The 459,366-nt window shown below is 57.1% G+C and carries 439 protein-coding genes, 8 tRNA genes and 4 pseudogenes (2 of these 451 only partly in view); 216 read left to right on the top strand and 235 right to left on the bottom strand.

What is annotated here, in order from left to right:
• The 7 genes from K5Q35_RS04710 to K5Q35_RS22615 form a co-directional block, all read right to left on the bottom strand.
• Positions 1–2,468, bottom strand: the 5' portion of a protein-coding gene (locus tag K5Q35_RS04710) for an efflux RND transporter permease subunit (protein ID WP_220798607.1). The gene continues 664 nt to the left of window position 1, outside the view; the window shows 2,468 of its 3,132 coding nt (coding positions 1–2,468); the start codon lies at positions 2,466–2,468; the stop codon falls past the left edge of the window.
• A gap of 4 nt (positions 2,469–2,472) precedes the next feature.
• Positions 2,473–3,639 carry an efflux RND transporter periplasmic adaptor subunit gene (locus K5Q35_RS04705; protein WP_220798606.1) on the bottom strand — a complete coding sequence of 389 codons (1,167 nt, stop codon included), beginning with the start codon at positions 3,637–3,639 and terminating at the stop codon, positions 2,473–2,475.
• 610 nt (positions 3,640–4,249) lie between these two features.
• Positions 4,250–4,324: transfer RNA gene (locus tag K5Q35_RS04700), tRNA-Glu, on the bottom strand.
• 84 nt (positions 4,325–4,408) lie between these two features.
• Positions 4,409–6,151 carry a single-stranded-DNA-specific exonuclease RecJ gene (recJ, locus tag K5Q35_RS04695; RefSeq protein WP_220798605.1) on the bottom strand — a complete coding sequence of 581 codons (1,743 nt, stop codon included), beginning with the start codon at positions 6,149–6,151 and terminating at the stop codon, positions 4,409–4,411.
• 34 nt (positions 6,152–6,185) lie between these two features.
• Positions 6,186–7,160 carry a class II fructose-bisphosphatase gene (glpX, locus tag K5Q35_RS04690; RefSeq protein WP_013961927.1) on the bottom strand — a complete coding sequence of 325 codons (975 nt, stop codon included), beginning with the start codon at positions 7,158–7,160 and terminating at the stop codon, positions 6,186–6,188.
• Positions 7,161–7,244: 84 nt separating this feature from the next.
• On the bottom strand, positions 7,245–8,531 hold the full coding sequence (locus tag K5Q35_RS04685) for a homoserine dehydrogenase (protein WP_220798604.1): 1,287 nt from the start codon (positions 8,529–8,531) through the stop codon (positions 7,245–7,247).
• Positions 8,532–8,626: 95 nt separating this feature from the next.
• Entirely contained in the window at positions 8,627–8,881 is a 255-nt protein-coding gene (locus K5Q35_RS22615; protein WP_174270217.1) for a hypothetical protein, read from the bottom strand.
• Between the two features lie 289 nt (positions 8,882–9,170).
• Here K5Q35_RS22615 and K5Q35_RS04675 point away from each other — a divergent pair, with 289 nt between their 5' ends.
• Positions 9,171–10,115, top strand: coding sequence for an NAD(P)-dependent oxidoreductase (locus K5Q35_RS04675; protein ID WP_220798603.1), 945 nt, complete (start codon positions 9,171–9,173; stop codon positions 10,113–10,115).
• A gap of 12 nt (positions 10,116–10,127) precedes the next feature.
• On the opposite strand, the gene serS is transcribed toward K5Q35_RS04675, so the two are convergent.
• A complete protein-coding gene (gene serS / locus K5Q35_RS04670) occupies positions 10,128–11,420 on the bottom strand; it encodes a serine--tRNA ligase (protein ID WP_220798602.1) in 1,293 nt (430 codons plus the stop codon).
• Positions 11,421–11,509: 89 nt separating this feature from the next.
• Entirely contained in the window at positions 11,510–12,331 is an 822-nt protein-coding gene (locus K5Q35_RS04665) for a serine protease (protein ID WP_220798601.1), read from the bottom strand.
• Between the two features lie 118 nt (positions 12,332–12,449).
• Here K5Q35_RS04665 and yajC point away from each other — a divergent pair, with 118 nt between their 5' ends.
• From yajC to K5Q35_RS04620, 9 genes are read left to right on the top strand one after another with little or no spacing between them, the layout of a single operon-like run.
• Positions 12,450–12,728, top strand: a complete 279-nt coding sequence (gene yajC, locus K5Q35_RS04660; RefSeq protein ID WP_013961921.1) for a preprotein translocase subunit YajC — start codon at positions 12,450–12,452, stop codon at positions 12,726–12,728.
• Positions 12,729–12,761: 33 nt separating this feature from the next.
• Positions 12,762–14,423 carry a protein translocase subunit SecD gene (gene secD / locus K5Q35_RS04655; protein ID WP_220798600.1) on the top strand — a complete coding sequence of 554 codons (1,662 nt, stop codon included), beginning with the start codon at positions 12,762–12,764 and terminating at the stop codon, positions 14,421–14,423.
• A gap of 1 nt (position 14,424) precedes the next feature.
• Positions 14,425–15,405 carry a protein translocase subunit SecF gene (gene secF / locus K5Q35_RS04650; RefSeq protein WP_013961919.1) on the top strand — a complete coding sequence of 327 codons (981 nt, stop codon included), beginning with the start codon at positions 14,425–14,427 and terminating at the stop codon, positions 15,403–15,405.
• A 13-nt stretch (positions 15,406–15,418) separates the two neighbouring features.
• Positions 15,419–15,778, top strand: coding sequence for an Mth938-like domain-containing protein (locus tag K5Q35_RS04645; RefSeq protein WP_220798599.1), 360 nt, complete (start codon positions 15,419–15,421; stop codon positions 15,776–15,778).
• A gap of 44 nt (positions 15,779–15,822) precedes the next feature.
• Complete coding sequence (gene ccmA / locus K5Q35_RS04640) at positions 15,823–16,443, top strand: heme ABC exporter ATP-binding protein CcmA (protein WP_220798598.1); 621 nt, start codon at positions 15,823–15,825, stop codon at positions 16,441–16,443.
• A complete protein-coding gene (gene ccmB / locus K5Q35_RS04635) occupies positions 16,440–17,096 on the top strand; it encodes a heme exporter protein CcmB (protein WP_013961916.1) in 657 nt (218 codons plus the stop codon). The genes ccmA and ccmB overlap by 4 nt, the downstream gene beginning before the upstream one ends.
• 52 nt (positions 17,097–17,148) lie before the next feature.
• A complete protein-coding gene (locus K5Q35_RS04630) occupies positions 17,149–17,916 on the top strand; it encodes a heme ABC transporter permease (protein ID WP_220798597.1) in 768 nt (255 codons plus the stop codon).
• Positions 17,913–18,071 carry a heme exporter protein CcmD gene (gene ccmD / locus K5Q35_RS04625; RefSeq protein WP_013961914.1) on the top strand — a complete coding sequence of 53 codons (159 nt, stop codon included), beginning with the start codon at positions 17,913–17,915 and terminating at the stop codon, positions 18,069–18,071. Before K5Q35_RS04630 ends, ccmD begins: the two co-directional genes overlap by 4 nt.
• Positions 18,064–18,603, top strand: coding sequence for a DsbE family thiol:disulfide interchange protein (locus K5Q35_RS04620; RefSeq protein WP_220798596.1), 540 nt, complete (start codon positions 18,064–18,066; stop codon positions 18,601–18,603). Before ccmD ends, K5Q35_RS04620 begins: the two co-directional genes overlap by 8 nt.
• A 42-nt stretch (positions 18,604–18,645) precedes the next feature.
• Here the strand turns inward: K5Q35_RS04620 and K5Q35_RS04615 are convergent, their stop codons facing one another.
• Positions 18,646–19,323 (bottom strand): VPLPA-CTERM sorting domain-containing protein, encoded by a 678-nt coding sequence (locus K5Q35_RS04615; protein WP_259650457.1) that lies wholly within the window; start codon positions 19,321–19,323, stop codon positions 18,646–18,648.
• A 236-nt stretch (positions 19,324–19,559) separates the two neighbouring features.
• A complete protein-coding gene (gene acnA / locus K5Q35_RS04610; RefSeq protein WP_220798595.1) occupies positions 19,560–22,247 on the bottom strand; it encodes an aconitate hydratase AcnA in 2,688 nt (895 codons plus the stop codon).
• A gap of 230 nt (positions 22,248–22,477) precedes the next feature.
• Here acnA and K5Q35_RS04605 point away from each other — a divergent pair, with 230 nt between their 5' ends.
• Positions 22,478–23,173, top strand: a complete 696-nt coding sequence (locus K5Q35_RS04605) for a thioredoxin family protein (protein ID WP_013961910.1) — start codon at positions 22,478–22,480, stop codon at positions 23,171–23,173.
• Between the two features lie 5 nt (positions 23,174–23,178).
• Here K5Q35_RS04605 and K5Q35_RS04600 read toward each other — a convergent pair whose 3' ends face one another.
• The 3 genes from K5Q35_RS04600 to purB form a co-directional block, all read right to left on the bottom strand.
• Positions 23,179–24,072, bottom strand: a complete 894-nt coding sequence (locus K5Q35_RS04600) for a lysophospholipid acyltransferase family protein (RefSeq protein ID WP_220798594.1) — start codon at positions 24,070–24,072, stop codon at positions 23,179–23,181.
• Positions 24,073–24,297: 225 nt separating this feature from the next.
• A complete protein-coding gene (locus K5Q35_RS04595) occupies positions 24,298–25,365 on the bottom strand; it encodes a flagellar motor switch protein FliG (RefSeq protein WP_013961908.1) in 1,068 nt (355 codons plus the stop codon).
• A gap of 526 nt (positions 25,366–25,891) precedes the next feature.
• The gene (gene purB / locus K5Q35_RS04590) at positions 25,892–27,196 is read right to left on the bottom strand and encodes an adenylosuccinate lyase (RefSeq protein WP_220798593.1); all 1,305 of its coding nucleotides are present in this window, start codon (positions 27,194–27,196) and stop codon (positions 25,892–25,894) included.
• Positions 27,197–27,366: 170 nt separating this feature from the next.
• On the opposite strand from purB, the gene K5Q35_RS04585 reads away from it, so the two are divergent.
• From K5Q35_RS04585 to K5Q35_RS04570, 4 genes are all read left to right on the top strand, one after another.
• On the top strand, positions 27,367–27,771 hold the full coding sequence (locus K5Q35_RS04585; RefSeq protein WP_259650456.1) for a DUF6314 family protein: 405 nt from the start codon (positions 27,367–27,369) through the stop codon (positions 27,769–27,771).
• 75 nt (positions 27,772–27,846) lie between these two features.
• On the top strand, positions 27,847–28,452 hold the full coding sequence (locus K5Q35_RS04580) for a biotin transporter BioY (RefSeq protein ID WP_220798591.1): 606 nt from the start codon (positions 27,847–27,849) through the stop codon (positions 28,450–28,452).
• Positions 28,453–28,587: 135 nt separating this feature from the next.
• Positions 28,588–29,157, top strand: a complete 570-nt coding sequence (locus K5Q35_RS04575) for a hypothetical protein (protein WP_220798590.1) — start codon at positions 28,588–28,590, stop codon at positions 29,155–29,157.
• Positions 29,158–29,167: 10 nt separating this feature from the next.
• Complete coding sequence (locus K5Q35_RS04570) at positions 29,168–29,497, top strand: hypothetical protein (protein ID WP_220798589.1); 330 nt, start codon at positions 29,168–29,170, stop codon at positions 29,495–29,497.
• Between the two features lie 12 nt (positions 29,498–29,509).
• Here the strand turns inward: K5Q35_RS04570 and K5Q35_RS04565 are convergent, their stop codons facing one another.
• A complete protein-coding gene (locus tag K5Q35_RS04565) occupies positions 29,510–30,727 on the bottom strand; it encodes a bifunctional alpha/beta hydrolase/OsmC family protein (protein WP_220798588.1) in 1,218 nt (405 codons plus the stop codon).
• 253 nt (positions 30,728–30,980) lie between these two features.
• On the opposite strand from K5Q35_RS04565, the gene K5Q35_RS04560 reads away from it, so the two are divergent.
• Positions 30,981–31,880 carry an SGNH/GDSL hydrolase family protein gene (locus K5Q35_RS04560; RefSeq protein ID WP_220798587.1) on the top strand — a complete coding sequence of 300 codons (900 nt, stop codon included), beginning with the start codon at positions 30,981–30,983 and terminating at the stop codon, positions 31,878–31,880.
• A gap of 56 nt (positions 31,881–31,936) precedes the next feature.
• Here K5Q35_RS04560 and K5Q35_RS04555 read toward each other — a convergent pair whose 3' ends face one another.
• Together K5Q35_RS04555 and dddP are read right to left on the bottom strand one after the other, a co-directional pair.
• Complete coding sequence (locus K5Q35_RS04555) at positions 31,937–32,650, bottom strand: VPLPA-CTERM sorting domain-containing protein (protein ID WP_013961900.1); 714 nt, start codon at positions 32,648–32,650, stop codon at positions 31,937–31,939.
• A gap of 243 nt (positions 32,651–32,893) precedes the next feature.
• A complete protein-coding gene (gene dddP / locus K5Q35_RS04550; RefSeq protein WP_220798586.1) occupies positions 32,894–34,237 on the bottom strand; it encodes a dimethylsulfonioproprionate lyase DddP in 1,344 nt (447 codons plus the stop codon).
• Between the two features lie 128 nt (positions 34,238–34,365).
• On the opposite strand from dddP, the gene K5Q35_RS04545 reads away from it, so the two are divergent.
• Positions 34,366–35,097: a DUF3445 domain-containing protein gene (locus K5Q35_RS04545; protein WP_259650455.1), complete on the top strand. Its 732-nt coding sequence runs from the start codon at positions 34,366–34,368 to the stop codon at positions 35,095–35,097.
• A 115-nt stretch (positions 35,098–35,212) separates the two neighbouring features.
• On the opposite strand, the gene glnA is transcribed toward K5Q35_RS04545, so the two are convergent.
• Complete coding sequence (glnA, locus tag K5Q35_RS04540) at positions 35,213–36,616, bottom strand: type I glutamate--ammonia ligase (RefSeq protein WP_013961897.1); 1,404 nt, start codon at positions 36,614–36,616, stop codon at positions 35,213–35,215.
• Positions 36,617–36,665: 49 nt separating this feature from the next.
• Positions 36,666–37,004, bottom strand: coding sequence for a P-II family nitrogen regulator (locus tag K5Q35_RS04535; protein WP_011568744.1), 339 nt, complete (start codon positions 37,002–37,004; stop codon positions 36,666–36,668).
• Between the two features lie 170 nt (positions 37,005–37,174).
• Here K5Q35_RS04535 and K5Q35_RS04530 point away from each other — a divergent pair, with 170 nt between their 5' ends.
• On the top strand, positions 37,175–37,858 hold the full coding sequence (locus tag K5Q35_RS04530; RefSeq protein ID WP_220798585.1) for an NAD(P)H-hydrate epimerase: 684 nt from the start codon (positions 37,175–37,177) through the stop codon (positions 37,856–37,858).
• Between the two features lie 56 nt (positions 37,859–37,914).
• Positions 37,915–38,757, top strand: coding sequence for an NAD(P)H-hydrate dehydratase (locus K5Q35_RS04525; protein ID WP_259650454.1), 843 nt, complete (start codon positions 37,915–37,917; stop codon positions 38,755–38,757).
• Here K5Q35_RS04525 and K5Q35_RS04520 read toward each other — a convergent pair.
• Positions 38,754–39,284 carry a Hint domain-containing protein gene (locus tag K5Q35_RS04520; protein WP_220798583.1) on the bottom strand — a complete coding sequence of 177 codons (531 nt, stop codon included), beginning with the start codon at positions 39,282–39,284 and terminating at the stop codon, positions 38,754–38,756. The genes K5Q35_RS04525 and K5Q35_RS04520 overlap by 4 nt on opposite strands.
• A 142-nt stretch (positions 39,285–39,426) precedes the next feature.
• Here K5Q35_RS04520 and K5Q35_RS04515 point away from each other — a divergent pair.
• Positions 39,427–39,510, top strand: a tRNA-Leu gene (locus K5Q35_RS04515).
• Positions 39,511–39,883: 373 nt separating this feature from the next.
• On the opposite strand, the gene ssb is transcribed toward K5Q35_RS04515, so the two are convergent.
• The gene (ssb, locus tag K5Q35_RS04510; protein WP_013961893.1) at positions 39,884–40,387 is read right to left on the bottom strand and encodes a single-stranded DNA-binding protein; all 504 of its coding nucleotides are present in this window, start codon (positions 40,385–40,387) and stop codon (positions 39,884–39,886) included.
• A 221-nt stretch (positions 40,388–40,608) separates the two neighbouring features.
• Between ssb and K5Q35_RS04505 the strand changes: the two genes are divergently transcribed.
• On the top strand, positions 40,609–41,193 hold the full coding sequence (locus K5Q35_RS04505; RefSeq protein WP_220798582.1) for a lytic transglycosylase domain-containing protein: 585 nt from the start codon (positions 40,609–40,611) through the stop codon (positions 41,191–41,193).
• Between the two features lie 16 nt (positions 41,194–41,209).
• Here the strand turns inward: K5Q35_RS04505 and K5Q35_RS04500 are convergent, their stop codons facing one another.
• The 5 genes from K5Q35_RS04500 to miaA form a co-directional block, all read right to left on the bottom strand.
• Entirely contained in the window at positions 41,210–43,300 is a 2,091-nt protein-coding gene (locus tag K5Q35_RS04500) for an ABC transporter ATP-binding protein (protein WP_013961890.1), read from the bottom strand.
• 84 nt (positions 43,301–43,384) lie between these two features.
• On the bottom strand, positions 43,385–44,602 hold the full coding sequence (locus K5Q35_RS04495) for an ABC transporter permease (RefSeq protein ID WP_220798581.1): 1,218 nt from the start codon (positions 44,600–44,602) through the stop codon (positions 43,385–43,387).
• Between the two features lie 12 nt (positions 44,603–44,614).
• Positions 44,615–45,658 (bottom strand): ABC transporter permease, encoded by a 1,044-nt coding sequence (locus K5Q35_RS04490; RefSeq protein WP_013961888.1) that lies wholly within the window; start codon positions 45,656–45,658, stop codon positions 44,615–44,617.
• 208 nt (positions 45,659–45,866) lie between these two features.
• Complete coding sequence (locus K5Q35_RS04485) at positions 45,867–46,670, bottom strand: AraC family transcriptional regulator (RefSeq protein ID WP_220798580.1); 804 nt, start codon at positions 46,668–46,670, stop codon at positions 45,867–45,869.
• A gap of 101 nt (positions 46,671–46,771) precedes the next feature.
• On the bottom strand, positions 46,772–47,659 hold the full coding sequence (gene miaA, locus K5Q35_RS04480) for a tRNA (adenosine(37)-N6)-dimethylallyltransferase MiaA (protein ID WP_220798579.1): 888 nt from the start codon (positions 47,657–47,659) through the stop codon (positions 46,772–46,774).
• Between the two features lie 93 nt (positions 47,660–47,752).
• On the opposite strand from miaA, the gene pyrH reads away from it, so the two are divergent.
• The 13 genes from pyrH (at position 47,753) to lpxB (ending at position 60,002) form a co-directional block, all read left to right on the top strand.
• Positions 47,753–48,481: a UMP kinase gene (pyrH, locus tag K5Q35_RS04475; protein ID WP_013961885.1), complete on the top strand. Its 729-nt coding sequence runs from the start codon at positions 47,753–47,755 to the stop codon at positions 48,479–48,481.
• Between the two features lie 95 nt (positions 48,482–48,576).
• The gene (frr, locus tag K5Q35_RS04470; RefSeq protein WP_013961884.1) at positions 48,577–49,140 is read left to right on the top strand and encodes a ribosome recycling factor; all 564 of its coding nucleotides are present in this window, start codon (positions 48,577–48,579) and stop codon (positions 49,138–49,140) included.
• A gap of 201 nt (positions 49,141–49,341) precedes the next feature.
• Entirely contained in the window at positions 49,342–50,082 is a 741-nt protein-coding gene (locus K5Q35_RS04465) for an isoprenyl transferase (protein WP_083825450.1), read from the top strand.
• Between the two features lie 6 nt (positions 50,083–50,088).
• The gene (locus tag K5Q35_RS04460; protein WP_220798578.1) at positions 50,089–50,883 is read left to right on the top strand and encodes a phosphatidate cytidylyltransferase; all 795 of its coding nucleotides are present in this window, start codon (positions 50,089–50,091) and stop codon (positions 50,881–50,883) included.
• 7 nt (positions 50,884–50,890) lie between these two features.
• On the top strand, positions 50,891–52,063 hold the full coding sequence (gene dxr, locus K5Q35_RS04455) for a 1-deoxy-D-xylulose-5-phosphate reductoisomerase (protein ID WP_220798577.1): 1,173 nt from the start codon (positions 50,891–50,893) through the stop codon (positions 52,061–52,063).
• Between the two features lie 11 nt (positions 52,064–52,074).
• On the top strand, positions 52,075–53,418 hold the full coding sequence (rseP, locus tag K5Q35_RS04450; RefSeq protein ID WP_220798759.1) for an RIP metalloprotease RseP: 1,344 nt from the start codon (positions 52,075–52,077) through the stop codon (positions 53,416–53,418).
• Between the two features lie 102 nt (positions 53,419–53,520).
• Positions 53,521–53,652, top strand: coding sequence for a hypothetical protein (locus tag K5Q35_RS22610; RefSeq protein ID WP_259650453.1), 132 nt, complete (start codon positions 53,521–53,523; stop codon positions 53,650–53,652).
• A gap of 146 nt (positions 53,653–53,798) precedes the next feature.
• Entirely contained in the window at positions 53,799–56,159 is a 2,361-nt protein-coding gene (gene bamA, locus K5Q35_RS04445; RefSeq protein ID WP_220798576.1) for an outer membrane protein assembly factor BamA, read from the top strand.
• A gap of 6 nt (positions 56,160–56,165) precedes the next feature.
• Complete coding sequence (locus K5Q35_RS04440; RefSeq protein ID WP_220798575.1) at positions 56,166–56,726, top strand: OmpH family outer membrane protein; 561 nt, start codon at positions 56,166–56,168, stop codon at positions 56,724–56,726.
• An 80-nt stretch (positions 56,727–56,806) separates the two neighbouring features.
• Entirely contained in the window at positions 56,807–57,265 is a 459-nt protein-coding gene (gene fabZ / locus K5Q35_RS04435) for a 3-hydroxyacyl-ACP dehydratase FabZ (protein ID WP_013961877.1), read from the top strand.
• 6 nt (positions 57,266–57,271) lie between these two features.
• On the top strand, positions 57,272–58,054 hold the full coding sequence (gene lpxA / locus K5Q35_RS04430) for an acyl-ACP--UDP-N-acetylglucosamine O-acyltransferase (RefSeq protein WP_220798574.1): 783 nt from the start codon (positions 57,272–57,274) through the stop codon (positions 58,052–58,054).
• Complete coding sequence (locus K5Q35_RS04425) at positions 58,054–58,845, top strand: LpxI family protein (protein WP_220798573.1); 792 nt, start codon at positions 58,054–58,056, stop codon at positions 58,843–58,845. Before lpxA ends, K5Q35_RS04425 begins: the two co-directional genes overlap by 1 nt.
• The gene (lpxB, locus tag K5Q35_RS04420) at positions 58,824–60,002 is read left to right on the top strand and encodes a lipid-A-disaccharide synthase (protein ID WP_220798572.1); all 1,179 of its coding nucleotides are present in this window, start codon (positions 58,824–58,826) and stop codon (positions 60,000–60,002) included. The genes K5Q35_RS04425 and lpxB overlap by 22 nt, the downstream gene beginning before the upstream one ends.
• Positions 60,003–60,065: 63 nt before the next feature.
• Here the strand turns inward: lpxB and mnmA are convergent, their stop codons facing one another.
• Positions 60,066–61,208, bottom strand: coding sequence for a tRNA 2-thiouridine(34) synthase MnmA (gene mnmA, locus K5Q35_RS04415; RefSeq protein WP_220798571.1), 1,143 nt, complete (start codon positions 61,206–61,208; stop codon positions 60,066–60,068).
• A gap of 123 nt (positions 61,209–61,331) precedes the next feature.
• On the opposite strand from mnmA, the gene K5Q35_RS04410 reads away from it, so the two are divergent.
• The 5 genes from K5Q35_RS04410 (at position 61,332) to K5Q35_RS22605 (ending at position 66,974) form a co-directional block, all read left to right on the top strand.
• Positions 61,332–61,610, top strand: coding sequence for a DUF1153 domain-containing protein (locus K5Q35_RS04410; RefSeq protein WP_013961872.1), 279 nt, complete (start codon positions 61,332–61,334; stop codon positions 61,608–61,610).
• 99 nt (positions 61,611–61,709) lie between these two features.
• A complete protein-coding gene (gene ctrA / locus K5Q35_RS04405; protein ID WP_013961871.1) occupies positions 61,710–62,429 on the top strand; it encodes a response regulator transcription factor CtrA in 720 nt (239 codons plus the stop codon).
• A gap of 127 nt (positions 62,430–62,556) precedes the next feature.
• Positions 62,557–64,674, top strand: coding sequence for an NAD-dependent DNA ligase LigA (gene ligA / locus K5Q35_RS04400; RefSeq protein ID WP_220798570.1), 2,118 nt, complete (start codon positions 62,557–62,559; stop codon positions 64,672–64,674).
• Positions 64,671–66,761, top strand: coding sequence for an ATP-dependent DNA helicase RecG (gene recG / locus K5Q35_RS04395; RefSeq protein WP_220798569.1), 2,091 nt, complete (start codon positions 64,671–64,673; stop codon positions 66,759–66,761). The genes ligA and recG overlap by 4 nt, the downstream gene beginning before the upstream one ends.
• 90 nt (positions 66,762–66,851) lie before the next feature.
• Complete coding sequence (locus K5Q35_RS22605) at positions 66,852–66,974, top strand: hypothetical protein (protein ID WP_259650452.1); 123 nt, start codon at positions 66,852–66,854, stop codon at positions 66,972–66,974.
• A gap of 171 nt (positions 66,975–67,145) precedes the next feature.
• Here the strand turns inward: K5Q35_RS22605 and K5Q35_RS04390 are convergent, their stop codons facing one another.
• Both K5Q35_RS04390 and K5Q35_RS04385 read right to left on the bottom strand, forming a co-directional pair.
• Positions 67,146–68,543, bottom strand: a complete 1,398-nt coding sequence (locus K5Q35_RS04390; protein WP_013961868.1) for a methyl-accepting chemotaxis protein — start codon at positions 68,541–68,543, stop codon at positions 67,146–67,148.
• Between the two features lie 72 nt (positions 68,544–68,615).
• Positions 68,616–69,068, bottom strand: a complete 453-nt coding sequence (locus K5Q35_RS04385) for an iron-sulfur cluster assembly scaffold protein (RefSeq protein WP_013961867.1) — start codon at positions 69,066–69,068, stop codon at positions 68,616–68,618.
• 79 nt (positions 69,069–69,147) lie between these two features.
• On the opposite strand from K5Q35_RS04385, the gene hisI reads away from it, so the two are divergent.
• On the top strand, positions 69,148–69,534 hold the full coding sequence (hisI, locus tag K5Q35_RS04380) for a phosphoribosyl-AMP cyclohydrolase (protein ID WP_220798568.1): 387 nt from the start codon (positions 69,148–69,150) through the stop codon (positions 69,532–69,534).
• On the opposite strand, the gene gluQRS is transcribed toward hisI, so the two are convergent.
• The 3 genes from gluQRS to trmFO are packed head-to-tail and all read right to left on the bottom strand — an operon-like array spanning position 69,531 to position 72,396.
• A complete protein-coding gene (gluQRS, locus tag K5Q35_RS04375) occupies positions 69,531–70,394 on the bottom strand; it encodes a tRNA glutamyl-Q(34) synthetase GluQRS (protein ID WP_220798567.1) in 864 nt (287 codons plus the stop codon). The two genes, hisI and gluQRS, sit on opposite strands and share 4 nt — an antisense overlap.
• Complete coding sequence (locus K5Q35_RS04370) at positions 70,391–71,005, bottom strand: class I SAM-dependent methyltransferase (protein WP_013961864.1); 615 nt, start codon at positions 71,003–71,005, stop codon at positions 70,391–70,393. Before K5Q35_RS04370 ends, gluQRS begins: the two co-directional genes overlap by 4 nt.
• Before the next feature lie 38 nt (positions 71,006–71,043).
• The gene (trmFO, locus tag K5Q35_RS04365; protein WP_220798566.1) at positions 71,044–72,396 is read right to left on the bottom strand and encodes a methylenetetrahydrofolate--tRNA-(uracil(54)-C(5))-methyltransferase (FADH(2)-oxidizing) TrmFO; all 1,353 of its coding nucleotides are present in this window, start codon (positions 72,394–72,396) and stop codon (positions 71,044–71,046) included.
• A gap of 147 nt (positions 72,397–72,543) precedes the next feature.
• Between trmFO and K5Q35_RS04360 the strand changes: the two genes are divergently transcribed.
• The 6 genes from K5Q35_RS04360 (at position 72,544) to K5Q35_RS04335 (ending at position 77,201) form a co-directional block, all read left to right on the top strand.
• Positions 72,544–72,969 carry a PaaI family thioesterase gene (locus K5Q35_RS04360; RefSeq protein ID WP_220798565.1) on the top strand — a complete coding sequence of 142 codons (426 nt, stop codon included), beginning with the start codon at positions 72,544–72,546 and terminating at the stop codon, positions 72,967–72,969.
• Between the two features lie 297 nt (positions 72,970–73,266).
• Positions 73,267–73,728, top strand: coding sequence for a 50S ribosomal protein L13 (gene rplM, locus K5Q35_RS04355; RefSeq protein ID WP_013961861.1), 462 nt, complete (start codon positions 73,267–73,269; stop codon positions 73,726–73,728).
• 2 nt (positions 73,729–73,730) lie between these two features.
• Positions 73,731–74,222: a 30S ribosomal protein S9 gene (gene rpsI, locus K5Q35_RS04350; protein WP_013961860.1), complete on the top strand. Its 492-nt coding sequence runs from the start codon at positions 73,731–73,733 to the stop codon at positions 74,220–74,222.
• Between the two features lie 410 nt (positions 74,223–74,632).
• A complete protein-coding gene (locus K5Q35_RS04345; protein WP_259650451.1) occupies positions 74,633–76,039 on the top strand; it encodes a TadE/TadG family type IV pilus assembly protein in 1,407 nt (468 codons plus the stop codon).
• Positions 76,036–76,581 carry a TadE/TadG family type IV pilus assembly protein gene (locus tag K5Q35_RS04340; protein WP_013961858.1) on the top strand — a complete coding sequence of 182 codons (546 nt, stop codon included), beginning with the start codon at positions 76,036–76,038 and terminating at the stop codon, positions 76,579–76,581. Before K5Q35_RS04345 ends, K5Q35_RS04340 begins: the two co-directional genes overlap by 4 nt.
• A 17-nt stretch (positions 76,582–76,598) precedes the next feature.
• Positions 76,599–77,201: a TadE/TadG family type IV pilus assembly protein gene (locus K5Q35_RS04335; protein WP_245538154.1), complete on the top strand. Its 603-nt coding sequence runs from the start codon at positions 76,599–76,601 to the stop codon at positions 77,199–77,201.
• 41 nt (positions 77,202–77,242) lie between these two features.
• Here the strand turns inward: K5Q35_RS04335 and K5Q35_RS04330 are convergent, their stop codons facing one another.
• A complete protein-coding gene (locus K5Q35_RS04330) occupies positions 77,243–77,812 on the bottom strand; it encodes a DUF882 domain-containing protein (protein WP_013961856.1) in 570 nt (189 codons plus the stop codon).
• A 313-nt stretch (positions 77,813–78,125) separates the two neighbouring features.
• Here K5Q35_RS04330 and K5Q35_RS04325 point away from each other — a divergent pair, with 313 nt between their 5' ends.
• The 4 genes from K5Q35_RS04325 to K5Q35_RS04310 are packed head-to-tail and all read left to right on the top strand — an operon-like array spanning position 78,126 to position 82,379.
• A complete protein-coding gene (locus K5Q35_RS04325; RefSeq protein ID WP_220798563.1) occupies positions 78,126–79,739 on the top strand; it encodes a murein L,D-transpeptidase in 1,614 nt (537 codons plus the stop codon).
• A gap of 32 nt (positions 79,740–79,771) precedes the next feature.
• On the top strand, positions 79,772–80,872 hold the full coding sequence (locus K5Q35_RS04320; protein WP_220798562.1) for a UDP-3-O-(3-hydroxymyristoyl)glucosamine N-acyltransferase: 1,101 nt from the start codon (positions 79,772–79,774) through the stop codon (positions 80,870–80,872).
• Positions 80,873–80,906: 34 nt separating this feature from the next.
• A complete protein-coding gene (locus tag K5Q35_RS04315) occupies positions 80,907–81,164 on the top strand; it encodes an acyl carrier protein (protein WP_220798561.1) in 258 nt (85 codons plus the stop codon).
• Between the two features lie 6 nt (positions 81,165–81,170).
• On the top strand, positions 81,171–82,379 hold the full coding sequence (locus tag K5Q35_RS04310) for a beta-ketoacyl synthase (protein WP_013961852.1): 1,209 nt from the start codon (positions 81,171–81,173) through the stop codon (positions 82,377–82,379).
• A 27-nt stretch (positions 82,380–82,406) separates the two neighbouring features.
• Here the strand turns inward: K5Q35_RS04310 and K5Q35_RS04305 are convergent, their stop codons facing one another.
• Positions 82,407–82,946, bottom strand: a complete 540-nt coding sequence (locus K5Q35_RS04305) for an invasion associated locus B family protein (protein WP_259650450.1) — start codon at positions 82,944–82,946, stop codon at positions 82,407–82,409.
• On the opposite strand from K5Q35_RS04305, the gene K5Q35_RS04300 reads away from it, so the two are divergent.
• Positions 82,945–83,241, top strand: a complete 297-nt coding sequence (locus K5Q35_RS04300) for a hypothetical protein (protein WP_220798769.1) — start codon at positions 82,945–82,947, stop codon at positions 83,239–83,241. The two genes, K5Q35_RS04305 and K5Q35_RS04300, sit on opposite strands and share 2 nt — an antisense overlap.
• A gap of 181 nt (positions 83,242–83,422) precedes the next feature.
• The gene (locus K5Q35_RS04295) at positions 83,423–84,976 is read left to right on the top strand and encodes a helicase HerA-like domain-containing protein (RefSeq protein WP_220798559.1); all 1,554 of its coding nucleotides are present in this window, start codon (positions 83,423–83,425) and stop codon (positions 84,974–84,976) included.
• A 10-nt stretch (positions 84,977–84,986) separates the two neighbouring features.
• Here K5Q35_RS04295 and K5Q35_RS04290 read toward each other — a convergent pair whose 3' ends face one another.
• From K5Q35_RS04290 to K5Q35_RS04260, 7 genes are all read right to left on the bottom strand, one after another.
• A complete protein-coding gene (locus K5Q35_RS04290) occupies positions 84,987–86,303 on the bottom strand; it encodes a branched-chain amino acid ABC transporter permease (protein WP_220798558.1) in 1,317 nt (438 codons plus the stop codon).
• Complete coding sequence (locus tag K5Q35_RS04285) at positions 86,300–87,310, bottom strand: branched-chain amino acid ABC transporter permease (RefSeq protein WP_220798557.1); 1,011 nt, start codon at positions 87,308–87,310, stop codon at positions 86,300–86,302. The genes K5Q35_RS04290 and K5Q35_RS04285 overlap by 4 nt, the downstream gene beginning before the upstream one ends.
• Positions 87,311–87,312: 2 nt before the next feature.
• Positions 87,313–87,795: a hypothetical protein gene (locus tag K5Q35_RS04280; RefSeq protein WP_148264338.1), complete on the bottom strand. Its 483-nt coding sequence runs from the start codon at positions 87,793–87,795 to the stop codon at positions 87,313–87,315.
• A gap of 14 nt (positions 87,796–87,809) precedes the next feature.
• On the bottom strand, positions 87,810–88,523 hold the full coding sequence (locus K5Q35_RS04275) for an ABC transporter ATP-binding protein (protein WP_220798556.1): 714 nt from the start codon (positions 88,521–88,523) through the stop codon (positions 87,810–87,812).
• Positions 88,524–88,528: 5 nt separating this feature from the next.
• Positions 88,529–89,143, bottom strand: coding sequence for a hypothetical protein (locus K5Q35_RS04270; protein ID WP_013961845.1), 615 nt, complete (start codon positions 89,141–89,143; stop codon positions 88,529–88,531).
• On the bottom strand, positions 89,140–89,922 hold the full coding sequence (locus tag K5Q35_RS04265) for an ABC transporter ATP-binding protein (protein WP_220798758.1): 783 nt from the start codon (positions 89,920–89,922) through the stop codon (positions 89,140–89,142). Before K5Q35_RS04265 ends, K5Q35_RS04270 begins: the two co-directional genes overlap by 4 nt.
• A 91-nt stretch (positions 89,923–90,013) precedes the next feature.
• Positions 90,014–91,204, bottom strand: coding sequence for an ABC transporter substrate-binding protein (locus K5Q35_RS04260; RefSeq protein WP_013961843.1), 1,191 nt, complete (start codon positions 91,202–91,204; stop codon positions 90,014–90,016).
• Positions 91,205–91,372: 168 nt separating this feature from the next.
• Between K5Q35_RS04260 and K5Q35_RS04255 the strand changes: the two genes are divergently transcribed.
• Positions 91,373–92,461 (top strand): PQQ-dependent sugar dehydrogenase, encoded by a 1,089-nt coding sequence (locus K5Q35_RS04255; protein ID WP_220798555.1) that lies wholly within the window; start codon positions 91,373–91,375, stop codon positions 92,459–92,461.
• Between the two features lie 59 nt (positions 92,462–92,520).
• Here K5Q35_RS04255 and K5Q35_RS04250 read toward each other — a convergent pair whose 3' ends face one another.
• Positions 92,521–93,525: a GlxA family transcriptional regulator gene (locus K5Q35_RS04250; protein WP_013961841.1), complete on the bottom strand. Its 1,005-nt coding sequence runs from the start codon at positions 93,523–93,525 to the stop codon at positions 92,521–92,523.
• 200 nt (positions 93,526–93,725) lie between these two features.
• Here K5Q35_RS04250 and K5Q35_RS04245 point away from each other — a divergent pair, with 200 nt between their 5' ends.
• Entirely contained in the window at positions 93,726–95,096 is a 1,371-nt protein-coding gene (locus tag K5Q35_RS04245; protein ID WP_013961840.1) for a class II 3-deoxy-7-phosphoheptulonate synthase, read from the top strand.
• A gap of 133 nt (positions 95,097–95,229) precedes the next feature.
• Here the strand turns inward: K5Q35_RS04245 and K5Q35_RS04240 are convergent, their stop codons facing one another.
• Positions 95,230–95,943, bottom strand: coding sequence for a PAS domain-containing protein (locus K5Q35_RS04240; RefSeq protein ID WP_220798554.1), 714 nt, complete (start codon positions 95,941–95,943; stop codon positions 95,230–95,232).
• 267 nt (positions 95,944–96,210) lie between these two features.
• On the opposite strand from K5Q35_RS04240, the gene K5Q35_RS04235 reads away from it, so the two are divergent.
• From K5Q35_RS04235 to phoB, 11 genes and pseudogenes are all read left to right on the top strand, one after another.
• A complete protein-coding gene (locus K5Q35_RS04235; protein WP_220798553.1) occupies positions 96,211–97,101 on the top strand; it encodes a YicC/YloC family endoribonuclease in 891 nt (296 codons plus the stop codon).
• A 12-nt stretch (positions 97,102–97,113) separates the two neighbouring features.
• A complete protein-coding gene (gene gmk, locus K5Q35_RS04230; protein WP_374758584.1) occupies positions 97,114–97,749 on the top strand; it encodes a guanylate kinase in 636 nt (211 codons plus the stop codon).
• Positions 97,746–98,273 (top strand): gamma carbonic anhydrase family protein, encoded by a 528-nt coding sequence (locus tag K5Q35_RS04225; RefSeq protein WP_220798551.1) that lies wholly within the window; start codon positions 97,746–97,748, stop codon positions 98,271–98,273. The genes gmk and K5Q35_RS04225 overlap by 4 nt, the downstream gene beginning before the upstream one ends.
• A gap of 1 nt (position 98,274) precedes the next feature.
• Positions 98,275–99,462 (top strand): PLP-dependent aspartate aminotransferase family protein, encoded by a 1,188-nt coding sequence (locus K5Q35_RS04220; RefSeq protein WP_220798550.1) that lies wholly within the window; start codon positions 98,275–98,277, stop codon positions 99,460–99,462.
• 19 nt (positions 99,463–99,481) lie between these two features.
• A complete protein-coding gene (locus tag K5Q35_RS04215; protein WP_013961834.1) occupies positions 99,482–100,525 on the top strand; it encodes a cell wall metabolism sensor histidine kinase WalK in 1,044 nt (347 codons plus the stop codon).
• A gap of 218 nt (positions 100,526–100,743) precedes the next feature.
• On the top strand, positions 100,744–101,784 hold the full coding sequence (locus tag K5Q35_RS04210) for a substrate-binding domain-containing protein (protein WP_013961833.1): 1,041 nt from the start codon (positions 100,744–100,746) through the stop codon (positions 101,782–101,784).
• Between the two features lie 84 nt (positions 101,785–101,868).
• Positions 101,869–103,356 carry a phosphate ABC transporter permease subunit PstC gene (gene pstC, locus K5Q35_RS04205; protein WP_220798549.1) on the top strand — a complete coding sequence of 496 codons (1,488 nt, stop codon included), beginning with the start codon at positions 101,869–101,871 and terminating at the stop codon, positions 103,354–103,356.
• Positions 103,353–104,646 (top strand): annotated as a pseudogene (gene pstA / locus K5Q35_RS04200) (phosphate ABC transporter permease PstA). The gene pstC and the pseudogene pstA overlap by 4 nt, the downstream one beginning before the upstream one ends.
• A 12-nt stretch (positions 104,647–104,658) precedes the next feature.
• A complete protein-coding gene (pstB, locus tag K5Q35_RS04195; RefSeq protein ID WP_013961830.1) occupies positions 104,659–105,456 on the top strand; it encodes a phosphate ABC transporter ATP-binding protein PstB in 798 nt (265 codons plus the stop codon).
• A 4-nt stretch (positions 105,457–105,460) separates the two neighbouring features.
• On the top strand, positions 105,461–106,177 hold the full coding sequence (gene phoU, locus K5Q35_RS04190) for a phosphate signaling complex protein PhoU (protein ID WP_374758575.1): 717 nt from the start codon (positions 105,461–105,463) through the stop codon (positions 106,175–106,177).
• Positions 106,177–106,866 carry a phosphate regulon transcriptional regulator PhoB gene (phoB, locus tag K5Q35_RS04185; RefSeq protein WP_220798548.1) on the top strand — a complete coding sequence of 230 codons (690 nt, stop codon included), beginning with the start codon at positions 106,177–106,179 and terminating at the stop codon, positions 106,864–106,866. The genes phoU and phoB overlap by 1 nt, the downstream gene beginning before the upstream one ends.
• Positions 106,867–106,876: 10 nt before the next feature.
• Here phoB and K5Q35_RS04180 read toward each other — a convergent pair whose 3' ends face one another.
• A complete protein-coding gene (locus tag K5Q35_RS04180; protein WP_220798547.1) occupies positions 106,877–107,713 on the bottom strand; it encodes a 3-keto-5-aminohexanoate cleavage protein in 837 nt (278 codons plus the stop codon).
• A 434-nt stretch (positions 107,714–108,147) separates the two neighbouring features.
• On the opposite strand from K5Q35_RS04180, the gene aroQ reads away from it, so the two are divergent.
• Positions 108,148–108,585, top strand: coding sequence for a type II 3-dehydroquinate dehydratase (gene aroQ, locus K5Q35_RS04175; protein ID WP_044025601.1), 438 nt, complete (start codon positions 108,148–108,150; stop codon positions 108,583–108,585).
• 84 nt (positions 108,586–108,669) lie between these two features.
• Here the strand turns inward: aroQ and tsf are convergent, their stop codons facing one another.
• The gene (tsf, locus tag K5Q35_RS04170) at positions 108,670–109,545 is read right to left on the bottom strand and encodes a translation elongation factor Ts (RefSeq protein ID WP_220798546.1); all 876 of its coding nucleotides are present in this window, start codon (positions 109,543–109,545) and stop codon (positions 108,670–108,672) included.
• 79 nt (positions 109,546–109,624) lie between these two features.
• The gene (gene rpsB, locus K5Q35_RS04165; RefSeq protein WP_220798545.1) at positions 109,625–110,407 is read right to left on the bottom strand and encodes a 30S ribosomal protein S2; all 783 of its coding nucleotides are present in this window, start codon (positions 110,405–110,407) and stop codon (positions 109,625–109,627) included.
• Between the two features lie 278 nt (positions 110,408–110,685).
• Here rpsB and K5Q35_RS04160 point away from each other — a divergent pair, with 278 nt between their 5' ends.
• The gene (locus K5Q35_RS04160; protein WP_220798544.1) at positions 110,686–111,273 is read left to right on the top strand and encodes a PA14 domain-containing protein; all 588 of its coding nucleotides are present in this window, start codon (positions 110,686–110,688) and stop codon (positions 111,271–111,273) included.
• A gap of 7 nt (positions 111,274–111,280) precedes the next feature.
• Here K5Q35_RS04160 and K5Q35_RS04155 read toward each other — a convergent pair whose 3' ends face one another.
• The 3 genes from K5Q35_RS04155 to K5Q35_RS04145 form a co-directional block, all read right to left on the bottom strand.
• Positions 111,281–112,102, bottom strand: a complete 822-nt coding sequence (locus tag K5Q35_RS04155; protein WP_259650448.1) for a 1-acyl-sn-glycerol-3-phosphate acyltransferase — start codon at positions 112,100–112,102, stop codon at positions 111,281–111,283.
• Entirely contained in the window at positions 112,099–112,863 is a 765-nt protein-coding gene (locus K5Q35_RS04150; RefSeq protein ID WP_220798543.1) for a GNAT family N-acetyltransferase, read from the bottom strand. Before K5Q35_RS04150 ends, K5Q35_RS04155 begins: the two co-directional genes overlap by 4 nt.
• A gap of 125 nt (positions 112,864–112,988) precedes the next feature.
• A complete protein-coding gene (locus K5Q35_RS04145) occupies positions 112,989–113,171 on the bottom strand; it encodes a DUF3553 domain-containing protein (protein WP_013961820.1) in 183 nt (60 codons plus the stop codon).
• A gap of 27 nt (positions 113,172–113,198) precedes the next feature.
• Between K5Q35_RS04145 and K5Q35_RS04140 the strand changes: the two genes are divergently transcribed.
• Complete coding sequence (locus K5Q35_RS04140) at positions 113,199–113,795, top strand: histidine phosphotransferase family protein (protein WP_013961819.1); 597 nt, start codon at positions 113,199–113,201, stop codon at positions 113,793–113,795.
• On the opposite strand, the gene K5Q35_RS04135 is transcribed toward K5Q35_RS04140, so the two are convergent.
• The 10 genes from K5Q35_RS04135 to K5Q35_RS04090 form a co-directional block, all read right to left on the bottom strand.
• Entirely contained in the window at positions 113,792–115,057 is a 1,266-nt protein-coding gene (locus K5Q35_RS04135) for a glutamate-5-semialdehyde dehydrogenase (RefSeq protein WP_259650447.1), read from the bottom strand. The genes K5Q35_RS04140 and K5Q35_RS04135 overlap by 4 nt on opposite strands.
• 28 nt (positions 115,058–115,085) lie before the next feature.
• Positions 115,086–116,210: a glutamate 5-kinase gene (gene proB / locus K5Q35_RS04130; RefSeq protein ID WP_220798541.1), complete on the bottom strand. Its 1,125-nt coding sequence runs from the start codon at positions 116,208–116,210 to the stop codon at positions 115,086–115,088.
• Entirely contained in the window at positions 116,198–117,232 is a 1,035-nt protein-coding gene (gene obgE, locus K5Q35_RS04125) for a GTPase ObgE (RefSeq protein WP_220798540.1), read from the bottom strand. The genes proB and obgE overlap by 13 nt, the downstream gene beginning before the upstream one ends.
• A 35-nt stretch (positions 117,233–117,267) precedes the next feature.
• Positions 117,268–117,804, bottom strand: a complete 537-nt coding sequence (locus K5Q35_RS04120) for a GNAT family N-acetyltransferase (protein ID WP_013961815.1) — start codon at positions 117,802–117,804, stop codon at positions 117,268–117,270.
• A 2-nt stretch (positions 117,805–117,806) separates the two neighbouring features.
• The gene (locus K5Q35_RS04115) at positions 117,807–118,409 is read right to left on the bottom strand and encodes a LysE family translocator (RefSeq protein WP_220798539.1); all 603 of its coding nucleotides are present in this window, start codon (positions 118,407–118,409) and stop codon (positions 117,807–117,809) included.
• Positions 118,406–118,906: a GNAT family N-acetyltransferase gene (locus K5Q35_RS04110; protein ID WP_220798538.1), complete on the bottom strand. Its 501-nt coding sequence runs from the start codon at positions 118,904–118,906 to the stop codon at positions 118,406–118,408. Before K5Q35_RS04110 ends, K5Q35_RS04115 begins: the two co-directional genes overlap by 4 nt.
• A 94-nt stretch (positions 118,907–119,000) precedes the next feature.
• The gene (gene rpmA / locus K5Q35_RS04105; RefSeq protein ID WP_013961812.1) at positions 119,001–119,270 is read right to left on the bottom strand and encodes a 50S ribosomal protein L27; all 270 of its coding nucleotides are present in this window, start codon (positions 119,268–119,270) and stop codon (positions 119,001–119,003) included.
• A gap of 11 nt (positions 119,271–119,281) precedes the next feature.
• Positions 119,282–119,932 carry a 50S ribosomal protein L21 gene (locus K5Q35_RS04100; protein WP_220798537.1) on the bottom strand — a complete coding sequence of 217 codons (651 nt, stop codon included), beginning with the start codon at positions 119,930–119,932 and terminating at the stop codon, positions 119,282–119,284.
• Between the two features lie 186 nt (positions 119,933–120,118).
• On the bottom strand, positions 120,119–120,928 hold the full coding sequence (locus tag K5Q35_RS04095; RefSeq protein WP_220798536.1) for a DUF2059 domain-containing protein: 810 nt from the start codon (positions 120,926–120,928) through the stop codon (positions 120,119–120,121).
• Between the two features lie 3 nt (positions 120,929–120,931).
• Positions 120,932–121,771, bottom strand: a complete 840-nt coding sequence (locus tag K5Q35_RS04090; RefSeq protein WP_220798535.1) for a DUF2059 domain-containing protein — start codon at positions 121,769–121,771, stop codon at positions 120,932–120,934.
• A gap of 155 nt (positions 121,772–121,926) precedes the next feature.
• On the opposite strand from K5Q35_RS04090, the gene K5Q35_RS04085 reads away from it, so the two are divergent.
• A tRNA-Ser gene (locus K5Q35_RS04085) sits at positions 121,927–122,016 on the top strand.
• Positions 122,017–122,489: 473 nt separating this feature from the next.
• Here the strand turns inward: K5Q35_RS04085 and K5Q35_RS04080 are convergent.
• Genes K5Q35_RS04080 through K5Q35_RS04070 form a run of 3 tightly spaced genes read right to left on the bottom strand, consistent with a single transcriptional unit; the run spans position 122,490 to position 125,942 of the window.
• Complete coding sequence (locus K5Q35_RS04080; protein WP_220798534.1) at positions 122,490–123,527, bottom strand: ABC transporter substrate-binding protein; 1,038 nt, start codon at positions 123,525–123,527, stop codon at positions 122,490–122,492.
• A gap of 3 nt (positions 123,528–123,530) precedes the next feature.
• Positions 123,531–125,057 (bottom strand): SLC13 family permease, encoded by a 1,527-nt coding sequence (locus tag K5Q35_RS04075; RefSeq protein WP_220798533.1) that lies wholly within the window; start codon positions 125,055–125,057, stop codon positions 123,531–123,533.
• A gap of 60 nt (positions 125,058–125,117) precedes the next feature.
• Positions 125,118–125,942, bottom strand: a complete 825-nt coding sequence (locus tag K5Q35_RS04070; RefSeq protein ID WP_220798532.1) for a sulfotransferase family protein — start codon at positions 125,940–125,942, stop codon at positions 125,118–125,120.
• A 296-nt stretch (positions 125,943–126,238) separates the two neighbouring features.
• On the opposite strand from K5Q35_RS04070, the gene K5Q35_RS04065 reads away from it, so the two are divergent.
• The 3 genes from K5Q35_RS04065 to K5Q35_RS04055 all read left to right on the top strand — a co-directional run bounded on the left by K5Q35_RS04065 (position 126,239) and on the right by K5Q35_RS04055 (position 131,055).
• Positions 126,239–126,853, top strand: a complete 615-nt coding sequence (locus K5Q35_RS04065) for an NTP transferase domain-containing protein (RefSeq protein WP_013961780.1) — start codon at positions 126,239–126,241, stop codon at positions 126,851–126,853.
• Between the two features lie 271 nt (positions 126,854–127,124).
• Entirely contained in the window at positions 127,125–129,851 is a 2,727-nt protein-coding gene (locus tag K5Q35_RS04060; protein ID WP_220798531.1) for an EAL domain-containing protein, read from the top strand.
• Positions 129,852–130,149: 298 nt separating this feature from the next.
• Positions 130,150–131,055, top strand: a complete 906-nt coding sequence (locus tag K5Q35_RS04055) for a glutaminase (protein ID WP_220798530.1) — start codon at positions 130,150–130,152, stop codon at positions 131,053–131,055.
• 160 nt (positions 131,056–131,215) lie between these two features.
• On the opposite strand, the gene K5Q35_RS04050 is transcribed toward K5Q35_RS04055, so the two are convergent.
• The 10 genes from K5Q35_RS04050 to K5Q35_RS04005 form a co-directional block, all read right to left on the bottom strand.
• A tRNA-Arg gene (locus K5Q35_RS04050) sits at positions 131,216–131,292 on the bottom strand.
• Positions 131,293–131,488: 196 nt separating this feature from the next.
• Positions 131,489–132,709, bottom strand: coding sequence for a cysteine desulfurase (locus K5Q35_RS04045; RefSeq protein ID WP_220798529.1), 1,221 nt, complete (start codon positions 132,707–132,709; stop codon positions 131,489–131,491).
• Entirely contained in the window at positions 132,702–133,295 is a 594-nt protein-coding gene (locus tag K5Q35_RS04040) for a YIP1 family protein (protein WP_259650446.1), read from the bottom strand. The genes K5Q35_RS04045 and K5Q35_RS04040 overlap by 8 nt, the downstream gene beginning before the upstream one ends.
• The gene (locus K5Q35_RS04035; protein WP_220798527.1) at positions 133,295–133,780 is read right to left on the bottom strand and encodes a YIP1 family protein; all 486 of its coding nucleotides are present in this window, start codon (positions 133,778–133,780) and stop codon (positions 133,295–133,297) included. Before K5Q35_RS04035 ends, K5Q35_RS04040 begins: the two co-directional genes overlap by 1 nt.
• On the bottom strand, positions 133,780–135,060 hold the full coding sequence (gene sufD / locus K5Q35_RS04030; RefSeq protein ID WP_220798526.1) for a Fe-S cluster assembly protein SufD: 1,281 nt from the start codon (positions 135,058–135,060) through the stop codon (positions 133,780–133,782). The genes K5Q35_RS04035 and sufD overlap by 1 nt, the downstream gene beginning before the upstream one ends.
• Positions 135,060–135,815, bottom strand: coding sequence for a Fe-S cluster assembly ATPase SufC (gene sufC, locus K5Q35_RS04025; protein ID WP_013961773.1), 756 nt, complete (start codon positions 135,813–135,815; stop codon positions 135,060–135,062). The genes sufD and sufC overlap by 1 nt, the downstream gene beginning before the upstream one ends.
• Before the next feature lie 71 nt (positions 135,816–135,886).
• Complete coding sequence (locus tag K5Q35_RS04020) at positions 135,887–136,201, bottom strand: heavy metal-binding domain-containing protein (protein WP_220798525.1); 315 nt, start codon at positions 136,199–136,201, stop codon at positions 135,887–135,889.
• Between the two features lie 358 nt (positions 136,202–136,559).
• The gene (gene sufB, locus K5Q35_RS04015; RefSeq protein ID WP_013961770.1) at positions 136,560–138,098 is read right to left on the bottom strand and encodes a Fe-S cluster assembly protein SufB; all 1,539 of its coding nucleotides are present in this window, start codon (positions 138,096–138,098) and stop codon (positions 136,560–136,562) included.
• A gap of 15 nt (positions 138,099–138,113) precedes the next feature.
• A complete protein-coding gene (locus tag K5Q35_RS04010; protein WP_220798524.1) occupies positions 138,114–139,157 on the bottom strand; it encodes a cysteine desulfurase family protein in 1,044 nt (347 codons plus the stop codon).
• Between the two features lie 31 nt (positions 139,158–139,188).
• On the bottom strand, positions 139,189–139,662 hold the full coding sequence (locus K5Q35_RS04005) for an Rrf2 family transcriptional regulator (protein ID WP_013961768.1): 474 nt from the start codon (positions 139,660–139,662) through the stop codon (positions 139,189–139,191).
• 178 nt (positions 139,663–139,840) lie between these two features.
• On the opposite strand from K5Q35_RS04005, the gene K5Q35_RS04000 reads away from it, so the two are divergent.
• The 4 genes from K5Q35_RS04000 to K5Q35_RS03985 all read left to right on the top strand — a co-directional run bounded on the left by K5Q35_RS04000 (position 139,841) and on the right by K5Q35_RS03985 (position 142,639).
• Positions 139,841–140,494 (top strand): alpha/beta hydrolase, encoded by a 654-nt coding sequence (locus tag K5Q35_RS04000; protein ID WP_013961767.1) that lies wholly within the window; start codon positions 139,841–139,843, stop codon positions 140,492–140,494.
• A 3-nt stretch (positions 140,495–140,497) separates the two neighbouring features.
• Entirely contained in the window at positions 140,498–140,740 is a 243-nt protein-coding gene (locus K5Q35_RS03995) for a hypothetical protein (RefSeq protein WP_013961766.1), read from the top strand.
• The gene (locus tag K5Q35_RS03990; protein WP_013961765.1) at positions 140,733–141,320 is read left to right on the top strand and encodes an HD family hydrolase; all 588 of its coding nucleotides are present in this window, start codon (positions 140,733–140,735) and stop codon (positions 141,318–141,320) included. The genes K5Q35_RS03995 and K5Q35_RS03990 overlap by 8 nt, the downstream gene beginning before the upstream one ends.
• Positions 141,321–141,424: 104 nt before the next feature.
• Positions 141,425–142,639, top strand: a complete 1,215-nt coding sequence (locus tag K5Q35_RS03985; protein ID WP_220798523.1) for an NADP-dependent isocitrate dehydrogenase — start codon at positions 141,425–141,427, stop codon at positions 142,637–142,639.
• Positions 142,640–142,664: 25 nt separating this feature from the next.
• On the opposite strand, the gene K5Q35_RS03980 is transcribed toward K5Q35_RS03985, so the two are convergent.
• Positions 142,665–142,871, bottom strand: a complete 207-nt coding sequence (locus K5Q35_RS03980; protein WP_013961763.1) for a DUF6356 family protein — start codon at positions 142,869–142,871, stop codon at positions 142,665–142,667.
• 116 nt (positions 142,872–142,987) lie between these two features.
• Between K5Q35_RS03980 and K5Q35_RS03975 the strand changes: the two genes are divergently transcribed.
• From K5Q35_RS03975 to typA, 3 genes are all read left to right on the top strand, one after another.
• Positions 142,988–143,443 carry an Lrp/AsnC family transcriptional regulator gene (locus K5Q35_RS03975; protein WP_013961762.1) on the top strand — a complete coding sequence of 152 codons (456 nt, stop codon included), beginning with the start codon at positions 142,988–142,990 and terminating at the stop codon, positions 143,441–143,443.
• A gap of 19 nt (positions 143,444–143,462) precedes the next feature.
• On the top strand, positions 143,463–143,798 hold the full coding sequence (locus K5Q35_RS03970; RefSeq protein ID WP_013961761.1) for a multidrug efflux SMR transporter: 336 nt from the start codon (positions 143,463–143,465) through the stop codon (positions 143,796–143,798).
• A gap of 111 nt (positions 143,799–143,909) precedes the next feature.
• The gene (gene typA / locus K5Q35_RS03965; RefSeq protein ID WP_220798522.1) at positions 143,910–145,727 is read left to right on the top strand and encodes a translational GTPase TypA; all 1,818 of its coding nucleotides are present in this window, start codon (positions 143,910–143,912) and stop codon (positions 145,725–145,727) included.
• A gap of 32 nt (positions 145,728–145,759) precedes the next feature.
• On the opposite strand, the gene K5Q35_RS03960 is transcribed toward typA, so the two are convergent.
• From K5Q35_RS03960 to guaB, 6 genes are all read right to left on the bottom strand, one after another.
• Positions 145,760–146,047, bottom strand: coding sequence for a DUF1330 domain-containing protein (locus tag K5Q35_RS03960; RefSeq protein WP_220798521.1), 288 nt, complete (start codon positions 146,045–146,047; stop codon positions 145,760–145,762).
• Positions 146,048–146,051: 4 nt separating this feature from the next.
• A complete protein-coding gene (alaS, locus tag K5Q35_RS03955; RefSeq protein ID WP_220798520.1) occupies positions 146,052–148,709 on the bottom strand; it encodes an alanine--tRNA ligase in 2,658 nt (885 codons plus the stop codon).
• A gap of 145 nt (positions 148,710–148,854) precedes the next feature.
• Entirely contained in the window at positions 148,855–149,934 is a 1,080-nt protein-coding gene (gene recA / locus K5Q35_RS03950) for a recombinase RecA (protein WP_013961757.1), read from the bottom strand.
• Between the two features lie 238 nt (positions 149,935–150,172).
• Positions 150,173–152,470 (bottom strand): ATP-binding protein, encoded by a 2,298-nt coding sequence (locus K5Q35_RS03945; RefSeq protein WP_220798519.1) that lies wholly within the window; start codon positions 152,468–152,470, stop codon positions 150,173–150,175.
• Between the two features lie 104 nt (positions 152,471–152,574).
• Positions 152,575–153,735 (bottom strand): RsmB/NOP family class I SAM-dependent RNA methyltransferase, encoded by a 1,161-nt coding sequence (locus tag K5Q35_RS03940; protein WP_220798518.1) that lies wholly within the window; start codon positions 153,733–153,735, stop codon positions 152,575–152,577.
• Positions 153,736–153,776: 41 nt separating this feature from the next.
• Complete coding sequence (gene guaB, locus K5Q35_RS03935; RefSeq protein ID WP_013961754.1) at positions 153,777–155,225, bottom strand: IMP dehydrogenase; 1,449 nt, start codon at positions 155,223–155,225, stop codon at positions 153,777–153,779.
• A 158-nt stretch (positions 155,226–155,383) separates the two neighbouring features.
• On the opposite strand from guaB, the gene K5Q35_RS03930 reads away from it, so the two are divergent.
• The 4 genes from K5Q35_RS03930 to K5Q35_RS03915 all read left to right on the top strand — a co-directional run bounded on the left by K5Q35_RS03930 (position 155,384) and on the right by K5Q35_RS03915 (position 159,436).
• Complete coding sequence (locus K5Q35_RS03930) at positions 155,384–156,370, top strand: agmatinase (protein WP_220798517.1); 987 nt, start codon at positions 155,384–155,386, stop codon at positions 156,368–156,370.
• A 148-nt stretch (positions 156,371–156,518) separates the two neighbouring features.
• Positions 156,519–158,567, top strand: a complete 2,049-nt coding sequence (locus K5Q35_RS03925; protein ID WP_220798756.1) for an ASKHA domain-containing protein — start codon at positions 156,519–156,521, stop codon at positions 158,565–158,567.
• Positions 158,568–158,658: 91 nt separating this feature from the next.
• Positions 158,659–158,732: transfer RNA gene (locus K5Q35_RS03920), tRNA-Gly, on the top strand.
• A gap of 221 nt (positions 158,733–158,953) precedes the next feature.
• The gene (locus K5Q35_RS03915; protein WP_220798516.1) at positions 158,954–159,436 is read left to right on the top strand and encodes a thioesterase family protein; all 483 of its coding nucleotides are present in this window, start codon (positions 158,954–158,956) and stop codon (positions 159,434–159,436) included.
• Between the two features lie 10 nt (positions 159,437–159,446).
• Here the strand turns inward: K5Q35_RS03915 and pgi are convergent, their stop codons facing one another.
• Genes pgi through zwf form a run of 3 tightly spaced genes read right to left on the bottom strand, consistent with a single transcriptional unit; the run spans position 159,447 to position 163,174 of the window.
• Entirely contained in the window at positions 159,447–161,039 is a 1,593-nt protein-coding gene (gene pgi / locus K5Q35_RS03910; protein WP_220798755.1) for a glucose-6-phosphate isomerase, read from the bottom strand.
• The gene (pgl, locus tag K5Q35_RS03905; protein WP_220798515.1) at positions 161,036–161,707 is read right to left on the bottom strand and encodes a 6-phosphogluconolactonase; all 672 of its coding nucleotides are present in this window, start codon (positions 161,705–161,707) and stop codon (positions 161,036–161,038) included. The genes pgi and pgl overlap by 4 nt, the downstream gene beginning before the upstream one ends.
• Positions 161,708–161,710: 3 nt before the next feature.
• Positions 161,711–163,174: a glucose-6-phosphate dehydrogenase gene (gene zwf, locus K5Q35_RS03900; RefSeq protein WP_013961748.1), complete on the bottom strand. Its 1,464-nt coding sequence runs from the start codon at positions 163,172–163,174 to the stop codon at positions 161,711–161,713.
• A gap of 171 nt (positions 163,175–163,345) precedes the next feature.
• Between zwf and K5Q35_RS03895 the strand changes: the two genes are divergently transcribed.
• Positions 163,346–164,293, top strand: a complete 948-nt coding sequence (locus tag K5Q35_RS03895; RefSeq protein WP_220798514.1) for a radical SAM protein — start codon at positions 163,346–163,348, stop codon at positions 164,291–164,293.
• Positions 164,294–164,306: 13 nt separating this feature from the next.
• On the opposite strand, the gene K5Q35_RS03890 is transcribed toward K5Q35_RS03895, so the two are convergent.
• Complete coding sequence (locus tag K5Q35_RS03890) at positions 164,307–164,576, bottom strand: usg protein (RefSeq protein WP_220798513.1); 270 nt, start codon at positions 164,574–164,576, stop codon at positions 164,307–164,309.
• A 191-nt stretch (positions 164,577–164,767) separates the two neighbouring features.
• On the opposite strand from K5Q35_RS03890, the gene gyrA reads away from it, so the two are divergent.
• The 3 genes from gyrA to K5Q35_RS03875 all read left to right on the top strand — a co-directional run bounded on the left by gyrA (position 164,768) and on the right by K5Q35_RS03875 (position 168,199).
• Positions 164,768–167,506 (top strand): DNA gyrase subunit A, encoded by a 2,739-nt coding sequence (gene gyrA / locus K5Q35_RS03885; RefSeq protein ID WP_220798512.1) that lies wholly within the window; start codon positions 164,768–164,770, stop codon positions 167,504–167,506.
• 85 nt (positions 167,507–167,591) lie between these two features.
• A complete protein-coding gene (locus K5Q35_RS03880; RefSeq protein WP_013961744.1) occupies positions 167,592–167,837 on the top strand; it encodes a glycine zipper 2TM domain-containing protein in 246 nt (81 codons plus the stop codon).
• A 14-nt stretch (positions 167,838–167,851) separates the two neighbouring features.
• On the top strand, positions 167,852–168,199 hold the full coding sequence (locus K5Q35_RS03875; RefSeq protein ID WP_220798511.1) for a hypothetical protein: 348 nt from the start codon (positions 167,852–167,854) through the stop codon (positions 168,197–168,199).
• 55 nt (positions 168,200–168,254) lie between these two features.
• On the opposite strand, the gene K5Q35_RS03870 is transcribed toward K5Q35_RS03875, so the two are convergent.
• The 3 genes from K5Q35_RS03870 to K5Q35_RS03860 form a co-directional block, all read right to left on the bottom strand.
• Positions 168,255–169,733, bottom strand: coding sequence for a carboxypeptidase M32 (locus K5Q35_RS03870; protein ID WP_220798510.1), 1,479 nt, complete (start codon positions 169,731–169,733; stop codon positions 168,255–168,257).
• Between the two features lie 2 nt (positions 169,734–169,735).
• A complete protein-coding gene (gene ctaA / locus K5Q35_RS03865) occupies positions 169,736–170,884 on the bottom strand; it encodes a heme A synthase (RefSeq protein WP_220798509.1) in 1,149 nt (382 codons plus the stop codon).
• A gap of 62 nt (positions 170,885–170,946) precedes the next feature.
• Positions 170,947–171,702, bottom strand: a complete 756-nt coding sequence (locus K5Q35_RS03860; RefSeq protein WP_220798508.1) for an RNA methyltransferase — start codon at positions 171,700–171,702, stop codon at positions 170,947–170,949.
• Positions 171,703–171,847: 145 nt separating this feature from the next.
• Between K5Q35_RS03860 and K5Q35_RS03855 the strand changes: the two genes are divergently transcribed.
• Positions 171,848–172,468 carry a thiamine phosphate synthase gene (locus K5Q35_RS03855; protein ID WP_220798507.1) on the top strand — a complete coding sequence of 207 codons (621 nt, stop codon included), beginning with the start codon at positions 171,848–171,850 and terminating at the stop codon, positions 172,466–172,468.
• A 2-nt stretch (positions 172,469–172,470) separates the two neighbouring features.
• Here the strand turns inward: K5Q35_RS03855 and K5Q35_RS03850 are convergent, their stop codons facing one another.
• Positions 172,471–173,664 carry a HupE/UreJ family protein gene (locus K5Q35_RS03850; RefSeq protein WP_220798754.1) on the bottom strand — a complete coding sequence of 398 codons (1,194 nt, stop codon included), beginning with the start codon at positions 173,662–173,664 and terminating at the stop codon, positions 172,471–172,473.
• On the opposite strand from K5Q35_RS03850, the gene K5Q35_RS03845 reads away from it, so the two are divergent.
• The 4 genes from K5Q35_RS03845 (at position 173,663) to K5Q35_RS03830 (ending at position 177,147) form a co-directional block, all read left to right on the top strand.
• Entirely contained in the window at positions 173,663–174,475 is an 813-nt protein-coding gene (locus K5Q35_RS03845) for a DUF4198 domain-containing protein (RefSeq protein WP_220798506.1), read from the top strand. The two genes, K5Q35_RS03850 and K5Q35_RS03845, sit on opposite strands and share 2 nt — an antisense overlap.
• Positions 174,476–174,526: 51 nt before the next feature.
• Positions 174,527–175,420, top strand: a complete 894-nt coding sequence (locus tag K5Q35_RS03840; protein WP_220798505.1) for a PfkB family carbohydrate kinase — start codon at positions 174,527–174,529, stop codon at positions 175,418–175,420.
• Positions 175,417–176,349, top strand: a complete 933-nt coding sequence (locus K5Q35_RS03835) for a pseudouridine-5'-phosphate glycosidase (protein ID WP_220798504.1) — start codon at positions 175,417–175,419, stop codon at positions 176,347–176,349. The genes K5Q35_RS03840 and K5Q35_RS03835 overlap by 4 nt, the downstream gene beginning before the upstream one ends.
• Before the next feature lie 81 nt (positions 176,350–176,430).
• Complete coding sequence (locus tag K5Q35_RS03830) at positions 176,431–177,147, top strand: DUF502 domain-containing protein (protein ID WP_013961734.1); 717 nt, start codon at positions 176,431–176,433, stop codon at positions 177,145–177,147.
• Here K5Q35_RS03830 and K5Q35_RS03825 read toward each other — a convergent pair whose 3' ends face one another.
• Positions 177,148–178,185: a patatin-like phospholipase family protein gene (locus K5Q35_RS03825; protein ID WP_013961733.1), complete on the bottom strand. Its 1,038-nt coding sequence runs from the start codon at positions 178,183–178,185 to the stop codon at positions 177,148–177,150.
• Positions 178,186–178,263: 78 nt separating this feature from the next.
• On the bottom strand, positions 178,264–179,049 hold the full coding sequence (locus K5Q35_RS03820) for a 3-hydroxybutyrate dehydrogenase (RefSeq protein WP_013961732.1): 786 nt from the start codon (positions 179,047–179,049) through the stop codon (positions 178,264–178,266).
• A gap of 332 nt (positions 179,050–179,381) precedes the next feature.
• Here K5Q35_RS03820 and K5Q35_RS03815 point away from each other — a divergent pair, with 332 nt between their 5' ends.
• Entirely contained in the window at positions 179,382–181,199 is a 1,818-nt protein-coding gene (locus K5Q35_RS03815; protein ID WP_220798503.1) for an extracellular solute-binding protein, read from the top strand.
• Here the strand turns inward: K5Q35_RS03815 and K5Q35_RS03810 are convergent, their stop codons facing one another.
• Positions 181,200–181,823 (bottom strand): helix-turn-helix domain-containing protein, encoded by a 624-nt coding sequence (locus K5Q35_RS03810; RefSeq protein ID WP_044025271.1) that lies wholly within the window; start codon positions 181,821–181,823, stop codon positions 181,200–181,202.
• 65 nt (positions 181,824–181,888) lie between these two features.
• On the opposite strand from K5Q35_RS03810, the gene K5Q35_RS03805 reads away from it, so the two are divergent.
• The 3 genes from K5Q35_RS03805 (at position 181,889) to K5Q35_RS03795 (ending at position 185,386) form a co-directional block, all read left to right on the top strand.
• Positions 181,889–183,421, top strand: coding sequence for a class I adenylate-forming enzyme family protein (locus K5Q35_RS03805; RefSeq protein ID WP_220798502.1), 1,533 nt, complete (start codon positions 181,889–181,891; stop codon positions 183,419–183,421).
• Positions 183,399–184,040: a DsbA family oxidoreductase gene (locus K5Q35_RS03800; protein WP_013961728.1), complete on the top strand. Its 642-nt coding sequence runs from the start codon at positions 183,399–183,401 to the stop codon at positions 184,038–184,040. Before K5Q35_RS03805 ends, K5Q35_RS03800 begins: the two co-directional genes overlap by 23 nt.
• Positions 184,041–184,165: 125 nt before the next feature.
• Positions 184,166–185,386: a multidrug effflux MFS transporter gene (locus K5Q35_RS03795; protein WP_220798501.1), complete on the top strand. Its 1,221-nt coding sequence runs from the start codon at positions 184,166–184,168 to the stop codon at positions 185,384–185,386.
• On the opposite strand, the gene mfd is transcribed toward K5Q35_RS03795, so the two are convergent.
• Together mfd and K5Q35_RS03785 are read right to left on the bottom strand one after the other, a co-directional pair.
• Positions 185,383–188,847: a transcription-repair coupling factor gene (gene mfd, locus K5Q35_RS03790; RefSeq protein WP_220798500.1), complete on the bottom strand. Its 3,465-nt coding sequence runs from the start codon at positions 188,845–188,847 to the stop codon at positions 185,383–185,385. The genes K5Q35_RS03795 and mfd overlap by 4 nt on opposite strands.
• A 33-nt stretch (positions 188,848–188,880) precedes the next feature.
• On the bottom strand, positions 188,881–189,408 hold the full coding sequence (locus K5Q35_RS03785; RefSeq protein ID WP_220798499.1) for a component of SufBCD complex: 528 nt from the start codon (positions 189,406–189,408) through the stop codon (positions 188,881–188,883).
• Positions 189,409–189,528: 120 nt separating this feature from the next.
• Between K5Q35_RS03785 and hemB the strand changes: the two genes are divergently transcribed.
• On the top strand, positions 189,529–190,527 hold the full coding sequence (gene hemB / locus K5Q35_RS03780; RefSeq protein ID WP_220798498.1) for a porphobilinogen synthase: 999 nt from the start codon (positions 189,529–189,531) through the stop codon (positions 190,525–190,527).
• 110 nt (positions 190,528–190,637) lie between these two features.
• Positions 190,638–191,204: a YSC84-related protein gene (locus K5Q35_RS03775; RefSeq protein ID WP_220798497.1), complete on the top strand. Its 567-nt coding sequence runs from the start codon at positions 190,638–190,640 to the stop codon at positions 191,202–191,204.
• 46 nt (positions 191,205–191,250) lie between these two features.
• Here K5Q35_RS03775 and K5Q35_RS03770 read toward each other — a convergent pair.
• A pseudogene (locus tag K5Q35_RS03770) lies at positions 191,251–192,135 on the bottom strand (NAD(P)-dependent oxidoreductase); the annotation flags it as partial.
• A gap of 86 nt (positions 192,136–192,221) precedes the next feature.
• Between K5Q35_RS03770 and K5Q35_RS03765 the strand changes: the two are divergent.
• On the top strand, positions 192,222–194,687 hold the full coding sequence (locus K5Q35_RS03765; RefSeq protein WP_220798495.1) for a penicillin acylase family protein: 2,466 nt from the start codon (positions 192,222–192,224) through the stop codon (positions 194,685–194,687).
• On the top strand, positions 194,688–195,251 hold the full coding sequence (locus K5Q35_RS03760; RefSeq protein WP_220798494.1) for a pseudouridine synthase: 564 nt from the start codon (positions 194,688–194,690) through the stop codon (positions 195,249–195,251).
• Here K5Q35_RS03760 and hflX read toward each other — a convergent pair whose 3' ends face one another.
• The 4 genes from hflX to trkA all read right to left on the bottom strand — a co-directional run bounded on the left by hflX (position 195,252) and on the right by trkA (position 199,849).
• Positions 195,252–196,550: a GTPase HflX gene (hflX, locus tag K5Q35_RS03755; RefSeq protein ID WP_220798493.1), complete on the bottom strand. Its 1,299-nt coding sequence runs from the start codon at positions 196,548–196,550 to the stop codon at positions 195,252–195,254.
• The gene (gene hfq / locus K5Q35_RS03750) at positions 196,547–196,786 is read right to left on the bottom strand and encodes an RNA chaperone Hfq (RefSeq protein WP_007119530.1); all 240 of its coding nucleotides are present in this window, start codon (positions 196,784–196,786) and stop codon (positions 196,547–196,549) included. Before hfq ends, hflX begins: the two co-directional genes overlap by 4 nt.
• Before the next feature lie 128 nt (positions 196,787–196,914).
• Entirely contained in the window at positions 196,915–198,468 is a 1,554-nt protein-coding gene (locus tag K5Q35_RS03745; protein WP_220798492.1) for a TrkH family potassium uptake protein, read from the bottom strand.
• Between the two features lie 4 nt (positions 198,469–198,472).
• On the bottom strand, positions 198,473–199,849 hold the full coding sequence (gene trkA, locus K5Q35_RS03740) for a Trk system potassium transporter TrkA (protein WP_013961717.1): 1,377 nt from the start codon (positions 199,847–199,849) through the stop codon (positions 198,473–198,475).
• A gap of 37 nt (positions 199,850–199,886) precedes the next feature.
• Here trkA and K5Q35_RS03735 point away from each other — a divergent pair, with 37 nt between their 5' ends.
• Together K5Q35_RS03735 and K5Q35_RS03730 are read left to right on the top strand one after the other, a co-directional pair.
• Positions 199,887–200,423, top strand: a complete 537-nt coding sequence (locus tag K5Q35_RS03735) for a hypothetical protein (protein ID WP_220798491.1) — start codon at positions 199,887–199,889, stop codon at positions 200,421–200,423.
• A gap of 53 nt (positions 200,424–200,476) precedes the next feature.
• Positions 200,477–201,514, top strand: coding sequence for an ester cyclase (locus tag K5Q35_RS03730; RefSeq protein WP_220798490.1), 1,038 nt, complete (start codon positions 200,477–200,479; stop codon positions 201,512–201,514).
• Between the two features lie 83 nt (positions 201,515–201,597).
• Here K5Q35_RS03730 and K5Q35_RS03725 read toward each other — a convergent pair whose 3' ends face one another.
• The 5 genes from K5Q35_RS03725 to dusB all read right to left on the bottom strand — a co-directional run bounded on the left by K5Q35_RS03725 (position 201,598) and on the right by dusB (position 208,796).
• Complete coding sequence (locus tag K5Q35_RS03725) at positions 201,598–203,010, bottom strand: sigma-54 dependent transcriptional regulator (protein ID WP_013961714.1); 1,413 nt, start codon at positions 203,008–203,010, stop codon at positions 201,598–201,600.
• Complete coding sequence (locus K5Q35_RS03720) at positions 203,003–205,228, bottom strand: PAS domain-containing sensor histidine kinase (protein ID WP_220798753.1); 2,226 nt, start codon at positions 205,226–205,228, stop codon at positions 203,003–203,005. Before K5Q35_RS03720 ends, K5Q35_RS03725 begins: the two co-directional genes overlap by 8 nt.
• Before the next feature lie 131 nt (positions 205,229–205,359).
• Positions 205,360–206,724, bottom strand: coding sequence for a response regulator (locus K5Q35_RS03715; protein WP_013961712.1), 1,365 nt, complete (start codon positions 206,722–206,724; stop codon positions 205,360–205,362).
• Positions 206,725–206,736: 12 nt separating this feature from the next.
• Entirely contained in the window at positions 206,737–207,816 is a 1,080-nt protein-coding gene (locus K5Q35_RS03710) for a nitrogen regulation protein NR(II) (protein WP_220798489.1), read from the bottom strand.
• Entirely contained in the window at positions 207,813–208,796 is a 984-nt protein-coding gene (gene dusB / locus K5Q35_RS03705; RefSeq protein WP_220798488.1) for a tRNA dihydrouridine synthase DusB, read from the bottom strand. Before dusB ends, K5Q35_RS03710 begins: the two co-directional genes overlap by 4 nt.
• A 177-nt stretch (positions 208,797–208,973) precedes the next feature.
• Here dusB and ispD point away from each other — a divergent pair, with 177 nt between their 5' ends.
• Genes ispD through K5Q35_RS03685 form a run of 4 tightly spaced genes read left to right on the top strand, consistent with a single transcriptional unit; the run spans position 208,974 to position 211,068 of the window.
• Positions 208,974–209,639 (top strand): 2-C-methyl-D-erythritol 4-phosphate cytidylyltransferase, encoded by a 666-nt coding sequence (ispD, locus tag K5Q35_RS03700; protein WP_220798487.1) that lies wholly within the window; start codon positions 208,974–208,976, stop codon positions 209,637–209,639.
• A complete protein-coding gene (gene ispF / locus K5Q35_RS03695) occupies positions 209,629–210,108 on the top strand; it encodes a 2-C-methyl-D-erythritol 2,4-cyclodiphosphate synthase (protein WP_220798486.1) in 480 nt (159 codons plus the stop codon). Before ispD ends, ispF begins: the two co-directional genes overlap by 11 nt.
• Entirely contained in the window at positions 210,105–210,599 is a 495-nt protein-coding gene (locus K5Q35_RS03690) for a phosphatidylglycerophosphatase A (protein WP_220798485.1), read from the top strand. The genes ispF and K5Q35_RS03690 overlap by 4 nt, the downstream gene beginning before the upstream one ends.
• Position 210,600: 1 nt before the next feature.
• Positions 210,601–211,068: a CinA family protein gene (locus K5Q35_RS03685; RefSeq protein WP_220798484.1), complete on the top strand. Its 468-nt coding sequence runs from the start codon at positions 210,601–210,603 to the stop codon at positions 211,066–211,068.
• A gap of 5 nt (positions 211,069–211,073) precedes the next feature.
• Here the strand turns inward: K5Q35_RS03685 and K5Q35_RS03680 are convergent, their stop codons facing one another.
• Positions 211,074–211,523: a type II toxin-antitoxin system RatA family toxin gene (locus K5Q35_RS03680; RefSeq protein ID WP_013961705.1), complete on the bottom strand. Its 450-nt coding sequence runs from the start codon at positions 211,521–211,523 to the stop codon at positions 211,074–211,076.
• Positions 211,524–211,591: 68 nt separating this feature from the next.
• Here K5Q35_RS03680 and hpt point away from each other — a divergent pair, with 68 nt between their 5' ends.
• Positions 211,592–212,137 (top strand): hypoxanthine phosphoribosyltransferase, encoded by a 546-nt coding sequence (gene hpt, locus K5Q35_RS03675; RefSeq protein WP_013961704.1) that lies wholly within the window; start codon positions 211,592–211,594, stop codon positions 212,135–212,137.
• 62 nt (positions 212,138–212,199) lie between these two features.
• Here the strand turns inward: hpt and K5Q35_RS03670 are convergent, their stop codons facing one another.
• The 5 genes from K5Q35_RS03670 to K5Q35_RS03655 form a co-directional block, all read right to left on the bottom strand.
• Entirely contained in the window at positions 212,200–212,391 is a 192-nt protein-coding gene (locus tag K5Q35_RS03670; protein ID WP_013961703.1) for a hypothetical protein, read from the bottom strand.
• Positions 212,392–212,516: 125 nt separating this feature from the next.
• Positions 212,517–213,470 (bottom strand): lipoyl synthase, encoded by a 954-nt coding sequence (gene lipA / locus K5Q35_RS03665; RefSeq protein WP_220798483.1) that lies wholly within the window; start codon positions 213,468–213,470, stop codon positions 212,517–212,519.
• 97 nt (positions 213,471–213,567) lie between these two features.
• Positions 213,568–214,140, bottom strand: a complete 573-nt coding sequence (locus tag K5Q35_RS03660; protein ID WP_259650445.1) for a hypothetical protein — start codon at positions 214,138–214,140, stop codon at positions 213,568–213,570.
• Positions 214,082–214,261 carry a hypothetical protein gene (locus K5Q35_RS22600; RefSeq protein WP_259650444.1) on the bottom strand — a complete coding sequence of 60 codons (180 nt, stop codon included), beginning with the start codon at positions 214,259–214,261 and terminating at the stop codon, positions 214,082–214,084. Before K5Q35_RS22600 ends, K5Q35_RS03660 begins: the two co-directional genes overlap by 59 nt.
• A gap of 104 nt (positions 214,262–214,365) precedes the next feature.
• Positions 214,366–215,532 (bottom strand): DUF6456 domain-containing protein, encoded by a 1,167-nt coding sequence (locus tag K5Q35_RS03655; protein ID WP_013961700.1) that lies wholly within the window; start codon positions 215,530–215,532, stop codon positions 214,366–214,368.
• A gap of 332 nt (positions 215,533–215,864) precedes the next feature.
• On the opposite strand from K5Q35_RS03655, the gene K5Q35_RS03650 reads away from it, so the two are divergent.
• Positions 215,865–216,155, top strand: coding sequence for a DUF6477 family protein (locus tag K5Q35_RS03650; protein ID WP_013961699.1), 291 nt, complete (start codon positions 215,865–215,867; stop codon positions 216,153–216,155).
• A 1-nt stretch (position 216,156) separates the two neighbouring features.
• On the opposite strand, the gene K5Q35_RS03645 is transcribed toward K5Q35_RS03650, so the two are convergent.
• Positions 216,157–217,698: a trimethylamine methyltransferase family protein gene (locus tag K5Q35_RS03645; RefSeq protein ID WP_220798481.1), complete on the bottom strand. Its 1,542-nt coding sequence runs from the start codon at positions 217,696–217,698 to the stop codon at positions 216,157–216,159.
• A gap of 199 nt (positions 217,699–217,897) precedes the next feature.
• Here K5Q35_RS03645 and guaA point away from each other — a divergent pair, with 199 nt between their 5' ends.
• On the top strand, positions 217,898–219,466 hold the full coding sequence (gene guaA, locus K5Q35_RS03640; protein WP_220798480.1) for a glutamine-hydrolyzing GMP synthase: 1,569 nt from the start codon (positions 217,898–217,900) through the stop codon (positions 219,464–219,466).
• Positions 219,467–219,593: 127 nt separating this feature from the next.
• A pseudogene (locus K5Q35_RS22900) lies at positions 219,594–219,761 on the top strand (Arm DNA-binding domain-containing protein); the annotation flags it as partial.
• Here K5Q35_RS22900 and K5Q35_RS22590 read toward each other — a convergent pair.
• The 4 genes from K5Q35_RS22590 to K5Q35_RS03620 are packed head-to-tail and all read right to left on the bottom strand — an operon-like array spanning position 219,705 to position 221,804.
• Entirely contained in the window at positions 219,705–219,959 is a 255-nt protein-coding gene (locus K5Q35_RS22590) for an amino acid synthesis family protein (protein ID WP_374758572.1), read from the bottom strand. The pseudogene K5Q35_RS22900 and the gene K5Q35_RS22590 overlap by 57 nt on opposite strands.
• Complete coding sequence (locus K5Q35_RS22895; RefSeq protein ID WP_374758582.1) at positions 219,881–220,165, bottom strand: amino acid synthesis family protein; 285 nt, start codon at positions 220,163–220,165, stop codon at positions 219,881–219,883. Before K5Q35_RS22895 ends, K5Q35_RS22590 begins: the two co-directional genes overlap by 79 nt.
• A 53-nt stretch (positions 220,166–220,218) precedes the next feature.
• Positions 220,219–221,391 (bottom strand): CynX/NimT family MFS transporter, encoded by a 1,173-nt coding sequence (locus K5Q35_RS03625; RefSeq protein WP_220798478.1) that lies wholly within the window; start codon positions 221,389–221,391, stop codon positions 220,219–220,221.
• Positions 221,391–221,804: a nuclear transport factor 2 family protein gene (locus tag K5Q35_RS03620; protein WP_220798477.1), complete on the bottom strand. Its 414-nt coding sequence runs from the start codon at positions 221,802–221,804 to the stop codon at positions 221,391–221,393. Before K5Q35_RS03620 ends, K5Q35_RS03625 begins: the two co-directional genes overlap by 1 nt.
• 184 nt (positions 221,805–221,988) lie before the next feature.
• Here K5Q35_RS03620 and K5Q35_RS03615 point away from each other — a divergent pair, with 184 nt between their 5' ends.
• Positions 221,989–222,795: a LuxR C-terminal-related transcriptional regulator gene (locus K5Q35_RS03615; RefSeq protein ID WP_220798476.1), complete on the top strand. Its 807-nt coding sequence runs from the start codon at positions 221,989–221,991 to the stop codon at positions 222,793–222,795.
• Between the two features lie 198 nt (positions 222,796–222,993).
• Here K5Q35_RS03615 and K5Q35_RS03610 read toward each other — a convergent pair.
• The 11 genes and pseudogenes from K5Q35_RS03610 to K5Q35_RS03560 all read right to left on the bottom strand — a co-directional run.
• A pseudogene (locus K5Q35_RS03610) lies at positions 222,994–223,368 on the bottom strand (transposase); the annotation flags it as partial.
• A 573-nt stretch (positions 223,369–223,941) separates the two neighbouring features.
• Positions 223,942–224,778, bottom strand: coding sequence for a fumarylacetoacetate hydrolase family protein (locus tag K5Q35_RS03605; RefSeq protein WP_220798474.1), 837 nt, complete (start codon positions 224,776–224,778; stop codon positions 223,942–223,944).
• Positions 224,779–224,800: 22 nt separating this feature from the next.
• On the bottom strand, positions 224,801–226,582 hold the full coding sequence (locus tag K5Q35_RS03600) for an IlvD/Edd family dehydratase (protein WP_220798473.1): 1,782 nt from the start codon (positions 226,580–226,582) through the stop codon (positions 224,801–224,803).
• Between the two features lie 9 nt (positions 226,583–226,591).
• Entirely contained in the window at positions 226,592–227,638 is a 1,047-nt protein-coding gene (locus K5Q35_RS03595; RefSeq protein ID WP_220798472.1) for an aldo/keto reductase, read from the bottom strand.
• Positions 227,635–228,669 carry an ABC transporter permease gene (locus tag K5Q35_RS03590; RefSeq protein WP_220798471.1) on the bottom strand — a complete coding sequence of 345 codons (1,035 nt, stop codon included), beginning with the start codon at positions 228,667–228,669 and terminating at the stop codon, positions 227,635–227,637. The genes K5Q35_RS03595 and K5Q35_RS03590 overlap by 4 nt, the downstream gene beginning before the upstream one ends.
• The gene (locus K5Q35_RS03585; protein WP_259650471.1) at positions 228,666–230,207 is read right to left on the bottom strand and encodes a sugar ABC transporter ATP-binding protein; all 1,542 of its coding nucleotides are present in this window, start codon (positions 230,205–230,207) and stop codon (positions 228,666–228,668) included. The genes K5Q35_RS03590 and K5Q35_RS03585 overlap by 4 nt, the downstream gene beginning before the upstream one ends.
• 68 nt (positions 230,208–230,275) lie before the next feature.
• Positions 230,276–231,238: a substrate-binding domain-containing protein gene (locus K5Q35_RS03580; protein ID WP_220798469.1), complete on the bottom strand. Its 963-nt coding sequence runs from the start codon at positions 231,236–231,238 to the stop codon at positions 230,276–230,278.
• A 41-nt stretch (positions 231,239–231,279) separates the two neighbouring features.
• Complete coding sequence (locus tag K5Q35_RS03575) at positions 231,280–232,011, bottom strand: SDR family oxidoreductase (protein ID WP_220798468.1); 732 nt, start codon at positions 232,009–232,011, stop codon at positions 231,280–231,282.
• Between the two features lie 61 nt (positions 232,012–232,072).
• Positions 232,073–232,957 (bottom strand): amidohydrolase, encoded by an 885-nt coding sequence (locus K5Q35_RS03570; protein ID WP_220798467.1) that lies wholly within the window; start codon positions 232,955–232,957, stop codon positions 232,073–232,075.
• Entirely contained in the window at positions 232,954–233,988 is a 1,035-nt protein-coding gene (locus tag K5Q35_RS03565; RefSeq protein ID WP_220798466.1) for a LacI family DNA-binding transcriptional regulator, read from the bottom strand. Before K5Q35_RS03565 ends, K5Q35_RS03570 begins: the two co-directional genes overlap by 4 nt.
• Before the next feature lie 1,515 nt (positions 233,989–235,503).
• Positions 235,504–236,406 (bottom strand): LysR substrate-binding domain-containing protein, encoded by a 903-nt coding sequence (locus tag K5Q35_RS03560; protein WP_220798465.1) that lies wholly within the window; start codon positions 236,404–236,406, stop codon positions 235,504–235,506.
• Between the two features lie 140 nt (positions 236,407–236,546).
• On the opposite strand from K5Q35_RS03560, the gene K5Q35_RS03555 reads away from it, so the two are divergent.
• From K5Q35_RS03555 to K5Q35_RS03520, 8 genes are all read left to right on the top strand, one after another.
• Entirely contained in the window at positions 236,547–237,314 is a 768-nt protein-coding gene (locus K5Q35_RS03555; RefSeq protein ID WP_220798464.1) for an ABC transporter ATP-binding protein, read from the top strand.
• Positions 237,315–237,316: 2 nt separating this feature from the next.
• Positions 237,317–238,018, top strand: a complete 702-nt coding sequence (locus tag K5Q35_RS03550; protein WP_013961664.1) for an ABC transporter ATP-binding protein — start codon at positions 237,317–237,319, stop codon at positions 238,016–238,018.
• Positions 238,019–238,060: 42 nt separating this feature from the next.
• Positions 238,061–239,260, top strand: a complete 1,200-nt coding sequence (locus K5Q35_RS03545) for an ABC transporter substrate-binding protein (RefSeq protein WP_220798463.1) — start codon at positions 238,061–238,063, stop codon at positions 239,258–239,260.
• A gap of 67 nt (positions 239,261–239,327) precedes the next feature.
• Entirely contained in the window at positions 239,328–240,185 is an 858-nt protein-coding gene (locus K5Q35_RS03540) for a branched-chain amino acid ABC transporter permease (protein WP_220798462.1), read from the top strand.
• Positions 240,185–241,141, top strand: a complete 957-nt coding sequence (locus tag K5Q35_RS03535) for a branched-chain amino acid ABC transporter permease (protein WP_259650442.1) — start codon at positions 240,185–240,187, stop codon at positions 241,139–241,141. Before K5Q35_RS03540 ends, K5Q35_RS03535 begins: the two co-directional genes overlap by 1 nt.
• Positions 241,138–242,262, top strand: a complete 1,125-nt coding sequence (locus K5Q35_RS03530; protein ID WP_220798460.1) for an acyl-CoA dehydrogenase family protein — start codon at positions 241,138–241,140, stop codon at positions 242,260–242,262. The genes K5Q35_RS03535 and K5Q35_RS03530 overlap by 4 nt, the downstream gene beginning before the upstream one ends.
• A 3-nt stretch (positions 242,263–242,265) precedes the next feature.
• Complete coding sequence (locus K5Q35_RS03525) at positions 242,266–243,282, top strand: NAD(P)-dependent alcohol dehydrogenase (protein ID WP_220798459.1); 1,017 nt, start codon at positions 242,266–242,268, stop codon at positions 243,280–243,282.
• A 68-nt stretch (positions 243,283–243,350) separates the two neighbouring features.
• Positions 243,351–244,826, top strand: coding sequence for an acyl-CoA synthetase (locus K5Q35_RS03520; protein ID WP_374758570.1), 1,476 nt, complete (start codon positions 243,351–243,353; stop codon positions 244,824–244,826).
• Positions 244,827–245,668: 842 nt separating this feature from the next.
• Here K5Q35_RS03520 and speB read toward each other — a convergent pair.
• From speB to K5Q35_RS03485, 7 genes are read right to left on the bottom strand one after another with little or no spacing between them, the layout of a single operon-like run.
• The gene (speB, locus tag K5Q35_RS03515; RefSeq protein WP_013961657.1) at positions 245,669–246,637 is read right to left on the bottom strand and encodes an agmatinase; all 969 of its coding nucleotides are present in this window, start codon (positions 246,635–246,637) and stop codon (positions 245,669–245,671) included.
• A gap of 45 nt (positions 246,638–246,682) precedes the next feature.
• Positions 246,683–247,498 (bottom strand): ABC transporter permease, encoded by an 816-nt coding sequence (locus tag K5Q35_RS03510; protein ID WP_220798457.1) that lies wholly within the window; start codon positions 247,496–247,498, stop codon positions 246,683–246,685.
• Positions 247,495–248,316 (bottom strand): ABC transporter permease, encoded by an 822-nt coding sequence (locus tag K5Q35_RS03505; protein WP_220798456.1) that lies wholly within the window; start codon positions 248,314–248,316, stop codon positions 247,495–247,497. Before K5Q35_RS03505 ends, K5Q35_RS03510 begins: the two co-directional genes overlap by 4 nt.
• A 42-nt stretch (positions 248,317–248,358) precedes the next feature.
• Positions 248,359–249,471, bottom strand: a complete 1,113-nt coding sequence (locus K5Q35_RS03500) for an ABC transporter substrate-binding protein (RefSeq protein ID WP_220798455.1) — start codon at positions 249,469–249,471, stop codon at positions 248,359–248,361.
• Positions 249,472–249,529: 58 nt separating this feature from the next.
• The gene (locus K5Q35_RS03495) at positions 249,530–250,603 is read right to left on the bottom strand and encodes an ABC transporter ATP-binding protein (RefSeq protein WP_220798454.1); all 1,074 of its coding nucleotides are present in this window, start codon (positions 250,601–250,603) and stop codon (positions 249,530–249,532) included.
• Between the two features lie 57 nt (positions 250,604–250,660).
• Positions 250,661–251,503 carry a sugar phosphate isomerase/epimerase gene (locus K5Q35_RS03490; protein WP_220798453.1) on the bottom strand — a complete coding sequence of 281 codons (843 nt, stop codon included), beginning with the start codon at positions 251,501–251,503 and terminating at the stop codon, positions 250,661–250,663.
• Positions 251,500–252,483: a fatty acid desaturase gene (locus K5Q35_RS03485; RefSeq protein WP_220798452.1), complete on the bottom strand. Its 984-nt coding sequence runs from the start codon at positions 252,481–252,483 to the stop codon at positions 251,500–251,502. Before K5Q35_RS03485 ends, K5Q35_RS03490 begins: the two co-directional genes overlap by 4 nt.
• A 92-nt stretch (positions 252,484–252,575) precedes the next feature.
• Here K5Q35_RS03485 and K5Q35_RS03480 point away from each other — a divergent pair, with 92 nt between their 5' ends.
• Positions 252,576–253,478, top strand: a complete 903-nt coding sequence (locus K5Q35_RS03480) for a LysR substrate-binding domain-containing protein (protein WP_013961650.1) — start codon at positions 252,576–252,578, stop codon at positions 253,476–253,478.
• Between the two features lie 868 nt (positions 253,479–254,346).
• Here K5Q35_RS03480 and K5Q35_RS03475 read toward each other — a convergent pair.
• From K5Q35_RS03475 to K5Q35_RS03415, 13 genes are all read right to left on the bottom strand, one after another.
• Positions 254,347–255,201: a peptidase gene (locus K5Q35_RS03475; protein ID WP_220798451.1), complete on the bottom strand. Its 855-nt coding sequence runs from the start codon at positions 255,199–255,201 to the stop codon at positions 254,347–254,349.
• Positions 255,198–256,109 (bottom strand): polysaccharide deacetylase family protein, encoded by a 912-nt coding sequence (locus K5Q35_RS03470; RefSeq protein WP_220798450.1) that lies wholly within the window; start codon positions 256,107–256,109, stop codon positions 255,198–255,200. The genes K5Q35_RS03475 and K5Q35_RS03470 overlap by 4 nt, the downstream gene beginning before the upstream one ends.
• Positions 256,110–256,116: 7 nt before the next feature.
• Positions 256,117–256,938 carry an ABC transporter permease gene (locus tag K5Q35_RS03465; RefSeq protein ID WP_220798449.1) on the bottom strand — a complete coding sequence of 274 codons (822 nt, stop codon included), beginning with the start codon at positions 256,936–256,938 and terminating at the stop codon, positions 256,117–256,119.
• Entirely contained in the window at positions 256,938–257,789 is an 852-nt protein-coding gene (locus K5Q35_RS03460; protein WP_013961645.1) for an ABC transporter permease, read from the bottom strand. The genes K5Q35_RS03465 and K5Q35_RS03460 overlap by 1 nt, the downstream gene beginning before the upstream one ends.
• Positions 257,790–257,791: 2 nt before the next feature.
• The gene (locus tag K5Q35_RS03455; protein WP_013961644.1) at positions 257,792–258,823 is read right to left on the bottom strand and encodes an extracellular solute-binding protein; all 1,032 of its coding nucleotides are present in this window, start codon (positions 258,821–258,823) and stop codon (positions 257,792–257,794) included.
• A 41-nt stretch (positions 258,824–258,864) separates the two neighbouring features.
• Positions 258,865–260,001, bottom strand: a complete 1,137-nt coding sequence (locus K5Q35_RS03450; RefSeq protein WP_259650441.1) for an ABC transporter ATP-binding protein — start codon at positions 259,999–260,001, stop codon at positions 258,865–258,867.
• Between the two features lie 169 nt (positions 260,002–260,170).
• The gene (locus K5Q35_RS03445) at positions 260,171–261,682 is read right to left on the bottom strand and encodes an amidohydrolase family protein (protein ID WP_220798447.1); all 1,512 of its coding nucleotides are present in this window, start codon (positions 261,680–261,682) and stop codon (positions 260,171–260,173) included.
• Positions 261,679–262,326: an aspartate/glutamate racemase family protein gene (locus K5Q35_RS03440; RefSeq protein WP_220798446.1), complete on the bottom strand. Its 648-nt coding sequence runs from the start codon at positions 262,324–262,326 to the stop codon at positions 261,679–261,681. Before K5Q35_RS03440 ends, K5Q35_RS03445 begins: the two co-directional genes overlap by 4 nt.
• Positions 262,323–263,210, bottom strand: coding sequence for a polysaccharide deacetylase family protein (locus tag K5Q35_RS03435; RefSeq protein ID WP_220798445.1), 888 nt, complete (start codon positions 263,208–263,210; stop codon positions 262,323–262,325). Before K5Q35_RS03435 ends, K5Q35_RS03440 begins: the two co-directional genes overlap by 4 nt.
• Positions 263,207–264,154, bottom strand: coding sequence for a polysaccharide deacetylase family protein (locus K5Q35_RS03430; RefSeq protein WP_220798444.1), 948 nt, complete (start codon positions 264,152–264,154; stop codon positions 263,207–263,209). The genes K5Q35_RS03435 and K5Q35_RS03430 overlap by 4 nt, the downstream gene beginning before the upstream one ends.
• Positions 264,151–264,939 (bottom strand): BtpA/SgcQ family protein, encoded by a 789-nt coding sequence (locus K5Q35_RS03425; protein ID WP_220798443.1) that lies wholly within the window; start codon positions 264,937–264,939, stop codon positions 264,151–264,153. The genes K5Q35_RS03430 and K5Q35_RS03425 overlap by 4 nt, the downstream gene beginning before the upstream one ends.
• Positions 264,930–265,952 carry a carbohydrate kinase family protein gene (locus K5Q35_RS03420; protein ID WP_220798442.1) on the bottom strand — a complete coding sequence of 341 codons (1,023 nt, stop codon included), beginning with the start codon at positions 265,950–265,952 and terminating at the stop codon, positions 264,930–264,932. Before K5Q35_RS03420 ends, K5Q35_RS03425 begins: the two co-directional genes overlap by 10 nt.
• A gap of 1 nt (position 265,953) precedes the next feature.
• On the bottom strand, positions 265,954–267,066 hold the full coding sequence (locus tag K5Q35_RS03415) for an SIS domain-containing protein (protein WP_220798441.1): 1,113 nt from the start codon (positions 267,064–267,066) through the stop codon (positions 265,954–265,956).
• Positions 267,067–267,184: 118 nt separating this feature from the next.
• Here K5Q35_RS03415 and K5Q35_RS03410 point away from each other — a divergent pair, with 118 nt between their 5' ends.
• The 13 genes from K5Q35_RS03410 (at position 267,185) to hydA (ending at position 280,690) form a co-directional block, all read left to right on the top strand.
• Positions 267,185–267,982: a DeoR/GlpR family DNA-binding transcription regulator gene (locus K5Q35_RS03410; protein WP_220798440.1), complete on the top strand. Its 798-nt coding sequence runs from the start codon at positions 267,185–267,187 to the stop codon at positions 267,980–267,982.
• A gap of 161 nt (positions 267,983–268,143) precedes the next feature.
• Entirely contained in the window at positions 268,144–269,193 is a 1,050-nt protein-coding gene (locus K5Q35_RS03405) for a PotD/PotF family extracellular solute-binding protein (protein WP_220798439.1), read from the top strand.
• A complete protein-coding gene (locus K5Q35_RS03400; RefSeq protein WP_220798438.1) occupies positions 269,190–270,269 on the top strand; it encodes an ABC transporter ATP-binding protein in 1,080 nt (359 codons plus the stop codon). Before K5Q35_RS03405 ends, K5Q35_RS03400 begins: the two co-directional genes overlap by 4 nt.
• Positions 270,269–271,201 (top strand): ABC transporter permease, encoded by a 933-nt coding sequence (locus K5Q35_RS03395; protein WP_220798437.1) that lies wholly within the window; start codon positions 270,269–270,271, stop codon positions 271,199–271,201. Before K5Q35_RS03400 ends, K5Q35_RS03395 begins: the two co-directional genes overlap by 1 nt.
• A complete protein-coding gene (locus K5Q35_RS03390) occupies positions 271,198–272,016 on the top strand; it encodes an ABC transporter permease (protein ID WP_013961631.1) in 819 nt (272 codons plus the stop codon). Before K5Q35_RS03395 ends, K5Q35_RS03390 begins: the two co-directional genes overlap by 4 nt.
• Before the next feature lie 497 nt (positions 272,017–272,513).
• Positions 272,514–273,179: a GntR family transcriptional regulator gene (locus K5Q35_RS03385; RefSeq protein WP_245538142.1), complete on the top strand. Its 666-nt coding sequence runs from the start codon at positions 272,514–272,516 to the stop codon at positions 273,177–273,179.
• Between the two features lie 144 nt (positions 273,180–273,323).
• The gene (locus K5Q35_RS03380) at positions 273,324–274,379 is read left to right on the top strand and encodes an extracellular solute-binding protein (protein WP_220798436.1); all 1,056 of its coding nucleotides are present in this window, start codon (positions 273,324–273,326) and stop codon (positions 274,377–274,379) included.
• Between the two features lie 34 nt (positions 274,380–274,413).
• Positions 274,414–275,469 carry an ABC transporter ATP-binding protein gene (locus K5Q35_RS03375; RefSeq protein WP_259650440.1) on the top strand — a complete coding sequence of 352 codons (1,056 nt, stop codon included), beginning with the start codon at positions 274,414–274,416 and terminating at the stop codon, positions 275,467–275,469.
• On the top strand, positions 275,466–276,296 hold the full coding sequence (locus K5Q35_RS03370; protein ID WP_220798434.1) for an ABC transporter permease: 831 nt from the start codon (positions 275,466–275,468) through the stop codon (positions 276,294–276,296). The genes K5Q35_RS03375 and K5Q35_RS03370 overlap by 4 nt, the downstream gene beginning before the upstream one ends.
• Complete coding sequence (locus K5Q35_RS03365; protein ID WP_220798433.1) at positions 276,293–277,093, top strand: ABC transporter permease; 801 nt, start codon at positions 276,293–276,295, stop codon at positions 277,091–277,093. Before K5Q35_RS03370 ends, K5Q35_RS03365 begins: the two co-directional genes overlap by 4 nt.
• A 120-nt stretch (positions 277,094–277,213) precedes the next feature.
• Positions 277,214–278,551: an amidase gene (locus tag K5Q35_RS03360; RefSeq protein ID WP_220798432.1), complete on the top strand. Its 1,338-nt coding sequence runs from the start codon at positions 277,214–277,216 to the stop codon at positions 278,549–278,551.
• Between the two features lies 1 nt (position 278,552).
• Positions 278,553–279,296, top strand: coding sequence for an aspartate/glutamate racemase family protein (locus tag K5Q35_RS03355; RefSeq protein WP_220798431.1), 744 nt, complete (start codon positions 278,553–278,555; stop codon positions 279,294–279,296).
• Positions 279,293–280,690, top strand: a complete 1,398-nt coding sequence (gene hydA, locus K5Q35_RS03350; protein ID WP_220798430.1) for a dihydropyrimidinase — start codon at positions 279,293–279,295, stop codon at positions 280,688–280,690. The genes K5Q35_RS03355 and hydA overlap by 4 nt, the downstream gene beginning before the upstream one ends.
• Before the next feature lie 233 nt (positions 280,691–280,923).
• Here hydA and K5Q35_RS03345 read toward each other — a convergent pair whose 3' ends face one another.
• Both K5Q35_RS03345 and K5Q35_RS03340 read right to left on the bottom strand, forming a co-directional pair.
• Positions 280,924–282,312: a PepSY domain-containing protein gene (locus K5Q35_RS03345; protein ID WP_220798429.1), complete on the bottom strand. Its 1,389-nt coding sequence runs from the start codon at positions 282,310–282,312 to the stop codon at positions 280,924–280,926.
• 64 nt (positions 282,313–282,376) lie between these two features.
• Positions 282,377–282,652 (bottom strand): hypothetical protein, encoded by a 276-nt coding sequence (locus tag K5Q35_RS03340; RefSeq protein ID WP_220798428.1) that lies wholly within the window; start codon positions 282,650–282,652, stop codon positions 282,377–282,379.
• A 607-nt stretch (positions 282,653–283,259) separates the two neighbouring features.
• Between K5Q35_RS03340 and K5Q35_RS03335 the strand changes: the two genes are divergently transcribed.
• The gene (locus K5Q35_RS03335) at positions 283,260–283,589 is read left to right on the top strand and encodes a hypothetical protein (RefSeq protein WP_220798427.1); all 330 of its coding nucleotides are present in this window, start codon (positions 283,260–283,262) and stop codon (positions 283,587–283,589) included.
• A 253-nt stretch (positions 283,590–283,842) separates the two neighbouring features.
• Here K5Q35_RS03335 and K5Q35_RS03330 read toward each other — a convergent pair whose 3' ends face one another.
• Positions 283,843–284,136 (bottom strand): hypothetical protein, encoded by a 294-nt coding sequence (locus tag K5Q35_RS03330; protein WP_220798426.1) that lies wholly within the window; start codon positions 284,134–284,136, stop codon positions 283,843–283,845.
• Between the two features lie 221 nt (positions 284,137–284,357).
• Here K5Q35_RS03330 and phnC point away from each other — a divergent pair, with 221 nt between their 5' ends.
• The 5 genes from phnC to K5Q35_RS03305 all read left to right on the top strand — a co-directional run bounded on the left by phnC (position 284,358) and on the right by K5Q35_RS03305 (position 289,265).
• Entirely contained in the window at positions 284,358–285,173 is an 816-nt protein-coding gene (gene phnC, locus K5Q35_RS03325) for a phosphonate ABC transporter ATP-binding protein (protein ID WP_220798425.1), read from the top strand.
• Positions 285,174–285,268: 95 nt separating this feature from the next.
• Positions 285,269–286,180, top strand: coding sequence for a phosphonate ABC transporter substrate-binding protein (gene phnD / locus K5Q35_RS03320; RefSeq protein ID WP_220798424.1), 912 nt, complete (start codon positions 285,269–285,271; stop codon positions 286,178–286,180).
• A 64-nt stretch (positions 286,181–286,244) separates the two neighbouring features.
• A complete protein-coding gene (phnE, locus tag K5Q35_RS03315) occupies positions 286,245–287,120 on the top strand; it encodes a phosphonate ABC transporter, permease protein PhnE (RefSeq protein ID WP_220798423.1) in 876 nt (291 codons plus the stop codon).
• Positions 287,117–288,433, top strand: a complete 1,317-nt coding sequence (gene phnE / locus K5Q35_RS03310; RefSeq protein ID WP_220798422.1) for a phosphonate ABC transporter, permease protein PhnE — start codon at positions 287,117–287,119, stop codon at positions 288,431–288,433. Before phnE (K5Q35_RS03315) ends, phnE (K5Q35_RS03310) begins: the two co-directional genes overlap by 4 nt.
• Positions 288,434–288,635: 202 nt before the next feature.
• Complete coding sequence (locus K5Q35_RS03305) at positions 288,636–289,265, top strand: chloramphenicol acetyltransferase (protein ID WP_220798421.1); 630 nt, start codon at positions 288,636–288,638, stop codon at positions 289,263–289,265.
• Positions 289,266–289,383: 118 nt separating this feature from the next.
• On the opposite strand, the gene arsJ is transcribed toward K5Q35_RS03305, so the two are convergent.
• From arsJ to phnF, 4 genes are all read right to left on the bottom strand, one after another.
• Entirely contained in the window at positions 289,384–290,655 is a 1,272-nt protein-coding gene (gene arsJ / locus K5Q35_RS03300; RefSeq protein ID WP_220798420.1) for an organoarsenical effux MFS transporter ArsJ, read from the bottom strand.
• Positions 290,652–291,650 carry an ArsJ-associated glyceraldehyde-3-phosphate dehydrogenase gene (locus K5Q35_RS03295; RefSeq protein WP_220798419.1) on the bottom strand — a complete coding sequence of 333 codons (999 nt, stop codon included), beginning with the start codon at positions 291,648–291,650 and terminating at the stop codon, positions 290,652–290,654. The genes arsJ and K5Q35_RS03295 overlap by 4 nt, the downstream gene beginning before the upstream one ends.
• On the bottom strand, positions 291,647–292,495 hold the full coding sequence (locus tag K5Q35_RS03290) for a helix-turn-helix domain-containing protein (RefSeq protein ID WP_220798418.1): 849 nt from the start codon (positions 292,493–292,495) through the stop codon (positions 291,647–291,649). The genes K5Q35_RS03295 and K5Q35_RS03290 overlap by 4 nt, the downstream gene beginning before the upstream one ends.
• Before the next feature lie 136 nt (positions 292,496–292,631).
• Positions 292,632–293,351 carry a phosphonate metabolism transcriptional regulator PhnF gene (phnF, locus tag K5Q35_RS03285; RefSeq protein ID WP_220798417.1) on the bottom strand — a complete coding sequence of 240 codons (720 nt, stop codon included), beginning with the start codon at positions 293,349–293,351 and terminating at the stop codon, positions 292,632–292,634.
• A gap of 81 nt (positions 293,352–293,432) precedes the next feature.
• On the opposite strand from phnF, the gene phnG reads away from it, so the two are divergent.
• From phnG to K5Q35_RS03220, 13 genes are all read left to right on the top strand, one after another.
• Entirely contained in the window at positions 293,433–293,888 is a 456-nt protein-coding gene (gene phnG / locus K5Q35_RS03280) for a phosphonate C-P lyase system protein PhnG (RefSeq protein ID WP_013961609.1), read from the top strand.
• Positions 293,888–294,490 (top strand): phosphonate C-P lyase system protein PhnH, encoded by a 603-nt coding sequence (gene phnH, locus K5Q35_RS03275; RefSeq protein WP_220798416.1) that lies wholly within the window; start codon positions 293,888–293,890, stop codon positions 294,488–294,490. The genes phnG and phnH overlap by 1 nt, the downstream gene beginning before the upstream one ends.
• Before the next feature lies 1 nt (position 294,491).
• A complete protein-coding gene (locus K5Q35_RS03270; RefSeq protein ID WP_220798415.1) occupies positions 294,492–295,580 on the top strand; it encodes a carbon-phosphorus lyase complex subunit PhnI in 1,089 nt (362 codons plus the stop codon).
• A complete protein-coding gene (locus K5Q35_RS03265; protein ID WP_220798414.1) occupies positions 295,577–296,428 on the top strand; it encodes an alpha-D-ribose 1-methylphosphonate 5-phosphate C-P-lyase PhnJ in 852 nt (283 codons plus the stop codon). Before K5Q35_RS03270 ends, K5Q35_RS03265 begins: the two co-directional genes overlap by 4 nt.
• Positions 296,425–297,195 (top strand): phosphonate C-P lyase system protein PhnK, encoded by a 771-nt coding sequence (phnK, locus tag K5Q35_RS03260; protein WP_220798413.1) that lies wholly within the window; start codon positions 296,425–296,427, stop codon positions 297,193–297,195. Before K5Q35_RS03265 ends, phnK begins: the two co-directional genes overlap by 4 nt.
• Before the next feature lie 3 nt (positions 297,196–297,198).
• The gene (gene phnL, locus K5Q35_RS03255) at positions 297,199–297,882 is read left to right on the top strand and encodes a phosphonate C-P lyase system protein PhnL (RefSeq protein ID WP_220798412.1); all 684 of its coding nucleotides are present in this window, start codon (positions 297,199–297,201) and stop codon (positions 297,880–297,882) included.
• On the top strand, positions 297,879–298,439 hold the full coding sequence (gene phnN, locus K5Q35_RS03250; RefSeq protein WP_220798411.1) for a phosphonate metabolism protein/1,5-bisphosphokinase (PRPP-forming) PhnN: 561 nt from the start codon (positions 297,879–297,881) through the stop codon (positions 298,437–298,439). Before phnL ends, phnN begins: the two co-directional genes overlap by 4 nt.
• A gap of 260 nt (positions 298,440–298,699) precedes the next feature.
• Positions 298,700–299,893: an alpha-D-ribose 1-methylphosphonate 5-triphosphate diphosphatase gene (locus K5Q35_RS03245; RefSeq protein ID WP_220798410.1), complete on the top strand. Its 1,194-nt coding sequence runs from the start codon at positions 298,700–298,702 to the stop codon at positions 299,891–299,893.
• 484 nt (positions 299,894–300,377) lie between these two features.
• A complete protein-coding gene (locus tag K5Q35_RS03240; protein WP_220798409.1) occupies positions 300,378–300,830 on the top strand; it encodes a MarR family winged helix-turn-helix transcriptional regulator in 453 nt (150 codons plus the stop codon).
• 122 nt (positions 300,831–300,952) lie between these two features.
• Positions 300,953–301,450, top strand: a complete 498-nt coding sequence (locus tag K5Q35_RS03235; protein ID WP_245538140.1) for a cysteine hydrolase family protein — start codon at positions 300,953–300,955, stop codon at positions 301,448–301,450.
• A gap of 893 nt (positions 301,451–302,343) precedes the next feature.
• Complete coding sequence (locus tag K5Q35_RS03230) at positions 302,344–302,718, top strand: nuclear transport factor 2 family protein (protein ID WP_220798407.1); 375 nt, start codon at positions 302,344–302,346, stop codon at positions 302,716–302,718.
• A 183-nt stretch (positions 302,719–302,901) separates the two neighbouring features.
• The gene (locus K5Q35_RS03225; protein WP_013961595.1) at positions 302,902–303,555 is read left to right on the top strand and encodes a CatB-related O-acetyltransferase; all 654 of its coding nucleotides are present in this window, start codon (positions 302,902–302,904) and stop codon (positions 303,553–303,555) included.
• 12 nt (positions 303,556–303,567) lie between these two features.
• A complete protein-coding gene (locus tag K5Q35_RS03220) occupies positions 303,568–303,708 on the top strand; it encodes a hypothetical protein (protein WP_220798406.1) in 141 nt (46 codons plus the stop codon).
• Positions 303,709–304,004: 296 nt separating this feature from the next.
• On the opposite strand, the gene K5Q35_RS03215 is transcribed toward K5Q35_RS03220, so the two are convergent.
• The 5 genes from K5Q35_RS03215 to K5Q35_RS03195 form a co-directional block, all read right to left on the bottom strand.
• Positions 304,005–304,796, bottom strand: a complete 792-nt coding sequence (locus K5Q35_RS03215) for an alpha/beta hydrolase (protein WP_220798405.1) — start codon at positions 304,794–304,796, stop codon at positions 304,005–304,007.
• A 714-nt stretch (positions 304,797–305,510) separates the two neighbouring features.
• Entirely contained in the window at positions 305,511–306,140 is a 630-nt protein-coding gene (locus tag K5Q35_RS03210; RefSeq protein WP_220798404.1) for a histidine phosphatase family protein, read from the bottom strand.
• Positions 306,141–306,235: 95 nt separating this feature from the next.
• Positions 306,236–306,940: a S9 family peptidase gene (locus K5Q35_RS03205; protein WP_220798403.1), complete on the bottom strand. Its 705-nt coding sequence runs from the start codon at positions 306,938–306,940 to the stop codon at positions 306,236–306,238.
• A 274-nt stretch (positions 306,941–307,214) separates the two neighbouring features.
• Positions 307,215–307,964 (bottom strand): alpha/beta fold hydrolase, encoded by a 750-nt coding sequence (locus tag K5Q35_RS03200; protein WP_220798402.1) that lies wholly within the window; start codon positions 307,962–307,964, stop codon positions 307,215–307,217.
• The gene (locus tag K5Q35_RS03195; RefSeq protein WP_220798401.1) at positions 307,951–309,360 is read right to left on the bottom strand and encodes an NAD(P)/FAD-dependent oxidoreductase; all 1,410 of its coding nucleotides are present in this window, start codon (positions 309,358–309,360) and stop codon (positions 307,951–307,953) included. The genes K5Q35_RS03200 and K5Q35_RS03195 overlap by 14 nt, the downstream gene beginning before the upstream one ends.
• Positions 309,361–309,438: 78 nt before the next feature.
• On the opposite strand from K5Q35_RS03195, the gene K5Q35_RS03190 reads away from it, so the two are divergent.
• From K5Q35_RS03190 to K5Q35_RS03150, 9 genes are all read left to right on the top strand, one after another.
• Positions 309,439–310,029, top strand: coding sequence for a TetR/AcrR family transcriptional regulator (locus K5Q35_RS03190; RefSeq protein WP_220798400.1), 591 nt, complete (start codon positions 309,439–309,441; stop codon positions 310,027–310,029).
• A 1,259-nt stretch (positions 310,030–311,288) separates the two neighbouring features.
• Positions 311,289–312,152: a DMT family transporter gene (locus K5Q35_RS03185; RefSeq protein ID WP_220798399.1), complete on the top strand. Its 864-nt coding sequence runs from the start codon at positions 311,289–311,291 to the stop codon at positions 312,150–312,152.
• A gap of 133 nt (positions 312,153–312,285) precedes the next feature.
• Positions 312,286–313,407: an outer membrane protein transport protein gene (locus K5Q35_RS03180; protein ID WP_220798398.1), complete on the top strand. Its 1,122-nt coding sequence runs from the start codon at positions 312,286–312,288 to the stop codon at positions 313,405–313,407.
• A 107-nt stretch (positions 313,408–313,514) separates the two neighbouring features.
• Positions 313,515–314,426, top strand: coding sequence for a DMT family transporter (locus K5Q35_RS03175; protein ID WP_220798752.1), 912 nt, complete (start codon positions 313,515–313,517; stop codon positions 314,424–314,426).
• Between the two features lie 79 nt (positions 314,427–314,505).
• Entirely contained in the window at positions 314,506–315,354 is an 849-nt protein-coding gene (locus K5Q35_RS03170) for a hypothetical protein (protein ID WP_013961582.1), read from the top strand.
• Positions 315,355–315,445: 91 nt separating this feature from the next.
• Entirely contained in the window at positions 315,446–316,363 is a 918-nt protein-coding gene (gene metA, locus K5Q35_RS03165; protein ID WP_220798397.1) for a homoserine O-succinyltransferase, read from the top strand.
• A complete protein-coding gene (locus K5Q35_RS03160) occupies positions 316,347–317,327 on the top strand; it encodes an alpha/beta fold hydrolase (RefSeq protein ID WP_220798751.1) in 981 nt (326 codons plus the stop codon). Before metA ends, K5Q35_RS03160 begins: the two co-directional genes overlap by 17 nt.
• Before the next feature lie 48 nt (positions 317,328–317,375).
• Positions 317,376–318,245 carry a polyphosphate kinase 2 gene (ppk2, locus tag K5Q35_RS03155; protein ID WP_220798396.1) on the top strand — a complete coding sequence of 290 codons (870 nt, stop codon included), beginning with the start codon at positions 317,376–317,378 and terminating at the stop codon, positions 318,243–318,245.
• Positions 318,238–318,861 (top strand): TetR/AcrR family transcriptional regulator, encoded by a 624-nt coding sequence (locus K5Q35_RS03150; RefSeq protein WP_013961578.1) that lies wholly within the window; start codon positions 318,238–318,240, stop codon positions 318,859–318,861. The genes ppk2 and K5Q35_RS03150 overlap by 8 nt, the downstream gene beginning before the upstream one ends.
• 228 nt (positions 318,862–319,089) lie before the next feature.
• Here the strand turns inward: K5Q35_RS03150 and K5Q35_RS03145 are convergent.
• Positions 319,090–319,175, bottom strand: a tRNA-Leu gene (locus K5Q35_RS03145).
• Positions 319,176–319,356: 181 nt separating this feature from the next.
• Here K5Q35_RS03145 and K5Q35_RS03140 point away from each other — a divergent pair.
• Both K5Q35_RS03140 and K5Q35_RS03135 read left to right on the top strand, forming a co-directional pair.
• Complete coding sequence (locus tag K5Q35_RS03140) at positions 319,357–319,971, top strand: exopolysaccharide biosynthesis protein (protein ID WP_013961577.1); 615 nt, start codon at positions 319,357–319,359, stop codon at positions 319,969–319,971.
• The gene (locus tag K5Q35_RS03135; protein ID WP_245538139.1) at positions 319,956–320,423 is read left to right on the top strand and encodes a disulfide bond formation protein B; all 468 of its coding nucleotides are present in this window, start codon (positions 319,956–319,958) and stop codon (positions 320,421–320,423) included. The genes K5Q35_RS03140 and K5Q35_RS03135 overlap by 16 nt, the downstream gene beginning before the upstream one ends.
• Positions 320,424–320,513: 90 nt before the next feature.
• On the opposite strand, the gene K5Q35_RS03130 is transcribed toward K5Q35_RS03135, so the two are convergent.
• Positions 320,514–321,674 (bottom strand): FAD-dependent monooxygenase, encoded by a 1,161-nt coding sequence (locus K5Q35_RS03130; RefSeq protein WP_220798395.1) that lies wholly within the window; start codon positions 321,672–321,674, stop codon positions 320,514–320,516.
• Between the two features lie 73 nt (positions 321,675–321,747).
• Complete coding sequence (gene dksA / locus K5Q35_RS03125) at positions 321,748–322,170, bottom strand: RNA polymerase-binding protein DksA (protein WP_011568938.1); 423 nt, start codon at positions 322,168–322,170, stop codon at positions 321,748–321,750.
• Between the two features lie 167 nt (positions 322,171–322,337).
• On the opposite strand from dksA, the gene K5Q35_RS03120 reads away from it, so the two are divergent.
• The 5 genes from K5Q35_RS03120 (at position 322,338) to K5Q35_RS03100 (ending at position 326,222) form a co-directional block, all read left to right on the top strand.
• Positions 322,338–323,177: a MoxR family ATPase gene (locus K5Q35_RS03120; RefSeq protein ID WP_013961573.1), complete on the top strand. Its 840-nt coding sequence runs from the start codon at positions 322,338–322,340 to the stop codon at positions 323,175–323,177.
• Positions 323,178–323,291: 114 nt separating this feature from the next.
• Positions 323,292–323,747 (top strand): GNAT family N-acetyltransferase, encoded by a 456-nt coding sequence (locus tag K5Q35_RS03115; protein WP_220798394.1) that lies wholly within the window; start codon positions 323,292–323,294, stop codon positions 323,745–323,747.
• Positions 323,748–324,075: 328 nt separating this feature from the next.
• Positions 324,076–324,243, top strand: coding sequence for a hypothetical protein (locus K5Q35_RS03110; RefSeq protein ID WP_044025253.1), 168 nt, complete (start codon positions 324,076–324,078; stop codon positions 324,241–324,243).
• Positions 324,244–324,257: 14 nt separating this feature from the next.
• Positions 324,258–325,445, top strand: coding sequence for a VWA domain-containing protein (locus K5Q35_RS03105; protein ID WP_220798393.1), 1,188 nt, complete (start codon positions 324,258–324,260; stop codon positions 325,443–325,445).
• 81 nt (positions 325,446–325,526) lie between these two features.
• Entirely contained in the window at positions 325,527–326,222 is a 696-nt protein-coding gene (locus K5Q35_RS03100; protein ID WP_220798392.1) for a M48 family metallopeptidase, read from the top strand.
• Here K5Q35_RS03100 and K5Q35_RS03095 read toward each other — a convergent pair.
• The 4 genes from K5Q35_RS03095 to K5Q35_RS03080 form a co-directional block, all read right to left on the bottom strand.
• A complete protein-coding gene (locus K5Q35_RS03095) occupies positions 326,219–326,758 on the bottom strand; it encodes an RSP_2648 family PIN domain-containing protein (protein ID WP_220798391.1) in 540 nt (179 codons plus the stop codon). The two genes, K5Q35_RS03100 and K5Q35_RS03095, sit on opposite strands and share 4 nt — an antisense overlap.
• Positions 326,759–326,762: 4 nt before the next feature.
• Positions 326,763–327,986 (bottom strand): RSP_2647 family RNA methyltransferase, encoded by a 1,224-nt coding sequence (locus K5Q35_RS03090; protein ID WP_220798390.1) that lies wholly within the window; start codon positions 327,984–327,986, stop codon positions 326,763–326,765.
• 111 nt (positions 327,987–328,097) lie between these two features.
• Complete coding sequence (locus K5Q35_RS03085) at positions 328,098–328,367, bottom strand: hypothetical protein (RefSeq protein WP_220798389.1); 270 nt, start codon at positions 328,365–328,367, stop codon at positions 328,098–328,100.
• The gene (locus K5Q35_RS03080) at positions 328,364–331,156 is read right to left on the bottom strand and encodes a glutamine-synthetase adenylyltransferase (RefSeq protein WP_220798388.1); all 2,793 of its coding nucleotides are present in this window, start codon (positions 331,154–331,156) and stop codon (positions 328,364–328,366) included. Before K5Q35_RS03080 ends, K5Q35_RS03085 begins: the two co-directional genes overlap by 4 nt.
• 276 nt (positions 331,157–331,432) lie before the next feature.
• Here K5Q35_RS03080 and K5Q35_RS03075 point away from each other — a divergent pair, with 276 nt between their 5' ends.
• The 3 genes from K5Q35_RS03075 (at position 331,433) to K5Q35_RS03065 (ending at position 333,245) form a co-directional block, all read left to right on the top strand.
• Positions 331,433–331,852, top strand: coding sequence for a DUF2852 domain-containing protein (locus K5Q35_RS03075; RefSeq protein WP_220798387.1), 420 nt, complete (start codon positions 331,433–331,435; stop codon positions 331,850–331,852).
• A 66-nt stretch (positions 331,853–331,918) separates the two neighbouring features.
• Entirely contained in the window at positions 331,919–332,359 is a 441-nt protein-coding gene (locus tag K5Q35_RS03070) for an RDD family protein (protein WP_013961563.1), read from the top strand.
• A gap of 67 nt (positions 332,360–332,426) precedes the next feature.
• Positions 332,427–333,245, top strand: a complete 819-nt coding sequence (locus tag K5Q35_RS03065; RefSeq protein ID WP_220798386.1) for an arginyltransferase — start codon at positions 332,427–332,429, stop codon at positions 333,243–333,245.
• Positions 333,246–333,266: 21 nt separating this feature from the next.
• Here the strand turns inward: K5Q35_RS03065 and K5Q35_RS03060 are convergent, their stop codons facing one another.
• The 4 genes from K5Q35_RS03060 to K5Q35_RS03045 all read right to left on the bottom strand — a co-directional run bounded on the left by K5Q35_RS03060 (position 333,267) and on the right by K5Q35_RS03045 (position 338,423).
• Entirely contained in the window at positions 333,267–333,632 is a 366-nt protein-coding gene (locus tag K5Q35_RS03060) for a cupin (protein ID WP_259650439.1), read from the bottom strand.
• A 227-nt stretch (positions 333,633–333,859) separates the two neighbouring features.
• Complete coding sequence (locus K5Q35_RS03055) at positions 333,860–336,214, bottom strand: TRAP transporter large permease subunit (protein WP_013961560.1); 2,355 nt, start codon at positions 336,212–336,214, stop codon at positions 333,860–333,862.
• 62 nt (positions 336,215–336,276) lie between these two features.
• Positions 336,277–337,206, bottom strand: coding sequence for a TRAP transporter small permease subunit (locus tag K5Q35_RS03050; RefSeq protein WP_013961559.1), 930 nt, complete (start codon positions 337,204–337,206; stop codon positions 336,277–336,279).
• A 128-nt stretch (positions 337,207–337,334) separates the two neighbouring features.
• Positions 337,335–338,423 (bottom strand): TRAP transporter substrate-binding protein, encoded by a 1,089-nt coding sequence (locus K5Q35_RS03045; protein ID WP_013961558.1) that lies wholly within the window; start codon positions 338,421–338,423, stop codon positions 337,335–337,337.
• A gap of 251 nt (positions 338,424–338,674) precedes the next feature.
• On the opposite strand from K5Q35_RS03045, the gene K5Q35_RS03040 reads away from it, so the two are divergent.
• From K5Q35_RS03040 to ilvN, 6 genes are all read left to right on the top strand, one after another.
• Positions 338,675–340,108 (top strand): cache domain-containing protein, encoded by a 1,434-nt coding sequence (locus tag K5Q35_RS03040; protein WP_013961557.1) that lies wholly within the window; start codon positions 338,675–338,677, stop codon positions 340,106–340,108.
• Entirely contained in the window at positions 340,105–340,761 is a 657-nt protein-coding gene (locus K5Q35_RS03035) for a response regulator transcription factor (RefSeq protein WP_013961556.1), read from the top strand. The genes K5Q35_RS03040 and K5Q35_RS03035 overlap by 4 nt, the downstream gene beginning before the upstream one ends.
• A 172-nt stretch (positions 340,762–340,933) precedes the next feature.
• A complete protein-coding gene (locus K5Q35_RS03030) occupies positions 340,934–341,545 on the top strand; it encodes a hypothetical protein (RefSeq protein WP_220798384.1) in 612 nt (203 codons plus the stop codon).
• 397 nt (positions 341,546–341,942) lie between these two features.
• Positions 341,943–343,694, top strand: a complete 1,752-nt coding sequence (locus tag K5Q35_RS03025; protein WP_220798383.1) for an acetolactate synthase 3 large subunit — start codon at positions 341,943–341,945, stop codon at positions 343,692–343,694.
• A complete protein-coding gene (locus K5Q35_RS03020) occupies positions 343,691–344,029 on the top strand; it encodes a hypothetical protein (RefSeq protein ID WP_044025252.1) in 339 nt (112 codons plus the stop codon). The genes K5Q35_RS03025 and K5Q35_RS03020 overlap by 4 nt, the downstream gene beginning before the upstream one ends.
• 134 nt (positions 344,030–344,163) lie before the next feature.
• A complete protein-coding gene (gene ilvN, locus K5Q35_RS03015) occupies positions 344,164–344,724 on the top strand; it encodes an acetolactate synthase small subunit (RefSeq protein ID WP_013961553.1) in 561 nt (186 codons plus the stop codon).
• Between the two features lie 17 nt (positions 344,725–344,741).
• Here the strand turns inward: ilvN and K5Q35_RS03010 are convergent, their stop codons facing one another.
• On the bottom strand, positions 344,742–345,074 hold the full coding sequence (locus K5Q35_RS03010) for a hypothetical protein (RefSeq protein ID WP_013961552.1): 333 nt from the start codon (positions 345,072–345,074) through the stop codon (positions 344,742–344,744).
• 235 nt (positions 345,075–345,309) lie between these two features.
• Between K5Q35_RS03010 and K5Q35_RS03005 the strand changes: the two genes are divergently transcribed.
• The 3 genes from K5Q35_RS03005 (at position 345,310) to K5Q35_RS02995 (ending at position 347,597) form a co-directional block, all read left to right on the top strand.
• Positions 345,310–346,107, top strand: coding sequence for a helix-turn-helix domain-containing protein (locus K5Q35_RS03005; RefSeq protein WP_013961551.1), 798 nt, complete (start codon positions 345,310–345,312; stop codon positions 346,105–346,107).
• Between the two features lie 105 nt (positions 346,108–346,212).
• Positions 346,213–347,373 carry an aromatic ring-hydroxylating dioxygenase subunit alpha gene (locus K5Q35_RS03000; RefSeq protein ID WP_220798382.1) on the top strand — a complete coding sequence of 387 codons (1,161 nt, stop codon included), beginning with the start codon at positions 346,213–346,215 and terminating at the stop codon, positions 347,371–347,373.
• The gene (locus K5Q35_RS02995) at positions 347,373–347,597 is read left to right on the top strand and encodes a hypothetical protein (protein ID WP_220798381.1); all 225 of its coding nucleotides are present in this window, start codon (positions 347,373–347,375) and stop codon (positions 347,595–347,597) included. The genes K5Q35_RS03000 and K5Q35_RS02995 overlap by 1 nt, the downstream gene beginning before the upstream one ends.
• A gap of 90 nt (positions 347,598–347,687) precedes the next feature.
• Here K5Q35_RS02995 and K5Q35_RS02990 read toward each other — a convergent pair whose 3' ends face one another.
• The 5 genes from K5Q35_RS02990 to K5Q35_RS02970 form a co-directional block, all read right to left on the bottom strand.
• Positions 347,688–348,473, bottom strand: a complete 786-nt coding sequence (locus tag K5Q35_RS02990) for a DUF2189 domain-containing protein (protein WP_013961548.1) — start codon at positions 348,471–348,473, stop codon at positions 347,688–347,690.
• A gap of 71 nt (positions 348,474–348,544) precedes the next feature.
• The gene (gene prfB, locus K5Q35_RS02985; RefSeq protein ID WP_220798380.1) at positions 348,545–349,669 is read right to left on the bottom strand and encodes a peptide chain release factor 2; all 1,125 of its coding nucleotides are present in this window, start codon (positions 349,667–349,669) and stop codon (positions 348,545–348,547) included.
• Positions 349,670–349,754: 85 nt separating this feature from the next.
• Positions 349,755–352,310 carry a penicillin-binding protein 1A gene (locus K5Q35_RS02980; protein WP_220798379.1) on the bottom strand — a complete coding sequence of 852 codons (2,556 nt, stop codon included), beginning with the start codon at positions 352,308–352,310 and terminating at the stop codon, positions 349,755–349,757.
• Positions 352,311–352,403: 93 nt separating this feature from the next.
• Complete coding sequence (locus tag K5Q35_RS02975) at positions 352,404–353,621, bottom strand: N-acetylmuramoyl-L-alanine amidase (protein WP_220798378.1); 1,218 nt, start codon at positions 353,619–353,621, stop codon at positions 352,404–352,406.
• A 61-nt stretch (positions 353,622–353,682) separates the two neighbouring features.
• A complete protein-coding gene (locus K5Q35_RS02970; RefSeq protein WP_220798377.1) occupies positions 353,683–354,825 on the bottom strand; it encodes a pyridoxal phosphate-dependent aminotransferase in 1,143 nt (380 codons plus the stop codon).
• Between K5Q35_RS02970 and K5Q35_RS02965 the strand changes: the two genes are divergently transcribed.
• Together K5Q35_RS02965 and K5Q35_RS02960 are read left to right on the top strand one after the other, a co-directional pair.
• Positions 354,824–356,179 (top strand): M48 family metalloprotease, encoded by a 1,356-nt coding sequence (locus tag K5Q35_RS02965; protein ID WP_220798376.1) that lies wholly within the window; start codon positions 354,824–354,826, stop codon positions 356,177–356,179. The genes K5Q35_RS02970 and K5Q35_RS02965 overlap by 2 nt on opposite strands.
• 3 nt (positions 356,180–356,182) lie before the next feature.
• A complete protein-coding gene (locus tag K5Q35_RS02960; RefSeq protein ID WP_220798375.1) occupies positions 356,183–356,932 on the top strand; it encodes a DsbA family protein in 750 nt (249 codons plus the stop codon).
• Between the two features lie 9 nt (positions 356,933–356,941).
• Here the strand turns inward: K5Q35_RS02960 and ispG are convergent, their stop codons facing one another.
• The 3 genes from ispG to hemA all read right to left on the bottom strand — a co-directional run bounded on the left by ispG (position 356,942) and on the right by hemA (position 360,762).
• Positions 356,942–358,072: a flavodoxin-dependent (E)-4-hydroxy-3-methylbut-2-enyl-diphosphate synthase gene (ispG, locus tag K5Q35_RS02955; RefSeq protein ID WP_220798374.1), complete on the bottom strand. Its 1,131-nt coding sequence runs from the start codon at positions 358,070–358,072 to the stop codon at positions 356,942–356,944.
• Between the two features lie 86 nt (positions 358,073–358,158).
• Positions 358,159–359,403, bottom strand: a complete 1,245-nt coding sequence (locus K5Q35_RS02950; protein ID WP_220798373.1) for a helix-turn-helix domain-containing protein — start codon at positions 359,401–359,403, stop codon at positions 358,159–358,161.
• 135 nt (positions 359,404–359,538) lie between these two features.
• Positions 359,539–360,762, bottom strand: a complete 1,224-nt coding sequence (gene hemA, locus K5Q35_RS02945) for a 5-aminolevulinate synthase (RefSeq protein WP_220798372.1) — start codon at positions 360,760–360,762, stop codon at positions 359,539–359,541.
• Positions 360,763–360,962: 200 nt separating this feature from the next.
• Here hemA and K5Q35_RS02940 point away from each other — a divergent pair, with 200 nt between their 5' ends.
• Both K5Q35_RS02940 and K5Q35_RS02935 read left to right on the top strand, forming a co-directional pair.
• Positions 360,963–362,333 (top strand): M20/M25/M40 family metallo-hydrolase, encoded by a 1,371-nt coding sequence (locus K5Q35_RS02940; RefSeq protein ID WP_220798371.1) that lies wholly within the window; start codon positions 360,963–360,965, stop codon positions 362,331–362,333.
• Positions 362,333–363,205, top strand: coding sequence for an alpha/beta fold hydrolase (locus tag K5Q35_RS02935; RefSeq protein WP_220798750.1), 873 nt, complete (start codon positions 362,333–362,335; stop codon positions 363,203–363,205). The genes K5Q35_RS02940 and K5Q35_RS02935 overlap by 1 nt, the downstream gene beginning before the upstream one ends.
• Before the next feature lie 152 nt (positions 363,206–363,357).
• Here the strand turns inward: K5Q35_RS02935 and K5Q35_RS02930 are convergent.
• The 6 genes from K5Q35_RS02930 to K5Q35_RS02905 form a co-directional block, all read right to left on the bottom strand.
• Positions 363,358–363,434: transfer RNA gene (locus K5Q35_RS02930), tRNA-Asp, on the bottom strand.
• 132 nt (positions 363,435–363,566) lie between these two features.
• Positions 363,567–364,505, bottom strand: a complete 939-nt coding sequence (locus K5Q35_RS02925) for a pirin family protein (protein ID WP_013961536.1) — start codon at positions 364,503–364,505, stop codon at positions 363,567–363,569.
• 149 nt (positions 364,506–364,654) lie between these two features.
• A complete protein-coding gene (locus K5Q35_RS02920) occupies positions 364,655–364,954 on the bottom strand; it encodes a hypothetical protein (protein ID WP_013961535.1) in 300 nt (99 codons plus the stop codon).
• Between the two features lie 305 nt (positions 364,955–365,259).
• Positions 365,260–365,335, bottom strand: a tRNA-Val gene (locus tag K5Q35_RS02915).
• Positions 365,336–365,381: 46 nt separating this feature from the next.
• Positions 365,382–365,951: a histidine phosphatase family protein gene (locus K5Q35_RS02910; RefSeq protein ID WP_220798370.1), complete on the bottom strand. Its 570-nt coding sequence runs from the start codon at positions 365,949–365,951 to the stop codon at positions 365,382–365,384.
• Positions 365,952–366,346: 395 nt separating this feature from the next.
• Entirely contained in the window at positions 366,347–366,607 is a 261-nt protein-coding gene (locus tag K5Q35_RS02905) for a DUF2312 domain-containing protein (RefSeq protein WP_220798369.1), read from the bottom strand.
• Positions 366,608–367,115: 508 nt separating this feature from the next.
• Between K5Q35_RS02905 and K5Q35_RS02900 the strand changes: the two genes are divergently transcribed.
• Complete coding sequence (locus K5Q35_RS02900) at positions 367,116–367,340, top strand: hypothetical protein (RefSeq protein ID WP_013961532.1); 225 nt, start codon at positions 367,116–367,118, stop codon at positions 367,338–367,340.
• A 196-nt stretch (positions 367,341–367,536) separates the two neighbouring features.
• Entirely contained in the window at positions 367,537–367,962 is a 426-nt protein-coding gene (locus K5Q35_RS02895) for a TIGR01244 family sulfur transferase (protein ID WP_220798368.1), read from the top strand.
• A gap of 18 nt (positions 367,963–367,980) precedes the next feature.
• On the opposite strand, the gene K5Q35_RS02890 is transcribed toward K5Q35_RS02895, so the two are convergent.
• From K5Q35_RS02890 to K5Q35_RS02870, 5 genes are all read right to left on the bottom strand, one after another.
• Complete coding sequence (locus K5Q35_RS02890) at positions 367,981–369,129, bottom strand: flagellar motor switch protein FliM (protein ID WP_220798367.1); 1,149 nt, start codon at positions 369,127–369,129, stop codon at positions 367,981–367,983.
• 125 nt (positions 369,130–369,254) lie between these two features.
• Positions 369,255–371,948: a sensor histidine kinase gene (locus K5Q35_RS02885; protein WP_220798366.1), complete on the bottom strand. Its 2,694-nt coding sequence runs from the start codon at positions 371,946–371,948 to the stop codon at positions 369,255–369,257.
• Positions 371,945–372,226 (bottom strand): hypothetical protein, encoded by a 282-nt coding sequence (locus tag K5Q35_RS02880; RefSeq protein ID WP_013961528.1) that lies wholly within the window; start codon positions 372,224–372,226, stop codon positions 371,945–371,947. The genes K5Q35_RS02885 and K5Q35_RS02880 overlap by 4 nt, the downstream gene beginning before the upstream one ends.
• A gap of 4 nt (positions 372,227–372,230) precedes the next feature.
• The gene (locus tag K5Q35_RS02875; RefSeq protein ID WP_013961527.1) at positions 372,231–372,614 is read right to left on the bottom strand and encodes a response regulator transcription factor; all 384 of its coding nucleotides are present in this window, start codon (positions 372,612–372,614) and stop codon (positions 372,231–372,233) included.
• A gap of 192 nt (positions 372,615–372,806) precedes the next feature.
• Positions 372,807–374,096, bottom strand: coding sequence for a helix-turn-helix transcriptional regulator (locus K5Q35_RS02870; RefSeq protein ID WP_013961526.1), 1,290 nt, complete (start codon positions 374,094–374,096; stop codon positions 372,807–372,809).
• Positions 374,097–374,335: 239 nt separating this feature from the next.
• Here K5Q35_RS02870 and K5Q35_RS02865 point away from each other — a divergent pair, with 239 nt between their 5' ends.
• The 5 genes from K5Q35_RS02865 (at position 374,336) to K5Q35_RS02845 (ending at position 379,556) form a co-directional block, all read left to right on the top strand.
• Positions 374,336–375,688, top strand: coding sequence for a substrate-binding protein (locus K5Q35_RS02865; RefSeq protein WP_013961525.1), 1,353 nt, complete (start codon positions 374,336–374,338; stop codon positions 375,686–375,688).
• Between the two features lie 87 nt (positions 375,689–375,775).
• The gene (locus K5Q35_RS02860; RefSeq protein ID WP_013961524.1) at positions 375,776–376,807 is read left to right on the top strand and encodes a branched-chain amino acid ABC transporter permease; all 1,032 of its coding nucleotides are present in this window, start codon (positions 375,776–375,778) and stop codon (positions 376,805–376,807) included.
• A gap of 4 nt (positions 376,808–376,811) precedes the next feature.
• Positions 376,812–378,011, top strand: coding sequence for a branched-chain amino acid ABC transporter permease (locus tag K5Q35_RS02855; RefSeq protein ID WP_013961523.1), 1,200 nt, complete (start codon positions 376,812–376,814; stop codon positions 378,009–378,011).
• Positions 378,012–378,023: 12 nt separating this feature from the next.
• Positions 378,024–378,788: an ABC transporter ATP-binding protein gene (locus K5Q35_RS02850; RefSeq protein WP_013961522.1), complete on the top strand. Its 765-nt coding sequence runs from the start codon at positions 378,024–378,026 to the stop codon at positions 378,786–378,788.
• A gap of 12 nt (positions 378,789–378,800) precedes the next feature.
• Positions 378,801–379,556, top strand: coding sequence for an ABC transporter ATP-binding protein (locus K5Q35_RS02845; protein ID WP_013961521.1), 756 nt, complete (start codon positions 378,801–378,803; stop codon positions 379,554–379,556).
• Positions 379,557–379,787: 231 nt separating this feature from the next.
• Here the strand turns inward: K5Q35_RS02845 and K5Q35_RS02840 are convergent, their stop codons facing one another.
• Complete coding sequence (locus tag K5Q35_RS02840; RefSeq protein ID WP_220798365.1) at positions 379,788–381,293, bottom strand: class I adenylate-forming enzyme family protein; 1,506 nt, start codon at positions 381,291–381,293, stop codon at positions 379,788–379,790.
• 151 nt (positions 381,294–381,444) lie between these two features.
• Here K5Q35_RS02840 and accB point away from each other — a divergent pair, with 151 nt between their 5' ends.
• Genes accB through aat form a run of 3 tightly spaced genes read left to right on the top strand, consistent with a single transcriptional unit; the run spans position 381,445 to position 383,942 of the window.
• Complete coding sequence (accB, locus tag K5Q35_RS02835) at positions 381,445–381,933, top strand: acetyl-CoA carboxylase biotin carboxyl carrier protein (RefSeq protein ID WP_013961519.1); 489 nt, start codon at positions 381,445–381,447, stop codon at positions 381,931–381,933.
• Between the two features lie 11 nt (positions 381,934–381,944).
• Positions 381,945–383,297, top strand: a complete 1,353-nt coding sequence (accC, locus tag K5Q35_RS02830) for an acetyl-CoA carboxylase biotin carboxylase subunit (protein ID WP_013961518.1) — start codon at positions 381,945–381,947, stop codon at positions 383,295–383,297.
• Between the two features lie 12 nt (positions 383,298–383,309).
• Entirely contained in the window at positions 383,310–383,942 is a 633-nt protein-coding gene (aat, locus tag K5Q35_RS02825) for a leucyl/phenylalanyl-tRNA--protein transferase (RefSeq protein ID WP_220798364.1), read from the top strand.
• On the opposite strand, the gene K5Q35_RS02820 is transcribed toward aat, so the two are convergent.
• The 6 genes from K5Q35_RS02820 to K5Q35_RS02795 all read right to left on the bottom strand — a co-directional run bounded on the left by K5Q35_RS02820 (position 383,906) and on the right by K5Q35_RS02795 (position 387,709).
• Complete coding sequence (locus tag K5Q35_RS02820; protein WP_220798363.1) at positions 383,906–384,265, bottom strand: DUF2155 domain-containing protein; 360 nt, start codon at positions 384,263–384,265, stop codon at positions 383,906–383,908. The two genes, aat and K5Q35_RS02820, sit on opposite strands and share 37 nt — an antisense overlap.
• Positions 384,262–384,708 (bottom strand): outer membrane lipid asymmetry maintenance protein MlaD, encoded by a 447-nt coding sequence (gene mlaD / locus K5Q35_RS02815; protein ID WP_220798362.1) that lies wholly within the window; start codon positions 384,706–384,708, stop codon positions 384,262–384,264. Before mlaD ends, K5Q35_RS02820 begins: the two co-directional genes overlap by 4 nt.
• 5 nt (positions 384,709–384,713) lie before the next feature.
• Positions 384,714–385,097, bottom strand: coding sequence for an NADH:ubiquinone oxidoreductase subunit NDUFA12 (locus K5Q35_RS02810; RefSeq protein ID WP_013961514.1), 384 nt, complete (start codon positions 385,095–385,097; stop codon positions 384,714–384,716).
• Between the two features lie 81 nt (positions 385,098–385,178).
• On the bottom strand, positions 385,179–385,541 hold the full coding sequence (locus K5Q35_RS02805; protein ID WP_220798361.1) for a RidA family protein: 363 nt from the start codon (positions 385,539–385,541) through the stop codon (positions 385,179–385,181).
• A gap of 137 nt (positions 385,542–385,678) precedes the next feature.
• Entirely contained in the window at positions 385,679–386,944 is a 1,266-nt protein-coding gene (clpX, locus tag K5Q35_RS02800) for an ATP-dependent Clp protease ATP-binding subunit ClpX (RefSeq protein WP_013961512.1), read from the bottom strand.
• Between the two features lie 138 nt (positions 386,945–387,082).
• Entirely contained in the window at positions 387,083–387,709 is a 627-nt protein-coding gene (locus tag K5Q35_RS02795; RefSeq protein WP_013961511.1) for an ATP-dependent Clp protease proteolytic subunit, read from the bottom strand.
• 150 nt (positions 387,710–387,859) lie between these two features.
• Between K5Q35_RS02795 and K5Q35_RS02790 the strand changes: the two genes are divergently transcribed.
• Positions 387,860–389,062 carry an FAD-binding domain-containing protein gene (locus K5Q35_RS02790; protein ID WP_220798360.1) on the top strand — a complete coding sequence of 401 codons (1,203 nt, stop codon included), beginning with the start codon at positions 387,860–387,862 and terminating at the stop codon, positions 389,060–389,062.
• A 256-nt stretch (positions 389,063–389,318) separates the two neighbouring features.
• Here the strand turns inward: K5Q35_RS02790 and K5Q35_RS02785 are convergent, their stop codons facing one another.
• Both K5Q35_RS02785 and K5Q35_RS02780 read right to left on the bottom strand, forming a co-directional pair.
• A complete protein-coding gene (locus tag K5Q35_RS02785; protein ID WP_220798359.1) occupies positions 389,319–390,377 on the bottom strand; it encodes an ABC transporter ATP-binding protein in 1,059 nt (352 codons plus the stop codon).
• Between the two features lie 4 nt (positions 390,378–390,381).
• A complete protein-coding gene (locus K5Q35_RS02780) occupies positions 390,382–391,173 on the bottom strand; it encodes an IclR family transcriptional regulator (protein WP_220798358.1) in 792 nt (263 codons plus the stop codon).
• Positions 391,174–391,403: 230 nt separating this feature from the next.
• On the opposite strand from K5Q35_RS02780, the gene K5Q35_RS02775 reads away from it, so the two are divergent.
• The 9 genes from K5Q35_RS02775 to K5Q35_RS02735 all read left to right on the top strand — a co-directional run bounded on the left by K5Q35_RS02775 (position 391,404) and on the right by K5Q35_RS02735 (position 401,819).
• Positions 391,404–392,663, top strand: coding sequence for an ABC transporter substrate-binding protein (locus tag K5Q35_RS02775; RefSeq protein ID WP_220798357.1), 1,260 nt, complete (start codon positions 391,404–391,406; stop codon positions 392,661–392,663).
• Positions 392,664–392,759: 96 nt separating this feature from the next.
• Positions 392,760–393,686 carry a carbohydrate ABC transporter permease gene (locus K5Q35_RS02770; RefSeq protein ID WP_013961506.1) on the top strand — a complete coding sequence of 309 codons (927 nt, stop codon included), beginning with the start codon at positions 392,760–392,762 and terminating at the stop codon, positions 393,684–393,686.
• Between the two features lie 68 nt (positions 393,687–393,754).
• Positions 393,755–394,603, top strand: a complete 849-nt coding sequence (locus K5Q35_RS02765) for a carbohydrate ABC transporter permease (protein ID WP_011569006.1) — start codon at positions 393,755–393,757, stop codon at positions 394,601–394,603.
• On the top strand, positions 394,600–396,684 hold the full coding sequence (locus tag K5Q35_RS02760) for an alpha-galactosidase (RefSeq protein WP_220798356.1): 2,085 nt from the start codon (positions 394,600–394,602) through the stop codon (positions 396,682–396,684). Before K5Q35_RS02765 ends, K5Q35_RS02760 begins: the two co-directional genes overlap by 4 nt.
• Before the next feature lie 85 nt (positions 396,685–396,769).
• Complete coding sequence (locus K5Q35_RS02755) at positions 396,770–397,540, top strand: SDR family NAD(P)-dependent oxidoreductase (protein ID WP_220798355.1); 771 nt, start codon at positions 396,770–396,772, stop codon at positions 397,538–397,540.
• A gap of 7 nt (positions 397,541–397,547) precedes the next feature.
• Positions 397,548–398,453 (top strand): 2-dehydro-3-deoxygalactonokinase, encoded by a 906-nt coding sequence (locus tag K5Q35_RS02750; RefSeq protein WP_220798354.1) that lies wholly within the window; start codon positions 397,548–397,550, stop codon positions 398,451–398,453.
• Positions 398,450–399,055, top strand: coding sequence for a 2-dehydro-3-deoxy-6-phosphogalactonate aldolase (locus tag K5Q35_RS02745; protein WP_013961502.1), 606 nt, complete (start codon positions 398,450–398,452; stop codon positions 399,053–399,055). The genes K5Q35_RS02750 and K5Q35_RS02745 overlap by 4 nt, the downstream gene beginning before the upstream one ends.
• On the top strand, positions 399,052–399,912 hold the full coding sequence (locus K5Q35_RS02740) for an SMP-30/gluconolactonase/LRE family protein (protein ID WP_220798353.1): 861 nt from the start codon (positions 399,052–399,054) through the stop codon (positions 399,910–399,912). The genes K5Q35_RS02745 and K5Q35_RS02740 overlap by 4 nt, the downstream gene beginning before the upstream one ends.
• The gene (locus K5Q35_RS02735; protein WP_220798352.1) at positions 399,909–401,819 is read left to right on the top strand and encodes a beta-galactosidase; all 1,911 of its coding nucleotides are present in this window, start codon (positions 399,909–399,911) and stop codon (positions 401,817–401,819) included. Before K5Q35_RS02740 ends, K5Q35_RS02735 begins: the two co-directional genes overlap by 4 nt.
• A gap of 15 nt (positions 401,820–401,834) precedes the next feature.
• Here K5Q35_RS02735 and K5Q35_RS02730 read toward each other — a convergent pair whose 3' ends face one another.
• The 14 genes from K5Q35_RS02730 to glpD form a co-directional block, all read right to left on the bottom strand.
• Entirely contained in the window at positions 401,835–403,466 is a 1,632-nt protein-coding gene (locus tag K5Q35_RS02730) for an alpha-D-glucose phosphate-specific phosphoglucomutase (RefSeq protein WP_013961499.1), read from the bottom strand.
• Complete coding sequence (malQ, locus tag K5Q35_RS02725; protein ID WP_220798351.1) at positions 403,463–405,463, bottom strand: 4-alpha-glucanotransferase; 2,001 nt, start codon at positions 405,461–405,463, stop codon at positions 403,463–403,465. Before malQ ends, K5Q35_RS02730 begins: the two co-directional genes overlap by 4 nt.
• Entirely contained in the window at positions 405,453–407,549 is a 2,097-nt protein-coding gene (gene glgX / locus K5Q35_RS02720) for a glycogen debranching protein GlgX (protein WP_220798350.1), read from the bottom strand. Before glgX ends, malQ begins: the two co-directional genes overlap by 11 nt.
• Positions 407,550–407,558: 9 nt before the next feature.
• Positions 407,559–408,998, bottom strand: coding sequence for a glycogen synthase GlgA (glgA, locus tag K5Q35_RS02715; protein ID WP_220798349.1), 1,440 nt, complete (start codon positions 408,996–408,998; stop codon positions 407,559–407,561).
• 1 nt (position 408,999) lies between these two features.
• Positions 409,000–410,259 (bottom strand): glucose-1-phosphate adenylyltransferase, encoded by a 1,260-nt coding sequence (gene glgC / locus K5Q35_RS02710; protein ID WP_220798348.1) that lies wholly within the window; start codon positions 410,257–410,259, stop codon positions 409,000–409,002.
• Positions 410,260–410,304: 45 nt separating this feature from the next.
• The gene (gene glgB, locus K5Q35_RS02705; RefSeq protein WP_220798347.1) at positions 410,305–412,500 is read right to left on the bottom strand and encodes a 1,4-alpha-glucan branching protein GlgB; all 2,196 of its coding nucleotides are present in this window, start codon (positions 412,498–412,500) and stop codon (positions 410,305–410,307) included.
• A 13-nt stretch (positions 412,501–412,513) separates the two neighbouring features.
• The gene (locus K5Q35_RS02700; protein ID WP_374758568.1) at positions 412,514–414,946 is read right to left on the bottom strand and encodes a glycogen/starch/alpha-glucan phosphorylase; all 2,433 of its coding nucleotides are present in this window, start codon (positions 414,944–414,946) and stop codon (positions 412,514–412,516) included.
• Between the two features lie 82 nt (positions 414,947–415,028).
• On the bottom strand, positions 415,029–415,961 hold the full coding sequence (locus tag K5Q35_RS02695; protein WP_220798346.1) for a carbohydrate kinase: 933 nt from the start codon (positions 415,959–415,961) through the stop codon (positions 415,029–415,031).
• 36 nt (positions 415,962–415,997) lie between these two features.
• On the bottom strand, positions 415,998–416,639 hold the full coding sequence (eda, locus tag K5Q35_RS02690; protein ID WP_220798345.1) for a bifunctional 4-hydroxy-2-oxoglutarate aldolase/2-dehydro-3-deoxy-phosphogluconate aldolase: 642 nt from the start codon (positions 416,637–416,639) through the stop codon (positions 415,998–416,000).
• Positions 416,640–416,654: 15 nt separating this feature from the next.
• Positions 416,655–418,460 (bottom strand): phosphogluconate dehydratase, encoded by a 1,806-nt coding sequence (edd, locus tag K5Q35_RS02685; protein ID WP_220798344.1) that lies wholly within the window; start codon positions 418,458–418,460, stop codon positions 416,655–416,657.
• Positions 418,461–418,504: 44 nt separating this feature from the next.
• Positions 418,505–419,512, bottom strand: a complete 1,008-nt coding sequence (gene gap, locus K5Q35_RS02680; protein WP_220798343.1) for a type I glyceraldehyde-3-phosphate dehydrogenase — start codon at positions 419,510–419,512, stop codon at positions 418,505–418,507.
• 163 nt (positions 419,513–419,675) lie between these two features.
• A complete protein-coding gene (locus K5Q35_RS02675; RefSeq protein WP_220798342.1) occupies positions 419,676–420,827 on the bottom strand; it encodes an iron-containing alcohol dehydrogenase in 1,152 nt (383 codons plus the stop codon).
• A gap of 8 nt (positions 420,828–420,835) precedes the next feature.
• Positions 420,836–422,323 (bottom strand): glycerol kinase GlpK, encoded by a 1,488-nt coding sequence (glpK, locus tag K5Q35_RS02670; RefSeq protein ID WP_220798341.1) that lies wholly within the window; start codon positions 422,321–422,323, stop codon positions 420,836–420,838.
• Between the two features lie 16 nt (positions 422,324–422,339).
• A complete protein-coding gene (gene glpD / locus K5Q35_RS02665) occupies positions 422,340–423,989 on the bottom strand; it encodes a glycerol-3-phosphate dehydrogenase (RefSeq protein ID WP_259650438.1) in 1,650 nt (549 codons plus the stop codon).
• A 141-nt stretch (positions 423,990–424,130) separates the two neighbouring features.
• Between glpD and K5Q35_RS02660 the strand changes: the two genes are divergently transcribed.
• Positions 424,131–424,892, top strand: coding sequence for a DeoR/GlpR family DNA-binding transcription regulator (locus K5Q35_RS02660; protein WP_220798340.1), 762 nt, complete (start codon positions 424,131–424,133; stop codon positions 424,890–424,892).
• Here K5Q35_RS02660 and K5Q35_RS02655 read toward each other — a convergent pair.
• From K5Q35_RS02655 to bhcA, 12 genes are all read right to left on the bottom strand, one after another.
• Positions 424,881–425,684, bottom strand: coding sequence for a hypothetical protein (locus K5Q35_RS02655; RefSeq protein WP_220798339.1), 804 nt, complete (start codon positions 425,682–425,684; stop codon positions 424,881–424,883). The genes K5Q35_RS02660 and K5Q35_RS02655 overlap by 12 nt on opposite strands.
• 2 nt (positions 425,685–425,686) lie before the next feature.
• A complete protein-coding gene (locus K5Q35_RS02650) occupies positions 425,687–426,073 on the bottom strand; it encodes a hypothetical protein (RefSeq protein WP_220798338.1) in 387 nt (128 codons plus the stop codon).
• Positions 426,074–426,165: 92 nt separating this feature from the next.
• On the bottom strand, positions 426,166–427,089 hold the full coding sequence (locus K5Q35_RS02645; protein ID WP_220798337.1) for a dynamin family protein: 924 nt from the start codon (positions 427,087–427,089) through the stop codon (positions 426,166–426,168).
• Positions 427,086–429,155, bottom strand: a complete 2,070-nt coding sequence (locus K5Q35_RS02640; RefSeq protein ID WP_220798336.1) for a dynamin family protein — start codon at positions 429,153–429,155, stop codon at positions 427,086–427,088. The genes K5Q35_RS02645 and K5Q35_RS02640 overlap by 4 nt, the downstream gene beginning before the upstream one ends.
• Positions 429,156–429,330: 175 nt before the next feature.
• Positions 429,331–430,440 (bottom strand): GTPase domain-containing protein, encoded by a 1,110-nt coding sequence (locus tag K5Q35_RS02635; protein ID WP_220798335.1) that lies wholly within the window; start codon positions 430,438–430,440, stop codon positions 429,331–429,333.
• Between the two features lies 1 nt (position 430,441).
• Positions 430,442–431,284: a PP2C family serine/threonine-protein phosphatase gene (locus K5Q35_RS02630; RefSeq protein WP_220798334.1), complete on the bottom strand. Its 843-nt coding sequence runs from the start codon at positions 431,282–431,284 to the stop codon at positions 430,442–430,444.
• Positions 431,284–432,414 carry an FHA domain-containing protein gene (locus tag K5Q35_RS02625; protein ID WP_220798333.1) on the bottom strand — a complete coding sequence of 377 codons (1,131 nt, stop codon included), beginning with the start codon at positions 432,412–432,414 and terminating at the stop codon, positions 431,284–431,286. The genes K5Q35_RS02630 and K5Q35_RS02625 overlap by 1 nt, the downstream gene beginning before the upstream one ends.
• Positions 432,415–432,506: 92 nt before the next feature.
• Positions 432,507–434,006: a serine/threonine-protein kinase gene (locus K5Q35_RS02620; RefSeq protein WP_259650437.1), complete on the bottom strand. Its 1,500-nt coding sequence runs from the start codon at positions 434,004–434,006 to the stop codon at positions 432,507–432,509.
• A gap of 263 nt (positions 434,007–434,269) precedes the next feature.
• Positions 434,270–435,247, bottom strand: a complete 978-nt coding sequence (gene bhcD / locus K5Q35_RS02615) for an iminosuccinate reductase BhcD (RefSeq protein ID WP_220798332.1) — start codon at positions 435,245–435,247, stop codon at positions 434,270–434,272.
• 81 nt (positions 435,248–435,328) lie between these two features.
• Entirely contained in the window at positions 435,329–436,492 is a 1,164-nt protein-coding gene (bhcC, locus tag K5Q35_RS02610) for a 3-hydroxy-D-aspartate aldolase BhcC (RefSeq protein WP_220798331.1), read from the bottom strand.
• Between the two features lie 12 nt (positions 436,493–436,504).
• Positions 436,505–437,476, bottom strand: coding sequence for a beta-hydroxyaspartate dehydratase BhcB (bhcB, locus tag K5Q35_RS02605; RefSeq protein WP_013961474.1), 972 nt, complete (start codon positions 437,474–437,476; stop codon positions 436,505–436,507).
• Positions 437,477–437,486: 10 nt separating this feature from the next.
• Positions 437,487–438,677 carry an L-aspartate--glyoxylate aminotransferase BhcA gene (bhcA, locus tag K5Q35_RS02600; RefSeq protein ID WP_220798330.1) on the bottom strand — a complete coding sequence of 397 codons (1,191 nt, stop codon included), beginning with the start codon at positions 438,675–438,677 and terminating at the stop codon, positions 437,487–437,489.
• A 206-nt stretch (positions 438,678–438,883) separates the two neighbouring features.
• On the opposite strand from bhcA, the gene K5Q35_RS02595 reads away from it, so the two are divergent.
• Complete coding sequence (locus K5Q35_RS02595; protein WP_220798329.1) at positions 438,884–439,750, top strand: IclR family transcriptional regulator; 867 nt, start codon at positions 438,884–438,886, stop codon at positions 439,748–439,750.
• 125 nt (positions 439,751–439,875) lie between these two features.
• On the top strand, positions 439,876–440,547 hold the full coding sequence (locus K5Q35_RS02590; RefSeq protein ID WP_220798328.1) for a GntR family transcriptional regulator: 672 nt from the start codon (positions 439,876–439,878) through the stop codon (positions 440,545–440,547).
• 113 nt (positions 440,548–440,660) lie between these two features.
• Here the strand turns inward: K5Q35_RS02590 and K5Q35_RS22580 are convergent, their stop codons facing one another.
• The 8 genes from K5Q35_RS22580 to K5Q35_RS02555 form a co-directional block, all read right to left on the bottom strand.
• A complete protein-coding gene (locus tag K5Q35_RS22580) occupies positions 440,661–440,786 on the bottom strand; it encodes a hypothetical protein (RefSeq protein WP_259650436.1) in 126 nt (41 codons plus the stop codon).
• Entirely contained in the window at positions 440,783–441,973 is a 1,191-nt protein-coding gene (locus tag K5Q35_RS02585) for a formate dehydrogenase subunit gamma (RefSeq protein WP_220798327.1), read from the bottom strand. The genes K5Q35_RS22580 and K5Q35_RS02585 overlap by 4 nt, the downstream gene beginning before the upstream one ends.
• Before the next feature lie 79 nt (positions 441,974–442,052).
• Positions 442,053–442,649: a formate dehydrogenase FDH3 subunit beta gene (gene fdh3B, locus K5Q35_RS02580; protein ID WP_011569036.1), complete on the bottom strand. Its 597-nt coding sequence runs from the start codon at positions 442,647–442,649 to the stop codon at positions 442,053–442,055.
• Between the two features lie 15 nt (positions 442,650–442,664).
• A complete protein-coding gene (locus K5Q35_RS02575) occupies positions 442,665–445,547 on the bottom strand; it encodes a formate dehydrogenase subunit alpha (protein ID WP_220798326.1) in 2,883 nt (960 codons plus the stop codon).
• Between the two features lie 98 nt (positions 445,548–445,645).
• Entirely contained in the window at positions 445,646–445,837 is a 192-nt protein-coding gene (locus K5Q35_RS02570) for a hypothetical protein (protein ID WP_011569038.1), read from the bottom strand.
• A gap of 51 nt (positions 445,838–445,888) precedes the next feature.
• Positions 445,889–446,497: a molecular chaperone gene (locus K5Q35_RS02565; RefSeq protein WP_013961468.1), complete on the bottom strand. Its 609-nt coding sequence runs from the start codon at positions 446,495–446,497 to the stop codon at positions 445,889–445,891.
• Positions 446,494–447,108 (bottom strand): DUF3306 domain-containing protein, encoded by a 615-nt coding sequence (locus K5Q35_RS02560; RefSeq protein ID WP_220798325.1) that lies wholly within the window; start codon positions 447,106–447,108, stop codon positions 446,494–446,496. The genes K5Q35_RS02565 and K5Q35_RS02560 overlap by 4 nt, the downstream gene beginning before the upstream one ends.
• On the bottom strand, positions 447,105–447,629 hold the full coding sequence (locus K5Q35_RS02555) for a DUF3305 domain-containing protein (protein WP_220798324.1): 525 nt from the start codon (positions 447,627–447,629) through the stop codon (positions 447,105–447,107). The genes K5Q35_RS02560 and K5Q35_RS02555 overlap by 4 nt, the downstream gene beginning before the upstream one ends.
• A gap of 371 nt (positions 447,630–448,000) precedes the next feature.
• Between K5Q35_RS02555 and K5Q35_RS02550 the strand changes: the two genes are divergently transcribed.
• A complete protein-coding gene (locus tag K5Q35_RS02550) occupies positions 448,001–449,956 on the top strand; it encodes a 4Fe-4S binding protein (RefSeq protein ID WP_220798323.1) in 1,956 nt (651 codons plus the stop codon).
• On the opposite strand, the gene K5Q35_RS02545 is transcribed toward K5Q35_RS02550, so the two are convergent.
• Positions 449,950–450,687, bottom strand: coding sequence for a hypothetical protein (locus K5Q35_RS02545; RefSeq protein ID WP_220798322.1), 738 nt, complete (start codon positions 450,685–450,687; stop codon positions 449,950–449,952). The genes K5Q35_RS02550 and K5Q35_RS02545 overlap by 7 nt on opposite strands.
• 91 nt (positions 450,688–450,778) lie before the next feature.
• On the opposite strand from K5Q35_RS02545, the gene K5Q35_RS02540 reads away from it, so the two are divergent.
• Genes K5Q35_RS02540 through K5Q35_RS02525 form a run of 4 tightly spaced genes read left to right on the top strand, consistent with a single transcriptional unit; the run spans position 450,779 to position 453,235 of the window.
• Positions 450,779–450,976, top strand: a complete 198-nt coding sequence (locus K5Q35_RS02540) for a DUF6494 family protein (RefSeq protein ID WP_013961463.1) — start codon at positions 450,779–450,781, stop codon at positions 450,974–450,976.
• Entirely contained in the window at positions 450,976–452,043 is a 1,068-nt protein-coding gene (locus K5Q35_RS02535; RefSeq protein WP_220798321.1) for an Mrp/NBP35 family ATP-binding protein, read from the top strand. Before K5Q35_RS02540 ends, K5Q35_RS02535 begins: the two co-directional genes overlap by 1 nt.
• Positions 452,040–452,744, top strand: coding sequence for a biotin/lipoate--protein ligase family protein (locus K5Q35_RS02530; RefSeq protein WP_220798320.1), 705 nt, complete (start codon positions 452,040–452,042; stop codon positions 452,742–452,744). The genes K5Q35_RS02535 and K5Q35_RS02530 overlap by 4 nt, the downstream gene beginning before the upstream one ends.
• On the top strand, positions 452,741–453,235 hold the full coding sequence (locus tag K5Q35_RS02525; protein WP_013961460.1) for a DUF6505 family protein: 495 nt from the start codon (positions 452,741–452,743) through the stop codon (positions 453,233–453,235). Before K5Q35_RS02530 ends, K5Q35_RS02525 begins: the two co-directional genes overlap by 4 nt.
• 3 nt (positions 453,236–453,238) lie before the next feature.
• Here K5Q35_RS02525 and K5Q35_RS02520 read toward each other — a convergent pair whose 3' ends face one another.
• The 3 genes from K5Q35_RS02520 to K5Q35_RS02510 are packed head-to-tail and all read right to left on the bottom strand — an operon-like array spanning position 453,239 to position 455,456.
• Positions 453,239–454,045 carry a substrate-binding domain-containing protein gene (locus K5Q35_RS02520; protein WP_220798319.1) on the bottom strand — a complete coding sequence of 269 codons (807 nt, stop codon included), beginning with the start codon at positions 454,043–454,045 and terminating at the stop codon, positions 453,239–453,241.
• Positions 454,042–454,758: an ATP-binding cassette domain-containing protein gene (locus K5Q35_RS02515; protein WP_220798318.1), complete on the bottom strand. Its 717-nt coding sequence runs from the start codon at positions 454,756–454,758 to the stop codon at positions 454,042–454,044. Before K5Q35_RS02515 ends, K5Q35_RS02520 begins: the two co-directional genes overlap by 4 nt.
• Positions 454,752–455,456: an ABC transporter permease gene (locus tag K5Q35_RS02510; RefSeq protein ID WP_044025571.1), complete on the bottom strand. Its 705-nt coding sequence runs from the start codon at positions 455,454–455,456 to the stop codon at positions 454,752–454,754. Before K5Q35_RS02510 ends, K5Q35_RS02515 begins: the two co-directional genes overlap by 7 nt.
• Before the next feature lie 283 nt (positions 455,457–455,739).
• Here K5Q35_RS02510 and K5Q35_RS02505 point away from each other — a divergent pair, with 283 nt between their 5' ends.
• The 4 genes from K5Q35_RS02505 to modC all read left to right on the top strand — a co-directional run bounded on the left by K5Q35_RS02505 (position 455,740) and on the right by modC (position 459,116).
• Positions 455,740–456,483 carry a sulfite exporter TauE/SafE family protein gene (locus K5Q35_RS02505; RefSeq protein WP_220798317.1) on the top strand — a complete coding sequence of 248 codons (744 nt, stop codon included), beginning with the start codon at positions 455,740–455,742 and terminating at the stop codon, positions 456,481–456,483.
• A 61-nt stretch (positions 456,484–456,544) separates the two neighbouring features.
• Positions 456,545–457,321, top strand: coding sequence for a molybdate ABC transporter substrate-binding protein (gene modA / locus K5Q35_RS02500; RefSeq protein WP_220798316.1), 777 nt, complete (start codon positions 456,545–456,547; stop codon positions 457,319–457,321).
• Positions 457,322–457,329: 8 nt separating this feature from the next.
• The gene (modB, locus tag K5Q35_RS02495; RefSeq protein WP_220798315.1) at positions 457,330–458,022 is read left to right on the top strand and encodes a molybdate ABC transporter permease subunit; all 693 of its coding nucleotides are present in this window, start codon (positions 457,330–457,332) and stop codon (positions 458,020–458,022) included.
• Positions 458,019–459,116 (top strand): molybdenum ABC transporter ATP-binding protein, encoded by a 1,098-nt coding sequence (gene modC / locus K5Q35_RS02490; RefSeq protein WP_220798314.1) that lies wholly within the window; start codon positions 458,019–458,021, stop codon positions 459,114–459,116. The genes modB and modC overlap by 4 nt, the downstream gene beginning before the upstream one ends.
• 9 nt (positions 459,117–459,125) lie before the next feature.
• Here the strand turns inward: modC and K5Q35_RS02485 are convergent, their stop codons facing one another.
• On the bottom strand, positions 459,126–459,366 hold the 3' portion of the coding sequence (locus tag K5Q35_RS02485; RefSeq protein ID WP_220798313.1) for a D-lyxose/D-mannose family sugar isomerase. 428 nt of this gene lie beyond the right edge of the window; the window shows 241 of its 669 coding nt (coding positions 429–669); its start codon lies off the right edge, out of view; the stop codon is at positions 459,126–459,128.

Genomic DNA, 459,366 nt, shown 5'->3' with positions numbered 1-459,366 from the left:
GTCACGGTCGCGGCGCGAAACAGATTGTAGCGATTAAGAAGGACTGGTCCCAGAACTTTTTCAACGTTGATCAACGTGGACAACGGCGCCATTTCACCGCTTTGCGTACGGACATGGAGCCGTCCGATATCTTCAACCGTGTCACGGAAGGACACGTCGGCCTGTATCATCACGCGGTAGACCTTACCAAAAAGGTTCAGATCGTTCACATAAATCGAGCCGAGATGCGCCTGCAGGGTTTCAAAAACATCACTTACCGGGATGCCTAGGGATCTGGTTTTCTCGCGATCAAGGTCCACAAAGAGCTTGGGGACATTGGCGCTAAAGCTTGTATAGGCCTGCGCGATTTCAGGGCGTTGATTGGCCGCAAAAACAAGCGAATTGACAGCGGCTGACAGATCATTGGCCGCCCCGCCGCCGGTCTGCTGTACCTTCATCTCGACACCGGCGCTGACACCAAGACCCGTGATCGGAGGGGGGTTAAAGGCGAGAACCTTTGCAGAAGCCTCCTGCGACGCAATCCCGAAGATCTGCGTAAGAATCCCGTCGGCACTGAGGCTCGGTTCTTGCCGTTCCTCCCAATTGTCGAGATTCACAATGATCATTGCCCCGTTCGAGCCGACACCGTTCAAAAGGCTGAAACCGTTGACCTGAACCGTATTTGCAACGCCGTCCAATGCCCGGATCTGCGCGTTGAGGCGGTCAGATACAACTTCGGTGCGCTGTACGGTTGAGGCGTCGGGCAATTGAACGTCGACAAAGACATAGCCGTTGTCCTCCAGCGGCAGGAAACCCTTGGGTAAAGAACCCATCATGGAGCTTGACCCGATACCAAGCGCGATCAGAATGGCGAGCCCAAGGATCGGCAGGCGAATGAGACGGCCAACGATGCCCGCATACCCATCCCTGAGACCACCGATGACTTTCTCAAAAGCCGCAAGCAGCCCCTTTGGCGGCCCACTGCGTTTCTTCAAGACAATCGCACAGAGGGCAGGCGAAAGCGTCAGCGCATTGATGGAAGAAATCACAACAGCAACAGAAATGGTGACTGCGAATTGGGAAAACAGTTGCCCGGAGATACCCGGCATGAAGGTGACGGGCACAAAGACGGCCAGAAGAACCAGCGTCGTGGCGATGACAGGTGTTGTGATCTGCGTCATCGCTTTCGCGGTTGCTTCCGCCGGGCTGAGACCCTCTTCGGCAATCACGCGCTCGACGTTTTCGACCACGATAATGGCATCATCCACAACGATACCAATGGCGAGTACGAGCGCAAATAGCGAAATCGTGTTCAAGGTCATGCCCATGAGCAATAAGAAGGCAAACGTGCCAATCAGCGATACGGGTATGGCCACGGCGGGGATCAGCGTGGCGCGCGCGCTACCCAGAAAAACAAACACCACGGACATGACCAGAACGAATGTCAGGATCAGCGTGCTCACAACATCATTCAACGATTGTTCGACGAAATCTGTACTGTCAAACGGCACTTCGTAGGTCACGTCTTGCGGAAAGGCCTGTGAAAGCCGTTCAAGTTCGGAATAGACACCTGCGGCCACGGTCAGCGCGTTCTCGCCCGGTGCCTGATAGACCGCGAGCACGGTTGCGGGTTGCCCTTCATAACGGCCGGATACGCCGTAGGAACTGGCCCCCAGTTCGATGCGCGCGATATCTTTCATACGCAGCACACCGCCCGAGTCGCCGGTGCGTATGATGATATTTTCAAATTCAGCGACCGTCGCCAGACGCCCTTGCGCCGTGACAGAGTATTGAAATTGCTGATTGTCAGGGGCAGGGGGCGCGCCTATCTGCCCGGCAGAAACAGTCAGGTTCTGATCGCGAATAGCAGACATGACGTCGGCTTGTGTGACCCCTAGGCCGGTCATGCGATCCGGGTCCATCCAGATGCGCATCGCATAGGCGAAATCCGTCAGCACCTCTGCTTTACCGACCCCCGGCACCCGAGCCAGTGCGTCTTTTAAGTTGATTGAGGCATAGTTTGACAAAAACACTTCATCATATGTGCCATTGGGCGAGAACAACGTGGCGACCAGAAGCATGCTGGTCGACGATTTTTCCGTAACAACGCCGGTTGACGTAACCTCAACGGGTAAGCCTGACATCGCCTGTGACACACGGTTTTGCACGTTGACTGTTGCGATGGTGGGGTCGGTGCCGACATCGAATGTCACTGACAAGGAATAGCTGCCCGTGTCGCTGCTGTCAGAGGACATGTAGATCATGTCCTCCACGCCGTTGACCTCAGCCTCGATCGGGGCGGCGACGGTGCTTTCCACCGTTTCGGCATTCGCACCGATATAGCTTGCGGTCACGTTGACCACGGGCGGGGTGATGTTTGGAAACTGTTCGACCGGGATCACCGAATAGGCAACCAGACCCATGAGCGTGAGGACCGTTGAAATCACAATGGCCATCTTGGGACGCTTGATAAAAACTGTTGAAAGCATCAGGTCAGTTCACATCGCTTGTGCCGGTCAACACTGCGTTGACCTCGACGCCGGGGCGCACGCGTTGCAAACCCTCGACGATCACGCTTTCACCCTCGCGCAGACCCTCGGATACGACGACCGCGGTTTCCGCCTGCGGCCCCAGCACCACGTATCTTTGTTCGACCAGTTGTTGATCTGTCACGACGAGAACGAAATCGCCGCGTTGGTCACGCTGAACCGCATTTTGAGGAATGAGAACGCTTAGGGTTGGCTCCAGCGCTTCGATGACGACCGAAATAAACCCTCCATCAAGGATCATGCGTCGAGTATTCTCAAATTCCGCCCGCAGCGAAATTGTGCCGGTTGCGGGATTGATCCGGTTGTCGAGAAAAACCACCTTGCCGGGTTCCTCCAGCAAGGTGCCGTCGGGAAGCCTGACAAAAACATTGGGTGAGGCGCCATTGGAAATCAACTCGTCCATGCCCGTTTCCAACCGCTCAAGCACGCCTAAAAGCTGCGGTTCTGACAGCGAAAACGTCACATAAATCGGGGTTTCCTGAACCAGAGTTGCAAGTGGGCCCGTCGACGGGCCGACCAGAGCACCAAGACTGATGGTTGACCGACCGATACGCCCGTCAAACGGCGCGGTGATGTTGGTGCGTTCCAGGTTCAGCTCGGCTTCTCTGAGTGCCGCCTGAGCTGCAAGGAGATCTGCCTCGGCCACGGCGGCATTCGCCTGCGCGATATCAAGCTCGGATTCGGCAATAGCTTCCCGTCTCAGCAATTCCGTTTTGCGCACCAGTTCAATTTCGGCGAGTTTCACATTGGCATCCGCCCGCTGAACGGCTGCTTGTTGCGCCTGAAGCTCGGCTTGATACGTATCGGGTTCAATTCTGAAGATCACATCGCCTTCATTCACGGATGCCCCGTCTTCGACAACCATCTCGGTGATAATGCCGGTCACGCGGGCGATCAGGTCTGTTTTTGCAGATGCCTCCCCACGACCCACGAAAGTGGCTTCGCGTGTTAACTCCTCGCTGTAGGCGGCAGCGATGACAACTTTTGGCGCCGGGTTCGTTCCGTCTTGCGATTGCGCAGGCTTCGTCGAATAGCCGACGGTCAATGCGATACATACGGCAAGATAAACCGACGCACGTGCCGCACGTGAAAATGACGTCTGATGTGTCATGGATTCTCCGAATTCTACCAACGAAGTGCAATGTGATCACATCGGCGCATTAACGCAAGGCGCAACAGTTATCTCTCGCGCCGCGTGACGGGTGATTTCCGGGAATAGGGTGCTGCAACCATGAGCGCGGCAAAAAAAGTCTTTATGGTTTCAAGCTGAGCCTTTGATGTTGTTTTTTGTGCAGATAGCACAGGCCAAATCCTCACGCCGCCTTGTCCTCGCTCAGTCGGGAAAGGCGCGCAGTCTTGACCGACAATCAAGGTCTCAAGATGGCGCTTGAGTGTACTTATAGTGTGTCCACAAAAACCAAAGGATCATTAAAGCGTGTCGGAAGAAGGCCGGTGGTGAGTTTTCTCATCATCAAGGCCGAGAACGCAGGCATTGGAATGTTCCCCGACGGGCAACTCAAGAGAAACCGTCGGCTCTAAATGGCATCCGATGAACGACCAGCATCAAAGCACAGGTTTTAAGACGACCTGTTGCGGTGCTCAGAATCAAGAAAGCCTGCGTCTTGAACCCTCTTCATTTTTCGAATTATGAGATCATGTATTGGTGCGTATCCAACAGACGTCGGAACTCAATCAATTATTCATTAAGAATATGAATGACGTGGTAGCCCGTAGGGGAATCGAACCCCTCTTTCCAGGTTGAAAACCTGGCGTCCTAACCGATAGACGAACGGGCCACTGGCGCTGTGAGGGCTGATTAGGCAATCCGTGCCATCGGCGCAAGCGGAAATTTAGGACGAGGTGCAGAAATTTTGCGCCGCTCACATTGCAGCGGGTGCTGCATCCTCAAGTCGCAACTGCACGGATTGGCGTCCGCGCCACGTGTTGATGTCAAGTCGCCCGGCCAAATGAAAGCGCGCGCCGCCATGCGTTTCGAGGGTTGGGCCCAAATCGGTGTCGTATGCGCCAAAACAAATCGCGTCCATCGAGCCAGCATCGCTGCCAAAGCTCAGCTTGAGGTGATTTTCGCCAACACGTTTTGCGAATCTTACGGCCACATTCGCAAAGACATAGCGCGGGGCGGGGGCGGCGGCACCAAAGGGGCCCGCTTGCTCAATCTTTTGCACCAATTCAACGGCGGCGGCTTCGGGCATGAGCAACCCATCGATATGCAGATCGGCCGCGCCAATGGAAGAGGCCCCCTGTTTTTCGAGCAATTCAGACAAGCGGGCCATAGCCGTTTCAATCTTGCTTTCCTCCACGCTGAGCCCGGCCGCCATTTTATGACCACCGCCTTTCAAAAGCAGACCCTCGGCTGCAAGGCGCTGGATGGGCTGACCAAGATCGATGCCTGAAACGGATCGCCCGGATCCTTTGCCGATGCCATCTGCAATCCCGATGACGATACTGGGCCGGCCCGCAGCCTCCTTGAGGCGCGATGCGACAATTCCAACAACGCCTGGATGCCAGTCCGCTCCGGCGGCCCAGACAAGAGGGCGATCGAGGCCGCGTTCCTCGGCCTGCGCGAGGGCTGTGGCGCGCACTGCGGCTTCGATTTCGCGACGTTCCGTGTTCAGCTTGTCCAGCCGTTCAGCCAGTGCGGCAGCCTCATGGGGGTCATTTGTTGCCAACAAACGCGCGCCGAGGTCCGCTGCGCCTATTCGCCCTCCCGCATTCACGCGCGGCCCAAGTATAAACCCGAGGTGATATGCGTTCGGTTCCGTGTCCACACCCGCCACGTCAGCGAGAGCCGTCAAGCCAATCCGCTCGCGGCGGGCCAGAACCTTGAGCCCCTGACGCACAAAGGCGCGGTTTATCCCGACCAAAGGGGCGACATCCGCCACCGTCGCCAGCGCGACAAGGTCCAGAAAACTCATCAGGTCCGGACTTGTTTGACCGGCCTCGCGCAGCAACCGGCGCAGTTCCACCAGTAAGAGGAACACAACACCTGCGGCACATAAATGCCCAAGGTCGCCGCTTTCATCCTGCCGGTTCGGGTTGACCACGGCAAGGGCGGCTGGCAATTCTTCGGTGCCGAGGTGATGGTCCAGAACAAGCACGTCTGCACCAACGGCGGCGGCGATCGGACCATGGGAGAGCGTGCCACAATCGACGCAAACGATCAGATCATGTGCGCGGGCAAGCTGCGCCATCGCCTCGTCATTCGGGCCGTACCCTTCATCAATCCTGTCGGGAATATAAAGCGTGGCCTCGCGTCCCATTTGCCGTAACCATGACAACAAAAGCGCGGCAGAACTGCCGCCATCCACATCATAATCTGCAAAGATGGCAATTTTTTCGCGCTTGCGAACGGCGTCCAGAAAGCGGGTCGCCGCCTTGGTCATGTCTTTCAGGCTGCGCGGGTCGGGCATCAAGTCCCGCAAGGCAGGCGCAAGAAAGCTTTGCGCATCTTCGGCCTGCACCCCGCGTCGCGCCAATACCTGACATACCGGGGCTGGCAGGTCGGCGCGCTGTTCAAGCGTTTGTGCGGCGCGCTCCATCTCTGCGGTTGGGCCCACCCAACGCCTGCCTGTCAGAGAGCGTTCAATACCCAGAAAGCTCATACCAACGCCTCACCAATCACAGCCGACGGGACGTTCAAACCTGTGGTGACGAGACAGGTGTGCGGTAGTTCATGCGCCGTACCGATCCGGTTTTTGACCGCATGATCAACGTTTCGGTTGTCATCCAACCCGGTTCGCGGTGGACACCGGCCAGAATACTGCCGCCTGTCACACCGGTTGCTGCAAAAATGACGTCTTCGGTCACCATGTCATCGCGCGCATAGATACGGTCCAGATCGGTTATGCCAGCTTTGGCCGCGCGACCGCGCTCGTCATCGTTGCGAAACAAAAGCCGTCCGAACATCTGGCCACCCATGCATTTCAAAGCCGCGGCTGCGAGCACGCCTTCTGGTGCGCCGCCTTCGCCCATATACATGTCGATACCTGTTTCAGGTTCAGCGCAGTGCATCACGCCAGCCACATCGCCGTCGGTGATCAGGCGGATCGATGCGCCGGTTGCGCGCACTTCGCTGATCATGGCTTCGTGGCGGGGGCGTTCAAGAATACAAACCGTTATATCCGAAGGGGCGCAGCCTTTGGCCGCCGCAAGTGCCGCGACGCGCGCGCCCGGGCTCATGGCGAGTGTAACGACGTTTTCGGCAAACCCCGGCCCGATCGCCAGCTTGTCCATATAAACGTCCGGTGCGTGCAGCATCGAGCCGCGCGGCCCCATGGCGATCACCGTCAGCGCGTTTGGCATGTCCTTTGCCGTCAGGGTTGTACCCTCAAGCGGGTCCAGCGCGATATCAACACCGGGTCCGTTGCCGGTGCCGACCTCTTCGCCGATGAACAGCATCGGGGCCTCGTCGCGTTCGCCTTCACCGATGACGACCACACCGGCAATGTCCAGCATGTTGAGCTGTTCGCGCATGGCGTTCACCGCCGCCTGATCGGCGGCTTTCTCATCTCCGTGACCAACAAGGCGGGCAGAGGCCAGCGCTGCTGCTTCAGAGACGCGGGCAAGGCCCAGAGATAACATGCGATCATGAAATTCGGCGGTGGCAGGCATTACAAATTCCTTTTGGTCCTAGAGAGTGAGCGTCCGGACGGGTTGTAGCCGCCCCTGAGGGTGAGAACAATGTTGCTGTCTGTGTCAGACGTCTTCGATGCGCAGGGCGACAGGATCGCCAGACAGCACCGCCGTATCCTGCATGGCCGCCAAAGCGTCGGCGATGGCGGCGGGGGTGGTTTTGTGGGTAACGATCAAGACCGGCGCTGCCGTATCGTCGTGTCCATACTGGCGCATGCGATCAATCGAGACGCCAGCTTCACCCAAAACGGTCGCGATCTTGGCCAATGCGCCGGGTTTGTCATGCAATGACATGCGCAGATAGTAAGAGGCGGGCAGGGCGGCAGTGGCAGGTTGTGATGTTTCCAGCGTTGTCGCGGGCAGGCCAAATACCGGCCCCGAGAACCCGCGCGCCAGATCGCAGATATCGCTCAGCACGGCACTGGCCGTGGGGCCTTCACCCGCACCGGGGCCACGCAGCACGATCTGCCCGACGGCATCGCCCTCAAGGACGACCATATTGGTGCCCCCGTCAAGCTGACCCAAAGGTGACGTGGCAGGCACAAGGCAGGGCTGCATGCGCTGTTCGAGGCCGCGCGCGGTCTGTTGCGCGACGCCCAGCAGTTTGATCTTATAGCCCATATCGGCAGCGGCGCGGATGTCATCAATGCTGACGCGGTCGATGCCTTCCAGCGTGATGCCTGCAAAATCAACCTTGGTGCCAAAGGCGAGAGAGGACAGGATGGCCAGCTTGTGCGCGGCATCAATCCCGCCCACGTCCAGTTGTGGGTCCGCTTCGAGATATCCCAGTGCATCCGCCTCGGCAAAGACCTCATCATAGCTCAGACCGGCGGTTTCCATCCGCGTCAGGATGTAATTGCAGGATCCGTTCATCACGCCCATGACGCGGGTGACGGCATTGCCTGCCAACCCCTCGGTCAGCGCTTTGATCACGGGGATACCGCCCGCAACAGCGGCCTCGTAGCGCAGGGCGCGCCTATCCGCTTCGGCTTTTTCGGCCAACGCCTGACCGTGGATCGCCAATAGCGCCTTGTTGGCGGTCACGACATCCTTGCCCTTGGACAGTGCCGCTTCGACAGCGTCTTTTGCAGGCCCTTCCTCGCCACCGATCAGTTCGACGAAAACGTCGATGTCATCGCGCTGCGCCAGAGCAACCGGGTCCGCTTCCCATGCATAAGACGCCAGGGATATGCCGCGATCCTTGGATTTGTCCCGTGCCGAGACGGCGGTGATTTCAAGGCGGCGACCGGTGCGCGCCTCAAGTAAGGCGGCATGCTGCCTCAGAATGCGCAGGACGCCAATGCCAACCGTACCAAGACCTGCGATACCGAGACGAAGAGGCTGAGACATCGGGGTGATTCCTTTGCACGTGTGGATGTGGTGTCTGCGCGGCGTTTATCCTGTCAGCTTAAAGCGTGCAACGCGCAAGCGACCGCCCGACAGCGTTATTCGACCGACGTGCTGCGTAAATCGGCTGCGCGCGCGCGCAGCCGTGCGATCCGCCCGGCCAGTGCCGCCTCTGCCTCTATTTCGTCGGCCTGCTGTTCGGGGGAGGGCAGGCTGGCCTTATCGAGCGGCACAAATACAGGGTATTTGGACCCTTTGTTACTGCTTCCGGCTGCCTCGGGGAGGTCTGGCCAAAATCCACAGGCCGTCAAAGCCGTCGTGATGATAAGCAAAGGCAAAAATCGTAACTGCATCAAGGGAACCTTTTCGGGATGTGAAAACAATGCCGCAAGCCGCTTGCGCGCGCAAGCGTGGTTTGTTTGCTGCGCGAGGTGGGCCGCGGCGATGTCAGAGCTGGGCAGCGTGGGCGCCGTTCTCGAAATAAATTCGGTTACATCCGACAATCTACCAACACAGTGCACGTGATTTAGGTGTGGGCCCGTGGCTTGAAAAGCCCCCATCATTCGATCCGTCGTCGCAAACAGGCGCGACATGTCGTATGCGCCCCATAGTTTTGCGCGAAATACTAGGCAGGAGCGTGGAATGAAAGTCGGGTTTATCGGGTTGGGTAATGTGGGCGGCAAGCTTAGCGGGTCATTGTTGCGAAATGGTACGGACCTCTGGGTGCATGACCTGAACCCGGATTTTGTGGCGGCAAAGATTGCATTGGGTGCAAAAGATGGTGGTACGCCTGCGAATATGATGCAGAGTTGCGACGCTGTGATCACCTGTCTGCCAAGTCCTGCGGCCTCTGCCGCCGTGCTGGAACAGATGTTGCCCCATGTTGGGGCGGGCAAGATCTGGATGGAGATGTCCACAACCGATGAGGCCGAGGTTAAAAAAATCGGTGCCGAGGTGATCAAGGCGGGTGGGGCGGCGGTCGATTGTCCTGTTTCAGGCGGGTGTCACCGGGCGGACACGGGCAATATTTCAATTTATGCCGGATGCGACCGCCCGACGTTTGAGCGCATCTTGCCGTTGCTAACGCTCATGGGCCGACGCGTTCTGCATACCGGACCGTTGGGCAGTGCGAGTGTTTTGAAAGTCATGACAAACTATCTGGCGACCGCCAATCTGCTGACCCTGTGCGAAGCGTTGACGGTGATGAAAGCCGCCGGGATGGACCTGGCCACCACCTTTGACGCGATCAGCATCTCGTCGGGAACGTCGTTCGTGCATGAAACCGAAAGCCAGCTGCTGTTGTCGGGATCGCGCGATGTGAATTTCACCATGGACCTTGTGCAAAAAGACATCGGCCTGTTTCAGAAACTGGCCGAGGCGCATGACGTGCCGCTGGAAATTTCACCGCTGATCATCGAGATGATGCGCGACGGGCAACACCGCTATGGGGAGCGGGCGCAATCGGACCGCATGATCGAACGCCTCGAAGAGGCGACGGGCCTTGATGTCCGCGCGCCGGGTTTTCCCGACACGCTGATTGATGATGAACCCGAAGAACGCGGCTATGAAATCCACCCGACCCGGTAGCGGTAGGGGTGATCAGACCAGAGTGCCCTCAGCACTCAGCACGGTTTTGCCGCCGAGATAGCTGGCAAGGACCGGCGGCAGAACCACGGACCCATCCGCCTGCTGCCCGTTTTCCAACACTGCAATCAGGCAACGCCCCACGGCCAGACCTGAGCCGTTCAGCGTATGCACGAACTGTGGCTTGCCCCCATCGGCGGGTTTGTAGCGCGCATTCATGCGCCGTGCCTGAAAATCTCCGGTCGTCGAAACCGAAGATATTTCGCGATAGTTGTTCTGACCGGGCAGCCAGGCTTCGATGTCAAAGGTGCGCCGTGCACCGAACCCCATGTCGCCCGTGCAAAGCAGCACGGTGCGATAGGGCAGGCCGAGGCGTTCCAGAATATCCTCGGCACAGCGCAGCATGCGTTGTTGTTCCGCCTCGGACTGGTCCGGTTCGGTGATCGAGACCATCTCGACCTTCTCGAACTGGTGCTGGCGCAGCATACCCGCGGTGTCGCGCCCCGCACTGCCCGCTTCGGAGCGAAAGCACAACGTGTGCGCGGTCATCCGGATCGGCAGAGCAGCAGCGTCCAGAATATCACCTGCGACCGTATAGGTCAGGGGAATTTCCGATGTGGACACAAGCCACCAGCCATTGGTGGTCTGGTAGCTGTCCTCGGCAAATTTCGGCAGTTTGTCCGTGCCATACATCGCATCGTCGCGCACCAGAACGGGGCTGTTGATTTCGGTCAGCCCGTTGTGATCCACATGGGTGTCGATCATGAATTGCGACAAGGCACGATGGATGCGGGCAACCGCCCCTTTCAACATGACAAAACGCGCACCGGATGTCTTGGCGGCTGTGTCAAAATCCATCGAAGCGGCAACGCCACCGATTTCGTAGTGTTCCTTGGGCGTGAATTCAAAATCGGGCAGATGCCCCCAGCGGCGCACCTCGACGTTGTCATCTTCGTCGGCGCCATCGGGCACGTCATCGGCCGGGATGTTGGCAATCCAAGACAGTTTTTCTGTCAATTCTGCGTCCAGCGTTTTAGCGTCCGCCTGCATTTGCGCAATCAGCGCCTTCTTTTCAGAGACCAGCGCGCGCAATTGTTCAAACATCGCCTCATCGCCCTTTGCCTTGGCCTGTCCGACCTCCTTGGAAGCTTTGTTCTGTTCGGCCTGAGCGTTTTCCGCTGCGTTGATCTTGGCGCGCCGTGCTGTGTCCAGTGCGAGTATCGCCTGCGACATCGGAGCCTCCCCACGTCGCGCCAATGCTGCGTCAAAGGCTGCCGGGTTCTCTCGGATTGCGCGGATATCGTGCATGTCTCATCCTCGGATCTGAATCGTTTCTGGCTCTGCTTATGACCGAAGTTTGAATGGATCGTAAGCGTCGCATGGCCTGTCGGAGGGTGTTATTTGCGCAAATCCTCCCGTTTTTGCGCTTCTTTCACGGCGTCGCGTATCCAATCGTTGACCGGAACGGCAAGTGCTTCGCCCGCCGCGCCTTGGCGCGCGACGATGACAGCGCCAAGTTTCCACCCCGTTTGTGTTTCGATCATCACCGCCCCGCCTGACGTGCCGCTGATCACTTCGCATCCGTAAATGACCCATTTCGACGCGCGCAACGGCTTTCGGGGGCATCCGGCGGCACCGCTCAATGCGTGCGGACGCGTGTTCTGATACCCGAGCAACAGACCCGTTGAACCAGAGACTGCATTTCGCGGCAGCAGATCAACGGGCGGCAGGAGCGCGCGTTCGATAGGTTCCAACAACCGGATCATCGCAATGTCATAGGCGAATTTGGGCGCCCCCGTGGTCAGTGCATAAAGAGGGTGTATTTGGATATCTTTTGAAACACGGTGCGCGGTGAACTCGCCTCGAAACCACCCGGCCAGAAAATGGCGTTCCGACCACAAGCGCCCGTCAGACGTAACGCAATGTGCAGCGGTCAACACCAGATCAGGGGCCACCAATGTGCCAGAACAGCCGCTCGTGTTGCGAAAACCCGCGCCGTTTACACGTCCAACGGCCTGCCATTGCTGACGCGACTCCGCGTCCAGCATCGGCAGAGGACCGGCGATACCTTGCGGGACCTGAGAAAAGCACAGTGCGCAAATGGCAGACATCGCGCCAAGGTTTACCCGCCATGTCCGGCGCTGAGCGGTTTTGTGTCTGAACGCGGTTGTGATGGGCCGCGGCAGGCGCTTTTTCACGTCGCGAGACCAAGCGCGCATTTCATTTGCGATCGCCCTACGGTCTGTCTTGCAAAGCGCGCCATCAGACCATAGGTTCCGCCAAAATTCGCGTGTCGCGGAAGTGACGCGGTACGCCATCATGTAAAGGACCCTGTTCATGGAAGCATTCGCCCAGTTCGTACCACTTATCCTGATCTTTGCGATCATGTATTTCCTGCTGATACGGCCACAGCAAAAGAAAGTGAAAGAACATCAGGCAATGGTTTCGGCTCTGCGTCGGGGCGATCAGGTTGTCACGCAGGGTGGTATTCTTGGTAAAGTTGTCAAGGTCAAAGACGATGGCGAGCTTGAGCTTGAAATCGCAGAAGGCGTGAAGGTTAGAGTGATCCAAAGCACAATCGCCACAGTGGTCTCAAAAACTGAACCGGCGAAGTAAGACCGCCTTACAACGGCTTGAAAAGGCGTCACTATGCTGCAGATTGATCTTTGGAAACGGATCACGATCCTTTTGACATGTGTGGCCGGGCTTTGGCTTGCGATGCCAAACTTCTTTTACACGACCGTCGAGCAGCACAATGATGCGGTTCAGGCCATTGAACTTGGGGCGGACACGCCGGAAAACGCCGCGCTGCGGGCCGGTTGGCCGGAATGGATGCCATCGGGTCTGGTGAACCTTGGACTGGATTTGCGCGGTGGCGCGCATTTGCTGGCCGAAGTCAGGGTGGCGGATGTTTATGCGAACCGGATGGAATCGTATTGGCCCGAGATACGGGATTCGTTGCGCCCAGAGCGTGAAATAATCGGCACAATTCGCCTGCAGCCTTCCCCGAGTGATGAGGTGCATGTCCGCATTTCGCAACCTGAGGGAATGCCGCGCGCGCTGGAAATCGTGCGCGGGTTGGCCCGGCCCATCCAGACGATCACGGGCGTAGGCGCGAATGACATTGAGGTGCGCGCGGAGGGTGATCTGCTGATCGTGACCATGTCGGAGGCGGAAAAACTGGCCTCCGATGAGCGTACTGTGCAGCAAAGCCTTGAGATCATCCGCAGGCGGATTGACGAGGTCGGCACACGCGAGCCCACGATCCAACGGCAAGGATCCGACCGTATCCTGATACAGGTGCCGGGGATCGGCTCGGCGGCGGAACTCAAGGACATCATCGGCACCACAGCGCAATTGACGTTTAACCCGGTTGTCAGCCGTGGATCAGACGCCAACGCCAGCCCGGGTCTGGGCAACAAGCTCGTGCCATCCGTGGATGAACCCGGTGCCTTTTACACGATCGAAGCCGCAGCGGTCGTCACGGGCGAAGAACTCGTCGATGCGCAACCCGCCTTTGACCAGAATGGACGGCCTGCGGTCAACTTCAGGTTTAACACATCCGGCGCGCGGAAATTCGGGGATTATACGGCGGAAAATATCGGTTCGCCCTTTGCCATCGTCCTGGATGACGAGGTCGTGAGCGCGCCCACAATCCAAAGCCATATTCCCGGTGGGTCGGGCATCATTACGGGGCGGTTCACGGTCGAGGAATCAACCAACCTCGCGATTTTGCTGCGTGCAGGTGCGTTGCCAGCGGGCCTTGAGTTTCTCGAAGAGCGCACAATCGGTCCCGAACTCGGACAGGACAGCATTGACGCAGGCAAGATCGCGACGATTATCGCCTTTGTGGGCGTGCTGGTCTTTATGTTCCTGAGCTATGGCATGTTCGGATTGTTTGCGAACGTGGCGCTGATCATAAACATTGGCCTCATCTTTGGCCTGCTCAGTATGATCGGCGGTACGCTGACCCTGCCGGGTATTGCGGGGATCGTGCTGACCGTCGGTATGGCGGTGGACGCGAATGTGCTGGTTTTTGAACGCATCCGGGAAGAGTTGAAAACCTCCAAAGGGCCGGCGCGTGCCATTGAACTGGGCTATGAAAAAGCGCTCTCTGCCATTCTGGATGCGAACATCACGACCTTTATCACAGCGGTGATCCTGTTTGCGATGGGGTCAGGGCCAGTGCGTGGCTTTGCCATCACGCTGGGCCTTGGGATCCTCACGTCTGTCTTCACGGCGATCTTTGTCACGCGGTTGATGATCGTTATCTGGTTCGAGCGTAAGCGCCCGAAGAAAATCGAGGTCTGATATGCGTCTGCGTCTGGTTAAACAGAATACCAACTTCGATTTCTTCAAGCGCTGGAAGCTCTGGCTGGGGATTTCCGGTGTGATGATGGTCGTGGCCTTCGCTTCCTTTATGCTGCAGGGCCTGAACTACGGCATCGACTTTCGTGGCGGGACAACCATCAGGACGGAAAGCACGCAGCCGGTGGACATCGGCGTTTATCGTGAGGCGCTGGCTTCGTTGGAACTGGGCGACATTTCCATTACCGAGGTTTTTGATCCGCAATTCGAAGCCGACCAGAACGTCGCAATGATCCGCATCGAGGCGCAAGAGGGTGGCGAGGCGGTCGAGGGCCAGTTGATCAGCGATATAGGTGCGGCCCTTCAGGCGGCGGATCCGGGTCTGAAACTGCCCTTTGCTTCGGTGGAATCGGTCGGGCCGAAAGTGTCTGGCGAGTTGATCCAAACCGCTGTGATTGCGGTGGTTTTGGCCATCGGCGCTGTCCTGATTTACATCTGGTTACGGTTTGAATGGCAGTTCGCAGCCGGGGCGGTGCTCGCGCTGGTGCATGACGTCATTCTAACAATTGGTGTTTTTTCCGAGCTTCAGATCCGCTTTGATCTGGCCATCATCGCCGCCTTGCTGACCATCGTTGGCTATTCTCTGAACGACACGGTCGTTGTGTTTGACCGTGTGCGCGAGAATCTTCGAAAATACAAAAAGCGTCCGTTGAACGAGGTTTTGAACATTTCGATCAACGAAACACTGAGCCGAACCTTCATGACCTCTGTGACGACGCTTTTGGCGTTGATCGCGCTCTTTGTGCTGGGCGGTGATGTGATCCGAGGCTTTGTTTTCGCCATGATCTGGGGGGTCATCGTCGGGACATATAGTTCGATATTTGTCGCCTCGGCTGCATTGCTCTATCTTGGGGTCAAACGGGATTGGTCCAAGCCGGATGCCAACTCAGGCAACCAATACGCCAATATCGATCCTAAAACCTGACATTAGGCACGCCATGCGACTGAACGAGATCAGCTTTACAGACGCCAAACCGATCGAAGGCTACGGGCCGGGTTTCTTCCGTATCGGGGGCGAGGTGATCCATGGTCCCGTTGTGGCGGGTCCAGAGGGTACTGTGCCTTGGGCAGGTTTTGACGATGATGCGGTTCTGCTCGCCTTGGCAGGCAAGATAGATGTGCTCTTTGTCGGTACGGGCAGTGAAATTGCGCATCTTCCGACCGCTCTCAAAGACAGCCTTGAAGAGGCCGGGCTTGGCGTTGAGGTCATGGCGTCGCCCGCCGCTTGCCGGACCTATAACGTCCTGCTGAGCGAAGGGCGGCGTATCGCGCTGGCCCTTATCCCCATCGCGTCATGAAATCGTGCTTTTGTGCCGTGGCGCAATAGGTTAACGATCTGGGCATGACAGTTTCGGTACATGACCTTTGCGTGGCCCGCGGTGGCGTTCCCATCCTTGTCGATGTGACTTTTGATCTGGCTGCGGGGGCTGCATTGATCCTGCAAGGGCCCAATGGGTCCGGGAAGACCACCTTGTTGCGCACGCTGGCCGGGTTACAGCCGCCACTGGCAGGTCACATAGAGGGATGCGAAGACCGCATCGCCTACGCCGCCCATTCAGACGGTTTGAAGTCCATGCTGTCGGTTCAAGAGAACCTGCGGTTCTGGGCCGCCGTCTTTGGACGCTCGGACATCGCGCCCGCGCTGGATGCATTTAATCTGCATGATCTCACGGATCGACTTGCCGGGACGCTCTCGGCAGGGCAGAAACGGCGCCTTGGCCTCGCGCGTTTGCTGGTCACCGGACGCCCGATCTGGATGCTGGATGAGCCAACGGTATCGCTGGATAAAAATGCGGTACAGATGTTTGCCGCTGCTGTTGAGGCGCATATGGCGTCGGGTGGATCAGCATTGATCGCCACGCATATCGATCTGGGCCTGCGTGACGCGCAGGTGCTGGATGTAGGTCAGTTCAAGGCATCCTCGGACGCGCTTGCGGGTGCCAGTGATGAGGCATTCTTATGAAGGCGCTGCTGGCACGCGATCTGGCCCTTGCGCTGCGGGCAGGGGGCGGTTTTGGATTGGGGCTGGCCTTTTTCCTGATCGTGACAGTGCTGGTCCCGCTTGGCGTTGGGCCGCAGGCTGAACTGTTGTCGCGGATCGCCCCCGGTATCTTATGGCTCGGCGCATTGCTGGCCTGCCTGTTGTCACTGGACCGGTTGCTGGCGCTCGATTGGGAAGACGGTACGCTGGATCTTTTGGCGACATCGCCTTTACCACTTGAGGCCGCGCTCAGCATCAAGGCGCTCGCCCATTGGATCACGACTGGCTTACCCCTTGTGCTGGCCGCACCGGTTCTGGCTATTCTGTTGAACCTGCCGGGCCCCGGGTTCTTCTGGCTGGTGTTGTCGCTCGCGCTGGGGACGCCTGCGCTCTCCGTGATCGGGACGTTTGGCGCGGCATTGACCGTCGGTGTGAAACGCGGGGGACTGTTGATGTCGCTGCTGGTCTTGCCGCTTTATGTTCCGACGCTGATTTTCGGCGCCGAAGTCGCCCGTCGCGGCGCTGTGGGCATGGACACGCAAACCCCTGCACTGATGCTGGCCGGGATCACGCTGGGGGTGATCGCGGTCATGCCCTTTGCATCGGCTGCCGCCCTGCGCGTGAATCTGCGATAAGCGTGGCGTTTTGCCCATTGAGGCCCAAGAAGCGAGTGACTAAATACGAGATATGACATTAGCCAACGAAAAACCCGCGCCCAAACGGCCCAGTACGTTCTGGAGCTACGCCAACCCGGTCAAGTTTCTGGCGCTCAGCGAACGCGTATTGCCGACACTCTGGGTGCTTGCCATAGCCTGTCTGGTGGTTGGTTTGGTCTGGGGATTTTTCTTTACACCGGATGATTTCCGGCAGGGCTCGACCGTAAAGATCATCTATCTTCACGTGCCCTCCGCGATGATGGCGATTAATATCTGGGTGATGATGCTCGTCACGTCTCTTATCTGGATAATAAGGCGGCACCATGTCAGCGCCTTGGCGGCCAAGGCCGCGGCACCGATCGGGGTGGTGATGACCGTTATCGCGCTGTTGACCGGCGCGATCTGGGGGCAGCCCATGTGGGGGACATGGTGGGCGTGGGATCCGCGTTTAACCTCATTCCTCATCCTGTTTCTGTTTTATCTGGGCTACATTGCGCTCTGGGAAGCGATTGAGGATCCTGATACGGCGGCTGATCTCACGGCTGTCCTGTGTCTGGTCGGGTCCGTTTTTGCAGTCCTGTCACGCTATGCGGTGAATTTCTGGAACCAGGGCCTGCATCAGGGCGCATCCCTGAGCCTCGACAAGGAAGAGAACGTGGCGGATGTATTCTACTTTCCGCTGCTGGTATCCATTGCAGGCTTTGTGTTGCTGTTTCTGGCGCTTGTGTTGTACCGCACAGGCACTGAAATCAGACTGCGCCGCGCCAAGGCCCTTTTGGCGCGGGAGGCGCGCTCATGATGCCCGATCTTGGAAAGTACAGCGAGGCGGTTTTGTCCTCCTATGCTGCAACGTTATTGTTATTGGCCTTGTTGGTTTTCATCACGTTACATAGAGGGCGCAAAGCGCGCCGTGCCTTGGATGAAATCGAACGCAAAAGAGACAGAGATGCCTAAGATATCACCGCTGATGATCGCACCGCCGCTGATATTTGCGGGATTCATTGCATTGGCGGGTGTGGGCATGTTTCGCAACGACCCCAACGAACTGCGGTCGACCCTGATTGGCAAACCCGCGCCGCCGATTACGGAGGTGGGTCTGCAGGGGTTTGAACCGGTCACCCCCGAGGCGATGGCAACAGGTGAGGTCACGCTGGTCAACTTCTGGGCATCCTGGTGCCCGCCCTGTCATGCGGAGCATCCAAAGTTGTTGGAAATGGCCGCAAAGGGCATGCCGATCATCGGCGTGAATTTCAAGGACAACGCGGGTCCCGCCGGGAGTTACCTGACCGAAGATGGAAACCCGTTCCGGGCGGTTGCCTTTGACCCTCCCGGGCGGACGGCCATCGATTGGGGTGTAACTGCGCCACCGGAAACATTCATCCTTGATGCTGAGGGCACTGTTCTATTTCGCTTCGCCGGTCCCTTGATCGGCAGCGATTATGAACAGCGGTTCCTGCCGCAGCTGGAAAAAGCGCTTGCCCAATAAAAAACGCCCCTGAGGGGCGTTTTTCAAACTTTAAGGTCTGGTTCAGGCCTGTTTGCGGCGCTTCATCCATGCGAACGCACCGATACCGCCCAGCAAGAGAGGCAGACCGGCAGGGACCGGTACTGCGGAAACCTCGATCTCACCAATGGCGCCGGAACGGCTGAACACGACTTCTAGCTTGTCGCCCGTCGCACCGTTGAAATCGAGCACTGTGAATTCGTTATTGTTCGGGTTGTTGCCCGTATCCGATTCATTGGCTGACGTCAGCGAGAATTCCTTCACGAGGGTCGAACCGGAGAACAGGCGGGCTGTTGTTCCAGTTTCTGAGTCCAGAAGAAACAGTTCATCGAGAATAACATCTGTCAGAAAGCTGAATACAAGCGTTCCGCCGCTTCCGTTGTCATCCGGTGCGCCGTTGTTTTCCTGAACGATCAGCGCATTACCAAAACCACGTTTGTCGTTTGCATCTTCGGCGTTCGTGAAGGGCGACAACAGGTCTTCGTCTTTCGTGGTGTCCACCGCCCCAAGCGTGTTGAAAACCACAGCTTTGTCTATGCCCTTGAAGGCGGTGATGTCGGCCACAATACCACCACCCAGATCGGTATTCGTCCCGAGAACTGCACCTTCGGCAAAGTTGTTGAAATCTACTGTCGCCGCGTGGGTCATCCCAGCGGCCCCTGTCATAACCGCAGCAACTGCGATACTTTTTAGCACACTCATTCTATATCCCTTTTAAAAGTAGAAGCGCGCGTGCTGTGTAGCTGAGGTTAAAAATTAGTAAACGCAAAAACGCAGGGATAGTTAAGATAACACGTTCTTTTTACTCAATTGTTCGAGAATGCGCTATAGCGTTCCCGCAATATGAGAATGCCAAATTTGCACTCTCTTTATTGGTGTGTTTTGAAGTGAATGCACCCCGGCAGGCGGGCGTTTTCGCCCCGGGGTGCGATCTTGTTCTAGGCGGCTTTCGCGAGATTGCGCAGCACGTAATGCAGAACACCACCGTGCTCAATGTACTCGATTTCGATTGCGGTATCGATTCGACATTTGAGCGTGATGGCCTTGGATGTGCCGTCGGCCATCGTGATGGTGCAGGGCACTTCTTGCAAAGGCTGTATCGTATCCAGACCGGATATCGATACTTTCTCATCCCCGGTCAGTCCGAGCGATTTGCGGGTATCCTCACCGGTAAACTCAAACGGGATCACCCCCATACCTACAAGGTTTGAGCGGTGAATACGCTCAAAACTTTCGGCGATGACAGCTTTGACCCCAAGCAAGGCCGTACCCTTGGCTGCCCAGTCGCGTGAGGATCCGGCTCCGTATTGCTCACCGCCAAAGATCACGAGCGGTGTACCTGCTTCCTGATGCGTCATTGCAGCGTCATAGATCGATGCCTGCTCACCGTTGGGGCCCTTGGTATAGCCGCCTTCAACACCGTCCAGCATTTCGTTCTTGATGCGGATGTTTGCAAAAGTGCCCCGCATCATGACTTCGTGGTTGCCACGACGCGAGCCATAAGAGTTGAACTCGCGCACGGGCACCTGACGTTCGATCAGATACTGCCCCGCAGGTGTCGTATCCTTGAAGGATCCGGCCGGTGAAATGTGGTCCGTCGTGATCATATCCCCGAGAATGGCCAGCACAGAGGCGTTCTCGATATTGCTGATCGTTCCCGGTTCCTGACCCATACCCTGGAAATAGGGTGGGTTCTGGACATAGGTCGACGAGACGGGCCAGTCATAGACCTTGCTGTCCGTGGTGCTGACGCCCTGCCATTTTTCGTCGCCCTTGAAGACGTCGGCATATTTGGTCAGGAATGCCTCACGGGTTACGGTTCTCTCGACCAGTTCTGCGACTTCCTGGCTGGAGGGCCAGATGTCCTTGAGGAAAACATCATTGCCATTCTGGTCCTGTCCGATGGCATCCGTGGCCAGATTGATGTCCAGCGTGCCCGCCAAGGCATAGGCGACCACAAGCGGTGGGGAGGCCAGATAATTGGCGCGCACATCCGGGCTGATACGCCCTTCGAAATTGCGGTTGCCCGACAGAACAGAGGTTGCCACGAGATCGCCTTCAGCAATCGCTTCGGAGATTTCTTTTTGCAGCGGACCGGAGTTGCCGATGCATGTGGTGCAACCATAGCCCACGAGGTTAAAGCCGATGCTGTCCAGATCGTCCTGCAGCCCAGCAGCTTCCAGATAGGCCGACACCACCTGACTGCCTGGCGCGAGGGAGGTCTTTACCCAAGGCTTCCTGTTTAATCCCAGCGCTGCTGCTTTGCGCGCCACGAGACCCGCGCCAATCATGACGTAAGGGTTCGACGTATTGGTGCAGGAGGTGATCGAGGCGATGACAACCTTGCCCGATTCCATGGTGTAATCTTCACCGGCGACAGCGACCTCTTTGCCCATGGGACGCTTGAACGTCTCTTCCATCTCTTTGCGGAAGGCGGTTTGTCCGTCTGTCAGGGCCACAAAGTCCTGCGGACGTTTCGGTCCTGAGATCGCAGGAACAATCGTTCCCATGTCCAGATGCAAGGTATCTGTATAAATCGGCGCGTAGTCCGCATCCCGCCAGAAGCCATTTTCCTTGGCATAGGCTTCGACCAGAACGACACGGTCTTCGTCCCGTCCGGTATTGCGCAGATAGCGCAGGGTTTCGGCGTCAATGGGGAAGAACCCGCACGTTGCCCCATATTCAGGGGCCATGTTGGCAATCGTTGCGCGGTCAGCAAGAGGCAGGCGATCCAACCCTTCGCCGTAGAATTCCACGAATTTTCCGACCACACCCTTGGCACGCAGAAGCTCAACAACCTTGAGCACAAGGTCAGTGCCGGTGGTGCCTTCCATCATGGTGCCTGTCAGCTCAAATCCGATCACTTCGGGGATCAGCATGGAAATCGGCTGGCCCAGCATTGCCGCTTCAGCTTCAATACCGCCGACGCCCCAGCCCAGAACAGCGGCACCATTGACCATCGTGGTGTGGCTGTCGGTGCCGACAAGCGTGTCAGGATAGGCCACTTCGGCCCCGTTCTGGTCGGTATCCGTCCAGACGGTTTGGGCCAGATATTCAAGATTAACCTGATGGCAGATGCCGGTTCCCGGTGGCACAACGCGGAAGTTGTTGAACGCTTTCTGTCCCCATTTCAGGAAGGTGTAACGCTCCATGTTCCGCTCATATTCGCGGTCCACATTCATCTGGAAGGCACGCGGGTTGCCGAATTCATCGATCATCACCGAGTGGTCAATCACCAGATCGACCGGGTTCAGCGGGTTGATCTTTTCAGCATCACCACCAAGGCTGATGATGGCGTCGCGCATCGCCGCCAAGTCCACAACCGCTGGCACGCCGGTGAAATCCTGCAACAGCACGCGGGCAGGGCGGTAGGCGATCTCGCGTGGATTTTTGCCGCCCTGTGCACCCCATTGCGCAAAGGCCTTGATGTCATCGACGGTGACGGTCTTGCCGTCTTCAAAGCGCAGCATGTTTTCAAGAACAACCTTGAGTGCGGCGGGCAATTTTGAAAAGTCACCCAGACCCGCAGCGGTTGCCGCCGGAATAGAATAGTAATCAATAGTTTGCGCGCCTGCTGACAGTGTCTTGCGTGTTTTTGAAGTGTCGTGACCAACGGTAATGGGCATGAGGGGCTCCCTTCGGCTGAAAAGTGGTCCTGAGTGGCTCTCGGGTTGAATGCCGTAACGCCTTACAAAACACAACCGCTTTGAAGGCGTCTGCGTCAAAATGTATACCATTGTGTACAAAAGTGATCACGAAAGGCGCCGATGTCTTTCAACAAAGCTTGATTGGTGTTTCTGCGCGGGAAATTCTAAGGTCATCGAATAGCTCACGGATAGACGACACGGGGATACAAATGAAGAGATTATTGCGCGTATTTGCGGCGTGCTGGCTCGTGGCGTCGCCGGTGCTGGCTGAAAACGCGCCTGTCGTGGTAGAACTGTTTACCTCTCAGGGATGTTCATCCTGCCCCCCGGCGGATGAATTCATGCAGGTGCTGGCCGAACGTGACGATGTCATCGCGCTGTCGGTGCATGTCGACTACTGGGATTACATCGGTTGGAAGGATGAGTTCGCAGACCCAAAGCACGCCGAACGTCAGCGCGCTTACGCCACATTGGCAGGTCGGCGGTCTGTGTACACGCCTGAGATGATCGTGAATGGTGTCAGTGATATCTTAGGTGCGAAGCCAATGGCTGTCGCGACGGCGATTGAAGCACATAAATCACAAGCGCGCGCCGTTGCGATCACTGTGTCGCGCTCAGGTCGTTCTGTTTCGATTCAGGCGGTGGTTCTGCAGAACGGCCTCGGTCCGATGACTGTTCAGATGGTGGGCTATCAGCCGCAGCGTATTGCAAAGATCACGCGGGGCGAGAACGCCGGAAAAACGATACCCTATGTAAATGTCGCGCAGGATTGGCAGGTGATCACATCCTGGGATGGCTTGGCCCCACTGGATATTAAAGCCGAGGCCCCCGGTGCGCACCCGGTTGTGGTTCTCATTCAGGCAGATACCCACGGGCCAATCCTTGCTGCGGCACGGGCAGAGTAGGGCGTTTAGCGCTTGACCTTTACACGCCACCGTCGGTGCACCCAGAACCATTGGCTCGGGTCCTGTTCAATCCGGTTATTCAGCGTATCTGTGATGGCCTGCGTCATTTCTTCGGGTGTTGACGGAGGTATTGGAGCTTCAAGGACCGTTTCAAAACTCAATCCGTCCGCCTGTCTGATGCCGTAAAAGGGCAAAAGCAGGGCATCATACCTGAGACTCAACTCGGCCGCCGAGGTCGCCGTATGCGCGGGACGCCCAAGGAAATTTATCGTCGGGGCCCATCTGACGTGCTGATCAAACAAGAGTACCAGCTGCCCCCCTTGTTTGAGGTGGCGTACAAAACCTTTCGTCCCTTTTCGCCCCTGCGCGAAGACCGGCCCACCAAAGGTTTCCATTGTTTTTACGTAGTGCGCGTTGAAATAGGGGTTTGTCATATTGCGGTACAGACCACCAACCGCATGACCGCGCCCGGCGAGAGCGGCTCGCACTGCTTCATAGTTACCGTAGTGACCGGTGACCAAAATCACTGGCCGCTGCTCTGCGATCGCCGTTTCCCAAGCCGCAACGCCCGCCCCAGTCAGTGGGTTATTTGCCAGCCGGGCCGGAAAGTCCTTTTGAGAGTAGTTTTCAATAAGGGTGCGGCCCATGTTGTTCATACATCCGGCCGCAATCCGTTTGCGTTCCGCCAAGGGTCGGTCGGGCCAGATCAGTTCCAGATTGGAAAGGGCGCGTTGGCGGTATCCGGCAATCGGACCAATGATGTGTTGCATCAGCCGCCCGACCATTCTGACGCGGAACTGATATGGCAACGCGAGAGCGATGCGGATGACAGATGCAACAATGAGGTTTGTCGCGTATTGGATCACACGGTCGACATCGCTCGGTGGCGCTTTCGGCATAGTGGCAGGGCACCCTTTTGATGAGCAGGTGGCTTTTTGCAAAGCGACCGCAACAGCTGAGACAAATAACGCCGTCCCACTGTAATCTCAAGGCTTAGGAGTCCTGAACAATTCGGTTCCGTCAGTGTTTACAGATCAAAAACGATGCCCGTATTCGAGTGCGTGAAGCGCAGCGAGGTGCTTTGTCGGATCACCAAGGTGGATCCGTTGCGACACGACGGCCTTTTATTCTGGCTCACTCTCTTCAACGATCAGCAACAGGTCGCCTGACGCTTCCAACTCGCGGATGGCCTGAACGATAAGCGCCGAGGCTTCTTCCATGTCCGCGGATTTTACGGTTTCACGTTCTTGCACCTCTTCCTTGAGCTGATCGGCCATGCGCCCGGACATGTTTTCGAGGATAAAGTCCGCGGAGGCTTGCATCCCTGCCGCTTGCGCACCGGCGAGGGCGGTGACAAGCGCTTCCTGATCGAGTGCGCGCACCACCCGGGGAATATCTCGTGCGGCAATTCGTTGCGGGATGTTCGCAAAGGTAAAGATGGCCCGTCGGACCATTTCTGCAAAACCAGCGTCCGTTTCATCCAGACCTTCAAGAACATCGTCACGCGTGATTGTCGTTGTTGAATTCAAGATAGCGCCGACCCGTTCAACGGGGCCATTGTCAAAGGCGCGCAGTGGTTCAGCATCAAGCTGTGCGGCAAGCGACAGGCCAATACGGTCCACCGCATCCGGGGTCACGGCGCTGGTAAGTGAAACGGCGTATGTAATGCGCCGGGCATGCGGGCCGGGCAGTTTGCCGAGCAATTCCGCCGCGCGTTTCACATCGAGTTTCGACAGCAGAACCGCGGCCACTTCGGTGCTTTCATTTTGCAAAACCGGCAGTAATTTTTCCACGCCGAGGTCGCGCAACCGTTCCCAAGGGTTACCATATCGGCGCACGCCCGCTTCCTTGCGCAAACGATCCGCCGTCTGTTTCGAAATCCGCCCTTCAAGCGCATCGAGGGCTCCGGCGATGCCGCCGGTGAAGGACAGGCCGATGCTTTCCAGTTCCTGTGCAAATTCATCCACGACGCTGGCTAGTGTTGTGCGGTCAACAGTGCGCATGGAGCCCATTTGATGCGTGAGCCGTGCTTGCAACTCTTCTGGCAGATCTTCCAATGGAATATCAGCGCCTTCATTGATCAGCAGCCGCACGACAATGGCAGCTTTCGCTTTGCGGCTCAACGAAACAGGCGCAGAGGCAGGGCTGCCGGGAAGTGCGGGAAAAGAACCAATGGGCACCATTTCAGTCATTATTACCTACCTGTGTATGATCTTGGTTTGTTCTCGCATGGAAAGGTAAATTTAGGCTGAAATACGCCACAGAATGAATTGAAATAAATGGTGCGTGTTTTCGTTCCGTTCTATTGTTGGGTTCAACGCATATTTGCCTTCGTGAGCCAGCGCGATATCCGGACGCTGATAAGAGTACTCCCGGAGCGAAACGCACAGAATGCAGCGCATAAAAAAAGGCGCTCAGTAAAGAGCGCCTTTAATCCGGATATCTTTTCGTAAGTCCTACCCGGTTGTGGGCACGCAAGCACCAGATTGCGCGTCATAAACGCTGCCCTCAGCGCAAGACATGGACGCTTGCTTCTGTTTTGAAGAATTGCATTCGTAGGCGAATGCCATTGCAGGCAGTATCGTAAGGGCCACCGCGGCGGCCAAGGTCTTGATCGTCATTGCGGTTCTCCTGTCCAAATCGATGAACTTAAGGTAGCAGCCGCGCGCCATGGGTCAACAAAAATACCGCGCGCGGCAAGTGCCGCGACGACCCTGCCTATTCCTTGAACACACGCGCAAAAATCGTATCTACATGTTTGGTGTGATATCCGAGGTCAAATTTCTCTTCTATGTCCTCGGCGCTCAGGGCTGCGAGCACATCCTGATCGCCCAGCAGTTCGGTTTTAAAATCCTTGCCTTCTTCCCACACTTTCATCGCGTTGCGCTGTACCATTTTGTAGCTGTCCTCGCGGCTCACACCGGCCTGTGTCAAAGCGAGCAGAACACGCTGGCTCATCACCAGACCCCGGAACTTATTCATATTGGCGAGCATATTGTCGGGATAAATCACCAGCTTGTCCACCACCGAGGTCAAACGGGCCAGCGCAAAATCCAGCGTGATGGTCGTGTCAGGGCCAATGTTACGCTCAACCGAGGAGTGCGAAATATCGCGTTCGTGCCACAGGGCAACATTTTCCATCGCGGGCACCACGGCCATACGCACCAGCCGCGCAAGCCCGGTGAGGTTTTCCGTCAGCACCGGATTGCGTTTATGCGGCATGGCGGAGGAACCTTTTTGCCCGGCGGAAAAGAACTCCTCCGCTTCCAGCACTTCGGTGCGCTGCATGTGGCGAATTTCAGTGGCGATGTTCTCGATGGAGGACCCGATGACCCCGAGGGTTGCGAAAAATGCGGCGTGGCGGTCGCGCGGGATCACCTGCGTGCTGATCGGTTCCGGCTCAAGGCCGAGCTGTGTGCAGACATGTTCCTCAATACGCGGATCGATATTTGCAAAGGTGCCCACCGCGCCGGAAACCGCACCGGTCGCAATCTCGAAACGCGCCTTTTCCATACGGTTCAGGTTACGGTCCATTTCCGCGTAAAAGCGCGCAAAGGTGAGGCCCATGGTCGTGGGTTCTGCGTGAATGCCGTGGCTGCGCCCTATCCTGACGGTGTCCTTATGTTCATAGGCACGCCGCTTGAGGGCCGCCAGCAGAGCCTTGATATCCTCAATCAGGATGTCCGACGCGCGCACAAGCTGCACGTTGAAACACGTATCCAGCACGTCGGATGACGTCATGCCCTGATGCACGAAACGCGCCTCTTCACTGCCGATATGTTCCGCCAGGTGGGTCAAAAAGGCGATGACGTCATGTTTGGTAACGGCTTCAATCTCGTCGATACGGGCGACATCGAATTCCACGTCCTTGGCTTTCCAGACGGCATCCGCGTTTTCGCGCGGGATCACGCCCAGATTGGCCATGGCTTCGCAGGCATGGGCTTCGATTTCATACCAGATGCGGAACTTTGTTTCCGGGCTCCAGATGGCGACCATTTCGGGGCGGGAGTATCGAGGGATCATGAAATGCGTCCTTATTTGCGATTGCGTCCGGGCTCAGGCGGCTCATAGACTGACGCGCGGTGCATCACAAGACAGGAGCGGCAAAATGCAGGTCTTATGGAAAGCAATGCGCTGCCATGCGACAGGCGCGCAGGCGGGGCCGGGGTACATGTCGTATGAAACAACTGCCGATGACTGATCCGCGCCAATTGGCAGATTTCGAAGGGTCATGGTCTCTTTACCGGCGCATCACACCCCAGCATGGCCCCGGTGCGATCTTTGAAGGCACTGCCGTGTGGTCGCCTGTCAAAGACGGCCTCGATTACGTCGAACAAGGGATCATGCAACTGGAGGGGCAACCCGCCATGCAGGCAGAGCGAAGGTATCTCTGGTCTGACGATCTGTCGGTGTTTTTCGAGGATGGCCGGTTTTTTCACGCTGTGCCCGCACAGGGTGGCGAGACCGATCATTGGTGCGATCCGGACATGTACAAAGGCAGTTATGACTTCACGCAATGGCCGCAATTTGAAGTAAAATGGCGTGTCACAGGCCCCAGAAAGGATTACCTGTCGCAAACGCTTTACACCCGCTCATAGCGTTTGAGCCCTTGCGCGGCGCGCGCACCTGCGGCATTCATGGGGAAAGACAATCGAAACAGGAGACATCAACCGATGCAATTGTCCGCTTCTCACTCTGTTCTGGCAGATCATTTCGGGCCTACGGCCGGTACCGCGCGGCGGATAAAGCAGGCTGTTCTGGTGGTGCTGGGCATTACTGTTTTGGCACTGGCCGCCAACATCAAGGTGCCGGTGCCGGGCTCGCCTGTACTGATGAACATGGGCACCTTTGCGGTTCTGACCATCGGGGCGGCCTATGGCGCGCGCCTCGGTCTGGCAACCATTCTGGGCTATATGATTATCGGTGCCCTTGGATTTGACATTTTCCAAAGCTCAACAGCCGAGTTGAATGGCATCTCCTATATGATGGGCAGCACGGGTGGTTATCTGGTCGGCTATGTCATGGCCACTGTTCTGCTGGGCGCACTGGCGCAGCGCGGTTGGGACCGCTCCATGGTCTGGATGGCGGTCGCCATGCTGATCGGGAACATCGTGCTCTATGTACCGGGCCTGTTTTGGCTGGGGCAGCTTTACGGTTGGGATCAGCCGATCCTCGCGTGGGGCCTGACACCGTTCCTGTTGGGCGATGCGCTCAAGCTTCTGCTGGCGGCAATCCTGCTGCCGCTGGTTTGGAAACTGGTCGGCGACGCGCGGCGCTGAGCGCCGGATGCACAAGATGATGAAAACAGGGGCTGGCGCGATGCGCTGGCCCTTTTTGTATTTAAGAACAAAACTATGCCGGTCTGCGTTAAACCAAAGCTGCAAGAGAATCGGTGAGGTAAGAAAGGGAGATGAATGCGTAGGATGATCTTCGAACATGTCAGGCGGTACGCGATTGTCGCGGTCGCCTCTGTGTTTCCTTTTGCGGGAATGGCCGGGACGCCTGTGATTTACACAGACGGGACAAAACCACTTTTCGAGATTGAGGTTCCGGATTTCTGGTCGCTGCGCACTGGCGGCCTGCGCGATCTGGCCAGTCCGGAGCAATCTGATGATTTCAGGGATATCTCGCGCCTGTTTGGCATCACCCCGGACGCGCATGATGGTATCTGGGTCGGTCTCATTTCGCCCTTTGGGGTCACGACCTTGCCCGAGGCGCGCACATATCTGCGCGATATCGGCCCGTTTCTGGTGCAGGACGCATCGGTCGATCCGCCCAAGGCGCGCCGCATCAATGGTCTGAACGCCAGCAGCATATCCGGCACGGGCCGTCGGGAGGGACGAAACGTATCATTTACGGTGCTGGCGATTGATTTGCCAGGCGCGCGCGTGGCCATCGCTGCAGTTGTGATCGAGGCCGGGGCCGATCTCGACCCCCTTAGCGATGTCAATGCGATGCTGGCGTCCATTCAGGCCGTTCGGTGAAGGAAACGTTATGACATTGAAATCAAGAACACTGTTTATGTCGCTAGGCCTGATGGGGGCATTGGCCGTCTCCGGTTGTACCCCTGTCAGCTACAGCACAAGCGGGTCGGCCTATTACGATTCCATGATGTGGAACGACTATTATTACGGCAGCTACCGACCCGGATATCGCCCGCCTGACCGACCTGACAGGCCTGAGCGCCCTGATCGCCCGAACAAACCGGACCGACCAGTGCGCCCGCCCGGCGGCATTGATCCCGGTTTCTCCAGACCGCCCATCGCCAACAAGCCGATCCATCGCCCGTCCCACCGTGGGGCCGGGGTGCGCGGCAGGCGCTAGACTTGGGTCCGCTTACGGGTTGACCAGTTCGGTTATGACGATTGAGCTACGCTCAAGCGTGCGATGCACGGGGCATTTGTCTGCAATCTCCAACAGCCGCGCACGCTGTTCTGCGTCCAACGCACCTGTCAGCGTGATTCTGCGCCGCCAGGTGTCGATCTTGTCCCCAACACCGGTTTCGGCATCCTGTGCATGCACCTTGTCGTGGTTTACATCCACAGATATCTGATCCAGCGGCCAGCCCTTGCGGCGTGCGTACATGCGGATTGTCATGGAGGTACAGGCGCCCAAACCGGCAGACAGTAATCCATAGGGCGACAGTCCCTTATTGGTGCCGCCATAGGCCAGTGGTTCATCTGCAACCAGATGATGCCCCTCACCGGATGTGATGTCGGTCAGAAACCCCTTGGGATCAGCCTCGGCAACGCGCAGCACGCCTTCGGGCGCGCCGGGCGGTGGGGCCGGGCGCGAGATATCAAGGTAGCGCGCCGACCAAGTTGCGATCAGGCTGGCCACGTATTCCGCATCCGCCGCAGCACTGACCAAATGATCCGCACCATCAAGCGTGATGAAACTTTTGGGATGTTTTGCGGCGCTGAAAATCTGGCCTGCATTCTCAACCCCGACGATGTCGTCGAGCGGCGCATGCAACACGAGCAAAGCTGCGTTCAGATTGGCCACGCAAGCGGACAGCTCGGTCTTTGCAACATCTTCAACAAACGCTTTGCTGATTTGGAAAGGCCGCCCGCCGAGGCTGACTTCGGCCACGCCTTTGGAGCTGATTTCGGGCAAGGCCTGCGCAAAGTTGTGGGTGACGTGACCGGGGTCAAAGGGGGCCCCAATGGTCACAACAGCCTTGATGCTCTCAAGCGCTGCTGCCGCCTTGAGCACCGCCGCACCGCCAAGCGAATGACCAATGATCAGCGACGGCGTTTTGTTCTGCTCGGACAGATAGCGATGCGCCGCAATCAGATCGTCGACGTTCGAGGTAAAGGATGTATTCGCAAATTCCCCGTCTGAATGACCCAGCCCGGTGAAATCAAAACGCAACACCGCAATTCCCAGTGCAGCAAGACGCGCGGCGATCCGGCGCGCTGCCGGGATATCCTTTCCGCAGGTAAAGCAATGCGCAAAAATAGCGGTCGCCACCAACGGCCCTTGGGGCAGGTCAAGCCGCGCGGCAAGTTGACCACCATCATGCCCGGCAAAGACAATTCGTTCTGTTGGCATCTCGCTACTCCTTCTTTCGCACCAAGAGTGGGATGCTGAGCCCGCACAGGCAACCCATGTGTCAGTAAGATCACGCGGTCGTGCTTATTCTGGTCGGGGTTGTTTCAAGAGGCACGTCGCGAAAGCGGCTGTAACGTCAGATCACAACCATGTTTGGGGCCGTGGGATTGCCTTATCGCTAAATCTTGGAAACTGTAACGACACGGTGCCCATATTTTCAGAGCAGCACCGTATCTGCGCGGGGAGGCGTTGAATGCGAAAAACACGAGGGTGGGCGGTTGTCTTGGGGCGGTGCATGGCCGTTATGGGGATGCTCGCGACTGGGCCGGTGGCGGCAGAGAGTTTCAAATCACCTGATATTCTTGTGCTCGGGGATAGTCAGATTTCTTTTGGTTCCGGTCCGGTGTTCGTTGATTTTCTGTCAGACCTTGAAACGCGCTGCGCGCCAACCGGGCGTGACAAGCGACGCCTGAGAAACCTTGATCCGCAAAACACCGGCGTGATCGGGGTGCGCTCAAGTTCCATTCATTCCTGGATGGCACGTTCTGGCGCTGCAAAGGGTTCTATCTGCGATATTGATCAAAAGTGGAAGGTGAATGCAGGCACCTATGGTGTTGTGAATAAAACAGATAACCCGTTCAAACAGATGGGGCAGGGGCGAAATTACCAGTTCTGCACGGCGGGAAAATCGCCCTTCGAAGCAATGTTTCGCGAGGGGTATTATGATCCCGATCTGTTGATCCTCAGCTTTCTGGGCAACGCGGCGCGCAGATGGGCAGACAATCCCGACCTTGCTGTCAAAGACGCGCAGCGACTAAGCGCGCATCTGCCCAAAGACTTGCCCTGCGTCTTCATGACCACCGCGCCCGCGCATACCAATAAAGTCGCAAATCTGCGTGAACGCGCTCAGACCAATATCAAAAATGCCTTTGCCAAAACAGGCAATCGCTGCGTTTTTGTGGAAGGTATCACGCCCGACACGGTTGCCGCCAATCAATCCACACCGCGTTTTTTCCGCCGTAACGATGCAGGCAAGGTCAAAGACCCGTATCATCCGAATGAACGTGGCGCGCGTCACTTCTTTGATTTGCGCGGACCTGCGATCTGCAAGGCCGTGTTTTCCGCGCTCGGCGGGACTGGTTCAGGGTCCTGAACATAGGAAAAACGCGACCCGAGGGCCGCGTTTCATAGTGAAGTCGCTCTTGTTGATTACTTCTGCGCTTTTTTGCGGCGCATGGCAGCAAATGCACCCAGTCCACCAAGCAGCAGCAGCGAAGACGCAGGCAGCGGAACCGCTGGGACGCCAGCACCTTCGACCAGCAACTGCGACGGGTTACCGTTTGCCGCAGCATAGACCAGTTTGAATTCACCACCGGTGAAGGCAATCGTGCCGGTTCTTGGCGTCGTGCGGATGCCAGTCGGGTTTGCGAAAGACACCAGAGTCGCGCCATCGTCATAGATCGTAAAGCCATCATCATGGGTCACGCGGGTGTCGAATGCGTTGCTGTAGACTTCGGTGAACTCGAAAAGCGTTGTGGTTTTGAACGTTGGCTTGCTCAGCTGCAACGCTCCGACTGTCGCGTCGAGATCCTGCACCAGACCGATCGGCAATCCGGTGGTGTTGTGCAAAAAGAAATCCGCAATAGACTCTGCGTCGCCGTTTACAGGCCCCAGATTGTCGATGAAGAAATTCAACTCGCCGGTATAGGTGAACACATCACGGTCGACGCCATCGGTGGCGGCATCAAAGCGCGTGTCAAAGTTGCTTTGCGAGGCGATGGCCACGGAACTGCTCTGGTTGGTGCTATAGGCAAAGTTGACCACACGCACATCAAAGGTTCCGGAAAGCGTGGCAGCCTGCGCGCCAATGCCTGCGGCGAAAAAGGCGATGGCTGTTGCGGCAAGTGTATTTGTGATTTTCATGTTGCGTTCCTTACGAGTTACTAAACTAAATTGTCACTAAACGCCCCGTCCATGGGGTTGTCGTTGAGCCGGGTTTAGCACAGCAGCGCGGTGCTGCGATCAAAAGGTAAAGCTATGGTTAACATTCGGATCGGGAGGTGACGGGCCAGTCGGTAATCGCCGCGCGCCCAAAAAGCGTAATTTATTCAATGTCTTGCGAAACGTTTGTTACTAGAATACGCCAGCGCGCAACCGTGAAACGCGCTAGGTGGTGCCCATCAACGCCGGATCAAACGGATACTGCGTGAGGTTTTCATACCCATCTTCTGTAATCAGAACCTGATCTTCCAGCTTAATTGAGAAATCCGCACCTTCCTCGCTGACCAATGCCTCAACACATAGCGTCATGCCGGGCTCAAGTGGATAGTCATACGCACCCTCGACAGCGTGATCCGGATAGGCGACCAGCGGCCATTCATCACACAGACCAACCCCATGCATCAGACATCCGTATTTGAGCTTCTGAAACTTCGCGTCCAGCACATGCGTATTCGCAGACAGTTCCGGAATCATCACGCCGGGTTTGAGCATCTCCATATTGGTCTGGATATGCTCGACACCATGCTGCATCGCATAGATCATGTCAGCGCGTGGTTTTTGATCCCCGATCCACCAGCTGCGCGAAATATCCGTGCAGATACCATAGGCCCCGACCAGATCGGTATCGAAAGAGATAATCTCGTTCATCTGGCATATGCGCGGGCCACATTCCTGAAACCACGGGTTTGAGCGCGGCCCGGACGCCAGCAGGCGGGTCTCGATCCATTCGCCCCCCCGGCGCACGTTCTCGCTGTGCAAAATGGCCCAGATGTCGTTTTCACAGGTGACGCCATCGCCGACGTTGCTGCGGGCGAAATCCTCCATTTTACGCACGGCAACTTCGCAGGCATGTGACGCACAGCGCATCGCGCGGATCTCGTCAAGGCCTTTGACGGAACGGGCCTTTTCGGTGACCTCTTCGCCATCCATGATCTCGAACCCCTGCGCTTGGAGCGCGCGCAATCCGTGCAACATGACCTTATCGACCGCCAGCCTTCGCAATTCCGGCGCATGGTTACGCAAAAGTACACGCACTTCGTCCGCAAAGACGTCTGCGGCCACATCTACTTTGTCGCCCCTGTCAAAATAGAACAGATCAGCGCCGGAGCGCTGTTCATTCACGAGGGGATTGAATTCACTTAGAAAAGGAGAGTTCTTGTAGTCCCACATGACCATATAGCCATCCGCACACAGCAGCGTCGCCCGGAACGGATTATGCGTGTTCCAAAGCTGCATATTGGTGCTGTCGGTGGCATACCGGATGTTAAGCGGGTCAAACATCAGCAAACCCGCATACCCGCGTGCAACGATATGCGCGGTAAGCCGTTCGTGACGAAAACGGCGCATTGCGGCCAAATCGGGCAGTTCCAGACCTGCTTCTTGCCATTCTGCAAAGGCCAGCTGCGTCGGTCCGATTTCGACCCTGTCCATGTCATTTGGCGATCCGTCACCCAATGTCGCACCCCGGCTGGGGTCAATTTTACGCGTCGCGTTGAAATGGCTGTTCATCGCTGCTGTCCTGTCACTTGTCTAACAATCAGGTTTCCAGCAATCGTTTTTGTTTGGTTGTAAGATACCGACATGTCGAAGTGTCGTTTTTTACTGACAGGATTTGCGCGCACACGCATATTTGCACCGTGGTTGAAATTTTGCACAAAGCTCTGCCCGACGATTTAAGGGCAACGAACCCGTTGCCCGGCATGCGCCCTCTGGCAGATGACCAGTGGCTGCGAGTCGATGATGCCTATCCAGCGCAGATGTCATATCGGCGTAAACTGCTGCGCAGACGTCGCGATGAGGTCCTGTGGCAAAGCGATGTGGCCCTTGAGGCCATTGCAGAGCTCTCAGACAGGGTGTGTGAAAAACTGCCTTCTTTGGGGTTTAACATCACATCAGGTGTTATTGTCTGTCCAGATGGCGAAGCGATTGAGCGTGACGCAGACGGCCCGCTCGCCGTATTGGGGCAGTCCATACAGGAGGACATCTGCATTCTGCAAAAAGACGGGGACGAGCATTTGCTGAGTGCCGCACTACTGTGTTTTCCGGCAAGCTGGACGCTCGCTGAGAAGGCAGGGCGGCCCTTGTCGGTCATTCACGCACCTGTGCAGGGCTACACCGTCGACATCGCGAAACGGGTCCAGCGAATGTTTAATGCTGTGCGCCCGGAGCAACCACTTTGGCGCAACAACATGCTGGGCTATACGGACCCTGACCTGTTTCAGCCGCGCGCGGAAAACGATCCGGCGCGGCAGGCTGACCCTGTTGATGTTGCCCCTTTCGTTCGCGCGGAAAGACAGTGCATTTTGCGGCTACCCAAAAGCGACGCGTTGGTTTTTACCATTCATAGTTATGTGGTTAGAGCTGAATAAAAGTGTTCCAAAATAAGGATCTAAGGGGTGTAGTTAAAGCATGGCATGAAAAAAGGCGCCCCGAGAGGCGCCTTTTAAACGTTAGTTTATGCGAGGCAAATCGCCCCGGTTTGCCTTAGCAGCTATAGTACATGCCGAATTCAACCGGGTGTGGTGTGTGCTCGTAGGTCTCGATCTCTTCCATCTTCAGTTCGATATACCCTTCGATCTGATCTTTGGTAAAGACGTCGCCCGCCAACAAGAAGTCCATGTCAGCCTGCAACTCTTCGACCGCTTCGCGCAGCGATCCGCAGACTGTCGGGATACCGGCCAGTTCTTCTGCAGGAAGGTCATAGAGGTTCTTGTCCATGGCTTCACCCGGGTCGATTTTATTCATGATACCGTCAAGACCGGCCATCAGCAACGCGGCAAAGCACAGGTATGGGTTCGCTGCAGGGTCCGGGAACCGCGCCTCGACCCGCTTGGCTTTTGGGTTCTCGGTCCACGGGATCCGCACGCAGCCTGACCGGTTACGCGCGGAATAGGCGCGCAAAACGGGGGCTTCAAAACCCGGAATCAGCCGCTTGTAGCTGTTCGTTGCGGGGTTGGTGAACGCGTTCAGCGCCTTGGCGTGTTTGAGGATACCACCGATGAAATACAGCGCTTCCTGGCTGAGGTCCGCGTATTTGTCGCCCGCAAAGAGAGGCTTGCCGTCTTTCCAGATCGACATATTGCAGTGCATGCCTGTGCCGTTATCGCCGTAGATCGGCTTTGGCATGAAGGTCGCGGATTTACCGTAGGCGTGGGCCACGTTGTGGATCACGTATTTGTACTTTTGCAGCTCGTCCGCCTGCTTGGTCAGGCTGCCAAAGATCAAACCCAGTTCATGTTGGCAGGACGCAACTTCATGGTGGTGCTTGTCAACTTTCATGCCCAGACGTTTCATCGTCGACAGCATTTCAGAGCGCAAGTCCTGCGACTCGTCAATCGGGTTGACAGGGAAATAGCCGCCCTTGACGCCGGGGCGGTGGCCCATGTTGCCCATTTCGTAGTCAGTATCTGTGTTCCATGACGCATCTACTGCATCAACTTCGTAGGATACCTTGTTGATTGAATTGGAATATTTTACGTTATCGAACAAAAAGAATTCGGCCTCTGGACCCCAGTAGGACACATCGCCAATACCGGAGGATTTCAGGAAAGCCTCAGCTTTCTGCGCGGTGGAGCGCGGATCACGCTCATAGGGCTCACCCGTGTCAGGCTCCACGATTGAGCAATGCAGGCAGACGGTCTTTTCCGCATAGAACGGGTCAATATACGCGCTTTCCACGTCCGGCATCAATTTCATATCGGAGTTTTCAATCGATTTCCAACCGGCAATGGAAGAGCCGTCAAACATGAAGCCTTCTTCGAGAAAGTCTTCGTCCACTTCGTCTGCAATCACTGTGACGTGCTGCAGTTTGCCGCGTGGGTCGGTAAAGCGGATGTCGACGTATTCGACGCCTTCATCTGCAATCATCTTGAGTAGTTCTTTGCTCATTCTCGGATATCCCTTTTTTCTGGAATGGTTGTTTGGGGCCGCTTCTGGCTCAGAGCGCGTCTGAGCCTGTTTCGCCGGTGCGGATGCGGATGGTTTGTTCAACGGGCGTCACAAAGATCTTTCCGTCGCCGATCTTTTCTGTCTTTGCGGCGGAAACGATTGCTTCAATGGCGCTCTCCACCATGTCATCGTCCAGAACAATCTCGATTTTGACCTTTGGAAGAAAATCGACAACATATTCGGCGCCGCGATATAATTCGGTGTGGCCCTTCTGGCGACCGAACCCTTTGACCTCGATGACGGACAGACCTTGTACGCCGACTTCTTGCAGCGCTTCTTTGACTTCGTCCAATTTGAACGGTTTAATGACTGCCTCGATCTTTTTCATTGGGGGCCTCCCTTATCGGTTTCCAGAAAGTCTCAGATCATCTTGATATAAGACGGTCCATGCATAGACCTGATTAGGCCAACAAAGCATGCAAGAATCCACCAATGCCGCCCAACATTTTGGCTTGGTGCATAAAAAATAGGCGAAACTGAATCTCTTGGAGGTTTTCCATGCCCGATATCCTTACGGCTTCACAAATGCGCGCCTTGGAGACCGCTGCATTCAACTCGGGCGCTGTGACTGGTCTGGAGTTGATGGAGCGGGCCGGTCAAAGCGTGATTGACGCGCTGTTTTCCAGTAAAGCTGAGCTTGCGACAGGTGAACACCGCGCCGTTATTCTGTGTGGTCCCGGTAACAATGGCGGCGATGGATTCGTGATCGCACGTTTGTTGTTCGAGCTGGGTTGGCAGGTGCGTGTCTACCTCTATGCCCATCCGGAAAAGATGCCGCGGGATGCCCGCGCGAACCATGACAGTTGGGTTGATCTGGCCCCCGAATGCACGCAGCGCATTTCTTTTCCGTCCGTGTTGCCCGCCGAAGCGGAGCGCTTTGGAGACGAAGCTTTTGGGAATGGCGAGGTGGATGTCATCGTGGATGCGCTGTTTGGCATTGGCCTGAACAGACCGCTGAGCGGGTTGCATCCCATCCTTGCGACCTGTCATGCAAACAGGCATGAGGCATATTTCGTGGCCGTTGATGTCCCCTCGGGTCTGGGGGAGAACGGCCCGCTTGAGGCTGCTGATTGGTCTGTATTTCCAGCAGACCTCACAGTTACCTTTCACAGACTCAAACAGGCGCATCAAAATGGTCTGTCTTTTTGCGGCGAGGTCATGGTCCAAGACATTGGCCTTTGATCCGTATCTCTATATTCTTGTGACGGAGTTCGGGACATGTGATGGCCATCAGTATTATGAATAGATCCAATCTGCCGCTTGATTTACTGCAGAAAAAACAAGGGCATAAGTTCGATCACGGACATGCGTTGGTTCTTTCCGGCGGCGTCGGCAGAACCGGAGCTGCAAGGCTTGCAGCCATGGCCGCTTTGCGGATCGGAGCAGGGGTGGTGAGCATTGGCACACCGCCAGCAGCGATTTCCGAAGTCGCGGCACATATTTCTGCCTTGATGGTCAGAAAAATCAAAACGCCGCATGATTTGGAAATAGCTCTGTCGGACAAGCGGATATCGGCGCTCTGTGTTGGGCCGGGGTTTGGAACTTCGTCCGCCCAAATCGGCCTGATTGAGGAAATTCTGGCGGCAAAGCGTGCAACAGTGCTTGACGCTGATGCAATCACTTTGCTCGCCATGAACCGGGAGCTGTGCACTCTTTTACATCCAGCTTGCGTTTTGACGCCCCACGCGGGAGAGTTTGCCCGGCTGTTCCCGGACACATCCGCTGAAGCCTTCGCTGCGTCTATCGACAAGCGCGCCGAGGTGACGATCAATGCCGCACATGACATGGGCTGTATTGTGATTGCAAAAGGTGAAAACACGCTGGTCGCGGATCAAAACGGGCATGTGTACTTGCATCAGGCCACTGGCGCGCGCGCGGCCCCCTGGCTGGCGACGGCGGGGTCTGGGGATGTATTGGCAGGCTTCATTACCGGCCTGATGGCGCGGGGTTTTACGCCTTTGGAAGCCGCGAAAGCCGCGGTCTGGTTACATGTGGAATGTGCAATCACATTCGGCCCTGGATTGATTGCAGAGGATTTGCCAGCGGTCTTGCCCAAGGTTTTACGAAAACTGCTCGTTTAAGTCAGCGCGTTCTCATACGCCATTATATCCGCAGTGCCCAATTCCATGCCATCCGCGTAAAGAACCTGTGGCGCGGCACAGAACACACTATAGAGGGTCAGGGTCTGCAACCCGATGTCTCTGACATATTCCCCATCAACCAACCTGTCGATCCTGACCATTGTTTCCTCGGCACCTGCAAAAGCATGGGCGCGCCAATCCCTTAATAAAACCGTCTGCGAGGCGGGCAGGAGGCTGTCCAGATCGGGTTGATGATGGCCCAGTGACCCGGCGACAATATAGACAGCTGGAACAACCATGCTTCTTTGTTCGATAAGGTGGACAGGCACTGCGCCATTGCCTCGGGTAATGACATGATCGCCGGGACGAAGGTGTTCGACCCTGCGCGCGCCTTTCATTGTCAAAATGCGCGCGCCATGCACGAACCCGGGCTTTTCCCACAGCGAAAGCGGTCTTTCCAACCCTGATACCAAGGCAGCGGCGGGGCGATTGTCCTGTTCAGATCGATCGACCGTTTTATGCGTCATTGATGCACCCTTTGCGAATTCCATGGGCGCAATATCTCTAAAATTTGATACTAAAGCTTTAACGCCGACTTTGTATTTTCGGTCTCGCCACTCGCCCTGAGGTTTGCTAGTAGGTCGCGAAGACTTGCGAAAGCGGTCTCGTGCGGGTGTGGCGGAATTGGTAGACGCACCAGATTTAGGTTCTGGCGCCTATGGCGTGGGGGTTCGAGTCCCTTCACCCGCACCATTTTATCTCCAGACATTTTTGAACGGACCAGAGCGCAAGTGTTTGCGTAGTGTTTTCTGGCGTTGAGACAACCAAAAAGGCCACCGGTTAGATGGCCTTTTGTGGGACCCGTGATGTGGGTCGATAAACCGCCTGTTACCTCGCAGAGGAAAGGCGTGGTTTTACGTTATCGCACCCCAATAGTTTGGGCGCGTGGGCTTCCTGGTCGACCACGCGCATCTTACGAGCTACGCATGCCCAATCATGTCCCGGTGATTGTTGGATGTAACACTTCGCTCTGCGCGGGTAATTGTCGCGCCATGACACCTCACTCAACAAACCGACCGACAGTTGCCCTTTAAGTTGGTATCAGGCCCGACAAAGAGCCTTCGTGTCAGAACGGGATTTCATCGTCCAGATCACGCGACGGTGCCGGGCTTGGCGTGTTGCTTGCGCCGCCGCCGTAACTATCGCCGCCCCGGTCGTCGTAACCCATGCGGTCCGCACCGCCGCCGCCACCGCCGCCGGAACTACCGCCGCCGCCATCACGACTGTCAAGCATCGTGAGAGTAGAGGTATAAGGCCTAAGAACGACTTCCGTGGAATATTTGTCCTGTCCGGATTGATCCTGCCATTTGCGCGTTTCGAGTTGCCCCTCGACGTAGATCTTTGAACCTTTGCGCAGATATTGTTCTGCGACACGCACCAGAGGTTCGGAAAAAATTGCTACCGAATGCCATTCGGTGCGTTCTTTCCGCTCGCCGGTATTTTTGTCCTTCCACGTCTCGGAGGTGGCAATTCGCAGGTTGCAGACTTTGCCTCCATTCTGAAAACTGCGCACTTCCGGATCGCGTCCCAGATTACCGATGAGGATTACTTTGTTCACAGAGCCGGCCATGATGCCCCCTTTTTTTGCTCGTTATTATGGCTCTGCGCTGATCGGTGGTTTTCCGAATCTTAACGCAGAAAAATTTTGTAAAATCATAATTGTTTCGCGCGGGTTAAACCATGGTAAACGGTTGGATGAAACGGCCCAATATCAATGAACCCGTAAGGACTGGCAAAAGAAAGATAATTTGATATGTTCTGCGCAATTGGAAGAAGGTTGAGTAGCCATCTATGCTGAAATCTGTTTTGGTTTCGTCCGCGATCTTCATTTTTGCCGTGCAAGTGGCTCAGGCGCAGACTGTTTCCACAAAAAACCGCAGTAAGCTCTTTGACTCGCAAACCAGTGTGCTGGATAGCCGTGCGGCGGGGCAGTACAAAAACTCCGTGCGATTACAGCCACCCTCGGTCATCACGCCGAGCAAGTGGAACCTGCCGCAGTATACCGGCGCTTATCGGGGCGAATTTCTGGAAATGGCGCGCTCAGCGGCACGCAAACACCGCATTCCGGAGGATCTGTTTTTGCGGCTTGTCCAACAGGAATCCGGCTGGAACCCGACGGCCAAATCACACAAGGGCGCGCTGGGTCTGGCGCAGCTGATGCCTGCAACGGCGCGATCACTGCGTGTTGATCCGCTGGTGCCGCAGGAAAACCTGGAAGGGGGCGCGCGGTATCTTCGTCAACAGTTTGATCGTTTCAAATCATGGCGTCTTGCGCTGGCCGCGTATAATGCGGGCCCTAATGCCGTAAAACGCCACGGCGGCATTCCGCCTTATAAAGAAACACAGAATTACGTCAGGATTATCACAGGCGGTTGATTGTTGCGTCGCGCGCTTATTCTGCGGCAACGCCGACTTCGATTACGGGCTCCATGCTGGCAAGCTGTGCGTCACTCAGATGACATTTGAGCTGGTGGTTGCCGGGCAAAGTCCGCACGGGAGGCACCTCTTGTTCACACAGACCACCGGGCACTTGTGATTTCCAGCCACAGCGCGTCTGAAACGGACAGCCCGAGGGTGGGTTCATCGCCGAGGGGATATCGCCTTCCAGCACGATGTGCTTTTTCTTGACGCTGGTGTCCGCAATCGGCACCGCAGAAAGCAGCGCTTCGGTATAGGGGTGGTAGGGGGGCGAGAAGACCTGATCGGTGGTGCCAAGCTCAACGACATGGCCCAGATACATGACCATCACCCGGTCGCTGAGGTAGCGCACGATGGACAAATCGTGGCTGATGAACAGCAGCGTGGTTTTATGCTCGCGCTGGATTTCCATCAGCAGATCAGTCACCGCCGCCTGCACTGACACATCGAGGGCAGACACCGGCTCATCCGCCACCACAATGCGCGCGTCACCGGCAAAGGCACGGGCAATCCCCACGCGCTGCTTTTGTCCGCCCGACAACTGGCGGGGCATCCGGTTGGCGAACTCGCGTGGCAATTTCACCAGATCGAGCAGCTTGAGCATCCGTTCTGTCCGGTCGCGTTCGTTTTCCCCGATGCCGAAGATTTCTAGCGCGCGGATGATCTGGCGCCCGATCGTCATGGACGGGTTGAGTGTATCAAACGGGTTTTGAAATACCATCTGAATGTCGGCGACGGTTTGCGTATCGCGTTCTTCGATGGGGACGTCGTGGATGGGTTTGTTCCCTAGGGTGATTGACCCTTCGGTTGCAGTCTCAAGCCCCATCAGCACCTTGGCAAAGGTGGATTTGCCACAGCCGGATTCGCCAACAATGGCCAGCGTCTCGGACTCGCGTGCCTCAAAGGTCAGCGTTTCATTGGCTTTGACGACCTTTTTGTCGCCGCCGCCAAAGATCGCATTGGCGGCAACCTCATAGTATTTCTTGAGGTTGTCTATCTTCAGGACAACATCGCCGATCTCGCCCTTGGTCTTGACCTCGGCCAGTTCCAGCGGCGCATCCCAGTCGATTTCTCTGAACTTCAGGCAGCGCGTGGCATGACGGTCATGGCCTTCCACCTCTTCCATTAGCAGCGTTCCCTGATCACAGCGACCTTGTTCGAAATAATCGCAGCGCGGGCCAAAGTTGCAGCCATTGGGCCGTTCATGGGGCAGGGGGAAGTTGCCGGGGATTGCCACAAGCGGGCGCGCGTTTTTATCTGCCCCCGGCAGCGGGATAGACCGGAACAGGGCCTGCGTATACGGGTGCTGCATCCGGTCAAAGACGTCTTCGATTGAGCCGCGTTCGACCGCCTCACCGGAGTACATGACGCAGATGCGGTCGCAGGTTTCCAGCACCAGCCCGAGGTTGTGGCTGATGAACAGCATCGAGGTGCCGTATTTGCGCCCCAGATCCTTGACCAAGGCGACTATGGCCGCCTCGACAGTCACATCCAGCGCCGTGGTCGGCTCATCAAGGATCAACAAAGACGGCTCTGACATCAGGGCCATCGCTATGACGATGCGTTGCTGCTGCCCTCCCGAGAGTTGATGCGGATAGGAATTCAATATCCGCTTCGGGTCCGGCAGCTTTACGTCGGTCACAACCTGCAAAGCACGATCAAACGCATCCTTTTCCGAGGCGCCCTGATGGATCATCGGCACTTCCATCAACTGCCTGCCAATCTTCATCGCCGGGTTCAGAGAGGCCATCGGTTCCTGATAGATCATTGCGATTTCTGAGCCGCGAATGCCGCGCAACTCTTCATCGTTCATCTCTCCAAGGTCGCGGCCTTTGAACTTGATGGACCCGCCAACGACGCGGCCATTCTTGCCCAAATCCTGCATGACCCCCAAGGCCACAGTGGATTTACCGCAGCCGGATTCACCCACAAGGCCCACGGCCTCGCCGGGTTGCACATGCACGGAAAAATCCATGACAGCCGGGATTTCCCGCAACCGCGTGAAAAACGATATTGATAGCTTGTCTATCTCTAGAATTGGACCGCTGTAGTCAGGCTTTGGCATTTTGGTCTCCTTGTTGGAGTGAACCTTAAAGTGCGGCTCATCGTCTTTTATTCGGGGCGGGGGCGCTCCCCCCGCAACCGCTCATCAGTCGCGCAAGCTTTCCTCGCGCAGGCCATCCGCCAGCAGGTTCAGGCCCAGCACGAGGGTCAGCAGTGCAACCGCAGGTGCGATTGCCGCATGCGGGTAAAGCGCCAGCAAGCGGCGCCCTGCGTTGATCGTGCTGCCCCAATCCGGGCTTTCCGACGCAAGACCCAGACCAAAGAACCCTAATGTGCCGAGCAAAATGGTCGTGTAGCCAATGCGCAGGCAGAAATCGACGATCAGAGGACCCCGTGCGTTGGGCAGGATTTCCCATAGCATGATGTACCACGGGCCTTCACCGCGCGTCTGTGCGGCGGCTACGTAGTCGCGTGTCTTGATGTCCATCGCAAGGCCGCGCACGATCCGAAAAACGGTGGGCGAGTTCACAAAGACGACCGAGACAAAGACCACGAGAATACCCGCGTCGATGTCAAACAGATCGAGAAACGCCGGTAGCCCGGGTATCGAATAGGACGGTGTGGCAACGACGGCGCCATCCGAAGACACCAGTGACAGATACAACCACCCCAAAAGCCCCAACACGCCAATCAGCAGCGGCGTTCTGATCTTCGGCTGCGTGTAGTACCGCGAGTTGAGCAGAATACACACAAAGACCAGTGGAAAGATGAACAGGAACAGCGCCATGTAGTTGGGGATTCCTGTCAGGACGATCTCTGGCGTTACCAGAAGGTAGAACAGCAGGATCACCGGAAAGGCGAGGATCAGGTTCGCCAGAAACGACAACACCGTGTCCAGACGGCCACCATAGTAGCCTGCGGGCAGACCCAGCGTGATCCCGACCATAAAGGCGAATAGCGTGGCAATAGGGGCGATCTGCACCACGATCCACGCGCCCTTGATGATCCGGCTAAAGACATCGCGCGCAAGGTTGTCGCCGCCCAGCAGGAAATAGGCATATTCGCCATCCTCCGCGCCACGCATGGGTGTTCCGGGGATTTTGTTCTTCATCCCGGAAACCTGATCAAGCGGATTATGCGTGACCAGCAAATCGAAGGGGCCGCCAAAGACGCCGACGAAAACCCAGAACATAACGAGTGCGAAACCGATCATGCCAATCGTGCTGTCAAACAGTTTGCCATAAAGGCCAAGCCTGCGTTTATACACGATCGAAATGGTAAAAAGGGAAATCAGCGAGACCCAAACCGGCATAAGCTGAATGACCATGCGGACAATGATACTGCCCCAGGAAAGTTCTTCCATGACCAGCCCCCCTTAAGTGATGCGAATGCGTGGGTTGAGGTAAACGTAGCCGATATCGGATATCAACTGCGTGACCAGAACCACGAAAACAGAAACAACAGAAACGGCGAGCAGCAATTCGATGTCGTTGTTAGACGCCGCCTGCACCAGCAACCACCCAAACCCCTTGTAGTTGAACAAGGTCTCGACGATGACGACCCCGTTCAGCAGCCATGGAAATTGCAGCATGATCACCGTGAAGGGCGCAATCAACGCGTTGCGCAGCGCGTGTTTGAGCACGATGTCAGAGAATTTTACCCCCTTGAGCCGTGCGGTTCGGATGTATTGTGCCGTCATGACTTCGGTCATCGAAGCCCGCGTCATCCGCGCAATATAGCCCATGCCGTATAAGGAAATAGTGACGACCGGCAGGGTGAAATTTTCAAACGTGGCATTTTCCATCGCAGAAGTGGCCGAGCCTTTGAACCATTTCAGCCCAAAGGCGGAGGAGGCGAAAACGGCAATGAAGATGACCCCCGAGACATATTCCGGTGTCGCTGTCGAGGCGATTGAAAAGGTAGAGAGGGATCGATCAAGTTTTGATCCTTCGCGCATCCCCGCCAGAACCCCCACAATCAGCGCCATGGGCACCATCACCAGCATGACCGCAAACATCAGTTTGCCTGTCAGCGCCAGCCTCGTGGCGACAATGCTGCCCACCTCATCCTTGAATACCGTTGAGGAACCCCAGTCCCCCTGCAGCACCCCACAGAAACTCGGGCGTTCGGCTTCAGGCGTGTCCGCGGCAAAGCAGCGCCCGGTGATCATGCCGTCTTCTTCGTGGGTCCAACCGGGCAGAACGCCCAGCCACTGACCGAATTTGACGGGCAGGGGCTGAAGGTAGCCGTTCTTGTCGAGATAGCTTGTCACAGCCTCGTCCGACATCCGGAAATTGCCTTGTGTCTTCGCCAGTTTTTCGAGGTTCGGATAGAGATTTGTCAGCCAGAACACGATGAAGGTGAGGCAGAGTGCCGTCAGCAACATCACGCCCAACCGTCTGAGTATGAATAGTCCCATTAATACCCCTGTTGTCAGGATGTGGCGCGTGGGCCGCACCGGTTTTCAAGCAATTTTTTGCCTGTTTTTATATTTACTCGTGCATGAGGCATGAGTTTGGGGGGCGCGTCAATGGAAGCCAGCGCCCAAAAATGGTAAATTTGCGACATATCTCGCGTCGTAAATGAGACAGGTGGTTTGAAGCCCATTGCTCAGCAGTGAAACAGGTTCAGGCGGCGTCTTTGGGTTTTGTGGCGGCGCGCCGCAGGGCGGAGGGCGTTGACCGGGTGTGATGCACCATGAAGCGTGTGAAATACGCGGCACTGCCAAACCCGAGAAAACGGGCGATATCCTGCGCTGGAACAGAAGTATTCGTCAGCAACTGGCGCGCCTCATATAAAATGCGGTCGGTCAGAAGTTCTGCAGCCGTTCTGCCGGTTGCAGCCTTGCATGCACGCGTGAGGTGGGTTGGCGTCACCTGCAGCGCTTCCGCGTGGTCTGCCATCGTCATCGGCTGATGGAAGTGTTGCGTGATGCGGGACGCGTAAGCCGAAGTCAGGCGTGCGGCTGCATTCGGACGCGGTGCGATATGTTCTTCAAGCGCAAGTTGGCGTTGCAGCCAGATTGAGATCAGGGTGCCATGCGCACTGAGTGCGGCCTCCATCAGGGGGCGGGCAGTTTGCTGTTCCCGCGCCGCACTTTCGATCAGCGCAGTCAACTCTCCCATTGCGCTGCCATCCCGAATGCGCAGTTGCGACGGTGTTTGCGGAAAATCCAGTGTCGAGCCATCGGGCAGGATCACAACCTGACCGACCGCTTGTCTGCCAAGGTCAAGCGCGAAAAGGTGCCGTGCCGGGACCAGAATGGCGTTATGCGCGCCAATCCCCCGCCGCTGACCATCCAGCAGCAATCGACCTTGTCCGCGTGTAACCCAGATGAGCAGCTGCTCAGGCCGATCGTGCGGCAGTGAAAGCCGCCACTCATGCCCAGCCGAAAGCTGTGATAAGGTTTGAATTCTCAGATCAGCAATCATTCCTGATTTTCGCGCAAGAGTTGAAAAGTGTCAATTGAGCGGCCAGTTTTTCCCAAGCAAACCGCGCCTCGGTTCCTTTTTTGAAAGTGACAGAGCGTGTTTCAGGGCACATAAGCGGACCATTGCCGCATTTTTGAGCGAAACCAGGTGCGCTGTCGTTTGGCGTATTGACGTGTTGCTGTGATGGCGGCTGTTCGCGCTTCATCCAGAGAAAGCTGGCCGTTTAGATGTGCGATCAACTCCGGTGCGCCAATGGCCCGGTGCGCGGGCAGCGTGGGATCATAATCCGGCAGGACGCGGCGCGCCTCGTCCAATGCGCCCGCCGCCAGCATCAGATCAAAGCGGCGTTCGATGCGCGCGTTCAACACCTCTTTGTCCACATCGAAAACGATGGGTTGCGCCGCTGTGAGCGTCAGGGCAGGAGGGCCGGTTTCTTCCTGCCATGCGCCTAATCCGCGCCCGGTTGCGGTCATGACTTCCCACGCGCGTTGCACCCGCGCCCGGTTCGCACTGTCGATCCTATTTCTAGTTTGATCATCCAGCGCGGCCAACATCTCGGACAATTCCAGACGATCCCCACGCGCCCGAATGTCTGGCGGCGTCGGTGGAATATCAGCCAAGCCCTGCGTCAGCGCCGCAAAATACAACCCCGTGCCCCCCACGATGATAGGACGCGCACCGCCGGACAGGTAAGAGGTTACATCGCGCAACCAATGTCCCGCGGAATAGCGCACCGTGGCATCCAGATGGCCATATAGCGCGTGAGGGCTCTGGCGTTCCTCTTCGCGCGACGGACGCGCTGTCAAAACCCGCCAGCACGCATAGACCTGACTGGCATCCGCATTCACGATCACCCCTCCTTGTTCGGCGGCAATCCGCAAGGCCAGCGCGGATTTGCCGGAGGCTGTCGGTCCGGCAATCAGCACGGGTTTGTCTGGCACCAACCGGTCCATCACGGTTTGATGGTTCAAAACGAGGCGTTCGTTCATTTTTTACGCGCCCTTGAAAGCTCGGTGCATTGCAGTTCCCGCGTTTTTGGGACATTTTGCGCACAAAGACAAATCACCAATCAGGAGCCGCCCATGACAACGCCCGAACCTCAGGCCGCCTTTAAGCGCGTTATGCTTAAAATCTCGGGGGAAGCGTTGATGGGGGATCAAGGATTTGGGCTACATCCGCCCACTGTCGAACGTATTGCGCGCGAGGTGCAGTCTGTCCACGCACTGGGTGTCGAGATCTGCATGGTGATCGGGGGTGGCAATATCTTTCGCGGGCTGCAAGGTTCGGCGCAGGGGATGGAGCGGACAACCGCCGATTACATGGGGATGCTTGCAACAGTGATGAACGCGCTGGCGATGCAGTCTTCACTTGAGGGACTGGGTATTCACACGCGGGTCATTTCAGCCATCACGATGAACGAGGTCGCTGAGCCCTACATCCGCCGCCGCGCCGTGCGCCACCTTGAGAAAAAACGTGTCTGTATCTTTGCGGCGGGCACCGGGAATCCCTATTTCACGACGGACACGGCGGCCACGTTGCGCGCCAACGAGATGTCGTGTGAGGCCATTTTCAAGGGCACCAAGGTGGATGGGGTCTATGACAAGGACCCTGCAAAGTTTGCGGATGCCAAGCGCTATGACACCGTCTCCTATGATGATGTTCTGGCAAAACGACTGGGTGTAATGGATGCCTCTGCCATCGCGCTGGCGCGGGACAACAACCTGCCGATCATCGTATTCTCGTTGGATGAACCGGGCGGTTTTCGCGGTATTCTGGCGGGCGAGGGTACCTACACGCGGGTACAGGACTAGCCGGGCCCGCGCTTCAATCCCGGTTGACAGCAGCGCTGTACACTTAGCACCCGAGCAGATTATAACTCCCCAAAAGTACGAAAGGGCAGTGACCGATGTCAGAAGACTTCATGCTGGACACAGACGATATCGAGCGCCGGATGGATGGTGCGATATCATCTTTGAAGACGGAATTCGCATCCTTGCGGACCGGGCGGGCGTCCGCCTCGATGCTGGAGCCGGTGATGGTGGATGCCTATGGCCAGCGCACTCCGATCAATCAGGTGGGCACCGTCAACGTGCCGGAACCGCGCATGGTCACCATCAACGTCTGGGATAAGGGGCTGGTCGGGAAAGTCGAAAAGGCAATCCGTGAAAGCGGTCTTGGCATTAACCCGCAGTTGAATGGCACGATCATCATGTTGCCGATCCCTGAGTTGAATGAAGAGCGCCGCCGCGAATTGAGCAAAGTTGCCGGGCAATACGCCGAACATGCGCGTGTTTCCATTCGCAATATACGTCGTGACGGTATGGACCAGATCAAGAAAGCCAAAGCGGATGGCATGTCCGAAGACGATCAGAAAATCTGGGAAGGCGAGGTCCAAGAGATCACAGATCGCTACATAAAAGGCATCGACGAACAACTGGCCTCAAAGCAGTCGGAAATCATGCAAGTCTGAGGGGCGATGGTAAATACATGCCGCAGAATGTATAAAGATACGGCCTTTCATTCCGAAACGTGGCCTGTTTGTGGCGGCGTTAAAGGCGATTTTAACGATTTTCAGTAGTCATGGCGACAGAAGTTGTGTCACAAGAGGGCACAGAAGTAAGATAAACGGAGCGCGGTGGCCTCAGGGCATACGTGTTCGGAGGAATTAGTCATCGAGCCCGAAAGACAGCCCGAACTCAATCAGGTCCCCGGATGCCCGCGACATGTTGCGATAATAATGGATGGAAATGGCAGGTGGGCCACGCAACGCGGGCGCCCACGTCTTTTCGGCCATCATGCGGGCGCGCGACGCGTGCGCGAAATTGTTGAAGCGTGCCCCTCCGTTGGCGTGAAATACCTCACGATATTTGCCTTTTCGACCGAAAACTGGAAGCGGACGCAGGCGGAAGTGGCCGGGCTGATGAGCCTGTTCAAGCGCTACATCATGCGTGAGACCCGCGAGCTGAATACCTATGGCGTCAGGGTGCGTTTCATCGGTGACCGCACCCGGCTTGACAGCACACTTGCACGGCTCATGACCGAGCTGGAAAACGCGACGGCCGGAAACACCAATATGCATCTGACCATCGCGATCAATTACGGCGGGCGTGACGAGGTTGCGCGCGCAACCAAAAGACTGGCGCAGGATGTGGCCAACGGCATACTCAAACCACAGGATGTGGATGAGGAAACGCTGCCAAAGTATCTTGACACCTATGTCCTGCCGGACCCGGATCTTGTGATCCGCACAAGTGGGGAAGCGCGGATATCCAATTTCCTGCTATGGCAGTCGGCCTATTCGGAGTACGAATTTATCGACACGCTCTGGCCGGACTTTACGCGCAATGAATTCGAAGAAGTCTGTGCGGCCTACGGCGGGCGTGAGCGGCGCTATGGCGGCGCGAAGGCATAGCCTGTCATGAAGGCGAAGACCGAAAAATGGGCTGATCTGGCAGTCCGCCTCACCTCAAGTGCCGCGATGGTTCTTGTTGGTCTGTGGGGGATCTGGATGGGTGGACATGTGTTCCACGCGCTGGTCGCCCTGATTTGTGGCCTGATGATCTGGGAACTGGTACGCATGTTACAGCCCCAGAACAGGAGCCTTGCTGTTCAGCTCGGGCTTCTGGGTGGCGCGGTGGCTGGGGCATCAATTTATCTGCCGGTGGGGTTCGCGCTGCCGATCCTGATTGCGCCTGCGCTGGTTGGTTTTGGACAGCTGACGCAAAACCGAGCGCTCTATATGGTGTTTACCGTATTGGTTCTCTTGGCGGGCTTTGGCATGATGTCGGTCCGGGGTGATCTGGGCTTTGGCTGGATGCTGTGGCTTGTACTGGTTGTTGTTGCCACGGATGTCGTCGGGTATTTTGCTGGACGGATGATTGGCGGACCGAAATTCTGGCCGCGGGTCAGTCCCAAGAAAACATGGGCGGGTACCGCTTTTGGATGGGTCGGGGCGGCTGCGGTCGGTGGGTACTTTTTTGCCACAACAGGTGCCGGTGCCCAGTTGATCGGGGTATCTGTTGCGGTCTCCATGGCCAGCCAGATGGGCGACATCGCGGAAAGCGCCATAAAGCGGCGCGTCGGCATCAAGGACAGTTCCAGCCTGATCCCCGGTCATGGCGGACTGCTTGACCGGTTCGATGGGATGCTGGGGGCAGCGGTTTTCCTTTTGATCATTGGACCGTTCATTGGCTTCCCGCCGGGAATTGGGTGACAAGGTCATGCGCAGCGTCAGTATATTTGGGGCAACGGGGTCGATTGGGCAAAACACGATTGATCTGATCGCGCGGGATCCTGAGGCGTACGATGTCATAGCACTAACCGGTGCGCGCAATATCAAGCAACTGGCCCATGATGCCCGGCGTCTCGAGGCGGATATCGCGGTCACGGCGCATGAAGAGCTGCTGCCTGATTTGCGCGCGGCGCTTGATGGCTCGGGCGTGGAGGCTGCTGCAGGGGCCAAAGCGCTGGATGAAGCGGCGGGTCGACCCGCCGATTGGGTGATGTCCGCGATTGTGGGGGCCGCCGGATTGGCGCCGGGCCTCAGAGCGCTGGAACAAGGCGCGACGCTCGCGCTGGCCAACAAGGAGTCGCTGGTCTGTGCCGGGGCGTTGATGCTGAAAACGGCGCAGGCGAACAAGGCGCGGCTCTTGCCGGTGGACAGCGAACATTCGGCTGTTTTTCAAGCATTGACCGGTGAAGATATCGCCTCTGTCGAACGCATTATCATCACGGCAAGTGGCGGGGCATTTCGCGATTGGCCTATCGAAAAGCTGGCGAGCGCCACGCTGGCTGAGGCGTCGAGCCACCCGAACTGGGACATGGGACAGCGGATCACCATCGATTCCGCATCCATGTTTAACAAAGCCATGGAGCTTATTGAAACAAAAGAATTCTTTGGCGTTGAATCTTCAAGTATCGAGGCGCTGGTGCATCCTGAATCGCTCATCCACGCCATGGTGGGGTTTCGCGATGGCGCCTTGATGGCCCATGTCGGGCCGCATGATATGCGCCACGCGATTGGTTTTGCCCTGCATTGGCCCAAGCGCAAAGAATTGCCGGTCGAACGCCTTGATCTGGCCGCGATCGGGCAATTGACGTTTCGTGCGCCCTGCGAACAGCGATGGCCCGCGTTGCGCCTTGCCCGCGAGGTGATGGAAACGGGCGGCATGGCGGGCGCGATTTTCAACGCGTCAAAAGAGATCGCGCTCGACGGATTTATTGATGGACGCCTGCGATTTACAGAGATGGCAGGCATTGTTGAGGACGTCCTGACCAAGCTAACAGGCGAACCCGATCATATTAACGCCACCATGACCCTTGATAACGTCGCGCAGATAGACCATCTCGCCCGTATAGAAGCACAGGCATCTATCAATAAGAGAGCAGGCTGAATTTGGATATTATGACCTTGATCCCGCAGTTCGGCGGGTTGATCTGGACGATTGCGGCTTTCATTCTGGCCTTGTCGGTCATCGTGGCGATCCATGAGTATGGCCATTACATCGTCGGGCGCTGGTCCGGCATTCATGCGGATGTGTTTTCCATCGGGTTCGGGCCTGTGGTTTTTGCGCGCACGGACAAGCGGGGCACCCGGTGGCAGATCGCAGCACTTCCTTTTGGAGGTTACGTTAAATTTGCAGGCGATGCTGACGCGGCATCCGGTAAGGACGACGCGGCAATGGCTGAGGTTGAACATGACCCCGTGCGCCTTCGTGCGACAATGCATGGCGCTCCTCTGTGGGCGCGCACGGCGACCGTGGCGGCGGGCCCGGTCTTTAATTTCGCGTTGTCTATCCTCATCTTTGCGGCAGTGTTGCTGACCAGCGGTGTTGCGCGTGATCCGTTGACTGTCGGCGAAATGAGGCCGTTGCCTGTTGAAGCGGTCGGCCTGCAATCGGGCGATGAAATTCTCGGGATAAATGGCATTGATATGCCCAGTACCGAAGACCGGGATGCCTACCGCGCCTTTATTGAAGCTCTGCCGTTTGAGCCGGTGCTGACCTATGACGTTCTGCGGGACGGGCGCACTGTCACGGTCGATGGTCCATATATGCTGCCGCCTCTGGTCAATTCACTGACACCTCAAAGTGCTGCGATGCGTGCAGGCATGGCGCAGGGGGATGTGATCAGCGCTATCAATGGCACTCCGATCTATGCCTTTGACGAGCTGAAAAATGCTGTTGAAGGCGGAGAGGGCGCAACGCTGGACCTGACCGTCTGGCGTGCGGGTGAGATGTTGGAAATGTCCATGACACCCAAACGTGTTGATGAGCCACAAAATGACGGGGGCTTTGCAACGCAGTGGCGGATCGGCATTGCCGGGGGCCTGGCTTTTGAACCCGCTACACAGCGGCCCGGTATTTTTGAAGCCGTTTCGGGCGGCGTGAGCCAGACGTGGCGCATCATCAACGGCTCGCTGTCTGGTTTGGGCCATATGATCACCGGCGCGATCAGTACATGTAACCTGAGCGGGCCCATCGGGATCGCGCAGACTTCAGGGGCGATGGCCAGCCAAGGAGCCGAGAGTTTCATCTGGTTCATTGCCGTGTTGAGCACTGCCGTGGGGCTGCTGAACCTGTTTCCTGTGCCTGCACTGGATGGGGGGCACCTTGTGTTTTACGCCTATGAAGCGGTGGCGGGCAAACCGCCCAGTGACAAGGCCCTGCGCGTTCTGATGACCTTTGGGCTGGCAACGGTGCTTACGTTAATGCTCTTTGCGCTTGGCAATGATCTCTTCTGTCCTTGAGGTGAAAGAAGTTGGCGGGCGGCCCTATTCGTGCCTGAATTGATCAAAATCATGCCACATTCCGCTGCTACACAGGGCCCACAAAACAAGTGAGGACGTCCTATGCAGAGCCTACAACGTGGATATCGCGGGCTGAGCCTGCTGTGTGATTTGAACTGGGATCGGGTGCTTTATGTGTCGACAGTGACGTTGTCGCTGGGCATTGGTGCTTGGCTGACCACATTGATCGCGTAGAGGCGCGCAGGCGGCCGGTTGCGCCGACCGATTTGTCGTCTGCCTCCGTATCTAGTAGATTTGCAAATATGACCCACATGGTTTTGACAAGTGGGGCTAAAATCGGTACTCAGGAAACAATAAAATTCTGAGGGTCGAGGCAGATCATGAAACCGGGCAAAACCGACGCGCAAAGCGTGCAGGGCGCGACGCGCCGCACTTTCACCAAACCATTGCAGGCCGGGGTCTTTTGTCTGGCGATATCAGCGGCTTGGATTGCCCCGACTGGGGTAGCACTGGCGCAACAGATTGAAATCAACTCGGTAAACATCGAGGGTAATGCTCGTATTGGGGATTCCGCGATCCTGTCCCGCGCTGGAATCGTTCCAGGACAGAGCATTTCAGCCGGCGAACTCAATGCGGGCCTGCAGAGGCTTGTGGCCTCGGGGCTTTTTGAAAGTGTTGATTTTGAGCCACGAGGGAATTCGCTCAACATCACGGTTGTGGAATATCCGACGATCAACCGGATCAACTTTGAAGGCAATGCACGGATCGGCGACGAAACGCTTGCCGCCGCCATCAATTCCAATGAGCGTAGGGTGTTCAATCCCGCGCAAGCAGAGCGCGACGCGGCCCTGATCGCTGATGCCTATGCATCAGAGGGACGGATTGCCGCCAGAGTGACGCCGACAATCATCCGCCGCTCCGACAACCGTGTCGATTTGATTTTCGAGATTTTTGAGGGCGACAATATCGAGATTGAACGCCTCAGCTTTACGGGAAATCGTGTCTATTCCGACCGACGTCTGCGCCGCGTTCTTGAAACAAAGCAGGCCGGGTTGTTCCGCGCCTTTGTGCGCAGTGATACGCTGGTCGAGGACCGGATCGAGTTTGACAGGCAGATTTTGCGCGACTTCTATCTGTCGCGTGGCTACGTTGATTTCCGCACAAATTCGGTCAACGCGGAGCTGACCGAAGAACGCGATGGTTACTTCCTTGTGTTCGACGTGCAGGAAGGTCAGCAGTTCCGGGTCGGCGAGATTACCGTCGCAAGTGAACTGGCCGAAGCCGACAGCGACTTATACCGTGAAACCGTCAAGACGCGCAGCGGCGTGGTCTATTCGCCCACGCTGATCGAAGCAGATATTGCCAGAATGGAGCGTCAGGCGATCATTGATGGCGTCGATTTCATGCGGGTTGAGCCGCGCATCACGCGCGATGAACGCAACCTCACGATCAATGTTGAATATGTGCTGAACCGGGGCCCGAGGGTCTTTGTCGAGCGGATCGACATCGAAGGCAACACGACGACGCTGGATCAGGTTATCCGTCGACAGTTCAACAGTGTGGAGGGCGATCCTTTCAACCCTCGCGAAATCCGGGAATCCGCTGAACGCATCCGTGCGCTCGGTTTTTTCACCGTGGCAGATGTGAACGCGCGCGAAGGGTCATCACCGGATCAGGTGATTATCGATGTGGATGTCGAAGAGCAACCGACGGGGTCATTGTCTTTTGGTGCGTCCTTCTCGACCAACGATGGTATCGGCTTTGCGATTCAGTTTACGGAGCGGAACTTCCTGGGACGGGGCCAGCGGCTGGGCCTGAGCCTGTCAACGGCGGCAGATGATCAGCTTTACCGGGTCAACTTTTTCGAACCGGCATTTCTGGGACGAGATGTTGGCTTTGGGCTGCGGCTGGACATCTCTGAAAGCACAAGCTCGACTGTGACATACGACACAGAGCGCGCAGTGCTAACACCATCGCTCAGTTTTCCGGTTGGGGCCAATTCTCGTCTCGAACTAAATTACAAATACGATCAGTCCGAGATGAAAGATCGTGGCAGCGATTCCGACAATGGCCCGATCATTGGCCGGGACATTGATGAGGGTGAATTGGTCAACAGCTCCATCGGGTACCGATATATATACGATTCGCGCACAACCGGGCTTGACCCAAATGCAGGGTATCTCTTTGAATTTGGACAGGATTTCGCGGGTGTCGGCGGCGACAACACCTTTATTCGCACCAGCGCGAAAGCTGTCGGCGAACGTAAAGTCTTCAACGAAGATGTGACACTGCGCGCGACACTTGAGGGTGGGGCCTTGAACTACCAAAGCGGTGCCAACCGGGCCGTTGACAGGTTCCTGTTGTCCACGAACACGATCCGTGGCTTTGAGCCGGGCGGCATCGGACCACGCGACTTGTCTGAGTCCAACGAAGACCCCTTGGGCGGTAACCTCTACGTTACGGCCCGCTTTGAAGCGGAGTTTCCAGTCGGTTTACCCGAGGAATACGGAATCACGGGCGGCCTGTTTTATGATGTGGGTAACCTGTGGGATCTGAATGACGTTAACTTGAGCGGCGGAAATGTTGTTGGGGAAAGCGGATCGTTCCGCCACGTTATTGGCGTCTCAATTCTGTGGGAAACGCCCGTGGGCCCGCTGCGGTTCAATTTTTCCGATGCAATCCGCAAGGAAGACTTTGACCGCGAGCAGACGTTCGAAGTCACCGTTAATACAACCTTCTGATCCGTGATGCCTCTGCGCCCCCTTGTCCACGGTTTGGCGCTTGCAGTATTCTGTGCTGTGTCTGCGCAGGCTCAACCGCTGGTGCGCGCGCCAATTGAGAGCCCTATTCTGACCATCGATTCTGATACGCTGTTTGAAGACAGCCGGTTTGGACGCCAGACCATCGAGGAATTCGAAAAACGCGGTGCCGCACTGGCATCTGAAAACCGTAGTATCGAAGAAGCGCTTGAGGCAGAGGAGAAAGATTTGACGGCCTTGCGCGCGACGATGACGCCAATCGAATTCAGAACCTTGGCCGATGCTTTCGATCAGAAAGTACAGGAAACCCGGCGTACGCAAGAAGCAAAGAACCGCGAATTGAACAGCGAGCTGGAAAGCAGACGTGTGATGTTTCTGAATGCAGCGGCCCCTGTGCTGGAGCAGCTGATGCGCGAGGCGGGCGCCGCCGTGGTTCTGGAGCGGCGGTCTATTTTCATCAGCTCAAACGCGGTGGACATCACCCAGATCGCAATAAACCGGCTGAACGTGGTGCTAAATGGCGTGGAATTCGCGCCAGAACAACAATAAGCAAAACTGCCGACCTTGCTCCAGCACGCCAGAGTTGCTAGGCAAGGCGCCAAGCCCTTGAAGATTAAAGGACCTCTGAGATGTCGACCAGTATGGCCAGTGCGGATATTCAGCTCATCCAACGTATTCTACCTCATCGTTACCCCTTTTTGTTGGTGGATAAGGTGGTTGAGATCGATGGAACGTCGTCCGCATTGGGCATCAAGAATGTCACCATGAATGAGCCGCATTTTCAGGGCCATTTCCCGGGAATGCCAATCATGCCCGGCGTCACCATCGTAGAGGCCATGGCGCAAACCGCTGCGGTCATGGTGGGTGTGACGCTGGAAATGGCGGATAAAGAAATGAAAGTGTATTTCATGGCCATCGACAAAGCCAAGTTTCGCCGCAAGGTCATCCCCGGTGATGTGCTTGAGATGCGGTTGAACACCCTGCGCGGCAAACCCGGTGGAAAAGTCTGGCGCTTTGGCGGTGTTGCATCTGTTGAGGGTGAAATGGCCGCCGAAGTGGAGTTTACGGCCATGATGGACATGGGCTGATTGTTGATGAGCAACATTCACCCCAGCGCTGTCATTGAACCCGGTGCGCAGATTGATCCAACGGCCAAGGTTGGCCCGTTTTGTCTGGTCGGATCGCAAGTAACTCTTTCTGCCGGTGTGGAGTTGAAAAGCCATGTGGTGGTCACTGGACAGACGACGATCGGGGATGAAACGGTCATTTTCCCCTTCGCGGTCGTTGGTGAAATCCCTCAGGATCTGAAATTCAAGGGCGAGGCGACGCGGCTGGTGATTGGGCAGCGTAACCGCATTCGTGAACATGTCACCATCAATTGCGGCACAGAGGGCGGCGGTGGGGTGACGCGTATCGGGGATGACGGGCTGTTCATGGCGGGATGCCATGTGGCACATGATGCCGTGATCGGTAATCGCGTTATTTTGGTCAATTCGGTGGCCATTGCCGGGCATTGCGTCCTTGAGGATGACGTGATCGTCGGTGGTTTATCCGGTGTGCATCAGTTTGTGCGTATCGGTCGGGGCGCAATCATTGGGGCGGTGACCATGGTGACGAATGACGTGATCCCTTATGGTCTGGTGCAGGCCCCGCGCGGTGAACTGGATGGTTTGAATCTGGTCGGCCTCAAGCGTCGCGGTGTGGAACGCGCGGATATCACAGCGTTGCGCGCGGCCTTTCAGATGCTGGCGCAGGGCGAGGGCACATTCCAGAGCCGTGCACGGCGTCTCAAAGATGAAACCTCGAGCGTATATGTGCGTGAGATTGTGGATTTCATCACATCCGACAGTGATCGTCATTTCCTGACGCCAAGCTGATGCTGGCGCTTGTAACAGGACGGGGTGGGCTTCCGGCGCGTATTGCGGCCGCTCAGAGCACACAGCCGCTGATCTGCGTGCTGGATGGTTTCGCCCCGGAGGGCCTCATGGCGGATATCACCTTTCGGCTTGAGCATCTTGGCTCCTTCATGGCGCAGCTTCGGGAGCGTGGCGTCACGGCGGTGTGCTTTTGCGGCGCGATCGAGCGTCCGCCTTTTGATCCGGCGGCGCTTGACGGTGCAACCCTGCCACTTGTGCCGACATTGATGCAGGCCATGGGCGCGGGGGATGATGCAGCCCTGCGCGCGGTTATGGCGCTGTTTGAGCAACAGGGGTTTGAGATTGCGGCAGCGCATGTTCTTGCGCCCGATATTCTCGCCCCGGAGGGGGTTCTGAGCGATGCGCAGCCGGATGCGGCCATGCGGGCGGATATCGCGCGCGCGGATGCGGTTTTGAAAGCGCTGTCGCCCGTAGACGTGGGGCAGGGCTGCGTTGTCGGGCAGGGGCAGGTTTGGGGCATTGAGACCATTGGCGGTACGGATCATTTGTTGACAAGCCTTCCGACCGGGGTGCGCGGGGCGCGCGCGGTTCTTGTGAAGGCGCCCAAAATGGGACAGGACGTGCGCGCGGATTTGCCCACCATCGGTCCTGACACGGTGCAAGCGGCAGCGGAGGCGGGTCTGGCGGGCCTGGTCATTCAAGCCGGGCAGGTGATCCTGCTTGAACCGGACGCAACAATTGCGGGCACGAATAAAGCAGGTCTGGTCCTGTGGTCGCGCGCGAGCGCGTGAAACGGGCGTTCATCATCGCGGGCGAACCGTCAGGGGACAAGCTGGGCGGTGCATTGATGGATGGGCTCAAGATACTGTCGCCCGGTGTCGCATTTGACGGTGTCGGCGGACCCTTGATGCAGGCGGAAGGGCTGGAAAGTCGCTTTCCCATGGATGAGCTCAGCGTCATGGGGATTGCAGAGATCCTGCCAAAGTACCGCGCCTTGAAAGCGCGCATACGCGAAACCGCGCAGGCGGTAATCGAGAGTAAGCCTGATGTTCTGATCACCATAGATTCGCCCGATTTTTCTTTTCGGGTGGCCAAGCTGGTGAAGAAATCCAGCAGCATTCGAACAGTCCATTATGTCGCCCCGACCGTTTGGGCGTGGCGGCCGGGTCGCGCGGCCAAGATATCAAAATATGTGGATCACCTGTTGGCGCTGTTTCCATTTGAGCCTCCACATTTTACGCCTCACGGTATGGCCTGCGATTTTGTGGGTCATCCGGTGGTTGCCGAACCCATAGCGACACAGCCAGAAGCAGATGCATTTCGGGCAGAATATGGGATCGGATCTGCACCGCTTTTGATGGTCCTACCCGGCTCTAGACAGGGGGAAGTGGGGCGATTGGCCGGCATTTTCGGCGATGCGGTCTCTCCGGTTTTGGCGCAGCATCCGAATTTGAGAGTTGTTGTTCCTGCCGCTGGACCGGTCTTGCGACAGGTGAAAGACGCGGTTTCGCGGTGGCCCGTCAACGCGCTTGTGCTTGATCCAAGTGAAAAGACGCCGGAGGCCGCTGCCAGCGTAAAAAGAGCGGCGTTTCGTGCGGCTGACATTGCCTTGGCCGCGTCCGGGACCGTTTCATTGGAACTAGCGGCCTCGCGAACGCCGATGGTCGTAGCCTATCGCATGCACTGGTTGAGTTACAGGTTGATCCGCGCAATGGCTTTGGTGGATACGGTGACGCTGGTCAATCTGGTGTCGGACACGCGCGTTGTTCCGGAGTTTCTTGGCCCGAAATGTGAAAGTGGAGCAATCGGGCAAGCTCTGAATGACGTTCTGCAAAACCCCCGCGCCCAGATCGATGCCATGGGTATCACCATGGAACGGCTCGGACAGGGAGGGGAAGCACCCGGTTTGCGCGCCGCCCGCGCCATTCTTGATCGCACAGAGATTTAATCCAAAGGACACGCTGCGCGTGGCACGATTTGGGCCGCCCTCACGGGCGGCATCGGCGCGCGTTCAACCCTTGTGAATCCAACCGCCGCCGTAAATTCTGCTACTGTCGGTGTCATAAAAGACGCAGGCCTGACCGGGTGAAACGCCTTCCTCCGGCGAGGTCAATTCCACCGTTGCTTCAGTCTCGCTGATCGGGCGGATAATCGCGTCAGTTGGGGGGCGGGTGGAGCGTACTTTGACCGCTAAATGCCATTCATCACGGGACTGGAGTGGTTCATCGCCCAGCCAATTGATCTCGCGGACAGGCACCGTGCGTGTAGACAGCATTGATTTTGGACCAACCACAACCTGCCGCGTCTGCGCGTCGAGTTTGATCACGTATAGAGGTGTCGCAAGCCCGCCGATACCCAGACCGCGCCGTTGACCAATGGTGAAATTGACCACGCCGTCATGCGTCGCCAGAACGCGACCATCGACATCTACGATGTTGCCCGGGGCTGCGGCCTCAGGGCGCAGCTTTCGGATCACACTTGCATAATCCCCGTTTGGCACAAAGCAGATATCCTGGCTGTCCGGTTTGTTTGCGACGCTCAACCCGTATTTTTCGGCGAGAGCGCGCGTGTCTTCCTTCGACGGCAGGTGGCCGAGTGGGAACCTCAGAAATGCGAGTTGTTCCGGTGTTGTCGAAAACAGAAAATAACTCTGATCGCGATTTGCGTCGGCTGCAGAATGCAGTTCAGCCCCGCAGGGGCCTGATTTGCGTTGAATGTAGTGCCCGGTGGCCATGCAGTCCGCATCCAGATCCTTTGCGGTTTCCAGCAGGTCCTTGAATTTGACGCGCTCGTTACAACGGATGCACGGGACCGGGGTCGCGCCGCCCAAATAGCTTTCTGCGAATTCGTCGATCACTGCATCTTTAAAAATGTTCTCATAATCCAGAACATAATGCGGAAAGCCCATTTTCTCAGAAACGCGCCGCGCATCGTGGATATCCAGCCCTGCACAACAAGCGCCCTTTTTCGCAAGCGCGGCACCGTGATCATAAAGCTGCAGCGTGACGCCGACCACATCGTAGCCTTCCTCGGCGAGCATTGCGGCCACGACAGAGCTGTCCACACCACCGGACATCGCCACCACCACCCGCGTTTGCGCAGGAGGTTTTGCGAATCCGAGCGAGTTCAGAATCGGTGATGGGTCCAAGGGCATTCACAGTCTCCGAGATATATGAGGGAATATAGGAAAATCCTAATTACTCTCAAGAGCGCGCTTCATCGGTCTTTAAGGTGAATTCGTCAAGGTGTGGCAAACGAGTTGATTATAGGTAAGTGTATGTATCTCAAGAAAGTCGATGGTCCGCGCTCCGTCACCCTTGCGGATGGAACAGTAATGACGCAGGCGGATCTGCCGCCAGCATCCACACGGCGTTGGGTGGCATCGCGCAAAGCCGCCGTCGTGCGGGGTGTCGCATATGGGTTGATTCCCCAGAAAGATGCACTGTCGCGCTATCGGATCAGTGAAGATGAGTTTCACGAGTGGGTAAAAGCGGTCTCGGAACACGGCGAAGATGCCTTAAAAGCAACAACTTTACAAAAATATAGACAACCTTAAGTTGATAAGTTAGTTTTTGGTATCACGGTAACGTGCAGTTAACCTTTTAAGTTCACGGTTAACGCTAAGATAAAATGATTGGCCTTTGCGGAGATTAATATGCGCGTACTGCTCGTGGAAGATGACCCCACAACGTCGAAGAGTGTCGAGTTGATGCTGACACATGCAAATCTGAATGTATATGCAACAGATTTGGGAGAAGAGGGGATCGATCTTGCCAAGTTGTACGACTACGATCTGATACTTCTGGACCTCGATTTGCCTGACATGAACGGACATGAAGTCCTTCGTCAATTGCGTCTTGCCCGGATAGAAACGCCAATCCTTATTCTGTCGGGCGCAGATGATACGGAAAACAAGATCAAAGGCTTCGGCTTTGGCGCAGACGATTATCTGACAAAACCATTCCACCGCGAAGAGTTGGTCGCGCGCATTCATGCGATTATCCGCCGCTCAAAAGGACATTCGCAATCCGTGATTGAAACGGGTTTGATTTCGGTGAACCTGGATGCCAAGACGGTCAGTGTAGACAACAAGACCGTGCATTTGACGGGCAAGGAATATCAGATGCTCGAGTTGTTGTCGCTGCGTAAGGGTACGACACTTACCAAAGAAATGTTCCTGAACCACCTCTATGGTGGCATGGATGAACCGGAACTCAAGATCATTGACGTGTTCATCTGCAAATTGCGTAAAAAGCTGAGCAATGCCACCGATGGTGAAAACTATATCGAAACGGTTTGGGGGCGTGGGTATGTACTGCGGGACCCCGAGCCTTCGCAGATAGACGACACGCATCGACTGGCCGTCGGGGCTTGATCACCTTAAGCAGGCGAGAAACCGATTTTCGCCTGCTTTCGCATATATATCTATCTCCTAAAACGACTGGACCTCTCCGCAGCGGATGCCTAACTACGACTAAGTAATAGGCAATCGAATAGGTACCATGGATTTTGTCCCCCTTGATAGTCTGAATGAAAAAGCAGCCGAGGAGGAACTGTCTCGGCTGGCAGAACTTCTGGAACAGGCAAATACGGCGTATCATACCAAGGATGCGCCGTTTATGTCGGATGCGGAGTATGACGCTTACAAGCGACGCAACCTTGCACTTGAAGACCGTTTCCCGCATCTCAAGCGTGCTGACAGCCCAACAGATGTGGTTGGTGCAGCACCTTCGGCTGGTTTTGCCAAAGTTTCCCATTCCATGGCAATGCTGTCTTTGGCCAACGCATTCGACGATGAGGATGTTTTTGACTTCGTTCAGCGTATTCGCAAACATCTCGGGTTGAGCGATGCAGAGCCGCTACATTTTACATCAGAGCCAAAAATTGATGGATTATCGCTGTCCCTGAGATACGAAAACGGTGCTCTCGTTCAGGCGGCGACACGTGGGGATGGGGCGGTCGGTGAGAACGTCACCGCAAACGCGCTGACAATCAATGATATTCCACAGCGGGTGCCGAATGCGCCTGATGTTCTCGAGGTTCGTGGCGAAGTGTACATGTCGCATACCGATTTTGAAGCGTTGAATGAAAAGCAAAATGCGGCGGGTGCAAAAGCATTCGCAAACCCTAGAAACGCCGCTGCAGGATCGTTGCGCCAACTTGACGCCCGTATTACGCAAAACAGACCGTTGAGGTTTTTCGCATATGCTTGGGGCACATTGACTGCACCATTGGGTAAAACCCAATCAGACTCAATTGAACGCCTAAAAAATCTGGGGTTTCAGACGAACGAGCTGACCGAACGATGCGACGGACCAGAAGCGCTCCTGGCGCAATACCGCCGGATCGAAGAACGTCGTGCCTCTCTGGATTACGACATTGATGGTGTGGTTTATAAAGTGGACGATCTGGACCTCCAACGCCGTCTCGGGTTTCGTTCAACAACGCCCAGATGGGCAATTGCGCATAAGTTTCCAGCAGAGCTTGCGTGGACAGAGTTGCAGAGCATCGATATTCAGGTAGGCCGCACGGGAGCTCTGTCGCCAGTCGCGCGACTAAAGCCGATCACTGTTGGCGGTGTCGTTGTTTCGAACGCGACATTGCACAACGAAGACTACATCGCCGGGCGTGACAATAAGGGTGGTGTCATCCGAGACGGTAAAGACATTCGCGCAGGCGATTATGTGCAGGTCTACCGTGCGGGAGATGTCATCCCGAAAGTGGCTGATGTCGATCTGAACAAGAGGCCCGCAGATTCAATCCCGTTTGTTTTTCCGACAACCTGTCCGGAATGTGGCAGTGATGCGTTGCGCGAGGCAGGTGATGCGGTGCGCAGATGTACCGGAGGGTTGATTTGCCCGGCGCAGGCAGTTGAGCGGCTAAAGCATTTCGTGTCGCGTGCGGCTTTCGATATCGACGGGCTGGGTGCTAAACAGATCGAGCAGTTTTACAAAGATGGTTGGGTGTCAGAACCGGCAGACATTTTCACGCTGCGCGAACGGTATGCATCCGGCATGCAGCAACTAAAAAACCGCGATGGCTGGGGAGAGAAATCCGCAACCAACTTGTTTGATGCCATTGATGAAAAGCGCGAAATTCCATTGGCGCGGCTGCTCTTCGCGCTTGGTATTCGCCATGTCGGAGAAGCTGCGTCCAACCTGATTGCGCAACATTATTCTACCTTTGACGCCTTCGAGAAATCGACGCTGGCCGCTCAAATCGAAGAGGGGGATGCGTGGGACGACCTTCTCAGCATTGATGGTGTCGGAACGGTCATGGCGCAATCACTTGTTCACACAATGGGGCAGCCCGCGGAGCGTGCATCAATCGACCGCTTGGTGGCGCAGCTGAAGGTTCAACCATCGAAACCCATTGTGTCTGATGGCAGTCCTGTTGCGGGAAAGACAGTGGTCTTTACGGGCACGCTCGAGAGAATGACCCGCGCAGAAGCCAAATCCCGTGCTGAAAGTCTGGGGGCAAAAGTCGCCGGTTCGGTATCGGCCAAAACCGATTTCCTCGTGGCTGGGCCTGGCGCGGGGTCAAAAGCCAAGAAAGCAGTGGAACTCGGCATTCGAACACTCGATGAAGACGGCTGGTTAGCACTCATAGAGGGCTTATGAGTGGTCGTCCTGAAGCTTTGTTTGGCCTTTTTTCATCGCTGGAAACCCTCGATGGGGTGGGCCCAAAAACAGCGGCGAACTTCGCTGGCTTAGGGGTTCATGCTCCGCGGGATCTTCTCTTTACTTTGCCGATAAATGTCCTCGACCGGCAATGCCGCGAGTCGATTGAAGGCCTTGAATACCCTGCAATAACAACCGTGACTGTCACCATAGGCGCGCATCGGCCGCCGCGCACAAAAGGAGCGGCGTATCGCATCACTGTTTCAGATGCAGAAACGTCATTTCAGTTGGTTTTTTTTCATGCCAGAGGGGACTATTGGGCGCGTACTATGCCTGAAGGAAGTCGCCGTGTCGTATCGGGCAAGCTTGAGCGTTTCGACGGGCTGCCACAGATGGTACATCCGGATTACATCGTACCGGAAAGCGAAATAGACGCGATCCCTTCCTTTGAGCCCGTGTATCCATTGACCTCGGGGATTACGCAAAAGGTGATGTTCAAAGCATCGCAATCGGTTCTGAAGATGGTGCCTGAGATGGCGGAATGGATTGATCCCGGTCAGATGCGCAAGGCCGAATGGCCCAATGTTATGCAAGCTTTGGCGCTTGCGCACAGACCGCAAAGCTCTGCTGATATTGCGATAACAGCCGCTGCGCGCGAACGTCTGGCCTATGATGAAATGCTGGCGCATCAATTGACCCTTGCGCTGGCGCGTTTGACCGAGCGACAAAAAAGGGGGCATGCAACGCGTGGCGATGGTGTGTTGCAACAACGATTGATCACGTCGTTGCCCTATCCGCTGACCGGTGCGCAGCTGCGTGCCGTGTCAGATGTAAATACCGACATGGGGGAGGCGGTGCGCATGAACCGTTTGCTTCAGGGAGACGTCGGGTCAGGCAAAACACTCGTCGCGTTTCTCGCTCTGTTGCGCGCGGTCGAGGGCGGCGGGCAGGGGGTCCTGATGGCGCCAACCGAAATTTTGGCACGTCAGCATTTACAAAGTCTGAAGCCCCTGGCCGAGAAGGTTGGCGTCAGACTCGAGATACTGACCGGGCGCGACACGGGGAAAGAGCGCAACAAAAAACTGGACGATCTGGCAAATGGCAACATTGGGGTTTTGGTTGGCACGCACGCCGTTTTTCAGAAAGGGGTGACATTCGATGATCTGCGTCTGGCCGTCATTGATGAGCAACACCGCTTTGGAGTACAGCAAAGGTTGGCTCTGGGACAAAAAGGGGCTGCGGTTGATGTTCTGGTCATGACGGCGACTCCAATCCCGCGATCGTTGGCGCTGGCGCAGTTTGGGGACATGGATGTGAGCATCCTGGATGAAAAACCGCCCGGCCGAATGCCGATAAAAACCGCGCTCGTCAGTGTTGAACGCATGGATGAGGTCGTGTCGCGCCTGCGCGCTGTGGTTGAAGAGGGGCGGCAATGCTATTGGGTTTGCCCGCTTGTGGAAGAGAGTGAAGTGGTCGACCTGACGGCGGCTGAGGAGCGGTATAAACACTTGCGCGCGGCTTTTGGTGAAGGCGTGGTTGGGCTTGTGCACGGACAAATGCCTGCGTCGGAAAAAGATGCAGCGATGGCTCGTTTCGAGGCGGGCGAAACAAAACTGCTGGTTGCGACGACCGTTATTGAAGTGGGCGTGAACGTACCAAACGCGACTATTATGGTGATAGAACGCGCCGAGTTCTTCGGTCTCGCCCAATTGCATCAACTCAGAGGACGGGTTGGGCGGGGCGAGGCGGCATCCACATGCTTGCTCATGTACCAACCGCCCCTTTCAAAGAGTGGTCAACACCGGTTGGAGGTGCTGCGCCAAACCGAAGATGGGTTTGTGATCGCTGAAACCGATTTGAAAATGCGCGGCGCCGGGGACGTCATTGGAACGGCGCAATCGGGCCTGCCGCGTTTTTGGATTGCGGACCTGGAACGACAAGCTGGGTTGATGGCAATCGCTCAATCGGATGCACGTAAATTGCTTGCGGAAGATCCGGGGCTTTCTTCGCCAAGGGGGCAGGCGGCCCGCATGCTTTTGTGGCTATTGCGTAAGGATGAATCAATTCGTTTGATTTCAGTGGGATAGCATTTTTGTTCCCAAATGTTCTTAAAAAGTTCTTTACAGACACTTAATAAAATGAGAACAAATAGGCAACAAAAGAGAGGCTGAGACAACATGTTTACACAACTCAAAAAAATTGCTGAGCAGTCACAGGGAACGCTTGTTCAGGATGCACTGGGGCTGAGCGCATTGGTTGTGATGTTTATTGTCGGGCTTCATTTTCCGTCTTTTATTTGATTTCTGCCTGCGTTCTCATGTCGGTTAGGTTGTTGCACCTCTTCCCCAATCAGGTGTCCTGAGACGAACACTGCCTGTTCCAAATCTCATACGGTCCGTTCCGACAGCCAGACCGATCCCCACAAGAGAATGCTTAACTATGCCGCGGCCCTTTGGGTGCGCGGCATTTTTTTAATCAAAGCTGTACGCAAGCCTGAGCCCACCCCAGTGACGCCCCTGAACGAAAATGGGGGCGGAGAGGTCCTTCATCATTTTGAACGCGCCGCCGCCCATATCGCGCCGGTAGACCTGCAACAGGAAGGGTTCCGTGTTGCGCCCCGCCTTCAGGCCGACCCTATCATCAAAGATTTGACGGTTGCGGCAATTCGCAGTGTTCCAAACGGGGTCGTTCGTCTGCGGCTGGGAAAACTTCTTGTTGTGTGAAGGCAGGTAGCCATTGACGTCAACAGCGGCACAAAACACGATTTTTGGATCGAACTCCAATGCCGGCTCCTGAATGTCGGGCATGATTTGATCCATGAGCCCGGTGGATTCTGTCAAGAACTGTTCAGGGTTCGTATATGGAATGGGCCTGTAGGATCGGTCGAACAGCCGGGACATACTGATTTCACCACGGCTCAGCGCAGTTTCCATGCGCGCGGCCACTTGGGCGGCCAGTCTGGTTACCTCATGGATAAAATGTGCGTCGGCGGTGTTTTGTCCAAGCAATGCAGTCGACTGAACAATCGCTTCAGACGTATCAATCAAGTTGAGGACGCGGACGTGTGTTTCCTCAACCCCGGATGTTGTGCCTTTGACCGCATTTTCGATCCCGGCCAATGCTGGCGTGAAATCAGAAATAGCTGCGTCGACACGCTGGGCCTGCTCGGAAATCCGCTTGGCCTGCGCATCAGCGGCCGAAACGGATGCTTCGACGCGCCCGAGGGCCGCATCTGTGGCCCCAGTGGCATTCAGAACATCCGAGGCCTGCTCAGCGATATTGCTGGCTTCGTGGCCCAATGTGGAAATCCAGTCTGTAAGTGTGTCGACATTGCTTGTGATCTGAACGGCGGCGCCACGGGTCTGACGCGACAACTCATTAATCGCCTCCGCCACCACGGCAAAACCGCGCCCTGCCTCCCCGGCACGCGCAGCTTCAATCTTTGCATTGATGGCGAGCGTGTTCACCTGCGTCGCAATGCTGGCGATCTGTTGGTTGTTGCGCTTCACCGCGTTCAGGGTATCGGCAACCTCCTCAGTGCGATGGGATATCTGTTGAACCCATCCTGCGACCGCGCGCGATTTTTCACCGGTTTCGCGCACCATCCCGGCAGAGGCCACAACGTCAGTGACCGTCGCTTCGGTTTGTTGGGCCATCGATTGCACAGCCTCGCGCACATCTGCGTTTGCAGTCGTCATATCCCGAGCGCGTGCAGTGATCACCTTCAGCCCACTGGTTTGAGCATGGGCATGCGCCTCAACCAGATCCAGAAAGCCGGCGATATCCACAATTTCATATCCCAGGGCAGCCGCGGCAGATGAAAGGCGATCAACATCGGGTTGCGAAGACAGACGTTCGTGCACGGGCATGTGACCTCACAATGGGGACCTGCTAACGTTTTCGCACTACTTCCCTTACAAAGTGCTAAGCAAACCCGATGCTTAAGCGCAATCTGACTGCAACGCCTGTGTCATCGCCTCACAGGTTGCCTCGATGCACAGCAGGATGGAGGCGTGGCGGTTTTTGTATTCACGCGCCGGCTCAAGAACCTCGAAACCATCAAAAGGCGCTGGCGGTACTGGGCCGCCATCTTTCAGCATTGAGCGCAGCGCATCGCGCGCCTGCGTCATTTCGCTCAAACTGCGACCGACAACAGCAGCGCCGGTCACGGCAGCCGCTGCCTGTCCCAGCGCGCAGGCTTTTACATCCTGACCAAACGAAGACACACGCCCGTCCGTCAAGCCAACATCCACCGTAACGGCCGACCCACACAGCGGCGAGCGTTTCTTGACCGTCGCCATCGGGTTGCTCAGTCGCTCATGGTGCGGAATGTCCGACGCAAGCGCCAATATCCGCCCTGAATAAAGCTTGATGAGATCGGTATCAGTGGCCATGGCTGCATTCTCGGTTTCGTTTGTCCCTACATCCCCATACATAAGGGGCAACGTAAAAGATGCAAAAAGGTTTTTTGCCATGACTGATACAGCAGATGAATTCACGGCCCGTTTCGACCCGGAAACGCTTACGTTCAACGAGGCCGGTTTGGTGCCAGCAATCGCACAAGACCATAAAACCTCAGAGGTTTTAATGCTCGCGTGGATGAATGCCGAAAGCATCGCCCGCACGCTTGAAACAGGGCGCGTCACCTATTGGAGCCGGTCGCGGCAGGCGTTCTGGATCAAGGGAGAAACCAGTGGCAACGTTCAGGAACTGGTTGATTTACGCATAGATTGCGATCGCGATTGCCTCCTTGTTCTGGTGCGTCAAACGGGTCCGGCCTGCCACACCGGACGACGCAGCTGTTTTTACACCGGGGTCCGGGAGGGTCGCGAGCATGAGTTGATGACACCGCTGGTCTAGTCCGAAAGCCCAACCATCTTTCTGATGTGCTGCGGCGATAGCCCGTCTTCACGGAATTTTGCCAATGCGCGCGCGTCATCCCGCTTTGCCAGGCGTTTACCGGCATCGTCACGGATGAGCCGGTGATGATGATATTGTGGCGTCGGCAGGGACAGCAAACGCTGGAGGATCACATGAATTTGTGTGGCCTCTGCGAGATCCTCACCGCGCACAACCGTCGTCACATTCTGGGCGGCGTCGTCTATCACGACGGAAAGGTGATAGGATGTGCCCATATCCCGGCGTGCGAGAACGATGTCTCCGACCCTGGTCAAGGCATCGGCCAAGTTGATTGACATCACCTGATGCTTACCCGATCCGGTCTCGTGATATGACAAGGATTTGGTGTCGATAAGATCGATTGCCTTTGCCATATGCAGGCGTATGGCCGGGGCGTTTGGCACACCTACATTAAACGCCGCGTTCCGACAGGTGCCGGGGTAAACAAGCCCGTCTGGCCCATATACCGGCGCAGACCCTTCTTGTGGTGCGCTTGCCGCCAGCTGAATATCTTTGCGCGAACAGGAGCAGGGGTAGGTCACGCCCATCTCCTCCAGACTGTTGAGCGCGTCACGGTATGCACCAAGGCGATCCGACTGCCGCATCACCGGTTCTGGCCATCTCAGTCCCAGCCAGGACAGGTCTTTGTATATCTGCTCCTCCCATTCCGGTCGCGCGCGGGATTGGTCGATGTCTTCAATTCTAAGGAGGAACGTGCCACCTGCTGCAACAGCCAAATCATGTGCAAGCAGTGCAGAATAGGCATGACCCAAGTGCAAAGGCCCGGTCGGAGATGGCGCAAAGCGTGATGTTATTTTCACGTCTTTTCAATAATATAAACGTTGGCCTTCAAGTCGATTCCGGGTAGATGGGGCCCATGGTTCTTGAATAAGAGCCGTGCCGCGCCGCAATCAAGCCATTCCGATAGCGCCGTTTCGTTCTTAGGATCAGCAAGTGCATGATCATTCAGGGACAAGACACATAGCCCCCCGGCGGCGAGTTGCGTCATCAGGGTATGAAACACCGATATCGGGGCAGCACCCGCACCAATCACACCGATTGCGCATATTGCAGAATAGGTGCCGGGACGACCGGGCAACGCAGCACCGGGTTCAATGACGCTCAGCGACCGGTAGAGGTTCTTTGCCTTGGCCTGCGCCAGCATCTCCGGCGAGATATCAACGCCGTCAATCACCCGGAACCCAGCCAGTTTAAGCGCAAGACCGGAAAGACCCGTGCCACAGCCAAAGTCAAGAATGGGCGCTGTCATATCGGATGCGAACCGCGCCAGCGCCTCTGCGCAGCGGCCCGGTGTCGCATAGCCATTTTGCGACACTTCCGCCTCATAACTGGCGGACCAGTCATCATAAAGTGCGCGTGTATCACTCGTGTCGCGCGCAGCGTAGGCCTTCGTCAGAAATCCGTTCGTCATGTCACAAAACTAGAACGCTTTGCAACAATCGTCCAGCCTCATGCAGGTTCTTTCACGGCGTCGAGCCAGCTCTGCCAGTCTGTTTTTGCCCGATCCGTGTAGGCTTTATAGCGGTCCTTGCGCCCCCGACGCCCGCTTTTCAGGCCTTCGACAGGTGGGAACAGCCCAAAGTTCACATTCATCGGCTGAAAGGTCTTGGCCTCGGCTCCGCCGGAAATATGGGTGATCAATGCGCCCGTCGCGGTCGTGTCGGCCGGGGTCGATAGGGCAATGCCCAGTATCTCTGCCGCCGCCAAACGCCCCGCGAGCAATCCCATTGATGCGGATTCAACATATCCTTCGACGCCTGTGATCTGTCCTGCAAAACGGATATTGGGCCGTGAGCGCAGCCGCATCTGTGCGTCCAGCAAGGTCGGCGCATTCAAAAAAGTGTTGCGGTGAATCCCGCCCAGACGGGCAAAACTTGCATTTTTAAGTCCCGGAATCGATTTAAAAACAGAGGCCTGCGCACCGTATTTCATCTTGGTTTGGAATCCAACGATGTTATAGAGCGTACCCAGTTTATTATCGCGCCGCAGTTGAACCACAGCATATGGCTTTACGTCCGGCTGGTGTGGGTTCGTCAGACCGACCGGCTTCATTGGCCCAAAACGCAAGGTCTCGCGCCCGCGTTCGGCCATGACTTCGATCGGCAGGCAGCCATCGAAATAATCTGCCGTCTCGCCCTCTTTGAATTCGGTTTTGTCGGCGGCCAGAAGAGCGTCGATGAACGCCTCGTATTGTTCTTTGTCCATGGGGCAGTTCAGGTAAGCGGTACGCTCTTCTTCCGTCTCGCCCTTATCGTAGCGCGACTGCATCCAGGCGCGGCTCATGTCGATGGTGTCAAAATAGACAATTGGCGCGATCGCATCGAAAAAAGCCAACGCCGCGCCGCCCGTTTCAGCCGCGATTGCCGCACTCAACTTTGAGGACGTCAAAGGCCCCGTTGCGAAAATCCAACGCCCCGTTGAAGGCAGCTCAGAGATTTCGCCATAGTCAATGGTGATCCGCGGGTGGGCGTTCAGCGTGTCCGTCACCGATTGCGCAAAGTGATCACGATCAACCGCGAGCGCGCCGCCCGCAGGCAGCCGGTGTTTGTCTGCCATGTTCATGATAAGACCACCCGCCGCCCGCATTTCCCAATGCAGCAGGCCCACCGCGTTTTGCTCATCATCGTCTGAGCGGAAAGAGTTGGAGCATACCATCTCGCCCAGCAACCCGGTTTGATGCGCAAAAGTGCCCACCTTTGGCCGCATCTCGTGCAGCACCACATCCACGCCCATTTCAGCAGCCTGCCATGCGGCTTCGGACCCGGCCATGCCGCCCCCGACGATATGTAATGTCTCTGTCATAGGGCGGATGTAAGCGACGTACCCATCCCGCGCAACCTAAAGCCTGCAACGCTGTGCGTTTCGCGCGCAGATTTGTGGTTTCCGATGATCTGTGATCTTGCGCACTCGCCGAAATCAATCAATGAAGAGAGCGGGGAGGCCAGACGCATGACATTGAAAATGGACATCACGACGCTCAGCGATTTTGTGGAGCAGGTTTTTGAGCAGGTCAAAGGTGATTTCACCGTAGAAGATCTGACCGAGGATAGCCTGCGTGTCAGACTGAATGTGACTGACAAGCACCTTCGACCGGGGGGCACGGTGTCGGGCCCGTCCATGTTTGCCTTGGCCGATATGGCCGCCTACTACATGACGCTTGCGCACATCGGCCCTGAGGCTTTGACCGTCACAACGAATTGCGCCATTGATTTCATGCGCAAACCGGTGGCAGGCGTTGATCTCATTGCGCATGCACGGCTTTTGAAACTCGGTCGCCAGCTGGCCATTACGGATGTTTTGCTGTTTTCCGAGGGGCAGGCAAAACCTGTGGCGCGTGCAAGCCTGACCTATTCCATCCCGCCAGGACAAGGGTGAAGGCGGGCTGCACGCGAGACCAATGCTGTTTCTTCGTTCAGAACTGAATGGTCGGGCAGGGCGCATATCATGCCAAGCAATGATCTTGTCTGGTCATTTCAGGTGCGGGCAGATGGGAATGTGGAATAGGCGTCAATAAGTGGGGTAAAATGCTACCGTAATTTTAAGCGACTGTTTTTAAACACTATTAACAACATAAACGCCCTTGACGTGACAGCAGCCTCATTTATAACCGCCAAATCTAATTCGATCTGGCCCCAAAAGGGCGAGATGTCACACTTTAACGGGGAACCGTCCATGAAAACCTTTTCTGCAACACCCGCAGATATCGACAAGAAATGGATCCTGATTGACGCCGAAGGCGTTGTTCTGGGCCGTCTTGCATCGATTGTTGCCACGCGGCTTCGCGGCAAGCACAAGCCGTCCTTCACACCGCATATGGATTGTGGTGACAACGTTGTCATCATCAATGCGGACAAGATTCAGTTGACCGGCAAGAAGCGTGATGAAAGCCATTACTGGCACACGGGTCACCCGGGCGGCATCAAATCACGGACCAAGGCGCAGATCCTTGAGGGGAAACACCCTGAACGGATCGTGACACTCGCGGTCAAGCGTATGCTGCCAGGTAACCGCCTGTCCCGCCAGATCATGACCAACCTGCGTGTTTATGCAGGTGGCGATCACCCCCACGAGGCGCAAAGCCCTGAGGTTCTGGATGTGAAATCCATGAACAGTAAAAACACCCGGAGCGCATGATCATGGCTGAAGAAATCAATACACTCGAAGAACTGGGTGCAGTCGCCGGCATCGAAGCTGCGGCACCCGAAGTGGAAGCAGTGGTTCGCGAACCTGTGCGTGACGATCTGGGCCGGTCCTATGCGACGGGCAAACGGAAAGACGCAGTGGCCCGTGTTTGGATCAAACCCGGTTCAGGCAAGGTGACCGTCAACGGCAAAGCGCAAAACGAGTATTTCGCGCGCCCCGTGTTGCAAATGATCTTGGCACAGCCGTTTTCGATCTCCGGAACGGAAGGTCAGTTTGACGTGGTTGCAACCGTAAAGGGCGGTGGCCTTTCCGGGCAGGCGGGTGCCGTCAAACACGGCGTTTCCAAAGCGCTACAGCTTTATGATCCGTCCTTGCGCGGTGCGCTGAAAGCGGCAGGCTTCCTGACGCGTGACAGCCGCGTGGTCGAGCGCAAGAAATACGGTAAAGCCAAGGCGCGTAAGAGCTTCCAGTTCTCCAAGCGCTAAAGTTCAGCTCTTATCTATGAGAAAACTGAAAAGGGTTCGCAATCTGCGAGCCCTTTTTTACATGCTACCGCAGTGCCGTATCGCTCAGATTGAATTAACGAAATGGTGCTGAAATTCTGGAAACACGCATCCAGCACGCGAATTCTGCCATTGCACTGCACATTAGGACCGCGTTTCTTTCCAGAATTTTTGAAATGAAAACAACGTGATGCGCTGAATGTGCCGCAGCAATTCAACCTGTTGACACTGCGCAGCGCTCAATTTCCCCTTTTTGCCACATTCCTCTGGCACTCATGGCTGTCGAAAAGGCGAATCATTTGCAGTCGCTAGATTTAGGCTGGTTGAGTAACATGGAAAATCTTCCAAAGTATCGCGGGGCATTCAGGTGCCGTAGCCTTTGCAGACAGCTGATGGGTTTCAAGCGCGAAGAAGATGGCGCGATGACGATTTTCGCCACGATCATGGTGCTGATGATGCTTTTGGTCTGCGGTATTGCTGTCGATCTGATGCAGAATGAGATGATGCGCACGCGGGTGCAAAACACTTTGGACCGGGCAATTCTGGCCGCGTCGGATTTGGACCAACCCTTGCCAGCGGACGAAGTGGTTGACGATTACTTTGCAAAAGCGGGTATGACTGAATTCCTCAATGATGTTCGGATTACGCCGGGGTCCGACCTTCCCACAACGAATTTCCGGATTGTGCAAGCAGAGGCCCGCACGCGCACACCATCCATTTACATGGCAATGACGGGCGTGCGCTCTTTACCGGTCTATGTGTCTGGCACAGCGGAAGAAACCATTGAAAAAATTGAGATTTCGCTGGTTTTGGATATTTCCGGCTCCATGCGCAACAATGGCAAAATTGGAAACCTCCGCACGGCTGCAAAAGACTTTATTGGGGCAGTCCTTGAGGGCAATGCCGTTAAAACCACCTCCTTGAACATCGTGCCCTACGCAGGCCAGACAAATCCAGGGCGGATTGTCTTTGAACGTGCCGGAGGGCTGCCCTTTGCGACATTCATTGAAGACTCCAACGGGGATGAAATTCTCTATGGACAGACCATCGTTGACGACGAGGGCAATTCAATTGACGTGCCTTACAACACAATGTCGTCCTGTCTTGACCTGACCAACAGCGATTTTGACAATATCGATCTGCCCAGCGGGGACTATGATCAGACACCCTATTTCATGAATTGGCCAATTGATGCCCCCACAATGGATTGGGGTTGGTGTCCACAGAACAATTCCTCCATCCGTTACGCGCAAAACGACGCGGGGCGGTTGCAGGATTTCATTGATGATATGCGCCTGCATGACGGCACCGGGACACAATATGGCATGAAATATGGGGTGGCTTTGTTAAACCCAAGTTCGCGCAATACGTTTCTGGCGCTCAACGCGGCGGGTCTGGTGCCGGATGGGTTCAAAAACCGCCCGGCCGATTTCGGGACGACCGACACGCGCAAATTTATCGTCCTGATGACGGATGGTCAGATTACCGATCAGTTCAGACCGGAAGATAAAAATGACCCCAAAAATGACGAAATCGCACTGAACCAGCGCACAGGCGACCGCGATACCTATTCAACACAAAGCACCAACGTCACAAACTTCTACTCCGTCTGCAACAAAGCAAAAGCAGAAGGGATAACAGTTTATACTATTGCCTTCGAGGCCCCTGCAGACGCGGTAACCCAGATGCGCACCTGTGCCACGTCGCCAGCTTTCTTTTACAAGGTTGAAGGGGTGCAGATCAAAACCGCCTTCAAGTCAATTGCGCGCCAGATCAATGAGTTGAGGCTGACGCAATGATACAGTCTTTGCGGGAATTTCTGCGGCGATTTCGGCGCGATGAAGGGGGTCAGATCGCTGTTGAATTTGTCATCATGGTGCCTTTGGTCTTCACAATCTTCATGACCGCAATTGAACTTGGCATCTACTCGATGCGGCAAATGTGGCTGGATCGTGGATTGGATATTGCCGTGCGTGAAGTCCGGCTGAATACGTCAAGTATCCCGACACATGACGCTCTGAAACAGACGATATGCGTAAACGCGGGCTTTATCCCAGATTGCCAGAATAGTTTGAAGCTGGAGATGGTGCGGATTGACCCGCGCGTTTTTGCCCAATTGGATCCGATTGCTGACTGCATCGATTTGAGCCTGCCGATTTCCAGCCAGGATGCGCCAAACTATCAGTCTGGTAATGAACATGATCTGATGATTTTACGGGCCTGTGTCAGGTTTAACCCGATCTTTCCGACAACCGGGCTGGGCTTTCAGTTTGCCAAAGACAATGGCCGGGACGCCGTGATGACAGCGATGTCTGCCTTCGTACAGGAGCCAGGCAGTTGAGGAGTACGTGCCATAAAGTGACCGCGCGCCTGCGTCGGTTTTGTGATGACCAGCAGGGGAATGTTGCGATTGAGGCGGTCATCATTCTGCCCATCATGTTCTGGGCGTATCTGGCGATGTTCACCATCTTCGATACATACCGCCAATACACCTCGCAACAAAAAGCGGCATATACAATTTCCGATCTGATTTCACGTCAGGCCACGCCGCTGGATGCTGGGTTTCTGGATGGCACCCACAATCTCTTCGAGACTCTGACGCGGGCGGTCGGCCAAACCGGTATGCGCATCACTGTCGCCCGGTTTGATCAAACTCTCGCGGAATATCAGGTCATCTGGTCGCGCACGCGGGGCGGCATGGTCCCTTTGGGTAGTACGGATATTGCAGACTGGACAAACAGGCTGCCAGTCATGCCGCAGGGTGATCAGATTATCATCGTTGAAACGACGTCCGAATTCGCACCCGTTTTCAACATCGGACTCGATCGTCAACGGATCAATAACTTCGTTTTCACGCGGCCGCGATATGCGGGACAGGTTTGCTTTTTTACCGGTGTCGAGGAGATTTGCGATTTGCCGGGGACGCCAGCACCCGTTGTCACCAATGCGGATCAGGCGTGACCCTTGTGGTTATAGCCGACACAGATGCACGCTTGGCGGTTTTAGCGGCCCCAGGTGCGTACGACACCGCAATCCATGTGGACGAAATTGGACCGGCTATATTTACCGACACCGCCACCGTTGCAAGCCGCCGCGGCGCGGGCCATCTGGCTGACGCTGCGGGTTGAGAGGCGCAAATCCGCCGCTTGACCTTTGACGTGAAGCGAGTTTTTGGCGACACCTCTGCTGCGCGATCTCAACATGGCGTTCGTCTGCGGGCTGCGATATCCCGACAGCAGCATGTACGGCTCGTTCGCGTCCATCAGATTATGTGCCGCGGACATGATATCGATAGTGCGCAGATCCATGGATTTCACACCATCTGTGCGCCAATCCCGCATGAAGTGATTGACCTCTTTCACTGCTTCGCGGACATAATCACCCTCGATCCAGTAAATCATATCAATCCGTTCGCCCGTGCGCCCGGAATACATGCGGATACGGCGGATGTCCCCAGACCCGCGCAAGAAACCTGCGGCGTTTGAGAAAGTTGGAGCTGCAGTCACAATTGTTGCTGCGAATGCGCCCAATAGGGCGCGTCGGGAAAAACCCGTTGGATTTTCGATGGTCATAACCTGTCCGTCGCTATTCCTGCCTGGCCCGTGATGTTACACAGGCGTTTCATCTCTTCCCCAGATGCTCCCGATTTATGTCATACGGCGAAATATTAACCAAGTCCTGAACGCCAAAAGGGGCTTTTAGGCACAATTTTAGGCAAATTCTTGCGCATGGACGGATTATTGCCAAAAAATTGAATAGCGATGTGTCTGTGCATCATCTTTGGTTTTCGGCGCATATGAGCGGTATTTTTCATGGACACTCGGCATCGCCGGTTGCATCGTTAACCATTAATCGCACGTCGTTTTGTTATTGAGAGGCCCCTTCATGATTTCTGCTCTGAGCAGCCGTTTACCGACTGTGGCATTTGCCATAATAGTTTCATTTTGTTCACTTTTATTCATTCTAGGTCCGGCAGCTGCGGAGTCTGTTGCCTTCAAACAGGCGGTCGCAGAGTCGGCCGCGCAAGATCAGGATATTTCAGCCTTTTACAAAGAAACGGGCTACGGCGCGATCTGGACCGGAAAAAGCGGTCGCGAGCGCAACCGCCGAGCGGCGTTGATGAATGCGTTGAACGCAGCGGATAGCCACGGCCTTCCGAGCGAGCGATATAACCTCGCCGAGATGGAACTGCAGATGAAAAACGCGCGCACCCCTCGAGACCGCGGTCTCGTCGAGGTCGCGATGAGCCGTGCTTTCCTGCAGTATGCCCGTGATGTCCAGACGGGTGCATTGGTGCCGTCCCGCGTGGACAAGAACATCGTACGGCAAGTGCCTTACCGGGATCGCAAATCCTACCTGACCAACTTTGCAAAGTCGTCACCCAAAGGGTTTTTCAAAGCACTTCCGCCTCAAACAGGTGAATACAACGCATTGAGGAAACAGAAACTTGTTCTCGAGGGGCTGATTGCCAAGGGGGGATGGGGCCCCACGGTCAAAGCGAAGAAACTTGAGCCCGGCGACAGTGGCGCATCTGTTGTTGCTCTGCGGGATCGCTTGGTTCGGATGGGGTATCTCAAACGCACTGCAACCGGCACATACGACAGTACCATGACAGATGCCGTGATGCGGTTTCAGGCCGATCACGGGCTTGCGCAGGACGGCGTCGTCGGACAGGGAACGCTGGCTGAAATCAACACCTCTGTTGAGAAACGTTTGCAATCTGTGATTGTCGCGATGGAACGCGAACGTTGGGTCAACAAGGACCGTGGCAAACGTCATATCGAAGTGAACCTCACCGACTTTACGGCAAAGATCATAGATAATGGCAAAGTGACATTCACCACGCGGTCCGTGATTGGCGCGCGCGACGCCAAACGGCAGTCACCAGAGTTTTCCGACGTTATGGAGTTTATGGTCATCAATCCGAGCTGGTTCGTGCCGCGCTCGATTGCGATTGGTGAATACCTGCCAGAACTGCAACAGAATCCGAATGCGGTGAACCATCTGATCATTACCGACAGAAGCGGTCGGCAGATTGATCGCACCAACGTCGACTTCACGAAATACACCGCACGCACATTTCCCTACGCGATGCGCCAACCGCCAAGCCGTAGCAATGCATTGGGGCTGGTGAAGTTCATGTTCCCTAACAAGTACAACATCTATCTGCATGATACACCGGCAAAAAACCTCTTTGGACGTGAGACCCGAGCTTATAGCCATGGATGCATCCGACTGGCTGATCCGTTTGAATTTGCCTATGCGCTGCTGGCAAAGCAATCCAATGACCCCGAGGGCCTGTTCAAGAAAACGCTGGCATCCGGGACGGAAACGCAGCTTAACCTGAAAAAACCTGTGCCGGTGCACATCATCTATCGGACCGCATTGGCAAATTCGAAAGGGCAAATCCAATACCGACGCGACGTCTATGGCCGTGACGGACGAATTTGGAACGCGCTGTCGCAGGCAGGGGTGGCCTTGCGCGGCGTTCAGGGCTAAGTCATGCGCGTAACACCACCGGGAGCAGCGGCATGGCGCGTCAGGAATTCAGCGTTGAAGACATTGCAAAGGCCCTTGGTGCTGAATCCTTCGGTGATACGAAGCTGAATATCAATGGCGTGGCAGAACCGCAATCTGCCACGACCAGCCAGTTGGCGATGGCCACAAATGCCGATTATGCCGCCAAACTCGATCAGGGGCAGGCCATTGCTGCGGTTTTATGGCCGGGTGCCGATTGGGAGGCGCTGGGAGTAAAGGCTGCGATTATTCCCAGCCGTCCACGCTATGCCATGTCGGGTCTAACCCAACTGCTCGATCCGGGGCAGGGGTTTGCGCCGGGCATCCACGCAAGCGCGATCATTGATCCGACGGCTGAGATTGGCGCGAATGTCAATATTGGCCCTTTGACGGTCATCGGCCCCGGCGCGATAATCGGTGAGGATAGCACGATCGGACCGCAATGTTTCATTGGCTGGAACGCGCGTCTGGGTCCGAATGCGATGTTGCGCGAACAGGTCAGCATTGGCGCGCGCGTAAGCATTGGCGCACATTTTTACGCCCAGCCCGGTGTGCGCATCGGGGGGGATGGTTTTTCCTTTGTCACCGAAGATAAATCAGGCATCGAAGCCGTACGAGAAACGCTTGGCGATCAACAGGATACGCAAGCGCAGGGGTGGACGCGCATCCATTCCCTGGGCGCTGTTACCATTGGCGATCACGTCGATTTGGGGGCCTGCGTCAACATTGACAATGGCACCATCCGTGACACGCGCATTGGCGATGGCTGCAAAATGGATAATTTCGTGCACATCGGGCATAACGTGGTTATCGGCAAGGATTGCCTGATCTGTGGCCATTCCGGCGTTGCAGGCTCAACCGTCGTTGGGGACAATGTGGTGCTGGGCGGGATGACCGGGGTCAGCGATAACATCTTTATCGGTGATCGTGTCATTACCGGCGGCGGGACCAAGGTTCTGTCCTCCATTCCGGCCGGGCGCGTGGTGCTGGGCTATCCTGCCACCAGGATGGACAAGCAAATCGACATTTTCAAGGCGATCCGACGCCTGCCAAGGCTGGTCTTGGACGTCGCGGAGTTAAAGAAAGCGGTTTTCAAATCAGGTGGTAGTGACTAAATCCTCCGCAGGCGCACGATATAAGGGCAAACCGATGAGCACACAGGATCAGGTTATCTCCATCATCGCAGAGCATGCAGTCCTTGACCCTGCGGATGTGTCTGTGAGCAGTACGCTTGAAGAGTTGGGCATAGACAGTCTGGGGCTCGTGGAGTGCATCTTTGCAATCGAGGAGACCTTTGACATCACCGTGCCGTTTAACGCTAACAATCCGACGGAAAGCGACTTTGACATCTCCTCAGTCGCGTCCATCGTCGAAGGGATCACCCGCCTGCAGAAAGAGCAGGGCTAACATAGCATGAAACGTGTGGTGATCACCGGGGCAGGCACCATCAACGCCTTGGGCCATGACGTTCCCACAACACTTGCGGCGATGCGGGAGGGCGTGTGCGGCATCGGCCCACTGGCGCTGCGGGATGTTGAACGCTTGTCGATACAGATCGGGGGGCAGGTGCGCGGTTTTGAGGCCGAAGGACGCTACAATCGTCAGCAAATTTCCCTCTATGACCGTTTTACGCAATTTACACTGGCGGCTGCCAGTGAAGCAATCGCACAGTCAGGGTTGAGCTTTTCCGGCGACCTTGCGGCCAAATCCGGCGTCGTGTTGGGCACGGCGGGCGGCGGTGTAAGCACCTGGGATGACAACTATCGTTCCGTGTACGAGGACGGCAAAAACCGCGTCCATCCGTTTGTCGTTCCCAAGCTGATGAACAACGCGGCTGCCTCGCATGTCAGCATGCAGCATAACCTCAAAGGCCCCTCGTTTACGGTTTCGACCGCCTGCGCATCGTCAAACCACGCCATGGCGCAGGCCTTCATGATGGTAAGGTCCGGGCTTGCACCTGTCATGATCACCGGCGGATCGGAATCCATGCTGTGTTTTGGCGGCGTCAAAGCCTGGGAAGGGCTGCGTGTCATGTCGCGCGACGCCTGCCGTCCGTTCTCGGCCAACCGCAATGGGATGGTGCAGGGCGAAGGGGCAGGGGTCTTTGTTTTTGAGGACTATGAAGCGGCCAAAAAGCGCGGCGCCGACATTCTATGCGAAGTCGTGGGTTTTGCCATGTCGTCTGATGCGGCCGATATTGTTATGCCCTCCAAGAACGGGGCGGCGCGCGCGATGGCCGGCGCGTTGAGCGATGCGGGCCTGAACCGGGATGAGGTGGGATATATAAACGCGCATGGCACAGGCACTGCGGCCAACGATAAAACCGAATGCGCCGCGGTGGCAGATGTATTTGGACCGCATGCGGACAAATTGATGATGTCATCCACCAAATCCATGCATGGTCATTTGATTGGCGGCACCGGTGCTGTCGAATTACTCGCCTGCATTATGGCGCTGCGGGACGGGGTGATTGCCCCGACCATTGGCTATCAGGAACCTGATCCGGAATGTGCGCTCGATGTGGTTCCCAATGAGGCGCGCGATGCGAAAGTCACCGTCGCCTTGTCCAACGCTTTCGCCTTTGGGGGCATGAACGCGGTGCTGGCCCTGCGCAAGGTTTGAACCCGCACCGCGATGCTAGACGCAACCCTATTGGGTAAGAAATGAAGACGCCTCGAAAGCGGCTGTAAACCCTTTCAGCGACAACGTCACATTGACACGTTGATCCGGTGCCGCAATGGGCACTATGGACAGCACAGCCTGCGCGCCGCGCTTGTACAAATCGATATCAGCGGACGTCAGGCCGATCCGGGCATAACACCCGATGGTGTTGCAATAGGCGTAAGGATACTTGCGTCCGGTCTGGTCATCGACCTTTATCGCCAACTGTTCGGCCAATGCCGTTTCGAGGGGAACGACTATGGTTGCACCTGCGGCAGCCTGGCTGCCCTCAGGCAGACGGAACATGGTGAACTCAGCCACCGGAGAGCCGTTGCCATCTGACAAAAGCTGATACATCTGGCACAGATCATCCGCGTCCTCGACGACAACGCAACGCAGCGACCAGTCCTGAAAAGTCTCTCGTATGTAGGTATCGCCCGGACGCGGTGTGTCGTCGACTTCAGTACCCAATGCGAGCCCTTCGCCGGTTAACTCGCCTTGCGTCGCGTCTTGCGCATGAACGCTCATGGGTGCAGTCAAAAAACCCGCCGCCATCAAGGCGAATGCGGAAAAAACTCGAGATGTTCTGGACATGTTGGCTCCGTCTTGGATGTTTGGTGATGATCTAGCACGCTCGCAAAAGACTGTCAGGCCGAATGCCTTCAATTTTGCGCCAAAACACTTCTTTTCAGAGGCAGATCACAAAAAAAGGGAACGCGAAACCGCATTCCCTCTCTCGTATTTCTTCTCCCCGTCGGACTGGCCGACTTATTTTTGTAAAGGTACGAAACACCGCTCGACCCGTCAACAGCTAAAACTCTGATTATTCATATAAGAACCCAGTTATGAAAAAAGGCCGTACCAATAATTGGCACGGCCAGTCTAACAGGGAGGAGACCAACGCCAAAAGGACATGAATCGACGTCGGTCAATTTTACTATGGCCCTGAAAGGTTAAAAACGTATGGTCATCCTACACGAATAGAAGTGATTGGAAAAAGCAGCGTGACATCAGATATTTTCATCGGTGGTGGCGGTCCGGAATATGCGACCCAACAATTTCTGAAACTCGACTACGCCAATCGGCATGGCCTCATTGCCGGGGCGACGGGAACGGGGAAAACCGTAACTTTGCAAATTCTGGCCGAGGGGTTTGCAAATGCCGGAGTCCCCGTATTTCTATCGGATGTTAAGGGTGATTTGTCCGGGTTGGCCAAAGCAGGCAGCCCCACGCATAAGCTACACGCGCCCTTCAGTGAACGGGCTGCAAAGATAGGGTTTGCAAACTTTTCCTATGACGCGTTTCCGGTCACGTTCTGGGATGTTTTCGGAGATCAAGGGCACCCCGTGCGCACAACCGTGTCAGAGATGGGGCCGCTGCTATTGTCACGCCTGCTCAATCTGACTGAGGCGCAGGAGGGTATCATCAATATCGCCTTCCGGCTCGCAGATGAGGAAGGGTTGCCGCTGCTTGATCTGAAGGATTTGCAGTCTTTGCTGGTCTGGATCGGTGAAAATGCCAAAACCTTGGCCTTGCGATATGGCAATGTCTCTTCAAGTTCTATCGGGGCGATTCAGCGTCGTTTGTTGGTGCTGGAAAACCAAGGTGGCACCGGCCTCTTTGGGGAACCTGCGCTGCAGCTTTCCGACCTGATGCGCAGGGATTCGCAGGGGCGCGGGCAGATCAACATTCTTGCCGCAGACAAGCTGATGGGGGCCCCAGCGCTTTACGCAACCTTCCTGCTGTGGTTGCTTTCAGAACTCTTTGAAGAACTGCCTGAAGTGGGGGATCCCGACAAACCCAAACTGGTGTTTTTCTTTGACGAGGCGCATCTGCTTTTCGATGATGCCCCCAAAGCGTTGGTGGATAAGGTTGAGCAGGTCGCGCGGCTGATCCGGTCCAAAGGGGTCGGTGTCTATTTCATCACCCAGAACCCCGCAGATGTGCCCGAAGACATCCTCGGGCAACTTGGCAACCGTATCCAGCATGCGCTGCGTGCCTTCACGGCCAAGGACAAGAAAGAGCTGCGGATGGCGGCGGATACCTATCGTGAGAATCCTGAATTCGACACGGAAATCGCAATCCGTGAAGTCGGGGTCGGCGAAGCCGTGACGTCAATGCTTGAGAAGAAAGGCGTGCCCGGCGTCGTTGAGCGGACGTTGATCCGCCCCCCGTCATCCCATCTTGGACCAATCACCGCTACTGAGCGGGCTGAAATCATGGCGCAATCAGATATGGCGGCGCGTTATGATAAGACGGTTGATCGCAAGTCAGCCTATGAAATCCTGAAACAGCGCGCGGATGCGGCATCGCAGGAAGCGGAACACTCCGAAGAATTGGCGGAACAGGCCTCGGCGCTAGAGCGCGAATTCAACGCCGCGCGGCGCTACAGTGGTCAGCGGGTTACCCGATCAACATCGCGGCGCAGCACCCGCGCGCGTAAACAGCCCGAAACGATTGGTTCAGCCCTCACCAATGCCGTGCTCAAGGAGTTAAGCGGGACAACGGGTCGTCGGATGGTGCGCGGTATTCTCGGCAGTCTGTTCAAAGGGCGCTAGTTTCGCGCTGCTACTTTTCAGGGATGAGACCGCGTGGGCTGAACCGCAGGACCAACAGCAACACCATCCCCATGGTAAAGAGCCGCATGTGCGCTGCAGATTCGATCAGATGCGCCTTGAGTGCTGAACCATCGGCCATGCCAGATGTTATCAATTGCATCAGCCACAAGCCCATCGGCTCGACCTGCACCCAGAGGAACCAGATCAGAAAGCCTCCTAAGATCGCGCCGAAATTGTTGCCGGACCCGCCCACGATGACCATCACCCAGACCAGAAAGGTAAAGCGCAAGGGTTGATAGGTGCCGGGCGTCAGCTGGCCGTCCAATGTCGTCATCATAGCCCCGGCAATGCCGCAAATGGCAGACCCCAGAACAAAGATTTGCAAATGCCGCGCGGTGACGTCCTTGCCCATCGCCTCGGCGGCGACTTCATTGTCGCGAATGGCGCGCATCATCCGGCCCCACGGACTGTTCAATGCGCGCTGCGCCAGAACCAGCAGGACCACCAGCACAACCGTAAAGAGCCCTGCATACATCAGCTTGACATAGAGCGTCGAGGCGGTGACCGCATCAACTCCAAAGTCTGCGGCGCGTTCCACGAAGGCCGGGTCGTTTTGCAGATCAATTTCATAAGGCGTCGGACGCGGCAGGCCCACGACGTTTTTCACACCGCGTGCGAGCCAGTCCTCGTTCTTGAGTACGGCAATGATGATCTCCGCAATGCCGAGCGTGGCAATCGCCAGATAGTCCGAGCGCAAACCTAGCGCGGTTTTGCCAATGATCCACGCCGCAGCGGCCGCAAACAGACCCCCAACCGGCCAAGCCAGCGTAACCCAAAGCCCGCGATCAATCCCAAGCCCGCCGATATTGCCTGTCGCCGCCGGGTTTATCGACTCGATCGCATCGACACCGGGATCGAACAGGGCGCGATAGACGAAAAAACCAACGACCAGCAGCGCCAGCACGACGATTTTACGTGGCCAGCCAGCGTCCATACGCCGGCGCACACTGACAACCACAACCACCATCACGAGGGCAAAGACGAAAGCGCTCAGGATATTCCACCCCCCCGCGCTCCATGCGCCGGGTGTTGCGGGCGTTCCGATCAAAACCGCAGCCAAGCCGCCAAGGGCCACAAAGCCCATGATGCCGACGTTGAACAGCCCCGCAAACCCCCATTGCAGGTTCACACCCAGCGCCATGATCGCCGAAATCAGCCCCATGTTGACGATTACAAGCGCTGTATTCCAGCTTTGCGTGAACCCGGTGTAGAGGATCATTGCGCCGACGATCGCAAATAGCATGGTATTTTTCAGCACCGGGTTCATACTGATTTCCCTTTGAACAATCCGGTCGGCTTGAACAACAGCACGATCAGCAGGATCAGAAAGCTCACTGCGAGTTTGTAATCCGTCGACAAAAGCTGCACGAGGCCGCTGGGTTCAAGGTTTTCGGGCATGAGGTACGTCAGAACTTTTTTCCACGCGTAGGTCACGGTTACTTCGGAAAAGGCGATCACGAATCCGCCTGCAATCGCCCCAAGCGGATTGCCGAGGCCCCCTACGATGGCGGAGGCGAAGATCGGCAGAAGCAGTTGGAAATAGGTAAAGGGTTTGAACGACTTATCCAGCCCGTAAAGCACGCCCGCGATGGTGGCGAGGCCCGCGACGATCAGCCAGGTAATCATCACGACACGTTCGGGGTTGATGCCGGAGAGCAAGGCGAGGTCTTCGTTGTCGGAATAGGCGCGCATGGATTTGCCTGTGCGCGTGCGGTTGAGAAACCAGAACAGCAGGATCACGCAGATGACGGCGACGAGCACGGTAATCCCTTGCGTCGTCTTGATCGCAAGCCCCTCGCGCAGGCCTGTCATCTCGCGAAATGTGCGCGCGGAGATGATAAAGCGCTCTCCATCCGTGAAGCGCTGGTCATCTGGGCCAATGATGAAACGCACGATGCCATTGAGGATAAAAGTGACGCCCAGGCTGACAATCACGAGGATCACCGGCTTGGCTTTTTGTTCACGGTAAAACCGATAGACCATCCGGTCGGTGGCCAACAGCAAACCCATGCAGCCCAAGATGCCAAAGGGCAGGGCGAGCAGGGCGGTCGGAAACGGCCCCAGTGAAAACCCCCAGCTTTGAAACAGCCATGTGAATAAAACCGTCACCATGGCCCCAAACGCCATCGTGTCCCCATGCGCAAAATTCGAAAACCGCAGGATGCCGTAGATCAGCGTGACCCCGAGAGCGCCAAGAGCAAGCTGCGCGCCATAGGCCATGCCGGGAACAATGACGAAGTTCAAAAGGGCGATGAGGGCGTTTAGGAAGTCCATCACTAATTAACCCAATCGCAGATACCGATGTGAACGGTACTTAGCACACCTTGGGAGCTATTTCTCTGGACCGTAAGAGTCGCCGGCGAGGGTTCAAATGGACCAGTTTCCTCAATCAGGAGCACCTGCGAAAGTATTGGCGGATGAAAGCTCGAAAGAGATATTTGAAATTTCTCTTCTTCATCGGGCAGAAGTGAAAGTTGGCCGACGCCACCATCAATTACTATCCCAATCAGGTTAGGTTGTTGTTCGGAGTCAATCGTTGGCCCATCTATCAAAACGGGGTCGGCGATGACAAAAAATGAAACGCCGTCGTCGGTCAATCGCATAGCATTAAATCGCAATACCGCGGGTTCGATACCGGAGCACGTTTTGTCGACGCAAGTTTCTGCAAAGATACACTCCGCTATTTGACTTTGTGCGACAGAAGCGGGCAGCAACATCGCAATGACCGTCGCGATACGTAGTATTATCGATATACTCATGCCCATCTCTGGTCTCATCCCCCCAAAAACGATTTGCGGACTTCAGGGTCCGCCAGCATTTCCTTGCCCGTCCCCGTATATGCGTTCCGCCCCTGCACCAGCACATAACCCTTGTCGGCGATCTCAAGGGCTTGTCGGGCGTTTTGTTCCACCATCAGGATGGGGATGCCGGTGCGGGCAACCTCGATGATGCGGTCAAAAAGCTCGTCCATCACGATGGGGCTGACCCCGGCGGTTGGCTCGTCCAGCATCAACACCTTGGGTTGGGTCATCAATGCGCGGCCCACGGCGACCTGTTGGCGCTGACCGCCTGAAAGCTCGCCTGCGGCTTGGTGGCGTTTGTCGCGCAGGACTGGAAAAAGATCATAGATTTGTTCCATCGTCGGGCGGATGTCATCGGTGCGAATGAACGCGCCCATCTCCAGGTTTTCCTCGACCGTCATGGAGGTAAAGATATTGGAGGTCTGTGGCACAAATCCCATGCCCTTTGTCACCCGTGCCTGCGGGGTGAGGGCCGTGATATCCTCCCCATCAAGGCGCACATGCCCCTGCCGCAGGTTCAGCATGCCGAACACGGCCTTCATACCCGTTGATTTGCCCGCACCATTTGGGCCAACGATCACGGCGATCTCTCCGCGATCCACGGCAATCGTGCAATCGTGCAGGATGTCCGGCCCTGCGCCGTACCCGCCGGTCATGTTCTCGCCGATCAGGAAGGGCGTGGCCATCGGTGTCAGTCCATTTCCACAAGGTTCAGAAAAGTCGCGTGCAAGGCGCGGTGGTCGTCGGAATAGGCGGTCGCACCGATGACATAGCTTTGCATTTGCAGCAGTCTGCTCTCTTCCAGAAGGATGGTATTGGCAAAAACAACAGGCACCCCCCTGAAAGTCACGGAAAAGGCTATGGTGACGGCGTCCTTCCCGTCAACTTCCGCAGGCTCATCGCTTAAAACCGGAATATCACGCACGCGCACGCCCGTGATGCCGGCGACCCCATCTAGGATCACGGCTTTGGCACTATCCATTTCTATGCCCTGCGCCGTGCCGACGCGATCTGAGATGAATTGTACGAATTCCGTGTCGGCGCGCATGAATTGCGCGTCGATCGCCGCGCTTGGGGGCGGGGTCTGTGTCCAGATGGGGGAGATACCACAAAACGACAAGTCAGAGAGCACCGGCTTGCAATCAGAGCGCTGGCGATCGGTGAAGGCCCATGTCCCGTCTGAAAAGAGTGTTATGCTGCGACCCTCTACCGAACTTGACCCGACAATGGATTGTGCATGCGCGGCAGATGCGGCGACACAGAAAAGGGCAAGCGCCACGGATTTAAAGAAACCGTTTTGTATCAATGTTTTAAAACCTCTTTGTTTTTCAGCCCGGTGCCGAGATAGGCCTCGATCACCTGTTCGTTGGCCTTGATCTGGTCCAATGTACCCTGTGCCAACACGCGCCCCTCGGCCATGCAGATGACCGGATCACACAAGCGCCCGATGAAATCCATGTCATGTTCGATCACGACAAAGGTATAGCCGCGTTCCTGATTGAGACGGATGATCGCATCGCCGATGGTGTTCAACAGCGTGCGATTGACCCCTGCGCCGACTTCATCAAGGAACACGATCCGCGCATCGACCATCATCGTGCGGCCCAGTTCCAGCAGCTTTTTCTGACCGCCCGATATCTGCCCCGCTTTGTGATCCGCCAGATGTTCCACGGTCAGAAACTCCAGTACTTCGTCTGCCTTGGCGCGCAGCGCGCGTTCCTGATCGGCGATGCGTTTGCGGCCAAACCATGTGTTCCACAGCGTCTCACCCGCCTGATCGCCGGGGACCATCATGAGGTTTTCCCGACAGGACATAGATGAAAACTCATGCGCAATCTGAAAAGTGCGCAGCAACCCTTTGTGAAACAGATCATGCGGTGGCAGGCCTGTGATGTCTTCGCCTGCCATGAAAACACGGCCTGATGTAGGTTTAAGAACGCCTGCGATAACATTGAAAAGAGTTGTTTTTCCGGCACCGTTCGGCCCGATCAGCCCCGTGATCGATCCCTGCGCAATTTCCAGCGACGCCCCATCCACAGCCCGGAATCCACCAAAGTGTTTATGAAGGTCTTCGACGACGATCATGCCTGTGCCTTGCATTTTCCCAGCTTTCTTGCGGCCCCCAAAAACAGCCCGGCGTCAAAGACACCGGGCTGTTTTCGTATCAAGCGGGCTTTTACTTAAAGCCGATGGTGACGTTTGCGCCATCCTGCACTTCAATCATGCGGTAGGTGCCCGCGGATTCGCCGGGCCCGATCAATTCAACCGCAGAGGCACCGACATAGTCGACCTCGCCGCCTTCGCGCAGAATATCAAAGGCTTTGGCCAGATCACCGGGGTAGATCTTTTCGCCCGGCGCGTTGGCCACATCCAGAATGTGTTTGCCGTATTCCGCAGGATCAACGCTATTTGCCGCCTGCATCGCGAGCATGAAAAGCGCGGCTGCATCATAGCTTTCGGGCGTATAGGGCGAAGTGGCATCAAATGCGTCCCCCGCAAGCTCCTTGAGCTTTTCGATCCCTTCACCGCCGGACCCGGCAATCTGACCATAAGACCCGTCCAGCGCTGAGCCGACATTGGCGGGAAGGCTGTCACCGATCATACCACCGGGCAGGCCAAAAGTGTCAAATGCGCCTGTGTCCAGTGCCGCGTTGATAATGCCGAGGCCGCCTTGGTCAAGGTATCCCGCAACCACGAGGATATCGCCACCCGCCGAGGCCAGTGCACCCATTTCAGCGGAGTAGTCCGCCTTGCCGTCTTCATGCGCTGCAACGATTGTGACTTCGCCACCCGCGCTTTCAAAGTTGCTCTGGATCGCGTCGGCGAGACCTTTGCCGTAGTCATTATTGGTGTAGGTCAGCGCGATGGATTTTACGCCACGTTCCTGCAGGATTTCGGCCATCACCTGACCTTCGCGCGCGTCCGATGGGGCGGTGCGGAAAAACAGGCCGTTGTCTTCAACCGTGGTCAGGCCGGGCGATGTGGCAGAGGGTGAAATCATTACCATGCCGTTCGGGATCGCTACGTTTTGCAAAATCGCGCCGGTGACACCGGAGCAATCCCCGCCGATCAATCCATTGATGCCTTCAGCAATCATACGCTCGCCGTTGGATGTGCTCAGACCGTTGTCGATGCAGCCTGTGTCGGCGCGGATCGACGTCACGGTCGCCGCGTCGAGCAATTTGCCACTGTTTGTCGCTTCCGTCATCGCAAGCTCAGCGCCCGCCGCCATTGGGCCGGTCAAGGATTCAATCGGACCGGTAAATCCAAACAACACACCGAGAGTTACTTCACTATTCGTATCATCTGCCAATGAAGTCGTGGCAATCAGTGCTGCAGCCGTTGTGGCCATAAGCATCTTTTTCATTGTTAATCTCCCATATTGGAACTTGGCGTTCGCCTTGCAGATTATGCGCCCTATTTTGGAAAAGAAAGCGGTTTTGGCTGTATCGCTCGACTGCTCTGAAAAAGGTTGGAAATTCTGCCCTTTCGGGTGGAAATCAGCCTCCCAAAGACCCGGCACAGGAAGGATTTCATGCGCACAATACTGACTCTATCGTGGCTGTTCATGCTCGCTATCTCAGCGTCCGCTCTGATGGCGCGGGCCGATATCGTGTTTACCCCGGTCGTGACCGGATTGGATGAACCTTGGGCGATAGATCATCTGCCGGATGGGCAGTTGCTGATTACCGAAAAGGACGGGCGCGTGCTTTTGTGGAACGCGGGCGTGCTGCGCGAGGTTCAAGGCGCGCCGCGGGTCGTTGATCGCGGGCAGGGTGGGTTGATGGACGTGACTGTGGCGCGCGACTTTGCAACCAGCCGGTCCGTGTTTCTGAGCTACAGTAAACGCCAGCGGGGCGGCGCGGGCACGGCGCTGGCGGTGGCAACCCTGTCGCAGGATGGTGGCTCACTGCTGGATTTACGCGATATCTTTGTGATGGCGCCGGGGTCTTCCGGGGGCAGGCATTTTGGATCGCGCATTGTCGAAGGTACGGACGGAACCGTGTACCTGACCATTGGGGATCGTGGCGACAGGCCATCTGCGCAGGATCGAAACAGCCACGCAGGCAGTGTGATCCGGATCAACTGGGATGGCAGCGTTCCATCGGATAACCCATTCTTGGATACCCCCGGTGTGCAGCCTGAAATCTGGTCGTTCGGGCACCGCAATCCGCAGGGAGCCGGGCTGGATGCGCAGGGCAGACTTTGGACGGCAGAGCATGGCGCGCGCGGTGGCGACGAAATCAACCTGGTGCGCAAGGGCGCGAATTACGGCTGGCCCGTCATTTCATATGGCCGCCACTATACCGGGGGGAAAATCGGCGAGGGCACGGCGCGCGCTGGCATGGAGCAGCCGGCGTCTTACTGGGACCCGTCTATCGCACCTTCGGGCTTGTTGGTCTATCAGGGCGATATGTTTCCTGAATGGCGCGGTGACATGTTTGTCGGCTCGCTGAAAGACGACTACATCGCGCGGCTCGCCATATCCGGTGAGAAAACGCGTGAAGTTCAGCAGATCCGGAATGATGCAACCGCCCGCGTGCGTGATATTGCCGAAGCTGCGGATGGCAGCATCTGGTTTATCTCTGTTGGGAATGGAGCCATTTATAGGATCAGTAATTAAAATCAATATGTTGCGCAGATATATTGATGTGATGCATCCGCACCGGTTTCACGCGGCTGTTAAAACGACAACCGTGACGCATGACTCCCGCGCTCGCGGTAAGGAGTGGTGTCATAATGCGCCCGGTAGCATTTCGAAAAATGCGAAGGCGAAGCAAACCCGCAGGCCAGCGCCACGTTGATCACGCTCATATCGGTTTGCATCAAGAGGTTACGCGCTTTTTGCAACCGCAATTCCATATAATACCGCTTGGGGCTGCGGTTCAGGTATCGCCGAAAAAGCCGCTCAAGCTGGCGCGTGCTCATGCCGACGTCGCGCGCAAGGGTTGAGGGGCTGATCGGTTCTTCGATGTTGCTTTCCATCATCTGGATCACAAGGCTCAACTTGGGATGCCTGACACCTATACGGGTTGGAACCGACAGGCGCTGTGTGTCCTGATCCGTGCGGATCGACGTATAGATCAATTGATCCGCCACCAGATTGGCAAGATCCTCACCCTGTTGTTCGGCGATGAGTTTGAGCATCAAATCAATCGAGGATGTTCCCCCCGCTGTCGTTATCCTGTTGCCATCGACCACAAAGACGGATTTCGTCAGCGTCACATCCTCGAAATCCTCGGCAAAACTGTCTTGGTTCTCCCAGTGGATCGTCGCCTTTTTACCATCCAGCAAACCTGCCTTTGCCAATGTATAGGCAGCGGTACACAGCCCCCCCAGCATGACCCCTTTGCGAGATTCGCGTCGCAGCCAGCCCAGCACCCGCTTTGTTGTCGCTGCCTGCACATCAATGCCGCCACAGACCAAGAGAATATCGTCGCGCTGCAGATCTTCGAGGTCGCCATCCAGCTTGAAACCGCTGCCCGCGGAGCAATGCACAATGTCGCCGCCTTCTCCGATAATGCGCCACTCATACAGCGTCTCATTTGCCATACGGTTGGCAATACGCAGGCTCTCTACAGCGGCAGAAAAACACAGCAAGGTAAAGTGATCGAGCAGAAGAAACACAAACCGTTTCGGCTTTGACGTGTTTGTATCACTGCGGGATGATCGTGAGATATCGGACATTCCTGCCTCATGCTGGTCGTCATGCCACCCGGTAGGCGACCGCATGCGGACACCGAGCTTTATTCGCAACTCTGCTCACGGCCTGAAAGCGACGTCAAGAGGATGAATTTGTGATATGGTCACTCGCGCTGCGCTTTTGTATAGAGAATGTCGATATGTGAGCGCTCGCAGTGCGCGGGCCAGGAGCGGAGACGAAAAACATGAGCGAATGGACAAAATCGAGCTGGCGCGCAAAGCCGCGCATCCAGATGCCGGACTATCCTGATCAGGCTGCCCTGAACGAGGTTGAAGCACAACTGTCGCGTTATCCGCTGCTGGTATTTGCCGGTGAAGCACGCCGCCTGAAAAAGCACCTTGGTGCGGCTGGCCGGGGAGAAGCGTTCCTGTTGCAGGGCGGTGACTGTGCGGAGAGCTTTGATCAATTCAGCTCGGATGCGATCCGCGATACGTTCAAAGTGATGCTGCAGATGGCGATTGTGTTGACCCATGGTGCAAAAGTCCCGGTGATCAAAGTAGGTCGGATGGCCGGTCAATTTGCCAAACCGCGTTCGGCTGCGACTGAAACGATCGATGGGGTGGAACTGCCCAGCTATCGTGGTGATATCATCAACAAGCTGGATTTCACCTCGGACGCACGTATTCCAGACCCGCAGAACATGCTGCGCGCCTATACGCAGGCGGCAGCGACATTAAACCTGCTGCGGGCTTTTTCCACGGGTGGTTATGCCGATGTCCATCAGGTGCATGCCTGGACGCAGGGCTTTACCGAAGGTGAAAAGGCCGAAGCTTACCGCGAGGTTGCGAACCGCATTTCCGACACGCTGGATTTCATGACAGCTGCGGGGATCAATGCGGATACGGCGCACACACTGCAATCGGTTGAGTTCTACACCAGTCATGAATCCCTGCTGCTTGAATACGAAGAAGCGCTGACCCGCGTTGACAGCACCACGGGCAAATGGCTTGCGGGCTCGGGTCATATGATCTGGATCGGTGATCGCACACGCCAGCCAGACGGGGCGCATGTGGAATTTGCCAGCGGTGTCCAAAACCCAATTGGCCTCAAGGCGGGGCCAAGCATGACCTCGAATGACCTCAAGCAGCTGATGGCCAAGCTGAACCCCGAAAACGAAGAGGGTCGCCTGACCCTGATCGCGCGTTTTGGCGCCGGATCGGTGGCGGAGCATCTGCCGCGCCTGATCAAAACGGTGCGCGAAGAAGGGGCGAATGTGACTTGGGTATGTGACGCGATGCATGGCAATACCATCAAATCCTCGACCGGGTACAAGACCCGGCCGTTTGAATCGGTTTTGCGCGAGGTGCGCGAATTCTTTGCCGTTCACGCGTCCGAGGGCACGGTGCCCGGTGGTGTTCACTTTGAGATGACGGGTCAGGATGTCACGGAATGCACCGGTGGTGTCCGCGCGGTCAGCGACGAAGATCTGTCGTCGCGCTATCATACGGCGTGTGATCCGCGCTTGAATGCCAGCCAGTCTCTGGAGCTCGCCTTTCTGGTCGCCGAAGAGCTTTCTGCCCGGCGCACGCAACACCAGAACGCAGCCGTGAGCTAATGCATCGCAGGAAAAAAAATGCCCGCTGATTTCAGATCAGCGGGCATGTACGTTGGACTTTTTTGGTCGACATCAGCCTGAAGACCGCCGCCATCTGTTCGTACCGGCGATCTCCTCCCGATGAACGCAAACCTTACTTGTCGTCTGTTTTCACAAGTCTGAGGTAGGGCGCTTCGCGGCGCGGGGTCTCGGTGCGAAATTCGGCTTTGGCTTCGGCAAATCCAGGCACTTCAACGGTGGGCTTTGGCGCTGGCAACGGTTTCTTTGGCTCCCGCTTGGCACGCAACGGCATCGACTGTTCCGACACGATGGGGCGAAGCGACGAAGCCGTCACATCAAAACGCCGTGGGCTGCGGCCCATGTCACCGACAGCGACCAGCGCGCCGAGAATACGGCTGACGTCGCCAAGGTCACTCTTGAGCGGCATCAGGATCAACCGCGCGTCCAGCGGCTGCATGCCCGGCCCCTTTTCGGAGTGTAGCATCATTGTACATGTGGCGGGTGTCTCGAATACTTCTTCGAGAGTGTCGCTCAGTTGGCGCCGTGACGCGGGCGTAATGAATGCCGTCAAGGGCATCCCGCGGACCTCCATGCCCATCAGATCGCTCAGGTGACTTCCAGCGATCCGAAGCCGGGCAATTCCGGGTGCGATCCGTTCCACGATGAACGCATACTCCAGCGCCTGCTCTATTCCGCGTGGGTCGATTTCCGACCGGTTCGGCATCAACCGTGTGCCACGCAGCGCTTCCCAATAGGCCTCGACCTGGGACAATGGGGTAAAACCTGTTTCTGAAACGTGCTGTGTCATATTAACCACATTGTGCGTGTTTTTACCGCCATTGTCCATTACTTGTGCCTTCTGTTTCTGACCAGTTCCAATGGTACCGGCAGCCGTTCGGGTGTTACTTGTTAAAAACAGGAAAACTGCTTCCTGACGAGAATTGATTACTGAAACCTTAATATCAACAATTTTCACAAAATGGGCCGCTATTTTATGGAATGGTTAATCCCAGCCTGCGTGGTATTGGGGTGCGCCTGTGCGCGTCCGGGGTTGCTCTGATCGGTTAAACTGCCATAAAGCAAGGCGATAACGGCTTTGCGAAAGGATTTGCGGATGCTCCGATCCATGACCGGTTTTGCTTCGGCAACCGGCAACCTTGCCCCACATGCATGGAGTTGGGAGTTGCGGTCCGTAAATGGCAAAGGGCAGGATCTGCGTCTGCGCGTGCCGGATTGGATTGACGGGCTTGAGGTTGGGTTGCGTAAAATGCTCGGCGCGCAAACGGCCCGTGGTAATATTACGCTCTCTCTGAGGCTGGTGCGGGATGAAAACATAACGTCCCTTCGGATTAACCAAGAACAGTTGCATAGCGTCCTCAAGGCCATTGATGCGGTCGAGGCGGAAGCCGCCGCAATGGGTGTTGCCCTGACGCCGTCAAAAGCCTCTGATATCGTGACGATGCGCGGTGTTCTGGAGGCGGGTGCGGTGGACGATGATCCTGCACCGCTGATGACCCATCTGCTGGAGGAGGCAAAGACGCTGATCGGCGCATTCAATGAAATGCGGCGCGCCGAAGGGGCCGCGCTGGAAAAGGTGCTGCTGTCTCAGTTGGATGAAGTGGCGGCGTTGACCGAACAGGCCAAAGAGCACTCAAGAACGCGCAGTGCCGAGGCTGGCGATATCCTGCGCCGTAACCTGCGCCGTTTGCTCGACAATACCGACAATGTGGATGATGACCGCCTGGCGCAGGAATTGGCGCTGATTGCGGTCAAATCCGACGTGACCGAAGAGATTGACCGCCTTGCCGCGCATATTTCCGCCGCGCAAGACCTGATCGGGCAGGGTGGTCCCGTCGGACGCAAACTGGATTTCCTGATGCAGGAATTCAACCGCGAGGCAAATACGCTTTGTGCCAAGGCGCAAAACACCGAGCTGACACGCTGTGGGCTTGCGCTGAAGGCGGTGATTGATCAGATGCGGGAACAAGTACAAAATGTGGAGTAACAGATGACGCCCATGCGCCGTGGACTTTTGATCATCCTCAGTTCGCCCTCTGGCGCCGGAAAATCGACGCTGGCACAACGATTGCGGGACTGGGACGCGGATATTGAATTTTCGGTGTCCGCGACGACACGGGCTGCGCGTCCGGGCGAAGTAGATGGGCGTGAGTATCGCTTTGTGGACGAAACCGCGTTCAAATCGCAGGTTACCAAGGGCGGCATGCTCGAACATGCGCATGTTTTCGGCAACTTTTACGGATCGCCAAGCGGCCCTGTACAGGATGCCATCAACGCGGGCCGTGATGTGTTGTTCGATATTGACTGGCAGGGTGCCCAACAAATCACCAATTCGGCCCTGAGCGCGCATACGCTGTCCATTTTCCTATTGCCGCCCTCGATCCGCGAGTTGCGCAACCGTCTGGAAAAGCGCGCACAGGATGATGCCGCAACGATCGCGCGCCGCATGGACAAGAGTTGGGATGAGATCAGCCATTGGGGCAGCTATGATTATGTGCTGGTGAATGACGATCTGGATACCACCGAGGCGCATCTGAAAACCATCGTTACGGCCACACGCCTGCGGCGCAGCCAACAGCCGGGACTGACCGAACATGTGCGCCACCTGCAATCCGAATTCGAAAGGTTATCATGACGTTATACGCTTTAGGTGAGAGTGTACCTCAACTGCATGAGGACACATGGGTTGCCCCGGATGCAAACCTGATTGGTCAGGTCGTGCTGGAAGCGGGGGCCTCCGTGTGGTTCGGGGCTACCATCCGCGCGGACCATGAGGAAATCCGCGTTGGCGCCGGGTCAAATGTGCAGGAAAACTGCGTCTTTCACATTGATGCCGGGTATCCGCTGCGCATTGGGGCGGGTTGCACGATCGGGCATAAGGTGATGCTGCATGGATGTACTATTGGCGACAACTCCTTGATCGGTATGGGCGCGACGGTGCTGAACGGCGCCCGGATCGGCAAGAATTGTCTGATCGGGGCAGGGGCTTTGATCACTGAAAACAAGGTGATACCGGATAATTCTCTGGTGATGGGTGTGCCGGGTAAAGTTGTGCGTGAACTGGACGAGGCGGCCATCGCAGGGCTGAGGAATTCAGCGCTGCACTATCAGAAAAACATGCGCCACTTCAAACATAAGCTTCGTGCTGTAGAGAGCTGATATGAAAAATGAAAAAGGATCTGTGGTACGGCCCGATGCTCTGCCGCATTCGGCCTCCAGACCGGTTGTTACGCCGCTCAGCCCCTCTGTTGTCTATGCCTCTGATACACCCGACATGCTGGATCAGCAGTACGAAGGCGGGTTGCAGGGCTATACCTATTCGCGCGAAGGGCACCCGAATGCGGACGTAGTGGCCAAACGGCTCGACCGGATGGAAAACGCGCCGTTTCCGGGCGTGATGACCGGGTCCGGCATGGGCGCGGTGTCGGCGGTTCTGCTGGGGCTGACACAGACCGGGGACCATGTGGTCGGCGGCAATCAGCTTTATGGTCGCTCGCTGCGCATGATGAGCGAAGACCTGCCCCGGCTTGGCATTGCAACAACGTTGGTCGATGTGGGTAATATTGAGGCAGTGCGTGCGGCCCTGCGGCCCACGACCCGGATGATCCTGGTCGAGGTCGTCTCAAACCCAACACTGCGGCTGGCAGATATCGTGGGCCTTGTTGATCTGGCGCGCGAAACCGGTGTGCTGCTGGTGGTGGATAACACATTTACCACCCCGATGGCCTTCAAGGCGCTGGATGCAGGCGCTGATGTGGTCATCCATTCGGTCACCAAGCTGCTGGCAGGTCATTCCGATGTGATGCTGGGCTATGTTGCGGCCAAAGATCACGCACTGAATGATCGTTTGCGCGTCTTTTCCGTGACCATGGGTCTCTCGGCCAGTCCGTTTGATTGCTGGCTGGCGGAGCGTGGTCTGTTGACTTTTGAGTTGCGGTTTGAACGGGCGCAGCGCACGGCGGCCATACTCGCGGATCATCTTGCCGCACTGCCGGGTGTTAAACGGGTGCTCTATCCCGGACGCGCCGATCACCCTGATCACCAGCGCGCCAAAGCGCTGCTGGAAGGCAGAAACTGCAATATGGTGAGTTTTGAACTCAATGGCACCCGACAGGCGGCCAATGCCTTTACCCGCGCGGCCGAAGGACTTTCGTTTGCGCCGACACTGGGGGATGTGGGCACGACGCTGTCGCATCCTGCATCCTCGTCGCACCGGGCACTGAGCCCCGAACAACGCGCGGCACTTGGCATATCGGAAGGGTTTTTCCGGGTTTCCGTAGGACTTGAAGAACCGGATACCTTATGCGCCATCTTTACCGAAGCTGTGCACGCGGCGGTTAGCCCGTAGAGAGGACCGAGGCAAAGACATGGCAGAGGCAATTGATGAAGTGCTCGCAGCGCTGCCGATGCCGGTCTTGGCCATTGATGGCAGCGAACGGATTGTGGCCGCGAACAAGGAAGCAACAGCACTTGTCGGACAAGGTCTGGCCGGGCGCCACTATGTTACGATTTTACGCCAGCCGCAGTTGATCGAAACGATTGCTGCAGTGCTGCAAGACAGCCAGCCGCGCGTTTCTCAATATCTGTCCAACGACGGCATCGAAGACACCACCTATCGCGTCACGGCGCGGGTGCTGCCGAACCTGCGCGTTGTGGTGCTGGCCTTTCAGGATGTGAGCCATCTGGAACAGGCAGGCCAGATGCGCCGGGATTTTGTCGCCAATGTCAGCCATGAATTACGCACGCCGCTTACTGCTCTTATGGGGTTCATCGAAACGCTGCGGGGGCCCGCACGTGAGGATGCAGCCGCACGGGACAGGTTTCTGGACATCATGCAGGGGGAAGCAGGGCGCATGAACCGGCTGGTCGGTGACCTGCTGTCTCTGAGCCGGGTTGAGGGGGATCAAAGGGTGCGCCCGCGAAAAAGCGTGAACCTCAGCGATGTCGTCAGTTCCGTCGCGCGCACACTTGCGCCGCTGGCCAAGGATACCTCTGTTGTGCTCGACTGTGATCTTCCTGATCACCCTGTGGGCCTGATCGGTGATGCGGATCAACTCATGCAAGTGGTTACAAACCTGGTGGAAAACGCTATTAAATATGGCGCTTCCGGAGGGCGGGTTATCATCAAACTGACCGAAGTCGCGCGTGATTTGTCGTTGCGCGCACCGGGTGTCTATATCAGCGTCACGGATTTTGGACCCGGAATTGATCCGGTGCATTTGCCACGGCTGACCGAGAGGTTCTATCGTGCAGACAGCCACCGCAGCCGGGCTTTGGGCGGTACAGGGTTGGGTCTGGCAATCGTGAAACACATTATCAACCGCCATCGTGGGCGTCTGCGCATAGAAAGTGAATTGGGGCAGGGGGCGACGTTTACCGTTGTCCTGCCGCTTGACCTTAACACCGTCTGAAAACGAATCTGGCAAAGGTCCTCGGGCTGCAGGCAGGCAGTGCAAAAGATGGGCTGTGCAGCGTTTTCACACTTAAATTCAACGCAGTAGATTAATCTTTTCCCTTGTCATGAAACCGTTACACAACTGTCACAAAAGGATAGCGTCCAAACCGTAGCTATCCGACAGATGGTCGCTGAAATGGACGGCCACAGATTCGTTTCATGACAGGAGCTATCATGTCGTTTGTAAAACTCTCTACCTCCGCAGTGGCGATCGCCGTTGTTACCGCAACAACCGCCGCGGCGCGTGATCAGGTTCAGGTCGCCGGGTCATCCACCGTATTACCCTATGCCGCCATCGTGGCCGAAGCCTTCGGTGAGAACTTTGAATTCCCGACGCCGGTTGTTGAATCCGGTGGATCCTCTGCAGGTCTCAAGCGCTTTTGCGAAGGCGTGGGCGAGAATACCGTCGATATCGCCAATGCATCGCGTCAAATCCGGGAGCGTGAAATCGCAGCCTGCGCCGAAAATGGCGTAACTGACATTATCGAAGTGCGGATTGGCTATGACGGCATCGTCTTTGCCAGCCAGCAGACAGGCCCCGCATTCACCGAATTCCAGCCGTCTGACTGGTATACCGCACTTGCCGCAGAATTGCCTGTTGATGGCAAAATGATTGCCAACCCGAACGCCACCTGGGATTCGGTAAACGCGGCCCTTCCTGCGGTCGATATTGCGGCATTCATTCCCGGCACCAAACACGGCACCCGCGAAGTCTTTGAGGAAAAAGTGCTGTTGCAAGGCTGTGAAGACACAGGTGCCATGCAAGCCATGATGGACATGGGTATGGACGAAGATGCAGCAGAAAGCGCCTGCATGGCCGTGCGCACAGATGGAAAATCCGTGGATATCGACGGGGATTACACAGAGACGCTGGCGCGGATTGACAGCAACACCAATGGTATCGGTGTGTTCGGTCTGGCATTCTACGAGAACAATACAGACAAGCTGAAGGTGGCCACAATGGGCGGCGTTCAGCCAACAACCGAGACCATTTCAACAGGCGATTACCCCGTGTCGCGCCCGCTTTTCTTTTACATAAAGAAAGCCCATATCGGCGTGATCCCGGGTCTCAAAGACTTTGCCGAGTTCTTTGTCTCGGATGAAATCGCGGGTCCGGATGGGCCTTTGGCTGAATATGGTCTGGTTTCTGACCCCGCCCTGTCCGAGACACAAGCGGCTGTAGCGGACGAAAAAGTGCTTGGCGGCAATTCCTGACCTGCCTTTTTTCAAAGTGGCTGAAGGCGGCGATCACCGCGGCCTTCAGCAAGAACCGGTTAAGCCTGCAAAGAGGTTGGGTGCATGAATTTGGGGATCACAGGATACGTTGTTCTTGCCATTATGGCACTTACAATCGGGTCCTTCATGATGGCGAAGGCGCGCGCGAAATCTGCCGCTGGTGGTGATATCCGGCTTTTGCATTCCTTACCGAACTACTACGGATACAACGCTGCGATGTTTGCAGCCGTTCCGGCCTTGGGCATGCTGGTCATATGGCTGTTGGCGCAGCCCATTATGATCGAAAATACGGTCTATAATTTACTGCCTGATAGTATCGTCAACGAAGGATCAAACCGCAGCCTTGTGATGAGCGACGTGCGCCGTGTCGCGGAAGGCCTTGATATTGCGGTCGCTTCAGGCGCTCTGTCAAAAGAGGACGCAAATCAGATCAGCACTGATACCTCCGACATCCGCAGTATTCTGGGTGGTGTCGGCGTCGCTCTGGGCTCCGATGTTGATCCGGAGGTCTTGGTCGCAGCACAGCAATACCGCACCAAGTCGGCTTCAGGTACTGCATGGATGGCAGTCATTGTTCTGACGGCAGCACTGGTGGGCGCAGCCGCCAGCATATTTGTCAGCAAAGCAGATTTCCGGGCGCGTAACGTTGTCGAACGTTTTGCCCTCGGCATGCTTATGGTCGCGGCTTCGCTGGCCATTTTGACGACTGTGGGTATTGTCTTGTCGATGCTGTTTGAGAGCATGAACTTCTTTCGCATGCATTCCTGGACGGACTTCTTTTTCGGGGACACATGGGCGCCGAATTTCCGGGGCAACAGCGATTTATCCATTTTGCCGCTGCTGTGGGGGACGTTGTATATCTCGATTGTCGCCTTGCTGGTTGCTGTGCCGATCGGCCTGTTTGCAGCGATTTATCTCTCGGAATATGCAAGTTCAGGGGTGCGTTCTTTTGCGAAGCCACTGCTTGAAATTCTCGCCGGTATTCCAACCATCGTATACGGTCTTTTCGCGCTGCTGACGGTCGGGCCGTTTCTGGTGAGCATCTTTGGACGTGGCGAAGCGGGTCTGCTCGGGGTCGAGTGGATGAGCGGTGCGACCGCTGTCTTGACCGCTGGTTTGGTCATGGGGATCATGTTGATCCCGTTTGTATCTTCCTTGTCCGATGACATCATCAACGCGGTGCCGCAGGCGATGCGGGATGGTTCCTTGGGGTTGGGGTCGACCAAGTCGGAGACAATCCGTCAGGTCGTTCTGCCCGCCGCATTGCCCGGCATTGTCGGTGCGGTTCTATTGGCGGCGTCCCGCGCGATTGGTGAGACGATGATCGTTGTGCTGGGGGCAGGGGCCATTGCCAAGTTTTCGCTCAACCCGCTGGATGCCATGACGACCATCACCACACGGATTGTCAGCCAACTGACTGGCGACACGGATTTCGCCAGTGCAGAGACGCTTGTCGCCTTCGCCCTTGGCCTCACACTTTTCGTTTTGACCCTCGGGCTGAACGTGATCGCGCTCTATATCGTGCGCAGATATCGGGAGCAGTACGAATGAGCGACGCGACAACCACTGCAATACCATCTAATCCCTCTACGCCACCACGCAAAGGATCGCTGCTGACGCAGGATGCGCGGACAAAAAAGCGCAATGCGGCTGAGACGCGGTTCAAGGCCTACGGGATGATTGCGATTTCGATCGGCCTGCTGATGCTGATAACGCTGGTTTTCAATATCGTGTCTCGTGGCACCGGCGCGTTTCAGCAAACCTTTGTCACACTGGAGGTGAGCCTGCCGGCAGACAAGCTGGATAAGGCCGGCAACCGCAACCCGGACGAGATGCGCAAAGTCTCAACCTTTGGATATGCCCCTTTATTGCGGACGGCATTTGAAGAGCATATCGCGGAAAAAGGCTTTGAAACCGACCTCAGCCCCAAAGAAATGGCAGGAATTCTTTCTGGTGGCGCGCAGGCGCAGCTGCGGAATTTCGTGTTGGCGGGCCCTTCGGTTGTCGGGGAGCGGGTAGAGTTCGAATTTCTCGCCTCCGGCCGCGTGGACGGATACATCAAGGGGCGGGTCAGCCGGGACAGTATCGAAAACGACAAAAATATCAGCCCCGCACAACTGGATCTTGTGGACCTGCTGATTGAGGAAGGCACGGTTGAGAAACGGTTCAACCTGTCATTTATCACCGGTGCCGACAGTTCTGGTGCTTGCGCTGCCGATTGGCGTTGCCGCCTCGATCTACCTTGAGGAATTCGCGCCGAAAAACTGGATCACGGATGTGATCGAAGTGAATATCTCAAACCTTGCGGCTGTGCCCTCGATTGTCTTTGGTATCTTGGGCTTGGCTGTCTTTATCAACTACATGCATTTGCCAAACTCCGCGCCCTTGGTTGGCGGGCTGGTGCTGACGCTGATGACGCTGCCCACCATCATCATCTCAACCCGCGCCTCTCTGAAAGCTGTGCCGCCGTCCATCCGTGATGCGGCCCTCGGGGTAGGGGCCTCCAAGATGCAATCCGTATTCCACCACGTCCTGCCGCTTGCCGCGCCCGGTATCCTGACAGGGACCATCATCGGGCTGGCGCAAGCTTTGGGAGAGACAGCGCCCCTGTTGTTGATCGGTATGGTCGGCTTTATTGCGTCAAATCCGCCAGACAGCATCGCCGCAGGATTGATGGACCCGAACTCCGCCATGCCCGCGCAGATCTACGAGTGGGCCAAACGCTCTGATCCGGCATTTTATGAGCGCGCATGGGGTGGCATTATTATCCTGCTTGGGTTCCTCGTGACGATGAACACCCTCGCTGTCATCCTGCGTCGCCGTTTTGAACGGCGCTGGTAAAGGAATACTGTTATGAACGATATGAGAATACTGGAGAGAGACGTGGATGCGAAAGCCATCAAGATTTCGGCAAAAGACGTGCAGGTCTTTTATGGCGACAACCATGCGATCAAAGACGTCAATGTGGAAATTCAGGACAAGACCGTCACCGCGTTTATCGGCCCGTCTGGCTGCGGAAAATCGACGTTTCTACGTTGTCTGAACCGTATGAACGATACGATTGATATATGCCGCGTCGAAGGTGACATCTCGATCGACGGCGAAGACATCTATGATAAACGTGTTGACCCGGTCCAGTTGCGGGCAAAGGTCGGTATGGTGTTCCAAAAACCAAACCCCTTTCCCAAATCCATCTATGACAATGTGGCCTATGGGCCGCGTATCCATGGGCTGGCGCAGAACAAAGCGGAATTGGACGATCTGGTTGAACACTCCCTGCGCCGCGCTGCGATCTGGGGTGAGGTCAAGGACCGGCTCGACGCGCCGGGCACCGGCTTGTCGGGCGGGCAGCAGCAGCGCCTGTGCATTGCCCGCGCCATCGCGACACAGCCCGAAGTCCTGTTGATGGATGAGCCCTGTTCAGCGCTGGATCCCATTGCAACGGCACAGGTCGAAGAACTGATCGACGATCTGCGACAGAATTATTCGGTTGTGATTGTGACACACTCTATGCAGCAAGCAGCCCGGGTCAGCCAAAAGACGGCCTTTTTCCACCTTGGTAATCTGGTGGAATATGGCGAGACCGGGACGATATTCACGAACCCAGAAGACCCACGCACTGAAAGCTATATCACCGGGCGTATTGGATAGAATGATGATTGACGAACAACATATCGCGTCCGCCTTTGACCGTGACCTTGAAGCGATTCAGGCGCAGATCATGAAGATGGGCGGGCTGGTCGAAGCAGCCATTCGCAACGGCGCGCAATCACTGGACACGCGCGATGAGGAACTGGCCGAAGAGGTCCGAAAAGCCGATAAATCCATCGATAATCTTGAAGAGATGATCAATGAAGAAGCTGCCCGTGTGATTGCCTTGCGCGCGCCCACTGCGCGGGACCTGCGGCTGATCCTGAGCGTGATAAAGATCAGTGCGAACCTTGAACGGATCGGGGATTACGCCAAGAACATGGCAAAACGGACCGGCGTTCTGGCCCAGATGGCGCCGGTGGATGACAGCAGTGCCGCATTGCGCCGGATGGCGCGCGAGGTCGAACATATGCTCAAGGATGCGCTGGACGCCTATGTGCAGCGGGACGCAGAACTTGCGATGGATGTGATCGCGCGCGACAAAGAAGTCGATCAGATGTACAACGCGCTGTTTCGTGAATTCCTGACCTTCATGATGGAAGATCCCCGCAATATTACCGCCTGCATGCATCTTCATTTCATAGCCAAGAATATTGAGCGCATGGGCGATCATGTGACGTCGATCGCAGAACAGGTTGTCTATCTGGTGACCGGCGAACACCCCGAAGACCCGCGCCCGAAGGCCGATGAAACGTCAGTGGTTGCCAAAGGACAGCGATGATGTCAGCCGATCAACCACTTGTTCTGGTCGTCGAAGACGAATCTGCACAACGCGAAGTTCTGACCTATAACCTTGAGGCCGAGGGTTTTGCGGTCAGCCGTGCGGACAACGGTGAAGAGGCAATGATGCTGGTGGATGAAACAGCGCCTGATTTAATTGTACTGGATTGGATGATGCCAAACCTGTCGGGCATCGAGGTTTGCAGGCGGTTGAAATCAAAGCCTGAAACCCGCGCGATCCCGATCATTATGCTGTCGGCGCGCTCAGAAGAAGTGGACCGGGTGCGCGGCCTTGAAACCGGCGCGGACGACTATGTGATCAAGCCCTATTCTGTCGTTGAACTGATGGCCCGCGTGCGCAGCCAGTTGCGGCGCGTGCGTCCGGCGGCCACAGGCGAACGGCTTGAGTTTGAGGATATCGTTCTGGATGCCTCAAGCCACCGCGTGAGCCGGGGCAAAAGCGAATTGAAACTTGGTCCCACCGAATTTCGCCTGTTGTCCACTTTCATGGAAAAACCGGGGCGCGTGTTTTCACGAGAACAGCTGCTGGACCGTGTGTGGGGCCGTGACATCTATGTCGACACGCGTACCGTAGATGTACACATCGGACGCTTGCGCAAAGCACTGACGCAATTTGGCGGATCAGATCCGTTGCGCACCGTGCGCGGTGCCGGCTACGCGCTGGGGTAGGGGGCGCGACTTAGTCAGTTGTTGGCCGCAACCCAAGGATTGACCGCGCGTCTGCGCAGCTTGCGACGGGCCTTTCATACTTTTCGCACAGTTGCGCGGCACGCTGGATCAATGCCGCATTTGACGGCGCCAGCGTAGTACGATCAAGGCGCACGTTATCTTCCAGACCTGCACGTGTGTGCCCGCCAGCCGCGATGGCCCATTCGTTGACCTCGATCTGAGCCGCACCGATACCAGCTGCACACCACGCCGCATCGGGTGCTCTCGACTTCATCGTTTGCACATAGAAATCAAAGACCTCTTTATCGGCGGGCATTGCATTTTTCACACCCATGACGAACTGCACATACAAGCGTCCGTATAGCGCACCTGCTTTGTGCATTTGCATCGCTTGAAGGATGTGGCTCAGATCAAAAGCCTCGATCTCAGGTACCACCTCATTGGCGCGCATTTCGCCCGCAAGCCAGGACACCAGATCCGGCGGGTTTTCATAAACGCGCGTTGGAAAGTTGTTAGACCCAACCGACAGGGACGCCATATCCGGACGCAGCTTCAACATGCCACCGCGCTCTTGGCCGGCACCAGAGCGGCCACCGGTGGAAAACTGAATGATCATGCCCGGGCAGTGTTTCTGCACACCTTCTTTCAGCGCTGCAAATTTCTCCGGATCAGACGAAGGGGTTTCATCCGCGTTTCGTACATGAGCGTGACAGATGCTGGCACCAGCCTCATAGGCCGCATGGGTGCTTTCTATCTGCTCATTGATGGTGACCGGTACAGCAGGATTCGCGGCCTTGGTGGGCACACTGCCAGTGATCGCAACACAAAGAATACATGGGTTTGTCATGTTAGGCCCTTTACCGGGTAATCGCTCAATCGGACAAAAGCACATCTGAACCCTCGGTGACACACCATATTTCAGGTCCAGAAACCGGAAAGCTCTGGTTTAGCTTTGATGATTTCATAAATGAAGGTATTTTTGTGGCATGCGCCGGTACTATAGGATCTGAACAATCCTATTATTAACATAATCATGATTATAAACTTACCGGCTGTTATTGACAAACCCCGGATCAACTCAGAAATAGACACGTTAGCCCTCTGACAATCCGTCCTTTGTGGGACCTGTCATCCCCATCCCGAGGCTGTGTAAACAAACTGATTTGGATGTGACGGTCAAGCCGCAGTGTCAAATTGATGACGCCGCAGTCCCTGTCATTGCTGGACAGGCTGTTCGGGACCTGTCACGTCACATGGCACACACTACGCGAGCAAGACATCATGGCATCAGTTCTCATTCTCAACGGTCCAAACCTTAATCTGCTGGGGTCCCGCCAGCCCGAAGTTTATGGCAAAACCACTTTGTCTGATATTGAGGATATGTGCAGAGCGCACGGTCAAGACACTGATCTTGATGTGGTTTTCTCCCAATCCAATTACGAAGGTGCGCTGGTCGACGCGATCCATGCCGCTCGTGAAACGCATGTTGGGATTATCCTGAATGCAGGCGCTTATACGCATACGTCTATTGCCTTGATGGACGCGATAGCCTCTGTTGAGCTACCGTGTATTGAGTTGCATCTTAGCAATGTCCATGCTCGCGAAGAGTTCCGGCACACTTCCTATATCTCCAAAGTGTGTATCGGCGTGATCTGTGGGTTTGGCGCACAGGGGTATGTCTTAGCAATGGACGCGCTGAAGGCTCATCTGAAACTTTAAAACACCCAGATAGAAATCTGAATTTAAAAACAAAAAGGCACCCCGAAACGGAACGCCTTTAGTGTTAGTGTGTTTAAAAGAATCTTACCCTTTGACGGCCTTGGCCACCTCGGCTGCAAAGTCTTCTTTGACGACTTCAATGCCTTCGCCGACTTCAAGGCGTACGAAACCAGTGATGGTCACACCCGCCTCTTTCGCTGCGTCGCCCACGGTCAGATCAGGGTTCACGACAAAGGACTGGTTCAGCAATGTCACCTCGGACATGTATTTCTTCATGCGGCCGATGATCATCTTTTCGATCACTTGCTCAGGCTTACCGCTTTCACGCGCGATATCCATCTGAACCTGCTTTTCTTTCTCGACAACTGCGGGGTCCAGATCGGCTTCGGACAAAGACGCAGGGTTCACGGCGGCAATGTGCATCGCGACCTGTTTGCCAAAGGCTTCGTCGCCACCATTTGTTGCAACAAGAACGCCAATTTTACCCATGCCCGGTGCCGCCGCGTTGTGCACATAGGACACCACGTTTTCGCCATCGATGCTGGACATCCGGCGCACGGACATGTTTTCGCCGATAACCGCAACCGCATCAGTCACCGTTTGCTCGACGGTCTTGCCGCCCATATCCGCTGCGCGCAGGGCGTCAACATCTGCAGCACCCAAAGCAACATCAGCGATGCCCGCGACCATTTTCTGGAAATCCGCATTCTTACCAACAAAATCGGTTTCGGAGTTCACTTCGACAGCCACGCCGTGGCCACCCTCCACTTTGACAGCGACAAGACCCTCTGCCGCGGTACGGCCAGATTTCTTAGCTGCCTTGGCCAGGCCCTTGGTGCGCAGCCAATCGACTGCCGCATCCATATCACCGTCGTTTTCGGTCAACGCTTTTTTGGCGTCCATCATGCCTGCGCCCGTGCTGTCGCGCAGTTCTTTCACCATTGCGGCCGTAATCGCCATCTCAGGTTCTCCTTTAGGAATTATTCGGATTTTTGGGGCAGGTGTGCCCTGCCCCATATGTCGTGCGTGAGTTTAAAACTCAGGCCTGCGCTTCTTCGGCAGGCGCTTCAGCTGCAACGGCCTCTTCGACCGGGGCTTCTTCCATGGCACCAAGATCAACGCCTGCCGCACCCAGTTGAGCGGACATGCCATCAAGGGCTGCGCGTGCAGCCAGATCGCAGTACAAGGAGATCGCGCGGGACGCGTCGTCATTGCCCGGAATGATGTAATCAATGCCATCGGGCGGGCAGTTTGTATCGACGACGGCCACAACCGGAATGCCCAGCTTGTTGGCTTCAGCAACCGCCAAGGCTTCTTTTTTGACGTCGATCACAAAGATCAGATCGGGGCGACCGCCCATTTCGCGGATACCACCAAGCGAGGATTGCAATTTGCCTTGATCCCGCTCCATGCCGAGGCGCTCTTTCTTGGTGAGACCTTCAAAGCCGCGCTCTGATTGCTCATCGATTGCCTTCAGACGGTTGATCGACTGCGAAACAGTCTGCCAGTTTGTGAGCGTGCCACCCAACCAACGGTGGTTCATGTAATATTGTGCGCATTTTTCTGCAGCATCGGCGATGGGCTGTTGCGCCTGACGCTTGGTGCCTACGAACAGAATGCTGCCGCCCTTGGCGACGGTGTCACGGATCGCCTGCAATGCCTGATCCAGCATTGGAACGGTTTGCGTCAGATCCATGATGTGAATGCCGTTGCGCGCGCCATAGATGAACGGACCCATACGGGGGTTCCAACGCTGCGTCTGGTGGCCGAAGTGAACGCCTGCTTCAAGCAATTGGCGCATGGAGAACTCTGGAAGAGCCATGTTAGTCTACCTTTCCGGTTTATTCCTCGGCGGGGGCATGACACCATTTGGTGCCAACCGGCGGACCGACGGGGATGTCTCCCCCATCAAGCCCAAACCCCGCCTGCGGGTTTCAGTGGCCGCCGTATAGGCCAGCATGTGCCGCGGCGCAAGGACTGAATCCGACTGCTGTGCGTAAACTCTGCGTTTGGGTGCTGCGAGCTCTTGCATGCCATAACTGCCGCGCCCTAAAGTGTCGCCAAAGGACCGCAAAGGTCTCACAAAAATTGGGAGATTTCATGAAACAAGATCTGATTGCCGCCGCATTATCGCTCGCAGTGCTGAGCCCGGTTGCGGCTGTTGCACAGGAGGTCACGCTTGCACCTGCTGATCCGCAACCAAAGGCCAGCGCACTGGCGCCGGGCCTTGCGGTGAATTATGCGACGATTCCAAGCAATGTACGGTCCATAGATCTTGCACGTAAATCGCTTGAACGACGCTCGGAACCAGGTGCACCCATTGCCGGATTATCCCTTGAGGATACTAAAGGAGGCGACAAGGTTCTGACATCTGAGCGCGCAGAACAGGTCGCCGCAGATATTTCTGGATTCATAAAGTTCGATGCGGCAGGCACATATACCCTCGATTTCCTCAGCAATGATGGGCTGCAAATCGCAATTGGCGGGCAAGAAGTCGGGTTCTACGACGGTGTTCATCCCTGTGGCTATGTGGGTGAGATCGAAGTCGCGGTGCCTCAGGCGGGATATTACGCGCTCGAAGCGACCTATTTTCAGCGCAAAGGCACGGCCTGCCTGATGATGGAAATCGGCCCGGACAGCGACGGGCTTGAACTGGCGTCGGACGACATTTTCTTTCACCGGCCTTGAGGCCAAATCAGGCGGTATGCCCGGACCGGATCGCCTCCTCAGCAGTCAGTGCAAGGGTTTTGCGATCCTCAAAAGACGCCACTGACAGTGGCGCATGGTAGTGCACATCCACCCGCCCGTGTCGCGGCGCGGCCAGCAGCATCAGCAGGTGCGGGCCAAAATCCATATCCCCCCACCACCCGTAAAAACGCGGATCGGCATGTTCAGGCGCGGTGTAACGCAGCGATACGGGCTGCACCTGGATTGAGCCACGTAAATCCGGCGCAAAGAATGCGGCGAACAGGCTGGATTTAAACGGCAGCACACGCAATCCATCGCTGCTGGTGCCTTCCGGGAAGAACAGTAAACGATGCCCTGCCCCGAGGCGCTGCGCAAAGAGCTCTGATTGCTGCGCCACTTTCGAGCGGTTTCGTTCGATGAAAACGGTGCCAGTGGCGCGGGCCAGCCATCCGATGCCGGGCCACGCGGCCACTTCGGACTTGGAGACGAAATAAAGCCGTGTCGTGGCGTTCAGCACAAAGATGTCCAGCCAACTGGAATGGTTGGCCACCAATGCGCCTGCGGTTTTTGCAGGGCTGCCACCAGAATGCAGTTTCAACCCGATGATGCGCAACGCATTGCGACAAACAAACACGGTAATATACGGGGTGCAGGGGCGGTGCGCCCCGAACAGCGGCTTTTCGATCAGGCGCAACAGTAACAGCGTCAATAATCCGCCAAAAACCAGCCCCCCCAGCAGCGGCCCCTTGATGCAAACCCGAACCCACCCGGACAGAGTAATCGCGGGCATTTCCGGCGGGGGTGTTGTGCTATGCCAGGTCGGACTCAAGCGCCGGCACCTTGATACAAGCGCGCCTGCCGGTGGTTCATCTGGGCGGTATCCAGCACCAGACAGACATCTGTGGTATTGAATGCATGGTCGATAAAGGCCCCCTCCCCGACGAAACCGCCCAGACGCAGATAGGCTTTGATCAGCGACGGGACCTGCACCATTGCAGCGCGTCGGTCGAGCTCTGTTTCTGCAATTAAGTTCATAGGTTGATAGGCTTCTTCGCGTGCGCGCACCCGCAGGTCAGGTGGCGCAAGATGCCGATGGTGCAGAAGCGACAAAGGTTGTGCAAGTGCTTTGGCGTCGGTGCCATGAAAGCTCGCCACGCCGAAAAGCACCTCAATCCGGTGGTTCGCGATATATGTGGCCAGCCCGCTCCACAGGTGATACATCGCCATGCCCCCTCTGTAATCGCGGTGCAGACAAGAGCGACCCAACTCCAGCACACGGCGTCCCGAATTCAGCAATGCGGACAGATCATATTCAGACGCAGAATAGAATTCACCCGCCTTGACGGCCTGCTCCTGTCGCATCAAACGATACACGCCAACGACTTTACCCTTGGTCGTATCCGTTAAAATCAGATGTTCAAAATAGGGGTCGAACCTGTCTTGCTCAAGCCGGTTGACGTGATCAACCATTGTGCCGCTGCCGCCCAGCTCTTCGACAAAGACCTCATATCTTAACGCTTGCGCTGCCCTCAAATCCTCGGGTGTGCTGGCCAGTTTCGTCACAAAGGAAGGCGCAGAAGTGTCACTCATTTTGCGATCTCAGTCCTTTGGTTGGCAGGGTACCGCTGCCCTATACCACGGCCCCGCAAAGAACCACGCGACCCTTTGACGACTTTACAATATTACGGCACGCGTTAACCTTTTGGAAAGGATGTTCATCCATCAAAGACGGCACGCAATGAAACGCGAGCGCTATCAATGACAATCTTGCCCTCATCCCTAAAATTTACGGTTAATTTGCCACCAATGTTACTTTGTACTTGCCCTGTGCCCCATTCCGGGTGCTCTGGGTGCATAACCAACATGCCCGGCGAGAATATAGCGTTCAAATCTTCCATTGTACCCTTTGTGCGCAGGAGAAAATAATGGGCCAAAGCAACATCAATCTTGGTGCCTTGATCGGCAGTCGCATCTGCCATGACTTGATATCGCCAATCGGCGCAATCAACAATGGTCTGGAACTGCTGGACATGTCCGGTGGCGCGCCCGGGCCCGAGATGGACCTTATTCAGGAAAGCGTTGGCAATGCCAGTGCACGCATCCGGTATTTCCGGGTCGCATTTGGCGCTGCGGGCGAGCAGATGATGGGACGCGCTGAGATTGTTTCAATCATAAAAGATGTGATGCAAGGTTCACGCCTCAATGTGGCTTGGGGTCCGATGGACGCGCAACCCAGATCTCACGTGCGCTTGGCCTTTCTGGCCCTGCTTTGTGTGGAAACCGCAATGCCCTATGGCGGGCGCATCGAAATCAGCCAGGATGACGGGCAATGGTTGCTGCATGGGCATGCAGACAAGCTGAACATTGACCAAACACTTTGGGATATTCTTGCCACCAAGGATGCGCCGGACGATCTGCGCCCGGCACAGGTTCAGTTTGCCTTGCTTCCGCTCATCGCGGGCGATTTGAATCGACGGACCGTGACGGAGATCGGCAAAAGCGAGATAAAGCTCCGGTTTTAAGCGCGGATTGTTCCGTCACCGGTCACCAGATATTTGAAACTGGTCAATTGCGCAGCGCCAACTGGTCCGCGCGCATGCATCTTGCCGGTCGCGATTCCAATTTCGGCACCCATGCCAAACTCGCCACCATCTGCGAATTGCGTGGACGCATTGTGCATCACGATGGCTGAATCCAATTCGGTCATGAACCGACGCGCAGCGCCCGCGTCCTCTGTCAGGATGCAATCGGTGTGATTTGACCCATGGGTCCGGATATGCGCGAGCGCCGTTTCCATGTCGTCAACAACACGGGCGGCGACGATCATATCGAGATATTCCTGCCCCCAATCCTGTGGCGTGGCCTTGCGTACACCGGCAATCGCAGAGATCGCTGCGTCGCCGCGCACTTCGACACCGGCCTGCATCAGTTCCTTGATCACATCCGTGCCGATCGTGGACATCACATCTTTATGGATCAGCAGGCATTCGGCTGCGCCACAAATGCCCGTACGCCGCGTTTTGGCGTTCAATACCACCTTGAGCGCTTTTTCCGCATCCGCCGCCGCATCAATGTAAATGTGCACGATCCCCTCCAGATGCGCGAAAACAGGGACACGCGCTTCACGCTGCACAAGGCCAACCAACCCCTTGCCTCCACGCGGGACAATTACATCAATCGTGTCGACCATGGTGAGCATCTCACTGACGGCGGCACGGTCGCGCGTGGGGACAAGCTGGATCGCCGCCTCTGGCAGGTTCGCATCCCTGAGGCCCTGCACCAGACAGGCATGCAAGGCATTGGAGGAATGAAAGCTCTCTGACCCGCCCCGCAGAATAACGGCATTGCCCGCCTTGAGGCACAGCGCACCGGCATCGACAGTTACATTGGGACGACTTTCGTAGATGACACCAATGACCCCCAATGGCGTGCGCACACGTTCAATATGCAGCCCCGTCGGTTGATCCCAGGCCGCGATTACTTCGCCAACGGGATCTGCCTGCTCGGCAACGGAACGCAGGCTGTTTATGATCCCCCTCAGGCGCTCTTCATTCAGCAAAAGGCGATCCATCATAGCATCACTCAGGCCCTTTTCGCGGCCATAGATGATATCCTTTTCGTTGGCCTCAAGAATAGCGGCGCGCTGTGTCCAGATATGCTCTGCTGCTGAAATCAGGGCGGCGTGCTTACGCTCTGCCGACGCAAAACCGAGCGTGGCAGCAGCAGCTTTGGCGCGCTGGCCAATTTCCACCATCATGGCTGGCACGTTGTCCATATCTTTCATTTGCTTACCCTCCATTGGTTGCAGCACATCAATCGCCATTCTGGATCGTTAATGCCATATCATCGCGGTGGATCAAAGCTGCCCGCGCGGGATATCCCAGCACCGCTTCAATCTCATTGGACTTTCGCCCTTTTATCTTCAAAGCCTCATCGGCCGTGTATCGTACCAAACCATGCCCGACAGTATGCCCTGCCCCATCTGTGATCGCCACCGGGTCGCCGCGTTGAAAACTACCGCTGATATCAGACACGCCGGCAGGCAAAAGGCTTTTGCCGGACCGCAAGGCGGCCAGCGCACCACGATCGAGGCTGACGCTCCCCTTTGGTTTCATGGCAGCGATCCACCCCTTGCGGGCCGCCTGTGGGTCTGTGTCGGCCCGAAACCACGTGGCCGCCGCGCCCTCGTTCAGCGCCCGCAGCGGGTTGAGCACCTCGCCTTGCGTAATGGCCATCCGGCACCCGGCTGCGGTTGCGATTTTGGCCGCCATGAGTTTGGTTTTCATGCCGCCTTTGGAAAGGCCTGATCCGGCATCGCCAGCCATATCTTCAATTTCGGCGGTGATTTCCCCAATTTCATCGAAGCGTTTCGCAGACGGATCAATATGTGGGTTGGCCGAGTAAAACCCGTCGACATCCGACAGCAAGACAAGCTGATCCGCCCCAACGGTCACCGCAATCTGCGCCGCCAGTCGGTCATTATCCCCAAAGCGGATTTCGTCCGTCGCAATCGTGTCATTTTCATTCACGATCGGCACGACGCCCATGCTCAGCAGTTGTTTCAGCGTGGCCCGGCTGTTGAGGTATCGCCGCCGGTTCGAGCTGTCATCCAGCGTCATCAGAACCTGTCCTGTGGTGATCCCGTGAGGCGCCAAGACTTCTTCATATGCGCGGGCAAGGCGGATTTGACCTACCGCAGCCGCGGCCTGCGCCTGCTCCAGAGGCAGATCCGCGCCGGACAATTTCAGAATGCCGCGCCCGAGGGCGATGGAGCCCGACGACACAAGAACGACTTTGACGCCTTGGGTCGTCAACCAGGCAACGTCCTGCGCGAGCGAAGACAGCCACGCCTGCCGCAACCCGCCCGCACCCCGGTCTACCAATAAGGCTGAACCGATTTTGACGACCAGACATTGTGCGTCGGTCAGGGCCGCCATGGCTCTTTTTCCTCGACGGGTTTGTGACGCAGGCGTTCGTCACTGATTTCGCCACGCAGTTTACGCAGAACTTCCGTGACACCGTCCCCGGCCACACCGGACATCGCCATCACATCGCCACCGCTGGCTTTTTCTAATTTTTTCATTGTACTTGCGCGCTGATCTTCATCCAACGCATCAATTTTATTCAGAACAGTGATGCGCGGTTTGTCGGCAAGGCCAACGCCATATGCTTCGAGTTCGCCAATGATCGTGTGATAATCTTCAACAAGCGTTTCCGACGTGCCGTCCACAAGATGCAACAGAACCGCACAACGCTCGATATGACCAAGGAAAAGATCCCCAAGGCCGCGCCCCTGTGATGCACCCTCAATCAGACCGGGAATATCGGCCACGACGAATTCGGCGTTATCGACACCGACGACCCCAAGATTTGGATGCAGCGTTGTAAACGGATAATCCGCGATCTTAGGCCGCGCATTGGACGTGGCAGCCAGAAAGGTAGACTTGCCTGCATTGGGTAGGCCCAACAGACCCACGTCTGCAATCAGCTTCAGCCGCAACCACAAGGTCCGTTCCACGCCGTCCTGCCCCGGATTGCTGCGCCTCGGTGCCTGGTTCGTCGACGACTTGAAATGCAGGTTACCAAAGCCACCGTTGCCACCGCGCGCCAGTTGCACCCGTTGACCGACCTCGGTGAGATCGCACAGCACGGTTTCCTGATCTTCGTCCAGAATTTCGGTGCCTACGGGGACGCGCAAAACGATGTCATCACCGTCTTTGCCCGTGCGCTGCCGACCCATCCCCGGCTGCCCGTTCTTGGCAAAGAAATGCTGCTGATAACGGAAATCAATCAGGGTGTTGAGCCCGTCGACCGCCTCGGCCCAGACCGATCCGCCGCCGCCGCCATCACCGCCATCAGGACCACCGTATTCGATGTATTTTTCACGCCGGAAGCTGACGCAACCGCCGCCCCCCGCGCCGGATCGAATATAAACTTTGCACAGATCAAGAAATTTCATGCAAGCTTCCTAGCCTGAAGGGCCGCGCCCCTCAATTACAGTTTTTTCAAATACGTCCAGGTTGGCACGGTTGTCTCGCGCGCAACACTGAAACTTTCCGCATCCCCAAGGTATTCAAAACCACAATGTGTCAGAACCCGCGCCGAGGCTGGATTGTCCTGAAACACGCTGGCAAAGAATGTTTTATCCTCATGCGGGTTCGCGTCAATCAGGGCCTGCACCGCTTCGGAGGCAAGGCCTGTGTTCCAATAGGGCGGCGCGACCCAGTATTCTATCTCGGATTGTTCCCGTTCGATGCGTTCAAGCGAAATCACCCCCATCAACTCTGATGCGTCCGCCTTAGAGCCGTCAATGGCCCAGATGTCCTGATCGCGCTTATCCGCCATGGCGCGCGACACATAGGCGTCGATCATGCCCGGCGGCACGGGGTGCGGGATCGATGTCGTCATCCGCGCGACCCGCTCGTCCCCGCCATATAGCTCGATCAGACCCATGTCTGACCGGCGCAAGGGGCGCAAATCAAAGCGCTCCGTTTCTACAAGGGCCTGTATCGCAATCTTTTCCATTTCCATCGCTATGCTCCTCCTCCGAACAACACGAAAAGTACCGAAGCGACGGTCAAAGCCGCCAAACTCCACATCAAATAAGGTTCGCCCGCCGTGCCTGCCACGGTGCGCGCTATCCCGTCACCTGCCAGCGCCCAGATCGGGTGCAGGACGATCTGACAGGCCAACAAGACCGCAGCGATTGTTGCCGTGGCCTCAAGCGTCGGCGTGCCGGGGGCAACGAATGCGGTGAAACCACCGACGATCATCGCCCAGGCCTTGGGGTTAAGCGGGTGCACAATCAAACCGGCCGCAAAACCCGGAGCCTGTGCAGCCTGCCCTGTGGTATTGAGGCGCATATTCGCCACCTTCCACGCCAGCCAGATAATATAGGCGGCGGAGGCATATTTCAGCATTTCAAACACCCAAGGGGCGCGATCCGCCAGCTCCATCAGGCCGAAACCGACGGGCCAGATCACCAGCTGCTTGCCCAAGGCAACACCCACCACAAAAGGAAGTGCTGCGCGAAACCCATACCGCGCGCCGGTCGCCAAGAGCGCCATATTGGCAGGCCCCGGCGTGCCAACCTGAGAGGCGGCAAAAATAGCAAAACTGGCGACGGCGACGCTCATGCCTGCGTCCTCCATTGATCGGCAGATAACGTCATATGCTGAACTTCGACGTCCGCCTTCTCGGTTTGACTGAGGTGCCACTGACGAGTTGTGTCCTTGAACCCAAGCCTGATCAGCAGCTTGCGAGATGCGGTGTTCCCGACGCGGTGGCCCGACGCCAAGCTATTGTTGGTCTTGGCAAAGTAACGGTCCACCAGCGCGGTCGCAGCTTCGGTTGCATACCCCTTGCCCCAATAAGGCACGCCCAGCCAGTAGCCAAGCTCCTCGTCAATGCCACAGCCACCGATCAAATCGTCACCTAACGTGATGGCAAGCGCCTCATCTTCGTTACGCGCACGGCTGACGAACGTATTTGCATCAACATCGGTGTAGGGATGCGGTACGCGTGGCAGCCAGCGCGACACCTTGTGGTTGCCGATCAATGCGACCAACGCCGCGCAGTCCTCCGCCCGATGTGGGCGCAGGACCAAGCGGTCGGTATGGATGCATTTCGACATCGGTGGGGCCTAACAGCTTTTTGTGACGAAAATGAGAAAGGGGACCGGCGGTAACGCCGATCCCCCTGATTGTGTCATGTCCTTGAGGAAGGGCTTATTCAGCGGCCTCCGCCACCGGCAGAACCGAAATAAACGTGCGGTTTTTGAGACCCTTGTGGAAAGTCACAGAACCATCAACTGTTGCAAAGATCGTGTGATCCTTGCCCATGCCAACACCGGCCGCTGGCCAGAATTTTGTCCCGCGCTGACGCACGATGATGTTGCCGGGGATGACCGCTTCACCACCGTATTTTTTCACGCCCAGACGACGACCCGCTGAGTCGCGACCGTTACGGGATGAACCACCTGCTTTTTTATGTGCCATTTGGTCTCTCCTTAGCCTTTAGCCAGTTCTTTGGCCTGTTCGATCCAGCCTTCACGCTCGATCCGGCCTTTGAATGACAGTTTCTCGTCCATAGCAGCTACGTCCGCTTCGGTCCATGCTGCGATTTGAGCAAAGGAGGTCACGCCGCCTTCGATCAGCTTTTTCTCAAGTGCCGGGCCAACGCCGGACAGCTTTTTCAGATCATCCGCACCTGCCGCGGGCGCTGCTTCAGCCTTTTCGGCTTTGGCTGGCGCAGCTTTCTTGGCGGCCTTTGGTGCAGCGGCAGCAACCGCTGTGGGCGATACGGAGCTCGCGCCCATTGCGGCTTTGACACCGGATTTATCTGCGCCGGATGCCAGAATGTCGGTGACCTTGATCAAGGTCAGTTTCTGACGATGACCCTTGGTGCGCTTGGAAGAGTGCTTCCGGCGGCGCTTGACGAAATTGATGACCTTTTCGCCTTTGATCTGATCGACAACCTCGGCCTGAACGCCCGCGTCCTTGACGAAGGGTGCGCCTACGACAGTGTCATCACCGCCAAGCATCAAAACTTCGTTGAACTGAACCGTTTCACCTGCATCAGCAGCCAGTTTCTCGACGCGCAGCATATCGCCCGCCTGAACCTTATACTGCTTGCCGCCAGTCTTGAGGACTGCAAACATCGTGTTTCCTTTTCTTTATCGCGCTCTGTGGCCCCCGGTCTATCCGGTGTTGTGACCTTATGGTCGCCTCGAACTGCGCATCCTCGCAAGGATGTAAGTTAAATAGCAAAAAGATCCGCGAACCGGACCCCTAAAGATGAAGCCGTCGTTTGCACCGGCGCGTGGCTCTTGTCAAGCGAAAGCCGCCTAGATTTCATCCCCTTCGGCATTTAACGCCACAGCCCGCCCCAATGCATAGGAAATGTCGCGGTAAACCGTTTCGAACCCCTCAAACAGTGCGGCATTCAACGCCTGTCCCTCCGGGGTTTCTGCATAGGCGACATATCTTTGCATCGTCTGTGGTGGCAAGGGTTGATAGGCCAACAGCAAAAAGCCGTTCAGCCATTCATTGGTGTCTGCCCTGATGTCTTCCTGCTGCGCCCAGACTTCCGCGAGGATATCCTCTTCGCTCTCATCTGTGTAGTGTCCATCAGCCAGACCCTTGTAGAACTGGTAATTGGAACTCATGGCACCTGAGACGTTGCGCTCCAGCAGATCGTTCACCTCGATATAGCGGCTCACCTGTTGAAACAACGGATCATCACTGCCCTGAAGGCTCAGAAACAAGTCTCGTGCAGCCTCTTCCACATCCGGGTCCGTCATCGCGCGTCGGGCCGCATTTTCCAAATCAATGATCCGCGTGGCGGCATCCGTGCTGAAAAACGCAAGGGCGGCATCGACATCGGCAACAGTCAATCCCTGCTCAAGGGCCTGACGGATTTGTTCCGTGATGATTTCAACATCGTAAATCTGATCAACCTGCGCCTGCCAGAACGTGCCCCCCTGCCCGTTCAGCATGTCGTTGTCCAGCGTTTCGGCATAAGTGAAACCTTCGTCGCGCAATATGCCAACCACTTCGGTGATCCGCAGCACATCCATCAAGACGGTCATGCGCGCATTTGCCCAAAGCGGGGATGCACAGATCGTCAGGCAAACGGCGAGCAGCACAGCACGCATGGCTTACAACTCCTGAGTTGGGCGCAATTCACTCATCGCCAGCGCCATCTGTTCGTAACGATCGGCCATGATTTCAAACTGAACAGCATTCATCAAAGCATAGACCTTCTGCATCTTGGGGTGCTCAAGCGCATCCGCATAGGCACTGATTTCATCATCCGAAAACGACTGATACGTATAGGCCGACGCGGCAAGACCATTCACTTTCATGTTCCGGCGCATCTCGCCTTCCTGCCGCTTGAGGTTTTCACGCAGGTCCGTCTCATCCATGCGTAACTCGATGACCCCCGCGGCGGCCGCTGCCATCAAAAAGCGTACCTGCACCTCCTGAATGGCATGAATGGATGCATCCTCGGAGCCGACCGCGTCATTGAGACGCTTCAACTCCTCCAGGCGGGGCGAACCGATTTGAACGAGCCCTGCGACAATCGCCTGACCGCTTTCTGCCTTCAGTTCGTCATCGTCTTTCATATGCGAGGCGTTTTCCACCACAAGAAGACGCGCGCCCAAATCTGACGTGTAGAAATCGACAGCATGAATCATCAGATCGTCCTCAAGCGTCTGGGACAAAATATCGATCGCCATGTCGTGCATTTTCTGCGCGTCAAATATATCCGCCACCAGCGCTGTCCATTGCAGGCCGAAGTTCTCGGCTTCAACGCCGATCATGGCCGGCGCACTGCTCGCGGTCAGCTTCATGCTTTCCAAGGCAACATCAAACCCGGTGGCGCTCAGAAAGGCTTCGAGCCGGTCGGTATTTTGGGCGTCCGATGGTTTTGCAATGGTGACAATGGCTGCGCAAAGCGTCAAAACCAGCAACCCTGCCCGGATCATCGATGTCATCTGTACCTCCTTTTTCGGAACCTGCATGTTCTGACCTCTTAGCTTAGGACAATTGCGCAAAGGAGCAATGAAATTTCCCGTGTGCGCAACAAGTGGCGTGATCCCTCTTGTAAGGAGATGAAATTCCAATTACACGCGCCGCACCAGACCCCCGCGGAGAGGTGCCGGAGTGGTCGAACGGGGCGGTCTCGAAAACCGTTGTGGGTGCAAGCCCACCCAGGGTTCGAATCCCTGTCTCTCCGCCAACTTGATCTAAACCAGTGACTTAAGACTTCGAGCAACAAGCGCGCCGCAAAGTGGGGCACAAGCCCATGAAGCTGTCGGCCTACCTTTTCTCGTCGAGACACGGCGTCTACTATGCCCGCTGGCCTCTGCCCGCTGTTGAAGATCAAGGCCGCTTGACTGACAGTTTGTTAAAAACCAAATGCCCTGATTTGCAAGACCAAGGCGGCAAAGCCAGCGATTTGGAGCGTTCATTCCCGAGCGACATATTGCGCGGACATGATCGAATTCTCCGTACCACGAGAATGGGCAACGCGGTATCACACGCCTGTTTCGTTGATTTGCCCTTCGTGGGACACGCGTGATTTCGATCTGAATGCGCGGTCATAGCACCTTCCCGGACGCGCACGTATCCCCTGTTCTATTTCAGTGGCCTAGCCGACGGGCATGTTTCGCTGCGCGACGAAAGAAAAACGGCGCGGCAGTGTTTTGGCACTTATCGTTCGAAGGTGTTCGTCGCGCGGGCGAAGGCTTCGTAGACCTGTGGCAACATCAACCCATGGCGCGCGAGCCGCTCTTGTGACATCGAGACAAGAAACTGCAGATTGTCACGCGCCGGAATTTCTGTTGCGGCCTGCCCACTGATCAGCAGGCCCGCCAACTCGGCGGCGACTTGCCCCTGTTCGATGGGCGATGCACCGACAGAAAAGGTCGCGCCATCTTCTGTGTTGAATACATTCATGCCGATCACCGGGATGCTCGCGTTGGCCTCGGTCCACGCCATGACCTCTTGTGCCGGTACAAAACCTGCATCCGTGTCAGACCGTTTCAATTGGCGATAATTGGTGACGATGATGATATCCGCCATGCCTTCGGAGCGGCGCACTTCTTCCTGCCACGCGGGATAGTTGTCCACGGCGACGGAGGCGGTGTAAACCAGCGGCGACCAGTCGAAACCATCGACGTTGGGCCGATCGCGGATCACTGAGACCGACCTGTCCATCACATATCTTATGCGGATGGGCCGGCTACCATCCCATGGTGCGCTTGCGACACCCGTTTGCCGCAGCGCTGCAATCGCATCACGGACCGGCCCCATGGCGCGGTTTTCGCGAATACCGGTGACATTCGTGGCGCTGTCATAGCCAAACGCGGATACAGGCCCATTGATCCCGGCATAGACGATCTTGATCGTCGGGTGGTTGGCGTAGTCCTGCATGACCAATGCATGGGCGAGGTTATCGATTGCAATGACGACATCGGGCTTCCAACGCTCCACGGCATTGCCAGCCTGCACACCAGCCCGGCGCAGGGAATCTGCGTCTGAGAACTTCTTGGTGTACATGTAATGCGCATTCAGATGCACATCGCTCCAGGAACGCGTGACTCTATCCAGACCTTCGATGACGCCAGCAGTCCAGGCGTAGTCAGGCTCATAACTTTGCAACACCAGCACGCGCGGTTTGCCAGCGTGATAGGTGAGCGCCCCCCCAAGCAGGGTCAGGATCACGATAATACTAAGGACACGTATCATGGTTCAGAGTATCCCGAGGCTTTTCCAGAACGGAATGGATGCTAAAATAGCACCAAGCCGCAATGCCACAATGGCGATGCGCTGGATCGTCAGGCGCGTCAAAGAGATGGTGCGACCGGGATCTTTGCCAATGCCGGTCGCATGTCGGAAGGCCACATGCATCGGTGACTGAAAATCAAAGATCAATGCATCATTCAGCATCAGAATGGAAAATCCGACAACCCACGCGGATACGCCAGAGGCTTCGGCCAGTGGCAACAGGGCGGTCACCAGTACAAGCGTGACCGCCGTTTGCGGGATGATAATCCGCGCCGTCACGATCACCCCCGCCAGAATGAGAATGAAGGTGGCAAAATCCTGCCGCAGAATATCCCCCAGCCACGAGATTTCGGTGACAAGCAGGTCGGTCAGACCGAGATGTGCCGCGGTATTCGTAAAGCCCACAAGCGCGCCCAGCAAAAAGATGAACGACCAATCAATTTCGGACACAAAGTCGGATTTATTCATGATCTGAACACAAAACAGCAATGACAGGATCAGAAAAGCCAAAACCGGCGCCGGTATCAGGTGCATCGGCGTGGTCAGAACGCCGACACCCAGCAAGACAATACCGCCAATCGCCCCCCATTCGCGCTGCGACAGTTTTTCGGAAGGGGTAACAACCTCAGCGCCCTGCCCCGCCGGGGTTTTGCCCTCCGCGAGGGCTTCGAACTCCTTGCGCGACAAGGCTTTGGTCGCACTGCCAAGGTCCTTGGTATCTGTTTTCTTAATTCTGGTGGCGTCAAATGACGTGAGGAGTGCAATCACGATATAGCCGGCAATCATCACGGCAATCGCAACTGAGGCCGCCGTAACCCAATCAACGAATTGAAAGGCGACGCGTTCCTGCTGTGGTAACATAGAATAGACGATCAGGTTGACCGGGGCGGCTGTCAGAAAGGCCGCAGTCAAAAGCGTCACGCCATCCAGCCCCCCCATAAAGATCAATGTACGGCCCTTGGTCCCGATCTGCGGGCCGATCCGCTCTTCCAATTGCGCGACCAATGGCGCGACGACGGCGAGGCGTCCAGCAGGTGACGGCAGAAATGGGGTGAGCAGCAGACCCCCAAAAAACAACGTGCCGCTATATGCAAGCACATTCCCCGGAAGGCGGTTGATCATCAGCGCAGCACAGCGATTAACCAGCCCGGATGTGCGGATCAACGCCCCCAACCCCAGAATTGCAATGATGAGCAAATACCCAAAAGAGGAAAATCCGCTCAAGACGATTTCCGGCGGCGCTGCACCGACCAGAAGGATCATGACCACCGCCAAAAGTCCGGGCACGAAATCCGGCAGAAGGCTGAAGGGCCACATGACCAGCGGCAGCGAAATAATAGCCAGAAATACCGCTGAGTTTGAGGCCATTCCCGCATTGCGCAGCGCAAAAAAGACGCCAAAGGGGACCACGAGGCAAAGACACCACCCCAAAACCTCCACAATCGGTGGCGGGCCCGTGTGGCGCACGGATGGTTGGGTCTTATCACTCATGATGTCGCCCCTTTTGCGAACAGGTCAACGCACGCAGGAGAAAAACGCAAATTCATCCACCTAGTCATGGCTCAAACCCTCAACAGGCTGTTTCATGCATTTCGCAGTGCCCGGCAGGGACGTGGACAAAGCACGGTAGCGGTCAAAAACGCCCAAGTTCATGAGTGTTTCATTTTCCTGCACAGAGATGACACCCGCAGGTTTCATTGGGGAAATACCTGTGGCCCTGATCACAGGTTCATGCGCTTGCGGCGTGAGAAAGGCCTCGGGCTCATTCGGCAGAACGACCCCGGATCCCTCCGCCCCGAAGCCGGGTTTTCTATCCCAACCTTCCAAGGCGTCCAGCGGGAATTCTCGCCCCATCACAGCAAAGAGTGCCGCAAGTTCCGCTTGGGGGCTCTGGCATAGGTCTTCATAAAACATGGCATATGACGGAACTCCGGCTATTGATGCCGTCTCAACGCAGCGCTGACACGCGGCCCAGGATTGTGCGAAGACCTCGGGCGATGTGCGCCCCTCCCAATAATAGCGCCAGGATGCCCATACTGCCGCCGGATCGCGCAACAGCACAACCAGCGCGATACGATCCGCAGGCAAATTTGAGGCCAGCAATTCGGCCAAAGGGTCATAGGTTGTCTCTTCAAAGTGGAACGGTCCGAAAGTCTCCTTCATGAAGATCGCACGATCCTCAATATTGGCTGGCGGATACCACGGATGCTCCTGCCCCTCGTAGCGCCAGCGGCGCGCATTCTTGATCGGTTGAAAATATGCAGGCACCCCAGCATGGCCGAAGGCGCGCAACAGTATCGTTGATCCACTGCGGCACGGGCACACCAAGAGTAACACGCGGTCGGGCGTCGTCTCCCACTGTGAGACGAGCGGCATTTGGGGTATACGTGCGGCACTGGATGTCAAAATAAAAGCCTGAAATCAATAAACTCAATGACGTGGTTCACCTTACTATACATGGAAATATCAACATGTCATTCCCCACTGGGTTGTAAATTCTCAGGTATCAGGCGGGATGCCCAAATGACCTGAAACCGCGTGCACGCTTCTTTCCTGTCCGTTTAACACGAATTCAACCTTACTGTTCTTTCGTTTTCGCTGGCCACACCAGCCATTTATGCGTCCAATCCTGCAATCTGTAACAGTGTGGTTAAGTGGTTTATACTGAACGGATGAATTCCAAAGCCTCATCCTCTGTACCCATCATCCTTCTCGCCGCGGGCGCATCCAGCCGGATGCGGGGACGCGATAAATTACTGGAGGATATTGACGGCGTCCCACTGTTGCGGCGACAAGCCGCGCGGGCAGTAGACGCAACGCTTGGACCTGTTATCGTGACGCTTCCCCCGAAGCCAAACCCGCGTTGGGAGGTTTTGGCGGAGCTCAATGTGACACGCATCGCGGTTCCCGATGCCGCGCTCGGGATGAGCGTGAGCCTGCGGCGCGGGCTTGCACAGGTCTCTGAAAACGCTGATGCGGTGATGGTGTTGCTGGCGGATTTACCGGAACTGACGACAGACGACCTGATCACTGTGCTGGGTCGTGTAACAAGCGCAAGCGATGCTCTCATCTGGCGTGGAACGACATCCGATGGCGCCCCCGGCCACCCGATTGTCTTTTCCAGATCGTTGTTTGCGGAACTGGCATCTATTACCGGTGATACCGGTGGCGCGACGGTTGTTGCGCGTCATCTGGACCAGACAGCATTCATCCGCCTTCCCGGCATTCGCGCACGGTTGGATCTCGACACTCCCGAAGACTGGGCGGCGTGGCGCGCACCCGGATAAGGCCACCGGGCATGTCGACGTTTTTGAGACGGTGGGACCCCCCCTATTGAGCGGCCAAAATGCATATTTTCGCAAACTCGGCGTCATTGAATCACCAGTGTATCCGACATCTGGCCGGGGTCTCGCTGTTGCGACGCCGTGCATCTTCGAGGCCGGAAAAGAGCACGCCCGGGCGCGTCCCTGTCGCCGCTCCTTCAAAAAATATTAAGAGGAATCAATGTAAATAACCGACTTGGGCCAGGAGGCGGCAATCATATGCAGCAAACGTGCAATGTCTGATATCAGTGAGCTGTGGATAATCCTGTGCGCCCTCATCGTTCTCGATCTTCAATGCGGATTTCTTTGCCTTGAGGCTGGTACAGTTCGCGCCAAAAACGCAGGGAACGTTGCACTAAAGAACATCAGTGACATTTGCTGTGTTGCGACGGTTTATTGGCTGGTTGGCTTTGGCATCATGTTTGGCGCCAGTGCCGGAGGTCTGTTTGGTACCACGGGTTTCTTTCTTCCGCTTGACAATTCATCGGGTGAAACCGCGGCACTGTTCTTTTTCCAACTTGCCTTTGCGGCAACGGCGGCAACCATTGTTTCCGGCGCTGTTGCAGAACGGGAACGCTATGTCGGCTATGTTATTTACTCTCTCTTTCTAGGGGCTTTGGTCTATCCGGTTGTTGGCCACTGGGTCTGGAGTGGCGCAATCCTTTCTGAAACGCAGGGCTGGTTGCAACAGACCGGTTTTCACGACTTTGCCGGCGGAACGGTCGTCCACAGCGTCGGCGGTTGGGCGGCACTCGTCGCAATCTGCATCGTCGGCCCCCGGCTGGGCCGTTTTACGCATGTGCGCCGACGCTTTGAGGGCAGCTCAACTGCAATGAAAGCCCTTGGTGCCGTCTTTTTGTGGATTGGATGGGGCGCATTCAATGGCGGCAGCGCCCTGTTCTTTGGTGAGGCTGTCGGGCCGATTATCGCCAGAACCACGATTGGCGCAGCTGGCGGCGGTGTTGCCGCAATCGTCATATCTCTCCTGATATACAGATATCCGCGCGTGGACATCATCATTAACGGTATTCTGGCGGGGCTGGTCGCCGGGACAGCAGGCATTGATGTCTATGACGCCACAGATGCATTTCTGGTCGGCGCAATCGGCAGCGTCGTGATGGTCATGGCGTTTGAGGTTCTTGAGGCATTTAAGATCGACGATGTGGTTGCTGCGGTCCCGGTGCATCTGGCTGCGGGTATTTGGGGAACGATGGCGGTCGCCTTGTTCGGGGACATGACTGTCCTGCCTGCCACCTCTCGCTTCGAGCAACTCGGCATTCAGGTCTGGGGCATTGCTTCCGTTGGCTTATGGGTCACCGGCACGCTCATTCCGGTTGCGCTTGTGCTTAAAAACATCGGTTTGTTTCGCGCCGCCAAACGGGACGAAGTTCGCGGCCTGAACCTTGCCGAAAACCACGAGCACAACGCCCTCTCAGAGGTCATTCAACAAATCAGAAGCCATCACAGGAAAGGCGAAATCGGCACACGGTTGATGATCGAACGGTCCAATGAAAACAGTGCTTTAGCCATCAGTTTTAACGGGGTTCTCGATAAAATCGAAGGCGAAATCAGCACCCAGCTCCAACGGCTGAATGAAGAACGCGAGATGCGAGTTCTTGCCGAAAACTCATTTTCCGCACTTCGTAAGGTTCAGGAAGAAAGCGCTTGGGCCGCACGTCATGACGCACTGACAGCTTTGGGGAACAGAGTGTTGTTGGAGGAAGTTTCAAATTCAAGCAATGCACTGCAAAACGGCGGCATTCTTTATGTTGCGATTGACCTTGACCGTTTCAAGGATGTGAACGACAGCTTCGGTCATGAAGCCGGTGACCGGGTGCTGGTCACCATCGCAGATCGATTACGCGCCAGACTGCGGCGTGGTCAGGATTTTGCCTTCCGGATCGGCGGTGATGAATTCATTGCGCTCGTCGATTTTGACGGGGATGAGGGACAGGCCCAGCACTATTGCGATGATCTCGTCGATGCGCTCTGCGTGCCGACAAACTTCGGCCCTACCCAGCTGAAGACCGGCGCTTCGATTGGTTTCGCGATCGCGAACCGGGACGAACAGGGAGTGGAAACACGAAGACGCGCTGATCTTGCGCTATATGAAGCCAAGGCGCACGGGCGCAATCGCGCCGTCGCCTATGCATCGACAATGGGCGCATTGCAAGACGAACGTCTGGAAATGCTCAATGATTTCAAACTGGCCTTTGAGCGTGCTGAAATATCAATACAGCTTCAACCGCAGGTCTGCGCTCAATCGCGCGACGTGCTCGGATGTGAAGTGCTGGCCCGTTGGGAGCATCCGAAGCGTGGTCGTTTATCGCCGGACGTATTCCTGCCCTTGGCCGAAGAGCTCGGCCTTACCGCACGGCTCGATGCAAGGATATTCACGCTGGCAATGGATGCATGGGCGGATATGACAGCGGCTGGTATTGATATGCCGGGTATTTCGATAAATGTATCGGTCCAGCGATTGGCGGACCCTGCGCTCCTCGCCGATATCAAGGAACACCTTCCATTCCCCGGAACGCTCACCATCGAGATATTGGAGACCGCCTTCATCGAAGACGGCAGCGAAGACGTGCAGGATCGCATCTGGGAGTTAAAAAGCCACGGTGTGAATGTTGAGGTTGACGATTTTGGCACAGGGAACGCCAGCATCGCCGGTGTTCTGGAGCTTAGACCTGACAGGTTGAAAATCGACCGTGTATTTGTCCCCGGCATAGACCAGAACCGCGAGCGCGGAAATCTGGTTAAAGGCATGATCGATATGGCTCACAGTGTCGGCACTGAAGTCACCGTCGAAGGCGTCGAAACTGAGGCCGAAGCTGCTGCATTGGTAGCCGCTGGCGCGGACGCATTGCAAGGATATCTGTTCGGCCGCCCGATGCACTTGCGTGACTTTATTACGTGGATGGAAAAGCGGGGAACCTCACCGCAAAAACTGTCTGGATAATCTGGTTTCACCAAGCACATCAAAAACGGCTTTGTGAAGGAGCTGGATTTCGCGGCATCCAAGCCGCTTTTTGCGTTTCACCAGTGTAAAACATTCCGGACCTAAACTCATTCAAAAGCGCGGTTGAGAGCGGCGCGCGCTAGACTGTCAGAGCGCACCAGAGCGGAAAACGGTAGAAGCGATAGCCGCAATCGTAAACGCTGGGATTGTGCCTCCATACCGCCATAAAGGAAGTGAATTCCGGCTGGGCAGTCCACTTTTCTACAGATCGGCAGCAGTGTTTTCACGATGGGAGGTAATGTTGGAAGAAATCATCAAGTCCATTGCGACAGACGTCTTTCAACAAAACGACTGGGGAGAACCAGCTCAGTATATCCCGGAGCTTGCCGCAGTTGATCCTCAGCAATTTGCAATCAGCGTATGTTTGGCCGACGGCAAAGTGATCAGCGCCGGATCGGCGACCAAACCTTTCTCTATTCAGAGCATTTCAAAGGTCTTTGCCCTTGTCGCAGCACTTGGACGGGTTGGTAATCAACTATGGAGCCGCGTTGGACGGGAACCGTCAGGCACTTCTTTCGATTCCGTGGTCCTGCTGGAAAGGGAAAATGGCCGTCCCCGAAACCCTTTCATCAATGCAGGTGCTATCGTCACGACAGATGCGCTGCTTTGCGGAAGGCAACCCAAACTGGCGCTGGCCGAAATACTTGGGCTTGTCAGACAAATGTCGGGCTCTGACAGCATTTACATAAATGACGCCGTAGCTGCGTCCGAACAGAAAACAGGTTCACGTAACAAAGCGCTTGCCTATTATCTGAAGTCCCATGAGAACCTATCGAATGAGCCTGACCTGACCCTCGGAACTTATTTTCATCAATGCGCGATTGAGATGACAACCGAGCAATTGGCGATGGCCGGTCGCTCGTTAGCAGGCCTTGAAGGCGCTCCAAAAGTAATATCGCAAAAACATGTCAGGCGGGTGAATGCATTGATGATGACCTGTGGGCATTACAACGGCTCCGGTGACTTTGCCTTCCGGGTCGGACTGCCGGGGAAAAGTGGGGTCGGCGGAGGTCTCTTGATCATAGCGCCCAATGTGGCGTCCGTCGCCATCTGGTCGCCGGGCCTGAACCTTTACGGCAATTCCTACGCTGGCACGCGCGCCGCGGAAATGCTCTCAAGAGCGACCAACTGGTCGGTGTTTTAATCGTACGACAAAGCTGCCGTTGAGACGTGATCAGGGCAGAACGGATCCGACCGCTTATCAATGACGTGATATGTTTTCGGGATGCATCCGCGAAAAATTTTTACAGATGGAGTATCAAAAATTACCGTCTTGTGCCTGCTTTAAACAGAGACGAGAAATATGGCGGTCCCAGCAGGATTCGAACCTGCGACCTCACGCTTCGGAGGCGTGCACTCTATCCAGCTGAGCTATGGGACCGCATTTTGCACATTACTGTGCGGGTATCTTTGCGGGTTTATCTGCGCAAGTCCTTTTTGTATCTCTTTGCAGCCTGTCTAACTTCTTTCTCACCGCCTTCGTCGGGCAGCGCCGCACATGATCAAGTCAAGCTGCATGCAACGCTCGTATAAACCGCGCTCATCAGTCCTGCAATTGCAAAATCACCGCGAACAGATCAAGCAAACAGATCATGCGCCAATTCCAACGCATCAACGAAAACGTCTACCTCCTGCTTGGTATTGTACAGCCCGAAGGATGCCCGGCAAGTCGCAGACAGGCCCATGTGCTGCATCAGCGGACCAACGCAGTGTTGCCCTGCCCGCACGGCGACGCCTTTTTTGTCCAGAATGGTTGAGACGTCATGCGCATGCGCGGCCCCTTCCAAAGTGAAGCTGAAGATCGCCGCTTTGTCCGGGGTCGTGCCCTGCACCTGCAACCAGTTCAATCCGGCGAGACGTTCGACGGTGTAATCCCGCAAGGTATCCTCGTAGGCTGCGATATTATCCATGCCGAGGTTCATCATATATTCCAGCGCGACGCCAAAACCGATTGTCTGAACGATACCGGGCGTGCCAGCCTCAAACATCAGGGGCGGGTCGTTGTAAATCACCGCCTCCTTGCTGACCTCTTTGATCATATCACCACCACCGATGAAGGGGCGCATTTCCTTCATCCGCTCCGATTTCACAAAGATGGCGCCGGACCCCGATGGCCCGTAGAGTTTATGGCCTGTGATCGCATAAAAATCACAATCAAGATCCTGCAGATCCACCGGTTGGTGCACCGCCGCCTGCGATCCATCCACCAGCACAGGAACGCCGCGGGCATGCGCCTCAGCCGTGATGGTTTTTACATCAACTTTAGTTCCTAATACATTGGAAAGATGCGATATTGCGATCAATTTTGTCTTTGGTCCTATGGCATCAATCACGGCTTGGGGGTCCAATGCGCCGTTGCTGCCTACATCGACCCATTTTAAAACTACGCCCTGCCGTTCGCGCAAAAAATGCCAGGGTACGATATTGGCGTGATGTTCCATCACCGACAGGACGATCTCATCACCTGCCTGCAGACGCGGCATGGCCCAGCCATAGGCAACCATATTGATGCCTTCGGTCGTGCCCGAGTTCAGGATGATTTCCTCTTCCGATTTCGCATTGAGGAATCTGGCAATTACACCGCGCACGCTTTCATAATTGTCCGTGGCCAGATTGGACAAATAATGCAGCCCGCGATGCACATTCGCATATTCATTCGCATATGTGTTGCTGATGGCATCTATCACCACCTGCGGTTTCTGGGCCGATGCCCCATTGTCCAGATAGACCAGCGGCTTGCCATTGACTTCACGACCAAGGATCGGGAAATCTTTGCGAATTTCAGTCACATCATACATTCATAGGTACTCCAACGGCGGATACACCGATCATGGATAGCAAAAAGGTCAGGACAGCCATCAAGGCAACTGCCCCAAGAAACAACACAGCAACCGCGCGCATCAGTGAATTGAGCCGCAAGGCTGCATTTATGAAATGAACAAACACCCACAGCGTCGCAACACCGATGAACAGAACCAGAAAACTCGCCAATACAGGCGCCAGGATCAACCCGATCAGAACGGCCACCTGCGCGACCGCACGCAAGGCCTGCAGCCACAGCAACAGGATCATCAAATCCTCGATGCGGCCCTCGCCGCCCAGCATGCGACCCGTCCAATAAATGGCATAGACGGTGGCGATAAACCCGCCCGCAGCAATCGCGCAATACATGAACGGATTGCCGACAATGCCGTTCAGGGGCGGCGGCACGGGGATGATCATATTCGACAGCGTCGACAGGATGGTCACAATGACACTGATCAGCGCGATCGCGGTCCATAAGGCTTCGCGCGGCACATTCCACGCCAGCACGATTTGCGCGGCAGCTTTAGGGTCCCGCACTGTCAGTAAAGCCAGATCAGGGAAACTCATAGGTTTGGTCATCATTCTTGTCCACGCTCCGCTGCAATCAACCCGCCTAACCAGAACCAGCAAAAGAACGCAAACCACAAAAAGCCGACAGCCTGTAATTCAATTCCCGGGCCTACAAACCCTGCGACCAGCCCATTCAGAAGCATCAGAGGCGATGCAGCAAGCAATGCCCAAAAGAGCGCCAGCCGTGCCCCGTAATGGGTGCCCTGCCCTCTGAACAGTTTTGCCACAAGATGCGTCACCGCCGCCAGACAATAAAGAACCAATGGCGCGATAAGCACCCAGGCCATCAGGGTCGCGCCCATCAGCATGTTGAGGTCTTCACCGCTCAGGTGCGCTTCACGAGCAAGGCGCGGCATTTGGGCAATGAAAACGATAATGCACCCGGACATGAGATAGGCCAACGCCCGGTCTTCGCGTTGGCCAAGCGCCAAAAGCCCGGTCACAACACGACCGGGCCCCCGATAGGTAGCGGAGATATTGCGGGTAACCGCCATTACTTACGATGACGCTCCAGCCAGCCTGCGAGACGATCAACGATCTCAGCACGCAGTGTTTCATCTTCGATCTCATCCACCGCTTCGGCAAGAAACGCGAGTGTCAGAAGGTCGGTCGCTGGCCCATGAGGGATCCCGCGCGAGCGCAGATAAAACAACGCCGTTTCATCAATCGCACCGGATGTAGACCCGTGCGAACAGGCGACATCATCGGCGTATATCTCAAGCTCCGGCTTGGCGAGGAACTGGCTGTCCTCATCCAGCAGCAGCGACTGGCTGATCTGATAGCCATCCGTTTTCTGCGCACCCTGTTTGACCAGAATCTTGCCCTGAAACACACCCGTCGCTCCGTTGCGCAGCACCTTCTTGAAAACCTGACGGCTCTCGCAGTTCACAGCGTCATGGGTGATGAATACGGTGTCATCGTGGTGAAAATCACCATCCCCAACGCAAGCGCCCGCCACATGGGCCACCGCATCATCGCCCTTGAGTTCAATGATACATTCGTTCCGCGTCATGACCCCGTTGGCAGTGAGCGTGAAAGATTTGAACACGCTTTCCTGTCCAAGGCGCGTGAAGATATGGGTCGCCGCCCGGCGCTCATGATCCCGCCCTTGCGCCCGCACATGGTGAAAGACACCCTGATCGGCAACGTCGACTTCCATCACTTTATTAAAACGCGCCGCCGCCGGACCACTTTCAAGGATCGTGACTTCCGCACCGGTGTCCACCCGGATCACATGGTGCAGAATGGCATCAGAGGTTTCTGACCGGTGGTGGTATTGCAGGTTGATCGGCTTTGAAACCTTGCCTGTGACGTGGATCAGCACGCCGTCCGTTGCAAACGCCGTGTTCAACGCCGCCAACGGTCTGTGCACAGGTGTCTGACCATTCGTTTCGAGCACGCCGTAAAGGTCACGCGCCCAGTGAATATCGGTGTTTGCTTCCGCAAGCCGCTCGATCGTGAGGCCTTCAAGTGTCAGATCATCAGATGCATCCGCATCAAAGACGCCATCCACGAAGACGATCTTTATGCGGTCGACCTCGCCAAATAACGGGCTCTCGTCATTGTGAAACAAGGCTGCAGGGATCGCGCCGGGCTGCGTCAACGAATCCGGTCGCGTGTAGCGCCAGTATTCGTCCTTGCGTTCCGGAAGCCCCATCGCAATGACCCGCGACAGCGCATCTTTGCGCGCCGTCTGCGACCATCCACCCGTCGGCATGTCGAGAGACGCAAGCCGTGCCTCTGTTGTGCTGGTTTTCAGTGCTACGTCGGCCATTACGCCACCTCTGCCAGAATGTCGGCATAGCCGTTATGTTCGACTTCAAGCGCCAGTTCAGGGCCACCGCTTTTTACGATACGTCCGTCGGACATAATGTGCACATAGTCCGGTTTGATATGGTCCAGCAGCCGCTGGTAGTGCGTGATCACGAGAAAGCCGCGCCCCTCGTTGCGCAGCGCGTTGACGCCCTCAGCCACAAGTTTCATCGCATCCACGTCCAGACCGGAATCGGTTTCGTCCAAGATGCACATCTTGGGCTCCAACATCGCCATCTGCAGGATTTCATTGCGCTTTTTCTCACCACCCGAAAAGCCGACATTGACAGGCCGCTTGAGCATGTCCGCGTCGATCTTCAATTCCTTGGCACGCGCGCGCACCACCTTGAGGAATTCGGCGGCTGACATTTCCTCTTCGCCGCGCGCCTTGCGTTGTGCGTTTACCGCTGTGCGCAGGAACGTCATGTTGCCGACACCGGGGATTTCCACGGGGTATTGGAATGCCAGAAACAGGCCAGCTGCCGCGCGCTCTTCGGGGTCCATGTCGAGGACGTCTTCGCCCTCCAGTTCTGCGGATCCAGCGGTGACCTCATAGCCGTCCTTGCCCGAGAGCACATAGGACAAGGTGGATTTGCCCGACCCGTTGGGACCCATGATGGCATGCACTTTGCCTGCTTCAATCTCAAGATCGACGCCTTTGAGGATTTCCTTGTCTTCTTCTTCCAGTTTGACCTGCAGGTTTTTGATGCTCAGCATTTTTCTTCCCTTATATCTAATCGCACAGAGGCGTTTTATTTCAGTGCCTTGCGGCGCGTTCTTTAAGTCGGTTACGTTATGGTCACGGCCGTGCCCGATACAGAGACCATCAGCATGCTATCCCCGATTACCTCATAGTCGAGATCAATGCCCACGACGGCATTGGCCCCAAGTGCCGCGGCGCGTTCCTCAATTTCGGCCATGGCTTCGGTGCGCGCGTCCTGAAGCTTGCCCTCATAGGCACCGGAGCGACCGCCGATCACATCCGTCACAGAGGCAAAGAAATCCCGCACGATATTCGCACCCATGATCGCCTCGCCGACAACGATGCCCTTATAGGCGGTGATCGTGTGACCTTCGACAGTGTTGGTAGTTGTGAGGATCATTCGTCTTTGTTCCACCTGTCGAAGTCGCCTCGCGCCCTCGCTTCAGCAATCTGCTTGTCCTTTCGAGCGGTGTCATTTCGCCTTGCTGCTTCAGCACGCTTCGCTCGCCGGGCGCTCTGAACCGAGGCGACAAACGTCATCGTTGTGAAGGCGAGCACCAATGGCAGAAACAAGCAAACGACAGTTTTCGCAAAAAGCGGCATCCACGAAACGTCGTTTGCGCCGAAAAAAACCATGAGTCCGACAGCAGACAAAAAGCCTACGAGTAGCGCCTCCCGACCTCCATCGTTTGCGCGCGGCGTTCGCAGATCATTCAACGTTGCATGCGTATCAATTTCGTTCCCAGCCATTTTTTGAACTAGCCCACCGACCCTTCGAGCGAAATCGCCACAAGTTGCTGCGCTTCCATGGCGAATTCCATCGGCAGGGCTTGCAGCACGTCCTTGCAGAAGCCGTTCACCACCAACGCCACGGCCTCTTCTTCATCCATTCCGCGCGAGCGGCAATAGAACAGCTGATCGTCATCCACTTTGGAGGTCGTCGCCTCGTGCTCCACCCGTGACGAGTTATTCTTGACCTCGATGTAGGGCACCGTATGTGCGCCACAGTTCCCGCCGATCAGCAGGCTGTCACATTGGGTATAGTTGCGCGATTCCTTGGCTTTGGGGTGCATCGATACCAGTCCACGATATGTGTTCTGCGCCTTGCCCGCCGAAATCCCCTTGGACACGATCCGCGATTTGGTGCGTTTGCCCAGATGGATCATCTTGGTGCCGGTATCGGCCTGCTGCATGTTGTTGGCGATGGCGATGGAGTAGAATTCACCCTGTGAATCATCCCCGCGCAGAATGCAGGACGGGTATTTCCACGTCACGGCGGATCCGGTCTCCACCTGCGTCCACATCACCTTGGCCCGGTCGCCCCGGCAATCGGCACGTTTGGTCACGAAGTTATAGATGCCGCCCACGCCATTTTCATCACCGGGATACCAGTTTTGCACGGTGGAGTATTTCACCTCGGCGTCTTCTTCGATGATGATCTCAACCACGGCGGCGTGCAGTTGTGCGATGTCACGTTGCGGCGCAGTGCAACCTTCAAGGTAGGACACGTAAGAGCCCTTATCCGCGATGATCAACGTGCGCTCAAACTGCCCGGTGTTTTCAGCGTTGATGCGGAAATATGTCGACAGTTCCATCGGGCAGCGCACGCCGGGTGGCACATAAACGAACGACCCATCCGAAAAGACCGCAGAATTCAACGTCGCATAGTAGTTGTCAGACACCGGCACGACCGAGCCAAGATACTTCTTCACCAGTTCTGGGTGATCCTTGATCGCTTCGGAGATTGAGCAGAAGATCACGCCCGCCTTCATCAACTCGTCGCGGAACGTCGTTCCGAGGGACACAGAATCAAACACAGCATCCACAGCAACCTTGCGCGGCTCATCGCCCAGTTCTTCGGCGCCTTCGACACCGGCGAGGATCATCTGTTCCTTCAGCGGAATGCCGAGTTTCTTGTAAGTTTCCAATAGCTTGGGGTCGACCTCATCCAACGACTTCGGCTTGACCTCCATCGACTTGGGACGCGCATAGTAATATTGATCCTGAAAATCAATTTCAGGGTAATCGACCATGGCCCATTTGGGTTCTGTCTTTTGCAGCCAGCGGTCATAGGCGGCCAGACGCCATTCCAGCATCCATTCAGGTTCTTCGTTCTTTTCAGAGATCAGACGCACGATGTCCGGGCTCAGGCCCTTGGGCGCATATTCCATTTCGATGTCTGTGGACCAGCCGTGTTTATACTTGCCGCCCACTTCACGCACGGCGTCAACCGTGTCCTGATCAACGCCTTCTTTGACCTGAGTATCGTCGGTGATCGGCTGGTCTAATGCTGTCATCGTATCCTCCAGTGCTCACGCCGCGCGGGCGCGAAATTTCTTTTCTTTTTCAAGCCAGGTCTGCGCAAACTGCAGGACCTCATTTTTCGTCGTTTCCAAACCCAAAGACACGCGAATGGCGCAGCTTGCGGTTGCTTCATCCAGTCCCATCGCGCGCAGAACACTGCTGGCTTTGACCTTGCCGCTGGAGCAGGCGGAACCTGCGCTTATGGCGAACCCGGCGAGATCCATCTGGATCACCTGAGCCTCGCCTTTCCAGCCCTGCGTGGCAAAACACAACGTGTTGGGCAGACGGTTAACGTCTTTCCCGATAAAAATAGTTGTCTTTGTCTCGGCTGCAAGGGCGTTTTCTAGAATCTTTCTAAGTTCTTTAATTTCTTCCCAACGCCCGGCGTCCAGATCGCGCTTTGCCGCGCGCGCCGCGGCCGCAAAACCAGCGATCCCAATCAGGTTTTCAGTGCCCGACCGGCGGCCCATTTCCTGCCCGCCGCCTTTGATCTGCACGGGTATGTCCTGACCACGGCGCAGCACCAAAGCACCAACGCCCTTGGGACCCCCGAGCTTATGGGCGGAGATCAGCGCCATGCGTGCCCCGCTTGCATTGAAATCGAGCGGCACCTTTCCAAAGGCCTGTGTCATGTCGCTCACGGCGAGGCCTTCGGGTAGGTTCTGCAAAATGCCGGTTTCCGAATTGGCCCGTTGTAAGGCCGAATGCGCCGGATCATGAATCGAGACGCCGCCCTGCGGGTCCACTTGTAACTGCGGCGCACACCACGCGCGCACCGCGTCATGCTCGATATCGCTGGCTTTCAAATCGCGCCCGGCACATGCAAGTGCCGCGGCTTCGGTGGCGCCAGAGGTGAATATGATTTCTGCATCCTGGGCGCACAATGCCTCGGCGATATCGCGACGCGCGCGCTCCATCATGCCTTTTGCCGCGCGCCCTTCAGCATGCACAGAGGATGGATTGCCCACCAAATCCATTGCAGCAAGCATCGCCTCCCGCGCCTCGGGTCGCAGCGGTGATGTCGCATTGTAATCGAGGTAGATACGTCTCACATGTCGGCTTTCTAAAATCGTTGCGCGTGCGTCACGCGTGCTCTGATGGCTCGTCTACGATGTCAAACAGGTTGGGCACAGCCGGACAGGGCGCGAGTTCGTTGGCAATCACATCCGACAACCGCGTTTGATGCAGAAACACATAAACATGTGCACTCAGGCTCTCCCACAAGCGGTTGGTCAAGGACTGCGCCTGACTGCCCGACGCGCCGCCAGAAGCGCCTGCCCCCTTGTGCATCGCGTCAACTGTTTCATCGACAGCGCTAAGAATTTCCACAACCCGAATGTCAGACGGAGATCTTTTTAAACGGTATCCCCCCCCCGGCCCACGCACGGAAGTAACGAGGTCTGCGCGGCGCAGTTTGACAAATAGCTGTTCCAGATAGGCCAGTGAAATTGCCTGACGCGTTGCGATATCGCCAAGCGACACCAGTTTATCTCCCGGCTGCATTGCAATATCTGCAAGTGCCACCATCGCATACCGCCCTTTTGTCGATAGCTTCATCGCAATTCCCCGATATGCGCGTCGCGGTCAATTGATTGACGTGGGACGCGTTAAACCTTAAGGCCATAGTCCGCAGCAGGTCTTGTCATCTGCGATCTAATTAGAACCGTTCTAAGGTCCCCATGCGAACTCGTCAAGAATTCAGGTGGGGCTGGCGACACAATACACAGGGACACTCATGCCTGAGGTCATTTTCCCCGGCCCCGAGGGTCGGCTAGAAGGTCGTTACCACCCCCAAAAAGAGCGCGATGCGCCGATTGCGATTGTCCTGCACCCGCACCCTCAATTTGGCGGCACGATGAACCATATCATTGTGCACCGCATGCATTACGCATTTTATAACATGGGATTCACAGTCCTGCGGTTCAATTTCCGCGGTGTCGGCCGCAGTCAGGGCGAATATGATCAGGGGATCGGTGAATTATCCGACGCCGCCTCCGCGCTGGATTATCTACAGTCGATGAACAACAATTCCAAACACTGCTGGGTTGCCGGGTTTTCCTTTGGCGCTTGGATCGGGATGCAATTGCTCATGCGTCGTCCCGAGATTACCGGATTTATTTCCGTGGCACCCCCTGCAAACATGTATGACTTTTCGTTTCTTGCCCCCTGCCCGTCCTCCGGCCTTGTGATCAACGGCACGGCAGACCGCGTGGCCCCACCCAGCGATACCGAAGCCCTCGTCAGCAAGCTGCACGAGCAAAAAGGCATCACGATCACCCATGAGCAGGTCGAGGGTGCCGGGCATTTCTTTGAAGAGCCGCATCTTGAAACGCTGATCGACACAACAACGGATTACGTCAAACGTCGGCTGACCGAAACGTCACGGTAAGCCATGGGTATCGTGGAAGATGTCGCCGATGAACTGGCGCTTGAAAGCCTAAAAATCATAAACGCCACGGGCGATGATGCTTTCGTGCAACGGGTTGCAGACACCATTGGCGGCTCTTCGCAAACCATGGAAGAGGCCTATCTGACTGCGGTGCGGGTCAGACGGGCCGAACAGCGCGCCCGCGAGGTTCTGGGCAAGATCAAAGAAGACCTCGCGCGCAGCTTGCCGGCCCCGAAGGATGAGTGATCGGCTGGCAGCACAGATCGCCTTTCTGAGCGAAGCGGACCAGTTGAAATCGGTCATGCGCGCCTCACGGCTGCATGACAATTCCCGCTATGAAAACTCCGCCGAACACTCGTGGCACGTGATGCTCTATGCCTTCGTGCTGGCGGATCAGGCGGGTCCTGACGTGCGCATCGACCGGGTGCTCAAGATGCTGCTGCTGCATGACATCGTAGAAATCGACGCAGGCGACAACCCGATCCACGGGACTGTGGATGCTGCCGCACAAGAGGCGCAGGAACAAATCGCGGCGGATCGCCTGTTCGGCCTGTTGCCAGAGGATCAGGCAAAGGCGTTCCGCGAAATCTGGGATGAATTCGAAGCGGCTGAAACCCCGGATGCAGTTTTTGCCAAATCCATCGACCGGGTACAGCCGCCTATTTCCAACATGGCAAACGGCGGCGGGTCATGGCTTGAATATGGCGTCACCATCGATCAGCTTTCACAGCGTGTGGGCACACCTGTTCAAAAAGGCGCACCGCGTCTTTGGCAGTGGTTGTTTCCGAAACTGGAAGCATTTTTCCAAAAGATGTCCAAGAAATAAACTTTGACGCTTTTTCGGTATACATTTGTATACTTAAATCTATGCAGCCCCCATGAATTGCGCTATGGCCACCGTGACACCCAGCTAAGAAGCAGGAGATTCCGGTGACAAAGATCAAAGTGCAAAACCCCGTTGTGGAACTCGATGGGGATGAAATGACCCGCATTATATGGGATTTCATCAAGCAAAAGCTGATCCTGCCTTATCTTGACGTTGATCTGAAATACTATGATCTGGGCATGGAATCCCGCGATGCCACGGATGATCAGATCACCGTGGATGCGGCCCATGCGATCAAGGAACATGGTGTCGGGGTCAAATGCGCGACGATTACGCCTGATGAAGCTCGCGTCGAAGAGTTCGGCCTGAAACAGATGTGGCGCTCGCCCAATGGCACGATCCGCAACATTCTGGGCGGGGTGATCTTTCGCCAGCCGATCATTTGCCGGAACGTGCCGCGCCTCGTGCCGGGGTGGACGAAACCCATCGTTGTGGGGCGACACGCCTATGGCGATCAGTACCGCGCGACCGATTTCAAATTTCCCGGCAAGGGTAAGCTGACCCTAAAATTTGTCGGAGAAGACGGCACAGAGATTGAGCGTGAGGTCTTTGACGCGCCCGACAGCGGTGTCGTGATGGCGATGTACAACCTCGATAAATCCATCATCGATTTTGCGCGCGCGTCCCTCAACTATGGCCTCAATCTGGGCTGGCCCGTGTATCTGTCCACGAAAAACACCATTCTAAAACAATATGACGGACGGTTTCTCGAACTCTTTGCGCAGGTTTTCGAAGAAGAGTTCAAGGAAAAATTCGAAGCTGCCGGCATCTGGTACGAACACCGTCTGATTGATGACATGGTCGCCTCTGCCATGAAGTGGTCGGGTGGATATGTCTGGGCCTGCAAGAATTATGATGGCGATGTGCAGTCGGACACGGTCGCGCAAGGCTTTGGATCACTGGGGCTGATGGCGTCAGTGCTGATGACACCGGACGGACAGGTCGTCGAATCCGAAGCCGCGCATGGCACCGTCACCCGCCATTATCGCCAGCACCAGAAAGGCGAAGCGACCTCGACCAATTCAATTGCCTCGATCTACGCATGGACAGGCGGGTTAAAGCACCGCGCCAAGCTTGACGACAATGACGCCTTGCTCAATTTCGCCGAAACGCTGGAAAAAGTGGTCGTGGATACAGTCGAAAGCGGGTTTATGACCAAAGACCTCGCGCTGCTGGTGGGGCCAGATCAACGCTGGCTGACAACACAAGGGTTTCTGGAGAAAGTAGAAACGAACCTGAACAAGGCGCTGGCGCGTTGAGCAGCTTCAGCGTCACAGGTCGCTGCTACTGACCCCGGTTATGCGTACGTTCGTAAAGGTTCCTGATGATCGTCGATGCCGTTTTTTCAAACAGGCAGGGAATAAAGGCATGCACTAACGCTGCGCCCCCTGCCGCGAGTAAAAGCCCGGCAAAGCGAAGCGCGAAGGCCATATGCTGCAAAAACGTCTCATCGACTGCGGCGGGATGAGCAAGAAAAATACGCTGGAACATGATGACCTCCGTTGACTGTCAGGCATTTATACCGTGATGCCGTGCAACCAACTTCCCATTTATCTGCGTTATTGGTACGTAGTGCGGGAAATATTCACAAGATATTGGGAATAGTTGTGACATTTGATGACATAGATCGCCGCTTGCTTCACCTTCTTCAACGCGATGCAAGCCTGTCGCTGGAAGCGATCAGCGATTCTGTGAACCTCAGCCGCAACGCGTGCTGGCGGCGGATCAAGGCGCTGGAAAGCGCGGGGGTCATCACGGATCGTGTCGCACTGCTTGATCCGGATAAACTGGGCCTTGGCCTCACGGTTTTCATGTTGATCCGCACCAGCACCCATTCCGAAGCCTGGGTGCATGAATTTCGCGCCGCAACGCGCGATATGCCCGAGGTTTTGGGTGTGTATCGCATGACCGGAGAGCTTGATTACTTGATCCGTGCGCGCGTGGCGGATATGGCGGATTACGACCGATTGTACCAATCACTTATCCGGCGTGTGGCCTTGTCTGACGTGTCTGCCAGCTTCGTGATGGAGCAGATCAAAGACACGCACTGTCTGCCGGTCTAACGCCAGAAGGGCCGCTCTCATGCCGATGCACTACCTCTATCTGATTCTCGCCGTTCTGTTTGAAACGATCGGCACCACGGCTCTTCAGGCCAGTCAGCAGTTCACCCGCACAGGTCCCACCATCGTCGTTGTGATCGCCTATGGGCTGGCCTTCTTCCTGCTGGGCCTGACCCTCAAATTCATGCCCGTCGGCGTCGTCTATGCGATCTGGTCGGGCTTGGGCATCGTCTTTATCGCCTGCATTGGCTTTGTGGTTTTCGGTCAACGACTCGACCTGCCAGCGATCATCGGATTGGGGCTTATTCTGTCGGGAATTCTCGTCATTCACCTGTTGTCAAATACCACGCAGCATTAACTCTGCGCGGTTCCGGGGCGATTATCGCTGGCTTTCTGGCAGGCTGCGCGGTATGCGGCCCCAAAAGCTGCGCCGAGCGGCGCGCATATTCAGTTAAATCGAGGCACTCTCATGGACCTGCGAAACATCGCAATTATTGCTCACGTCGACCACGGCAAAACCACATTGGTGGATGAATTGCTCAAGCAATCGGGCACGTACCGAGAAAACCAGGCGACCACAGAACGGGCGATGGACAGCAATGATCTGGAGCGCGAACGCGGTATCACCATTCTGGCCAAAGCGACATCGGTGGAATGGAAAGGCACGCGCGTCAATATCGTCGACACTCCTGGCCACGCGGATTTCGGCGGTGAGGTTGAGCGTATCCTGTCGATGGTCGACGGTGTGGTGCTGCTGGTCGACGCCGCCGAAGGGCCGATGCCGCAGACGAAATTCGTCACCTCCAAGGCGCTGGCCCTAGGCCTGCGCCCGATTGTCGTGCTGAACAAGGTCGACAAACCAGACGCCGAACCCGACCGCGCGCTGGATGAGTGTTTTGACCTCTTTGCCAACCTAGGTGCGGATGATGACCAGCTGGATTTCCCGGCCATGTATGCCTCAGGGCGTTCTGGCTGGGCAGATGTCGAGTTGGATGGTCCGCGCAAGGACCTTTCAGCGCTGTTTGATTTGATCGTCGAACACGTCCCTGCCCCGGCGCAGCTGGCACAGCGCGACGCGCCGTTCCAGATGCTGGCAACAACACTGGGCGCTGACCCGTTCATTGGCCGCATTTTGACAGGCCGGGTTGAGGCCGGGACCGTCAAAGCGGGCGAAACCGTCAAGGCGCTGAGCCGGGATGGCTCGCAGATCGAATCCTTTCGTGTGACCAAAGTGCTGGCCTTTCGCGGGCTGAACCAGCAACCGATTGATCTGGCTGAAGCGGGCGATATCGTCAGCCTCGCAGGCATGTCCAAGGCAACCGTCGCCGACAGTATCGTCGCCCCGCAGGTCACTGAGGCCCTGCCATCGCAGCCCATCGACCCGCCGACCATCACCGTCACCTTCGGCATCAATGACAGCCCGCTTGCTGGCCGCGATGGCAAAAAGGTCCAGTCGCGCGTCATCCGTGAACGGCTGATGAAAGAAGCTGAAAGCAACGTCGCGATCAAGATTTCGGACACGCCCGGCGGAGAGGCGTTCGAAGTTGCAGGGCGCGGCGAACTGCAAATGGGTGTTCTGATCGAAAACATGCGCCGTGAGGGGTTCGAATTGTCGATTTCACGCCCGCAGGTGCTGTTTCGCGACATAGATGGCGTGCGCCATGAACCCATCGAGGAAGCGACCATCGACGTTGATGATGAATATTCCGGTGCTGTGATCGAAAAAATCACTGGCGCGCGCCGTGGTGAGCTTGTCGAAATGAAACCGGCTGGCGCGGGCAAGACGCGTATCGTGGCGCATGTGCCGTCGCGTGGGCTGATCGGCTATCATGGTGAATTCCTGACCGACACGCGCGGCACCGGTGTTCTGAACCGCGTCTTTCACGGCTGGTCGCCCCATAAGGGACCGATTCCGGGTCGCCGCGCGGGTGTCTTGATTTCTATGGAAAACGGAACGTCGGTGGCGTATGCCCTGTGGAACCTTGAGGAGCGCGGCAGGATGATGATCGGCGCGCAGGCCAACGTCTATACCGGGATGATCATCGGCGAACACAGCCGTGAAAACGACCTCGAAGTGAACCCGCTGAAGGGAAAGAAACTGACCAACGTGCGCGCGTCCGGCACGGATGAGGCCGTTCGATTGACGACGCCTATCACACTCAGTCTGGAAGAGGCAATTGCCTATATCGACGACGATGAGCTGGTCGAGGTGACCCCAACGGCCATTCGGTTACGTAAGCGTTATCTGGACCCGCACGAGCGCAAGCGCATGGCGCGTGCTGGGTAAATCACCTTTTGCGCCCGGCGGTCTGTCGGGCGCTATTCGGTGGTTTCGATGATCATCAGATCCCGTTCAGAAGCATCGCGCGCGTGGCTTAACGCCCGCTGATAGACCTCTGAATTATAACATTTTTCGGCCGATTCCACATCGGGAAACCGCGCAACCACATTGCGGGGGCGGGCCTGACCTTCCAGTTGCACAAACCGACCACCACGGGCGATAAAATGCCCGCCATGCGCAGCGATGGCCTCCGTTGCAAGGGCTGCGTATTTTCCATAGGCGTCCTCATCCGTCACCTTCACATGTGCAATCCAAAGCGCGCCCATCGATTTATCCTTTCAAAACTGTTTCCACGGCAGCGATCGCGGCATCCGCGTTGGAGGCATCTTTTGCCCCTCCCTGCGCCATGTCGGGCCGTCCACCGCCGCCTTTGCCGCCAAGGGCTGACACGGCGGCCTTGACGAGATCAACGGCGGATACTTTCTCCGTAAGGTCTTTGGTAACACCTGCGGCAACGGCTGCTTTACCATCCGCATCGGCGATCAGTAAAACGACGCCCGATCCCATTTGTTCTTTCATCTGATCCACGAGCCCGGGCAAATCCTTGCCCGTCACGCCTGAAAGCACCTGCGCCAAGAGGGGCGTCCCTGCCACGTCTTTGACGTCCGGCGCGGCACTTCCGCTACCGCCACCCATCGCCAGTTCTCGGCGCAGCTGTGCAACTTCGTTGGACAGGGCACGGCGTTCGTCCAAAAGGCTGCGCACACGCTCTGGCACATCAGCAGCCTGCGCCTTAAGATCCGACGCAACGGCGGCCAAACGCTGATCCTGCGCACGCAGATGCGCCAGCGCCGCAGCGCCCGTCAGGGCTTCGATCCGGCGCACACCGGCGCTGCTGGCACTATCCCCGAGCGCCACAAAAGCGCCGATGTCGCCGGTCTGGCGCACATGCGTTCCGCCACAGAGTTCCAGCGAATAGGTGTCCCCGTTCAAACCCTTCGCAGACCCTTCCTTGCGGCCCATGGACACCACGCGAACCTCATCGCCATATTTCTCACCGAACAGGGCCTGCGCACCCAGTTCCCGCGCGGCATCCGGCGTCATGATGCGGGTCTCAACCGGTGCGTTTTGGCGGATGTAGGTGTTCACATCTGCTTCAACCCGCGCCAGTTCTTCGCTGCTCAAGGCCTGCGTGTGGCTAAAATCAAAGCGCAACCGATCTTCTGCGTTCAAGGATCCGCGCTGCGCCACATGATCACCCAATGCCTCGCGCAATGCTTCATGCAACAAATGCGTCGCCGAGTGATTGGCGCGGATCGCCGTGCGGCGGGCTGGATCAACCGTCAATTGGGCCGCCTCACCCACGGAAATGACCCCTTCGGTGACCTTGGCCGTATGCACGAAGACATCCGCAGTTTTGCGGCAATCCGTAACAGTTGCGGTTCCCTTAGCCGTTTTGATCACGCCTGTATCGCCGACCTGCCCGCCGCTTTCTGCATAGAAAGGCGTCTGGTTCAACGCTATTTGAACGGTCTCTCCGGTTGTGGCCGTATCCGTCGCCGCGCTGTCCTGAACAAGCGCCACGATCTGCCCTTCGGCCACTTCGGTGTCATAACCAAGAAAGTCGGTTGTTCCTTCAGCGTCCGCCACGTCAAACCAGACCGTCGCATCCGCGGCCTCGCCAGTGCCCGACCACGCAGCGCGCGCCTTGGCTTTCTGCGCGGCCATCGCAGCATCAAACCCGTCAGTATCAACGCCGCGCCCCTTTTCGCGCAGCGCATCCTGCGTCAGATCAAGCGGGAAACCATAGGTGTCATATAGCTTGAAGGCCGCAGCGCCGGGCAGATCATCGCCATCGGGCAGCGCGTTCAATTCGTCATCCAACAGCTTCAAACCGCGCTCAAGCGTTTGTTTGAAGCGTGTTTCTTCCTGTAAGAGCGTCTGCGTGATCATGCTTTGCGCCTGACCCAATTCAGGATAGGCAGCTCCCATTTGCTGCACCAATGCAGGCACCAGCTGGTGCATCAGTGGATCTTTTGCGCCCAATAGATGTGCGTGGCGCATGGCGCGCCGCATGATCCGGCGCAGCACATAACCGCGCCCGTCATTGGATGGCATCACACCATCCGCCATCAGAAACGACGTAGACCGCAAATGATCTGCGATCACGCGGTGGTGCGTTTTGCATGGCCCATCGGGGTCGGTGTTGCTGGCATCGGCCGACGCCTCGATGAGGCTGCGCATCAGGTCGGTGGCATAGTTGTCGTTGGTGCCCTGCAACAAGGCCGCAACCCGCTCGATGCCCATACCGGTGTCGATGGACTGCGCGGCCAGATCACGGCGTGTTCCGTCTTCAAATTGCTCATATTGCATGAAGACGAGGTTCCAGATTTCAACGAACCGGTCGCCGTCCTCTTCCGGCGATCCGGGGGGGCCGCCCCAGATGTGATCCCCGTGGTCATAGAAAATCTCGGTGCATGGACCGCAAGGGCCCGTCGGTCCCATCATCCAGAAATTGTCATTCGTGGCGATCGGGATGATCCGGTCTTCGGGCACGCCGACCTTCTTCCAGATTGCGGCGGCCTCCTCGTCCGTGTGATAGACCGTGACGTAGAGACGCGATTTGTCGATGCACAGATCACGGGTCACGAGATTCCAGGCGAAAGGAATTGCGTCTTCCTTGAAATAATCGCCAAAGCTGAAATTACCCAGCATTTCGAAAAACGTGTGGTGCCTTGCCGTGTATCCGACGTTATCCAGATCGTTGTGCTTGCCACCCGCGCGCACGCATTTCTGCGCCGTGGTGGCGCGCTTGTAGGCGCGGGTTTCAACCCCGGTGAACAGGTTTTTGAACTGCACCATCCCAGAGTTTGCAAACATCAATGTCGGATCGTTGCGCGGCACAAGCGGGCTGGAGGCCACGACCGAATGTCCCTGTTTCTCAAAGTACGACAAAAAGGTTGAGCGAATATCGTTCAGCGTTTGCATGATGCGGGCCTTCGGGCGAGATATTTCAGTTCAGGATCAAATACCCCTGTCGGTCGTGGCTGTCCACAAGCAGCTTGCGCTTAAATGGAAAAGAGCGCGACCGTTTGGCGCGCTCTTTAACAATCAACTGAACCCTGACGCCGTTTCAGGCCTCAAGTATGTCGTCGTCTGCTTTTTTCTCATGTGCCGGCATGTCGAAATCAAGCCCATGTGCTGCGCGGATCTTATCCTCGATCTCAAGCGCCATCTGGACGTTCTCACGTAAGAAACCTTTGGCGTTTTCGCGACCCTGCCCGATACGCTCATCGCCATAGCTGAACCACGACCCGGATTTATCCACCACACCTGCGGCAACCCCAAGATCCAGCAATTCGCCCATCTTTGAGATGCCTTCGCCATACATGATATCAAATTCGACTTGCTTGAAGGGTGCGGCAACCTTGTTTTTGACAACCTTGACCCGCGTGTGGTTGCCAACGACTTCGTCGCGGTCTTTCAGTGCGCCAATACGCCGGATATCCAACCGAACGGAGGAGTAGAACTTAAGCGCGTTACCACCCGTTGTTGTCTCGGGCGAGCCGAACATGACGCCGATCTTCATCCGGATCTGGTTGATGAAGATCACCATGCAGTTGCTGCGGCTGATCGATCCTGTCAGCTTGCGCATCGCCTGGCTCATTAGGCGGGCCTGCACACCAACGGAACTGTCGCCCATGTCGCCTTCGAGCTCGGACTTCGGCGTCAGAGCGGCAACCGAATCCACAATCACCATGTTCACGGCACCAGAACGCACAAGCGTATCAGTGATTTCCAGCGCTTGTTCGCCAGTATCAGGTTGGCTGATCAACAACTCGTCCAGATCGATACCAAGCTTTTTCGCATATGCCGGGTCCAGCGCATGTTCGGCGTCCACGAAGGCGCATACGCCACCCGCTTTTTGCTGTTCTGCCACACAGTGCAGGGTCAGCGTGGTTTTACCAGAACTTTCGGGTCCATAGATCTCGATGATTCTACCCATCGGAAGACCGCCGATTCCCAAGGCGATATCAAGACCCAACGAGCCCGTGGAGCTGGCCGTGATGTCCTGCACGGCCCCCGCGGTGCCCAATTTCATGATCGAGCCCTTGCCGAACTGGCGCTCAATCTGAGCCAGCGCGGAATCAAGCGCCTTTTGTTTGTCTGCGGATTTTTTGCTATTCATGCTGAGTAGATCTGCCGTTGCCATTTCATTTCCTCTTACTGTCACAGTTTGCCCGCTGCAGCAATCGCTGCTGACGTGCACCGTGCGTTTGTTCTCATTACGTTCCTTATGGGACCAAAGTGAGAACATTTCAATTTAAATTTTCTGAAACTACTCTTCCCCGAAACTGGTTAAAGAGTGATTGAGGAACTTCCCAAGGCTCAAATTGATTTCTTCAATTATGTGTGACCCTTACACGTAAGGGGCGAAATTTTGAAATAAGTCAGTGCAACTGCTCGTGAACAGTGTCCGTTAAGTCATTGAGAGAAAATGGTTTTGGCAGAAAGACGGAGTTGGGTATCTTCATCTGCGCCTCGCCAAAGCTGTCCTCGGCATAGCCCGAGACAAATACCACACGCACATCCGGTCTGTCCTTTAGTGCCTCGCGCACCCAGCTAGGGCCATCCATACCGGGCATGACCACATCTGTGACAAAAACGTCTACGTTCAGCGTTTCATCCTCGAGCGTCTTAAGGGCGGCTTCGGCAGAATCTGCCTCCAGGACCGTGTAGCCCCGCAAGCGCAGCGCGCGACTGGCAAACGCCCGGACCGGTGCTTCGTCCTCGACCAGCAGGATCACACCATCACCGTGCTTGCCGGTAGGTTTTTTTGTTTCAATTCGTTTGGCAACGGGCTCTGATTTTCTATGTTCCAGCACCGGGAAGTAGAGGGTAAAGCGCGTCCCAACGCCGACGGTACTGTCCACAAAAATATAAGCGCCCGTTTGTTTGACGATCCCGTAAGCCGTTGAAAGGCCAAGGCCGGTGCCCTCCCCCGTGCGTTTCGTCGTGAAAAATGGCTCGAACACCTTTTGCAGCTTGTCTGACGGGATACCAATACCGTCATCGGACACGTGCACGGTGACATATTCACCCACCGGTACAGTGACGCGGTCGCGGTTGAGCGGCGCTTTGAGTCTGATGCATTGGGTTTCAATGCGGATTTCGCCGCCATTGGGCATCGCGTCGCGTGCATTCACAACGAGGTTCATCAAAACCTGCTCCAGTTGGCGCTTATCGGCGCGGATGGGCAGCAGAACAGGATCATGCGTGAGGGTCAGCGTCACCTTTTCGCCCACCAACCGGTTGAGCAAATGGGTCAGATCAGCGAGCGTATCGCGCATATCAAGCGTTTCCGGACGCAGGGTCTGTTTGCGCGAGAAGGCCAGAAGTTGGCCAACCAAAGCCGCAGCCCGGTTCGCATTCTGATTGATCTGAACCAAATCGCTAAAATCAGGGTCGCCTTGATCATGTCGCAGCAGCAACAGATCACAATGACCTGAAATGGCGGTGAGAAGGTTGTTGAAATCATGCGCAACACCGCCCGCCAATTGGCCTATTGCCTGCATTTTCTGGCTTTGTACGAATTGCGCCTCGAGAGATTTCAGCTCGGTTGCGTCGCTGAGCACCGCAATAAGTGTTGGATCGCCGCTTTCAGAAATCCTGTTCAGGGTCACCTGAACAAATACCTCTTTGTCGATGCGCTTGAGGCGGAGAAACTCCGTGTGCTGTGTTGCGCGCCCGGCAAGGGTTTCGGTCAACCAGTCCGTGATCGAACGGCCAAGCCCCTCCATGAGGTCTGACAAATGGACGTCGCGTTCCAACGCAACACCAATCAGATTTGACGCCATGAGGTTAAATGCCTGAACCTGCCCATCTGCCCCCACCTTGAGCAGGGGAACGGGTAGGTTTTCAAATACGTTCCATTCATCATCTCGCACCGACGGTGGACCCGGTGGCAGCAAGTACAACGCCTTGCGCCCTGCCCCGGCAGCCAACTCGGACACAAGTACCTGTGTCACACCTTCGACGCCCTGAATATCGCATACGGCGCCGGACTGCACAGGCATCGTTCTGAACAACCGATCCAGCGATGTTACACGCCCCCCAACGAGGTCACGCGCAGGATCATTCATATATAAAATCGCATTATTGCGACCGACGAGGATCATTGGCAGGACCGGTCCGTCGTGCTGGGTTGCGGCCACCACAACGTCCTCAACACGCCAGACATAGGTATCTGAACCGGGTTTATTGACGCCGACACGAATATGACCCTTGCGGGTCACAAGCTCCTCTTGCGCAAATCCCTCGGTGTCTGCGCGTGCCTGAAGGCGAAACAGGATGCCCGCCGGATCCGCAACCGTTCTATCAAGTGCACCGGCAAGCGTGTCACTTGCCTGTGCCTGAAACCGGGTGCGTGCGGCCTGATTGCTTGACAGGATCGCCCCATCGGCCTGCGCCAGAAAACTGGGGACGGCATCCTTGTCAATGAAATCGGATAGCGTGGCCAGGGTGGCTTTTTGACGTTTCACATGAACGCCCACCAACCCAAACAGCATCATGCACAAAACAGCCAATGCGGCAGCGGCAGCATAAAACGATTTCTGCAAAATCTCATGTGGCGCTGCGAGGCCCACAACAGCAAGTACGCCCGCGACGACCAGTATGCCGCCAAATCTGTTTTGTGCACCAAGCGCAAATTGGGTCAGTTTTGATGGAAGTATGGCACCTGTGGACAATCGCTCGCTCCTAGATCGAATCGCACCGTCATCAAAGCGCCCTAGGAGTTAATCCCGACTTAACCACGATCAGGTGTGCTCGTTAAGGTTGAGTATTGCAGCAATTATCCGCGCGTCAAGTGTGCCGTGTAGAACCCATCACAGTTTTCCGATAGCGGCCAGCGTCTTTGGTAGCGGCACTGCCAGTCTGGGTTCCTAGATAGAAACGTCTCTACCTGATCTTCGTTTTCAGCTTTGAGCACTGAACATGTGGCATAAATGAGCCAGCCATTCTCGCTCAAAAGCACCGCCGCCTGTTGCAGTATGTCCTGCTGGATCGCCTGAAGTTCTTCAAGGCGCGCCGCGGTAAAACTCCACTTTGCCTCAGGACTGCGCCGCCATGCGCCACTGCCCGAGCATGGCGCATCACACAGCACCAGATCGAACGGCATATGGGTGCGCAATTGGTCTGTCGAAAGTTCCTGTATCCCGACACCCGCGCGCTCGGCGCGGGGGGAAAGATCCCGCATGCGGGCAGGATCACTGTCATGTGCGTAAACCCGACGGTTGGGTTGCGCCGCCATGGCCAGCGCCTTGCCGCCCCCGCCCGCGCAGTAATCCAGACACGTCAGCGCTTGTGGCAATGCGTCGATCACGGCTTGCGAGGCGGCGTCCTGCAATTCAACCTGACCCGTCAGATAGGCCGTCGTGTTCCTCACCCGTCTCGCGCCCTCAATCACCGTCAAAGCGGTTTGCGCAACAGGGTTCGCAGTTGTCACCACGCCGTCACTTTGAAGGTTTTGCATCGCGGTTGCTACATCCGCCTCTTTCAAGTTGACCCGCAAGCTCACAGGTCCGCGGTGCGTCAATGCCGCGGCCACGGCGCCAGCCTCTGCCCCTAAACTGCGCTCAAACTCAGGCACAAGCCACTCTGGCAGGTTCCACAGCGCGCATGCTGTATCCCGATCTGTCCCCCGGCTTTGTTCCTCATCGGACAACGGGTCCGGGGCATAGCCCTGCGCGTTGAAAAACTCAGAAGGGTCAATGCCGTTGTACCGCAGCAGTCCAAGCATCAACGCCCGGCCCGACACACCGCCCCCAAGGGCCGCAACCGTATCCTTGAGGCGCAGCACGTCAAAGACATGGTCCCGCACCGCCGCGCGATCCTTGGACCCGGCAAAACGGCTTTGTCGCGCCCATCGCGTTAACGCCTGCTCAGCTGCGCGCCCTTGCGATACAGCATCCAATATCTCGATGGCGGCAGCGATGCGCGCGGCGGGTGTCATGGCGGTCTCTCTTTCAGGTCAGGCGGACGGGCAGTATTTGGTCATCCGACCCGATAATTCGGACTTTCACGTGTGATCTGAACGTCATGCACATGGCTTTCCTTCAGCCCCGCACCTGTAATCTTGACGAACTTGCAGTTGGTGCGCATTTCATCCACGGTTGCACAGCCGGTGTAGCCCATCGCAGCGCGCAACCCACCCACGAGTTGGTGGATGACGGCACCCGCTGACCCTTTGTAAGCCACCTGCCCCTCGATCCCTTCGGGTACGAGTTTGTCGCTTGCAGCGTCTTTCTGGAAATACCGGTCCGCTGACCCGCTGGCCATGGCGCCAAGGCTGCCCATCCCGCGATAGCTTTTGAAGCTGCGCCCCTGATAGAGGATCACCTCACCGGGGCTTTCGTCGGTGCCCGCGATCATGCTGCCGACCATGGCGCAGGAAGCCCCCGCCGCAATCGCCTTGGCGAAATCGCCCGAAAACTTGATCCCCCCGTCCGCGATGACCGGGACGTCACCCGCCGCAGCCGCGCAGTCAACGATGGCCGTAAGCTGTGGCACACCGACACCCGCGACCATGCGCGTGGTGCAGATAGACCCCGGACCGATGCCAACTTTGACCGCATCGGCACCCGCATCGATCAGCGCGCGGGTTGCCTCGCCTGTGGCGACATTGCCCGCTACGATCTGTACTTCGTTGCTGAGGCTTTTGGCGCGCCGGACCGCGGCAGCGACACCCTCAGAATGACCATGCGCGGTGTCGATCACAATCATATCCGCACCCGCATCAACCAGCGCCGCAGAGCGTTCAAACCCTGCATCCCCCACCGTGGTGGCGGCCGCGACACGCAAGCGGCCAAGTTCATCCTTGCAGGCCGTGGGATTGAGCACCGCCTGTTCGGTATCTTTCAGGGTAAGCAACCCCGTCAGCTTGCCATTCCCATCGGTCACCAGCAGTTTTTCAATGCGCCGCGCTTTCATCAGGCTGATCGCCTCATCCCGGTCGGCGGGTTCCTGCAGGATGGCGAGGTTTTCGCCCGACATCATCACGGACACGGGCGTGCGGTCATCACTGGCAAACCGCATGTCGCGATTTGTGACAATGCCCAAAACGCGCCCCTTCTCATCGACCACGGGAAAACCGGTGACCCGGTATCTGTCCTGCAGGGCCTTGGCATCGGCAAGCGTTTGCTCGGGGCGCAGAGTGATCGGGTTATAGACAATCCCGCTCTCGAACCTTTTGACGCGCCGCACTTCCTGCGCCTGCTCCTCGATGGTCAGGTTGCGGTGGACAACACCAATTCCGCCCGCCTGCGCCATCGCAATCGCCATGCGCGCCTCGGTCACCGTATCCATGGCGGAGCTGAGCAGCGGGATGTTCATCGCAATCGTGCGCGTGACGCGCGTCCGGGTGTCTGCAGTCGATGGCAGCACAGAAGACGCACCGGGCACCAGCAACACATCATCAAAGGTCAGAGCCTCACGAATCTCCATGGCATACCTCGCAATCGGAGCAGTTCATTTGGCAGTTTCCTATTTCATGGGTCCCGCGAAATTAAAAGGGGCAAAATTGTCCATGCGGCACTGTGTGATGATTGCCAAGCGGTCCAGCGCAGGGCAATGCTAGCCCTGAAGACAATAGGACGGACACCATGACAGATCATAGTTACGCGAGCGGCAGGCTGGATTTACCTTTTGTGGGCATCTCAACATTTGGCAAGCGCCCCTACGTGGCCGACTGGGATACACTGGACGCTGATGTTGCCGTCTTGGGTGCGCCCTTTGATGGCGGCACCCAATGGCGGGCCGGGGCACGGTTTGGCCCGCGCGGTGTGCGCGAGGCGTCCACTCTGTTCAGCTTTGGTCACGCAGGCGCTTATGATCACGAGGATGATGCGACCTACCTGCCTGCCGATGTCAGGATCGTCGATATGGGCGATGCGGATATCGTGCATACCGCAACCGAAAAAAGCCATGAAAACATCCAAACCGGCGTGCGGGCCGCCCTGCGCGCAGGCGCGCTGCCTGTGGTGATCGGCGGGGATCATTCCATCAACATCCCCTGCATTCGGGCCTATAACGGGCCGGAATACAGCGGCGGGGCATTTCATATCCTGCAGATTGATGCGCATCTGGATTTTGTCGATGAGCGCCACGGGGTGCGCCACGGGCATGGCAATCCGATGCGCCGTGCCGCCGAACAGAGCTATGTCAGCGGGTTAACGCAAGTTGGCATTCGCAATGTCAGCTCGACCGCACGCGAAGGATACGCAGATGCCCGCGCCATGGGCTCGCAGATCATATCGGTGCGTCAGGCGCGCAAGATGGGGCTTGAAAAGCTGCTTGATAGCGTGCCCGCCGGGGTGCCTGTCTACATCACGATTGATATTGATGCATTCTGCCCCTCCATCGCGCCGGGGACGGGCACGCCCAGCCATGGCGGTTTTCTATATTATGAAGTGCTTGAGCTGTTGCAGGGCGTGGCGGGGCGCAACCCGATCATCGGCCTTGATCTGGTGGAGGTGGCACCAGATTATGACCCCACCGGCAGCACCTCCATTCTGGCGGCTCAGCTTCTGCTGAATACGATTGGTTTCATCTTTCACGCGCGGGGACAGTCGCCAACGCTTGTGCCCTAGACGGCTGATCCCCGAAAACCTCATGAACTTTATGATAAAATCGAAAGAGGAATGCCGCGGCTGACGCATCAAATGACGCGGATCGGCTGTCTTGGGCCGCGCCGTGATCTATGGTAGGGCAAATCAGTTCAACAGGCGGCACATGTCCATGCGCAATGATCCTCTAGTCGTATTCACGCCCTCGGGTAAACGCGGCCATTTTGAGGTCGGCACACCGATCCTGACCGCTGCCCGGAAATTGGGCGTTGATCTGGATTCGGTCTGTGGCGGGCGCGGCATCTGTTCAAAATGTCAGATCACCCCAAGCTACGGCGAATTTTCCAAACATGGTGTCACCGTACGTGAGGGCGCGCTGTCCGAATGGAACAAGGTCGAACAACGCTACAAAGACAAACGCGGCCTGATCGACGGGCGCAGACTGGGATGCCAAGCGACGGTGCAGGGCGATGTGGTGATCGACGTGCCGCCCGAAAGCCAGGTGCATAAACAGGTCGTGCGCAAACGCGCTGAAGCGCGGGACATTATCCTCGATCCATCGACCAAGCTTTATTACGTCGAAGTGGCCGAACCGGACATGCACGACCCCTCCGGTGATCTGGAACGTCTGCGTGACGCGTTAAGGGATCAATGGGAGCTGGAGAACGTCGCAGCGGACCTGCATATCCTGCAAAGCATGCAGCCGATCCTGCGCAAGGGCGACTGGAAAGTCACGGTGGCTGTGCATCTCGGCGATGCCGAAAACCCGCCGCGCATCATGAACATCTGGCCCGGCTATTACGACGGCACCGTCTATGGTCTGGCGGTCGATCTCGGCTCAACCACGATTGCGGCGCATCTGTGTGATTTGCAAACGGGCGAGGTGCTCGCCTCTTCCGGGGTGATGAACCCCCAGATCCGCTTTGGCGAAGACCTAATGAGCCGGGTCAGCTATTCGATGATGAATGCCGGTGGCGCGGATGAGATGACCGAAGCGGTGCGCGAAGGCATGCGCGCGCTCTTTACCCAGATCGCCGCTGAGGCGCAGATCGACAAGGCGCTGATCGTGGATGCGGTTTTTGTCTGCAACCCGGTGATGCACCACCTGTTTCTCGGGATTGATCCCTTTGAGCTTGGGCAGGCCCCCTTTGCGCTGACCACCAATAACGCGTTGCGCCTGCGCGCCGATGATCTTGATCTGAACATCCACCCCTCCGCGCGGGTCTATCTGTTGCCATGTATCGCAGGACATGTCGGAGCCGATGCCGCCGCCGTGGCCCTGTCCGAGGCACCGGATAAATCCGACGATCTGGTTTTGGTGGTCGACGTGGGCACCAACGCGGAAATCCTGCTGGGCAACAAGGAAAAGGTGCTCGCCTGTTCCTCGCCCACCGGACCCGCGTTTGAGGGGGCGCAAATCAGTTCCGGACAGCGCGCCGCCCCCGGCGCCATTGAGCGTGTGGAAATAGACCCCATAACAAAAGACCCGAGGTTCAAGGTCATCGGCTCTGACCTGTGGTCAGATGATCCCGATTTCAGCAAAGAGGTCGGGCCCTCCGGCATCACCGGGATATGCGGTTCCGGCATTATTGAGATGGTCGCAGAAATGCGCATGAATGGCATCGTCGATGCACCCGGCCTGATCGGCTCCCCAGAACAGACCGGCACGCAACGTTGCTTTCTGGATGGGCGCACCTATTCATACCTCGTCTTTGATGGCAAAGCAGAAGGCGGCCCCCGTATTACCGTGACGAACCGCGACATTCGCGAAATTCAGATGGCAAAAGCGGCGCTCTATTCCGGCGCGCGTTTGCTGATGGATAAATTTGGCGTCGACAAGGTTGACCGCGTGGTTCTGGCGGGCGCTTTCGGGGCACATATATCGTCCAAACACGCGATGGTTTTGGGGATGATCCCGGATGCACCGCTCGACAAGGTGACATCCGCCGGAAATGCGGCAGGCACAGGGGCGCGCATCGCGCTGCTCAACACAGCCGCGCGCGCGGAAATCGAAGCGACGGTCGGGGCCATCCACAAGATCGAAACCGCGATTGAACCTCGTTTTCAGGAACATTTCGTGAATGCCTCCGCCATTCCAAATTCGGTTGAGCCCTTCCCCATTTTGAATTCCATAGTTTCCTTGCCGGACGCCACGTTTAACACGGGCGGCGGTGCCGAGGACGGTAGCGGTGGGGGGCGGCGCAGACGTCGGCGCGCCTGACGCGACCTGACGCGCAGGAAAACAGACCAATGAGGCAAACAGGTGCGGATTGCTTGACGGTATTGCACAGGTTCGCTAACAGCAGCGCAAGGCGGGTATGGTGAAAAGGTATCACGGCAGCTTCCCAAGCTTTAGTTACGAGTTCGATTCTCGTTACCCGCTCCATCTTTTCTCAACGCGTATTTATGTGCTGAAGATAACAGTTCACTGAAAACGGGCGTTTACTCGTGTGGTGTCATTTCGGAAAGAAATGAGCGCACAGCAGTCGCTTGATATCCAAGGCAACTGGCATGATGCGTAACCGTATTTATGTCAGCCTTTTGCCCGATACCCTTGGTGCTGACGCAACCCTTGGCAATCCCGGCCCGTCACGCTAAATGCGCGGCATGACACTCGCTTACCACACACCCTTGCCTGCGGACATGCAGGCTCAGTTGGGCATCACGCCGCCTGCCCCTTTGGCCATGGCCGATCAGGTGCGCTTTTCTGAGCTGGACGTTCTACAACATGTGAATAACGCCGTCTATATGCATTGGTTTGAACGTGTTCGCGTCAAGTACACACAGATTTGGGGCCTCAGTCGCAGCTTTGGAGGCGTTGAGGGGCCGCGTATTGTGATCCGGTCAGGCACTATTCACTACCGTCAGGAAATGTTGCTGGATGAAGATTATGTTGTGACCTGTGGCTGCACCGCTTTTCGCAACACGTCCTTTTCGATGCATCAGGAACTTTGGTCGGGCGGCACGATCCGCGCGACATTCCAATGTGTTCTCGTCTTATTGCACCCGGACGGAAGTGGGCGTTATGCAATTCCTGACGACCTGAAACAGCGATTTATCGAGGTTGATGGCGCACAAAAAGAGACGTAAAGCGCGTGATTTACCCTCTGTTTGCTATTACATACCCCACCAACTGGGCGGTTGAGCTGTCTTTGCCATCTGCAGGCGCTTCCCCATCCACAATCGGTTGTAGCGACGTGGCAAGCTCTTTGCCCAATTCGACGCCCCATTGGTCGTAGGAGTTGATGCCAAGGATAACGCCCTCCACGAACACCCGGTGTTCATAGAGCGCAATAATCTGCCCCAACATAAAAGGATCAAGTTTGGGATACACCAAGGTAACCGAGGGCCTGTTGCCCGCAAAGACACGGTGACGCGCCTGACGCTCAAGTTCCGAGCCCGTAAAGCCCGCTTTGACCATCTTGTCGCGCGCTTCATTCAGCGACCGCCCCCGCATCAGGGCCTCTGACTGCGCGAGGCAATTTGCGACAAGCAGATTGTGGTGATGGGCCAGCTCGGCCTCATGTCCTTCGGCCGCCACCAGGAATTCGCACGGGATCACACGCGTCCCCTGATGGATCAGTTGGTAAAAGGCATGTTGCCCATTGGTCCCTGCGGCCCCCCAGACAATCGGCCCGCTGTCCCCGATAACATCATCGCCATTGATCTGGACACTTTTGCCATTCGATTCCATTTCGAGTTGCTGCAGGTAATCAGGCAGCTTTGACAGGCGCTGATCATAGGGAAGCACAGCGCGGCTGCTGTAACCGCAAACCTGCGCGTGCCACACACCCACAAGAGCAAGCAGCACCGGTAGATTCTCACGCCAGTCGGCGGCCTGAAAATGCCGGTCCATTGCCTGTCCACCCCGCAGAAAGGCATCAAACCCCTTGGGTCCAATCGCGATCATGAGCGACAGGCCAATCGGCCCCCAGACTGAGTACCGCCCGCCGACCCAATCCTCGAAACCAAAAACCCGCTCGGGCGGGATGCCAAAAGCGGCTGTCAGTTCATCCGCTGTGGACAGTGCCGCAAACTGGACCTGTGGGTCGCCCCCATGTTCGGTCATCCAGGCGCGCGCAGTGCGCGCATTCGTCATTGTTTCAATGGTCGTGAACGTCTTGGAAGCCACGATGACGAGCGTGGTCTTCGCATTCAACCCACGCAGCGTGTCTGCAATATGCGCCCCATCTACATTCGAAACGAAGTGGCACCGCGGCCCATCATGATAGGGCGACAATGCCGCAACAGCCATCGCAGGCCCCAGATCAGATCCGCCAATCCCGATATTGACCACATCAGTTACATCGCTGTCACGCACCAGCCGCGCGAAGGCCCGCATCCGGTCAAGCGTGGCCAGAACGCCCGGCATGACATCGGCACCGTCCACCTGCACCGGGCCACCGTCCAGATTGCGCAGTGCCGTGTGCAACACCGCGCGCCCTTCGGTGTCATTGATGGGCTGGCCCGCGAACATCGCCGCGCGCTTTTCCGCCATGCCAGACGTTTCGAGCAACTGCGACAGCAGTTTCAGCGTTTCATCGTCGATGTTCGTCTTGGCAAAATCAAAAAGCATATCGCCGGTTCTGGCGCTGAATTTCCGCGCGCGGGCCGGATCATCAAACAAAGACAGGATTGACCTGCCCGCTACATGCGCCTGTTTTTCGCGCAACGCATCCCACGTCGAAGTCATGCGGCCCAATGGATTGTTCCCCCTTGAATGACAGCAGCGATCGGCGCTTCCTCTGGCGGTCGACCCATTGCGTCCTCCAGTGCCGCGCGCTTGTCTTGTCCGAATATGATCAGGTGCTTGTCCATCGCCCCCTTCAAAGCCGCCGCGCTAAGCGTGATGCGTACATCAGGCTGGCTGCTGGCCTCAATCGGACACAGCGCGGGCGCGTCGGGGTGCAAGGCTTGCGACAGCCCTTTGGCACCCGGAAAAAGAGAGGCGGTGTGCTTGTCATTGCCCATGCCCAGCACGACCATCGACAAAGGCATCTGTGTTCTCACGGTTTCAGACAATACCGGTGCGGCCTCATGCGCTGTTTCCCCTGCCCTGTAAAATGGCAAGAACTGCGCCTTGGCGGCGGGCCCCTGCATCAAGCGCGATTTAACCAGTGCTGTGTTTGAGCGTTCGTGGTCTTCGGGCACCCACCGCTCATCCGTCAGCATGATCGTGACCCGGTCCCAGTCCAGATCTGCCGCACAGAGCACGTCAAAAATCGGCCCCGGTGTCGTGCCACCCGGCACCGCGAGACTGACCTTATCCTGTATCAAAAGTGCGTTTTTCAGACCACTTGCGAGCGCGTCCGCCACGCCGATGGCCGCAATGTCCCTGTCGATATACTCAATGATTTGCATGGTTCAGATCTTTCGCCATTCTCTGTTGTCCCGGCCCATCAATTGCGCGGATGCATCCGGCCCGTCGCTGAAACTGTCATAGGGTTTCGGCACATCGCCCCGGTCTGTCCAGCCTTGAATGATGGGATCGGTCCAACCCCATGCCGCCTCTACTTCATCACCGCGCATGAACAACGTCTGATTGCCCCGGATCACATCCATGATCAACCGCTCATAAGCATCCACCGATTCACCGCCATCCGGGCCAAGCGCTTCCGCAAAGGTCATATCCAACGGCACATCAATCAGACGCATACCGCCAGGGCCGGGTTCTTTGATTGTCACGCCAAGTGTGATGCCTTCATTGGGCTGAAGCTTGATCGACAGAACATTGCGGTGCCGCCCTGCGTCTTCGGCAAAAATGGAATGCGGGGTTTCCTTGAACACGATCGATATCTCACTGGAACGCTCGCGCATGCGCTTGCCAGTGCGCAGATAAAACGGCGTACCGGCCCAACGCCAGTTGGCGATATGCGTTTTCAGTGCCACAAAGCTCTCTGTCTTTGAGCGTGGGTTGCCCGCCGCCGTCCGGTAATCGGGATGATTTTCAATATCGTTTGCATCCGCTTCATATTGCCCCCGGACGATGTGGTGCGGCTCCACCGGTTCAAGGGCGCGGATCACCTTCAGCTTTTCGTCCCGTACCGCATCAGGATCAAACCGTGCGGGGGGCTCCATCGCGATCAGACACAAAAGCTGCATCAGGTGGTTTTGAACCATATCGCGCATGGCCCCTGCCCGGTCGTAGTATTCGCCGCGCCCACCTACTCCCACGGTTTCAGCAACAGTCACCTGAATATGGTCGACAAACTGGCTGTTCCAGAGGGGCTCGAACAACATGTTGCCAAAACGCACAGCCATCAGGTTCTGCACGGTTTCCTTGCCAAGATAATGATCGATGCGGTAAATCTGCGTTTCGTCAAAATACCGCGCGAGCGTCGCATTCAGCGCTTTGGCCGTTTCGAGATCTCGCCCAAAGGGCTTTTCCACAACAATCCGTGCTTTTCGGTCGGCCAGCCCATGGCCTTGCAAACGCTCTGCCAGCGGGCCGAACAAGGAGGGGGCCACAGAAAAGTAATAGGCCTCGACCCGGTCCACTGACGTCACCTTTTGGGTCAGCTCTGCCCATCCGTCCTCGCCCATGGCGTCAATCTGAACGTAAGAGACGCCTTTTAAAAAGTCATCCAGCATCTCCGCATGGCTTTCTGCACCCGGACTGAATTCACGGACCGCATCAGCGACGAGCTGCGCATAGGAAGCATCAGACATATCCGATCTGGCGGCACCGATGATCCGCGCCGTTTTCGGCATTTGCCCGGCACAGAAGCGTCGAAACAAAGCAGGCAGGATCTTGCGTCGGGCAAGGTCGCCCGTGCCCCCGAATACGACCAGATCAAATGGATCAACCGGAATAACGCGTGAAACCATGATGGGCACCTCATGTAGCAGGCCGGATTCGGCTCGGGTGAGTGTTAGCGCAAACATGGGCCAATGGTAAAGCGTTCACAACACTGTGCGCATAAATCAGGTAGCACTTTCTTGCCTTCTATGCTGCTCTCGCGCAAATAGATTTGCAAAGACGCAGGGAGCGACTGGCAGATGAAAGACCGGCTTGAGGCAAACATTGGAAAGTTCCAAAACCCTGAAATCACTGCCAAAGGTGAGCCGCGCGCGCGTGTCAGGCTGACACATCCCAAGACGCTTTGGTTCAACACCGGTACATTGTGCAACATCGAATGCGTGAACTGCTATATTGAAAGCAGCCCAACCAATGATGCGCTGGTCTATATCTCAGCGGATGAGGTGCGCAGTTATCTGGACCAGCTTGAAAAACGCGCATGGCCCGTGACTGAAATCGCCTTCACTGGCGGCGAACCCTTCATGAACCCTCAGATGATCGATCTGGCGCGGGCGGCTCTTGAGCGCGGATATGACGTGCTGGTTTTGACCAATGCCATGCGCCCGATGATGCGCAAGAACATGCAGGTCGGGTTGCTGGCCCTGAATGCGGCCTACCCCGGCAAAATGACGTTGCGCATTTCAGTCGATCACTACGATGCATCCCTGCATGATGACGAACGCGGCGTCGGCGCTTTTGACAAAACGCTGGCCGGCATGAAATGGCTGCGCGACAATGGCTTTACCATGGCAGTCGCGGGACGCTCTATCATGGCACAGAGCGAGGCGGAAAGCCGCGCAGGCTATGCTGCGTTCTTTGCGCAGCATGGGTTTGATATTGATGCGCATAACCCGGCCGTCACAGTACTGTTTCCAGAGATGGACGTATCCGTTGAGGTGCCGGAAATTACCACCGCATGCTGGGGTATTCTGGACAAGTCACCCGATGGCATGATGTGCGCATCGTCACGTATGGTGGTCAAACGGCGCGGTGCGGCGTCACCGGCCGTGCTCGCCTGCACACTCTTACCTTACGCGCCCGAGTTCGAGCTTGGCGAGACGCTGGAGCAAGCTGAGCAGGATGTCGCGTTGAATCACCCGCACTGTGCAAAATTCTGTGTGCTGGGGGGCGCGAGTTGCTCTGCCTGAAACGCGCGGAATGTCAGTGGATCGTGAATTCGCCCGTCACGTTACGCCACTCCCCCGGCGACACCATCTTGCGATGGGTAAAACGCACCGAGTGCAGGGGGCCTTCAATTTCCGACTGCCAAAACTCAACGAACTTAAATAATTTCGGATGATCCGGGGCCAGGTCGTAATCCTGCCAGATGTAACTGTTCAACACATGCGTATAGTCCGGCATGTGGTAAAAAAACTCAGCCGTGGTCAGCCCATACCCTTTAAGCATAAACTCTGTTTCTGATTGAACCATTTTTCCCTCTTTTTTGCGTACTGTATCTTCAGCATGCCATGAAAAAATTACTTTTCAATAAAAACAACGTATTGGCACTTGAGCAAGGTGGCTGCCAAGCATCGCAAGACAATTGGATTGCACCTTATGTACGGGCTCTGTTATGGTGAAGACACAAGATATAGACCCGGCGCAAAAAATGGGCAGACAACGTGAGCGATACACCACAACCCCCTGATAGTGATGATGAAATGCGCCCGGAGCGCCCTGTTTACGATGGGCCCTCTGTCAGCATCGAACAAGAAATGCGCACGTCCTATTTGGATTACGCGATGTCGGTCATTGTCAGCCGCGCGATCCCGGATCTGCGCGATGGATTGAAACCGGTGCACCGGCGCATCCTGTTCGCGATGCACGAAACGGGCAACACGCACGACAAATCCTACCGAAAATCCGCGCGTCCGGTTGGCGATGTGATGGGTCAGTATCATCCGCATGGTGACAGCGCGATTTATGACGCGCTTGTGCGTATGGCGCAGGATTTTTCAATGTCCCTGCCGCTATTGGATGGTCAGGGTAACTTTGGCTCGATGGACGGCGATAACCCGGCGGCGATGCGTTATACCGAAGTGCGCATGGACAAGCCCGCTGCCTATCTGTTGGCCGATATAGATAAGGATACGGTCAATTATCAGGACAATTACGACGGCAAACAAAAAGAGCCGACCGTCCTGCCCGCCCGCTTTCCCAATATGCTGGTCAATGGTGCTGGCGGTATCGCGGTTGGCATGGCGACCAACATTCCGCCCCACAATCTGGGTGAGGTGATTGACGCCACGCTGGCACTGATCGAGGAACCGGACCTGACGTCTGAACAATTGATCGACTATGTTCCCGGCCCGGATTTCCCGACGGGTGGCATCATGCTGGGCCGCACCGGTGCACGCAAAGCCTATCTTGAGGGCCGCGGGTCCGTCATCATACGCGCCAAGACGCGGGTCGAGGAAATCCGCAAGGATCGCTGGGCCATCGTCGTTGATGAAATCCCCTATCAGGTGAACAAGGCGACGATGATCGAAAAGATCGCCGAACAGGTGCGCGAGAAAAAGATCGAAGGCATTTCACACGTACAGGACGAATCCGATCGCAATGGCGTGCGTGTCGTCGTCGAGTTGAAGCGTGATGCGACGGCTGAGGTGGTGATGAACCAGCTTTACCGGTTCACGCCGCTGCAAACCTATTTCGGCTGTAACATGCTGGCGCTGAATGGCGGCCGCCCTGAACAGCTGACGCTGCGCAAGTTCCTGACCTATTTCATTGATTTCCGCGAGGAAGTTGTCGCACGCCGCACGGCGTATCTGTTGCGCAAAGCGCGCGAACGCAGCCATGTGCTCTGTGGTCTGGCCGTTGCGGTTACAAACATTGACGAAGTTGTCGCGACGATCCGATCTTCTGCGGATGCAAGCGAGGCGCGTAGCAAGCTGATGACCCGCCGCTGGCCGGCGCAGGACATCCTGCCCTATATCGCGCTGATTGATGATCCGACCCATACGGCGAATGATGACGGCACGTACAATCTTTCAGAAACACAAGCCCGCGCGATCCTTGATCTGCGCCTGCAACGTCTGACCCAGATCGGTGTCAAGGAAGTCACCGACGAACTTGAAGAACTGGCGGGTAAGATCAAGGAATACCTTGATATTCTGGGATCGCGTGATCGCATTATGAGCATTATCTCGGATGAACTGCGCGAGGTGCGCGAGTTGTTTGCCGTGCCACGTCGCACCGAAATCGTCGACTGGTCCGGTGACATGGAAGACGAAGACCTGATCGCGCGCGAGGACATGGTCGTGACTGTCACCCAAGGTGGCTATATCAAACGCACGCCTTTGGCCGATTTCCGCAGCCAGCGGCGCGGCGGCAAGGGCCTGTCGGGCGGCAGCCTCAAGGAAGACGATGTCGTCACCACGCTGTTTGTGGCCAATACCCACACGCAATTGCTGTTTTTTACCACGGATGGCATGGCCTACAAGCTCAAGACATGGCGGCTGCCGCAGGGCGGGCGCACTTCCAAGGGCAAGGCGATTATCAACATTCTGCCGATCCCGCAGGGGGTCTCCATCGCGGCCATCCTGCCCATCGACCGTGACGAAAAAGACTGGTCCGAATTGCAGATCGTCTTTGCCACGTCTGCAGGCACTGTGCGGCGCAATGCGCTGTCCGATTTCACAAACGTGAAATCCAACGGCAAGATCGCGATGAAGTTCGAGGATGAACACGCCGAGACCACGCTGATCAACGCACGCATCGCCTCTCCGGATGATGATGTGATGCTGGTCACCGCATCGGGTCGCGCGATCCGTTTTCCCTCCACAGATGTGCGGGTGTTCAATTCACGCTCTTCCGTCGGGGTGCGGGGAGTGCGGCTGACCGGCGACGACAAGGTCGTGTCCATGTCGGTCATTCGTCATTTCAACGCCACTTCGGACGAGCGTGTCGCCTATCTCAAGATGCGCCGCGCCATGGCGGGTTTGGCGGATGATGCCGAGATCGAAGAAGAGGAAACCACCGGCGAAAGCGTCGAGATCGATTACGCCAAGATGTCGGCGGCGGAAAACCTGATCCTGACGATCACCGCGCAAGGGTCGGGCAAGTTGAGCTCCAGCCACGACTACCCGGTGCGCGGACGTGGCGGCATGGGCGTTCAGGCAATGGACAAGGCGATGCGCGGCGGACCAATCGTGGCGTCTTTCCCGGTTGAGATGGACGACCAGATCATGCTCGCCACGTCCAAGGGCCAATCGATCCGCGTCCCCGTGGAGGGAATATCGTTCCGCTCACGCTCGGCGGGTGGGGTCAAAGTCTTCAACACCGGCAAGGGCGAAGAGGTCGTCAGCGTCGCGTGGATTGCAGATCAGGGCGAGGAAGAAACCGGCGACGACGAGTCTTAGAGCCAGTGGCATCAGGGTTCATTGTCGGGACATTAGACCTGCCACGGCACTCACAACTGGAACGAACAACAGGAGGCGACATTAGATGATAAAACCCGTAACACTATTGCTCTTTTCGGCCGCTCTTGCGGTGCAGGCCTGTGGGCCTGCCGCGACCCCTGAACAACAGCAACAACGCCAACACAACATTGCCTGCGCGACTGGCACGATTGCCGGGGCCATAATAGGTGGTGCCATCGGCAATGAATTCGGCGGAGGCTCAGGTCAGGACATCCTGCGCGCTGGTGGCGCCGGGGCTGGCGCAGTGGCCGGTCAATCCTTTGCGTGTTAACGGGAGATATCGAAATGAAACTGACCTATCTGATACTGCCTGTGTTTGTCGCCGCTGGATTTCCGGCGATTGCGGAACAAATACCCTTGAACCAAGGACACCTCGAAGCGCTTGACAAAAACGGGGATGGTGCTGTGTCGAAAGCGGAATATGACAGCTTTGCAGATTTCGCTTTTGAAGAAATGGACCGTAACAAGGACTCCGTTTTGTCACCGGATGAGGTCGACGATCACCTGATCGGTGATGCTTTCGACATGCTGGACAACGATGCAGACGGATCCGTTTCAGAAGATGAATTTCTGCTGCAAATGAACGAGGACTTTGCCACGTCAGACCAAGATGGCGACGGTGTTCTGAACTAGCATTGCAAGAACGGGCAGCAGCGAACGCGCGGCCCGACGCTCGCATTCAACGCAGTTACAACGCGTAAATCCGGCTGAATTTGTCCTTGAGATAGGCAAGCAAGGGGCCCTCTGTTGGGGCAGCGCCGGTTGCGCGCTCAATGAGGTCGCGCGGCTCGTAAAGCCCGCCATGACACTGCACATTGTCCTTTAGCCAACGGGTTGCTGTGCGCGTATCACCCTGCCCCAGTTGCGTATCCAGATCCGGAACTGCACGCCGCAGCGCCTCATGAAGGCACCCGGCATAGACATTACCGAGACTATAGGTCGGGAAATACCCAAACAGCCCCACCGACCAATGCACATCCTGCAACACACCGTTTGAGGGTTTATCGACCGCGAATCCGAAATCGGCCAGGAAGCGGTCGTTCCATACAGCTTCCAGATCGCGCACGGTCAGATCACCCGCAATCAGCGCCCGCTCCAGATCGAAGCGCAACAAGACATGCAGGTTGTACTGAAGTTCATCAGATTCGGTACGGATGAACCCATTGTTCACCCGGTTGACGGTTGCATAAAACGCATCCTCATCCGGGATACCAAAGTCGCCAAACGCGTCGCGCATTTCACCGAATAACCAACCGGTAAAGGCCCGACTGCGGCCCAATTGGTTTTCATAGATGCGGCTTTGACTTTCGTGCACGCCCATCGATACGCCACTGCCCAAGGGCGTGAGCAGATAGGCATCGTCAATGTTTTGCTCGTAACAGGCGTGCCCGACCTCGTGGATGGTCGAATAGATGCAGTTAAAGGGATCATTTGCGCTGGTGCGTGTCGTGATCCGTACATCAAGGCCGGACCCGGAGCTGAACGGATGCACCGCCTTGTCGACACGCCCGCGCTGCATGTCATAGCCGAAGGCTTCTGCCAGTTTCAGCGTCAGCTTCATCTGTGCGCCCGGGTCAAACCGGCCTTGCACCTGTGCGGGCGAAGCGGCCTCAAGAGCGGCGGCGCGCAACGCCCTGAGTTCCGGGCGCAAAGCCCCAAACATCGCTTCGAGTTCTGCGCCTGTTGTCCCGGGTTCATAATCAGACAGGAGCGCGTCATAAACGTCGCCCCCTGCTGCGAGGGCCGCGCCCTCTTCCCGCCGCAAGGCAATCACCCTTTCCAGCGTGGGTGCAAAGGCCGCAAAATCGTCATTTGCACGCGCCTCAGCCCATACGCCCTGTGCGGCGGATGTGACCCGTGCCAGTTCGCTCGCAAGCGCCGCTGGTACTTTGGAGGCGCGCTCGAAACTGCGGCGAATATGGCGCAGCTGTGCCTTGGCAACACTATCCGTGCTGTTTGTTTCAGCTGCTGCAATCCAGTCGGCCATGCGCGGATCGGTCCGCCGTGCATGCAGGACCGCCTCAAGCGCTGCAGACTCTTCCGCACGTTGCGCTGCGGCACCTCGCGGCATCATGGTCTCCTGATCCCATTCAAGCCGTCCGGCAATGGCGGCCAGCGCCTGCGTTTCGCGGCTAAATGCCATCAGGTCGGTATAAGCATCGGCCATTTTCAGGTTCCCCTCACAGAGGTTGCAATGGGGTATCCGCTCAGGAACCGGGCGCGCAGGATCAGCACCCAGACGATCACCGCCAGAGTTTGGTGGAAAATCGCGATATGAGCGGGTGCGCCGTACAATACCGTCACGATCCCAAGGGCAATCTGCAACGTCATTGCCGCCAAAACGGCATTAAATGCAAAGCGGGTATGGGGATGTGTTGATTTACGCCCCCGCAGCCAGACCACGAAGGTGAACAGGATCAATACGTATCCCGTCACCCGGTGCATGAATTGCACCAACCCCGGGCTTTCAAAGAAGTTGCGCCACATCGGTTCGAGCACAAGCGCGGTCGACGGAAACCATTGGCCGCCCATCATGGGCCAGTCGGTATAGCTGCGACCGGCATCAATGCCTGCAACCAGTGCCCCGAGGAGAATTTGCAGAAAGGTAAAATGCAAAAGCCCGGTCGACATGCCCCATTGTTTTGCCTCTTTCACCCGCCGCGCCTGCATCAGATCGGGCGCGCTGCGGCCCAGTTCCATGATGTACCACGCTATGAATCCGAGGATAATGAACGCCAGACCCAGATGGGTGGCGAGGCGATAACTGGCCACATCTGTGACGCCTTCCCCTTGCGTCACACCAGAGGCAACCATCCACCAGCCGATCGCCCCCTGCGCGCCGCCAAGCAGGCCGAGGAACAAGAGCTTTCCGTTCCAGCCGACAGGCACCTGCCGTCTGAGCGCAAAATACCCAAAGCCAAGCGCCCAGACGACGCCAATCACACGTCCAAGCTGGCGATGACCCCATTCCCACCAATAGATAATCTTGAAATCCGCCATCTGCATCCATTGGTTCTGGATGCGGAATTCATCAATGGCCTGATATTTCTCGAATTCCGATTGCCATTCCGCCTCAGACAGGGGGGGCAATGCACCGGTCAGCGGGCGCCATTCGGTAATGCTCAGACCGCTGTCCGTCAGCCGGGTCAGCCCGCCAACCGCGATCATGACAAAGACCAGCGCAAAAAGAATCTGCAACCACACGCGAATGGCTTTTCTGGCTCCGGTGTGTCGCTTGTCGATAAGACCGGGTTGCACGGCGGGTTTTGCCGCCTCAGCCGTCCCGACCTCTTCAAACAACTTGCGTTTGCTGCTCATTGATTATCCTCAATCTGTCGCGCCGCGACCCTAGGGGGATGCGCATACAAGGTCCAGCGCGACTAGTCGCCGCGTGTCTTCCAGCGGACCATCTGCCGCATCATACCGTGCAGCATCTGAACATCCGCCCGTGTCATCGGCATCCGGCTCCAGAAGTTACGCAAGTTCGTGCGCATGGACTGCGATTTATGCGCAGGAAAGAAAAAACCCATCTCTTCCAACCGGTCTTCGTAATGCGTTGCCAGATGTTCGACCTCGATATTTTCCGCCCACTCCGTCCCGGACATTTCTACGGCTTGCGGCGTCACATCGCCCGTCGCGCGCATCCACTCATAACCCACAAGTAAAACGCATTGCGCGAGGTTCAATGACGGAAAGTCGGGGTTCACGGGCACTGAGATGATCGCATTCGCACGGGCGATATCGTCGTTTTCCAACCCTGCCCGTTCTGGTCCGAACAACACGGCCACCCGTTCGCCTGCAGAAATCCGCTCTGCGGCCGCGCGCATGGCTTCTTCGGGGCTGAACACCGGTTTGGTCAGATCGCGCGGGCGTGCGGTGGTTGCAAAGACGAACGAACAATCCTCGATACTGGCGGGCAGATCAGGGCTGAGTGATGCGTTGTCCAAAAGCCGACCCGCACCGCTCGCCAAAGCGACGGCTGCCTGATTTGGCCAGCCGTCCCGCGGGGCGACCACGCGCATGCGGTCCAGCCCGAAATTCCACATTGCGCGCGCTGACGCACCGATGTTTTCACCCATCTGCGGACGCACGAGAACAAAGGCTGGTGTCGCTGGATTATTGCGTGTCTCACTCATCCTTGCGTCTTACTTTGCGCTGCGGCGCACTGCAACGGGCTGCAACAGCTGCGGCGCAATTTTGACATGCCAGGGTCAAATGCGTTTTCATTCCCAATCGTCTGCGGTAGGGCTTTGCTCACGTCAGACCACAAGGACAGTGCTCATGGATTTGCCCGAAAAACCGCAGTTGTATCTCATTACGCCACCGGAGTTTGAGTTGAGCAGCTTTCCCGACGTGCTGGCACAGGTTCTTGATGCCCATAAGGTGGCTTGCGTGCGGCTGGATCTGGCGACGCGGGACGAAGACACCCTGTCGCGCGCGGCAGATGCCTTGCGTGAAATCACCCATGCGCGCGATATCGCGCTGGTCCTCAGCGATCATTCGGTTCTGGCGGATCGCCTTGGGCTGGACGGGGTGCACCTGAGCGATGCGGCCCGGTCCGTACGTGAAACACGAAAGCTTCTCGGTGACGAGGCGATCATCGGCAGCTTTTGCGGCACATCGAGACATGATGGAATGTCTGCCGGTGAAGCAGGTGCAGATTACGTCTGTTTCGGGCCCGTCGCGGCCTCCGCCCTCGGCGATGGCAGCTATGTCGAACAAGAGGTGTTTGAATGGTGGTCCGAGGTCATCGAGGTCCCAGTGGTCGCAGAAGGCGGTCTGGACGCCGCAAGGATCGCGCAACTTACACCCTTCACGGATTTTTTCGCCTTTGGCGAAGAAGTCTGGACGGCGGAGAACCCCGCGCAGCGCCTCGGTGAATTGCTCGAAGCGATGGGCTAGGTTCAGAGAAACACCCGCTCCACACACCAATAGGCCCCGATCACGGCGATGATCAGCGAGGCCGGAATGGACACAGCGCGGAACATCACCGCATAGGTCCCGACGGGCTGTTCCGCTTCGGAGAGATCGGATCGTCTGGCCAGACGCGTACAGCCAAACAGGATCAGAGCCGCCAGCGCGATCACGGTCAACTGACCCAACTCTACGCCAACATTGAACCCGATCAGCGCTGGAATGAACTGGCTTTCGGGCAATCCGAACTCGCCCAGCACAGAGGCAAAGCCCAACCCGTGCAGCAGGCCAAACCCAAAGATAATAAAGGGGCGCCATTTGGTCAGGCCCCGCTGAAACAGGTTTTCGACCGCCACATAGACGATAGATGCCGCGATCAAAGGCTCCACAATGCTGCCGGGCACATTAACCCACCCCATCGCGCCAAGTGCCAACGTCACCGTATGCGCCAACGTGAAGGCGCTGACCTGCCACAGTAACGGCCCCCACCTTGTGGACAGAAAGAACAGGCCCAATACAAACAGGATGTGATCCAGTCCTTTGGGCAGGATATGATCAAACCCGACAGGGATATAGCTCATGAACGCGGTGGTGGGGCTTTGCGCATCCCCACCGGCCAGCGCGATCGGTTCGCTGGACTGGCCACCATCCAGATAGCCGGTGTAGGGGGCCTCAACCCCTTGCTGACGCAGCACCAGAGCGCCTGAACCTGCGGGCCAATTGACTGTCACCGACGCGGTTTCCGGCGGCAGTTGCGCGCTCACTCGCATCTGGGAAATCCGCGGCAATTCAAAATCAACGTCTTCGGGCATCGTGATGGTCCCGAGGGTCAAGGGCGACGCGCCATCGGTTGTCAAAAACGGCAACGCGTTCCAGCTGTCGATGATTTCCTGTGCGCGCGCGCTGATATCGTCGTTGGGCAAGGCCCTCAGCGCATCATAATCGGATGCAGCGCTGTCCTCATCCGTATCCTCAACCGCATCCAGATCGATCCCGGCCAGAAACGCCTCGATGTTGATGCGGAAATCAAACACAAGCTGGCCGTTTTCCGCCAGGGTCATATCGGCAATCGTCGGCACCACCTCATGCGCAGCGCTCTGCTTTACCTGCCCGCCCCAAAAGAGCGTTGACACCAGCAGAAAAAGGCACAGCTTTGATACTGCATTAACAAAGGATGTCACCATGGGCTTTTTGCGCCTTTCGATCATTCTGACGGCCTTTTGTGCCGGACCCGCCTTCTGTCACGAGTTTTGGATTGAACCGGAAAAATATCAAGTCGAAAGCGGTGCGCCGGTTCAGGCAAACCTGAAAAACGGGGAAAACTTCAAAGGCACCACGCAGGCGTGGTTCGACAAACGCTTCACTCGTTTCGATACGGTTGCTGGTGAATTGGTCCGCCCAGTCACGGGTCGTATGGGGGATATCCCCGCGTTGCAAACGTCGGATCAACCTGACGGGCTGCTGATCGTGCTGCACGAAACCACCGCATCCAGCCTGACGTATCGCGCGTGGGAGAAATTTTTGAAATTCGCAGCACATAAGGATTTTCGCGACGCTGTAGAAACGCACGAAAACATGGGCTGGCCGAAAGAGGGTTTTCGCGAAAGCTACACCCGGCACGTCAAATCCTTGATCGCCGTCGGGCACGGGCGTGGCGCGGATCGCACCTTTGGACTGGAAACGGAGTTCACTGCGCTGACCAATCCCTATGGCGCAGATTTCAACGGGCAGATGCAGGTGCTCCTGACCTATGACAGATCGCCAAGGCCCAATGCGCAGGTTGAGGTATTTGAACGTGACGCTAATGGAACTGTGGTGGTGTCCCTGTTTCGGACGGGCGCCACCGGTAATGCCACTATTCCTGTCAAACCCGGTCATGATTATCTTTTTGACGCCGTCGTTTTGCGCCCCAACCCGCTGGCGGGCAGTTCTGAAAACACGCCGGTCTGGGAAACCCTATGGGCTGCGTTGACCTTTTCTGTCCCCTCTGAATAAACCCGCGCGACAGGGGCTTGATCCTCTGTGGGTTCCCCGTCACAAGACCGCATGAATTCCAAACCTGATATCCTGTGCATCGGCTCCGTCTTGTGGGATGTGATTGGCCGCTCGGCAAGTGCCATGCGGCAGGGATCAGACGTCCCGGGCCGCATCACACGCCTGCCCGGTGGCGTGGCAATGAATATCGCGATGACATTGGCCCGCTTTGGACTGACACCCGCCTTATTGACGGCGGTCGGGCATGATCCCGAAGGGGATGAATTGCTGGCAGCATGTGCCGCACGCGGCATGGTTACCGGTTTGGTGTATCGATCTGACGACCTGCCCACGGACCGTTATATGGCGGTCGAAGGGGCAAACGGCCTGATCGCGGCCATTGCCGATGCGCATTCCCTCGAAGCGGCCGGCGCGAAGATCCTTGCACCGCTCTCGGATGGGCGTTTGGCCAGCGAACACGCGCCCTATCAGGGTCGCGTGGCACTGGATGGCAATCTGACGCTCGCATTGCTCAGTGACATCGCGCAGAGCCCCTTGTTCGCATCCGCTGATCTGCGCGTCGCGCCCGCCTCGCCCGGCAAAGCCGAGCGATTATTCCCGTTCGTGAAACAGGGGCGTGGCACGCTTTACGTCAACCTTGAAGAGGCCGGTTTGCTCTGTAACCAGTCGTTCAAGACATCCCGCGCGGCTGCGGAAACCCTTTTGAACAGGGGGGCGGCACGGGTGTTGGTGACCGACGGCGGTGCAGATGCAACCGAAGGTCGACCGGATGGCCTGCTGACACAAACGCCGCCTCAAGTGCTTGTCGCCCGCGTTACCGGCGCGGGCGATACCTTCATGGCCGCCCATATCGCGTCGGAGGCCCAAGGGTTGGCGCCCGCCGCCGCCCTCGACAGCGCCCTCAAAGCCGCCGCAACCTATGTATCCGGAGAGACCCCCTCATGACCTACCTACCCCTGCTTCATTCGGCCGAAGTGGCCGCGGCAAAAACCGCCGGACGCCCGATCGTGGCGCTGGAAAGCACCATCATCACGCATGGTATGCCGTACCCGCAAAACCTTGAGGTGGCCCGACAGGTCGAAGATGATTTGCGCGGCGCAGGCGTGACGCCAGCGACCATCGCGGTGATGGATGGGACGCTTCACATCGGGCTGGAGCCGCATCAACTCGAAGCGCTCGCGCAAGCGAAATCGGTTGCCAAGCTCTCGCGCGCTGACATTGCCGCCTGCATGGCCACAGGCGGTACAGGTGCTACGACCGTTTCGGCGACAATGATCGCAGCCCACCTTGCGGGCATTTCGGTTTTTGCGACCGGCGGCATTGGCGGGGTCCATCGCGGCGCGGAATCAAGCTTTGACGTTTCCGCTGACCTGCTGGAGCTTGCGCAAACCCCCGTGACAGTCGTCGCCGCCGGGGCCAAGGCCATTCTGGATGTGGCCAAAACACTTGAGGTGCTTGAGACGCAGGGCGTGCCCGTCATTACCCTTGGTCAGGATAGCTTTCCCGCTTTCTGGAGTGCGGCATCCACGTTCAAATCACCCCTGCGCATGGATAACGCCGATGATATCGCGGCGGCCCACCAGATGCGCGTTGATCTCGGATTGCCCGGCGGTCAGCTGGTTGCAAACCCAATTCCCAGCCAAGACGAAATTCCCGCCGCAGAACTTGCGCCCATCATCGCGACGGCACAGGCCGATGCGGAACAGCATGGCATCAAGGGCAAGGCAGTCACCCCCTATCTGCTACAGCGCATCTATGAGTTGACAGAGGGTCGCTCCCTGACCGCAAACATCGCCTTGGTGCGCAACAACGCACGGCTTGCCGGTGCAATCGCTCAAGCCTTGAGCGCCAATGCCCGTATTGCGGGAAAGTAAGTCATTCCGCGAAAAGCCCCCATTGTTAACCGTCCCCAAACCACCTAACTATCGCGAGTGCCTTGCAAAGACGGACACTGAATGAACACGCCTTTCGACCCTGATATGCCACCGCCTCGCCGCGGGATTCTTGCCCGGATGCGCTCAAACTTCCTGACTGGACTGGTTGTCATTGCACCGGTTGGGTTGACCATCTGGCTGATATGGTCGGTTGTCGGTTGGATTGACGGTTTCGTACTTCCGCTGGTGCCAAATAGCTATCAGCCCGACCGCGTGCTGCAAGACCTGTTGGGTCTTGACCCCTCCGTACAGATCGATGTGCGCGGGATCGGCGTTGTTATCTTTTTGCTGTTCACGATCATCGTGGGCTGGATGGCCAAAGGGCTGATCGGACGCTCGCTGATCTCTTTTGCCGAAGGTCTGGTGGAGCGCACCCCCGTCGTCCGCTCCATTTACTCAGGCATCAAGCAGATTTCCGAAACCGTTTTTGCGCAATCCGAACGGTCCTTTGAGAAAGCATGCCTGATCGAATACCCGCGCCAAGGGATTTGGGCGATCGGGTTCATTTCGACCAATACCAAAGGTGAAATTGCCGCGCGTGGGAACGACGGGCAACCGATGTTGAGCATCTTTCTACCCACAACGCCCAACCCCACATCCGGCTTTTTGCTGTTCGTCCCGGAAACCGATGTCATAAAGCTTGATATGACGGTGGAAGAAGCCGCGAAACTGGTGATTTCAGCCGGTCTTGTGTATCCAAACGGCAAGGATGATCAAAACCCGTCCGGGCAGGCCTGACTACTGAAACATCTCGACCATGTCGACCGAACTGCGCTTGTTCAGATCGTCGCGGTGTGCTGTCAGAAAATCATCCGCAGCACGTTGTCCGGCTTCTTTCAGTTTGGCCAGTGTATAGGCGGTTGGGATTACCTTCGTGGCCACGGACAACTCGTTCATCAACGCGTCATCCGCAATCATATGCATCAGCACACGCTGCTTTTCATCGGACTCCAACCTGCCGCTATCCAGCAGCCGCTGCACGAAGTGGATCGCGCGCATCTCGCGCAAAAGTGATGAATTAAAGCTGATTTCATTGATCCGGTTCTGAATGGCCTGTGCCGTGCGGGGCGTGTCGACCCGGTCGAGCGGGTTGATGTTCACCACCACGATGTCGGCGGGCAAAGACGAATTGAACAGCGGGAACAACGCGGGGTTGCCTGTATAACCGCCGTCCCAGTAATCCTCCGTCGTGCCTGTAACAGGATCGGTGACCGGTACGGCCTGAAACATCGTCGGCAGACAGGCGGATGCGAGGATGACGTCCGTGCTGATTTCACTGTCTTTGAAAACACGGATCTTGCCGCTGCGCACACGTGTTGCACAGACAAAGAGGCAGGGCCCATCGCTGTTTTCCGCGCGCACTTCGTCATAGTTGAATTTGGACACGATAGGCCGCAGCGGGTTGCTGTAAAAAGGACCGTAGGCGTAGGGCGACACGACCCGCGACCACGCATCAGCAGCGAGGTAGGGCAATGAGTTTTCAAGGGCCTTGGAAACGGAGGACAGGGAAAATGGCGCCATCCATTCCGACATCTGCATTTCCGGTCGCGCGCCGACTTCTGACCAGAGCCAGTTCAACATGTCGCGCGCGCCCTCGCGCCCGCCTTCGATCATGCCAGCCTTGAAGGCGGCGCCATTCAATGCCCCGGCACTTGTGCCGGAAATCGCGGCCACGTCCAGGTCTTCATCTGTCAGCAGCCGATCAAGCACACCCCAGGTAAAAGCACCATGCGCCCCCCCGCCCTGAAGCGCCAGATTGATCCGTTTTTTCGCCATTTTCCTATCGCCTTTTCTGGTCGACTTTATGGGTTCCTGCCATGGTCTGAATGTAAGCCCGCAGGAAACAACAATCCGTTACAGCGCCGTCCAGCCGCCATCGACGCTGATGGTAGTGCCGGTAATTTGCGCCGCAGCATCCGAGCACAGAAACGTCGCCGTGCCACCCATCTGCTCAACCGTTGCAAACTCTTTGGACGGTTGCCGCGTGAGCATCACGTTCTCGATGACCTCTTCGCGTGTCATATCATATTCCTTCATCGTGTCGGGAATTTGCTTTTCGACAATGGGTGTCAACACGTAACCGGGGCAGATCGCATTGGCGGTGATCGGTTCCTTCGCGGTTTCCAGTGCGGTCGTCTTGGTCAAGCCGACGATGCCGTGTTTGGCTGCGATATAGGCCGATTTATAAGGCGACGCGGTCAACCCATGTGCCGAGGCGATGTTGATTACCCTGCCCCAGCCCGCAGCACGCATCATTGGCAATGCAATGGCCGTGGTGTGAAAAGCCGAGGACAGGTTGATCGCGATGATCGCATCCCATTTCTCGACCGGGAAATCGGGGATGCCCGCAACATGTTGGATGCCTGCATTGTTGATCAGAATATCGCAGGTGCCAGCCTTTGTAATCAGGGCGCGACACTCATCGGCTTTGGACATATCAGCCTGAATATACCGCGCAGTGACACCTGTTTCCTGCGCAATCTCTTTTGCAAGGTCATGATCCTCGGCATTATCCGTGAAAGAATTGAGCACGATGTCTGCGCCAGCGCGCGCCAACTCACGCGCAATACCCAGCCCGATGCCCGAGTTTGACCCCGTTACGATGGCGGTTTTACCGGAAAGAGAAATCTCAAAACTCATAGCGATGTCCTTGCTTGTTCGAAATGCTGCGTTGCACACATCATGACGTGCTGCGGGTGCAAAGAAAATGGCAAAAGCGGAAATCAGCCCACCTGCTGCGCGCAGGTCCAAGATAGCCTTGAATGACGCGATATGGCCAAATAAAAAAAACGCCTGCACAAGGCAGGCGTTAAGTTATTGAGGCAGGTTTCATACAGGCAAGAAACCTATCGAGCAGTGACCTCTTTATAAGCAATCTACCGCAACAGTCCAAGCTAAAAGTTTGATAAGATGGAAATACCCCGGTAGGTTTCGGCGCAATAAAACAAGGGCAGCAGGGAATTGTCTCCAAAATGAATACGGTTTTTTTCTTCCGGTTGATGCGGAATTTCGCATTCTTTGCGGTGATTCTCGGTGCGCTTCAGGCGCGCGCAGAGCCTGCGCACGGGATATCTATGTACGGTGACCCTGCCCTTCCACCGGATTTTGTGTCCCTGCCCTACGCAAGGCCCGACGCTCCCAAAGGGGGCAGCATCACGCTGGGCAATACAGGCGGTTTCAATAGCCTCAACCCTTACGTGCATAAAGGCACGTCCCCCTGGCAGCTCAGGTTTTTCACCCATGAGGCGCTGATGGGACGTTCGTGGGATGAACCTTTCGCGCTTTACGGCGTTCTGGCCGAATCGGTAGAGGTGCCAGACGATCGGACATGGGTTGAGTTTACCCTGCGTGAGGGTGCTCGATTCTCTGACGGGTCGCCGGTCACGGTTGAGGATGTGTTGTTTTCCTACGAGGTGTTGGGGACAGAAGGTCACCCCAGATATCACAGCCTGCATGCCCAAATCGACACCATCACACAGACAGGCCCCCGCAGCCTGCGCATCATGTTCACCGGGGACAGTCGCGAATTGGCGCTGCTGGCGGGCATGCGGCCCATCCTGAGCAAAGCGCAGTGGGAGGGGCGCGATTTTGCCAACGCACCCCTTGCGGATATCCCGATAGGGTCCGGGCCCTATGTGGTGTCCGATTACGAGGCGGGCCGCTTTGTGCAACTCACGCGCAACCCTGACTATTGGGGGGCTGACATCCCGTTTCGTCGGGGCACGCATAACATCGACCAGATCAAGCTGGATTTTTACGGGGATGCCTCGGTGATGTTCGAGGCCTTCAAGGCGGGCGAGATTTCCGCGCTGCGGGAGTTCAACGCGGACAAATGGGCAAGGCTGTATGATTTCCCAGCCGTTGCGCGCGGCGATATTGTCAAATCGGAAATCCCCCATGGCAAGCCATCAGGCATGACGGGTTTCGTGATGAACACGCGCACGCCTCCTTTTGATGACTGGCGTGTGCGCGAGGCGATGATCCTTGCGTTCAATTTCGAATTCATCAACGACACGCTGACCGGGTCGTCGCAGCCCCGGATCACGTCTTACTTTTCAAACTCGGAACTGGCGTTTGTGCCCGGTCCTGCCACGGGCAAGGTCGCCGACCTGCTGTCTCCTTTTGCGGATGACCTTCTGCCCGGTACGCTGGAAGGATACACCCTGCCCCAAAGCGATGGCTCCGAGCGCAACCGACGCGGCATCCGTCAAGCGATGGCCTTGCTGCAAGAGGCCGGCTGGAGCGCGCAGGACGGGGTCATGCAAAACGACGCAGGTGATCCCCTCGCCTTCACGATCCTGCTGTCTCAGGGCAGTAGCGAAAACAAGGCGATCACGGACCTTTATGTCAGCGCTCTGCGACGGCTGGGAATTGATGTCGCTGTTGAGACAACAGACAGTGCGCAATATGTCCAACGCACAACTGCATTTGATTTTGACATGACCCCCTACCGCCGCGCCCTGTCCCTGTCGCCCGGAAATGAGCAGCGGTTTTACTGGGGCTCTGCGGCAGCGGATCAGGAAGGGTCGCGCAATCTGATGGGGGCAACATCCCCCGTGATTGACGCCATGATCGACGCGATGCTGGTTGCGCGTTCGAAAGAAGACTTTGTTGCGGCAGTAAGGGCATTGGATCGGACCCTCACTGCTGGTCGGTACGTGATCCCCTTCTGGCAAAATACTGTCGGGCGGATTGCCCATGACGCACGGCTGCGTTTCCCAGAACAACTGCCAATTTACGGGGATGGACCGAATTTCATGCCGCAGGTCTGGTGGTTTGAGGACAGCTGATCAGACCAGCGATGTGACCCAGAGTATATTGGCGTCTTCCGGACTTACTGAAACCACATTGTGACCCATCGTAGCGTCGTAATAGGCACTGTCCCCACGCCGCATTTCGATGGGTTCATAGAATTCGGTGTAAAGACGGATGACCCCGGTCAGCACATAAAGATACTCTTCGCCGTCATGGCGCACCCAGCCATCAAATTCCGACATTTTGCGCGCTCTGACACGCGTGCGGTAGGGCAACATCTTCTTTTTGCTCAACGTATCCGCCAGCAACTCATGTTCATAGGTGACGGTGGCTTGTGCTGCACCCTCACCTGATTTGGTCACGGCCAGTCGCCCATTGGCCTGTTCTGCATGCGGCGGCGTAAAAAGCTGCGGGATCGAAATGTTCAACCCAGTTGCCAGTTTCTTGAGTGCGTCATAGGTCGGCGACATCTGCCCGTTTTCGATCTTGCTGAGGGTAGAGCGTGCCAGCCCCGCCTTGGTCGCGGCCTGCTCAAGCGTCCACGCGCGCGCTTTGCGCAACTCGCGCACGCGGACCCCCAAATCCAACGGGGCCACAGGTTCATCAGTGCCGTTTTCACGGGATAGGCTGATCAGTGTTTTTGGGTCACTCCGGGTCATATGTGATCTTGTAAGCGCAAGCCCACGGGCTTGCAACGCCGCTACCTGCCCGCTAGCACCGCAGTATGAAATCGATCTATGATGCGGGTCCTTTCGCCCCGTGCCCCAGCCCCTTCAACCTGACGCGCCATGTACTGGCCGCTGGCCGTGCATGTCCGCAAAAAGATGCCTTGCTGATTGTGTCCCCTGATCACACCGAAACCTGGTCTTTTGGCGCATTGGAGGCTGCAGTGCTCGGCACCGCCACGGGTTTCTTGCACTATGGTCTTGTGCCGGGTGATGTGATCGTCATGCACCTTGGCAATACAATCGACTTTCCCATCACCTATCTGGCCGCAATGGCCGCCGGGCTGGTCCCGGTGCCCACCTCGGCCGCCCTGACGCAGGGCGAGGCGGAATTTGTCATCAAAACCGTCGCGCCAAAGGCCGTGGTGGCAGCACCGGACATCCGCTGCCCGGAATACGCTGCGATAATTGACCTTGATAGCCTGCAGTCCTTTCGCAGCCTGCCAGCCGCGCCCTATCATCTGGGCGACCCGGACCGCCTTGGGTATATCATTTTCACCTCCGGCACATCGGGCAAGCCGCGCGCGGTTGCGCATGCGCATCGGGCCATCTGGGCGCGGCAGATGATGTTTGACGGATGGTATGGTTTGCGACCCGATGACCGTTTGCTGCATGCGGGGGCCTTTAACTGGACCTATACGCTGGGCACCGGGCTGATGGATCCATGGACACTTGGTGCCACCGCTGTGATACCGGTGCCCGGCACCAAACCGCGAAACTTACCCGCGCTTTTGGCAAAGCATGACGCCAGCATCTTTGCGGCAGCGCCCGGAGTATACCGACAACTCCTTGAGGGTGCGGAACCTGTGCCCCTGCCTGCCTTGCGCCATGGGTTGAGTGCGGGTGAAAAGCTCCCCCCCGCTCTCGCCGCGCGCTGGGTGACAGCAACGGGGTGTCCTGTCTTTGAAGCATACGGCATGTCCGAATGCTCAACTTTTATTTCGCAAAGCCCGGCCGATCAAAACGCCGCAGGCACCTTAGGCAAGCCCCAAAAGGGTCGACGTATTGCATTGCTGAAAAACGGTGAACCGGTTCCTTTGGGCGACGAAGGCACCATCGCCGTCGCGCGCAATGATCCGGGGCTGATGCTGGGGTATCTGAATGCGCCGAAAGAAACCGCCGAACGCATGTCCGGTGCGTGGTTTCTGACCGGCGATCAGGGCGTGATGGACGCGCAGGGGCACATCACCTACATGGGCCGCGATGATGATATGATGAATGCGGGCGGCTACCGGGTGTCCCCCATTGAGGTCGAACGCGTGCTGGCCGATTGCCCCGGCATCACGGCAGTGGCTGTCACAGAGGTCAAAGTCAAAACGGACACCACGGTGATCGCCGCCTTTTACACCGCCGCAAACGCACTGGACGAGGCGCAGCTGCGCGCTTATGTGTCGAGCACACTCGCGCGCTATAAACAGCCCCGGGTGTTTGAACACCTGCCGGACCTGCCCATGGGCGCAAATGGCAAAATCCTGCGCCGTGTTCTGCGCCAACGCTTTGAGAGGCACCATGACCGAAAAGACAAAGATTGATATCATATCAGATCCCATTTGCCCGTGGTGCTATATCGGCAAGGCGCACCTGGACCGCGCCCTCGCGGAAAACCCTGATCACCCCTTCGTGATTGAATGGCACCCCTTTCAACTGAACCCGGAAATGCCGCGCGATGGTATGGACCGCCGCGCCTATCTGGAAGGCAAGTTTGGCGGCAAGGAAGGTGCAGTGCGCGCCTACGCACCGGTCGTTGAAAATGCCAAAGCCGCAGGGTTGGAGATTGATTTCGAGGCGATGAAGCGCACACCCAACACGATAGATGCGCACCGTCTGATCCACTGGGCCGGGATTGAAGGGCGTCAGACCGCAGCCGTTTCGGCTCTGTTCAAGGCATATTTCAAAGAAGGCCGGGACATTGGCAACGCCGAGGTCCTAGGAGATATCGCCGATAGCATCGGGATGGATGCTGCCGTGATTGCCAAGCTTTTGAAATCCGATGCCGATATCGACGACATCAAAACGCGTGATGCGCACAGCCGCAGTATGGGTGTCACGTCTGTGCCGACCTTTGTTGTGGCGGGCAAACACGCCGTGCCCGGCGCGCAACCTGCGGAACTCTGGCACAAGGTCATCGCAGAGGTCTCTACGAATAGCTGAGGTTACTGTGCAAAAATGTTAAAATGTCACGTCAAGTCGAGATTGAAGAGGGTTCAACTCTAGGTTATGTCTGACGCTAAGTAGCGCCAATTTGTGAACGCGCGAAGTGAGACAGGGCCAGAAATTTGACGCAGACGACGCGCCACCTCCCAATTGCCCGGGCTGAGTTCATTGCCCTCATGGCGATGATGTTTGCGACAATCGCTTTTTCGATTGACGCCATGCTGCCTGCGATGCCCGATATTGCAACGCAACTGACACCTTTGGAGCCAACACGCGCCACATTGATCATCACCTCCTTTGTTTTGGGCATGGGGATCGGGACGTTTTTTGCCGGACCACTTTCGGATGCTTTTGGGCGGCGACGCATCATGTTTCTGGGCGCGGGTCTATACATTGCCTCGGCGGCTGTGGCTTGGGCCAGTCAGTCCCTGGAACTGATGTTGATTGCCCGGGTATTTCAGGGAATCGGAGCATCCGGCCCACGTGTGGTCTGTATTGCGATCGTGCGCGATCTGTTCTCAGGGCGCGAGATGGCGCGCATCCTGTCCATCGTCATGATCATCTTTACGATCGTTCCGGCCTTTGCGCCCGCCATGGGCGTCGTTATCATTCACTTTACGGGCTGGCGCAGTATTTTCCTCGCCTTTATGATCTTCTCTTTGATTTCAGCGGTTTGGCTTGGCCTTCGGCTGCCCGAAACCCTGCCAGAAACAAACAGGCGCCCGTTGAAAATCGCACTGATTGTGGATGCCGTGCGGCAGATGCTGCAACACCCGGTCGTGCGCATTTCGATCTTTGTGCAAACACTCTCCATGGCCATGCTGTTTTCGCTGCTGATGCTGATACAGCCGATTTACCAGTTTGTGTTCGACAAGCTTGAAACCTTCCCCTTTTGGTTCGGTGCCATTGCATTGTCCTCGGCGCTTTCCAGCTTTCTGAACGCCATGCTGGTTGTGCGTTTTGGCATGCGCCGCCTGATCACCATCGGTCTGGCCATGCAGATTGGTCTGTCAACGCTCGTCCTGATGACAAGCGGGAGCGCCGCCGGCCAGGGCTTTGCCGTTTTTGCGATCTGGCAGGCTTTCGTGTTCTTTCAGGCCGGTTTGTCCATTGGCAACCTCAATGCCATCGCGATGGAACCGATGGGCCATATTGCGGGCATGGCCGCGAGTGTGATCGGCGCGATTTCGACCGTGCTGGCGGCGGTGATCGCCTCCCCAGTGGGTCTGTTGTTTGACGGCACGATTCGACCGCTGGTTGGCACCATTTTGGTGCTGGCGCTGCTGGCATTCCTGCTGATGATGTATATGGCGCGGGTTGAGGCACGCGCGCAAAGGGCTTAGCTGGCCTTTGCCTTTTTGCGCTTTTTCTCGGCGATGACCTTTTCGGCCAGATCCCTCGCGATGGCAAATGCCCCTTTGATCTTGTCGGCATCCGCTTTCCAGTCGCGCCGCACAACGATCTTGTTGTCTTTGACCTTGGCCATCCCGCGCTGATCCTCGATAAAGGATACAAGCCCTTGTGGTGAGGCAAATTTATCGTTGTGGAACTGGATCGTCGCCCCTTTCGGCCCGCCATCCAATTTGGCGATCCCGGCCCGTTTGCACATTGCCTTGATCCGCACCACCAGCATCAGCGTGTTGACCTCGCGCGGGAGTTTGCCGAACCGGTCGATCAATTCAGCGGCAAACCCTTCCAGTTCAACCTTGGTGGTGAGGCTGCTCAAACGACGATACAGCCCAAGCCGCACATCCAGATCCGGCACATAGTCTTCGGGGATCAGGACAGGCACGCCGAGGTTGATCTGCGGGGCCCATTGATCGTCTGCCTCTGACAGGCCTTCCAGTTCACCGGTCCGGATCTTGGCAATCGCTTCTTCAAGCATGGATTGGTAAAGTTCAAAGCCCACATCCCGCATCTGGCCTGATTGCTCTTCGCCAAGCAGATTGCCCGCGCCGCGAATATCCAGATCCTGACTGGCCAAAGTGAACCCCGCCCCCAGCGTATCAAGGCTGGAGAGCACACGCAGACGTTTTTCCGCCGTCGCAGTCAGTCGCGCGCGGGGTTTCGTTGTCAGATAGGCATAGGCGCGGGTTTTCGACCGCCCCACGCGCCCCCTGATCTGATAAAGCTGCGCAAGACCAAACATATCCGCTCTATGCACAACCATCGTATTGGCGGTTGGAATATCCAGACCGGATTCAACAATCGTAGTGGCCAGCAGAATGTCGAATTTACCGTCGTAAAAGGCGTTCATCCGGTCATCAAGCTCACCCGCCGCCATCTGCCCATGCGCCACCACATAGGTCAGTTCGGGCAGTTGTTCGGTCAGGAAAGCCTCAATCTCCGGCAGGTCAGAGATGCGCGGAACGACGTAAAACGACTGCCCGCCGCGATAGTGCTCGCGCAGCAAGGCTTCGCGCAGGGTGACCGTGTCAAATTCACTGACATAGGTCCGGATCGCCAGCCGGTCCACGGGCGGTGTGCCAATGATGCTGAGGTCGCGCACCCCAGTCAGGCTAAGCTGCAGCGTACGCGGGATCGGTGTTGCGGTCAGCGTCAGCACATGGATGTCGGTGCGCAGCTGTTTCAGGCGCTCTTTGTGGGTCACGCCGAAATGCTGTTCCTCGTCGATGACCAGCAGCCCGAGGTTTTGAAACCGAATGCCTTGAGCCAACAGCGCATGGGTGCCGATCACGATATCAACCGTGCCGCGGCTCATGCCGTCGCGCGTCGCGTTCGCGTCCTTGGTCGAGACAAAGCGACTGAGCTGCCGGACGTTGATCGGAAAGCCGCGGAACCTCTCGGCAAAGCTCTTGTAGTGCTGGCGCGCCAGCAGGGTCGTCGGCGCGATCAGGGCAACCTGAACCCCGGACATGGCCGCCACAAAGGCGGCACGCATGGCGACTTCGGTCTTGCCAAAACCCACATCGCCGCAGATCAGCCGGTCCATCGGATTGCCCGACGTCATGTCATCAATCACATCCTCAATGGCGCGCAACTGATCATCGGTTTCCGTATAGGGAAAACGCGCGCTGAAGGCATCCCACATGCCCGGCGGTGGCTCTAACACGGGCGCTTTGCGCAATGCACGTTCCGCCGCAACGCGGATGAGCTTTTCGGCAATCTCGCGAATGCGCTCTTTGAGGCGGGCCTTTTTGGCCTGCCACGCCCCGCCGCCCAGACGGTCGAGCAATCCCTCTTCGTGGCCGTATTTCGACAACAGCTCAATGTTTTCGACAGGCAGATACAGCTTGGACGATTCCGCATATTCCAGCAGAATACACTCATGCGCGGCCCCTGCTGCCGTGATCACTTCCAGCCCCCTGTAGCGGCCAATGCCGTGATCCACGTGCACGATCAAATCGCCGGGGCTGAGCGATTGTGTCTCGGTCAGGAAATTCTCGGCGCGGCGTTTTTTGCGCGTGCTACGGATCAGCCGATCACCCAGAACATCCTGCTCTGAGATGACGGTGAGGCCGGGAGCTTCAAACCCGTGCTCCAGCGCCCAGACCGCCAGATACAGACCACGTTTGGCGATCCGTGCCGCGTTGGGTACCGGTATGGCTTCGGCCAGACCTTCGTCTTCGATCAACCCGGTCAACCGTTCGCGCGCGCCTTCAGAATAGCTGGCAATCAGGACAGGGCCAGCCCCCATCTTTACTTTAATATGATCGGCTAAAGCCCCGAACAGGCTCAGGCTTTCCTGTTGTCGTTCGGGTGCGAAGTTCCGCCCGATCCGCGCACCTGCGTCCGTGACATTCAAGCCTGTTGGCTGTGGCAAGGGCGCAAGTTGCAGCACGCGGCGCCCGGCAACTTCCGCGTCCCACGCAGCATTGTTCAGATAAAGCGCCTCTGGTGGACAAGGCTTGTACACACTGTCCATCTTGGAACGATTGGACATGGCAATGCGGCGCGTTTCATATTGATCCGCGATGCTGTCCCAGCGGGCCTCGCGCACGGCGGTGATCTGATCATCCAGCGACACAGAAGCCTCTGGCAAGTAATCAAACAGCGTTTCCAACCCGTCATGGAAAAACGGCAACCAGTGTTCGGCCCCTTGGTGCTTGCGCCCGGCGCTGATGGCTTCATACAGGGGGTCATCGGTGCCTGCCGCGCCAAATTCGATCCGGTAGTTCTGGCGAAACCGGGTGATGGCAGCCTCATCCAGAATGATCTCGGAGACCGGCGCAAGCTCAACAAGGTCCAGCTTTTCGGTGGTCCGCTGCGTGGCACTGTCAAAACGCCGCGCGCCATCAAGCGTGTCACCAAAAAGATCAAGCCGCACAGGCCCCATATCCCCGGGTGGAAAGATATCAATGATACCGCCCCGCACCGCATAATCACCGGGTTCCGTTACGGTCGGGCTTTGCACAAAGCCCATGCGCACCAGAAAATTGCGCAAGGCCTTTTCGTCAATCCGACTGCCGACTTTGGCGCTGAAGGCCGCATCCTTGAGCACCGCACGCGCAGGAATTTTCTGACTGGCGGCGTTCAGCGTGGTCAGCAGAATAAACCGCTCCGGCATGCCGTGGATCAATGCCGCGAGCGTCGCCATCCGCTGTGCGGAGATATCAGCATTGGGTGAGATGCGATCATAAGGCAGACAGTCCCATCCGGGAAAAACCACCACAGGCATATCAGGGGCCATGAAACGCAGCGCAGCCTGCACCGCAGCAAGCCGTTTGTCATCGCGTGCGATATGCATCAGCGGCGCGTTGTGCTTTTCAACCTCGTCGAGAAGGACGCGGGCGTCATAGCCTTCCGGCACGCCTGAAATGGTAATATGCGTTTGCGCAGTCATGGGCTGCTTCAATTGTGTCTTAGCGCCTGAGTGTCAACCGCCCAAAGCGCCAATCGACAGGTTTTGATACATTCCCCAAAGCGCTGTGACAAAGATCGACACGACACCGATCATCTGAACATAGAGCCGATGACGCGACAGCCGCTTGCGCAACAGCGCTCCGCTGGCCTCTTCGTCATGTATCAGCCGGGCCGTGGATAAAGAGAGCAAGCCCACGATCGACAGGGGAAAACCCAGCAGAAACAGCGCCTGCGCGATCTCAAGCCCATAGAGAAAGCCGCTCAATAACAGTGCTGTCAGAATAAAACATCCCAGTCCCAGCATCCACAACCCCGAGACCGTCGAGATAAACAGCAATCGGTTCGTGTTGATGCGCACAAGATCTTCCAGATCCTGTTCCGCCTGCCCCCCGTGGCGCCCGGCCCGCAAGACCATATCGTAGGGCACGCCAAGCACCCAATGGCTCGCGGTGGACCAAAGCACGGCCAAGGCGATCCAGAACCAGAGGTTCGAGAAGGAGCGCATGTCAATCAATTCAAAGATGCTGCTGTAAAGGTCCACGAGACGTGCTTTTCTTTTTGTCTTTCGGCACTCTTAGCGGGGCAATGTGGCAATTCCTAGCCTTGGCTTGGGGAAAAATACATGGCAATCAGGATGTGTAATATAAAATGGACATTCACGATGCGCCCGACACAAGCCCCCTTTCCCGCCACCCGTCTGCGCCGCCTGCGCCAAAGCCCGGCCGTCCGCGCCCTGACGCGGCAAAATACGCTCACGGTGGATGATTTTATCTGGCCTGTATTCGTGCGCTCCGGTGAAGGGGTGAAGGAACCAATCCCGTCGATGCCCGGCGTGTATCGTCGCTCCGTCGATCAGCTGGTGGAGGCCGCGCGCGAGGCGGCAGATCTGGGCATCCCCGCGATCTGCATCTTTCCCTACACGGGCCTCGAAGAGCGCACAGAGGATTGCGCGAGGGCGTGGGACCCGGATAATAACACCAACCGCGCCATCCGCGCCATCAAACAGGCGGTGCCGGATATTGCGGTAATGACGGACGTGGCGCTGGATACCTATAACATCAACGGGCATGATGGTTTTGTCGAAAACGGTGAAATCGTCAACGACCGTACCGTTGAAGCGCTGGTCAAAATGACGCTGGCGCAGGCTGACGCTGGCGCGGATATCATTGGCCCGTCGGATATGATGGATGGGCGGATCGGTGCGATGCGCGAAGGACTTGAAGCGGCAGGGCATCAGCGGGTCATGATCCTGAGCTATGCGGCGAAGTATGCCTCCGCCTTTTACGGACCCTTCCGCGATGCGGTGGGTGCTTCGGGTGCTTTGACGGGTGATAAAAAGACCTACCAGATGGACCCCGGCAATTCCGATGAAGCCCTGCGTCTGATTGAACGCGATCTGCGTGAGGGCGCGGATATGGTCATGGTTAAACCCGGGATGCCCTATCTGGATATCTGCCGCCGGGTCAAAGATGCCTTTGGCGCACCGACTTATGCCTATCAGGTGTCGGGCGAATACGCGATGATCCAGGGCGCGGCTGCGAACGGCTGGATTGACCGGGACAAGGTCATGATGGAAAGCCTGATGGCATTCAAACGCGCGGGCTGTGATGGCATTCTAACCTATTTTGCCCCCGCAGCGGCCCGCATCCTGAACCCATAGCGAATTGCCGCTGAAAGCACGGCTTGCGCGTGACTTTGGTCTGAAATGCGCGTAATATCGCGCACAAGCCGGGCAAACCGGCAGCAGAGCAAACAAATACAGGCAATATTATGGAAAACTCACAGATTTCACGTCGGGTGTTTACCCTCGGCGTAATGGCTGGTCTTGGCGTGACCGCTGCTTGCGGAAACGGCGTTGGCAGCAATAACGCAGCACTCCTTGACGCTCGCACCGAGGCGACTTTGGAGGAAATGTACCGTCTCTATCCGCACACGCGCGATCTGGCGGATAAGGCTAACGGCATGCTCGTGATGCCGCTGGTCACGGAAGCGGGTTTTGGCTTTGGTGGCGCGTATGGACAAGGGGCCCTCAGGATCGATGGCGTTTCTGTTGACTATTATTCGCTGTCAGAAATATCTGGCGGGTTTCAGATCGGTGCCCAGCAATATGCGCATGTTCTGTTTTTCATGACAGACGAAGCGCTGAACAGGTTTCGAAAATCATCCGGATGGGCGGTTGGCGGCGATATTGAATACGTCATCTCCGATATCGGTGAAGGGGCAAGTGCAAATTCCACGACCGCTTTAACGCCCGTACTTGCCGCTGTCTTTGGACGTGCGGGGCTGTTTGCAGGGGCGTCACTGGCGGGTAACAAATACAGCCGCATTATTCCCTGATACCCGAAAAAATTCAGGGCGCGCCACGACGCGCCCTGAATGTCGGTTAACCCAAAGCCTGCAAGCGTTTGAACAGACTCGATGTGTCCCAACGTCCGCCGCCCATTTTCTGAACGTCCTTATAGAACTGATCGACCAGCGCCGTGACCGGCAGACTGGCGCCTGTTTCATCTGCCGTATCCAGACATATACCCAGATCCTTGCGCATCCAATCCGTGGCAAAGCCATGGTCAAAATGATCGTCCAGCATGGTTTCATAGCGGTTTGACATCTGCCAGCTGCCAGCCGCACCCTGACTTATGACCTCAACGACGGCCCGTCCGTCCAGTCCCGCCTTATCCGCAAAATGCAGCGCTTCCGACAGGCCCTGAACCAATCCTGCAATCGCAATCTGATTGCACATCTTGGTCATCTGACCCGCACCGCTGTCGCCGATCCGACGACAGATTTTCGAATAAATCTCCATAATGGGAAGCACTCGGTCATAGGCCCCCTGATCACCGCCGCACATGATGGACAGCACCGCGTTTTCCGCACCGGCCTGCCCGCCTGAAATGGGCGCATCCACAAAGCTGATCTGGGCCGCGTTGGCGACGTCGTAAAGCGCGCGCGTGACGGCAGCCGAGACTGTCGTGTGATCCACAAAAACCGCGCCTGCGGCCATGCTCGCAAATGCGCCATCCTCACCAAGACAGACCGCGCGCAAATCATCATCATTGCCCACACAGGCCATTACGAAATCCGCTCCCGCCGCTGCTTTGGCCGGTGTGGGTGCCATCACCCCCCCATGTGTCGCGACCCAGGCGTCGGCCTTTGCAGCAGTCCTGTTATAGACCGTCACATCGTGCCCTGCCTTTTGCAGATGCCCTGCCATGGGCGCGCCCATGACGCCCAGTCCAAGAAATGCCAGTTTGGCCATTTGAAGCCCCCTTTTGGGTGTTGCGTTACCTTGCCCTCCTACCTAACAGTCAGAGGTCTAGGGTCAATTCATTCGAACCATTTCGACACGAGGGCGTCATGGCACAGGTCTTTACATGGCTATTGCGGATCGCGGGCACGCTGGTTGCGCTTATCGTGCTGGCCATTGTGATGATGTATTACCTCGGCACGCGTTCCCTGCCCGATTATGATGATGTGCTGCAGGTGCCCTATCTTTCCGCCCCGGTCGAGATCGTGCGCGACAATGCCAACGTGCCACATATCTTTGGCAGCAATGACGAAGACGTGTTCTATGCCCTTGGGTACGCGCACGCGCAGGACCGCCTGTGGCAAATGACGCTGATGCGGCGCACCGCACAGGGGCGTCTGTCAGAAGTCTTTGGCAGAGAAACCGTTGATATCGATAATATCATGCGCCGTCTGGATATATATCCGCTGGCTGTGGCCTCCCTTGAGGTACAGGACGAAAAGACGATGCGCATTTTGCGCGCCTATGCGACGGGTGTGAATGCCCGGCTGGATCAGGTCAACAATGAGGCCTTGGGCCGGGGCGCGCCGGAAATGTTCCTGTTCAATGCCCCGATCGCGCCGTGGCGTCCGGCAGATTCCATGGCCATCATCAAGCTGATGGGCGTGCGCCTTGCGCGACAGTTGGATACCGAAGTTTTGCGGGCGCGGATGATCAAGGCCCTGCCCGACCCCGAACGCATCATCGACATCCTGCCGGACGCGCCCGGCACCGGGACCGCTGCCTTGCCGGAATATGCACATCTGCTTGGCGCGCCTGTGCAATACGCTGACAGTTCCGACATTCACACACATCCCTTGTCGCCTTTCGTCCCGGCTGAAATGGCGGGCGCGTCAAATGTCTGGGCGGCGGCCCCCTCGCGGTCTGCCTCCGGTGGGACGCTGTTGGCCAATGATCCGCATCTTGGCTTTTCGGCCCCCGGTATCTGGTATCTTGCGCGGCTTGAACTGCAATCAGGCGGCGTGATTGGCGGGACCATTCCGGGCATGCCGATTGTTCTGACCGGGCGCAGCGACAAATTGGGCTGGGGGCTGACTTCCGCGGGTATGGACGATCAGGATCTCTACCTCGAAGAGCTTCACCCGGTGAATAAAGACGAATACCGCACGCCCTCGGGCTTTGAAAAGCTGAAAACCCGCAAGTCGATCATCAACATCAAAGACGAAACTCCGATCACCATCACCATGCACTGGACCGACAATGGCCCGGTCTTGCCCGGCACGCTGTATAATCTGGCCAATGTGATGCAGCCCGGTCATGCGGTTTCGCTGGGCTGGACGCTACTGAGCCCGAATGACACTTCCATGATGGCCGCCCTGCGCCTGATGGAGGCACAATCGGTGCAAGAGGGCTTTTCCGTGATGGAAGACTACGTCGCCCCTGCGCAGAACCTGATGTTGGTGGACAGTGAGACCATCGGAATGAAGATGATCGGAGCCATGCCGCGCAGGGACGCTCGACACGAGACGCAAGGCCGCCTGCCCAGCTATGGCTGGAAAGAGGAAAACCGCTGGCAGGGGGTGTTTCCCTATGCCTCCAACCCCGAATTCATTGCCCCTGCGGGCGGCATTCTGGGCAATACCAACAACAAGGTGGTTGAGCGCCCTTTTCCCAACCACGTCTCTTTTGACTGGGGCGACACGCAACGTGTGAAGCGCTGGGAAAAGCTGATGCAGGCACGTGAAGTGCATACCAGAGACAGCTTCATCGAGGCGCAACTTGACGCGGTCAGCACCTCGGCCCGCACATTGCTCGCCCTGATCGGCACGGAACTTTGGTTTACCGGCGAAGCAGCAGAAGACGGCACGCCGCTCAGGCGCCGTCAACGGGCGCTGTCCCTGCTCGCGGAATGGTCCGGCGAAATGAACGAACATATGCCGGAACCGCTGATTTATTCCGCATGGGTCCGCAGTTTGCAATTGCGCATGGTTCAGGACGAATTGGGGCCCCTTGCGGCCGAATTGACCCATGTTGAACCTTTGTTCATTGAACGGGCGTTCCGTGATGTGGACGGCGCATCTGTCTGGTGCGACGTCATCCAATCCCAACCCATTGAGACCTGTGCAGATATGGCGCGGCTGGCGCTTGATGACGCGTTGATCTGGATCGAAGAGAACTGGGGCTCAGCCCTTGAATCCCTGCGTTGGGGTGATGCGCATCAGGCCACGCATGACCACCCTGTTCTGGGCGACGTGCCCTTGTTGCGCTACTTTGTGAACATCCGCCAGTCGACCAACGGGGGCGACAATACGCTGCAGCGGGGTTTGACCCGCGGGCGGGGCGAAAACCCCTTCGCCAACGTACATGGTGCGGGCTATCGCGGTGTCTATGATTTCGCCGACCCGGACAGTTCGGTGTTTGTGACGTCAACCGGGCAATCGGGGCATTTTCTATCCCGTCATTACGATGATCTGGCGCAGCTTTGGCGGCGTGGCGAATATATCCCGATGTCGCTGGACGAAGATCTGGCACGGGCGGGCGCTGTTGGGGTCACGACGCTGCGGCCAGCCCCGTAAATGGCCCGCGTCATTCTGTTTAACAAACCCTACGGGGTTCTGTCGCAATTTACCGACAAGGGCAGCGAAGGATCACCGCGCCCGACGTTGTCCGCCTATATAGATCAACCCGGGTTTTATCCCGCCGGGCGGTTGGACCGCGATAGTGAAGGGTTAATGGTGCTGACCGATGACGGCAAGCTGCAGGCGCGCATCAGCAACCCAAAGCACAAGATGGCAAAGACCTATCTGGTTCAGGTTGAAGGCACGCCGGAACCACAGCAGCTTGAGGCGTTGCGCGCGGGCGTCCGTCTCAAGGATGGCATGACAAAACCAGCGAAAGCCACCCTTGCTTGTCCACCAGAAAACCTTTGGGAGCGCACGCCCCCCGTGCGCTATCGCAAAACCGTCCCCGACAGCTGGCTGCAGATTTCAATATCCGAAGGACGTAACCGGCAGGTCCGGCGGATGACCGCACATGTGGGGTTGCCTTGCCTGCGTCTGATCCGGATGCGGGTCGGCGATTGGGCGCTCAATGATCTGGTGCCGGGCGCGTGGCGTTTTGCAGCGGACAGCGGACAATAATCACAACCGTTCGTATTTCGCTTCCTGATCCACAGTCCAGCGGACCGAGATTTCAAACCCGTCATCTGTCTGGCGCTCGCCACTCACCAGTTCCTGTTCAAACAGCCATGCACGTTTTTTGCCATCCGCAAAGGCCAGCGACAGTGTTGCCTCGCGCTTCTGGCCCTGCAAGGTCTGGGTAATGGCTTCCAGCAGACCGTCGAGACCTTCGCCGCTGAGCGCAGAGATGGCAAATACGGTGGGGTCTCTGTCAGCACGGGCACGCATCGCATCCGCGTCTTCTTCTGAGAGCAAATCCAGTTTGTTCCATATTTCAAAGGCGGGGCGGTCGTCTTCGACCCCCAATGTGGTCATGATGTCCTGCACATCCTTGGCCTGCGCATCCGTCTCAGGGTGTGAGATATCTCTGACGTGACAGATAACATCAGCGGCCAGAACCTCTTCGAGAGTAGCCCGGAACGCGGCGACCAGTTCCGTTGGCAGTTCTGAAATAAAGCCCACCGTGTCGGAGAGGATAACCTCAGGTCCATCCGGCAAGCGCAGGCGGCGCATGGTCGGGTCCAGCGTCGCAAAGAGCATGTCCTTGGCCATGACATCAGCACCGGTCAAATGGTTGAACAGGGTCGATTTACCGGCGTTGGTATAGCCCACCAGCGCAATAATCGGATAGGGAATTTTGGCGCGCGCCGCCCGGTGCAGCGCACGGGTTTTGACGACTTTTTCCAACTGGCGGCGCAGGCGCGTCAATTGATCGTCGATCGCGCGGCGGTCCGCCTCGATCTGGGTTTCGCCGGGACCACCCACAAACCCCAAACCGCCACGTTGCCGTTCAAGGTGGGTCCATGCACGCACCAAACGCGTCCGCTGATAGCTCAGCGCCGCCATCTCGACCTGCAGAACACCTTCGCGGGTCGCAGCGCGGTCACTGAAAATTTCGAGGATCAGACCGGTGCGGTCGAGCAGTTTGACGTCCCATGCCTTTTCCAGATTGCGCTGCTGCACAGGGCTCACTGCGCCATCGACTAGCACAAGTTCAACCTCTTCATCGTGAAGGGTCGTCTTTATCTGATCAATCTTGCCAGAACCGAACAACATGCCCGCACGAACCGTTTTCAGCGGCACGATTTCCGAACCCACCACATCCAGCTCAGGCAAGGCGCGCGCAAGCGACACCGCCTCAGCCAGGGCGTGATCGGCAAGCCGACGGTCAGGATCAGACTTTATTTCAGGATGCAAAACCCATGCGCGGGTCACACGCGTCTGAGTGGTTTCATCAATTTGAAAGGGTGGCTTGCTCAAGAAGCGTCTTCGCCCTCATACAGACTGATGGGTTGGCTTGGCATGATGGTCGAAATCGCATGCTTATACACCAGCTGGGATTGACCATCCCGGCGCAGCAACACGCAAAAATTGTCAAACCACGTGATCACGCCCTGCAGTTTTACACCGTTGATTAGAAAGATGGTCACAGGAACTTTTGTCTTGCGCACATGGTTCAGGAACGCATCCTGAAGGTTCTGTCTGTCCGACGCCATTGTCTTCCTCGCCTTTATTCTTGCCAGAGCCCGCAGATCGAACTCGTCCCTCGACGTGATTATGAAGCCCCGTTCGCAGAGTTTCCAGCCCTAAAAACAGTCCGTTACGGACCTAACGGTTCAATGGGTCAACTGCGCCACAAATCCGGCGTCAAAAGCGCGATAATCGCAAGGGTTTCCAAACGCCCCAAAACCATCGCCGCACAAAAGACGGATTTTGCATATGGCCCCAGTTCGGCCAGTGAAATCGGTGTTTCCGTGGCAAGGCTCAACAAAGGGCCGGTGGTGGACAGGCCCGCGATGCTGAGCACAAGCGCGTCCTCAAAAGCGACGCCGAACAGGGCAAACAACAGTGTTAATGCGGCCATCGTCATGGCAAAAAGCATGAAGAAAATCCACGCAATGAAGGCCCCGTTGCTTTGCAGACGGCGGCTCTCCTTGCCTGCACGGCTCACCGAGGATGGATGCACCAACCGCTCAAGTTCGCGTTTGCCGTTGAGATAAAGCGCAAAGACGCGCAACAGCTTCACACCACCTGCAGTCGTTGCGACACCGCCCCCCACGAGGGAAAGCCCCATCAGGATCAAACCGGGTGTCCCAAGGCCGGACCACGCCTGCGCCTGAGCCCAGTCCGCACTGGCAAACCCGGTGGTGGTCAAAAAAGACATCACCGTGAAAATGGACCCCCAAAGGGCGCGTATTGCCAGACCAAGATCATCTTCGGCGGCCACATCAAAGGCCCCAATCCAGTGGCGCAGAAACAGCACCAATGGCACGCCGAGCACGATCATGATCCCGAGGCGAAACTCCGGATCGGTCTGAATGCCCCCCTGCGTGGCCGTCACCGTATCCGAGGAAAACGTCAGCCGCGACAGCGCAAACAGCATGAACAGCAGCATCAGAATTTCGCCCGTTAGCCCCGAGCCACTGGCCTCAAGCCCGCCGATCGCAGAAATCCCCGACGTCGACATGATCGACATCGCATGCGTCAGGGCGACCAGCGACGGGTCACCACTGATCAGCAACAGCACCCAAAGCAGCAGCGTAAGGCTGACGTAAATCGGTACCAGAGCAACCACGATCCGCATGAGTTTTTCGCGCGGGTTTGTTCTGTCAAGCTCGCCAAAGCGGCTTTCGCGCTGTCCCGGTTCAGCTTGCGCCGTGACCTCAAACCCGCCCAGATTGAGCGGTGCAAGAATGGCCGAGGCCGCAACCCACATCAAGACACCGCCCATCCAGGCGACCTGCGCGCGCCACAAATGAAGCGTGTTGTTCAACCGGGATGGGTCATCAAAAATCGTCGCACCGGTGGTCGTGATCGCACTGACCATTTCGACATATGCATTGAGAAAACTCGTGGTCTGTAGGCTTTCATAGAGCGGCAGCGCCAAAAAGGCGGGCAGAAACACAAAGGTCGCGAAAATCGACATCAGGTTGCCAAGAACCCCATGTCTGGGGGTGCGACCTGTCTGTGCAATCACGATCATCGCAAAAATCACAACGCCAAATAGGCCCGTGTAGAAAAACGCGCGCGAGGTTTCCAAAGAACGCGTCGCCCCGCTGTGCAGCGCCGGGATGATCATCGAGAACGCGGCCAGACCGAAAATCAGGACGAACAGCTGTTGGTCCAGCAAGTAAGCCGACAGGGGTTTGCGAGGCGTTTTGTGGGCGGCGCGGGGCATCTGGTCAGAAAAAATCGATCGAGACTTGCATCAACCGTTCAACTTCGGGCACGTCTTCGGCGAGGGCAAAGATGGCAATGATGTCGCCTTCGTCAATGCGCGTGCTGCCCATAGGGCGGATGATCTTGTCGCCCTTGCGCACCGCGCCGACCAGCACACCTTCGGGAAATTCAATGTCTGCAATCCGGCTGCCCGCCAGCGGGGAGGTCGACAGGACTTCGGCCTCGATCACTTCGGCCTCTGCATCCCCGACGGAATAGACCGCGCGCACCCTGCCGTGCCGGATGTGGCGCAGAATGGAGCTGACGGTCGTGGCGCGTGGGTTGATGTAGGCGTCAATGCCCAACGGCCCCATGAGCGGCACGAGCGTCGGATCATTGATCAGCGCGATCACATAGGGGCAGCCCTCGGATTTGGCACGCACACAGGCCAGCATATTGGTCTTGTCGTCATCGGTGATCGCCAGCATCGCATCCGCGCGCGCGATGCCAGCCTCGGCCAAGAGCCCCGAATCCAGACCATCGCCATTTAGCACGATGGTACGCTCCAACGCCTCGGCTGCGCGTTCGGCGCAGTGGCGGCTTTTTTCGATGACCTTGGTGCGCACGCGTTTGACGCGCTGCTCAAGGGCCTGGGCCACCGCAAGACCGACATTTCCGCCGCCCACAAGTACCACCCGTTCCTGCTTTGACTGTTTCTTGCCAAAGATTTCCATTGTTCGGGCAATATCCGCGACGTGGCAAAAGACGTAGCAATCATCCCCGACAAACAGCTGGTCCTTGGCCTCGGGCGCAAACAGGCTGCCTTCGCGCCGCACACCGACGACCGTTGCACGCAGCGTCGAAAACAGATCGGTGAGTTGCCGCAGCGGCGTGTTTACCACCGGGCATTCCTCTTCAATGGTGATGCCCAGCAGATGCGCCTTACCATCCATGAACACTTCGGTGTCAAAGGCCGCAGGCGCAGACAGACGTTGCAGCGCGGCGGAGGCGACTTCTCTTTCGGGACTGATCACCACGTCGATGGGCATGTGATCACGTCGGTAAAGGTCGGAATAGATCGCCTCCAGATAGGACTGGCTGCGCAGACGCGCGATCTTTCGATTCACGCCGAAAACCGAATGGGCAATCTGGCAAGTCACCATGTTGACTTCATCCGAATGGGTCGCGGCGATGATCATTTCCGCGTCTTCCGCCCCGGCACGGGCCAAAACGTCGGGATAGCTCGCAAAGCCTGCGATCCCCTGCACATCCAGCGAATCCGTTGCGCGCCGCACGAGGTCAGGATTGCTGTCCACAACGGTGACGTCATTGCGTTCGCCTGAAAGATGCCGCGCGATCTGCCAGCCTACCTGACCGGCACCGCAGATGATGACCTTCATGTTTCGTGTCCTTCAGGGCATGCTTAAGGCTTTCTGAATGGCAGATGGCCTGCACACGGTCAATTCAATTGTCTTGGGCAGCCAAAGCGGGCATTTTATCCCCATGGTTTGGTTCAGAATACTGCTGCTCGGTGTCAGCCTGCTTGCGGCCTGCGCACCGATGGAGCTCTATTATCAAAACGGTGGCAGTGTTGCGCGTATGCAGGACAATCTGCTGTCCTGTGAGGTCGCCGCCTTGAGGGATGCGCCGGTGGCCTCAGAGATCAGACGCCGCCCGCCGGTGTTTGTGCCCTCACGCCGACATTGCACGGGCGGACATTGCTATCATCGCGGCGGGTATTTCGTGGACGGGCAAATCTATACGGTCGATGTGAATGCACGTCTGCGCGGCGATCTGGAAGCGCGATGCATGCGCAACAAGGGCTATTCTCCCGTTGAGATCCCCGATTGCCCTGCCCGGCTGACGCGCGAGATCAGCCCCGCACAGACCGACGTGATGCCGCCCCTGACGCAATCAAGCTGTGTCATCCGGGACGGCAGTGGCATGTGGCAGATTATTGAACCTGCACCCTGATTTGTGTCGCTTTTGATCTAGCCGCTGTCCGGCGCGCTTTCTAAACCAAAGATATGAACGCAATGATTCCCAAAACGGGCCCCGACCTTACCCCCATCAAAGCCGTCTCGCAGGCCTATGCCGCTGCATTGGAGCGGGCGACGCCTGACACAGTGGCCGATATTTTGGCCACCTATCAATCGGACAGGTGCCAGTGGTTCGGCATGCACCCGTTTCACGAACAAACGGGTCCGCGTGATATCGCCAAGACATTCTGGGCACCGTTCCTGACGTCCTTTTCGCGCATGCAGCGTCGCGAAGACATCTTTTTTGCCGGGCTGAACGAAATTGATGGGTTTTCAAGCACCTGGACCACATCCATGGGTCATTTTCTGGGGCTGTTTGATGCGCCGTTTCTAGGCATTCCGGCCACGGGCAAAATTGCCATGCTGCGCTATGCTGAGTTCAACCGGGTTGAAAACGGGAAGATTACCCAATCCGCGCTTTTTGTGGACCTTCTGCATCTGATGGCGCAGGCGGGGATCCATCCGCTGAATGCACCGCAAACAGGCGCGCAGTTGGTGCAGCCCGGACCCCGCACGCATGACGGCCTTTTGATGACACCACAGCCCCATGCTGCGTCACAAGGAACCCTGTCACGTATCAACAATATGATCGGCTCAATAGATCACGCCAATGCCGCGGCAAAGCCCCCCACGCCTCAGGAAGAGCTGCGCGTGGATTGGCAGGATGACATGATCTGGTGGGGGCCAACCGGGATCGGGGCGACCTACACGATTGACCGCTACATTGATCAGCATCAGGGCCCTTTTCGCCGCGCGATGGAAGGGCGTGTGCTCAATGGCCATCTGTGCCGCATGGCCGAGGGGACATATGGCGGCTTTTTTGGCTGGCCAAACCTCACGCTGACCAACCGAAACGGCTTCATGGGCGTGCCCGGCAACGACATCCGCGCCGATATGCGCGTGGTCGATATCTACCGGCGCGACGGCAACAAGCTGGTTGAGAACTGGGTGTTCATCGACATGCTGCATTTTCTCAAGATGCAGGGCGTGGATGTTCTGGCGCAGATCACCGCCCAGAGCGTCTGACGAAACACCTGAAAGATCACGTCACACGTTGAAATCCTTGATTTCAGGCAGTGTTACGTTTGTCAGGTTTTCCGCATGACTCTTTAGCCCACCGCCTCTGCTTCTTCATCGATATGGGCAACACGCGTACCGGACTTGGCCGATGTCACAACCCCAAGCGATTTGAGTTTACGGTGCAATGCGCTGCGTTCCATCCCGACGAAGTTCGCTGTCTTCGAGATATTGCCGCCAAAGCGGTTGATCTGCGTCAGAAGGTATTCACGCTCGAATGCTTCGCGGGCTTCGCGCAGGGCAAGTGTGGCGAGGGCACCGGACAAGACGATGCCGCTGTCACTGTCGCTGCTTTCCTCGATGCCCGGCAACTCCCGCGCTTCGATTGGCCCGTTGCTATCGCCAAGGATCAGCACCCGTTCGATCAGGTTTTTCAACTGACGCACGTTGCCCGGCCAATGCATCGTTTGCATCAGCGCGATGGCATCCTCGCTCAGTTGACGCAGGGCCAGACCTTGCGATGCGTTCATTTCCGCGATGAAGGTTTCTGCCAGCTCTGGTATATCTTCGCGACGTTCCTCTAGCGATGGGACCGCGATTGGGACGACATTCAGACGGTGGTAGAGTTCCTGACGGAACGTGCCTGCTGCAATCGCCTCTTCGAGGTTGCGGCTGGTGGATGAAATTACGCGCAGATCAACGCGCACCGTGTCATTGCCGCCCACCCGCTGAAATTGCTGATCTACCAGAACACGCAGTATTTTCGACTGTGTCCCTTCGGGCATATCCGCCACTTCATCAAAATAGATGATGCCGCCATGCGCTTCTTCCAGCAAACCGGGTTCGACGCCCCGTTCTGCGGTCTCACGCCCAAACAGCACTTCTTCCATACGATCCGGCGCAACCCCGGCACAGTTCACCGTCACAAACGGTGCTGACGCGCGATTTGAATTGGTGTGGATATAACGTGCGGCCAGTTCTTTTCCGCATCCCGCCGGACCGGTCAGCATCACACGCCCGTTTGATTTCGTCACCTTATCAAGCTGGCTGATCATGGTACGAAAGGCCGCAGAAGAGCCGATCATATCCGCCGAAGACACGTCCCGACGTTTGAGGCTTTGGTTCTCCTGACGCAGGCGCGATGTTTCCATGGCCCGCCGGATTACGACCAGCAACTGATCAATATTAAAGGGCTTTTCGATAAAGTCATATGCCCCCTGTTTGATTGCCGCGACCGCTATTTCGATATTCCCATGTCCCGAAATGATCACGACCGGCACATCCGGATTGTCGCGTTTGACAACCTTTAGAATATCAATCCCATCCATGCGGCTGTCTTTCAGCCAGATATCCAGAATGATGAGCGCAGGTGCATCAGCGTTGATCGCGGCCATCGCGTCATCCGAGTTTCCGGCAAGCCGGGTGGCATAGCCTTCGTCGATCAGAATATCCGAGATCAGTTCGCGAATATCGCGCTCATCATCGACAATCAGAATATCACTCATGGGTCAGAAGTCCTTCTTGCGGGGGGGTATCGGTTTTGGGGGCAGCAATGGGCAGAACGATCACTGCCATGGCGCCAAAATGTGCATCCTTGCTAAAGGCTGGCGCGTCTTCGAGGGTCAGGGTGCCCCCGTGTTCTTCGATGATCTTCTTGACGATGGGCAGGCCGAGCCCCGTGCCTTCGCTGCGCGTCGTGACATAAGGTTCAAACAGACGCGCCCGGTCCTCGGGCAAGCCAATACCATTATCGGCAATTGTGATGGTTGCGCGGCTCTTGCCCGCCTTCATGACGATGCGGATCATAGGCGCGTAGCCTTCCGGTGCGCCTTTTGCTATAAGACTTTCAGTGGCTTCCCCGGCGTTCTTAATCAAGTTAGTGAGCGCTTGGGTGATCATGGTCGCATCCAGATCGCTGGGCAGCGGTTTTTTTGGCAGATCACTTTCGATCAACACATTGGGTTGGCCGGTTGTCTGCAACAAGACCGCGTCCCGCACCAAAACCGTCAAGTCAATTTCCTTGCGCTCCGGTTCCGGCATGCGGGCAAATTTCGAAAATTCGTCCACAATGCGGCGCAGATCACCGGTTTGACGCACAATCACATCCGTCATCTGCTCCAGCGCCTCGCTGTCTTCACCCACACGCGATGAGAACTTGCGTTTGATGCGCTCGGCCGACAATTGGATCGGGGTCAGCGGGTTCTTGATCTCATGCGCGATACGGCGCGCAACATCGCCCCAGGCGGCCATCCGCTGCGCGCTCACCAGATCAGTCACGTCATCAAAAGCCACCACATATCCTTCAAGCGTCCCGTCTTCGGACCGGCGTGTCGCCATGCGGACAAGCAAGTTCTCAAGACGCCCCTGACGGGTCACCTTTACCTCACTCTGCACCGTTTCCGTCGGTGAGCGTTTGATCGCTTCAAAGAGCTTTGCAAACTCCGGCACCACAGCGATCAGGGCCAGCGATTGACGGTCTTCGTGCCAATCCAGCAGACGTTCCGCCGAGCGGTTCACGAATTTGACCCGCCCCGCCGCATCAAGTCCCACCACACCAGAGGTCACAGAGCTTAGCACGGAATCAAACAGACGTCGGCGCCGTTCAATCTGTTCTGTATTCTCGATCAGTGTTTCACGCTGCAATTTCAACTGCTTGGTCATCTGGTTGAAATAACGGCTGAGCATCGCAATCTCATCATTACCGTCTTCTTCGCGCACCTGAACATTCAGATCGCCCGCCCCAACCTGCTGGGCGGCCCCCGTCAAACGCCCCACCGGGCCCGACAGCCGCTCTGCAAACCACAGGCCAAGCCAGATCGCCGCAAGGATGAGGATCAGGGCGAAGGCCAGATACAACAGGCCAAATTCAAACAACAGCCGCCCGCGTTCGCTTTCGAGTTGCTGATACAAGCGCACCGTTTCCTGCGTTTCATCCAGCAATGACAGTATCTCACCGTCGACATCACGGCTCACGTACAGGAACCGGTCCACAAATGACGACAGCCGGACCAGCGCGCGGAATTCATTGTTACCCCAATCCTCGATCACGATAACATCGCCGCCGCTTGCCTCCTGCAGTTGCGCCTCCGTTGGCGCCTCATAATCGAACAGGTAGGAACGATCCCCACGGGCACGAATATCTGCAGTGCCGTCAATCAGATAGGCCTCGCGCAGGCCACGCTGAATCTGCCGCTGCCCATCTGCCAGAAGCTCACTGTCCGAAATAACAACGCCACGCTGACGCGCGTTATTGATCAGCGCGGCCAGCACCCGGGCATCCTCTGCCAGATCGACACGTTGCTCGGTCTCATAGGCCTGTGCGGCGGCCAGCGAGTTTCCGACGACTTCTCTGACGCGGTCAGAAAACCAGCCCTCCAGACCAACATTAACTGTCAGCCCTGCAAAAATTGCGACCGTCACGGTGGGAATAAGCGCCAGCAAAGCAAAGACGCCGGTAAGACGCAAGTGCAGCCGGGAGCCGGCAGATTTTGCGCGCCGCGCCGCGATCAACCTGCCCACCTGCGCCAGAACGAGCGCTGCAACCACGAGAATATAGACGAGATCGGCCAGCAGGATCAGCCGCAAGCCAAGCGTATTGCCCGCCTGCCCCAGTGGCCCGAGAATAAGGTATGTCGCCAAGGCGAGGACAGGCCCAAGCACAACAAGACCCAGCGTTGCAGCGCTGCGCACACGTTTAATGCGACGCAGCCGACCCAGCTTCATCCACAGTGATTTTTCCACAATGGAAACCACTCAAGACCCTCACATATGATGTAGCGCCATTGGCGCGAACCGCTCTATTTTGTGATTCTCAACAGGAGGTGTCCCCTGATGGCCACGTTTGTGTGGCAGTTTTACATCAATTTGCGACGCCGTGTCACCTCTATATCCAAGTCGGTGATCTTTTTTCTGAGCGTATTGCGATTTATTCCAAGTAAATCAGCGCATTTGGCCTGATTTCCACCTGTTGCTTCCAGTGCAATTTCGATCAGAGGCGCTTCGACTTCGCGCAGGATTCGCGCATATAGGCCCGTCGGCGGCAACATGTTGCCATGCAAATCAAAATACCGCCGCAGGTGGCGTTCAACGGATGCGCCCAGTTTTTCGGTATTGCCCGCCGCGCGCATAGGCTCCAGATCAGGCTGCGCACCCAGCACCTGCTCAACCTCGGAACCGGTGATTTCTGCGGCCCGGCTGGTCAGGCCAAGCCGCCGTATCGCGTTTTCCAACTGCCGCACGTTGCCGGGCCAACTGTAGTTGCGAAATATCTCGGCGGCGGCATCCGAAAGAGTGCGCGGTGCTGCGCCCGATGCCTCGGCACGCGTCAGAAAATGCTCCGCCAGCAGCGGAATGTCATCAACCCGCTCGCGCAGGGATGGCACGGTAAGGGTTGCACCGCTGAGGCGGTAATAAAGATCCTTGCGCACATTGCCTGCCTCCATGGCACCGGCGAGGTCTGTCTGGCTTGTCGCCAGAAAGCGCGGACTGTATTCGCCCGGCGAATCCATCATGCGAACCAGCCGCGCTTGCAATTCTTCGGGCAGGTCGGCGATTTCCTCAACCAGCAGCGTGCCCCCTTTGACACGCGCCAAAAGACGCGCTGGACCTTCAAGCTCCTGAAAGTCCGCCGCAGTTGCTGCAACGAAGGGCAAACTGCGCCTGTCTGAAAAATCATGAATGGCGCGGGATATCAACGACTTGCCGGTGCCTGATTCCCCCCAGATCAAAACCGGAAGGTCCGCATTCATCACCCGTGCCACGACCCGGTAAAGCGATTGCATCACAGCGGTACGACCCACAAGGGGCAGATCATCCGGGCGATCATCACTGGCCACAGGTGCACGCCGGTTCTGCTGCTGAAGCTCAAGCGCGCGCGCCGTGCGCTTCATCAGGTCCGGTAAATCAAATGGCTTGGGCAGGTAATCGTAGGCCTCGGCCTCTGCGGCCTGAATGGCGGTCATGATCGTGTTCTGTGCCGAGATCACGATCACCGGCAAGCCGGGCCGATCCTGCGCAATCTTCGGCAGCATCTCAAGACCGTTTCCATCGGGCATCATCACATCCGATATCACGACATCGCCTTTGCCCTCGCCCACCCATCGCAGCAACGTGGTCAGGCTGGAGGTCGCATGCACCTTGCAACCCGCCCGCGTCAGCGCCTGTGTGAGGACGGTGCGAATTGTCCGATCGTCATCTGCTACCAGTATTGTACCGTCCATGGCCTGAGCCTCCTATGAGTCGTGGGTAACGGCATCTTTTGGGGCGCGCGCCAAAGAGATGCGAAATACAGTGCGACCGGGTACCGATGTGACGGAAATCCAGCCATGGTGGTCAGAGATGATTTTGCTGACCAGCGCGAGACCAAGGCCCGTGCCGTTCTCCCTGCCCGACACGAAGGGGTCAAAGATATCGCCCTTTATCATTTCAGGCAGCCCCGGACCGTCGTCAATCACCTCAATCTGTAGTGGCAGCGATTGACCAGACCCGTCAGAGCGCCTGAGCCGGAAAGAGTGTTCAAAATAACTGTGCAGCCTGATTTTGCCCGGTGTACTGCCCGCTGCTTCTGACGCATTCTTGAGCAGATTCAGAACCACTTGCAGGAGTTGATCCGGATCACCGTAGGCCAGTGGCAGGGAGGGGTCATAATCTTCGATGATATTCATATGCGCGCCAAATCCCAGCAATGCGGACCGGCGTGCACGATCCAGTACATCGTGGATATTCACGGGTTTGAAATCTGGCGCAGACAAGTTTCCAAATTGCTCGACCTGACTAAGCAGCTTGACGATACGGCGGCTTTCTTCGACGATTAAGTCAGTTAGTTCAAGATCTTCCGAGCTTAAATTCATGCTTAGTAACTGCGCCGCGCCGGTGATACCTGCGAGCGGGTTTTTGATTTCATGCGCCAGCATTTCCGCCATGCCGATGGCGGATTTCGCAGCTGATTTAACGGAATAGTTCTGCGTCATCCGCCCGGCCAGTTCGCGCGGGGAAATCATCAGGATCATGTGGCCGGGGTGCCCCAATAGGGGCGCTACCTGCAAGTCAGACTGCATTGGTGCGCGCGATCCGCCCCCCACATCCACGTCGTTCACGAATAAGGGCGTGTTGGTTTCGCGGGCCCGCTCAAACGCGGATTCGAGCGGGTCGTTCACCGCGATCTGGTCCCAAACCGGCATATCACGCAAGGATTTTGCCGAGACATTCAGGAACCCTTCGGCGGCAGAGTTCATGTCCACAATGCCGTTGTCAGGCCCCACGATCAGGGTCGGAACGGGCAGGCTTGCCCATAATGCATTGTCGCGCATCATGCGGCCACCGGTGCCTGCCAAGCGCAGGCCTCGCGTAAAAGTCCGTCCGTCGTTGCCGCATCCTGAGCGGTTAAAACCGCCTTGCGCAGGTCCTTGGGCGCAGAACAGGTGTCCATGTACCACCCCAGATGTTTGCGCGCGACCTTTACGCCCAGATCATGCCCGTAAAAGCGGATGATGGCCGCATAATGGGTCCGCACCATGTCTGAAAAAGCCTCTCCGACGGGGATTGCAGGCGCTGGTGCACCGTAAAGGTCATGTGCGATCTGCGAGAGCAGCCAAGGCTTGCCGCGCGCCCCGCGCCCGATCATGACGCCGTCAGCGCCCGACAGGCGCAACGCCTGTTTCGCGGATACGCTGCATAAAATATCGCCATTCGCGATAACGGGAATCGATACCACTGACTTCACACCCGCGATGGCGGCCCAATCCGCGTGCCCCTTGTAAAACTGGCACCGGGTACGGCCATGAATAGTCAGCATCCGGATGCCCGCCTCTTCCGCCCGGCGCGCGATCTGAGGCGCATTGAGCATCGCATCATCCCATCCCAACCGGGTTTTGAGTGTAACCGGGATTTTGACCGCCTTCACCACCGCCTCAATCAGGTTCATTGCATGATCCGGAGTGCGCATCAGCGCTGACCCGGAATAGCCCTGTGTGACCTTTTTGGCCGGGCAGCCCATGTTTATGTCGATGATACGCGCGCCCTGCCCTTCGACCATACGGGCGGCTTCGGCCATCAACCCCGGCTCGCGGCCTGCGAGTTGAACGGCAGTACCCTCTGCAGACAATCCGAGTTCGGCCTTTTCCTGGCTGCCCGGACGCGCATTCAGAATATCCGCGCTCGCCACCATCTCAGAAACGACAAGGCCCGCCCCGAAGGACGCAACAAGATCACGAAAAGGCCGATCCGTGATTCCAGCCATCGGCGCCAAAAGCACCGGGGGCATCAAATCGATGGTGAAAGAGCCGGAATTCATCTGCTTAATCCTTGAGCAATGCCTGATTATTAACAGTTTAGCGCTTTTCTCTCAATAATCCAAAGGCCTTCGAGGGGTGTGGTTCGGCTATTTGCCTAAATTTAAGGCAGCTTTCTGAACGATTGCGTCGCACGGCGCAAAGCCATAAACACATGTAATGAGTGAGGCGGTCATGCCATGAAGGTTGGTGCAGTCATTGTCGCGGCAGGGCGCGGAATACGAGCGGGGGGTGACATTCCCAAGCAATGGCGTCCTTTGAAAGACGGGACCGTCGCCCAACAGGCCATTCGCGCTTTCACACAACATCCGAACATTCACGATGTCGTGCTGGTGCTGCATCCCGATGACATCAAAACCGACCTGTGGCCACGCGAGCCCGGCCTCGTCATCGCCAATGGCGGCCCCTCGCGCAGTGCCTCCGTGCTTGCAGGTTTGCAGATGCTGACTGGCAAAGCGGATGCAGCATTGATCCACGATGCCGCCCGTCCTTGCGTGACGGGCCGCGTGATCGATGACGTGATCGGCGCGCTTGAGACCGCAGAGGCGGCCGCCCCCGCGGTTGCTGTGGTGGATGCGCTTTGGACCGGCGAAAACGGACGGGTTTCAGGCACGGCGGATCGCACGGGTCTCTACCGCGCACAGACACCGCAGGGCTTTCATCTGGAACCGATTTTACGCGCGCACCAAGAATTTCCCGAGGGGGCTGCGGATGACGTGGAAGTTGCGCGTCGTGCCGGGTTTGACGTTGTCATCGTGCCGGGAGATGAGGATAATCTGAAAATAACGCTGCCCGAGGACTTTGCCCGGGCCGAGGCAATCCTGAGGGCTCGCGATGGACATTAGACTTGGCAATGGTTTTGACGTGCATGCTTTCGGGCCCGGCGATCATGTGACGCTTTGTGGTGTGGACATTCCCCATGGGCAGGGCCTGGTGGGGCATTCCGACGCTGATGTAGCGATGCACACAGTGACGGACGCGATTTATGGCGCGTTGGCCGCTGGCGATATCGGTCGGCACTTCCCACCGAGTGATCCACAGTGGAAAGGGGCCGCGTCCGATATCTTTTTAAAGCATGCGGTGGCTCTGGCCAGTGAGCAAGGTTTTGAAATCAACAACATAGATTGTACTTTGATCTGCGAATTCCCAAAGATCGGACCACATGCACAGGCCATGCGTGAGAAAATGGCCAACATTATGGGCATGGCGCTGTCATGTATATCCGTCAAGGCGACCACGTCAGAAAGTCTTGGCTTTACAGGCCGCGGCGAAGGGATCGCCTGCATCGCCACCGCCGCCTTGGTGCGCTCATGAGCCAGCTTGCAAAGATGATCGCGACCGTGCTCGGGGTTGGTTATGTCCGCCCTGCCCCCGGCACATGGGGCTCACTAGTTGCGCTGCCTTGGGCGTGGCTGTTGCATGTCATTGGTGGGTTTCCCTTGTTGTGCCTCGGCGTGGTTGCGGCTTTTGCCAAGGGATGGTGGGCCACGGCTGTCATGACCAGAGGCAGCGACGACCATGATCCGTCGGAGATCGTGGTGGATGAATTGGTCGGGCAATGGATTGCGCTGCTCCCCCTTTCTTATGCCGCGTGGTCGATGGGGATGAATATTCTCGTGATGTGGCCCGGCTGGATCGCAGCCTTCGCGTTGTTCCGGCTGTTTGATATCTGGAAACCCGGTCCGGTCGGATGGGCAGATCGGCGCGGTGATGCACTCGGTGTCATGCTGGATGATGTGATCGCGGGCATCTTTGCCGCGCTTGGCGTGCTGCTGCTTGCCGGACTCTATCACGGGCTTATGTGAGATGACGCTCGCCATTGACGTTCTGGAAGCTGCGAAGTCCAAAAACGTGATGATCGTCACTGCCGAAAGCTGCACGGGCGGCATGGTGGCTGCTGCATTGACTGACATCGTCGGATCCTCGCAGGTGGTGGATCGCGGATTTGTCACCTATTCCAATGCCGCCAAAACCGACATGCTGGACGTTCAGTCTGAAACATTGAAACGATATGGCGCAGTCTCTGAACCGGTGGCGAAAGAGATGGCGCTGGGCGCGTTGCGCCATTCAGCGGCGCGTCTTGCGATCTCTGTCACAGGCATTGCAGGACCGGGAGGATCGCAACACAAGCCCGAGGGCCGCGTCTGTTTCGCCTGTGCCATCGACAAGGATTTGCGTGTGGAAACGATAGAGTTTGGCGCGTTGGGTCGCGATCAGGTGCGCGCCGCCGCCCGCGATCATGCACTCAGAATGATCTTGACCGCTCTGCGTTGACAGGTTCAGGCGTTGCCGTACAAGGTCTGCGCCCGCATCTCGAAGGCGCGTACGATACGTTGCATCGCTTCGTTAAAAACGACGCCAATCAGCTGCTGTAAAATCATGTTGCGAAACGCAAAATCTACGAAAAACGACACCTCGCATCCGCCCTCGACGTCTTTGAATGCCCAGTTCGATTTCATGTACCGAAAAGGCCCATCAAGGTATTCCGTATCAATTTGCTTGTCATCAGGCATCAACACAACGCGGCTTGTAAAGCGTTCCCGAAAGACTTTGAAGCTGATCACTAAATCAGCCTCCATTACAATGGAATCGCCCTGTGGCACTGTGGATTTGACACGCGCCGCCGAGCACCACGGCAAAAACTTCGGGTACTCGGTCACATCTGCAACCAGATCATACATTTGTTGCGCACTATACGGCAGAGTGCGGTTTTCAGAGTGCGTTGGCATTGATTTGTCAGGCTCGTCCAGTTAGCCCTCATGTCCTATGTTCACCCGATTAATTCAAGGTAAAACACATGGTAACGCGTCCTTATGTCATAGACGAGATGATCTCGGCCAAATCAATCGCGGCGCGCATAGAGGAACTCTGCAAGGAAATTCACAGCGAGTTTTCCCAAACGAATAAGCTTGTGGTGGTCGGCTTGTTGCGTGGCAGCTTCGTATTTATCGCAGATTTGGTACGTGAGCTTGATCTGCCCATTGAGGTCGATTTTCTTGAGGCGTCCAGTTACGGCGACGGCATGGAAAGCAGTCGGGAAGTGCGCATTCTCAAAGACTTACGCGGCGCAATCGAAGGCCGCGACGTGCTGGTTGTCGAAGACATCGTCGACACAGGCCATACGCTGAACCATGTGACCGGGTTGTTGAAAAGCCGCCTGCCCGCCCGATTGAAATCCATTGCATTGCTCGACAAACCGAGCCGGCGCGAAGTCGATTTCAAAGCAGACTGGACAGGTTTTGAAATTCCGGACGAATTTGTGGTCGGCTACGGCATTGATTTCGCGCAGCGCAACCGAAACCTACCCTACATCGGAAAAGTCCGGTTTACCGAACCTGACTAGCGAAGTTGTCCCGATGCGCGGTAGCTGGCTTTAAACCAAGACACCGACTTTACCGGGTGTATTTACGAACCAAAGCTCGCGCCCATTCCCACATCAGTGTCGTCACCATGATGACCCGTCGCATCCTGCTCGTCCTGTGCAAGAATGGCCGCAATGGCATCATCAATATGACAGGATGCGACGTCGTATTTGTCGCAGTCCAAAGCGGTTTGGATATCGCGCAAGGCGAATACGGCCCAATGATTATTCGACATATGGCAGTGTCCAACGATGTAGTTAGTACAACGGGTGAAATTTTGTATCACCCTCGACTATCGTTTAGGTTGTGTAAAGTACCCAAACCCGTTTTTATCTACCAATGGCCATTTTGGCACGGTTTTCATGCAGTACTCAGACGCGCCTCGCGCGCAGCACGCAGTCGTGCAAAATCATCTCCTGCATGATAGGATGATCGCGTCAGCGGCGTTGCGGACACCATCAGGAATCCTTTGCCAAACGCGGCCTTTTCATAGGCTGCAAATTCATCAGGCGTCACGAAACGATCAACACGGTGGTGTTTCGGCGTGGGCTGAAGATATTGACCGATGGTCAAAAAATCGATGTCTGCAGCGCGCATATCGTCCATGACCTGCATCACGGATTGGCGGTCTTCTCCCAGACCCACCATGATCCCGGATTTCGTGAACATGCGCGGATCAAGCTCTTTCACCCGTTGCAGCAAGCGCAGCGAATGAAAATACCGCGCGCCCGGTCGCACTTCTGGATAGAGACCTGGCACGGTTTCAAGGTTGTGGTTAAAAACATCGGGCCGCGCTTCAACAACCGTTTCGAGCGCGTCGGGCGCGCATTTGATGAAATCAGGCGTCAGAATTTCTATGGTGGTGGCGGGGCTGCGGTGGCGTATGGCCCGAATCGTCTGGGCAAAATGGTCCGCACCGCCATCTTCTACGTCATCTCGATCAACCGATGTGATGACCACATGATTGAGGCCCAGTTTTTCAACCGCATGTGCCACACGGCCCGGTTCGAACGCGTCAAGATCCTCGGGCGGTTTTCCGGTTGCGATGTTACAAAACGTACAGGCTCGGGTACAGACTTCGCCCATGATCATCATTGTCGCGTGGCCCTGGCTCCAGCATTCGCCCACATTCGGACAGCCTGCCTCTTCGCACACCGTGACCAGCCGGTTTTCCCGCATGATTTTCGCAGTTTCCGCATAGCCCTTGCCACCGGGTGCTTTCACACGAATCCAATGCGGCTTTTTGGGCTGTGGGCTATCGGCGCGGCGCTGTTTTTCCGGATGGCGCTGCTCGGGAATTTTAATGTCACGCATCTGCTTTTCCAGACTAATTATCCATTCCCTATGTATCACAACAACCGCTTAGCGAAAGGTCCCGCGACGCATGGCCGCTATTCCTCAGGCGATATTGTCAGAACGCGCGTCTGAAACCTACCACAAAGGCGTTTGAACCGCCGTTCGGTTCCAACGTGTCAAAGGCGTTTGAGCGATGGTGAATACGCGCAAAGATCGTTTCATCTGCGTTTCTGGTGGCAAATTCCGCTTCGAGAAACCAGTACACAAGATCACGGCGCGACTCGCCGTATTTTTCACGTTCGACGTTTGAAATTTCGGAATAATGTGATCCGCCGAGGCCAAAGGAAAAACTGTCAAAGGCATCCCACCAGCTTTCTTCGGGATAGTACCGCAACACAACAGGCACGACTATTTCGTAAAAACCCTGATCGCCAAAGTGCATATTTGCCTGAAGTTCGATCCCGAATGAAAAGCGGCTGTCGCCAATCGGCACGTCATATCCGGCGAGCAACCCGAGCAGGTAGTTGTCAACAAATTCGACTTTCGATGGGTTGATCGCATCATGCGCACGCTGATTGGTCATGATGCCGGTCTGATAGCCTAATGACCACGTTCCCTCGAGCGGCACGTCAGCCCGTGCTGTGCCAGATGCGAGCAGCCCCCAAATCACCACGTACGATAGACGCATGGCAGCGCTTATCGCCCGCCGTGTTTTTCCAATCTGCATGGCCCACCCAGAAATCGCCCGTTCCTCGACCGAGATGCACGGTTTTATCCTCGATCTCAACCGCAATGTGCACAAAAATCATGATCGTTTCCTTAACTAGGCTTAGGTTGCGCAGCGCCGCAGGTCTGAAAGCTGCCAGTGCAAAAGTGACGTAATCGCGCGCTCGACCACCGCGGAAACACGGGGTTATCCGATCAGCGGACCACCCGGGCCCACAGTCTCATCATAATGGCGTTTCAAGCGCATCAGAGCGATCCGCAACACGATCTTGCCCGACCGCGCGGACCAGCCGAGCTTTTTCTCTGCGGTTTCGAGACCTTCAAGATAACAACAACACCGCAGCACAACATCAGACAGCCCCGGACCCAGTTCTGACAATGCATCCGCCACACGCTTGCGGGCATTGGACGGCCCGTCATTCACGCCACTGTCAGGTACATAGCTGCCATGATCGCCAGCTGTCAGAAAGCTGTCCCAGTTTTGCGTAACGCGCGGGCCCATCTGAGCCAGTTCAAAGTCTTCGCGCAGTTGCTCACCTGCGGAAACAAGATTATCTGTCAGGAATTGCTCGCCGTTTTTGTCCTTGCGCCGCGCCAGCGCCGTCAAAGGGCTTTCCGCAAGATTATAGCGCATGCGCCGCGGGCGTTCAGTTTCAATGTCCTCCGACGCTCCCCATGTGGATGTCGATCCGACAAAAGCAGTCTGGCTCTCTGCAAACCCGGGCGCGTCGTCTGCCCTCACATGATCCATCATACCCTCAAGTGCCGAGCGACCTGCAGGCGTAATTGTATAACGCGTGATTTTTCCGTTTTGCTTGGGCGAAATCCAATCCTTAAGCGCAAGCGCTTCGGCAAAGCTTCGGTTGACCACTCCTGTGCGTGTCGCCGCACCGGCAACGCCGTCGCGCACAATGACAGCCTTTTCCATCTCTGTCGCAACAGCCAGAACAGCGCCTGTTTCACACAAGCGACGCAGAACGCGCACAGCTTCAGCCTCAAAGTTTTCATCCTCGGCCGCTCCGGCGGGCTGGTCAGGTCGGCGGATTTTTGATTGAAAGGTCATGGCGGTTGAGTCCTCTTGTTCTGGTGTGGCGGGTGTCAGGCAGGGTTTGAAATGCACATGCCCAAGGTTGCGCAGCGCGGCATCTACCAGCGGGTCGTCGCGCCGCGTCTCGATGCGTCTGATCTGGCGCAGGATGGTCGACGCATGGCAACCTGCGGCCCGTGCCAATGCACGGATTGGCAATCCGGCCTCTGTATGCGCAAGATACATCTGCGCGGCAGAGGGCACCCAGTCGGGCAGCTGCAGGCTATCAATTGGGTGGGTATATGTGAGCGTCTCAAGGTCTTTCATTGGGCAGTCACCAGTCGTTTTTTATGGTTGCATTTCTATTCATTAATGCAACCTAGAGGTGAAACTGGTTACCTGTTCGTTAACACGGGTAGATATGCAAAGTATTGTATCTTTTACATAAACAGTATTTAAACGACCGCCCGGTATAATACCGATTTGCGCAACAGTCCTGCCTTATTCTGAAAACCCGGCCTACCCATAAAAAGGGTAAACAAGGTATAAACCACCCCGCGCGACCGTCCGGCGGCCTGCGCAACACCCGTATAAAGTGTGTCATAAACTTAGCTCGAACATCAGCTCATCTGGTGTCGATCAAGAAAAGGACACGACCCATGCAAGACATTCTCTCCATGTTGCACGCCCTGCGCCGCCCTGCACTTTTGATGCGTGCTGCCCGAATTGGTGCCGAAGACTATCGCCGCAGCACGCACTTACCGCGCCTGCTTGGCTACGGTGTCCTGCCGCGACATGGATCCGCCTTGCTGAAACTGATGGAAATAGAAAACGAGCTGAACACGCAGCGCGTGAGCGGCAACAGCAGCTATAGCCTCGTCAAACATGTGGATGTGCTGATCGCAATGGTCAGTGAGGCACGCGTCTTGCGCGCCGCACAAACGGCGTGATCTACATAAAGCTGTCGGGTTCTTCCGACTTCTTGCGCGCGACGAAATCAGACAAGGCTTCGGCAATCGCCGGGTCCAATGCAGGTTGCTGATAATCCGCCAGCATTTTCTCAACACGCAGGCTGGCGAGCGTTTGCGTATCCCGCGCGCCCTCGTCTTCCCACGTCTCAAAGGGTTTGTAATCCAGCAGGTCGGACTTCCAGAACGCTGACTTGAAATTGCTTTGGGTGTGATCGCAACCAAGGTAATGCCCGCCCGGCCCAACCTCGCGAATGGCGTCCATCGCCTGCGCATTCTCGTCAATTTCCACGCCGCGCGCCAGATGGTGCAAGGTGCCGAGTTGGTCCGCGTCCATCACAAACTTTTCGAAGGATGAAACCAACCCGCCTTCGAGCCAGCCACAGGCGTGCAGCATAAAGTTGACCCCTGACAACAGCCCCATGTTGAGGCTGTTTGACGTCTCATATGCGGCCTGCGCATCCGGTAATTTGGATCCGCAGAATGAACCCGCGGACCGGAACGGCAGACCCAGCCTGCGCGCCAGCTGACCCGCACCATAGGTGATATGCGCAGCCTCTGGTGTCCCGAATGTCGGTGCCCCTGAGTTCATATCAATCGAGGTCACAAACGCGCCCATGATGACCGGCGCTCCGGGGCGGATCAACTGGCTATAGGCGATGCCTGCCAGAACCTCGGCCAGAACCTGTGTCAGCGTGCCTGCCACAGAGACAGGTGCCATCGCGCCACCCACGATAAAGGGCGAGATGATGCAGGCCTGATTGTTACGTGCGTAAACCTCCAACGCGCCCATCATCACATCATCAAAAGTCATCGGTGAATTGATGTTGATGAGCGACGTCATCACCGTGTTTTCCTGCACGAAGTCTTGGCCAAACAGCACACCGCACATATCCACACTGTCCTGCGCGCGGCTCGGTTCCGTGACAGAGCCCATGAACGGCTTGTCGCTGAGCGTCATATGCGCGTGCAGCATATCAAGATGGCGCTTGTTCACCGGGACATCCGTGGGCTCGCACACAGTACCACCCGAATGATGCAGCCATTTGGACATATAGCCAAGCTTCACGAATTTGCGAAAGTCCTCCATTGTGGCATAGCGACGTCCGCCAGCCATATCGCGCACGAAGGGCGGGCCATAGACCGGCGCCAGCACGAGGTTCTTACCACCGACCACGACCGAACGCTCCGGATTGCGGGCATGCTGGGTGTAACTTGACGGGGCAGTTTCACAAAGCTTGCGCGCCAGCCCACGCGGGATTCGCACGCGTTCGCCGTCCACATCGGCACCGGCATCGCGCCAGCGCTGCAAAGCCGCAGGGTTTTCAACGAAATTGACGCCGATTTCCTCAAGCACCGTTTCCGCGTTGGTCTCGATAATCTCCAGCGCTTCTTCGCTCAGCACTTCGAAGTTCGGGATGTTGCGTTCGATATAACGCGCTGTCTCGAATGACACTGCGGTTCGCGCAGCCCGGCGCGCAGCACCACCACCGCCGCGGCCTCTTCTACGTTCTGCTACCGACATGTTCACACCCTCACGCTCGCTGTTGCACTGCACCTACCCCATCTGCCATTCGACGCGCCCGCTCAGAACGGCTTTGCAGGGAAAAAAGCGACATGCGCAAATATAACGGCACCGTATTTCAGCGAAAAACATGCGCGCCTGTCCAAGCACTCTAATTCTCAGGCTTGCCACGCCTTCTCAGGCGGCATAATCAGCCCACATGAGCACATCTGACCATGACCGCCTCCTCATTATTGATTTTGGCAGCCAAGTGACGCAGCTGATTGCACGTCGCCTGCGCGAACTGAATGTTTACTGCGAAATTCATCCCTTTAATCTGGTCGACGATTCTTTTCTCGACACCTTCAAACCCAAGGCCGTGATTTTATCCGGAGGACCTTCTTCCGTTTTTGCGCAAGGGGCACCGATGCCCCCGGCCACTGTATTTGAACTTGGCGTGCCGATCCTGGGTATTTGCTATGGTCAGCAGGTGATGATGCATTGCCTCGGCGGCAAGGTCGAACGCGGACACGGCACCGCAGAGTTTGGACGCGCATATGTCACCCCGACTGCGCGCAGACTGGACATTCTGCAAGGCTGGTTCGAAACCGATCAGGACCGTGAACAGGTCTGGATGAGCCATGGCGATCACGTCAGCCAGATCGCGCCCGGGTTTGACGTTTTTGGCACCTCGCCCAACGCGCCTTTTGCAATCACTGCTGATACAACACGCCATTTTTACGCGGTGCAGTTCCACCCCGAAGTCCATCACACGCCCAATGGCGCCAAATTATATGAGAATTTCGTCCGGCTGGCCGGGTTCAAAGGCGATTGGACCATGGGGGCCTACCGCGAAGAAGCCATCGCAAAGATTCGCGAACAGGTGGGCAGCGGGCGCGTGATCTGTGCGCTTTCAGGGGGCGTCGACAGTTCCGTCGCTGCCGTTTTGATCCACGAAGCCATCGGCGACCAGCTGACTTGTGTCTATGTGGATCACGGGCTGATGCGCAAAGACGAATCGGCACAAGTCGTTGGCATGTTTCGAGAGCACTATAACCTGCCCCTGATCCACGCGGATGAATCGGATTTGTTTCTGGGCAAGCTTGACGGCGTCAGCGACCCAGAAACCAAGCGCAAGATCATCGGCGGGCTGTTTATCGAGGTCTTTGAGAAATACGCCAAGGAGATTGGCGGCGCTGATTTTCTGGCCCAAGGCACGCTATATCCCGACGTGATCGAATCGGTCAGCTTTTCGGGTGGCCCCTCAGTCACGATCAAATCGCACCACAACGTCGGCGGGTTGCCCGAGCGGATGAACATGCAACTGGTGGAACCGCTGCGCGAACTCTTCAAAGACGAGGTCCGCGCTTTGGGTCACGAGTTGGGCTTGCCCGCCAGTTTTATTGGCCGCCATCCCTTCCCCGGACCGGGCCTTGCCATTCGCTGCCCCGGTGAGATCACCCGCGAAAAGCTCGATATCCTGCGCGAAGCCGATGCGGTCTACATCGATCAAATCCGCAAACATGGTCTGTACGATGAAATCTGGCAGGCGTTTGTGGCGATCCTGCCCGTGCGCACCGTGGGTGTCATGGGCGACGGGCGCACTTATGATTTTGCCTGTGCGCTTCGGGCTGTTACGTCGGTTGATGGCATGACCGCGGATTACTACCCCTTTTCCCATGACTTTCTGGGAGAAACCGCAACCCGGATCATCAATGAGGTACCCGGCATCAACCGCGTGACCTACGACATCACCTCAAAACCACCCGGCACGATCGAATGGGAATAATTTTGCCTGCGCTAGCGCATCCGATTTCTCTCCAAAGAGAGATCTAAGTTTCTGATAAAAAGTAATAAAATACGAGATGTTCTTTACCATCGATCGGTGAGCTATCGAGTGTTACGACGGGAAACCTGACGGTATGTACGTCACGGTTCGACCTTTGGGCACAATCGTGTTCCGTTTCGACTATCGTTTGAATGATCGTCGTGAGACGCTCACCCTTGGTCGATATGGCTCAGCGGGCTCATCTCTGGCCCGCGCTCGAGAGGCGTTGATCGATGCGAAGCGTCTTATTGCGCGGTGCGTCAGGCACCCAGAGCGTCATAGTATCTATATGGTCAAATGACCATGCTTCGTCCTTGTGACCCAAAGGCAGAACAATTGACCCGCCCAACGCCCCAATCTTGTAGCTGGACGGCATCAGGGATTTACCGCCACCGATAGCTGTCCGCACCGGTTTGCTGAGTGCGGGGTGCAACAAGGCAGCCCCGTGTTCCATCGCTTCCGAAGATCCGACAAGAGCGGCTTTGCCGCAGCAGACAGCGGGTGCTCCCAACATGCCCAAAGCTCCTTTGTCAGCGACCCTCCAAGCCGCGCGCCAACGTCGAAAAGGGGCGATAGATCTTCTTGATGAACTCCAGCAAATGGGTTTCTGACAACCGCCATCGCGGAAACGCGTGTGATCTGGTCGCACGGCTGACCCATTTCATCTGCGGTGATAATCTCCTTGATGAAAATCGTTTTCCGAATGTTTATCGTCACACTTTCCTTTCCTGATCCATCACAAGCGCGCCTTTGAAAAACTGGAACGCAATGCCAAGCGGCACCACCGCAGCAAAGAGGGTCATTGCAAGAAACAATGGACCTTGCGGATTGCCAGTCGCGTCAAGGATCGCACCTGCGACCGGCGGCGTGATCCACATGATCGCATAGTATACCGTAAAAAAAATCCCCATGCCAAAGGCCCTGACCTGAGGCCGCATGGCTTGCCCCGCCATTGCCATGATAACCCCGGCAGGCGCCATGCCAATCAGTCCAAACAGAATACTTGCGCCAACGCCAGCGCCAGGCAGGCCAAGTAACAAGAGCGCTGTCATGGCACCGCCCATGCAGACAGCCAAGACTATGTTTTGTCCACCAATTCGATCCACGATCTGTCCGCAGGCCGCACCGGAAAAGATCATGATCCAACTGCCCACACTTATGATGCCGGCGGCAGCAATGGCGGCTTGGCCGTGGCTTTCAAGAACCTTTGGCGCAAAGGCAAGATAGGTGACGTAGGCGGCGTTAAAGACGCCCCAGGCCGCTGCCGCACACAAGATCAAACGCCATTCCTGCCGTATCAGCGAAATCCGTGTTCCGCCCGTCGCATCAGGCAAGTCATGCGGCGGACGGTAAAGCAAATAGACCCCTAGCGCCGCGATCAAGCAATAGATGGAAGCGGCCTGAAACGGCTCTTGCCAGCCGTATGTCTGGGATAACCAGGCGTGGCCAACTTGTCCCATAGCGATCCCGAAAGGCCAGCTCATCACAAGGATGCTCATGGCCGTGGCAATCTCGCGGCCCTCAAACCAATCCGCGATCATTTTGGTAAAATAGAGCGTCGTAAAAAGAAACCCCACCCCGGCAAAAACGCGGCCCATCGCAATGGCCCAGCTATCCGTCGCAAAGGACGACGCGGCCCCACCCGCAGCCAGTGCGCTCAAACCAAACACCACCATGATGCGATCTGACACGTAACGCCCCCAATACCCGGCAGGTATAGCCAAAAACAATCCGGGTGCCATGAACAGCCCGATCAGGAAGCCGATATCTGCATAGCTGAGTCCGAAGGCGACGACGAGATCGTCGCCAACGGACGCTACGGTTTGAAACTGAAATCCGAGTCCGACACGCGCAAAAAACAGCAACCCCAGAATGCGCCAACGCATCACGCCCAGCCAAGCCCACGCAGCGCGTGCACGTCGTTCCAGATTTTGGTCATATGGCTGATTTTGTCGCCGTCGAACTGCATCACATAGGCGTAATCTGAAACAACAGCTTTGCCCGTAGGCGCAACCGGTCCACCTTCCCCGGTTTGCGTACCGTGGAATTCGGCGGCGGCAACAACGGTGCCGCGCGCTTCATCCGCCGCAAAAGCCGTCAGCTTGTAACGGCCATCCGGTACAGGAGTCAGAAGCCCCCTCATCCACTCAGCGTATTCAGCAAGGGTTGTCATTTCTGCCAGCGCATCCGCCTGACAGGAAAAACGGGCCCCTTCGTAGCAGAAAGGCTTGCAGCCTTCCCACCCTTTGCCGGTTTCGCAGGCTTCGAAAAAGGCTTTGGCGGTTTCGTATTGTGTCATTGTGCTGTTCTCCATGTTGATCCCATGGCAGCAGCTTAGATCGGCGCTGATCAATTCGGGTATCGTGCAAATGCTGTAAAATCAGCATTGGACGTGCAGTATTCAAACTACAGCATTTGCAGGATTGCTTGTTGAACGCGTTCTTACCAAACTTAGTACAAGGTCATTTTTCGGAGTATTATGGGTGTCTGGACAATCAGGTCTCAGCCAAAGGGAGTTGCAGATCGCGCAATCCTATGCGGGTGGAGAGACCTATCAGACAATCGCCGACGCGCTTTGCATTGCGCCGTCCACGGTGCGGACGCATCTTGCGACGATCTACCGCAAACTTGAAGTCTCCTCGAAGCTGGAACTGGCAACCTATCTGAATGGCGACGCCCCTGAGCCCCGCAGCCAATCCGAAATGGCCGCCGTGGTGTCCGAATTGGCCCTGAGCCTGGAAGAAGCCATCAGTCGCGAAAAGGCCCTCAGCGAAGTGTTGCGGATTATTAGTGCGTCCCAAGGTGATCTGGACGCAGTGATGCCGCTGATCCTGACCTACGCACTAGAGCTTTGTGACGCGGAATTTGGCATCCTGTTCGAGTATCAGCAAGACGGCAGGTTTCTTGCCAATCACACAGTGGGCATTCCGAAACCGTTTCGGACCTGGCTGGACGCGCAAGGTGTCTTCACTGTCAGCCCCGAAACGGGTCTTGGCCGTATGAATAGTCAGCGTGAGACCATCAATATCATCGACGTCAAATCAGAGGCGATTTACAAGACCGATGATCCTTTGCGCTATGCCACTGCCGATCTTGGCGGGGCGCGGTCCTTTGTTGCCATCCCTATGCTTGCCGGTGACAGTTTGGTTGGCGCATTCACGATCTATCGCCAGACGGTCCGACCTTTTTCCGAAGAAACCACTCGGCTAGCACAGATGTTTGCGGCCCAAAGCGTGATCGCATTAGAGAACGCGCGCATGATCCGTGCGATACAGGCGGCGCATTCGTGACCGAGAATTCCGATGAGACAAACATACTCACCGCCCGCGAAAACCAAATTGCGGCGGACTATGCACAAGGTGAAAGCTATCAGCAGATCGCCTGTGTCTCGCACCATCAACGGTTCGCACACATTTGGCCACGATCTACCGCAAATTTGGTGTATCCTCTCCGAGCAAACGGCGAATCTGGTTCACCAGCCGTGTTCAACTTGCGACGACGCGCTGCCGGATGCGATGGACTGACTGTATTTCCAACTGTTCAGGGGACTTTGGTGGCACAAAGCGCATCGAGGGGCGACCGACAGCCTTAAAGATGGCCTCTGCATCGTTGCGATCGTTCTTGTTCGATTTCACATAAGGTTTCACAAACTGTTGTGAGATTAGACGCACTTCGTGAGCCAAATCCGTCAGAACACGTGCCCAGTAATGTGACCCGCAGCACGCCTCCATTCCGACGATACATAGTTCAAGTTCAGCGAAGAATTGTGCAACGCCATCCCGCCGCAATGTCTTCCTCAGAACGATCTTCTCCTGAGCATTGACACCATGAACTTGAAAAACATACTTGGCCATCCCTCTCATCGAAACTGCGTTTCGACTGCCGGTCAAAGATCAAGGCCGATTGTGGTAACTTGAATTGGGTGGCTCCTCTAAAGTGGTTTGTGACAACCGCAATATGGCGCATTGTGACGCCGGTTGGAGCAGGAGACATCCACCCCATCAGCTTTCCCTGATTGCCGCATCAGTCTCCTGTCCCAAAACGTCCCCCAACACCGACGGGCAAGGGCTACTATTGCCCATTATGCTTTTTGTGGACCTTCACTTTGGATTGCACGCGCAACAACGCTCTTTTGCCGGTTAGCGGGCCTGCCAAAAAGGCTTAGCGGTTCCACAGCTGCCGCCGGATCAAAAATTCGTTGTTGAGGATTCCCATGACGTGCCAGAATAGATACCAACAGACACAAATGGCCGGTCCGCAAAACCTGGCCCTTGGACTCTTTCTAGGCCTTATGTATCAAACGCACCAAGAGTGCCAACGCCCGCGTCGGGCGCGGTGTGGCGCATGATCGAAGCTCTATTGCTTTCTGTCGGCCAAGTTTGATCCAACACATACTCTGGTTCAATCGTTGCGGAACAAGCCAGACAGTAGACCCGCTATTCGTCTTTGCAGAGCTGCAATTGCTGGCCCAGCCCATCGATCCCAAGACAAACCTCGTCTCCCGCCTTAAGATAACGCGGCGGCGTGAACCCCATGCCCACACCGGGTGGTGTTCCGGTTGAAATAACGTCACCTGGTTGCAATGTCATAAACTGGCTAATGTAACTGACGAGGTGGGCCACCCCATACACCATCGTCGACGTAGAACCGTTTTGCACCCGCTCTCCGTTCACCTTCAACCACATCGACAGCGCTTGCGGATCGGGAATCTCATCAGGTGTAACAAGGTATGGGCCGATCGGACCGAAGTAATCGCAGGACTTCCCCTTGGTCCACTGGCCCTGCCGCTCAAGCTGATAGGCGCGTTCCGAAAGATCGTTGATCACGCAATAGCCCGCGACATGATCAAGCGCATTGGTTTTGGATACATGTTTTGCTGGCTTGCCTATGACGACGCCAAGCTCAACTTCCCAATCCGTTTTTTCCGACCCTCGTGGGATCACAATGCCGTCGTTTGGGCCGCAGATGGCACTGGTGGCCTTCATGAACATCACCGGTTCAGTCGGAATATCCATACCACTTTCTGCGGCATGGTCGGCATAATTCAGACCGATGCAGATGAATTTACCGACATCAGCCACACAAGCACCCAATCTGACGTCTGATGCGACAAGAGGAAGGCCTCTCCAATCAATCTCTGCGAGGTCTTGGAGTGTGGTCAGGGTCACACCACAGAGATCATCGCAGTGTTGCTCAAGACATCTGATGCCACCATCAGGATCGATAAGCGCAGGCTTTTCCTCGCCAACATTGCCGTATCGTAGGAATTTCATGGGATTGTTTCCTTTGTGAATACTAGTGATTATCGCGGGGAATATCTTTGGTCTGAGCAATACGTTGGAAGTCCGGCGCGTTTGACAGAACCGCTCCCTTATCGAATTGGTTGATCAGGTTGCGTTGAATTTGCTGCCACGGGGTTTGATCTGCGGGATAGGCAAAATTACCTGCAGCAACCAGATCAGCACGGCGCCGATCGAGTTCGGTATCGTCCAAAAGAACGTCGACTCTGCGCTGAGCCAGATCGACACGCAAAATATCGTTGGTTTTCAGAATTGCCAGACCGCCCATGGCTGCGGCTTCGGGGGCTACATTCAAGATCGATGGCGAACCGGACGTTCCTGACTGACGCCCATCTCCAATACATGGTAACTCCGTAATTCCGCGAGCAATCAAAGCAGCGGGCGGCTGCATATTCACAACTTCAGCGCCACCAGGGTAGCCGATTGGTCCTGCACCGCGCATTACAAGGATGCAGGTCTCGTCAATCCCGAGGGCGGGATCATCAAGCGTGTCGTGATAATGCTCGGGTCCGTCAAAAACGATTGCACGCCCTTCAAATGCCTCTGGGTCACCTTCCGTCGACAAATAACGCGCGCGAAACCCGTCTGAGATGACTGATGTTTTCATAATGGCACTGTCCCAAAGATTACCCGTGAGATTCAAAAAACCTGCTTTCGGTTTCAGCGGGGTTCCGAACGGGCGAATGACATCCGTATTAGTGATCGGAACGTCCACATACACATCTTCCATTGTACGTCCATTAGCACAAAGTGCATCAGGGGCCGGCAGGACGTTATTCTCGAGCAATGTACAAATAACAGCCGCGATACCCCCCGCCCTATGAAAATCTTCGGCTAGGTATTTTCCGGACGGTTGCATGTCTACGATCAAGGGAACCGTATGTCCCAACCGTTCCCAGTCATCGTTGTCCAGTTCCACACCCATATGGGATGCCACAGCGTTCAAATGGATCGGCGCGTTGGTTGATCCTCCGATGGCAGAATTCACAACGATGGCGTTTTCAAACGCTCCACGTGTCATAATGTCAGATGGTTTCAAATCTTCGTGAACCATGTCGACGATGCGCTTGCCAGTGCGGTACGCCATCTGGCCGCGTTCGCGGTAAGGGGCGGGAATGGCGCCCGAACCGGGCAGTTGCATACCTAAAGCTTCGGCTAGGCAGTTCATCGTGCTCGCCGTACCCATCGAATTGCAATATCCGACAGATGGGGCCGCATCCGATACTTTTTGCATGAAGGTTTCATTGTCAATTTCACCCACGGCGAGGTCTTTACGCGCGTCCCATATGACCGTGCCCGACCCCATGCGTTTTTCACCTTCCCAGCCATTCAGCATCGGACCAACAGACAATGCGAGTGCGGGGATATTCACTGTTGCGGCGGCCATCAGCAAAGCGGGAGTCGTCTTGTCACATCCAATGGTCAGGACAACACCGTCCAGCGGATATCCATACAACGTCTCAACCAGCCCAAGATAAGCGAGGTTACGATCAAGGCCCGCTGTCGGGCGTTTGCCCGTCTCTTGAATGGGATGCACTGGAAATTCAAAGCAAATGCCACCGGATGCGGTAATGCCATCACGCACGCGTTTGGCCAACTCAACATGATGCCGATTGCACGGCGTAAGATCATTTCCAGTTTGCGCAATCCCGATGATCGGCTTGCCAGATTGCAGTTCTTCGCGGGTCAGACCGTAGTTCAGATACCGCTCAAGATACATCGCAGTCATGCCCGGATTTTGTGGGTTATCGAACCAGTGTTGCGAACGAAGTTTCATCTTATTTCCTTAAGCTTTTTGGTTTCGAGCAGGGATCGGCGCGTACTCTGGCAGCAGGTTAGTTGCCTTGAGTTCGTCCCACAGGTCAGCCGGAATGTGTTTGTCAAAGGAGGCGATGTTACCCTCTATGTGCGTGGGATTTAGGGCACCAACCACCACACTTGCGACCAGAGGATGGGCAGCAGCAAACTGAAGTGCCGCAGCCGCTAAAGGTGTGTCGTGTCGCTTACAGATGGCGTCAATCTTTCGGACTTTGGCCAAAATATCATCGGGTGCAGGCCCGTAATTGTATTTGGCATCTGGCACTGCACCCGTCGCGAGGATGCCAGAATTGAAAGCACCCCCCACGATGATACCAATGCCGTCACGTTCACAACGCGCAAATTCGTCAAGAAGGACATCGTGTTCTAGGAGCGTGTATCGCAACGCAAGCAAGAAACAATCGACAGGCACATGATCCAAGTACCACCCAAAGGTTTCGCGGTCATTTAGCCCTGCCCCAATGGCCCCAATCACGCCGGAAGACTTCAACTCTTCGAGTGCCCTCCAGCCGCTTTGAGACAATGACTTACGATGATGCTCAAGTGTTGCAATATCCGGGTGGAACCAACTGTCCAAATCATGGATCAGCAGGACATCGATGCGGTTCATCCCAAGTCTGAGATAGCTGTCTTCGACGGACCGCATAATGCCATCATATGAATAGTCGAATGTGATTTCGAAAGGCAAAGGACCGATCCATTGGTCCGCGACAAAGTTTGTCGGATCCGCTGGCCTGCGAAACAACCGCCCCACTTTTGTCGACAGAACAAAGTCATTTCTATCTTGTAGGTAAAGGCCGCGACCTGTGCGTACTTCGGCTTGGCCATGCCCATAGAATGGGGATGTGTCAAAGTACCGACATCCCGCCTCCCATGCCGTTTTCAGAGTCTCTTGGGCGACGGAGTCATCGACATGTTCGAATAGGTTTCCCAACCCTGCGGTTCCAAGACCAAGCGCCGAGAGGTGCAGGTCGGTGCGTCCCAACCTGCGCTTTGATGCACTTCGCTTGGTCATGCCGGCGCCCCGGAAATTCGACGTTGCAGAGCATTGAGAATGACCGCCGTCATAATAATAGCACCGGTAGCGAAATCCTGCCAAAAGATATCAATCCGCGCGAGGTTGAGAAAATTGCGGATCAACACAATGATTATCACGCCCAGAACAGTACCAAGCACTGTGCCGCGACCGCCCGTTAATGACGTGCCACCAATGACAACCGCAGCAATCACTTCAAATTCGAGGCCTTGTCCGGAGTTGGGCGACACGGCACCGATGCGCATTACGTTCAACACGCCCGCGATGGAGGCGCAAAGGCCAACAATCGCGAAGCACTTCAGTTTCACTTTTGTGGTATTGATACCGGCCAAACGCGCAACCGTAGGGTTAGCGCCGACGGAGTAGACTTTGCGACCAAATGCCATGCGGTTCATCACAAACCAGCCAACGACATAGACCAACACAGCAACCAAGAATATCGACGGCAACCGCAATCCTATCTCAGAGAATGGCAATGGGATCTCGATTGGGCGTGAAACACCGAACGCTTTTAAGCTGTCGGGGATACCGGCAATCGGCTGGCCCCCTGTTACAACGAGTGTCAGGGACCGTGCGATCATCAACATTCCCAGCGTGACAATGAAGCTAGGGATAAGGAATTGTGTTACCAATAGTCCACTTAGGACCGCCAAAGCCGGCCCAACTAAAAGGGCCACCGCAATCCCCAGCACCATCAAAAGAACTGGATTTGCAGCCCAAAACGGCATCGCATATGCGGCCGGCATCACAACCATGAACCACCCCATGACGGCACCCGTCAAGCCCACAAGCGAGCCTACGGAAATATCAAACTCGCCGTTGATAATCACGATGGTCATCCCAAGTGCAACGATCAGCAACGTCACCATCTGACCCAAAAGGTTGGACAAGTTTACCGCAGATAGAAACCGCGGATTCATAGAGTAGATGGTTGCCGAAAGCACGATCACAACCAACACCAATTGAATAATGTTCAGGTTACGACGACCAAAAGTGATGAGGGAATTCATGATGTAGTCTCCACTGAATTCTCAGCTTCTAAAGTGAGCGAGTTTGGTTCAAATGATGCATTTGCAGCATTGGTCAGGTCCTCCTGCGAAAACCCCGGTTTATCGAGACGCGCGACAATACGGCCACGAAACAGAACCAGCGCTCGGTCTGCGATCTCAGCCAACTCTTCCATTTCGCTGGTTAAAATAATTACAGCGCATCCTTCAGCCGCCTTTTCCACAATGAGCTCTTTAATGGATTGTTTTGCACCAATATCGACGCCTATTGTTGGCTCGTCCAAGATCAGAACACGCGGGTTTGTCATAAACCACTTCGCCAACATGACCTTTTGTTGGTTCCCGCCCGACAACGTTGAAAGAGCTGCCAAGGGTCCTGTGGCCTTGACGGATAGTTGCCTCATCTGAGTTTCAACTTCGGATTTCAGCGCGCTCGATTTGATAATACCAAGCCGATTGGAGAACCGATTAAGTGACGGCAGACCGATGTTATCAGCAATAGAGAAGTCAACGATGGCACCGGTTCTATGGCGATCGTTGGTGACAAGCCCGACACCTGCATCCATTGCATCCGCTGGGCTGTCCCACTGGACAGCCTCCCCGTCCATCAGAATGTCACCAGAGGTCGCCCGGTATTCAGGGTCGGCAAAGATTGTGCGAGCCAGATCGCCAAGGCCAGCGCCAATCAATCCCCCGATGCCTAGAACTTCACCCGGGCGAATATCAAAACTGATGTCGGTCAGTCGGTGTCCTAACGACAGCTTCCGCACTTCCAAAACCGGGTCACCCAATTGCTTGCCTGCCGCATCGACTTTTTCCGAGGTCCGCAATGCGCCACCGATCATCGTACGAATGGCCTCGGACAGCGTGATATCAGCCGTTGCACCCTGCCACGCCATTTTTCCGTCGCGCAAAATGGTCAGGCTTTGGGTGTGCTCAAAAACTTCGTTCAGATAATGTGAGATATACAGAACGCTAACGCCCGTCGCCGCGATGCTTTTGACCTGCGCAATGAGAATTCCAACTTCTACGGCGGTCAGCGAGGATGTCGGTTCGTCCAACAGCAAAACCTGCGGCTTCTGGCGCATTGCACGGGCCAATTGCACCATTTTACGCAGATCGGTGGGCAGTGATCCCAAGACGGTCTGTGGCGAAATTTCTAACTTGAGTGTGTCCAGCAAGTGCTGTGCTTCTATCGCCATGGCTTTTTGGTCAAGGAAAGGTCCGCGTTTGATCTCAGCATTTAAGAATATATTCTCGGCCACTGACATGGTTTCAATCAAGTTCACGTCCTGATGCACAGTGATCAAGCCAGAGGCGATTGCAATTTCTGGCGACCATCCGGCAATGGAGGCACCTCCGACCTCGATCTTGCCTGCGTCAGGGCGATGAACACCGCAAAGGGTTTTTACCAAGGTGGATTTACCAGCACCATTTTCACCGATCAGGCCGTGGATTTCGCCGGGCTGCAAAGTGATGGACACACCGTCAAGAGCTTGGGTCGCCCCAAAAGCCTTGCTGATGTTCGTCGCCTTCAACATACCAGACATGCTGTCCGGCTGAGCGGGGAACGCTAAGTTACCCCGCCCATCCATTTGTTTTGACGAGTTCATTTGCCTGTAACTTGTGGGTCGTCGGCGAATTCGTCGGCGTTTTCAGAAATTAGAAGCTTGGTATCAAGACCGATGAATTCCTGAGTTTCCGCACCTGTGATCGCAGCCATCACTTGGTTCAAACCCGTAAATCCCATAGCGTAGGGATCTTGAACAACTAGGGCATCAATCTTGCCATCACGCACCATCTGCCAGGAGACCGGGTCCAGATCAAAACCAACTAGTTTGACTTCACCAACACGACCTGCGCCTTCAAGTGCCGCATAGGCACCTTGTAAAACAACTTGGTTAAACGAGAAGACACCTACGATGTCGGGCTCGGAGACCAGCAAATCTTCCATGACGTTGCGGCCATTGTCCAAGGTCATCGCTGGTGGCATGGCAGCTTCTTCAAGAACTGTTAGACCCAGTTCAGCGGCGCGATCCTCAAACCCTTTTTGGCGCAGCTGAGCGTTGTCGTTGGTTGGTGCGTAATCCAGCGTGATCACCTTTGCCCCTGCGGGAACAATCTTGGCCATTTGTTCAGCTGCGAGCATACCGCCCGCCAGATTATCCGTGATCACCAGTGAGGTGATTTCACCTTTGCGCACTCCAATATCAGTAACCACAACCGGAAGCTTTGATGCATTGTACAGATTAGCGATGGGTTCTCCGACCATGACGCTGTCACCGGGGAAGATCAAAAGGCCATCGACACCTTGCGCAAACAGATCTTCAAGATCGTTTACTTGACGTGTTTTATCGTCGTCGCCGCCATTGGTCACAACAATATCAATGTCGTAACCCTTTTCTTTCCACTCGGCAGCGGCGGCCTCAGCCCCGTTCACCATTGTCACAAGAAAGGGGTTCGTGCCCCAGAAAACGGAATAGCCGATGGTCACGTCTTCGGCTGCTGCCGCGCTTGCCATTGTCGCAATGGTCCCCACAGCCAAGAAGTTCTTTAGTTTTGATTTAATCATGGTGTTTCTCCTCCAGTGATTTGATTGGGTCTTATCGGCAGTCAGATTGTCCAACCCCCGTCGATCGCAAGCGCTTGACCGGTCATGAAACCGGCGTTTGTGTCGGCCAAAAAAACGGCCAGTGCTGCAATTTCTTCCGCACGCCCAAGCCGCCCCATTGGCTGGCGAGCGATAAAGGCTTGTCGTTGCACATCAATATCGGTGCCGCTTTCGGCAATGCGCATATCCAACGAAGGGGTCTCAACTGTGCCGGGGCAGATGCAATTTGATCTGATGCCCTGCGCGACAAAATCGGCAGCGATGGCCTTTGATAGCCCCAAAAGTGCCGCCTTTGTCGTTCCATAAATGGCACGATTGGGAACACCTTTGATTGCGCTCGCGACTGACGAGATAAAAATCAAAGACCCATCTTGGCGCGAAATCATTCCAGGCAGTACAGCCTGCGACATGTGCAAAGCAGAGCGAACATTCAAATCAAAGTTGAAGTCGTATTGCGCGTCTGTGATGTCCAACACCGTTCCGCTGTCGACATATCCTGCACAATGGCACAACACGTCGACCGGACCGATACGATTACAAAGCGCGGTGATAGCGCCAGCATCTGTGACATCAAGGGCAGCGACCTCACAGCCAGGGGTGCCGTCGAGATCCGCAAGCAGTGATCCATTCAAATCCGTTGCGACCACGCTGTGGCCGGCGGCCAGCAACCCCTCGACGATCGCGCGCCCGATGCCCTGCCCCGCGGCCGTAACCAGACATTTCTTACTTTCCATCGCAGTACACTCCAAAACTTTCTTTTTAACGTTAAAATTTTTACAAAATAAAACGGCAGGTTCATATCCGATAAATTCGTTCTGCTGTTTGGTGGAAGACTTTATCCTGTTCTGCCGAGCTCAAATCCGAAACGATGTCGCGGTAAGCCGTCCAAAGCGTTTCAAAGGTCGAGAACATACTGTCGACAGGAAAATTGCTCGCGAACATGCATCGGTCAGCACCGAACAGTTTGATGGTTTCGCGTACAAAAGGCCGTATCATTTCTGTAGTCCAATCATGAAACATCATGCCCAGACCAGATATCTTAACCGAAACATTATCGCAGAGCGAAAGTTCGGACATTGCAGCGCGCCATGCATTGAAGGAAGCAGGGTCGTGACCCAGAGGCATACCCGTGTGATTGAGGACGATACGAGTGCCATTGTTCTGTCGAGCAAGCTGTGCTGCGGCGGCCATTTGTGATGGATAGATTTGCATATCGAACGACAGGTCGCGTGCACTCAGCAACTCGAACCCTTCGAGCCACAGATCATTTTCCATGAATTCTTGAGGAGCAAAATTGAGCAATTCATCATCATGTGTATTCAGAATTTGACGTATACCACGCACACGTGTGGTTCGCCGCTGTCCGTCCAGTTTTGCTTTGGCGGCCTCGCTTGATAGATCACAATAGGCCACAATTGCGTTTGGCTGCCCCTGGACCTGCGCAACTCGTTCAAGCCAAGCGGTTTCTTGAAGATCCTGCCCTTGCGCAACTGCAGCTTCGACATGGACAGTTTTTGCAACGTGAAAGGACCCGCTCTGAGCAAGGTATTCGCCAAGGGTATACGTCTGCCGTATGGGGGTATTATCGCCAAAAACGCCGGTCGACGGGCCGGTAGTCAACCAAGGGTACGACAATTGGCTGAGATCCCAAATGTGAAAATGTGGATCTACAATCTTCATGCTGAGCTCTCCTGCTTGCGTGGCAATACCGTACTGGCGCGCACAACAAGTGAACATGGCTCCAAGTCGCGTCTGATCTCGGATTCTGCAGGTTTCGGCCCTTTGATGCGATCAAGGAGTTGCGCAATAGCCTTTCGGGCTAACACCGCAGGCTGAAAGGAAATGCTAGACAGACCAACACCAGGCATCGACGACATTTCCATGTCATCAAATCCAATGAGTGCAATGTCTTGCGGGACACGCAAGTCGCGCGCGGCCAATTCGTCCATCGCACCATACGCCATGATATCACTTGCGCAAAACAGCGCGGTGAATGGTTGACCGCTATCCAACATCTGCCGACAGGCCGCCTGACCTCCCTCTCTGGTATAGTTACCGCGACCAACTAGATCCGCCGACAATGCAATACCAGCTTCGCCCAATGCCTCCGCGAATCCTTCAAACCGGTTCTTTGCAGTCGAATTACTGACGCCACCAATAAAACCGATGCTTTTGTGTCCGCAATCGATCAAGTGGCTTGTTGCAATTCTCCCCCCTTCACGGTTGTCCGCCTCAAAAACATCGCACATATTTGCGGCGCTGCGGTTCAACATCTCCACAACCGGAACATCCAAATCTGCGATCAGCTTGCTGGCAGCCCCTTCCGTGTCCGAAGGCGAAATCAATATACCAGCCACGCTGTGGTCGATGATTGTATTAACAACATTCAACTCGGCCTCGGGATCGCGATGTGTGACCGCCATCATCACCGTATACCCCTGTTGCTCAGCCTCAAATACAATCGCCTGCGCCACTTCGGCATACATGGAATTTGTCATGCTTGGGACGACGAGGCCAATAAGATTGGACTCATTGGTCTTCAAGCTACGGGCCATCGCATTTCGGCGGTATCCAGTCTTTTTCAAGTGGTACAAAACAGACTTGCGGGTCTCTTCGCGCACCACCGAGCGATTGTTCAAAACATTTGAAACAGTCTGATGCGAAACACCGGCAGAACGTGCAACTTCAGCAAGTGTAACCTTCCGCCTCAACTGGACCTCCCCACTCATGCGTTGTTTTAACGTTAAAATTACTTATTAAATAGATTTCTTCTAGTCAAGTTATATTCCTCTAAGAGGTCTGAGTAATCGAACTTACCTAATGATACAGCAAGTCAACTATGTGTTCGGCGCAACGTACTGTCTGGTTTTTTGGCGGTCGAGAAGCTCCGGCCTAGGAGATCAACATAACATGCGTTGGACGAACAAATACAAGCGGGCTTACGCGCAAGCGAAAGCCGGTTGCCTCACCTTTATCACTCAAGGTTGATACTGATCCCGCACGAGACTTGTTCAACCATCTTCGAAGAACGAAGGCAGACCCATTTAGGGATATCGACGAAAATGAACATTTTGCCCTCTTGAAACGAACCGCAACTGGATCAAATCGTCGATCCGCAAAACGCCCTACAGAGCGCGAAAGAAGGCGATTTCATGTTGCACAAAGTGCACACGATACCCATCAACCCATTGAATCTAAAAATAAGTCTTCCCAATCCATCATGGGCGCGCAGGATAGTCTCGCCGCCGCAGTGGCTGCGTTGTCGAGCATTCTTGGTTCTCCTATGGTCCACGGGCCGGTTCTTGGGACCATACTGCACACAAATTGGGGCAGTCTAGTCCCCCAGGAGTGAAGACAGGCGAATGGCGATAATTGGGTTGGTTTCTAGTCTGAGCCACCTTTTCTATCGCTCGACTCAGTCGGAGAAACGCTTTGTGAAAGATAAAATGCTCGTGTGCACGTAGCCCGCACAAAGATTGCTAACCTATGCGATGGGCTATCACAGAGACCAAAGAGGTGATCCGTTACAATGCGCAAGACGGCAGCCCCGCCAAGATTTCACCCATCCTTGCTTTGAAACACAAGATAAAGGGACTGATGTCGTTTAGGCTTACAAGGTATTTTGAAACCCGATTTCCTGACTGGTAGACCGCGAAAGCTGAAAAGCCTAAAGCCATAAGTAGCGGTCAGCGTTGCAAGCAAAGCAGAATTCTTCCTCTTGACCCCACCAATTCCACCGAAAGGATAGGCCCAAAAAACGTGGTCGATACATCGCTTGTCGGCGTCGCCTAACCCCAGTCTTCATTCGCCTGACTCCGCGGAAAACCAAGTGTTCAATCTACCCCGGCAGAGCGCGATATTGGGGCGGTCTAGCCCCCAAGGGCGAGGGCCATTAAAAGGCGGCGATTGGGTGGGTCCGCGATAGTGAGCTTCTCCTCAAACGACAACCGCACACAGTTATGGACTTCGCAAACCGCCGACAAGGATACGGCCTCTCAAGGGCACTTTACTTGCACACTGCTCACTTATTTTTTCATGCAACATGCATCGCGGTGCGCTTCTTCGTCGGCCGGCCTTTTTAAAATTCGCAGCGATTGCTGACGCTGACTCCTTGAGGGCACAGCGGCGCATGGCGAAGCGAAACCCGATGCCCGATGCCCGATGCCCGGTGCCCGATGCTGCACCCTGCTTCAAAAGCCTCAAACCGAAAAATGCGGACATGCAATTTAAGATGTCCCTTCTGCTTGCGATCCGCGCATTTGAAGCAACCAATCACAAAACTGTTCGACGGGCTTGGACGGCTTTTCGCCCTTGGGCACGATCAGGTGGTACGCAAAGGATGTTTCAAAGTTGCGCCCAAAAGGGTTCACCAGAACACCACTTCTAAGTTCTTCCTCCACCAACCATGAGGCAAATAGCGACACCCCCAGCCCGTTGATTGTCGAACTCAGTTGAAAGTGCCGATCTTCCAACATCATTTGAGCCTGTCCAGCGTTTGTGGTTAATGCGTTCAGCGCCAGCCATTCGTCCCACATTCGGCTGTCGTCAACATGGAGCAAGTTACACTTGTACAAATCCATTGGTTGACTGATTGGATGTGCCGCCAAATACGCCGGGCTGCACACCACGGCCAGTTTTTCGGGCCACAGGCGATGGACGTCAAAGCCACTCCAATTGCCCTTGCCCCATTGGATCCCAAGGTCGGCAAAGCTGGACGGATTTTGCATTCTTGCAAAACTGTTATTGTGGTTGTGCATCGACAATTGTAAATCCGGATGCAGCTCCATCAGACTGCCCAGGCGAGACGAAAGCCACCGGCTGGAGAACATAGGCAGCAGCGCGACTTTGACTGATCCCGCCAAGTTCGCGACCCGTTCCAGCCCCGTCTGGATCATGCTCAAGCCTTTCTCAACATGGATCGCCAACGACGTGCCTTCCTCAGTCAGTTCCAACCCCTTCTTGGTCCGTCGAAACAAGGAACACCCCAGATCAGTTTCCAATTTTTTGATGTGGTAGCTCACAGAGCTTTGGCTTATGTTAAGTAACTGAGCGGCCCGCGTTACGTTTCCAGTCTGAGATGCGACATTAAACACTTGAATTGATGTTATATTTCTAATTTTAACTACCATGTGCCGCCTTTGTTTCAACTAAATCCGTGAAATCATATGCATCTAAATTTTAGATACAAAGACTAAATCTTTGAATTTTGCGCGACTCATTAACCTCGCTACCGTCAAAGCACCGCAATCGACGTGCGGAAGGGGGTTTCATGACAGCGCCTGTTCTCAAGGTGGATACACTGTGCAAATCGTTTGGTGGTGTTCACGCCATCCGCGACTTATCTTTCGAGGTGCGAGAGGCTGAAATCCTTGGACTTATCGGACCCAATGGCTCTGGAAAATCTACAACCGTTAACAGCCTCGCAGGCATCTTTGCCATCACTTCTGGCAAAATTGTGCTCGGCGATGTGCAAATCGATGCTCTGCCTGAGTATGCGCGCGTTGCGCAGGGTCTGGCGCGCACGTTCCAGACTGCCAGTACATTCGGCGAATTCACGGTGCGCGAACAGATCATGCTGGGCAGCAATGTCACCCGAACGTCGCATCCGTTGTCTTCGGTCTTTGGCATCGGTCGCAACCCGGTCGAAGATAGTGCGCTGGAAAAGCGCGTCGCTCATATTCTTGACATCACCGGGCTGAAAGAGGTCGAGCAAAAGCGCGTCGGCACGATCAGCTCTGCGCAGCAGCGGTTCTTGATGATAGCAACGGCTTTGGCCTCCGATCCCAAAGTACTCTTGCTCGATGAACCTGCTGCCGGTCTTGTATCGCACGAACGTAAAACGCTGAGTGATTTGATTAAATCCATCCGCGCCCTTGGTGTCTCGGTGCTGGTAATCGAGCACCACATGGCGCTGATCATGGATGTCAGTGACCGCATCGTCGTGTTGAACTTTGGCCAGAAGATTGCTGAAGGCACACCTGAAGAGATCCGCAACAATCCGGTGGTGATTGACGCCTACCTTGGAGAGGCAGCATGAGCATGCTGGCCGTTTCAAACCTGCGCGTCAGCTATGGCCCGATTGAAGTCATCCACGGCATTGATATTGAAGTTGGTGAGGGTGAGTGTGTTGCCCTGATCGGGGCCAATGGCGCGGGCAAGTCCTCGACGCTCAAGGCTATCTGCGGGCTTGTGCCGGCTAGCGCTGGTACTATCACGTTTGAAGGCCGCGATATTACCAATCAAAGTGGCCATGCGATTGTCAAGGCAGGCATTACCATGTGTCCTGAGGGCCGGCAGGTCTTTCCCCAAATGACGACTCTGCAGAACCTGCGCATGGGGGCCTACACCCGCACCGACGCCGAGCAAACCAGCGATATCGACGAGATGATGGATATGTTTCCGATTCTGCGGGATCGCTCGACCCAAGCGGCAGGGACACTTTCAGGCGGAGAACAGGAGATGCTGGCCATTGGGCGTGCTTTGATGGCCCGCCCCAAGCTGTGCATCTTTGACGAGCCATCGCTGGGGCTGGCCCCAAAAATCGTGGCCGAGGTTGGCGCAACCATCAAACGGATCAAAGAGATGGGCAAGACTATCCTGCTGGTCGAACAGAACTCTGCCATGGCGCTACGCCTCGCGGATCGCGCCTATTTGTTTGAGGCCGGAGAGATCGTGCTGAGCGGCACGGGCGCGGAACTGCAATCACACCCGGATGTCGCAAAGGCATATCTGGGCCACTGAGATCAACGTTTGGGACTTTAACGTTTCTGGGAGGAGACACACATGAAACTGACAGCCATAACCGCTGCATTCGCATTGACGGCCACCGCCGCCTTTGCCGCAGACAAGACACTTGATATCGGGGTAAGCGACGCCCTGACTGGCGGGGGTGCAGTATACGGCCTGCCGCAAGCCAACGCCGTTAACCTCGCTGCGAAAGAGATCAACGCAGCCGGCGGCATAAAAGTGGGCGACGACACCTACATGCTCAACGTCATCGCCTATGATGACAAAGCCAACCCGACAGAAGCTTCCAACGCGGTGCGCAAGCTGATCGACCGCGACGGCGTGAAATACATCCTCGGGTTTTGCTGCTCCGGTGCGACCGGCGCTGTTGCATCCTTTATCGAGAACGAAGACGCGGTAATGTTAGTGGGCAATGCGGCGGAACGTTCTATCACCACGCGCGAAATTCCAAACCTCACGCGCACGCGCCCGCCAGCGGACTACACCGGGGCAGCCGCAGGTACGTTTGTCGCTGAGAAAGGTCATAAACGGGTCGCTGTTCTGGGTGCCCTCGATGTGGGGTTTTATGCCAGCTATGTGGACGCTTTTGAAAAAGAGTTGAACAAGGCCGGTGGCGAGATTGTAAGCCGCGAGGCGTTTGGTCTCAAAGACCGCGATATGTCTCCGCAATTAACCAAGATCCGTGGACAAGAGCCTGATGCGATCCTCGTGGTTGGCTATGTTGAGCCGGCGGCCTTCATCTACCGTCAGGCGGTTGAACTGGGCATTGATGTGCCGCGGTATGGCTTCACCTCGGGCAGTGAAGAGCAGTTTTTGCGCGTTGCAACGTCCGAGCAGATGGAAGGTGTCTGGGATCTGCGCCCGACAGAGCTGACGCTGCTGTCGGCATCCGAGAATGGCAAGGCGTATCATGCGAATTACTCCGCTGAATTCGGGATCGCGCCGTCCCCCAGCTCTCCCTACGCCTATGACCAGACCTATGCTTTGAAAAACGCAATCGAAGCTGCGGGCACAGTGGATGATACTGCCGCCGTGGCCGCAGCGCTGCGCGGACTGGCTGTGCCAGACGAAGTGGTGATGCAATACCTGCCGGTTGACGGCAAGATGTTCGACGTGAACGGTCAGGCCTATACATCAAACGGTGCCTTCCAATGGCAAAGCGGAAATTGGGTGTTTGTGCAGGATCTGCCATCTGACGCGACCGCCTATTCGGCCTTCCTCAGCACAATCGACTGATTTCTTCCTGAAGGGGCATGGGCGATGTGCCTGTGCCCCCTTTTTCCTCTTATGTGTAGGACCGGACATGGTTGAAGTCATTCAGCAAATTATCAATGGCGTGGCCATCGGTGGCGTCTATGTGCTGATCGCACTGGGCCTAACCACGGTGTTCGGTATCCTTGGGATCGCCCACTTCGCCCATGGCTCGGTGTCGATGTTTGGCGGCTATCTTACCTTTTTCTTTGTGACCAGTTGGGGTTTTCCTCTTCTTTTTGCGATCCTTGTCGCACTCATTGTCGGTCTCGTCCTTGGCGTCTTGATCGAGTTGCTGGCCTACAGGCCGGTCCGGAACGCAAATCACATCAATGCCTTTATCGTGGCACTGGGCCTGACAATGATGGTTGAGGGGTTGAACCTTGAATTCTTCGGCCACGAACAAGTCGTGATCCCAACCGATCTGTCGCGTGTCTTCAACATTGGCGGCGTTACGATTCCAGAGCTGCGGCTTTACGTTATCCTCGCCGCCGCCCTGCTGATCATCGCCATGACGCTATTCGTGGAGAAAACTAAAACCGGCCAGGCGATCCGCGCGGTCGCAGAAAACCGCGACGCGGCGATCCTGATGGGCGTGAACGTGAACACAATACCGCTCGTCGTCTTTGCGATTTCGACCGCGCTTGGTGTTTGCGCAGGTGTCATGGTCGGCTCACTGTTCGCCATAGCACCTGGCATCGGTGAAGGATTGGTGGTGAAGGGCTTTGCAGTGCTGATCCTTGGCGGCTTGGGCTCAATCCCCGGCGCGGTGGTCGGTGGCCTTGTACTCGGCATCACCGAGGCACTGGCCGCGGGCTTCATCTCCTCCGCTTACAAGGACGTGATCGCTTTTGTGGTGATGATTGGCGTGCTCTTGTTCCGCCCCCAAGGCCTGATGGGAAAAGCATGATGACCCTGAACCGAACAGCGATTTTCTACGCAGTAGCACTGGCGGGTTTTATTCTGCTTCCGCAGTTCATTGCCGTGAAATACTACCTGCATCTCAGCGTGCTTGCTCTGATTTGGGTGATCGCGGCGCAAGGACAGAACCTGATCCAAGGCTACACCGGCTATGTTTCTATTGTGCAGGCGGGCTTCATGGGGATCGGGGCCTATTCCACGGCGCTCATGGGCATCCACTTTGATATGCCCGTCTGGCTGACCATCACACTGGCACCCTTCGTCACCGCGTTCTTTGCACTGCTGACAGGCTACCCCAGCTTACGTGTCAAAGGGCATTACTTTGCGATTGTTACCCTTGCGTTCAACATGGTGATTTTCATCGTTCTGATGAACTTTCACCAACTGACCCAAGGCGAGGCGGGTATTACAGGCATTCCCAAACCGGGCGATAACAACGGAATGTTCAACTGGCGCGACCGTGAGGTTTATTATTATTTTGTCCTGATCATTGCCGTGTTGATGACGACGCTTGCGGCCCTCATCATCCGCTCGCGCATCGGACAAACGCTGATCGCGATCCGCCAGAACGAGGATCTGGTCGGAGCCATCGGTATTGCGGCTTGGAAATACAAACTGTTCGCCTTTGTGATCTCGGCCATGTTCGGGGGTTTGGCGGGTGCGCTTTATGCCCACTATCAGAGCTTCATCAACCCCGAAATTTTTGGCGTGGCCCAGTCGCTTGATGCGATCCTTGCCGTCATCGTGGGCGGATCGGGCACGATTGCAGGGCCAATCATCGGCGCATTCTTCGTCGTATTCCTGCCGGAGTACCTGCGCTTTGCCGATAGCTTCCGGCTGATCCTGTATGGCCTGGTGCTTGTGCTTGCGACCATCTTCATGCCGCGCGGCATCGTTGGAGTGACAAGTGATTTACTGGCCAAATGGGGACGCCCCAAGAGATGACACAAGCCTTTCTATATCGCGTGTCAGAATTCGCCGCAGATCGTATTTCGCCTGCTGCGCCAAGTTGGTCGATGGGTGGCAGTCCTGATCCGGCGATGTATGAAATGGCGGGATCTCTGGGTATTTTGGGGATGCAAGTGCCGCTGGAATCTGGTGGGCTCGGTCTCGATTTTGCCACCCGCGCCGCCGCCTGCCGCATTCTTGCCAGCGCGGATTTCGGCTTTGCGATGTCTCTGGTCAACACGCATAATATCGCGCTGAGGCTGACCGAAATTGCACCCTACCCGCTGTTCCAGCGCTATGGGCCCGACCTGCTTGGCGGCCAGATGAGCGCTTGTACCGCACTGACTGAACCCGGCACGGGAAGTGATTTTGCAGCCGTGAGCACAATGGCGAGCCGAGCGGAAAGCGGCTGGACGCTGAACGGCGAAAAGACGTGGATCATCAATGGACGCCATGCAGGTCTGAGCATCATCTATGCCCAGTGCACCACCATCGGTGACGCGGACGGCATCGGTGCCTTTCTGGTTGATTTGAATTCACAAGGCGTAGATCGTTACGCCATCGACGCAGGCTTTGCCCAGACCAGCATGGGGACCGGCGGTTTTACTCTGAACAATGTCTGCGTTGACGCTGATGCCCTGCTGATTGCCCCCGGAACCGCGTTTAAGGCCATTCTGACCGAGATCAACGGTGCCCGCACCTATGTTGCCGCCATGTGCAACGGGATGCTCGCACGCGCCATCGACGACGTCACAGCTTATGGCGCGCAGCGTCACAGCTTTCGCAAACCGCTGAACGCCATACCGAGCTGGCAGACGCAATTATCCGCAGCCGAAACAGCATTGCGCGCCGCAGAAGACCTGACCGCGAAGGCCATAGCATTGATCGACGCAGGCCAAGATTCACAACTTGCGGCCGCACAGGCCAAAATAGCGGCCGTCACCACCGCACAAACCCACCTACCGGAGTTGTTGCAATTGATGGGTGCCGAAGGATTGCGGCCAGAGCACCCCTTTACCCGTCATATCGCCGCTGCACAGATTGCGGGCCTTACCGATGGGGCCACCAATATTCTTAAAGACAGAGTGGCGCGCCTGACCGCTCAGAAAGGGCCATAGACCATGCGTGTATTCCAGATCGAAGGTGACTGGGGCTTTGACAATCTCAAACTTTCACAGCGACCTGACCCGGTATGTGGCCCCGGTCAGGTGATCGTGGCGATGCGCATGGCCTCGCTGAACGCCCGTGATCTTATCGTACCCGAACGCGGTTATGGACGGGCGACGGGCGAGCTGCCATTGATCCCGGTGTCAGACGGTGTTGGCGAAGTCATTGAGGTCGGTGCCGATGTAACTCGCGTCGCGGCAGGTGACCGTGTGTGCCCCACATACTTCCAGAACTGGACCAGTGGAGAGCCTACGCCAGAACGGTTTTCGTCAGCCTTGGGTGGCCCGCTTGATGGGGTCATGGCTGACCGTGTCTGCCTCTCTGCTGACGGTGTGGTCAAAGTACCCGACTACCTTTCGGACGCCGAGGCCGCCACTTTGCCTTGCGCTGCCCTGACCGCCTGGAGCGCGATTGTCACCCATGGACAAACGCAAGCGGGCGACAAGATTTTGGTGCAGGGCACCGGCAGCGTCGCACTGTTTGCCTTGGCCTTTGCAAAGATGCATGGCGCACATGTAACCGTGATTTCCTCGAGCGATGACAAACTGGAACGCGTGAGCAAGATGGGTGCAGATGCCACGATCAACTACCGCACAACAGAAGATTGGGCGCGCGCCAGTCGTCAGATCACGGCAGACAGAGGCGGCTATGACAACATTATCGAACTGGGCGGTGCAAAGACTTTGCCCTTGTCCCTGCGCGCGGTCCGTCCGGGCGGGACGCTGTCGATGATCGGCGTGCTGTCAGGATTGAATATCGAAGCGTCATTGGGCCCCATCGTGGCCCGTCAGGTGCGCTTGCAAGGCGTGACAGTAGGCCATCGCGACGGGTTCACGGCGATGCTGCGCGCGATGGCGCAACACAGCCTGCGCCCCGCCTTGGGTGAAACATTTGCCTTCGAAAACCTGAAACCCGCCATGGAACATCTCCGCACGGGTGGTCATTTCGGCAAGACCCTTGTGCAATTCTGACCAACATGCCCGAACACACTTATCCATACCAACCGCGGGCGCACCCCAGGGACAAGCCTGCGTTTATCATGGCCACCACCGGTGAAACCGTCACCTTTGGCACCTTGGAAACACGCGCCAACCAAGGTGCGCATGTATTGCGGGCACAGGGCATCGATGCGGGCGACCATATTGCCATTCTAATGGAAAATCGGCGTGAAATGCTCGAAGTCTGCTTCGCGGCGGATCGCGCTGGCATCTACTATACGACGATCAGCACGCATCTGAACCCGGATGAAATCGGCTATATTCTGGCCGATTGTGATGCACGGCTGCTCGTCGCGGGTGATCAGTTTGTCAATATTCTTACACAATTGGCCCCCGTGCAGGCAGACCAATGCAAGATCATGATCGTTGGAGCACCCAGCGGTACATACCCTTTCTGGTCCAAAGAAGTCTCAGATCAAAAAACAACCCCGATCCCTGATGAAGCCCAAGGACTCGATATGCTTTACTCGTCCGGCACGACCGGACGCCCAAAAGGCATCAAATGGCCTTTGGAAAAGAGCCCTCCGGGGGCGCGGACCATGCTCATTGATTTGTTGAACGGTTTGTTCGGCTACGGCCCTGACACACGATACCTTTGCCCAGCACCGCTTTATCATGCAGCGCCCCTGAGGCATGCGATGGTCACGATCAAGATGGGCGGGACAGCGGTGATCATGGACCGGTTCGACGCCGAAACGTCCCTTCGCCTGATTGAACGCTACAAGATCACACACAGTCAATGGGTGCCGACCATGTTTGTGCGCCTGCTGAAACTCCCCGAGGCCGTGCGCGCACGGTACGATCTCTCCTCAATGGGAATGGCGGTTCATGCGGCAGCTCCCTGCCCCATAGACATCAAACATGACATGTTGGCGTGGTGGGGGGACATTATTCACGAGTATTATGCAGGTACTGAGAATAACGGGTTCTCCGCGATCACCAGCGCAGAATGGCGGGCCCATCCCGGGTCAGTTGGTCGTGCAAAACTGGGCGTGGTGCATATTTGCAATGCTGATGGCCATGAAGTGTCGGTGGGAACCGAAGGCGAAATCTACTTTGAGAACGGTCAGAAATTTGCCTATCATGGTGATCCCGAAAAGACCCGCGCTTGCACCAATGCGCGAGGCTGGACAACGCTGGGCGATATCGGCCGTTTGGATGATGACGGGTATCTCTATTTGACAGATCGAAAGTCGTTCCTGATCATATCCGGCGGCGTGAACATCTACCCGCAAGAAACCGAAGATACGCTGCTTGGCCATCCCGCTGTCCTTGACGCCGCTGTCATCGGCATTCCTCACGAAGATTTTGGTGAAGCCGTTCATGCGGTTGTGCAATTGCTGCCGGAATATGAAAATTCGCAAGATATGGCTGAAACTTTAATGCTATTTTGCCGCTCAAAACTGTCCGCCCTGAAGTGCCCCCGGAGCATCGAATTTCGAGATACCTTGCCACGATCGGCAACCGGGAAAATGAATAAACGCGTGTTGAAATCTGACTATTGGGACAAGAGTTAGATGGTACGCTGAACAGACGCAAAGCTGTCATTTGCGCCGTTTGTCACGATGGTTGCGATCGAAAAGGCGTCGTAAGCGGCCATTGCAGCTTTAATGATGGATTATCACTGCGTCCGCGCCAGAGGCATTCGCATCACGTTCTCTCGCACTGGTTACCGGATCAGTCGCTTGTCAAAACGCGATCCGAGACCCACCCGCAAGGGTTGCTGTTGCCCCTGCCCCAAGCCCCCTTCAACTCATCAATTCCTTAATCCGCGCTACGCGATGCAAATGACCACTTTCCGTCGCTGAGTTGCTGAGTTCTCTAATTCACTCTGGTTGCAATGCGCTTCAAGTCGATTAAATCCGCGCGACCGCCAAATACCCGATATAGCACGCCAGAAGGCGATTTTGTGTTGCACACATAGTGCATACGAATTGGAGCAGTCCAGCCCCCCGGGAGCAAAGACAGGCGAACGGTGGTGTTTGGATGGGGCTGTGATCCTGAACCCCTGCGGTACGTCTCGAGCCAGACGGGAATGGGGTTTCAAAAATCCCGAAAAAGACGCTGAATCAAAAGGTACGTTGCGTGAACGACAATCAATGACACGTTTTGCACCGTTCGTTTCACGATACTACGCCACCCGCCGACCACCTTGCACCTCGAAGTATTGCCAAAACTATTCCTTCGTTGGCTCAGCGGCGAAAGCCGGATCTGAGACCAAAATCGCCTAAAGCGACGGCATGGAACAATGCCCGCTTCTGGAACGCAGCTTTTAAGCTCTTGATGGTGGACACTTCAAGTTTCATGGGCGCGCGCAGCGACGGAAATAGCCGAAATGTAAAAATTGCGGCACCACCACCTAAGGGTCCGAAGCGTTTTCACACAGCAGGCACAAAATCTCGAACATCAACGACACGCCAACCCAAGCGGTGCCACCTGACGGATCGAAGGGCGGACTGACTTCAACCAGGTCAGCACCCACGAGGTTCAGCCCCGACAATTGGCGCACCATTTTCTGTGCCTCGAACGTCGTGAATCCGCCAATCTCCGGAGTACCCGTGCCAGGTGCAAAAGACGGGTCGATGCTGTCGATGTCAAACGACAGATAGGTTGGTTGATCGCCTACGACAGTGCGCGCTTCCTCCATGACTGCGTCAAGTCCCAAGTCATAAAGCTCTTCTATGGTAACGATCCGAATACCCTGTTCCAGCCCCCATTCCACATCGTCACCGCCCCGTGTGCCGCGAATCCCGATCTGGATCATGCGTTTGGGGTCGAGCAGACCTTCTTCGATGGCGCGCCGAAACGGAGTGCCGTGGGTGAACTTGCATCCTGAGAAGTAGCTGTCAAACAGGTCGGTATGCGCATCAAAATGCACTAATCCGAGCGGCGCGTTTTGGGCTAATCCACGCAGCACGGGCAAAGTGATAAGGTGGTCGCCACCCGCAACCAAAGGTGTAATCCCGGCGGCTTTGAGGGATTTGAAATACGTGGACACCCGATCAAGGGTATCCATGGTGTCAGCCGGGTTGACCGGGCAATCGCCAAGGTCCGCACAATTGCGGGCCATGAAAGGTTCCACCCCCGACACAGGATGACGGGCGCGGATCATAGTGGACAAGTCGCGCAATTGGCGTGGTCCGTGGCGCGCACCTGGACGGTTTGTGGTGCCTGTGTCCCAAGGCACACCCACCAGCCCGATATCAACTTGCGCGATGTGCGGGGACTCAAGCGGCACGAAAGGCAGGCGCATAAAAGTGGGCACGCCAGCGAACCGAGGCACCTCCATTGCGGACACGGGTTGGAACGAAAACGGGGCATCCGTCATAATTGTGGTCCTCCTTAAGTGTGGTTAAAAATGCAAGTCAGAGACCTATTCTTGCGCGCGCTTCTTGCTCAAAACAGCCGTCAAAACCGCGCGCGAGACGATCACAATCGCCACGATGACAATCAAAACCACCGATGCTGCCGCGATCGCAGGGTCAATGTTGTCGCGCAACCCCATCCACATCAAGCGCGGTAGGGTGATCACTTGCACCGACGTGATAAAAATTGTCACTCCGATTTCCTCCCACGACAACACGAAAGCAAGAAAAAACGCCGTCAGCACCCCAAAGCGGATGTTCGGCAGCAGCACCACGAAAATGCGTGTCAGCAGACCCGCGCCCATCGCCCTCGCGGCCAGGTCAATGCGCCGATCCACCTGCGCCAAAGACACCGAGATCAGGATCACCGCAAAGGGCACAATCATCACCGTGTGGGCCAGGACGACCCCCGCCATGTTGTCGTAGCCAATCAGTGCATTCATCTTGCCCACCGAGATGAGAAAGAAATACAGCGTCAGCGCGGACACAACGGGCGGGGCCACCATCGGCAACAGCGCAAGGCCGATCAGCACTGCAGCAAAGCGTGGACGCATCATCCAAATGCCTAAACTGAAGGCGAACGCAAGGCTGGTTGCCAGCACCCCCGACAGGGCCGCGATCTGCACAGAGGTCAGCGTGGCCTCCAGCCATTGCGGCTTGTCGATCAGAGCCGCGTAATGACGCAGCGACCAGACATCGTCAGGCAAGGACAGGAACCGCTTTGGTGTGAAGGATACAGGCACAACAGCGATGAGAGGCAACATCAAGAAGACGCCCACAAAGGCGGCACAGACAACCGAAATGGGGCTCAGGCGTACCTTCATCGCTCGGTTCCTGGCGCAAGGTGGCGCATGAGGGCTGACAGGAACATCCCCACCGCGAGCATCATCAGCACACTGATGGCGGCAGCGAGGCCCCAGTTCGGGCTTTGAAAGATGCGCAGATAGATAAGCTCGGCAATCATCACACTGCGCCCGCCGCCAAGGATCGCGGGGGTGACAAAAAAGCCAAGCGCAAAGACAAAGACGATCAGCGCGGCACCAATGATGCCGTTTCCCGTCATAGGTACAAAAACCTGCCAGAATATGCGTGTGCGTCCTGCGCCCATGCCGCGCGCGGCCATCAGGGCACGCTCATCCATGCTGCGCATGGCAGAAGCGATGGGAAAGACTGCAAAGGGAATAAGGAAGTGCGTCATGCCAACCACCACGCCGAAATCGTTTCGCACAAGCGTCAAGGGGGCGTCGATCAGTCCGATATTCTGCAAGAACGTGTTGATGATGCCCCGGTTTGACAACAGGGACAGCCAGCCGAACGCGCGGGTGAGCACAGATATCCAGAACGGAATGAGGATGCACAGCTCGACCAACACGCGCTGCATCGGGCTGCCGCGCACCCAGACCAGCGAGATCGCATAGGCCGCAATGACAGAGAACACCGTGACCAGCGCGCAGATGCGCAATGTGCGCCACGCGACCGAATGCACCAACGGATCGGTCAGCGCGGTCTCGTATTGCCCGAGGCCGGGGTCTGGCAAGGTCACGCTCCACCCGACGATGCCCAGAAACGGCAGCAGATAACATACCGCCAGAAACAGGATCAGCGGGCCAATGAGAAGGCAGGTGCGCAGGGACTGGGACATCAGATAAAGGGTGCCACAGACGATGCTGTGGCACCCAAGCCTTTAGGCCGACGCGATGCCGAGGTAGGCATCAAGTGCGGCCCCATAGTTTTCTTCGTACCAGGCCATATCAAGTGCGACTTGTTTGGAGAAGTTGGCCGGGTCCACCGGATTAAAGCGCTTGAGCGCGTCAGGCACCAGCGCGTCCGCCGCCGAATTGCTTGGGCCCTGCCCCATCAATTCGAACATCTTGAGCTGCTTTTCCGGGTCTTGTGCGGCCGCGATGTATTGCATGGCCACATCACGTCCTGCAGGGTTGCCCTTGATCACGGCCATAGAGCCGGGCGAAATCAAGCCGTCATCCCAAATGAATTTGATATCACCTTCCGAATCCTCTTCGAGGATCTTTGCGCGGGTGGACCAGATCAATGCCATTGAGGCATCACCGTTCAACAACAAAGACTGGCTTTCAGCGCCGCCCCCCCAGAATGCAACGACGTTTTCCTTGAAACCTTCGAGCTTGGCATGCGCGCGTTCCAGGTCCAGTGGATAGAGGTCAGCGCGGGCAACACCGTCGCCGAGCAGCAGCGCTTCCCACATGCCGGCACCCCACTTGTACATGGCACGCTTGCCGGGAAATTTTTCGACATCAAAGAAGTCCGCCATACTGGTCGGGGGCGTGTCGAATTGGGTGCTGTCGTAGGCGATGACATAAGAAAAGAAGTAGGTGGAGGCGGCGTATTCCCAACCAAAGCCATCACGCGATTTTGCGGGGTCCACGACGTCATAGTCGATCGCTTCCATCAGGCCCTGTTTGCCGAGCGCCTGCGCTGAATAAGGGTCGGCGTCGCAAATGTCCCAGCTTGGGCTGCCGCTTTCGGCCTGCGCTTTCATCGCGCCCTCAGTTGGGCCGGACCCGTCCTGCAAAACCTTGACACCGGTGGCGTCGGCAAAGGGCGCACCATGGGTGCTGTCATAGGCGGTCATGGCATCCCCGCCCCAGTTCACAAACACCAGTTGGCCGTCGGCCGCCAGGACTGGCATGCCGGTGCTCGCCAGCGCCGTGGTGCCCAAAAAGCCTGCGGCCAATTGGGTAAACTGGCGGCGCGAAATGCGTCCCTTGCGGGCTTTGTCCGCCAGAATTTCGATGCTGTCTTCTACAAAGGGATCGTTCATTGTTTCTCTCCGTTGGATAAGGGGGATGCCGTTTTCCGGTCTGTTATCTTTATGGTACTCATAGAAAGACGCCGCGGTCTTTGGACCAACTGATCCAGATATCGCTGCCCACCTGCAATTGGCCTGGCATCCGATCTGCGCCCGCGTTCAAAGTCAGCACGTGGCCTGCAGGAGTCACGACAGACACCCGAGTCTCGGCACCCATATAGGTCATCTCCGCTATTTTTGCCGGAATGGCATTGCGCTGTTCGGGCGCTGATAACGTGATCTGCATATGCTCGGGCCGGATCGCCAGCAGCGCTGTTGGCGGGCCCGCATCTGACGTCGTGTGAAGGGTTGCCTCCTCAAAACGCGCTGTGATGCCCGCGTCGGTCTGCTTCATATCTTGAAGGGGCAATAAATTGATGTCCCCCAGAAATTCCGCCACAAACCGGTTGGCGGGGCGCTCGTAGATGTCCCGGGGCGTGGCGACTTGTTGCAATGTGCCAGCTTCGAAAATAGCAATGCGGCTGGACAAGGCCAACGCCTCTGACTGGTCATGGGTTACAAACACAAAGGTCGTTCCGGTATCACGGTGGATGCGGCGCATCTCGTCCTGCATCTGGCCGCGCAGATTGCGGTCAAGTGCCGAGAACGGCTCGTCCAGCAGCAACACCGGCGGCTCATAAGACAGCGCACGCGCAAGAGCCACACGTTGTTGCTGGCCACCTGACAAAGCGCTGGGGCGCTTATGGGCATGCCCGCCAAGGCCAACCATATCGATCATCTCTTCGGTGCGCCGTTTGACTTCGGCAGTTGAGCGGCGCTGCACTTTCAGTGGAAACGCGATGTTTTGTGCAACGGTCATATGGGGAAACAAAGCATAGCCCTGAAACATCATTCCAAACCCACGCGCTTCTGCAGGTTGGTGGGTGACGTCTGCGCCGTCCAACAACAGGGTCCCAGCCGAGGCCTGTACAAAGCCGCCCAGCACCATCAGCATGGTCGTCTTGCCTGAACCGGAGGGACCCAAAAACGTCAGGAACTCTCCACGCGCAATAGTGAGCGATATGTCCTGAAGCGCGTCAAACGTGCCAAAGCGTTTGCCGATACCTTCTGCACGGATTTCCGAGGCCTGCTTACGACCAGTCATGTGGACACTATCTCCGAAACGCGAGCACCGTCAGGCTATCCATTGACCCGCACAAGGTCACGTATTCCCGCCCAAATCGGCCCATATTCTCTCGGTCATAGCTTTAATTTTAAGCGCTTCTTCCCAGCGGTTCGACATCTCGCGCCCATCGCCGCCAGTCATCGCGTATTCCGGGGGACCAAGCTCGCACAGAAAGACGACATCACCCTGCGCATTGCGGACGCGCCAATCGGCAAGTCCCTCGCGCCAGAACTCCTGAAACAACGTGACCCATTTGGCGTGCTGCGGGAAATCGATCTGCAACTGTATCTGTTGGCGGCTGGCAATCCGGCCCTGAAAGCTGTCTGCGCGCGCCAGGCAACGCGACATCAGATCGCGCTCCCACTTGGCCAGAGGCAGCTTGAACTCGCGGTCCACCATGTAATGCGACAGGTCTGCCGCCAACCGCATCTCGGGGATCGCATCCAGCATCGACAGGGTCGCAAAGAGATCATTGGTGATACAATTGCGGTGCGTTTCAAAGTGAACCGGCATGCCGATTTGGTCGGACATTTCGATCCACTTTCGAATGATCGGGATCGCACCTTCGACCGTCAACGGGAACACCTGTCCGACCACATTCACGTAAGGTGCGCCAAAATCCTGCGCCATGATCAACGTCTCGCGCAGGCTTTCGACGGATCGCGGAAAGGCCACGATCAACGGCGTCAGCCCTTCGCGCTCAAGGTGCGGACGTACGGCGTGGGCCACTTCGACATCCGCAGCGCCCAGATCAATCGCCAGCCCCGCATAGCCCGCATCGGCCACCATCCCGGCCACGCGATCAAGCGGCAAAACCTCGCCGGATGCATCATGCGGCTGCATGGACCACAGCGATTGATAGACCTGCAGGCGTCTCATGCAGCCTCGATGCGTTGGGTACCACCACCGGCGCGCGGGACGATCCATATTTCGTCATAGGGATATTCGTCTTCGGATTTTGAGCTCAGTTTGCGCAGCACCTCGATCTGGAATTCGATCCACCCCATTTTATGTGGAGTCGCGCCGCTGTTGCGGATTTCAGCGTCCAGGCTGGACAACTGCCAGAATGGCACGCTGGGAAAGGTGTGGTGTGCTGTGTGATAAGGCATCTGCCAGCACAACCAGCGCATCACCGCATTGGTGCGGGTCGACCGTGTGTTTTCAAGAATGTCGTCTTTGTGGCTGAGGCCAAGGTGCTCGATCGTGTTTTGCAACTGATGAACGGGCTTCATTACCACCATAGGCGCAAGCCACAGGATCACAGCGGCCCAGCTGCCAATGATCAAGGATACAACTGCAATGCCGACATAGAGCGCTGCGTGAATGCGCCCTTCACGGATGATTTTGTCGTGCTCACCTTCGCGGATGTAGGGCTCGACGACGACGCCACGGCAAAACCGCACGATGCGCGTCACGCGCGTGTACCAATAGGTCGGGCCCCAGAACCACAACAAGTAGCTGCGTAGCGTGTAGGGTTCGCGTACCAACTCGCCATCTTTTTCCCAGTTTTGGGTATGCTGGTGGTGCGCCCAGTGCTGTATCTTGTCGAAATCACGAGGGAATATCATCAGAAAGCCGATCATCCGACCAAAGGCCTCGTTCAACCATTTCGTTTTGAACACAGTTTCGTGGCTCAGTTCGTGCTGGCCTGCGTACAGAAAGTTGATCAGTACCCCGTGCACCATGAACAATGGCACCGCCCACCATGTGCCCCACAGCACCCACAGGGCCACACCAGAGATGAGAATGGCACCAATGTGACTGCCAAGTTGAAGCGCGCCACGTAGATCAGAGCGTTGCATGAGCTCGCGCATACGGGCGGGCGCGACAAGCTTACGGCGCGAGAAACTGGCTTCCATAGAATCTACTCCTGTCGGGTAAGTGTCATAAGGAAGCTTGCCGACAAATTTACTTTGTGTAAAATGATGAAATCTCTCCTTTTCAACAACAAATGTTTGTCAAAATGCGGGTCGGCTCCAAACACCTCCCTCTCAATGCCCTGCAAGGGTTCGAAGCTGCAGCGCGACATCTGAACATGCGGCGTGCAGGCGAGGAACTGAACCTGACACAAAGTGCCGTCAGCCATCAGGTGCGTACTTTGGAGAAGGCGCTGGGGCGTCCTCTGTTCAACGAAAACAGACGACGCCTTGCGCTGACGCCAGATGGAAAACGCCTGCTTGTTGCTGTAAAACAAGGGCTTGAGACTATTTCCGCTGCTGCGACGCAGGTCAGCGAGGATGCGTTTTCCTCAAGCCTCACAGTCCTTGCAGCACCGGCTTTCAGTTCTCAGTGGTTGGTGCCACGTCTGCCTCGCTTTCTCGAACTGTTCCCGGATTTGACATTCTCACTGAACGTTGGGGCCGCTGCGACATCGTCCGACCTCGCTCAGGTCGACGCCGCCGTCGTTTTTAACAATGTTCAATTTCCGGGCATGCGCGTTGAAACGTTGACACACCTTGAAATGTTCCCTGTTTGCGCGCCAGGACCTGATCGCAAGATGGTGCCGGAAGATTTGCATAACGAAACCTTGATCCATGAGGACGACGGAGAGATTTGGGCCCGATGGTTCGCCGCTGTCGGCGCCGAACAGATCAAACCGCACCGCGCGATTTATGCCTCGGGCACTCAGGCCGCCCTTTCACTCGCGATTGCAGGGTCTGGATTTGCAATCAACGATGGCATCATAGGCGCAGAGGCTCTGTCAAAATCATTGGTCGTGCGTCCCTTTGGAAATTTCACGCTTTCATTCGGAGAATACTTAACCGTAACGCCGACATTGGAGCGTACCACGCCCGGTGCCTTGGCTTTTGTAGCTTGGATGCGCCGAGAAATGGCAGAAACTCATCACTATTGAAACGTGGATAGTTCTGAACAGGAGACCGCTCTGCATGCATGACCTGTAAGGCTGGATGCAGACGTTGGCGTGGATGGATTGCCCCAAATCGGCTCGGAAACGCCCTGAGGAAACACAACGGTCTGCAAAATGCCACTTACGATCTCTGCGGCAAAAACAACCGTCGGGGCAACTGCCGCACGAACGTCTGCGCGCCGAAGAAAGCGGTCCATCGCCATATCGTTAGCACCTTCCGCGATGAGGCTTCAAACCCTGCCCGTATCCCATTTGGGGGGAAACCGGTGACTTATAGCTTTGTCTCACGTCCACGACATTGTCCTGAATGCAGCGAAGGTCGGGTTTCCCTGATACTGTAAAAACCTCGCCAAAAACCGACGAACATGTACGACTATCGTGCCCTATTGCAAGTCGACCCTCAATGCACTGGATCCTGAGAGGGTGCGCCGCGGAACAATTTCTTTCTCCCGATACAGGGTTAACCAAATCCTTAGTTCACACTGGTTTTAACGCGCCTCAATCTGACCAACTCTGCGCAACCGCCAAACGCCCGACAGAGCGCGCCATAAGGCAATTTCGTGTTGCACACATAGTGCACACGAATTGGGGCGGTCTAGCCCCCTAAGGGTAAGTACGGGCTAACGGTGGTATTTTGGTGGGCAGAGAGTCTGTGCGCCTAGCGTTAATGAAATCACCAGTTTATCCTCCCGATCAAACTTGGAAAAATCTCGCCAAAGGCGAAAGCAGGGTCGAGATCGAACCACAACCGCTAGGATGCTGCGCACAGCGAAAAATAACACTTTGGTATAGCACCACGGCAAGTGCAAGCAACGGTGCAAACAGGACAAAACAGTGTGTTTGGTGGACACTGTCACAGTGGCGTAAGACGGGAAATCCTGCTCGGATTGGCTTCTGCGAGATAAATCGTGCCATCCGGCGATCCGAAGATTCCATGTGCTCCGTTCAGCACCGGACGCGCACGTCCCAACCGTGTTCCGTTCTGCGATATGCGATGCAGGCTTGGTACCTGATCAGAAACGAATACGTCACCTCCGGCATCCCCCCAGATCCCGACAGGCCGATGAAAGCCAGTCCATTCTTCAAGAAAAACGCCCTCTGCATCAAACACCGGAAGCCGATTATTACACCGGTCCACGACCACAACCCGACCATCGGGCAGGCACCAAAGGGAATGCGGTTCCAGGAATTCGCCGCAACCGCTGCCGAATGCACCCCACGTGGCCAGATGCGTGCCATCAGCGGCAAAACGGTGGACATGCCAGCCCGCGTAGCCATCCGACACATAAAATTCACCGCTTGGCGCAAAAGCCACATCCGTGGGGTGATTGAACGGCGCACCGGGTCCGCCACGTGTGCCGATACCCCCTAACCGCTGTCCATCTGCGGAAAAGAGGATGATTTCATGCATGTCACGGTCGACGATGAAAAGACGCCCATCCGGCGCCGGGGTCATTAAATGCGCATCAGCGATTTCGAGATCGCCCCATGCGCCAAGGTAGTCACCTTCGGGGGACAGCACGATGACGCGCGGGCCAACCGGGTCCACATAAGGGTCGCTGCGCAGCAACACGAGGACGCGGCCATCGCGCAAGACGACGACATCCGACACCTTACCGGCGGTTTGCGGCCACGCCCCAAACGGTCGATCAACGCGGTAACGGGTGTCACCCAATGCAACGACGATCTGGTGTCGGGTGCCGCTCATCCAAGGGGACCGGAATAGGGATGCGTTTTGGTCCAATGACGGGCGATATCAAGCCGTCGCGTGATCCAGACATCGTCATGACCCGCAACATAATCGAGGAAACGTTCCAAACCCGCGGCCCGCGCGGGGTGCCCGATCAGCCGCATGTGCAGCCCGACTGACATCATCTTGGGCGCGCTCGCCCCTTCCCGGTAGAGCATGTCAAAGGCATCCTTGTGCCACTCGAAATAATCGTTGGACGTCGCAAAAGACCCGCAGAATTTCGCATCATTGTTGGTTAGCGAATAGGGAACGACCAAATGCGGCTTGCCATCGGCCTCAGTCCAATATGGCAATTCATCGTCGTAAGCGTCTGAATCGTAGAGGAAACCGCCCTCCTCCACCACCAGCTTGCGGGTGTTCACGCTGGGGCCGTACCGGCAGTACCATCCAAGGGGCCGCTCGCCCAAGGTCTCCCGCAGTGAAGCGATGGCACGTTTGATATGGTCTCGCTCTTCGGCTTCACTCAACTCAAAGTGCTTGACCCAGCGCCAACCATGGCAGCAACAGTCAAAACCCGAGTCGCGAATGGCTTGCGCCGCCTGCCGGTTGCGCTCAATAGCCAGCGCGCAGCCAAAGACAGTCATGGGCAGCCCGCGCTCCTGAAAGAGCCGCATCAGCCGCCAGAACCCCACGCGGCTGCCATAGGCAAAGAGCCCTTCGCCCGCCAGATCACGCCCCTTGATCGCTTGATCGAGGCCGTGGGCGTCGGTCAGTGCGACCTCGGTAAAACCCTCACCGTCCTGAATGGACGGCTCGGACCCTTCTTCGTAGTTCATTACGAAATTGATCGCCACGCGCGCACCATTTGGCCATTTCGGATCCGGCGGGTTGGCGCCGTAGCCGACAAAGTCTCGGGGGTAAGTCATCTGGGCCTCACATGCTCATCCGGCGCGTCAGGCCGGTCAATCGATCCATCACAATCATCAACACGAGCACAGCGACGATGATCACACCGGAAATCGCGGCCACGCGCACATCAAGGGTCGTTTCCATCATGCCCCACATGCGAATGGGCAGCATGTTGGTGCGTGCATTGGACAAAAACAGCGACACCGGCACATTGTCCATGGACGCCACGAATGCCAGAAATCCGCCCGCAACAATGCCCGGCGTGATGATTGGCAGCGTAATCCGGCGGAACGCATAAAGGCGCCCTGCCCCAAGGCTGGCGGAGCTTTCCAGAAGTGCAGGATTGAATTGCGACAGGCTCGCCAGCGTCGTGCGAAAGACGAAAGGCGCGATCACAACAAGGTGCCCTGCAATCAGGTGATTGATCGATGGCCGAAACCCGAGGATCGAGAAAAACATCAACGCCGCCAAGCCGAAGGACAACCCCGGCAAGATCAGGGGTGACATGAAGCTGGCTTCGAGTGCTCGGGCAGAGGTTCCTCTGGACCGGGCCATGGCCAGTGCCGCAGCCGTTGCAAGCAGGATAGCGAGGGCCGTGGCAATCGCGGCAACATAAAGGGAATTCGCCAAGGCCGAATGAATATGGCCCGATTTCACCGGATCAAAAAGCGCCACATACCATTCAAGCGAAAAACCGGGCGGCGGAAAGGTCAACACGCGGGACGATGTGAACGACGTGAGCAGCACGATGATCACGGGGCCCACAAGGATCAGGATGCCAAGTGCTGCAAGGCCGCCCATGACAATGGAATAAGACCGGTCCGAAACCGTGCTGCGATGCGCCATCAGTCTATCCTCGCAAAACGACCAAGCAGGGAAAACAGCATCACGCCGCTGAGCACAGCGACCAGCAAAGTAACGGATGCCACGGCTGCGAAGGGCCAGTCGAAGACAACCATCGACTGCTGCCAGATCAGCGACGGCAGATAGACGAGCCGCGCGCCACCAATCACCGTCTGCGAAATGAACGCGGTTGTCGCCGAGGCAAACACAAGGGTAGCCCCCGCAATCCATCCGGGCAGCGAAAGCGGCAGGATGATGCGGAAAAACGTGCGCCATTTGGAACCGCCAAGCGCGCGGGACGCATCCGAAAGGCTCGGGTTAATTTGCTGCATGACCGTGACGAGCGGCAACAGCATCAAGGGCATCTCGATCTGCGTCAGCGCAATCACGAGGCCCAGTTCCGTTTGCAACAAGTTCAGCGGCGCAGAGGTCAGACCAAGTGTGATCAGGGTCTGATTGACCACGCCCTCGCGCGCGAGGATCACGATCCATGCGAACGTGCGGATCACCACCGATGTCAGTAGCGGAAGCAGGATGATGAAGATCAGAAGTTTCCGCAGGCGCGGCCCGCAGGAAATGAAAAGCAGTGCAATCGGATAGGACAAAACCGACGTCGCGAGCACCGCGACCAGACCCAGCCGCACCGTGTCATAGACCACGCCGCGATAGAATGGGTCACCCCAGAACTTGACCCAACTGTCCGTAGAGAAGGACGCAAAACGATCATCCGCCGCAAACGACATCGCCAGCAGGATGGCGAGCGGTGCCGCAAAAAACGCCAGATATGTCAGACCGAGCGGCGCAGCGAGCCGCCAGTCCACGCGTCCGGGTTCATATGTTGCGGCACCAGCCATGATTATTTGGTGATCTCTTTGTTGAACCGCTCAATCCAACCCGCACGCTGCGGATTGATCACGCTCCAATCGTGAACAACCATATCCGACAACTCATCCACGGATTTGATGTAAAGGGTCTCTGCCAGCTCGACCTGCTTGTTCACCGGGATCATATTGTAGGGGGACAGCTGCAATTGCGACTGGGCTTCAGCCGAGATCGCCGTGTCGATGTATTTATGCGCGGCTTCGACATTTTCCGATCCCTTCGTGATGTGAAGAGACGTCGAGAATGTGATGGCCCCGGTTTCAGGCGCGATAAATTCAATATCCACGCCCTGCGCCTTGAGCGTCGCGACGTTGTTGGTATTGGTATACATCAGATCAATCTGACCCTGTTGGAACAGACCCGGCAAACCTGCGGGCCCGGTGACTGCCGCAACCTTTGGAAGCGCTTCCTGCAGTTTTGCAAAGATCGGTTCCATATCCGTGTCAGATCCGCCAAAGACCTTTGCCATCTCGATCAGGGACACCGTACCGAATGTGGTCTGGAACCCCGTGAGGCCAAGCCGTTCAACATAAGGTGACTCGAATATCTGCTCCCAACGGGTTGGGGGCTCGGGGAAGGCGGTCGGGTTGTAGCACAGCCCAACGACCTGCACGTTGACGGTCGCCGCATCCGCCGAGATCATCCCATCCGGCAGGTTTGCCGCATTAGACAGCATTGAGGCATCAATCGGCTCGAAAAGATCGGCCTCTCTCGCCGCAGCCGTGGGTCCCGGGTCAAGGACAAAACAATCAAACGGCGCAATACCGCGCCCGGCGCGTGCCTTGGTGACCTGATCCACGGCCCATAGCGGATCAAAGGCCACATCCACGCCATGCTTTTCCGCAAGCAAGGGGGCGACGACCGACCGGTAGGCCTCGTCCCAGGTTCCTGGATAGATGGCAGCTGCCAGAGAGTCCGCGGCGCGCGCAGCCGAAAACGGCAATGCTGAAGCCGCGCCAAATGCGGCGGCGCTTTGTAAAAGTCTACGGCGGGAAAGGTCATTCATGGTGGTCTCCTTTGTTGGATTTGGGTTTTTTATGGTTGTTTTCATTTGGGCTTGGGAAAGAGGATCGGGGCGGCCGTCTCAGCCAGCGCGCAATGGCTCGGGCCAAGGGACTTTGCCGCCTCCCCCACGCGCCGTGGCGCTGCAACCTTGATGGTGGCACCATCTGGCGTCTGAACGTCGTGAATGAGCGTCCCGCCCAAGGGCAGGCTCAGCGTGTGCTCGACCGCAAACGCGCCGGGCGCGGGCTGATCCACCAACATCAGCTGCTCAGGCCGGACAGTCAGCAGGACCCCTTCTGCGGTGTTGAAAGCCTTCGACGAGGCCACATGCCAGATCGCGCCATTGTCGAGACGAATGACATAGCGGTCCGCTTCGCGGCCCAGCACCTCACCCGCAAACCGGTTCGAAGACCCGATGAAGTCGTTGACAAAAAGCGTCGCCGGCTGGTCATAGATTTCCACCGGGCTGCCCAACTGTTCAATGCGGCCCTTGTTCATCACCGCAATGCGATCTGCAATTCCCATGGCCTCTTCCTGATCGTGGGTCACGAGGATCGCGGTCAGCGCAAACTGTCTTTGCAGTCGCTTGATTTCGATCTGCATATCGAGACGCAGATTCTTGTCCAGCGCGGCAAAGGGTTCGTCCAACAGCAGGATACGGGGCCGTACAGCAAGCGCACGCGCAAGGGCAACGCGCTGTTGTTGTCCACCCGACAGTTGCCCCGGCTTGCGATTGCCAAAGGCTTCCATCCGCACGGTTTTGAGCATTTCCGACACACGCTGTCGCTGATCGGATTTGGCGTCGCCGCGCGCATCAAGACCGTAGGCGATATTGTCGGTCACGGTCATATGCGGGAAGAGCGCGTAATTCTGAAAAACGATCCCCACCTCGCGACGGTTCGGGGGCAAGGAATCGACAAAACGATCACCGATCTTTACCTGACCTCTGGTTTGTTCGAGGAACCCCGCCACGATACGAAGCAGGGTAGATTTCCCGCACCCGGACGGACCCAAAAGCGCAATCAGTTCCCCACCGGCAACTTCCAGCGTGACATCATCGACCGCCAGTCCATCCCCATAGCTATGCGATATACCATCAAGGGTCAGCGGTTCTCCAACCGATCGCATTCCAGCGTTCGGCGCAATCGACCCTTCGTTGATGTAAATGGCACGTTCCACAGTCTGTCCGTTAAAATTTTGCACAAACACTGCGTATTCGGACCCAAACTGCGCGGCCAGACTTTCCGATCCCCGTGAGAAGACCATCCGGCGACCTGCTCAATAAAATGGCATGCCATTTTGAAAATGCGCAAAAAACAACCTGATGAAGAACCGGGGGCGCTGCGTTTCAGTGGCCCTGAAGGTCCTTGCACCATCCGCTGTAATACCTGCCAACAGGCTCTAACAGGTCTTTGGACAAACGCCGTAGGTTGGCTTCCGTCGGCGTGTCCGGACGGGCCAGCTCAAGTGCAAGTTCCTTGAGGGTCTCGCCGCGGTCAACACTGATGAAACTGCCGTCCCGGTAAACGGTACGCCCGCCGATCATCACCGATGCGACGGCCCCCGCTTTGGCGCGCCGTACCAGTACATCTATCAAAGGCATTGCCGGATCTTGCCATGGGTATGTCACGGCGCGCCAGTCAAGCAGGACAATATCGGCCATGTGTCCCGGCGCAAGCCTACCGATCCGGTCCGCGAAAGGTGTCGTGGCGGCACCGTGTTCTGTGGCCATGCGCAGGATGTCGCCGGCATCGGGGGATGGCGCATCATGTCCGGGCGGGCGATGCAGCGTCAGCGCCAGCCGCATTTCCTGCAGCATATCCCGGTCATCGTTGATCCCCGCCTCATCAATGCCAAGACCCACAGGCACGCCGCTGGCCAGAAAGGCATTCAGATCGGCCGTCCCACTCTTAAGCCGCAGGTTTGACGAGCAGTTATGGCACAAACACGCCCCCCGCTCGGCCACAAGCGCAATGTCATCCGGCGTCATCCAGACCCCGTGCCCGATCGTAAGCTGCGGTCCGATCAACCCAAAGCTGTCCACATGCTCCAGCGCAGAACCCCCGGTCCGCCTTTGCGCATACTCTTGCTGATAAGGCGTTTCCAGCAGGTGCATGTGCAAGGGCGCGCCGGTGTCCTGCGCCATGCGCGCCACACTCTCCAGCGCTGCATCCGACAACCAGTGCAGGTTCGAGGGCGCGATCTGTATTCCGATCAGCGGATCATCTGCCCAGCGTTCGCGCAGCGCATGAAACACCGCGATCTGCTCTGACAGCGGCAGGCCAAAGCCCGCGAGGTATTCTGCTGTCGGTTTCTGCAACGCGGGCGGCAGCGCGGCCACGAATTCCTCGTCAGCGGCGTAAATCATCCGGTTCTGATCGCGCAGGGCAAAGGAATAGCTCGCCCGCATGCCCAATTCGCGATACGCGCCAATGATCGTATCGGCACGGGTAAGCACCGCGTCGGTGTCCCCCGGCGCGCGGCTGTGCAGATGCTGTACGGTGGTCACGCCTGATGAAATCATCTCGAAAGCCGAATAAAGCGTGTCCAGACGCGGACTCACATCGCGCATGGCAAGGCGTTCGGGGAACCACAGCTCCAGCGGCTGGTCGCGCGCACCCATCTGGAACGGTGTGAGACCCACATGATGATGCGCATTGATCAGGCCCGGAATAGCGACATATCCCGCGCCTCCGGTCTCGGGCAGATCCGGATGAGCCCGCCGCAGCGCCTTTGCCGCACCGATCCCGGCCACCCGGTCGCCGTCGATCAGGATCGCCCCCTCCTCGACAATGTGCGGGACCCCACTGGCGTCAAAGCCGGTGATGATATGATCTGCGACGACCAGGTGACGGGTCACTGAACGCCCCCTTGCCCAAGGCGCGTGAGGCTCAGCCGGACGGCAACAGGCAGCGGCTCGATCAACGGGACGGGTGACGTGGCTGACAGGCCGCGCGCGGCTTGCGCCAGTGGCCCGCCCCCGATGACAATTGCGCCTGCCCCCGCGCGGACGGCGCGCGCGCAAGCCTCTGCCAGCGCGTCACGCAGATCAGACGCGTTCAACATCAAGCTGGCAGGGTCGCCCTCTGTGGTCCATGTTCCGATGAATGTCGCATGACCATTGCGAGAAGCCATTTCAGCGATGGGATCCACCAGATCCGGAGTTGTCGTGACGACCGCAAAGGTACGTTTCCCTTCCGCCGCCTCTTGCATACCGGCTTCGGCAATGCCGGTGACAGGCACGTGCAGACGTTCTCGCAGCGCGCTCAAACCCGGATCACCGAAAGCCGCAATGATCACCGCGGACGCCTGCGACAGTTCTGGCGCGAGGGCAATCACCGCTTGCTCTGCCTCAGCCAAGGCCTGCGGATTTGTGATGAGCGATGCCCCGAATGGCGCGGTAAAGCCCCGTATGTCCACGTCGGGCCCTGCCGTTTCCCGCGCAATACGAAGCATAGAGGCGGTCGTGGCCGTCGACGTATTGGGATTGATCAATGCGATCATGCCGGACAGGCCTTATCAAACGCTTCGGCGATGTCGATGCGCCGCGCCAGCCAGAGCCGGTCGCGGCGGCGGTCCAGTTCAGCAAGGATCTGCTCGAACGCCTTGAACCGACCGGGCCGCCCCACAATGCGCAAGTGAAACCCGATGTTGAGCAGGCGCGGCAGGCCTCGGGCGGCCTCCCCCTCCAGCACGTCCAAGGCATCCGTGACGTAATCGACCATGTCCTGCGCCCGCACGAAACCGTTGGGGTGGAAGAACTTCATGTCATTGGCGTCCAGCGCGTAAGGAACGACCGTCAGCCCAGAGGGGTCGCGGTACGGCAGATCATCATCGAACCCGTTGGACGTATACACAAACCCACGCGCCGCAAGCAGGTCGCGGGTCCATGGGCTTTCGGCACCCCGGCAGAAAAAACCCATCGGCGCGGCACCTGTGACTTTTGTGATCGCTGCTGTTGCGCGATCCAGATCGTGGGCTTCGGCTTCGGCGCTGTCATAGTCGGCATGCGGCCGCCAGAGCCAGCCGTGGCAGGCGGTTTCATGGCCGTCCTTGGAGAACACTTGCAAAACAGGCGCAGCGCGTTCGGCCGCGCGCCCACAGGCGAAAACAGTCGCCGGCACACGGTACTGCCGCAAGGCATCTGCCATGCGCCATGCACCCGCGCGGGTGCCATAGGCGAAGATCTGCGCCTGCCCGGGATCCGGTATGCCCTCCGGGACGACGGAGATCACCTCGCCCATCCGTTCACTGACCGGATCGCCATCCAGCACTTGCTGCTCTGCCCCTTCCTCGAAATTGACCACAACGGAAACCGCGAGTTTTGAGCCGCCTGGCCAGGTCAAGGCGGGCCATGCACCGCCATAGCCGATAAGGTCACGGGTCATGTTGGACTATCCGTTGCGAAGGTTTCAGGACAAGGACGGGGCTGCCAGTCTGGCAGTCCGATCGCCTTGCGCCACGCATGTGCGATATCGGCGCGGGTCGCGAGCCAGACGTTTTCATGAGCAAGCACGTGGTCCAGAAAAGCCTCCAGCCCGGCAATACGTGCCGGACGTCCGATGATGCGCGTGTGCAAGCCAATGGACAGCATGCGCGGGGCATCGTCGGCCTCCTGCAACAGCCTGTCGAACCCCGCGATGCAATACCGTGCGAAATCCTCGGCAAAGACGAAACCGCCATTGTTGTAATACCGCATGTCATTGGTATCAAAGGCATAGGGCAGCACCACGTGGGGGCCATGCCCCGTATCAACGACATAGGGAATGTCGTCATTATAGGCGTTGCTGTCATAGAGAAAACCGCCCTGCTCGATCAACAAATCACGGGTGCGCGATGAGGTGGCCGACCGGGTATGCCACCCCAGCGGCGGGGTGCCGGCGCTGCGTTCGATTGCCGCCACGGCGCGCGCGATGGCGCGTCGCTCGGTCTGCTCGTCCATGTGGACATGCCGCTCCCAGCGCCAGCCGTGGGCCGCGATCTCGTGCCCATCTTCGACCGCCTGCTGGGCAATCCACGGCGTGGCCTCCAGGGCGCGACCGCAGGCGTTCAGGGTGGCGGGTACCTTGCGACTGCGCAACGCCTCGCGAATGCGCGGCCATCCCGCGCGCGGCCCATATTCAAAGTGGCTCTCCATACACAGATCAGGCTGGCCTTCGACCCGCTCGACGGCCTCGTAGATATGCTCGTTGCTTTCATCCCCCGCGCTGAGGGAAAGCTCCGCCCCTTCTTCGACATTCACGACGATGGAAACCGCGAGACCCGCGCCATTGGGCCAGCGCATCGCGGGGGGATGCCCTGCATAGCCTGCAAAGTCGCGCGGCTGCGTCATGCCGGCACCCCAACCGCGTCCATGAAACGCTTGCACAGATCCCCGTCCCATTGGATCACATCCTCTGCCGCCGCGTCGCGTCGCATCAGGGCACTGCTGACGATCACACCATCCGCTGCCGCCATCGCCTCGTGCACGTTGTTCTCAGTCACGCCGCCTCCGATCAAGATAGGATTGCGTGTGCCACTGTCCCGCACGGCGTTGATACGGCTCAGCGTGTCGGTGAAACTCGCACCGGTAATGACCAAGCCATCAGCGCCGGATTTCACAGCCCAATTCGCCGCAAAGGGTTGGCTTTCACTGGACAGCGGTATCGCCGTGCGGTCATGAATATCTGCCAGAATAGCGATGTCGGCGCGGCGCAGCGCAGCTCGCATCGCCACAACCTCCGCGCTCAGGCCATCGCGTGGGCCTTGCGCGGTCATGGCACCCCCGACGAACACCTTCAACCGGATGAAATCGGCCCCTACCGCATGCGCCACGCAAAGAGCTGCATTAGGGTCATGCGCCTCAACGATGATACCAAGCCCAAGCTCGGGCACCTCCGAGCGGATCAAACGACCGAGTGAAGCCATCAGTGTAAGCGTGTCGGGCGCTGCGTGCCCTGCGGTCTTGGTCTGATCCTGCAGTTTGATCCAAGGTATCCCAGCCTCAGCAAAAACGCGGGCATTTGCGACCGCGTAATCTTCGTACCATGCGACCGACAGATGCCGGTTCAGCGCGAAATCCGGCAGGTGTAGCGCGGCGATGACGGGTTTATAACAGTCTAATAATTTCAACGGCATAGGCTTGCTTCCTGTTGCAGTACGGCGCGCGCGAGGGTCGTGTCTTCGGGCAAGGCGTTTGCTGCACCGAATGTGCTCACCGTTCGGGCCGCAGAGATCGCGCCAAAGCGTGCCGCCTGCACCGGGTCACCGGTTTCCACAAGTCCGGCCAGAAAGCCACCGCAGAAACTGTCGCCCGCACCGGTCGGATCGCGTGTCGCCACCTCAATAGCCGGCACGTCGACGGGTTGGCCCGCGCTGCGGTCCCAGACCAGCGCGCCCTTTGGTCCCATCTTGACCACGAGGACACCGGAAAAACGCGCGGCCACTTCCGCCAGCGCATCACAAACCGACGCGCCGGGCACCAAGGCACGCAGTTCCACTTCGCTTGGCAGAAAGGCGTCTAACCGCACGAGGATCGGGCCAAGTTCATCGAGCGAGAGATTGGCCAACTGCCAGCCGGGATCCGCTGTTATCACGGCACCCTTCACGGCAAAGAAATCCAGCATCTCGCCGACAACCGCCAGCGAACTCGGGGCCAGATGTATGCCCTGCGCATCGGCCCATGACGCAGGCACCTGCGCCGCAGTTAAGGGGTGTAACACACGAAACCCTGAATACCCGGTCTCGTCCGATTGCGCACGATCCTGCAGCACGCTGCGCCATGCGGCCCTCTGCGCGGGCGACAGCCGGTCCGTCGGAAAACCCGCCTCGGCCAGTGCAGCGCCCGGCGCGGTCAGCCCCTCTTCCCGCCGACCGGCGTCATCATAAAGAAACCAACTGCCCACAGATAAAGTCGCGTCACGCCAGATCACGCCAGCAAGGTCGACGCCCCCAGCCTCCAGCCGCGCGATGGTTTCTTTGGGATAGCTCGCCACTGCACAACTTACCAACCCGACGCGGCGCACCCAGTTGAGCGCGCCTGCGGCAGAGAATGCGCCGTTGCCCCCCGCCACATCAAGCGCGACCGTGCCGTCGGCAGCGACGACATTGTCCACCGTAAGCCCGCCGACCGTGATAAGATCAGGCGTCACGTCACAGACCAAGCCTCGGTGCACCAAGGCCAAGCGCATCGCGCTCTACCGCGGCGTGATACCCAAAGAGGTGCAAAGGCACGCTGTAGATAATCGGCGCAGTCTCGGCAGGCACCTGCGGCAGATGCCAGGCCACATCGGCGATCTCGGCAATTTCCGTCTCGCCCTCGGGGACCAGCGCCACGCAATAGCCCCCGCAGCCACGCGACATGATCGCGGTTTCCAGCGCACGGGCGTGGCTTTCTGCGTCACCCGCGACCATGAACATCGGATCGCCCGCTTTCTGTGTGCGGTAATGGTGATACTCTTCCAGCGGGAAGGAATAGGCGTGAATGGGGGCCAGTTCCTTCAGCTTGGCCGCGCCGAACTCAGCCGGGGCAAAGAAAGGACCCGCCCCCGTCGTCAGGATAAGATCGGCGCGGGCAAGGTGCTTTGCCACTGCTTTGGCGGGCTCGTAAAAAGCCTGCGCCACGGCATCCACCTGACCCGGCAGCGCATCGAGGGCAGCATCAAGCGCGCTGCTGTCACCGCCTTTCGCCTTTTGCACCGACGCCGCCATCGCGAGCATCAGAGCCATTGCGGCCGTGCTCGATTGCGTGGGCCAACCGCCCCGTGTCGCGCGGATATGCAAAGCACCTGGGCATTGTTCCATCAACGGGGACCCAAGCGTGTTGGACAGACCAATCGTATATGCCCCCCGCGCAGCCGACGCGGTCAGCCCTTCGACCACCGGCTCGGTCTTTCCAGAAGAGCTCAGCCCGATCACCACGGTTTCCGCATCGATCGTGTGCAAGCCGTAGGTGGCGAAGTCGAACGCTTCCACAGGCTCGCAGGGCGCGCCGAGTGCCGCCTCGATGGCGGGACGCACACCGTGACCTGCGATCCAGCTGTCGCCGCATCCGACAGTGACCACGCGACGGATCGTCCGCCCCGCAAGGTCGCGCCCGATATCCGCAAGCGGGCCCTTGTTTGCCGCAAGCGTGGCGCTGATCGCCTCCCCTTGCGACATCATCTCATGTTCGGTCAACGCGACACGGCGAAACCGTTCCGGATCGCCAGCCGCATCCGAAGACGACTCGCGCCGGATTTCTTTCAATCTTTGCTCGATACTCATTGGGCTCTCCGTGATTGACCGCCAGTATAGGGGCGCATCGAAAAAATGTGGCACTCGACGCGCCTTTTTGATATTTGTCATATTGAAATGAAATGCAAGTCTTCGAAAGTAAATCTAAATGGATAATCTGCATAATGCTCCTTTAACGCACAGGCACCAGCGCATCCTGGAGATTATCAACAAACAAAGCATCGCAGACGTCGGCCAGCTCTCGGATGCACTCGGCGTTTCCACAGTTACCATTCGCTCTGACCTTGATGCGCTGGACAAACGTTTGCTCTTGCGACGGGTCCGGGGTGGCGCAATGGCCATGCAGGCCGCCCGCTTTGAGCGCCCGGTTGATGTACCCACGCATAGCTTCACATCCGAGAAAGAACGCATCGGCGCTGTCGCCGCTGGCATGGTGCGCAGCGGCGAAACCATTATCCTCGATGCAGGAACAACCACACTTGCCATGGCGATGGCTTTGCCCGACGACATCGAGGACGTGGTGGTCATTACTTCCAGCCTGGACATTGCAATTGCGCTTGAAAAACACCCCGGCGCGACGGTTTTCGTCACGGGCGGCAAACTCAAGAAATCCGGGCGAAATCCAAATTCCCGCTCCCTTGTGCCGCCTTTTGCCGGGCTGCTGCTGGATCACCTGAACGCCGATTTCGCCTATTTATGCTGCGCAGGTATCGACGCGGAACGCGGCTTTACCAACGCAAACCTTGAGGAGGCAGAGGTGAAACGCTTTATGATTTCAGCCTCGCGGCGCTGCATCATGCTAGCGGATCGGGGCAAAATCGGGCACGTCGCCGGCGCGCGGATCGCCCCCATTCAGGATATCACAACACTTGTAACCGATCGCAAAGCGAACCCCACTGAAGTGTCTGCGCTACAAAAATCGGGCCTGAAGGTTGTTCTTGCCTGAAATGAACTGCCGCTTTTTTGTGCGCAATGCTTCGAGGTCATCAACAGCGAAAAAATTATCAGGTTTTTTTATTTTTAAACTTGCGAAAGCATTCGAAAGTTTTGTTGTATACTGCATCAGACCGGGAATCCGGCATAGCAATCCTGACAGGGAGACATAACATGAAACTAACCAGAAGAAGTGTTGTTGGAGGGCTGACAGCCGCAACCGCCTTGGCCAGCCCGGTAATTCTACGGGCTGCCACCCGCGAATTGGTAATGACAGGCTATGGCAACGATTCGGATGCGCCTCTGATTGCCGCCGGAGAAGAGCTTGCCCGCCGCAACCCCGGTGTTTCTTTGCGCATCATCGGCGGCCTGTCGTCCGAAGCGCTCGCTCAGATCAAAGCAGCACGGGGCAATTCCCCCTATGACCTCGGCGTCATGGGGTCCCCCGCGATCATCAACGCGCTGGCCGAAGATGTCTTGGTACCACTGGACTTTTCAAAAATCCCGAACACGGCCAATGTCGATCCGAAATTCCCATCCTATGGCTATGACGTCGGCCAGCCGATCTGGTTCGAAGGGATCGGTATCGCCTACGACAAGACCAAGATCACCACGCCGCCCACAACATGGGAAGAACTCTGGAATGGCGACTACACCGGGCGCATTGGCATGTGTCGCCCGCAATCCAACCTTGGCCTCGGAGTTCTTGCCGCAACCAGCGAAGCATTCGGGATGCCGCAGTCCGACATGGACTTTGCGCTGAACAAATGGATGGAACTTGATCCGCTGGTCGGTCGCTCACCGCCGCTGTTGCAGCAGATGATCGAACGTGGCGAAGTGGATCTGGCCCCCCTGTGGCACGTCAATTCCGCACTTGCCGCGAACTCCGGGTTGCCCATCGGCTACACCAAGATCACGGGGCCAGGACCGCTGATGTTGCCCACGAATATCGTGCAGTTTGTCAATACGCAGGACGGCACCGCAGACCTTGTGCACGAATTCACCGACATTCTGCTGACGCCGGAAATCCAGTCGATGGCAGGCAGCGCGCCAATCTATTTCGGAACGGTCGTGGAAGGCATCGAGGTGCCGGCAGAGGCCGCGCCTTATGTTCCTTCGACACCCGAGGAACTGGCAACGACCACCTCTCTGCAGTGGCCTGATTTCGCGCCCTTGCGCGGCCAGACCGTTGAATCCTTTGATCGAATGTTCGCCGCGACATGAGGCAGGAGAAGGCCGATCTGAGCGATGGATCGGAACCTGCCGCCCCGGTGCTGCGCATCGGGGCGGTTTCCAAACGTTTTGGGACGGTCACTGTCCTGAAGGACTGTTCCTTGAATATTGCTGAGGGCGAAATCGTCACGCTGCTTGGTGCGTCGGGCTGTGGCAAGACCACGCTGCTGCGGTGCATCGCCGGGTTCTGGGACGCCGAGGAAGGCAAGATCGAGATCGACGGCCACGACGTCGGTGACCTGCCCGTCAATCGCCGCCCTGTCGGCGTGGTTTTCCAAAGCTACGCGCTTTTCCCGCATCTGACCGTGGCGCGCAACGTGGGGTACGGTCTGCGCATGCGAGGTGTGCCCCAAAGCGAGATCGACGCGCGCGTCCGCGAGGCGCTGGAAACCGTGTCGCTTGCGGATTTCGCGGATCGCTACCCCGCACAGCTTTCTGGTGGTCAACAGCAGCGCGTGGCTGTTGCGCGGGTCCTGATCCTGCAGCCGCGTGTGCTCCTGCTCGATGAACCTTTCAGTGCGCTTGACGCAAAACTGCGCGGTGCCATGCAAGTGGAACTGCGCCAGTTGATCAAACGGCTGGGGCTCACGGCAATCTTCGTGACCCACGATCAGGAAGAAGCGCTGACCATGTCGGACCGTATCGCAGTCATGCGGGCGGGCCGGATTGAACAGGTCGCCGCGCCCGATACTGTGTTTGATCATCCTGCGACAGCCTATGTCGCGGACTTTATCGGCACGTCCAATTTCTGGCAGGCGCAGGCCTCGGGCGGTCAGGTAGCATTGCCCGACGGGCAGATCACGCACACCGATATGTCGGGGCCGGTGCAAGTGATGACAAGGCCGCATAACCTGCGTCTGGCCGCGGGGGACAAGGGCACTTGGCGCGGACAGGTTTCATTTCACAGGACAGTCGGTGCTTTGATAGAATATCATGTCGAAATACCGGATGGGACGACGATACAGATCGCCGCCATGCGGCAGGAACGCGCGCGCCCTTTGCAACCCGGAGAGGTCGTGAGCTTATCGGTGATCGATCCGTCCTATTGCGCGGTTTATCCGGTCTGATGTCGGACGCCACAGCCTTCCAACCACCGCCGAACGCGCGACTGGGCGAAGTCATTCTCGACAAGCTGGTATCCGGTAGGGGCATCTGGCCCGCCGTGCCCGCAATCATTGTTCTGATGGTCGTTGCAGTTGTTCCATTCGTGATCCTTCTGTCTCTCGGGTTTTCGAACATAGAGGTGGCGCGCGGCGCGATCGTGTCGCAAACCCTGTCTTTTTCCCATCTGACCAATGCGCTGAGCGACCCGCTTTATTGGATCACCTTTCAGCGTTCTCTGGTGCTGGCGATCAACACCACCCTGCTTTGCCTGCTGTTCGGCTATCCCGTTGCCTACCTGTTTCTGATTGGCGGCAAGTGGACGCGGCGACTGATCCTCATCCTGACCATCGCGCCCCTGCTGACCAGCGGGATCGTGCGCACCTATGCATGGCTGGTGATCCTTGGCGGGCGCGGTGTGGTGAATTCTACCCTGATGAGCCTTGGCCTGATCGACCAGCCCTTGCGCATCATGAACACGCATTGGGCCGTTCTGATCGGCATGGTTCAGATCCACCTGCCGGTGATGATCCTGCCGCTAATCGCTGTCATGAGCCGCCATGAAAGCGGGCTGATGGAGGCGTCGGCCAATCTCGGCGCGTCCCGGCTCGGGACCCTGCGCACGGTGATCCTGCCGCTCAGCGCGCCGGGCATCGGCACGGGCGCGGCCCTCGTCTTTACGCTAAGTTATACGACGTTTGTTGTGCCTCAGCTATTGGGCGGCGGCAATTATCTCAACGCGGCCACCATGATCTACGAACAGGTCGTCTTTTCACTGGAATGGAGCAAAGGATCCGTCAGTTCGCTGATCCTCATGGCCACATGCCTGATCGTCCTCGTGATCATCGCGATGCTGACGAACATCTTTACCCGCTGGACCAAAGGACGGGATGCATGATCAAAGCGCTGCGCACCTCTTCGCTCGGGGACATTCTGGGCATCGGCTTGGTCCTTTTCATCGCGGTGTTTTCGCTGATCCTGCTGATCGCGCCGTCGATCATTGTCGTCATCATTTCTTTTGACACCCGCGCGTTCGTGAGCTTTCCGCCGGAAGGCTTCACCCTGCGCTGGTATGCAGAGGTTTTTGAGCAGACCGAACTGGTCGGTGCCATGTGGACCAGCCTCAAGGTGGGTCTGATGGTCACGGTGCTGTGCATCGTGCTCGGTGTGCCAACCGCCCTCGCCTGCGTACGTGGCAAGTTTCGCGGCACCACAGCGCTTTCGGTCTTCGTGCTGGTGCCGCATATGGTGCCCGGCATCGTTCTCGGGGTGGCCGTGCTTTTTGCCGGGGCGCTTGTGGGCGTCTCCCCCTCGATCTGGCTGCAGGCGGTTTCCATCGCCGTGTTTATCATGGCCGTCATGGTGCGCACGGTGCAAAGCCGTCTTGTCCGGCTTGACCCCGCGCTGGAAGAAGCCGCGACAAACCTCGGTGCGTCATCCTTTCAGAGCCTGCGCACGATTACCTTCCCGCTTCTGCTCCCGGCGATATTGGCGGGGGCTGTGTTCACCTTTGTAGAGGGCTTTGACAATCTGTCGGTCGCGATTTTCACCCATGGTTTCCGCGACAGACCCTTGCCCGTAGAGTTGCTGGCCCTGGTACAATACACCTCCACCCCCCTCGTGGCAGCGGTGTCAGGCGTTCAGATCCTGCTGGCAATCCTCGCACTCGTCGCCGTGTCGATGAGCATTGGGCTGGACAAAGTAAACGAATGATCCGCAGCAAACCGGTAGGATCGCGGCATCTCGCCTCTTTGCACGTCGGAACTATGCCATGACACGACTTGTTTAAGTGGCCGGGACCCGCATGAGCAATCATGAAACACCCAGACCAGTGCCACCGAAAGCGAAGGGATTATTTCGATTTGCATCCGATGCGCCGAATCCGCCTCGTGTTACTGAATTTGCACTTACGCGTCGTGGCAGGCCCGGCATCAGACCTGCACCGAAAAGTTTAGTCATCGTCCCGAAGGGATCGATTTTGAGAGCAAAAACCCCTGTCTATGCCTAAATGTTGTGCCGTAAGCGGCACCAAATAGCCTCACGTAGCGTAGGAATGGTGCAGATTGCAGCCTTTTTGCTTCCTTCATCGTTAGCGTCGCATAAATGCGTAACGCAGCGAGGTTCAGTTTTCATAAGGGATTGACGCAGCAGGATGCCTCCCGCATGTACAGGTGCCATTGCGGCTGAGAAAACAAATGTTGAGAAACCCAATGCCCGTCCAAAAGAACTCAACAGCCGTTGCAGAACACGTCGCGGCAGTTTTGCGTGACCGCATCGTCAAGGGTGAACTGGCCGCACGCGACCGGATCGTCGAGCGACAGTTGTCCGCCGAACTCGATGTCTCGCGGACACCGATCCGGGAAGCGCTCAAGCTGCTTGAAGCGGATGGGCTGATCGAGATTACACTTCACCGCGGGGCAATCGTGTCGGACTACAAGCCGGAAGACGCTGTGGTTCTTTTTGATGTGATCTCGGTGCTGGAAAGCCTTGCAGCCAGACGGGTTTGCGAAGGCATGACGCCGTCCACCCTTCAGCGCCTCGAAGATCTGCATGGTCAGATGCTGGAATATCATCACGCGGGCCGCACAAATGACTACTTCGATCACAACACGCTGATCCATGATTTCATCATCCAGTCCTGCGCCAACCCCGTCCTGATCACAACGCACAACCGCCTGATGATCCGTGCCCGGCGCGGTCGCTATCTTGCGATTATGAACCAGCCACGTCTGGAACAGGCCGTCGCAGAACACGAAGACCTGATGCAGGCATTCCGCCATGAAAGCGCCGACAAGGCTGCGCAGGTTTGGGAAACGCATCTGCGCCATACCGGGGAAACGGTCGCAGCTGTGTTGCTGGCTGAGGCAGACGTCTGAGCGGCACATTCTGAGCAGCAGCCCCAAATTCCGCCTAAATTTACATCAATTGCGAATTAGACCGCCGTGTCTGCCGCTATTTTCATGACGTCAGTCAAAATGGCATGCCATTTATGCTCCAAATTACAACAACTGGGGATTGATATGACACAACCGAAATTTACCGCGATGACGCGCCGATCTGTGCTCAAGGTATCGGGCTATGCAGCACTTGGTACTTTGGCCACGCCCGCCATTCTGCGTGCTCAAAGCAGCGAACTGGTCATTGGCTGCGCGGGGTCTCACACAGCGTGGATGGAACAGATTGTCGTGCCGCACATGAAAACCGCTATCGGCGCGGATATCCTGTTTGAGGGCACCAAATCCTCGGTGAACCTTGAAAAGATGTCGTCCAACAAGGATGCGCCCTATCTTTCGGTGGTTCAGATGGACGACCCGGTGATGATACAAGCGGTCGAGGCGGACCTGCTGACCCCGATCACCGCGGAACCTGTGCCCAACATGACCGATCTGCGCCCGGATGCGGTGCATATGGATGGCATGTGGTGCAATTACGTCCAGCCCTGGGCCGGTGTCGCCTATAACACCGAATTCCAGCCCGATGGGGTGCAGTCCTGGGCGCAATTGTGGACCGACGAAGCGAAGGGGCAACTGATCATCCCATCGCTGCAGAACACCGAAGGGATGTGGACCCTTTTCGTGTCAGCCATGCTGGGGTCGGGCAAACCCTTTTCAGAGGCGCAATATGAAATCGACGCTGCATTCGCCAAACTGGAGGAACTGAAACCCAACCTGCTCTCGGTCTACACAACGATGAGCCAGGCGTTTAACCTGCTGGAGCAAGGCGAGATTACCATGCTGGCCGGTAATTTCTCGTCCTACACGCTGCCGCGCAAGGCGACCGGGGTGCCTGTTAATCTGGCTGCCCCGTCCGAGGGTATATTCGCCATGCCATCGGGCATCTGCCTCGTCAAAGGGGGTCCGAACCCTGAACTGGCCGAGGCCTATGTCAACGAAATGCTCGGGCCCCAGATGCAAACGGCGATTGCGGATTTTGCGACCTCGGTGCCCGCCAATACCACAGTCACCGCCGGTGCCATTATCCCCGACGGTGTGCCGATCTATTCACCCGACTGGTCCTTTGTTGCGGCAAACCGGCGCGACTGGATTGAGCGTTTTGACAAGTTGATGGCGCTCTGAACCCATGCCACCCCAAGTGCCGCGGAGCCTGCGAATGGGCAAATATCTGGACGTCACCGCTGTCGGCAAGGCGTTCAAAGGCACCACGGTCATGTCGGACATGCATTTTTCCGTAGCACGGGGGGAACTGGTTTCTCTGCTTGGACCTTCGGGGTGTGGCAAGACCACGCTGTTGCGCATCATCGCAGGGTTGACCCCTGCGGATACGGGCGATGTCCTGCTGGACGGGCGCGCGATCACCACAGTGCCTGCGCATCGGCGCAATATCTCCGTCGTCTTCCAAAGCTATGCGCTGTTTCCGCATCTGACGGTTGCGGAGAACGTGGCATTTGGACTGCGCGCACGGGGAACGGCAAAAGTCGATTGCGGTCCGAAAGTCACCGAGGCGCTCGCCCTCGTGCGGATGAGCGAATTTGCCGACCGCCCTGTTGCCGCCCTCTCGGGAGGGCAGCAGCAACGCGTCGCCGTTGCGCGTGCGCTGATTGTCGATCCGGTGCTGTTGCTTTTGGACGAGCCGTTTTCCGCACTTGACCGCAAGTTGCGCGAAACCATGCAGGTCGAGTTGAAAACGCTTTTGCGGGAGCGCGACATGACCGCGATTTTCGTAACGCACGATCAGGACGAGGCGATGGGCGTGTCCGATAGCATCGCCGTTATGAACGCAGGCCGGATCGAACAGTTCGCCTCACCAGCCGATCTATATGCCCGGCCCGCAAGCGCATTCGTAATGGACTTTGTCGGGCTTTCCACGCGGCTGACCGGGGAGGTCATCGACACAGACGCGGATCAATCCATCGTCCGGACCGCCTATGGCACCATCAAGACACCCGGCAAACGCCTCCCGGGAGAACGGGTAACTGTCGGTGTCCGCCCGGAACTCATCAAAACTGAGCCGGGGGAAAACAGCGTATCCGTCACGCTCGCAGATGCAATGATCCTCGGGGCGAAAACCCAGTTGCATGGGCGCGCCGAGGACGGGGATCGCCTGCTGTGCGAACTGCCGGGCATGGGCTGCGGCCTGTCTGCCGGGGACAGCGTGACGTTTGGCTGGGCCGCCGCAGACACCCTTGTCTACGAAGCGGCACCATGACGGGCCGGGCCGAGCGTATCGGGCTTCTCGCGCTGCCCGGCCTGAGTTTTCTGGCAATCATCTATGCGCTGCCGCTTTTCATGTTGCTGCTCAAATCATTCCAGATTGACGGTCAGTTTTCCGTGGCGGAATACGTCACCTTTTTCAGCGATGATTATAATCTGAACGTGCTGTGGCGCACCCTGCGCGTGGCCCTGCTGACCACGGGTCTGGCGCTGATCATCGCCTATCCCACCGCGATCATCATGGCGCGGGTAAAGGGGTTCTGGCTGTCCGTGTTTCTGGTGGCGATGGTGCTGCCGATGTCTGTCGGCGTTGTCGTCAAAGCCTTTGCATGGACGATCCTTTTTCGCACGCGCGGCATACTGAACGACACGTTGATGTCACTGGGCATCACCGATGCACCGATCCGTATGCTTTTCACCGAAACGGCCCTCGTAATTGGTGCCGCGAACGTATTCCTGCCTTTCATGGTGTTGCCGATCTACGCGGTGCTGCGTCAGATGGACAGCCGCCTGCCGGAGGCTGCCGCCTCGTTGGGGGCAACGCCGGTCTTTCGCTTCATGAACGTCACCCTGCCGCTCAGCCTGCCCGGCGTGGTCGCGGGATCCGCCTTCACCTTCAGCCTTGCCGTTTCGATGTATGTGATCCCGTCGCTCATCGTGGGGGAAAGGCAGCAAACCCTGTCCATGCTCACCGCGCGCTCGTTTCTCTACCTGCGCAATGAAGCACTTGGGGCCACGATATCTTCAATCCTGCTGGTTATCGCGATCTCGGTGGTTCTGGGGTCAAGCTGGCTTGCGAACCGTCTGGGGGCACGGCAATGACTGGAACGGACCGCCTTGCCCTCAGCCTGAGCTGGATTATCGCCCTGGGCTGTGTCTTTTTCCTGATGTTGCCGATTGTCATTACCCTTGCGGCGTCTTTTACCTCCTCCGCCGTCTACACGCTGCCGCCACCTGAATGGTCGCTGCGTTGGTATCAGTCGCTGGAGCGTCGCCTCGGGCTGTGGGACGCCGTGGCGCTGTCGCTCAACCTTGCGGTCGTCTCGACCATGATCTCGCTCGTGCTTGGGACGCTGGCCGCCATCGCTGTTGCGCGCGGGCGGTTTCAGGGACGCGAGGCGATTGCCACCTTTACGGTTTCGCCCCTGATGATGCCGGGGCTTGTGGTCGGTGTTGCCTTGCTGCAGTTTTTTCGAGAGATCGGCCTGCGGGACGCCTATTGGTCGCTGCTACTGGGTCATATCGTCATCACCCTGCCCTTCGTGATGCGCACGCTTCTGGCCTCCATGGCGGCCTTCGATTTCAGCCTTGTCGATGCCGCACGAACCCTTGGCCTGAGCTATCCGCGCGCAATCCTGCAAGTGCTGGTGCCCAATCTGGCGCCCGCCTACCTGACCGGTGGATTGTTTTCCTTCCTCGCGTCGATGGACAACTACCCGATATCCATCTTCCTCACGGATGCGCGCAACAAGACACTGCCGATCAAGATGCTGCAATACCTCGAAGAACAACCGGACCCGTCCCTTGCGGCGATCTCTTCAGGGCTGATCCTGTTGGCCTGTATCGTGCTCATCATCGGCTCCCGGACCGTTGGCCTGAACAGGATGATCCAGGGATGAAGACAATGGATACTGATGAAATGGTACAGACACTTTTATGAACATGCCCGCCTGCTGCCGTCATGAAAATACTTGGATCGCTTCCGCCACCGGTGGGGCGCAGTACGAAGGCATGCGGTCATGAGCCCTCTCGACGGTCCCATCTCGCAGCTTGTTGCGGCAGTTCAAACCGGCGCAGTCACGCCAAAGACACTTGTGAGCGAAGCGCTCGCGCGGGCCGAAAACCGCAACCGGGCAATCAATGCAATCTGCCAGATCAATCCCCACGCCCTTACTGAGGCAGAGCATGTATCCAAAAGGCTGCAAACCGGAGAGACACTGCCGCTAGCCGGCGTGCCTGTGCTGATAAAAGACAATATCTGGGTCGCAGGGCTGCGCTGCGCGCAAGGCTCAAGGCTGTTTGCCGATTTCATCGCACCGAAGGATGCCGAAGCGGTGAGACGCCTGCGCGTGGCAGGTGCCGTCATCATCGGGATCAGCACCTGTTCCGAATTCGCCTGCAAAGGGGCGACCAACTCCCCGCTGCAGGGGATCACGCGCAACCCGGTCAACCCGGACCTGACGCCCGGCGGGTCTTCGGGCGGGTCCGTCGCCGCGGTCGCAGCAGGGATTGTCCCGCTCGCGCTTGGCACGGATGCGGGTGGCTCGTCGCGCCGCCCGCCTGCCCATACGGGTCTGTGCGGTTTCAAACCGACGCAGGATCTGATCCCCTACGGACCATGCCATGATGAGCCGGTCTGGGGCATCTCAGTCATTTGCCCCATCGCGCGCCGGATGGAGGACATCAGCCTCGCCATGCAGAGCCTCGCCGGGCTGGAACCTGTGCCGGCCCCGATGCTGGAGATCGCCGCCTCATCGGATTTCGGCACGGGCCAAGCACTTGATCGAGATGTGGCGGCAAATTTTGACAAAGTGCTTGGGGTGCTTGAGAGCGCGGGCGTCTCGGTTACGCAAGCGCAGATTGACTGGCCCGGGACCATCAAGGGACATAGCATCCTGCCGCTTCAGTGCGCAGGTCTTGCGGATTTATACGGCGATATCTGGCGGGAAACACCAGAACTGTTCGACCCCGCGATTGCCGGGCAAATCGAAACAGGCCTGTCATTCACCGGGGTTGACGTGGCCGGGGCGCACCAGATTTCGCACCAAATGCGCGAAACCCTGCGGGCTGCACTGGATCGCTACGGCGTGATTGCCACCCCGACGACACCCTGTGCGGCATGGCCCGCCACGCAAGACGCCCCGACCCGGATCGGTGGCAAACCTGCAGGACCCCGGGACCATGCCGCCTTCACGCCGCAGATCAACCATGCTGGTGTTCCGGCCCTATCCCTCCCCTGTGGCACGGATGGCGAAGGGCGACCGCTTGGCCTGCAACTGATCGCACGCGCGGGCCATGACGCAGAACTGATTGCCCTCGCAGGGCGGCTGGAACCGGTTCTGAAGGAGATCGCCTGACATGCGCCTATTGCTGATCAATCCGAATACAACGCAAAGCATGACAGAGGCGATGACCACGGTCGCACGGCAGATCGCCAGCCAGCAGGCCGAGATCGTCCCCGTCACGGCTTGCACAGGCTTTCCCTATATCTCCTCGCGCGCAGAGGCTCAGATTGCGGGCGCGGCGGTACTTGATACCATTGCCAGTCACCAAAGCGATGTGGACGCGGTCATAATCGCAGCCTTCGGTGATCCCGGTCTGACAGCGGCACGCGAACTGTTTGATCTGCCCATCGTCGGTATGGCCGAGGCCGCAGTCATGTCTGCCGCGATGCTCGGAGAGCGTTTTTCGGTCGTGACGTTCTCGCCTCACATGTCGCGCTGGTACTCCGATTGTGTGCACCAGACCGGGTTGGGCGCCCGTTTTACAGGGGTACGGTGCCCCGTAACAGCGCCGGATACGCTCGAGAATGTTGCAACGGCACTCAGGCAGGACCTGATTGCTCTGGCGCGTGACGCCGTAGCGCTTGATGGTGCGGACGTGGTGATCATGGGCGGCGCGCCCCTGGCCGGACTGGCTCCTGTGATCGCGCGGGATGCGCCGGGTATTTTGGTCGACCCCATTGCGGCGGCGACCTTGCAGGCTTTGGCGCTGCTGCGCCTTGCGCCCAGCTACGACAATCGCACAAACCGCCCCTTGCACAAGACCTCAACCGGGTTGGGCACAGAGCTGACTGCCGTGATCGCCGGAGAAAAAACATGACCCATGACACCGTCATCGCCGGGGCCCGCGTCGTCACTGCGAGCGGGACCACAATATGCGACATCGGCATCACGCAAGGGCAGATCGCAACCCTTGGCAGCGGGTTGACGGGCACAGAGGTGATCGACGCCACAGGCCTGATCGCCCTGCCCGGCGGGATCGACAGCCATGTGCATATCTCGCAGCCTTCAGGCCCGGGGATTGAGATGGCCGATGACTTTATCTCGGGCACCCGCGCGGCAGCTTGCGGCGGCAACACGACCGTCCTGCCGTTTTGCCTGCCGGAGGATGGCCAAACCCTGCGCGAGGCGGTGGCGGCCTACCGCAAGAAGGCAGAAGGCAACTGCATGACCGACGTGTCCTTTCACCTGATCGTCAAGCAAACCGACCCCGTCACGCTAGGTCAGGACCTGCCCGCGCTGATTCAGGCCGGCTATACCAGTTTCAAGGTTTTCATGACCTATGCGGGCCTCGCCCTGTCAGATCGCCAGATCCTCGAAGTCATGGCGGTGGCAAAGGAGCAAAACGCCATGGTGATGGTCCACGCCGAAAACGAAGATGCCATCGAATTCCTGCGCGACCGGGCCGAGCGTGAGGGCGAAACCGGTCCCTACCATCATGCAACGACGCGGCCCGTCCCGGTAGAGCGTGAAGCGACCCATCGCGCCATATCACTGGCCGAAATCGCGGGCGTGCCGCTGACCATCGTACACGTCTCCAACGGCGAGGCGACCGAGGAGATCGTGCGTGCCCGCGCGCGGGGACTGACGGTTTTTGCCGAAACCTGTCCGCAGTATATCACGCTGACTGCGTCTGATCTGGATCGCGACGGGTTTGACGGGGCGAAATACGTCTGCTCTCCCCCGCCGCGCACTGCGGATGAATGGCCGAAGATATGGGCCGGCATCGAACAAGGTACATTTGATCTGTTTTCGTCAGACCACTGTCCTTTTCGCTTCAACGATACGGCGGGCAAGGATGCCCCCGGCGCCCGCAAGAGTTTTCGCAATATCCCAAACGGCATTCCGGGGGTCGAGACACGCCTGCCGATCCTCTTTTCCGAAGGCGTGGTGGCAGGGCGTCTGTCGCTTGAACGCTTTGCTGCGATCACCGCCACCAATCACGCCCGTCTCTACGGGCTTTATCCGCGCAAGGGGGCGATCATGGTCGGTGCGGATGCCGACATAACGCTCTGGGATCCGACGATAACCAAACCCATTCGCCAGGAGGATCTTCATCACGGCTCTGATTACACACCATGGGAGGGGTTCGAGGTGACAGGCTGGCCCGTGCGTACCATCCTGCGCGGAAGAACGGTCATGCAGAACGGCAACCCTTTGGGCGCGCCAATGGGCACTTATCTGGAACGCACCGCACCCGACATGCAGGTGTAGGCTCATGAGGAAAGTCCGCGACCGGTGCACCCGCCTTTGCAATCAGGTGGCACAACAGTTTGATTTTACGAAAACGCTCTTGTCGGTTTTCAGAGACGGTCGAATAATGTCGCGGACGCGGCAAAGGTCAGGTTCGACGGGCCGCACAGCAGAATTTCCGAAATCTTTCGAACGGCAGCTTCGACGAGAATGGCCGGGCACCCCTCAAGACGGAGCGGTGCCCGGCTTTGGGCTCAGGTCAACCTATGTCGCAGCTTGGGCAATCGTGACAAGATCAGAGCATCTATCGCGAGCACGGTCAGCAACGCGAGACCGGCCATAGGAAAGGCCATTGAAACCGCCAAGCCAACCAGGACAGCGCCTTGCCAGAGCGGCAGTTCCTTTGGCATCGGCGGTGCTGCGAGACGGCCAGCTTTGACGGGGCGACGTTTCCACCAAAGGACGATGGAGCTGATGCACAAAAACAAGACTGACAGGCAGACAAGCGAATTGGCAAGAACGCTCCACAATCCCAAGGTGCCCATGTGCAACGCGATACCGACTGCCATCGCCTTACCTGCCAGCGAGTAGTCCTCGAAGCGAACATCTGCCAGTATTTTGCCGGTGTACTGATCGACATGAACCGTTCGGTCTGACATCGGATCGGTGCTGTCGGTATTCATCGAATCCCGGCTGAGCGTCCAAACGCCGTCTTGCGATTGCGGCAGGTTGAGTTGATAGCGGGCGTCAAACCCGATCTGGCGCGCAAGCGCATCCACCGCATCAAGCGTCACGACGCCGTTTTCCACACCCGCACTCCCGACATCACTGCCCGATGCGGGCATTGGTGTCTGCTCAAGCACCCAAGGCACCTCGCGGCGGTCGTGGTTCATGCTTGCGTGGGTCTCATCCGACAATGGCACGTTGTCCCACTTTTCAGCCGGGAACTGGCTCCAGGCCTGCACCATCTTACCACCCCAGATACCGGCCCAGGCCAGTCCCGAAATAAGGAAGAAAACCAGGAACAACGACAGCCAGATACCGACAACGCCATGCAGTGATTTCCACAAGGTCCGACCGGGGCCAAAGCTTGGGATCAATGCACGACGCCAACCAGCGTCTCTTGGCCACCACATATAAAGCCCTGTGGCGATCAAGACCAAGGTCAGCGATGCTGCCGTTTCCAGAATCCGGTCGCCCGTGACGCCCAGCATCAATTCACTGTGGATGTTGTCGGCAAAGTCATACCACCCACTGCGGCGTGGGAATGTTTCAATGACCTGCGCGGTGTAGGGATCGACTGCGACCATTATGGCGTCGTCACCTGCGTCTACGCGAAACAGGGCTGCTACATCTTCTGTGCGCGGGGCGACGTATTGCTTTAACGTGCCGTCGGGGATGGCGGCAACAGCCGCCTCTGCCTGCACCGAGACAGGCTGCAGGATTTCTTGAGGAACGACCGCAGTGCGTTCCCCGTCACGCCCGTCGATCCAGGCGATCCACAGCATCGCCATGCCGGTAATCGCAAGTGTGGCAAGAAACGGGATAACGAAAAGCCCCGCATAGAAATGCCAGCGCCACGCTGCAAAATAGAGTTTGTTCGCGCTGCCCTCGGGCTGCGCATTGATGTCAGTCGATGTCATAAGTTGGCTCCAAGCCTCTGTGCCCGCATGAAGTCGGGCAAAAATTGAACTCTGATGGATGAGGTCAGGCTTGGGGTGGGGCGCGCGTCAGGCGTGCAGGATCAAGCGGACGGGTGTGATGCAACCGCTTGGCGATAAATGTGAATCTGCGCGTTTGATCCGATAGTTTGAGAGCGGTGCCATGGCAGTTTCGCGGCACCAGTGCTGCCCCGATCAACCGGCAGGCTTCACACTTCTGGCCCTGTGCTCCATCCTGCTCGCCTGAGCCGCCACAGATGTCTGCCAGCGAGCCACCCGCTGCAACGTAGGCTGCAAAACCCGGCGATAAGGAAGGTTGCATCGTCTTATGCGCAAAACCTGATACTGCCATCGCGAAAACCAATGCGAGGGGTGTGAGAAGCTTACAAAAGGTTGAAAGCACTGCTGGCATGCTCCGAGGATAGTCGATTCTGAGACGGTATACGAGAGGGCTCAATGCAAAGACACCTCGCAATGGAGACCTAAAGCGGTCATTGGAAAAGCAGCAGCGGAATGGCGCTCAGTCCCTCCTGTGCGACACTCGGGTTCAGCCCACACTGGGCCCGCTCTTCACTGTTTACCGGACCCTGCGCCCAACATGATGCGATCGGGGAGCGGTGAGAAAGGCGTGCGACCGCCCCTGCCCCAAGCCGACATTCAAATCACTGACCTTTTGATGGGCGCGGCACGGGACGCATTACTGTGCCAGAGTTGGTGATATCCTTGGGACGGTCCATATCCAACGCGCTTCGGCCCAACCAAATCCACATAACCGCCGAACGCACGACAGAAAGCGATTTCATGTTGCACATGCAATGCACAAGACGCCCCGCCGCAATTCGACGAAAAGCGCTCCCCGGATATAAATGGATGTGAGTGGCACCCTCTATTGCGTCGCTCAACTCCGGACAGGCAGCCGGAGAGCACTTTTGTTACACTGGAACAGGTGCGGTGCCATTCGTTATACTGTCGTGTCCGACGTTGCCGCGCGGCAGGTGATGAAAGCGCAAGAGATCGCCCGTTATTCTGGCACGACGATCAACATCCTTCGGCTGAGATGTTCACTGGTAAAGCGATCGGCCAAAGTGGCGCTGTTTCCCATGGCGACCGCCCAAGATATCACGGCCGCGCCCTTCTGGCTGCGCGGTTGCGGACTTTCGACTGGCAAATACATGAATGGTGGCGCGGGATGGCTGACCGCTGATACGCGATATGCCGCAAGGTATGGGCAGGGCTGGATGCATGGTGTTGCAGCATAGTTTGCGCAGTTCGTTAATGAGATGAACACGGAACCGGCAACGTTCAGCAGTTCGTGTCCACTGGTGAGGCGCGTAACATCGCACTGAACACCCCTGCCTTTGTGCGGATGGAAAGCCTGTCACCAAAGAGTGGCTTAGTGCGTCTGACGAAATACCTGAAACATCAAGTATCACGTAACGCGTTGAAATCTTTGATTTCAGGCAGCGTTACGTGATTCAGGTTTTTCGCATGACGCTTTAGGAAAGCCAGCAGTTAGACAGGTTCGGGAATTTCGCCTTCCCAATGTTCGCCCATGGCAACAATGCACGATGTTCCGTTTGTGTAGTTCTGTACAATGATCCAGTCACCGTTTCGTTGGGTGACCCAGATTTCAAGCAGCGTTTCAGGGTCACGCAGGCCCCTCCCCTGACGCTCTGCACCCAGATCATGCGTCAGCATATGCGCCATGCGCGTGCGGTCATCACAAGTCACGTCGCTCATCTGCGCATGCGCAAGTGCGGGAACGGAGAAGCAGATAGACAAGGCCAGTGCGTAGTGGAGAACCATATGAGAACTCTAATCGCCTGATTTCCAAAATGTAACAGTTTTATGAAGCGTTGTGTGTAACTGTGGCCACAAGGCAATATGCATCAATCATTGCAATATCCTGCGCCTACAGCGTTCCGGGAGTGTCATTGTTCTTTTACTTTTGTGTAAAGAAACTGACTCAAAACCGTCATCAAACCGTAGCTTCCGACAGTTACGCCCTCATCAAACATGGGGGCGATATGCTGAAGATTGATAAGCTGACCAAGCGGTTTGGGGATAAAACGGCAGTGGATGCCGCGAGTATCCGGGTCGAAAAGCCCACCATGATCGGCATCATTGGCCGCTCCGGTGCTGGCAAATCCACGCTCTTGCGGATGGTCAATTGTCTCAGCAACGCCTCTGAGGGCACAATCACCTTTGAAGGTGAAGAGATTACCGGGCTGCGGGGGGCTGCGCGGCGCAATTGGCAATCGCGTTGCGCCATGATTTTCCAGCAATTCAACCTCGTCCCCCGCATGGATGTCGTGTCAAACGTGCTGCATGGCACCCTGAATAAGCGGTCGACCTTTGCGACAATGTTCAACCTTTACCCGCAATCGGACATCCACCGCGCCATTGATATCCTTGACCGGCTTGGCATCGCCGAACAGGCGGCGAAACGGGCCGAGGCCCTATCGGGTGGGCAACAGCAACGCGTGGCGATTGCGCGCGCTTTGATGCAGGATCCGAAAATCATCCTCGCCGATGAACCTATCGCCAGCCTTGACCCGATGAATGCGCAAGTGGTCATGCAAGCCCTGCGCCGCATCCATGAGGAAGATGGGCGCATGGTCATCGCGAACCTCCATACGCTTGATACGGCGCGGCGCTATTGCGACCGGGTGATCGGGATGCGCGACGGGCGGATCGTTTTTGACGGCACGCCAGAGCAGCTGACCACCGATGTCGCGCGTGACATCTACGGGGCTGGTGCAGATTTTTCCGAAGCCGCCACTTCCACCGAAATCGAGACACTGGACAGGCCAGACATCCCCAAAGCGAAAGCCTACGCCTGAGCCGGTTTCAGCCTGCGCATCTGCTGCAGGCCACGTAAATCAACCCGCCCTGAAACAGCCGCTCTGCGGTCGGGCAACAAACCACGGAGATACCGATGAAAAAGACCCTCGCACTGGCGCTTGCCGCCTCCACAGCACTCAGCACAGGCGCTTTTGCTCAAGACATCACCGAATTCCGCATCGGGATCCTCGGCGGTGAAAACGCGCAGGACCGGATGAACAGCTATCAGTGTCTGGCGGATTACACGAGCGAAGCGCTCGGCGTCGAAACCAAGCTTTTCGCACCTGCCGACTATAATGGCGTCATTCAAGGCCTTCTGGGGGGCACGATCGACATGGCATGGTTGGGCGCATCCTCCTATGCTGCAACTTTCCTGCAGGACCCGGACGCGGTTGAGCCTGTTTTGATCAAGGTCAATCTTGATGGCTCCGTCGGCTATCATTCCATCGGCTTTGCCCGTGTCGACAGCGGCGTCACATCGCTGGATGACATGGAGGGCAAAGTGTTCGGTTTCGGTGATCCAAACTCCACATCTGGCTACCTTATCCCGTCCATCGAGATCCCGCAGTACAAGGACGGCATCACTATGGAAACCGGCGAATACTTCGGTGAAGTCAAATTCACGGGCGGTCATGAGCAAACCATCGTCGCCGTGAACAACGGCGATATCGATGGCGGCGTCACATGGGCCGATGGACAGGGCAACTGGGAAGACGGCTACAATTCCGGCGCGCTGCGCAAAGCGGTTGACGCAGGTCTCGTCGACATGAATGACATGGTGCAGATCTGGAAATCCAACGTGATCCCCGAAGGCCCCGTTGTTCTGCGTCAAGCCCTGCCCGATGGGGTCAAAGCCACAATGGTTGCGCTGGTTGATGGTCTTTACGAAGCAGACCCGGAATGTGCGTATGGTGTCGCTGCGGGCGATACGCTGGGCTTCCAGCCCGTCACCCACGCGATGTACGAGAGCATCGTGGCGGCACGCCAGTCCGTGATCGGCAACTAAGTCACTTCGCAACGTATCCGGCAGCCTCCATGGGCTGCCGGTATTCTTCTGTTTGGGGGCCGGGATGTCAGACATATCACTTAGCGGTTCGGCGCATACAATAGGCAACATACAGTCTGCCTATATGGCGCAGGTACAACGCCGCAGGCTCTATGGCGGTCTCACCCTCCTGATTTTCGTCGTTCTGATGGTGTCGGGCTTTAATGTCGCCGATGATCGCAATGCCGGTGGTTTCTGGGAAGGTCTGCACCAGATCGGCGACTACCCTGCCGATGTTCTGTCCGAAGCGTGGGAGAAACGCGCCGATCTGCCTGCGCTGATCGCCAAGTATTTTCCGGCCTTGGCGGAGACCATCAACATCGCGGCCGTCTCGACCCTGATCGGGGCAATGGGCGGTTTGTTCCTGTCGCTGCTGGGCACCCGCGGCTTGGCAAAATGGCCGCGTCTGATCCCCTTGTTCCGCCGCATTTCAGACATCATGCGCGCCGTGCCCGAAATCGTCATCGCGCTGGTTCTGATCTTTGTACTGGGTGGCGGCCCGGTGCCGGCCATGATCGCCATCGCCATCCACACGGCGGGCGCTCTGGCCAAGATGTTTTCCGAAGTCTCCGAAAACACCGACCTGAAAGCTGTCGAAGGGCTGTCCTCCACAGGTGCCACGTGGTCGCAACGGATGCTTCTGGGCGTGCTGCCACAGGTCGCGCCAAACTACCTGAGCTATGCTTTGCTCCGCTTCGAGATCAACATCCGTGCCTCTGCCATACTGGGCTTCGTTGGCGCGGGCGGGCTGGGATATGAGCTGCGCAATTCCATGGCTTGGGGACCGGGCCGTTTTGATGAAGCCGCCGCGATTTTCATCCTGCTGTTCGGAACGATCGTGTTCTTTGATCAACTCTCCAGCCGCTACCGCAACCGTTTGACCGAGGGGCAAGGCCAATGACGACCATTGATCTGGACGCGACCAAGTTTGAGGCCGAAAAGCTTTTTCAGCGCAAACGTTTGATTGGTTTTGGCATCCCGTCGATCATCGCCGTCTACTTCGTCTATATCTTCTTTGCGTTTGACCTGCCGGGTCTTGCCGGACGCGCCAATATGGAAAACGCCGTGACGCTGGCGTCCGACAGCTGGTCTCACAAGGTGCATGTCACCCGGGACAATAGATCGGGAGAGATCACCTATGCCGTCGAGGGAGAGCGCAAGGGCCGCTACCCCGAAGGTCAAAGACCCGATTGGGTGAGCGGCGATGATGCGATCATCATCGAACTGGGGCGCGCGCATATTGTGCGATACCTGTCAGACAACCGGACCGAGATCGAAATTCCCGGCTTCCCACTGATCAAGGCGCAGGCCGAGGGGCGCACCGTCACGACCAACCTGCCCGATGATCTGCCCGATTGGATTTCCGCCTCCGACCGCCGCGTGGGCATCACCACACCCGAAGGCCGCATCACCCTGACCGGCGCGCGCACCGAAGTGTTCAATTATTTCCCCGGATGGGAGCTGTTCTGGTTCACGCTCGACAGCCCCTATCATGGTCACAGCCTTGGCACGCTGTTGTTCGCAGATCGCCTGGACCCCGCAAGATCAAACATCTCGGGCGCGATTTCGGACTGGTGGAACAACGCCATGTGGCGGCATAAGGATGTGGCCTGGGCCATTGGCGAGACGATCCTGATGGCTTTCCTTGGCACGATGGGGGCGGCCATCATCGCCCTGCCACTGGGGTTTCTGGCGGCCAAACGGTTTTCGCCCTTCATGTTGGTGCGCGCCGCCACCCGCCGCCTGTTCGATTTTGTGCGCGGTGTCGATGCGCTGATCTGGACGGTGGTTTTGGCCCGCGCCTTTGGCCCCGGCCCGCTCACGGGCGCATTGGCAATCCTGATCACGGATACCGGCACCTTTGGCAAAATCTTTTCGGAGGCTTTGGAAAACGTGGATCAAAAACAGATCGAGGGCGTCGCCTCGACCGGGGCCAAACCCTTGCAACGCTACCGCTTTGGCGTCATCCCGCAGATTGTGCCGGTGCTGTTGGCGCAAATCCTGTATTTTCTGGAATCCAACACCCGCTCGGCCACCATCATCGGCGCAATCACGGGCGGCGGCATCGGCCTGATGCTGACCCAAGCGATCCAGACCCAGAAAGACTGGGAGGAAGTCGCCTATTATATTGTCCTGATCATCGCCATGGTGATGTTCATGGACTGGTTCTCGGGCTGGCTGCGCGGCAAGCTGATCGGGCGCAAGGACGCATGACACGCTTCCTGATGACCGCAAGCAAGCGGGGGATTTGCACCCTGATGGCATTGTCCTCCTGCGCGCCGATCCCGAAGCGGGGTAAGGCAGAGGTTGATCTTAACCCATGCGCGGATGCAGCAAAGATCGCGGCGAGAGCGGCAGCTTTTATGATTGAGCAGACCGATAATCCCAATTGGTGAAATGGCGAGGAACGAGTGTTTTGAATAAGACCAGATTGAAACCGGATGTCCCCTTCATTCATCCCGAGTGCGAGATCACAGATGCAACATTCGGACAATATGTCGAAATCGGACGCGGCAGCCGCTTGGCTCATTGCGACATGGATGACTATTCATATTGCGACCGATTTGCCGACATCGCCAATGCCTCCATCGGAAAGTTCTCCAACATTGCAGCCTGCGTGCGGATCGGCGCGACGGACCACCCGATGGAAAAAGCAAGCCTGCATCACTTTCACTATCGCTCAGCCGACTATTTCGACGATGCGGCGCACGATGACGCCTGGTTCGATCACAGGCGGAGCCGCCGCACTGTGATCGGCCATGACACATGGCTTGGCCATGGCGCGCAGGTCCGGCCCGAAGTGAACATCGGCCATGGGGCAGTTGTCGCAGGCGGTGCCATTGTAACCAAGGATGTGCCGCCGTTCATGATCGTTGCAGGTATTCCAGCTGTCCCACTGCGCCCCCGTTTTGCGCCCTGCGTTGCTGACAGGCTGATGGCGCTTGCATGGTGGGATTGGCCGCACGACCGCCTGCGCGGCGCGCTTGATGATTTTCGCACCCTTAGTGCAGAGGAATTTCTGGAGCGCTACGAGGGCACGGTCTGACACAAGACGTCACTTGGTTTAGCCTTGCGTCGTTAGGAAAAGGCAGCCAGATCAAAGGCGTATCAGAAAATCTTTAGGCTAACCGCTTCCAATCTGTCTTGGCATCGGTGCTGCGGGCTTATGGTTTTTCGCGGTTCTGGGGCGTTAAGAAACCGACCGTGATCGCTGATACCGCGACCATGCCTGCCGCAGTGCCCAGCATGAGGGCCAGACCGCCTGCCTGATATGTCAGGCCCGACAGCAAGGTGCCGGCCAAGCGTCCACCCGCATTAGCCATGTAGTAAAAGCCCACATCCATCGTGACCCGCTCTGCCTTTGTAAAGGACAAGATCAGGTAGGAATGCAGCGATGAATTCACTGCAAAGACCGCCCCAAAGATCAGCAATCCGGCGACAAGCGTGACGGTGAGCCACATGTGCGGCCCAGTGGCGGTGATCGCCGCGAGTGTCAGCACCGCCGGAACCGCGGCAAGGCCCCAGCCCCATGTGCGGGCCGCGCCGATAAGTTCCGCTTCGGACCGTTCCCTCGCCCGCAAGATGCGCGGCGCATTGGCCTGAACGAGACCGTATAGAATGACCCAAAGGGCCATGAACGTCCCGATCATGAAGAATGCGGCGCGGTTACCCTCGGTCGTCCCATCCGACAACACAGCGTAGAAATAGATCGGTATGCCGACAACAAACCAGACGTCCCGCGCCCCGAACAGGAACACCCGTGCCGCACTCAGCCAGTTCACGTTGGGAGATTTTGAAAACACTTCCGAAAATTTCGCGCCCTTGCGCCCCTTCGGCAGCCCCGGCGGCATGGCAATCAAAACCACCAGCAGAATTGCGGCTAGGATCGCGGCCATGCCCAAAACCGCCCAGACAAATCCAACCATCGCCAGCAAAATCGCACCCAGCAGAAACCCCGCACCCTTCACCATGTTCTTCGACCCTGTCAGAATAGCCACCCAGCGAAAGAGCGCGCCATCCTGTGTCGGCGCGAGCAATTTGACAGCGGATTTGGACGACATCTTGGCAAGGTCCTTGGCCACGCCGCTTGCACCCTGCACAAGCATGACAAAAACAACGGATGTGCCAATCGCCCAGCCCGGATCAAGCTGTGCCAAAGCCAGCAGCGCCAGCACTTGCAACCCCAGCCCTGCATAGAGCGTCGACGTCAGGCCGAACCGCGCGGCAATCCAGCCCGCGCTCAGATTGGTGAGGACGCCGGCGATTTCATAGAGGACAAACAGATAGGCCAGCTGGACCGGAGAGAAGCCCAGCGTGTGAAAGTGCAACAGCACCAGCATGCGCAAGGCACCGTCGGTCAGCATGAATGCCCAATAGGCCGCCGTGACCGCGATATAGGCCGACAGGCCCTTTGGGCGCGTGGCGCTTTCGCTCACAGACTGTCCCCGACCATGCAGGCCACATCCACCAGCCGATGCGCATAGCCCATCTCGTTGTCATACCACGCATAGACCTTCACCTGCGTGCCATTGATCACCATGGTAGAGAGCGCATCGACGATGCTTGACCTTTCATCATTGGTGTAATCAGCGGAAACGAGCGGGCGTTCCTCATAGCCGAGGATGCCATTCAACGACCCTTCTGACGCGGCCTTGAACAGAGCGTTGACCTCGTCAGCGGTGGTCTCTTGTTCCACTTCGAACACGCAATCGGTCAGTGACGCATTGAGCAGTGGCACGCGGACGGCGTGACCATTCAGGCGGCCCGTCAGTTCGGGATAGATCAGCGTGATTGCGGTCGCACTGCCCGTCGTTGTCGGAATGAGGGAATTCAGCGCCGAGCGCGCGCGGCGCAGATCCTTGGCCGGACGGTCCACAATGATCTGCGTGTTGGTCACATTGTGGATCGTCGTGATGGAACCATGTTTGATCCGTAGGGTATCGTGAATGACCTTTACGACCGGCGCCAGACAATTGGTCGTGCAACTGGCTGCGGTCACGATACGGTGACGCTCCGGCGCATAGATATCGTGATTGACCCCGTAGACGATATTGGCAGCATCCCCGTCCTTGACCGGCGCCGATACCACCACTTTCTTTACCCCTGCGTCGAAATAGGGTGCTATTTTCGCCTCTGTCTTGAACACGCCCGTGCAATCAATCACCACATCGACGCCCTCCAGTGGCAGCGCGGCGATCTCGCCTGTGCCGATGAACGGCAGGCGCTGACCGTCGATTGTCACGCTGTCAGAAGCATGGGCGAAATCGGCCTTCCAGCGGCCATGGACGGTGTCAAATTCCAAAAGATGGGCGTGCATCTCCGGATCACCCGCCGCATCGTTGATCCATGCGATTTCAGCCCCTCGTTCCAGCAGCGGTTTCAAGGCCAGCTTGCCAATCCGGCCAAGGCCGTTGAGTGCGTAGACAGTCATATCTTTGATCCTTTGTCAGTAGATTGGCCGATCCCGTCGACAGCTTGCTGCAACGCCAAACGGTCCAATGACGCAACAGGCAAGGCAGCAAAAGCGATCATGCGGTTGCGCAGCGCGGCGTAGGCATGGTGAAAGGCGAGGCTTTTTTCTGCATCTGAACCCACAACCGTCGCCGGATCAGGCAGCCCCCAATGTGCGCTGATGGGCTGGCCGGGCCAGGAGGGGCATTCTTCATTTGCTGCCTGATTGCAGACGGTGAAGACGAAATCGAAATCCGGGGAGTCCGACCCTTGGAACTCGGAAATGTGTTTGGAACGAAGAAGCGATACATCATGCTCCTTTTTTTCCAGCACCTTGAGTGCAAACGGGTTCAGTTCCGAGCGCGGCTTGGTGCCTGCCGAGCAGGCCGTAAACCGATCAGCCGCGAGGTCGCGCAAGAGAGATTCCGCAAAGATGGACCGCACAGAATTGCCAGTGCATATGAATAGTACGTTATATTTGCGATCCGTGACTGGTCCGTCTTTTTCAGGCGCCAAATATGCATTCGGCACACAAATTTCAGGCCTGCCCCGGCAACAGTCGTGGAAGAGATAGTCAAAAGTCTCGCGCGCGGCATCCATGTCGATGGCATACCGCAGGGACGTGCCCACACGCTTTTGACGGATCAACCCCGCTTGCATCAGGGCGTTCACATAGTTCGACAGCGTATTCCGCTTTAGCCCGAGCGCCTTGGCCAGTTCCGTCGCCGGAACGTGATCAGGATAGCGCCGCATGAGCAAACGAAACAGCGCCAGCCGTTGCGGGTGGCCGAGTATCGAGAGTCGGTTGGGGATCATTAATTCCATAATTCACGAATATACGAATTAAAGACTTCTGGAAAGTGAACCTTTTATGACACGCAGTACTGATGACCATAGGTGTGAGACTGATCAGGCGATCCACGACAACCGGCGAGCCAGTGCCCGGCGGGATGATTGATCTTCAGGTTTCAAGCGTGAGCGTTACCCGGTCCCCTGCAAACCAGGTGCGACCGTATTCGACGGGTTGCCCGCGCGCGCATTGATTTACACCGGAGGATTTCAGCAGCGGATCGCCTTCGGCAACATGCAAGAGCAGCGCGTGGGTTGGCATGGCGCGCACGGCCGTCAGGCGGGTTGAGGCACGTGTATAGTCGTCGATGCCCACAACGCTCAATGCTTGCGTGACGCTGCTTGTGTCCTTCAACGCAGCGGTGATCCCCAAAAGGCGCGTTAGCGGAAACAGGCTTTCAAATACCGCAATCGGCTGACCATCAGCCAGTGAAAGCCCGTGATAGGCACAGACCGGATCGCCTGCCTCAATCTGCAACGCCTGCGCCTCACCAATGGTTGCAGCGCGCTCGTCCAACGCGAGCACGCGCTTTTCTGGCCTGCGTCCTGCTGCGATCAGGTTTTCGTGGAAACGCACTCGCTTGCCGATGGGATAGTTGGTTGGCGTGGCCGCGACAAAGGCCCCTGCACCGCGCCGGGTCCGCACCAGCCCTTCCTCAACCAATACGGATATCCCGTGGCGCACCGTGTGGCGGTTCACGCCAAAGCGCTCTGCCAGCGCGGCCTCGGTCGGTAGCTTATCGCCCATTTTATAGCGCCCTTCGGCCAAGTCGCTGCGCAAGGCGCCCGCGATGGCCTTCCAGATCGGGGTTTTGTCAGAGCTGTCACGCAAAATTCACAAATCTCTTCTGTCATAAAGGTGGGGATATGATAAGATATGTATAGTTGTATAGGAAAGAGACAAGTTGTCGAGATGAAAGACACTGTAAGCGAAAATAATCCCCGCAAGGCGTGGATGGGCCTGCTGGCAAAAGCGTCCGAAGGCCGTGTGGCCGCCCTGTTGGATGCTGAAATATCGCGCCCTGCTTTCACATGGCTGCGCGCACCGGAGATTGGCAGCACGATGGTGCGCGCGCGCGCTGGTGCCACCGGTGCGCCCTTCAATCTGGGCGAGATGACCATAACCCGCTGCGCACTGACGTTGGAGACCGGCGAAGTCGGACACAGCTATATTCAAGGGCGGCGCAAAGCAGATGCTGAGGTCGCCGCGCTGGTTGATGCGCTTATGCAGACCCCAATGGCGAGCAGGCTGCGCGAGACGGTTCTTGAGCCTCTGGAAGCAGAAATGACCGCCATGAAAGCCGCCCGCGCCGCCAAGGCGGCCGCAACAAAGGTTGATTTCTTTACCATGACCCGGGGAGAAGACTGATGCAGGCAAACACCCTGTCCGGCGGCTTTACCGATCCGGCCACCCAGTCAGCCCACGCCTTTCGCAGTGTGATGGAGGCCATGGCGCGTCCGGGCACCCTTCAGGATATCGAAGGGGCCGCACCCCCTGCCCCTGTGTCGCCCGCGATGGGCGCTGTTCTGCTGACGCTCTGCGATACGGAAACACCAATTTATCTGGCGGGCGACATGGATTGCGATGCGGTGCGGGCGTGGCTGTCCTTTCACACAGGTGCCCCGTTTGTTGGCCCGGCGCATTGCATGTTTGCGGTGGGCAAATGGGACGCGCTCGTGCCGCTTGCGGTCTATCCGATCGGCACGTCCGAGTATCCTGACCGCTCGGCCACGCTGATCGTCGAATGCGACGCGCTCGTCACCTCAGGTGCAACACTGAGCGGTCCCGGTATCAAGGATCATGCCGCGCTTTCCTTGCCAGAAGTGGAGGCGTTTCAGGCCAACCGAACCCTATTCCCGCTGGGGCTGGATTTCATTTTCACCTGTGGCGAACGCCTCGCGGCCTTGCCCCGCTCTACCGAAGTCTCGCGCTCAAGTGTTCCAGCGCGCGCGCACGCAGGAGCATCCTGACATGTATGTAGCAGTCAAAGGCGGAGAGCGGGCAATCGAGAATGCCCATGCCTGGCTCGCCGAAGAACGCCGCGGTGACACGGATATTGCGGAACTCAGCGTCGCGCAAATCCGCGCGCAACTCAGTCTTGCCGTCAATCGTGTCATGGCCGAAGGGTCGCTTTATGATCCGGACCTTGCGGCACTCGCGATCAAACAGGCGCGCGGCGATCTGATCGAAGCGATCTTCCTCATTCGCGCCTATCGCACCACGCTGCCGCGCTTTGGGGCGTCCGAGCCTGTGGATACCGGCGCTATGGCCTGTGATCGCCGCATCTCGGCCACATTCAAGGACTTGCCGGGTGGGCAGGTCTTGGGTCCGACCTTTGATTACACGCACCGTTTGCTCGATTTCAAACTGGCCGCAGATGGTGAGGCACCCAAGGCGCCCTCCCGTGACGCCGAGCCGGGCAATGTCCCGCATGTCACCGAATTCCTGAACCGCGAAGGGCTGATCGAAGAGGCCCCCCATGACGACACACCGCCCCCCGACCTGACCCGCGAACCGCTTGAGATGCCCGCCGACCGGGCCCTGCGCCTGCAGGCGCTGACCCGCGCGGACGAAGGTTTTACCCTTGGCCTCGCCTACTCCACACAGCGCGGCTATGGGCGCAACCATGCCTTTGTAGGCGAGTTGCGGATCGGGTCCGTTCCGGTTGAGATGGACATTCCCGAACTGGGATTTGCCGTTGAGATCGCAGAGGTGACCCTGACCGAATGCGAAACTGTTAACCAGTTCACCGGATCGAAAACGGAACCTCCGCAATTCACCCGCGGCTACGGGCTGGTTTTTGGCCAGACCGAGCGCAAGGCGATCTCCATGGCCTTGGTAGACCGCGCGCTACGCTGGGAAGAATTGGGCGAGGATAACGTCGGTGCACCCGCACAGGACGCGGAATTCGTGCTCTATCACGCCGACAATATTCAGGCGACAGGGTTTCTGGAGCATATCAAACTGCCCCACTACGTCGACTTTCAATCTGAACTGGAACTGGTGCGCAAGCTGCGCCGCGAAGCGGGTGCGCAACAGATGCAGGAGGCGGCGGAATGACCGAGTATAACTTCGCTTACTTAGATGAACAAACCAAGCGTATGATCCGCCGTGCGATCCTCAAGGGGCTGGCGATCCCCGGCTATCAGGTCCCTTTCGCCTCGCGCGAGATGCCGATGCCCTATGGTTGGGGAACGGGCGGCGTTCAGGTCTCGGCTGCGGTGCTCACGCCCGAGGACAGGTTCAAGGTGATTGACCAAGGGGCCGATGACACCACAAACGCCGTTTCAATCCGGACCTTCTTTCAACGCACAGCGGGCGTTGTGACGACCACGGCGACACGTGACGCCACCGTGATCCAGACCCGGCACCGCATCCCCGAAGAGCCACTGCACGAGGGTCAGATCCTTGTTTATCAGGTGCCGATCCCCGAACCGCTGCGTTTTCTTGAACCCCGTGAAAGCGAGACACGTAAGATGCACAGCCTTGAAGAATATGGACTGATGCATGTGAAACTTTACGAAGATATCAGCCGTCACGGCCATATTGCGACCTCTTACGCCTATCCGGTGAGGGTCGAGGGGCGCTACGTGATGGACCCCTCGCCGATCCCCAAATTCGACAACCCCAAACTGGGCAATATGGCCGCAATTCAGCTTTTTGGCGCGGGGCGCGAGCAACGTATTTATGCGCTACCGCCCTATACCCAAGTGGTCAGCCTCGACTTTGAGGATCACCCGTTCGAGGCGTCGAAGGCCGATCACCCCTGCGGCATGTGTGGTGCAACCGACAGCTATCTCGATGAGCTGATCATGGATGACGCAGGGGGGCGGATGTTTGTCTGCTCTGACACCGATTATTGCGAAGCGCGCCGCGCCGCGGGCCACATAGGAAAGGACGCAGCATGACACCTTTGCTATCCGTTCAGGGCATCACCAAGCGATACGGCACTCATATCGGGTGCGCGGATGTTTCGTTTGACCTCTATCCCGGTGAGGTTATGGGGATTGTTGGCGAAAGCGGATCGGGAAAATCCACCTTGCTCAATTGCATGGCAGGGCATTTGGTCCCCGATGCCGGACAGGTGGTGTTCGACACCCGCACGGACGGCCCGCGCGACACGATCACCATGTCCGAACCCGAACGGCGCATGCTGGGGCGCACCGATTGGGCCTTTGTCCACCAACACGCCCGCGACGGGCTGCGCATGGGCGTGAGTGCGGGTGGCAATGTGGGCGAGCGGTTGATGGCTGTGGGCGAACGCCACTACGGCGACATCCGCGACAAAGCCACGGACTGGCTGGGCCGGGTCGAGATCGATGCATCCCGTGTGGATGACCGGCCCACGACCTTCTCTGGCGGGATGCAGCAACGCCTGCAGATCGCGCGCAATCTGGTGACGGGCCCGCGTCTTGTGTTCATGGATGAACCCACAGGCGGCCTTGATGTGTCGGTTCAGGCGCGCCTGCTGGACTTGCTGCGCGGTCTCGTGCGCGACATGGGGCTGTCAGCGATCATTGTAACTCATGATCTGGCTGTCGTGCGCCTGCTGGCGGACCGCCTGATGGTCATGAAGTCCGGTCACGTTGTCGAGGCGGGCCTGACCGATCAGGTGCTGGACGATCCGCAGCACGCCTATAGCCAGCTTCTTGTCAGTTCCGTTTTACAGGTATGAGCCATGATTGAACTCAAAGACGTTTCCAAAACTTTTACCCTGCATAATCAGGGAAGTGCTGTGATTGAGGTGATCAACGATGTGTCCTTCGCGGTTGCCCCGGGGGAATGCGTGGCGCTCACCGGAGCCTCTGGTGCGGGTAAATCCACGCTGATGCGGATGATCTACGGCAATTACCTGACGCAGGCAGGTGAAATTCGCATTGGCGGTTTGGACATTGTTCGCTCTGAGCCGCGCGACATTATCAAACTGCGCCGTGACGTGCTGGGCTATGTCAGCCAGTTTCTGCGTGTGGTGCCGCGTGTCCCAACGCTCGATGTCGTGGCAGAGCCTCTGCGCGCTTTGGGCGTACCGGCAGATGAAGCGCAGAACCGCGCATCGGCGCTTCTGACCCAATTGAACATCCCCGAAAGACTGTGGTCCCTGTCCCCCACAACCTTTTCGGGCGGCGAGCAACAGCGCGTGAACATTGCCCGTGGTTTTGCCCATGGCTACCCTGCGATGTTGCTTGATGAACCCACTGCGAGCCTCGACGCCGCGAACCGCGAAGTGGTGCTCTCCCTCATCGAAGACGCCAAGGCGCGCGGCGCGGCCATCATCGGTATCTTCCATGATGAGGCCGCCCGTGCCCGCGTCTGTGATCGCGAAATTGATGTCGGCCGCTTTACCCCCGGAATGGCGGCGTGACGCGGAACGCAACGTCCGCGGGACGCCTCATCGCGGTTGTCGGCCCATCGGGTGTCGGCAAGGACAGCGTTATGGCGGGCATGCACCGCGCCATCCCCAGTTTGCATGTGGTGCGCCGCGTTATCACCCGCGCGCCCGGTCTTGGCGGCGAAGACTACGACGCGGCGAGCGTGGCGCAATTTGAAACCATGGTTGAAAACGGGGCTTTTACGCTGCATTGGGGCGCGCATGGGCTGCATTACGGCATTCCGATCACCGTCAGGCACCACCTTGCGCAGGGCACCGATTGCCTTGTCAATTTCTCCCGAAAGGCTCTGCCCCAAGCAGGAGAAATGTTTCCACGCCTCGTTGTTCTCAACATCACCGCGAAACCGGAAACGCTTGCGCAGCGTTTGGCCGCACGGGCCCGTGAGACGGAAGAGGAGATCAGCGAACGCCTTGCCGAGGCTGACAAACCCTTGCCCGCCGGGCTCGAGGTGATCCACCTCGCCAACGATGGCCCGCTGTCCCAGACCATCGCCCGGGCGGCGGACCTGCTTCAGCCGGTGAGTGTGTAGCGATGGACCCCCTCAAACCGGCCATCTTCCCACTCACCGCACAAGGCGATCTGTTCCAGAACGTCATGCCCGTAAGCCAGACGCAAGGGCTGATTGAAACGCGTCGTTGCGCGGTGTCATCGTGATGTCATTCAAAACCCGGCATATCCGGCTGGGGTGTCTCACGGCCCTGCGCTACATCCTATCCGAACCAAGATGCGCCGAAATCAGCCAAGGGCCCAGTCGGCGGCACATAATAAATTGCAAATCGAGAGCATGACATGAATTCCCCTTTTTCCACGTCCTCTTTGACAAAGGCTTGTGACAATGGTGTGTCAAGCGATCTATGTCTCGCCAATGCGCAGCTTGTTTTGCAAGATCAGGTACTTACCGGTGCGGTGACAATCGAACAAGGCGTCATTTGCGACATTACTGAGGGGGATCATGTCCCGACCGGTGCCGTGGATTGTGCCGGTGATCTCGTTCTTCCCGGTCTTGTCGAACTGCATACAGACAATGTCGAACGCCATATCGAACCGCGCCCGGAGGTGGACTGGCCACATTTGCCCGCCCTGATCGCGCATGATGCAGAACTGGCGTCCACGGGTATCACGACGGTGTTTGACGCCATGCGGGTGGGCTCCATCCACAGCGGCAAGGGTCGCTACACCGACTACGCCCGAAAGCTTGCGGATGAACTCCTCGCAGCGCGCGCGCAAGGGTATTTCAAGATCAGTCATTTCCTGCATCTGCGGGCTGAAATATGTTCTGAGACGCTGCTTGAAGAATTGGCGGCGTTCGGACCCTCAGACAGGGTCGGCATCGTCAGCCTGATGGATCACACCCCGGGCCAGCGCCAGTTTCGTGACCTGACGGCGCTGAAAACCTATGTCGCCAAGAAACGGGGGATGAACGACGCGGAATTTGCCGAACATGTTGAGACCCTTTTGGCTTTGCAAAAACGCCTCGGGGCAAAACACGAGGCGGGTGCAGTGAAAGAGGCCCGCCGCCTTGGTGCAGTTCTGGCCAGCCACGATGATACCACGGCCGATCATGTCGAAACCTCCGCGGGAAACGGCGTGGGTTTTGCCGAGTTTCCCACGACGGTTGAGGCCGCCAAAGCCTGTCGCGTCAACGGCATTGCCGTCATGATGGGCGCACCCAACCTGATCCGCGGCGGATCGCATTCTGGAAATGTCGCGGCAGAAGATCTCGCAAGAGCCGATCTTCTCGACATTGTCTCGTCAGACTATGTGCCCTCGGCGCTGCTTCTGTCTGCCTTCCGCCTTGCAGATATCTGGAATGATCTGCCCCGCGCCATTGCAACAGTGACCAGTAACCCCGCAGACGCCGTGCGGTTGCATGACCGTGGTGCTTTGAAAACAGGTTTGCGCGGTGATGTCTTGCGTGTGCGCAAAATCGAGCAAACGCCTCTGCTCCGCGGCGTCTGGAGCCAAGGCAACAGAGTTGGCTGAGGCTTTTGGGAGTCTCGGCCGCACACGTACCACAGGTTTCATGAAACCGTTGGGCCATGGATATGCACCTCCATTGCTCGACGAAAAGAATGAACCTGCAGCGTAGTATGAAACTGAAAGCCCTTTACTGTGTGCAAGCCTTGCCGCTGCGTCTGGCTGTGCAGCGACACCAGAAACCAGAAAACTTGCCCTCATTGATGTAGAAGACATGGAACTGGAACCACTTGACCAAGTCGCCAGAGATGTCGCCAGAGCAGTTATCACTGAGAAGGCTCGGCTTTCGGCAAGTGTTCTTGACCACCTTTTTAGCGGGGTCTGGGGCCTCTTCGCCATCCCGGTTTCGCAATCGACAGGACGAACCAAAAATCCTGCATCGTCCAGACCCTCAAACCTACTACTCAAGCGTTGACCGCAGACAGTTTTTGCTACGACCAAACGCACCCTATATTGACATGTATGTTGTCAATTTGACATTATACATGTCATGAATAAAAATGAACAACTCTACAGGCTGATATGGCTATCGCGCCCGCTCATGCAGGCTGCGGAAGCCGTTGTCGAGCGCGGTCTGGACGGTACCGGGCTGACGGTTAGAACGCGCGCAATTCTTGAAGTTCTCTCCACGCATGGTGAGGCGACGGTCCCCGATATCGCGCGCGCTCTGGAGATAAACCGACAGTATGTCCAGTTGATGGTCAACGAAACCCTTGCAGAGAAGCTGACAATCAAACAAGCGAATCCACGTCATAAAACGTCAACCAAGATCGCGCTGACGCAAAAGGGTCGTGCATTGATCGAGAAGGTTGTTTGCAACGAGATGGAGTTGGTCCGCGCGATGGCTGAACACCTCAAAAGTACCGATATTGAAACAGCTCTCGTTGTGACCTCAACGTTGATTGAACGACTTAAATCCAACACAGGAGAACCCCGAAAATGAGTTGGCTACTACCCGCTTTCATGGTTCTTGCCCCTGCACTTTGGTTTGCTAACGGGATTCGGAAGATCGGAAAGATTAGTTCAGGAGACCCAATCGGACCGCGACCCGGCACGGCGCTGTTGATGATTGATCTGCAAACCGTGTTCTGGGCGTCCGGGATTTTTGGCGAGAGCGTGAAAACAAAGGCCAAAGCGACCATTCTATCAGAAGCTGAGGCTGCCAAGACAAATCGCATTCCAATCATTGCTGTCAGGCAGGAATGGTCAATCCCGTCAACGCAGGCCATTGCAAGGCTTTTGATGAAGGGTCAGGCGGTCGCAGGGACACCGGGCACTGAAATCGCCAGCCCTTTCAGCGATCTTGCCGACCACGTCCTTGTAAAACGCGTTCAGGACGCGTTCGAGACCGGTGAGTTAGACAAGCTTCTCGTGGGTTTGGACGTTGGAAAGCTCCGTATTGTTGGGCTTGATACCAATTACTGTGTGGCCAAGACCGCGCTGGCCGCACGCCAGCGCGGATTTGAAGTTGAGATCGTCACGCGCGGTGTATTGTCTGCGGATACCACTGCTGCGGAAAAAACCCTCAATATGCTGCGGACCCGGCTTGTGACGCTGGACTAACGGCCAAATACTCATAGAAAAGGCACCCCAGTGCACTCTTTTCGTACGTCTTGCCCTGCCGCACGTTGATATGTGTCCATTCCTCGGTGACTTGATCCAGCTCGCTTGATGGATGCATCCCCAATAGAGCGAGAGAGACGACAACGACCAAAACCAAAAGGATATCAAGTACTGGCCGAATTTGGTCTTGCGATCCAGAGAGAACGAGAAGCTCTGCAAAACGTAAAAACCAATGGCGACGGCTAGTAAGACGACCCAACGCGGCGCCAGTCCCTCTGTGCTCGAAACGTGTTGCTTGAGCAGAGCGATATGTTCCATCTGAGCCCGAAAGACCAAACGGCATAAAGGGACCGTTGGAGGACAAGGGCTATTGTCAGAAAGGAGAAGCCGTAGTGCAGCAGCCAGACTCCACGCGTCTGCTCTCGCTATCCGCGACCGGGAAATAGAGACCGCAGCATCAATCAACCATGGCAAGATACCTGCACCAGCAAAGCCACTAGCTCCGATCCTCAAGCAGCACATTGACATTCTCAACCGAGTTGAGCATATGCTCAATTAAGTAAGCGGTCGTGCTTTGGTGAGAACAAATCGTGGCAAGAATCAAATGATTTTCGATCTGGAGAATTATCTGAGTTCGATCTGGCGCATTACGGTCGAACGGGGTGATATCGCGCCCCTACCGGATGATGGCGCGCAGATAAACGCTCATGTCGCAATAGATTGGAACCCAGATGGTGACTCAACGATCCCGCGCGCGCCTGCAGCATCATTGAGGGATATCTGCTTCCGCCTCAACTCACCCCGATTGGACGGCGTTCGAATCACCACGAGACACGCACCTTGGGCATTTGCAACTACAGAGGCAGATTGAAACAGACCAAGGCAAACGCGACATGAAAGGCACTCATCCAAACATCGACGTTATCGCAAGGATCGACACGGCTGACATGATCGCCAGTGCGGATGTGTTTCATCCAGACGTCGTTTGGCATTTTTTCAACCCCGACGCGCCGGAATTGGCAGGATCTTACAAAGGTATGGCTGGAATTGCCGATTTCTTCCAGAAGGTCCGTAGTTACGGCAAAGGGAATTTTGTGATTCAGCCGCAGGCCGTTCAGGCTGTTGGAGACGAGCTTGTGGTAGTGCATAGCCGCAACCAACTTGGAAAAGGTGAAAAAGTAATGGAGTTTGATGTAGTCGTGGTTTGGCGCATTATCGACGGAAGGGTCTCGGAGGTTTGGGATATCCCTGCAACGCGAACGGCCTGAGCCAACCGGTTGGAGGCCCGTCCGGCCCTGCGAAGGTGCCCTTTCCATGAGGCACATAGCAACTATCGGCACCGTGTCAGATCAAACCGCCCCGCTTTCTTGAATTGAGAACCATCAAACAAGACACTGATTACCTTGACTATACGCGGTTCTGAAACCGTACGTCCGAAAAGGAGAAACCGAATGCCATTTGCTCTGCCAGACCCGAAACGTCGAAACCCCCTCCTCTTTCCTGACGGGTCACACGATCCTGCAACCGTCTTTCTCAATCAGGTCATCGATCATCCCAATATCGAGATCGGTGACTGGACATATTATCATGACCGACGCCTGCCCCAGGACTATGCGGAAACTCTTGCACCCTACCTGTTTCAGGGAGCGCCCGAACGCCTTATCATCGGGCGTTTTTGCCAGATCGCGCAGGGTGTAGAGTTCATCACGGCGACCGCAAACCATCCGATGTCCGGTGTCTCAACCTACCCTTTTGCAATTTTTGATCCCCCTCGGTTCGCAAGCTACCGATCGGACCTTCCTCGCGGGCACGACACGATCGTCGGCAATGATTGCTGGATTGGACGTCGCGCGACACTCTTGCCTGGCGCAGAACTTGGAAACGGCGTTATCGTAGCCGCAAATGCAGTTGTCCGCGGAAAAATCCCTGACTATGCCATCGTTGGCGGCAACCCGGCGGAGGTTATCCGCATGCGCTACACCGAGCAGGATATCGAAACGCTGCTTGGGCTTCGCTGGTGGGACTGGCCGACGAAGGCGATCGAGAACGCTATTCCAGCCATCGAGGCCGGAGATGTGGCGGGCTTGCGCGCCGCAGCACCGTAAAGGCAGTATCCAATGACCATGACGGCACCATCGCGCATCGCACAGGTCTGTAACAGGATTGAGGCGGACATTGCAGCACCCTGGCGCACCGCAGACCTCGCGCGTGAGGCCGGAATGACGCATCATCACTTCCAACGGCAATTCGCCGCCTAAACCGGCAAAACTGTGGCAGGTTACATCCGCAGTCGTCGGTTAAGGCGCGCCGCAATCCTGCTGCATGAACTGACATCACGCTCAAAACCCTGCCGGTGACAGTGCTGGACTGGCCTGTGGTCACGCTTCCCATCGGGCGGGACTCAAATGGTTGCCAATGGGTGCGCAATTGGTCGGTAAGCCGAGTTTAGACGGGCGCTTGCTGTCAATCTCGTCAAAAGTTCTGGCGGCACTTTTGTGATTGGGGTGAACCGGCCCAGGCATGCCTGCCGGGCCGGGCATGCCGCATTATCTTGTCACAGCGAAACAGTACTCGGCACCGTGGCACTGGAAGCTTCTATCCAATCCGCCAGATCTCCGTACAGCTCCGCACTGTGCGGATCGTCAAGGAGCCAATGGCCACTTCGTGGATACATCCGAAACGTAGAAGGCACGGGCGACACCGAATAGTACTCCGCAATCTGCCGCACGACTGTCGCAGGCACCGCGCGGTCCCGACCAGCAGCAACGGTCAGCGTTGGGATGCGCAGGCTATCTGGCGCGATGTCGATGCCCATGGTCATATCAGCAAAGAGCTGCCCGGGCTCGTAAACCATGTCACGCAATGCCCGATCTTGCCGACGTTTCGAAAGCGGGTAGAGAAGTACATCCCTCGCACCACGACGCCAAGCTTTGTGAAACCGCGCTGTGTCTCCGGAAAAAAGTACATTTGCGAAACACCAAAGTATCCAAGGTGATCGGTTCGGTATCGCCTTGGGCGGTGCCGGGGCGAGGAACACTGCCTTTGTGCAAAGACCCTCCGCTGCCACGATCTGCGCAATGAGACCCCCCATGGAGTGACCAATTACGACAGGAGGTCGGCCTGTCCGCGACGTTGACGCCCGGCATAATGAGCGGACCTCCGAGACGAATTCGTCCAATCCCTTTGCAGGCGCTTTCAACCCGGGCAGACACTTTGGCCGATGCGCTTTTAGTAAGGTCGGCGCGTGACATTTCATCCCTCGCGCGTCGAGGTAGGCTCGTAGCGGGTCCCAAACAGTGCCCTGGCATCCCAGTCCGTGGATCAAAAGGACTTCATCCTGATGCATTAAGGCGCTTGAGGAACTCTGTGTTGCACACATTCTTGCCTATTTCCTTATCAAGATTGATTTTGGCGGCCCATGGCTTCACGCCGCCCCTCTTCCGCCTCAACCACTCGCTCAGCGACCCCAATGGAATTTGGAGGGTTGGATGCCGAACCAACAAGTGAACCTGATGCAGCGAAGGTTTTCCTGCCCGCCCCGTCGTCCGCAGCGACAGCTTCATACGTGTTGCCGTTCCGATTGCTTTGATCTCGTGACGCTTTGCTTGCCGCCTGCATTCGCCGGTATTTATGCTGTATTCGGCTCATCTGAGGCAAGGGTGGAAATGCTTTGCGGTATGACGCAAACGCTGGTCTTGTTAACGTCAAAATCTCACAAAGCTCCGCCGAAAAACTGGCTGCCGAACGCCTCGGCCAAGCCGGTTCTTTCGGCGCCGAGGTCCACGAAACTGCGCACAATTAGTGCGGGTTTTTGCAGATCCACGCCCCCATTCCGCCGTTTCGAGGTGCTGCGGCATTGCCGTCGGTTGGCGTGGTGACAGACAACATCGGCTTTGTTGGATATTTGCGCCATGCGATCGTGCAGTCGAGTGTTCAGGTGCGCTCTGCTCCGAACTGCGCCTCCGGCCTGTCACAGAACGCACCTGCTCTCTCCAGTATATTGGTGCCGGGGGTAATCTAGCCAACCACAAAAGCCACCTGCCTGAATGCGGTTGGTGTGTCATGAGTGCCGCCGCTGTGTTTGTGTCGATCGGGTATCGTTGCGCGTCACTGCAGCGGCCTCCATCGACCGCCAGTGATGGAGAACCTGTCGGCTGTCGATGTCAAAGGAAAACCAGTAACCGCCGCCGTTCGCTTGATCGTATCTTCGGTCGATCGGACGTTTGGTCAAAGCACAGTAGAGCAGCGTGCCCACAGCACCATGTCCGACAAACAGAACATCTCGGCCGCTGTGGTGCCACAGGAACTCAATGACCTCGCGCAGGATACGTGCCTGTGCATCCTTGGCCGTCTCCCAGCCATGAAAGCTCTCATTTGGCCGTGCAAAGAAGCAATCAGCCGCCGCCTCAAACGCGGTCGGTGGAAGAAATCCGGTCGCGCTCCGGTCGTTTTCATGCATGTTAGGTCTTACGTCCACAGGACAGGCCCACGCTGCGGCGAGGGATGCGGCAGTCTCAAGTGCCTTCCGTTCAGTGCTGGTCACGATATGCGTCGTGTTCGGCCAAGGGCAGGCGCACGCAAGGTGCTCGGTTCGGTCGCGACCGACCCGCGACAGCCCCCATTCAGGTATCGGGATGGTTTGATCTATCACGACCTGCGGGTGCGTCAGATATCTGGCAATTCTGTTCATCTTTCATTCCAGTCAATAGATCCAACAGCGCACTCTGTTGGGATTAATAGCTACTCTCAAAGCCGGTCTGCCAACGGCCATGCGCATTGGCCTCGTTAAGGAGAACCAGCATCGATCCAGTCGAGCAACGGCCGCATCCACAAGGGATCAGCGGCATAGAACAGCCCGTGGCCCGAACCTTCGTGGAAGACCATCGATAGAGGGCTGTCGAGCTGCGGGTTGCGTTCAAACAACGGGGAACATGGGAAACCAAGGTCATCGGCAGTATCGGCCATCGACAGTACGCGACCCTCTAGGCCGTCTGCAGACAGATCTTCCCCTGATACGGCCTCGCCAATGCAACCGGCGAGGATCGCGTAGTTGACATCTGGCTCGTTCAGCTGTCGGGCCGCGCGAAGGGTCATGTATCCACCTTTGCTGAACCCAACCACCGTGATGCTTTCCTCTGGGACGCCAGCATCTTGCAAGGCTTGGACATGCCCCACAATCGTGCCGACATAATCCAGCCCACCGGGGTCGCGCAGTTCTGCAATCACGACATGGCCCCGTGCCGAAAGGCCTTCCGTTATCTCGGCGAATTCATAAGGACCAAACCGTTCCGACACCGCCTTTGGACCTTCGTGCTCGATAATGCGTCCGTGAACGTAGATAATGTAGCGGGCGCTGGGGTTGATATGATCTGGCAGTCCGCGCAGCACGGTTTGCGCGGCTGCGGTCCCTGCGAGGGCCGATAGTGTTAAAGCAGCCACTGCGGCTAAATGCCAAGCGCTGATATGTCTGTGCCGAAATAAGTGTTTCATGGTTCTTTTCCATTTCTGGGGGGGGCGACAGGTGTGCCGCTCGGTTAACAAGATGCCTGTTTAGTAAACGCGGCGCTTTTCCATTCATGCTTGTTTGCGGGAACCCGCGCCGATCTCAAAGCCGCATAGACACCGTTTAGTCCGGCAGGACCTTGCCGCGTCCGGGCGTTGCCTGCGTCCTCAATCGCTTTGCGTGATCGCGACGAATACAGCGACTGCGATGGCAACTAAAATAGCAAAGAAGGAGCGTTCTTTTCTCTTCATGGGAAGCCTTTCATTTTTTGTGTTTCTCATTCGAGCGGGTTCCGCTTCGAGTGCGGGCAAGGAACGTCTCGATTGTACGGCGCAGACCATCTGGATTGTCGATGTGCAGCATGTGCCCACCGTCAAGGGTCTCGAATTCGGCACCTTTGAGCGAATTTGCGATGAGGCGCGCACCTCGATGCGTTGCCGTGTTTTCTGTTCCGACGATGACCAGTGTTGGCGTTGTCACCTTGGCCAGATGACGTCTTCCATCATAAAACCGGGCGGCATCAAAGGCGGCTACGATCTGGTCACGCTTCATTCGTGAAAGCCAGCGACGCGTTTCTTTAATGGCAGGGCGCGATTGCCCGGCGCCTGCCATGCGCTCCAGCAAAGACCTCGGCAGATACTTCAGCACGGGGCGCGCAACAGGCGGACCAACGCGTCCGATCCAACGGTCGCGCACTGTCGAGACCGCTTCGACCAGGATGAGCCCGCGCAACCGGACCGGGCTTCGCACCGCCAATTCAAGAGCGACCATACCGCCGAGCGAATGACCGACCAAAACCATATCGTCTTTCAGCAACGGAAGCAGCCTTTCGGCGAAGCTTTCAACCGTGGGCGGCAGTGCCGCATGCGCAGTGCCGTGTCCCGGCAGATCAGGCGTCACCGATTGTGGAAGATCGGCGGTCAGCGGCTGCCACGTCTGGCCCGATAGCCCTGCCCCATGAATCCACAGGCTTCTGGCCCTCCGCAAAACGCGGCATTCATCGGATTGCATATTGCTCCCCCTGCATTTTCAACGCGAGGACGATTCGTGCAGCGACGCGGCGACCGCTCCGAATTGCCCCCTCAACATACCCTGCAAAGATGTCATCCAACTCGGCCCCGGCAAACTGAACGGACCCTTGCCAGTGCGCCAAACGCGGAACGGTGTCAGGCGGTTGGTCATGCCCCACATGGGCGTTGTAGCCACCCCCACTGCGTGGATGGTCCACCCATAGTGCTTCATCCACATCGACCGGGTGGCCTGCAGGATCGCCCAACACCCGCGCAATATCCCCCAAAAGCAGAGCCTGTCGATGATCTTTGGATAAATTGGCACGCTTGCGCGCGACCGGCCCCCCAAAAAAGGCGGTCAGTTGAGGGTTGCCCCCGGTATCATAGCCGGTGTCGCGCACTGCCAAGCCCGCTGGCGACGCAAATGTAATTGCACCGCTATACTCCTTATGCCGCCAAAAAGGGCGATCATAGACCAGCCTCGTCTCGATCATGTCGCCCGCTGAGAAGGCAGATAAAAGTCGATCAAGCGCTGCGTGATCAGGGAAGTCGATCTGAATTTTGTGCGCGACGGTTGGTGGCACAGCAACAATCGCCTGCGATGCATGATAGGTCTTACCCTCGGCAGCAATCTCCAGCCCCTCCGGCGCGCAAGAGACACGGGAAACCGGCATGTTCAAAACCGGCTGACGTGACAGTTTTGACGCAATCGCCTCGACGATCCGTGACATGCCGGCTGGAAATTGGAACTCAGCGTCCCCGCGTTCTGAGGCATAGGCCGCAAGGCCCGTTTTGACAGCCAACGTGCTCATCGCATCAGGATCAGCGCCATACTGCTCTGCAAGCATCGTGCGTGCGATTGCTTCATCTTCGGGACACAGCAGAAGCCGCTGGATAGCGGCCCCAAGACTGTCCTTTGGTGGCTTAATCCGGGTCGCCGCCAATGCGAGACCACGCCGCAACTCTCCCACATCCTCCCTCGGGCTTTTCCACCACCTGTTAAGCGAGCCGAGAGAGCGCACGATTTCCGGCGGGGATGCCCTTGAGCGGATCGCATCGTTCATCAGGTTTTCTAAGTCTTCCGCCGACACAAGGTCGGTGTGCGGGAGAATGTCCCCGCCGACGTAGCACAGGTCGCACCCCGTGGACGGAACCGAAGCCACATGCAGTTTTTCTTGCGCGGACAGCTCCCGCACCGCCGTCATGTCCCCATTGATCATTTGAGCACCTCGTTCGAAGGGAACCTGACCGGCATACGCCACGCTGTGAACGCGCCCGCCGATGCGGGATTGCGCTTCAAGCACGAGACACGACACACCAGAGGGTTCAAGTGCAGCAGCGGCGGCAAGACCAGCAGCCCCCGCCCCGACGATCAAAACCTTGACATCTTCGACCATATTTGACCCACTCAGAGCTGAGCAATCGCTCAGTTGAGCAATTGCTCAAATTCGTTAATGGTGTCAAGGGGGGGCAACATGAAGCGTTTGTCAGGTGAAGAACGTCGCGCACAAATCGTTGAAAGTGCCTATACAGTTATTCTCGAAAAAGGGCTGGCCGGAACCGCGACGCGAGATGTGACGCGCAAGCTCGGGGTCGGCTCGGGCCTGCTTCACCATTATTTCCGCTCTTGGGGAGATTTGCGTGCCGAGGTCGTAAAAACCTTCATCACCAAGGAAATAGAAGCATTGAAACACGCTCTGTCAGACTCCGCATCGGACAACATGTTGGAGCGTTTCATTGACTGGATGATCGCAGATCCTGAGTTCCGGTTCTGGCGGCTATGGCTTGATGCCATCGAGGAAGCGCGACGGGACCCCGAACTCGCAAGCATCGTGCAGGAAGGGCATGTGCAATGGCATGAAACGATCACAAAGCTCATCCGCCAGTCCGTCGATGCAGGGCTTGGAACGTGCGAAACTCCGGAAAACGCCGCATGGCGCGTTTCAGCGCTTATCGACGGCCTTATGGGAATGCTGGCGCTGGACGGTACGCCCCTGACAAAAGAGCTTGTCAAGAAGCTCCTACACGAGCAGGTCGCCATGGAACTCTGCCGCGACATACGGTGATCTCGCGACGTAAGGAAAACGCGCCAGTGTCCCCCGCCGTTCGTTTTCGCTAGCCCGCGGGTCGCCACCATCGCAATCCGCGTCAGCTTTATCGGTGGTCTGGGCTGAGAACTGCATTTCACACAGGCCGATCAGGTAGCGCTTGATCGGGCGACGATCGCTGAATTTCGCAACTTTGGGGCGCCCGGTCGGCAGTCGCCACCTCGGCTCGCTATGGGCCGCAAAAGAGTACGGAATCTGAGGCCGCGAATACAGCCCTGAATACTGGCGACACGAAAGCGGCCTCGACAGGCTGGTCAAAGCCGATATGGGGTTCCTCAATAAAGAAGCCTTACAGGGTATCGCTGATACGCCCATGCGTGAGCAAATGGTCTTGGTGAAAACTTGGACAATCACAGCCGACGCCTCCGGGCACGAGCCGATCTGTTTGCCGAATGGTATGCACCATCCTGTCGATGGGGGATGATATCCCACCTGAAGAGTTTCGAATCCTTTTGGAGTGCGATGCTGTGTGTGGTGACCAGTGGTCTAAGAACGTTGCAAGCCATAAAAATCGTAGCGGCACTGCCGCTTTCCGCTATGCAGGTATTCGCAGTCTTTGAATTCGTAAGGGCGTTGCACAAGGATCACGCCGTTCTCGAACCTGAGGGCCGCCGGGAACGGATATGGCTGCGCCTGCAGGTGATCTGGGCGCTACGCTTGCCTCACACCAAGGGGGCGCAAATCTTTCGAGACATGCTCAGTAATGGTGAGCGATGTTTGACTGGCACCCTTCTGTGGCTCAGGCTTGTGTTGACCCTGACCATCGGCCCCCTCACCTGTCCGCTCCCCCCATCGGCAAGGTGCGTCGCCCTGATGCCCTCACACGACGGATCGACGAGACCTGCAAAACGGATCGCGGCATCGGCAGGGAATGATCGCTCTTGTTATTTGAAAGCCGCATGGCAGTTCGCGTATTGTTTTCCTCCAAACAAATTGCCCTTCGCCATTTGTTTTGCGGGCAACGTCAGTTCATCCTGCATTCCATTCTCTCAACCCGATTATTCGTGTTGCCTACCGATAGCTCCCGAACGTAGGGTGCACGAGACCAGGACGAAAAATCCAATGAATTCAAAAGCTGCCCGGTTTGACAGGCTCTTTGACGGTTAGTGCGAATGGAAAATACTTGTCGATCAATATCAAAATCTTGAAAAACGCATTGGGACTCGAGTGGAAATAGCAGCACAAGGAGCGGACGCGGTGGCTTCGGTTGAGCCGGTATGAGCGCGACACTGAAAGCCATGCTATGGATGTTTGGATCCATCGCGTCCTTTTCCACGATGGCCGTGGCTGGACGCGAAGTCGCGAGCGAGCTTGATACCTTTGAAATCATGATGTTCCGCAGTCTTTTCGGGGTGATCATCGTGCTGATCATCGCCGTATGGGCGGGCACGCTAAATCAAGTGAACACGGGCAATATGCGGCTGCATTTTGCGCGTAACCTCGCACATTTCACGGGTCAGAACCTGTGGTTTTACGCGGTCACGGTTATTCCGCTTGCACAGGTCTTTGCGCTGGAGTTCACCTCACCCCTGTGGGTTATCGTTTTGTCCCCGTTGATCCTCGGCGAAAAGCTCACCCTCATGCGGGCTGTGGCGGCCGTCATGGGATTTATCGGCATTTTAATTGTAGCCCGCCCCGATATGGCAGGGATCAACGGCGGTGTCGTGGCCGCCGCTTCCTGCGCGATTTTCTTTGCGCTCTCGATCATGCTGACCAAACGTCTGACACGCACCCAAGGCATCACCTGCATTCTGTTCTACCTCACCGCGATGCAGCTTGTTTTCGGCATTATCGCCGCTGGGTATGACGGCGATATTGCCATGCCCTCTATGCAAGCTTTGCCTTTGGTCATTCTGATTGGCGCGGCCGGTTTACTTGCGCATTTCTGCATGACTAATGCGCTGGCGCTGGCACCGGCAACCGTGGTCGTGCCCATCGATTTCATACGCCTGCCTGCCATCGCGATCGTCGGCATGTTGCTATACAACGAAGCGATTGATGTCTGGGTGTTCGCAGGTGCCGCCGTCATTTTTGCGGGCAATTATTTAAACATATGGTCCGAAACCCGTGTGAAAACCTGAACTGACGTTAGGTCACGGCTATTTTTTCCCCTGCGTCACCGATTGACCCATCACAATTACGTGCTTTATTGCGGCGATCTGCGTTAACATAACAGTAACCTTGAGCAGAAAGCATCTTCTGGGGAGGAGATTTATGAGAACCTATATTACGAGCGCGGCAGCGCTTTGTCTTGCCGCAGGTGGCGCGCATGCAGGCGGCGTTGACCGTTCTGGCCAGTCTATTGCTGTGCTGTTCGAAGAAGGGCGCTATCTGGAATTCAGCGCGACCAGCGTGTCACCGGATTTGACGGGCGAGTCGATAAACCCGGGCCTTCCGAACGGGAATGGGTCAGGCGACATCGCCGAGAACTACTTTCGGTTTGGTGCAGCATATAAAGCCGACATTAACGACACCTGGTCCTACGCGATCATCTACGACGAACCCTATGGTGCTGAGACAAATTATTCGGATGGCACCGGGTACTTCGCTCAGACATCCAATGCCAATTTTACCAGCCGCGCTTTGACGGGATTGCTCCAATACAACGCAGGTTCGGGTTTTTCCGTTTATGGCGGTCTACGTCTGCAATCCGCAGAAGCCGACGCGGACGTTATTTTCTCTAACATCGGCGGACCAGCTTTAAACTACACCGCCGATGCCGATGTGCACTACGGTATCGGTTATGTGGGGGGCGTGGCCTATGAACGTCCTGATATCGCTCTGAGGGTCTCGCTGACCTACAACTCTGAAATACATCATGATGTCGATACGGTTGAGGTTCTGTCTGGTGGCGCTTTGTCTCGCGAAACCTCCACGAATTTTTCAACACCGCAGTCTTTGAATCTTGAGTTCCAGACCGGCGTGGCACAGGACACACTCATGTTCGGTGGCGTGCGCTGGGTTGACTGGTCTGACTTTGCGTTGGACCCATCGCTCTATTTGGAACGAGTGGGGCAACCCCTGCTCAGTTATGAAGAAGACGTGATCACCTACACATTAGGTGTCGGGCATCGGATCAACGAGAACTGGTCGGTTGCGGGGTCGATCGGATATGAGGAAAACACCGGGAACCTCTTTACCAACCTCGGTCCGGCAGATGGGCAGGAAAGCATCAGCCTCGCGGCGATCTACTCGCAGGGTAAATACGAGATCACCGCAGGTGTGCGCTATATTCGCATCGGCGACACAACGACTGCGGTTCAGGGAAACCCGGCTGCAGAATTCAACAACAACGACGTCATCGCTTTTGGGGTCAAGGTTGGATACCGTTTCTGATCTGAAAAGACATTGCATTTGAACGCCCGCCCGGACATCCCGCGCGGGCGTTTTCTTTGCGCAGGATTCGGGTGGACCGTGGTCATGGCAATTTCTACCTTGCCCGCATGATTGAACAGAAAACCATCTCCGGCAGCGCATGGGTTGCGCTTGTTCTACTTGGCACGATCTGGGGCGCATCCTTTGTCTCGATCCGCATCGCACTCAACGAGATTGGACCTCTCACGTCGGTTGCGCATCGCACGTTCTGGGCCATGCTGGTCCTTTGGGGTGTCGTCTTTGCCCTGCGCATCAAAATCCCGCGCGATCTCGCCGTCTGGCGCGCCTTTCTGATCATGGGTCTTTTGAACAATGTCATCCCGTTTTCGCTGATGGCTTGGGGGCAATTGCACATCGAAAGCGGCCTGACCTCCATCCTGAATGCCGCGACGGCCATTTTCGGCGTTCTGGTCGCCGCTCTTTGTTTTGCCGATGAACGTCTTACGCTGCGCAAGGCTTTCGGCGTTGGGCTGGGTTTTCTGGGGGTGGCGACGGCAATCGGCGTCGACAATCTGGCGCAATTCGATCTGCGCTCGCTGGCGCAGATTGCCGTGATTGCCGGAACGATCTCTTATGCGTTGGCAAGCGCTTGGGCGCGCAGCACGCTGTCGGGCCTGCCCCCGCAACTGGCCGCTGCCGGTATGCTGACAGGTTCGAGCATCATCACCCTGCCCCTCGCCATGCTGTTCGAGGGCCCAATATCCTTGGCCTTGCACCCCGTCACGTGGCTCGCCATCGGATATTATGCGCTGATTGGCACCGCAGGGGCGTATCTGCTTTATTACTTCGTTCTGCAGCGCGCAGGCAGCGGTAATCTCATGCTCGTCACGCTTCTTATTCCCCCGGTTGCCATCACAGCAGGCGCGCTCTTGCTGAATGAAACGCTTGCGCCGAATGCCTATGTGGGCTTTGCGCTTTTGGCGATCGGACTGGCGGTTCTGGATGGGCGGGTGTGGTCATGGCTGCGGCCCGCCGTTTAGCACACAGCCGATTGATTGACGCCTCCGCGCGGCGGCGCTACCACAGGCGACAGGTTTTCAAGTCCCAAAGGGGCATCCCATGCTCTATTCTTCCGCGTCCGACTGGCACGCAGCCCCGCGCAAATCCGTTCTGGTCTTTGGCATGTCCGGACTTGGCAAAACGCATATGTCCAACCTGCTGCGCGCCAGTGGTTCATGGTTTCACTACTCCATCGATTACCGCATCGGCACGCGATATATGGGCGAATACATCGCGGATAATGCGAAACTTGAGGCGATGAAGGTCCCGTTCCTGCGCGATCTGCTGATGAGCGACAGTATCTACATTGGCTCAAACATCACCTTTGATAACCTGTCCCCGGTTGCCACCTATCTGGGCAAGCCCGGCAACCCGGCAAAATCAGGGCTGCCCTTTCAGGAATACGAACGCCGCCAGGACCAGTTCCAACGCGCTGAAATCGCCGCCCTGCAGGACACCGCGCATTTCGCAAAGCGCGCAGAAGACCTTTATGGCTATCCCAATTTCATCTGCGACACCGGCGGGTCCATCTGTGAATGGGTCGACCCGGAAGATGACGCCGACCCGCTGATGACTGAACTGGCAAATCATTGCCTGATGATCTGGATCAAGGGTGATGAAGCCCATACGCAGGAATTGATACGCCGCTTTGATCGCGCGCCCAAACCCATGGCCTATCAGCCGGCGTTTCTGACCCGTGTTTGGCGCGAATACCTCAGCGAAAAAAACTGCACCGAAACCGAGGTCGATCCCGATGATTTCATTCGTTTCACCTATGCCAAGGCCCTCGCCCACCGCCAGCCGCGATATCAGGCCATGTCGCGCTGGGGCATCACCGTCACCGCCAGCGAGGTCAGTGCCCTGAAGACCCCGGATGATTTTTACGCGCTTGTCGCCAGCTATCTTTGAGCAGTTTCACTGCCTCGTGACATCGCGCCCCTTGAGAGTTTGACACACAGAGGTTACTTGCACTGCCTCATCCATCCAGCGGAAAGACCCCATGCCGATCAAGATACCTGCCGACCTTCCTGCCTATGACGTGCTGACGCGCGAAGGCGTGATGGTCATGGACCCGGATCAGGCGGCGCGTCAGGACATTCGTCCGCTGCGCATTGGGCTGTTGAACCTGATGCCCAAGAAAATTCAGACCGAGAACCAGTTTGCCCGCCTGATCGGCGCGACACCCCTGCAGATTGAATTCAACCTGATCCGCATGTCCGAGCATCAGACAAAAAACACTGCTGCCGAACATATGGAGAGCTTTTACCGCCCCTTTCAGGACATCCGAGATGAGAAATTTGACGGGCTGATCATCACCGGCGCGCCCATTGAACATCTGGATTTTCAAGATGTAACCTATTGGGATGAGCTGCGCGAGGTTATGGACTGGACACAAACCAACGTACATTCCACCTTTGGCGTGTGCTGGGGCGGCATGGCCATGATCAATCACTTTCACGGCGTGCAGAAACACATGCTGGAGGCCAAGGCGTTCGGTTGTTTCAGGCATCGCAACCTTGCACCGGCGTCTCCCTACCTGCGCGGGTTTTCGGATGAATGCGTGATCCCAGTGTCGCGCTGGACCGAGATGCGACAGAGCGAAATCGACGCCGCCGCGGGACTAAATACGCTTCTGGGCAGTGATCAGGTCGGGCCGTGTCTGGTGCAGGACAAAGCGCACCGTGCGCTCTATATCTTCAACCACTTTGAATACGATAGCGAAACGCTGAAACAGGAATATGATCGCGACGTGGCCTCGGGGACCGAGATCAACGTGCCGCTGAACTATTACCCGGATGATGACCCGTCGCGTGCGCCGCTGAACCGCTGGCGCAGCCATGCCCATCTGCTTTATGGCAATTGGTTAACGGAGATTTACCAAGACACGCCCTATGACATTGATGCCATTGGCCGTTAAATCGCTCATTATCCTCACCCTGCTGTGCCTTGGGCTCGCAGCCCTTGTGCAATGGCGGGCAAGTGCACGCGAAACTGCGGTGGAGGCGCAATATCCACCCTCCGGTCAGTTTATTGATGTGGAAGGGACCAGAATTCACCTTAAGGTATCAGGCCAAGGCCCTGATATTGTTTTGATTCATGGGGCCAGCGGGAGCCTGCGCGATTTCACCTTTGATCTGGCTCAGCGGCTTGAAACGCGCTACCGCGTGATCGCTGTTGACCGCCCCGGCCTTGGCCGCTCCGAACGCCCGCCGGGGTATGGCGGGGTGTGGAACATCGCAGCCGAACCCCCCGCGCTACAAGCACAATTGTTGCAACGCGCGACGGATCAACTTGGCGTCAAGAACCCCATTGTGGTCGGGCATTCCTATGGCGGTGCCATCGCGCTGGCCTGGGCGCTGGAGCGGCCCGAGGACACCGCCGCACTGGTGCTGCTCGCCGCCGCGTCGAACCCGTGGGAGGGCGAATTGGGCTGGCTCTATCAGATCAATTCGACGCGATTGGGCAGCGCGATTGTTATCCCGCTGATCACGGCCTTTACACCGCATGCTGTCATCGAAAATACACTGAGCGAGATTTTCGCACCGCAAGTCCCCCCGCCCGACTACATGGCGCATTTCGGGGCCGATATGACGCTGCGCCGCGCGACCCTGCGCGCCAATGCGCAACAGGTCAACGCGCTGAAACCCTATGTCACCGAGATGTCAAAACGCTATCACACCCTGACACTGCCCGTGGAAAGCCTGCATGGCACGCTGGACACGATCGTGCCGCTCACCACACATGCCACACCGCTGGCGCGTCAAATCAGCGGCGCAGTCCTGACGCAGATGGAGGGCATCGGCCACATGCCCCATCACGCTGATCCGCAGGCCGCTGTCGCCGCGATTGAGCGTGCCGCGACACGTGCAGGTTTGCGTTAACCCGATTAACATTCCATATAGACACCATGACTGACCTGCGGAGGATTCATGGATCTGCCTTTTGACGGTGCCATCAGCGCTTATTTCGAAAACGACGCGCCCGCGACGGTGCGCGATGCGATCCGCCGCGCAGATCGTGGCGACATCCTGTCGACCAGCTATCCTCATTCTGAACGCATGGCGCGCAAGCCCTATGAACGTGAACTTGCAGCACTGCAGATCGAACTGGTCAAAATGCAGGCTTGGGCCAAGGCCAGTGGTGCGCGAATTGCCTGCGTCTTTGAAGGGCGCGATGGCGCGGGAAAAGGCGGCACGATCAGCCGCTTTCGAACCAATCTGAATCCACGTGGGGCGCGCATTGCGGCATTGTCGACCCCTACGGATACCGAGAAAACACAGTGGTACTTCCAACGCTATATCCAACACTTGCCCGCCGGTGGCGAGATCACGTTTTTTGACCGCAGCTGGTATAATCGCGGCGTGGTGGAGCATGTGTTTGACTTTTGCACGGATGAGCAGCGCGCGCATTTCTTTGCACAAGTGACGCCCTTTGAACAAATGCTCGTCGAAGACAACGTCCATGTTTTCAAATTCTGGCTCAATGTGGGGCGCGCAGAACAATTGCGCCGGATGCTCAAACGCGAGCGTGACCCCCTCAAGCAATGGAAACTCAGCTGGATTGATGTGGAGGGTCTGAAGCGTTGGGACGCCTACACAAAGGCCATCTCGGAAACGCTGGAACGCACCGATCATCCGGATGTGCCCTGGACCGTGGTGCGGTCAGATGACAAACGCCGCGCACGGTTGAACGTGATCCGCCGCGTTTTGCTTGGTCTGGAGTATACGCACAAAGACACCGCAGCACTTGGCGCGCTGGATACATCAATTTGCGGCGGTCTGGACGTCTGGCATGCCTAAACGCGGATACCACCACGGGAATCTGCGTCAGGCACTGGTGGATGCGGCCCTGCAGTTGATTGAGGCGAAAGGTCCGACCGGGTTCACCCTGTCAGAGGCCGCAAAACAGGCAGGTGTGACACCCGCCGCCGTCTACCGTCATTTTGAAGGGCGCGATGATCTGATCGCGGAGGCCGCGCGCCAAGGCTATGAAATCTTTGCTGATTTGATGGAGTTTGCCTATCAAAAAGGGCAGCCTTCAGCGCTTGCCGCCTTTTCAGCGACGGGTCGGGCCTATCTGGCTTTTGCGCGCAAACATCCCGGTCACTATATCGCCATGTTTGAAAGCGGAATTTCGGTGAACCGCACGGTCGAACTGGCAGCTGTTTCCACCCGCGCCAACGCCGTCATGGAAAAAGCAGCGGCAGACCTCAGCGAGCATATCCCAATGGACAAACGCCCGCCTGCGTCGATGTTTTCAGCGCATATCTGGGCGCTGAGTCACGGGGTTGTCGAACTCTTTGCACGAAACTCGCCCGGTCGCGCCTCACCGTTTCCAGCGGATGAATTGCTCGAAACCGGCATCGGCATTTACCTGCGCGGTCTTGGTCTGATCAAGCCAGACCAGTCAGATTAGCACCTGCAATGCACCATATGTGGATTTGAGCGCATCCCAGATGGTTTCTGGCGCAGCTGTTCAGCCCACGAAACGGCACAATCTGCAGGCAGGCTAAAAACATTCTGCGCTATGGCGATAACGGGGATGCTTGCATTGCACTTCGAGGCAGTCGAGAGAATGTCATTTCGCCAAGCGGCCCTCCACCCCTCTAAATCAAAGCTCAGCAATAATTCAGAGGGGTAAGGCTGGTACCCAAGGCCGGACTCGAACCGGCACAACCGTTAGGTCGGGGGATTTTGAATCCCCTGCGTCTACCATTCCGCCACTTGGGCAACGATGGTGTCTTTACCCAAGCTTGTGCAGGACGTCCAGTCCAAAGAGTCTTTCCTGATCGCTAAACGTCACTGCAATCGGCGCGATGTTTTTCCCGCGCTGGCGCAGATGTCTTCAATTTGGTACGCGGAGCGACAACTACCGTGGAATCAATTGACCCACCCCCAAGGAGAGACGCACATGACGGCCCGCGCCATGAACGAAACAGCGATTTCGGACCGGCTCAGCCAATTGGCGGAGAGCGCGCAAGGCGACACGGTTTCGCTCGACTGGATTCTGAGCCAGCTTCATGAACGCGCCTTTGGTCTTTTTCTTCTGGTGCTTGCCCTGCCCTGTTGCATTCCATTCCTCTACGGGATCCCGCAGATTGTCTCACTGCCCTTGATGTTTGTATCAGCACAGATCCTATTCGGGCGTCAAACCCCATGGCTGCCGGCGCGGCTGGCCACGCGCCGCGTCTCGGTAGAGGGACTGCACAACCTGTCACGCCGCGCGGGTCCCTCCCTGCGTCGGATCGAAGCCATCAGCCGCCCGCGGCAAGCCCAGCTGACGCGCGCGCCTCTCGACCGGGTCGTGGGCCTTGCGCTGGTGCTGTTCAGCGCCTCGATCCTTGTTCCGCTCCCAGGAACCAACACAGTGCCCGGCTTCGCGGTTGTCCTCATCTCGATGGGTCTTTTGCAGCGTGATGGCATCCTCGTGATCTTTGGCTTTGTCCTCGGAACCGCGTGGATTGCGACCCTGATCTTTGCAGGCGCAACATTGGTGAGCTTGATAAAGACGTGGATGGGGTTTTGAACGGCGCGCGGCTCGCCAGCCTCGCCGCACTCGGGTCTGCGGCATTGCTCGCAGGCGCCTTCCTGTTTCAAGCGCTTGGCTATGCCCCCTGTCAGATGTGCATCTGGCAACGCTATCCTCACGCGCTGGCCATGGCCATCGGCCTCATTGCACTTGCGATCCACCACAAAGGACTGCGGCTCGTCGGGGCGGCGGCCACGCTGACAACATCCGCAATCGGCTTTTACCACGCCGGGGTCGAACAAGGATGGTGGCAGGGTCCGACAACCTGCAGTTCGACCCCGATCGGCGACATCAGTGCCGACGCATTGCTCGATCAGATCATGAACGCACCACTTGTGCGCTGCGATGACATCCCGTGGGAAATGTTCGGGCTCAGCATGGCCGCATGGAATGGCATCCTGTCTCTCGCCCTGGCGGCTCTTTGGCTCACCGCCTATCGGCGCGCCTGACCCTTAAGCGCTGACGCCCGATGCGCGCCAGTCCGGGCAGCGCCCGGACTCTCAGTATGAAATGCGCCGGCGTGCCGGCGCTCCGCTGGATCACTCCGACGTCCCGGTCACATCATACCCATAGAGCCAATCAAACTGCGACATCATCAGACCCGGCGCTAATGTTGATCCCAACGTCAGCGCGCGGTGTGCGGCCCAGCGAAACGGGCCGGGTCGCAGGTGGTACTTCCACGCGTTGCCTGTCGCTGCGGCAATGACCTTTTCCACGCGCGGTTTGCGCCGCGCCTGATAGCGCGCCCAATCTGCATCCTGCGTTGCGACCTCAGCCAGCACCCAGGCGTCCTCCAGGGCCATATTCGCCCCCTGCGCCAGAAACGGCAGCGTGGGATGTGCGGCATCCCCCAACAAAATGGTTCCCTCTTTGTGCCATGTCTGCGCCACAGGATGGCGAAACAGCCCCCAAAGATTGACTGTTTCGACACGGCTCAAAACGTCCTTCACCGGCCCGCTGAAATCACGGAATGCATCCAGCAGATTTTGCGGATCATCGGTGTGATCCCACCCTTCCGCCGCCCATGTCTGTCGCTCCCGAACGGCCACGATATTGGTTAATCCGCCGGCGCGCAGCGGATAGCGCACGATATGCCGCCCCGGTCCCATCGTAACTGTCGCCTGTGGCGCTGACGGCAGGCCAGAGGCTGGCACCGTGGCCCGCCACGCCACCTGCCCCGTGAAGAATGGCTCGGATGATCCATGAAATGCCGCGCGACCCACTGAATGAAGTCCGTCTGCGCAAACCACCAGTGGTGCCTGCAACTGGCCTCCGTCGCCAAAATGCACCTCAGACATCGCACCTGGATTGTGAGCAACGACCCTGCGCCCCAACTCAATGATGACACCGGCCCGCTGCGCAGCCGCCAGCAGGCAGGCCACCAGATCCGCCCGGTGGACAAAAAGATACCGCTGCCCGCTTAGCCGTGTCAGATCGAGCCGCGCAACTTGTCGTCCGCCCAGATGGTTTTCAAGGATCACTTCCTGTGCCTGCACCGCCCCCGTCTGATCCAGGGAAGCCTCGACGCCAAGCGCACGCAGCACAGCCAGCCCGTTCGGACTGATCTGCAGTCCTGCGCCCACTTCCGCGATCTCTGTCGCTTGCTCAACCAGCGTAACCGCCACGCCACGCTGCGCCAAAGCAGTGGCGACAGCCAACCCGCCGATACCGCCCCCAACCACTATTGCAGTGCCTGTCATGCAAGGCTCTCCCCCAAAAAAAATGCCGAAGCATTTGCTCCGGCATATTTAAAACAAAGCGATGATCAGATGATCAATCGTCGCGATGCACTTTCTCACGACGCTCATGGCGTTCTTGCGCCTCAAGGCTCATGGTTGCAATCGGACGCGCATCCAACCGCTTCAGAGAGATCGGCTCGCCCGTGACGGAACAATAGCCAAACTCGCCCTCATCAATCCGACGCAGCGCGCCATCGATCTTGCTGACCAACTTGCGCTGACGGTCGCGTGTGCGCAATTCCAGCGCGCGGTCCGTTTCTTCGGATGCGCGGTCGGCAACATCGGGAATATTGCGCGTGCCGTCCTGAAGCCCTTCGATTGTGTCCTTACTGCCCGCCAAAAGCTCGGCCCGCCAGTTCAGGAGTTTTCGCCGAAAATACTCAACCTGCCGTTCATTCATGAACGGCTCGTCTTCGGCCGGGCGATAATCGTCCGGCAAAAACACTTCTTGCTTCATTTGTTTCCCCTCAACGTGGTTCAAGTCGTCCATACGTACCGAGTCCTTTGGCCGAGATGCCCCTCACGCGAGCGTCTACCCCACAGGCTGCGAATTGTCACTACACAATCGCTAGGTTTTCTGTCTAAAAGGACCTGAGCAAAACGCGGCAAGAGGTTGACAAGAGCATGAAATTCCAAAGCACGGATGATTACGTGGCAACCGACGATCTGACGATTGCGGTTAATGCGGCGGTCACGCTCGAACGCCCGTTACTCGTTAAAGGCGAACCCGGCACCGGCAAGACCGAACTTGCCCGTCAGGTCAGCCAGTCGCTGGGCCTGCGGATGATCGAATGGAACGTCAAATCAACGACCCGCGCACAACAGGGACTCTATGAATATGACGCGGTCAGCCGCCTGCGTGATAGCCAGTTGGGCGAAGAGCGCGTACATGACGTCAAGAACTACATCCGCAAGGGCAAGCTGTGGCAGGCCTTTGAGGCGGGTGAAAAGGTCGTTCTGCTGATCGATGAAGTGGACAAGGCCGACATCGAGTTCCCCAATGATTTGCTGCAGGAACTCGATAAAATGGAATTCTTTGTCTATGAGACTGGCGAAACCATTTCGGCGCGCCACCGGCCCATCGTCATTATTACATCCAACAATGAAAAAGAACTGCCGGACGCTTTTCTGCGCCGCTGCTTTTTCCACTACATCCGGTTTCCCGATCCGGAAACCCTGCGCAAGATTGTGGAAGTGCATCACCCCGGCATCAAGGATGCCTTGCTCACCACTGCGTTGACGCAATTCTATGAAATTCGCGAACAGGCGGGGCTCAAGAAAAAACCGTCCACTTCCGAGGTATTGGATTGGCTGAAACTGCTGTTGGCCGAAGACATGACAGCGGCAGATCTCAAGTCATCGGGCACGAATGCCCTGCCAAAGCTGCATGGCGCACTGTTGAAGAATGAACAGGACGTCCACCTGTTTGAGCGGCTGGCCTTCATGGCACGCAGCGGGCGCTAGCATAGCCGACGCTAAAATTTCCCTCGAACCGGCGCATTTTTCGCGCTAGCCTGTGGATAACGTGTGGCACAAAGACCGCCGACTCCAATCAATCAAAGGCTGGCAGAAACGAACATGTCGAAAAATCCGTCCGCGACCCTGCGCGCCTTGCGTCCAGACGATAAACCCCAATGGGTGCCTTTGTGGCGCGATTATCTCGCGTTTTATGAGGCCACGCGGCCCCCGGAAATCTATGATCTCTATTTCGACAGGCTGATCGGCACCGATCCGCAGGATTTCAATGCGCTGGTCGCCGAGGTTGATGGCAAACTTGTGGGCCTCGCGCATTATCTGTTTCACCGCCACGGCTGGTCGGAGGAAAACACCTGTTACTTGCAGGACCTTTACACCGCGCCTCAGGCACGCGGCAGGGGCCTTGGGCGCGCGCTGATCGAAGCAGTCTATGCTGATGCCGACGCGGCAGGCGTGCCGAGCGTCTATTGGCTCACACAGGATTTCAACACACAGGCGCGCCACCTTTATGACCGCATCGGGGTGAAAACGCCTTTCATCAAATACGCACGCAAGTGAAAATCCGGGCGGTCCTCTTGCTGGTTTTCTACTCGCAGCCTGCGCGCCGGTCGCACGCGATGGCGTGACCTCGCGCAGGATCGCACAAAACGCGGTGCTTCTTGCGAGCCTGCAACTTTTACGTGCCGAGGCATTGCAGGCCGAAGGACGCGCCGCCGAAGCAGATGCACTGCGACTGGACAGTCCTAGATGAGCGCGTTACGGATTTGCAGCGGATTGGGCCGTTCACAGCAAACTGCGGGAAATCGCAACGCTAAGGTCGGCTAGACCTCCAGCCTGACGACCCATACCGCGCAAATTTCCCCGATTGGGATATGAGAGAGAAGACATGATCATTATTTGTGGCACACTCCTGGGCGCCATCATCGGCGGGAATACGGCGCGGCGCCGCAAGGGCAACCGATTGGACATCGCCCAATATGCAGCGGGTTACGGCATGGCCTTTCTTATTGTCAGTATGATCATAACCGTCATATTGGACCGGACCGTCATCTAACCGAGGCACGTGCGATGTTTCTGCCCTTCTTTGATGCGCTTCGCAAAAACGCGGTGCCGGTGTCCTTGCGCGAATTCCTGTCCTTTCTCGAAGCGATGAAAGTGGGTCTTGCGACCTATGACGTTGAGGCCTTTTATTATCTCGCGCGGCTCACGCTCGTCAAAGACGAACGCAACATCGACAAATTCGACCGCGCCTTTGCCGCCGCCTTTTCGGGGCTGGAGAGCATCCCCGATGACGCCGTGCTAGAGGCGGTCGATATCCCGCGCGCGTGGCTTGAAAAAATGGCGGAAAAGCATCTCTCAGACGAAGAGAAAGCTGAAATTGACGCTTTAGGTGGCTTTGACAAGCTTATGGAAACGCTGAAGAAACGTCTAGAAGAACAGAAGGGCCGGCATCAGGGGGGCAACAAATGGGTCGGCACGGCGGGCACCTCGCCCTTTGGGGCTTATGGCTACAACCCGGAGGGCGTGCGCATAGGCCAGGACGGCTCACGGCATCAGCGGGCGGTCAAGGTCTGGGACAAGCGCGAGTTTCGCAATCTGGACGACACGGTTGAGATCGGTACGCGTAACATCAAGGTGGCGCTGAAACGTCTGCGCCGTTGGGCCCGTGATGGCGCGCATGAAGAACTTGATCTGAACGGCACCATCCGCGCCACCGCCGAACACGGCTATCTGGATGTCAAAACCCGCCCCGAGCGGCGCAATGCGGTCAAGGTTTTGCTGTTTTTGGATGTAGGTGGATCAATGGACCCCCATGTTCGTGTCGTTGAGGAATTGTTTTCGGCGGCGCGCGCGGAATTCAAACATATGGAATATTATTATTTCCATAACTGCCTTTATGAAGGCGTGTGGCGCGACAACCGGCGCCGCTGGGATGCGCAGATCGACACCCATGAGGTGTTGCGCACCTATGGGCCTGATTACAAATGCATATTTGTCGGTGATGCCTCCATGTCCCCCTATGAGGTTGCCTATCCCGGTGGCGCGTCAGAGCATTGGAATGCAGAAAGCGGTGCAACCTGGCTGGCGCGCACGCGCGATCAGTGGCCAAGCCTTTTGTGGATCAACCCGGTGCCGGAGCGGTATTGGCCCTATACGCAATCCATCGGCATGGTTCAGGAAGTCATCGGATCGGATGCGATGGTCCCGATGACCTTGTCCGGTATTGAGCGTGGTATGAAAGTGCTTGGGCGCTGAACGTTCAAATGTTCGGGATTCTTTGGCAATTGATCCGGCAAAAAGCTTGTCCAAACGCGGTGCGGGCACCATATATTGAGCATGTTGAAACTAACGCCGATCTTGCTCGCCATTATGTATGGCCTTGTGATGTACCGCTTTTCGGCGTGGCGCACGGCCAAGGCGCTGGACACGCAGTCCACCGAACTGGCCGATCCCATGTTGAAAGTCATGACAGACCGCATGGCAGCCGCCCTCGGAGTAGACCGCATCAAAGTGCATATCTACGAGATTGATCCGGTCAACGGGCTGGCCGCACCCGACGGGCGTATTTTCATAACACGCGGGTTCTACAACAAATTTCGCGCAGGCGACGTGACCGCTGATGAGATGGCCAGCGTAATCGCGCATGAATTGGGGCATGTCGCGCTCGGGCATTCTCGTCGCAGGATGATCGATTTTTCTGGCCAGAATGCGCTGCGAACGGCCCTTGCCATGGTCATTGGGCGGTTCATTCCGGGCGTCGGACCGCTGATTGCAGGGGCTTTGACGTCTCTGGTGGCAGCACGTTTGTCACGGTCGGACGAATACGAAGCGGACGCCTACGCCGCGGCCCTGCTGACCAAGGCTGGCATTGGTGTTGATCCGCAAATTTCCCTGTTTCGCAAGCTGGAAAAGCTGACGGCTTCAAAGGGCGGCACCGCTCCTGCATGGTTGCTCAGCCATCCGAAAACCGAAGAACGGATCAAGGCGTTGGAGACATTGCGCCTGCAATGGGAAACACCGCAACTGACTTAGGACAGAGCCTTGGCCACCTGCGGCAGCCGCGCTTTTTTTAGCAATGCGCGGATGTCCCAGTCTTTGCCAGATAATGCCCGCGCTGTGTCCAAAACGTGCTTTCCTGCCGCTTCCACAAGGTCCGGGTCATTCAACCATAGCCCGTATAAAAACCGATCCGGGTCCAACCGCTCCAATCCCTCTTCTGCCAGAAGTCCGCGCGGGAAATCCTTTGCGTTCAGCGTCATAATGGCATCCGATGATGATGCAACTGCAGCAGCCAGCACATGGATATCATTTTCATCCGGCAGCCACAGCCTCGCGGTCAGACCTTCAGGCACGGGCACGCAGGCAGCGGGAAAGCCCGCCTGAACAAGCGCGATTTCCGACCGCGCCTGCATCTCTCCCTCAGGGCCAAGTTTGCGCGCTGCCCGCGCCCATTCCTCGAGGATGCGTGCAGACCACACAGGGATAAATGCGCCCGCGCGCGCCGTCTGCAATACCATTTCGCGCATCACTGTCGGATAGAGCACGCAGGTATCGATCAGGATTTTCATTGCTTCAAAGCTGAAAGAAAATAGACTTCAGATATCCGCTTTCTGCCAACTGCGGCAGTTGTGGGTGATCTGGTCCTGCAAACCCGGTGTAAATAAGCGATCCGCGACGGCCTGACCGGCCAATGCCACGCGCACAAGCCGCGCGGAAAGCAGATAAATCCGCCGCATGCGAACAGGAACACAGGCCAAGAATACCGTTTTCCGCCACCAGCGTCGCGGCCAATCGCGCGACCCGTTCATAGGCACGCAAGCCCGCATCCACCGATGGTTTTGATGGCGCAAAGGCCGGCGGGTCACAAATCACCAGATCAAAACGCGCGCCCTCTTCCGCGAGCGCCGTTAAGACCTCGAAGGCATCCCCCTGACGCGTTTGAAAGCGACCCTCACACCCGGACGCCTTTGCACCCTTCTCGGCCAGCGCCAAAGCAGCGGCGGATCCATCCACGGCAAGGGCACTCTGCGCGCCTGCCGCCAGTGCGGCCAGTGAAAAGCCACCCACATGGCTAAAGACATCCAAAACCCGCGCATCGCGCGCCAGCGATGCCGCAAAGGCATGATTTGCCCGTTGATCCAGATAGAGCCCGGTTTTTTGCCCGCCGGTCAGATCGGCCATGTAGACCGCATCATTCATTGGGACGGTTATGGGACCTTCCGGCACGCTGCCGTGCAAAACCGCACTCGCATCGTCCAAGCCCTCCAGCGATCTTGTACGACCGCTCGCGTTTTTCAAAACGTGGCTCACACCGGTCACGGCCACCAAAGCATCGGTCAGCTCATGCAGAAGCGTCTCTGCCCATGCTGCATTCGGCTGCACAACACAGATGTCGCCGAAACGATCAATCACAACGCCCGGCAATCCGTCCGCTTCCGCGTGAACAAGCCTGTAATAGGGCGCGTCGAAGACTCTCTCACGCAGATGCAACGCTTTGCGCAACCGCGTCTCGAACCATGCCACGTCAATCGTGGCCTGCGGGTCGCGGTCAAGCATACGGCATATGATCTTGGAGTCCGGGTTGAGTGCGACAAGGCCCAACGGCACGCGCCCGTCGTCCTCAAGAACAGCAAGCGTTCCGGCGGGTTTCGATCGCGTGCGTCGGTCGGTGACCAACTCATTGGCGTAGACCCAAGGGAAGCCATGGCGGATCGCGCGCGCATTTGCTTTCGGTTTCAGCCGGACAGTGGGTAAATCACCCACCGGGGCTGAGCTTTCAGAAATTGATGTTGTCATAGCGCCCTGCTCTAATGCCTTCGCGCGCAATGTGAAAGCCGCTAATGGCATAGCTTCATTTTGCCATAGCGATTGGCGAAACAATAGCGCCTGTTGGCGTCGTGTTAACGTTCAGTTCCTGGACCTGGACCGCCAACCGCCGCGCCGTCTGGGTGTCGCCATACCCGCCAACCCTTCGTTCATCACTTCGTTCATGGGATGCTCCGGGTTGTTACCGACATATTGCGCGATCAGCAGGCGCAACGTTTGTCCCGTATCCTGTTCCATGGGCAAACTTAATGCCCAGTCAAGGAATATGGTGCGGCATTCGGGCTTGGTTATTCCTTCGATCTGGTACGCTTCAAAGATCAGGGCCTTTGGATCATTTGCGTCACCCTTCATGCGAGGTCCCCATTTGTGGCGTAAACTGACAACACCGTAGTCAGTATCTGATCGCAACGCTGGTACCTTTCCGCCAGTTTTGTCTCAAAAGCGTCAAACGATGGACAGTGCAACACATCCGTCAGAAAACCTTGGGCTGCGGGGGCAAGAGTTGCTGCGTCCAAAGGCTGATCAGACAATAGCCGCACCGCCGTATGAAGGTTTAAGAAAAGCGCGGCTGCTGCGGTTAAATCCGCAGCCTGCTCGGCAGAAAGAACCCCCAGATTCGCCAGATAGGCAATGCCATCGGCTGTTCCATCCATCGGCTTGCCGGTCAAAAGCGCGCCTGCTTGCGCCAAGAGCTCGATTTCCTGCAGGCGCCCGGGTCCGATTTTCGCTTCAAAAAGACCGGGTGGGGATTTGGCCTGCTGCAGGCGCTGTCGCATATCTGCGACCTCTTTCAACACGTCCCCGGTCTTTCGCGGCATTGACAAAACATTGCCCTTAAAGGCCGCCACGTCACGGGCCAGCGCCTGAGGCCCCGCGATGACATTCGCGCGCGTCAGCGCCAGATGCTCCCACGTCCACGCCTGATCGCGCTGATAACTTTGAAACGCAGGCCAGCTGGTCGCGACCGGCCCCTGATTGCCCGAGGGGCGCAGCCGCATATCCACCTCGAACAGTTTTCCCTGCGCCATTGGCGCGCTCAGTGCCGTGATGAGCGCCTGCGTTAAGCGTGCATAATAAACCCTTGATGCCAATGATTTCTTTCCGCCCGACGCTTCCACATCCAGCGGGTCGTAAATGACGATAAGATCAAGGTCGGACCCCGCATTCAACGTCCCCCCCCCAAGCGATCCCATCCCCAAAACCACGGCCCCGCGCCCGGGCGCCGCCCCGTGTTTGAGCGCAAAGTTATCAATCACGATCGGCCAGAGGACCGCCAGAACTGCGCGCGCCAGATCGGCGTATTGCACACTGGCTTCCTGCGCCGATATCAACCCGCGCAGCAGATGTACGCCGATGCGAAAATTCCATTCCTTGTGCCACCGACGCGTTGTATCAAGGCGCAATTCATAATCCGTTTCACGCGCCATTTCCTCTTGGAGGGCCTGTTCCAAGCCTGCCTGTTTTGGCCAGTCTGAAAAGAAATCACCTCCAATCACCGCATCAAACACACCTGCATTGCGCGACAGATACTGCGCCAGCGCAGGTGACGTCCCGGAAATGTCGATGATCAGGTCTGTGAGTTGGGGGTTCGCATCCAGCAGGGAAAACAACTGCACCCCAGCGGGCAAACCCGCCAGAAACCCATCAAAGGCAATCAACGCATCCTGCGGACGCGCTGTGCCGGACAGACGCGCCAGAAGATCCGGCTTGACCCGATCAAAAATCTGCCTGCTGCGCGTGCTTCGAAGTGCGGGATAACTAACCCAACGGTTCAGGATGGAGACATCCAGATTGGCCTGCGGTGCCGGTGCGTCAGGCTTTGAGGGCGCGAAAAATCCTTCGGTCATTTCATGCACCGCCGCCAGCCGCCGTCTGAGGTCTGCTTGCAGAGTTTCCACGTCGGTGGCCATCATCGCGGCGAGGCGCGCAAAGTTCTCGTCTGTTTTGGGCAGGGTGTGGGTTTGCGCATCCTGCACCATCTGCAACCGATGCTCGACCGTTCTATGCGCCACGTAGTGATCGCTCAATGCTTCGGCGACGTCGGATTCGACCCACTTCTTTTCAGCCAGAAGCTCAAGCCCCTTGAGCGTCCCCCGGCAGCGCAATTCCGGATCACGCCCGCCCGCGATCAATTGCCGGGTCTGGGTGAAAAACTCGATCTCGCGTATGCCACCCCTCCCCAGTTTCATGTCATGTCCCGGCAACGTGATCGGCCCGCCAAGACCTTTGTGTTCGCGAATGGCCAGCCGCATGTCGTGTGCATCCTGAATCGCTGCGAAATCCAGATGCCGCCGCCACACAAAAGGTGTGAGCGTCTTGAGAAACCTGTTGCCCGCGCTCTCATCCCCCGCCGCGACGCGCGCCTTGATATAGGCGGCACGCTCCCAGGTTCGGCCCAGACTTTCGTAATACTGCTCTGCGGCCTCCATTGCGATGCAGACCGGCGTGACGGACGGATCGGGGCGCAAACGCAGATCGGTTCGAAACACATAGCCCTGCGCGGTAATCTCGCTCAACGTTGCCGCCATGGCACGGGTGGCGCGGGAAAAGGCCGAACGCGCCTGCTGAAACGTGTCTGCGTCAAAACGGGTCTCGTCGAACAGGCAAATCAGATCAATGTCTGACGAATAGTTCAGCTCATGCGCGCCCATCTTGCCCATCGCCAGCACAGCCATTCCTGCGGCGTCCTCGGCATCGCCCTCATCCATACCGGGCAATTTGCCACGCTGAATCTGGTGGCGCACCGCTGCCTTCAACGCGGCCTGACACGCAGCATCCGCAAGGTCCGTCAAGGCGCCAGTGACCCGGGCCAGTGGCCACGCCCCCCCGAGATCAGCCAAGGCCGACATCACCGCAACCCGTCGTTTCGAGCGGCGCAGACCATTTGCCAGCGCATCCGGCGCATGTGACGCGGTGGTGGCAAGTTCATCCGCGACGGCTTTGTCTATGTCCTCAAAAGCTGTCCTGAGCCACTCCTGCTCCTTTTCAATCAACCCGGCAAGATAAGGGCTACAGCCCGCAGCACCCGCGATCAGAGCGCTGATCTCCGGTCCGAACTCTGGCAGAAGCGCGGCAACGTCCTGCCCTTTCTGCGTATCAAAGGGCGTTGGCACGCGGCGAATGGCATTGGATAAATTCATATCAAAGGTTTCGCTGTGTGACTGGTGAAGGTCAATCGAATGGCGTCAAAACCACCGAAAAATTTATGCGGGTGGATGAGATGATAGAAAAAAACCAACCACAACGATGAAAAAATTCACCTTAATATATTGTTATTTAATAGATTTATAGCCCAATGTAAAAAACATTCACATTTCCCCTTGTGCAAACACGTAAAAAGCACAATCTATCTAATGTGAAAGGCATTCACATACCGGGCCGCCCGGTCGGTTCAACACCAAACGAAAGGCATTTACATGACGACCCTCACGCAGACCCCACCCTCCGCACACCAGCCCGGCTGGTTGACACGCGCCGAATATTGGCTCGACTCGAAAGGCAAAGGCGCGTGGATCGCCGCCATGGTTCTTGGATTCATCCTGTTTTGGCCAATCGGCCTTGCCCTTTTAGCCTATATGATATGGAGCAAACGCATGTTCACTAAATCCTGCCGCCAAATGAAAACGCAATTCGGCCCCATGCGTTCTGTGACACAGCCGTCCGGCAACAGCGCTTTTGATGCCTATAAGGCAGATACGTTGCGCCGGCTGGAAGAAGAGCAAGGCAAATTCGAAGCCTTCCTTGAACGCCTGCGGGACGCTAAAGATAAAGCGGAGTTCGACCAGTTCATGGACGAGCGCGCCAAGAAAAGCGAAGAACGCGCCGCAGAGGCGTGAAGCCCGCAAAACAATGGCTTCCGGAGGTTTTGTCCGGGGGCCAATCCTCGCACAGAAAGCACGAAGATGTCCTCGACACCCGATCCACATGCCCAGCCCGATTTCTACAAAGACGTCCCGCTCAAGCGCCTGCTCGCTTGGGTGATTGACGCTCTGATCACGCTGCTGGCTTGTATCATTATCCTCCCATTCACGGCGTTTACGGGCATCTTTTTCTTTCCGTTCCTGTTTCTGGTGGTGGGGTTCGCCTATCGGTTTGTCACCATCGCAAACAGCTCGGCGACCTGGGGTATGCGTGTCTTCGCCATCGAGTTGCGCCAGTCTGATGGCGGTCGGATGACCCCGGCCAGTGCTTTTGCCCATACCCTTGGCTACACGCTCAGCTGGACAGTGCCCGTTTTTCAGTTGATTTCGATTGTTATGATGGCTGCGACAGAGCGTGGACAGGGCTTGTCTGACCATGTTCTGGGGACCGTAATGATCAACAGACGTGCGGTAATAAGTTAACCTTTGTTATCTTGCCATTTGACCAATGTCCTTGCTAGTCTGCCCCTGAAGACCGGCTAGGAACTACATGCGACATACGTTACCGATAGCACCGCAGTTTTACGTCACGGCCCCTCAGCCGTGTCCGTATCTTGACGGCCGTATGGAACGTAAGCTGTTCACGGCGCTGCAGGGTGAAAGCGCGGACAAGCTGAATGACAGCCTGTCCCAGCAAGGGTTTCGCCGATCGCAGAATGTGCTGTACCGGCCGTCTTGCGCGGAATGTTCGGCTTGTCTGTCAGCACGCATTGATGTATCCGAGTTCGCACCCTCCCGCAGTCAAAAACGGACCATCAGGCGCAACCACGATCTGGCGCGGCGCGCGACATCGCCCTGGGCGTCAGAAGAACAATATGATCTGTTCCGCTCCTATCTGGACAGCCGTCATGCGGATGGGGGCATGGCGGATATGGATGTCTTTGAATTCGCCGCCATGATCGAGGAAACACCGATCCGCAGCCGCGTCGTTGAGTACAAGAATGAAAGCAACGGTGCACTCGTCGGGGTGAGCCTGACGGATGTGCTGTCAGACGGGCTGAGCATGGTCTATTCATTCTATGCACCAGATATGACGAAACGCTCAATGGGCACCTATATGATCCTTGATCACATAGAAATCGCACGCGAAGCCGGGCTTCCCTATGTGTACTTGGGATACTGGGTGCCGGGCAGCCAGAAGATGGGCTACAAGTCAAAGTTCGCAGGTCTCGAAGTCTATATCGGGGGAAGCTGGCAAAAAGTCGAAAACCCCGCAGAATTCACGGCAGAAACGCATCCACTATCGACCGATCCCATCGCAGAGCAGGTCGCGAACATACAACTGCCGGATACGCGCCCGACGCGGTAGCAAGACCAATGATAGCGGTCCTCAATCGTATTGGATAATGACAGCTTCAAAATCGCAATCGCTGGTGACAACCGTATGGTGCCCTTTGCCATGGGTATCCTGCATGTGCCACACGTCGCCCGGTCCAATGTCCTGACACATCCCATCGCTGGCCGTCACCCGTACCGCCCCGGCAAGGCAGATCAGTTTCTGCGCAACAGGCGTGGGGTGAACAGGTTCGTTCCACCCTGCCCTGAGCCGTAAGAAAAGCATCTGCCTGACTGCATCCGGCCGCGACACCTCGATGGATTTGGCGGGTGGTGCAAAGCTTTTTTCTTCCAATGGAACTTCGACGATTTTCCAGTGGCTCTCACCATCGGGATCGGAATAGAGTTTGTGGTACTTCACTAGAGCGTCTGACGAAATACCTGAAACATCAAGTATCACGTAACGCGTTGAAATCTTTGATTTCAGGCAGCGTTATGTGATTCAGGTTTTTCGCATGACGCTTCAAATAACCTTCCGCTGTCTGAATGCGCTTCGAGATATTACTGCCAAGCATAGTCTCAAGGAACACAACCACACAAGAAAAAGGGGGCCCGAGGCCCCCCTTATGATTGCTCGTCTTCGAGCTTTTAGTTCGGGATCAGATCCGGGATGATCGTGACAATGCCCGGGAAGGTCCATAGCAGGGCAAGACCGGCGACCTGGATCAAGACGAAGGGTATGATCCCGCGATAAATATGCCCGGTCGTGACCTCTTTTGGGGCCACCCCGCGCAGATAGAAAAGGGCGAACCCAAAGGGCGGTGTCAGGAAGGATGTCTGCAGGTTCACGGCGATCATGATCGTGACCCATTTGGGATCGAACGTGCCGCCGTAAATGACCGGCCCAACGATCGGTATCACGATGTAGATGATCTCAAGAAAATCGAGCACGAAGCCCAGAACAAAGAGCACGAGCATCACGATCAGGAAGACCGTGAATTCATTATCGAACGACTTGAGGAATTGCTGAATGTAATGTTCTCCTCCAAAGGAGATCACCACGAGGTTCAGCAGTTGCGAGCCGATGAGAATGGTAAAGACCATACTCGTGACCTTGGCCGTTTCCCGCACAACCGGCGACAGGATGCCGGATGTGTAGAGAATCCAGCACGAGAACAGCAGCCCGAAGATTGCATAGAGATAGGCACCATAGGCCACGAAGAACGCAAACCAGCTTTCAAAACCCACATCATCGGTGTTGACGCGCAAATCGAAATTGATGCCGACCAGAATACAGACGATGATCGCCAGCGTAGACCAGATGATGACCTTGGGCGTTTTGTCCTGATCCCGCAGCTTGCGATAGGCGGCAAGCATGATGGCACCACCGGCCCCGAGAGCCGCCGCGGGTGTCGGGTTGGTAATGCCGCCAAGGATCGAGCCGAGAACAGCCACGATAAGGATCAGCGGCGGGAACACGACGCGAATGAGCTCATTGCGCGCGCAGATTTTCGTCGCATAGACCACACCATACATCAGTGCTGCAAATGGCAGGGCCAGAATGACGACCGTCGCACCGGCTGATGTTGCAGGCGAAATAGCGATAATATCGAGCAGTATGATCACGACTGCCCCCATCGCCCCGATGAGCAGCGGTTTGGTTGGCGATGAGGGTGAAACACCCCGCGCCGTGGTCAAAAACAACCCTGTGAGAATGAGGATGATCGCGATCCCGGTCCCGATGGGTGCGGCGTCGTCGATTTTGTCTTGCAGTGCTGTGACGAGTTCTTCTTCGGTCAATGCTTGGGACGCCTGAATGCCACCCGCCGCATCAATATCAACCTGCTGTGCTACCGCCGCGTCCCAAGCCTCCTGACCGTGCAATTCGATCATCGAGGCCTGACACTGCTCACTGACCGTAGTCCTCAGCGATGCCCCCTCACCTATGTCCGAAAAGCGCGAAACATCTGTCGATTGGCTGCCGACCATGCCGAGGTTCCCCAGCAGGATGGTGCCGACGATGATGAGAACCGGTGCGCCAAGGAACCACGTGAAAGCTTCGTTTCGCGTAATGGGTTCAGCGTTCGTGCTGCCCATCTCAACCGCCGGGGCCTTGTCGGGGTTCAGCAGTGCGTAGCCGAATGCATATAACGCATAGAGCAGTGCAAGCATGATACCCGGCAGCAATGCGGCCTGAAAAAGTGTGCCAACGGAAAGGACCGCAGGTTCCCCCAGATAGGTAAGCGCATCCGTACAGCCCGCCAGACTCGCGCGGCGTTCCTGTGCCGCGGAATACAAATCCCCCGCCAAGGTGCCGAGCAGAACGATCACGATGGACGGCGGGATAATCTGGCCCAAGGTGCCGGAGGCCGCAATCACCCCCGTTGACAGCTCAGGCGAATAGCCGTTGCGCAACATCGTGGGCAGCGCAAGCAGACCCATGGTGACAACAGTCGCGCCAACGATGCCGGTCGACGCCGCCAGAAAGGCCCCCACAACGACGATGGACACGGCAAGACCACCGGGCAGCGGCCCGAAAACCCGCGCCATGGAGGTCAGCAGGTCATTGGCGATCTTGGAGCGTTCCAGCGTGATGCCCATCAGCACGAACATCAAAACAGCCAAGAGTGTCTCGATCGACTGACCGGCCAGCACACGTTCGTTCATGCGGTTGACGACAAAGGACACGTTGCGATCCAGCGCCACTTCCCACCCACTGGGGAATACCGGCTCGCCGATACGCGGCAAATCCGGGTATCGGAAAATCGATATCGTGTCAGCCTTGACGCCTGAGTTTACCAGATCACGATAAACTTGGCTGCTGGTGTCTATGGCTTGGTGGATCAGCAATCCGGCGCTGTCCAGCGCTGCGATGATCCCGAAGGAGATAACCCCCGCCCCGGCGATGGCAAAGGCCACCGGAAACCCGGAAAGAATGCCACCAAAGAGGCAGATGGCTACGATGATCAGGCCAACTTCTACGCCGTCTAGACCGAAAAACATGGGCTTTGTCCCTTATACGTCACGCGCTTGAGGCGCTTGTTCTCGCGTTGTTACGCGCGTTGTCAGTGCGTGCCCTCATAGGCTTCTTCACCGTCACCGAGGCTGTCCTTATCGAGGTATTTGCCCGCGCTCTCTTCGCCTTCGCGCCACTCCTGAAAGGAGCGGAAGAACATGGCCATCGCCTGCAGGAACACCATCGCGGTGAACATGCACAAAAGCACCTTGAAGAGGAAATAGCCGTTGAACCCGTTCGGGCTGAAGCCGATGGTTTCAACATTCCAGCGCAACGCGCGGGATTTGTTCAGCAGACGGTCCAGCGTATCGGATGCAGAGGGGTTCGGCACAATCAGGTGACGCCACATGAAGAACCACCCGTAAAGCCAGATGATCACCGCGACGGGCATCATGAAAAACAGCGCCCCGAACATGTCGATGACTTTCTTGGTGCGGAACCGGACTGAGGAATAGACCAGATCAACGCGTACATGTCCGCCCTGCACAAAGGTATATGCCATGCACAGACAGACAACCATCGCGTTGTAAAGCTTGAGTTCTTCGGCAAACCAGCTGATGTCGAACTGCAGCGGGATACCAAAGCCAAAGGAAATATCCGGGCGCGTGAAAATCCGCTGCATGAACACGATGATGATCTGCTGGACCACCATCAAAAGACCTGCCCAGGCAAAGAAGCGCCCAACCGTATTGGCAAAGCCTTCAAGGACGCGCACGTAGCCCCACATGATGTTGCCACGCCAGACCCCGATGCCGAGCATCACAAGGAAGGCGGTGAACACGACAAAGAAAAATTCGACCGAACCGCCGTAATAGACAAAGCGCATGATGGCTTGCTTGTCCGACCAGTCCAACCAGAGCGAGGGATGCGCGAGGGCGTAGAAAAAGTTGTAAAATGAAAGTGCGATGTTGCTCAAAAACCAGAGCACTCCGTCCAACAGGATTGCAAACCCGCCTGTCGTAGCCACTTCTTCTTCCATTTTCCCCCCTTCTTTGATCCCGTTTCACATGCGGGTCAAAGCGTTGTTCTAACCCAGTGTCACCCCGGGATGTCAGGCATGCAAGGGGCCAGAGAAATCCTGGCCCCTTACCGTTTCTTTACAAATGGTTAACCGGCTGCAAGCACGCGGTTACGCTGCTCTACATAAAAGCCATCCGACTTGAGAAGCCAGTCAGAGCTCTGCGCCAACGATTCTTCGAAGGAGGTACGGATTTTGGCGAACAGTTCGTCGCCCATGTTTTCATCCATGACCGTTTTGGACGCGGCACCAAAGGCATCCCAGACATCGTCCGGGAACTGCAGCGTCTTCACACCTTGCGACTGCAGGCGCGCCAGTGCAGCACCATTGTTGGACAGTGTTTCCGCCAGCTGGGTATGCGTTGTCGCCATTGCCGCGTTCGAGATGATCGCCTGATGCGCAGGCTTGAGCTCATTCCAAACATCAAGGTTCATACCGGCCGCCAAAGCGGAACCCGGTTCGTGGAAACCGGCGGTGTAGTAAACCTTGGCAACTTCCTGAAAACCCGCGCGTTCGTCCGCAAAGGGACCAACCCACTCAAGACCGTCGAGGGCACCGGAGGAGAGCGCCTGATACAGTTCGCCACCGGGAATATTCTGGACCGAAGCGCCCAACTCGCCTAGTACCTTACCGCCAAGACCCGGCATCCGGAACTTCAGACCGTTAAAGTCAGCCGCTGAATTGATCTCATTGCGGAACCAACCACCCGACTGGGAACCGGAGTTCCCCGCGATGAAGGATTTCAGGTTGAAGATTTCGCCCAGTTCGGTGTGCAATTCATGTCCGCCACCGTGGTGATACCAGTTTGTGACTTCCTGCGCGGTGCCGCCAAATGGCACGGCCGTGAAATAGGCATAGCCCGGATGCTGACCGATGAAATAGTAATCCGCCGAGTGATAGAGATCCGCCTGTCCAGATGACACCGCGTCAAACACCTCAAAGGCACCAACCAGTTCGCCCGGCGCTTTTTTGTCGATTGTCAGCTGCCCATCGGACATCGCATCAACCATATCGTTGAAATAGGTTGCCGCATCGTCCAGAACCGCAAAACCGCGGGGCCAGGATGTGACCATTGTCAGGGTACGGTTGCCTTGTGCGTAGGCAGGTGCCGCCAGTGTCGTGGCCGCAGCGGCAGAGCCGCCAAGTGCAGATGTCTTCAGAAATGAACGACGATCCATAAAGATACTCCTCCCGATTATATCGCCTGTCCGCTCCTTGTGGCGCACACGGCTTGTGAAGTAGACGCGAAAGTAGCGTGATCGGCGCAGAAGGGAATACCTAGTACTGCGTAGATTTCGCACCTAATCCACCGTTTGCTCTCGTTTTAGGCGAGCAAAACCGCGTTACACACCACATACGCGTCGCGATTCTGGCGAAAGCCCTGTTTGTGGCCCTTTGATTCGGTTCCCTTTCGCCGTAGCAATGAAGCATGAAGCGGTTCTTGCCTCTTTTCCGACCGAGCTATGCGCAAAAGCTGTCGCTTTTGGCCACGGTGCCCTTGATTGCAGCAGTTGCGGCCATCGCCGTTCTTGTGGCGTTTCAATCGCGTGCCTTGGCCGAACGTGAGGTCCGCGCGCTGGAGACCCAGTTGCTGCAGGCCAAGAAAGCGGAACTGCGCAATTATATCACGCAAGCGCGCAATGGGTTTTACTTCATCTACGGCAACGCCGCACCCGACGATTCCGACGCCAAGAACCAAGTCGCGCAAATCCTGTCGGCCATGATTTATGGCACCGATGGCTTCTTTTTTGTCTATGATTATGATGGCAACAGTCTGGTCAGCCCGCGCCAGACCCAACGCATCAATCAGAACTGGCTCGAAGAAACCGATACAGAAGGCACGCCAGTTGTCGCCCGCCTGATCGAAATAGCACGGCAAGGTGATGGATATCTGACGCATCAGTGGCCCAAACCTTCCACCGGGGAGGACGCGCGGATGATCACCTATGTGACCAGCTTTCCCAGTTGGCGATGGGCCGTCGGCACGGGCGTGTTCATCGACGACGTGCTGGCCACGGTAGCAATAGCGCGCGCCGAGGTTGAAGCACGCGTACAGCAAACCTTTATCTACATCGGTGCAATTACACTGGCCGCCCTGCTGGTCGTTTTCCTGACGGGCATGGTGCTGAATATCCGCGAACGCCGCCTTGCGGATGCCAAGCTGAAACGGCTGACCCAGAGGGTTCTGGACGCACAGGAAGAAGAACGCGGACGCGTGGCGCGAGAATTGCACGACGGCATCAGCCAGATCCTCGTCGGAGTGCGCTATGCCCTTGATACGGCGCGGCGCAAACTGGAACGCGGTGATCCCAGCGCGGCGGAGCCTTTGGGCAAGGGCATCGAGACATTAGGCGAAGCCATTTCTGAGGTGCGCCGCATCAGCCGTGACCTGCGCCCCGGCATGCTGGATGACCTTGGCCTTGGTCCGGCGATCAAGAACCTGACGGATGCGTTTGGTGAACGCACAGGCCTGCGGACTGAATTCAGCACCGTTGTGTTTAGAAACAGGCTCGATTCCGATGCAAAGATCGCACTTTATCGCATTGCCCAAGAAGCACTCACGAATATCGAGCGGCATGCGCGCGCCACGCAAGTCAGCGTTGATCTGCGCGGCCATGCGCAAGGCGCCACGCTGCGGATCGAAGACAACGGCTGCGGGTTGAACAATGGATCAACGCACCCGTCCCAAGGCCTTGGCTTGCGCAACATGCAAGAAAGGGTCGAGCAATTGGAAGGTGAATTAAACGTATTCACAACGCGCTCCGGCATTGGCACGGTGGTCGAGGTTACCGTTCCGTTGTCCCATTTGCTGCCGCCCGAACCCGAAACTTCTCAGCCCGAAAAACAAAAGCAGACTGCATGACACCAACATCCCCTGACCCGATCAAAGTCCTGATCATTGATGACCACCCTATGGTTGCGGAAGGCATCCAGTCTATTCTCGAAAGCTATGAAGATCTGCGTGTGGTGGGCAGTTGCAATTCGGCGCGTGAAGCGATTGCGCAACTGGATCACTTTGATCCGGATGTGATCCTGATGGATCTCAACATGCCGGATATGGGCGGGCTGACCGCGACCGAGATTGTGCTGGAACGCCGCCCCGGCACGCGCATCCTGATCCTGTCGATGCATGACAGCGCTGAATATATCTCATCCGCGCTGAGCCATGGTGCCATGGGATATATCCTCAAGGATGTGCCCACCGACGAAATCAAACAGGCCATTGATGCCGTCATGGCGGGCGATCAATACCTGTGCACCGGGGCCAGCGGATCGCTGCAACCCAAGGAAGGCGAAGTCCGCGAAGCGCTGACCGGGCGTGAGCAAACGATTCTGCTGCAACTCGCGCAGGGCAAATCGAACCGGGACGTTGCGACAGCCCTCGATATTTCCGTGCGAACGGTTGAGACGCACCGCAAGAACATCAAACGCAAACTGGGCATTTCCAGCACAGCAGGTCTGACGCGATATGCGATGGAACACGGCGTGCTGCAGGGCACCGGCGTCAGTCTGTAACAGGCGCGTTTAACGCAGCTTTTCAGGATGGATTGCAGGGGCAACCATAGACGCTGTGACATCGTGAATGCACTTGGATGCAGTGAGGTTTTGTGACATTCGTCTTTGAAAGTTCGGATTGTCGTCGTACAACGCGGGTCAGCCTGTGATTGTTGCCGTGAAGGAAAACAGAATGTCAGACGCCCCTGCGCTGCCCCTCGTCAAATTACCCGAAACCATTGTAGCTCTGGCCTTGTTTGCGGCGGCGATCATAATCGGCGTCTTGACCGGTTTGCGCGGTATTGAGCTGGCGGACCTCGTGCGTGATCCCGCCGCTATTTACAAATACCCATCCTATATCGGTTTCTTTTCCCATGTCGGCGTGGCCTTGATGACATCGACAGCGGCTGTTACCGGCTTTGCGGTCGCAGTGATGCGCGGCTCTTTCTCCACAAGCCGCGGTGTTCTTCTAGCGGTTTCAGTCTTATCGGCTCTTCTCGTGATCGACGATGTTTTCATGTTGCACGAAAAGGCCTCGCGACTGGGAGAAGTCGCAGTCTTCGGCGTTTACGGTCTGTTGGGCTTGTCTGTCTGGTTCAGGTTACGAAAAATCGACAATCAATATGACATGCGTGGATTAAAGGTCGCGCTGTTTTTTCTTGGATTGTCGGTATTTACGGATGTATTTAAAATTTATGGCCCCTTCGCACATTGGCTGGAGGACTTTTCGAAACTTTCGGGATTTGCTGCCTGGCTTGTGTTTTGGTCCGGCTTTGCGTCGCACAGCCTCACATCCCGGCGGTGACCCCTGATGCGAAGGCGCTGAGCTAAGCGGGCATCCAACGGTCCAGCTTTTTTTGCCTGCCGACTTTTCAGAATCAACAACGCTTAGCCGGTAAAGCTACGATTTTGGCTTTAATTCCTTCAAATGACATCTGAGCGAAATAATATTACTGGTTTTTCTCACTCAGAGACATATTTTTCTGCGCATCGGCTGTTGACGTACTTGTCAGCCGCTCATAATGTCTCGCGCAACACAACGGAGTCTTACGGAATGAACGACCTAGTGGTCATTGTAGGAAACACGCGCATGGGCCGGTAACGGTAGACCATAGTCTGACCCATGCGCCCCCGCCAAGATCGGGGGCTTTTTTGTGCGCAACAGGTAACTGGCCCATCGGGGCCAACACGGAGAGAATACTATGACACGTCAAATGTCCGGTGCGAAAATGATTGTTCAGGCCCTGATTGATCAGGGCGTGGATACCGTCTTTGGGTATCCGGGCGGCGCAGTGCTGCCGATTTATGACGAGGTCTTTCAACAAAACGCGATCCGCCACATTCTGGTGCGCCACGAACAGGGTGCTGTTCATGCAGCCGAAGGCTATGCGCGCGCCACTGGTAAACCGGGCGTTGTTCTTGTCACCTCCGGCCCCGGTGCGACCAACGCGGTCACCGGCCTGACGGATGCGCTGATGGATTCCATTCCGCTGGTGGTTCTGACCGGTCAGGTGCCGACCTTCATGATCGGCTCTGACGCATTCCAAGAAGCGGACACCGTGGGCATCACGCGCCCCTGCACCAAGCACAACTGGCTGGTCAAGGAAACCGAACGCCTGTCCGGCGTCATCCACGAAGCATTTCATGTCGCGACCAGTGGGCGCCCCGGCCCCGTTCTCGTCGACATCCCCAAGGACGTGCAATTCGCCACCGGCACCTATTCGCCGCCCAAACCCTCCACCTCGCATTACCAGCCCAAGCTGAAAGGCGACATGGAAGCGATCACCGAACTGGTGGCTGCGCTTGAAAAGGCCAAGAAACCGATCTTTTACACGGGCGGCGGCGTAATCAACTCAGGCCCTGCAGCCAGCCAATTGCTGCGCGAACTGGTGAAGGCCACAGGCTTTCCGATCACCTCTACGCTGATGGGCTTGGGGTCCTACCCGGCATCCGGTGAAAAATGGATTGGCATGTTGGGGATGCATGGTTTGTACGAAGCCAATATGGCGATGCATGATTGCGATCTGATGATCAACATCGGCGCGCGGTTTGACGATCGGATCACGGGGCGGCTCGATGCGTTCAGCCCCAAATCCATCAAGGCACATATCGATATTGATCCCTCGTCCATCAATAAGGTCATCAAGACCGACATCCCCATTGTCGGCGACATCGCCCATGTGCTTGAGGATATCCTCAAGGTCTGGAAATCCCGCGGGCGCAAGACGAATTCAGAGGCGGTCGCCAAATGGTGGGCGCAGATCGAGCAGTGGAAGACAGTGGATTGCCTGAAGTTCACCCAAAAAGGCAAGATCATCAAACCACAGTACGCGTTGGAACGGCTCGAAGCGCTGACCAAGAAATATGACCGCTACATCTGCACCGAAGTCGGCCAACACCAGATGTGGGCCGCGCAATATCTGGGCTTTGAAGATCCGAACCGCTGGATGACCTCCGGTGGTCTGGGCACGATGGGCTATGGCTTCCCCGCGTCGATCGGTGTGCAGGTCGCGCACCCGGATGCGCTGGTGATCAACGTGGCGGGTGAAGCGTCGTGGCTTATGAACATGCAGGAAATGGGCACGGCCATTCAATACCGCCTGCCCGTCAAACAGTTCATCCTGAACAATGAACGCCTCGGCATGGTGCGCCAGTGGCAGGAACTGCTGCACGGGGAGCGCTATTCACACAGCTGGTCCGACGCCCTGCCCGATTTCGTGAAACTGGCCGAAGCTTTCGGGGCCAAGGGCATCCTGTGCTCCGACCCCGATACGCTCGATGACGCCATCATGGAGATGCTGACCTATGACGGACCTGTCATCTTTGACTGTCTGGTGACGAAGCACGAAAACTGCTTCCCGATGATCCCGTCGGGCAAGGCGCATAACGAAATGCTACTGGGGGAAGCGGATACGCAGGGTGTGATAGATGCCAAAGGAAGCGTTTTGGTGTGATCAAACAAAGCTCGCTTTATACGATTCTGGCCACTGCGGTTTTGGTAGGTTGCGCTGCCCCCAATCAACAAAACGGTGTAGAAATCCGACAGGTCTCGAAAATCGTTCTGAGTAAAACCGGCATGGAAAAGTACGTGGAGTTCCGCCAAACAGCTCCCGTTTACAGCGCAATGTATGTAACATCGGACGGCCGTGGGGGCGGTCGGTCGCGTGGCGATAAAAACTTGGTACAAAGCAAAGAGAACGCGTTAGAAAATTGTCGGTACTTTAATCCAGAAAAATCGTGCATTCTATACGCGGTTGCGGTTCCAGAAAAGAGCGAAACATACGAATGAAAGAACTGTACCGAAACCGCGCAAAAACTGAATTTGCCAGACTACGGAAAACTAGGTGCAGAGCGCACACGTCGAAGTGCAAAAGAGCGGAAAAGAACTTCCGCACATGGCCATAAGAAATTGAGGACATCATTATGTCACCGCTAAAAATCAAAAAAGGCTCAAACAGCCATTCTGCCTATAACCTGCGTCCCACATTCTCGGATGTGATCGAACGGCACACGCTCGCGGTGCTTGTCGAAAACGAACCAGGTGTGCTGGCGCGTGTCATCGGGCTTTTTGCAGGTCGCGGGTACAACATCGACAGTCTGACCGTCGCCGAAGTGGATGAGACGGGGCATCTGTCGCGCATTACGATTGTAACCTCTGGCACGCCGCAGGTGATCGAGCAGATCAAGGCGCAGCTGGGACGCATTGTCTCGGTGCACGACGTGCATGACCTGACGGTCGAGGGGAAAAGCGTGGAACGCGAGCTGGCCATGTTCAAAGTCGTGGGCCAGGGCGACAAACGGGTCGAGGCACTGCGTCTTGCCGATATTTTTCGCGCCAATGTGGTCGACAGCACCCTCGAAAGCTTCGTGTTCGAAATTACCGGTGCACCGGAAAAAATCGATGCTTTCGCTGACTTGATGCGCCCCTTGGGCTTGGCTGAGGTCGCACGAACCGGTGTCGCGGCCTTGTCCCGCGGGGAGTAACCCCCGTCATTCACATCTTATGGGCAGGCTGCTTTGGCCTGCTCATTCCAAGGTGAAAAATCCACCACCTGCCCTCTTTTGCGCAGGCTCAGGTCTTCGATCTGGGCAGCATCGCGCAGCACATCCGGCAGAGCCGGTCCGACCTTTTCAATCACGAGGCGTGGGTTATGCGCCAATCGGGTTGATTGCGACATTTCCATGTCAAATTGCACAAGATCGCCTGCATCGAAAAAGTCACCGGACCGCAGAACCTCGTCCGACGGGTTCACGTATGCCAGGTCACCCTGATCTTCGCACCAGATAACCGCCTTGCGGTCCGAAGCGTCGCTCCACAGCACTACGCCCAACATGTGATCTTCCAATTCTTCAATGTCTTTTTTCAACTATACCAAGAAGTTAAGACATTAAGACACCAAAAAAGTGACACCGTACGCTTGGTTTTTGTGTCCACATGCGGTACAGTCGACACAAATCAAGACGGCAGTGACGCCATTTAGCGTCAGTTTCGGGTGACCAGAAGTAACCAATACGTGTAAAGCAATTGCTGATACAATTTATGCATGTAAACCACACCGAAGGACGATAATGCGCACCCCTGCCCGATCCCCCGCTCAATTGCGCAATATGTTCGGAGCAAATTTGCGTCACCTGTCTGAATCTTACCCGTCGGTGTCTTCATTGGCGCGCCAACTCGGCATCAACCGCACGCAGTTCAACCGCTATTTGAGCGGCGAGAGTTTTCCCAGACCAGACGTACTGGCCCGCATTTGCGATTTCTTTGATGTAGATGCGCGGGTATTGCTGGAGCCTGTCGATCAAATCGGCCCCAGCTCGGGGCCTGTGATGAGCGGTTTTCTAAAGGACTTCATGGGCGAAAAAGTTCAGCAGGTCCCTGAAAATGATTTTCCCAGCGGGTTTTACCAGTTTTCCCGTCGGAGCTTTGTCAAGGAAAACCAATTCGTGCGCGGTTTGATTTATGTTCTGCGTCAGGGGAATGACACGCACATCAAAGGCTACGAGCCCAAACTCGCAATGGCCATGCAAGGCATCCCCCCAGCCCCGCAGGCGCGCGAATATCGTGGCTTTGTGCTCAAGGTGGAGGACGGCGTGGTGATCGTAACGTCCCGGCGCAACGGGCTGACGGCTTCAATGAACTTTTTGAACCGCGTCACGTCATTCGAAAACAACTTCTGGGTCGGCTATGCTACACGCACAGCCCGTGAGAATTCAGCATCAACACGTGTCACACGTTTGGTATATGAACATTTGGGAAATGATCTTGAACGCGTGATGCCCATCGCCCGGTACACCGGGTTTTGCGCCCTTGAGGACTTGGTCGCGTTTCACCAAAACCTGCTGCAACACAAAGACCCGATGCGATAAGCTTCTATCCGATGTCGGCCTAAAGCTACTCAGGTCGCTGTCGCGACAGCCCATACGCGCGCGTTCGGTATTTTGTTTCAGACATCCATCCTTAGGAGTTTTGACATGGAAAATCGTGTCTCGGATTTATCCTCTGTTCGCCGCCCGATCGCGCAGGCAAACGGTTTACCAAACGCGCATTACACTGACCCCGCCGTTTTCAATGAGGAAAAGCACGCACTGCTGTTCGAGGGATGGTCGGGGCTTGCCGTGGCTGCTGATGTCCCTGAAACAGGTGATGCGGTGCCACTCGATTTCCTGGACATGCCGCTTTTGTTGATCCGGGATCGCCAAAACAAGGTGCGGGTGTTTCAGAACATCTGTCGCCATCGCGGGATGATCCTCGTGGATGCGCCGCGCAAAATCGAGGGTGCCATCAGGTGTCCCTACCACAGCTGGTGTTATTCGACAGAGGGCGCTCTGGTCAGCACCCCGCATGTGGGCGGGCCTGGCCAGAACACGCATGACGGGATCGACCGCGCGCTTTTGGGGCTCATAGAAGTGCGCAGCCATATCTGGATGGGTGTGGTCTGGATCAACGTGTCGGGCACCGCGGCGGATTTCGACGTTGCAAATGCCAAAATGATGGCGCGCTGGCAGGAATTTAACAAACCACTGCATCACGGCGGCACCGAGAGCCGCTTTACCCTAGAGGTGAATTGCAACTGGAAACTGGCGGTCGAAAACTATTGTGAAAGCTATCACCTGCCTTGGGTGCACCCCGGCCTTAACAGCTATTCACGTCTGGAAGATCACTATCACATCGAAGAGGATGACGCGTTTTCAGGACAAGGCACGCTGGTCTACCGCCAGATCAGAGACGCCGAGGGGGGCACTTTTCCAGATTTCGACGCGCTGAGCGACAAATGGGATACGGCCGCGGAATATATCACCGGGTTTCCGAATGTGCTGCTGGGGGTTCACCGCGATCATACATTCGCCATCATTCTGCAACCGGTCGGACCTGAGAAAACGCTTGAGCATGTCCACCTGTTTTACGCAAAACCAGACACCAGCGACACCCTGCGCATCCGGAACGCAGAGCAGTGGAAAACGGTTTTTGCAGAAGATGTCTTTGTGGTCGAGGGCATGCAACGCGGTCGCCACGCCGTGTCTTTTGATGGCGGGCGGTTTTCGCCTGCCATGGATGGGCCGACGCATTTGTTCCACGCTTGGGTCGCGGGCAAGATCGAACACGCCCGCGCACAAAAGCAAGCAGCGGAGTAATGTCGCTTGACGCAAAGCTGCTCGCCGCACATGCGGCGGGCGATAAGGATCGTCTGGTTACCCTTTATACGCAGGCGGCGGCCAGCGCGGACGATCCCGATGCCGCCGGGTTTTATCTCACCCATGCCTATGTTTTCGCACTTGAGGCTGGCTTACCGCAAGCGGCTGATCTGCGCGCCCAACTGGTTGAGATGGGCCGCGAAGAACCACTTCAGAGCGTCTGACGAAATACCTGACACAACAAGTATCACGTAACGCATTGAAATCTTTGATTTCAGGCAGCGTTACGATTGTCAGGTTTTTCGCATTACGCTTTAAGGGCTTACGATCATCTCTCGATAAAGATGCCATGAACTGTGCCCCAACAGAGGTAACGTGATGAAAAGGCCAAAGAAGCCCGGCAGCATGGAGGCGAACACCACAACCGCAATAAAGGCGGCCCAGATCAGAAAGACGACGGGGGAGGATTTGACCGCCTGAATGCTGGTAATCATCGCGGTGACAAAATCGATCTCCCGGTCCAGCAGCAGCGGCAAACCGATCACCGCGATCGAGAAAATCAAAACCGCGAAACCGGCCCCCACAGCCGTTCCGAATGCCAGCATCATCAGCCCGTTTGAGGTCAGAAAGACCTCAAAGGAACTCGACACATTGGTCATGGTGGACAGCCCAAGGAAGAGGGCAAAGATCATATGGCCCAGAAAAAACCAGAACATGAAAATCACCACCATCATCGTGCACATTGAAGGCAACTGCCGGTGGCGCTGGTTCAGGATCACGCCAAAGATTTCCCCGGCGGGCACAGGCAGGCCCGCTTCGAGCCTGCGCGACACCTCATAGAGTCCGACCGCCGCAAAAGGCCCCAGCAGCGGAAAGCCAATCGCCGCCAGCACCAGCCAAAAGGTATGCCCGGTTTCGGCGGTGATGATCGTCATCACCCAGCCTGCGAGGACGTAAAATGCAGCAAACAGAATGCCGTAAAGCGGTTTGGCTTTGAAATCGGACAGGCCTTTTTTCAAAGCCGCGCGCAGCATATCGAAATTTGCATCGCGCAACTCCGGCGCGCCCGGTTTCAATTCACCCTCTGCAATCGCCGCCACGGAAGTCTCCTCTTCGTACTCGACCGATTAAAACGTGCCTGAGTTGCGGTGTCATGTCAAAATGGAATTGATCAGCCGTTTTGCGCTTCGGCCCGTGTCTTTCCAGATGCATCCAATGCAAGGGTCGCCGCCATGAACCCATCCAGATCACCATCCAGAACCCCCTTGGTGTCGGAGGTTTCAAAATTGGTGCGCAGGTCTTTGACCATCTGATAGGGCTGCAGCACGTAGGAGCGAATCTGATTGCCCCATCCGGCATCGCCCTTGTTTTCATGCGCCTCGTTAATGGCCGCATTGCGGCGGTCCAGTTCCAGTTGATACAGGCGCGATTTCAGCGCTTTCATTGCGATGTCGCGGTTCTGGTGCTGGGATTTTTCCGAACTGGTCACCACGATGCCCGTGGGATGGTGCGTGATCCGAACGGCGGAATCGGTCGTGTTAACGTGCTGCCCGCCCGCGCCTGAGGACCGGTAAGTGTCAATGCGGATATCCGAAGGGTTAACGTCAATGTCGATATTGTCATCCACCACCGGGTAAACCCAGACCGAGCTGAAGGAGGTATGCCGCTTGGCCGCGCTGTCAAAAGGCGAGATGCGCACCAACCGATGCACGCCGCTTTCCGATTTGAGCCACCCATAGGCATTCAGCCCGGTGATCTTGTAAGTCGCGGATTTGATCCCCGCCTCGTCGCCGTCGCTCATGGACTGAAGTTCGACCTTATAGCCCTTCTTCTCCGCCCAGCGGACATACATGCGCGCAAGCATATTCGCCCAGTCGCAGCTTTCGGTGCCCCCTGCCCCTGCGTTGACCTCCAAAAAGGTATCGTTGCTGTCGGCTTCACCATCCAGCAGCGCTTCGAGTTCCTTTTTCGCCGCGGTCTCTTCCAAAGCGCGCAATGCGTTTTCGGCGTCAGTTATGACATCCGCGTCGTCTTCCATCTCGCCAAGTTCGATCAGTTCGATGTTGTCGGCCATCTCCTGCTTGATGTTGTCATGGGTTGCCATGGCATCCACCAGCATCTGACGGTCCCGCATCAGTTTCTGCGCCGCATCCGGATCATCCCAGAGCGTCGGATCCTCCACGCGCGCGTTGAACTCCTCAAGCCTGTAGGGGGCGGTTTCGACATCCAGCCGCTGGGCCAGCAGGTCCAGCGATTTCTGTATTTTTTCAATGGTGTTCTGGACGTCTGCGCGCATGTCAGCCTCGGAAAACTAGGGTTACATCCTGATAGACCAGCACCACGGCAGCGGCAAGGCACCGGCGGCGATTACACCCTGAGGATCAGTATAGCCCGCCGGAACTGAGCGTGCCGAAATTGGCATTGGGGCCAACCTCGATCGTTTCCCCGGTCGAGGTCGTCACCTCCTTGCGCTTTCCGGGCTGCACTTCCTGAACCAGCGGCAAATCCTGACCCATGGCAAAGCCGCCATCGAACATGACACCGAACAATGGCTCTTCACCGCTGCGGAAATACTCAGCTACAACCGCATCGCCCGTGGCATCATCGTTCAGACGTGCACCGGTGAAACGGTCGATCTTGATAAAGCGACCACCGTTTGGCACCTCAAACGGGCCGCCGCCATATTTTTGCGTCGCTTCTTCCATGAACCGCTGGAACACCGGGCCGCACATGCCGCCGCCTGATGCGCCCCGCCCCAACGACCGGGGCTGGTCATAGCCGATGTAGCAGCCCGCAACGATGTTGCTGGTGAATCCGATAAACCAGACGTCTTTGGCGTCATTGGTTGTTCCGGTTTTACCGGCAGTCGGCACAGGCAGGTTGACCGTGCGCGCAGCAGTGCCGCGATCAACAACACCCTTCATCATCGAAGTTAGCTGATAGGCGGTGATCGGGTCCATCACGCGTTCCCGGTTCGAGATGATGCGCGGGCCATAGCCGGGATCAAGGCTGGCCAGTTCACAATCGAAACAATAGCGTTCGTCATGGCGGTAAATCGTGCGCCCGTAGCGGTCCTGCACCCGGTCCACCAGCGTCGGCTGCACACGTTCGCCCCCATTGGCAAACATCGCATAGGCAGCCACCATCCGGTAGAGCGTGGTTTCCTCGGACCCCAGCGCATTGGCCAGAAAGGTGCCCATGTTGTCATAAACGCCAAAACGTTCGGCATAATCGGCCACAACATCCATGCCGACTTCTTGCGCCAATCGCACAGTCATCAGGTTTCTGGAGCGTTCAATGCCGGTGCGCAAAGGAGTAGGCCCGTAAAATTCACGCGACGCATTGCGTGGCCGCCACAGACCTTGCGGCGTGTTGATCTCAATCGGGGCGTCTATGACGATGGTGGCTGGGGAATAGCCGCTGTCGAGCGCTGAGGCATAGACAAAAGGTTTGAAGCTTGATCCCGGTTGGCGGCGCGCCTGTGTGGCGCGGTTAAACACGCTGTCCTGATAGGAAAACCCGCCCTGCATTGAGATCACGCGTCCGGAATTAACATCCATGGCGACAAAACCGCCCTGCACTTCCGGAACCTGTCGCAGGCTCCAGCGGATAAAGCTGTCGTCCTCATCCGAGGTCATGGCGCGAACATGCACCACGTCGCCGACCTCAAGCAAATCACCCGCCCGCTGCGCCTTGCCGCTCAGAGAACCTTCGCGCCGCTTTTTGCGCGCCCAAGTGACGTCTTGCGCGGGGATGAAATGGCCGTCTTCGTCTTCCACGACCCCTTCGATGCCAATGCGCGCCGAAGTTTCGCCGACGGATAAAACCACCGCCGGATACCAAGGGCCGTCCAGATCAATGTCACGCGCGATGTCAACAGCCGCAAGGGCCGTGCGCCATGCCGTTTCATCGCCCAGCTGTCCCGGGTCAATCCGCGTTTGCGGTGCGCGCCAGATGCCCTGACGGCGGTCATATTCTTCCAACGCGCGGCGCAGGGATTCGGCAGCAAGTGGCTGCAAATCCTGATCAATCGTCGCGCGCACGCTCAGCCCACCGGTAAAGAACTCGCCTTCACCAAAGTCTTCGCTCAACTGTCTGCGAATCTCATCCGTGAAATAATCACGCGGCGGCAACTCCGCCCGGAAGCTTTCAAAATCCCCGTTTTGCACCGATCGCAAGGGCGCGGCGACCTCGGTTTCATAAGCGGCCTGCGTGATATAGCCGTTTTCCATCATTTCCTTGAGCACGAAGTCACGACGCGCCTGCAGGCGCTCTTTCTGGCGCACGGGATGATAATCGCTGGGTGCTTTGGGCAAGGATGCGAGGAATGCCGCCTCATGCGCCGTCAGATCGCTCAGCGGTTTGTTGAAATAGGTCTGTGCGGCTGCCGTGACACCATAGGAATTCTGCCCCAGAAAAATCTCATTCAGGTAGAGTTCAAGGATCTGATCTTTCTCAAGCGTTTCCTCAAGCCGGGAAGCCAGAATGATCTCCTTGATCTTACGCTCCGCACGTCTGTCACCGGAGAGCAGGAAATTCTTCATCACCTGCTGCGTGATGGTCGACGCCCCGCGCACATCCTGTCCGCGCGATTTCACCGCATCGACCGCCGCCGCCCCGATGCCGCGCAGATCATAACCGTCGTGCTGATAAAAATTCTTATCCTCTGCCGAGATGAAGGCCTGTTTGACCAGATCGGGGATGTCCTCGGCCGGGGTAAACAGTCGCCTTTCCTTGGCGAATTCATCAATGATCTGCCCCTGACCGGAATAAATCCGACTGATGGTGGGTGGGGCATATTGCGCGAGTGATTCGTGGCTTGGCAGATCCTTGCCGTAGACCCAGAAAATCGCACCAATGCTCAGCACAACCATGCCCAAGCCCATGGTTATGGTCGTAAAAATACCACCCAGAAATGACAGAATGAATCGAAACACGAAAAGCACGCACCTTTGTTGACGTTACAGACTTGGGTATAAGTGTTTCTGGCGTCATGGTCAAAAGAGCGTGACGTCATAAGCACGTGATCGCTACTGCCTTATCAGCCCGCGCAGTGCCGCGTCCTGCGCGCGCCATTCCAGAACCGCGCGCGCCATGGCATCCACCATTTTGCTGCGCCACTCAGGGTTGCGCAGGTTTTCCAGATCGCGCGCGCTCGAGAGAAACCCGACCTCTACCAAAACGGACGGGATATCGGCGGATTTCAATACTGAAAAACCCGCCTTCCTGAGGGGTCTGTTGTTCATCGGCCCCCCAGAGGCTGTCATACTCTGGATCAGAGCTTGCGCCAGCGCCTTTGATCGCGGCTCTGTTTCCAGACGTGCCAAATCAAGCAAAACGGTGGTCACAGCATCATCCGACCCGGTCAGATCAGCACCGGCGATGATGTCCGCCCGGTTGTGGCGCGCCGCCAGATGCGCGGTTGCTGTATCGCTGGCCTCATCGGACAACGTGTAGACCGTTGCGCCCTGCGCCCCCCCTTGGCTCAGTGCATCTGCATGTAATGACAGGAATAAATCAGCGCGGGCGCGGTGGGCCTGCGCCACGCGGTTTTGCAGGGACACAAAAACATCCCGGTCACGGGTCAGCACGACATCCACATCAGCCGCACGGATCAAGGCGTCGCGAAGCTCAAACGCAACATCCAGCATGAGGTTTTTTTCCGACAGACCTTCGCGCTCCGCGCCGGGATCAATACCGCCGTGACCCGGATCAATAACGACAACAAACCGATCGTCAGACACGGCGGGCTGCACCAGATCAGGCTGCGCAGTCGGCCAGACAGAGCTTTCAGGCACGCCGGACGCCATTGCAAAGGTTTCTGGGTCCGTCGTCCGCAGGGTCATGTTCAGAATCGCCCCGCCTGTGACCTCATCAACTGTCATGCCAATCTCGTCAGGCAGCATCGGCTGCGCCAGATCCGCGACCAGCCGCGACCAGCCGGGCTGAAAGACGCCGAAACGCAGCGCGTCGATGCTGGTCCCCTTGTTCAGCAGCGCATCTGCCTGCACGCCTGACCAGTCCACTTCACGGAAATCCACGACCAGACGCGGGGGCTGATCGAGGGTAAAGATGCGATACGGCACGCCCTGCGACAGGGTCAGCTGCATGTCCAAGCGGCCGAACCAGTTCTGTTTGATGTGGCTCTTGGCCGTGTCCACCCGCGCAACGCCGGACAGGTCCTGCGCATTCAACGGTGCTGCCAACACGCCCAAGACAAAGGCGCAGAGTTTCAAATGTCGGATCATGGGCTGCTCGGCCAGTTTGTTTTGCCGAACCCTATAGCACCTCAACCCCGGAGGGAATGGGCTAGCGTACCTGCATAAACGCCTTGAGCCGTGCCAGACCTTCGGCGATATCCGCAGTCGAGCGCGCATAGGAAAACCGCAGCGTCTGGTGTCCGCGCAATGGATCAAAATCAAGTCCGGGCGTGACGGCCACGCCTGCCTGTTCGAGGATTTCCGCCGCAAAGGCGCGGCTGTCATCGGTCATTTCCGACACATCCGCATAAACGTAAAACGCCCCGTCAGGCGGCGCGATTTTCGTGAACCCGGCCTCTGGCAACCCTTCGAGCATAAGTTTGCGATTGGCCCGATACACATCCATATTCGCCTGCAATTCATCCTCGGCGTCCATCGCAGCGAGGGCGGCAATCTGGCTGGCATGGGGCGCGCAGATGAACATGTTCTGCGCGATCCGTTCTAAAACGCGCACATGGTCCTCAGGGACAACCAGCCAGCCAACCCGCCAGCCCGTCATCGAGAAATACTTGGAAAACGAATTGATCACATAGGCCTCATCCGTCACCTGCAGCGCGGTGACCGCCTTCGCTTCATACTCAATGCCATGATAGATTTCGTCGGAAATGAAAGACGCACCCTGACCGGCGGCTGCGTCGATCAGACTGCCAAGCGCCGCCTTGTCCAGCATTGTTCCCGTAGGATTTGCTGGTGAGGCCACCATGAGCCCGGCCAGATCGCTCCCCTCAAGGTCACTGGCGACGGGCTGAAAACGGTTTTCGGGTGCGGTGGCGATATCGACGGGGCACAAATCCAATGCACGCAAAATCTGGCGATAACTGGGATATCCCGGTGCGCCGATCCCGACCCGGTCACCTGTGTCAAATAGAGCGGTAAAGGCCAGAATGAACCCGCCAGAAGACCCCGGCGTGATGATCACGCGCTGCGGATCAAGGTCCACATCGTACCATTCCCCGTACAGACGCGCGATGCGGGCGCGCAGGGCAGGCAAGCCCAAAGCCACCGTATACCCCAGCGATTCCCGCCCCATCGCATCAGCCAGTGCAGATGCCGCAGCTTTGGGTGCACCGGTGCCGGGCTGGCCCACTTCCATATGAATAATGTGCCGTCCTGCCGCTTCTGCCTGACGCGCTGCCTCCATCACGTCCATCACAATGAAGGGATCGACCGAAGAACGCCTTGAAACCCGCATGAAAACCGCTCCTTATGGTGTCATGTGGTTTCATCGCGTATTCCGACTGACGTCAATCCCGGCGCTGATCTTTTGTCTGTTTGCCCAGACGGCATCGGCGCAGGGGCTCTTGCGGGACGCGGATCTCGAATACGGGCTCAAACAACTGGCCGCTCCTGTGCTGACTGCCGCCGGCCTCAGCCCGTCGCGCGTCAAGATTCTGGTTGTCGATGACAGTTCGCTGAACGCATTTGTCATCAGCACTGATGCGATTTTCCTGCACTACGGGCTGATCAACCGCATGAGCAACGCCGCGATGCTGCAGGGTGTGATCGCGCATGAAGCGGCGCATATCGCCAATGGGCACCTCACCCGGCGGATGAACAACCTTGCCAGCGCGCGCACTGCCGCCGGATTTGGCATCGCCCTTGCCGCTGTTGCGGCAGCAGCGGGTGGCGGCGAGGCTGGTGCGGGCGTTTTGCTGGGCACGCAAAGCTCGGCTATTAATCGCTTTTTGCGCCATACCCGCGCCGAAGAAGCCTCAGCCGATCAATCCGCCGTGCGGTTCATGCGCTCTGCCGGAATAAACCCTGCGGGCATGTCGCAGGTCCTGCAACTGTTTCGCGGTCAGGAACTGCTGGCCGAAACGCGTCAGGATCCCTACACACGCTCGCACCCTCTGTCCCGCGACCGGATGCGCGCGCTTGAGGGCTATGTCGCCGCCTACGGGAATGCGCCGAACGATAATGCCACCGCAGATTACTGGTTTGAAAGGGTCAAGGGCAAGCTCAGCGCCTATACCCGCGCGCCCAAATGGACTCTGCGCCGGTTGAACGAAAGCCCCTATCAGGATGTACGCCTTCTGCGCGAAGCGGTTGCAGAGCATCGCCAGTCCCGCACGAAACAAGCCCTTGCGGCGATTGACAAGGCCATCACGCTGCGGCCCAACGATCCGTTTTACCATGATCAACGCGGACAAATTCTGTTTGAGACGCGCAATTTTTCCGCCGCTGCGGCGGCGTATGGGCGGGCGGTGCAACTGGCCCCGAACGATGCGCTGATCTTATCCGGCTACGGGCGCGCGCTGTTGGTCGAGGGTAACGTTAACAAAGCCAAGCAGGTGCTTGAAAAAGCACGCATAATCGATTTCAGAGATGGCACGATGCTGCGCGATCTGTCAGTCGCCTATGCAAAATCCGGCCAGAAGGGCATGGCGTCGGTGGTGACCGCAGAACGCTATGCGCTGAGGGGGCGGATGAAAGACGCAGGCATTCACGCCAAACGTGCCGTTGATTTGCTGCCGGAAGGGTCCGGCCCTTGGCAACGGGCACAAGATGTGTTGATTGCATCCGAACGCGCCGCAAAACGGAGATAGACTATGCTGAAAAAACGACTGATGGCTTTTGCCCTGAGCCTGATAACCGCAACCGCTCCGGCGTTGGCGCTCGATCTGAGTGCGATGTCAGACGAAGAACGCACGCAATTCGGGGCAGAGGTGCGTGCCTATCTGATGGAAAACCCACAGGTGATCATGGAGGCCGTCAATGCCTTGGAAGAACGGCAAGCCGAGGTACAGGCGCAGGCTGACGTAGATTTGGTCTCCCAAAACGCCGAGGCGATTTTCAACGACGGCTTTTCCTATGTCGGCGGCAATCCCGATGGTGATATCACCCTTGTGGAGTTCATGGATTATCGCTGCGGGTTTTGCAAACGCGCGTTCGGTGAGGTCGAAAAACTGCTCGCCGCTGATGACAACATTCGTTTTGTCGTCAAGGAGTTCCCGATTCTCGGGGAGCAGTCATTGCTGGCATCCCGATTTGCCATCGCCACCAAGCTGGAAGAAGGCCCTGACGCCTACAAAGCGATGCATGATGCTCTGATGTCCTACAACGGCGATATTACAATCCCTGCCCTGAGGCGCCTTGCAGACACGTTCGGTCTGAACGCTGATCAGATCGAAGCGCGCATGGAAGCGGATGAAGTCACCCAAGAACTGATGGCGACGCGCGCACTGGCGCAGCGGCTGCAGATCAGTGGTACTCCCACATTCGTGCTCGATGATGAGATGCTGCGCGGCTTTTTACCGATGGATCAGCTGCAAATGATTGTCGACGAAAAGCGCGGTTAACGTACCGCCCTATTCAGCCGCATCCGCAAGGGCCGCTGCAGCTTCAAGCTCAGCGGCCTTTTGTTCGACCTGCTCCACAATATGTTCAACCATCTGGTCGTTGTCCAATTTGTGGCTTTGTTTGCCCGCCAGATACACCATGCCCGAGCCCGCACCGCCGCCGGTAAACCCGACATCGGTCATCAAGGCCTCACCGGGTCCGTTCACCACGCATCCAATGATACTCAGACTCATTGGCGTTCTGATGTGCTCCAGACGTTTCTCGAGGGCTTCGACCGTCTTGATCACGTCAAAACCCTGCCGCGCACAACTGGGGCAGCTAATGATATTCACACCGCGATGACGCAATCCCAGTGATTTCAGGATTTCATAGCCAACCTTGACCTCTTCGACGGGGTCTGCCGATAGGCTGACGCGTATGGTATCGCCAATACCCATCCAAAGCAGATTGCCCAAACCGATCGCAGATTTGATTGTTCCCGACACAAGCCCCCCCGCCTCGGTGATGCCAAGGTGGATGGGTGCATCAGTTGCATCGGCCAACTGCTGATAGGCCGCTGCCGCCATGAAAACGTCGGATGCTTTGCAGCTGATTTTGAATTCGTGAAAATCGTTATCTTGCAGGATCTTGATATGGTCGAGCCCGCTTTCCACCATCGCATCAGGACAGGGTTCACCGTATTTGTCCAAGAGATGCTTTTCAAGGCTGCCCGCGTTCACGCCGATGCGGATTGAACAATTATGGTCCCGCGCCGCCTTGATGACCTCTTTTACACGCTTTTCATCACCGATGTTACCGGGGTTGATCCGCAGACACGCAGCCCCCGCCTCCGCCGCTTCGATCCCTCTTTTATAGTGAAAGTGGATGTCGGCGACGATGGGCACCGAAACCTCGGGCACGATCTGTTTGAGCGCTTGAGAGGAAGCTTGATCCGGCACCGAGACACGAACGATATCCGCCCCCGCTTCTGTTGCCGCATTGATTTGATCAATTGTGCCTTTAACATCTGTCGTCAGCGTGTTGGTCATCGTCTGTACTGTAATAGGCGCGTCGCCCCCAACAGGCACGTTGCCAACCATGATCTGGCGTGATGTTCTGCGGTATATGTTGCGCCAAGGGCGTACATGATTAAGCGACATCGGTGGGACCTTCATTGCTGTGTCTGTCACTTAAACTAGACACTCAGGCCCCAACCCGCAATCACCCTTTTCAATTTGTGGGGCAGTTATTCTGACGCAGGACCCGCAGGTGTCTGAAGCTCAACGACGGTTGTTGCCAATGCTTCATCCGCCGCCAGATCCGCGACCTGATAGGTTGCTTTGAGCGAAGCGACCTCGAGCGAGATGTTCGACGTGATAGTCCCCGTTTTTCCAACCGGCCCGTAATATTCACCATTCAGCGCAAAATATATCGCGCCACTTTCCCCGGTCCGCAACAACGCAGGCTCGCCACCAACAGGCGCATCCCACGTCTCACCCGGTTCCATAATTGTCTCGAGAATTACAGTGCCATCAGGCGCGCTAACCCGCACCCAGGCAGGTCGCACGGCCACCATCCGCAAGGCAGGACCGGGTGCTTTTACTACGATGGGTACCTGCCCCTCGACACTTGGCACCCGATCCGCATTCGCCAAGTCGTTTTCGACAAGAAGACTGTCTGACAACCGTTCGGGCACCGGCTGGGACGTCTGCGCAAAGCTGCCGACGGTTCGGGGATCCAGCGTCGCGATGGGCGCGTCGCGCGCAATCATAACCGGCACATCCAGCGCATCGGGCCGAAAAAGCTGATCCAACGGGTCAATGCGCACCGTATCCATACCCGCAGGCAACGCGCCTGATGCCGCTGTATCAGGCGCCGCGGCCAAGACACCATCCAGCGGATCAAGGTCTGACAAAACGATCGGGGTCTGATCGGCGGGCGCGACTTGAACGCGCTGCACTTCCTGAAGCACGGCGTATCCGCCAAATCCGATCGCCGAAATCAACGCGATCAGAACGAGCGAAGAGCCGACAGCACCCGGTTCGATGCGTGACCAGAAACTTTCGCCCGCAGGAATAAAGGGGGTGCCGGGACGTTTGAACATGTCATGTTCCAACGAGCGGCCCGCATTTGGCTTTTGCTTTGTCTTTTTGATAACAGAGGCTTCGGCCGACATCCCATGCGCGACGGTGAACCCGCTTTCCTGACAGAATGTCTCGAAAACGTCGTCCGGGTTCATACCAAGATAGCGCGCGTAGGACCTTACGTAACCAGCGATAAACCCGGGGGTATCAAAGGCATCGGGATCGCAATCTTCAATCGCCGCGATGTAAGATGCCTTGATCCTCAACTCTCGCTGAACATCCAGAAGCGACTTGCCCATCGTCGCCCGCTCGCCGCGCATAACATCGCCAAGTCGCAGTTCGAAATCGTCGAACGCCTTGCGTTCAACAGGGTCTTCCTCACTCGCAGCGTGCCTGCGTCCAATCATAGCGTACCGCCCCGTCTTGCTCCAGCCTGTCAACCTGCCGTCGTCAGTGGAAAAGAATCGTCCCCACGATTCGTACCTGACTTGTTGTTTAGGTTAGGTTAACACAAGGCAACTCGAATTTCACCAGACCTCAGGTTAACCTGCCTCCTCGGCGCGATTTAGCGCACAATGTGACCAAAGTCCGTCCATCGCGCGCACCAGCGCATCCAGCTCACGCGGGCCATGTACAGGCGACGGGGTAAAGCGCAACCGCTCAGTCCCGCGCGGTACAGTCGGATAGTTAATCGGCTGTACGTAAATCCCGTGATCCGCCAATAACATATCGCTCAGGTTTTTCGTATGAACCGGGTCTCCGACCATGACGGGCACGATATGGCTGCCATGATCGATGATCGGCAGGCCAAGTCCCTTCAGACGCATTTTCAGAATGCGCGCCTGCAACTGATGCGCTTCGCGCAATTCGGGGCTGCGTTTGAGATGCGCCACAGATGCAGCAGCACCCGCCGCAATGGCCGGCGGCAGCGAGGTCGTAAAGATGAATCCTGGCGCATAAGACCTTATCGCGTCACACATTTTTTCCGACGCTGCGATGTAGCCGCCCAACACGCCATAGGCTTTTGCCAGTGTTCCGTTGATGATGTCGATGCGATGCATCACCCCGTCACGCTCAGCCACACCGGCGCCGCGCGGACCATACATGCCGACCGCATGTACCTCGTCAATATAGGTCAGGGCGTTAAATTCGTCGGCCAGATCGCAAATGGCCGCAATGGGGCCGAAATCGCCATCCATCGAATAAATCGACTCAAACGCAATCAGTTTCGGTGCCGCAGGATCATCCGCCGCGAGCAGTTCGCGCAGATGATCAACGTCATTGTGCCGGAATATCCGCTTTGCGCCGCCATTGCGACGCACGCCCTCGATCATCGAGGCATGGTTCAACGCATCCGAATAGATGATCAGGCCGGGAAACAATTTCGGCAAGGTCGACAGCGTCGCATCATTTGCAATGTAGGCAGAGGTAAAGAGCAGCGCCGTTTCTTTGTTGTGCAAATCGGCCAGTTCTGCCTCGAGGCGCTTATGATAGACCGTTGTGCCTGAAATATTGCGGGTGCCGCCCGACCCTGCCCCGGTTGCCTCCAGCGCCTCATGCATGGCGTCCAGAACCACCGGGTTCTGACCCATCCCGAGATAGTCGTTACCGCACCAAACGGTAATATCACGCTGTTGTCCGTCCGGCTGTGTCCATACTGCGTGCGGAAACTGTCCATTGCGCCGCTCAATGTCGATGAAGGTTCTGTAGCGCCCTTCCTCATGCAGACGCGCAAGCGCTTCGTCCAGCTTCTCAGTATACTCCACGCGCGCGTCTCCTGTATCGATCGCCAGCTCTGGTGAGGTGGCACGCTCACTTCTTGGGATGAGTATAGAACAGCCTTCAATTATTCAATAACCCAACGCAGGACGCCATGTCGCAGTAGCGCAGGATATGCGGTGCCATGATCTGGACAGTACCTTTGCGGCTGATAGGGTGCGCGCTACCTAACTCAGGAGAACACCTCATGTCGCTGGACGCTGTTTTATCCCGCCTTGATGCAGAAATGCCCAAAGCCACAGAACGGCTGTTTGAGCTGTTGCGTATCGCGTCGATCTCAACCGACCCCGCCTACAAGAGCGACTGCGAACGTGCCGCCGACTGGCTGGTTGCCGACCTGCAAAGCATGGGTATCACGGCGGAAAAACGCAAGACGCCGGGGCATCCGATGGTGGTCGGACACGCGGACGGACCCGGCCCACATCTGCTATTTTACGGTCACTATGACGTCCAACCCGTTGATCCGATTGAGCTTTGGAACAATGACCCGTTTGATCCGAAACTCGAACAAACAGAAAAAGGTCCGGTACTGCGCGGGCGCGGCACGGCAGATGACAAGGGCCAGTTGATGACCTTTCTTGAGGCCTGCCGCGCATGGAAGGCAGAACACGGAACCCTGCCCTGCAAGATCACCTTCTTTTTCGAAGGAGAAGAAGAAAGCGGTTCGCCCTCACTGGTGCCCTTCATGGAAGAAAACAGTGACGAGTTGCGCGCCGATCTGGCCCTGATCTGTGACACGGCGATGTTTGAAAGCAAAACGCCTGCGATTGTCACGATGCTGCGCGGGATGATGTCGGATGAGATCACCATCACCGGCCCTGACAAGGACCTGCATTCGGGCTATTACGGCGGCATCGCGATGAACCCCATTCGCGTGCTGTCGCGTGTCATCGCCGCCCTGCATGACGAAACGGGTCGCGTAACTATCCCAGATTTCTATGACGGTGTCCCTGATCTGAGCGCTGACATGCAGGCACAGTGGGCCAGTCTCGGGTTTGATCACAAACAGTTTCTGGGTGACGTTGATCTTTCTGTTCCTGCCGGTGAGGCAGGTGTGACACCCCTTGAGATGACATGGTCCCGCCCCACCTGCGAGGTCAACGGCATCTGGGGTGGGTACATTGGTGAAGGTTTCAAAACTGTCCTGCCTTCGCAAGCGCATGCGAAAATCAGCTTTCGGCTGGTCGGGGATCAGGACCCGCACGCGATCCGCGAGAATTTCCGCGCCATGGTCCAAAGCCTCCTGCCGCCCGATTGCACAGCCAGTTTCGCAGAGCACGGGGCAAGCGAGGCCTGCGTCATCGACGCCGGGGACCCGCGGTTTGACAAGGCACTCGCGGCATTGAGCGCAGAATGGGGCGTGCCTGCCGCCTATATCGGCGGCGGCGGCTCGATTCCGATTGCGGGGCATTTTCAGGACATCCTGAACACCAAACCGCTGCTGATCGGTTTTGGCAAAGACGACGATGGCCTGCATTCACCGAATGAAAAATACGATCTGGAGAGCTTTCACAAAGGCGCGCGCAGTTGGGTACGCATTCTCGCGGCACTGACCTGATGTTTGCGGGGTTTGATGCAGGCGACGCCTCGGTCAACGGACAGACCATTCATTATCGATCAGGCGGGCAAGGCCCCCCTGTCCTTCTGTTGCACGGGTTTCCTCAAACCCATGTGATGTGGCATGCCGTCGCCGCGCAACTGGCCGAAAACTTTACCATCGTTGCAGCAGACCTGAGAGGTTATGGCCACAGCAGCAAACCGGATGGCACTGCCGCTTATAGCTTTCGACATATGGCCTGCGATCAGGTGGCACTCATGCACGCTCTGGGTCACGACAGGTTTCATGTGGTCGGGCATGATCGGGGGGGACGGGTCGCACATCGAATGGCACTCGATCATCAAAAGGCCGTTCACAGCCTGACAGTCATGGACATCGTCCCAACGCACCTGTTGTTGGATAATTTATCAAAAGAGGTGGCCGAGGCCTATTATCACTGGTTTTTTCTGGCTCAGCCCTATCCGTTTCCCGAAACTCTGATCGGGCACGATCCTGACACCTATTACGAAAGCTGCCTGCTTGGGTTTGGGGCTGCAAAGCTATCTGATTTCGAAACCGATGCTTTGGATGCATATCGCGCGGCCTGGCGTGATCCCGATACGATACGCGGGATGTGTGCGGATTACCGCGCGGCATTGCACATCGATTTCGCGCATGATTCGCAGGATCACTGTCGGCGCATCGATACACCCTCGCTCGTCCTGTTCGGTTCAGACGGCGCCATGGCCAAATCCTATAACGTCGCTGACACATGGCGCGAAAAACTTTCGCATATGACCTCAACTGCGATTCCGGGGGGGCACTTTTTCATCGACCAGTCACCGGATGAAACGAGCCTTGCGCTGGAGACATTCCTGTCCGGGGTCACCTGATCCCTTCAGCGCGCATAGTCTCAATCAGATTTTGACAGGTATGCGTTTTCAACGTCATGCCGCCGGATTGAAACGGCAACACACGGGCTTTTCCCTGAAATCCACTCTCCACCATGAAAAAAGGCCCCTCAAGGGGGCCTTTCGAGCAGTGATGGCGCGGTTGACGGGGCTCGAACCCGCGACCCCCGGCGTGACAGGCCGGTACTCTAACCAACTGAGCTACAACCGCCCACTGCTACAAGATGCGTCGCTGCATCCTGCGTTTGGACGTAGTATTGCGACCCCGTAACCGCGTCAAGCGCCCGTTTGCATAATTTTTGCCTTTTGAGCATTTTCCTTGAGTGTCTGCGGTGCCGAGCTCTCATTTGTCGGGCAGCGGGATGAATTCGTCATCATCCCCCGGCGGCAGTTGAAAGCGCCCATGCGCCCAGTCACCCGCCCGCCACGCCTCCTTTGCGGCATCGATGCGATCCTTGGACGAGGCGACAAAATTCCACCAGATGTGGCGCGGCCCTTCCAGCGTCGCCCCGCCAAGCAGCATCAAACGCGCGCCCTCTGTGCCCGCCGTCAACGATATCTTGTCACCGGGACGAAACACCAGCATCTGCCCGGCCTCAAACCGATCACCCGCCACTGTCACCTCACCCGAAATCACGTAAACGCCACGATCTTCATGATCGTCAGGGAGCGGAATTCTTGCGCCCGCTTCAAGAAGGGCATCGGCGTAAAATGTCTCGGAAAACACCTGCACGGGCGCGGTCTCTCCATAGGCTGTGCCAAGGATCAGTCGCACCTGCTTGCCTTCGCCGTCCAACAGAGGCAGCGACGCTTTGGGCGCATGTTCAAAAGACGCAGCGGCATCTTCGGCCGCTTCGGGCAGCGCCACCCACGTCTGTATACCGAACAGTGAATGAGGATGCGTGCGGATCGCGCCATCTGTGCGTTCAGAATGCGTAATGCCATGACCGGCAACCATCCAATTGACAGCACCGGGTTCGATCCACTGGTCTGTCCCCAGACTGTCACGGTGGTGGATTTTGCCCTTGTAAAGATATGTCACCGTGGCGAGGCCAATATGCGGATGCGGCCGCACATCAATCCCTTTCCCGGTTAGAAATTCGGCAGGGCCCATCTGGTCGAAAAAGATGAAAGGTCCCACCATCTGCCGCCGTGGTGCAGGCAATGCCCGTCGCACCTCAAATCCCCCAAGATCGCGCGCTCTGGGCACAATAACCGTTTCAATGGCATCAACGGCGTCCCCAATTGGGCAATCCGGATCAAGGGCGGGATTCCAGCTCATAGACTTCTCCTGTTCCTGCCGGGACAGAATAGCCCGGGCAGCCGTATGAGCAACAGGTAGATTATTTCGTGCGTGAGAGGGCTAAGACGTCGCCAAATTTGTGCCTTTTCGCGACGGTGCGCCTGCACCGCGACAAAGCGCGTTCGTCTTTATTGGTACACTCTGCCTTTCGGCGCCATTGAAGCCAGTTCACTTTCGGCGCAATCAGCAGATTGTTGCGAAAGCTCCGCAGAACATTCAATCAGCGCGCCGATACGCGTACTATCAAGGGAGCCGGCAAGCTCAAAGGCCGCCAATTCCAGCAACCGCGCGGATAACTGCAGCGCTCTGGCGCCGCGCAAGTCATCCGGCAATGCTTCGATCTGCGAAACGAGCTTTTCAAACTGGTCACCACAGTTTGCATCTTCACGTAACATAACATGGGCTGCGATGGCTTTGCCATACTGCATATCGCCGGTCCTTTTAAAATTACTACAATACCAACAGTTTATCGGTGCCATATGCAATCACAGGAAAACAGTCAAAAATAATAAATTACCGAAAATCAGCGGGAATACGCCGCGCAGCCTGCTTTTCAACCCATACATCCGAACAAAACCCTCTGTCGCGGTTGCGCATCTCTTGACCCCTTGTCTACTGCCACGGCCCTCGATTCTCTGTGGAACGGGAAGTTCTTTTGGTTCTGAGTAGTTGCCAGCGGAATGTTTCCACACAAGCAAACCACGTGAGTATCCGAAATACCGCTATGAATGAATGGTGGGTCGTGAGAGGCTCGAACTCCCGACATCTTCGGTGTAAACGAAGCGCTCTACCAACTGAGCTAACGACCCGATGGGGTGCATTTAGCCAAACTCACAGCAGGCTTCAAGCCCCATTCTAAAGTTTGGTTTGCAAACCTCCAGAAAGATGGAAAACAATGCCCTGCCCGCCGGGCAAGTCCGCGATGTCATGCGTCCCCATATTCAGAATTATCAACCGCAACATGCGCGATGTGACGCCATGCGTGACCAGAACAGCAGGACCCGACAAGTCCGACAGAAACGCGGCACATCGATTTCTCAACGCCAGAAACCCTTCACCGCCGGGTGCGTGGTCGTAAAGATGCAGAGCGCTTTCTTCGCTCATTTCACCTGACAGACCTGTACCCAGTTCATTCCGACACAGGCCCTCCCACTCTCCGACACCGATCTCGACGAGTCTCGGGTCCGTATCCACACGGGCGCACTGTCCCTCAAGGGCGATTGAGGCGGTATGAAATGCCCTGCCCTGTGGGCTGCAAAAGGCACGGTAACCTGTAAGATCACACGATCTGAGCGTTTCATGCTGCATTCTGGCTTGCGCGCGACCAAGCTCGGTCAGGGGCGAATCCAGACTGCCCTGTATACGGTGTTGCGCGTTCCATTCGGTTTGGCCGTGCCGTAAAATGTAAAGAGATGGATATTGCATGTTGCCGTTGATACACGAGCGGTTGGGAAATTAAAGGGCGCGCCGATCAGATACACCATGACACTCTTTTCGAAACGCCGCTGCTTAAGCAAACATGACAGTGCTGCATTTCTGGTTCGGTCCACAACGCTTGATCGAATGGTCGTCTGATGCGAAAACTGCCGCACTTATTCTCGGGATATACTTGAGTAAGGGTCTGGTCGGGCGGGCTTTTCAATCCGAACCGACCAATCCTTCCCTCGCACTGCCCCGGCCCAATGTGGTCGTGTCGAGCGCGTTAATCGGGGTCAGTTTTGACAAATCACTTCACGCACGACAGTGCAATACATCTCAAAGCCACGAAAATATCCAGGCGATAATCCCATGCCAGCGTCGGAACGCGCGCTGTTTTATCGCTACATTCCCAGGGCTTCCTTGTACATTTCCAACACGGCTTCTTCCTCGGCAATATCGTCTTTGTCGCGCTTACGCATGTTCACGATTTGGCGCAGGCATTTAGTGTCGTATCCTCTGGATTTTGTCTCTGCATAGACTTCCCGAATCTGTTCAGCGATGTCCTTTTTTTCGCTCTCCAAACGCTCTATGCGCTCAATAAACTGCCTGAGTTCACCGGCCGTTACTTTATAGGTTGCTTCAGCTTCTGCTTGGTCCGTCATATTTGCCTCATTTGTTTTTTACGCCATTTCGTTTCTGCAAAATGCCTCGCAACAAGCGCTCTGTCCCGGACCCGGCTTGGTCACTCTGCTAAGAGGTCCAGAAGGTTTTTGCACAAAAAAGTCCTGCGGTTCCTACCGACCTGTCTTTGCCTGCGCAAGCGACTTTGCACAAAGAACGCGCCGCAAATACGTCGATCAGAATGGCAGTCCTTTCAAACCGCACGCCACCGGGTTGCGTCTCGACAAGATGACGACAGGCCTTGCCCTTTCTGCGTCGCGATGCCCACGGCCAGCATGTGAATTCGAGTGACATTCAAATTCTCTGCGCGGATCTTTACTTCCTTAGGTGCTGGCATCTCGGCAGACGTCAGGTCAGCTTTGCAGCATCACAGAAATGCCGAACAAGAATGCGCATGAATTGCGTCTGGCGACGTCCTGAGCAACGAGTGCTTGCCTGCTACTCCGGTTGCCATTAGGTAGCGCACTGACAAATGGAGGGACTTTGCACGTGGCCATTTTTGACCTCTTGATATGGGGCGGCGCGTTGTTGTCGCTGCTTGGTTTAATCGGCTTGGTGTGGTGTATCTTTTACGTCGCGAAAGCGCGCCGCGCGAAACTGAGTGAGGACGAGCTGCGGCAACGTCTTCAGTCGGCTTTACCGCTCAACCTCGGTTCTCTTTTCTTGTCCATCATCGGGTTGATGCTCATCATCATCGGGATTTTCCTGTCCTGAACTGCCACCTTGTTAGGTACAAATTTGCCAACGCCGGAACACGCCCTGTCCCCACTACTGCGGCGTTCGGAAAACGTGGCAGTGTCAGAATGTCCAAGACCGATGCCCTCTGACTGTCACTATTTTTGGATATGACCTTTCGTTTTCCGACTTTGCGCATCTGGACAACTGCAGCCGCTCGGCCTACTCAATCTCCATGGATATACGTGAAGTCACCCCCAAATTCTCCGTCGCGCCGCAGATTTCGCCGGACCAAATGCACGATCTCGTCGCAGCTGGCTTCAAGCGGGTTTTATGCAACCGGCCCGACGCCGAAGTCCCCGTGAGCCATCAGGCTGCCGCAATGGAAGCCGCCGCAAAACAGGCCGGTTTGGAGTTCTTTGCCTGCCCACTGACACATGTGAGCATGACCCCGGATATCATCGCCAAAAACCATGACTTGATTGATGGCTGCGATGGGCCTGTGATTGCCTACTGTGCCTCTGGCACGCGGTCTACGATTGCATGGGCGCTGGCGGCAACAAAGAGCATGTCGGTCGACGACGTGCTTTCAGCGGCACGCGCTGCGGGGTACGAGCTTGGTAATCTGCGGCCCACGCTTGAAGCCGCCGCCAAATCCTGAGACGCCCTAAGCGTTGAGCTACGCGATGTTCAGCTTTGGCAGTTCACCGAGGTCAGGCAATTCCCCGTCAAGATCGGGGAGATCAGGCAAATCCGGCAGGTCAGGAAGACCAATCTCATCAAGTCCCTCGATTTCCGGCAAGTCTGGTAGATCCGGCAAGTCCGGCACCGCAGCTGTATCGCCAGGATCAAACAGCGCCTCCTTTTGGTGGAGCTCAAGCTCCGGAAGGTTCAGGTTCCCGTAGTCTGATGCCTCCGCGTCAAGTTCGTCGTAACTTTCCTCGGCGGGGTCCGCACCCTGATCAGATGATGATGTCTGGCTCAACATCAAGGCACGCTTTCCATCCACTTGCCCCATGGCGCCACGCGCAATGCGCGCGCCTTCAATGGACAGGACTTCGACAGAGTCAAACGCATTTGACGGGATTGACAGTGTGTCGCCTGGCCTCAGGCGGCTCATCTCAGACAAAGACACACGCACACGGCACAAGACCGCCGACAACTCAGCCGTGACCGCCATCACCGAATGCTCAAGTGTCGCAGGGCTGCCGGGTGCTGCTGACTCACCTTCACTATTATGCCGTTCCGGAACAGCCTTGGGGATGGGCAGAACCAGCGTGAGCGTCGATTGCGCAATTCCACCAGAGACATCAATGGTAAGTTTCAATACAGTATATTCCGGCTCTTCCAAAGCCAGCGAAAACAAACGCTGGCTGTCAGCACGCGCGCCGAATTTAAAGGCCGGCAATATCTGCTTATCTTCCGATGTTTCCAAAAGCCCGTTTGCCCGAATAAACAATGCATCAAGCACAGGCGCGCAAAGTGCGGCATCGGTTGCGGTCAATGGACGCGCATTGGGCGCGGGCGGCAACACACGCCCCATGGTCTGTTGTTGCACCAAAGCATTGACCAATGCAGCCCCGACAACGGCCCCGCCAGTGACGCCCGCAGGGCCATCGAGCAGGATAAGCAAACTGTCTTCTTCAATTTTTTCGGAGAGGTCTTCCGCCGCGCAGCGCTCTTGCGTCACACCAATGACGGCAAGCGCCATATCGAAGGCGGTATCTGCAACTTTTGCCAATCCCACGCGCAAAGACTTCGGCACGGTCATCGCCCGTGCCTGATGTTCGTGTTTCCCAACCTGAGCTTTGCGCTGCAAAACTGACATCTATCGTTCCCATCCGGATAGCGCGCACCTGCCAAAGTGATCGCCCTTCACCTTTGAAGAGATACGCAAGAATGGTTACCAATGCCTTTATGGCGCGGAAAACGAGTTATTTTTTGAAAAAACGCCTACTGCGCGGCAAGGGCTTTGGATTGCGGCAGAACAACCCTGAAAGCGGTGCCTTTTGCCTGTGCCAGATAGCTGATATCACCGCCAAGGCGCGACATGATCTCACGGCAAATCGCAAGCCCGAGCCCGGCACCATTGCTGTCTTGTGCACCAATGCGGCTGAATTTCTCAAACAAAAGTTCCCGCGCGTCCTTGGGAATTCCCAACCCGTTGTCCAAAAAATCGATACTGATCACACCTCCCAGATCATGCACCTCGATCGTCAGTTCAGGGTGCGGCGCGGCACAGTATTTCTGTGCATTCGTGATGAGATTTATGAACACCTGACTGAGCCGGTCCAGATCCGTGTCGAGCATAATCGTCTCGTTGACATGTCGCCGATTAATCTTGAGGTCCCGCGATGAACTCGCCTGTGCCGTTGCAAGCGCGCGATCCAGAAGTTCAGACAAGGTTCCGGTTTGCTTGTTCAATGTGACCTGCCCGTTTTCCAACACGCTCAGATCCAGCAAATCGTTCAGCAGCCGGGTCAGGCGAATGGCTTCGACATGGATAATATTTGCATATTTTGCCTTTTCAATCGGCCCCATGCCTTTGGTGTCGCGCAGAATTTCGGAAAAAGACCGAATGGAAGTCATCGGCGTGCGCAATTCATGGCTGATCTGGCTGAGGAACTCATCCTTTTGGGCACTCAATTGCACCAGCTTGGTGTTTGCTTCGCGCAGTTGCGCCGCCGTCTGGCTCAGTTCGCGCGATTGCGCTTCGAGTTTACTGGAATACTCGAGCATCTGCGCAGATTCGTCCGCGACCGCCATCAAATCATGGACCGAAACCGACGTACCACCCACGATCTGGCTGATCATCGCATGCGCTGTCGCCGCACCAACCGAGCCTGCCAACTCACGCTCCAGTCGCTGCAGAAAGTCCGGCGTGGGCTCAGGCAAGGACCCCGTAAGCCCCTGCGCCCGCGCCTGACTGGCAAAGAGGTGGCGCGCTTCCTGAGCGCCAAGAATACGCTGCGCCATGATCATCAGGTCTTCGCTTTCGGCAACGGATGCGTTCCACCCGCGCGCCTGACCTGAATGCTCAAAAACATTCACGAATTGCGCCCCTTGCAAACGTTCCATTGGGTTTGGAAAGGTGAACAGCGACACGGCCACAAAAGCCGACACATTTAACAGCAGGCTCCAGAACACCGCATGCACCATCGGATCAAGTCCCTCGATCCCGAAAAGCGCTTGCGGGCGGAGCAATCCAAGCCCCAGAAGCCCAGTTTCGAACGTCTCTGCGCTCAGCACCGCACCGGGCCCGAAGCTGGGCAGCAGCATTGTGAAAACCCACAAGACAAAGCCGATAATCAAGCCTGACAACGCCCCGTACCGTGTGGCCCCCCGCCAGAGGATCCCTCCGATCATCGCCGGTAGAAATTGCGCAACCCCGGCAAATGAAATCAAGCCGATCGCCGTCAGCGCGCCCGAGCCGCCGGACATCTTGTAATAAACATAGCCCAAACTGATAATGCCCATGATGGACAAGCGCCGCGCCAGAATGACCGTTTCGCGCACGTCGCCAGACTGGCTTGCGCCATCGCGATGTCGATACAAAAAGACCGGCATGACCAGATGATTCGACACCATCGTCGAAAGCGCCAGCGTCGCCACGATGACCATTGATGTGGCAGATGAAAAACCCCCCAGAAAGCTGAGCATGGCGAGCCCTTCGCGACCCTCGCTCAAGGGAAGGCTCAATACAAAGAGGTCCGGGTTGGACCCTTCGGGCAGCACATCAAGACCGATTACTGCAATCGGCACGACAAACAGGCTCATCAACATCAGGTACAGCGGGAAAGCCCAACTGGCGATCTGCAGATGACGTTCATCATCGTTTTCCACGATCATCACCTGAAACATGCGTGGCAGGCACAAGAAGGCAGCCGCAGACAGGAATGTCAGCGTAGCCCACCGGCTACTGTCCGTTTGCCAGCGGCCCAGATCAGACGCGTCAATCCGTGCAAGCGTTTCCGAGACACCACCAGCCAGACCCCAAACAACAAAGAAACCCACTGCAAGCAAGGCAAGCAGCTTGACCACAGCCTCCACCGCTACGGCGATCACAACACCATGATGGCGTTCGTTCACATTCAGGTTTCGCGTTCCAAATAATACCGTAAACACCGCCAAGCCGACCGCGATCCAGAACGCGGCAGCTTCGGCATCTATGGTGCTGACATCCACACCCTGTTCGGCGGCGGCGAAAAACGAAAGCGACAAGGTCACCGATTGAAGCTGCAGGGCAATATAGGGCGTGACGGTGATAACGGCCATGATCGTGACCACAATGGCGAGAGTATTGGATTTGCCAAACCGCGAAGAGATCAGATCGGCGATCGAAGTCACCTTGTGGCTGCGTCCAATCCGCACCAGCCTGCGCAAAATCCACCACCAGCCCAAGATCACCAGGCTCGGTCCCAAGTATATCGTGACATATTCGAGGCCCGAACGCGCCGCATTTCCAACGGCACCGTAAAAAGTCCAGGCGGTGCAATAAATCGAGAGCGACAGTGTATAGACCAGCGGCGAACGCAACAGCCAGTCGCCGCGCCCTTGTGTCCCGGCCCGCTCAGCTATGAAGGCCACAAGGAACAGGATCGAGACATAGGCCAGACAGACCGCGATCAGGATGTTCACAGAGGTCACTCTATGTCCTCCGATACTTCATCACTGCCTTCCGGTCTGCGCAAGCGGATCGCCAGAACAGCAGAAATCGCAATCAGCGCCGCCCAGACGCCAAAAATGTAAAACAGCGCGCGAGACATGGGCATCGTTTGTGCCCCGGACGATGGATCATTGGGCCAGAGCGCCGGGATCAGCCAGAGCACAACCCCCAGCACCGTCAAGAGCCGCAGCGCATCCATCATGCGACGCCGCCTGTACACGCCACGCTCCAGAAACAAAGGCAGCGGGTCGCGCGCCATGGCGTCAGCCTTTCTTTTGGTGAACGTAAAGTAAGTCTCGCACGGCAGTCAGGACTTCCGCATTTGAAAACGGTTTGGTCATAAAGCGGCTCACACCCGCTTTTTCCGCCATTTCCCGATCCCGGCTTTGGCCTCGGGCGGTGAGCATCAGGACCGGCAGGTCAGCCGTTTGCTCATGCCCCCGCAACTCCTCGAGAATATCAAAACCGCTTTTGCCCGGCAGCATCACATCCAGCACAACCAGATCCGGTTTCAACGCACGCACGGTCTCGGATGCATCCGTGCCGTTGCTATGGGTATCTACCTGAAATCCTTCGCGCGTGAGCAAAAAGCGAATAGCCTCGATGATGTTCAATTCATCCTCGACCAATAGTACGTGTTTGCCCATCTTTCCCTCCTCCAAGGGTCCCCGCGCCAGATCCTGCATAACAAGACCTGCCAAAGCGGGTGTATTACTTATTCTAGGTTTTTGGGGTCATGTCAAAACAGCGTTGTCAAACTGTGTGTTTCCCTTTTTTGCCGGGTTAACTGGGCGGGTGTCACGGACTTTTCGAACAGCGGCCTGCTTGCAGGTTTACCCCTAAATACCCGCCATCAATATGGACGGCTCGCGCCTGCCGGGGCACTCGGATTTCGGGCAAACACCGCAGGTTGATCCGACCTCCAACGCGGTGTCCTGCGCCGGTGCCGAATTTGCGATGAGCAGCATATTGGCCTCGATAAGAGGTGGCGCATTATACTGTGTCTCGCCGACAACTTCCGCAACAGCAAAACAGTCAAAATGCGCGCGACCACGTCCGAGTTGCACCAAAGGCGTGCGGATGACCTGACCGGGTTGGCACAGCGCTGAAAACAACGGCCAGAGCGCACAGGCAGACCCAAAGCGCGGCATCACCATCTGTCCCACGGACTTTCGCAGCAGAATACTACCAGCACGATCACAAACGACCAGACCGGTTTCAAACGCAGCACTGGCAGCGATGCGCCGCAGGACAAGCCCGACCGGCGCATCAAGACGTGCAGCCAAAGCAATTGGTTCAAGGCCCACTTTTTGCAAAGCTGCATCAAGTGCAGCCATGGGTACTTTCGCAGCATCCGCCTGCATTCTGTTGAGCATCCCGCGCGCAAGTGCCCGCGCCGTGGGGCTGCGCAGGTTGTTCGCCTGTGCAATCACGTCATCAACGGAGTGTTCCCCCGCTTCCAACCCTTTGAAGTAATAGTCGTGAGCGGCCAGAAAGGCATCGACTTCCTCTTGCGGGCTATTGGCGACACTTGCGTCGTCCTGCCCTGCCTCGAAATAATTGACCAAAGCCTTGGAGCTGTCAGCCAGTCGTTTGCTGTCCTCGTTCAGGTTCGAATGAAACCGGTCCCGCCATTCGGCCTCGATGTCTTTTTCCTCAGCCAGGATCGACGCGGTAGATCGGATGGCAGCGGCGGTGGACAACAGCTCATGCACCGATGCTGCCAGCTTGGGATCATGGGTCAACCGATCACTGAGCACTTCAACAGTGCGTTCAAGGGTCGTGATCCTCCGATGCCCGGAAGCGAGCACTTCTGCCCACCCGGGAAAGCGGCCCGTGAGTTCATCCGCACGTTCCACCTCGGCGGACGACAGGTTGGCGCTTTTCGCCGCTTCGCGCAATGTGGCGATCAAAGCGGCCTCGGCACCTTCGGTCAACAATGATGGCTCGACGCTCAGAACGCGCGCGATATCCAAAAGCAGCTTGCCGCCGATTCTACGCCGGTTATGCTCGATTAAGTTGAGATATGAGGGCGATATTCCAAGCGAGCGCGCAAGGTCAGCCTGTTTGAGCCCTGCAACAGAGCGTCGTTCGCGGATACGGCTTCCGATCAGTCCCTCGCGTGGCATGCGGCCCCTTTGATTAAAGCTGGGTCAATTCAATGGCTTTCTGCGCTGCAACATCATAAACTTTACAAAACTGACGCTGAGCTTGTGCAGTTATTTACAAAACAATTGTTAATTTCAAGGCACTTGTTGCGCAATTTTCTCTTGCTTGGCACCCTATGGTTTGCACTTAAGTGCTCCACGCGCAGGCAGCCTGCAATAATTCCCGCCCAGCGTGTGACCAATCAAAAGGGAGGATTTTCATGTCCAAATCGAACTTTACACGTCGTGGTCTGCTCAAGACCAGCGCCGTGGCCGGTGCTGCTGGCCTGACACTGCCGACATACCTGCGCGCAGACGGCCATACCGGATTTACGAATGCACCAGAGGGCGACACCGTCACACTGGGCTTTAACGTCCCGCAATCCGGCCCCTATGCGGACGAAGGCGCAGACGAACTGCGCGCTTATGAACTGGCCGTAGAACACCTGAACGGCACCGGCGCCGACAACGGCATGCTGGAAACGTTCAGCTCCAAAGCGCTGACCGGCAATGGTATTCTCGGCAAGAAAGTCGTCTATGTCACAGGCGATACCCAGACAAAATCCGATGCAGCGCGCGCCTCTGCCCGCTCGATGATCGAAAAAGACGGCGCTGTGATGATCACCGGCGGTTCTTCCTCCGGTGTGGCCGTGGCTGTACAAGCGCTCTGCCAGGAAGCTGGCATCATCTTCATGGCCGGTCTGACACACTCCAACGACACAACCGGCAAGGACCGCAAAGCGAATGGCTTCCGCCATTTCTTCAACTCCTACATGTCCGGTGCGGCGCTGGCACCTGTTCTGGCGGCCAACTACGGCACCGACCGCAAGGCCTATCACCTGACAGCGGATTACAACTGGGGTTACACCACAGAAGAAGCGGTGAAATCCTCGACCGAAGCCATGGGTTGGGAAACCGTCAACACGGTTCTGACACCGCTGACGCAAACGGATTTCTCATCCTACATCGCGCCAGTTCTGCAATCCGGCGCAGACGTGCTGGTTCTGAACCACTACGGCGGCAACATGGTCAACTCCCTGACCAACGCGGTTCAATTCGGCCTGCGCGACAAGATGGTGAACGGCAAACAGTTCGAAATCGTTGTACCGCTCTATTCACGCCTGATGGCAAAAGGTGCGGGCGCAAACGTTAAGGGCATCTTTGGTTCCACAAACTGGCACTGGTCGCTGACCGACGAAGGCTCCAAAGCATTCGTCAAATCCTTCGGCACGAAATATGGCTTCCCGCCCTCACAGGCGGCACATACCTGCTATGTACAGACGCTGCTTTATGCGGACGCGGTGGAGCGCGCCGGCTCGTTCAACCCATGCGCGGTTGTCGAATCCCTGCGCGACTTCCAGTTCGACGGCATGGGCAACGGCCCGACGCTCTATCGTGGCGAGGATCACCAGTGCTTCAAAGACGTGCTGGTCGTGAAAGGGAAAGAAAACCCCTCCTCCGAATTCGACCTTCTGGAAATCGTCGAAGTCACACCGGTCGAGCAGGTTACATATGCCCCCGATCACCCGCAGTTCGCGGGCGGCAACATGGGCACATGCAACCCCGGCGCATAAGCGCAACTTCAACACATACCGGACGGCGCATCTCGCCGTCCGGCCTTCCCGTGATACGGGACCAATTCGCTTCATGAAGGTGGGACCATGGACGCATTAATCCTGCAAATCCTCAACGGCCTGGACAAAGGGTCTGCCTATGCGCTGATCGCGCTGGGTCTGACGCTAATCTTTGGCACGCTTGGTGTCGTGAACTTCGCGCACGGTGCGCTGTTCATGATCGGCGCATTCTGTGCGGTGACACTCAGCCGCCTTTTGAACCTCAGCCATGAGGTCGCAGTACCGGGAGAGGTCGATTTCCTCGGCAACCCGATGATGCGCGACGTGCCCTATATCTACGATATCTTTGGCGAAACCATGGGGGCAAGCATCATCGACTGGGCGGTGCCCCTGTCGATCCTGTTCGCGATCCCCATCATGGTCGGGATCGGTTTCGCGATGGAGCGTGGCCTGATCAAGCATTTCTACAAGCGCCCCCATGCGGATCAGATCCTCGTCACCTTCGGTCTTGCCATCGTCTTGCAGGAAATCATCAAATACTTCTACGGCGCCAACCCGATCCCCACCCCTGCCCCTGCGGCCTTCACAGGATCGTTTGATTTTGGCGCGGTGCTCGGCTTTGACCCGAACACGATCATTTATCCCTATTGGCGTCTGGTTTACTTTGCCTTCTCCGCTGTCATCATCGGTGCCGTTTTCGCCTTTTTGCAATTCACCACCTTCGGCATGGTCGTGCGCGCCGGTATGGCAGACCGCGAAACCGTCGGTCTTTTGGGCATCAACATCGACAAGCGGTTCACCATCATGTTTGGGATTGCAGCCGCCGTCGCGGGGCTTGCCGGTGTGATGTATGCGCCGATCAACTCGCCCAATTACCACATGGGCATGGACTTTCTGGTGCTCAGTTTCGTGGTCGTCGTTGTGGGCGGTATGGGCTCTCTGTCCGGAGCGGTTCTGGCGGGCTTTCTGCTCGGTATCTTGGAAAGCTTCGCCTCCATGGCCATCGTGCTGGAGACGCTCCCCGGCATCAACCAAATCATCATCTATCTGGTCGCAATCATCATCTTGCTTACCCGTCCACGCGGACTCATGGGGCGCAAGGGCGTGATGGAGGAATAATCACATGTTCGGACTGACGAAAAAAGATGCGACGCTGCTGCTGATCGTAGCCTGTCTCACCATGTTCGCCCCCTTCATTCTCAACCCCTTCCCCGAAGGCTCCGCGATGGCGCAGTTCAACGCGGGCTATCCGGACCTGATGCAACGGCTGGTGATCTTTGGCATCTTTGCCATCGGGTTCAATATCCTCTTTGGTCTCACCGGGTATCTCAGCTTTGGACATGCCGCCTTTCTGGGCGTGGGCTCATACGCTGCCATCTGGATGATGAAGCTGCTGACCATGAATGTAATTCCTGCCATCATGATCTCGGTACTGGTCGCTGGTCTTTTCTCGCTGCTGGTGGGGTGGATATCCCTGCGGCGTTCGGGGATTTACTTCTCGATCCTGACGCTGGCTTTTGCGCAAATGTCCTATTCACTGGCCTATTCGGTTCTGACGCCCATCACGGGTGGCGAAACAGGATTGCAGCCCAAGATCAACGATCCGCGTATCATTGACCGTGTTTTTGGCGCTGATGGAACGGAGCGTGCAAACTTCTTCGGCCTCGAAATGGGGGCGAGTTATGAGATGACCGTGGGCTCTTGGGTCTTTACCTTCAACGCCGGGTATTACATCGCAGCCTTCGTGATGCTGCTGGCGTTTTACCTGTCGATCCGCATCTTCCGCTCGCCTTTCGGGATGATGTTGCGGGCCGTGAAATCAAACCAGCAACGGCTGAACTACACCGGCCTCAATGCCAAACCCTACACGCTGGCGGCCTTTGTCATCTCCGGCATGTATGCCGGCCTTGCGGGCGGGTTGCTGGTGGCGATGGACACGCAAGTGGGCGCGGAACGCATGTTCTGGACTGCCTCTGGCGAGGTCGTTCTGATGACCATTCTCGGCGGCGCCGGGACGTTGATCGGACCGGTCCTTGGTGCAGGTTTCATCAAATACATGGAGAACATCGTCTCCAAGATCAACAAAACCGTGCTGGAGCAGTGGTTTGCCTTTATGCCAGACGGGATCGAGGATTTCATCATCACAATCGTCTACCCCTTCGTGGGCAAAGGCTGGCACCTCACGCTGGGGCTGCTGTTCATGATGGTCGTCATCTTCCTGCCCGGTGGGCTTGTTCAGGGTGGTCAGAAAGTGGCGGGCCTGTTCCGACGCAAGAAACCCGCCGATGACAAGCCTGATGGCAAAACAACACCTGCGGAATAAGGAGACGACGTTATGGGAATTCTCGAAGTCAAAAACGTCAACAAGCGGTTCGGGGGCCTGCAAGCCCTCGGCGACGTGAACCTCTCCATCGCAGAGCAGTCGGTGCATGCGATCATCGGACCGAATGGCGCGGGCAAGTCCACGCTGCTCAATTGTCTGGTCGGCAAGCTGATCCCCGATACAGGGTCGGTCATGTTTGACGGCCAGTCCGTGCTGGGACGCAAGCCACACCAGATTTGTCAGATGGGCATCAGCCGGGTGTTCCAGACCCCCGAAATTTTCGGCGACCTGTCCGTTCTAGAAAACATGATGATCCCCTGTTTCGCCAAACGGGACGGCGCATTCGAGTTGAACGCCATCACCAGCGTGATGTCGCAAAAAGACGTGCTCGCCAGCGCCGAACATATGCTGGAAGACATGAATATGGCTGACAAGCGCGAGATGCAGGCCAGTTCTCTGTCGCGTGGTGACAAACGACGGTTGGAAATTGGCATGTGCCTCAGCCAACAACCCCGCCTGTTGCTGCTGGATGAGCCAACAGCCGGCATGGCGCGCGCTGACACCAACAACACCATCGACCTGCTGAAACAGATCAGCGACGAGCGCGACATTACCATCGCGATCATCGAACATGATATGCATGTGGTCTTCAGCCTTGCGCAGCGTATCACGGTTCTGGCACAGGGCACGCCGCTCGTTGAAGATACGCCCGATAACATCAAGGGTCACCCGAAGGTGCGCGAAGCATACCTCGGCGAAACCCAGACTGCGGCCTAAGGAGATACTGAGATGAACGTCAAACCCGATTTCTCCAAGAACGCCAATATGGCCGCAACCGCCCCGGCCTTTCTGTCGGTCTGGGACATGCATGCCTATTACGGTGAAAGCTATATTGTGCAGGGCATCAGCTTTAACGTCCATGAGGGTGAAATCCTTGCCCTCTTGGGGCGCAACGGTGCTGGCAAGACATCCACCTTGCGCGCCATTGCGCGGCTCGGCGACCCGGAGCTTCGCCACGGCGAAATATGGCTCGATCACCAGCCGCTGCACACGATGAAAAGCTATGAGGCGAGCCAGGTGGGGCTCGGTCTCGTCCCCGAAGATCGGCGCATCATCGCAGGCCTCACAGTTGAGGAAAACCTCAAACTGGCACAGATCGCGCCGCCAATTGGTTGGTCACTTGACCGCGTCTACGATCTGTTCCCGCGCTTGCGCGAGCGCCGCACACAGGAAGGCGTCACGCTCTCCGGTGGGGAACAGCAGATGCTGGCGATTGCCCGCGCCCTGTGTCGCGACATCAAGGTGCTGCTGCTGGATGAACCCTATGAGGGTCTCGCCCCGGTGATCGTTGACGAGATCGAAAAGACCCTGCGCATCATCAAAGAGCAGGGCATGACGACCATTCTTGTAGAGCAGAACGCGGTCCGGGCGCTGGAGCTTGCCGACCGCGCGGTGATTTTGGACACGGGCGGGATAGTCTTTGATGGCTCCGCTGCTGAAGTGCTCGAAAATAAAGAGCTGCGTGAGGAATACCTCGCTATTTGAGCGCTGAGGCCATCACAACAGGCGTACCCAGACCTGTCTTGGCCGGGCTCTCAACAGCGCGGCCCGGACTGTTGAGCGAACGCATGCGTTTGGCAGAAAACCGGACGTATCATGCACCCGCAGATGCGACGATCTCCGTTACTTCGGGCAGCGCGCGTTACGCGCAGTATGGAATGATGTCTTCGTGCACGTGCCTGCGATACTGGGCCGGGTGAGCAAGTGGCCTCTCACTCAACCCTTAGCCAACAGTTTGCGCAACTCGGTTTTAAGCACTTTACCATAATTGTTTTTCGGCAAGGCAGTGAGCGTCATGTATTCTTTCGGCCTTTTGAAACGCGCGATGTGATCAAGGCACAGCTGGTCCAGCCGCGCCGGATCCACTTCGCCGACAACAAACGCGACAACCTCCTCGCCCCACTCCGGATGTGGGCGGCCCACGACCGACACTTCGGTGACGCCGCGGTCCTGCAGTAGAACTTCTTCGACCTCGCGCGGGTAGACGTTTGATCCCCCCGTGATGATCATGTCCTTTGATCGGTCTTGCAGCGACACATAGCCATCTTCCGACATGAACCCCATATCGCCGGTCATCAGCCAGCCATTCAGCAGGGTTTTGGCCGTCGCCTCCGGGTTGGCCCAGTATCCGGGCATGACCGTGTCGCCGCGCACCATGATCTCTCCGTGCGCGCCGACGGGCAGCGGCTTGCCGTTTTCATCCCCAATCGCGACCTCGACTGCGGATTGCGCACGCCCGACAGATTGCAACCGGCGCGCCCAATCGACATGCGTCCTGTCTGTCACATCCGCGCGGGACAAGGCGGTGATGCCCATCGGACATTCACCCTGACCATAAACCTGAATAAAAATGGGCCCAAAGTGATCCACAGCCGCGATGATATCCGCGTTATACATCGGCCCGCCCGCGTAAATAATCGTGCGCAGCCCCTCGCCGCGATGTCCCGTCGCAGAGGCATGTTGGGTCAGCCGGTTGACCATCGTGGGGGCTGCAAAAAGATGCGCATTCCCGAAATGCTGCGCCAGCGTCAGGATTTCGTCCGGATCAAAGCCCCCCGAGGGCGGACAAACGTGGCGCGCCCCGGCCCGGATGTAGATCATGTTGTAAATGCCTGCGCCGTGGCTCATCGGGGCTGCATAGATCGTGACATCGTTCGGGGAAACGGCATCAACATCCGTGACGTAACACAGGCTCATCACGCTGAGCATGCGGTGGGTGATCATCACCCCCTTGGGCTTGCCCGTCGTCCCGGATGTATAGAACAACCAAGCCAGATCATCCCCCTCGCGCGGTGTCACAGCCTCAATTGGGGCATGTGATTTGATGTCGTCAAAAGCGGCGCCCGGCACTTCGGTCTGATCGGTGGTGGCCCCTGCCTGGCTGAGCGATGCCATCAACTCGGGCGAAGTAAACACATGTTTGGCACCGCTGTCCTCAAGGATAAACGCAGCCTCGCGGCCGTGTAATTTGGCATTGATCGGCACCACGGCCGCCCCAACGGCCCAAATCCCATAAAAGACCGTCAGATAATCTGGCACATTTTTCATGAACAGCGCGACCCGGTCCCCCGGCCCCACACCCTGCCCCGACAGCCAGCCCGCCACCGCGCGCGCCTCACGCCAAAACTGACCGTAATCCGCGACACATGTCTTGCCAAAGAAAAGCGCGGGGCGCTCAGGGGTGATTTGCGCCTGTCGCTCAAGCCAATGTGCGAGGTTCACCACTTGCTCCTTCTGCTGGTTTGGAGTTTACCTGCTCTGCGCAGCGCTGCAATAGGCGGGTTTCCATGGCGTCACCCTTCGCATATAACAAGCGCGCAGGAACAAGGGCCGATGCCAATACGGCCTGCCCAGAAAATGGTCGAGGATATTAATGACAAAAAAGAACCATGACGCAGATGTGGCATTTATTCAGGCCCTTGCAGAATTGCTGCGTGAAAATGACCTGACTGAGCTTCAGGTCAAAAGAGACTACGGCGCGGATGACAGCCTGAACGTGCGGGTCAGTCGACACCAGCAACAGGTCTTCACGCAGGTCGCGGCAGCCGCGCCAGCCTCCCCCGTGGCGGCACCTGCTGCAACACCCAGCGCGTCGCCTGCAGAAACCGCAGATGACCCTGCAGATCTGCCGGGTGCTGTGACCTCGCCCATGGTCGGCACTGTCTATATGCAGGCTGAGCCCGGCGCGCCTGCCTTTATCTCCGTCGGCACCAAGGTGGCCGAAGGCGACACGCTGTTGATCGTCGAAGCCATGAAGACCATGAACCACATCCCGTCCCCCAGATCCGGCACCGTCAAGCGCATTGTCGTCGAAGATGGCGCCGCAGTCGAATTCGGCACTCCGCTCGTTATCCTCGAATAGGAGCGACCAGCATGTTCAACAAGATTTTGATTGCCAACCGCGGCGAAATCGCCCTGCGTGTTGTGCGGGCAGCGCGCGAAATGGGCATTGCCTCTGTCGCGGTACATTCAACCGCCGACAGTGACGCGATGCATGTGCGCATGGCCGATGAAAGCATCTGCATCGGCCCGCCCGCGAGCCAGCAAAGCTATCTGTCCTTTCCCGCTATCATCTCGGCCTGTGAAATCACGGGCGCAGAGGCGATACATCCCGGTTACGGGTTCTTGTCAGAAAATGCCGGCTTTGTTCAGATCGTTGAAGATCACGGGATCAGCTTTATCGGACCAACCGCCGAGCATATCCGTGTCATGGGCGACAAGATCACCGCCAAAGACACGATGAAAAACCTCGGCGTGCCTTGTGTGCCCGGGTCTGAGGGTGGCGTTCCAACACTTGAGGATGCACAACGGATTGGTGCAGAGATTGGCTACCCCGTCATCATCAAAGCGACCGCAGGCGGTGGTGGTCGCGGCATGAAAGTCGCCCAGAACGCCGAGGATATGGAAAAAGCCTTTATGACCGCCCGCGCGGAAGGCAAATCCAATTTCGGCAATGATGAAGTCTACATCGAAAAATACCTCACGACGCCCCGACATATCGAGATACAGGTGTTTGGCGATGGCAAGGGACGCGCCGTGCATTTGGGCGAGCGGGATTGCTCTTTGCAACGCCGCCACCAGAAAGTCTTTGAAGAGGCGCCCGGACCGTCCATTTCTGCCGAAGAACGCATGGCCATTGGCAAGGTTTGCGCAGATGCCGTTGCGCGGATCAACTACATCGGCGCTGGCACCATCGAGTTTCTTTATGAAAACGGCGAGTTCTATTTCATCGAGATGAACACACGCTTGCAGGTTGAGCACCCAGTGACCGAAGCGATTTTCGGCGTTGACCTTGTGCGCGAACAAATCCGTGTGGCCAGTGGCATGGAGATGTCCTTTCAGCAAGAAGACCTAGCCATCAACGGACACGCTATCGAGGTGCGTATCAATGCGGAGAAATTACCGAATTTCACGCCCTGTCCCGGTCGCATTACCCAATATCACGCGCCCGGCGGTCTTGGGGTGCGCATGGATTCGGCGCTCTACGACGGCTATTCGATCCCGCCCTATTACGACAGCCTGATCGGCAAGCTGATCGTGCATGGTCGTGATCGACCCGAAGCCCTCGCACGCCTGCGTCGCGCGCTTGGTGAGTTGATCGTTGATGGCGTTGATACGACCGTGCCGCTTTTCCATGCGTTGCTGGAAGAAGACGCGGTTCTGTCGGGTGGATACAATATCCACTGGCTGGAGCAGTGGCTGGACGCAAACCTCAGCGCAAGTTAAGGGTTTGTCGTCATGCGATTGACCCCGGACGTGCTGATGCAGGCCTATGCGACGGGTATTTTCCCAATGGCGGAGCATCGCGATGATCCGGACATTTTCTGGGTTGATCCCCTGCGTCGCGGGGTCATGCCTTTACGCGGGTTCCATGTGTCACGGTCGTTGCGCCGCCAGATGCTGCGCACAGGCTTTGAAATCAGGGTCGATCAGGATTTTGCAGGCGTTGTGGATGGCTGCGCGGATCGTGCTGACACATGGATCAACGATGAAATCCGAAGCTTGTACAACGCGTTACACGAACGAGACCAAGCGCATTCGCTTGAAGTCTGGGAAGAGGATACGCTGGTTGGCGGGGTTTACGGTGTCACGCTGGGGGCCGCATTTTTTGGCGAAAGCATGTTTTCACGCCGCACCAACGCATCGAAAATAGCGCTTGCCTGTCTGGTGGACCGGCTGCTCGATGGTGGTTTTGCGCTGTTTGATACGCAGTTTTTAACCGACCACCTTGCCTCCCTCGGTGCCATCGAAATCAGTCGCGCAGAATATCAAAAAGCGCTTCAAAGCGCCTGCGCCCGTCCAGCAAGTTTTGTAAACCCGCCCCTGCGCACCCCTCAGGAGGTCGTGCAGCGCATCACCCAGATGTCATAGCGCGGATGGTCCATCGCGGAGAGCGCCGGGGATGACGCGATCATCCAACCTGAGAAGATGTTGGCCCCGGAATTAATGTCACGCACATTCAGAGAGGCAAACGCGTCGCCCGATGGGTTGCCTACCGGGTAGCGGCAGGAATTCAAGGTGATGCTGATGCGTTCCAGCTCCGCAGTCTGACCCTTTGGTACGATGATTTCAAAGGTATCACCATTTATTCGGTCAACACCACGCAATTGCGCGCCGGTGGCTTCGGTTGCCGCCTGCTGTGCAAGTGCGGCCGAGGCAGTGAACACAAAAGCCAGACAGGATCGCAGGATCATTCAGAAGAGCCGCCCACGAATTTCAACAGCAGCGACACAAGACTGACAGCGCCCTGAGTATCCTCAATCTGGTCACCTGCCGCGTAGAAATACGGCGAACCGCCCGGTACGATTTCAACAAAGTTACCGCCCAGCAGGCCCTCAGACGATATTATGATTGCGCTATCGTCCGGAATTTCGATCTCCGAGTTCAGCGATACCGTCGTGTCGGCGCGATATGTTTCCGCGTTCAGCGTGACCTCGGACACGGTGCCTATTTTGACACCCGCCAGGCGCACATCGCTGCCTACATTCACACCTTCAAGGCTGCGAAAGCTTGCCTCAAGTGGGTATGTCGCCGATCCCCCCGCATAGCCTGAAATTTGCCCGGCGTAGACGACGAATCCGATTGCGGCGGCGAGGACACCCGCCCCAACGAGAACTTCAGTTGTATGTTCAGCCATCTTGTTTACTCCGGCGTCCACGCCTCATAGTCACGGCGCGGTTCTGGTTCTGCCCGGCGAATGGAACCTTTTGGCGCATAAGCCAGAGCCGTCCCTGTGAGGTTTTCCTGATGCGGCTTTTGCCACGGTTTATGATTTAACGGCGATTCACTCGGTGTGGTATCCCAAGTATGATGTAGCCACCCATGCCAGTCGGGGTCGACGCGGCTTGCCTCGGCTTCACCATTGTAAATCACCCACCGGCGCAATTTGTCCTTGTTTTCATAAAACACATTGCCCTGACTGTCTTCACCCACTTTGATGCCATTGCGCCATGTCCAGAGCTGCGTATTCAGCGTTTGCCCGTTCCACCAAGTGACGGAGCGCAAAATAGAAGTCAAAAAGCCCATGGGTTTTCTCCGATCAAACCGTTTCGATAGCTATGGCGGATTATACGCAAAACGTCCAGATGGATGCGCGGTTTGCCGCGTCTACTCAGGCAGCAAAGCTGTCACTTCGATCTCAATCCTGAATTTTGGATCAATCAGGTTGCATTCGATCATCGTGGCAGCCGGTGGGTGGGCACCGAAAGCGGCGCGCAAGAGCGGCCAGCAGGCTTCAAAATCAGCGGCCCGCGGCAACATATACGTCACGCGCACCACATCCACAAAGCGGCACCCGGCCTTTTCCAGTGCAGCCTCAATAATGGCAAGTGCGGATGCGCATTGTTCTGTGACTGTCTCGCCCTCACCGACCGTGCCGGAGACATGCACCCAGCCGCCAGCGACCACAGCTCGACAGTACCCAACTTGGGCCTCGAAAGCGCCGCCAGACGGAATGCGTTTTATTGACATGACGCTGTCCCTAATGCGCGCTGGATTCTTGTTGCGACACACATCTCTTGCCGCTGGAATTGGTCTGACAAAACAACCGTGTTTTCAAAAACAGGCCGCGATGTCCTAGCTTCCGATACGGTCAGGGTTGCCAAGGATCATCCGGCGCTTGCAGGTTCTTTGCTCGCGTCTGCATGGATCATCAAAGGTGCAGCGTCAGAATTCACGGCCTCTTCGTTCACCACAACCTCGGTCACACTATCCAAACCGGGAAGTTCAAACATGGTATTGAGTAGGATGTCTTCCAGAATGGAGCGCAGCCCACGGGCCCCTGTTTTCCGCTCTATCGCACGTTTCGCAATGGCTGAAAGCGCATCATCGGTGAAGGACAGTTCGGTATCTTCAAGCTCGAACAAACGCTGATACTGTTTGACCAATGCGTTCTTGGGCTGGGTCAGGATCGTAACCAACGCATCCTCATCCAGATCTTCCAAGGTGGCAAGCACCGGCAAACGACCCACGAACTCCGGGATCAATCCGAATTTCAACAGGTCCTCGGGCTCCAGATCAGTAAAGATTTCGCCAACCCCGCGGTCATCATTCCCCCGCACATCGGCACCGAAACCCATTGCCGACCCTTTACCGCGTGCCGCGATAATCTTGTCGAGACCCGCGAAGGCACCACCACAGATAAACAGGATATTCGTCGTATCGACCTGAAGGAATTCCTGTTGCGGGTGTTTACGCCCCCCTTGAGGAGGAACGGATGCAACGGTCCCCTCCATCAGCTTGAGCAAGGCCTGTTGCACGCCCTCGCCCGATACATCGCGCGTGATTGACGGATTTTCGGATTTGCGCGTAATCTTATCGACTTCATCGATGTACACGATGCCACGTTGTGCCCGCTCGACATTATATTCAGACGACTGCAACAGCTTGAGAATGATATTCTCGACATCCTCACCAACATAGCCCGCTTCGGTCAGAGTTGTAGCATCTGCCATGGTAAACGGCACATCCAGAATACGCGCCAGCGTTTGAGCCAACAGCGTCTTGCCGCACCCCGTTGGTCCGATCAAAAGGATGTTGGATTTTGCCAATTCAATGTCGCCGCCTTTTTGGGCGTGATTGAGGCGTTTGTAATGGTTGTGCACGGCCACGGACAAAACGCGTTTCGCCATCGCCTGACCAATAACGTAGTCGTCAAGCACAGCGCAGATGTCTTTCGGCGTCGGAACACCGTCGGTTGCCTTCAGCCCCGACGCTTTTGTTTCTTCGCGGATGATATCCATGCAAAGCTCAACACATTCATCGCAGATGAAAACGGTCGGTCCGGCGATCAGCTTTCGCACTTCATGCTGACTTTTGCCACAAAAGCTGCAATATAGCGTGTTTTTGCCGTCTCCGCTTGAATTCGTCGCCATTTGAAGCCTTTCCGGTATCGCGTCCTTTGGAGAGCAACCAGCGGTCTGGAATGCTCTCCATGTTCTGTATCAGTTTAGGCCAGCCCCAGTCCGTCCACAATCGCTAAATGGTAAACGAACGGTTAGACAAAAGCCTCATTACGTTTCGGCATCATCTTTGCTGCGATTTTCAACAATCTCATCGATAAGGCCAAAGTCTTTCGCCTCTTCGGGAGACATGAAGTTATCCCGTTCCAATGCGTTTTCGACTTTTTTCAATGTCTGGCCCGTGTGCTTGACATAAATCTCGTTCAGTCGATCCTTGAGCTTCTGCGTTTCCGCAGCGTGGATCATGATATCCGTCGCTTGGCCCTGATATCCGCCCGATGGCTGGTGCACCATGATCCGGCTGTTGGGCAGCGAAAAGCGCATGCCGGCCTCGCCTGCTGTCAGCAACAGCGACCCCATCGAGGCCGCCTGACCGATCACGAGCGTCGACACCTTGGGTTTGATGTATTGCATCGTGTCATAAATCGACAGACCGGAGGTGACGACGCCGCCGGGGCTGTTGATATACATCGAAATTTCTTTCGCCGGATTGTCCGCCTCAAGGTGCAAAAGCTGTGCCACAATAAGGGACGACATTCCGTCATGCACAGGGCCGTTCAGAAAGATGATCCGCTCTTTCAGCAGGCGTGAAAAGATGTCGTAGGCGCGTTCGCCTCTGCTGGTTTGTTCCACGACCATGGGAACAAGGTTCATGTATGTTTCAATCGGGTCTTTCATGTGGAATGCCTGTCTGCTGCCTCGTTGTCAGGACCATACCTGCGAACGGTTGACAGAACATTAGTGTTGGTAAGAAGGAGCCGCAAGGGGGGCAACACAACTTTGGGTTTTGCTGTTGACCTGCCTTCCTGCGCCTCTACGTCGCCGCAGATGTCACAGATATTCCTCCCGACGCACACCGCCGCTCTTGAACGGCTTTCAGCATTCGTTCCGCAGGCGGGCCGCGATTATGCCACGCGGCGAAATTATGATCTTGGACCGGGCAATCACACCCATGTCTCAGGCCTTTCGCCCTACCTGCGCTGTCGGCTGATCACTGAAAGCGAGGTCGTGAATGCTGTACTGCAGCGTCATAGCATCGCGGCTGCAGAAAAATTCGTGCAGGAGGTTTTCTGGCGCACCTATTGGAAAGGCTGGTTGGAATTACGTCCGGCGGTCTGGACGCAGTATCAGGTGGCGCTGGATCAGGCGTGGAATGACGTTCAGACACAAGCCGGTTTGCGCGCCCGTTGGGAAAACGCCTGTCGTGGCGAGACAGGGATCGACTGTTTCGACGCATGGGCGCATGAGCTGGTCGAGACCGGATATCTGCACAATCACGCGCGCATGTGGTTTGCATCAATCTGGATTTTCACGCTTGAGCTGCCATGGGAACTGGGTGCGGATTTCTTTCTGCGTCATTTGCTCGATGGCGATCCGGCATCAAACACATTGGGCTGGCGGTGGGTTGCGGGCATACAGACCCAAGGCAAGACCTATCTGGCGCGCACAAGTAATATATCGAAATTTACTGAAAATCGCTTTCACCCCAAATGGCAACTGGCCGGCGAAGCCATTCCACGCAGTGCCCCCCTGCCCCCGGAACCGCGCAGCCTGCCGCCTAGTACGGCATACGATCCGGCACGACGGACCGGTTTCCTGCTCCACGAAGAAGACCTCAGCCCCGGCTTCTTTCTCAATATTGTTGACCCGGTTGCCTGCGGGGTATTGCAGCCCCAAACCAAACTCGGCCCCTTGGAAAGCGCACCCCACATTGCCGGTTTTCGCAGCGCCGCACTGGAAGATGTGACAACCCGTTGGGGGGACCGCTTGGGCCCGCAGACACCTTTGACCTCGGATGAGGACATTCAGAACTGGGTCAAGGCGCAGAACCTTGACCAGATCGTGACGCCCTACGCCCCTGTCGGGCCCGTTGCCACACTGCTGGCGCAGGCTTCAGGAAAGGACGACGCAACGCCGATTATTCAACTGATGCGCCCCTATGACCGAATGACCTGGCCCCATGCAACTCGTGGTTTTTTTCCGTTCAAGAAGAAGCTACCGACCTTCATTGCCGATATCGAGGCCGCTTAAACTCAAAGTAGCAGGAAGGGACATGCAGCACCGGTTCCGGCGTTGTCATGCGGCCGGACACCGCGCTGTGGTCGATCGATCTTGTTGATTTAAAATTGATATATCTTGCTAATTTATCCGTATTTTCTGTGCACAAATGGCATAAAAATTGCCAAAAACCGACAAAATCACGAAGAACGCGCATATAGCCACTTATGCCCGCAAGAGGAGCAAGGAATACGACCAAATGATAACGCGCAGGAAAGACCCGCGACGGCTAACGCAGCCGCAAACCGCTCTCGCGCTCGAAAACCATCACGCGGCGCTCTTCGAAGGTGACATCCACAACATCGCCTGCCGCAGCACGTTCATCGCCGCGCTCTTCCACGATAATCCGCTCACCGGTTGGTGTGTCGAGATGCAGATAGGAAACACCGCCCAAGGCTTCAGAGAGCTCAGCTTTCAACGCGCCCTGCCCCTTCTGGACCACCAGATGTTCGGGCCGGACACCAAGGATGACCGCGCTTCCGACACTTGGCAACGCGACCTGAGTGGAGACGGTGCGACCCAAACCGGGCACCTCGATGCCCCCGTCAACCACCGTGCCATTCAGAAAGTTCATGGCAGGTGACCCGATGAAACCTGCCACAAACCGATTATCAGGGTCGCGGTAGAGTTCAAGCGGGGCACCCACCTGTTCGATATGACCGGCGCGCAGCACGACGATCTTGTCCGCCAGCGTCATCGCTTCGACCTGATCATGAGTGACATAGATCATGGTCGCGCCGATTTCCTTGTGCAGGCGCGCGATCTCCACCCGCATTTCGACGCGCAACTCTGCATCGAGGTTCGACAGCGGTTCATCAAACAGGAAAACCTCCGGCCCGCGCACGATGGCGCGTCCGATGGCGACCCGTTGCCTTTGACCACCAGACAGGGCTTTTGGTTTGCGCTTGAGGTACTCATCCAGCTTGAGGATATCAGACGCGCCATTCACCTTTTTGGCGATCTCATCCTTGGGCACGCCGTTCATCTTAAGGCCGAACCCCATGTTTTCCTCAACCGTCATATGCGGATAAAGCGCGTAGGTCTGAAACACCATGGCAACACCGCGTTCTGAAGGATCCATGCGCGTCACATCACGCTCACCGATATGAATGTGTCCCTCACTTGTCTCTTCCAGACCGGCGATCATGCGCAGCAGCGTGGACTTTCCACATCCTGATGGGCCAACAAACACACAAAACTCACCATCTTCGATCTCAAGGTCGATTCCATGGATCACCTGCGTTTCGCCATAGCGTTTGATCGTCTTCTGAAGCGTGACACCTGTCATTTGATTACGTCCCTGTCATTTGAGGCATTGCATCGGGAAAGCGCCAGTCCTGCACATCGGCAGCAATGGCAGTGGCGGTCCGGGCGAGGCATGGCGCAAGCGCTTCCAGCTGATCCAACGAGATGATCCGCGTTGACCCCGTGATCGAAAGCGCGCCCAGCACGCGCCCCCCCGGTGCAAGGATCGGTTGCGCGATGCAGATGATCCCGGGTTCGTGTTCTTCGCGGTCAAAAGCGTAACCGCGCGCACGGATATTGGTCAGCTCGGCGCGGAGTGCGTCGGCGGTAGAATATGTATTGGGCGTAAAGCGATGGAAGGACTGCTGCGCAAGGACCCCCTCCAAGTCACCGCTCGGCAGGAACGCCAGCATCGCCTTGCCCACGCCCGTGCAATAGGCAGGACCGACCTTGCCCGCATCGCTGAACATCTCAATGGGTTGGGCCGCGTTGCGCTTATCCACATAGAGCACCTGTGCATTGTCCAACTGCGCCAGATGCACCGTCTGGTCAATATCTGCGCTCAACCGGTCAAGATGCGGTCGCGCAATCGGTGCCAGCGAGCTTTGCGCCCAGGCCGCATGGGCAAGCCGCACCAGACGCACGCCCAGACTATAGGTCTGACGTTCCGGATCATAACTCAGCATGCCTTGCGATGTGAGCGTCTGCAAAAACCGATAAAGCGTCGCCTTGGGAAAGTGGCTTTGCGCCAACAGCGTGGCAAACCGCACAGGCTGGCCAAATTCCGCAACCTGATCCAGCACATCAAGTGCCTTGCCTACCGTTCCATCACCGGACATGCCCTGCGGGTCCCTTCATCTCACCGGGGTAGACGGCACAAAACGCTGCATCGTTTGATCCGACCACGCGCATTTGCACCCGTACCCCACCGCATGTTCTCGCCCACCGGGAAAAGAACACTGTTGACACTTTAGGCAGATTGCGTTGTAGTTTTCAATATATAAAACCAAGTTTCACATAATGGAACTGATAGTCTTGCAAGAAGCAACCGTACCTTAGGGAGGACACCATGCGCTTCACCACCACATCCATGGCTTTGGCATTGGCCGGATCAACCATAATTGCCGGGGCCGCACAGGCTGAGCTGACGGGTGATCTGAAAATATTCCTTGATACCTCCAACCCCGCGCCCCGCGCGACGATGGAAAAGATGATTGGCGATTTCGGTACGCTGCACCCCGATCTCAACATTGAGACCACGGTGATTGACCGCGAAGCCTATAAAACCCAGATCCGGAATTTTCTGACCGCGGACGCGCCGGACGTTGCCACATGGTACGCTGCAAATCGCATGACACCCTACGTCTCCGCAGGGTTGTTTGAGGATGTCTCTGACCTCTGGGCAGAGCCTGAGATTGCCGAAAACCTTGCCTCCACCAAAGGTGCGATGACCATCGATGGCAAGCAGTGGGGCGTGCCCTACACCTATTACCAATGGGGCGTCTATTATCGCAAAGACATCTATGAGGAATTGGGCCTGTCCGAACCGGCGAATTTCGATGAGATGAAATCCAACTGTCAGGCGATCGTCGATTCAGGCCGTGCCTGCTATACCATCGGCTCCAAATTTCTGTGGACGGCGGGCGGCTGGTTTGACTATCTCAACATGCGCACCAACGGCTTTGATTTTCACATGGCGCTGGCCGCCGGTGAGGTGAAATGGACCGATGACCGTGTGCGGGCCACCTTTGCTAACTGGCGCGAGTTGATCGACATGGGGGCCTTTGTGGCCAACCACCAGAACTATTCCTGGCAGGAGGCCCTGCCCTTCATGGTCAATGGTGAAGCTGCCGCCTACCTCATGGGCAACTTCGCTGTAGCCCCCCTGCGCGAGGCGGGCCTGACGGATGATCAGCTGGACTTCTACCAGTTCCCCGCAATCAACCCCGATGTCGCATTGGCCGAAGATGCGCCGACGGATACGTTCCATATCCCATCGGGGGCTCAGAACAAGGAAGCCGCGCGCGAATTCCTGCGCTACGTGGTCTCTGCGGATGTTCAGACCGAGATCAACAACGGGGCCAATCTGGGTCAGTTGCCGATTAACGCAAGCGCGTCGGTGGATGATGACAAATTCCTGAACGAGGGTTTCGAGATGCTGTCGTCCAATTCACCGGGTGGCGTCGCGCAGTTCTTTGACCGCGACTACCCAGCAGAAATGGCGGCGGAAGCCATGCAGGGCCTGCAGGAATTCATGGTGATCCCGGACAACCTCGACGATATCCTGAACCGTCTCGATAAAGTCGCCGCGCGCGTCTACAGCAAGTAAAACCGACATCGGGCTGGGCGCACATGTGCCCGGCCTGCGCCCCCCGCAGGTTAGCACGCTGGCCATGGCGGATCCGCACGCCGCAGGAGATGCTTCATGTCAACAGTTGATCCCACCATCACATCCGGCACCGCAGATCGCAGCTGGTACAAGCGCAACGAAATCGCCGTAACGCCTTGGCTGTTTTTGGCTCCTGCAATCCTGTTCTTTGCCTTTTATGTGATCTGGCCGATCTACCAATCCATCGTGATCTCGTTTTACGACTGGGACGGGCTGGGCGAGGCGCGCTTTATTGGCATGGGCAACTACGTCGAACTGATGGACGACGGCGCGTTCGAGGTGTCGCTCTGGAACAACCTCAAGTGGCTGCTGTTTTATCTGCTGGCCATTCCCGGCGGTTTATTTATCGCGCTGTTTCTCAATCAGACAGTCACCGGCATACGCCTTTATAAATCATTGTTTTTCTTTCCCTTCGTGATCAGCCAGGTGGTGGTCGGCCTCGTTTTTTCATGGTTCTACCTGCCCAATGAGGGCTTGCTCAATGGAATGCTGGGCCTTGTGGGGCTTGGTCCCGTCAATGTGCTGGGCGATCCGTCATGGGCGACCTATGGCATCATTGCCGCCGGCCTCTGGCCGCAGACGGCCTATTGCATGATCCTCTACCTCACAGGGCTGAACGCCGTGGACCCCGAGCAGATCGAGGCGGGTCGACTGGATGGGGCCAAGGGCTGGAAAATGCTGTGGTACATCATCATCCCGCAGCTCAAACCCGCCACCTTCATCGCCTTTGTGGTCACGATCATCGGCGCACTGCGCTCGTTCGATCTGATCTCGATCATGACCAACGGTGGGCCGTTCGGGCAGACCCGGGTGCTGTCATTTTACATGTTTGAAAAAGCGTTGTCCGAATACGGGTTCCGCATGGGCTACGGTGCTGCCATCGCGGTGGTGCTGTTTCTGATCATGCTGGTCTTTATCGCCTATTTCCTGTGGTCCATGTGGAAAGAGGAGCGTGGACGATGACCCATTTGCGTACCCCCTTTCCTGAGGCAAAACACGCGGTCCTGCCAGCCCGCACGGAGGGTTAAGAGATGTTCCCCACCCCCATTGAAAAGCGATCCCGCCCTGCACAGCTGACCTATCAGTCCCTGCTGCCGCTGGCGCTGATCATGTGGTTGCTGCCGCTTATCGCGGTTGCCGTGTTTTCGGTCAAACCGGCCGAAGACTTCACCCAAGGGAATTACTGGGGCATGCCGTCGTCTTTCGAATTGTTCAACAACTACGGGCAGGTGTTCTTCAACTCTGACATGCCGCGCTACATGCTGAATTCGGTCCTGATTACTGTCCCAACTGTCGTCGGTGCCGTCGCGCTGTCCTGCCTCGCGGGCTTTGCGCTGGGGATTTACAAATTCAAATCAAACATCTGGATATTCTTCATGTTCGTGGCGGGCAACTTCGTGCCCTTCCAGATCCTCATGGTGCCGGTGCGTGATCTGACACTCGATATGGGGCTCTATAATACCAAAACCGGGTTGGTACTGTTTCACATCGCGTTTCAAACCGGGTTCTGTACGCTCTTCATGCGCAATTTCATCCGCGCCCTGCCGTTCGAGCTGATCGAAGCCGCGCGTGTTGAAGGCATCGCGGAGTGGAAGATTTTCTGGTACGTCGTGATCCCCCTGATGAAACCCGCGATTGCGGCGTTGTCGGTGCTGATCTTTACCTTTATCTGGAACGATTATTTCTGGGCGGTGGTCCTGACACAAGGACCGGAAAGCCAGCCTGTCACGGCGGGCATCACCTCGTTCAACGCGCAGTTCCGTGCGGCCTATCACCTGATGAGCGCGGGCAGCATTGTCGCCGCCCTGCCCCCGGTTCTGATGTTCTTTCTGATGCAAAAGCACTTTATCGCAGGTTTGACGCTGGGCGCCGTCAAGTGACAGAGTGCTGGCGGCTGGATGACGCGCGCCAGACGCTGGCGCTTGCCTCGACAAATGGGCGGTGCCCGCAGGTCATTTACTGGGGCGCGCCCCTGCCACCGGGCGAAGACCTGTGCGCGCTCAGCGATGTCAGCACGCTCGATGTGACGGGTGGCATGCTGGATCAGAACCCGGATCTGTCGCTCTGCCCTGAGGCTGCACGCAGCTTCCCGGGCCAGCCCGGTCTCATTGTGCGTGACCGGGACGGCACGCCTTTCCTACCGAAATTCCGACTGGATCACGTGACGCAGTCCGAGCTGACCCTGACCGTGACCTGCATCGACGCGGCCAACCAACTGACCTATGTGGCGGATTTTGCGCTCGATGCCGACACCCATGTGATCGCCATGACAGCACGGCTATCTGCTGACCGACCGCTGCATCTGCACTGGCTGGCCGCCCCTGTCCTGCCCGCCCCGCAACATAGCGAGGAGATGATTGATTTCGCAGGCCGCTGGTGTGGTGAATTCCAGATGAACCGCACCGCATGGTCGCCGGGCATCCGCTACCGCGAAAACCGCACGGGGCGCACCGGCCACGAGCATTTTCCCGGTCTGGTCGTGCCCTGCAAGGGGGCGACCAATACCGCAGGTGAGGCTTATGCCTTTCACTATGGATGGTCCGGCGGGCACCGGATGATCGCCGAAGAATTGCCCGATGGCCGTCGCCAGATCCAGTTCGGCCACGCCGCCCGCATGGAAACGGCTGCCGCCACTGAATTCCGTACCGCCCCGCTTTATGCGGTCTATTCCTGCGACGGTCTCAACGGCTGCGCGGTCTCCTTTCAACGCCATGTGCGCGACCGGATCGTCAGCTGGACCGACACGGGCCGCCCGCGCCCGGTGCATTATAACTGCTGGGAAGCGGTCTATTTCAAACACGACCTGCCGGTGCTCAAGGACATCGCCACACGGGCCGCCGCCCTTGGTGCGGAGCGTTTCGTGCTGGATGATGGCTGGTTCGGGCAGCGCGACGATGACACCTCGTCGCTGTCGGACTGGGAAGTGGACCCGCGCAAATACCCGGACGGGTTGGGGCCGCTGATCGATTTTATACATGCACAAGACATGAGTTTTGGCATCTGGTTCGAGCCGGAAATGATCAATCCGAACTCCAACATCCACCGCGCCCATCCCGATTGGGCGTTGGGGGCAGAGGATCAAATCCTTGGCCGTCAGCAAAAGGCGCTCAACATGGCCCTGCCGGAGGTGCGCGATTTCCTCTATCAGCGCATATCTGCGCTGCTCTCTGCTCACCCCATCGACTACATCAAATGGGACCACAACCGGGTCTTACCCATGCCCGATGCGGCCCAGACCCGCGGCTCCTATGCGCTGATGGATCGGCTGCGCGCCGATTTTCCGCATGTGGAAATTGAAAGCTGCGCCTCGGGTGGCGGGCGGATTGATTTCGGCATCCTGCACCGCACGCAAAGGGTCTGGTTGTCCGACAGCAATGATGCGCTGGAACGGCTGAAGATGCAGCACAACGCCGCGCTTTTTTTACCTTCCTGCGTCACCGGCAGCCATGTGGGGCCGCGCAAATGCCATACCTCGGGCCGTATATTGGACATCGCATTCCGCGCTTGGGTGGCCGCACAACGCCATATGGGGTTTGAGATGGACCCGCGCGAGTTGACCGACGAGGAAGCAGACGTTCTGCGTGATGTTTCCCAATGGTGGAAGAACAACCGCGACTGGATGGACACAGGCGATATCCTGCGGCTGGACGCGGCGGACCCGTCGGTCATTGCCGAACAGCAACTTGCCCGGAACGGCGGCCAATTCGTGGTCTTTGTCGGCAAATCCGGCACGTCGGATCAGATCGCCCCGCGCCCTTTGCGCCTGACCCGGCTGGAGCCAGAGGCGCGTTACGAGGTCAGCCTGCGCAATCGCAAGGCCGCATCGCATCTGTCGCGGGGGTCTTTGGCCCTCAAGGACGGCCCTGTCACGCTGAGCGGGGCAGCCCTGATGCAAAACGGCCTCACGCTGCCATGGAGTTTTCCCGAATCCATGTGGGTGCTGGAGGGCCGCCGCCTGTGACACGAAACACGGAATTTACAATGGCCCTGCGTCACCAAGCAGTGTATCGCAGACGCCTACGTCGCCCACCAGACTGGAGATTTTCATGACCAAAACCGCAACTTTTCATGACCTCAAGGGCGCTTCGATCTACATAACCGGCGGTGGCTCTGGGATAGGTGCGGACCTTACGGATGGATTTCTGGCGCAGGGGGCGAAGGTCGCCTTTATCGGTCGTTCTGACGCCACTGCGTTTGTCGCGCAAATGGAAGAAAAGCACGGGGTTGCACCACTGTTTTTACAAGGCGACATCACCGACACGGACCGACTGCGCGAAACGATTGCCGCCGCCGAAAAGGCGCATGGCCCGATTGACGCACTTGTATCAAACGCAGCCAACGACCAGCGCCACAACTGGCTCGAAACCACACCCGAGGAATGGGATGCCTATCTGGACATCAACCTCAAAGCCTACTTTTTCGCAGCGCAAGCGGTTGCGGGGTCGATGATCAAACGCGGTGCGGGGTCGATCATCAATTTCAGCTCCATCAGCTACATGATGGGCAACGCGGGCTATCCGGCCTACACGGCGGCCAACGGCGGCATCACAGCCCTGACCCGCAGTCTTGCACGCGAACTGGGTCCAAACGGCATCCGCGTGAATGCGCTGGCACCGGGCTGGGTGCTGACCCCGAAACAATTGGACAAATGGGCCACACCAGAAGGACTGGCCGCACACCTTGAGCGCCAATGCCTCAAGACCCATCTGGAGCCACAGGATGTTGTTGACGCCGTTTTGTTTCTGGCCTCGAAAACGAGCCGCATGATGACCGGGCAATGCATGGTCGTGGACGGCGGCGTGGTCACAACAGGGTGAGTGCACAATGAGCGGGACATGCACACCAGAGTGGATCGCCCTGGATTGGGGCACGTCGAACCTGCGCGCCTTTGCGATGCAGGGGGCTACGGTTCTGGCGCGCGCAGCTTCGGATGCCGGGATGAGCAAGCTCGAACCGACAGGCTTTGAACCGGCGCTGCGCACACTGATCGACCCTTGGATACATGATGGCTTGGGTGCCATCATCGCCTGTGGCATGGTGGGGTCGCGGCAAGGCTGGGCAGAAGCCCCCTACCGCGCGGTGCCTTGCGCGCCCATTGCCGACGGGCTGACGCAAATCACGATGCACACCGGTCAGCGCGTTCATATCGTATCAGGCCTGTCCCAAAACGCGCCCCCTGACGTGATGCGCGGTGAAGAAACGCAAATCGCAGGGTTTCTCAGCCTCAACCCGCAATGGGACGGCGTGTTGTGCATGCCGGGCACGCATACCAAATGGGTGCATCTGAGTGCCGGTGAAGTCGTGAGTTTTCAGACCTTTATGACGGGCGAAATCTTTGCTCTGCTCAGCGAGGTTTCAGTTTTGCGTCACTCGGTCGCGCCAGACACATGGGATGAGGCCGTGTTTCAGGACGCCGTCGCCGACAGCCTGAGCCGTCCCGAACGCGTGGCTGCCAAGCTCTTTGCGCTGCGGGCGGGTGATTTGCTGAGCCTGACCGCGCCGGACAACGCCCGTGCGACATTGTCAGGATATCTGATCGGCATGGAAATCGCCGCCACACGCCCTTATTGGCTGGGACAAAATCTGGCAATTCTGGGCATGAACCCGCAGGCGCACGCCTATCAGACAGCGCTGAGCGCACAGGGCGTGCCCGCAACCATGGTCGATGCGGAACGTGCCACTCTGGCCGGGTTAACGGCCGCCCACCGACAACTGAAAGCCTGCACATGACCTTGCCTCTTATTGCCATTCTGCGCGGTGTGACCCCCGATGAGGTTTGCAGCGTCGCCCATGCCTTAGTCGATGTCGGGATCACACAGATCGAAGTGCCCCTGAACTCGCCCGACCCGTTGGAAAGCATCACCCGTCTGGCGCGGGAATTGAGCGATGCCGCGTTGATAGGTGCCGGCACTGTTTTGGACACCGAACACGTCGCGGCGGTGGCAGATGCAGGGGGCAAACTGATTGTATCGCCCAATTGTGACCCCGATGTGATCAGAGCCACCAAAGCACGGGACATGCAAAGCTGGCCCGGCATATTCACCCCCACCGAAGCCTTTTCAGCGCTCAAGGCTGGGGCTGATGGGCTGAAACTCTTTCCCGGTGCGATGGCCGGCCCGTCGGGGTTGGCCGCCATGCGTGCAATTCTGCCTGCGGGAACCCTCGTTTATGCTGTCGGTGGAGCGGGTCCTGAAAACTTTCAAACCTGGATCGACGCGAGCGCGGATGGGTTCGGACTGGGGTCTGCCCTGTTCAAGCCCGGTATGAGCGCGCAACAGGTTGCAGAAAACGCCCGTGGCATCGTCTCCGCCTATCGGGAAGCCGTTGCATGACGGCGCAGGTCCATGATGCCCGCGTCTGCACGCTCGGCGAAGGGGCACTCTGGCATCCACAGCGCCGTCAGTTGTTTTGGTTTGATATTCTGGAAAACGCGCTTCTGAGCAGGGACGAAACTGGCCTGCGGCACTGGCTCTTTGACGAAACCGTGTCAGCGGCTGGTTGGGTAGATGACAGGACGCTTCTTGTCGCCTCTGCTACGGGTTTGTGGCAGTTTGATCTGCGCACGCAACAGCGCCGCCTGATCGCCCCCCTTGAACAGGACCGCACGGAGACGCGACCCAACGACGGGCGCGCTGACCCATGGGGAGGGTTCTGGATCAGCACCATGGGGCGTGATGCACAATATGAAGCCGGCGCAATCTATCGGTATTTCAAAGGATCGCTGCGCAGGCTGTTCGGCCAGATCACAATCCCGAATGCGATCTGTTTCGCGCCTGACAAAAGCTGCGCCTATTTCACCGATACCGCGACGCAGAAGGTGATGAGAACGCAGCTGGATAGCGATGGCTGGCCGCAAGGTGAGGTATCTGTGTTTCTTGACCTGACGCAGGACGGGCTGAACCCGGACGGTGCGCAGATGGATGCAGCGTGCCATATTTGGATTGCCATGTGGGGGGCTGGCAAAGTGATGTGTTTCAACGCGCAGGGACAGCTTGAACGCAGCATTTCACTGCCAGCGCAAAACGTGACCTGCCCGGCCTTCGGCGGAGATAACATGGATACTCTCTTTGTCACCTCATCGGCCAATGGCCTGCCTGAGACATCAGATGGAAAGGCGACCCAGCATGGTATGACTTTTGCCATAAAAGGGGTCGGCGCAGGCCTGCCGGAACCGCAGGTCATATTATGAGCGCGCCGCTGAAACGCGCCCTTGGCGTCTGCTATTACCCTGAACACTGGCCCGAAGACATGTGGGCCAAAGACGCCGCACGCATGGTATCGGCAGGCATCACATGGGTCCGCATAGGCGAATTCGCATGGAGCCGGATGGAACCGGAGCCGGGGCGTTTCACCTTTGACTGGCTGGACCGGGCGATTGATGTTTTGGCCAGTGCTGGCCTGAAAATCGTGTTGGGCACACCGACCTGTACCCCGCCACGCTGGATGCTGGATCGGTTTCCGGACATGCTGGCCGTCGATGCACTGGGGCGAACGCGCAATTTCGGCTCACGGCGGCACTATTGCTTTAGCCATGCAGGCTATCGCAAAGCCTCCGCCGCGATTGCTGATGTTTTGGGACGAAGATACGGACAAGATCCGCACATTCACGCATGGCAGTTGGATAACGAATACGGCTGCCACGACACCGTTCTGTCCTATTCGGAGGCCGCGCGCCTCGCCTTTCAGGATTGGCTCGCCACGCGCTATGGTACGATCGACGCGCTGAATACCGCTTGGGGCAATGTGTTCTGGTCGATGGAATACGAAAGTTTTGCGCAGGTGAATTTGCCCAACCTGACGGTCACAGAACCCAACCCAAGCCACGCGCTGGCCTTTCGCCGTTTCAGTTCCGATCAGGTGGTTGCCTATCACATGGCACAGGTCGACGCCCTGCGCGCCCATACCGATGCGCCGCTGATCCACAACTACATGGGCCGGGTGCTGGATTTTGACCATTTCGAGGTTGGACGCTCGATTGAAATCGCAAGTTGGGACAGCTATCCGATCGGGTTTCTCTCTGACCGGCTGGAGGCGACGCCGGCGCATAAATCCCGCTATTTGCAGCAGGGTGATCCGGATATGCAGGCCTTTCACCACGACCTGTACCGGGCGGTCGGCAAGGACGGCCGCTGGTGGGTGATGGAGCAGCAGCCGGGGCCCGTCAACTGGGCACCGCACAACCCTGCCCCGCTGCCCGGCATGGTCCGGCTCTGGACGTGGGAGGCCTTTGCCCATGGGGCAGAAGTGGTCAGTTATTTTCGATGGCGACAAGCCCCGTTTGCGCAGGAACAGATGCACTCTGGATTGCTGCGGCCTGACGATGCGGCCGCCCCCGGGCTGGCCGAGGCAGAAGCCGTCGCAACAGAAATCAGCGCAATGCCTGAGGTATCTGTGCAGCAAGCGCAGGTCGCTCTGATCTTTGATTATCCATCAGAATGGGCGTGGGCCACGCTGCCACAAGGCGCCGGGTTCACATATTTTGGACTGATGCTCAATGCCTATCGTGCGCTGCGCAAGCGCGGGTTGTCGGTCGATATCCTGCCGTCCACCACATCTGATCTGTCCGGGTACAGGCTGGTGCTGGTGCCTGGCCTCGCCACACTGCCCGACAGTCTGCGCCATGCCCTTGGCCAGGCGACCGCCATTGTTGGGCCACGCAGCAATTGCGTCACAGAAGAGCTGACGATACCGACCCCAATGGGCCCCGGTCTGCCGGGTCTGGATGTGACCGTGACGCGGGTGGAAAGCCTGCCACCTGGCGCGCACCGCACCGTTCCGGGGATCGGTGTTATGCAGCATTGGGTTGAGACCTTGGAGGGGTCTGCGCAGGTAACCCTGCAGGATGCGGATGGGGCCGCATTGGTGGTCTCAAGCGGGGCGCTTTCGTATCTGGGCGGTTGGCCGGATGCAGCGCTCTGGGATCATCTGATCGCCGATGCCGCCGCCCGCTGCGGGATAGAAACACGGCAAATGCCCAAAGGCCTGCGCTGCCGAGAGACCAAAACGCACCGTTTCTATTTCAACTACGGCGATGCACCCTGTGAGTTTGATGGCCTGACCCTGCCCGCCGCTGGTGTGGCTTGGGTTGCGATTTAGCACGCGGCAGTGACTTCATGTGCGCACGTTCGGTTCCGTGCGGCCAATGTGGGAGTGCATGGCGGTCATTTCGATAACTGCCGCGCGTACAGATGCCAATGCGGCCTCGGCCGTCAACGAATGATCAGCCTCTGGCCCCGCATATTGCTCCAGATAGACACGCAGCGTTGCGCCTTCCGTGCCCGTCCCGGACAGCCGCAAAACAGCGCGTGCGCCACCGCCAAAGCTGATCCGCAATCCCTGATTGTGACTGACCGAACCATCCACCGGGTCATGATAGGAAAAACTATCTGCAGTGGTAACCGTCAATCCTGACCAGACCGTGCCGGGCAAAGCGTCAAACTTCGCCTCCAGCTGGGCCATCAGGGCATTGGCCGCCTCTGTCGGCACAGCCTCATAGTCATGGCGTGAATAATAGTTCCGACCGTATTCTGCCCAATGGTCCTTAAGAATATCCGCCACGGATTGCTGACGCACCGCGAGAATGTTCAGCCAAAGCAAGACCGCCCACAGTCCGTCCTTTTCACGCACATGATCTGAGCCTGTACCGGCGCTCTCTTCACCGCAGAGCGTGACCTTGCCCGCGTCCAGCAGATTGCCAAAGAACTTCCAACCCGTCGGTGTCTCAAAGCTGTTGATACCCAGCTTTTCAGCGACGCGGTCACTTGCAGCACTTGTGGGCATGGAGCGCGCCACGCCCGCAAGCCCCGCTGCATAAGCAGGTGCCAGATGCGCATTGGCCGCCAGAACGGCGAGACTATCGGAGGGCGTCACATAGGTGCCACGCCCGACAATCATGTTGCGGTCCCCGTCCCCGTCAGAGGCCGCACCGAAATCGGGGGCGGCAGGCGACATCATCTCATCCATCAGCACTTTGGCCCAGACAGGGTTCGGGTCGGGGTGACCACCGCCAAAATCCTCGCTGGGGACCGCATTGATCACCGATCCGGCCGCCGCGCCAAGCTGGTCTTCCAGAATAGCCTTTGCATAGGGTCCGGTGACGGCGTGCATCGCATCAAACCGCATTGTAAACCCACCCGAAAACAGCCCTTTGATCTTGTCAAAATCGAACAGGTCTTCCATCAGGGCAGCATAATCAGAGACCGGATCAATGATCTCAATCCGCATCTCGCCGATTTGGTACTGGCCAATCTGGTCCAACGCGATATCCGGCGCATCCGATATTCTGTATTCGGTGATCTTGAGCGTTTCATCGAACATGCTGGCGGTCACGGATTCAGGTGCCGGGCCGCCATTGGCAACATTGTATTTGATGCCGAAATCCTCATCGATACCGCCGGGATTATGGCTGGCCGACAGGATCAGCCCGCCGTCGGTTTTGCGTTTGCGGATCAGATGAGAGACAGCAGGCGTCGACAGTAAGCCGCCCTGCCCGACAATCGCCAGCGCCGCGCCATTGGCCGCGGCCATCTTCAGGATGATCTGGATCGCCTTGTCATTATAGAACCGACCATCGCCGCCGATGACCAGTGATTTGCCCGCGACCCCACCGATTGCATTGAAGGTGGATTGCACAAAACACTCCAGATAGCCCGGTTCCATGAATACCCGGGTCTTCTTGCGCAGCCCCGACGTGCCGGGTTTCTGACCCTCAAAAGGGCCTTTTTGTATGCTCGACAGGGTCATCCATCTTCCTTTCGGTCTGCTATGTTTCGTCCCGCACGGGCCATGATCATGCCCGTGGCCTTCAACGCTTTATTCTTGGCGAGTGCTGCACCGCTCACCGGGTACCGCCGCCGCCAGTTCGGGTGCGCGTCAATCGTGCCCGGCAGATTCTGAGCCTCTGTCAAAGATAAAACATCGTCAAGCTGCACTGCCACCAAAGCTGCAGGCGATGCAGCCAAGTCCGCATGCACCTTGTCTCGCACAGCCGCCGTCACATCTTTAGGCAGGCGTTCAGGTGCGGGTATCGCCGACAATTGCCGCTTTTCCTTTGACCGGGAACGCCGCGCACGCGCTGCCGCGCCTTCATCAATCCAGCCAAGACGGTGCCACCAGTCAATATCACGCCCCTGCCAGAAACCCGACAGCGTCGGTGTGTCATGCGTGCCAAAGCAAGCAAGAGACTGCGCGCGCAAACGATCCGGTGGCAAAAGCACGCCTTTTGCGTCTTTTTCATATTGCAGCACGGAATAGCCATAAAAGCCATGCCCCGCCATCTCAGCACGAAATCCATCGGGCACAAGGCCGAGGTCTTCGCCGACAATCACCGTGCCGGCACGCTGCGCCTCGATCGCGATCAGTGCGACCAGTGTCTTCAGCGGCTGACGCATATAGGCACCGGGGCTGCCATCCTGCGGTATCCAGAAACTGCGGCTCAGCCCCAAGGCGTGGTCTATCCGCATAAGGCCTGCGTGTTTCATGTTTTTCGCAAGGATAGCGCGCAGGGCGGCATAGCGCGTCGCCTTGAGCTTGACCGGAGAAAGCGCCGCGAGCTGCCAGTTCTGTCCCGCCGGGCTGAGGTGATCAGGCGGCGCACCAAGGGATACGCCCTCGGCGGTGGCCGTCTCTGTGCCCCAGGTTTCCGCGCCACCGACGCGCGCACCCACAGCCAGATCAAGGTATAGCCCCAACGCCATCCCCGCAGCACGCGCCGTCTGTTGTGCCACATCAAGCTGTGTATCAGCGCGCCATTGCAGCCATTTGTGAAACATCAAATCCACGTTTGATGTCTCGTGCAGTGCATTTTTCGGGTCATGCAAAGCCTGCGGCCAGTCGCGCCAATCGGGCCCATGTTTCTGGCTGACCTGTTCGAAAACTGCAAACTCGACCAGTCGCGCCCCTTCGACATCGCAAAACGCATCGAACGCTTTGCTTTCCGGCACCGTGGCGTAGCCCAGAAACGCTTCGAACTCACGTTGCAAAGCAGGCCGCTGAAGCCGGCGATGCTGCGCATAATCCAGCAGATCACCAACTGGGGTTTCAGCCGGGTTTGGCGTCAAAGGCGCGATATGGTCGGTGTTGAGAAAGCCGCGATGTGTGGGGGAATACGGGCTGATCGTGTCCCCCGCCGCCATCCCGAGCGCATGTACCGGGTTGATACCAAGAAACCCCGCGCCACATCGGCCAAAGATCGCGGCAGCCTCGGACAGGTCCGCAAAACTACCGATGTGTTGTCCGCTGCGTGACCCAAGCCCGTATAATGCTGCCATCACCCCCCAGCAGCGTTTCGTTTGGGCGATCTGCTGCAGTGACGGGGCTTGTGCAGGTGCCGCGATCAGGCAGGCTTCCTGCGGACCATTTGCGCCGTTAAGCACAAGAGCATGCACCCCCATCGGCAAAGCGGGCAGTGAAATATGCGTCTCGCTCCGTCCTTCTGCCAGAACCTGATGCGACCCTTCGGCCAAAACCGACCACGCGACCGGACGGGTACACACGATGTGTTGCGGGTGATCACAGGCTACGACGATCTCATCCTGCACGTAGGCTGCGTCCTTTTCAGCGCGCAGAGCCTCAAGTGTTTCGCGAACTTCTGCCGGTGTTTGCGCGCTATATCCATTGGCGCGTATCAGAGCAGCTTGCGTTTCCGGCGAGGTCACATGAGTGACGCCCTGCATGTCGTTAAACTCGGCGAAAACACCCACTTCCGCAGCGAGCTGGGACAAATACAGATCAGCGTTCATGCGCGTCATCCACAGGCGCGAGCGTCAGGGCGACAACTTCTTCGGCCTCGACCACGAATTCCGCTTCGACTTTGGCGACGCTGGATGCGGCCCCGGTTCGAAGCCCGACCTTCCAGCCCTGCGCGTCTGGCGTGTCTGGCAGCCTGAGTTTCACAGCCTCAGGCGCGCGGTTTATGATCACCAGCACCGCATCATCATGGACCGTATTAACCACCGCATCCGCGGACCCGCGCAACATTAGACAAAACGTCGATAACCCCGGATCATGCCAGTCAGGGGCAGCGCCCGAGACATCAAACCACGCCACATCGGGCAGCCCATCGCTGACACGCATTGCCCCGTGCAGAAACCGCGTCTGGCGCAGCACCGGATGGGCGGCCCTGAACGCGGAAAGCTCTTTGACAAAGTGGGCAAGGCCGGATTGATCTGCCTGCCAGTCGACCCATCCGATGGCATTATCCTGACAATAGGCATTGTTGTTGCCCGCCTGCCCATTGCCCATTTCATCGCCCGCAAGCAGCATCGGGGTGCCTTGTGACAAAAACATCGTGGCAAGCATGTTGCGTTGCCGTCTCGCGCGTCTGGCCAGAATATCCGGGTCAGATGTGGGCCCTTCCACGCCACAAGGGTCCGAATGATTGGTATGATGTCCGTCTCGGTTTCCCTCGCGGTTTGCCTGATTGTGCCGCTTGGCATAACTCGTTGTATCCGCCAGCGTGAACCCGTCATGCGCTGCGATGAAGTTCACCGACGACCACGCACGCCGCCCACGGTGATCAAACACTTCAGCAGAGCCCAGCAACCGCGCGGCAAGGTCCTGCGCGCTGTGGCTGTCGCCTTTCCAGAAGCGGCGAACCGTATCACGATACGCGTCGTTCCATTCGGCAAATTCGGGCGGGTATGCCCCCAACTGGTATCCGCCGGGTCCGATATCCCAAGGTTCCGCGATCAGTTTGACCCCGGCCAGCACAGGGTCCTGACGCAGCGCATCCATGAACCCACCCTGCGGGTCAAACCCATCCGCTTCGCGTGCCAGCGTTGTTGCCAGATCGAAACGAAACCCGTCGACGCCCATGTGCTCGACCCAGAAGCGCAGGCTGTCGAGCACCATGCGCAGCACCTGAGGGTGCGCGACATTCAGCGTGTTGCCCGTACCCGTGTCATTCACGTAATATCGAGCGTCCTCATCGGTCAGCCGATAGTAGGAGGCATTATCGAGACCTCGAAAACTCAGCGTCGGGCCGCGCTGATCGCCCTCGGCCGTATGGTTGTAGACCACATCCAGAATGACCTCGATCCCGGCAGAATGCAGCCGTCGCACCATCCGCTGAAAACCTGCGATCCCTTCGGGGCCAAAATATCGCGGCTCGGGTGCGAAAAAGCCAATTGTATTGTAACCCCAGTAGTTTGTGAGACTTTTCTCAAGTAGAAAACTATCGTTCAGAAAGGCATGTACCGGCAGAAGTTCAAGCGCTGTGACGCCTAGCTGCTCGAAGTGGTCCAGCATTTCATCACTGGCCAGCGCTTCGTATGTGCCGCGGGTAGCAGCGGAAATGCGGTCGTTTTGTGCCGTCAGACCTTTGACATGCGCTTCGTAGATCAACGTGTCTTCCCAAGGCGTCTGTGGCTGATCGGTAATTTTCGCAAAAAGCGCGGGGTCGCTGACAATCGACTTGGCAACATAGGGCGCGGAATCGCGCGGATCAAAAGACAGATCTTCCGCGGCGTCCCCTTCGACATAGCCAAGCATCGCAGGATTATCGGCAAACGCGCCGCACAGCTGCCGGGTATAGGGATCCAACAAGAGTTTATTGGGGTTAAACCGGTGCCCCTGCTCGGGCTCATAGACCCCATGGGCGCGGTATCCGTAGACAGTACCAAGCGGCAGTCCCTGCAGATAACCGTGCCAGATATCGCCACTGCGTTCCGGCAAAGGCAGGCGCGCGACCTGCGTGCGTCCGTCTGGCGAAAACAAACACAGATCAATCTGACTGGCATGCGCCGAAAACACGGCAAAATTCACGCCACGCCCATCATGATGCGCGCCCATGCGCAGCGGGCTCCCGGATGTGATCTGATATTCCATGAGGTTGGGTTATCCGCCCAGAAGGCTGTCGTAAACCTCAAGATAGGCTTTGGAGGAAGTCTCCCAGCCGACGGGGTGGCGCATTGCGCGTCGCATCATCCCGGACCAGATTTTCGGCTGCTCGAAAAGATCGCAACAGTGGTCGATGGCATGGGACAGCGCGGACGGTGTCACCGGCGCAAATTGCACACCCGTCGCACAATTCGCAGCAAGAGCGGCTTCGTTTGCGTCGACGATGGTGTCGGCCAGCCCGCCGGTGCGCGCCACGACCGGCACTGTGCCATAGCGCAACCCGTAAAGCTGCGTGAGGCCACATGGTTCAAACCGCGACGGGATCAGGATCGCGTCACTGCCCCCCTGCATCAAATGGGACAAATCCTCGTCATATCCGATGATCACCCCAACAGCCCCCGGAAAGCGATGCGCGGCGGCGACAAAGCCCGCCTCAAGGTCGCGATCCCCACTGCCCAGCACCGCAAGCCGCGCGCCACGCGCCACAAGGCCGGGCAACACATCGAGAAGCACGTCGACGCCTTTCTGCGTGGTCAACCGGCTGATCACACAAAACAGCGGCGCGTACTCAGGCGGTGTCAGGCCGAACCGCTCAATCACCGCTTTGTGGCTTTGCTGCTTTGGTTTCAGACGCTTGACCGAATACGGGTTGGGCAACACCGGGTCAGTTTCCGGGTTCCAGACATCAAGGTCGATACCGTTCAGAATGCCGCTGACATCACGCGCCCGCGCGCTCAGCAACCCCTCAAGGCCCATGCCAAATTCCGGATGCATGATCTCGCGCGCGTAGGTGGGGCTGACGGTCGTAATCTTGTCGGCAAATGCAACGCCAGCTTTCAAGAACCCAAGGTTGCCGTAAAACTCGACCCCGTCCTGGGTATAAAGCGCATCATCCAGCCCGAGAGGTTCCATCAGATCGGCTGCACAAAGTCCTTGAAACGCGATGTTGTGGATCGTCAACACGCAGGGCGGCGTTGGCGCGTTCATCTGATGCAGATAGGCCGGGACCAGTCCCGCCTGCCAGTCATGCGCATGCACGATATCCGGCTGCCAGCCTGCGACGCCGTTTGCCGCAACTTCAGCGGCGACATAAGATAACGCCCCGAAACGAAGGGCATTATCGGGCCAATCCTCACCATCCGCATTCTGATAGATACTACCGCCCCGATCAAAAAGATGCGGCGCATCAAGGAGCAGCAAATCAAGTCCCTCCGCCACAAGGTGGATGAGACGCGCCTTGCCCCCGTGCAGGTCAGGCGTTTTCCACACCGTCTGGCCTTTGACTGACATTTTCTTCAAAGCCGGATAAAGCGGCAGCATCACGCGCGCCTCAACCCCCAGAGGCGCAAGCGCTTTGGGAACCGCGCCGATCACATCCGCCAGACCGCCCGTTTTGACAAACGGCGCACATTCCGACGCCACAAAAAGTACTTTCACGTTACATATCCAGCTTGTCGATCATCGGTTGCGTAATCAGGCAGACGCCACTTTCAGTGCGCCGAAACCGCTCTGCATCAAGGGCTGCGTCTTCACCCACGACCAGCCCTTGTGGAATGACCACACCGCGATCCACTACCACATTGGTCAGACGTGCATTGCGATTGATCACCGCATAGGGCATGCTCACCACCCCTTGCAGTTGCGAAAACGAATGCGTGCGCACGCCGGTGAAGAGCAAGCAGCGCTCAAGACTGGACCCAGAGATGATACACCCGCCAGAGACCATGGAAGACACCGCAGATCCCCTGCGCCCCTCTTCGTTATGGATGAATTTTGCCGGCGCGGTGAGTTCCGAATAGGTCCAAATCGGCCATTCGGTATCGTATAGGTCCAACGCCGGTTTGAAATCCGTCAGATCAAGGTTGGCCTGCCAGAAGGCATCAACCGTGCCAACATCACGCCAATAGGGGGCTTCCTCGTTTACCGTGAGAACGCATGAGCGACTGAAGGGGTGCGCGACGGCCTTTCCTGTTCGCACAATCAGCGGAATGATATCACTGCCGAAATCATGGGAATACCCCGGCGTTGCTGCACAATCTTCCATGATTTTGAAAAGGTATTCAGTTTCAAAGACATAGATCCCCATGCTGGCCAAAGCCTGGTCGGGATGTCCTGGCATCGCGGGCGGATCACTGGGTTTTTCGACGAAATCGAGAATGCGGTCTTCGGTGTCCACTTTCATCACGCCGAAACCGGTGGCTTCCATGCGCGGCACTTCGATACAGCCGACGGTGACATCGGCACCGCTGTCTACGTGATGGCGGATCATCTCCGCATAGTCTTGCTTGTAGATGTGATCGCCCGCCAGAATGATGATGTATTTCGGGCCGTACCCTTCGATGATGTCTTTGTTCTGGGCGACCGCATCGGCCGTGCCCTTGTACCAGTTTTCATCATTCATCTGTTGCGAGGCAGGCAGAATGTCGAGCGACTCGTTGCGTTCCGCGCGAAAGAAACTCCAGCCCCGTTGCAGGTGTCGGATCAGCGAATGCGCCTTGTATTGGGTTGCGACCCCGATCCGCCTGATTCCGGAATTCACGGCATTGGACAGGGGAAAATCGATGATCCTGCTCTTGCCACCGAAGTACATCGCAGGCTTGGCGCGCCGGTCCGTCAGCTCATAAAGGCGGCTGCCCCGCCCCCCGGCCAGAACAAAGGCCATGGTCTGTTGCGCCAATCGTTGCTCTTCTCTGTTCATCGTGTCGTCCTCCCCTAAAGTGTAATTGCCTCTTTGCGGGCGTCGTCAAATACCTTCCAACTGAAAAAACAGTGTCGTGAGCGGAGGCAGAACCACTTCGATCGAAAATGCCTTGCCGTCCGCCGCAATCTCTGCGCTATGCACTCCACCCAAATTGCCCAGACCGGTACCGCCATAGCAATCCGCATTGGTATTCAGCCGCTCCACCCACCGTCCGGCATTTGGGACGCCGAGACGATAATTCGATCGCGCAACCGGTGTGAAATTGCTCACCACCAGCATCGGTGCGACGCCATCCCCACCATGTCGAAGCCAGGCAAAGACTGACGCCTCAGCGTTATTTTCGTCAACCCATTCAAAGCCTTGTGGCGCGCAATCCAACGCGTAGAGCGCCGCGCTATTCCGGTAGAGCGCGTTCAGATCACGCACAAGATTTTGCATACCGCGGTGTTGCGGGTGGTCCAACAGATGCCAGTCAAGACTGCTGTCGTGGTTCCACTCGATGCCCTGTGCAAACTCGCAGCCCATAAACAGCAGCTTTTTGCCCGGATGCCCCCACATAAAGCCATAATAGGCGCGCAGGTTAGCGAATTTATCATCGCCCTGCCCCGGCATTTTGTCCAGCAAAGCGCCTTTGCCATGCACAACTTCATCATGGCTGAGCGGCAGGATGAAGTTTTCGGAAAAGGCATAGTGCAAGCCAAAGGTCATCTTGTCGTGGTGGTATTTTCGGTGGATCGGATCCTGCTGCATGTAACTCAGCGTATCGTTCATCCAGCCCATGTTCCACTTGAACCCAAAGCCGAGGCCCCCCGCGTCCACCGGCGCGCTCACGCCCGGGAACGCGGTGGATTCTTCGGCAATGGTCATGATCCCGGAAACCTCGCCGTAGGTTTCAGTGTTCACCTTTTGCAAAAATGAAATGGCTTCGTAGTTTTCGCGCCCGCCGTCCTTATTCGGAATCCATTCGCCGTCCTTGCGGGAATAGTCGCGATATAGCATCGAGGCGACGGCATCGACACGCAGGCCATCGACGTGATGTTCCTGCAGCCAATAAAGCGCGTTCGCCGCCAGATAGTTTGCGACTTCGGCACGCCCGTAATTGAAGACAAGCGTGTTCCAGTCGGGATGGAACCCTTCCTTGCGGTCCGCATGCTCATAAAGGGCTGTGCCGTCAAACTTGCCCAACCCATGCGCATCCTCGGGAAAATGCCCCGGCACCCAATCGAGGATCACGCCGATGTTTTCGCGATGACAGGCCGATATCAGCGCGCGGAACTCATCAACTGTGCCGTGCCGGATCGTCGGCGCGAAAAGACCAACCGGCTGATATCCCCACGAGCCATCAAAGGGAAACTCCGAGATCGGCATCAATTCGATATGAGTAAATCCCATATCCTTGACATAGGCGACCAGTTGCTCAGCCAGTTCGATATAGCTAAGCGGGCGATTTGCGTCTTCCGGCACACGCCGCCACGATCCAAGGTGCACTTCATAGATCGAAATAGGCTGGTTGATGCGCTGCAACTGCGCGCGCCGGGACATCCACGGGCTGTCGTCCCATGCATAACCGTCAATCTTGCGCACGACCGATCCGGTGCGCGGGGGGTGCTCTGACCCAAATCCGACGGGATCCGCCTTTTGCGGCAAAATTGATCCGTCTGCGGTCATGATTTCGTATTTGTAAATCTCACCATCGCTGATGCCCGGGATGAAGATCTCCCAGACACCGCTGGCACCGCGCTGGCGCATCACGGTGCGACGGCCATCCCAGACGTTGAACTCCCCAACCACCGACACACGGGCGGCATTTGGCGCCCAGACGGCGAAATGCGTGCCCGTAACCCCTTCATGAGTAATCACATGAGCACCCAGTGCAGTCCACAGTTGCCGATGTGATCCTTCGCCGAGGAGGTACTCATCCATATCGCCCATGACAGGACCAAAACGATACGGATCATCCATCTGCCACTGATGCGCGCCTTGTGTGACACGCAGGTGGTAGGCAAATCGTTTTTTGCGCCGCGCAGCAGTGCCGGCAAAAAGGCCCGGCGTTTCCGTGGGATCGAGTTTCACGATTGCACGCCCGGTCTTTGGGTCGATTGCCTCGACAGCATCCGCACCGGGCAGGAAAGCCCGCACGCAGAGCTTTCCCGAAACCTCATGCAGGCCAAGTATCGAAAACGGATTGCTGTGACGCCCCTCAGCAAGCTTTTCAGCGTCTGTTACTGAGATGTTCACAGCATTCTTTCCTTCAGGCGACGTTCTGATCAGCGTCGCGTTGTTCCAGCAGGCTATGGGCCTGCCAGATGTCCTTGGCGTAACCGCTGATGGTTCTGTCGGAGGAGAACCACCCCACGCGCGCCGTGTTCAACGCGGCCATCCGCGTCCAGTGGCGGCTGTCAGCAAAGGCCGTATCAACCTGCCGTTGCGCCGCGAAATAGGCGTCAAAATCACAGGTCACGAGGAAATAATCGTGATCATAAAGGCCATTCACAAGGTTCACGTAGCGATCTGTATCTCCACCGGAAAACAATCCTGATTTGATCTGATCCAGCACTTCGCTCAATCGGGGGCTCGCAGCAATTGCGGTGCGGGCATAGTCAGGCTCCGCCCGGCGCGCCGTGACCTCTGCCGCCGTCAGACCGAACAAAAAGAAATTCTCAGCCCCGACACAGTCGCGGATTTCCACATTCGCGCCATCGAGCGTGCCGATTGTGGGCGCGCCGTTCAGGGCAAATTTCATATTGCCTGTGCCAGACGCTTCCTTTCCGGCGGTCGAGATCTGTTCTGACAGGTCAGCCGCCGGGATCAGCATCTCGGCCATGGAGACATTGTAGTTTTCCGGATAGACAATTTGCAGAAATTCACGCGTGACCGGGTCTGCATTGATGACGCGTGCGGCATCATTGATCAGGTGAATGATCTCTTTTGCAACCACATACCCCGGTGCCGCCTTGCCGCCGAACAGCTTGACGCGCGGTGTCCAACCGCCATTTGGATTGGCTCGGATATCATTCCACAGGGCAACCGTTTCCAGCAGGTTCATCAACTGGCGCTTGTATTCATGGATGCGCTTGATCTGCACGTCAAACATGGCGGCGGGGTCGATGCTGACCCCATTGCGCGCCTTAAGCCAATTGGCCAATTGCACTTTGTTCGTGTCTTTGGCGGCCTGAAACCGTTCGAGGAAAGCACTGTCATCCACGTGCGGTGTCAAACCCGAAAGCTGATCCAGATTGTCCGGCCATGCGGTCCCGATCGTGTCGTTGATCAGCGTGCGCAGCGGTCTGTTGCAGGAATAAAGCCAGCGGCGCGGCGTTATTCCATTGGTCTGATTGATGATCCGCCCCGGATAGGCCGCGTTCAGGTCAGAAAACACCGTTTCCTTTACCAGCTCGGAATGCAGCGCGGACACACCATTGACGTGATGGGCCATGACGAACGCCAGCTCCCCCATTTTCACCTCGCCATGCTCAAAGATGCGCACAGTGTCCCCTGCCGTGGCGAAATGTGCCGCCTCGATCAGTTGGATGATGCGGTGATGGCGCGGCAGGACGCGCGCGAACAGGTCTTCGGGCCAGCGTTCCAGCGCTTCGGGCAGCAGCGTGTGGTTTGTGTAGGCGAGACAGGCGCGCGCGGTCGTGATGGCCTGCGACACTTCAAACTGGTGCTCATCAATCAACAGGCGCACAAGCTCAGGGCCCGCAATCGCCGGGTGCGTATCATTCAGCTGGATCGCGACGTGATCTGACAGATCCTTGAGCGCTCCACCCTCACTGAGGAAGCGGCGCAGCAAATCCTGCAGGGAGGCGGAGGTAAAGAAGTATTCCTGTTTCAGGCGCAGCTCTTTGCCAACGTCGGTGGTGTCATCCGGATAGAGCACCCGGCTGATCGTGCGTGCTAGTGCCTCGGGTGCGCTGGCGGCAATATAATCGCCGCGGTTAAAGCTCTCGAGATCGAAATTCGTGGTCGGTTTCGCCGCCCAAAGACGCAGCGTGTTTGCCCACCGCCCCTGCCAGCCGACCACGGGCGTGTCATAGGCCGAGGCCATGACCGTTTCGCCCGCGTGCCAGACGGTCTTGCCGTTCTCATCCGCCACATGGCCACCAAAATGAATGGGATAGGCGACTTCGGGACGCTCAAATTCCCAGACATGCGCCTGTGAAAGCCAAGTTTCGGCGGTTTCGATCTGCGCCCCGTCTTCAAAATGCTGTTCAAAAAGACCATGTTCGTAGCGGATACCATAGCCGTAGGCTGGTATCCCAAGGGTCGACAGCGAATCCATGAAACAGGCCGCCAAACGCCCCAGCCCGCCGTTGCCCAAGGCAGCGTCCGGCTCGTTTGCAACCACATCCCCATAGTGTTGACCAAGGGCTGTGATGGCGTCTTCGGCGATCTCTTCCAGCCCCAGATTGACAGCCACATCTTCAATCAGACGGCCAATCAAAAATTCCATCGACAGGTAATAGACGCGCTTGCCACGTGCCTCATAGGTCTTTCTGGTGCTGTCAAACCAAGGGTCCACCACATAATCACGCAAGCTCAGCGCCAGAGACATGCGCCAGTCATAGAGCGACGCATGATCAGGATCCTTGCCCAACGACAGTTTCAGGTGGCGCAGGATCGCCGCGCTAAAATCATCAACGGACGGGGCAGATATACTCGGTGTGGGCATCGCAATCATATACTCTCGTTTGTGGCGCGGACATGCGCACCTTAGCTCATTTCAACGGGCGTAACAGTTTTCAGGGCTCTGTTACCAGCTTTCATATATTCAGTTCCTGTGCCCAGGGCGGGTTTGCACCGGCCCGGGCGACGGTGACTGCTGCCACGCGCGCACCGAGTGCCAACGCGTTTTCCATGTCAGCGGGGCCAATGTCCTGCACGCGCGGTTTGCTCAGCAGACCGGCCATGGACAGATGCGCCAGAACACCGGAATTGAATGTATCGCCCGCACCGACCGTATCAACCACAACAGCCGTTTGTGCAGCGACGGTGACCACGCGACCATCCGCGAAATAGGCCGAGGCCCCCGCGCTGCCACGTGTGACGATGACGATGCGCGGCCCCTTTGCGGTCATGTCGATGGCCTTATCCTCTGGCGTGCCAGACCCCGGTACAATCCAGTCCAGATCCTCGTCCGACACCTTGAGGATATCGGCCACAGCGATCATGCGATCCAGCCGGGCGCGGTAGCGTGTTTCATCCCGGATAAAACCGGGCCGGATGTTCGGATCCAGCATGATGACCCGCTGCGCGCTGTCACGCAGGGCCAATGCCGCGTAGAACTCCGCGCAAGGCTCGCTGATCAGGCTGATCCCGCCAAAGTAAAGCGCGGTGACATCCGGTGATATCTGCGGCAATTGATCTGGCTGCAAGCCGCGGCCAGCGGAATTTTCATCATAAAATGTGTAGGTGGCCTGCCCCCCTGTCAGCCGCACGAAGGCCAGCGTGGTTGGCAAATCTGATCGCACCGCGTAATCGGCGTTCACATGGCTGGCGATGAGGTCCGATACCAGCTGTTCCCCGAATAGGTCCGTCGACAACCCGGTCAGAAAGCCGGTCGGAACACCAAGACGCCCCAGACCGATGGCGGTATTGAAAATCGCGCCACCTGAATGTGGGACAAACCCGTCCGCGCCCGCGCTGGTGGGCGTCGGGATCATGTCAATCAGCGCTTCGCCGCAGCACAGTATCATTCCGCTATTCCTATACTAACAACTGTCCAGAACGCCTTATTGGCCCAATGTGCTGGCCGCTTTCGCGAGGCCTTCAATGCTCGCCCAGTCGTTTTGCGCAACCAAATTTGCGGGCGCGACCCAACTGCCACCAGCACAAAGGACATTCGGCAACGTCAAATAACTTTCCGCATTTGCTGGGCTGACACCGCCCGTCGGGCAAAATGAAATCTGCGGCAAGGGCGCGCCGATGGCTTTGAGCGCGGGTGCGCCACCCGATGCCTCAGCCGGGAAAAACTTGAGCATGTCATAGCCCCGCGCCAACAGGCGCATCGCTTCGGTCGCCGTGGCAGCCCCTGCCAAAAGTGGTAGATCCAGCGCCTCACAGGCATCAATCAGGTCGTCCGTCGCCCCCGGCGAAACACCAAAGGTTGCCCCGGCCTCTTTCGCGGCGCGCACGTCATCCGGCGTGACAAGCGTACCTGCCCCAACCACACCGCCTTTGACCTGCGCCATTTCGGCGATCACCTCAAGGGCTGCGGGCGTTCTCAGCGTAACCTCAAGGGCAGGCAATCCGCCAGCGACCAGCGCTTCGGCCAATGGCCTCGCTTTGCTTGCATCCTCCACGACCAGAACGGGCACAATGGGTGCAAGGCTACAGATTTCGCGGGCGCGTCTGCTTGCTTCCTGAGGGGTCATCAACGTCTTCCTTTCTTAAAACAATGCGCAGGCACCGGTATCGGCTGAGCCCACCTGACGGCGGAAATTGGCGAATAGCTCGCGCCCCAGACCGAAGTAGTTACCCGACATATCAGCCTGCGCAACTGCGCGCTCCAACACGCCATCCGTCAGGATTTCAAGCACACCAGCAACCGCATCCACGCGCACAATGTCACCATCCTGCAATTTCGCAATTGCCCCGCCATCCAGCGCTTCGGGGCTGACATGGATGGCCGCAGGCACGGAGCCCGAGGCACCGGACATCCGCCCATCCGTGACGAGGGCCACGTTAAGCCCTTTGGCCTGAAGGTTTTTCAAGGCGGGCGTCAGGCTGTGTAATTCCGGCATCCCATTGGCTTTGGGGCCCTGAAAGCGCACGACAATAATGGTGTCTTGCGTGATTTCACCGGCCCGACAGGCGTTTTTGACCGAGTCCTGATCATGAAAGACGCGCACCGGCGCCTCAACGATCTGATGTTCTGGTTTGACCGCCGACGCCTTGATCACCGCGTTGCCCAAAGAGCCAGACAGCCGCTTGAGGCCCCCTGTCGCCTGAAACGGATCTGCTGCAGGGCGCACGATCTTCATGTTGAGGCTTTCTTCGGTCCCCTGTTCCCAGACGACCTCGCCCGCGATCAACTTTGGTTCCTGCGTGTAAAGCTCCAGCCCCCCGCCCGCGACGGTTTTTGTGTCCGCATGCAGCAGCCCCGCCCCAAGAAGTTCCCGGATCATATAGCCGAGACCACCCGCCGCGTGGAAATGGTTCACATCGGCCAGACCGTTCGGATAGACCCGCGCCAGCAGAGGCGTTACGTCCGAGATATCCGAGAAATCCTGCCAGTCCAGAATGATCCCTCCCGCACGGGCCATCGCAACAAGGTGGATCAGCAGATTGGTCGACCCACCGGTCGCGTTCAGCCCGACAATCCCGTTCACAAAGGCCTTTTCGGTCAGGATATCGCACACAGGTGTGTAGCTGTCGCCCAGATCAGAAATGGCCAAGGCACGTTTTGCCCCCGCTTTGGTCAGCGCGTCCCGCAGGCCGGTATTCGGCGTTACAAAACTGGTGCCGGGAAGGTGCAGCCCCATGAATTCCATCAGCATCTGGTTGGTGTTTGCGGTGCCGTAAAAGGTGCAGGTCCCCGGCCCATGGTAGGCGCCCATCTCGGCCTGCATCAATTCCGCGCGGCCCACTTCCCCGGCAGCGAACTTCTGGCGCACCATGCTTTTTTCGTCATTGGACAGACCCGAGGTCATGGGACCCGCGGGCAGAAAGAGCGTCGGCACATGGCCGAATGTTTGTGCTGCGATCACCAGCCCCGGCACGATTTTGTCACAAACGCCAAGATAGACGGCCGCATCAAATGTGTTGTGGCTCATCGCGACAGCAGTCGCCATGGCAATGACGTCGCGCGAAAACAGGCTGAGTTCCATGCCCGGTTCGCCTTGTGTCACCCCGTCACACATCGCCGGAACGCCGCCTGCGACCTGTGCCGTGCCGCCAGCTTCGCGCGCCGCTTCCCGGATCAGATCGGGGAAGCGTTCGAACGGCTGATGCGCGGACAGCATGTCGTTATACGTGGTGACAATGCCAAGATTGCCGGCACTCTGATGTGCCAGCTTGCCCTGATCCTCACCCGCACCCGCGTAGGCATGCGCCTGCCCGCTGCAGCTCAGATGTGCCCGCGCCGGACCCTTGACCCGCGCCGCGTTCATACGCTCCAGATAGTCGCCCCGCGGGCCCTGGCTGCGTTCGATTATACGCTGGGTAACGCGATCAATCGTATCGTTCAGTGACATTTCGCTTTCTCCAATGGCTGTGTCGTTCACACGACCGACACGCGTCAGCTTTTGGCCAAGCCCGCCAGTTTGCGTCCGGTATCAATCATGCGATTGGCAAATCCCCATTCATTGTCATACCAGGTGACCACCCGTACCAGCCCGTCGCGCGTCACTTTGGTTTGCGGCGCGGCAAAGCAGGATGAATGCGGGTCATGGTTGAAATCAATCGATACCATCGGGTCCGTTTCATAGGACAGAATTCCCTGCATGGGTCCATCAGCCGCAGCCTTGATCGCGGCGTTGATTTCTTCGACGGTTGTGTCTTTTTCCGGCATGAAGCTCAGGTCCACCAAGGATACATTTGGTGTCGGTACCCGCACGGCGGACCCTTCAAGACGTCCTTCGAGGTGCGGCAGAACCAGCGCGATGGCCTTGGCCGCACCCGTAGAAGTCGGCACCATCGACAAGGCCGCCGCCCGGCCCCGGTAGGGATCCTTATGGGCTGAATCGTGGGAGGGCTGATCGCCGGTATAGGCGTGGATCGTAGTCATGTAACCGGTTTTGATACCAACCGCCTTGTCCAGAACCGCCGCCACAGGAGCCAGACAGTTTGTCGTGCAGGAGGCGTTGGAGACGATCACATCATCCTTGGTCAACTCGTGGTCGTTGACGCCAAAGACAACGGTGCGATCCGCATCCGCCCCGGGTGCCGAGATCAAAACCCGGCCCGATCCGTTCCTGAGATGCAGCGCCGCTTTGTCGCGCGCCGTGAAAAACCCCGTGCATTCCATCGCGACGTCTACATCGCCCCATGGCAGTTCCGCCGGGTCGCGCAATGCGCTCACCCTGATCAGCTTGCCATTCACGATGAGCGCGTCATCGCGCACCTCGACGTCACCCTGAAAACGGCCATGCACACTGTCGTATTTCAACAGATGTGCCAGTGTTTCGGGGCTGGAAAGATCGTTTATGGCGACGACCTCCACATCAGAAACCTTGTTTTCGACCAATGCGCGCAACACACCGCGCCCAATTCGTCCAAAGCCGTTGATACCTACCGTATGGGACATCCTATCCTCCTGAGACTGCATCTGCATTTGCTGGCAACCAGCATCGTATACTTGTTAGCGCTAACGATCACAAAACCAGCGGAATTTCAATGGCTATTTTGCAGGGGCCGCTTTGCCCCGTGAACATAGCTTGCCGCGTACGCCGTCAACAAACAAGGCGCGCCTACATAGCCGCTTGAACGACGCGCACCAAAACGGCTTGTGACAGGAGGCAGGGATTGGCCCGCATTGACGAGCTGGCAGCCGCATCCTGAGCAATCGTTTTCAGGCAAATATCAGGGGTAATCCAGCGCCTCAACCGCGCAAGGCCCCAAGCATCGAGCATACCTGCCCATGCGGTTGCATCGATTGGCGTCGTTACTCCCAAAGCACTGGACAGATGGTCCGTCACCTCTGAAAACCGGGCAGTCTCATGGTTTAACCGTGTCAACTCATCCCGGTTGGCTTGCAAGACACCGCCCAAGAGCCTGCCGCAGATCAGACCATGTGGCGCACCAGTGCGCCCGCCTATCGCACCTGCGAGGCCATGCACCGCCCCCAGACCCGCGTTTGCAAGTGCTATGCCTCCACACAGGCTTGCGAAGGCCATGTCATCCCGCGCCTGCCGATCTTCGCCCTCAACAAGGCGCGCCAGTGCATGCGCGGCTTTGGGAATCGCATCGCGGCACAAGGCATCGGTTATCAGATTGCTGCGATTGCTCAGATAGGGTTCGATGACCTGCACCAGCGCGTCCAAGCCAGAGGCCAGAGTGACCGATTGCGGCGCGCCGTCCATCAGGTCGGGATCAACAATTGCCAGACGCGGCAGCATCCTGTCATCGCGCAAACTGACTTTGCGTCCAGACTGAGGCACACCAATCACGGCGTTCTTGGTAACTTCTGATCCCGTTCCCGCCGTCGTTGGGACCGCTACAAAAGGCAGTGGCGGTGCTTGCAACGGCAGACCTTTGCCCACGCCTTCGAGGTGATCCATGAGGGGGCCTTTTCCCGGTGCAAGCGCTGCGAGCGCTTTGCCTAGATCAATGACGGACCCGCCACCGACCGCGACGACGACTTCAACCCGTGTCGCACGGATCTTGGCCAACGCAGCCTCCACCACAGAAATTTCCGGCTCCGCCCGACACATGATTTGAGTCGTTGTGCAGCCCAATGCGGATAGCTCCTCCGCGAGGACCTCCACCCATGCCACGGACTGCCCGCGCACCAAACACACCTTGCTGCCTAAGGACGAAATATCATGTGCCGCTGAAGCACGCACACCGCGGCCGAAGGATATCCGACCTGCAGTTTGAAATGTGAAAGCTGGCTCTCCCATGCGCTTGATTAAAAACGTAAAGTGGCGTCCACCGCCCGTTTCCAGGCCGCGTATTTTTGATCACGATCCTCCGCGTTCATCTGAGGCTCAAAGGTCTTTTCCAGTGCCCAGTTTGCCGCAAACCCGACCTGATCGGGGTAAAGTCCGGCGCGCTGCCCTGCCAGCCAAGCAGCCCCCAATGCGGTGGTTTCAAGCACTTTGGGCCGGTCCACAGGGGCATCTATGATATCTGACAAAAATTGCATCGCCCAATCCGAGGCCGACATTCCCCCATCCACACGCAATGTTGCGCGCGCACCGCTGCCCTGCCAATCCGCTGTCATCGCATCCAACAGATCGCGGGTTTGGTACCCCACGCTTTCCAGCGCGGCCCTGGCGAATTCATCAGGTCCGGAATTGCGCGTCAGCCCGAAAACCGCACCCCGACACTCAGCATCCCAATAAGGCGCGCCTAAGCCCACAAAAGCAGGCACCAGCACCACATTCTGGGTGGGGTCTGCGCGCTCTGCCATCGCTTGGGTCTCGCTGGCATCACGGATGGTTTGCAGCCCATCACGCAGCCATTGTACCACCGCCCCGGCGACGAAAATCGACCCCTCAAGCGCATAGGTCGGTTTGCCGTCAAACTGATAGGCAACCGTAGTCAGCAGCCGATTGCTGGAGGCCACTGCCGTGTCGCCCGTATTCAGCAAGGCGAAACACCCCGTGCCATAGGTCGATTTCAACATGCCCGGTTCAAAACACGCCTGCCCGATTGTCGCCGCCTGCTGATCACCCGCAACGCCGAGGATCGGCACCGGCCTGCCGAACAGATCAGAGCGCGTCACGCCAAAGTCCGCGGCGCAGTCTTTCACTTCAGGCAACATCTGTTGCGGAATATCAAACAGCGCGCAGATCGTCTGGCTCCAGCGTCCTTTGTGGATGTCATAAAGGGACGTGCGCGCGGCATTCGTGGCGTCCGTGACATGCGCCGCCCCGCCGGTTAGTTTCCAGATCAGAAAGGTATCAACCGTGCCGAACAGCAATTCACCCCGCGTTGCGCGGTCCCTTGCACCTTCCACATTGTCCAATATCCACTTCAGCTTGGTCGCCGAGAAATACGGATCCGCCAGCAGCCCGGTGCGCGCCGTGATCATCTTGTCATGACCTTCATCGCGCAGCGTCTTGCAATAGGCCGCTGTGCGCCGGTCCTGCCAAACGATCGCATTGTAAACGGGCTGGCCTGTGGTTTTATCCCAAACCACCACCGTTTCGCGTTGATTTGTGATCCCGATGGCGGCGATGTCCTCAGGCTTCAGACCTGCTTTTTCGATGGCCGCGCGACACGTTCCTGCCGTTGTCGCCCATAAATCACCGGGATCATGCTCAACCCAGCCACTGTCGGGATAGTGTTGCGTGAACTCTTCCTGTGCGGATGCGGTGATGTTCATCGCCCCATCAAAAATGATCGCACGTGACGACGTGGTTCCCTGATCAATGGCCAGAATATGGGTCATGCACCCCTCCCCCAAGTTATTGTGCAGCGTCAGGGCCTTTTCTTACCCTTTGTGCCTGCATAAAGTCATCCAGAACCGAAACCTCCTGCGGGCTCAAGCGCAACCCCAATTTGTTGCGCCGCCACACGATATCTTCGGCTGTTTGCGCATATTCATGGGTCATCAGCCAGAGCACTTCGCGCGCGCGCAACCCATGGCCGAAGTGTTCCCCCAATTCTTCAACCTTCTGCGCACCCGCCATGATGTCCCAGCTTTCGGTGCCATAGGCGCGCATAAGTCTGCGCGCGCAAAAATGCGAAAGGAAGGGAAAATCATCGCGCAGTCGTGTGACAAGCGTGTCGAAATCACCGACGGCGAAATCACCGCCCGGCAAGGGTACGCCCGCCGTCCAATGCCCTGAGGTGCCGGGAAAGAACGGCACGATCCGATCCATCGCATCCTCCGCCAGCTTGCGGTAGGTCGTGATCTTACCGCCAAAGACATTCAGGATCGGCGCGCCACCTGCCTCATCCACCTTGAGGGTATAGTCCCGCGTGGCCGCCGTCGCACTGCTGGCGCCGTCGTCGTAAAGCGGTCGCACCCCCGAATAGGTCCAGACCACATCATCGCGCGTGATCTCGTGGGCAAAGTACTGGTTGGCGAAATCAATCAGATAGTCACACTCCTGCGGCGTACATTCAGGCGACACCGACGGGTCAGGATGTTCTGCATCCGTCGTCCCGATCAACGTGAAATCCGTCTCATAGGGAATGGCAAAGATGATGCGCCCGTCCATGCCCTGAAAAAAGTAACACTTGTCATGATCATAGAGTTTGCGCGTTACGATATGGCTCCCACGCACCAATCGCACGCCTTCGGTGGAGTTTATTCGCACCTTCTGCTGGATGATATCGCCGACCCAAGGCCCGCCTGCATTGACCAGCATGCGCGCCCGCAGCTTGCGCGTCTGCCCCGTTGTCACGTCCTGCAGGCTCACCTCCCACAGATCGTCGACCCGCGCGGCAGAAACCACTTTGGTGCGCACCATCACCGATGCCCCCCGCGCAGCAGCATCGCGCGCATTAAGCACTACGAGGCGGGAATCTTCGACCCAGCAATCTGAATATTCAAACGCCTTTTCGAACTTTTTCACCAAAGGCGCGCCCTCGGGAGAAGCCCGCAAATCCAACGTTTTTGTGCCCGGCAAGATGTCCCGCCCACCCAGATTGTCATATAAGAAAAGACCAAACCGGATCAGCCATGACGGGCGTCGCCCCTTCATCCAAGGCATAACGACGTTTAGAATGCGCGAGGTTGGGGTGCTGCCCTCAAACCGCATGTCGCGGTGATAGGGCAACACAAACCGCATGGGCCAGCTGATATGTGGCATCGCTTTCAACAGAACTTCACGCTCTGCCAAGGCATGTTTGACCAGATTGATCTCGAAATACTCAAGATAGCGCAGCCCGCCATGAAACAGCTTGGTCGATGCAGAAGATGTGGCCGAAGCCAGATCGTTCATTTCGGCCAGCGCGACATGCAACCCGCGTCCGGCCGCATCGCGCGCGATGCCGCAGCCGTTTATGCCACCACCGATGATGAACAGATCATAAGGTTTCTCTGAATCCTGTGGCACAATAGTGTCTTTCCCGTCACCCAATAGGATTGCGCGTACCGCAGCCGTCATTCGCATTCAAGCATTTATCTTCGAAATTTTTCGTTTACTGTTCAAAAGAGGGAAAACGAACAATTTCAACCGCGCTCATTCCTGTTTCCTCGCCGGCAAATCCGCCTGAGGTTTCCGCAACACAGTTAAAGCAAGACACTCATGACACAGAACTTTCGGCACGCAGACATCCTGAACATCGCCCACAGAGAGGGTAAGGTAACCGTCGATGACCTCGCGGACCGCTTCGGCGTCACCCTACAGACAATCCGCCGCGACCTGACCGAACTGGCGGCAGACAACAAGCTTGAACGCGTGCACGGGGGCGCGGTCTTGCCATCAGGCACCACGAATATCGAATATGACGAAAGACGGCGGCTGAATGCCTATGCCAAAACGTCGATTGCGCGCGCCTGTGCGGCCGGTATCGACGATGGCAGTTCGGTCTTTCTGAACATTGGCACCACGACCGAAGCCGTGGCCCAACATCTGCTGCATCACCAAAACCTCATGGTGGTTACCAATAATATGAACGTGGCCGGCATCATGGGTCACAACACCTCCAGCCAGACGATTGTGACTGGCGGTGCGTTGCGGCGCAGCGATGGCGGTCTGATTGGCCATGTGGCGGTCGAAACCATACGCCATTTCAAATTTGACGTCGCGGTTATTGGGTGCTCGGCATTGGATGTTTCCGGCGACCTTCTGGATTTCGACGTGGAAGAAGTCAGTGTCAGCCGTGCAATTATTGCGCAATCGCGCAAATGCTATCTTGTCGCCGACCACTCGAAACTCAGCCGGTCAGCGCCTGTGCGCATAGCTTCGCTGCGGTCGCTGACGGGTGTGTTCACCGATGCGCCGTTCCCGCCCGCATTGGCGCAGCGCTGCGAGGACTGGGGGGTTGAGACGGTCTTAACCGGTTGATACACCGCCTGAAACCTCACGCTCTGCCACAAACAGCTTTCGCCATGTCAGGAACAACCCAATCGCGTGATCTACTGAACACAGGGCAACGATGGTTCGCCCTTCGTAATGCCCCAACACGACGGTGTTTTCACCCAACGCCCCCCATTGCCACAGGGTCACGCCGTGCTGCGGGCCGCTCGCGCCCGCAGTCATAGCGATGTGGCGCAACTGTTTTTCGCATCCGCGCGCGCCCCATTCCATTAACACGCCATTTGCAGCACTCAGAAGAACCGCAATCGCCTGTGATTTGCCAGCCTCGAACCCATCAACCAACGCCGCCGGCAGGCTTGTCGAGATACGTGCCGCCGAAAGTGCTTGATGCAACGCATGCGATGACAGCCCGCCATACGCTGCACGTTCCACCCCCTCGGGCAAGCGTGCTGCAACGAAAAGCGGCTGTCCCGAGGCGCAATAGGCCGCAATCAGGCTGGCTACGGCTGAGGCGTCCCGGTCTGCCAGTTTTCTGTTCAGTAGGTCATGGTGGTCCTGCGTAAGAGCAGACGGCACCGCCAAAATTTCAGAAATACGCCTTTCAGCGACAACAAGTGACAAACTTTCACCGGGCTTTGTGGAAAAAACCAAATGACGTCGAAGGACGGTTTCATCTATTTCTCTCAGCAGCGCATGATCGGTTGATGCGCATGCCTCCTCAAGCGCGCGGCCTTGCGGCATCATTTTTTCCGGTGCTGCTGACAGCGCTGCGACGGTCTGCAACAGGCGTTCAGTATCTGCAGCGTTGTCCATCGTCACGTTCAGCCCTCCGACACAAGTCGGGTGAGCAGGCCTTTGGCGGCATTCAACAAATCGTCGAACGCAGTGTTCTCCCCTGCGACAAAGCACAACATCTCAGGTGCAGGCAGCGGTGCCCTGACAAAGCACTTGATCCCACCCGCATCGGCATGCATTGCAACGCCAATCAAGCTTTGCGCACTGGTTGCAAAATGTGCCGAAACGGCCTGCGCCAGTTGCCCGCTCAATGCATCACGTCCCTCAAGACAAAGCGCATCAAGGGTTTCCTGAGTTGTTCTCACCGCAGCGCTGGCCCCCAAAACCATACCGGTCGACGCATCAGCAAAGGTCATGACACTGCAGCCCGGGAACTGGCTGCGAAAAGCCGTCAACTCCTCATTGATCGTCATGCGATTCACCCGGTTGCGCGCGCATGGCTCACCTTGCCTTTTTCACAGATGCTTCTGCCTTAGACCCGGAAGGTGTTTGTCCGGTTAACGGGTCACGAGAATTTTGGCATGAATGCAAGCGATTGCGCTGTTGATGCTTCCGACGCCGGGCGTTCGACCTTAACGCTGCGACGCAATTTAGGACGCCTTGGCACAATGGCATCTGCGGAGACATGGCCCGTGGCGCACTCACCATCGATACTGGCCGCACGAGGCGTTTCAAGCACGGTGTCTGAACGCTCAACGCGCGCATCCTCAAGGCTGCTTGCCAAACCTTCCACCAGCGACAAGAACGCGAGCACAAAGTCATCCGCGCCGCTTTCGTGCCATAGCTCCTCATTGTCCATCGCGTCCCGCGCTTGCGTTAACGACATCATGAGAATGTCCCGAAAGGCCGCATCAGCTTCTGATTTTACGCGCGTGATGACCCGCGCCTTGTCCCGTGCAGTCAGCAGCATATCAGCGCGCGTCAGCAGAAGGATGGAGTTTGCCTGAACTTTTGCCTCGACCCCTTCCCACACTGCCGCCTCGCTCTGACGCCAGGCTTGGGTCGCGGGACTGCACCAAACCACACCATCTGCGAATGGCATCATACGTTCCCAAATAATACTCGCCATGTTTGGGTCAGAAATTCCGGGCATATCAATCAGTTCACAGCGTTTGAGGATTTCCTCCTCGCAATAGAACTTGATAAAGGCCACGTCATCGAGGGACATGCCATTGAGCTCGTCCAGACGACAAGGCACTTCATTGCCCGCCAAATCGACGATCACTGACGGTTGCGATCCATATGCCATCCAGACCGGTGGCAGTTGCGTTGCGACCACCTGAACCGGCAAGGGATTTGCCCCAACCATCAAATTGACAAGTGTGCTTTTGCCCGCACTGAATTCGCCCATCAGCGCAATGCGCGGCAACCGCGGACCATGTGTACATGGCCAAAAATCAGGTATCTCTGTGGGGGGGGCCTCTGTCATGATTCTGCATACTCGTTCAATGTTGCCATCACCCTTTCCAACAGCGCGCGTTTTTCCTGTGGGGCATGTCGGGCAATGTAGTCCGTAAGCTCCGCCGGGCTGGCAGTCTGCATACAGTCCAATCTCTCGAATACGGCCAGTTGTTCAGATAAGAACGCATCAAAAACCGCGATCGCCTCATCCCGAACCGATTGGGCAAGATCGTCCCGCAACTCTTTGATGACAGGGCTGGTTTCCGATTTGATCAGATCAAAAAAGCTCTCGGCATAGGCTTTATGACCCCGGCGCTGAAGCCACCAGCGCTTCCACCATCTGCCACTCAAATCCAGCGCGATCGTACGCCCCAAAGTGACGGGCGGCGGCACCAGCGGTGGCCGAGGGCGCGCGATGTCAAACGTATTGCCGCCCAGGTCAAAGGCCTGCGCATAGACGTCCATCACGTCCGCTGCTGCGGCCTTGGTTGCCTTGTCGAACGCGGACTGGCTGTTGCGCGCCAGCACTTTGTGTGACGCACTCAATAACGCACGCAAGCCTGCCGGATCATAGTTCCAGATCGTCTGATCGCCGTGACGTTCGAGATGTTCAACAAGCGATGCGGTTGCACGGTCCAGAAAGCTGGCCTGCACCCGCTCCATACGCGCTTCAAAGGTCGACAGGATTGCGTCAAACTCTGCGCGCAACTCTGTTTTCCGGGTCTTGATGAGCGACGCCATTCGCGCTTGGGCCTCACAACTTTGCATGCGCGCCACAACGCGGCTTTCCTCAGGTTGGGCACCGATCTGATTGGCTGCAGCAAGCCCAGATGCGAGGTTTTTGGCACTTGCCCCAATCCGCTGTAACAATGCGGCACCAATGCCCTGTGCAACGCGTTGCGAAATCGCATCCTGCAAAACGGGCAGTCCGGATAGGCGCCAGGCGGTTGTTTCATCCAGCACGCCAGTGCATGCATCATCATCGCACAGGGCCGCCCAATTGGCCAACGATGCCGCACTTGAGGCAGGCAGATCATCCAGCCGCATTTGCAAGGCGTAAGAGGCCCACAATGCGCTGCCAAAGATGATCTTGGCCTCTTTTGGGCCATTGTGCTTTTTTAGCGTCGCGATGATGCTGTCACGGATCTGCGGGATCTGAGCCGCCGGATCGGATAACTCATCCACGCGGTTGACAAAGATGATGATATCACGGGATTTCACAAGAGATATCAACCGGATCAGCGCCATATCTGTCGATGACAATGCCTGATGCGCCGACAGGACGACCACACAAATTCGGCTGTCCCGGATGGCGCGGATCGTGATTTGTTCGCGCATCATGAACGTGTCGTTCACGCCGGGCGTGTCCCGTATGCAAAGCGGCATCGGCAGTGCCGCGCGCGTCATATGCAGATCTGCGGCCTTGGTAATATCAGCAAAATGCCCCTGCATGTTGCCGGATGTCTCATCGGCCTCATCTACCGCGTCACCGAGGCACACATAGCGTTCAATCAGGTCTTTACCAAAGTAGCCGTAATCGCGTTGCTGACCTAGCAGCATTTCGAAATTACGCCCCAATCGCAGCCGGGATTTCTCGCGCATCTGCGAAACCTGCAGCTTGATTTTCTCCAGCTCATCTTCAGCCCCTGCCCTGCTGGCAAGTTCACCAATGCGCCCTCCGCCAGAGATCAGGCGGTCCCACTCATCCTTGTCAAAAAACCGAAAAGTCGCGCGCTGCGTAAAACCGGGTTTTTCGGGGTGCAGATGCAGCGAAGTGACAACGGAGGTCCACGGGTTAACGTCCGAAGGTAACAGGTCGGGCGCCCCGATCAGCGCATTGACCAGTGAGGTTTTCCCGGATTTGATCTGCCCGATCATCGTGACGGAAGGCTCAAGCGCTTCGAGTTCGCGGGACATCCGTTCTACCCGCCGCGCGGCAGCTTCATCGCCAAGGTCAGCCAACCCTCGCAATGCGGTTTGAACGCGATCAAATGACACTGCAAATGTACGCAACGCATCGAGGCCGCTGCCCAAGAGCTCGGCCTGTTTCGCCTCGACAAACCCGGCCTCGTTTGACGCATTGAGCGCGTTCATATTGGCCGCCCCGTCGCCGCGACGCAGCGGGGGCGTCGTTTCTCGCAGCCATATCTGTCAGAGTGTTGTGTCATTTTCCCGCCCAAGGTCCCAATACCCCAAAAGCTATCATGCGCGGGAATTGTGCCGTTGGTATGGCTTGATACGGGCGTAAAGGCTGCGCGTCGTTAAAGGTTTAACGAGCGCCCATGTATTCGAGATCGCGGCGCAACTGTAACAGGATCGTCACCGCATCCGCAGCCGATCGAGTGTCATTCTCCGTTGTCATCAGCATAATCTTATCACTTGCGTCTTCGAAAACGGACGTCCATTCGTCCATGTCAGGGCTGACCTCAGACGACGCGCGCATGACATCCGCAAGCTCTTCGCAGATCGCACCACACTCTCCAAGCACGTCGGATATAGCGTCATCGGCGTCCCCAAGGCCAACCTCGGCAAGGTCAACGGCCCGCGCCATCACCGTATCATGCACCATCTGAAACGGCGTATGTGGCCAGTCAGCTTCTTGCGCAGGCAGGGCGACCGGATCGCAGGGCTTCAGACCCTGACGCTCAAGAAACAGTTGGGCGCTGTCCAAATCAGCGCGGTGACCAGCGGTTACAATTCCCGCCACCCTATCGATCAGCGCTTTCAGACCACTGGCCGCCAAATGCTGCTCGGTGACCCTTAAGCCCTGCGCACGCAGGGCGGAAATCTGTGACGTGGTGGTGGCAAAGAGGCTGTGGAACTCCTCCATGACGGTGACTTGCAGCGCCGCAACACGCGCTTGCAAGACACCCGCCTCCGCCAGAAGGTCAGCTTTCGTCAGGACCAGAAAACTGCGGTCTTTCAACACGTCGGACGCGTGCGACCAAAGCAGCGCTTCGTCAGCCGAAAAGGACTGCGTGCACCATAAGACGATGTCTGCCGCATCAATCGCTTCCGCAGTGGTGGCCGCAAAACCTTTTGCGCTGCTTGAAAGCGATACATCAAAAACCAAGGCATGACCAAACGGGCCTTGGGGGATCTCATGCAGGGTTTTGTCACCGCTCAGCGGCGCGGAATCCGCAGCTGCCCCTGGCGGCGCAAAAACCCTTGTTGTCTTGGGTCTGGACCCATCGTCGACACATCCCAGAATTGCGTTGCACAGCTCTGATTTGCCGACGCCATCCGGCCCAAGCAGTACAATGCGTGCGCCTTGCTCCAGCCGCGTGGCAAGCGTGTCCGCGCGTGACCTTGCGACCTCGCAAATCCGCCCGTCCACAGCCGCCGCGTGCAGGCGCGCCACGGTGTCTCGTGTCGACATGTCATCCAACACGGCGCATTTCCGGTCGTCGCTCTTGCTCTTTCAGCACCGCTGGTGCGCTCACGTCTTGAAAACACACCACGGAAAAGGAAACGTTGTCGAGATCCGGATCGTGAAGGCTGTCCACTTCATGAAGCAACACCTCCACGATATCAGCGCTGGGGCGATGCTGGTTCTGCCGCAGACATTCTTCGATCTGATCATATGTCAGGAACTGCAAACCGTCGCTGGCCACAATCAGAATATCCCCCGCCCGCAGCTCCAAGGGCTCTTGGGGGCAGTCAATCATCGCCACGTCCCCCCCGAACAGAACCGACGTCAACGTATTGCGATCCGGGTGGTTCTCACCTTCATCCGCCCCAATCAGACCAGTCTTGACCATAAAATCGATCTGAGAGGCCATTGAGTGATCTTCGTTCAACTGCCGCAGCTTACCGTTGCGGAACAACAGGAGCGGCGAATCCCCGATGGAAATCCAATAGAGGTTGCGATTGATGATCACGGAGGCAACAAGGGTCGCCCCCATACCACGCGTGTCAGGATAGGCGGCCACATGCTCTTTCAGGCAGGTGTTTGCTTCCATCGCAGCGGTATGGAGCAGATCGGTGACATGCGGCTCCAACCCCGCTCCCTCGCCACGTTGAAACACCAGGGCGCTGTAGACTTCGGTGAGTACAATCTTGCTCGCCACATCCCCCGCCGCGTGCCCGCCCATGCCATCGGCAAGCACGATGAGGCCGACATCGCTCCCCCTTGCGAAATCTGCAATCACCGCGTCTTCCTGATAGCTGCGCTGCCCCTTGCTCAGCGCGCTGGCAGCATCTGCGTGGAGCCCGGGTTGCATTATTGCCCCCCTGCACCGTGCCATTGAAAGTCAGACCCGCAGAGCGCTACGAAGCGCAATGTCGTCTCTCCGATGCGAATAAGGTCCGCATGGTGCAGCTCTTCAGTGCTCAGCACAGGGCGCGCGTTGCGTCGAATGATATTCGATTTGCCACCGTGGCCGATGTAGAACTTGTTTTGCTCCTCGTCGTAGGCGACAGCGGCGTGATGGTGGCGCGAGATGGCATTGTCGCCAAAATCAAGGCGGATGACCTGATCCTCCCCCCGCCCAATCATGGAAGCGCCAGCAAAGATACTGAACGCATGACCCAGCCCGGGACCTTCAACGATCACGAGCCAACCCACTGGAAACTTTTCGCGTTGCGCTGTCGCGGTCGCTGACTGTGCCTGTTCAAACGGATCAGTCTGATCTTCGGGTGCGTGGTTGAACCCCAAAAGCCGCGTCTTGACACGCCCTGCACGGCGGCCGCGTCCGGTTGCAGGGGATGCAAGGGCACCGCCTGACAAATCCAGTGGCTCAGACACCGTTTTGTCGGCATCCGCCTTGCGCTCCGGTTGCTGTTCAGCATCCCCCAAGGTGGCCATCTGACGCTGTGCAAAGGCTGCAGTGTCAAGCCCCTCTTCCTTGGTCCAGTTGGCGGCGTCAGTGCCGGTTTCAACACACAAATCTGGTGCAAGGTGATCTGTTGACTCGTCAGAAACGACTGTATCGTCTGCGTCTTCCTTCACCTTGTGCGAAACCGGGGGTTCTGCAGCCAGCGCACGGTCGAGACGCGCGACGATATTCTCATCACACAGCGTATCGGGCGCATCCATGTCATGCTCCAGTGGATCGACCTCTTCGATGGCATCTGCGTCGAGCACATCCGCGTCCCAGGCCATGTTTCGCCCTGCGTGAGCGTCCTCTGCCTCTGATGTATCCGTGATGTCATGCACCACGGCTTCCGGTGCGACACCCGGTGCAACGTCGCCATCGTCCGATGGCAACCCATGCTGAAACGGATCGAGCACGAGCGGTTGCGAAGGCTTAGCCGTCTCCACAAACACACTGCGCAAAGCGGCCTCATCCAGCGCCTCGTCTGCGGTGGCCGGGCGCGATTGGTTCTGAAAAACTTTCTTGAAGAGCGTCATTGGTCTGCCTTTCGATTGCGTCTTTGAAATTTGGGTCAGGCACAACCGCCCCCGCCCGCTGGGTATGAAACCTCTGTAAATGCCTTGCCCGTTCAATCCCCGAGCCCGCGTCGCACTGTGACCGGTGCCGGCTCGGAGGCTTTCCATCCCCCCAAGCCCTGCCCCCACATCAGCAGCGGTTGCAGCGTTGCGGCCTGCACCTGTTCATTCTTCAGAACCGTTTGGCCGTAGAGCAGAAAGGCGCAGAAAATCACCGGTGCCGTCACGGCGCGAATGATGCGTTCTCGCGTGAAAATTGGCGGCGCGGGCGGTTTGGGCATGTTCGCGGCTTCGACCGCTTTTGATGTCACGCGCGCATAGGGCGTTGGCTTTTCCGCCTCGGGGGCTGGCAGGTGCACCACATGGGCCGCGTCCTGCGCATCTGGCAATTCGCAACACGCCAAACCCGCCTCACTGTCCGCAGGGTCCGCCGGCATCGCATCCTCACCCAGATCGCGCAGGGTGTCGGGTTCGCCCGCTTCGGAAGCCGGCGCCGGGGCGGGGCCTTGTGCGGTGCGCGGCTCAACCGCGCCCTGTGCCCGCCGCTCGATCTGGACCGATGCCACGAGGTTCATGATCGTCTCATCAATCGACTTGTCCTGATCCGCCTGCGCGCGCGCACGCTCGACCCGCTTTCTGCGATCTATCTTCAGGGCCCAGTCTTCGGCTGATTGCAGCCGTTCAGCGGGAATGATGCGCATGGCTTGGTCTATGGACGCCAAAAATGCATCTTCATAAGCCGGAAAGCGCCCGAACAGCGGCTGATAGGGATCGGGCTGATTGTTCGCAAGTGCCGCCAGCCGCGCCTGACTGTTGGGCGGTGCCTCGCCCGAGATCAGGTGCGACAAGGTTGCAGCCAGCGCATAAAGATCGCTGCTTGGCGACTGCTGGCTGCCTGCAACATAAAACTCCTGCGGCGAGTATCCATCCTTGACGACCAACACCGCGGATAGAATGCGGCTTTTGCGGCTGGCTTCTTCGCGCGCGGCACCAAAATCGATCAGGACAGGGCGACCCCGTTGATCGAGCAGAATATTGTCAGGCGATATGTCCCGGTGCAACAGGTCCTGACTGTGCACGTGACCAATTGCATCCAGCAGTTTCAGCGTGATGCCATGGATTTCATCCGCCGAGAGTTTTGGCGTGCCGCTGTCAATGATGTCCAGCAGATCTTTGCCCTTGATCAGATCCAGCGCCATATAGGCCGTCTCGTTGTCCTCGAACACCTGATGCACACCGACAACGCCGGCGTGATCAAGACGCGACATCGCATGCGCTTCGCGAATGAACAGCTGAACCGTGGCGCGGAATTCTTCTGCATAGCTTTGTGTCCGCGCCCGGACCGTTTTGTTCACGCGGCTGCAGAAGGCTTCGGGAAAGCACTCCTTGATGACGACGGTGCGGTTCAGGCTGTCGCGCGCCGTGTAGGTGATGCCAAAGCCGCCGCTGCTCAGATACTGCAATATCTCATATTGACCGCTCAGCAAGGTACTGCCAGGGGTCAGCGCGCCGCTGTTTGCGGGCTCAATCTGATGTGCATCGTCATCGCTCACGGCTCATCCACTCACTTCAAAAGCACTGTTCTGCAGTGTTCGCAAATGCAACGCCCCGGCGAACGCAGGACAAGTCTTGCAGCGAGTGAAACGAAACCCTGTGTTCAAATCATGGCAAACAGGCGGAGCGGCCGTGTATTTCGCGTCAGCTTTTAAAGCAATTTTACGGAAGGATAAGAGAAACCTAACTCTACGGGTCAGACAACAACAGAGGCTTGCGTGACAAGCCCCTGTTGTGACGCAAGATCAAGACCCCGAAGGGTTCACAACGCGATACGCGTGGCTTTGCCCCGGCTTTCGGCTTCGCGTGCCGCAACGGATGCCACGGCAAGATCTTGCAAACCGACGCCTGTGCCGTCAAACAACGTAATCTCCTGATCACTGCTGCGCCCGGCGTGTGTGCCATTGATCACCGCCCCGATTGGCGTGATATCACTCTCTGACAGATGGCCCGATGCAACCGCGTGCTGCGCTTCACCGATGGTGATGGACTGCGCGATTTCGTCGGCAAATACGGTTGCGGATGCGAGCAGCTCCGGATCAACCTCCTGCTTGCCCTTGGTGTCTGTGCCCATACAGGCGATATGCGTTCCCGGCTTGATCCAGTCTTTCATCAAGAGCGGCTCAAAGGCCGAGGTGATGGTGATGATAACATCCGCCTGCGCGCCCAACTCTTCCTGAGTGACGGCCGCAAATTCCAGCCCAAGTTCCTCGGCGACAGCACCGAGGCGCGGTAGCATATCGGGATGCGGGTTCCATGCGACGACTTTCTCGAAACTGCGTTGCTCTGCGGCGGCACGCAACTGAAACGTGGATTGGTGCCCTGCCCCGACCATACCCAGAACTTTAGCGTCTTTGCGCGCCAGATGCGCGATGGACACCGACGATGATGCCGCCGTTCGTACAGCCGTCAGATAGTTGCCCCCGACCAGTGCCTCAAGCATCCCCGTGTCCGGATCAAACAGGAAAATCGTGGACTGGTGGTTGGTCAGCCCCTTGTCCATGTTGCCCGGCCAGTATCCGCCGGATTTCACACCCAGCGTTTTGCCCGCCTTGTCGAACCCGGATTTGAACCCATAAAGCGCATCGGCATATCCAATCGCTTCGCGGATGACCGGGAAGTTATAGGCGTCTCCCTTGGCCATGGCCCCGAAAACGGCCTCGACGGCGGTGAAGGCATCGGCACTGCTGACGACCTCGGCACAGATATCTTCGCCTACGATCAAAAGTCCTTTGGACATCGGGTATTCCTGTCTTTGTCTTTATTGTAAATCACGCCCGGGAGTGCCGGGCGTGCTGTTATTGCTGATGCCGGGTGCGGCTCAGTAGGCCTTGCCACGCGCCGATACCGGCCAAAGCGTTTCGACCTTGCCGCCGCGCACACCGACATACCAGTCGTGCACGTTGCAGGTCGGATCACAGTGGCCCGGGACCAGTTTCAGCTTATCGTTGACCTTGAGCACCCCATCCGGGTCGGCAACAACGCCATGCTCATCCGAGCATTTGACGTATTCAACGTCGGTGCGGCCATAGATCGTCGGCAGACCACTATCGACAGATTGCGCCTTTAGGCCCGCATCCACGATGGCCTTGTCGGCCTTGGCGTGGCTCATCACAGAGGTCAGGATAAACAACGCGTTTTCCCACTCGCCCTGATCAATGCGCTTGCCGTCCTTGTCGAGAATACGACCGTAATCCGCATCCATGAACGCATAGGACCCGCACTGCAGTTCGTTGAACACGCCCGAAGCGCTTTCGAAATAATATGACCCTGTACCGCCGCCCCCGACGATGTCACATTCCAGACCAGCCGCCTTGAGCAGATCAACGCTTTCGCGCACCTGATCGATGGCAACCTGTGTCTTGCCCTTGCGGTCCTCATAGGAATCCATGTGCTGCATCGCGCCCTGATAGGCTTGGATACCTGCAAACTTCAGACCTTCTGCCGCGTCAATCGCAAGTGCGAGATCAACGACTGGCTGGCCGTATTGCACACCGCAACGGCCCGCGCCCACGTCAATCTCGACAAGGCATTCGATTTCCGTGCCGTGGCGCATGGCGGCCTCTGACAGATCGGCCACATTGTCGATGTCATCTACACAGCAAATCGCACGGGCGCCCAGTTTGGGCAGGCGCGCAAGGCGGTCGATCTTTTCGGGCTGGCGCACCTGGTTGGACACCAGCACGTCCTTGATGCCACCGCGGGCGAAAACTTCGGCCTCGGAGACCTTCTGACAGCACACACCGACAGACCCGCCAAGCTCTTCCTGCAGGAGCGCCACATCGACGGATTTGTGCATCTTGCCGTGGACCCGGTGCCGCATGCCATGACTTTTGGCAAAGTCACCCATCTTTTTGATGTTGCGCTCAAGTGCATCCAGATCGAGCACAAGGCAGGGCGTCTGAATGTCGGCCTCATCCATGCCTATCGCTGCTGGAATGTCATAGCCGACCTCAAAGTCTTCAAAGTTTACTTGTTTGTTCATGTCAGTCTCTCCTCAGCCCAAGGTCCAGGGCAGTTTATCCAAATCCACATTGCCGCCTGTGATGACCACGCCCACACGCTTGCCCCGAAATACCTCAGGGTTGCGCAGGATCGTAGCCATGGGAACCGCACAGCTCGGTTCAATCACGATCTTCATCCGTTCCCACGTCAGCTTCATCGCGTCGATGATCTCTTGCTCGGAGGCGGTCAGCACGTCCGTGACAAAGCTGGATACAAAATGCCAAGTGTTCTCTTTGAGCGGCACTTTCAACCCGTCGGCAACGGTTACCGGCGCATCATCGGCAATTATATGCCCTGCCCGGAACGAACGCGCCGCATCATCAGCCTGATCGGGCTCGGCTGCATAAATTTCGATCTTGGGCGCAAGGTTTGACAGGGTCAGACAAGTGCCCGAAATCATACCACCGCCCCCGATTGGGGCGATAACCGCATCCATGTTCTCAACCTGCGACAACATCTCAAGCGAACAGGTCGCCTGCCCTGCGATCACACGCGGGTCATTGTAGGGATGCACGAATTCTGCACCCGTGGCCGCTTGCACTTCGGCGAAAACCGCCTCACGGCTGGTAGTGGAAGGCTCGCATTCCGTGATGATCCCGCCGTATCCGCGCACAGCCGCTTTTTTCGCCTCTGGTGCCGTGCGTGGCATCACCACATGACAGGGAATGCCGCGCCGCCCTGCCGCATAGGACAAAGACAAGGCGTGGTTGCCCGACGAATGCGTCGCCACACCCTTTTCAGCCATCTCATCGCTCAGGCCAAAAACTGCATTGGAGGCACCGCGCACCTTGAAGGCACCGGCCTTTTGAAAGTTCTCGCATTTGAAAAACAGCTCCGCCCCCGTCAACGCATTGAAATACGACGACGTCAGGATGGGTGTTTCGTGAATATAGGGTTTGATCCGATCATGTGCGGCGCGCACATCATCAATTGTCAAATCAGAACCGATCATGGAATCCAACATCTCGCCCTCCTTACGCTGCCGACTTGATAGCAGCACCGGTCTTTGAGCGAAAATGCTCTTGCGCTGCCGCAACACCGCTGCCGAGCTCAATCGGGTAATCAAGGTCGGCCATCGCCATTTCGATCGTCGCCAAGCCAGACAGGACCATCACATCCGTCAGGCTGCCAAGGTGACCAATGCGGAACGCCTTGCCATTCATTTCACCGAGACCCACGCCAAAGGACACGCCGTATTGATTGAACGCCTGATCCGTCAAAGCGTTGCTGTCAAAACCCGATGGCACATAGATTGCGCTGACCGTGTCGGAATAGAGATCCGGCGACTGGGCAACCAGTTCAAAACCCCAGGCACCAACGGCACGCCGCACGCCCTCGGCAAGTCGGGTATGGCGTGCATAGACGTTGTCCAACCCTTCCTCGAGCAACATCTTGAGGCTTTCGCGCATCCCGTAGATCAGTTGCAACGGCGGCGTATACGGAAAACCACCCGACGCATTGGCCCCCATCATGTCTTTGAAGTCAAAGAACGTACGCGGCAGAGTGGCCGCTTCCATCGCAGCAAGTGCTTTGTCGCTTACGCCCAGAATGGCCATACCCGTTGCCAGCATGAAGCCTTTCTGCGAACCCGACACAGCGATATCGACACCCCATGCGTCCATTTCGAAAGGCATGGAGGCGAGCGAACTTACACAATCCACAAACAAAAGCGCAGGGTGCGCGGCGGCATCCATCGCGCCACGTACCGCAGCCACATCGGACTTAACCCCGGTTGCGGTTTCGTTGTGCGTCACCAATACGGCCTTGATGCTGTGTGACTTGTCCGCGCTCAACGCCGCTTCAAACTTGTCGGCAGGCGCGCCGGTGCCCCACGGACATTCGATCACCTGAACATCCAGACCGTGCCGTTCACACATGTCGATCCAGCGGTGGCTGAACATACCGTAGCGGGCCACGAGTACCTTGTCGCCGGGGCTCAGCGTATTGCACAACGCCGCCTCCCAGCCGCCGGTTCCGCTGGCGGGGAAAGTGATGACCCGGCCCGATGTTGTGCCGAACACTTTCTTGGTATCCTCCAGAACAGGCGCGAAGGTCTCCACGAAGTCAGGAGCGCGGTGGTCGCGCGTCTGGACATGCATTGCGGCCCGCAAGCGGTCTGGAATATTTGTTGGCCCCGGAATAAACACTGGATTTTGGTCTGACATGGCGAAGTCCTCCTGATCTACGAAATATTTTACACGACAAACCCTCCTTTTTCAATTTTCTCGAAATTGTTTTTCATTATGAACTATAATTACTTATTACACTGATATTATTATATTTTATTCTTTTCAATTTTCACCTTAAACGTAAATTGAAAAATATTTTTACTTCACGTACTATATATTAACGAATAACCGAGGTCCCACAGATGAATACCCAGAAAAGACAGCGCGGGCGCCCCAAATCGCAGTTCAAGGAGAGCTCAGCGGGAACGATGCAGTCGTTGGATCGTGCCTTGGGCGTTCTTGTGGCGGTTGCGAAATCAGAACAGTCGACCCTGACCGATCTGTCACTTTCCCTCGGGGTGCCAACGGCAACCACGCACCGCATTCTGACAACTTTGCAAAAGCATCGATTTGTCATCTTCAACGAAGAACACCAAAGTTGGAGCATCGGGATCGAAGCCTATCGCACAGGTGCGTCTTTCATGAACCGGACCAGCCTGACCGAAGTGAGCCGCCCGATCATGCGCTTCCTGATGGAGAAAACAGGTGAGACGGCCAATCTTGCAATCCCCGATGGGGCCGAAGTCGTGTTCGTCGAACAAATCGAAACGCCCCACCCAATCCGCGCGTTTTTCGCACGCGGCGCGCGCACATCTATGCACGCCTCTGGTATTGGCAAGGCCATTCTGTCGACGATGAGCGAGGATCATGTCAGGCGGCTGCTGATGTCATCAGGATTACAGGCTTTCACCGATAATACACTCACATCCCCGGCAACGCTTTTTTCAGACCTCGCCGAGACCAAAACGCGCGGCTATTCCTATGACCGCGAAGAGCGTTACCTCGGCATGTCCTGCATCGGCAGTGCTGTTTTTGACGAACGCGGCGAAGCCTGTGGCGGCGTGTCCATTTCAGGGCCAAGCACACGGTTTGACAGTATGCGCGTCCCTGAACTGGGTGCCATCGTCGCAGAAGCGGCTGGTCAGATATCGCAGTTGATCGGGGGACGCAGGCGCGAACCTCACGCAGACGATATTGCGCCGGACCCGACAACAGATCCCGCGGGCTGATCGGTGCTCGCGGTGAAAATTCTGCGCCTTTGCGCGTCTCAACCTCTTGTTTGCAAATAACGAATACCTAAATTGTATACAAACAAGCCTGTCACCAAATAAACAAATGTAAGTCAGGGCGCAACATGGGAACCAAGCAAGCCAACCGGATTGCAGATGCTTTGGAGGAAATGGTTTTCACAGGCCAGTTCCAAGAAGGCGAGCGCCTGGACGAGATGCGTCTGGCGAAGAAGTTTGGCGTATCCCGCACCCCTGTGCGCGAGGCATTGCAGCGCCTTGTCGCGACGGACCTTGCAGAACAAATGCCCAGACGCGGCGTGTTTGTGCGCCAACCCAATTCGATCACGCTGACAGAGATGTTCGAGACCATGGCCGAGGTCGAAGGCGTCTGCGGTCGCCTTGCCGCGCAGCGCATGACAGCCGAAGGGCTTGCCACGCTTGAGACCCTCAATGGCTTATGTCTTGATGCAATCGAACAGGACGACACGGACGGCTATTCGCGCCACAACGAGAGCTTTCATCATTTGATTTACCGCTCTGCCGGAAATGCCTTTTTGGAAGGCGAAGCCTTGCGTCTGTATCGCCGTCTGAAGCCGTTCAGGCGCGTGCAATTCCAGATGCGCGGGCGCATGCAGGAATCTGTCAAGGAGCACGAAGCCCTGGTAGAAGCCTTCGCTGTTGGCCATGCGGAACGCGCCTGCGACATTCTGCGATCACATGTCGGAACCCAGGGCGAGCGGTTTTTTCACCAGATGGCGCAGCTGCGTCGCAACCCGGACATCCGGATCGCGAGCTAAAGCGTTTCGGGTTAGTCCTGAATAACTTGTTCGCGGCCTCTCCCTGCGGTCGAACGCGAAACGTGTTATGCACTACCTCAAGTTAAACTTGAAATGCTATAGAACACGCATCTTCAGTCCAGACGGACGGCGTCGCCTGTTGTCTGGGCCTGCGAAGAAAACCCCAATTCCGGCAAAACGTAGCTGGCCGTGAACGCGATCACACCCATCGTCGCAAAGGCGAGGAAAATCTCTCTCATGACGACCTCCCCGCTTGCGCTTCTTTGGCTTTGACTTCTTCGACCCACAGGCTGTGGTGCTCACGTGCCCATTGCTCTTCTACCTCTCCGGACCCCATGGCGTCATAGGCACCTTCCATGCCGACCGACCCGATGTAGATATGCGCAATCACAATCGCAAAGAGGACGAAGCTGATGATAGAATGCCAGAGCTGCGCGTATTGCATTTCCGTATGCGGCGCGAGGTTTGTGTTCAATTCGCCCAACCCGATCAACTGAGGGATGCCAAAGTCATTCAGCTTGGCAAAAGTCGCGGCAAACATTGGCAACTCGAACGGGAACAACAAAGACAAACCGGAGGCTGAGATAGAGCCACCCAAGACGATCACGGACCAGAAAATGAACTTCTGGCCGGCGTTGAACTTTTTGGCCGGCGGATGCCCACCACCAAATATACCGCCACCCTTGCGCAGCCAGTAGATGTCTGAGCGGTGCGGCAGATTATGCACGACCCAGAGGAAAAAGATCATCACGATGGCCAGCATAAAGGCCCATGACACGTTATTATGGATCCATTTCGCGCCGATCGCGATGGTCGAAAACGCCTCTGGCCCCAAGGCCGGGATGAGAAATTTGCGCCCCAAAAGCGATATCACTCCTGTAAGACCCAGGAGAATGAACGACCCGGCCAGAAGCCAATGGGCAAAACGCTCAATCGACTTGAAGCGCAGGATCGTTCTGCCCGTTTTTTCCCCGTCAATGCGGATGCGCCCACGGATCAGGTAGAACAACACCAGCGACGCCATGGTGACCAGTATCAGGCCAAAGCCGTAGGTCGACAGCGGCCCCTCACGAAACTGCAACCACCACATGCCGGTGTCCTGAATGAGAACCGTCGCTGCGGGGTGTTGCACCTGCGTGGTGATATCGGCGCTGTCAAAGCGCAACGCGCGCCACAGGTCAGGATCAGACGCGCCGCCAAGCGTGCCGAGCTGGTCCGTCGTCGGTTTTGCCGCAGCGGGGTTCCCGGTCAGACCGCTGCGGAATTCATTCCCGACTTTCTGGCCTTCCTGACGCTTCATGATGTCTTCGAGCGTTGTTGCCCCCCCGGTCGCAGAGCGGTCGGTTTCAGCAACAGGCGCTTCCTGTGCGAACGCAGGCAGGCAAAGGGAAAAAGTGATCAGCAAAGCGTAGATCAAACGCAGCATGTGTTTATCCTATCCAAGATAGCGAGGGGCGGCCCTCAAAAGAACCGCCCCCTGTAAGTTAGTGCGACAAAGGGGCCTATCAGCCGCCTTTTTGGTCGTATGCTGTTCCCCAGCCCCATGCGCCGGAGCCAAAGCCACGCGCCACGACACGCTCGCGGTAGATGCCCGCGACCACATCGCCGTCACCGGCCAGAAGCGCTTTGGTGGCGCACATCTCGGCGCAGATCGGCAGTTTGCCTTCCGCGATCCGGTTGCGGCCATACTTCTGGAATTCGGCGGTGGAGTGGTTTTCTTCGGGGCCACCGGCGCAGAAGGTACATTTGTCCATCTTGCCACGGGATCCGAAGTTGCCCGCCTGCGGGAACTGAGGCGCGCCGAAGGGGCATGCGTAAAAGCAGTACCCGCAGCCGATGCAGAGGTCCTTTGAGTGCAGGACCACGCCCTCTTCGTTCTGGTAGAAACAATCCACCGGACAGACGGCCATACACGGCGCGTCCGAACAGTGCATGCAGGCAACGGAGATCGACCGTTCACCCGGCTTGCCGTCATTCAGGGTGACGACCTTCCGGCGGTTGATGCCCCACGGCACTTCGTGCTCGTTCTTACAGGCGGTAACGCAGGCGTTGCATTCAATGCAGCGTTCAGCGTCGACGAGAAATTTTGCTCTAGCGGCCATTGTTCATGTCCTCCCTTATGCTGCCCAGATTTTGCAAAGAGTGGCTTTCGTCTCTTGCATCTGGGTTACGCTGTCATAGCCATAGGTCTGTGCGGTGTTGGTGGATTCACCCAATACATAGGGATCGGCACCTTCGGGGTATTTGTCCCGCAGATCCACACCTTCCATATGTCCGCCAAAGTGGAATGGCATGAAGGCCACGCCGGATTCGACCCGTTCGGTGATCAGGGCCTTCACTTTGACCTTGCCCCCTTCGGGCCCCTCGACCCAAACGTCTGAGCCATCACGAATGCCAAGGTTGTTGGCATCACGCGTGTTGACCTCAACGAACATGTCCTGCTGAAGCTCAGCCAGCCATGGGTTGGAACGTGTCTCATCCCCGCCCCCTTCATATTCGACCAATCGACCGGAGGTCAGCACCATTGGATACTCCTTGGAGAAATCCTGATCCTGAATGGACTTGTACATGGTCGGCAGGCGCCAGAACTTTTTATCCTCATAGGTCGGATAATCAGCCACCAGATCGCGACGGTTGGTATAAAGCGCTTCGCGGTGGATTGGCACCGGATCGGGGAAGGTCCAGACGACCGCGCGGGCCTTGGCATTCCCGAAGGGCGCACAGCCATGCTTGATCGCGACCCGCTGGATGCCGCCCGAAAGGTCGGTTTTCCAGTTGGTTTTAGGCCCTGCCACGGCGTCGATGGCCGCACGTTCGTCTGCCGTGAGATCACCGTCCCAGCCAAGATCCATCAACATCTGCATGGTGAATTCGGGATATCCGTCCTGAATTTCCGCACCGGGGTTGGACACCCCTTCTGCCAGCAGGTTGTCACCGTCCCGCTCCACGCCAAAGCGCGCACGGAAGGCAAGACCGCCTTCGGCCACCGGAATGGACATATCATAGAGGTTCGCCGTTCCGGGGTGGTTCATCTCGGGCGTGCCCCAGCAAGGCCATGGCATGCCGTAGAAATCGCCATCTGCCGGTCCACCAACCGCACGCAGTGTTGTGCGGTCAAAGGTATGCTGGTTCGCCATGTGCAGTTTCAGGCGCTCCGGGCTTTGGCCGGTATAGCCGATGGTCCACATGCCGCTGTTGAACTCGCGGGTGATGTCTTCGATGATCGGTTCATTGCCTTCAAAACCGATGTTGCGGAAGATGCGGTCCTTGAACCCGAACTTTTCCGAGAACATCGCGATGATCTCGTGATCCGTCTTGGATTCAAACAGCGGTTCCATGATCTTCTCGCGCCACTGCAAGGACCGGTTGGACGCCGTGACAGAGCCGCGCGTTTCAAACTGCGTGGCCGCAGGCAGCAGATAGACGCCATCTTGACGGTCCTGCAAAACCGCAGACACGGTCGGGAATGGATCGACCACGACCAGCATGTCGAGCTTCTCCATCGCCGTCTTCATCTCTTTCATGCGGGTCTGAGAGTTTGGCGCATGGCCCCACAGAACCATGGCGCGGGTGTTGTCCGGCTGGTCCATGTTCTCAGCATCTTCAAGCACGCCATCAATCCAGCGTGACACCGGGATACCGGTCTGGTTCATCATCTTCTTGCCGTCAAACTCGGCGTCCGAGAAACGACCCTTGAGCCAGTCCAGATCCTCATCCCAGACCCGTGCCCAATGCGCCCAGGACCCATCGGACAGACCATAGTAGCCCGGCAGTGTATTCGCCAGAACACCAAGGTCCGTGGCGCCCTGAACGTTGTCGTGGCCGCGGAAGATGTTCGTACCGCCACCCGCTGTGCCCATGTTGCCAAGCGCAAGCTGCAGGATGCAATACGCACGCGTATTGTTATTCCCATTGGTGTGCTGCGTACCACCCATGCACCAGATCACGGTGCCGGGACGGTTGTTCGCGAGCGTCCGCGCAACGCGCTTGAGCTGGCTGCCGGGGGCACCGGTGACGCGCTCAACCTCTTCAGGGTTCCACTTGGCGACTTCTTTCTTAATCTCATCCATGCCCCAGACGCGGGTGCGGATGAATTCCTTGTCTTCCCAACCGTTTTCAAAGATGTGGTACAGGATACCCCAGACCAGAGCCACGTCCGATCCCGGACGGAAACGGACATATTCATCCGCATGGGCCGCCGTGCGCGTAAAGCGCGGATCGCACACGATCAACGGCGCGTTGTTCTGCTCTTTGGCTTTCAGCATGTGCAACAGCGACACAGGGTGCGCTTCGGCAGGATTGCCACCAATAAGGAACATCGCCCGCGAATTGTGCATGTCGTTGTAGCTGTTGGTCATGGCGCCGTAGCCCCATGTGTTCGCCACACCCGCAACGGTCGTCGAGTGACAAATCCGCGCCTGGTGGTCGACGTTATTCGTGCCCCAGTAGGCGGCAAATTTGCGGAACAGATAGGCCTGTTCGTTGTTGTGCTTGGCGGAGCCCAGCCAGTAGACAGAATCCGGTCCGCTTTCCTCGCGGATTTTCATCATGCCGTCGCCGATCTCGTTGATCGCCTGCTCCCAAGAGATTTTGACCCACTCGCCATTCTCTTTCTTCATCGGGTACTTCAAGCGACGCTCACCGTGGGCGTGCTCGCGTACCGCGGCCCCTTTGGCGCAATGCGCACCAAGGTTGAAAGGGCTGTCCCAGCCGGGCTCCTGCCCTGTCCAGACACCATTGGCGACTTCGGCGATGACCGTGCAGCCGACGGAGCAGTGCGTGCATACCGATTTCTTCAGCTCAACAGCGCCTGTGACACTTGCTGCGGCGGAGGCCTGAGTGACAGATCCGCCCGTTGCGGATATGGCAGCCAGACCACCGATGGCGAGGCCTGAGCCGCGCAGAAACGCACGACGGTCTACAGATGATGAGGTTCCTTCAGCGAGGATGCTTGTGCGTCCCGCCCGCTGTCCGACCGAATTGGTCTTTTTCCTGAGCATTTTTCTCTCCCTTGCTGCCCCAAATAGGTGGCTGGGTTACTAGGTTTGTCGTGCATCCCGATGTGCGTGAAACTCACGCCGCACCGGAAAGCGCGATTTCAAAAGCGCGTGCTGTCGAGGTAAGCGCGCGTGTGTGCGGTGTCCTGAATTCTGTTCAGGTCAAGATCGGGCTCGGCGGCCTCGGCGGATGTTGCGCCGACCGCAGCCGCAGCAACTGCTGCCGGTGCTGCTGTCCCAGCCAGTTTCAGAAAATCGCGACGACTTGCCTCGCCTTCCGTTTTCTTAGCCATGTTTCACTTCCTTTCGTTTGTCTCGGGCAGCGTCCTGCCCAGTGGTGCAGGTTATCCTGCCGTCATGCGAAATGCTTCGCGTTCAATACTCATGAATTCACGCCCGACCGCGCCGACAGATGCGTAGAAAACCGACGACTTCGCGGCCTCCAGATCGGTAAAGAAATGCGTCGCCCAAGGGCCCAGATGGTTGTTATAAAACGTCTTTTGCTGATCCAAAGAGACCTTTGAACCAAAACGGCCGACGATCAAGCCACCCATGGTTTCCATTAAGGATGCGATACTATCTTCGGGCTCAAAGACATTGTCCGCGCGCGTCACCTGCAAAGACGCCATATCCTGACGCAACCGCGCCAGCGGCTTTTCATTCAGGAACCCGGTCAGATAGTAACTTGCGTAGGGCAGCAATTCGCCGCGCCCCAAGCCGATGAACAGCGCATTGAATTCACGCTCAACACTCTTTGGCTTGCTTGCCTTTGCCACACGAGACAGCCCCGCAATCGCCTCGCCCAGCGGGCTTTCATCGCCACTCAATGCGGCCGTTTGTTCCAGCAGCATCTCATCCGCGGGACGTGCAAGCAGCAGACCGAGGAAGTTGTACAAATCCGCGCGCAGGCGGTCTTCGGCATCGACTTCAATGGGTTGGGCGGAAGCGGTCATGCGCTCGCCTCCTCAAACTGAAACCGCATGCGTCTTGGCGTGGGTGCCGCAGCTTCCGGTTCTGTAGGTTGTTCTTCTTGCACGCTTGATACTGGCGTGGCTTCTTCGCTGTCCACGATTGTCACGTCTGGTTCGCGTGCCTCGGCAATCAGTTCTTCTTCTATTTCTATTTCTTCTTCGGCAGAGTCCTTGGCGAGCTTGGCATCTGCCTGACGTTGCATTTCCTCGATATGCTTCGTCATGCCCTTGCCCACCTGATAGGCCGTCTTGATCGGTTCGTTCAAAAGCATCGCAGCACGGTAGTCGTCGTCGTATTCATTCAGACCATCGACACAGGCCAGCACGGGGTTGCTGCGCCAAAGGGTGCGCAGCGCCTGACGGCGCAGATGTTCGGGCACATCACGCGCCATGAAAGCTGAGAAGTCATCGCCTTTTTGCATCCCGGCGGGATCGGGCAAGCCCATTTCCTCCAGAACCTCGGCGTCGTCTCTCTCCGCCAAAGCTTCATCACGGGTTAGAACTTCGGCTTCCTCAACAGCGCGCAGTTCCGCATCTGCCTCGGCCTGAACGGCGGCGCGGCGGCGCGCCCAGAACGTTGTCTTGCCGCTCATTCTGCGGCCTCACGGGGTTGCGTGACGGGCGCTCGGTATACATCCGTTGCCTGCGCAATCCGTCGATCACCGATACCATCATCTTTGCGATCCACCCGCTGCTTGTTGCGCCGCCGTTTCACAAACGGCTCTTCGACATGGTATTTCTCAACGAAATCCTGAACCCACGCATAGACCGCTGGTGGCATCGCCACCTTCTCGACAATCTCCTCGCCCGAATCGCAGTAGTCCTGCGCCTCGTAGGGTGAAACGGTGACATGCATCACGTCCAACTGCCCGTCACCGGACGCCTTCGACGGGCGCAGCACAATGTAAATTGAAGGCATCTCTGTTCCGAACTCATGCGCGTAGGCCTCCGTGTCGGACACGTAAAGCCAAAGCTCCTTGGTTGCGGCATGATACTCGGTCACGTCCCCATCAGAGCGCAAACGCTTCCAATCAGCGTCTGCCGCACCCGGCAAGACCGCGATGGCCTTCCAAGACCACTTTACCCAGCGGGTCACGCCGGGCGCTTTTCTCATGACAACTCCCAGTCGCATTGACTGAGCGTTCGGATAGTTCACAAACAAAAGGGTACCTCGCACTGTTCCCTTGCCCTTACACCTTATCAAATCACGCCGCTGTTCCTAGGAAAATCTTGCATACGCGGGTACACAGAGGGTGATTTACCGAATGCCGCCGTTTTTTGTTTTCAGCCAACAAATTGAAAACATTACGGTTTATAAATATTGCATTGAATCAAGTATTTTTGACATACCCTGATTTTGCACAGCACCCCTCTTAAGTTCGTCAAAACACTTGGAATTCCGGTTTGCGCGCGGGGGTAATCCTGAGTAATCATGCCGCAGCGCGCGTCCAAAACAGCAATAATCAGCGCCCTGCGGAGGAAGACATGACCAAAACGCTTGTCGTATGCGACTGCCTTGGCAGCCAGTCTATTGATGTCACGGCTCTCGAAGCAGGGACCGGTTTTTCCTGCTCCAGAGTTTTTTCCGACGCATGCGGCAGCCAGATTGAACAGACCGCAAAGCTGATCACGTCCGGGGATGCTGTCATAGCGTGCCAGCAGCAGGCGCGGCTTTTTACGGAACTGGCCGAAGAGTTGGAGGCAGAGACGCCGGGTTTTGTCGACATTCGCGATCGCGCGGGCTGGACCGCACCAGGTGAGAACCCTACCCCAAAGATGGCCGCTCTCGTAGCAGAGGCGCTTGTGCCGGTGCCGTCAGAAAAAACATTGGATATCGTATCTCACGGGACCTGTCTGGTGATCGGGGACAGCGAGGCGGCCTGGAGCGCAGCACGCGATCTGAGCGCAACACTGGCGGTCACCCTTCTGACACCAACAGCGGGCGACGCTGAGCAGGCGTCCGTCTTTGAGATTGTATCAGGGCGATTGGCACGGGCGCAGGGCAGTCTGGGCCAGTTCGATCTGCGGATCGACAGCTTTCAACAGATGATCGCGGGAGGGCGCGGCAGCCCGACCTGGACAGACCCCAGGGACGCCGCACGATCATCCTGCGATGTCATTCTGGATTTGTCTGGTGGCACATCCCTTTTCCCCGCCCCCGCGAAACGGGACGGATACCTGCGTGCGGACCCCGGCAGCGCACCCGCCGTCGCCAAGGCTGTTTTTGCCGCAGCGCAACTTGTCGGGACCTTTGAAAAACCGCTTTACGTTCGACTGGAAGAACCAATCTGCGCCCACTCCCGGGCCGGTCAGTCAGCTTGTACAAAATGCCTTGATGTTTGCCCAACCGGGGCAATCACATCTGCGGGTGATCATGTCGCGATCGACCCGTTGATCTGTGCAGGCTGCGGTGCTTGTTCAGCACTCTGCCCGTCGGGTGCGATTACGTATGACGCGCCGCCCGTCGGATCGGTCTTCAGCAGACTGCACACGCTTGCCACCACCTATCGAAACGCGGGCGGACATGCACCGCGCTTGCTCGTGCATGATGGTGAGTTCGGAACTGAGATGATATCCCTCAGCGCGCGCCATGGACGCGGGCTCCCTGCGGATGTGATCCCGTTGAACGTCTCAGCACTGGCAGGTTTCGGACACGCGGAAATGCTCGCGGCCCTCGCCACCGGCTTTACATCGGTGAATGTGCTTCTGGCCCCCACAACCGAAGGCGACGTGATCACCAGCGAAGCGGCCCTTGCCAATGCGGTTTCGGGTCAAGACAGCGTCCGTGTCCTCGACCTGTCGGACCCCGACGCATTGTCAGACACATTATACGCCGCCGAAAACGGCGTTGCCGTTGCGGACCCGATTTTGCCACTGGGCAGCCGCCGCCAGGTCGCGCGGCTTGCCGCCAAGGCCCTCAGACCAGAGGCAGAGGTGTTGGAACTGCCGGACGCGGCCCCCTATGGCGCGATACTGGTCGATACCGACGCGTGCACGCTGTGTCTGTCCTGTGTTTCTTTGTGCCCCTCTGGTGCGTTGGGCGACAACCCAGACAATCCGCAGCTACGGTTTCAGGAAGATGCCTGCCTGCAATGCGGTCTGTGCAGCAACATCTGCCCCGAACAGGCGATCACCCTCAAGCCGCAGTTTGACCTGACGGACGCTGCCTTCACCCAAAAGGTGGTGCACGAAGAAGAACCCTTTGCCTGTGTCGACTGCGGCAGCCTTTTCGGCGTGAAATCCACGGTTGAGCGGATCACGGAGAAACTGGCAGGCAATCACGCGATGTTTTCCAGCCCCGAGACGATCCGGATGATCCAGATGTGCGACAACTGCCGTATTCAGGCACAGTTTCACGCAACGGATAATCCCTTCGCAGGCAAAGAGCGCCCGCGCGTGCGCACCTCTGAAGACTATCTGAGCAAGCGCAAGGATCACTGATGCTTCAGCGGGGCCCCAAGATCAGCCGGCGCAATGCCGGACACATAGGCGAGGATTGCGTCCAGCTCCTGCGTCGTCATCGACATCGGCACCATGGGCGACGGGCGGCTTTCGTCAAAGGGCGCTGTGACGCCTTCGATCTGGGTAAAGCTGGGATGTGGCTTGAGCAGATGGAATGTCGCGAAACGGGTGTGCCAGTCTTTGAACGACCGCATCAGCGCAAAGGACGGGGTCGAGCCCATGCCCTTCATCCGGTTCGTTTCATTGACCACATGGCACCGACCACAAAGCGACAACGACAGTGCTTCACCAGCCAGTACATCCCCGTCGAGAACAACCGCCTCAACCACTGCCACCTCTTCTTTGGGCGCGGTGAACCCATCGCCCTGCGGGCTGGCGTAGCTTTCGATCGTGCGGATACCCAAATCCGACTGAAGCCATGCAAGAAACCTTTCGGCCCGCCCGTCGCCTGCATGCGACAGATGCCACGTCTGGCCAAGTCCCTCAAAGACCGCAGTGCCCTGCGTCCCGAACTGCATGTCCGCATCATCCGCAGCGGCATCGCGATCAATCCGAACGCCTGTCTTGAGCGAAAACCGCGGCAGCAGAAACTGCATGAAACCAGAGGCTTCCAGCACTTCTGGCACAGCCAGTCGCAGGTTGCTTTCCTGTGCAACCGCACCGAAGGCCAACATCATACTGACACAAAACGACCCAAGAATGGCTTTCAAATGGCTGTTCCTTTGGCTTTCCCTCTGGGTTCCATCTAAAAGCCCCCTTACACAACCGTCAAGCATTCCAGCCCGACCAAGGAGAGATAGAATGAACGAAGATTTCAACATGTCCATGCGCAAATTCCTCAAACAAGTTGGCGTGACCTCGCAGCAGGCCATTGAAGAAGCCATGCGAAATGCGGGTGAAACTGCCGGAAAAACCTATGAGGCCAAAGTTGTGCTGACCGTTGATGGTCTGGACATTGAGCATGTGGTGAGCGGTCAGATCACGGGCGCTTCAGACTGATGAGCCTGACACGTGATGCGGTGCTGGCCGCTTTGAAAACAGTGTCGGACCCCATATCCGACAGCGATATCGTGGCCGCAGGTCTGGTCAAGGCGCTCACCGTTGATGACAAGGGGGCCGTACGCTTTGTGATGGAGGTCTCCCCCTCACAGGTAAAGACTTACGAAGCGGTAAAGGATGCGGCCGAGAAAGCCGTGCAGGACCTCGGTGCATCCGCCGTTCAGGTCTTGATGACCGCACATAGCACGCCCGCAGCCCCGCCCGACCTCAAACCGCAACGGTCTTCTGAACCGTCCGGGCCACAGAAGATTCCGGGTATCGACCGCATTCTTGCCATCGCGTCGGGCAAGGGCGGCGTTGGTAAATCCACGCTGTCGGCGAATATCGCCTGCGCGCTGGCGGCAGAGGGTCGCCGCGTGGGCTTGCTGGACGCCGATGTCTACGGGCCATCCCAGCCGCGCATGCTGGGTGTGTCGGGCAGACCCGCCTCACCCGATGGCAAAATTATCCTGCCCATGCGCAACTATGGCGTCACGATGATGTCCATTGGCCTGATGCAGAACGAAGACCAAGCGGTCGTCTGGCGCGGGCCGATGCTGATGGGCGCGTTGCAGCAGATGATGAATCAGGTGCAATGGGGTGCGCTTGACGTGCTGATCGTGGACCTGCCGCCGGGCACCGGTGATGTGCAGATGACGCTGACGCAAAAGTTTCAGGTGGATGGCGCAATCGTCGTCTCAACCCCGCAGGACGTGGCTTTGCTGGATGCGCGCAAGGGCATTGACATGTTCAACCAGTTGGGCACGCCGATATTGGGCATGATCGAAAACATGTCGACACATACCTGCTCGAACTGCGGTCACGAAGAACATGTGTTCGGGCATGGCGGTGTCGCCAGAGAAGCCGAAAAAATTGGCGTGCCGCTCTTGGCTGAGATACCGCTGCACCTTGATATCAGACTGGCGGCAGATGGCGGCGCGCCCATCGTCGTCTCGAAACCCGACAGCCCGCAAGCCACTGCCTTTCGTGACGTTGCCAAGCGGCTTATTGCTGACGGAAAAGCATGACACCTCTTTCATTTCCACCCCTGTTTACCGGCGAGGACACCCGGGGCGAAGATCCGCTGCACTTTGCCTGCGCCCGCGCACAGGCCCGGTGCGACGCCGGGTTGGTCGCTTATGATTTGCGCGCCGATGTCCTGCACGCAGCGCTTGTGTTTGCCCCTGAGGTCCCCCTGCGAAAGGCTGCGATCATGCTGCCGATTTGCGGTATCGGGTTTCAGAATGCACTCGGCGCGCTGGCCCCCCCGGAGATCGCTGTGCATCTGGACTGGACCGGCGGCATAAGGATCAACGGTGGCACGGCTGGACTGCTCAAGATGGTTGCCTCGCCCGCCAGTCCTGATCAGGTGCCGGACTGGATGGTGGTTGGCCTTGATCTGGCCATCTGGCCCGCCAGCGCCGAAACCGGCAATACGCCCGACGTGACGGCGCTCATTTCCGAAGGATGCGGCGATGTGGAGGCCCCTGCCCTGCTCGAAGCATGGGTGCGCCACACATTGGTCTGGATCAACCGCTGGAGCGAGGATGGCCCGCGCGCTATTCACAGCGAATGGTCCGGACTTGTTCACGGTCTGGAAAAAGAAGCACAAGTGCGTGACATCGCGGGTGTCTTCAAAGGCGTTGACGAAGACTTCGGGATGATCTTGCACAATGACGACGGCAATCAGATCATTGCGATCACTGATATTCTGACGGAGGTTCCATGAAACTCGCACGCGCCATCCATTTTGACGAAAGCGATACCCGCGTCTTTCACAGCCCGGCCCGAACCGGCGAGTGGTGCCTGTCCGGCGGCTTTGAATTCTCCAACTGGTCGGATGGGGATATGGTGGGCAAGGCCCGCCAAGCCTTTACCAATGGCTGGATGGGGCTTGAGACCTTCGGGCGCACGACCTTTGTGGCCGTCGCACCGCTCGAGCCTTTTGAACGCGACGCGCTGGCCAAATCGCTGGCGCAGCACTTTGTCAGTATTTATGGCGCACCCTCAGTCGAGGCCGCGATGGGCACAGCCTTTGATGAAATCGATCAGATGATCGAGCTTTGCGAAGATCAACCGCCCAACACGTTGCTCACCATCACGCGCGAACTGACCCCCGCAGGGGTCAAGGAAAGCTATGGGATGATCGAGCCGCAAGATGCCGGCATAGACCAGTTTGCCGTGCACGGCTCCCTCGATGAAGAGCCGCACCAGCACTAAAGCCTATTTCGGTTGCGCATTGAACGTGAACAGCGTTTCACCGTTGATCATATAGCCGTTGATCAGGTCCGCTGCGCGCGGGCCGGTAAGCCAGCCCTCAAGCGCCATAGCAAGATCGTTGCGTATATGGGCGTGTTTCTCAGGGTTCACAGGCAGATAGGCATATTGGTTGAACAACACCGGATCGCCTGCATAAAGCAATGCCAGATCCGCCTTGTTGCCAAAGTTCAGCCAACTGGCGCGATCCGCAAGAATATACGCCCCGAGACCGGCAGAAGTGTTCAGGCTCGCGCCCATACCGGCGCCCACTTCGCGGTACCAATCACCGAAGGTTTCAGCGTCAAACCCGGCATCACGCCACAGGGCGAGTTCCTTTTTATGCGTCCCGCTGTCATCGCCCCGGCTGACGAAGGCAGGTTCGGTGGTGGCGATGTTCTGCAGCGCCTCAACGGCCGAAGCCGCATTGCCGATCGCCGCCGGATCGTCAGAGGGGCCGATCATCACAAAATCATTATACATGATTTCCCGGCGATGCGTGCCATAGCCATCCGCGACAAAAGCCTCTTCGGCAGAGCGAGAATGCACCAGTATCGCATCCACATCCCCGGCCTCTCCCAGCCGCAATGCCTGCCCGGTGCCGACCACCAGCAATTGCACGTCCAGATCAAGATCTTCCTTGATCGCGGGCAACAAGACATCCGACAGTCCTGAATTTTCAAAGGAGGTCGTGACGGCCAGTTTCATCTCTTCTGCCATGCTGGTGCTGGCCATCATCACGACGCTTATTACACATAAGACCCGATGTATCATCCGATGATATCCCCTCTGAAAAATGCTTGTAATTCAGGCGTCTGCGGCGTTTCGAAAAATGCCTGCGCCTTCCCGGATTCTCTTACGGTGCCATTCAGCATAAAAATCGCATCACTCGCAAGCCTCTTTGCCTGACCAAAGTTATGCGTCGTCATGATGACCCGCGTGCCCGCCTCCTGCGCCTCCAGCAACAGGGTTTCGATGTCGCGGGTGGAAGGGCCATCAAGGTTGGCGCAAGGCTCATCCAGAAAGAGAACTTCGGGGCGGCGGATCAGCGCCCGGCCCAAGGCGAGCCTCTGCTTTTCACCACCAGAAAGCCGCGTCGCGGGAAGCATCAGCCGATCCTCCAGCCCGGTCCTGCGCGCCCAGTCGCTGACCTGTTCTTCGATCACGGCGCGTGGGGTTTTGCGCAATTGCAACGGATAGCGCAGATTGTCCCCCACGGAGCGACGCAGCATGATGGGTGTCTGAAACACATAGCCCTGATGGTGCTGCGCTTCGCGGTCCGGCACCGCCCATGCGACCGCACCGCTGCTGATGCGTTCCACGCCGTGCATGACTTTCAACAGGGTGGTTTTGCCACTTCCATTCGGACCCAGAATGATCGTGCACCCCCCCGGTGCAAGCGACAGACTAACTGGCCCAAGCAGCCGCTTTCCACGGCGCCGCACGCAGACATCTTTGAGCACAAGTGGCAGGATCGTATTTACCATTGGCCCTCACGCTCCGTCCGGGACAGCCAGTGAATGCTGATGTTGATGCCAATCGCCAGCGCAATCAGCACGAACCCAAGCGCCAGCGCGAGGGCAAAATCCCCCTTGCCCGTCTCAAGTGCGATGGCCGTGGTCAGCACCCGCGTGGCATGATCGATGTTCCCCCCGACGATCATGATCGCACCCACCTCTCCGATCCCGCGTCCGAAACCTGCAAGGGACGCCGTCAACAGATTGCGCCGACCATCCCAGATCAGCGTCTTGATACGTTGCCATTGCGACGTATCGAGCGAAATCAGCAGATCATGGTACTGCGCCCATAACTCGCGCATCGCCTGATGGGTGATCGAGGCGATCAGGGGCGTGATGATGATCACCTGAGCAATCACCATCGCCGTGGGTGTGAACAACAAGCCCAAAACGCCAAACGGACCGGAACGCGACAACAGAATATACACGATCAACCCGACCACGACCGGCGGCAACCCCATCAGCGCATTCAACACCGAAATCACCAGACGCCGATACCGAAACCGACGGATCGCCAGAAATGTCCCCAGCGGCAACGCAATAACAGAGCCGATCACCAGAGCGGTCAACGTCACTTCCAAAGAGCGCAAACTGATTTCAATGAGATCCGGGTCAAGCGTCACAACAAGCCAGAAAGCGGCGGACAAGCCCTCGAAAATATCGTTCATCTTACGCGTAATGCCCATGCTCGCTTCGGTTTGCCGAGACTATGGTATGCGCCGCGCGACTGCAATCATTCGCCCCTGCACTGCCGCCAGTTTTTACAAATGCGCTTTTGCTGACTCCACAGTTCTGCCAAGGAGACTGAGCCCTACACCAAGTTTGGAAACCCATTGAACCCTGCATCGCCCTATGTGTCTGCGCGCCCTCCCGCGACCCATATCCGCAGTATGAAAACGCACCACGATAATGCGTCCGCGCTTTTGCGTCATGCCGGGGCGATAAAACACCATGACAGGTGAACAGGTCTTTTACATCGTTCTTGGGGCTGCTGCGGGCGGCTTTATCAATGGGCTTGCCGCTTTTGGTACGGCCCTGTTTGCCCTTGGCTTCTTCCTGACGGTGATGACACCTGTTCAGGCCGTGACCGTCACCGTAACGCTCACTATTTTCAGCGGGTTGCAAGGTGCCTGGGTCGTGCGCCATGCAATGCTGGAAAACACCGCCCGTCTGGCGCGGTTCATTGTACCGGGATGTTTGGGCGTACCGTTGGGTGTTTGGTCCCTGCACCTGATCGACGTGAGCGTGCTCAAACTGGTCATTGCCTTCTTCTTGATCCTCTATGGGGGATATTTCACATGGCGCAGTAACCTGCCAAAAATTCGCGAAAAAACACCAATCATTGATGCGACGGTGGGGTTTTGTGGCGGTGTTCTGGGCGGCGCGGCGTCGCTTTCAGGTGCATTGCCGACGATGTGGTGTTCGGTCCGGGGTTGGCCAAAAATGGAAACGCGCGCGGTGCTGCAACCCTTTAATCTGGTCATCCTTGCAGGCACTGCGGTCATGCTTGGCCTGCGCGGGGCCTTCACTGCGCAAACGCTTGCGTTCCTGCTATTGGCAATTCCTGTTTCAGTAATCGCAGCACAGATCGGTATTCAGGTTTTCCGCCGCATAAGCGATGTTTTTTTCCGCCAACTGCTGATCAGCCTCACGCTCGTATCCGGATGTGTCCTGCTGATCCGCGAAATCCTGTAGATCACGGCACAACGCACCGAAGCCTCTTGCACCTCGCATCCTGCTGCGGGAAGACTGGCACATGTCTGACATTTTGCGGCGCATCTCTTTGGTATTGGTGACCTTACTGTGGTCTGCAGCGAGCCTGCCTGCCGCCGCAGAGCAAATCACGGTTTTTGCGGCCGCGAGCCTGAAGGAAGCGATTGACGAGATATCATCCGACTTCACACGCGCCACAGGTATCGATGTGGCGGCGTCCTATGCCGGGTCTTCCGCGCTGGCGCGGCAGATCGGGTTTGGTGCCCCGGCTGATGTTTTTATATCCGCCAGCACCGACTGGATGAAACATCTTGAGGAAAACAACTGGATACAACCGGCCACACGCTTTGATCTTGTGGGTAACCGGCTGGTTTTGATTGGCCCGTCGTCAGATGCAGCAGCCTTTGACATCGCCGCCGATACCGATCTGATCGCAATGCTGGCAGGTGGCAGACTGGCGATGGCGCTGACCGATGCGGTCCCGGCGGGGATATACGGAAAGGCTGCGTTACAAGCGCTGGACCTGTGGGACGACGTCGCCCCCATGGTCGCGCAAACCGACAACGTGCGCGCTGCCTTGTCGTTGGTGTCGCTTGGCGCAGCTCCGCTGGGCATTGTCTATGCCACGGATGCGCTGGCCGATGACAAAGTGAGCGTGCGCGCCATTTTCCCGTCCCACGCGCATCCACCGATCATCTACCCTGTTGCGCTCACAAAAAGGGCGACATCCCCGCAGGCCGAGGCTTTTCTTGACTATCTCAACGGTGACGCGGCAGATAAGGTATTCAGGGAATTGGGTTTTCTATTGGAGGCAGACTAGAGCGTGCAATGGACTGGTTAAGCCCGCAGGAATGGAGCGCCGTGGCACTGTCGCTGCGTGTCGCTTTCTGGGCCACGCTGTGCAGCCTGCCCTTTGCCTTGCTCACGGCCCATCTGCTGGCGCGCGGCAGTTTTCCCGGCAAACAGCTCTTTAATGGCATCGTACATCTGCCCTTGATCCTGCCACCCGTCGTGACAGGATATCTTTTACTGCTCACATTCAGCATTCAGGCCCCTGTCGGCTATGCGCTGTCCCAGATCGGCATCGTCTTTGCGTTTCGCTGGACGGGTGCGGCGCTTGCGGCGGCAATCATGGCGTTTCCGCTGATGGTGCGCGCCATCCGCCTGTCCATTGAAGCCGTGGACCCCAAGCTCGAAGAAGCCGCAGCAACCCTTGGGGCCTCGCGGATGTGGGTCTATCTGACCGTCACATTGCCCCTGATCCTGCCCGGTGTTCTGGCGGGCAGCATTCTCGCCTTTGCCAAGGCGATCGGTGAGTTCGGCGCTACGATTACTTTCGTGTCCAACATTCCCGGCCAGACACAAACCCTGCCCTCAGCCGTCTATGCCTTCTTGCAGGTTCCGGGGGCTGAAGGATCAGCGTTTCGGCTGGTCGTGATTTCGATCGTCATCGCAATGGGCGCTCTTTTACTGTCAGAAATCCTGTCACGCAGGGTCGCCGCCCGGATCGGCGCATCATGAGCTTGGCTGTCTCACTGAAACACGCGTTTGCGGGGTTTACCCTTGATGCATCCTTTGATGCACCCAACGGGATCACCGTGTTGTACGGGCGATCAGGGTCAGGGAAAACGACCATTGTCAACGCATTGGCAGGCCTTCTTCATCCAAATCAAGGCCATATTTCCATTGGAACGCAAACCTTGTTTGACAGCCAGACCGGGCAGCATTTGCCCGCCAGCAAGCGGCGCATCGGCTATATCTTTCAGGAGGGACGGTTGTTTCCGCATCTCTCCGTAAGGCAAAACCTGAAATACGGCCAGTGGTTTGCACCGAAATCAGCCCCAAAAAGCGATTTTGATCAGATTGTCGAAATGCTGGGGATCGCCGCTCTTCTGGACCGGCGCCCAGCCCGGCTCTCCGGTGGTGAAAAACAACGCGTAGCCATTGGCCGCGCCCTGCTGTCCAGCCCGCAGATGATCCTCGCGGATGAGCCTTTGGCGGCGCTGGATGACGCCAGAAAAGAAGAAATCATGCCCTATTTCGAGCGTCTGCGCGACGCGTTGGGCATCCCGATCCTATACGTCAGCCATGCAGGCACCGAAGTTGCCCGGCTCGCCACCACAATCGTGGTGCTGCAGGACGGGCGTGTCGTGCGGCAAGGCCCTGCCGGCGAGGTTCTCAGCGATCCCGACGTCACTCCTTTGGGGGCAACAGCGGCGGGGGTCATGGTGCAGGCGCGTGTGACGGCCCAGCACAATGACGGGCTGACGGAGGTGTTAACCGGTGGCCTGCCCTTGCTGGTGCCTGCCGCCGCCTATTCTGTCGGCAGCACCTTGCGCCTCAGGATCGAAGCGCAGGACGTGATGCTGGCCACGGAAAAGCCCAATGCCATATCCGCCCTCAACATTCTGCCCGCCACGGTTGCAACGCTGCGCCTTGGCGATGGTCCCGGCGCGCTTGTGCAGATCAAGGCGGGCGAAAACCTGCTTTTGGCGCGGATTACGCGCAGGTCCGTCGAGGCGCTGAACCTGCAAGTGGGCACGCCCGTCTATGCAGTTCTGAAGGCGGTCTCTATTCCGCGCGGCGCGATCGGCGATCAACATCCGACCCTATAGGAACGCCCCCTACAGGTAATCTGAAACCAGCAGGTGCAACGGTTCTTCGTCCTCCTCCACGTTGGAAAACCGACCAATTGGCATCTCAAACACATTGTCTGTGCGGTCATCATTCACGGTTGAGACCTCACCGATGAGACAATCGCCTTTCTCCGCCCAGAATGCGTGCCAGATGCCCGGCATTAGCGTCACGCTCTCTCCCGGTTTGAGGCGCAAATGCGCGCCCGGTAAAAAGCTGCGCGATATGCCA

This window comes from Roseobacter sp. OBYS 0001 (assembly GCF_019654895.1).
Lineage (GTDB): Bacteria > Pseudomonadota > Alphaproteobacteria > Rhodobacterales > Rhodobacteraceae > Roseobacter > Roseobacter litoralis.
This window is presented reverse-complemented; position numbering and strand designations above follow the sequence as displayed.

Excerpts from the sequence above, each read along its gene's own strand:
- K5Q35_RS04705 (WP_220798606.1), bottom strand. The coding sequence starts at position 3,639 with ATGACACATCAGACGTCATTTTCACGTGCGGCACGTGCGTCGGTTTAT.
- recJ (WP_220798605.1), bottom strand. The coding sequence starts at position 6,151 with ATGAGCTTTCTGGGTATTGAACGCTCTCTGACAGGCAGGCGTTGGGTG.
- glpX (WP_013961927.1), bottom strand. The coding sequence starts at position 7,160 with ATGCCTGCCACCGCCGAATTTCATGATCGCATGTTATCTCTGGGCCTT.
- K5Q35_RS04685 (WP_220798604.1), bottom strand. The coding sequence starts at position 8,531 with ATGTCTCAGCCTCTTCGTCTCGGTATCGCAGGTCTTGGTACGGTTGGC.
- K5Q35_RS22615 (WP_174270217.1), bottom strand. The coding sequence starts at position 8,881 with ATGCAGTTACGATTTTTGCCTTTGCTTATCATCACGACGGCTTTGACG.
- K5Q35_RS04675 (WP_220798603.1), top strand. The coding sequence starts at position 9,171 with ATGAAAGTCGGGTTTATCGGGTTGGGTAATGTGGGCGGCAAGCTTAGC.
- serS (WP_220798602.1), bottom strand. The coding sequence starts at position 11,420 with ATGCACGATATCCGCGCAATCCGAGAGAACCCGGCAGCCTTTGACGCA.
- K5Q35_RS04665 (WP_220798601.1), bottom strand. The coding sequence starts at position 12,331 with ATGCGCGCTTGGTCTCGCGACGTGAAAAAGCGCCTGCCGCGGCCCATC.
- yajC (WP_013961921.1), top strand. The coding sequence starts at position 12,450 with ATGGAAGCATTCGCCCAGTTCGTACCACTTATCCTGATCTTTGCGATC.
- secD (WP_220798600.1), top strand. The coding sequence starts at position 12,762 with ATGCTGCAGATTGATCTTTGGAAACGGATCACGATCCTTTTGACATGT.
- secF (WP_013961919.1), top strand. The coding sequence starts at position 14,425 with ATGCGTCTGCGTCTGGTTAAACAGAATACCAACTTCGATTTCTTCAAG.
- K5Q35_RS04645 (WP_220798599.1), top strand. The coding sequence starts at position 15,419 with ATGCGACTGAACGAGATCAGCTTTACAGACGCCAAACCGATCGAAGGC.
- ccmA (WP_220798598.1), top strand. The coding sequence starts at position 15,823 with ATGACAGTTTCGGTACATGACCTTTGCGTGGCCCGCGGTGGCGTTCCC.
- ccmB (WP_013961916.1), top strand. The coding sequence starts at position 16,440 with ATGAAGGCGCTGCTGGCACGCGATCTGGCCCTTGCGCTGCGGGCAGGG.
- K5Q35_RS04630 (WP_220798597.1), top strand. The coding sequence starts at position 17,149 with ATGACATTAGCCAACGAAAAACCCGCGCCCAAACGGCCCAGTACGTTC.
- ccmD (WP_013961914.1), top strand. The coding sequence starts at position 17,913 with ATGATGCCCGATCTTGGAAAGTACAGCGAGGCGGTTTTGTCCTCCTAT.
- K5Q35_RS04620 (WP_220798596.1), top strand. The coding sequence starts at position 18,064 with ATGCCTAAGATATCACCGCTGATGATCGCACCGCCGCTGATATTTGCG.
- K5Q35_RS04615 (WP_259650457.1), bottom strand. The coding sequence starts at position 19,323 with ATGAGTGTGCTAAAAAGTATCGCAGTTGCTGCGGTTATGACAGGGGCC.
- acnA (WP_220798595.1), bottom strand. The coding sequence starts at position 22,247 with ATGCCCATTACCGTTGGTCACGACACTTCAAAAACACGCAAGACACTG.
- K5Q35_RS04605 (WP_013961910.1), top strand. The coding sequence starts at position 22,478 with ATGAAGAGATTATTGCGCGTATTTGCGGCGTGCTGGCTCGTGGCGTCG.
- K5Q35_RS04600 (WP_220798594.1), bottom strand. The coding sequence starts at position 24,072 with ATGCCGAAAGCGCCACCGAGCGATGTCGACCGTGTGATCCAATACGCG.
- K5Q35_RS04595 (WP_013961908.1), bottom strand. The coding sequence starts at position 25,365 with ATGACTGAAATGGTGCCCATTGGTTCTTTTCCCGCACTTCCCGGCAGC.
- purB (WP_220798593.1), bottom strand. The coding sequence starts at position 27,196 with ATGATCCCTCGATACTCCCGCCCCGAAATGGTCGCCATCTGGAGCCCG.
- K5Q35_RS04585 (WP_259650456.1), top strand. The coding sequence starts at position 27,367 with ATGACTGATCCGCGCCAATTGGCAGATTTCGAAGGGTCATGGTCTCTT.
- K5Q35_RS04580 (WP_220798591.1), top strand. The coding sequence starts at position 27,847 with ATGCAATTGTCCGCTTCTCACTCTGTTCTGGCAGATCATTTCGGGCCT.
- K5Q35_RS04575 (WP_220798590.1), top strand. The coding sequence starts at position 28,588 with ATGCGTAGGATGATCTTCGAACATGTCAGGCGGTACGCGATTGTCGCG.
- K5Q35_RS04570 (WP_220798589.1), top strand. The coding sequence starts at position 29,168 with ATGACATTGAAATCAAGAACACTGTTTATGTCGCTAGGCCTGATGGGG.
- K5Q35_RS04565 (WP_220798588.1), bottom strand. The coding sequence starts at position 30,727 with ATGCCAACAGAACGAATTGTCTTTGCCGGGCATGATGGTGGTCAACTT.
- K5Q35_RS04560 (WP_220798587.1), top strand. The coding sequence starts at position 30,981 with ATGCGAAAAACACGAGGGTGGGCGGTTGTCTTGGGGCGGTGCATGGCC.
- K5Q35_RS04555 (WP_013961900.1), bottom strand. The coding sequence starts at position 32,650 with ATGAAAATCACAAATACACTTGCCGCAACAGCCATCGCCTTTTTCGCC.
- dddP (WP_220798586.1), bottom strand. The coding sequence starts at position 34,237 with ATGAACAGCCATTTCAACGCGACGCGTAAAATTGACCCCAGCCGGGGT.
- glnA (WP_013961897.1), bottom strand. The coding sequence starts at position 36,616 with ATGAGCAAAGAACTACTCAAGATGATTGCAGATGAAGGCGTCGAATAC.
- K5Q35_RS04535 (WP_011568744.1), bottom strand. The coding sequence starts at position 37,004 with ATGAAAAAGATCGAGGCAGTCATTAAACCGTTCAAATTGGACGAAGTC.
- K5Q35_RS04530 (WP_220798585.1), top strand. The coding sequence starts at position 37,175 with ATGCCCGATATCCTTACGGCTTCACAAATGCGCGCCTTGGAGACCGCT.
- K5Q35_RS04525 (WP_259650454.1), top strand. The coding sequence starts at position 37,915 with ATGAATAGATCCAATCTGCCGCTTGATTTACTGCAGAAAAAACAAGGG.
- K5Q35_RS04520 (WP_220798583.1), bottom strand. The coding sequence starts at position 39,284 with ATGACGCATAAAACGGTCGATCGATCTGAACAGGACAATCGCCCCGCC.
- ssb (WP_013961893.1), bottom strand. The coding sequence starts at position 40,387 with ATGGCCGGCTCTGTGAACAAAGTAATCCTCATCGGTAATCTGGGACGC.
- K5Q35_RS04505 (WP_220798582.1), top strand. The coding sequence starts at position 40,609 with ATGCTGAAATCTGTTTTGGTTTCGTCCGCGATCTTCATTTTTGCCGTG.
- K5Q35_RS04500 (WP_013961890.1), bottom strand. The coding sequence starts at position 43,300 with ATGCCAAAGCCTGACTACAGCGGTCCAATTCTAGAGATAGACAAGCTA.
- K5Q35_RS04495 (WP_220798581.1), bottom strand. The coding sequence starts at position 44,602 with ATGGAAGAACTTTCCTGGGGCAGTATCATTGTCCGCATGGTCATTCAG.
- K5Q35_RS04490 (WP_013961888.1), bottom strand. The coding sequence starts at position 45,658 with ATGGGACTATTCATACTCAGACGGTTGGGCGTGATGTTGCTGACGGCA.
- K5Q35_RS04485 (WP_220798580.1), bottom strand. The coding sequence starts at position 46,670 with ATGATTGCTGATCTGAGAATTCAAACCTTATCACAGCTTTCGGCTGGG.
- miaA (WP_220798579.1), bottom strand. The coding sequence starts at position 47,659 with ATGAACGAACGCCTCGTTTTGAACCATCAAACCGTGATGGACCGGTTG.
- pyrH (WP_013961885.1), top strand. The coding sequence starts at position 47,753 with ATGACAACGCCCGAACCTCAGGCCGCCTTTAAGCGCGTTATGCTTAAA.
- frr (WP_013961884.1), top strand. The coding sequence starts at position 48,577 with ATGTCAGAAGACTTCATGCTGGACACAGACGATATCGAGCGCCGGATG.
- K5Q35_RS04460 (WP_220798578.1), top strand. The coding sequence starts at position 50,089 with ATGAAGGCGAAGACCGAAAAATGGGCTGATCTGGCAGTCCGCCTCACC.
- dxr (WP_220798577.1), top strand. The coding sequence starts at position 50,891 with ATGCGCAGCGTCAGTATATTTGGGGCAACGGGGTCGATTGGGCAAAAC.
- rseP (WP_220798759.1), top strand. The coding sequence starts at position 52,075 with ATGACCTTGATCCCGCAGTTCGGCGGGTTGATCTGGACGATTGCGGCT.
- K5Q35_RS22610 (WP_259650453.1), top strand. The coding sequence starts at position 53,521 with ATGCAGAGCCTACAACGTGGATATCGCGGGCTGAGCCTGCTGTGTGAT.
- bamA (WP_220798576.1), top strand. The coding sequence starts at position 53,799 with ATGAAACCGGGCAAAACCGACGCGCAAAGCGTGCAGGGCGCGACGCGC.
- K5Q35_RS04440 (WP_220798575.1), top strand. The coding sequence starts at position 56,166 with ATGCCTCTGCGCCCCCTTGTCCACGGTTTGGCGCTTGCAGTATTCTGT.
- fabZ (WP_013961877.1), top strand. The coding sequence starts at position 56,807 with ATGTCGACCAGTATGGCCAGTGCGGATATTCAGCTCATCCAACGTATT.
- lpxA (WP_220798574.1), top strand. The coding sequence starts at position 57,272 with ATGAGCAACATTCACCCCAGCGCTGTCATTGAACCCGGTGCGCAGATT.
- K5Q35_RS04425 (WP_220798573.1), top strand. The coding sequence starts at position 58,054 with ATGCTGGCGCTTGTAACAGGACGGGGTGGGCTTCCGGCGCGTATTGCG.
- mnmA (WP_220798571.1), bottom strand. The coding sequence starts at position 61,208 with ATGCCCTTGGACCCATCACCGATTCTGAACTCGCTCGGATTCGCAAAA.
- K5Q35_RS04410 (WP_013961872.1), top strand. The coding sequence starts at position 61,332 with ATGTATCTCAAGAAAGTCGATGGTCCGCGCTCCGTCACCCTTGCGGAT.
- ctrA (WP_013961871.1), top strand. The coding sequence starts at position 61,710 with ATGCGCGTACTGCTCGTGGAAGATGACCCCACAACGTCGAAGAGTGTC.
- ligA (WP_220798570.1), top strand. The coding sequence starts at position 62,557 with ATGGATTTTGTCCCCCTTGATAGTCTGAATGAAAAAGCAGCCGAGGAG.
- recG (WP_220798569.1), top strand. The coding sequence starts at position 64,671 with ATGAGTGGTCGTCCTGAAGCTTTGTTTGGCCTTTTTTCATCGCTGGAA.
- K5Q35_RS22605 (WP_259650452.1), top strand. The coding sequence starts at position 66,852 with ATGTTTACACAACTCAAAAAAATTGCTGAGCAGTCACAGGGAACGCTT.
- K5Q35_RS04390 (WP_013961868.1), bottom strand. The coding sequence starts at position 68,543 with ATGCCCGTGCACGAACGTCTGTCTTCGCAACCCGATGTTGATCGCCTT.
- K5Q35_RS04385 (WP_013961867.1), bottom strand. The coding sequence starts at position 69,068 with ATGGCCACTGATACCGATCTCATCAAGCTTTATTCAGGGCGGATATTG.
- hisI (WP_220798568.1), top strand. The coding sequence starts at position 69,148 with ATGACTGATACAGCAGATGAATTCACGGCCCGTTTCGACCCGGAAACG.
- K5Q35_RS04370 (WP_013961864.1), bottom strand. The coding sequence starts at position 71,005 with ATGACGAACGGATTTCTGACGAAGGCCTACGCTGCGCGCGACACGAGT.
- trmFO (WP_220798566.1), bottom strand. The coding sequence starts at position 72,396 with ATGACAGAGACATTACATATCGTCGGGGGCGGCATGGCCGGGTCCGAA.
- K5Q35_RS04360 (WP_220798565.1), top strand. The coding sequence starts at position 72,544 with ATGACATTGAAAATGGACATCACGACGCTCAGCGATTTTGTGGAGCAG.
- rplM (WP_013961861.1), top strand. The coding sequence starts at position 73,267 with ATGAAAACCTTTTCTGCAACACCCGCAGATATCGACAAGAAATGGATC.
- rpsI (WP_013961860.1), top strand. The coding sequence starts at position 73,731 with ATGGCTGAAGAAATCAATACACTCGAAGAACTGGGTGCAGTCGCCGGC.
- K5Q35_RS04345 (WP_259650451.1), top strand. The coding sequence starts at position 74,633 with ATGGGTTTCAAGCGCGAAGAAGATGGCGCGATGACGATTTTCGCCACG.
- K5Q35_RS04340 (WP_013961858.1), top strand. The coding sequence starts at position 76,036 with ATGATACAGTCTTTGCGGGAATTTCTGCGGCGATTTCGGCGCGATGAA.
- K5Q35_RS04330 (WP_013961856.1), bottom strand. The coding sequence starts at position 77,812 with ATGACCATCGAAAATCCAACGGGTTTTTCCCGACGCGCCCTATTGGGC.
- K5Q35_RS04325 (WP_220798563.1), top strand. The coding sequence starts at position 78,126 with ATGATTTCTGCTCTGAGCAGCCGTTTACCGACTGTGGCATTTGCCATA.
- K5Q35_RS04320 (WP_220798562.1), top strand. The coding sequence starts at position 79,772 with ATGGCGCGTCAGGAATTCAGCGTTGAAGACATTGCAAAGGCCCTTGGT.
- K5Q35_RS04315 (WP_220798561.1), top strand. The coding sequence starts at position 80,907 with ATGAGCACACAGGATCAGGTTATCTCCATCATCGCAGAGCATGCAGTC.
- K5Q35_RS04310 (WP_013961852.1), top strand. The coding sequence starts at position 81,171 with ATGAAACGTGTGGTGATCACCGGGGCAGGCACCATCAACGCCTTGGGC.
- K5Q35_RS04300 (WP_220798769.1), top strand. The coding sequence starts at position 82,945 with ATGGGTGCAGTCAAAAAACCCGCCGCCATCAAGGCGAATGCGGAAAAA.
- K5Q35_RS04305 (WP_259650450.1), bottom strand. The coding sequence starts at position 82,946 with ATGAGCGTTCATGCGCAAGACGCGACGCAAGGCGAGTTAACCGGCGAA.
- K5Q35_RS04290 (WP_220798558.1), bottom strand. The coding sequence starts at position 86,303 with ATGAACCCGGTGCTGAAAAATACCATGCTATTTGCGATCGTCGGCGCA.
- K5Q35_RS04285 (WP_220798557.1), bottom strand. The coding sequence starts at position 87,310 with ATGGACTTCCTAAACGCCCTCATCGCCCTTTTGAACTTCGTCATTGTT.
- K5Q35_RS04280 (WP_148264338.1), bottom strand. The coding sequence starts at position 87,795 with ATGAGTATATCGATAATACTACGTATCGCGACGGTCATTGCGATGTTG.
- K5Q35_RS04275 (WP_220798556.1), bottom strand. The coding sequence starts at position 88,523 with ATGGCCACGCCCTTCCTGATCGGCGAGAACATGACCGGCGGGTACGGC.
- K5Q35_RS04265 (WP_220798758.1), bottom strand. The coding sequence starts at position 89,922 with ATGATCGTCGTCGAAGACCTTCATAAACACTTTGGTGGATTCCGGGCT.
- K5Q35_RS04260 (WP_013961843.1), bottom strand. The coding sequence starts at position 91,204 with ATGAAAAAGATGCTTATGGCCACAACGGCTGCAGCACTGATTGCCACG.
- K5Q35_RS04255 (WP_220798555.1), top strand. The coding sequence starts at position 91,373 with ATGCGCACAATACTGACTCTATCGTGGCTGTTCATGCTCGCTATCTCA.
- K5Q35_RS04250 (WP_013961841.1), bottom strand. The coding sequence starts at position 93,525 with ATGTCCGATATCTCACGATCATCCCGCAGTGATACAAACACGTCAAAG.
- K5Q35_RS04245 (WP_013961840.1), top strand. The coding sequence starts at position 93,726 with ATGAGCGAATGGACAAAATCGAGCTGGCGCGCAAAGCCGCGCATCCAG.
- K5Q35_RS04240 (WP_220798554.1), bottom strand. The coding sequence starts at position 95,943 with ATGGACAATGGCGGTAAAAACACGCACAATGTGGTTAATATGACACAG.
- K5Q35_RS04235 (WP_220798553.1), top strand. The coding sequence starts at position 96,211 with ATGCTCCGATCCATGACCGGTTTTGCTTCGGCAACCGGCAACCTTGCC.
- gmk (WP_374758584.1), top strand. The coding sequence starts at position 97,114 with ATGCGCCGTGGACTTTTGATCATCCTCAGTTCGCCCTCTGGCGCCGGA.
- K5Q35_RS04225 (WP_220798551.1), top strand. The coding sequence starts at position 97,746 with ATGACGTTATACGCTTTAGGTGAGAGTGTACCTCAACTGCATGAGGAC.
- K5Q35_RS04220 (WP_220798550.1), top strand. The coding sequence starts at position 98,275 with ATGAAAAATGAAAAAGGATCTGTGGTACGGCCCGATGCTCTGCCGCAT.
- K5Q35_RS04215 (WP_013961834.1), top strand. The coding sequence starts at position 99,482 with ATGGCAGAGGCAATTGATGAAGTGCTCGCAGCGCTGCCGATGCCGGTC.
- K5Q35_RS04210 (WP_013961833.1), top strand. The coding sequence starts at position 100,744 with ATGTCGTTTGTAAAACTCTCTACCTCCGCAGTGGCGATCGCCGTTGTT.
- pstC (WP_220798549.1), top strand. The coding sequence starts at position 101,869 with ATGAATTTGGGGATCACAGGATACGTTGTTCTTGCCATTATGGCACTT.
- pstB (WP_013961830.1), top strand. The coding sequence starts at position 104,659 with ATGAACGATATGAGAATACTGGAGAGAGACGTGGATGCGAAAGCCATC.
- phoU (WP_374758575.1), top strand. The coding sequence starts at position 105,461 with ATGATTGACGAACAACATATCGCGTCCGCCTTTGACCGTGACCTTGAA.
- phoB (WP_220798548.1), top strand. The coding sequence starts at position 106,177 with ATGTCAGCCGATCAACCACTTGTTCTGGTCGTCGAAGACGAATCTGCA.
- K5Q35_RS04180 (WP_220798547.1), bottom strand. The coding sequence starts at position 107,713 with ATGACAAACCCATGTATTCTTTGTGTTGCGATCACTGGCAGTGTGCCC.
- aroQ (WP_044025601.1), top strand. The coding sequence starts at position 108,148 with ATGGCATCAGTTCTCATTCTCAACGGTCCAAACCTTAATCTGCTGGGG.
- tsf (WP_220798546.1), bottom strand. The coding sequence starts at position 109,545 with ATGGCGATTACGGCCGCAATGGTGAAAGAACTGCGCGACAGCACGGGC.
- rpsB (WP_220798545.1), bottom strand. The coding sequence starts at position 110,407 with ATGGCTCTTCCAGAGTTCTCCATGCGCCAATTGCTTGAAGCAGGCGTT.
- K5Q35_RS04160 (WP_220798544.1), top strand. The coding sequence starts at position 110,686 with ATGAAACAAGATCTGATTGCCGCCGCATTATCGCTCGCAGTGCTGAGC.
- K5Q35_RS04150 (WP_220798543.1), bottom strand. The coding sequence starts at position 112,863 with ATGAGTGACACTTCTGCGCCTTCCTTTGTGACGAAACTGGCCAGCACA.
- K5Q35_RS04145 (WP_013961820.1), bottom strand. The coding sequence starts at position 113,171 with ATGGAAGATTTGAACGCTATATTCTCGCCGGGCATGTTGGTTATGCAC.
- K5Q35_RS04140 (WP_013961819.1), top strand. The coding sequence starts at position 113,199 with ATGGGCCAAAGCAACATCAATCTTGGTGCCTTGATCGGCAGTCGCATC.
- K5Q35_RS04135 (WP_259650447.1), bottom strand. The coding sequence starts at position 115,057 with ATGAAAGATATGGACAACGTGCCAGCCATGATGGTGGAAATTGGCCAG.
- proB (WP_220798541.1), bottom strand. The coding sequence starts at position 116,210 with ATGGCGGCCCTGACCGACGCACAATGTCTGGTCGTCAAAATCGGTTCA.
- obgE (WP_220798540.1), bottom strand. The coding sequence starts at position 117,232 with ATGAAATTTCTTGATCTGTGCAAAGTTTATATTCGATCCGGCGCGGGG.
- K5Q35_RS04120 (WP_013961815.1), bottom strand. The coding sequence starts at position 117,804 with ATGGAAATGGAAAAGATTGCGATACAGGCCCTTGTAGAAACGGAGCGC.
- K5Q35_RS04115 (WP_220798539.1), bottom strand. The coding sequence starts at position 118,409 with ATGAGCGTCGCCGTCGCCAGTTTTGCTATTTTTGCCGCCTCTCAGGTT.
- K5Q35_RS04110 (WP_220798538.1), bottom strand. The coding sequence starts at position 118,906 with ATGTCGAAATGCATCCATACCGACCGCTTGGTCCTGCGCCCACATCGG.
- rpmA (WP_013961812.1), bottom strand. The coding sequence starts at position 119,270 with ATGGCACATAAAAAAGCAGGTGGTTCATCCCGTAACGGTCGCGACTCA.
- K5Q35_RS04100 (WP_220798537.1), bottom strand. The coding sequence starts at position 119,932 with ATGTTTGCAGTCCTCAAGACTGGCGGCAAGCAGTATAAGGTTCAGGCG.
- K5Q35_RS04095 (WP_220798536.1), bottom strand. The coding sequence starts at position 120,928 with ATGCGTGCTGTGCTGCTCGCCGTTTGCCTGACGATCTGTGCATCCCCG.
- K5Q35_RS04090 (WP_220798535.1), bottom strand. The coding sequence starts at position 121,771 with ATGACATCGATGATCCGGGCAGGGTTGCTGGTTTTGACGCTTTGCGCA.
- K5Q35_RS04080 (WP_220798534.1), bottom strand. The coding sequence starts at position 123,527 with ATGATACGTGTCCTTAGTATTATCGTGATCCTGACCCTGCTTGGGGGG.
- K5Q35_RS04075 (WP_220798533.1), bottom strand. The coding sequence starts at position 125,057 with ATGAGTGATAAGACCCAACCATCCGTGCGCCACACGGGCCCGCCACCG.
- K5Q35_RS04070 (WP_220798532.1), bottom strand. The coding sequence starts at position 125,942 with ATGCCGCTCGTCTCACAGTGGGAGACGACGCCCGACCGCGTGTTACTC.
- K5Q35_RS04065 (WP_013961780.1), top strand. The coding sequence starts at position 126,239 with ATGAATTCCAAAGCCTCATCCTCTGTACCCATCATCCTTCTCGCCGCG.
- K5Q35_RS04060 (WP_220798531.1), top strand. The coding sequence starts at position 127,125 with ATGTCTGATATCAGTGAGCTGTGGATAATCCTGTGCGCCCTCATCGTT.
- K5Q35_RS04055 (WP_220798530.1), top strand. The coding sequence starts at position 130,150 with ATGTTGGAAGAAATCATCAAGTCCATTGCGACAGACGTCTTTCAACAA.
- K5Q35_RS04045 (WP_220798529.1), bottom strand. The coding sequence starts at position 132,709 with ATGTATGATGTGACTGAAATTCGCAAAGATTTCCCGATCCTTGGTCGT.
- K5Q35_RS04040 (WP_259650446.1), bottom strand. The coding sequence starts at position 133,295 with ATGACCAAACCTATGAGTTTCCCTGATCTGGCTTTACTGACAGTGCGG.
- K5Q35_RS04035 (WP_220798527.1), bottom strand. The coding sequence starts at position 133,780 with ATGGCGGTTACCCGCAATATCTCCGCTACCTATCGGGGGCCCGGTCGT.
- sufD (WP_220798526.1), bottom strand. The coding sequence starts at position 135,060 with ATGGCCGACGTAGCACTGAAAACCAGCACAACAGAGGCACGGCTTGCG.
- sufC (WP_013961773.1), bottom strand. The coding sequence starts at position 135,815 with ATGCTGAGCATCAAAAACCTGCAGGTCAAACTGGAAGAAGAAGACAAG.
- K5Q35_RS04020 (WP_220798525.1), bottom strand. The coding sequence starts at position 136,201 with ATGATCCTCACAACTACCAACACTGTCGAAGGTCACACGATCACCGCC.
- sufB (WP_013961770.1), bottom strand. The coding sequence starts at position 138,098 with ATGACAGCATTAGACCAGCCGATCACCGACGATACTCAGGTCAAAGAA.
- K5Q35_RS04005 (WP_013961768.1), bottom strand. The coding sequence starts at position 139,662 with ATGAAGCTATCGACAAAAGGGCGGTATGCGATGGTGGCACTTGCAGAT.
- K5Q35_RS04000 (WP_013961767.1), top strand. The coding sequence starts at position 139,841 with ATGCCTGAGGTCATTTTCCCCGGCCCCGAGGGTCGGCTAGAAGGTCGT.
- K5Q35_RS03995 (WP_013961766.1), top strand. The coding sequence starts at position 140,498 with ATGGGTATCGTGGAAGATGTCGCCGATGAACTGGCGCTTGAAAGCCTA.
- K5Q35_RS03990 (WP_013961765.1), top strand. The coding sequence starts at position 140,733 with ATGAGTGATCGGCTGGCAGCACAGATCGCCTTTCTGAGCGAAGCGGAC.
- K5Q35_RS03980 (WP_013961763.1), bottom strand. The coding sequence starts at position 142,871 with ATGTTCCAGCGTATTTTTCTTGCTCATCCCGCCGCAGTCGATGAGACG.
- K5Q35_RS03970 (WP_013961761.1), top strand. The coding sequence starts at position 143,463 with ATGCCGATGCACTACCTCTATCTGATTCTCGCCGTTCTGTTTGAAACG.
- typA (WP_220798522.1), top strand. The coding sequence starts at position 143,910 with ATGGACCTGCGAAACATCGCAATTATTGCTCACGTCGACCACGGCAAA.
- K5Q35_RS03960 (WP_220798521.1), bottom strand. The coding sequence starts at position 146,047 with ATGGGCGCGCTTTGGATTGCACATGTGAAGGTGACGGATGAGGACGCC.
- alaS (WP_220798520.1), bottom strand. The coding sequence starts at position 148,709 with ATGCAAACGCTGAACGATATTCGCTCAACCTTTTTGTCGTACTTTGAG.
- recA (WP_013961757.1), bottom strand. The coding sequence starts at position 149,934 with ATGGCAACGGCAGATCTACTCAGCATGAATAGCAAAAAATCCGCAGAC.
- K5Q35_RS03940 (WP_220798518.1), bottom strand. The coding sequence starts at position 153,735 with ATGACACCCGCCGCGCGCATCGCTGCCGCCATCGAGATATTGGATGCT.
- guaB (WP_013961754.1), bottom strand. The coding sequence starts at position 155,225 with ATGGAGATTCGTGAGGCTCTGACCTTTGATGATGTGTTGCTGGTGCCC.
- K5Q35_RS03930 (WP_220798517.1), top strand. The coding sequence starts at position 155,384 with ATGACAGATCATAGTTACGCGAGCGGCAGGCTGGATTTACCTTTTGTG.
- K5Q35_RS03925 (WP_220798756.1), top strand. The coding sequence starts at position 156,519 with ATGCGCAATGATCCTCTAGTCGTATTCACGCCCTCGGGTAAACGCGGC.
- K5Q35_RS03915 (WP_220798516.1), top strand. The coding sequence starts at position 158,954 with ATGACACTCGCTTACCACACACCCTTGCCTGCGGACATGCAGGCTCAG.
- pgi (WP_220798755.1), bottom strand. The coding sequence starts at position 161,039 with ATGACTTCGACGTGGGATGCGTTGCGCGAAAAACAGGCGCATGTAGCG.
- pgl (WP_220798515.1), bottom strand. The coding sequence starts at position 161,707 with ATGCAAATCATTGAGTATATCGACAGGGACATTGCGGCCATCGGCGTG.
- zwf (WP_013961748.1), bottom strand. The coding sequence starts at position 163,174 with ATGGTTTCACGCGTTATTCCGGTTGATCCATTTGATCTGGTCGTATTC.
- K5Q35_RS03895 (WP_220798514.1), top strand. The coding sequence starts at position 163,346 with ATGAAAGACCGGCTTGAGGCAAACATTGGAAAGTTCCAAAACCCTGAA.
- K5Q35_RS03890 (WP_220798513.1), bottom strand. The coding sequence starts at position 164,576 with ATGGTTCAATCAGAAACAGAGTTTATGCTTAAAGGGTATGGGCTGACC.
- K5Q35_RS03880 (WP_013961744.1), top strand. The coding sequence starts at position 167,592 with ATGATAAAACCCGTAACACTATTGCTCTTTTCGGCCGCTCTTGCGGTG.
- K5Q35_RS03875 (WP_220798511.1), top strand. The coding sequence starts at position 167,852 with ATGAAACTGACCTATCTGATACTGCCTGTGTTTGTCGCCGCTGGATTT.
- K5Q35_RS03870 (WP_220798510.1), bottom strand. The coding sequence starts at position 169,733 with ATGGCCGATGCTTATACCGACCTGATGGCATTTAGCCGCGAAACGCAG.
- ctaA (WP_220798509.1), bottom strand. The coding sequence starts at position 170,884 with ATGAGCAGCAAACGCAAGTTGTTTGAAGAGGTCGGGACGGCTGAGGCG.
- K5Q35_RS03860 (WP_220798508.1), bottom strand. The coding sequence starts at position 171,702 with ATGAGTGAGACACGCAATAATCCAGCGACACCAGCCTTTGTTCTCGTG.
- K5Q35_RS03855 (WP_220798507.1), top strand. The coding sequence starts at position 171,848 with ATGGATTTGCCCGAAAAACCGCAGTTGTATCTCATTACGCCACCGGAG.
- K5Q35_RS03845 (WP_220798506.1), top strand. The coding sequence starts at position 173,663 with ATGGGCTTTTTGCGCCTTTCGATCATTCTGACGGCCTTTTGTGCCGGA.
- K5Q35_RS03850 (WP_220798754.1), bottom strand. The coding sequence starts at position 173,664 with ATGGTGACATCCTTTGTTAATGCAGTATCAAAGCTGTGCCTTTTTCTG.
- K5Q35_RS03840 (WP_220798505.1), top strand. The coding sequence starts at position 174,527 with ATGAATTCCAAACCTGATATCCTGTGCATCGGCTCCGTCTTGTGGGAT.
- K5Q35_RS03835 (WP_220798504.1), top strand. The coding sequence starts at position 175,417 with ATGACCTACCTACCCCTGCTTCATTCGGCCGAAGTGGCCGCGGCAAAA.
- K5Q35_RS03830 (WP_013961734.1), top strand. The coding sequence starts at position 176,431 with ATGAACACGCCTTTCGACCCTGATATGCCACCGCCTCGCCGCGGGATT.
- K5Q35_RS03825 (WP_013961733.1), bottom strand. The coding sequence starts at position 178,185 with ATGGCGAAAAAACGGATCAATCTGGCGCTTCAGGGCGGGGGGGCGCAT.
- K5Q35_RS03820 (WP_013961732.1), bottom strand. The coding sequence starts at position 179,049 with ATGAGTTTTGAGATTTCTCTTTCCGGTAAAACCGCCATCGTAACGGGG.
- K5Q35_RS03815 (WP_220798503.1), top strand. The coding sequence starts at position 179,382 with ATGAATACGGTTTTTTTCTTCCGGTTGATGCGGAATTTCGCATTCTTT.
- K5Q35_RS03810 (WP_044025271.1), bottom strand. The coding sequence starts at position 181,823 with ATGACCCGGAGTGACCCAAAAACACTGATCAGCCTATCCCGTGAAAAC.
- K5Q35_RS03805 (WP_220798502.1), top strand. The coding sequence starts at position 181,889 with ATGAAATCGATCTATGATGCGGGTCCTTTCGCCCCGTGCCCCAGCCCC.
- K5Q35_RS03800 (WP_013961728.1), top strand. The coding sequence starts at position 183,399 with ATGACCGAAAAGACAAAGATTGATATCATATCAGATCCCATTTGCCCG.
- mfd (WP_220798500.1), bottom strand. The coding sequence starts at position 188,847 with ATGACTGCGCAAACGCATATTACCATTTCAGGCGTGCCGGAAGGCTAT.
- hemB (WP_220798498.1), top strand. The coding sequence starts at position 189,529 with ATGCGCCCGACACAAGCCCCCTTTCCCGCCACCCGTCTGCGCCGCCTG.
- K5Q35_RS03775 (WP_220798497.1), top strand. The coding sequence starts at position 190,638 with ATGGAAAACTCACAGATTTCACGTCGGGTGTTTACCCTCGGCGTAATG.
- K5Q35_RS03765 (WP_220798495.1), top strand. The coding sequence starts at position 192,222 with ATGGCACAGGTCTTTACATGGCTATTGCGGATCGCGGGCACGCTGGTT.
- K5Q35_RS03760 (WP_220798494.1), top strand. The coding sequence starts at position 194,688 with ATGGCCCGCGTCATTCTGTTTAACAAACCCTACGGGGTTCTGTCGCAA.
- hfq (WP_007119530.1), bottom strand. The coding sequence starts at position 196,786 with ATGGCGTCGGACAGACAGAACCTTCAGGATGCGTTCCTGAACCATGTG.
- K5Q35_RS03745 (WP_220798492.1), bottom strand. The coding sequence starts at position 198,468 with ATGCCCCGCGCCGCCCACAAAACGCCTCGCAAACCCCTGTCGGCTTAC.
- trkA (WP_013961717.1), bottom strand. The coding sequence starts at position 199,849 with ATGAAGGTCATCATCTGCGGTGCCGGTCAGGTAGGCTGGCAGATCGCG.
- K5Q35_RS03735 (WP_220798491.1), top strand. The coding sequence starts at position 199,887 with ATGGCAGATGGCCTGCACACGGTCAATTCAATTGTCTTGGGCAGCCAA.
- K5Q35_RS03730 (WP_220798490.1), top strand. The coding sequence starts at position 200,477 with ATGAACGCAATGATTCCCAAAACGGGCCCCGACCTTACCCCCATCAAA.
- K5Q35_RS03725 (WP_013961714.1), bottom strand. The coding sequence starts at position 203,010 with ATGAGTGATATTCTGATTGTCGATGATGAGCGCGATATTCGCGAACTG.
- K5Q35_RS03720 (WP_220798753.1), bottom strand. The coding sequence starts at position 205,228 with ATGAAGCTGGGTCGGCTGCGTCGCATTAAACGTGTGCGCAGCGCTGCA.
- K5Q35_RS03715 (WP_013961712.1), bottom strand. The coding sequence starts at position 206,724 with ATGGACGGTACAATACTGGTAGCAGATGACGATCGGACAATTCGCACC.
- K5Q35_RS03710 (WP_220798489.1), bottom strand. The coding sequence starts at position 207,816 with ATGATGCGCGACAATGCATTATGGGCAAGCCTGCCCGTTCCGACCCTG.
- dusB (WP_220798488.1), bottom strand. The coding sequence starts at position 208,796 with ATGAATTCCGGCTCTTTCACCATCGATTTGATGCCCCCGGTGCTTTTG.
- ispD (WP_220798487.1), top strand. The coding sequence starts at position 208,974 with ATGAAGGTTGGTGCAGTCATTGTCGCGGCAGGGCGCGGAATACGAGCG.
- ispF (WP_220798486.1), top strand. The coding sequence starts at position 209,629 with ATGGACATTAGACTTGGCAATGGTTTTGACGTGCATGCTTTCGGGCCC.
- K5Q35_RS03690 (WP_220798485.1), top strand. The coding sequence starts at position 210,105 with ATGAGCCAGCTTGCAAAGATGATCGCGACCGTGCTCGGGGTTGGTTAT.
- K5Q35_RS03685 (WP_220798484.1), top strand. The coding sequence starts at position 210,601 with ATGACGCTCGCCATTGACGTTCTGGAAGCTGCGAAGTCCAAAAACGTG.
- K5Q35_RS03680 (WP_013961705.1), bottom strand. The coding sequence starts at position 211,523 with ATGCCAACGCACTCTGAAAACCGCACTCTGCCGTATAGTGCGCAACAA.
- hpt (WP_013961704.1), top strand. The coding sequence starts at position 211,592 with ATGGTAACGCGTCCTTATGTCATAGACGAGATGATCTCGGCCAAATCA.
- K5Q35_RS03670 (WP_013961703.1), bottom strand. The coding sequence starts at position 212,391 with ATGTCGAATAATCATTGGGCCGTATTCGCCTTGCGCGATATCCAAACC.
- lipA (WP_220798483.1), bottom strand. The coding sequence starts at position 213,470 with ATGCGTGACATTAAAATTCCCGAGCAGCGCCATCCGGAAAAACAGCGC.
- K5Q35_RS03660 (WP_259650445.1), bottom strand. The coding sequence starts at position 214,140 with ATGCGTCTATCGTACGTGGTGATTTGGGGGCTGCTCGCATCTGGCACA.
- K5Q35_RS22600 (WP_259650444.1), bottom strand. The coding sequence starts at position 214,261 with ATGATTTTTGTGCACATTGCGGTTGAGATCGAGGATAAAACCGTGCAT.
- K5Q35_RS03655 (WP_013961700.1), bottom strand. The coding sequence starts at position 215,532 with ATGAAAGACCTTGAGACGCTCACATATACCCACCCAATTGATAGCCTG.
- K5Q35_RS03650 (WP_013961699.1), top strand. The coding sequence starts at position 215,865 with ATGCAAGACATTCTCTCCATGTTGCACGCCCTGCGCCGCCCTGCACTT.
- K5Q35_RS03645 (WP_220798481.1), bottom strand. The coding sequence starts at position 217,698 with ATGTCGGTAGCAGAACGTAGAAGAGGCCGCGGCGGTGGTGGTGCTGCG.
- guaA (WP_220798480.1), top strand. The coding sequence starts at position 217,898 with ATGAGCACATCTGACCATGACCGCCTCCTCATTATTGATTTTGGCAGC.
- K5Q35_RS22590 (WP_374758572.1), bottom strand. The coding sequence starts at position 219,959 with ATGGAACACGGGGCTGCCTTGTTGCACCCCGCACTCAGCAAACCGGTG.
- K5Q35_RS22895 (WP_374758582.1), bottom strand. The coding sequence starts at position 220,165 with ATGGGTCAGCCGTGCGACCAGATCACACGCGTTTCCGCGATGGCGGTT.
- K5Q35_RS03625 (WP_220798478.1), bottom strand. The coding sequence starts at position 221,391 with ATGCGTTGGCGCATTCTGGGGTTGCTGTTTTTTGCGCGTGTCGGACTC.
- K5Q35_RS03620 (WP_220798477.1), bottom strand. The coding sequence starts at position 221,804 with ATGACACAATACGAAACCGCCAAAGCCTTTTTCGAAGCCTGCGAAACC.
- K5Q35_RS03605 (WP_220798474.1), bottom strand. The coding sequence starts at position 224,778 with ATGAAATTCCTACGATACGGCAATGTTGGCGAGGAAAAGCCTGCGCTT.
- K5Q35_RS03600 (WP_220798473.1), bottom strand. The coding sequence starts at position 226,582 with ATGAAACTTCGTTCGCAACACTGGTTCGATAACCCACAAAATCCGGGC.
- K5Q35_RS03595 (WP_220798472.1), bottom strand. The coding sequence starts at position 227,638 with ATGACCAAGCGAAGTGCATCAAAGCGCAGGTTGGGACGCACCGACCTG.
- K5Q35_RS03590 (WP_220798471.1), bottom strand. The coding sequence starts at position 228,669 with ATGAATTCCCTCATCACTTTTGGTCGTCGTAACCTGAACATTATTCAA.
- K5Q35_RS03585 (WP_259650471.1), bottom strand. The coding sequence starts at position 230,207 with ATGTTGAAGGCGACGAACATCAGCAAGGCTTTTGGGGCGACCCAAGCT.
- K5Q35_RS03580 (WP_220798469.1), bottom strand. The coding sequence starts at position 231,238 with ATGATTAAATCAAAACTAAAGAACTTCTTGGCTGTGGGGACCATTGCG.
- K5Q35_RS03575 (WP_220798468.1), bottom strand. The coding sequence starts at position 232,011 with ATGGAAAGTAAGAAATGTCTGGTTACGGCCGCGGGGCAGGGCATCGGG.
- K5Q35_RS03570 (WP_220798467.1), bottom strand. The coding sequence starts at position 232,957 with ATGAAGATTGTAGATCCACATTTTCACATTTGGGATCTCAGCCAATTG.
- K5Q35_RS03560 (WP_220798465.1), bottom strand. The coding sequence starts at position 236,406 with ATGGTAGTTAAAATTAGAAATATAACATCAATTCAAGTGTTTAATGTC.
- K5Q35_RS03555 (WP_220798464.1), top strand. The coding sequence starts at position 236,547 with ATGACAGCGCCTGTTCTCAAGGTGGATACACTGTGCAAATCGTTTGGT.
- K5Q35_RS03550 (WP_013961664.1), top strand. The coding sequence starts at position 237,317 with ATGCTGGCCGTTTCAAACCTGCGCGTCAGCTATGGCCCGATTGAAGTC.
- K5Q35_RS03545 (WP_220798463.1), top strand. The coding sequence starts at position 238,061 with ATGAAACTGACAGCCATAACCGCTGCATTCGCATTGACGGCCACCGCC.
- K5Q35_RS03540 (WP_220798462.1), top strand. The coding sequence starts at position 239,328 with ATGGTTGAAGTCATTCAGCAAATTATCAATGGCGTGGCCATCGGTGGC.
- K5Q35_RS03535 (WP_259650442.1), top strand. The coding sequence starts at position 240,185 with ATGACCCTGAACCGAACAGCGATTTTCTACGCAGTAGCACTGGCGGGT.
- K5Q35_RS03530 (WP_220798460.1), top strand. The coding sequence starts at position 241,138 with ATGACACAAGCCTTTCTATATCGCGTGTCAGAATTCGCCGCAGATCGT.
- K5Q35_RS03525 (WP_220798459.1), top strand. The coding sequence starts at position 242,266 with ATGCGTGTATTCCAGATCGAAGGTGACTGGGGCTTTGACAATCTCAAA.
- K5Q35_RS03520 (WP_374758570.1), top strand. The coding sequence starts at position 243,351 with ATGGCCACCACCGGTGAAACCGTCACCTTTGGCACCTTGGAAACACGC.
- speB (WP_013961657.1), bottom strand. The coding sequence starts at position 246,637 with ATGACGGATGCCCCGTTTTCGTTCCAACCCGTGTCCGCAATGGAGGTG.
- K5Q35_RS03510 (WP_220798457.1), bottom strand. The coding sequence starts at position 247,498 with ATGAAGGTACGCCTGAGCCCCATTTCGGTTGTCTGTGCCGCCTTTGTG.
- K5Q35_RS03505 (WP_220798456.1), bottom strand. The coding sequence starts at position 248,316 with ATGTCCCAGTCCCTGCGCACCTGCCTTCTCATTGGCCCGCTGATCCTG.
- K5Q35_RS03500 (WP_220798455.1), bottom strand. The coding sequence starts at position 249,471 with ATGAACGATCCCTTTGTAGAAGACAGCATCGAAATTCTGGCGGACAAA.
- K5Q35_RS03495 (WP_220798454.1), bottom strand. The coding sequence starts at position 250,603 with ATGACTGGTCGTAAGCAGGCCTCGGAAATCCGTGCAGAAGGTATCGGC.
- K5Q35_RS03490 (WP_220798453.1), bottom strand. The coding sequence starts at position 251,503 with ATGAGACGCCTGCAGGTCTATCAATCGCTGTGGTCCATGCAGCCGCAT.
- K5Q35_RS03485 (WP_220798452.1), bottom strand. The coding sequence starts at position 252,483 with ATGGAAGCCAGTTTCTCGCGCCGTAAGCTTGTCGCGCCCGCCCGTATG.
- K5Q35_RS03480 (WP_013961650.1), top strand. The coding sequence starts at position 252,576 with ATGTTTGTCAAAATGCGGGTCGGCTCCAAACACCTCCCTCTCAATGCC.
- K5Q35_RS03475 (WP_220798451.1), bottom strand. The coding sequence starts at position 255,201 with ATGAGCGGCACCCGACACCAGATCGTCGTTGCATTGGGTGACACCCGT.
- K5Q35_RS03470 (WP_220798450.1), bottom strand. The coding sequence starts at position 256,109 with ATGACTTACCCCCGAGACTTTGTCGGCTACGGCGCCAACCCGCCGGAT.
- K5Q35_RS03465 (WP_220798449.1), bottom strand. The coding sequence starts at position 256,938 with ATGGCGCATCGCAGCACGGTTTCGGACCGGTCTTATTCCATTGTCATG.
- K5Q35_RS03460 (WP_013961645.1), bottom strand. The coding sequence starts at position 257,789 with ATGGCTGGTGCCGCAACATATGAACCCGGACGCGTGGACTGGCGGCTC.
- K5Q35_RS03455 (WP_013961644.1), bottom strand. The coding sequence starts at position 258,823 with ATGAATGACCTTTCCCGCCGTAGACTTTTACAAAGCGCCGCCGCATTT.
- K5Q35_RS03440 (WP_220798446.1), bottom strand. The coding sequence starts at position 262,326 with ATGATCGCATTGATCAATCCCAATACGTCGACGGCCACGACCGCCTCT.
- K5Q35_RS03435 (WP_220798445.1), bottom strand. The coding sequence starts at position 263,210 with ATGACCCGTGACCTTATCGGCTATGGCGGTGCATGGCCCGCCTTGACC.
- K5Q35_RS03430 (WP_220798444.1), bottom strand. The coding sequence starts at position 264,154 with ATGACGCAGCCGCGCGACTTTGCAGGCTATGCAGGGCATCCCCCCGCG.
- K5Q35_RS03425 (WP_220798443.1), bottom strand. The coding sequence starts at position 264,939 with ATGCCGTTGAAATTATTAGACTGTTATAAACCCGTCATCGCCGCGCTA.
- K5Q35_RS03415 (WP_220798441.1), bottom strand. The coding sequence starts at position 267,066 with ATGAGTATCGAGCAAAGATTGAAAGAAATCCGGCGCGAGTCGTCTTCG.
- K5Q35_RS03410 (WP_220798440.1), top strand. The coding sequence starts at position 267,185 with ATGGATAATCTGCATAATGCTCCTTTAACGCACAGGCACCAGCGCATC.
- K5Q35_RS03405 (WP_220798439.1), top strand. The coding sequence starts at position 268,144 with ATGAAACTAACCAGAAGAAGTGTTGTTGGAGGGCTGACAGCCGCAACC.
- K5Q35_RS03400 (WP_220798438.1), top strand. The coding sequence starts at position 269,190 with ATGAGGCAGGAGAAGGCCGATCTGAGCGATGGATCGGAACCTGCCGCC.
- K5Q35_RS03395 (WP_220798437.1), top strand. The coding sequence starts at position 270,269 with ATGTCGGACGCCACAGCCTTCCAACCACCGCCGAACGCGCGACTGGGC.
- K5Q35_RS03390 (WP_013961631.1), top strand. The coding sequence starts at position 271,198 with ATGATCAAAGCGCTGCGCACCTCTTCGCTCGGGGACATTCTGGGCATC.
- K5Q35_RS03385 (WP_245538142.1), top strand. The coding sequence starts at position 272,514 with ATGCCCGTCCAAAAGAACTCAACAGCCGTTGCAGAACACGTCGCGGCA.
- K5Q35_RS03380 (WP_220798436.1), top strand. The coding sequence starts at position 273,324 with ATGACACAACCGAAATTTACCGCGATGACGCGCCGATCTGTGCTCAAG.
- K5Q35_RS03375 (WP_259650440.1), top strand. The coding sequence starts at position 274,414 with ATGGGCAAATATCTGGACGTCACCGCTGTCGGCAAGGCGTTCAAAGGC.
- K5Q35_RS03370 (WP_220798434.1), top strand. The coding sequence starts at position 275,466 with ATGACGGGCCGGGCCGAGCGTATCGGGCTTCTCGCGCTGCCCGGCCTG.
- K5Q35_RS03365 (WP_220798433.1), top strand. The coding sequence starts at position 276,293 with ATGACTGGAACGGACCGCCTTGCCCTCAGCCTGAGCTGGATTATCGCC.
- K5Q35_RS03360 (WP_220798432.1), top strand. The coding sequence starts at position 277,214 with ATGAGCCCTCTCGACGGTCCCATCTCGCAGCTTGTTGCGGCAGTTCAA.
- K5Q35_RS03355 (WP_220798431.1), top strand. The coding sequence starts at position 278,553 with ATGCGCCTATTGCTGATCAATCCGAATACAACGCAAAGCATGACAGAG.
- hydA (WP_220798430.1), top strand. The coding sequence starts at position 279,293 with ATGACCCATGACACCGTCATCGCCGGGGCCCGCGTCGTCACTGCGAGC.
- K5Q35_RS03345 (WP_220798429.1), bottom strand. The coding sequence starts at position 282,312 with ATGACATCGACTGACATCAATGCGCAGCCCGAGGGCAGCGCGAACAAA.
- K5Q35_RS03340 (WP_220798428.1), bottom strand. The coding sequence starts at position 282,652 with ATGCAACCTTCCTTATCGCCGGGTTTTGCAGCCTACGTTGCAGCGGGT.
- K5Q35_RS03330 (WP_220798426.1), bottom strand. The coding sequence starts at position 284,136 with ATGGTTCTCCACTACGCACTGGCCTTGTCTATCTGCTTCTCCGTTCCC.
- phnC (WP_220798425.1), top strand. The coding sequence starts at position 284,358 with ATGCTGAAGATTGATAAGCTGACCAAGCGGTTTGGGGATAAAACGGCA.
- phnD (WP_220798424.1), top strand. The coding sequence starts at position 285,269 with ATGAAAAAGACCCTCGCACTGGCGCTTGCCGCCTCCACAGCACTCAGC.
- phnE (WP_220798423.1), top strand. The coding sequence starts at position 286,245 with ATGTCAGACATATCACTTAGCGGTTCGGCGCATACAATAGGCAACATA.
- phnE (WP_220798422.1), top strand. The coding sequence starts at position 287,117 with ATGACGACCATTGATCTGGACGCGACCAAGTTTGAGGCCGAAAAGCTT.
- K5Q35_RS03295 (WP_220798419.1), bottom strand. The coding sequence starts at position 291,650 with ATGACTGTCTACGCACTCAACGGCCTTGGCCGGATTGGCAAGCTGGCC.
- K5Q35_RS03290 (WP_220798418.1), bottom strand. The coding sequence starts at position 292,495 with ATGGAATTAATGATCCCCAACCGACTCTCGATACTCGGCCACCCGCAA.
- phnG (WP_013961609.1), top strand. The coding sequence starts at position 293,433 with ATGAAAGACACTGTAAGCGAAAATAATCCCCGCAAGGCGTGGATGGGC.
- phnH (WP_220798416.1), top strand. The coding sequence starts at position 293,888 with ATGCAGGCAAACACCCTGTCCGGCGGCTTTACCGATCCGGCCACCCAG.
- K5Q35_RS03270 (WP_220798415.1), top strand. The coding sequence starts at position 294,492 with ATGTATGTAGCAGTCAAAGGCGGAGAGCGGGCAATCGAGAATGCCCAT.
- K5Q35_RS03265 (WP_220798414.1), top strand. The coding sequence starts at position 295,577 with ATGACCGAGTATAACTTCGCTTACTTAGATGAACAAACCAAGCGTATG.
- phnK (WP_220798413.1), top strand. The coding sequence starts at position 296,425 with ATGACACCTTTGCTATCCGTTCAGGGCATCACCAAGCGATACGGCACT.
- phnL (WP_220798412.1), top strand. The coding sequence starts at position 297,199 with ATGATTGAACTCAAAGACGTTTCCAAAACTTTTACCCTGCATAATCAG.
- K5Q35_RS03245 (WP_220798410.1), top strand. The coding sequence starts at position 298,700 with ATGAATTCCCCTTTTTCCACGTCCTCTTTGACAAAGGCTTGTGACAAT.
- K5Q35_RS03240 (WP_220798409.1), top strand. The coding sequence starts at position 300,378 with ATGAATAAAAATGAACAACTCTACAGGCTGATATGGCTATCGCGCCCG.
- K5Q35_RS03235 (WP_245538140.1), top strand. The coding sequence starts at position 300,953 with ATGATTGATCTGCAAACCGTGTTCTGGGCGTCCGGGATTTTTGGCGAG.
- K5Q35_RS03230 (WP_220798407.1), top strand. The coding sequence starts at position 302,344 with ATGAAAGGCACTCATCCAAACATCGACGTTATCGCAAGGATCGACACG.
- K5Q35_RS03225 (WP_013961595.1), top strand. The coding sequence starts at position 302,902 with ATGCCATTTGCTCTGCCAGACCCGAAACGTCGAAACCCCCTCCTCTTT.
- K5Q35_RS03220 (WP_220798406.1), top strand. The coding sequence starts at position 303,568 with ATGACCATGACGGCACCATCGCGCATCGCACAGGTCTGTAACAGGATT.
- K5Q35_RS03215 (WP_220798405.1), bottom strand. The coding sequence starts at position 304,796 with ATGCATCAGGATGAAGTCCTTTTGATCCACGGACTGGGATGCCAGGGC.
- K5Q35_RS03210 (WP_220798404.1), bottom strand. The coding sequence starts at position 306,140 with ATGAACAGAATTGCCAGATATCTGACGCACCCGCAGGTCGTGATAGAT.
- K5Q35_RS03205 (WP_220798403.1), bottom strand. The coding sequence starts at position 306,940 with ATGAAACACTTATTTCGGCACAGACATATCAGCGCTTGGCATTTAGCC.
- K5Q35_RS03200 (WP_220798402.1), bottom strand. The coding sequence starts at position 307,964 with ATGCAATCCGATGAATGCCGCGTTTTGCGGAGGGCCAGAAGCCTGTGG.
- K5Q35_RS03195 (WP_220798401.1), bottom strand. The coding sequence starts at position 309,360 with ATGGTCGAAGATGTCAAGGTTTTGATCGTCGGGGCGGGGGCTGCTGGT.
- K5Q35_RS03190 (WP_220798400.1), top strand. The coding sequence starts at position 309,439 with ATGAAGCGTTTGTCAGGTGAAGAACGTCGCGCACAAATCGTTGAAAGT.
- K5Q35_RS03185 (WP_220798399.1), top strand. The coding sequence starts at position 311,289 with ATGAGCGCGACACTGAAAGCCATGCTATGGATGTTTGGATCCATCGCG.
- K5Q35_RS03180 (WP_220798398.1), top strand. The coding sequence starts at position 312,286 with ATGAGAACCTATATTACGAGCGCGGCAGCGCTTTGTCTTGCCGCAGGT.
- K5Q35_RS03175 (WP_220798752.1), top strand. The coding sequence starts at position 313,515 with ATGATTGAACAGAAAACCATCTCCGGCAGCGCATGGGTTGCGCTTGTT.
- K5Q35_RS03170 (WP_013961582.1), top strand. The coding sequence starts at position 314,506 with ATGCTCTATTCTTCCGCGTCCGACTGGCACGCAGCCCCGCGCAAATCC.
- metA (WP_220798397.1), top strand. The coding sequence starts at position 315,446 with ATGCCGATCAAGATACCTGCCGACCTTCCTGCCTATGACGTGCTGACG.
- K5Q35_RS03160 (WP_220798751.1), top strand. The coding sequence starts at position 316,347 with ATGCCATTGGCCGTTAAATCGCTCATTATCCTCACCCTGCTGTGCCTT.
- ppk2 (WP_220798396.1), top strand. The coding sequence starts at position 317,376 with ATGGATCTGCCTTTTGACGGTGCCATCAGCGCTTATTTCGAAAACGAC.
- K5Q35_RS03150 (WP_013961578.1), top strand. The coding sequence starts at position 318,238 with ATGCCTAAACGCGGATACCACCACGGGAATCTGCGTCAGGCACTGGTG.
- K5Q35_RS03140 (WP_013961577.1), top strand. The coding sequence starts at position 319,357 with ATGACGGCCCGCGCCATGAACGAAACAGCGATTTCGGACCGGCTCAGC.
- K5Q35_RS03130 (WP_220798395.1), bottom strand. The coding sequence starts at position 321,674 with ATGACAGGCACTGCAATAGTGGTTGGGGGCGGTATCGGCGGGTTGGCT.
- dksA (WP_011568938.1), bottom strand. The coding sequence starts at position 322,170 with ATGAAGCAAGAAGTGTTTTTGCCGGACGATTATCGCCCGGCCGAAGAC.
- K5Q35_RS03120 (WP_013961573.1), top strand. The coding sequence starts at position 322,338 with ATGAAATTCCAAAGCACGGATGATTACGTGGCAACCGACGATCTGACG.
- K5Q35_RS03115 (WP_220798394.1), top strand. The coding sequence starts at position 323,292 with ATGTCGAAAAATCCGTCCGCGACCCTGCGCGCCTTGCGTCCAGACGAT.
- K5Q35_RS03110 (WP_044025253.1), top strand. The coding sequence starts at position 324,076 with ATGATCATTATTTGTGGCACACTCCTGGGCGCCATCATCGGCGGGAAT.
- K5Q35_RS03105 (WP_220798393.1), top strand. The coding sequence starts at position 324,258 with ATGTTTCTGCCCTTCTTTGATGCGCTTCGCAAAAACGCGGTGCCGGTG.
- K5Q35_RS03100 (WP_220798392.1), top strand. The coding sequence starts at position 325,527 with ATGTTGAAACTAACGCCGATCTTGCTCGCCATTATGTATGGCCTTGTG.
- K5Q35_RS03095 (WP_220798391.1), bottom strand. The coding sequence starts at position 326,758 with ATGAAAATCCTGATCGATACCTGCGTGCTCTATCCGACAGTGATGCGC.
- K5Q35_RS03090 (WP_220798390.1), bottom strand. The coding sequence starts at position 327,986 with ATGACAACATCAATTTCTGAAAGCTCAGCCCCGGTGGGTGATTTACCC.
- K5Q35_RS03085 (WP_220798389.1), bottom strand. The coding sequence starts at position 328,367 with ATGAAGGGTGACGCAAATGATCCAAAGGCCCTGATCTTTGAAGCGTAC.
- K5Q35_RS03080 (WP_220798388.1), bottom strand. The coding sequence starts at position 331,156 with ATGAATTTATCCAATGCCATTCGCCGCGTGCCAACGCCCTTTGATACG.
- K5Q35_RS03075 (WP_220798387.1), top strand. The coding sequence starts at position 331,433 with ATGACGACCCTCACGCAGACCCCACCCTCCGCACACCAGCCCGGCTGG.
- K5Q35_RS03070 (WP_013961563.1), top strand. The coding sequence starts at position 331,919 with ATGTCCTCGACACCCGATCCACATGCCCAGCCCGATTTCTACAAAGAC.
- K5Q35_RS03065 (WP_220798386.1), top strand. The coding sequence starts at position 332,427 with ATGCGACATACGTTACCGATAGCACCGCAGTTTTACGTCACGGCCCCT.
- K5Q35_RS03055 (WP_013961560.1), bottom strand. The coding sequence starts at position 336,214 with ATGTTTTTCGGTCTAGACGGCGTAGAAGTTGGCCTGATCATCGTAGCC.
- K5Q35_RS03050 (WP_013961559.1), bottom strand. The coding sequence starts at position 337,206 with ATGGAAGAAGAAGTGGCTACGACAGGCGGGTTTGCAATCCTGTTGGAC.
- K5Q35_RS03045 (WP_013961558.1), bottom strand. The coding sequence starts at position 338,423 with ATGGATCGTCGTTCATTTCTGAAGACATCTGCACTTGGCGGCTCTGCC.
- K5Q35_RS03040 (WP_013961557.1), top strand. The coding sequence starts at position 338,675 with ATGAAGCGGTTCTTGCCTCTTTTCCGACCGAGCTATGCGCAAAAGCTG.
- K5Q35_RS03035 (WP_013961556.1), top strand. The coding sequence starts at position 340,105 with ATGACACCAACATCCCCTGACCCGATCAAAGTCCTGATCATTGATGAC.
- K5Q35_RS03030 (WP_220798384.1), top strand. The coding sequence starts at position 340,934 with ATGTCAGACGCCCCTGCGCTGCCCCTCGTCAAATTACCCGAAACCATT.
- K5Q35_RS03025 (WP_220798383.1), top strand. The coding sequence starts at position 341,943 with ATGACACGTCAAATGTCCGGTGCGAAAATGATTGTTCAGGCCCTGATT.
- ilvN (WP_013961553.1), top strand. The coding sequence starts at position 344,164 with ATGTCACCGCTAAAAATCAAAAAAGGCTCAAACAGCCATTCTGCCTAT.
- K5Q35_RS03010 (WP_013961552.1), bottom strand. The coding sequence starts at position 345,074 with ATGTTGGGCGTAGTGCTGTGGAGCGACGCTTCGGACCGCAAGGCGGTT.
- K5Q35_RS03005 (WP_013961551.1), top strand. The coding sequence starts at position 345,310 with ATGCGCACCCCTGCCCGATCCCCCGCTCAATTGCGCAATATGTTCGGA.
- K5Q35_RS03000 (WP_220798382.1), top strand. The coding sequence starts at position 346,213 with ATGGAAAATCGTGTCTCGGATTTATCCTCTGTTCGCCGCCCGATCGCG.
- K5Q35_RS02995 (WP_220798381.1), top strand. The coding sequence starts at position 347,373 with ATGTCGCTTGACGCAAAGCTGCTCGCCGCACATGCGGCGGGCGATAAG.
- prfB (WP_220798380.1), bottom strand. The coding sequence starts at position 349,669 with ATGCGCGCAGACGTCCAGAACACCATTGAAAAAATACAGAAATCGCTG.
- K5Q35_RS02975 (WP_220798378.1), bottom strand. The coding sequence starts at position 353,621 with ATGATCCGACATTTGAAACTCTGCGCCTTTGTCTTGGGCGTGTTGGCA.
- K5Q35_RS02965 (WP_220798376.1), top strand. The coding sequence starts at position 354,824 with ATGAAAACCGCTCCTTATGGTGTCATGTGGTTTCATCGCGTATTCCGA.
- K5Q35_RS02970 (WP_220798377.1), bottom strand. The coding sequence starts at position 354,825 with ATGCGGGTTTCAAGGCGTTCTTCGGTCGATCCCTTCATTGTGATGGAC.
- K5Q35_RS02960 (WP_220798375.1), top strand. The coding sequence starts at position 356,183 with ATGCTGAAAAAACGACTGATGGCTTTTGCCCTGAGCCTGATAACCGCA.
- ispG (WP_220798374.1), bottom strand. The coding sequence starts at position 358,072 with ATGTCGCTTAATCATGTACGCCCTTGGCGCAACATATACCGCAGAACA.
- K5Q35_RS02950 (WP_220798373.1), bottom strand. The coding sequence starts at position 359,403 with ATGATTGGACGCAGGCACGCTGCGAGTGAGGAAGACCCTGTTGAACGC.
- K5Q35_RS02940 (WP_220798371.1), top strand. The coding sequence starts at position 360,963 with ATGTCGCTGGACGCTGTTTTATCCCGCCTTGATGCAGAAATGCCCAAA.
- K5Q35_RS02935 (WP_220798750.1), top strand. The coding sequence starts at position 362,333 with ATGTTTGCGGGGTTTGATGCAGGCGACGCCTCGGTCAACGGACAGACC.
- K5Q35_RS02925 (WP_013961536.1), bottom strand. The coding sequence starts at position 364,505 with ATGAGCTGGAATCCCGCCCTTGATCCGGATTGCCCAATTGGGGACGCC.
- K5Q35_RS02920 (WP_013961535.1), bottom strand. The coding sequence starts at position 364,954 with ATGCAGTATGGCAAAGCCATCGCAGCCCATGTTATGTTACGTGAAGAT.
- K5Q35_RS02910 (WP_220798370.1), bottom strand. The coding sequence starts at position 365,951 with ATGCAATATCCATCTCTTTACATTTTACGGCACGGCCAAACCGAATGG.
- K5Q35_RS02905 (WP_220798369.1), bottom strand. The coding sequence starts at position 366,607 with ATGACGGACCAAGCAGAAGCTGAAGCAACCTATAAAGTAACGGCCGGT.
- K5Q35_RS02895 (WP_220798368.1), top strand. The coding sequence starts at position 367,537 with ATGGATATACGTGAAGTCACCCCCAAATTCTCCGTCGCGCCGCAGATT.
- K5Q35_RS02890 (WP_220798367.1), bottom strand. The coding sequence starts at position 369,129 with ATGTCAGTTTTGCAGCGCAAAGCTCAGGTTGGGAAACACGAACATCAG.
- K5Q35_RS02880 (WP_013961528.1), bottom strand. The coding sequence starts at position 372,226 with ATGGCGCGCGACCCGCTGCCTTTGTTTCTGGAGCGTGGCGTGTACAGG.
- K5Q35_RS02875 (WP_013961527.1), bottom strand. The coding sequence starts at position 372,614 with ATGGGCAAACACGTACTATTGGTCGAGGATGAATTGAACATCATCGAG.
- K5Q35_RS02870 (WP_013961526.1), bottom strand. The coding sequence starts at position 374,096 with ATGCCACGCGAGGGACTGATCGGAAGCCGTATCCGCGAACGACGCTCT.
- K5Q35_RS02865 (WP_013961525.1), top strand. The coding sequence starts at position 374,336 with ATGTCCAAATCGAACTTTACACGTCGTGGTCTGCTCAAGACCAGCGCC.
- K5Q35_RS02860 (WP_013961524.1), top strand. The coding sequence starts at position 375,776 with ATGGACGCATTAATCCTGCAAATCCTCAACGGCCTGGACAAAGGGTCT.
- K5Q35_RS02855 (WP_013961523.1), top strand. The coding sequence starts at position 376,812 with ATGTTCGGACTGACGAAAAAAGATGCGACGCTGCTGCTGATCGTAGCC.
- K5Q35_RS02850 (WP_013961522.1), top strand. The coding sequence starts at position 378,024 with ATGGGAATTCTCGAAGTCAAAAACGTCAACAAGCGGTTCGGGGGCCTG.
- K5Q35_RS02845 (WP_013961521.1), top strand. The coding sequence starts at position 378,801 with ATGAACGTCAAACCCGATTTCTCCAAGAACGCCAATATGGCCGCAACC.
- accB (WP_013961519.1), top strand. The coding sequence starts at position 381,445 with ATGACAAAAAAGAACCATGACGCAGATGTGGCATTTATTCAGGCCCTT.
- accC (WP_013961518.1), top strand. The coding sequence starts at position 381,945 with ATGTTCAACAAGATTTTGATTGCCAACCGCGGCGAAATCGCCCTGCGT.
- aat (WP_220798364.1), top strand. The coding sequence starts at position 383,310 with ATGCGATTGACCCCGGACGTGCTGATGCAGGCCTATGCGACGGGTATT.
- K5Q35_RS02820 (WP_220798363.1), bottom strand. The coding sequence starts at position 384,265 with ATGATCCTGCGATCCTGTCTGGCTTTTGTGTTCACTGCCTCGGCCGCA.
- mlaD (WP_220798362.1), bottom strand. The coding sequence starts at position 384,708 with ATGGCTGAACATACAACTGAAGTTCTCGTTGGGGCGGGTGTCCTCGCC.
- K5Q35_RS02810 (WP_013961514.1), bottom strand. The coding sequence starts at position 385,097 with ATGGGCTTTTTGACTTCTATTTTGCGCTCCGTCACTTGGTGGAACGGG.
- K5Q35_RS02805 (WP_220798361.1), bottom strand. The coding sequence starts at position 385,541 with ATGTCAATAAAACGCATTCCGTCTGGCGGCGCTTTCGAGGCCCAAGTT.
- clpX (WP_013961512.1), bottom strand. The coding sequence starts at position 386,944 with ATGGCGACGAATTCAAGCGGAGACGGCAAAAACACGCTATATTGCAGC.
- K5Q35_RS02795 (WP_013961511.1), bottom strand. The coding sequence starts at position 387,709 with ATGAAAGACCCGATTGAAACATACATGAACCTTGTTCCCATGGTCGTG.
- K5Q35_RS02790 (WP_220798360.1), top strand. The coding sequence starts at position 387,860 with ATGTCACAGATATTCCTCCCGACGCACACCGCCGCTCTTGAACGGCTT.
- K5Q35_RS02785 (WP_220798359.1), bottom strand. The coding sequence starts at position 390,377 with ATGACAGGTGTCACGCTTCAGAAGACGATCAAACGCTATGGCGAAACG.
- K5Q35_RS02780 (WP_220798358.1), bottom strand. The coding sequence starts at position 391,173 with ATGTCCGGTGATGGAACGGTAGGCAAGGCACTTGATGTGCTGGATCAG.
- K5Q35_RS02775 (WP_220798357.1), top strand. The coding sequence starts at position 391,404 with ATGCGCTTCACCACCACATCCATGGCTTTGGCATTGGCCGGATCAACC.
- K5Q35_RS02770 (WP_013961506.1), top strand. The coding sequence starts at position 392,760 with ATGTCAACAGTTGATCCCACCATCACATCCGGCACCGCAGATCGCAGC.
- K5Q35_RS02765 (WP_011569006.1), top strand. The coding sequence starts at position 393,755 with ATGTTCCCCACCCCCATTGAAAAGCGATCCCGCCCTGCACAGCTGACC.
- K5Q35_RS02755 (WP_220798355.1), top strand. The coding sequence starts at position 396,770 with ATGACCAAAACCGCAACTTTTCATGACCTCAAGGGCGCTTCGATCTAC.
- K5Q35_RS02750 (WP_220798354.1), top strand. The coding sequence starts at position 397,548 with ATGAGCGGGACATGCACACCAGAGTGGATCGCCCTGGATTGGGGCACG.
- K5Q35_RS02745 (WP_013961502.1), top strand. The coding sequence starts at position 398,450 with ATGACCTTGCCTCTTATTGCCATTCTGCGCGGTGTGACCCCCGATGAG.
- K5Q35_RS02740 (WP_220798353.1), top strand. The coding sequence starts at position 399,052 with ATGACGGCGCAGGTCCATGATGCCCGCGTCTGCACGCTCGGCGAAGGG.
- K5Q35_RS02735 (WP_220798352.1), top strand. The coding sequence starts at position 399,909 with ATGAGCGCGCCGCTGAAACGCGCCCTTGGCGTCTGCTATTACCCTGAA.
- K5Q35_RS02730 (WP_013961499.1), bottom strand. The coding sequence starts at position 403,466 with ATGACCCTGTCGAGCATACAAAAAGGCCCTTTTGAGGGTCAGAAACCC.
- malQ (WP_220798351.1), bottom strand. The coding sequence starts at position 405,463 with ATGAACGCTGATCTGTATTTGTCCCAGCTCGCTGCGGAAGTGGGTGTT.
- glgX (WP_220798350.1), bottom strand. The coding sequence starts at position 407,549 with ATGGAATATCAGATCACATCCGGGAGCCCGCTGCGCATGGGCGCGCAT.
- glgC (WP_220798348.1), bottom strand. The coding sequence starts at position 410,259 with ATGAACAGAGAAGAGCAACGATTGGCGCAACAGACCATGGCCTTTGTT.
- K5Q35_RS02700 (WP_374758568.1), bottom strand. The coding sequence starts at position 414,946 with ATGATTGCGATGCCCACACCGAGTATATCTGCCCCGTCCGTTGATGAT.
- K5Q35_RS02695 (WP_220798346.1), bottom strand. The coding sequence starts at position 415,961 with ATGATACTGTGCTGCGGCGAAGCGCTGATTGACATGATCCCGACGCCC.
- eda (WP_220798345.1), bottom strand. The coding sequence starts at position 416,639 with ATGACCCCTCAGGAAGCAAGCAGACGCGCCCGCGAAATCTGTAGCCTT.
- edd (WP_220798344.1), bottom strand. The coding sequence starts at position 418,460 with ATGTCACTGAACGATACGATTGATCGCGTTACCCAGCGTATAATCGAA.
- gap (WP_220798343.1), bottom strand. The coding sequence starts at position 419,512 with ATGTCCCATACGGTAGGTATCAACGGCTTTGGACGAATTGGGCGCGGT.
- K5Q35_RS02675 (WP_220798342.1), bottom strand. The coding sequence starts at position 420,827 with ATGGGAGAGCCAGCTTTCACATTTCAAACTGCAGGTCGGATATCCTTC.
- glpK (WP_220798341.1), bottom strand. The coding sequence starts at position 422,323 with ATGACCCATATTCTGGCCATTGATCAGGGAACCACGTCGTCACGTGCG.
- glpD (WP_259650438.1), bottom strand. The coding sequence starts at position 423,989 with ATGACGGCTGCGGTACGCGCAATCCTATTGGGTGACGGGAAAGACACT.
- K5Q35_RS02660 (WP_220798340.1), top strand. The coding sequence starts at position 424,131 with ATGACACAGAACTTTCGGCACGCAGACATCCTGAACATCGCCCACAGA.
- K5Q35_RS02650 (WP_220798338.1), bottom strand. The coding sequence starts at position 426,073 with ATGACGATCAATGAGGAGTTGACGGCTTTTCGCAGCCAGTTCCCGGGC.
- K5Q35_RS02645 (WP_220798337.1), bottom strand. The coding sequence starts at position 427,089 with ATGACAGAGGCCCCCCCCACAGAGATACCTGATTTTTGGCCATGTACA.
- K5Q35_RS02640 (WP_220798336.1), bottom strand. The coding sequence starts at position 429,155 with ATGAACGCGCTCAATGCGTCAAACGAGGCCGGGTTTGTCGAGGCGAAA.
- K5Q35_RS02635 (WP_220798335.1), bottom strand. The coding sequence starts at position 430,440 with ATGTCGACACGAGACACCGTGGCGCGCCTGCACGCGGCGGCTGTGGAC.
- K5Q35_RS02630 (WP_220798334.1), bottom strand. The coding sequence starts at position 431,284 with ATGCAACCCGGGCTCCACGCAGATGCTGCCAGCGCGCTGAGCAAGGGG.
- K5Q35_RS02625 (WP_220798333.1), bottom strand. The coding sequence starts at position 432,414 with ATGACGCTCTTCAAGAAAGTTTTTCAGAACCAATCGCGCCCGGCCACC.
- bhcD (WP_220798332.1), bottom strand. The coding sequence starts at position 435,247 with ATGTCCAAAGGACTTTTGATCGTAGGCGAAGATATCTGTGCCGAGGTC.
- bhcC (WP_220798331.1), bottom strand. The coding sequence starts at position 436,492 with ATGAACAAACAAGTAAACTTTGAAGACTTTGAGGTCGGCTATGACATT.
- bhcB (WP_013961474.1), bottom strand. The coding sequence starts at position 437,476 with ATGTTGGATTCCATGATCGGTTCTGATTTGACAATTGATGATGTGCGC.
- bhcA (WP_220798330.1), bottom strand. The coding sequence starts at position 438,677 with ATGTCAGACCAAAATCCAGTGTTTATTCCGGGGCCAACAAATATTCCA.
- K5Q35_RS02595 (WP_220798329.1), top strand. The coding sequence starts at position 438,884 with ATGAATACCCAGAAAAGACAGCGCGGGCGCCCCAAATCGCAGTTCAAG.
- K5Q35_RS02590 (WP_220798328.1), top strand. The coding sequence starts at position 439,876 with ATGGGAACCAAGCAAGCCAACCGGATTGCAGATGCTTTGGAGGAAATG.
- K5Q35_RS22580 (WP_259650436.1), bottom strand. The coding sequence starts at position 440,786 with ATGAGAGAGATTTTCCTCGCCTTTGCGACGATGGGTGTGATCGCGTTC.
- K5Q35_RS02585 (WP_220798327.1), bottom strand. The coding sequence starts at position 441,973 with ATGCTGCGTTTGATCTACGCTTTGCTGATCACTTTTTCCCTTTGCCTG.
- fdh3B (WP_011569036.1), bottom strand. The coding sequence starts at position 442,649 with ATGGCCGCTAGAGCAAAATTTCTCGTCGACGCTGAACGCTGCATTGAA.
- K5Q35_RS02575 (WP_220798326.1), bottom strand. The coding sequence starts at position 445,547 with ATGCTCAGGAAAAAGACCAATTCGGTCGGACAGCGGGCGGGACGCACA.
- K5Q35_RS02570 (WP_011569038.1), bottom strand. The coding sequence starts at position 445,837 with ATGGCTAAGAAAACGGAAGGCGAGGCAAGTCGTCGCGATTTTCTGAAA.
- K5Q35_RS02565 (WP_013961468.1), bottom strand. The coding sequence starts at position 446,497 with ATGACCGCTTCCGCCCAACCCATTGAAGTCGATGCCGAAGACCGCCTG.
- K5Q35_RS02560 (WP_220798325.1), bottom strand. The coding sequence starts at position 447,108 with ATGAGCGGCAAGACAACGTTCTGGGCGCGCCGCCGCGCCGCCGTTCAG.
- K5Q35_RS02555 (WP_220798324.1), bottom strand. The coding sequence starts at position 447,629 with ATGAGAAAAGCGCCCGGCGTGACCCGCTGGGTAAAGTGGTCTTGGAAG.
- K5Q35_RS02550 (WP_220798323.1), top strand. The coding sequence starts at position 448,001 with ATGACCAAAACGCTTGTCGTATGCGACTGCCTTGGCAGCCAGTCTATT.
- K5Q35_RS02540 (WP_013961463.1), top strand. The coding sequence starts at position 450,779 with ATGAACGAAGATTTCAACATGTCCATGCGCAAATTCCTCAAACAAGTT.
- K5Q35_RS02535 (WP_220798321.1), top strand. The coding sequence starts at position 450,976 with ATGAGCCTGACACGTGATGCGGTGCTGGCCGCTTTGAAAACAGTGTCG.
- K5Q35_RS02530 (WP_220798320.1), top strand. The coding sequence starts at position 452,040 with ATGACACCTCTTTCATTTCCACCCCTGTTTACCGGCGAGGACACCCGG.
- K5Q35_RS02525 (WP_013961460.1), top strand. The coding sequence starts at position 452,741 with ATGAAACTCGCACGCGCCATCCATTTTGACGAAAGCGATACCCGCGTC.
- K5Q35_RS02520 (WP_220798319.1), bottom strand. The coding sequence starts at position 454,045 with ATGATACATCGGGTCTTATGTGTAATAAGCGTCGTGATGATGGCCAGC.
- K5Q35_RS02515 (WP_220798318.1), bottom strand. The coding sequence starts at position 454,758 with ATGGTAAATACGATCCTGCCACTTGTGCTCAAAGATGTCTGCGTGCGG.
- K5Q35_RS02510 (WP_044025571.1), bottom strand. The coding sequence starts at position 455,456 with ATGAACGATATTTTCGAGGGCTTGTCCGCCGCTTTCTGGCTTGTTGTG.
- K5Q35_RS02505 (WP_220798317.1), top strand. The coding sequence starts at position 455,740 with ATGACAGGTGAACAGGTCTTTTACATCGTTCTTGGGGCTGCTGCGGGC.
- modA (WP_220798316.1), top strand. The coding sequence starts at position 456,545 with ATGTCTGACATTTTGCGGCGCATCTCTTTGGTATTGGTGACCTTACTG.
- modB (WP_220798315.1), top strand. The coding sequence starts at position 457,330 with ATGGACTGGTTAAGCCCGCAGGAATGGAGCGCCGTGGCACTGTCGCTG.
- modC (WP_220798314.1), top strand. The coding sequence starts at position 458,019 with ATGAGCTTGGCTGTCTCACTGAAACACGCGTTTGCGGGGTTTACCCTT.